The 447,245-nt window shown below is 67.8% G+C and carries 410 protein-coding genes, 3 tRNA genes, 3 pseudogenes and 2 riboswitches (2 of these 418 only partly in view); of the genes and pseudogenes, 222 read left to right on the plus strand and 194 right to left on the minus strand.

Annotation, left to right across the window (positions count from 1 at the left end):
- From ACQY76_RS10990 to fghA, 9 genes are all read left to right on the plus strand, one after another.
- Positions 1–351, plus strand: the final stretch of a protein-coding gene (locus tag ACQY76_RS10990) for a FecR family protein (RefSeq protein ID WP_428028784.1). The gene continues 627 nt to the left of window position 1, outside the view; only the last 351 of its 978 coding nucleotides appear in the window; its start codon lies off the left edge, out of view; its stop codon occupies positions 349–351.
- A gap of 123 nt (positions 352–474) precedes the next feature.
- A complete protein-coding gene (locus tag ACQY76_RS10995) occupies positions 475–2,907 on the plus strand; it encodes a TonB-dependent siderophore receptor (RefSeq protein WP_428028785.1) in 2,433 nt (810 codons plus the stop codon).
- 5 nt (positions 2,908–2,912) lie between these two features.
- On the plus strand, positions 2,913–3,827 hold the full coding sequence (locus ACQY76_RS11000) for an ABC transporter substrate-binding protein (protein ID WP_428028786.1): 915 nt from the start codon (positions 2,913–2,915) through the stop codon (positions 3,825–3,827).
- Positions 3,820–5,832, plus strand: coding sequence for a Fe(3+)-hydroxamate ABC transporter permease FhuB (gene fhuB, locus ACQY76_RS11005; protein WP_428028787.1), 2,013 nt, complete (start codon positions 3,820–3,822; stop codon positions 5,830–5,832). The genes ACQY76_RS11000 and fhuB overlap by 8 nt, the downstream gene beginning before the upstream one ends.
- Positions 5,829–6,683 carry an alpha/beta hydrolase gene (locus tag ACQY76_RS11010; protein WP_428028788.1) on the plus strand — a complete coding sequence of 285 codons (855 nt, stop codon included), beginning with the start codon at positions 5,829–5,831 and terminating at the stop codon, positions 6,681–6,683. Before fhuB ends, ACQY76_RS11010 begins: the two co-directional genes overlap by 4 nt.
- On the plus strand, positions 6,683–7,471 hold the full coding sequence (locus ACQY76_RS11015; protein WP_428032989.1) for an ATP-binding cassette domain-containing protein: 789 nt from the start codon (positions 6,683–6,685) through the stop codon (positions 7,469–7,471). The genes ACQY76_RS11010 and ACQY76_RS11015 overlap by 1 nt, the downstream gene beginning before the upstream one ends.
- A gap of 196 nt (positions 7,472–7,667) precedes the next feature.
- A complete protein-coding gene (locus ACQY76_RS11020) occupies positions 7,668–7,949 on the plus strand; it encodes a metal-sensing transcriptional repressor (protein WP_428028789.1) in 282 nt (93 codons plus the stop codon).
- A 30-nt stretch (positions 7,950–7,979) separates the two neighbouring features.
- Positions 7,980–9,107 (plus strand): S-(hydroxymethyl)glutathione dehydrogenase/class III alcohol dehydrogenase, encoded by a 1,128-nt coding sequence (locus ACQY76_RS11025; protein WP_428028790.1) that lies wholly within the window; start codon positions 7,980–7,982, stop codon positions 9,105–9,107.
- Positions 9,108–9,118: 11 nt separating this feature from the next.
- Positions 9,119–9,955, plus strand: a complete 837-nt coding sequence (gene fghA, locus ACQY76_RS11030) for an S-formylglutathione hydrolase (protein WP_428028791.1) — start codon at positions 9,119–9,121, stop codon at positions 9,953–9,955.
- Between the two features lie 120 nt (positions 9,956–10,075).
- Here fghA and ACQY76_RS11035 read toward each other — a convergent pair whose 3' ends face one another.
- A complete protein-coding gene (locus tag ACQY76_RS11035) occupies positions 10,076–10,351 on the minus strand; it encodes a hypothetical protein (protein ID WP_428028792.1) in 276 nt (91 codons plus the stop codon).
- A gap of 713 nt (positions 10,352–11,064) precedes the next feature.
- On the opposite strand from ACQY76_RS11035, the gene ACQY76_RS11040 reads away from it, so the two are divergent.
- The 6 genes from ACQY76_RS11040 (at position 11,065) to ACQY76_RS11065 (ending at position 15,755) form a co-directional block, all read left to right on the plus strand.
- Positions 11,065–12,198 carry a cupin domain-containing protein gene (locus ACQY76_RS11040; RefSeq protein ID WP_428028793.1) on the plus strand — a complete coding sequence of 378 codons (1,134 nt, stop codon included), beginning with the start codon at positions 11,065–11,067 and terminating at the stop codon, positions 12,196–12,198.
- A gap of 154 nt (positions 12,199–12,352) precedes the next feature.
- On the plus strand, positions 12,353–13,318 hold the full coding sequence (gene yfdV, locus ACQY76_RS11045; RefSeq protein ID WP_428028794.1) for a transporter YfdV: 966 nt from the start codon (positions 12,353–12,355) through the stop codon (positions 13,316–13,318).
- A gap of 193 nt (positions 13,319–13,511) precedes the next feature.
- Positions 13,512–14,123, plus strand: coding sequence for a hypothetical protein (locus tag ACQY76_RS11050; protein ID WP_428028795.1), 612 nt, complete (start codon positions 13,512–13,514; stop codon positions 14,121–14,123).
- 133 nt (positions 14,124–14,256) lie between these two features.
- Positions 14,257–14,394, plus strand: coding sequence for a hypothetical protein (locus tag ACQY76_RS11055; RefSeq protein ID WP_428028796.1), 138 nt, complete (start codon positions 14,257–14,259; stop codon positions 14,392–14,394).
- 118 nt (positions 14,395–14,512) lie between these two features.
- Positions 14,513–14,779, plus strand: coding sequence for an acyl carrier protein (locus ACQY76_RS11060; protein ID WP_428028797.1), 267 nt, complete (start codon positions 14,513–14,515; stop codon positions 14,777–14,779).
- Positions 14,757–15,755, plus strand: a complete 999-nt coding sequence (locus ACQY76_RS11065) for a hypothetical protein (RefSeq protein WP_428028798.1) — start codon at positions 14,757–14,759, stop codon at positions 15,753–15,755. Before ACQY76_RS11060 ends, ACQY76_RS11065 begins: the two co-directional genes overlap by 23 nt.
- Here ACQY76_RS11065 and ACQY76_RS11070 read toward each other — a convergent pair.
- The 3 genes and pseudogenes from ACQY76_RS11070 to ACQY76_RS11080 form a co-directional block, all read right to left on the minus strand.
- The gene (locus ACQY76_RS11070; RefSeq protein WP_428028799.1) at positions 15,748–16,791 is read right to left on the minus strand and encodes a YheC/YheD family protein; all 1,044 of its coding nucleotides are present in this window, start codon (positions 16,789–16,791) and stop codon (positions 15,748–15,750) included. The two genes, ACQY76_RS11065 and ACQY76_RS11070, sit on opposite strands and share 8 nt — an antisense overlap.
- A gap of 27 nt (positions 16,792–16,818) precedes the next feature.
- Entirely contained in the window at positions 16,819–17,922 is a 1,104-nt protein-coding gene (locus tag ACQY76_RS11075; RefSeq protein WP_428028800.1) for a YheC/YheD family protein, read from the minus strand.
- Positions 17,923–18,508: 586 nt separating this feature from the next.
- Positions 18,509–19,581: pseudogene (locus ACQY76_RS11080) on the minus strand (IS3 family transposase); the annotation flags it as partial.
- A 489-nt stretch (positions 19,582–20,070) separates the two neighbouring features.
- Here ACQY76_RS11080 and ACQY76_RS11085 point away from each other — a divergent pair.
- The 10 genes from ACQY76_RS11085 (at position 20,071) to ACQY76_RS11130 (ending at position 26,875) form a co-directional block, all read left to right on the plus strand.
- On the plus strand, positions 20,071–20,487 hold the full coding sequence (locus tag ACQY76_RS11085) for a hypothetical protein (RefSeq protein ID WP_428028801.1): 417 nt from the start codon (positions 20,071–20,073) through the stop codon (positions 20,485–20,487).
- Complete coding sequence (locus ACQY76_RS11090) at positions 20,484–20,858, plus strand: hypothetical protein (protein ID WP_428028802.1); 375 nt, start codon at positions 20,484–20,486, stop codon at positions 20,856–20,858. Before ACQY76_RS11085 ends, ACQY76_RS11090 begins: the two co-directional genes overlap by 4 nt.
- Positions 20,855–21,244 carry a hypothetical protein gene (locus ACQY76_RS11095; RefSeq protein WP_428028803.1) on the plus strand — a complete coding sequence of 130 codons (390 nt, stop codon included), beginning with the start codon at positions 20,855–20,857 and terminating at the stop codon, positions 21,242–21,244. Before ACQY76_RS11090 ends, ACQY76_RS11095 begins: the two co-directional genes overlap by 4 nt.
- A complete protein-coding gene (locus ACQY76_RS11100) occupies positions 21,241–21,525 on the plus strand; it encodes a hypothetical protein (protein WP_428028804.1) in 285 nt (94 codons plus the stop codon). The genes ACQY76_RS11095 and ACQY76_RS11100 overlap by 4 nt, the downstream gene beginning before the upstream one ends.
- A 117-nt stretch (positions 21,526–21,642) precedes the next feature.
- Entirely contained in the window at positions 21,643–22,134 is a 492-nt protein-coding gene (locus tag ACQY76_RS11105) for a hypothetical protein (protein ID WP_428028805.1), read from the plus strand.
- Between the two features lie 11 nt (positions 22,135–22,145).
- Positions 22,146–23,546 carry a phage portal protein gene (locus ACQY76_RS11110; protein ID WP_428028806.1) on the plus strand — a complete coding sequence of 467 codons (1,401 nt, stop codon included), beginning with the start codon at positions 22,146–22,148 and terminating at the stop codon, positions 23,544–23,546.
- Complete coding sequence (locus ACQY76_RS11115) at positions 23,543–25,363, plus strand: prohead protease/major capsid protein fusion protein (RefSeq protein ID WP_428028807.1); 1,821 nt, start codon at positions 23,543–23,545, stop codon at positions 25,361–25,363. The genes ACQY76_RS11110 and ACQY76_RS11115 overlap by 4 nt, the downstream gene beginning before the upstream one ends.
- On the plus strand, positions 25,363–25,575 hold the full coding sequence (locus ACQY76_RS11120; RefSeq protein WP_018389384.1) for a phage head-tail joining protein: 213 nt from the start codon (positions 25,363–25,365) through the stop codon (positions 25,573–25,575). The genes ACQY76_RS11115 and ACQY76_RS11120 overlap by 1 nt, the downstream gene beginning before the upstream one ends.
- Positions 25,576–25,577: 2 nt before the next feature.
- Positions 25,578–25,769 (plus strand): hypothetical protein, encoded by a 192-nt coding sequence (locus tag ACQY76_RS11125; RefSeq protein ID WP_018389385.1) that lies wholly within the window; start codon positions 25,578–25,580, stop codon positions 25,767–25,769.
- Positions 25,770–25,777: 8 nt separating this feature from the next.
- Positions 25,778–26,875, plus strand: coding sequence for a tyrosine-type recombinase/integrase (locus ACQY76_RS11130; RefSeq protein WP_428028808.1), 1,098 nt, complete (start codon positions 25,778–25,780; stop codon positions 26,873–26,875).
- An 8-nt stretch (positions 26,876–26,883) separates the two neighbouring features.
- On the opposite strand, the gene ACQY76_RS11135 is transcribed toward ACQY76_RS11130, so the two are convergent.
- Positions 26,884–26,968, minus strand: a tRNA-Leu gene (locus tag ACQY76_RS11135).
- A 426-nt stretch (positions 26,969–27,394) separates the two neighbouring features.
- On the opposite strand from ACQY76_RS11135, the gene ACQY76_RS11140 reads away from it, so the two are divergent.
- Positions 27,395–28,417 (plus strand): complex I NDUFA9 subunit family protein, encoded by a 1,023-nt coding sequence (locus ACQY76_RS11140; RefSeq protein ID WP_428028809.1) that lies wholly within the window; start codon positions 27,395–27,397, stop codon positions 28,415–28,417.
- A 66-nt stretch (positions 28,418–28,483) separates the two neighbouring features.
- Here ACQY76_RS11140 and ACQY76_RS11145 read toward each other — a convergent pair whose 3' ends face one another.
- The gene (locus ACQY76_RS11145; protein ID WP_428028810.1) at positions 28,484–29,290 is read right to left on the minus strand and encodes an undecaprenyl-diphosphate phosphatase; all 807 of its coding nucleotides are present in this window, start codon (positions 29,288–29,290) and stop codon (positions 28,484–28,486) included.
- 260 nt (positions 29,291–29,550) lie between these two features.
- Here ACQY76_RS11145 and ACQY76_RS11150 point away from each other — a divergent pair, with 260 nt between their 5' ends.
- From ACQY76_RS11150 to pheT, 6 genes are all read left to right on the plus strand, one after another.
- Positions 29,551–30,717: an SH3 domain-containing protein gene (locus ACQY76_RS11150; protein ID WP_428028811.1), complete on the plus strand. Its 1,167-nt coding sequence runs from the start codon at positions 29,551–29,553 to the stop codon at positions 30,715–30,717.
- A 195-nt stretch (positions 30,718–30,912) separates the two neighbouring features.
- Complete coding sequence (gene rpmI, locus ACQY76_RS11155; RefSeq protein WP_091437955.1) at positions 30,913–31,113, plus strand: 50S ribosomal protein L35; 201 nt, start codon at positions 30,913–30,915, stop codon at positions 31,111–31,113.
- Between the two features lie 31 nt (positions 31,114–31,144).
- Positions 31,145–31,528 (plus strand): 50S ribosomal protein L20, encoded by a 384-nt coding sequence (gene rplT / locus ACQY76_RS11160; protein ID WP_428028812.1) that lies wholly within the window; start codon positions 31,145–31,147, stop codon positions 31,526–31,528.
- A gap of 290 nt (positions 31,529–31,818) precedes the next feature.
- Positions 31,819–32,919 (plus strand): phenylalanine--tRNA ligase subunit alpha, encoded by a 1,101-nt coding sequence (pheS, locus tag ACQY76_RS11165; RefSeq protein WP_428028813.1) that lies wholly within the window; start codon positions 31,819–31,821, stop codon positions 32,917–32,919.
- Complete coding sequence (locus ACQY76_RS11170) at positions 32,916–33,467, plus strand: hypothetical protein (RefSeq protein WP_428028814.1); 552 nt, start codon at positions 32,916–32,918, stop codon at positions 33,465–33,467. The genes pheS and ACQY76_RS11170 overlap by 4 nt, the downstream gene beginning before the upstream one ends.
- A gap of 25 nt (positions 33,468–33,492) precedes the next feature.
- Entirely contained in the window at positions 33,493–35,898 is a 2,406-nt protein-coding gene (gene pheT / locus ACQY76_RS11175) for a phenylalanine--tRNA ligase subunit beta (protein ID WP_428028815.1), read from the plus strand.
- Between the two features lie 155 nt (positions 35,899–36,053).
- On the opposite strand, the gene ACQY76_RS11180 is transcribed toward pheT, so the two are convergent.
- Both ACQY76_RS11180 and ACQY76_RS11185 read right to left on the minus strand, forming a co-directional pair.
- Positions 36,054–36,683: a hypothetical protein gene (locus ACQY76_RS11180; protein ID WP_428028816.1), complete on the minus strand. Its 630-nt coding sequence runs from the start codon at positions 36,681–36,683 to the stop codon at positions 36,054–36,056.
- Positions 36,684–36,991: 308 nt separating this feature from the next.
- Complete coding sequence (locus ACQY76_RS11185) at positions 36,992–38,380, minus strand: flavin monoamine oxidase family protein (protein WP_428028817.1); 1,389 nt, start codon at positions 38,378–38,380, stop codon at positions 36,992–36,994.
- Positions 38,381–38,641: 261 nt separating this feature from the next.
- Here ACQY76_RS11185 and ACQY76_RS11190 point away from each other — a divergent pair, with 261 nt between their 5' ends.
- Positions 38,642–39,304: a sulfate transporter family protein gene (locus ACQY76_RS11190; protein WP_428028818.1), complete on the plus strand. Its 663-nt coding sequence runs from the start codon at positions 38,642–38,644 to the stop codon at positions 39,302–39,304.
- Between the two features lie 3 nt (positions 39,305–39,307).
- Here the strand turns inward: ACQY76_RS11190 and nth are convergent, their stop codons facing one another.
- Entirely contained in the window at positions 39,308–40,033 is a 726-nt protein-coding gene (gene nth, locus ACQY76_RS11195; RefSeq protein WP_428032990.1) for an endonuclease III, read from the minus strand.
- Positions 40,034–40,247: 214 nt separating this feature from the next.
- Between nth and ACQY76_RS11200 the strand changes: the two genes are divergently transcribed.
- Both ACQY76_RS11200 and ACQY76_RS11205 read left to right on the plus strand, forming a co-directional pair.
- Positions 40,248–40,778, plus strand: a complete 531-nt coding sequence (locus tag ACQY76_RS11200; RefSeq protein WP_428028819.1) for a DUF2244 domain-containing protein — start codon at positions 40,248–40,250, stop codon at positions 40,776–40,778.
- 72 nt (positions 40,779–40,850) lie between these two features.
- Entirely contained in the window at positions 40,851–41,732 is an 882-nt protein-coding gene (locus tag ACQY76_RS11205; RefSeq protein WP_428028820.1) for a methylated-DNA--[protein]-cysteine S-methyltransferase, read from the plus strand.
- A 26-nt stretch (positions 41,733–41,758) separates the two neighbouring features.
- Here the strand turns inward: ACQY76_RS11205 and ACQY76_RS11210 are convergent, their stop codons facing one another.
- From ACQY76_RS11210 to dapB, 3 genes are all read right to left on the minus strand, one after another.
- Positions 41,759–42,199: a PACE efflux transporter gene (locus tag ACQY76_RS11210; protein ID WP_428032991.1), complete on the minus strand. Its 441-nt coding sequence runs from the start codon at positions 42,197–42,199 to the stop codon at positions 41,759–41,761.
- A gap of 176 nt (positions 42,200–42,375) precedes the next feature.
- Positions 42,376–42,999, minus strand: a complete 624-nt coding sequence (locus ACQY76_RS11215) for a 2,3-bisphosphoglycerate-dependent phosphoglycerate mutase (protein ID WP_428028821.1) — start codon at positions 42,997–42,999, stop codon at positions 42,376–42,378.
- Positions 43,000–43,017: 18 nt separating this feature from the next.
- A complete protein-coding gene (gene dapB / locus ACQY76_RS11220; RefSeq protein WP_428032992.1) occupies positions 43,018–43,824 on the minus strand; it encodes a 4-hydroxy-tetrahydrodipicolinate reductase in 807 nt (268 codons plus the stop codon).
- Positions 43,825–44,175: 351 nt separating this feature from the next.
- Here dapB and ACQY76_RS11225 point away from each other — a divergent pair, with 351 nt between their 5' ends.
- Together ACQY76_RS11225 and ilvN are read left to right on the plus strand one after the other, a co-directional pair.
- Positions 44,176–45,936, plus strand: coding sequence for an acetolactate synthase 3 large subunit (locus ACQY76_RS11225; protein WP_428028822.1), 1,761 nt, complete (start codon positions 44,176–44,178; stop codon positions 45,934–45,936).
- A 176-nt stretch (positions 45,937–46,112) separates the two neighbouring features.
- The gene (gene ilvN, locus ACQY76_RS11230) at positions 46,113–46,628 is read left to right on the plus strand and encodes an acetolactate synthase small subunit (protein ID WP_428028823.1); all 516 of its coding nucleotides are present in this window, start codon (positions 46,113–46,115) and stop codon (positions 46,626–46,628) included.
- A gap of 3 nt (positions 46,629–46,631) precedes the next feature.
- On the opposite strand, the gene ACQY76_RS11235 is transcribed toward ilvN, so the two are convergent.
- The gene (locus ACQY76_RS11235; RefSeq protein ID WP_428028824.1) at positions 46,632–47,177 is read right to left on the minus strand and encodes a DUF924 family protein; all 546 of its coding nucleotides are present in this window, start codon (positions 47,175–47,177) and stop codon (positions 46,632–46,634) included.
- A 191-nt stretch (positions 47,178–47,368) separates the two neighbouring features.
- On the opposite strand from ACQY76_RS11235, the gene ACQY76_RS11240 reads away from it, so the two are divergent.
- From ACQY76_RS11240 to ACQY76_RS11260, 5 genes are all read left to right on the plus strand, one after another.
- Complete coding sequence (locus tag ACQY76_RS11240; protein WP_428028825.1) at positions 47,369–48,310, plus strand: DMT family transporter; 942 nt, start codon at positions 47,369–47,371, stop codon at positions 48,308–48,310.
- Between the two features lie 69 nt (positions 48,311–48,379).
- A complete protein-coding gene (locus ACQY76_RS11245) occupies positions 48,380–49,048 on the plus strand; it encodes a TetR/AcrR family transcriptional regulator (protein ID WP_428028826.1) in 669 nt (222 codons plus the stop codon).
- A gap of 14 nt (positions 49,049–49,062) precedes the next feature.
- The gene (ilvC, locus tag ACQY76_RS11250) at positions 49,063–50,082 is read left to right on the plus strand and encodes a ketol-acid reductoisomerase (protein ID WP_428028827.1); all 1,020 of its coding nucleotides are present in this window, start codon (positions 49,063–49,065) and stop codon (positions 50,080–50,082) included.
- A 120-nt stretch (positions 50,083–50,202) separates the two neighbouring features.
- Complete coding sequence (locus ACQY76_RS11255; RefSeq protein WP_428028828.1) at positions 50,203–50,493, plus strand: BrnT family toxin; 291 nt, start codon at positions 50,203–50,205, stop codon at positions 50,491–50,493.
- 4 nt (positions 50,494–50,497) lie between these two features.
- The gene (locus tag ACQY76_RS11260) at positions 50,498–50,719 is read left to right on the plus strand and encodes a hypothetical protein (RefSeq protein WP_428028829.1); all 222 of its coding nucleotides are present in this window, start codon (positions 50,498–50,500) and stop codon (positions 50,717–50,719) included.
- Between the two features lie 97 nt (positions 50,720–50,816).
- On the opposite strand, the gene ACQY76_RS11265 is transcribed toward ACQY76_RS11260, so the two are convergent.
- The 10 genes from ACQY76_RS11265 to ACQY76_RS11310 form a co-directional block, all read right to left on the minus strand.
- Complete coding sequence (locus ACQY76_RS11265) at positions 50,817–51,338, minus strand: DedA family protein (protein ID WP_428028830.1); 522 nt, start codon at positions 51,336–51,338, stop codon at positions 50,817–50,819.
- 13 nt (positions 51,339–51,351) lie between these two features.
- On the minus strand, positions 51,352–52,632 hold the full coding sequence (locus ACQY76_RS11270) for an NAD(P)/FAD-dependent oxidoreductase (protein WP_428028831.1): 1,281 nt from the start codon (positions 52,630–52,632) through the stop codon (positions 51,352–51,354).
- A gap of 24 nt (positions 52,633–52,656) precedes the next feature.
- The gene (gene mutL / locus ACQY76_RS11275) at positions 52,657–54,561 is read right to left on the minus strand and encodes a DNA mismatch repair endonuclease MutL (protein WP_428028832.1); all 1,905 of its coding nucleotides are present in this window, start codon (positions 54,559–54,561) and stop codon (positions 52,657–52,659) included.
- 100 nt (positions 54,562–54,661) lie between these two features.
- A complete protein-coding gene (locus tag ACQY76_RS11280) occupies positions 54,662–56,257 on the minus strand; it encodes a DHA2 family efflux MFS transporter permease subunit (RefSeq protein ID WP_428028833.1) in 1,596 nt (531 codons plus the stop codon).
- Positions 56,254–56,757, minus strand: coding sequence for an isoprenylcysteine carboxyl methyltransferase family protein (locus tag ACQY76_RS11285; protein WP_428028834.1), 504 nt, complete (start codon positions 56,755–56,757; stop codon positions 56,254–56,256). Before ACQY76_RS11285 ends, ACQY76_RS11280 begins: the two co-directional genes overlap by 4 nt.
- Before the next feature lie 10 nt (positions 56,758–56,767).
- The gene (locus ACQY76_RS11290) at positions 56,768–57,892 is read right to left on the minus strand and encodes a type III polyketide synthase (RefSeq protein ID WP_428028835.1); all 1,125 of its coding nucleotides are present in this window, start codon (positions 57,890–57,892) and stop codon (positions 56,768–56,770) included.
- Positions 57,893–58,373: 481 nt separating this feature from the next.
- Positions 58,374–58,769 carry a VOC family protein gene (locus ACQY76_RS11295; protein ID WP_428028836.1) on the minus strand — a complete coding sequence of 132 codons (396 nt, stop codon included), beginning with the start codon at positions 58,767–58,769 and terminating at the stop codon, positions 58,374–58,376.
- A gap of 3 nt (positions 58,770–58,772) precedes the next feature.
- Positions 58,773–59,591: an ABC transporter permease subunit gene (locus ACQY76_RS11300; RefSeq protein ID WP_428028837.1), complete on the minus strand. Its 819-nt coding sequence runs from the start codon at positions 59,589–59,591 to the stop codon at positions 58,773–58,775.
- Positions 59,591–60,502, minus strand: a complete 912-nt coding sequence (locus ACQY76_RS11305; RefSeq protein ID WP_428028838.1) for an ABC transporter permease — start codon at positions 60,500–60,502, stop codon at positions 59,591–59,593. The genes ACQY76_RS11300 and ACQY76_RS11305 overlap by 1 nt, the downstream gene beginning before the upstream one ends.
- Before the next feature lie 9 nt (positions 60,503–60,511).
- Entirely contained in the window at positions 60,512–61,687 is a 1,176-nt protein-coding gene (locus tag ACQY76_RS11310; RefSeq protein ID WP_428028839.1) for an ABC transporter ATP-binding protein, read from the minus strand.
- A gap of 191 nt (positions 61,688–61,878) precedes the next feature.
- Between ACQY76_RS11310 and ACQY76_RS11315 the strand changes: the two genes are divergently transcribed.
- Positions 61,879–63,279 carry a glutamine synthetase family protein gene (locus ACQY76_RS11315; protein ID WP_428028840.1) on the plus strand — a complete coding sequence of 467 codons (1,401 nt, stop codon included), beginning with the start codon at positions 61,879–61,881 and terminating at the stop codon, positions 63,277–63,279.
- Between the two features lie 218 nt (positions 63,280–63,497).
- Here ACQY76_RS11315 and ACQY76_RS11320 read toward each other — a convergent pair whose 3' ends face one another.
- The gene (locus ACQY76_RS11320; protein ID WP_428028841.1) at positions 63,498–64,574 is read right to left on the minus strand and encodes an LLM class flavin-dependent oxidoreductase; all 1,077 of its coding nucleotides are present in this window, start codon (positions 64,572–64,574) and stop codon (positions 63,498–63,500) included.
- A 248-nt stretch (positions 64,575–64,822) separates the two neighbouring features.
- Complete coding sequence (locus ACQY76_RS11325) at positions 64,823–65,224, minus strand: DUF1127 domain-containing protein (protein ID WP_428028842.1); 402 nt, start codon at positions 65,222–65,224, stop codon at positions 64,823–64,825.
- A 193-nt stretch (positions 65,225–65,417) separates the two neighbouring features.
- Here ACQY76_RS11325 and ACQY76_RS11330 point away from each other — a divergent pair, with 193 nt between their 5' ends.
- The gene (locus ACQY76_RS11330; RefSeq protein WP_428028843.1) at positions 65,418–66,302 is read left to right on the plus strand and encodes a LysR substrate-binding domain-containing protein; all 885 of its coding nucleotides are present in this window, start codon (positions 65,418–65,420) and stop codon (positions 66,300–66,302) included.
- A 25-nt stretch (positions 66,303–66,327) separates the two neighbouring features.
- On the opposite strand, the gene ACQY76_RS11335 is transcribed toward ACQY76_RS11330, so the two are convergent.
- The 3 genes from ACQY76_RS11335 to ACQY76_RS11345 form a co-directional block, all read right to left on the minus strand.
- Positions 66,328–67,698 (minus strand): glutamate--cysteine ligase, encoded by a 1,371-nt coding sequence (locus ACQY76_RS11335; protein ID WP_428028844.1) that lies wholly within the window; start codon positions 67,696–67,698, stop codon positions 66,328–66,330.
- A 130-nt stretch (positions 67,699–67,828) separates the two neighbouring features.
- Complete coding sequence (locus ACQY76_RS11340; protein ID WP_428028845.1) at positions 67,829–68,962, minus strand: carboxylate-amine ligase; 1,134 nt, start codon at positions 68,960–68,962, stop codon at positions 67,829–67,831.
- Between the two features lie 300 nt (positions 68,963–69,262).
- On the minus strand, positions 69,263–70,048 hold the full coding sequence (locus ACQY76_RS11345; protein ID WP_428028846.1) for a 16S rRNA (uracil(1498)-N(3))-methyltransferase: 786 nt from the start codon (positions 70,046–70,048) through the stop codon (positions 69,263–69,265).
- Between the two features lie 129 nt (positions 70,049–70,177).
- On the opposite strand from ACQY76_RS11345, the gene ACQY76_RS11350 reads away from it, so the two are divergent.
- From ACQY76_RS11350 to ACQY76_RS11395, 10 genes are all read left to right on the plus strand, one after another.
- Entirely contained in the window at positions 70,178–70,924 is a 747-nt protein-coding gene (locus ACQY76_RS11350) for a hypothetical protein (protein ID WP_428028847.1), read from the plus strand.
- A 4-nt stretch (positions 70,925–70,928) separates the two neighbouring features.
- Positions 70,929–71,885, plus strand: coding sequence for a 4-hydroxybenzoate octaprenyltransferase (ubiA, locus tag ACQY76_RS11355; RefSeq protein ID WP_428028848.1), 957 nt, complete (start codon positions 70,929–70,931; stop codon positions 71,883–71,885).
- A gap of 86 nt (positions 71,886–71,971) precedes the next feature.
- A complete protein-coding gene (locus ACQY76_RS11360; RefSeq protein ID WP_428028849.1) occupies positions 71,972–72,604 on the plus strand; it encodes a ribonuclease D in 633 nt (210 codons plus the stop codon).
- A 153-nt stretch (positions 72,605–72,757) separates the two neighbouring features.
- A complete protein-coding gene (locus tag ACQY76_RS11365; protein ID WP_428028850.1) occupies positions 72,758–73,543 on the plus strand; it encodes a hypothetical protein in 786 nt (261 codons plus the stop codon).
- Positions 73,544–73,590: 47 nt separating this feature from the next.
- A complete protein-coding gene (locus ACQY76_RS11370; RefSeq protein WP_428028851.1) occupies positions 73,591–74,319 on the plus strand; it encodes an LptA/OstA family protein in 729 nt (242 codons plus the stop codon).
- A gap of 186 nt (positions 74,320–74,505) precedes the next feature.
- A complete protein-coding gene (gene lptB, locus ACQY76_RS11375; protein ID WP_428028852.1) occupies positions 74,506–75,525 on the plus strand; it encodes an LPS export ABC transporter ATP-binding protein in 1,020 nt (339 codons plus the stop codon).
- 57 nt (positions 75,526–75,582) lie between these two features.
- The gene (gene rpoN, locus ACQY76_RS11380; RefSeq protein ID WP_428028853.1) at positions 75,583–77,199 is read left to right on the plus strand and encodes an RNA polymerase factor sigma-54; all 1,617 of its coding nucleotides are present in this window, start codon (positions 75,583–75,585) and stop codon (positions 77,197–77,199) included.
- A gap of 172 nt (positions 77,200–77,371) precedes the next feature.
- Positions 77,372–77,977 carry a ribosome hibernation-promoting factor, HPF/YfiA family gene (gene hpf / locus ACQY76_RS11385; protein ID WP_428028854.1) on the plus strand — a complete coding sequence of 202 codons (606 nt, stop codon included), beginning with the start codon at positions 77,372–77,374 and terminating at the stop codon, positions 77,975–77,977.
- A gap of 91 nt (positions 77,978–78,068) precedes the next feature.
- The gene (gene ptsN, locus ACQY76_RS11390; protein ID WP_428028855.1) at positions 78,069–78,533 is read left to right on the plus strand and encodes a PTS IIA-like nitrogen regulatory protein PtsN; all 465 of its coding nucleotides are present in this window, start codon (positions 78,069–78,071) and stop codon (positions 78,531–78,533) included.
- Positions 78,534–78,631: 98 nt separating this feature from the next.
- A complete protein-coding gene (locus ACQY76_RS11395; protein WP_428028856.1) occupies positions 78,632–78,955 on the plus strand; it encodes a helix-turn-helix domain-containing protein in 324 nt (107 codons plus the stop codon).
- 115 nt (positions 78,956–79,070) lie between these two features.
- On the opposite strand, the gene ACQY76_RS11400 is transcribed toward ACQY76_RS11395, so the two are convergent.
- The 5 genes from ACQY76_RS11400 to rpmH all read right to left on the minus strand — a co-directional run bounded on the left by ACQY76_RS11400 (position 79,071) and on the right by rpmH (position 83,386).
- A complete protein-coding gene (locus ACQY76_RS11400; protein WP_428028857.1) occupies positions 79,071–80,144 on the minus strand; it encodes an NAD(P)-dependent alcohol dehydrogenase in 1,074 nt (357 codons plus the stop codon).
- A gap of 122 nt (positions 80,145–80,266) precedes the next feature.
- A complete protein-coding gene (gene yihA, locus ACQY76_RS11405) occupies positions 80,267–80,941 on the minus strand; it encodes a ribosome biogenesis GTP-binding protein YihA/YsxC (protein WP_428028858.1) in 675 nt (224 codons plus the stop codon).
- An 18-nt stretch (positions 80,942–80,959) separates the two neighbouring features.
- Positions 80,960–82,789, minus strand: a complete 1,830-nt coding sequence (gene yidC, locus ACQY76_RS11410; RefSeq protein WP_428028859.1) for a membrane protein insertase YidC — start codon at positions 82,787–82,789, stop codon at positions 80,960–80,962.
- Complete coding sequence (gene rnpA / locus ACQY76_RS11415; RefSeq protein WP_428028860.1) at positions 82,779–83,186, minus strand: ribonuclease P protein component; 408 nt, start codon at positions 83,184–83,186, stop codon at positions 82,779–82,781. The genes yidC and rnpA overlap by 11 nt, the downstream gene beginning before the upstream one ends.
- Before the next feature lie 65 nt (positions 83,187–83,251).
- Positions 83,252–83,386, minus strand: a complete 135-nt coding sequence (gene rpmH, locus ACQY76_RS11420) for a 50S ribosomal protein L34 (RefSeq protein WP_018389439.1) — start codon at positions 83,384–83,386, stop codon at positions 83,252–83,254.
- Between the two features lie 507 nt (positions 83,387–83,893).
- Here rpmH and ACQY76_RS11425 point away from each other — a divergent pair.
- From ACQY76_RS11425 to ACQY76_RS11435, 3 genes are all read left to right on the plus strand, one after another.
- On the plus strand, positions 83,894–85,483 hold the full coding sequence (locus ACQY76_RS11425; RefSeq protein WP_428028861.1) for a sensor histidine kinase: 1,590 nt from the start codon (positions 83,894–83,896) through the stop codon (positions 85,481–85,483).
- A 41-nt stretch (positions 85,484–85,524) separates the two neighbouring features.
- Positions 85,525–86,874 carry a glycosyl hydrolase gene (locus tag ACQY76_RS11430; protein ID WP_428028862.1) on the plus strand — a complete coding sequence of 450 codons (1,350 nt, stop codon included), beginning with the start codon at positions 85,525–85,527 and terminating at the stop codon, positions 86,872–86,874.
- A gap of 267 nt (positions 86,875–87,141) precedes the next feature.
- A tRNA-Arg gene (locus tag ACQY76_RS11435) sits at positions 87,142–87,218 on the plus strand.
- 152 nt (positions 87,219–87,370) lie between these two features.
- On the opposite strand, the gene ACQY76_RS11440 is transcribed toward ACQY76_RS11435, so the two are convergent.
- Positions 87,371–88,693: an LLM class flavin-dependent oxidoreductase gene (locus ACQY76_RS11440; protein ID WP_428028863.1), complete on the minus strand. Its 1,323-nt coding sequence runs from the start codon at positions 88,691–88,693 to the stop codon at positions 87,371–87,373.
- A 182-nt stretch (positions 88,694–88,875) separates the two neighbouring features.
- Between ACQY76_RS11440 and ACQY76_RS11445 the strand changes: the two genes are divergently transcribed.
- Genes ACQY76_RS11445 through ACQY76_RS11465 form a run of 5 tightly spaced genes read left to right on the plus strand, consistent with a single transcriptional unit; the run spans position 88,876 to position 93,799 of the window.
- A complete protein-coding gene (locus ACQY76_RS11445) occupies positions 88,876–89,955 on the plus strand; it encodes an LLM class flavin-dependent oxidoreductase (protein ID WP_428028864.1) in 1,080 nt (359 codons plus the stop codon).
- A 32-nt stretch (positions 89,956–89,987) separates the two neighbouring features.
- Entirely contained in the window at positions 89,988–90,830 is an 843-nt protein-coding gene (locus ACQY76_RS11450; RefSeq protein WP_428028865.1) for an ABC transporter permease subunit, read from the plus strand.
- Positions 90,827–91,555 carry an ABC transporter ATP-binding protein gene (locus tag ACQY76_RS11455; RefSeq protein WP_428028866.1) on the plus strand — a complete coding sequence of 243 codons (729 nt, stop codon included), beginning with the start codon at positions 90,827–90,829 and terminating at the stop codon, positions 91,553–91,555. Before ACQY76_RS11450 ends, ACQY76_RS11455 begins: the two co-directional genes overlap by 4 nt.
- A 17-nt stretch (positions 91,556–91,572) precedes the next feature.
- Positions 91,573–92,568, plus strand: a complete 996-nt coding sequence (locus ACQY76_RS11460) for an NrtA/SsuA/CpmA family ABC transporter substrate-binding protein (protein ID WP_428028867.1) — start codon at positions 91,573–91,575, stop codon at positions 92,566–92,568.
- 7 nt (positions 92,569–92,575) lie between these two features.
- The gene (locus ACQY76_RS11465) at positions 92,576–93,799 is read left to right on the plus strand and encodes an acyl-CoA dehydrogenase family protein (protein WP_428028868.1); all 1,224 of its coding nucleotides are present in this window, start codon (positions 92,576–92,578) and stop codon (positions 93,797–93,799) included.
- A 64-nt stretch (positions 93,800–93,863) separates the two neighbouring features.
- On the opposite strand, the gene ACQY76_RS11470 is transcribed toward ACQY76_RS11465, so the two are convergent.
- The 9 genes from ACQY76_RS11470 to ACQY76_RS11510 all read right to left on the minus strand — a co-directional run bounded on the left by ACQY76_RS11470 (position 93,864) and on the right by ACQY76_RS11510 (position 101,686).
- Positions 93,864–95,075, minus strand: coding sequence for a hypothetical protein (locus tag ACQY76_RS11470; protein WP_428028869.1), 1,212 nt, complete (start codon positions 95,073–95,075; stop codon positions 93,864–93,866).
- A complete protein-coding gene (locus ACQY76_RS11475; RefSeq protein ID WP_428028870.1) occupies positions 95,069–95,698 on the minus strand; it encodes a hypothetical protein in 630 nt (209 codons plus the stop codon). Before ACQY76_RS11475 ends, ACQY76_RS11470 begins: the two co-directional genes overlap by 7 nt.
- Entirely contained in the window at positions 95,695–96,579 is an 885-nt protein-coding gene (locus tag ACQY76_RS11480; protein WP_428028871.1) for a vWA domain-containing protein, read from the minus strand. Before ACQY76_RS11480 ends, ACQY76_RS11475 begins: the two co-directional genes overlap by 4 nt.
- Positions 96,576–97,517 carry a VWA domain-containing protein gene (locus ACQY76_RS11485; RefSeq protein WP_428028872.1) on the minus strand — a complete coding sequence of 314 codons (942 nt, stop codon included), beginning with the start codon at positions 97,515–97,517 and terminating at the stop codon, positions 96,576–96,578. The genes ACQY76_RS11480 and ACQY76_RS11485 overlap by 4 nt, the downstream gene beginning before the upstream one ends.
- Positions 97,514–97,855 carry a hypothetical protein gene (locus tag ACQY76_RS11490; RefSeq protein WP_428028873.1) on the minus strand — a complete coding sequence of 114 codons (342 nt, stop codon included), beginning with the start codon at positions 97,853–97,855 and terminating at the stop codon, positions 97,514–97,516. Before ACQY76_RS11490 ends, ACQY76_RS11485 begins: the two co-directional genes overlap by 4 nt.
- Complete coding sequence (locus tag ACQY76_RS11495) at positions 97,842–98,681, minus strand: DUF58 domain-containing protein (protein WP_428028874.1); 840 nt, start codon at positions 98,679–98,681, stop codon at positions 97,842–97,844. Before ACQY76_RS11495 ends, ACQY76_RS11490 begins: the two co-directional genes overlap by 14 nt.
- Positions 98,675–99,625 carry an AAA family ATPase gene (locus ACQY76_RS11500; RefSeq protein ID WP_428028875.1) on the minus strand — a complete coding sequence of 317 codons (951 nt, stop codon included), beginning with the start codon at positions 99,623–99,625 and terminating at the stop codon, positions 98,675–98,677. The genes ACQY76_RS11495 and ACQY76_RS11500 overlap by 7 nt, the downstream gene beginning before the upstream one ends.
- Positions 99,626–99,728: 103 nt before the next feature.
- Positions 99,729–101,051, minus strand: coding sequence for a histidine kinase (locus tag ACQY76_RS11505; RefSeq protein WP_428028876.1), 1,323 nt, complete (start codon positions 101,049–101,051; stop codon positions 99,729–99,731).
- Complete coding sequence (locus ACQY76_RS11510) at positions 101,051–101,686, minus strand: response regulator (protein ID WP_428028877.1); 636 nt, start codon at positions 101,684–101,686, stop codon at positions 101,051–101,053. Before ACQY76_RS11510 ends, ACQY76_RS11505 begins: the two co-directional genes overlap by 1 nt.
- A 343-nt stretch (positions 101,687–102,029) precedes the next feature.
- Here ACQY76_RS11510 and ACQY76_RS11515 point away from each other — a divergent pair, with 343 nt between their 5' ends.
- From ACQY76_RS11515 to ACQY76_RS11555, 9 genes are all read left to right on the plus strand, one after another.
- The gene (locus ACQY76_RS11515) at positions 102,030–103,160 is read left to right on the plus strand and encodes an ABC transporter substrate-binding protein (RefSeq protein WP_428028878.1); all 1,131 of its coding nucleotides are present in this window, start codon (positions 102,030–102,032) and stop codon (positions 103,158–103,160) included.
- A 26-nt stretch (positions 103,161–103,186) separates the two neighbouring features.
- Positions 103,187–104,113, plus strand: coding sequence for an ABC transporter permease (locus ACQY76_RS11520; protein ID WP_428028879.1), 927 nt, complete (start codon positions 103,187–103,189; stop codon positions 104,111–104,113).
- Positions 104,110–104,922 carry an ABC transporter permease gene (locus ACQY76_RS11525; RefSeq protein ID WP_428028880.1) on the plus strand — a complete coding sequence of 271 codons (813 nt, stop codon included), beginning with the start codon at positions 104,110–104,112 and terminating at the stop codon, positions 104,920–104,922. Before ACQY76_RS11520 ends, ACQY76_RS11525 begins: the two co-directional genes overlap by 4 nt.
- 14 nt (positions 104,923–104,936) lie before the next feature.
- Positions 104,937–106,016, plus strand: coding sequence for an ABC transporter ATP-binding protein (locus tag ACQY76_RS11530; RefSeq protein ID WP_428028881.1), 1,080 nt, complete (start codon positions 104,937–104,939; stop codon positions 106,014–106,016).
- Between the two features lie 22 nt (positions 106,017–106,038).
- A complete protein-coding gene (locus ACQY76_RS11535; protein ID WP_428028882.1) occupies positions 106,039–106,548 on the plus strand; it encodes a nucleoside deaminase in 510 nt (169 codons plus the stop codon).
- 30 nt (positions 106,549–106,578) lie between these two features.
- Positions 106,579–107,358 carry a GntR family transcriptional regulator gene (locus ACQY76_RS11540; RefSeq protein WP_428028883.1) on the plus strand — a complete coding sequence of 260 codons (780 nt, stop codon included), beginning with the start codon at positions 106,579–106,581 and terminating at the stop codon, positions 107,356–107,358.
- Positions 107,359–107,360: 2 nt separating this feature from the next.
- Positions 107,361–108,035: a flavin reductase family protein gene (locus tag ACQY76_RS11545; protein WP_428032993.1), complete on the plus strand. Its 675-nt coding sequence runs from the start codon at positions 107,361–107,363 to the stop codon at positions 108,033–108,035.
- A gap of 211 nt (positions 108,036–108,246) precedes the next feature.
- Entirely contained in the window at positions 108,247–109,581 is a 1,335-nt protein-coding gene (locus ACQY76_RS11550; RefSeq protein ID WP_428028884.1) for an HdeD family acid-resistance protein, read from the plus strand.
- On the plus strand, positions 109,578–110,735 hold the full coding sequence (locus ACQY76_RS11555) for an MFS transporter (RefSeq protein ID WP_428028885.1): 1,158 nt from the start codon (positions 109,578–109,580) through the stop codon (positions 110,733–110,735). The genes ACQY76_RS11550 and ACQY76_RS11555 overlap by 4 nt, the downstream gene beginning before the upstream one ends.
- A gap of 49 nt (positions 110,736–110,784) precedes the next feature.
- Here the strand turns inward: ACQY76_RS11555 and ACQY76_RS11560 are convergent, their stop codons facing one another.
- The 8 genes from ACQY76_RS11560 to ACQY76_RS11595 form a co-directional block, all read right to left on the minus strand.
- Positions 110,785–111,684: an ABC transporter permease subunit gene (locus ACQY76_RS11560; protein WP_428028886.1), complete on the minus strand. Its 900-nt coding sequence runs from the start codon at positions 111,682–111,684 to the stop codon at positions 110,785–110,787.
- Complete coding sequence (locus tag ACQY76_RS11565; RefSeq protein WP_428032994.1) at positions 111,681–112,460, minus strand: taurine ABC transporter ATP-binding protein; 780 nt, start codon at positions 112,458–112,460, stop codon at positions 111,681–111,683. The genes ACQY76_RS11560 and ACQY76_RS11565 overlap by 4 nt, the downstream gene beginning before the upstream one ends.
- Positions 112,461–112,582: 122 nt before the next feature.
- Positions 112,583–113,587 (minus strand): taurine ABC transporter substrate-binding protein, encoded by a 1,005-nt coding sequence (gene tauA, locus ACQY76_RS11570; protein ID WP_428028887.1) that lies wholly within the window; start codon positions 113,585–113,587, stop codon positions 112,583–112,585.
- Between the two features lie 245 nt (positions 113,588–113,832).
- The gene (locus ACQY76_RS11575) at positions 113,833–115,269 is read right to left on the minus strand and encodes an FAD/NAD(P)-binding protein (protein WP_428028888.1); all 1,437 of its coding nucleotides are present in this window, start codon (positions 115,267–115,269) and stop codon (positions 113,833–113,835) included.
- A 2-nt stretch (positions 115,270–115,271) separates the two neighbouring features.
- Complete coding sequence (gene ssuD, locus ACQY76_RS11580; protein ID WP_428028889.1) at positions 115,272–116,450, minus strand: FMNH2-dependent alkanesulfonate monooxygenase; 1,179 nt, start codon at positions 116,448–116,450, stop codon at positions 115,272–115,274.
- An 8-nt stretch (positions 116,451–116,458) separates the two neighbouring features.
- Positions 116,459–117,217 carry an ABC transporter ATP-binding protein gene (locus ACQY76_RS11585; RefSeq protein ID WP_428028890.1) on the minus strand — a complete coding sequence of 253 codons (759 nt, stop codon included), beginning with the start codon at positions 117,215–117,217 and terminating at the stop codon, positions 116,459–116,461.
- Between the two features lie 3 nt (positions 117,218–117,220).
- Positions 117,221–118,084 (minus strand): ABC transporter permease, encoded by an 864-nt coding sequence (locus ACQY76_RS11590; RefSeq protein WP_428028891.1) that lies wholly within the window; start codon positions 118,082–118,084, stop codon positions 117,221–117,223.
- A gap of 1 nt (position 118,085) precedes the next feature.
- Positions 118,086–119,093: an aliphatic sulfonate ABC transporter substrate-binding protein gene (locus ACQY76_RS11595; protein WP_428028892.1), complete on the minus strand. Its 1,008-nt coding sequence runs from the start codon at positions 119,091–119,093 to the stop codon at positions 118,086–118,088.
- A gap of 116 nt (positions 119,094–119,209) precedes the next feature.
- Here ACQY76_RS11595 and ACQY76_RS11600 point away from each other — a divergent pair, with 116 nt between their 5' ends.
- From ACQY76_RS11600 to ACQY76_RS11615, 4 genes are read left to right on the plus strand one after another with little or no spacing between them, the layout of a single operon-like run.
- Positions 119,210–119,788 carry an NAD(P)H-dependent oxidoreductase gene (locus ACQY76_RS11600; RefSeq protein WP_428028893.1) on the plus strand — a complete coding sequence of 193 codons (579 nt, stop codon included), beginning with the start codon at positions 119,210–119,212 and terminating at the stop codon, positions 119,786–119,788.
- A gap of 1 nt (position 119,789) precedes the next feature.
- Positions 119,790–120,644, plus strand: a complete 855-nt coding sequence (locus ACQY76_RS11605) for an ABC transporter permease subunit (RefSeq protein ID WP_428028894.1) — start codon at positions 119,790–119,792, stop codon at positions 120,642–120,644.
- Between the two features lie 14 nt (positions 120,645–120,658).
- Positions 120,659–121,444 (plus strand): ATP-binding cassette domain-containing protein, encoded by a 786-nt coding sequence (locus ACQY76_RS11610; protein WP_428028895.1) that lies wholly within the window; start codon positions 120,659–120,661, stop codon positions 121,442–121,444.
- A 14-nt stretch (positions 121,445–121,458) separates the two neighbouring features.
- A complete protein-coding gene (locus ACQY76_RS11615) occupies positions 121,459–122,418 on the plus strand; it encodes a sulfonate ABC transporter substrate-binding protein (RefSeq protein WP_428028896.1) in 960 nt (319 codons plus the stop codon).
- A gap of 57 nt (positions 122,419–122,475) precedes the next feature.
- On the opposite strand, the gene ACQY76_RS11620 is transcribed toward ACQY76_RS11615, so the two are convergent.
- A complete protein-coding gene (locus ACQY76_RS11620) occupies positions 122,476–123,390 on the minus strand; it encodes a LysR family transcriptional regulator (RefSeq protein ID WP_428028897.1) in 915 nt (304 codons plus the stop codon).
- A gap of 291 nt (positions 123,391–123,681) precedes the next feature.
- Between ACQY76_RS11620 and ACQY76_RS11625 the strand changes: the two genes are divergently transcribed.
- The 5 genes from ACQY76_RS11625 to ACQY76_RS11645 all read left to right on the plus strand — a co-directional run bounded on the left by ACQY76_RS11625 (position 123,682) and on the right by ACQY76_RS11645 (position 128,899).
- Complete coding sequence (locus ACQY76_RS11625) at positions 123,682–125,061, plus strand: MFS transporter (RefSeq protein ID WP_428028898.1); 1,380 nt, start codon at positions 123,682–123,684, stop codon at positions 125,059–125,061.
- Positions 125,062–125,278: 217 nt separating this feature from the next.
- Positions 125,279–126,445 (plus strand): LLM class flavin-dependent oxidoreductase, encoded by a 1,167-nt coding sequence (locus tag ACQY76_RS11630; protein ID WP_428028899.1) that lies wholly within the window; start codon positions 125,279–125,281, stop codon positions 126,443–126,445.
- A gap of 23 nt (positions 126,446–126,468) precedes the next feature.
- Positions 126,469–126,987, plus strand: coding sequence for a flavin reductase family protein (locus ACQY76_RS11635; protein ID WP_428028900.1), 519 nt, complete (start codon positions 126,469–126,471; stop codon positions 126,985–126,987).
- Positions 126,984–128,189, plus strand: a complete 1,206-nt coding sequence (locus ACQY76_RS11640; RefSeq protein ID WP_428028901.1) for a CaiB/BaiF CoA transferase family protein — start codon at positions 126,984–126,986, stop codon at positions 128,187–128,189. Before ACQY76_RS11635 ends, ACQY76_RS11640 begins: the two co-directional genes overlap by 4 nt.
- Positions 128,189–128,899, plus strand: a complete 711-nt coding sequence (locus ACQY76_RS11645; RefSeq protein ID WP_428028902.1) for an enoyl-CoA hydratase/isomerase family protein — start codon at positions 128,189–128,191, stop codon at positions 128,897–128,899. The genes ACQY76_RS11640 and ACQY76_RS11645 overlap by 1 nt, the downstream gene beginning before the upstream one ends.
- Here the strand turns inward: ACQY76_RS11645 and ACQY76_RS11650 are convergent.
- From ACQY76_RS11650 to cyoA, 5 genes and pseudogenes are all read right to left on the minus strand, one after another.
- On the minus strand, positions 128,896–129,612 hold the full coding sequence (locus ACQY76_RS11650) for an SURF1 family protein (RefSeq protein WP_428028903.1): 717 nt from the start codon (positions 129,610–129,612) through the stop codon (positions 128,896–128,898). The two genes, ACQY76_RS11645 and ACQY76_RS11650, sit on opposite strands and share 4 nt — an antisense overlap.
- Before the next feature lie 15 nt (positions 129,613–129,627).
- The gene (gene cyoD / locus ACQY76_RS11655) at positions 129,628–130,020 is read right to left on the minus strand and encodes a cytochrome o ubiquinol oxidase subunit IV (RefSeq protein ID WP_428028904.1); all 393 of its coding nucleotides are present in this window, start codon (positions 130,018–130,020) and stop codon (positions 129,628–129,630) included.
- The gene (gene cyoC, locus ACQY76_RS11660; RefSeq protein WP_428028905.1) at positions 130,017–130,643 is read right to left on the minus strand and encodes a cytochrome o ubiquinol oxidase subunit III; all 627 of its coding nucleotides are present in this window, start codon (positions 130,641–130,643) and stop codon (positions 130,017–130,019) included. The genes cyoD (ACQY76_RS11655) and cyoC overlap by 4 nt, the downstream gene beginning before the upstream one ends.
- Positions 130,644–130,651: 8 nt before the next feature.
- Positions 130,652–132,672: pseudogene (gene cyoB, locus ACQY76_RS11665) on the minus strand (cytochrome o ubiquinol oxidase subunit I).
- Between the two features lie 8 nt (positions 132,673–132,680).
- Positions 132,681–133,886, minus strand: coding sequence for a ubiquinol oxidase subunit II (cyoA, locus tag ACQY76_RS11670; protein WP_428028906.1), 1,206 nt, complete (start codon positions 133,884–133,886; stop codon positions 132,681–132,683).
- A 191-nt stretch (positions 133,887–134,077) separates the two neighbouring features.
- On the opposite strand from cyoA, the gene ACQY76_RS11675 reads away from it, so the two are divergent.
- Together ACQY76_RS11675 and ACQY76_RS11680 are read left to right on the plus strand one after the other, a co-directional pair.
- The gene (locus ACQY76_RS11675) at positions 134,078–135,397 is read left to right on the plus strand and encodes an MFS transporter (RefSeq protein ID WP_428028907.1); all 1,320 of its coding nucleotides are present in this window, start codon (positions 134,078–134,080) and stop codon (positions 135,395–135,397) included.
- A gap of 95 nt (positions 135,398–135,492) precedes the next feature.
- Complete coding sequence (locus tag ACQY76_RS11680; protein WP_428028908.1) at positions 135,493–136,743, plus strand: glycosyltransferase; 1,251 nt, start codon at positions 135,493–135,495, stop codon at positions 136,741–136,743.
- On the opposite strand, the gene ACQY76_RS11685 is transcribed toward ACQY76_RS11680, so the two are convergent.
- From ACQY76_RS11685 to ACQY76_RS11695, 3 genes are read right to left on the minus strand one after another with little or no spacing between them, the layout of a single operon-like run.
- A complete protein-coding gene (locus ACQY76_RS11685; RefSeq protein ID WP_428028909.1) occupies positions 136,633–137,208 on the minus strand; it encodes a class I SAM-dependent DNA methyltransferase in 576 nt (191 codons plus the stop codon). The genes ACQY76_RS11680 and ACQY76_RS11685 overlap by 111 nt on opposite strands.
- The gene (locus ACQY76_RS11690; RefSeq protein ID WP_428032995.1) at positions 137,205–137,909 is read right to left on the minus strand and encodes a PIG-L deacetylase family protein; all 705 of its coding nucleotides are present in this window, start codon (positions 137,907–137,909) and stop codon (positions 137,205–137,207) included. Before ACQY76_RS11690 ends, ACQY76_RS11685 begins: the two co-directional genes overlap by 4 nt.
- Positions 137,910–137,938: 29 nt before the next feature.
- Complete coding sequence (locus ACQY76_RS11695) at positions 137,939–139,066, minus strand: acyl-CoA dehydrogenase family protein (RefSeq protein WP_428028910.1); 1,128 nt, start codon at positions 139,064–139,066, stop codon at positions 137,939–137,941.
- Positions 139,067–139,257: 191 nt separating this feature from the next.
- On the opposite strand from ACQY76_RS11695, the gene ACQY76_RS11700 reads away from it, so the two are divergent.
- Entirely contained in the window at positions 139,258–139,716 is a 459-nt protein-coding gene (locus ACQY76_RS11700; RefSeq protein WP_428028911.1) for a DUF4126 family protein, read from the plus strand.
- A complete protein-coding gene (locus tag ACQY76_RS11705; RefSeq protein WP_428028912.1) occupies positions 139,716–141,125 on the plus strand; it encodes an FAD-containing oxidoreductase in 1,410 nt (469 codons plus the stop codon). Before ACQY76_RS11700 ends, ACQY76_RS11705 begins: the two co-directional genes overlap by 1 nt.
- 6 nt (positions 141,126–141,131) lie before the next feature.
- On the opposite strand, the gene ACQY76_RS11710 is transcribed toward ACQY76_RS11705, so the two are convergent.
- The 4 genes from ACQY76_RS11710 to osmF are packed head-to-tail and all read right to left on the minus strand — an operon-like array spanning position 141,132 to position 144,986.
- Positions 141,132–141,893, minus strand: a complete 762-nt coding sequence (locus ACQY76_RS11710; RefSeq protein WP_428028913.1) for an ABC transporter permease — start codon at positions 141,891–141,893, stop codon at positions 141,132–141,134.
- A complete protein-coding gene (locus tag ACQY76_RS11715; RefSeq protein ID WP_428028914.1) occupies positions 141,890–142,822 on the minus strand; it encodes an ABC transporter ATP-binding protein in 933 nt (310 codons plus the stop codon). Before ACQY76_RS11715 ends, ACQY76_RS11710 begins: the two co-directional genes overlap by 4 nt.
- Positions 142,819–144,021 (minus strand): ABC transporter permease, encoded by a 1,203-nt coding sequence (locus tag ACQY76_RS11720; protein WP_428028915.1) that lies wholly within the window; start codon positions 144,019–144,021, stop codon positions 142,819–142,821. The genes ACQY76_RS11715 and ACQY76_RS11720 overlap by 4 nt, the downstream gene beginning before the upstream one ends.
- 23 nt (positions 144,022–144,044) lie before the next feature.
- Positions 144,045–144,986 (minus strand): glycine betaine ABC transporter substrate-binding protein OsmF, encoded by a 942-nt coding sequence (gene osmF, locus ACQY76_RS11725; RefSeq protein WP_428028916.1) that lies wholly within the window; start codon positions 144,984–144,986, stop codon positions 144,045–144,047.
- 269 nt (positions 144,987–145,255) lie between these two features.
- Here osmF and ACQY76_RS11730 point away from each other — a divergent pair, with 269 nt between their 5' ends.
- Positions 145,256–145,498, plus strand: coding sequence for a BrnA antitoxin family protein (locus ACQY76_RS11730; protein ID WP_428028917.1), 243 nt, complete (start codon positions 145,256–145,258; stop codon positions 145,496–145,498).
- Here the strand turns inward: ACQY76_RS11730 and ACQY76_RS11735 are convergent.
- Together ACQY76_RS11735 and ACQY76_RS11740 are read right to left on the minus strand one after the other, a co-directional pair.
- A complete protein-coding gene (locus ACQY76_RS11735) occupies positions 145,495–145,908 on the minus strand; it encodes a hypothetical protein (RefSeq protein WP_428028918.1) in 414 nt (137 codons plus the stop codon). The two genes, ACQY76_RS11730 and ACQY76_RS11735, sit on opposite strands and share 4 nt — an antisense overlap.
- A gap of 124 nt (positions 145,909–146,032) precedes the next feature.
- Positions 146,033–146,254 (minus strand): cysteine rich repeat-containing protein, encoded by a 222-nt coding sequence (locus tag ACQY76_RS11740; RefSeq protein WP_428028919.1) that lies wholly within the window; start codon positions 146,252–146,254, stop codon positions 146,033–146,035.
- Positions 146,255–146,484: 230 nt separating this feature from the next.
- On the opposite strand from ACQY76_RS11740, the gene ACQY76_RS11745 reads away from it, so the two are divergent.
- Together ACQY76_RS11745 and ACQY76_RS11750 are read left to right on the plus strand one after the other, a co-directional pair.
- On the plus strand, positions 146,485–147,471 hold the full coding sequence (locus ACQY76_RS11745; RefSeq protein ID WP_428028920.1) for a TIGR03885 family FMN-dependent LLM class oxidoreductase: 987 nt from the start codon (positions 146,485–146,487) through the stop codon (positions 147,469–147,471).
- A gap of 27 nt (positions 147,472–147,498) precedes the next feature.
- Positions 147,499–149,097, plus strand: a complete 1,599-nt coding sequence (locus ACQY76_RS11750) for an alpha-amylase family glycosyl hydrolase (RefSeq protein ID WP_428028921.1) — start codon at positions 147,499–147,501, stop codon at positions 149,095–149,097.
- Here ACQY76_RS11750 and ACQY76_RS11755 read toward each other — a convergent pair.
- Positions 149,094–150,761: an alpha-amylase family protein gene (locus tag ACQY76_RS11755; protein WP_428028922.1), complete on the minus strand. Its 1,668-nt coding sequence runs from the start codon at positions 150,759–150,761 to the stop codon at positions 149,094–149,096. The genes ACQY76_RS11750 and ACQY76_RS11755 overlap by 4 nt on opposite strands.
- A gap of 158 nt (positions 150,762–150,919) precedes the next feature.
- Here ACQY76_RS11755 and htpG point away from each other — a divergent pair, with 158 nt between their 5' ends.
- The 5 genes from htpG to arsH all read left to right on the plus strand — a co-directional run bounded on the left by htpG (position 150,920) and on the right by arsH (position 155,781).
- The gene (gene htpG / locus ACQY76_RS11760) at positions 150,920–152,812 is read left to right on the plus strand and encodes a molecular chaperone HtpG (protein WP_428028923.1); all 1,893 of its coding nucleotides are present in this window, start codon (positions 150,920–150,922) and stop codon (positions 152,810–152,812) included.
- Positions 152,813–153,004: 192 nt separating this feature from the next.
- Positions 153,005–153,364, plus strand: a complete 360-nt coding sequence (locus ACQY76_RS11765) for an ArsR/SmtB family transcription factor (RefSeq protein ID WP_428028924.1) — start codon at positions 153,005–153,007, stop codon at positions 153,362–153,364.
- Positions 153,354–153,791, plus strand: coding sequence for an arsenate reductase (glutaredoxin) (arsC, locus tag ACQY76_RS11770; protein WP_428028925.1), 438 nt, complete (start codon positions 153,354–153,356; stop codon positions 153,789–153,791). Before ACQY76_RS11765 ends, arsC begins: the two co-directional genes overlap by 11 nt.
- A 17-nt stretch (positions 153,792–153,808) precedes the next feature.
- Positions 153,809–154,897, plus strand: coding sequence for an ACR3 family arsenite efflux transporter (arsB, locus tag ACQY76_RS11775; protein ID WP_428028926.1), 1,089 nt, complete (start codon positions 153,809–153,811; stop codon positions 154,895–154,897).
- Positions 154,898–155,031: 134 nt separating this feature from the next.
- Positions 155,032–155,781: an arsenical resistance protein ArsH gene (arsH, locus tag ACQY76_RS11780; RefSeq protein ID WP_428028927.1), complete on the plus strand. Its 750-nt coding sequence runs from the start codon at positions 155,032–155,034 to the stop codon at positions 155,779–155,781.
- A 65-nt stretch (positions 155,782–155,846) separates the two neighbouring features.
- On the opposite strand, the gene ACQY76_RS11785 is transcribed toward arsH, so the two are convergent.
- The 5 genes from ACQY76_RS11785 to ACQY76_RS11805 are packed head-to-tail and all read right to left on the minus strand — an operon-like array spanning position 155,847 to position 161,717.
- Positions 155,847–157,361: an ABC transporter substrate-binding protein gene (locus ACQY76_RS11785; protein ID WP_428028928.1), complete on the minus strand. Its 1,515-nt coding sequence runs from the start codon at positions 157,359–157,361 to the stop codon at positions 155,847–155,849.
- Positions 157,362–157,385: 24 nt separating this feature from the next.
- Positions 157,386–159,059 (minus strand): dipeptide ABC transporter ATP-binding protein, encoded by a 1,674-nt coding sequence (locus ACQY76_RS11790; RefSeq protein WP_428028929.1) that lies wholly within the window; start codon positions 159,057–159,059, stop codon positions 157,386–157,388.
- On the minus strand, positions 159,056–159,838 hold the full coding sequence (locus tag ACQY76_RS11795; RefSeq protein ID WP_428032996.1) for an ABC transporter permease: 783 nt from the start codon (positions 159,836–159,838) through the stop codon (positions 159,056–159,058). The genes ACQY76_RS11790 and ACQY76_RS11795 overlap by 4 nt, the downstream gene beginning before the upstream one ends.
- A 50-nt stretch (positions 159,839–159,888) precedes the next feature.
- Positions 159,889–160,827: an ABC transporter permease gene (locus tag ACQY76_RS11800; protein ID WP_428028930.1), complete on the minus strand. Its 939-nt coding sequence runs from the start codon at positions 160,825–160,827 to the stop codon at positions 159,889–159,891.
- Between the two features lie 2 nt (positions 160,828–160,829).
- Positions 160,830–161,717, minus strand: coding sequence for a proline iminopeptidase-family hydrolase (locus ACQY76_RS11805; protein ID WP_428028931.1), 888 nt, complete (start codon positions 161,715–161,717; stop codon positions 160,830–160,832).
- A gap of 119 nt (positions 161,718–161,836) precedes the next feature.
- On the opposite strand from ACQY76_RS11805, the gene ACQY76_RS11810 reads away from it, so the two are divergent.
- Together ACQY76_RS11810 and ACQY76_RS11815 are read left to right on the plus strand one after the other, a co-directional pair.
- Positions 161,837–162,598: a LuxR family transcriptional regulator gene (locus tag ACQY76_RS11810; RefSeq protein ID WP_428028932.1), complete on the plus strand. Its 762-nt coding sequence runs from the start codon at positions 161,837–161,839 to the stop codon at positions 162,596–162,598.
- A gap of 95 nt (positions 162,599–162,693) precedes the next feature.
- A complete protein-coding gene (locus tag ACQY76_RS11815; protein ID WP_428028933.1) occupies positions 162,694–163,596 on the plus strand; it encodes a proline iminopeptidase-family hydrolase in 903 nt (300 codons plus the stop codon).
- Here the strand turns inward: ACQY76_RS11815 and ACQY76_RS11820 are convergent.
- From ACQY76_RS11820 to ACQY76_RS11830, 3 genes are all read right to left on the minus strand, one after another.
- Positions 163,580–164,608, minus strand: a complete 1,029-nt coding sequence (locus ACQY76_RS11820; protein WP_428028934.1) for an aldo/keto reductase — start codon at positions 164,606–164,608, stop codon at positions 163,580–163,582. The two genes, ACQY76_RS11815 and ACQY76_RS11820, sit on opposite strands and share 17 nt — an antisense overlap.
- Before the next feature lie 12 nt (positions 164,609–164,620).
- Positions 164,621–164,929: a putative quinol monooxygenase gene (locus ACQY76_RS11825; RefSeq protein ID WP_428028935.1), complete on the minus strand. Its 309-nt coding sequence runs from the start codon at positions 164,927–164,929 to the stop codon at positions 164,621–164,623.
- Positions 164,930–164,997: 68 nt separating this feature from the next.
- Complete coding sequence (locus ACQY76_RS11830) at positions 164,998–165,798, minus strand: type 1 glutamine amidotransferase domain-containing protein (protein WP_428028936.1); 801 nt, start codon at positions 165,796–165,798, stop codon at positions 164,998–165,000.
- Between the two features lie 115 nt (positions 165,799–165,913).
- Between ACQY76_RS11830 and ACQY76_RS11835 the strand changes: the two genes are divergently transcribed.
- Positions 165,914–166,828 carry a LysR substrate-binding domain-containing protein gene (locus ACQY76_RS11835; protein WP_428028937.1) on the plus strand — a complete coding sequence of 305 codons (915 nt, stop codon included), beginning with the start codon at positions 165,914–165,916 and terminating at the stop codon, positions 166,826–166,828.
- 15 nt (positions 166,829–166,843) lie between these two features.
- On the opposite strand, the gene ACQY76_RS11840 is transcribed toward ACQY76_RS11835, so the two are convergent.
- From ACQY76_RS11840 to ACQY76_RS11870, 7 genes are all read right to left on the minus strand, one after another.
- Complete coding sequence (locus ACQY76_RS11840; RefSeq protein ID WP_428028938.1) at positions 166,844–167,947, minus strand: ABC transporter ATP-binding protein; 1,104 nt, start codon at positions 167,945–167,947, stop codon at positions 166,844–166,846.
- Positions 167,948–167,978: 31 nt separating this feature from the next.
- Complete coding sequence (locus ACQY76_RS11845; RefSeq protein ID WP_428028939.1) at positions 167,979–168,785, minus strand: ABC transporter permease; 807 nt, start codon at positions 168,783–168,785, stop codon at positions 167,979–167,981.
- A gap of 11 nt (positions 168,786–168,796) precedes the next feature.
- On the minus strand, positions 168,797–169,654 hold the full coding sequence (locus ACQY76_RS11850) for an ABC transporter permease (protein WP_428028940.1): 858 nt from the start codon (positions 169,652–169,654) through the stop codon (positions 168,797–168,799).
- 502 nt (positions 169,655–170,156) lie between these two features.
- The gene (locus ACQY76_RS11855; RefSeq protein WP_428028941.1) at positions 170,157–171,188 is read right to left on the minus strand and encodes an extracellular solute-binding protein; all 1,032 of its coding nucleotides are present in this window, start codon (positions 171,186–171,188) and stop codon (positions 170,157–170,159) included.
- Between the two features lie 105 nt (positions 171,189–171,293).
- Positions 171,294–172,229 (minus strand): 2-hydroxyacid dehydrogenase, encoded by a 936-nt coding sequence (locus ACQY76_RS11860; RefSeq protein WP_428028942.1) that lies wholly within the window; start codon positions 172,227–172,229, stop codon positions 171,294–171,296.
- Between the two features lie 181 nt (positions 172,230–172,410).
- The gene (locus tag ACQY76_RS11865; RefSeq protein WP_428028943.1) at positions 172,411–173,013 is read right to left on the minus strand and encodes a HutD/Ves family protein; all 603 of its coding nucleotides are present in this window, start codon (positions 173,011–173,013) and stop codon (positions 172,411–172,413) included.
- A gap of 127 nt (positions 173,014–173,140) precedes the next feature.
- Positions 173,141–174,085, minus strand: coding sequence for a LysR family transcriptional regulator (locus ACQY76_RS11870; protein WP_428028944.1), 945 nt, complete (start codon positions 174,083–174,085; stop codon positions 173,141–173,143).
- 89 nt (positions 174,086–174,174) lie between these two features.
- Between ACQY76_RS11870 and ACQY76_RS11875 the strand changes: the two genes are divergently transcribed.
- From ACQY76_RS11875 to ACQY76_RS11965, 19 genes are all read left to right on the plus strand, one after another.
- The gene (locus tag ACQY76_RS11875; RefSeq protein ID WP_428028945.1) at positions 174,175–175,656 is read left to right on the plus strand and encodes a 4-hydroxyphenylacetate 3-hydroxylase family protein; all 1,482 of its coding nucleotides are present in this window, start codon (positions 174,175–174,177) and stop codon (positions 175,654–175,656) included.
- A gap of 10 nt (positions 175,657–175,666) precedes the next feature.
- Entirely contained in the window at positions 175,667–176,158 is a 492-nt protein-coding gene (locus ACQY76_RS11880; protein ID WP_428028946.1) for a flavin reductase family protein, read from the plus strand.
- A 43-nt stretch (positions 176,159–176,201) separates the two neighbouring features.
- A complete protein-coding gene (locus ACQY76_RS11885) occupies positions 176,202–176,624 on the plus strand; it encodes a RidA family protein (protein WP_428028947.1) in 423 nt (140 codons plus the stop codon).
- A 10-nt stretch (positions 176,625–176,634) separates the two neighbouring features.
- On the plus strand, positions 176,635–177,312 hold the full coding sequence (locus ACQY76_RS11890) for a DUF1028 domain-containing protein (protein WP_428028948.1): 678 nt from the start codon (positions 176,635–176,637) through the stop codon (positions 177,310–177,312).
- Positions 177,313–177,469: 157 nt separating this feature from the next.
- Entirely contained in the window at positions 177,470–177,895 is a 426-nt protein-coding gene (locus ACQY76_RS11895) for a GlcG/HbpS family heme-binding protein (protein WP_428028949.1), read from the plus strand.
- The gene (locus ACQY76_RS11900; RefSeq protein WP_428028950.1) at positions 177,892–178,521 is read left to right on the plus strand and encodes a glutathione S-transferase N-terminal domain-containing protein; all 630 of its coding nucleotides are present in this window, start codon (positions 177,892–177,894) and stop codon (positions 178,519–178,521) included. Before ACQY76_RS11895 ends, ACQY76_RS11900 begins: the two co-directional genes overlap by 4 nt.
- 26 nt (positions 178,522–178,547) lie before the next feature.
- Positions 178,548–179,003: a type II 3-dehydroquinate dehydratase gene (locus ACQY76_RS11905; protein ID WP_428028951.1), complete on the plus strand. Its 456-nt coding sequence runs from the start codon at positions 178,548–178,550 to the stop codon at positions 179,001–179,003.
- Between the two features lie 62 nt (positions 179,004–179,065).
- The gene (fgd, locus tag ACQY76_RS11910) at positions 179,066–180,103 is read left to right on the plus strand and encodes a glucose-6-phosphate dehydrogenase (coenzyme-F420) (protein WP_428028952.1); all 1,038 of its coding nucleotides are present in this window, start codon (positions 179,066–179,068) and stop codon (positions 180,101–180,103) included.
- A 3-nt stretch (positions 180,104–180,106) separates the two neighbouring features.
- Entirely contained in the window at positions 180,107–180,880 is a 774-nt protein-coding gene (gene cofE / locus ACQY76_RS11915) for a coenzyme F420-0:L-glutamate ligase (RefSeq protein ID WP_428028953.1), read from the plus strand.
- Positions 180,877–181,827, plus strand: coding sequence for a 2-phospho-L-lactate transferase (gene cofD / locus ACQY76_RS11920; protein ID WP_428028954.1), 951 nt, complete (start codon positions 180,877–180,879; stop codon positions 181,825–181,827). The genes cofE and cofD overlap by 4 nt, the downstream gene beginning before the upstream one ends.
- Positions 181,824–182,489: a 2-phospho-L-lactate guanylyltransferase gene (gene cofC, locus ACQY76_RS11925; RefSeq protein ID WP_428028955.1), complete on the plus strand. Its 666-nt coding sequence runs from the start codon at positions 181,824–181,826 to the stop codon at positions 182,487–182,489. The genes cofD and cofC overlap by 4 nt, the downstream gene beginning before the upstream one ends.
- A 151-nt stretch (positions 182,490–182,640) precedes the next feature.
- Positions 182,641–183,741, plus strand: a complete 1,101-nt coding sequence (locus ACQY76_RS11930) for an ABC transporter ATP-binding protein (protein ID WP_428028956.1) — start codon at positions 182,641–182,643, stop codon at positions 183,739–183,741.
- Positions 183,738–184,874, plus strand: coding sequence for an ABC transporter ATP-binding protein (locus ACQY76_RS11935; RefSeq protein ID WP_428028957.1), 1,137 nt, complete (start codon positions 183,738–183,740; stop codon positions 184,872–184,874). Before ACQY76_RS11930 ends, ACQY76_RS11935 begins: the two co-directional genes overlap by 4 nt.
- A 34-nt stretch (positions 184,875–184,908) precedes the next feature.
- Entirely contained in the window at positions 184,909–186,309 is a 1,401-nt protein-coding gene (locus ACQY76_RS11940; RefSeq protein WP_428028958.1) for an extracellular solute-binding protein, read from the plus strand.
- Positions 186,310–186,422: 113 nt separating this feature from the next.
- On the plus strand, positions 186,423–187,376 hold the full coding sequence (locus tag ACQY76_RS11945; protein WP_428028959.1) for a carbohydrate ABC transporter permease: 954 nt from the start codon (positions 186,423–186,425) through the stop codon (positions 187,374–187,376).
- Positions 187,377–187,389: 13 nt separating this feature from the next.
- Positions 187,390–188,226, plus strand: coding sequence for a carbohydrate ABC transporter permease (locus ACQY76_RS11950; RefSeq protein WP_428028960.1), 837 nt, complete (start codon positions 187,390–187,392; stop codon positions 188,224–188,226).
- A gap of 30 nt (positions 188,227–188,256) precedes the next feature.
- Positions 188,257–188,754 (plus strand): hypothetical protein, encoded by a 498-nt coding sequence (locus ACQY76_RS11955; protein WP_428028961.1) that lies wholly within the window; start codon positions 188,257–188,259, stop codon positions 188,752–188,754.
- Positions 188,755–188,780: 26 nt separating this feature from the next.
- Positions 188,781–190,343: a GMC family oxidoreductase gene (locus ACQY76_RS11960; RefSeq protein WP_428028962.1), complete on the plus strand. Its 1,563-nt coding sequence runs from the start codon at positions 188,781–188,783 to the stop codon at positions 190,341–190,343.
- 106 nt (positions 190,344–190,449) lie between these two features.
- Positions 190,450–191,184: a phosphoribosyltransferase gene (locus ACQY76_RS11965; protein ID WP_428028963.1), complete on the plus strand. Its 735-nt coding sequence runs from the start codon at positions 190,450–190,452 to the stop codon at positions 191,182–191,184.
- Between the two features lie 6 nt (positions 191,185–191,190).
- On the opposite strand, the gene ACQY76_RS11970 is transcribed toward ACQY76_RS11965, so the two are convergent.
- On the minus strand, positions 191,191–193,485 hold the full coding sequence (locus tag ACQY76_RS11970; protein WP_428028964.1) for a xanthine dehydrogenase family protein molybdopterin-binding subunit: 2,295 nt from the start codon (positions 193,483–193,485) through the stop codon (positions 191,191–191,193).
- Between the two features lie 157 nt (positions 193,486–193,642).
- Here ACQY76_RS11970 and ACQY76_RS11975 point away from each other — a divergent pair, with 157 nt between their 5' ends.
- Genes ACQY76_RS11975 through ACQY76_RS11985 form a run of 3 tightly spaced genes read left to right on the plus strand, consistent with a single transcriptional unit; the run spans position 193,643 to position 198,059 of the window.
- Positions 193,643–196,066: a xanthine dehydrogenase family protein molybdopterin-binding subunit gene (locus ACQY76_RS11975; RefSeq protein ID WP_428028965.1), complete on the plus strand. Its 2,424-nt coding sequence runs from the start codon at positions 193,643–193,645 to the stop codon at positions 196,064–196,066.
- A complete protein-coding gene (locus ACQY76_RS11980; protein ID WP_428028966.1) occupies positions 196,063–196,878 on the plus strand; it encodes an FAD binding domain-containing protein in 816 nt (271 codons plus the stop codon). The genes ACQY76_RS11975 and ACQY76_RS11980 overlap by 4 nt, the downstream gene beginning before the upstream one ends.
- Entirely contained in the window at positions 196,875–198,059 is a 1,185-nt protein-coding gene (locus tag ACQY76_RS11985) for a xanthine dehydrogenase family Fe-S subunit (protein ID WP_428028967.1), read from the plus strand. Before ACQY76_RS11980 ends, ACQY76_RS11985 begins: the two co-directional genes overlap by 4 nt.
- An 11-nt stretch (positions 198,060–198,070) precedes the next feature.
- Here ACQY76_RS11985 and ACQY76_RS11990 read toward each other — a convergent pair whose 3' ends face one another.
- The 3 genes from ACQY76_RS11990 to pxpB all read right to left on the minus strand — a co-directional run bounded on the left by ACQY76_RS11990 (position 198,071) and on the right by pxpB (position 200,729).
- Complete coding sequence (locus ACQY76_RS11990) at positions 198,071–198,823, minus strand: GntR family transcriptional regulator (RefSeq protein WP_428028968.1); 753 nt, start codon at positions 198,821–198,823, stop codon at positions 198,071–198,073.
- A gap of 110 nt (positions 198,824–198,933) precedes the next feature.
- Positions 198,934–199,974 carry a biotin-dependent carboxyltransferase family protein gene (locus tag ACQY76_RS11995; RefSeq protein ID WP_428028969.1) on the minus strand — a complete coding sequence of 347 codons (1,041 nt, stop codon included), beginning with the start codon at positions 199,972–199,974 and terminating at the stop codon, positions 198,934–198,936.
- Positions 199,971–200,729 carry a 5-oxoprolinase subunit PxpB gene (pxpB, locus tag ACQY76_RS12000; protein WP_428028970.1) on the minus strand — a complete coding sequence of 253 codons (759 nt, stop codon included), beginning with the start codon at positions 200,727–200,729 and terminating at the stop codon, positions 199,971–199,973. Before pxpB ends, ACQY76_RS11995 begins: the two co-directional genes overlap by 4 nt.
- 143 nt (positions 200,730–200,872) lie before the next feature.
- On the opposite strand from pxpB, the gene ACQY76_RS12005 reads away from it, so the two are divergent.
- Positions 200,873–201,637, plus strand: coding sequence for a LamB/YcsF family protein (locus tag ACQY76_RS12005; RefSeq protein WP_428032997.1), 765 nt, complete (start codon positions 200,873–200,875; stop codon positions 201,635–201,637).
- A 4-nt stretch (positions 201,638–201,641) separates the two neighbouring features.
- Positions 201,642–204,053, plus strand: a complete 2,412-nt coding sequence (cofH, locus tag ACQY76_RS12010; RefSeq protein ID WP_428028971.1) for a 5-amino-6-(D-ribitylamino)uracil--L-tyrosine 4-hydroxyphenyl transferase CofH — start codon at positions 201,642–201,644, stop codon at positions 204,051–204,053.
- Positions 204,054–204,219: 166 nt separating this feature from the next.
- Here cofH and ACQY76_RS12015 read toward each other — a convergent pair whose 3' ends face one another.
- The 9 genes from ACQY76_RS12015 to ACQY76_RS12055 all read right to left on the minus strand — a co-directional run bounded on the left by ACQY76_RS12015 (position 204,220) and on the right by ACQY76_RS12055 (position 213,155).
- On the minus strand, positions 204,220–205,164 hold the full coding sequence (locus tag ACQY76_RS12015; RefSeq protein ID WP_428028972.1) for an LLM class flavin-dependent oxidoreductase: 945 nt from the start codon (positions 205,162–205,164) through the stop codon (positions 204,220–204,222).
- 30 nt (positions 205,165–205,194) lie between these two features.
- Positions 205,195–205,992, minus strand: coding sequence for a CoA-transferase subunit beta (locus tag ACQY76_RS12020; protein WP_428028973.1), 798 nt, complete (start codon positions 205,990–205,992; stop codon positions 205,195–205,197).
- Positions 205,982–206,938, minus strand: a complete 957-nt coding sequence (locus ACQY76_RS12025) for a CoA transferase subunit A (protein WP_428028974.1) — start codon at positions 206,936–206,938, stop codon at positions 205,982–205,984. Before ACQY76_RS12025 ends, ACQY76_RS12020 begins: the two co-directional genes overlap by 11 nt.
- A 9-nt stretch (positions 206,939–206,947) precedes the next feature.
- Entirely contained in the window at positions 206,948–208,444 is a 1,497-nt protein-coding gene (locus tag ACQY76_RS12030; protein ID WP_428028975.1) for a pyridoxal-phosphate dependent enzyme, read from the minus strand.
- 97 nt (positions 208,445–208,541) lie between these two features.
- Complete coding sequence (locus ACQY76_RS12035) at positions 208,542–209,258, minus strand: ABC transporter ATP-binding protein (RefSeq protein ID WP_428028976.1); 717 nt, start codon at positions 209,256–209,258, stop codon at positions 208,542–208,544.
- Positions 209,251–210,009: an ABC transporter ATP-binding protein gene (locus tag ACQY76_RS12040; RefSeq protein ID WP_428028977.1), complete on the minus strand. Its 759-nt coding sequence runs from the start codon at positions 210,007–210,009 to the stop codon at positions 209,251–209,253. Before ACQY76_RS12040 ends, ACQY76_RS12035 begins: the two co-directional genes overlap by 8 nt.
- A complete protein-coding gene (locus ACQY76_RS12045; protein ID WP_428028978.1) occupies positions 210,006–210,956 on the minus strand; it encodes a branched-chain amino acid ABC transporter permease in 951 nt (316 codons plus the stop codon). The genes ACQY76_RS12040 and ACQY76_RS12045 overlap by 4 nt, the downstream gene beginning before the upstream one ends.
- On the minus strand, positions 210,953–211,816 hold the full coding sequence (locus ACQY76_RS12050; RefSeq protein ID WP_428028979.1) for a branched-chain amino acid ABC transporter permease: 864 nt from the start codon (positions 211,814–211,816) through the stop codon (positions 210,953–210,955). Before ACQY76_RS12050 ends, ACQY76_RS12045 begins: the two co-directional genes overlap by 4 nt.
- Positions 211,817–211,925: 109 nt before the next feature.
- Complete coding sequence (locus tag ACQY76_RS12055; RefSeq protein WP_428028980.1) at positions 211,926–213,155, minus strand: amino acid ABC transporter substrate-binding protein; 1,230 nt, start codon at positions 213,153–213,155, stop codon at positions 211,926–211,928.
- A 421-nt stretch (positions 213,156–213,576) separates the two neighbouring features.
- Here ACQY76_RS12055 and ACQY76_RS12060 point away from each other — a divergent pair, with 421 nt between their 5' ends.
- The 4 genes from ACQY76_RS12060 to nhaA all read left to right on the plus strand — a co-directional run bounded on the left by ACQY76_RS12060 (position 213,577) and on the right by nhaA (position 216,988).
- Positions 213,577–214,077, plus strand: coding sequence for an SRPBCC family protein (locus ACQY76_RS12060; RefSeq protein WP_428028981.1), 501 nt, complete (start codon positions 213,577–213,579; stop codon positions 214,075–214,077).
- Between the two features lie 68 nt (positions 214,078–214,145).
- A complete protein-coding gene (locus ACQY76_RS12065) occupies positions 214,146–214,646 on the plus strand; it encodes a (2Fe-2S)-binding protein (RefSeq protein WP_428028982.1) in 501 nt (166 codons plus the stop codon).
- A 9-nt stretch (positions 214,647–214,655) separates the two neighbouring features.
- Positions 214,656–215,474: an FAD binding domain-containing protein gene (locus ACQY76_RS12070; protein WP_428028983.1), complete on the plus strand. Its 819-nt coding sequence runs from the start codon at positions 214,656–214,658 to the stop codon at positions 215,472–215,474.
- 152 nt (positions 215,475–215,626) lie between these two features.
- Complete coding sequence (gene nhaA, locus ACQY76_RS12075; RefSeq protein ID WP_428028984.1) at positions 215,627–216,988, plus strand: Na+/H+ antiporter NhaA; 1,362 nt, start codon at positions 215,627–215,629, stop codon at positions 216,986–216,988.
- Between the two features lie 69 nt (positions 216,989–217,057).
- On the opposite strand, the gene ACQY76_RS12080 is transcribed toward nhaA, so the two are convergent.
- The 3 genes from ACQY76_RS12080 to ACQY76_RS12090 are packed head-to-tail and all read right to left on the minus strand — an operon-like array spanning position 217,058 to position 218,620.
- A complete protein-coding gene (locus ACQY76_RS12080; protein ID WP_428028985.1) occupies positions 217,058–217,408 on the minus strand; it encodes an Atu4866 domain-containing protein in 351 nt (116 codons plus the stop codon).
- Positions 217,405–217,881 carry a carboxymuconolactone decarboxylase family protein gene (locus ACQY76_RS12085; RefSeq protein ID WP_428032998.1) on the minus strand — a complete coding sequence of 159 codons (477 nt, stop codon included), beginning with the start codon at positions 217,879–217,881 and terminating at the stop codon, positions 217,405–217,407. Before ACQY76_RS12085 ends, ACQY76_RS12080 begins: the two co-directional genes overlap by 4 nt.
- A 22-nt stretch (positions 217,882–217,903) precedes the next feature.
- Positions 217,904–218,620, minus strand: a complete 717-nt coding sequence (locus tag ACQY76_RS12090; protein ID WP_428028986.1) for an SDR family oxidoreductase — start codon at positions 218,618–218,620, stop codon at positions 217,904–217,906.
- A 108-nt stretch (positions 218,621–218,728) separates the two neighbouring features.
- Between ACQY76_RS12090 and ACQY76_RS12095 the strand changes: the two genes are divergently transcribed.
- The 3 genes from ACQY76_RS12095 to mdoH all read left to right on the plus strand — a co-directional run bounded on the left by ACQY76_RS12095 (position 218,729) and on the right by mdoH (position 223,480).
- Entirely contained in the window at positions 218,729–219,622 is an 894-nt protein-coding gene (locus ACQY76_RS12095; protein WP_428028987.1) for a LysR family transcriptional regulator, read from the plus strand.
- A 154-nt stretch (positions 219,623–219,776) separates the two neighbouring features.
- A complete protein-coding gene (locus tag ACQY76_RS12100; protein WP_428032999.1) occupies positions 219,777–221,306 on the plus strand; it encodes a glucan biosynthesis protein in 1,530 nt (509 codons plus the stop codon).
- A gap of 86 nt (positions 221,307–221,392) precedes the next feature.
- Complete coding sequence (gene mdoH / locus ACQY76_RS12105; protein ID WP_428033000.1) at positions 221,393–223,480, plus strand: glucans biosynthesis glucosyltransferase MdoH; 2,088 nt, start codon at positions 221,393–221,395, stop codon at positions 223,478–223,480.
- A 158-nt stretch (positions 223,481–223,638) separates the two neighbouring features.
- Here the strand turns inward: mdoH and ACQY76_RS12110 are convergent, their stop codons facing one another.
- Together ACQY76_RS12110 and ACQY76_RS12115 are read right to left on the minus strand one after the other, a co-directional pair.
- A complete protein-coding gene (locus ACQY76_RS12110) occupies positions 223,639–223,899 on the minus strand; it encodes a hypothetical protein (RefSeq protein WP_428028988.1) in 261 nt (86 codons plus the stop codon).
- Between the two features lie 10 nt (positions 223,900–223,909).
- Positions 223,910–224,767 carry an SDR family oxidoreductase gene (locus tag ACQY76_RS12115; RefSeq protein ID WP_428028989.1) on the minus strand — a complete coding sequence of 286 codons (858 nt, stop codon included), beginning with the start codon at positions 224,765–224,767 and terminating at the stop codon, positions 223,910–223,912.
- 259 nt (positions 224,768–225,026) lie between these two features.
- Here ACQY76_RS12115 and ACQY76_RS12120 point away from each other — a divergent pair, with 259 nt between their 5' ends.
- The 5 genes from ACQY76_RS12120 (at position 225,027) to ACQY76_RS12140 (ending at position 230,602) form a co-directional block, all read left to right on the plus strand.
- The gene (locus ACQY76_RS12120; protein ID WP_428028990.1) at positions 225,027–226,439 is read left to right on the plus strand and encodes a PQQ-dependent sugar dehydrogenase; all 1,413 of its coding nucleotides are present in this window, start codon (positions 225,027–225,029) and stop codon (positions 226,437–226,439) included.
- 151 nt (positions 226,440–226,590) lie between these two features.
- On the plus strand, positions 226,591–227,517 hold the full coding sequence (locus ACQY76_RS12125) for a Ku protein (protein WP_428028991.1): 927 nt from the start codon (positions 226,591–226,593) through the stop codon (positions 227,515–227,517).
- 6 nt (positions 227,518–227,523) lie between these two features.
- Positions 227,524–230,088, plus strand: coding sequence for a DNA ligase D (gene ligD / locus ACQY76_RS12130; RefSeq protein ID WP_428028992.1), 2,565 nt, complete (start codon positions 227,524–227,526; stop codon positions 230,086–230,088).
- Positions 230,089–230,093: 5 nt separating this feature from the next.
- The gene (locus ACQY76_RS12135) at positions 230,094–230,396 is read left to right on the plus strand and encodes an MgtC/SapB family protein (RefSeq protein ID WP_428028993.1); all 303 of its coding nucleotides are present in this window, start codon (positions 230,094–230,096) and stop codon (positions 230,394–230,396) included.
- Complete coding sequence (locus tag ACQY76_RS12140; protein ID WP_428028994.1) at positions 230,378–230,602, plus strand: hypothetical protein; 225 nt, start codon at positions 230,378–230,380, stop codon at positions 230,600–230,602. Before ACQY76_RS12135 ends, ACQY76_RS12140 begins: the two co-directional genes overlap by 19 nt.
- A gap of 12 nt (positions 230,603–230,614) precedes the next feature.
- Here ACQY76_RS12140 and ACQY76_RS12145 read toward each other — a convergent pair whose 3' ends face one another.
- Positions 230,615–231,421, minus strand: coding sequence for a Ku protein (locus ACQY76_RS12145; RefSeq protein WP_428028995.1), 807 nt, complete (start codon positions 231,419–231,421; stop codon positions 230,615–230,617).
- Positions 231,422–231,569: 148 nt separating this feature from the next.
- Here ACQY76_RS12145 and ACQY76_RS12150 point away from each other — a divergent pair, with 148 nt between their 5' ends.
- The 6 genes from ACQY76_RS12150 (at position 231,570) to ACQY76_RS12175 (ending at position 237,193) form a co-directional block, all read left to right on the plus strand.
- Complete coding sequence (locus ACQY76_RS12150; protein WP_428028996.1) at positions 231,570–231,884, plus strand: hypothetical protein; 315 nt, start codon at positions 231,570–231,572, stop codon at positions 231,882–231,884.
- A 102-nt stretch (positions 231,885–231,986) separates the two neighbouring features.
- The gene (locus tag ACQY76_RS12155) at positions 231,987–234,155 is read left to right on the plus strand and encodes a VTT domain-containing protein (RefSeq protein ID WP_428028997.1); all 2,169 of its coding nucleotides are present in this window, start codon (positions 231,987–231,989) and stop codon (positions 234,153–234,155) included.
- On the plus strand, positions 234,152–234,934 hold the full coding sequence (locus tag ACQY76_RS12160; RefSeq protein ID WP_428028998.1) for an endonuclease/exonuclease/phosphatase family protein: 783 nt from the start codon (positions 234,152–234,154) through the stop codon (positions 234,932–234,934). The genes ACQY76_RS12155 and ACQY76_RS12160 overlap by 4 nt, the downstream gene beginning before the upstream one ends.
- Positions 234,931–235,407, plus strand: a complete 477-nt coding sequence (locus ACQY76_RS12165) for a DUF2934 domain-containing protein (protein WP_428028999.1) — start codon at positions 234,931–234,933, stop codon at positions 235,405–235,407. Before ACQY76_RS12160 ends, ACQY76_RS12165 begins: the two co-directional genes overlap by 4 nt.
- A gap of 155 nt (positions 235,408–235,562) precedes the next feature.
- Positions 235,563–235,751: a hypothetical protein gene (locus ACQY76_RS12170; RefSeq protein WP_428029000.1), complete on the plus strand. Its 189-nt coding sequence runs from the start codon at positions 235,563–235,565 to the stop codon at positions 235,749–235,751.
- An 80-nt stretch (positions 235,752–235,831) separates the two neighbouring features.
- A complete protein-coding gene (locus ACQY76_RS12175; protein ID WP_428029001.1) occupies positions 235,832–237,193 on the plus strand; it encodes an APC family permease in 1,362 nt (453 codons plus the stop codon).
- A gap of 27 nt (positions 237,194–237,220) precedes the next feature.
- On the opposite strand, the gene ACQY76_RS12180 is transcribed toward ACQY76_RS12175, so the two are convergent.
- Both ACQY76_RS12180 and ACQY76_RS12185 read right to left on the minus strand, forming a co-directional pair.
- Positions 237,221–237,685, minus strand: coding sequence for a DUF1348 family protein (locus ACQY76_RS12180; protein WP_428029002.1), 465 nt, complete (start codon positions 237,683–237,685; stop codon positions 237,221–237,223).
- A gap of 41 nt (positions 237,686–237,726) precedes the next feature.
- Complete coding sequence (locus tag ACQY76_RS12185) at positions 237,727–238,539, minus strand: alpha/beta hydrolase (protein WP_428029003.1); 813 nt, start codon at positions 238,537–238,539, stop codon at positions 237,727–237,729.
- A 239-nt stretch (positions 238,540–238,778) separates the two neighbouring features.
- On the opposite strand from ACQY76_RS12185, the gene ACQY76_RS12190 reads away from it, so the two are divergent.
- On the plus strand, positions 238,779–239,705 hold the full coding sequence (locus tag ACQY76_RS12190) for a glutaminase (protein WP_428029004.1): 927 nt from the start codon (positions 238,779–238,781) through the stop codon (positions 239,703–239,705).
- A 168-nt stretch (positions 239,706–239,873) separates the two neighbouring features.
- On the opposite strand, the gene ACQY76_RS12195 is transcribed toward ACQY76_RS12190, so the two are convergent.
- Positions 239,874–240,071, minus strand: coding sequence for a DUF2735 domain-containing protein (locus ACQY76_RS12195; RefSeq protein WP_428029005.1), 198 nt, complete (start codon positions 240,069–240,071; stop codon positions 239,874–239,876).
- Between the two features lie 454 nt (positions 240,072–240,525).
- On the opposite strand from ACQY76_RS12195, the gene ACQY76_RS12200 reads away from it, so the two are divergent.
- A complete protein-coding gene (locus ACQY76_RS12200; RefSeq protein ID WP_428029006.1) occupies positions 240,526–241,560 on the plus strand; it encodes a glutamine synthetase beta-grasp domain-containing protein in 1,035 nt (344 codons plus the stop codon).
- A 587-nt stretch (positions 241,561–242,147) separates the two neighbouring features.
- On the opposite strand, the gene ACQY76_RS12205 is transcribed toward ACQY76_RS12200, so the two are convergent.
- The 4 genes from ACQY76_RS12205 to ACQY76_RS12220 all read right to left on the minus strand — a co-directional run bounded on the left by ACQY76_RS12205 (position 242,148) and on the right by ACQY76_RS12220 (position 248,502).
- Positions 242,148–243,581 (minus strand): phospholipase D-like domain-containing protein, encoded by a 1,434-nt coding sequence (locus tag ACQY76_RS12205; RefSeq protein WP_428029007.1) that lies wholly within the window; start codon positions 243,579–243,581, stop codon positions 242,148–242,150.
- Positions 243,582–243,730: 149 nt separating this feature from the next.
- Positions 243,731–246,160, minus strand: a complete 2,430-nt coding sequence (gene lon, locus ACQY76_RS12210) for an endopeptidase La (RefSeq protein ID WP_428029008.1) — start codon at positions 246,158–246,160, stop codon at positions 243,731–243,733.
- Between the two features lie 17 nt (positions 246,161–246,177).
- A complete protein-coding gene (locus tag ACQY76_RS12215) occupies positions 246,178–246,597 on the minus strand; it encodes an Hsp20/alpha crystallin family protein (protein ID WP_428029009.1) in 420 nt (139 codons plus the stop codon).
- A gap of 150 nt (positions 246,598–246,747) precedes the next feature.
- Positions 246,748–248,502, minus strand: coding sequence for a heavy metal translocating P-type ATPase (locus ACQY76_RS12220; RefSeq protein ID WP_428033001.1), 1,755 nt, complete (start codon positions 248,500–248,502; stop codon positions 246,748–246,750).
- A gap of 529 nt (positions 248,503–249,031) precedes the next feature.
- Between ACQY76_RS12220 and ACQY76_RS12225 the strand changes: the two genes are divergently transcribed.
- On the plus strand, positions 249,032–250,039 hold the full coding sequence (locus ACQY76_RS12225; RefSeq protein WP_428029010.1) for a DUF2778 domain-containing protein: 1,008 nt from the start codon (positions 249,032–249,034) through the stop codon (positions 250,037–250,039).
- A 58-nt stretch (positions 250,040–250,097) separates the two neighbouring features.
- Complete coding sequence (gene glyA / locus ACQY76_RS12230; protein WP_428029011.1) at positions 250,098–251,360, plus strand: serine hydroxymethyltransferase; 1,263 nt, start codon at positions 250,098–250,100, stop codon at positions 251,358–251,360.
- Positions 251,361–251,367: 7 nt separating this feature from the next.
- Here the strand turns inward: glyA and ACQY76_RS12235 are convergent, their stop codons facing one another.
- Complete coding sequence (locus tag ACQY76_RS12235) at positions 251,368–252,348, minus strand: LysR family transcriptional regulator (protein ID WP_428029012.1); 981 nt, start codon at positions 252,346–252,348, stop codon at positions 251,368–251,370.
- Positions 252,349–252,530: 182 nt separating this feature from the next.
- On the opposite strand from ACQY76_RS12235, the gene ACQY76_RS12240 reads away from it, so the two are divergent.
- From ACQY76_RS12240 to rpe, 8 genes are all read left to right on the plus strand, one after another.
- On the plus strand, positions 252,531–253,556 hold the full coding sequence (locus ACQY76_RS12240; RefSeq protein WP_428029013.1) for a class 1 fructose-bisphosphatase: 1,026 nt from the start codon (positions 252,531–252,533) through the stop codon (positions 253,554–253,556).
- A gap of 13 nt (positions 253,557–253,569) precedes the next feature.
- Complete coding sequence (locus ACQY76_RS12245) at positions 253,570–254,445, plus strand: phosphoribulokinase (RefSeq protein WP_428029014.1); 876 nt, start codon at positions 253,570–253,572, stop codon at positions 254,443–254,445.
- A gap of 14 nt (positions 254,446–254,459) precedes the next feature.
- Complete coding sequence (gene tkt / locus ACQY76_RS12250) at positions 254,460–256,481, plus strand: transketolase (RefSeq protein WP_428029015.1); 2,022 nt, start codon at positions 254,460–254,462, stop codon at positions 256,479–256,481.
- Between the two features lie 16 nt (positions 256,482–256,497).
- Entirely contained in the window at positions 256,498–257,583 is a 1,086-nt protein-coding gene (gene fba / locus ACQY76_RS12255) for a class II fructose-bisphosphate aldolase (protein WP_428029016.1), read from the plus strand.
- 88 nt (positions 257,584–257,671) lie between these two features.
- Positions 257,672–259,141, plus strand: coding sequence for a form I ribulose bisphosphate carboxylase large subunit (locus ACQY76_RS12260; RefSeq protein ID WP_428029017.1), 1,470 nt, complete (start codon positions 257,672–257,674; stop codon positions 259,139–259,141).
- Positions 259,142–259,338: 197 nt separating this feature from the next.
- Positions 259,339–259,758, plus strand: a complete 420-nt coding sequence (locus tag ACQY76_RS12265; protein WP_428029018.1) for a ribulose bisphosphate carboxylase small subunit — start codon at positions 259,339–259,341, stop codon at positions 259,756–259,758.
- Positions 259,759–259,997: 239 nt separating this feature from the next.
- Positions 259,998–260,951, plus strand: a complete 954-nt coding sequence (gene cbbX, locus ACQY76_RS12270; RefSeq protein ID WP_428029019.1) for a CbbX protein — start codon at positions 259,998–260,000, stop codon at positions 260,949–260,951.
- A gap of 103 nt (positions 260,952–261,054) precedes the next feature.
- Positions 261,055–261,735, plus strand: coding sequence for a ribulose-phosphate 3-epimerase (rpe, locus tag ACQY76_RS12275; RefSeq protein ID WP_428029020.1), 681 nt, complete (start codon positions 261,055–261,057; stop codon positions 261,733–261,735).
- A gap of 14 nt (positions 261,736–261,749) precedes the next feature.
- On the opposite strand, the gene ACQY76_RS12280 is transcribed toward rpe, so the two are convergent.
- Entirely contained in the window at positions 261,750–262,646 is an 897-nt protein-coding gene (locus ACQY76_RS12280; protein WP_428029021.1) for a hypothetical protein, read from the minus strand.
- A 152-nt stretch (positions 262,647–262,798) separates the two neighbouring features.
- Positions 262,799–263,467 carry a DedA family protein gene (locus tag ACQY76_RS12285; RefSeq protein ID WP_428029022.1) on the minus strand — a complete coding sequence of 223 codons (669 nt, stop codon included), beginning with the start codon at positions 263,465–263,467 and terminating at the stop codon, positions 262,799–262,801.
- A 227-nt stretch (positions 263,468–263,694) separates the two neighbouring features.
- Between ACQY76_RS12285 and ACQY76_RS12290 the strand changes: the two genes are divergently transcribed.
- From ACQY76_RS12290 to ACQY76_RS12300, 3 genes are all read left to right on the plus strand, one after another.
- Positions 263,695–266,070, plus strand: a complete 2,376-nt coding sequence (locus ACQY76_RS12290; protein ID WP_428029023.1) for a mechanosensitive ion channel family protein — start codon at positions 263,695–263,697, stop codon at positions 266,068–266,070.
- 133 nt (positions 266,071–266,203) lie between these two features.
- The gene (locus tag ACQY76_RS12295) at positions 266,204–267,184 is read left to right on the plus strand and encodes an HlyD family secretion protein (protein ID WP_428029024.1); all 981 of its coding nucleotides are present in this window, start codon (positions 266,204–266,206) and stop codon (positions 267,182–267,184) included.
- 3 nt (positions 267,185–267,187) lie between these two features.
- On the plus strand, positions 267,188–268,204 hold the full coding sequence (locus tag ACQY76_RS12300; protein WP_428029025.1) for an FUSC family protein: 1,017 nt from the start codon (positions 267,188–267,190) through the stop codon (positions 268,202–268,204).
- Here ACQY76_RS12300 and ACQY76_RS12305 read toward each other — a convergent pair whose 3' ends face one another.
- From ACQY76_RS12305 to ACQY76_RS12320, 4 genes are all read right to left on the minus strand, one after another.
- The gene (locus ACQY76_RS12305) at positions 268,205–268,540 is read right to left on the minus strand and encodes a (2Fe-2S) ferredoxin domain-containing protein (RefSeq protein WP_428029026.1); all 336 of its coding nucleotides are present in this window, start codon (positions 268,538–268,540) and stop codon (positions 268,205–268,207) included. It abuts the gene before it with no gap.
- A 166-nt stretch (positions 268,541–268,706) separates the two neighbouring features.
- Complete coding sequence (locus ACQY76_RS12310; RefSeq protein WP_428029027.1) at positions 268,707–271,886, minus strand: efflux RND transporter permease subunit; 3,180 nt, start codon at positions 271,884–271,886, stop codon at positions 268,707–268,709.
- 39 nt (positions 271,887–271,925) lie between these two features.
- Entirely contained in the window at positions 271,926–273,110 is a 1,185-nt protein-coding gene (locus ACQY76_RS12315) for an efflux RND transporter periplasmic adaptor subunit (RefSeq protein ID WP_428033002.1), read from the minus strand.
- A 158-nt stretch (positions 273,111–273,268) separates the two neighbouring features.
- A complete protein-coding gene (locus ACQY76_RS12320; protein WP_428029028.1) occupies positions 273,269–274,129 on the minus strand; it encodes an alpha/beta hydrolase in 861 nt (286 codons plus the stop codon).
- A gap of 115 nt (positions 274,130–274,244) precedes the next feature.
- Between ACQY76_RS12320 and ACQY76_RS12325 the strand changes: the two genes are divergently transcribed.
- Positions 274,245–275,195, plus strand: coding sequence for a LysR substrate-binding domain-containing protein (locus ACQY76_RS12325; RefSeq protein ID WP_428029029.1), 951 nt, complete (start codon positions 274,245–274,247; stop codon positions 275,193–275,195).
- A 9-nt stretch (positions 275,196–275,204) separates the two neighbouring features.
- Here the strand turns inward: ACQY76_RS12325 and ACQY76_RS12330 are convergent, their stop codons facing one another.
- The 5 genes from ACQY76_RS12330 to ACQY76_RS12350 form a co-directional block, all read right to left on the minus strand.
- Entirely contained in the window at positions 275,205–275,933 is a 729-nt protein-coding gene (locus ACQY76_RS12330; RefSeq protein ID WP_428029030.1) for an amino acid ABC transporter ATP-binding protein, read from the minus strand.
- Positions 275,911–276,570 (minus strand): amino acid ABC transporter permease, encoded by a 660-nt coding sequence (locus tag ACQY76_RS12335; RefSeq protein WP_428029031.1) that lies wholly within the window; start codon positions 276,568–276,570, stop codon positions 275,911–275,913. Before ACQY76_RS12335 ends, ACQY76_RS12330 begins: the two co-directional genes overlap by 23 nt.
- 11 nt (positions 276,571–276,581) lie before the next feature.
- Entirely contained in the window at positions 276,582–277,253 is a 672-nt protein-coding gene (locus tag ACQY76_RS12340) for an amino acid ABC transporter permease (RefSeq protein ID WP_428029032.1), read from the minus strand.
- A gap of 329 nt (positions 277,254–277,582) precedes the next feature.
- Positions 277,583–278,386, minus strand: a complete 804-nt coding sequence (locus ACQY76_RS12345; protein ID WP_428029033.1) for a transporter substrate-binding domain-containing protein — start codon at positions 278,384–278,386, stop codon at positions 277,583–277,585.
- Between the two features lie 4 nt (positions 278,387–278,390).
- Positions 278,391–279,140: a GntR family transcriptional regulator gene (locus ACQY76_RS12350; RefSeq protein ID WP_428029034.1), complete on the minus strand. Its 750-nt coding sequence runs from the start codon at positions 279,138–279,140 to the stop codon at positions 278,391–278,393.
- Between the two features lie 141 nt (positions 279,141–279,281).
- Here ACQY76_RS12350 and ACQY76_RS12355 point away from each other — a divergent pair, with 141 nt between their 5' ends.
- Positions 279,282–280,046, plus strand: coding sequence for a pYEATS domain-containing protein (locus ACQY76_RS12355; protein ID WP_428029035.1), 765 nt, complete (start codon positions 279,282–279,284; stop codon positions 280,044–280,046).
- 12 nt (positions 280,047–280,058) lie between these two features.
- Here the strand turns inward: ACQY76_RS12355 and scpA are convergent, their stop codons facing one another.
- The 5 genes from scpA to ACQY76_RS12380 form a co-directional block, all read right to left on the minus strand.
- Entirely contained in the window at positions 280,059–282,215 is a 2,157-nt protein-coding gene (gene scpA, locus ACQY76_RS12360) for a methylmalonyl-CoA mutase (RefSeq protein ID WP_428029036.1), read from the minus strand.
- 31 nt (positions 282,216–282,246) lie between these two features.
- Positions 282,247–282,636 carry a hypothetical protein gene (locus tag ACQY76_RS12365; RefSeq protein ID WP_428029037.1) on the minus strand — a complete coding sequence of 130 codons (390 nt, stop codon included), beginning with the start codon at positions 282,634–282,636 and terminating at the stop codon, positions 282,247–282,249.
- Positions 282,637–282,696: 60 nt separating this feature from the next.
- Positions 282,697–284,562: a methylmalonyl-CoA mutase family protein gene (locus tag ACQY76_RS12370; protein WP_428029038.1), complete on the minus strand. Its 1,866-nt coding sequence runs from the start codon at positions 284,560–284,562 to the stop codon at positions 282,697–282,699.
- 10 nt (positions 284,563–284,572) lie between these two features.
- Complete coding sequence (locus tag ACQY76_RS12375; RefSeq protein WP_428029039.1) at positions 284,573–286,588, minus strand: acetyl-CoA carboxylase biotin carboxylase subunit; 2,016 nt, start codon at positions 286,586–286,588, stop codon at positions 284,573–284,575.
- 158 nt (positions 286,589–286,746) lie between these two features.
- Positions 286,747–288,282, minus strand: a complete 1,536-nt coding sequence (locus tag ACQY76_RS12380; RefSeq protein WP_428029040.1) for an acyl-CoA carboxylase subunit beta — start codon at positions 288,280–288,282, stop codon at positions 286,747–286,749.
- 303 nt (positions 288,283–288,585) lie between these two features.
- Between ACQY76_RS12380 and ACQY76_RS12385 the strand changes: the two genes are divergently transcribed.
- Entirely contained in the window at positions 288,586–290,046 is a 1,461-nt protein-coding gene (locus ACQY76_RS12385; RefSeq protein WP_428029041.1) for a helix-turn-helix domain-containing protein, read from the plus strand.
- Positions 290,047–290,197: 151 nt separating this feature from the next.
- Here the strand turns inward: ACQY76_RS12385 and glnT are convergent, their stop codons facing one another.
- From glnT to ACQY76_RS12410, 5 genes are all read right to left on the minus strand, one after another.
- Entirely contained in the window at positions 290,198–291,517 is a 1,320-nt protein-coding gene (glnT, locus tag ACQY76_RS12390; protein ID WP_428029042.1) for a type III glutamate--ammonia ligase, read from the minus strand.
- A gap of 194 nt (positions 291,518–291,711) precedes the next feature.
- On the minus strand, positions 291,712–293,049 hold the full coding sequence (locus ACQY76_RS12395) for an FMN-binding glutamate synthase family protein (RefSeq protein WP_428029043.1): 1,338 nt from the start codon (positions 293,047–293,049) through the stop codon (positions 291,712–291,714).
- 7 nt (positions 293,050–293,056) lie between these two features.
- Complete coding sequence (locus tag ACQY76_RS12400) at positions 293,057–293,785, minus strand: protein glxC (protein WP_428029044.1); 729 nt, start codon at positions 293,783–293,785, stop codon at positions 293,057–293,059.
- Positions 293,782–294,663 carry a class II glutamine amidotransferase gene (locus ACQY76_RS12405; protein ID WP_428029045.1) on the minus strand — a complete coding sequence of 294 codons (882 nt, stop codon included), beginning with the start codon at positions 294,661–294,663 and terminating at the stop codon, positions 293,782–293,784. Before ACQY76_RS12405 ends, ACQY76_RS12400 begins: the two co-directional genes overlap by 4 nt.
- Before the next feature lie 257 nt (positions 294,664–294,920).
- On the minus strand, positions 294,921–295,586 hold the full coding sequence (locus tag ACQY76_RS12410) for a helix-turn-helix domain-containing protein (protein WP_428029046.1): 666 nt from the start codon (positions 295,584–295,586) through the stop codon (positions 294,921–294,923).
- Between the two features lie 186 nt (positions 295,587–295,772).
- On the opposite strand from ACQY76_RS12410, the gene sthA reads away from it, so the two are divergent.
- Complete coding sequence (gene sthA / locus ACQY76_RS12415; protein ID WP_428029047.1) at positions 295,773–297,167, plus strand: Si-specific NAD(P)(+) transhydrogenase; 1,395 nt, start codon at positions 295,773–295,775, stop codon at positions 297,165–297,167.
- A 180-nt stretch (positions 297,168–297,347) separates the two neighbouring features.
- Here the strand turns inward: sthA and ACQY76_RS12420 are convergent, their stop codons facing one another.
- The 8 genes from ACQY76_RS12420 to ACQY76_RS12455 form a co-directional block, all read right to left on the minus strand.
- On the minus strand, positions 297,348–297,734 hold the full coding sequence (locus tag ACQY76_RS12420; protein WP_428029048.1) for a type II toxin-antitoxin system death-on-curing family toxin: 387 nt from the start codon (positions 297,732–297,734) through the stop codon (positions 297,348–297,350).
- Entirely contained in the window at positions 297,731–297,940 is a 210-nt protein-coding gene (locus ACQY76_RS12425; RefSeq protein WP_428029049.1) for a hypothetical protein, read from the minus strand. The genes ACQY76_RS12420 and ACQY76_RS12425 overlap by 4 nt, the downstream gene beginning before the upstream one ends.
- Before the next feature lie 49 nt (positions 297,941–297,989).
- On the minus strand, positions 297,990–298,859 hold the full coding sequence (gene folD / locus ACQY76_RS12430; RefSeq protein ID WP_428029050.1) for a bifunctional methylenetetrahydrofolate dehydrogenase/methenyltetrahydrofolate cyclohydrolase FolD: 870 nt from the start codon (positions 298,857–298,859) through the stop codon (positions 297,990–297,992).
- A gap of 197 nt (positions 298,860–299,056) precedes the next feature.
- Positions 299,057–299,926 (minus strand): formyltetrahydrofolate deformylase, encoded by an 870-nt coding sequence (purU, locus tag ACQY76_RS12435; RefSeq protein ID WP_428029051.1) that lies wholly within the window; start codon positions 299,924–299,926, stop codon positions 299,057–299,059.
- A gap of 90 nt (positions 299,927–300,016) precedes the next feature.
- A complete protein-coding gene (locus ACQY76_RS12440; RefSeq protein ID WP_428029052.1) occupies positions 300,017–300,652 on the minus strand; it encodes a sarcosine oxidase subunit gamma in 636 nt (211 codons plus the stop codon).
- Positions 300,645–303,617 carry a sarcosine oxidase subunit alpha family protein gene (locus ACQY76_RS12445; protein WP_428029053.1) on the minus strand — a complete coding sequence of 991 codons (2,973 nt, stop codon included), beginning with the start codon at positions 303,615–303,617 and terminating at the stop codon, positions 300,645–300,647. The genes ACQY76_RS12440 and ACQY76_RS12445 overlap by 8 nt, the downstream gene beginning before the upstream one ends.
- Positions 303,614–303,895: a sarcosine oxidase subunit delta gene (locus ACQY76_RS12450; protein WP_428029054.1), complete on the minus strand. Its 282-nt coding sequence runs from the start codon at positions 303,893–303,895 to the stop codon at positions 303,614–303,616. The genes ACQY76_RS12445 and ACQY76_RS12450 overlap by 4 nt, the downstream gene beginning before the upstream one ends.
- A gap of 208 nt (positions 303,896–304,103) precedes the next feature.
- On the minus strand, positions 304,104–305,354 hold the full coding sequence (locus ACQY76_RS12455; RefSeq protein WP_428029055.1) for a sarcosine oxidase subunit beta family protein: 1,251 nt from the start codon (positions 305,352–305,354) through the stop codon (positions 304,104–304,106).
- Positions 305,355–305,746: 392 nt separating this feature from the next.
- Here ACQY76_RS12455 and ACQY76_RS12460 point away from each other — a divergent pair, with 392 nt between their 5' ends.
- Positions 305,747–306,718, plus strand: a complete 972-nt coding sequence (locus ACQY76_RS12460; RefSeq protein ID WP_428029056.1) for a LysR family transcriptional regulator — start codon at positions 305,747–305,749, stop codon at positions 306,716–306,718.
- A 266-nt stretch (positions 306,719–306,984) separates the two neighbouring features.
- On the opposite strand, the gene ACQY76_RS12465 is transcribed toward ACQY76_RS12460, so the two are convergent.
- From ACQY76_RS12465 to ACQY76_RS12480, 4 genes are all read right to left on the minus strand, one after another.
- The gene (locus ACQY76_RS12465) at positions 306,985–308,199 is read right to left on the minus strand and encodes a beta-ketoacyl-[acyl-carrier-protein] synthase family protein (RefSeq protein ID WP_428029057.1); all 1,215 of its coding nucleotides are present in this window, start codon (positions 308,197–308,199) and stop codon (positions 306,985–306,987) included.
- The gene (locus ACQY76_RS12470) at positions 308,199–308,468 is read right to left on the minus strand and encodes an acyl carrier protein (RefSeq protein WP_428029058.1); all 270 of its coding nucleotides are present in this window, start codon (positions 308,466–308,468) and stop codon (positions 308,199–308,201) included. Before ACQY76_RS12470 ends, ACQY76_RS12465 begins: the two co-directional genes overlap by 1 nt.
- 166 nt (positions 308,469–308,634) lie before the next feature.
- Positions 308,635–310,083 (minus strand): GH1 family beta-glucosidase, encoded by a 1,449-nt coding sequence (locus ACQY76_RS12475; RefSeq protein WP_428029059.1) that lies wholly within the window; start codon positions 310,081–310,083, stop codon positions 308,635–308,637.
- Between the two features lie 28 nt (positions 310,084–310,111).
- Positions 310,112–311,449 carry a GntP family permease gene (locus ACQY76_RS12480; RefSeq protein WP_428029060.1) on the minus strand — a complete coding sequence of 446 codons (1,338 nt, stop codon included), beginning with the start codon at positions 311,447–311,449 and terminating at the stop codon, positions 310,112–310,114.
- Positions 311,450–311,667: 218 nt separating this feature from the next.
- On the opposite strand from ACQY76_RS12480, the gene ACQY76_RS12485 reads away from it, so the two are divergent.
- The 3 genes from ACQY76_RS12485 (at position 311,668) to ACQY76_RS12495 (ending at position 315,216) form a co-directional block, all read left to right on the plus strand.
- The gene (locus tag ACQY76_RS12485) at positions 311,668–313,035 is read left to right on the plus strand and encodes a glycoside hydrolase family 5 protein (protein ID WP_428029061.1); all 1,368 of its coding nucleotides are present in this window, start codon (positions 311,668–311,670) and stop codon (positions 313,033–313,035) included.
- Positions 313,036–313,045: 10 nt separating this feature from the next.
- Positions 313,046–314,557: a malonate--CoA ligase gene (locus ACQY76_RS12490; protein WP_428029062.1), complete on the plus strand. Its 1,512-nt coding sequence runs from the start codon at positions 313,046–313,048 to the stop codon at positions 314,555–314,557.
- Between the two features lie 389 nt (positions 314,558–314,946).
- Complete coding sequence (locus tag ACQY76_RS12495; protein ID WP_428033003.1) at positions 314,947–315,216, plus strand: GIY-YIG nuclease family protein; 270 nt, start codon at positions 314,947–314,949, stop codon at positions 315,214–315,216.
- Positions 315,217–315,744: 528 nt separating this feature from the next.
- Here the strand turns inward: ACQY76_RS12495 and ACQY76_RS12500 are convergent.
- A complete protein-coding gene (locus tag ACQY76_RS12500; RefSeq protein WP_428029063.1) occupies positions 315,745–316,017 on the minus strand; it encodes a metal-sensitive transcriptional regulator in 273 nt (90 codons plus the stop codon).
- Between the two features lie 284 nt (positions 316,018–316,301).
- Between ACQY76_RS12500 and ACQY76_RS12505 the strand changes: the two genes are divergently transcribed.
- Positions 316,302–318,584 (plus strand): heavy metal translocating P-type ATPase, encoded by a 2,283-nt coding sequence (locus ACQY76_RS12505; RefSeq protein WP_428029064.1) that lies wholly within the window; start codon positions 316,302–316,304, stop codon positions 318,582–318,584.
- A 670-nt stretch (positions 318,585–319,254) separates the two neighbouring features.
- Here the strand turns inward: ACQY76_RS12505 and ACQY76_RS12510 are convergent.
- The 6 genes from ACQY76_RS12510 to nadA form a co-directional block, all read right to left on the minus strand.
- Positions 319,255–320,628, minus strand: a complete 1,374-nt coding sequence (locus tag ACQY76_RS12510) for a D-amino acid dehydrogenase (protein ID WP_428033004.1) — start codon at positions 320,626–320,628, stop codon at positions 319,255–319,257.
- A riboswitch (glycine riboswitch) is annotated at positions 320,625–320,749 on the minus strand. It overlaps the preceding gene by 4 nt.
- A 1-nt stretch (position 320,750) precedes the next feature.
- Positions 320,751–320,852, minus strand: a riboswitch (glycine riboswitch).
- A gap of 86 nt (positions 320,853–320,938) precedes the next feature.
- On the minus strand, positions 320,939–321,433 hold the full coding sequence (locus ACQY76_RS12515; protein WP_428029065.1) for an acyltransferase: 495 nt from the start codon (positions 321,431–321,433) through the stop codon (positions 320,939–320,941).
- 194 nt (positions 321,434–321,627) lie between these two features.
- A complete protein-coding gene (gene nadC / locus ACQY76_RS12520; protein WP_428029066.1) occupies positions 321,628–322,491 on the minus strand; it encodes a carboxylating nicotinate-nucleotide diphosphorylase in 864 nt (287 codons plus the stop codon).
- 48 nt (positions 322,492–322,539) lie between these two features.
- Positions 322,540–323,820, minus strand: coding sequence for an aspartate aminotransferase family protein (locus ACQY76_RS12525; protein ID WP_428029067.1), 1,281 nt, complete (start codon positions 323,818–323,820; stop codon positions 322,540–322,542).
- Between the two features lie 77 nt (positions 323,821–323,897).
- On the minus strand, positions 323,898–325,454 hold the full coding sequence (locus ACQY76_RS12530; protein ID WP_428029068.1) for an L-aspartate oxidase: 1,557 nt from the start codon (positions 325,452–325,454) through the stop codon (positions 323,898–323,900).
- A gap of 23 nt (positions 325,455–325,477) precedes the next feature.
- The gene (nadA, locus tag ACQY76_RS12535) at positions 325,478–326,554 is read right to left on the minus strand and encodes a quinolinate synthase NadA (RefSeq protein ID WP_428029069.1); all 1,077 of its coding nucleotides are present in this window, start codon (positions 326,552–326,554) and stop codon (positions 325,478–325,480) included.
- 158 nt (positions 326,555–326,712) lie between these two features.
- Here nadA and ACQY76_RS12540 point away from each other — a divergent pair, with 158 nt between their 5' ends.
- Positions 326,713–327,141 (plus strand): GNAT family acetyltransferase, encoded by a 429-nt coding sequence (locus ACQY76_RS12540; RefSeq protein ID WP_428029070.1) that lies wholly within the window; start codon positions 326,713–326,715, stop codon positions 327,139–327,141.
- A 45-nt stretch (positions 327,142–327,186) separates the two neighbouring features.
- On the opposite strand, the gene ACQY76_RS12545 is transcribed toward ACQY76_RS12540, so the two are convergent.
- From ACQY76_RS12545 to ACQY76_RS12555, 3 genes are all read right to left on the minus strand, one after another.
- Positions 327,187–327,429 carry a hypothetical protein gene (locus ACQY76_RS12545; RefSeq protein WP_428029071.1) on the minus strand — a complete coding sequence of 81 codons (243 nt, stop codon included), beginning with the start codon at positions 327,427–327,429 and terminating at the stop codon, positions 327,187–327,189.
- Positions 327,430–327,476: 47 nt separating this feature from the next.
- Entirely contained in the window at positions 327,477–327,965 is a 489-nt protein-coding gene (locus tag ACQY76_RS12550; RefSeq protein WP_428029072.1) for a hypothetical protein, read from the minus strand.
- Between the two features lie 109 nt (positions 327,966–328,074).
- Complete coding sequence (locus ACQY76_RS12555; protein ID WP_428029073.1) at positions 328,075–329,073, minus strand: NUDIX hydrolase; 999 nt, start codon at positions 329,071–329,073, stop codon at positions 328,075–328,077.
- Between the two features lie 125 nt (positions 329,074–329,198).
- Here ACQY76_RS12555 and ACQY76_RS12560 point away from each other — a divergent pair, with 125 nt between their 5' ends.
- Positions 329,199–330,035 carry an aldo/keto reductase gene (locus ACQY76_RS12560; protein ID WP_428029074.1) on the plus strand — a complete coding sequence of 279 codons (837 nt, stop codon included), beginning with the start codon at positions 329,199–329,201 and terminating at the stop codon, positions 330,033–330,035.
- 97 nt (positions 330,036–330,132) lie between these two features.
- On the opposite strand, the pseudogene ACQY76_RS12565 reads toward ACQY76_RS12560, so the two are convergent.
- Positions 330,133–331,011, minus strand: a pseudogene (locus ACQY76_RS12565) (DMT family transporter); the annotation flags it as partial.
- A gap of 82 nt (positions 331,012–331,093) precedes the next feature.
- Between ACQY76_RS12565 and ACQY76_RS12570 the strand changes: the two are divergent.
- From ACQY76_RS12570 to ACQY76_RS12660, 19 genes are all read left to right on the plus strand, one after another.
- Positions 331,094–331,708 (plus strand): TetR family transcriptional regulator C-terminal domain-containing protein, encoded by a 615-nt coding sequence (locus tag ACQY76_RS12570; RefSeq protein WP_428029075.1) that lies wholly within the window; start codon positions 331,094–331,096, stop codon positions 331,706–331,708.
- A gap of 98 nt (positions 331,709–331,806) precedes the next feature.
- On the plus strand, positions 331,807–332,505 hold the full coding sequence (locus ACQY76_RS12575; RefSeq protein WP_428029076.1) for an energy-coupling factor ABC transporter ATP-binding protein: 699 nt from the start codon (positions 331,807–331,809) through the stop codon (positions 332,503–332,505).
- Positions 332,506–332,836: 331 nt separating this feature from the next.
- A complete protein-coding gene (locus ACQY76_RS12580; RefSeq protein ID WP_428029077.1) occupies positions 332,837–333,448 on the plus strand; it encodes an energy-coupling factor transporter transmembrane component T family protein in 612 nt (203 codons plus the stop codon).
- Positions 333,445–334,002 (plus strand): biotin transporter BioY, encoded by a 558-nt coding sequence (locus ACQY76_RS12585; protein WP_428029078.1) that lies wholly within the window; start codon positions 333,445–333,447, stop codon positions 334,000–334,002. The genes ACQY76_RS12580 and ACQY76_RS12585 overlap by 4 nt, the downstream gene beginning before the upstream one ends.
- A 5-nt stretch (positions 334,003–334,007) precedes the next feature.
- On the plus strand, positions 334,008–335,402 hold the full coding sequence (locus ACQY76_RS12590) for an AMP-binding protein (RefSeq protein ID WP_428029079.1): 1,395 nt from the start codon (positions 334,008–334,010) through the stop codon (positions 335,400–335,402).
- Entirely contained in the window at positions 335,399–336,520 is a 1,122-nt protein-coding gene (locus ACQY76_RS12595; RefSeq protein ID WP_428029080.1) for an acetyl-CoA C-acyltransferase, read from the plus strand. The genes ACQY76_RS12590 and ACQY76_RS12595 overlap by 4 nt, the downstream gene beginning before the upstream one ends.
- A gap of 96 nt (positions 336,521–336,616) precedes the next feature.
- The gene (locus ACQY76_RS12600) at positions 336,617–337,402 is read left to right on the plus strand and encodes a DeoR/GlpR family DNA-binding transcription regulator (RefSeq protein WP_428029081.1); all 786 of its coding nucleotides are present in this window, start codon (positions 336,617–336,619) and stop codon (positions 337,400–337,402) included.
- A 149-nt stretch (positions 337,403–337,551) separates the two neighbouring features.
- The gene (locus ACQY76_RS12605) at positions 337,552–338,511 is read left to right on the plus strand and encodes an aldo/keto reductase (RefSeq protein ID WP_428029082.1); all 960 of its coding nucleotides are present in this window, start codon (positions 337,552–337,554) and stop codon (positions 338,509–338,511) included.
- Between the two features lie 3 nt (positions 338,512–338,514).
- Complete coding sequence (gene ade, locus ACQY76_RS12610; protein ID WP_428029083.1) at positions 338,515–340,251, plus strand: adenine deaminase; 1,737 nt, start codon at positions 338,515–338,517, stop codon at positions 340,249–340,251.
- Positions 340,252–341,403: 1,152 nt separating this feature from the next.
- On the plus strand, positions 341,404–342,126 hold the full coding sequence (locus ACQY76_RS12615) for a lysophospholipid acyltransferase family protein (RefSeq protein WP_428029084.1): 723 nt from the start codon (positions 341,404–341,406) through the stop codon (positions 342,124–342,126).
- Entirely contained in the window at positions 342,123–343,391 is a 1,269-nt protein-coding gene (locus ACQY76_RS12620) for an NAD(P)/FAD-dependent oxidoreductase (RefSeq protein ID WP_428029085.1), read from the plus strand. The genes ACQY76_RS12615 and ACQY76_RS12620 overlap by 4 nt, the downstream gene beginning before the upstream one ends.
- A gap of 156 nt (positions 343,392–343,547) precedes the next feature.
- Complete coding sequence (locus ACQY76_RS12625; protein ID WP_428029086.1) at positions 343,548–344,459, plus strand: LysR family transcriptional regulator; 912 nt, start codon at positions 343,548–343,550, stop codon at positions 344,457–344,459.
- A gap of 462 nt (positions 344,460–344,921) precedes the next feature.
- Positions 344,922–346,091, plus strand: a complete 1,170-nt coding sequence (locus ACQY76_RS12630; RefSeq protein ID WP_428029087.1) for an ABC transporter substrate-binding protein — start codon at positions 344,922–344,924, stop codon at positions 346,089–346,091.
- 269 nt (positions 346,092–346,360) lie between these two features.
- Entirely contained in the window at positions 346,361–347,401 is a 1,041-nt protein-coding gene (locus ACQY76_RS12635) for an ABC transporter ATP-binding protein (RefSeq protein ID WP_428029088.1), read from the plus strand.
- A complete protein-coding gene (locus ACQY76_RS12640) occupies positions 347,398–348,345 on the plus strand; it encodes an ABC transporter permease (RefSeq protein WP_428029089.1) in 948 nt (315 codons plus the stop codon). The genes ACQY76_RS12635 and ACQY76_RS12640 overlap by 4 nt, the downstream gene beginning before the upstream one ends.
- Before the next feature lie 186 nt (positions 348,346–348,531).
- Positions 348,532–349,332: an ABC transporter permease gene (locus ACQY76_RS12645; protein WP_428029090.1), complete on the plus strand. Its 801-nt coding sequence runs from the start codon at positions 348,532–348,534 to the stop codon at positions 349,330–349,332.
- Between the two features lie 10 nt (positions 349,333–349,342).
- On the plus strand, positions 349,343–350,794 hold the full coding sequence (locus ACQY76_RS12650; RefSeq protein WP_428029091.1) for a gamma-aminobutyraldehyde dehydrogenase: 1,452 nt from the start codon (positions 349,343–349,345) through the stop codon (positions 350,792–350,794).
- Between the two features lie 190 nt (positions 350,795–350,984).
- Positions 350,985–352,088, plus strand: coding sequence for an efflux RND transporter periplasmic adaptor subunit (locus ACQY76_RS12655; RefSeq protein WP_428029092.1), 1,104 nt, complete (start codon positions 350,985–350,987; stop codon positions 352,086–352,088).
- 9 nt (positions 352,089–352,097) lie between these two features.
- Complete coding sequence (locus ACQY76_RS12660; RefSeq protein ID WP_428029093.1) at positions 352,098–355,172, plus strand: efflux RND transporter permease subunit; 3,075 nt, start codon at positions 352,098–352,100, stop codon at positions 355,170–355,172.
- Positions 355,173–355,462: 290 nt separating this feature from the next.
- Here ACQY76_RS12660 and ACQY76_RS12665 read toward each other — a convergent pair whose 3' ends face one another.
- Both ACQY76_RS12665 and ACQY76_RS12670 read right to left on the minus strand, forming a co-directional pair.
- Positions 355,463–357,442, minus strand: coding sequence for a MacB family efflux pump subunit (locus ACQY76_RS12665; RefSeq protein ID WP_428029094.1), 1,980 nt, complete (start codon positions 357,440–357,442; stop codon positions 355,463–355,465).
- Positions 357,443–357,444: 2 nt separating this feature from the next.
- A complete protein-coding gene (locus ACQY76_RS12670) occupies positions 357,445–358,674 on the minus strand; it encodes an efflux RND transporter periplasmic adaptor subunit (RefSeq protein WP_428029095.1) in 1,230 nt (409 codons plus the stop codon).
- Between the two features lie 368 nt (positions 358,675–359,042).
- Between ACQY76_RS12670 and ACQY76_RS12675 the strand changes: the two genes are divergently transcribed.
- Together ACQY76_RS12675 and ACQY76_RS12680 are read left to right on the plus strand one after the other, a co-directional pair.
- Positions 359,043–360,251: a YadA-like family protein gene (locus tag ACQY76_RS12675; protein WP_428029096.1), complete on the plus strand. Its 1,209-nt coding sequence runs from the start codon at positions 359,043–359,045 to the stop codon at positions 360,249–360,251.
- A gap of 5 nt (positions 360,252–360,256) precedes the next feature.
- The gene (locus tag ACQY76_RS12680) at positions 360,257–360,856 is read left to right on the plus strand and encodes a hypothetical protein (RefSeq protein WP_428029097.1); all 600 of its coding nucleotides are present in this window, start codon (positions 360,257–360,259) and stop codon (positions 360,854–360,856) included.
- 47 nt (positions 360,857–360,903) lie between these two features.
- Here the strand turns inward: ACQY76_RS12680 and bcsN are convergent, their stop codons facing one another.
- Positions 360,904–361,836 (minus strand): cellulose biosynthesis protein BcsN, encoded by a 933-nt coding sequence (gene bcsN / locus ACQY76_RS12685; RefSeq protein ID WP_428029098.1) that lies wholly within the window; start codon positions 361,834–361,836, stop codon positions 360,904–360,906.
- A 195-nt stretch (positions 361,837–362,031) separates the two neighbouring features.
- Here bcsN and bcsA point away from each other — a divergent pair, with 195 nt between their 5' ends.
- The 7 genes from bcsA (at position 362,032) to ACQY76_RS12720 (ending at position 373,825) form a co-directional block, all read left to right on the plus strand.
- The gene (gene bcsA / locus ACQY76_RS12690; RefSeq protein ID WP_428029099.1) at positions 362,032–364,227 is read left to right on the plus strand and encodes a UDP-forming cellulose synthase catalytic subunit; all 2,196 of its coding nucleotides are present in this window, start codon (positions 362,032–362,034) and stop codon (positions 364,225–364,227) included.
- Positions 364,224–366,911 carry a cellulose biosynthesis cyclic di-GMP-binding regulatory protein BcsB gene (locus tag ACQY76_RS12695; protein ID WP_428029100.1) on the plus strand — a complete coding sequence of 896 codons (2,688 nt, stop codon included), beginning with the start codon at positions 364,224–364,226 and terminating at the stop codon, positions 366,909–366,911. The genes bcsA and ACQY76_RS12695 overlap by 4 nt, the downstream gene beginning before the upstream one ends.
- 83 nt (positions 366,912–366,994) lie before the next feature.
- Positions 366,995–367,975, plus strand: a complete 981-nt coding sequence (locus ACQY76_RS12700) for a glycosyl hydrolase family 8 (protein ID WP_428033005.1) — start codon at positions 366,995–366,997, stop codon at positions 367,973–367,975.
- Positions 367,972–370,188: a hypothetical protein gene (locus ACQY76_RS12705; protein WP_428029101.1), complete on the plus strand. Its 2,217-nt coding sequence runs from the start codon at positions 367,972–367,974 to the stop codon at positions 370,186–370,188. The genes ACQY76_RS12700 and ACQY76_RS12705 overlap by 4 nt, the downstream gene beginning before the upstream one ends.
- A gap of 203 nt (positions 370,189–370,391) precedes the next feature.
- Complete coding sequence (locus ACQY76_RS12710; protein WP_428029102.1) at positions 370,392–371,153, plus strand: response regulator; 762 nt, start codon at positions 370,392–370,394, stop codon at positions 371,151–371,153.
- Complete coding sequence (locus ACQY76_RS12715) at positions 371,150–372,418, plus strand: ATP-binding protein (RefSeq protein WP_428029103.1); 1,269 nt, start codon at positions 371,150–371,152, stop codon at positions 372,416–372,418. Before ACQY76_RS12710 ends, ACQY76_RS12715 begins: the two co-directional genes overlap by 4 nt.
- 84 nt (positions 372,419–372,502) lie before the next feature.
- Positions 372,503–373,825: a PQQ-dependent sugar dehydrogenase gene (locus tag ACQY76_RS12720; protein ID WP_428029104.1), complete on the plus strand. Its 1,323-nt coding sequence runs from the start codon at positions 372,503–372,505 to the stop codon at positions 373,823–373,825.
- 14 nt (positions 373,826–373,839) lie between these two features.
- Here ACQY76_RS12720 and ACQY76_RS12725 read toward each other — a convergent pair whose 3' ends face one another.
- Positions 373,840–374,475 carry a sulfotransferase family 2 domain-containing protein gene (locus ACQY76_RS12725; protein ID WP_428029105.1) on the minus strand — a complete coding sequence of 212 codons (636 nt, stop codon included), beginning with the start codon at positions 374,473–374,475 and terminating at the stop codon, positions 373,840–373,842.
- Between the two features lie 218 nt (positions 374,476–374,693).
- On the opposite strand from ACQY76_RS12725, the gene ACQY76_RS12730 reads away from it, so the two are divergent.
- Positions 374,694–376,316 carry an ABC-F family ATP-binding cassette domain-containing protein gene (locus tag ACQY76_RS12730; protein ID WP_428029106.1) on the plus strand — a complete coding sequence of 541 codons (1,623 nt, stop codon included), beginning with the start codon at positions 374,694–374,696 and terminating at the stop codon, positions 376,314–376,316.
- Between the two features lie 21 nt (positions 376,317–376,337).
- Here the strand turns inward: ACQY76_RS12730 and ACQY76_RS12735 are convergent, their stop codons facing one another.
- The 8 genes from ACQY76_RS12735 to ACQY76_RS12770 form a co-directional block, all read right to left on the minus strand.
- A complete protein-coding gene (locus ACQY76_RS12735) occupies positions 376,338–376,832 on the minus strand; it encodes an N-acetyltransferase family protein (RefSeq protein ID WP_428029107.1) in 495 nt (164 codons plus the stop codon).
- A complete protein-coding gene (locus ACQY76_RS12740; protein WP_428029108.1) occupies positions 376,829–377,878 on the minus strand; it encodes a histone deacetylase family protein in 1,050 nt (349 codons plus the stop codon). The genes ACQY76_RS12735 and ACQY76_RS12740 overlap by 4 nt, the downstream gene beginning before the upstream one ends.
- On the minus strand, positions 377,875–378,819 hold the full coding sequence (locus tag ACQY76_RS12745) for a 3-keto-5-aminohexanoate cleavage protein (RefSeq protein WP_428029109.1): 945 nt from the start codon (positions 378,817–378,819) through the stop codon (positions 377,875–377,877). The genes ACQY76_RS12740 and ACQY76_RS12745 overlap by 4 nt, the downstream gene beginning before the upstream one ends.
- Positions 378,816–380,174 carry an aspartate aminotransferase family protein gene (locus ACQY76_RS12750; protein WP_428029110.1) on the minus strand — a complete coding sequence of 453 codons (1,359 nt, stop codon included), beginning with the start codon at positions 380,172–380,174 and terminating at the stop codon, positions 378,816–378,818. Before ACQY76_RS12750 ends, ACQY76_RS12745 begins: the two co-directional genes overlap by 4 nt.
- A 111-nt stretch (positions 380,175–380,285) precedes the next feature.
- Entirely contained in the window at positions 380,286–380,798 is a 513-nt protein-coding gene (locus tag ACQY76_RS12755) for a c-type cytochrome, methanol metabolism-related (protein WP_428029111.1), read from the minus strand.
- A 285-nt stretch (positions 380,799–381,083) separates the two neighbouring features.
- The gene (locus tag ACQY76_RS12760; RefSeq protein WP_428029112.1) at positions 381,084–381,536 is read right to left on the minus strand and encodes a hypothetical protein; all 453 of its coding nucleotides are present in this window, start codon (positions 381,534–381,536) and stop codon (positions 381,084–381,086) included.
- A 258-nt stretch (positions 381,537–381,794) separates the two neighbouring features.
- Entirely contained in the window at positions 381,795–382,226 is a 432-nt protein-coding gene (locus ACQY76_RS12765; RefSeq protein ID WP_428029113.1) for a hypothetical protein, read from the minus strand.
- Between the two features lie 169 nt (positions 382,227–382,395).
- Positions 382,396–382,938, minus strand: coding sequence for a hypothetical protein (locus ACQY76_RS12770; RefSeq protein ID WP_428029114.1), 543 nt, complete (start codon positions 382,936–382,938; stop codon positions 382,396–382,398).
- Between the two features lie 563 nt (positions 382,939–383,501).
- Between ACQY76_RS12770 and ACQY76_RS12775 the strand changes: the two genes are divergently transcribed.
- Entirely contained in the window at positions 383,502–383,714 is a 213-nt protein-coding gene (locus ACQY76_RS12775; protein WP_428029115.1) for a hypothetical protein, read from the plus strand.
- Positions 383,715–383,749: 35 nt separating this feature from the next.
- Here the strand turns inward: ACQY76_RS12775 and ACQY76_RS12780 are convergent, their stop codons facing one another.
- Complete coding sequence (locus tag ACQY76_RS12780; protein ID WP_428029116.1) at positions 383,750–384,505, minus strand: alpha/beta fold hydrolase; 756 nt, start codon at positions 384,503–384,505, stop codon at positions 383,750–383,752.
- Between the two features lie 313 nt (positions 384,506–384,818).
- Between ACQY76_RS12780 and ACQY76_RS12785 the strand changes: the two genes are divergently transcribed.
- Genes ACQY76_RS12785 through ACQY76_RS12795 form a run of 3 tightly spaced genes read left to right on the plus strand, consistent with a single transcriptional unit; the run spans position 384,819 to position 387,921 of the window.
- Positions 384,819–385,799: an HlyD family secretion protein gene (locus ACQY76_RS12785; RefSeq protein ID WP_428029117.1), complete on the plus strand. Its 981-nt coding sequence runs from the start codon at positions 384,819–384,821 to the stop codon at positions 385,797–385,799.
- Complete coding sequence (locus ACQY76_RS12790) at positions 385,796–386,770, plus strand: ABC transporter ATP-binding protein (RefSeq protein WP_428029118.1); 975 nt, start codon at positions 385,796–385,798, stop codon at positions 386,768–386,770. Before ACQY76_RS12785 ends, ACQY76_RS12790 begins: the two co-directional genes overlap by 4 nt.
- Positions 386,767–387,921 carry an ABC transporter permease gene (locus ACQY76_RS12795; RefSeq protein WP_428029119.1) on the plus strand — a complete coding sequence of 385 codons (1,155 nt, stop codon included), beginning with the start codon at positions 386,767–386,769 and terminating at the stop codon, positions 387,919–387,921. The genes ACQY76_RS12790 and ACQY76_RS12795 overlap by 4 nt, the downstream gene beginning before the upstream one ends.
- A 33-nt stretch (positions 387,922–387,954) precedes the next feature.
- On the opposite strand, the gene ACQY76_RS12800 is transcribed toward ACQY76_RS12795, so the two are convergent.
- Together ACQY76_RS12800 and ACQY76_RS12805 are read right to left on the minus strand one after the other, a co-directional pair.
- Entirely contained in the window at positions 387,955–388,383 is a 429-nt protein-coding gene (locus ACQY76_RS12800) for a lasso peptide biosynthesis B2 protein (protein ID WP_428029120.1), read from the minus strand.
- 310 nt (positions 388,384–388,693) lie between these two features.
- On the minus strand, positions 388,694–389,383 hold the full coding sequence (locus ACQY76_RS12805; RefSeq protein ID WP_428029121.1) for a FadR/GntR family transcriptional regulator: 690 nt from the start codon (positions 389,381–389,383) through the stop codon (positions 388,694–388,696).
- Between the two features lie 181 nt (positions 389,384–389,564).
- Between ACQY76_RS12805 and ACQY76_RS12810 the strand changes: the two genes are divergently transcribed.
- Genes ACQY76_RS12810 through ACQY76_RS12830 form a run of 5 tightly spaced genes read left to right on the plus strand, consistent with a single transcriptional unit; the run spans position 389,565 to position 393,684 of the window.
- Positions 389,565–390,566 carry an ABC transporter substrate-binding protein gene (locus tag ACQY76_RS12810; protein ID WP_428029122.1) on the plus strand — a complete coding sequence of 334 codons (1,002 nt, stop codon included), beginning with the start codon at positions 389,565–389,567 and terminating at the stop codon, positions 390,564–390,566.
- An 11-nt stretch (positions 390,567–390,577) separates the two neighbouring features.
- Positions 390,578–391,408: an ABC transporter permease gene (locus ACQY76_RS12815; RefSeq protein ID WP_428029123.1), complete on the plus strand. Its 831-nt coding sequence runs from the start codon at positions 390,578–390,580 to the stop codon at positions 391,406–391,408.
- Between the two features lie 2 nt (positions 391,409–391,410).
- Positions 391,411–392,217: an ABC transporter ATP-binding protein gene (locus tag ACQY76_RS12820; protein WP_428029124.1), complete on the plus strand. Its 807-nt coding sequence runs from the start codon at positions 391,411–391,413 to the stop codon at positions 392,215–392,217.
- A 10-nt stretch (positions 392,218–392,227) separates the two neighbouring features.
- Positions 392,228–392,980, plus strand: a complete 753-nt coding sequence (locus ACQY76_RS12825) for an ABC transporter permease (protein WP_428029125.1) — start codon at positions 392,228–392,230, stop codon at positions 392,978–392,980.
- Complete coding sequence (locus ACQY76_RS12830) at positions 392,980–393,684, plus strand: fumarylacetoacetate hydrolase family protein (RefSeq protein ID WP_428029126.1); 705 nt, start codon at positions 392,980–392,982, stop codon at positions 393,682–393,684. Before ACQY76_RS12825 ends, ACQY76_RS12830 begins: the two co-directional genes overlap by 1 nt.
- Positions 393,685–394,030: 346 nt before the next feature.
- Here the strand turns inward: ACQY76_RS12830 and cyoD (ACQY76_RS12835) are convergent, their stop codons facing one another.
- The 4 genes from cyoD (ACQY76_RS12835) to ACQY76_RS12850 are packed head-to-tail and all read right to left on the minus strand — an operon-like array spanning position 394,031 to position 397,990.
- The gene (cyoD, locus tag ACQY76_RS12835; RefSeq protein WP_428029127.1) at positions 394,031–394,375 is read right to left on the minus strand and encodes a cytochrome o ubiquinol oxidase subunit IV; all 345 of its coding nucleotides are present in this window, start codon (positions 394,373–394,375) and stop codon (positions 394,031–394,033) included.
- Complete coding sequence (locus ACQY76_RS12840; RefSeq protein WP_428029128.1) at positions 394,372–395,004, minus strand: cytochrome c oxidase subunit 3; 633 nt, start codon at positions 395,002–395,004, stop codon at positions 394,372–394,374. Before ACQY76_RS12840 ends, cyoD (ACQY76_RS12835) begins: the two co-directional genes overlap by 4 nt.
- The gene (locus ACQY76_RS12845) at positions 395,001–397,130 is read right to left on the minus strand and encodes a cbb3-type cytochrome c oxidase subunit I (RefSeq protein WP_428029129.1); all 2,130 of its coding nucleotides are present in this window, start codon (positions 397,128–397,130) and stop codon (positions 395,001–395,003) included. Before ACQY76_RS12845 ends, ACQY76_RS12840 begins: the two co-directional genes overlap by 4 nt.
- On the minus strand, positions 397,127–397,990 hold the full coding sequence (locus tag ACQY76_RS12850; protein ID WP_428029130.1) for a COX aromatic rich motif-containing protein: 864 nt from the start codon (positions 397,988–397,990) through the stop codon (positions 397,127–397,129). Before ACQY76_RS12850 ends, ACQY76_RS12845 begins: the two co-directional genes overlap by 4 nt.
- Before the next feature lie 145 nt (positions 397,991–398,135).
- Here ACQY76_RS12850 and ACQY76_RS12855 point away from each other — a divergent pair, with 145 nt between their 5' ends.
- Positions 398,136–399,017, plus strand: coding sequence for an FUSC family protein (locus ACQY76_RS12855; RefSeq protein WP_428029131.1), 882 nt, complete (start codon positions 398,136–398,138; stop codon positions 399,015–399,017).
- Positions 399,018–399,207: 190 nt separating this feature from the next.
- On the opposite strand, the gene ACQY76_RS12860 is transcribed toward ACQY76_RS12855, so the two are convergent.
- The 7 genes from ACQY76_RS12860 to ACQY76_RS12890 form a co-directional block, all read right to left on the minus strand.
- Positions 399,208–402,753, minus strand: coding sequence for a TonB-dependent receptor domain-containing protein (locus ACQY76_RS12860; protein ID WP_428029132.1), 3,546 nt, complete (start codon positions 402,751–402,753; stop codon positions 399,208–399,210).
- A 143-nt stretch (positions 402,754–402,896) separates the two neighbouring features.
- Positions 402,897–403,826 (minus strand): FecR family protein, encoded by a 930-nt coding sequence (locus ACQY76_RS12865; protein ID WP_428029133.1) that lies wholly within the window; start codon positions 403,824–403,826, stop codon positions 402,897–402,899.
- Between the two features lie 65 nt (positions 403,827–403,891).
- Positions 403,892–404,392 carry a sigma-70 family RNA polymerase sigma factor gene (locus tag ACQY76_RS12870; protein ID WP_428029134.1) on the minus strand — a complete coding sequence of 167 codons (501 nt, stop codon included), beginning with the start codon at positions 404,390–404,392 and terminating at the stop codon, positions 403,892–403,894.
- Between the two features lie 289 nt (positions 404,393–404,681).
- On the minus strand, positions 404,682–405,656 hold the full coding sequence (locus ACQY76_RS12875; protein ID WP_428029135.1) for a tripartite tricarboxylate transporter substrate binding protein: 975 nt from the start codon (positions 405,654–405,656) through the stop codon (positions 404,682–404,684).
- Positions 405,657–405,752: 96 nt separating this feature from the next.
- Positions 405,753–406,517, minus strand: a complete 765-nt coding sequence (locus ACQY76_RS12880) for a GntR family transcriptional regulator (RefSeq protein ID WP_428029136.1) — start codon at positions 406,515–406,517, stop codon at positions 405,753–405,755.
- 87 nt (positions 406,518–406,604) lie between these two features.
- Positions 406,605–408,008, minus strand: coding sequence for an MmgE/PrpD family protein (locus ACQY76_RS12885; protein WP_428029137.1), 1,404 nt, complete (start codon positions 408,006–408,008; stop codon positions 406,605–406,607).
- Position 408,009: 1 nt separating this feature from the next.
- Complete coding sequence (locus ACQY76_RS12890) at positions 408,010–408,822, minus strand: phosphosulfolactate synthase (protein WP_428029138.1); 813 nt, start codon at positions 408,820–408,822, stop codon at positions 408,010–408,012.
- A gap of 107 nt (positions 408,823–408,929) precedes the next feature.
- Here ACQY76_RS12890 and ACQY76_RS12895 point away from each other — a divergent pair, with 107 nt between their 5' ends.
- Genes ACQY76_RS12895 through ACQY76_RS12905 form a run of 3 tightly spaced genes read left to right on the plus strand, consistent with a single transcriptional unit; the run spans position 408,930 to position 412,046 of the window.
- The gene (locus tag ACQY76_RS12895; protein ID WP_428029139.1) at positions 408,930–410,003 is read left to right on the plus strand and encodes an ornithine cyclodeaminase family protein; all 1,074 of its coding nucleotides are present in this window, start codon (positions 408,930–408,932) and stop codon (positions 410,001–410,003) included.
- A 23-nt stretch (positions 410,004–410,026) separates the two neighbouring features.
- The gene (locus ACQY76_RS12900) at positions 410,027–410,524 is read left to right on the plus strand and encodes a tripartite tricarboxylate transporter TctB family protein (protein ID WP_428029140.1); all 498 of its coding nucleotides are present in this window, start codon (positions 410,027–410,029) and stop codon (positions 410,522–410,524) included.
- Positions 410,525–410,558: 34 nt separating this feature from the next.
- Positions 410,559–412,046: a tripartite tricarboxylate transporter permease gene (locus ACQY76_RS12905; protein WP_428029141.1), complete on the plus strand. Its 1,488-nt coding sequence runs from the start codon at positions 410,559–410,561 to the stop codon at positions 412,044–412,046.
- A 193-nt stretch (positions 412,047–412,239) separates the two neighbouring features.
- Here the strand turns inward: ACQY76_RS12905 and ACQY76_RS12910 are convergent, their stop codons facing one another.
- Positions 412,240–412,551 carry a signal recognition particle gene (locus tag ACQY76_RS12910; protein WP_428029142.1) on the minus strand — a complete coding sequence of 104 codons (312 nt, stop codon included), beginning with the start codon at positions 412,549–412,551 and terminating at the stop codon, positions 412,240–412,242.
- 547 nt (positions 412,552–413,098) lie between these two features.
- Here ACQY76_RS12910 and ACQY76_RS12915 point away from each other — a divergent pair.
- The 6 genes from ACQY76_RS12915 to ACQY76_RS12940 are packed head-to-tail and all read left to right on the plus strand — an operon-like array spanning position 413,099 to position 418,344.
- Positions 413,099–413,509, plus strand: coding sequence for a PqqD family protein (locus ACQY76_RS12915; RefSeq protein ID WP_428029143.1), 411 nt, complete (start codon positions 413,099–413,101; stop codon positions 413,507–413,509).
- 21 nt (positions 413,510–413,530) lie between these two features.
- A complete protein-coding gene (locus tag ACQY76_RS12920; protein WP_428029144.1) occupies positions 413,531–414,553 on the plus strand; it encodes a hypothetical protein in 1,023 nt (340 codons plus the stop codon).
- Entirely contained in the window at positions 414,553–415,227 is a 675-nt protein-coding gene (locus tag ACQY76_RS12925; RefSeq protein WP_428029145.1) for a glycosyltransferase family 2 protein, read from the plus strand. The genes ACQY76_RS12920 and ACQY76_RS12925 overlap by 1 nt, the downstream gene beginning before the upstream one ends.
- Before the next feature lie 5 nt (positions 415,228–415,232).
- Complete coding sequence (locus ACQY76_RS12930) at positions 415,233–416,162, plus strand: hypothetical protein (RefSeq protein ID WP_428029146.1); 930 nt, start codon at positions 415,233–415,235, stop codon at positions 416,160–416,162.
- The gene (locus ACQY76_RS12935; RefSeq protein ID WP_428029147.1) at positions 416,159–417,259 is read left to right on the plus strand and encodes a glycosyltransferase family 4 protein; all 1,101 of its coding nucleotides are present in this window, start codon (positions 416,159–416,161) and stop codon (positions 417,257–417,259) included. The genes ACQY76_RS12930 and ACQY76_RS12935 overlap by 4 nt, the downstream gene beginning before the upstream one ends.
- The gene (locus tag ACQY76_RS12940) at positions 417,256–418,344 is read left to right on the plus strand and encodes a nucleotidyltransferase family protein (protein WP_428029148.1); all 1,089 of its coding nucleotides are present in this window, start codon (positions 417,256–417,258) and stop codon (positions 418,342–418,344) included. Before ACQY76_RS12935 ends, ACQY76_RS12940 begins: the two co-directional genes overlap by 4 nt.
- A 31-nt stretch (positions 418,345–418,375) precedes the next feature.
- Here ACQY76_RS12940 and ACQY76_RS12945 read toward each other — a convergent pair whose 3' ends face one another.
- Positions 418,376–419,833, minus strand: coding sequence for a nucleotidyltransferase family protein (locus ACQY76_RS12945; protein ID WP_428029149.1), 1,458 nt, complete (start codon positions 419,831–419,833; stop codon positions 418,376–418,378).
- A 485-nt stretch (positions 419,834–420,318) separates the two neighbouring features.
- Here ACQY76_RS12945 and ACQY76_RS12950 point away from each other — a divergent pair.
- The 5 genes from ACQY76_RS12950 to ACQY76_RS12970 all read left to right on the plus strand — a co-directional run bounded on the left by ACQY76_RS12950 (position 420,319) and on the right by ACQY76_RS12970 (position 424,426).
- A tRNA-Gly gene (locus tag ACQY76_RS12950) sits at positions 420,319–420,392 on the plus strand.
- A 429-nt stretch (positions 420,393–420,821) separates the two neighbouring features.
- Positions 420,822–422,402, plus strand: coding sequence for a Na+/H+ antiporter (locus tag ACQY76_RS12955; RefSeq protein ID WP_428029150.1), 1,581 nt, complete (start codon positions 420,822–420,824; stop codon positions 422,400–422,402).
- 82 nt (positions 422,403–422,484) lie between these two features.
- Entirely contained in the window at positions 422,485–423,420 is a 936-nt protein-coding gene (locus tag ACQY76_RS12960) for a 2-hydroxyacid dehydrogenase (RefSeq protein ID WP_428029151.1), read from the plus strand.
- A gap of 200 nt (positions 423,421–423,620) precedes the next feature.
- Positions 423,621–423,776, plus strand: a complete 156-nt coding sequence (locus ACQY76_RS12965) for a hypothetical protein (RefSeq protein ID WP_428029152.1) — start codon at positions 423,621–423,623, stop codon at positions 423,774–423,776.
- A gap of 59 nt (positions 423,777–423,835) precedes the next feature.
- Entirely contained in the window at positions 423,836–424,426 is a 591-nt protein-coding gene (locus ACQY76_RS12970; protein ID WP_428029153.1) for an SCO family protein, read from the plus strand.
- On the opposite strand, the gene ACQY76_RS12975 is transcribed toward ACQY76_RS12970, so the two are convergent.
- Complete coding sequence (locus ACQY76_RS12975; RefSeq protein ID WP_428029154.1) at positions 424,423–426,408, minus strand: glycosyltransferase; 1,986 nt, start codon at positions 426,406–426,408, stop codon at positions 424,423–424,425. The two genes, ACQY76_RS12970 and ACQY76_RS12975, sit on opposite strands and share 4 nt — an antisense overlap.
- A 229-nt stretch (positions 426,409–426,637) precedes the next feature.
- Between ACQY76_RS12975 and ACQY76_RS12980 the strand changes: the two genes are divergently transcribed.
- The 3 genes from ACQY76_RS12980 (at position 426,638) to ACQY76_RS12990 (ending at position 429,746) form a co-directional block, all read left to right on the plus strand.
- Positions 426,638–427,399 (plus strand): transporter substrate-binding domain-containing protein, encoded by a 762-nt coding sequence (locus ACQY76_RS12980; protein ID WP_428033006.1) that lies wholly within the window; start codon positions 426,638–426,640, stop codon positions 427,397–427,399.
- 90 nt (positions 427,400–427,489) lie between these two features.
- Positions 427,490–429,148: a lysine--tRNA ligase gene (locus ACQY76_RS12985; protein WP_428029155.1), complete on the plus strand. Its 1,659-nt coding sequence runs from the start codon at positions 427,490–427,492 to the stop codon at positions 429,146–429,148.
- A 46-nt stretch (positions 429,149–429,194) separates the two neighbouring features.
- Positions 429,195–429,746 (plus strand): hypothetical protein, encoded by a 552-nt coding sequence (locus ACQY76_RS12990; protein ID WP_428029156.1) that lies wholly within the window; start codon positions 429,195–429,197, stop codon positions 429,744–429,746.
- Between the two features lie 7 nt (positions 429,747–429,753).
- On the opposite strand, the gene ACQY76_RS12995 is transcribed toward ACQY76_RS12990, so the two are convergent.
- From ACQY76_RS12995 to ACQY76_RS13050, 12 genes are all read right to left on the minus strand, one after another.
- Positions 429,754–431,445 carry a thiamine pyrophosphate-binding protein gene (locus ACQY76_RS12995; protein ID WP_428029157.1) on the minus strand — a complete coding sequence of 564 codons (1,692 nt, stop codon included), beginning with the start codon at positions 431,443–431,445 and terminating at the stop codon, positions 429,754–429,756.
- A 90-nt stretch (positions 431,446–431,535) separates the two neighbouring features.
- Positions 431,536–432,018: a DUF6644 family protein gene (locus ACQY76_RS13000; protein ID WP_428029158.1), complete on the minus strand. Its 483-nt coding sequence runs from the start codon at positions 432,016–432,018 to the stop codon at positions 431,536–431,538.
- Between the two features lie 7 nt (positions 432,019–432,025).
- Positions 432,026–432,388 carry a DUF6152 family protein gene (locus ACQY76_RS13005; RefSeq protein WP_428033007.1) on the minus strand — a complete coding sequence of 121 codons (363 nt, stop codon included), beginning with the start codon at positions 432,386–432,388 and terminating at the stop codon, positions 432,026–432,028.
- A gap of 176 nt (positions 432,389–432,564) precedes the next feature.
- Positions 432,565–435,003, minus strand: a complete 2,439-nt coding sequence (gyrB, locus tag ACQY76_RS13010; protein ID WP_428029159.1) for a DNA topoisomerase (ATP-hydrolyzing) subunit B — start codon at positions 435,001–435,003, stop codon at positions 432,565–432,567.
- A 200-nt stretch (positions 435,004–435,203) separates the two neighbouring features.
- Positions 435,204–436,382, minus strand: coding sequence for a DNA replication/repair protein RecF (gene recF, locus ACQY76_RS13015; protein ID WP_428029160.1), 1,179 nt, complete (start codon positions 436,380–436,382; stop codon positions 435,204–435,206).
- A complete protein-coding gene (dnaN, locus tag ACQY76_RS13020; RefSeq protein ID WP_428029161.1) occupies positions 436,379–437,494 on the minus strand; it encodes a DNA polymerase III subunit beta in 1,116 nt (371 codons plus the stop codon). The genes recF and dnaN overlap by 4 nt, the downstream gene beginning before the upstream one ends.
- A gap of 226 nt (positions 437,495–437,720) precedes the next feature.
- Positions 437,721–439,214: a chromosomal replication initiator protein DnaA gene (dnaA, locus tag ACQY76_RS13025; RefSeq protein ID WP_428029162.1), complete on the minus strand. Its 1,494-nt coding sequence runs from the start codon at positions 439,212–439,214 to the stop codon at positions 437,721–437,723.
- A 1,130-nt stretch (positions 439,215–440,344) separates the two neighbouring features.
- A complete protein-coding gene (rpsT, locus tag ACQY76_RS13030) occupies positions 440,345–440,611 on the minus strand; it encodes a 30S ribosomal protein S20 (RefSeq protein ID WP_131834407.1) in 267 nt (88 codons plus the stop codon).
- 173 nt (positions 440,612–440,784) lie between these two features.
- Positions 440,785–441,558, minus strand: coding sequence for an enoyl-CoA hydratase (locus tag ACQY76_RS13035; protein ID WP_428029163.1), 774 nt, complete (start codon positions 441,556–441,558; stop codon positions 440,785–440,787).
- A 10-nt stretch (positions 441,559–441,568) separates the two neighbouring features.
- A complete protein-coding gene (mutM, locus tag ACQY76_RS13040) occupies positions 441,569–442,468 on the minus strand; it encodes a bifunctional DNA-formamidopyrimidine glycosylase/DNA-(apurinic or apyrimidinic site) lyase (protein WP_428029164.1) in 900 nt (299 codons plus the stop codon).
- A gap of 26 nt (positions 442,469–442,494) precedes the next feature.
- On the minus strand, positions 442,495–443,130 hold the full coding sequence (locus ACQY76_RS13045) for an HAD family hydrolase (RefSeq protein ID WP_428029165.1): 636 nt from the start codon (positions 443,128–443,130) through the stop codon (positions 442,495–442,497).
- A 10-nt stretch (positions 443,131–443,140) separates the two neighbouring features.
- Positions 443,141–443,662: an invasion associated locus B family protein gene (locus ACQY76_RS13050; protein WP_428029166.1), complete on the minus strand. Its 522-nt coding sequence runs from the start codon at positions 443,660–443,662 to the stop codon at positions 443,141–443,143.
- A gap of 310 nt (positions 443,663–443,972) precedes the next feature.
- Between ACQY76_RS13050 and coxB the strand changes: the two genes are divergently transcribed.
- The 3 genes from coxB to ACQY76_RS13065 all read left to right on the plus strand — a co-directional run.
- On the plus strand, positions 443,973–444,866 hold the full coding sequence (gene coxB, locus ACQY76_RS13055; RefSeq protein ID WP_428029167.1) for a cytochrome c oxidase subunit II: 894 nt from the start codon (positions 443,973–443,975) through the stop codon (positions 444,864–444,866).
- A gap of 62 nt (positions 444,867–444,928) precedes the next feature.
- Positions 444,929–446,521, plus strand: a complete 1,593-nt coding sequence (ctaD, locus tag ACQY76_RS13060) for a cytochrome c oxidase subunit I (RefSeq protein ID WP_428029168.1) — start codon at positions 444,929–444,931, stop codon at positions 446,519–446,521.
- A 154-nt stretch (positions 446,522–446,675) separates the two neighbouring features.
- Positions 446,676–447,245, plus strand: the 5' portion of a protein-coding gene (locus ACQY76_RS13065) for a heme o synthase (RefSeq protein WP_428029169.1). The gene runs 387 nt beyond the window's last position; the window shows 570 of its 957 coding nt (coding positions 1–570); the start codon lies at positions 446,676–446,678; its stop codon lies off the right edge, out of view.

Below are 447,245 nucleotides of genomic sequence, written 5' to 3' on the forward strand. Positions count from 1 at the left end.
GTCGAGGTGGCACTGGGCGGGGAAGCGCGCGGCGTGGTGCTCTCGCCCGGCCAGGAAGTGCGCTACAGCCCCACGGGCGGCATCGAGCCGGTCCGCACCCGCGATTTGGGGACAGCGACGGCGTGGCGCCAGGGCATGCTGGTGTTCAACGGCACCTCGCTGCGCCATGTCGTCGAGACGCTGAACCGCTACCGGCGCGGGCGCATCGTCATTCTCGACGAGGAGCTTGGTCGCCGCCGGGTGAGCGGCGTGTTCGCCACCAACGACCTCGGCGACGCCATCGAGACCATCACCAGCGAGCTCGGCATCGGCTCCAAGTCGATTTATCCCTTGATTACAGTGCTTTATTAACGCGGCCCGCCGTTCCCAATCTTTTTTTACTGAGTTTCCCGCCACGCTTGTCTTCCTTCCTGTCAGCCCGCGCGAGCGGCCGGCTGGCGCGTCCACCGCGCGATCTGGAAGGAACAACGCCTCATGACGACCCGGGTCATTTTCCGCACACGGCACCTGCGCCGAACCTATCTCGGCAGCGCTGCGGCCAATGCCCTGGTTCTCGGTGCGCTCGTCGCCGGCTTGGGCGTCACGACCCCGGCGCGGGCGCAAGCGGTGGCGAATGTCGCGCCCGCCCAGCTCGTCTTCGACATTCCGGCGCAGGATCTCAACGGCGCCATTCTCGCCTTCGCCCAGAAGGCCGGCGTGCGGGTGTTCTTCGACACGTCGAAATTCGGCGGCCGTCGTTCCGCGTCGGTGTCGGGCGCGATGAGCGCGCCGCAGGCGCTGGAAGCGCTGCTGCGCGGCACCGGCCTCAGCTACCGCTTCACCGCGCCGAACCGCGTCACCATCGTCGATCCCAGCGCCTCCCTCGCCGCCGGCGGTTCCACCGAGGGAATCGAGCTCGACGCGATCGCCGTGCAGGGCGATGGCGGCACGGTCGGCTATGTCGCGACGCAAAGCACGGTCGGCACCAAGACCGATACGCCGCTGATCGAGACGCCGCAGTCGATCTCGGTGGTCACGCGCGACGAACTCGACGACCGCAACGTTCAGACGCTGACGCAGGCGGTGGGCTATACGCCGGGCGTGCGGACCGGGCAGAGCGGCTTCGATCCGCGCTATGACGCGTTCACCATCCGAGGCTTCGACGCCACCTATAACGGCATCTATCGCGACGGCCTGCGCTGGCCGGGCGCCAACATGTCGGTGTTCAAGATCGAGCCTTACGGCGTGGAGAGCGTCACCGTGCTGCGCGGGCCGAGCTCGGCACTGTACGGCCTCGGCTCCCCGGGCGGCCTCGTGGACGTCACCTCCAAGCGCCCCACCGAGCAGGCCTTCGGCGAGGTCGAGGTGCAGGGCGGCAATTATGATTGGTGGCAGGGCCAGTTCGATGTCGGCGGGCCCATCGACCCGGACGGCCATTTCCTCTACCGCCTCACCGGCCTGCTGCGCGACGCCGGCTCGCCGAACACGCTCGGCGGCGGCGTCAACGACATGACCTTCATCGCCCCGGCGCTGACCTGGAAGCCGAACGACCAGACCAGGATCACCTTCCTCGGGGAGTACCAGGAATCCGAAACCCCGGCCGCGCTGCCCTATTACCAGTGGCAAGGCGCCGGGGGCACCTTTAGCCGGGCGCCCGGTGATTATAACAGCCAGCCTCAGGAGCAGTACCGGATCGGCTACCTCGCCGAGCATGACCTCAACGATGTCTTCACCCTCCGGCAGAACCTGCGCTACGGCCATGCCGACACCACCGTGCGCTACACCAGCGTCTACGATATCGACCCCGCGACCAACATCGCCACCCGTGGCACCGGCTATGTGCACGACCTGCTCGACTCCTTCACCGTCGACAACCAGGTGCAAGCCGATTTCGTCAGCGGCCCGGTGGAGCACAAGCTGCTGGTCGGGCTCGACTACACTTATCTTGCGCTCGATGGTGGCATCGGCTTCGGCACAGCGGCCGATTTCAATTTCAACACCGGCCAGCCGCTTGGCCCGACCTTCGATCCCGACTTCAACTATGCCCGCTACAACCAGACGCAGAGCCAGACCGGCGTCTATGTGCAGGAGCAGGCGACGTTCGACCGGTGGATCGTGACCCTCACCGGCCGTTACGACTGGGTCGACTCCAAGGACGAGGACCTGCTGACGTTCAGCACCGAGAACACCGACGACAGCAAGTTCACCGGCCGTGCCGGCCTGACCTATGTGTTCGACAACGGCATCGCCCCCTATGTGAGCTACGCCACCTCCTTCGCGCCGACGCTCGGCGTCGACATCAACGGCAATGCCTTCGTCCCGACCACCGCGAAGCAGATTGAGGCCGGCGTGAAATACGCCCCGGCCGGTTTCGACGGCTATTTCGCCGCCTCGGTGTTCCAGATCGACCAGGAGAACGGGCTCGCCACCGACGACACCAACCCGCTCTTCCAGGTGCAGACGGGCGAGGTAAGGGCGCGCGGCTTCGAGCTCGAGGCGGTCGCCAATCTCGGCAACGGGCTGAAGCTGCGCGGCGCCTATACCTATCTCGACCTCACCAATGTCGACGGCGATGCGGCAACGATCGGCCTGACGCCCTCGGGCCAGCCGGAGAATTCCTTCGCCATCTGGGCGGACTACCAGTTCCAGGAAGGCAGCAAGCTGGCGGGTCTCGGGGTTGGTGCCGGCGTGCGCTACACCGGCGCAACCTGGGGAGATTCGCTCAACACCTTCCAGAACAGCGCCTACACGCTGGTCGATGCCAAGCTGAGCTATGATTTCAGCTATCTCGCCACGACGCTCAAGGGCTGGAGCCTGCAGGTCAACGCCCAGAACCTGCTCGACGAGGAATACATCACCTGTGACGCCGGCTATTGCTACATGGGCGCGCCGCGCACCGTGATCGCCGGGCTGAAATATCGCTGGTGAGCCCGATGACGGGGCTTTCACGCCGGGCCCTGCTGCGGGCGGGGCTCGCGGCCGGCGCGCTTGGCATGGCGGCGGCGCCGTCCGCGCGGGCCGAGACGCCCGTGTCCCCGGCGCGTCGCGTGGTCGCGATGGATTTCGGCCTCGCGGAAACGCTGATCGAGATCGGGCGGCCCCCCATCGCGCTGCCCGATCCCGGGGAATGGGCGGATTGGGTCGTCGAGCCGGCGCTGCCCGCCGGCATCGCCAATCTGGGCGCCGACCGCGAGCCGAATCTGGAACTGCTCGCGGCGCTGCGCCCGGACCTCATCGTCACGACGCCCTATCTCGCCGGCATTCGTCCCCTGCTTGAAGACTTCGCGCCGACGCGGGAATTCTCCATCTATGCGCCACCCGGCGGCCATCCCTATGCGCTGAGCGTGGCGGCCACGCGCGCGCTGGCAGCAGCGGTGGGCCGCCCGACCGAGGGCGAGGCGCTGATCGACCGCGCCGACGCGACGATGGCGCAGGCCCGCGCCCGCTTCGCCGAGACCGGGATGGCGGAGCGGCCGGTGCTGGTCGTCAACTTCCTCGACACCCGCCATGTGCGGGTCTACGGGCCCGGCAGCCTGTTCGGCGACGTGATGGCGCGCACCGGGCTGGTGAATGGCTGGACGCGGACCAGCAATTACTGGGGCTTCAGCACCGTTGGGATTGAGGAACTGGCGCAGAGCCCGGCGAGCCGGCTGGTCTATCTCGAGCCCATCTCTCCCGACACGCTCGACAAGCTGGCTCAGAGCCCGCTGTGGAACAGCCTGGCCTTCGTCAAGGCCGGCCGGATCCATCGCCTGCCGCCGGTGCTGATGTTCGGCATGCTCCCCGCGGCCATGCGCTTCGCCCGGCAGCTCTCCCGCGCCCTGGAGCGGGAACCCTCACATGGCTGAAGTGGCCGCGACGTCCCCCAAGGTCGCCCGCCTGCGCCTTACCCCGGTGATGCTGCTGCTGGCGCTTGCCACCCCGGCGCTTGCGGCGAGCCTGGTGAACCTGTCGCTGCTGCTGCCGCCGGCGGCGTGGTGGCGGACCTTCACTTATCCCGATTTCGACGACATCGCCGCGTTGCTGGCGCTCTACAGTTTCGCCCCGCGCCTCATCGTCAGCCTGCTCGCCGGGGCGGCGCTCGGGCTGGCCGGCGCCTTGCTGCAGCAGGTGCTGCGCAACCCCATCGCTTCGCCGACGACGCTGGGGATCGAGGCCGGCGCGAGCCTTGCGCTGGCCGCCGCCCTCGTCTGGGCGCCGGCGCTCATCGGGCTGGGGCGCGAATGGGTGGCGCTCGGCGGCGGGCTTCTGGCCATCGGATTGGTGCTGGCCTTGTCGCGCCGCAGCGGCCTCGCCCCGCTTGTCGTCATTCTGGCCGGCATGGTCACGGGCCTCGCCTGCGCCGCGCTGGCGGCGCTGCTCGCGTTGTTCAACAGCCATTATCTCGCCGGGCTGTTTCTCTGGGGTGCCGGCTCGCTGAGCCAGCAGGACTGGTCGGCGGCGCTTTTCCTCGGCCCGCGACTGGCGCTCGCCGGATTGGCGGCCCTGCTGCTCATGCGCCCTCTGGCGCTGCTCGGCCTGGATGACGGCGCCGCCCGCAGCCTCGGCCTGTCGCTGGCGCTGGCCCGCTTCGCGGCGCTCGCCGTGGCGGTGGCGCTCACCGGCTTCGTAGTGGCGGGGGTCGGCAGCATCGGCTTCATCGGCCTTGCGGCGCCGGTGCTCGCCCGCATTTCCGGCGCCCGCCGCGTCGGCGCCCGGCTGGGGGTGGCGAGCCTCGCAGGTGCCGCGCTGCTGTGGCTGGCCGACCAGATGGTGCAACTGCTCTCCGGTGCCTTCGGCGAGATGCTGCCGACCGGTGCGGTCACTGCCATGTTCGGCGCCCCGCTGCTGCTGTGGATGATCCCGCGCCTCCGGCTTCCGCCCCATGCCGGTGCCGGCCTTATCTCGCATGCCGCCGGCCTCATGCGCCCCTGGCCGCTGCTCGCCGGGCTGGCGGTGCTTCTTGCCGTCGCCACGCTCGTCTCGGCGAGCCTCGGCGCGGGGGGGGAGGGCTGGGCGCTCGCCGGGCCGGGCGATGCGGCTTGGTCGTTGCGCGTGCCGCGCATCATGGCCGCCATCGCCGGCGGAACTATGCTGGCGGTGGCCGGCACCATCCTCCAGCGCATGACCGGCAATCCCATGGCGAGCCCTGAAGTGCTCGGCGTGAGCGCCGGCGCGGCCTGCGGGCTCGTCGTCGCGCTGTTCCTGTTCGACGTGGCGGGGCGCGCCGGGCAGGCGCTCGCCGCCACCCTCGGGGCCGGGCTGGCGCTGGTGGCCATATTGGCGCTGGCCCGCGCCTCCAAGGGGGCACCGGAGCGGGTCATCCTCGCCGGCGTCGCCATCGGCGCGCTGCTCGATTCGCTGGTCAGCCTGCTGATGGCCAGCGGAGACCCGCGCGCGGTGCTGCTGTTCAACTGGATGACGGGCTCCACCTATGGCGTCGATCTCGCTTCGGCGAGCCGCAGCCTTGCCGCCGCCGCGCTCCTCCTCGCCGCCCTGCCGCTGGTCGCGCGCTGGCTGGACATATTGCCGCTCGGGGATGCGTCCGCCCGGGCCGTCGGCATGCCGCCGCTGCTCAGCCGCTCGCTGCTGCTGGGCCTCGCCGCGCTGGCGACGGCGCTGGCGACGTTGCTGGTCGGACCGCTCTCTTTCGTCGGCCTCATCGCACCGCCGCTGGCGCGGCTTGCCGGGCTGCGCCGGCCGCTGGCAGAGCTATTCGGCGCGGCGCTTTTCGGCAGCCTCGTCATGGTCCTAGCCGATTTTGTCGGCCGCACCCTTGCCTTCCCCTGGCAGCTGCCGGCCGGCCTCGTCGCCTGCATGATCGGCGCCCCCGTCTTCCTCTGGCTCCTCACCCGCAAGCAGGCCGCCCCATGACCGCCGCCCTGATCCCCGATACGTCGGTTTTCGATGTGACCCCCGCCAATGGCGGCGCGCCCTGGCGTATCTTCCTCTATCGCCCGCCGGGCGAGGCGCCGGAGGGCGGCTGGCCGGTGCTCTATTATCTCGACGCCAATGCGGTGGCCGGCACGGTGGCGGACATCATGCGGGTGCAGGCGGCCTGGCCGCTCGGTACGGGTGTCCAATGGGGCGTGATGGTGGGCATCGGCTACCCCGTGGAGGGCGCCTATGACAGCGTGCGCCGCTCCTGGGACATGGCGCCGCCGCCCGGCAAGGCCTACCCGCCGCACACGCCGGATGGGCCGGAGGTGCGCACCGGCGGTGCCGACGACTTCCTCGCCTTCATCGAGGACGAGCTGAAGCCGGACATCGCCCGCCGCGTCCCGGTGGACTCGTCCCGGCAGGCGATCTTCGGCCATTCCTTCGGCGGCCTGTTCGCCCTCCACGCGTTGTTTCGCAAACCCAACGCCTTTGCGCGCTGGATTTCGGCGAGCCCGGCGATCTGGTGGGAAGGCGCCGGCATTGTCGCCGAGGCGGAGGCGTTCGTCGCCGCCCCGAAACCGCGCACGGGCCGGATTTTGCTCCTGGCCGGCGAATATGAGCAGGCTCTGGCGCCGTTCCAGATCGGCGCCGCCGACGCGGAAAAGCGCCTCGCCAGCTTCGAGGAGAGCCGCATCGTCGACCATACGCGCCAGATGACGGAGCGGCTCGGCCGTGCGCCCGGCCTCGCGGCGGAATTCGCCTTCCTCCCCGGTGAGACGCATATGTCCGTGCTGCCGGCCAGCCTGAACCTGGCAATCCGCTTCGCCTTTGGCGAGCCAGCGTGATGGCGCCTACGGCCGAGCCCCTGTTTGAACTCTCCGGCGCCGGCTTCCGCGTCGAGGGCCGCGTGCTGTTGCACCCGCTCGACCTCGCCGTGCCGGCGGGGCGCGTGGTGGGCCTGATCGGTCATAACGGGTCGGGCAAGTCGACGCTGCTGAAGCTGATCGGCCGCCAGCTCGCGGCCAGTGAAGGCGACATCCGCTTCGAGGGGCGCCCGCTCGGCGGCTGGAGCGCGCGGGCCTTCGCCCGCCGCGTCGCCTATCTCCCGCAGACCGCGCCCGCCACCGGCGGCATGACGGGGAGGGAGCTCATCGCGCTCGGCCGCTATCCCTGGCATGGGGCGCTGGGCCGGTTCAGCGCGCAGGACCGGCAGAAGGTCGAGGAAGCGATCGCGCTGACCGATACCGCCGGCTTCGCCGACCGGCTGGTCGACACCCTGTCAGGCGGCGAGCGCCAGCGCGTGTGGATCGCCATGCTGGTGGCGCAGGATGCCAGCTGCCTGCTGCTGGACGAGCCGACCTCGGCGCTCGACATCGCCCACCAGATCGAGGTGCTGTCGCTCGTTCGCACTCTGTGCCGGGAGCGGGGGACAGGCGTGGTCGTGGTGCTGCACGATGTGAACATGGCGGCGCGTTTCTGCGACGACATCATCGCGCTGCATGGCGGAAGGCTGCTGGCGCGCGGCACCCCGGCGCAGATGGTGACGCCCGACACGCTCGCGCGGATCTACGGCATCGCCATGGATGTGATCCGCCAGGATGGCGGCGGCTATGTCGCCGTTCCCCGTGCGTAAACGCGCCTGACGCGTGAGCCGGCCGAAGCCGGCCGTTTCGGCCAGCGCGGGCCGTCTCGTATCAGCGGAACCCCGATGGCGCCCGCATCCCTCGGCGGCGCCTGTCGGCGCCCGCTCACGCCCTTGCGCAGATACTCCCTCCAGTATATTTAAGCGCCAAGCCGCATGCGATGCGCGTGCGCTACGTGGTGTCCTGATGCCCCATTCGCCGGACGACAAGAAGCGTGCGCTGACACGGCTGCGCCGCATCAAGGGGCAGGCGGAGGCGCTTGAGCGCGCGATCGAGGCGGGGGCCGATTGCAACCTGCTGCTCCAGCAGATTTCCGCCCTGCGAGGGGCGGCTGGCGGGTTGATGGCCGAGGTGCTCGACATCCACCTGCGCGAGACCTTCGAGCATGCGAGCGCGGATGCCGCCGCGCCGCCCGCGTCCGACAATCTCGACGCGACAATGAAAATTCTGCGCACCTATCTGAAATAGCCGCACCCATTTTCGAGAGGGAACACGTCCATGAAATCGCGCGCCGCCGTCGCCTGGGAAGCCAAGAAGCCGCTGAGCATCGAGACCATCGAGATCGGCGGGCCCAAGCCCGGCGAGGTGCTGGTCGAGATCATGGCGACCGGCGTGTGCCACACCGATGCCTACACGCTGGACGGGCTGGATTCCGAGGGCAAGTTCCCCGCCATTCTCGGCCATGAGGGCGCCGGCATCGTGCGCGAACTCGGTGCCGGGGTCACCTCGCTCAAGGTCGGCGATCACGTCATTCCGCTCTACACGCCGGAATGCCGGCAGTGCAAAACCTGTCTGTCGCAGCGCTCCAACCTGTGCACGTCGATCCGCGCCACGCAGGGGCAGGGCCTGATGCCCGACCGTACCTCGCGCTTTTCCTGCGAGCGGGTGGGCGCCCAGAGCGGCGAGATTTTCCACTATATGGGCTGCTCGACCTTCTCGAACTTCACCGTGCTGCCGGAGATCGCGCTAGCGAAGGTCCGCGAGGACGCGCCTTTCGACAAGATCTGCTACATCGGCTGCGGCGTTACCACCGGTATCGGCGCGGTGGTCTACACCGGCAAGGTGTGGCCAGGCGCCAATGTCGTGGTGTTCGGTCTCGGCGGTATCGGCCTCAACGTGATCCAGGGCGCCCGCATGGTCGGTGCCGACAAGATCATCGGCGTCGACATCAACCCCGCCAAGGTCGAGATGGCACGCAAGTTCGGCATGACCGACTTCATCAACCCGCTGGAGGTCGGCAGCGACAAGGTGGTGCAGGCCATTCAGGACCTGACCGACGGCGGCGCCGACTTCACCTTCGACTGCACCGGCAATGTGAATGTGATGCGCCAGGCGCTGGAAGCCTGCCATCGCGGCTGGGGCACCTCGATCGTCATTGGCGTGGCCCCGGCCGGCGCGGAAATTGCGACCCGACCGTTCCAACTGGTCACCGGCCGCAACTGGCGCGGCTCGGCCTTCGGCGGCGCGCGCGGGCGCACCGACGTGCCGAAGATCGTCGACTGGTACATGGAGGGCAAGATCAACATCGATGACCTGATCACCCACACCATGCCGCTCGATGAGATCAACACCGCCTTCGACCTCATGCATGAGGGCAAGTCGATCCGCTCCGTGGTGCTCTACTGATGGGCGCGACGATGGAAACGGTTTCCAAGGCGAAGTCGCATGGCGGCGTGCAGGGCGTGTACCGGCACGATTCGGCAATCACTGGTACGACGATGACCTTCGCCGTCTTCGTGCCGCCGCAGGCGGCGCACGGCCCCGTGCCGGTGCTCTGGTATCTGTCGGGTCTCACCTGCACCCATGCCAATGTGATGGACAAGGGCGAATACCGCGCCGCCGCGGCCGAACATGGCGTCATCCTCGTGGCGCCCGATACCAGCCCGCGCGGCACCGACGTGCCGGACGAGCCCGACAACTGGCAGTTCGGTTCCGGCGCCGGGTTCTACCTCGATGCCACCGAAGCACCTTTTGCCACGCATTACCGGATGTATTCCTACCTTGTCGAGGAACTCACCGCGCTGGTCGCGGCGGAATTTCCGGCGGATATGAGCCGGCATGGCATCTTCGGCCACTCCATGGGCGGACATGGCGCGCTCACCATCGCGCTGAAACACCCCGACCGCTTCAAGAGTTGCTCTGCCTTCGCGCCCATCGTCCAGCCGAGCACGGCCGACTGGTCGCGGCCGGCGCTGGAGAAATACCTCGGCACGGATGAAAGCGGGTGGCGGGAATATGACGCCGTGGCGCTGATCGAAGATGGAAAGCGCTTCCCGGAGTTTCTCGTCGATCAGGGCTCGGCCGACCCGTTCCTGAAGACCGGGCTGCGCCCGGAACTGCTGGAGCGGGCCTGCACGGCGGCCGGCATCCCGCTCACGCTCAACATGCGCGAGGGTTACGACCACTCCTATTTCTTCATTTCCACCTTCATGGAAGATCACATCGGCTGGCACGCTGCTCGCCTGGCCCGTTGAGGCGCGCAATCGAGGTTGGCTGACGCTCGGCCGGGCGAGGTCAGCCTCGCCTGGCCTGTGCTTGCGCGATCCGGCACGGGCGGGGCGGGGCATTCGCGCGCGCCGCCGTGGCGGCGACCGTCAGCCGACCAGCGTGGGCCGGGAATCCGCCGTCGACGCACGCCTGAAACGTCCCTCGCGGTAGGCGGGCAACACCTGCAATGCGAACTCCACGAGCTTTTGCTCGTCGCGTTCACCGAGGCGGATGGCCTCGAGGAGAGCGGACGCCAGCCGCGTGCGGGTTTGGAAATCGGTGCTGTCGGGTTCCAACCGTGCGGCCACCTCCTGCGCCCGGCTGATGCACAGATCCAGGAGGCGGACGGTCTCCGGATCAAGGCGAACGAAACGCGACGACATGCTCATTCCTCACAGGGCCATTCGCGGCCGCCGGGTGAGATTTAGGGAGCGACGCCGGCGCGACAAGCCCTCCCGCGGCACGGACGTCGTCTTTCGATCAGGCGCCCGGGAGAACCCCGCTTTTCCGCCTACGCCGATGCCCTGCTAGCCCCCGCTGTCGGTCGCAGCACCACCGGATGGCGCCAGCATCTCCACGCCCGCGCGCTGAAGGGGCCATCTGCACTATGCTGGAGGCAGCGTACAGAAAGAGTAAGCGCATGGAGACTGCTTATGAATCTTTTTCTACAAACATAACTCATAAATTATACAAAAGACGACCTCACATCTCGGCGGATCATGTGCCGTTTGCACCGTGAATCCGAAAGCGTTCGAAAGGCTTTGACGACCGAGATGGGTCACCTCTGACTTGGGATGTTGATCGTGGCAATTTTTCATTATAGTTTACGCAGAGTATGTAGTGAAAATGGAAAAATTACATTAAAACTACGCAATTTAATATTGATATAAATTATAGAATACCGTTTGCCAGGCTCAGGCGCATGCTTTTGTGAAAGACGGGCAGGGTGCAGTGACTAAAAGTCGAGAATGAGTTCGAATATGATAGATAATTTACGATCAATATATTTTATTGATTTTGACCGGTCTTAAATAAAGGAATTCTATAATTCCGATATTTAATACTGGCGTGTATTCGAACGTCGATGGAGGATTTCATGACCGATCTGATCCAACCTATCCGCGGCACGCAGGGCGCGGATATTGTGGGGCCGCGCAACCCCGCTGTCGAAGCACAGAACCCGGACATCCTGCTGCCGCCCGCCACCGATCATGGCGGTATTCCCAACCTGAAATTCCCCTTCGCCATGGCGCATAATCGTCTTGAGGATGGTGGCTGGGCGCGGGAGGTCACCCAGCGCGAAATGGGGACCTTGAAGGAGCTCGCCATCGTCAATATGCGGCTGCCGCCGGGCGTGGTGCGCGAGATGCACTGGCACAAGGAGGCGGAGTGGGCCTATGTGCTTCAGGGGCGCGTGCGCTTCTTCCTGATCGATGACCAGCGCCAGACGCTCGTCGAGGACCTCGGGCCCGGCGATCTGTGGCTCGCCCCGGCCGGCTTCCCCCACGCCATTCAGGGGCTTGAGGAAGGCACGGAATTCGTCCTCGTCTTCAATGACGGCAATTTCTCCGAGAACCAGACCCTGCTGGTCACCGAACTGTTCGCCCACACCCCGCGCGAGGTGCTGGCCAAGAATTTCGGCGTGCCGGTGGAGGCTTTCGACGGTATTCCCGCCGAGGAGAAGTATATCTTCCGCCAGCCGGTGCCGCCGCCGATCGAGCAGGTTCGCGCCGATCTCGGCGCGGTGACCTTCACCGACAAATACGTGTTCCGCGCGTCCCAGCTGGCGCCGACGCCCTATCCGGGCGGCGCCACGACGGTGGTGGATTCGACGAATTTCGCCGTCACCAACCTTGCCGCTCTATTCATCGATCTTGAGCCGGGCGGCATGCGCGAAATCCACTGGCATCCTGATGCGGACGAAATCCAGTACTACATCTCCGGCACGGCCCGGATGACGGTGTTCGATGCGGTCAACAACGCCCGTACCTTTGATTTCGTGGCGGGCGATGTAGGTTACGTTCCTAAGACGCTGGCTCACTACATCGAGAACACCGGCGACGAACCTGTGCGTGTGCTGAACGTGTTCCACACCAGCCAGTACAAGGACGTCTCGCTCAACAACTGGCTGGCCCTCACACCGAACTATCTGGTCAAGGCGCATCTGGATGTGGGCGATCCATTGATGTCCTCGCTGCGCGCGACCCGGCAGCCGGTCGTCAAGGGCTGAAAGGGTGGTTAGGGCGATGGCTCCCCCGCCATCTCATTTTCACGTAGAAGCACGTTTTGGTGAACGAACGGAGCGTGCGGTGAGTCGGACCAGCGGGGTTTCTTGAGCCCCGGCCCGTGACCGCTGGCGCCAAAGAACAGGTAAAGGAGCGGGCATGGAAGAGTTCATGTCGAAGATGCTGGTTTTCGACCTCATACCCATTATCGTCGTTATGATTCTGGGCTATGCGGCCGGCAGGACACACGCCTTCGAGGAAGACCAGGCCCGCGTCCTGAACAAGCTGGTTCTGGACTTTGCCCTGCCTGCAGCACTGTTCGTTTCTATCGTGCGCGCCGATCGAGAGATGCTGGTCCAGAATGCCACGCTGAGCATCATCTCGCTGGTGGGGCTGGTTGCCCTCTTCATGCTCTCCTATTTTACCATCCAATTGTTTTTCAAGCGCACCAGGCCCGAGGGCGCGGTTTGCGCGCTGATCGCCGGTTCGCCCACCATCGGCTTTCTCGGCTACGCGGTGCTTGATCCGCTTTACGGCACCGGCGTGGAAACCGGCCTGGTGATCGCCATCGTCGCCATCGTGGTCAATGCGGTGACGATCCCGATCGGCCTGTACCTGCTCAACGCTGGCGGGGGCGGCGCGGCGGTGGCGGACGGCGCTCCCAAGAATAATGCTCTGCTTTCCGCCATGAAAGAACCGGTCGTCTGGGTGCCGATCCTCGCCGTCGCGCTGGTGATTGTCGGCATAAAGGTGCCGGACGAGGTGGATCCGACCTTTGATCTGATGGCCAAGGCCAATTCGAGCGTGGCCGTGTTTGCCGCCGGCCTGACGCTGTCGGCCTACAAGATCGAGCTGGACTGGGAGGTTGCCTACAACACCTTCTTCAAGCTGGTGCTCATGCCGGGCGTGTTCCTGCTCGCCGGCTGGGCCTGCGGGCTCGACCCGCAGATCTTGCAGATGCTCGTGCTCAGCGTCGCGCTGCCGCCCGCCTTTTCCGGGATCATCATCTCCAGCCGCTTTCAGGTCTATACCCGCACCGGCACCTCCTCGCTGGCAGTATGTGTGATCGGCTTCATCATCGCCGCACCCATCTGGGTCTATCTCGCCAGACTGACCGGGAACTGAAGCCTCTTCGAGAGAGCAAGACGCGTCGCCACGGTGCCCGTTGCCTTTCGAAGTTACACGGGCCCCAGTTCGAAAGACGGCGTTCCGCGCCTTGGGTGGATCCTACCCCAGGGCACGCACAAGCCGACCGGAACGGTCCATGTTCCGGTCGCCTGGACTTGGGAGGGCATGCCAACCATGGGGGGGAGAGCTCATGTCATCGTCACGGATCAAGACTATGCTGGCGGGCCTGGGCATCGGGCTGACGGCCGCGATGATCTTCGGCGCCGGTTCGGCCCTGGCGGAAGGCAACACGATCGGTGTTTCCATCGCCTCTCAGCGCGCGACGGACAATTTCGACGAAAGCGTCGCGACGGTCACGGGCGTTTCCTACATGCACGCCTTCGACAATGACTGGCTCATTGAAGCGGCGATGACCTATTTCGATGTCTCCCACAGCGACACCTGGCATCTCAATTCGCATGTCGGCGTAGGCTACAGGTTCCATCTCTCCGACGTCGTGTCGCTGGTGGGCGTCGCCGCCATCGGCAGCCGGGCCCAGAATGACGCGACCGATTTTCCCTATTACATGCTGCACGGCGCCGTGGACTGGAAGATTTTCGAGGCCGTGACCTGGTCGGTGGTGACCCTGCGTTATCGGAACGCCTTCAACACGGTCTATAAATTCGAGACGCCGGCAATCGGTTCGGCGCTAGGCTTTCGTCTGAGCGACTCCCACTCCATCTCGCTCAATTATCTGCGCGAATGGGAAGAGGGCAAAGTCGTCGATAACCTGTTCGGCATCGGCTACCAGTATCATTTCTGAGGCGCCGCCAAGCCCCTGGGACGGCTGACGGCCGCGTTTTCTTGACGTCAGGGCAAACGGTCTCATGACGTCAGGGAACATGTGGGGCGGTTGCCCGTTGCTTCTCCGCCGAACTCATTGGCAGGAGAACGCCTTGAAGACCATCGCACGCAGCTCCCCGCTGTCGACCTTGGCCGGCGCCGCTTGCGCCGATCCATTTCCGCACCGCATCGCTCGGCTGAGGCCACTGTTCCGGGCGCGGGACTATCGGCGCTCGCCGCTGAAAGACTGACGGGCGGTTAGCGTGCGCCGCATGCCCTGCTTTCGCAGATGCAACTCCCTGCTGCTGAGGGCGGGCGGTGCCCCGTTCCGTGGTGTTGATCAATCCACTGACAGGCAGATGATCTTTCATGCAAGAGCCTTTTGGCGCCACGCAGATTGGCCGATGGATTATTGTGTATCTCGCCGTCATTTCGGGAGAAGATAGCGATGCGATTGCTTTGGATGCGAATCTCTCAGCTTTCGACATCGATTCCGTGGACGCCGTAGAAATGGCGATGCAGTTCGAGAAGGCGTTCAATTGTCAGATCGGCGCGGAGTTTTTCCTCAGGGATGAAGCAACGATCCAACAACTCGCCGACGAGCTCGCTGTCTTTGTCGCCACATCAGCCGCTTAATCCGTCGGCCCTGCGGCCGTCGCGGCGGATAGACGACTGTTCACGGCTGGACGATTCCTATCTCGCCTATGCCCGATCCATCGCGCATGAGGCGTCCGATCCACGCCGCCGCCTGGATGTCTGCCGGCGCCTTATCCATTCGGGGCTGATCGGCGAGACGATCAGCATGCTCGCGACGCTGGTGAATGTCCCCCAGCTGCGCCCCGAGGTGAGCGAGATGATGGCGCAGGTGCGGGAGCTTCGGCAGCTGCGCGCCGGCAATGGCGTCGCCTTGCCCGATGGTGGGGCGGAAGGCGCATCCGATGATCGGGGCTATTGGGTGGTGCCCGCGCAATCCGACACGACATTGATCGCCTTTACCGGCCGGGCGCAGCGTCTTGGCCTGTCCATCTACTTCATGCACAGCCTGCTCAGCCGCTTGAATGCGAATGTCATCTATCTGTTCGACTGGGCGAACAGCTTCTACTTCGCGGGTGTGTCGGGCCTGAGCCGGGACACGGAAACGACGGTCGCACAGCTTCGGGCGCTCTGCGCGGGACTCCATTCGCGCCGTGTGCTCTGCATCGGCCAGTCCGCCGGCGGCTATGGCGCGCTCCGCTACGGCGCAAAGCTGAACGCCGACGGTATCATCGCCTTCAGCCCCCTCATTCTGCCCGTCATGGCCAGCCGAACCCGCGCACGAATCGAGGCGGAGACGGGGCTGCCCCTCACCGAGGAGGAAACCGATCTGCGCCGCCTCCTCGCCAACCATAGCCGGCCGCCGCACATCGAGATCGTCTACGGCACCGACAACGCCGCAGATGTCGCGTCGGCCCGCCATCTCGCCGGCCTGCCCACTGTCGTCGAGCGGCCGCTCCAGGGCGTCAGCAGCCACGGGACGATCCAGGAAACCGTCATCGGCAAGACCTTCGGCCCGCTGCTGCATGCGTTTTCCACGGCGGCCGGCCCCGGCCTTGTGGGGCCGCTGCCTAGGTGAGGAGCGAGGTCCAATAGGTGAGAACATGGCCCGCGCGCTCGATCTCGGCCCCGTGGGTCAGGGGCCGGTGGTTTGCCTCGATGAACCAGATATGCTGATCGCGGTCGGGCGCGAAATCGAGCCCGAATTCGTAGCAGCTTTCGAGGCCGGCGGACCGGGAGAGTTCCCCCGCCACGCTGCTTGCTAGGGCGTGAATGCGCTCCAGCCCGGCTTCCGCATCCACGGCGCCGCGCGCTGCGAGAAACGATTCGGCATCCACCATCGCGCTGCCCTTGGCGCGATTCGATACGAGCCTCGCGCCGATGGCGATGCGGCCAGTTAGGCGATAGAGCTGCCAGCTGTCGTCGGGTTGACGGGCAATGTCCGCCCGGATCGTCGCCGGCTGGCCGGCCGTGTCGCGCGTGTCGACGAAACGCTGGACGATATAGGTCCGGTAGGTCATCCGCCCGCGTATGGCGCCGGCGACCCGCGCGACGGCCTCCGCTGCGTCTCCCTCCCAGGATCGCGTGTCGTTCACCACCAGGAAACCCGTTGCTGCGGGAACGACGAAGAAGAGGCCGGTACCGAGCGATCCGTCGCTCCGCTTCACCACGATGGCGCCGCCGGCCAGCCAGTCGAGAAGCTGCGCTTCCAGCCGCCCGGCAACCAGCACTTCTTCCGGAATCAGGTGAGGAGCAGCCTCCGGGCAGCGCGCAAGAACAGCCGCCACTTCATGCTTGGGCCGGCCGTCAAAGGCGAGAAGCCGCGTCCGGGTGCGAAACCATTCCTCGACAGCGCGATGCTGCGCTCGGGTGGTGGGTGCTGCCGCCACGACGAGAGCCGGCAAGGTTACGGCGCTCCGCCGCCAGCAGCCTTCGGTAAACTGGCTCGCCGTTATCTGGCCCGTGGCCATGTCGCAATCGCGGCTTTGAATGAAGCACAGCTTGACGCCCCGGAGAGCCGCCTCGCCGAGCAGAGCGCGCACTCGCGCGGGCGCAAAGGAGTCCTCCAGCGGTGTCTCGTGGCCGAGGAGGGCAATGGTGGGCGGCTCGCGCATCGGATTTCCTTTGGCGTCGTTGCTGGCTTACGCCCCGGCGAGCGACTTGAGGTAGGCAATCACATGGGTGGCGCGTTCGAGCTCCCCGCCGAAATTTAACGGGCGTGCATTTGCCTCAAGGAACCAAAGCCGCCCCTCGGGATCAGCCACGAGGTCGAAGCCCCATTCATAGTAATGGGCGGTGTCGCTTTCCGTGAGCCGCTTCGCGATGCCAAGCGACAGCGCTTCAATCTCGCGGAGCCTGCCGGGGATATCGCTCTCTCCACGTCCGGCGAGATAGCCCTCGATGCTGGTCAGCGCCGCGCCACGGGAAATGGTTGAGATGATCTTGCCCGGCGCCGAAATGCGGCCGGTGATGCGGATGACCTGCCAGGTCCCGCCCGGCTGCCGCACCACCTCGGGCCGTATCGTTCCGGGCCGGCCGCTGCCGTCGCTTGTGTCGATGTAACGCTGCACGATGTAGCCGCGATAGGCCATGCGGCCGGCGATGGAGCGGGCGATGCGCGCGACCGCCTCTTCCGTGTCCATGTGGACATGCTGGTCGCCCCGGACCATCTTCCATGTGCCCTCTTCTCCAGGGATGAGAAACTGCACGCCGGTGCCGCGCATCCCATCATTGGGCTTCACCACGATTCCACCATCGGCGAGCCAGGCGCGGAGCTGCCGTTGCAGCCGGCCGGGGTCAAGAGGTTCGGAGGGGATGAGGTAGCGTTCCCATGGCGTGCCGACGAGCAGCGAGGCCACGCCCAGCTTGTCCCGCTTGCCGGCTCCAAGCACCATCGTTGAGGCGCGTAGCCAGCCATCCAGGGCAAGCTCCTCCGGCGTGCCAGGATCGGTGAGGATCACCACGACTGAGGGCAGCGGAAGAACGGCCTCTTGCCACCCGTCCTCCCGCCACCGCGAGGCCCGGACAGTGCCGGAGACCGGATCGCAGTCGCTGCTTCGCAAGAAGCACAGATCGACACCCTGCAATGCGGCTTCCGCCAGCAGGGCGCGCACGCGCGCCGTCTGCATCTTGTCCGCGGGGAAGATGCCATGGGCGATCATGGCGACCGGGCCGATGCCCGCCAGCGGATGAGGGGAGTTCCGTTCCATCGACAGTGGCGCCCGTTGGTTCGGCCTGCCCGTCATGACCGTTGCCGGATCACCTGCCGCAAACCTTTTGATGCAAGTGGCTTTGCGATCGATCCGCGTCCTACCGCCGTCACGACCGAAGGAGGCCGGCGACGCGACGCGCTTGGTTTATGAACCACAGGCGTCCGCTTCTGTCGACACGCGGCGGAGGCCTTCTCGTCTGGGACAGTCCAGAGCGATCCGTGGGCATCGCACGCTCTTTTCTGTCATATTTGTCGGTATCGCCGATGCCAACGCCAACTGAATGCGGACACCCCTGGCACCGACGGACACAGCCTGCAGAAGCGCCAAGGCGACGGACAACCGCCAGAAACTGTCCGATAGCGGGGCGCGCCGCTTGGTCGTCAGCCCCTCTGGCGGTTGGCTGAGGGTGTCGCCTGACTATGAGATCGCGCGGAGGCTGCCGAAGTGATGAGAGGGCGGGATCGCTAGGATTGGAGCTGCAGCAACACCTCGGTTCATTTTGCGAATGCCGCCGCCGTTGGGCCGGCGTCGAATGACCTGAGACCCATTTCTCCTCCGGCTTAAGAGAGAGTCCGAGGGTTGATTTGTGGCCTCATGCGGCCTCGGTTTCCAGTGCGATTGTTGCCGCGAACTCGGCAGGGGATCGATTGCCGAGAGCTGAATGGGGACGGTTCACATTGTAGTCCTCCTTCCATGAGGCGATAGCGGCGCGAGCCTGGGGCAGGTGCGAGAACAGTGTCTCGTTCAAACATTCGTCCCGGAAGCGGCCGTTGAAGCTCTCGACGAAGCCGTTCTGCGTGGGCTTGCCGGGCGCGATGTAATGCCATTCGACGCCGGTCTGCTGGCACCATTTGAGCACCGCCATCGAGGTTAGTTCAGTGCCATTGTCCGACACGATGGTTGAAGGCTTGCCCCGAACAGCCATGATCTCGTCCAGCTCGCGCGTCACTCGAAGGCCGGAGAGCGAGGTGTCGACGACCAGTGCCAGGCACTCCCGGCTGAAGTCGTCGACAACGGCCAGCACCCGGAAGCGGCGGCCGTCCGTGAAGGCGTCCGACACGAAATCGAGACTCCAGCGAAGGTTGACCCGATCCGGCACCAGCATAGGCCGTCTTGTGCCAAGCGCCCGTTTGCGACCACCTCGCCGACGCACCTGGAGCTTTTCCTCTCGATACAGCCGGCGCAGCTTCTTCTGGTTCATCACGATGCCCTGACGCCGCAGCATGACGTGGATCCGTCGGTAGCCGAAGCGGCGGCGCTCGCCGGCCACGGCTTTCATGGCGTCGCGCAGGGCCGCATCGTCAGGACGGACGCTTCGATAGCGCATACTGGTGCGATCGAAGCTCAATGCCTTGCACGCCCGACGCTGGCTCACCCCGTGCTCGGCACAGGCATGGGCCACGGCTTTACGCCTCACATCGAGCGTCACCATTTTTTTGAGGCGACATCCTTCAGGATAGCGTTGTCCAGCATCTGCTCGGCGAGCAGCTTCTTCAGGCGGGCGTTCTCATCCTCAAGCGCCTTCAGCCGGCGGGCATCCGACACGTCCATGCCGCCATACTTTGCCTTGAACTTGTAGAAGGTCGCCGAGGAGATGCCGTGCTTGCGGCACACGTCAGCGGTCTTCGCCCCCGCCTCCTGCTCCTTCAGCATGCCGATGATCTGCTCTTCCGTGAACCGTGAGGCTCGCATCGTCCGTCTCCGTGATCGACGGACTCTACTCAAATCTGGAGGAGGATCGGGGTCTCAGGTCAGCACGCGCATGGACAGCCATGCCCGCGAACGGGAGAGGTGCGTCACGCGGCCCGGGAACCATGCGGCCGAGGGCTCCTAGCGGGATGGGCGGGGCGCGTTCGGATAAGCGCACGTTGGGCATCCGGGGCCGCGCGTCCGTCAAGGCGCGCTGGCTTTCCTGCCCGGCGTGGAACGCACCCCGCCCGCCACCGGCCGGAGCCTCGCCCCGGCGGGTGGGTGCCTCTGGCCTCCGCGCGCTGATCTTGGCCAGCGCGCCGGAGGGCACCGCACCCGCCATCAGCTGAGGCCTCGGCCCGGAGGGGCGTGGCGCGGCCGGCCGCCGCGCTGGGATTCCCGGGCAGCGCGGTGCGCGCCACGCCCCTTCGTCATCGAGCCGCCGGCGGCATCCGCCGGCCTTTCAACCTTCCCAGATTGAGGAGCACGCGCATGGACAGCCATGTTCGCGAACGGGAGAGCCTTGTTCCCAGCCGGCGCCAGGCGCTTTGCCTTGGCGCGGCGCTTGTGACCGTGCCGACGGGCAGTCTGGAGCTGGCAGTGCCGGCACCGACCCTCGCAGCGCCGGCCCCCGCCGATCCGCTGCAGCGCGCCCGTGCGGCGTGGCTGACCTTCGCCGCCGCCATGGATGAGCTGGCGGCGCCGGGTGATGGCTGGATGCTGGAGGGCGCCGGCGCGCGGCGTGCTGCGCATGGGCGGCCGGCCGAGGCCTGGGTCTATGCCAGCCGCCTGACCTATGAGTGGCAGGCCGATCCGCGCCTGCGCGCCGGCGGCTTCCTCGATGAACGCGCCGAGCCGATCGACCTATGGCGCAAGCCCCGCGTCTCCCAGCCGGAGGGGCGGGCATGAGCACGCAATCCATGATGCCGGCACGCCTCGCCCCTAACCGGCGCCAGGCGCTCGCCCTCGGCGCGGCCTTGGTCGCGGTGCCGACGGGTGCCCTCACGATACCGGCGCCCCTCTCGCCGCAGGAGCGGATCGCCCGCGCGGTGCGGGAGATCGAGACGGCGCTCGCCGAGATCTATCCCGGCGCCAGCCAGCACCCGATCCTGCAGCTGCCGGACCCTGACGCCTTCGCCTCGCCGGTGTTTCCCGATGGCAGCTTCACCCCCGGCCAGATGGCTATGGTGTCTGTCTCCGCCGATTCCTTCGGCGATCGCTTCGCCGCCGGGCTCAAGAGCCGCACCGCCACCGACTGGTTCGGCAGGAGGGTGGCATGAGCAGCGACCTGTTCGGGCAGGCGGTGCCGGCGACGGCGCTGCTCTCTCCCCAGCTGCGGCTGGAGATCGTGCCCAGCGACGCGATGGAGCCGACGCTGCGCAGCCAGTGGGACCACGTGCTGGTGCGCCCCTGCACGCGCTATGAGGGCGAGGGAATCTATCTGCTGCAGGACGTGTTTGGCGGGCGCAAGCTCACCCGCGCCTCCAGCGTGCTCGGCGGGCCGGGGCATATCCTGCTGCACGTCGACAACAAGCATTATGGCGAGCACCTCGTGCCGCGCGAGGCGTTCGAGGACAACGTGCTCGCCATCGTGGTCGCCGATGTGAAGGTGCGCGACGCGCGGCTGCTTAGCCAGGTGCAGCGCCATGGCGAGGTGCGGCCATGAACGCCCACACCCGCGAGTTCGTCATGGTGGAGCGCCAGCGCCTGCGCGAGCGGGCCGAGCGCACCATCGAGGCGCTGATCGTGCTGCTCGACGAGCTGGACGCCGACCCGGACGAGGAAGACGGCGGCGACGGCGAGCCGGACAGCGATGGCGAGCCCTCGCTTGGCTGGGAGGGCGGCCGGCCGGGCGTGTTCGCCGGCGGCACCGGCCGCTGGGATTGCGACTGCGAGCACGATCCGGCGGAGAGCGGGCTTGTCGGTTCGGATGGCGTGATCGAGTAGCGGGGCGGGCGATGCGTCAGGCGGTCAACATTTTCGTTGCGGAGTACGTTTCGAGACTTGTCTCGTTACATCGAGTCACGCATACTGCGTTCAATGCTTCGCAACCAGGATCGTCCCATGTCCCTCATCATCCCCAAGATCGGCGGCCCGCTCACCGAGCGGTACTTCACCTCCGACCAGGTCGCCCTGCTCACCGGCATCTCTCCCGAGAAGCAGCGCACCCTGCGCTCGCGCGACCTCATCCCCTTCGAGGGCGACGTCGAGCCCATCCGCCGCGAGCGTTCGCGGCTGGTGACGTGGAATATCGTGATGAAGTGGGCGCTGCTCGCCGAAGTCACCAAGTTCGGCATCGACACCAAGTCGGCCGCCAACTTCGCCAATGCGGAGTGCTTCGACAACATGGCGTATTTCGACTTCACCCGCGAGGGCGAGACGCCGCTCTATGCCTTCTGCCGCCCCAAGGCGGGCGATCCCGAGAGCTTCAAGGACGTGACGACCGGCTCCGGCCAGATTCCCTTCGACGACAGCCGCTTCTGGGGCCGCTTCTTCTTCGGCATCGACTATTCCGAGCTGCAGCGCACCGTCCTCAAGCGCCTCGAAGCGCTCTAGGGCAACCGTCCATGCTGGGCCTCGTCTCCTCCCTCTTTGACCGCGCCAAGAGCGCGCTGCGCCCGGCCTCGCGCTCCTATGAGGGCGCGGCGACGGGCCGGCGTGCGACCGGCTGGGGCGCGATGCGCAACCAGCACGGCGCGGCGCAGGCGGCGCGGGCGCCGCTCGGCTATCGCGCCCGCTATCTCGTGGCGAACAACCCGCACGCGGCCGCCGCCAAGGCGGCCTGGGTGGCGGCGCTGGTCGGCACCGGCATCGTGCCGGCCGTGACGGGCGCGCTGGCGGCGCGCTGGACGGCGTGGACGGATGAGGCGGACGCCGACGGCCTGATGGACTTCTATGGCCTCACTGCGCTGATGGTCGGTGGCATGGTGGTGGATGGCGAGGCGCTGGCGCTGCTGATCGCCACCCCGGCGGGCCTGCGTATCCGCGTGCTCGATCCCGACCAGCTCGATGCCTCGCTCACCCGCCCACTGCCCGATGGCGGGCGCATCGTCAACGGCGTGGAGTTCGATGTCTTCGGCTCCCGCGTCGCCTACTGGATCGTGAAGGAGCGCCCCGAGATCGGCCTCGGTCTCAACCTCCAGCCGGTGCGCGTGCCGGCCGAGGACGTGGTGCATCTGTTCCGCCCGGACTTCCCCGGCCAGGTGCGCGGCGTTTCGTGGTTCGCCCCGGCGATCCTGCGGCTGGCCGAGCACGACGAGTGGCACGGCGCCCAGCTGGTGCGGCAGAAGGTCGGCGCGCTGCTGACCGGCCTCATCACCACCAATGACGGCACCGTGCCGTTCGGCGGCGAGGCGCAGGGCGAGGCGCTGATCGGCTCGCTGGAGCCGGGCGCCATGGTGGTGCTGCCGCCGGGCAAGGACGTGACCTTCTCCAACCCGCCCGCGATCGCGCAGGAGGCCAACGACTTCGCCCGCATCACCCTGCACGAGATCGCCGCCGCGCTCGGCCTGCCCTATGAGGTGCTGACCGGCGACCTTTCCAGCGTCAATTATTCCTCGATCCGCGCCGGCCTCGTCGAGTGGCGCCGCCGGGTAGAGATGATCCAGCACAACGTGATCGTGTTCCAGGCGCTGCGCCCCATCTGGCGCCGCTGGGCGATGATCGAGAGCCTGCAGGGCCGGATTGCCGCCCGCCCGCAGGAGCTGCTCCCGGTGCGCTGGATCACCCCGAAGCAGCAATGGGTGGACCCGGCCAAGGACGTGCAGGCGGAGATCGAGGCGATCAATGCCGGGCTGATGAGCCGGCGCGAGGCGGTTGCCGCGCGCGGCATGGATGTCGGCGCGCTCGATGCCGAGATCGCCGCCGACAAGGCCCGCGAGGCGAGCCTCGGCCTCACCTTCACCGCGCCCGCCAAGGTGGCCCCCGCCGCCGCCCCGGCCATCCCTGTCACGGAGGAAGCAGTATGAACGCTCCCACCGAGATCCTCACCCGCCGCGCGCCGCTCCCCGCCTCCAGCTGGGATGCCGACAGCCAGACCTTCGAGGCCGTGCTCTCCACCGGCGCCGCTGTCGAGCGCTGGGACGTGCGCGGCCCCTATGACGAGATTCTCCTCCTGTCGCAGCCGGCCTGGCCCGCCCGCGTGCCCCTGCTCGACAGCCACGGAAGGGAGAGCGTGGACCGCCAGCTCGGGAACGTCGACACGCTGCGCGTGGTCGGCGGGGACCTCCTCGGGCGCGCCACGCTCTCCCGCCACAATCCCCGCTCCCGGCGCATCGCCGCCGAGCTGTCGGACGGTGCCACTTTCGGCATCTCCATCGGCTACGGCGTCGAGCGCTGGTCCGAGCGCACAAACCCGAAGACCGGCCGCCGCGAGAAGGTGGCCGAGCGCTTCACCCTGATCGAGGCCAGCCTCGTCGTTGTCCCCGCCGACCCGCATGCAGGCATCAGGAGCCACGACATGACGGTCAGCACCGAGCCGGCGCCCGCGCCCGCTCCCTCCACCCAGCCCCTCAACCCGCCGGCCGCTGCAGAGCGCGCCGCCATCAACATGGAGATCCGTTCCATCGCCAACGTCGCCGGCCTCGATCAGGGCTGGATCGACAGCCAGATCGACACCAACGCCACCACCGACGCCGCCCGTGGCGCCGCCTTCGCCGCCATGCAGGCCCGCAGCGCCCCGCTGCAGACCTTCCACCCCACGGCGGCGACCGTCACTCAGGAGCACACTGACCCGGCGGCGATCCGTTCCGCCATGGGCGAGGCTCTCGCCCATCGCCTTGCCCCCGGCCGGGTGAAGCTGGAGGGGCGCTCGCGCGCCTATGCCGGCTTCCGCATGCTGGACATGATCGGCGACCTCGCCCAGGCGCGCGGCGAGCGCCTTAACCTGCGCGACCAGAACGCGCTGATGGAGCGTGCCGTCGGCGCCCATTCCACCAGCGACTTCCCCCTCCTGCTGGCGGACGCGGCCAACAAGGCCCTGCTCGCCAACTACGCCGCCGCCGAGCCGACCTATCGCCTGATCGCCGCCCGGCGCGTCTTCAACGACTTCCGAGAGCACGATTTCCTGCGCATCGGCGACTTCGGGCGTTTCCAGGAAACCAACGAGGGCGGCGAGCTGAAGTACACCACCCTCTCGGAGAACCGCGAGAAGGTGCGGGCGAAGGAGCTGAATGCCGGCATCGCCATCGGCCGCCGCGCCCTCATCAATGACGACCTGTCGGCGCTGGCGGACTTCTCCTCCATGATCGCCATCCGCGCCGCCAGCGACGAGAACGCCCGCGTCTACGGCCTGCTCGCCGCCAATGCCGCCCTGTCCGACGGCAAGGCGCTGTTCCATGCCGACCACGGCAACAAGGCCACCACCGGCGCCGCCCTCTCGGTCATCTCGGTCGGCCTCGCCGTCGCCTCCCTGCGCAAGCAGAAGAGCCTCGACGGCGTGCCGCTCAACCTTGCCCCCCGCTTCCTCGTGGTCGGGCCGGACACCGAGCTTGCGGCCCGCCAGGTGCTCGCCGCCATCACCGCCGCCAAGGCGGGCGATGTGAACCCGTGGGCGGGCACGATGGAGCTGGTGGTCGACGCCAACATCACCGGCGCCGGCTGGTACGTCATGGCGGACCCCGCTGCGGCGCCCAGCCTTGTCTATGGCTACGTCTCCGGCGCTGAGGGGCCGCAGATCCGCACCGAGATCGACTTCGACACCCGCGCCGTCAAGGTCGCGGCCGGGCTCGACTTCGGCTGCGGCGTCATCGACTTCCGTGGCCTCTACAAGAACGAGGGCGCGTGATGGCGGTCAAGGACAGCCTCGAAGACCGCCTTGCCCGGCTGCGTTCGGTGCGCGCCGACGGCGTCCGCCGCCTGCGCTACACCGACGGCAAGGAGGTCGAGTATCGCACCGACAGCGAGCTCGCCGCCGCCATCGCCGACGTCGAGCGCCAGATCGCCGGGGCAAACGCCCCGGCGAAGGTCGTCTATCTCGCAACCAGCAAAGGGCTCTGACGATGGCGCGCACGGGAGCCAAGCACACCCAGGCAGACATCGCTCGCGCGCTGCGCGCGCTGAAGCAGGCGGGCATGCAGAAGGAGTCTCAGGTGGAGGCTCGCCCCGACGGCACGATCGTGATCGCGCCGTTGGACAAGAAGCACGCGGGCACGGCTCATGCGGCCGAGCCCGAGCACGACATCGTGCTGTGAGGTAGGGCATGCCGAAGAAACGCCCCCCTTTCCTTCATCGCGAGCGCTCGCGGCACGGGATCCCGGTTTGGTACGTCCGCCGGGATCACGGGCCGCGCATTCGCCTGCGCGCCGAATATGATTCGGCTGAGTTCTGGGAGGAGTACAAGGCGGCTCTCGCGGGCACCGCGCCGGCGAAGAAGGGCGGGCGGCCGGGCTCGCTCGAATGGGCAATCACCCGCTACCGTGCCAGCTCGGCTTGGGCGGCGCTGGCGCCCGCGACGCGCCGGCAGCGGGAGAACATCTTCCACCAGGTCGAGAAGACCGCCGGCAAGGAGCTTCTTTCGCAGATCACCCAGAAGGTCATCATTGCGGGCCGCGAGCGCCGCTCGGCGCACCCGCATGCCGCGAACAACTTCCTGAAGGCGATGCGCGGTTTCTTCGACTGGGCGGCCGGCGACGGCAATCTGGTGAAGGACAACCCCTGTATCGGCGTGAAGCTGCTCAAGGGCAGCAATGACGATGTGGGCTTCCACACATGGAATGAGGACGAGCTTGCCCGCTTCGAGGCCAAGTGGCCGGTGGGAACCCGCCAGCGCCTCGCCTTCGACATCCTCCTCTATACGGGCCTGCGCCGGGGCGACGCCGTGAAGCTGGGCCGCCAGCACGTTCAGGACGGGCTGATTACGCTGCGGACTGAGAAGACGGGCGAGCCGGTCACGCTGCCGATCCTTGAGCCGCTGGCGCACTCCATCGCGGCGACGACGACGGGCGACCTGACTTTCCTCGTGACGGAGCGCGGCAAGCCCTTCGTGAAGGAGAGCTTCGGCAACTGGTTTCGTCAGGCCTGCACGGCGGCGAAGTGCCAGGGCTCGGCTCATGGCCTCCGCAAGGCGGGCGCGACGCGGGCGGCGGAAAATGGAGCGACGGAGCGTCAGCTGATGGCGCTGTTTGGCTGGTCGACGAACAAGATGGCGGCGCTTTACACGCGCACGGCCGAGAAAAAGCGGCTGGCCACGGATGCTGCCCAGCTTCTGCTGCGGAAACAGTCCACGAACAAAAACGCCCGCACCTTCTCTCGAAGTGCGGGCGCGAAGCCGAAAACCTCAGAAAAATCACGAGGTTAGAAAATGAGTGGTGCCCAGGAGAGGACTCGAACCTCCACGGTGTTACCCACACGGACCTGAACCGTGCGCGTCTACCAATTCCGCCACCTGGGCATGTGCCTTGCGGCACGGCGGCGAGACATAGTCGGGTGGACTCCCTCTTGTCAACGCGCCTTTCGCACCGGAGGTCACACAGCGGTGGAAATCTCTTCGCGAGGTGGATGGGCGCCTTGCAAGCTGCCATTGCCGACTGCGGGCGCTGCTGCCACGCCAAGCTGCCGATGGCGACTGCGGGGTGCCGCCTGGCGCGCAGGCGGCTGCGGCCTCGCCGGGCCGGTACATGCGCCACTCCTCCTGCCATCCTCGCTCGGCAAGGGCGCGCGCAACCGCTGTCCCACCGCCGGTGCTGTCCGCTGCCCGGCAGCGGGCGTATCCCGGATGGCGGCGAGGCGTCGCGGCGCGACGGCGCGCGAACGCTGGACGCTGCCGCGGCGGCGCGCTAATCGTCGTGGCATGCCAATGCCGGGCCGGGAGACACACATGGTCGACGCCACGAACGAATTGCCGCTGGAGAGCGAGGCTGAGCTGGTCCGCCGCGCGGCGCCGATGGAGCGGCTGGTGACGATCTATGGCGGTTCCGGCTTTGTCGGCCGCCATGTGGTGCGCGCGCTGGCCCGCCTTGGATGGCGCGTGCGTGTCGCGGTGCGCCGGCCGGACCTTGCCGGCCATCTGCAGCCGCTCGGCGCGGTAGGGCAGATCGTGCCGGTGCAGGCCAATCTGCGCTATCCCGCCTCCGTTTTGCGGGCGGCGGAAGGGGCGGAGGTGGTCATCAACCTCGTCGGCGTGCTGCATGAGAGCGGCCGCCAGAGCTTCGAGGCGGTCCACGCCTTCGGGGCAAGCCAGGTGGCGCAGGCGGCCCGGGAAGTGGGCGCGCGGCTGATCCACGGCTCCGCCATCGGCGCTTCGGCCGATTCCGAATCATTCTACGCCCGCAGCAAGGCGGCGGGCGAGGTGGCAGCGCTTGAGGCGGTGCCCGGCGCCGTGGTCATCCGGCCGTCCATTGTTTTCGGGCCGGAGGATGATTTCTTCAATCGCTTTGCCGCCATGGCGCGGCTTTCCCCGATGCTGCCGCTGATCGGCGGCGGGGGCACGCGCTTCCAGCCGGTGTTTGTCGGCGATGTCGCCAGCGCCTTCGCCAAGGCGGTGGATGGCGGCGCGCGGCCCGGCACGACCTATGAGCTCGGCGGGCCGGAAGTGCTGACCTTCAAGCAGCTGATGGAGCTTCTGCTGGCCGAGATCGACCGCAAGCGGCTGCTGGTGCCGATGCCGGCGTCGCTGGCGGCGTTCAACGCCCGCTTCCTGGAATTGCTGCCCAACCCACTGCTCACCCGCGACCAGGTGCGCCTGCTGGGCTATGACAATGTGGTCTCGGACGTCGCCAAGGCCGAGGGCCGCACGCTGGAAGGGCTCGGCATCGCGCCGACGGCGCTTGGCGCCATCCTGCCCGGCTATCTCTGGCGCTACCGCAAGGCCGGCCAGTTCTCCCGGCCGGAAGCCGCCTGAACCTTATCTTCGCTTGCCAAAAGAAAAGCCGCCGGGCGCGCGCGTCCGGCGGCTTTTTCATGGGGTTCAGCCCACCAGCGCCAGAGCCACCAGCCCGACGCCGCCCACGCCGATGCGCCACCAGCCGAACGGCGCGAAGCCGTGGCGGGAGACGAAGGCGATGAGGCCGCGCACCACCGCCAGCGCCGCGATGAAGGCGGCAATGAAGCCCACCGCGATGAGGGTCGCGTCGTCGGCGTTCAGCGCGTCGCGATTCTTGTAGAGATCATAGGCGAAGGCGCCGGTCATGGTGGGCAGGGCGAGGAAGAAGGAGAATTCCGCCGCCGCCGGCTTGCTGGCGCCCAGCAGCAGGCCGCCGACAATGGTCGAGCCCGAGCGCGACACGCCGGGAAACATGGCGAGGCACTGGATGAAGCCGATTTTCAGCGCCAGCTTCGGCGGGAAGGCCATGGCGTCCTCATAGACCGGCTTCATCTTCAGCGTGTCGACCCACAACAGCACGATGCCGCCGAGAATCAGCATCACGCAGATCAGCGAGGGCGTCTCGAACAGCACGCTCTTGATGAAGCCGTGCGCGAAGGCGCCGATCACCGCTGCCGGCAGGAAGGCGATGAGGATGCCGAGGACGAAATTGCGCGAGCGCGGGCTGGAGGGGAGGGTGACCAGCACGCGCAGGAACCGCTGAAAATACACGACCAGCAGGGCGAGGATCGCGCCGAGCTGGATGACGACCTCGAACACCTTGCCCTCGCTCTCGAAGCCGAGGAAATGGCCGGCGAGAAGGATATGGCCGGTGGAAGAGACAGGCAGGAACTCGGTAAAGCCTTCCAGCAGGCCGAGAAGAAAGGCTTCGAGCAAGGTGCCGAACGACATGAGGCGGATTCCGTGGGAAGAGGTGGCCGAAGAGACGGACGGGACGACGGATGGGGGCGCCGGGGCGCGAAACGCGCGCATCCTGTCCGCTTCGCACCGCACAAGCAACGTGACGCTGTGTCAGGCACAGCGCGGCCGCGCGAAATAAAGTAGGGTTGCCGACCGGGCGTATCTCGGCCCGACATGAATCCGCCTCAACCGGCAGGTCCATTTCCACTCGGTCGGCGTTGTCAGCAAACGGCAACGTTTGGGAGTTTTACATGAGAAGTCTGGTTGCGGGCCTTCTGCTGTCCTTGGCGCTGGCGGGCGCTGCGGTCGCGCAGGAACGCGGTTATGTGACGACGAACGTCAATCTGCGGGCGGGTCCCGGTACAGATTACCCCGTCGTGGTGGTGCTCGGGGCGGGCGCTCCGCTCGGCATTTTCGGCTGCCTCGACGATTATAGCTGGTGCGACGTGGCCGTGGACGATGTGCGCGGCTGGGTAGCGGCGGCGTATATCGAGGCCGATTATCGCGGCCGTCGCGTTGAATTCTATGACTATGCGCCGTCGTTCGGCGTGCCCATCGTCGCCTTCAGCTTCAACGATTACTGGGGCCGCTATTACCGTGGCCGCCCCTGGTACACGACCAATGACCGCTGGTACCGCCCGCGTCCGCCGGGCCCGCGCCCGGGCTGGCGTCCGCCGCCTCCGGGCGGCTGGGGGCCCGGTGGTCCGGTCTGGAATGGTCCAGGGCGACCGGGTGGTCCCGGCGGTCCCGGCTGGGGTGGCCCCGGCAGGCCGGGTGGTCCCGGCGGTCCGGGCGGTCCGGGTTGGGGCGGTCCAGGTCGGCCGGGTGGTCCCGGCGGTCCGGGAGGTCCGGATTGGGGCGGTCCAGGTCGGCCTGGCGGTCCCGGCGGCCCGGGCAATCCCGGTGGTCCCGGCAGGCCGGGCGGTCCCGGCGGGCCGGGCAACCCGGGTGGTCCCGGCGGGCCTGGTGGTCCGGGAGGTCCCGGCTGGGGTGGTCCCGGCAATCCGGGTGGCCCGGGTGGCCGTCCCCCGCAGGGCGGGCGTCCCGAGCAGGGTCGTCCTCCGGGTCAGGGCGGGCGTCCCGAACAGGGTCGTCCCCCGGGTCAGGGTGGGCGTCCCGAGCAGGGTCGTCCCCCGGGTCAGGGCGGTCGTCCCGAGCAGGGCCGTCCTCCGGGTCAGGGCGGTCGTCCCGAACAGGGCCGTCCTCCGGGTCAGGGCGGTCGTCCCGAACAGGGCCGTCCTCCGGGTCAGGGCGGGCGTCCCGAGCAGGGCCGTCCTCCGGGTCAGGGTGGTCGTCCCGAACAGGGCCGTCCTCCCCAGCAGGGTGGTCGCCCCGAACAGGGTCGCCCGCCGCAGGGACAGCGCCCGCAGCAGGGGCGTGGCCAGTGCATGCCGGGGGCGCCCGGCTGCAACATCTGACGTGAGGCGCGCGATGCCCGGTGAACATTGCCGGGCATCGCTGTCGCACACTTGAAATATACCCGCCGCTCCTGTAGAGGGTGCGGCCTTCAAGAACCGCCCGGCTACAAGGGCTGCCGTGGCGGTTCGAACGCTCACACTAGATTGGGCCGGACGTCCCTTCGGGGAGGCTGCCGGCCGTGGAGATCGAGCCAAATGCCCAAGATGAAGACCAAGTCCGGAGCGAAGAAGCGCTTCAAGCTCTCCGGCACCGGCAAGGTGATCATGGCCCAGGCCAATAAGCGCCATGGCATGATCAAGCGTACCAACAAGCAGATCCGCGATCAGCGCGGCACCACGGTCATGTCCGAGCGTGATGCTTTCAACGTTCGCAAGTTCTTTCTGCCCAACGGCTGACGCCCCCTAGCCAGTACCAGGAGAAAATCCCATGGCACGTGTCAAACGCGGCGTCACTTCCCACGCCAAGCACAAGAAGGTGCTCAAGGCGGCGAAGGGCTATTATGGCCGCCGCAAGAATACCATCCGTATCGCCAAGCAGGCCGTCGAAAAGGCGCAGCAATACGCCTATCGCGACCGTAAGGTTAAGAAGCGCAATTTCCGCGCGCTCTGGATCCAGCGTATCAACGCCGCGACCCGCGAGCTCGGCTTTACCTATGGCCGGTTTATCGACGGTCTCAGCAAGGCCGGGATCGAAGTCGACCGCAAGGTGCTCTCGGATATCGCCATCCACGAGCCCGCCGCCTTCGCGGCGCTGGTCGAGCAGGCCAAGGCAGCGCTGGAAAGCGCCGCGGCGGACAAGCAGGCCGCCTGATCTTCCAGATTTTCGTCTGGACCACGAATTCAGAAAGCCCCGCGCGCGAGCGTGGGGCTTTTCGTCGTTAGGCGGCTGGGCTAAGAGACCGCAACCCACGCGCCGTCATCCTGAGGTGCCCGGCGTCAGCCGGGCCTCGAAGGATGGCCGCCGCAGATGAGCATCCTTCGAGGCTCACTGCGTTCGCACCTCAGGATGACGGCGGAGCCCTGGTTTTCCGACGTGTATCCTTCGTCATGGCCGGGCCTGCGCTGGCCATTCGCGCCTGTATTTCGTCGAGGTCTGACCCCATGCCCGTTGCCGCCCTACCCGATCTCGACGCGCTGGAGCGCGAGCTGACCGCGGGCATCGCCGTCGCCGCCGACGAGCCGGCGCTGGAAGCCATCCGCGTCGCTGCGCTCGGCAAGAAGGGCTCGGTCTCCGAGCTGCTGAAGAGCCTGGGCGGCATGAGCCCGGAGGAGCGCAAGAGCGCCGGCCCGGCGATCAACGGCCTGCGCGACCGCCTCAACGAGGCGCTTGGCACGCGCCGCACCGAGCTGAAGGGCGCCGCGCTGGCGAAGCGGCTGGAGACCGAGCGCGTCGACGTCACGCTGCCCGTGCGCGAGACGCCGGCGGAACTCGGGCGCCTTCACCCGATCAGCCAAGTGATCGACGAACTCACCGCGATCTTTGCCGATATGGGCTTCGCCGTGGCGGAAGGCCCCGATATCGAGGATGACTTCCACAATTTCACCGCGCTGAACTTCCCCGAGGGGCACCCGGCGCGCGAGATGCACGACACGTTCTACCTGCCCACCAAGGAGGACGGCTCGCGCCTCGTGCTGCGCACGCACACCTCGCCGGTGCAGGTGCGCACCATGCTCTCGCAGAAGCCGCCGATCCGCGTCATCTGCCCCGGCCGCACCTATCGCTCGGACAGCGACCAGACCCACACGCCGATGTTTCATCAGGTGGAGGGCCTCGTCATCGACAAGCAGGCCAACCTCGGCCATCTCAAATGGATCCTCGAGGAGTTCTGCAAGGCGTTCTTCGAGGTGGACAATGTGAAGATGCGGTTCCGCCCGTCCTTCTTCCCCTTCACCGAGCCGTCCATGGAGGTCGACATCCAGTGCGACCGCTCGCGCCCCGGCGAGATCCGCTTCGGCGAGGGCTCGGACTGGCTGGAGATTCTCGGCTGCGGCATGGTGCACCCGAACGTGCTGCGCAATTGCGGGCTGGACCCGGACGAATATCAGGGCTTCGCCTGGGGCATGGGCATCGATCGCATCGCCATGCTGAAATACGGCATGCCGGACCTGCGCGCCTTCTTCGAGGCGGATGTGCGCTGGCTGTCGCATTACGGCTTCCGGCCCCTGGACTTCCCGACCCTGGCGGGAGGGCTGAGCGCGTGAGCAAGGCACCCTTCTGGTCGACCGAGCGGCTCGCCGCCATGGAGACGGCGCAGCTCAAGCAGCTTCTCGCCAATGCGCAGGCGCGCGGCGCCTCGGAGCTGGTGGCGCTGTGCGAGGAGGTTCTGGCCACGCGCGGCCCGGTGAAGAAGCCGTCCTCCTCCTCGTCCTCAGGCTCCTCATCCGCGTCGTCGGGCAGGCGGGCCGCACGGGACTATGTCGCGCAGTTCCATTTCGTCTGCGAGAACGATCGCGGTGTCACCACCGACGGCGAAGGGTTCTTCTGGACCGGCTCGTGGGTCGTTCCGGAAGACGACGTCATCAAGAGCATGCAGGCCGGCGGCAAGGTGGCGTTGCACAGCTCGCGCGCCGAGATGTCCTACCGGCAGGGCAAGATTCTCGACTACCGCAAGAGCGATGGCGACTCCGCGAAGAAGCGCAATATCGGCATCGAGTTTCTGGTAGCCGCCGACGACGTTCCTCTCGCCTGGTCCGGCGATGGCGCGGGCGAAAAGGGCTATCGCTGGGCAAGCCACGCCCAGGGCAAATGAACGAGCGGAACGGTAGGGCACTCCCATGAAATTCACCCTCTCCTGGCTGCGCGAGCATCTTGCCGGCGACTATGGGCTCGACGACGTCACCGGCGCGCTCAACCGCATCGGGCTGGAAGTGGAAGGCGTCGAGGACAAGGCGGCGAAGCTGCGCGGCTTCACCATCGCCTATGTCGTCTCCGCCGTTCAGCACCCCAATGCCGACAAGCTGCGCGTGTGCATGGTCGACACCGGTGCCGGCGAGCCGGTGCAGGTGGTGTGCGGCGCCCCCAATGCCCGCACCGGCATGAAGAGCGTGTTCTCCCCGCCCGGCACCTATATTCCCGGCAAGGACATGACGCTCGGCATCGGCACCATTCGCGGCGTCGAGAGCCGGGGCATGCTGTGCTCGGCCGCCGAGCTGCAGCTGTCCGAGGACCATGACGGCATTCTCGACCTGCCCGAGGACGCCCCCGTCGGCGCCACCTATGTCGACTGGATCGGCCTCGACGACCCGGTGATCGAGATCGCGGTGACGCCGAACCGTGCCGACGCGCTCGGCGTGCACGGCATCGCCCGCGACCTCGCCGCCGCCGGCCTCGGCACGCTGGTGGAAGACGCCATCGCCCCGGTGGCCGGCAGCTTCCCGTGCCCAGTCTCGGTGACCATCGCGCCAGACGCGCCGTGCCCGGCCTTCGCGATGCGGCTGGTGCGCGGGGTGAAGAACGGCCCCTCGCCGGACTGGCTGCAGGCCAAGCTGCGCGCTATCGGCCTGCGCCCGATCAACGCGCTGGTGGACGTGACCAACCTCCTGACCTTCGACCAGAACCGCCCGCTGCATGTGTTCGACGCCGCCAAGGTACAGGGCAACCTTGTCGTGCGCCGCGCTATTGCGGGGGAGAGCCTGAAGGCGCTGGACGGCAAGACCTACGCGCTTGATGAGACCATCTGCGTCATCGCCGACGACAAGGGCGTGGAATCGCTCGCCGGCGTCATGGGCGGCGAGGAATCGGGCTGCGACGAGGGCACGACCGACGTGCTGGTCGAATCCGCGCTGTGGGAGCCGATCAACATCGCCCAGACCGGCCGCAAGCTGGGGCTGAACTCCGATGCCCGCTTCCGTTTCGAGCGCGGCATCGACCCGGCCTTCACCGTGCCGGGGCTGGAGCTGGCGACGCGGTTGATCCTCGATCTGTGCGGTGGCGAGGCCTCCGAGGTCGTGCTGGCGGGAGCGATCCCGGACACCACGCGCGTCGTCGATTTTCCGCTCAACCTCACCGAGAAGCTCACCGGGCTGGTGGCGAATGACGAGGAGCAGGTGGCGATCCTGCGCCGGCTTGGCTTCACGGTGGAAGGTAATGTCGGCACGGTGCGGGTGACGCCGCCGAGCTGGCGCGGCGATGTCGAGGGCAAGGCCGACCTCGTGGAAGAGGTGATCCGCATCGCCGGCCTCGACCGGGTGCCGTCCACGCCCTTCCCGCGCGACGAGACCGCCCGAAAGAGCGTGCTCACCACGCTGCAGCTGCGCACCCGCAAGGGCAAGCGGGCGCTGGCGGCGCGCGGGCTGGTGGAGGCCGTCACCTGGTCCTTCGTGCCGAAGGCGCAGGCCGAACTGTTCGGCGGCGGCGCGCCGGAACTGGCGCTGGCTAACCCCATCGCCTCCGATCTCTCCGACATGCGCCCCAGCCTGTTGCCGGGCCTCGTCCGCTCGGGTCAGGCCAATGCCGATCGAGGGCAGGGCGATGTCGCGCTGTTCGAGGTGGGGCAGGTGTTCAAGGGCGATCGCCCGCAGGACCAGTTCATCGCCGCTACCGGCATCCGCCGGGCCACGGCCAGGCCCAGCGGTGCCGGGCGCCACTGGTCCGGCAAGGCGTTGCCGGTCGATGCCTTCGATGCCAAGGCTGATGCGCTGGCGCTGCTCGCCGCCTGCGGCGCGCCGGTGGCGAATCTGCAGATCTCGACCGATGCGCCGGGCTGGTTCCACCCCGGCCGCTCCGGCACGTTCCGCCTCGGCCCCAATGTGATCGGCCATTTCGGCGAGTTGCACCCGTCCGTGCTGGAGGGGCTGGACGTGGCGGGCCCGCTTGTCGGCTTCGAAATCCTGCTCGACCGCATTCCCGAGCCGAAGGCCAAGGCAACGCGGGTGAAGCCGCTGCTGGAACTCGCCGCCTTCCAACCGGTGGAGCGCGACTTCGCCTTCGTGGTTGCGCGGGGTGTCAGCGCAGGCGATCTCGTCAAGGCGGCGGCCGGCGTCGACCGCAAGCTCATCACCGCCGTGAATGTGTTCGACCTGTATGAGGGTCCCGGTGTCGATGCCGACAAGAAGTCGGTGGCGCTCTCCGTCACGCTGCAGCCGCGTGAGAAGACACTGACCGATGCCGAGATCGAGGCGGTGGCGGGCAAGATCGTCGCGGAAGTGGCGAAGAAGACCGGCGCCACCTTGCGCGGGTGAAGCGCTGAGAGACATCCCCGGGGCCTGGCCCGGGGATGCACTTCTTTCTTCGAGGCCGAAGGGCAGCCTCAGATGGCCGGACTCAGCCCGGCGATGACGCGTGGAACGCGGCGGAAAAGCCGGCAGGCCCCGCCCCGCATGGGGGCGGGATGGTGTCAGCTAACCCTGTCGCGGCAGTACTTCACCAGGCTCGCATCGAAGGTGCCCGGCCGCGCCATAACTTCGGTGCACTGTTCGCTCTTCTTCATGCCGTTCGTCTTCGAGGTGCTGCCACCCTGCGTCACGCCCGGCGTGCCGCTGCCGGGGGTCTCGGTGCCGGGCGTTTCGGTGCCCGGGGTCTCGGTATCGGGGTTTTCGCCGCCGGGGGTCTCGGTGCCCGGGTTCTCTCCACCGGGGTTCTCTCCCCCGGGATTCTCGCCACCCGGATTCTCGCCGCCGGGAGTGCCGCCGCCGGGGGTTCCACCGCCGGGAGTGCCACCACCCGGAGTGCCACCGCCGGGAGTGCCGTTATCTCCGCCATGCGACCCACCGCCATCGCCGCCGGAACCATTGCCGCCGCCGCCATGCGACCCGCCGCCATCGGAGCCGCCGCCATTGCCGCCGCCGCCATTGCCGCCGCCGCCATTGGACCCGCCGCCATTGGACCCGCCGCCATCGGAGCCGCCGCCATTGCCGCCGCCGCCATTGGACCCGCCGCCATTGGACCCGCCGCCATTGGACCCGCCCCCACCCGAGCCGCCGCCTCCGGAGCCGCCTGTGGCGTGTGCCGGAACGGCCGCGAGCAAGCAAGCGGTAATGATGCTGACGCCGATGAACCGGGCGTCAAGCCTGAATTTATTCTTGCGTATAATCTGCACGTTCTGTCCGTTCGAAAAGGTATAAAGCAGGACATCTGCTGTATCGACCGGGGCAGTAACGTATTGAGTGTTTTATTGGTTTCATTATATGTGGAAAATATTATTAATACAAAATATATCTAGAAATTAGTCTCGCTGCGGGAACTTATAGCGCAAACTTGACGCGGTAATGCGTCACCTAAACGGGTAGTTGAGTGGTGTATTGCTTACGGAAGAGGCGCGGGTGGGGTATTTGCCTACGCTGGCCCGTCGCCGAACAGGCGCAGGGCGCGGGCGGCGGCGGCTTCGCCGGAGGCCCAGGCGCCGCCGAGCGTGCCCCAGCCGCTGGTCGGGACATAGTCGCCGGCAAGGAACAGCCGGTTCTGCACCGTATCGGCGAACACGCGCCGCTGTGCCCCCTGGCCGGGAAGGGCGACACTCAGGGCGCCGCGAATGAGCGGGTCCTTGCCCCAGCTTGAACAGACGACCTCGCGGATCTCGCCATCCGCGCCGGGAAAAGCCGCGCCCAGCCATTGGCGTGCGAGCGCCAGAGCCGCTTCCGCGCCCTTCTCGGCGATGGCGCGGGCCGGCGCGTCGCCGAAGGTGACGATATGCAGGTCGCTGCCGTTGATCCGACCGCGCAGCAAGGCGGGCGGCGCCGCGTCCGCCCTGGCAAGCACGGCCTCGTTCGGCTCCAGGGCGAGCGGATTGCCGGGGAGCAGGAACGCCACCTGTTCCAGCGCGCCCGAAGGGATCGCCCGCAACGCATTGAGCAGGCGCGGCGGCAGGACGGGGTTGAACCGGATCGTCCCCGCCAGCAGCACCGGTGCGGGAATGGCGATTACGATGGCGCGGGCGCGGATCGGCGTGCGCTGGCCGCGCACCGTCACGGTGTGGAAGCGCCCGGCATTGGTGACCAGCGTGACCGGCGCCTCCTTCTGCACGTTCAGCCAGGCGCCCAGGCCCTCCATCAGCGCCCCGATTCCAACGGGGCTGGTGGTGTCGTCGGGCGGGGCGTCGCGGCGCGACAGGTCGAGCGACGACAGCGCCGCGAGCGGCCGCCCGCAGCCGAGCGGTCCGAGAAGCTGCGTCACCGTGGGCGCCCACTGGGCCGTTGCGCGTGCGGCGGCCGGGTCCGGCGTCGCCGCCTGCAGCGCCAGCGAGGCCGCGACATCCTTGCCGGTGTCGGCCATCGCCCGGATGTCCCGCTGCGCGGTGCCGAGCGCCAAGGTGAAGGCGTCATAGGCGCTCTCGCGCACCTCGCGGCCATTGGCGAAAAGCCGCCGCCCGGAGGGGAGGGCGACGAGGTTCTGGCCGGCCGCCTGCGCGCTCGCGGCCAGCGTGCCCTCGCTGCGCGCGAAACCGCCCGCGCCGAGATCGACGTTCAGGCCGAAGGCGGCGTCGGTCCGCGCGCGGCCGCCCAGCTTCGCCCCGGCCTCGATCAGTACATAGGAGCGCTTGGCCTCCGCCACCCGGCGGGCCGCCGCAATGCCGGCGGCGCCGCCACCGATGATGACGACGTCGACGCTGGTCGCGTCGCCGAGCGTGCCGGACTGGGCCAGCGCCGGCGCCGGCAGCAGCGCCGCGGAGGCGGCGGCGAGGAAATGGCGGCGATTCAGCGTGCCGGGAAGGCGCGGTCGTGTCATGCAGCAAGGACTCAAGCGAGGATGAAGGCCACGCTAGCATGCCCGGCCGGCGGGGCGAAGGCGCGCCTGCCGCTCCCGGCTAAAGGCTTGCGGCGAATCATGTTTTGTTCACGCGAGAACGAATCGGGACTCGCGGGCGGATCGGGAAAATCAAGTCCCCGCGCCACGACGCCCCCGCGCGCTTGCCCCCGCCCCTGCAGGGCCACCTTGAGAGAAGCGGCAGGGCGCCTTACCTAGAGGGTCGCACAAGGGGGAGAACCGATGCTGCGGGATGCGATCACGGCTTTCGCCCAGACTTTTTCGCCGGCGTTCCGCCGGGTGCTGCTGCGTTCGATCGGCCTCGCCATCGGCCTGCTGATCGCGCTGGGGGTGGGGGCGCATTACGCGCTGACCTATTTCGTGACACTGGATCTGCGCTGGGCGGAGATCACCGTCGACATCCTCGCCGCCTTCGGCATCTTGATCGGGGCGATCTTCCTGGTCCCACCGGTCACCTCACTGGTCGCCGGCCTGTTTCTCGACGACGTCGCCGAACAGGTGGAGCGCAACGATTTTCCGCAGGAGCCGGTGGGGCAAGCCGTTCCCATCGGCCGCTCGCTGGTGCTGACCGCCAAGTTCTTCTTCGTCATGCTGGCGGTTAACCTGGTGGCGCTGCTTCTTCTTCTGGTGCCGGGCGTGAACTTGTTCGTGTTCTACATCGCCAACGGCTATCTGCTCGGGCGCGAATATTTCCAGCTCGCCGCCATGCGCTACCGCAGCGAGGACGAGGTGGCGCTGATGCGACGGCACCACGGGGTGGCCACCTTCCTGGGCGGGCTGGTCATTGCGGTGGTGGTGTCGGTGCCGATCCTCAACCTCATCACCCCGGTCTTCGCCACCATCTTCATGGTGCGGATGCACAAGCGGCTGTCGCGCGCGGGATGAGCGTCAGGCCGGGGTCTTCTCCGGCCAGCGGCACAGATCGGCGATCAGGCAGCGCGGGCAGTCGGGCTTCACCGCCTTGCAGACATAGCGCCCGTGCAGGATCAGCCAGTGATGGGCGTGTAGCTTGAAGCGGTCCGGAATGGTTCGCTCCAGCCCCAGCTCCACCTCCAGCGGTGTCTTGCCCGGCGCCATGCCGGTGCGGTTGGCGACGCGGAAGAGATGAGTGTCGACAGCGATGGTGGGCAGGCCGAAGGCTATATTGAGCACGACATTCGCGGTCTTGCGGCCGACGCCGGGCAGCATCTCCAGCGCCGCGCGGTCGGGCGGCACCTCACCGCCATGTTCGCCGAGCAGGCGGCGGGAAAGCTCCACCACATTCTTCGCCTTGCCGCGATAGAGGCCCAGCGTGCGGATATGCTGCGCCACACCCTCCTCGCCGAGCGCTACCATCGCCTGCGGGGTCGGGGCGGCCTTGAAGAGCCCGCGCGTCGCCTTGTTGACGCCGACATCGGTCGCCTGCGCGGACAGCACCACCGCGACCAGCAGGGTGTAGGGGTCATGATATTCCAGCTCGCCTTCCGGCTCCGGGTTGGCGGCCTCGAAGCGGGCGAAGGCGGTCTCCACCTCGCCGGGCGTCCAGGGGCGGAAGGCGCCGCCGATCGCCGCCGCGGCTGCGTTCGCCACGGCGCGCCGGCGGGTGGGGCGGCTCGCGGCCTGCTCCTCCAGCACGGCGAGAGCGGGGGCGGGGCGGGTGGAAGCGCGGGGTTTGGAAGCGGGTGGCTTGGAAGCGGGGGGATTGGTCGACATTGCCGCCGCCTTGGTGCGCCGCGTCGAGCCACGCTTGGGCGGTCCTGCATCGACCGCCGGCCGCGCTCGGGGGTGCGCGTTACGACGCACCGAATCCTTGTCCTCATCTGCCATTTTCGACCTATAATGCCGGTCCATGAGCGCGGCCAGTACTCTCCCCCCGGAAGATGCCTTCGGCGCTGCCGAGCCGGCGCTTTTTTCCGCGCGCTACCAGCCCCATCGTTCGCTCGACCAGCGCGGCTTCATGGTCGTTATGTTCATCGTCGCCGGCATCAGCTTCGTCTGCGGCCTCGCCTTTTTGCTGATGGGGGCGTGGCCGGTATTCGGGCTGTTCGGGCTCGACGTGCTGGCGATCTGGTGGGCCTTGCGCCTTAATTTCCGCTCCGCCCGCGCCTGCGAGGAAATCACCGTGACGCCGAGCATCATCCGGCTGCGCCATGTGGCCGCCGACGGGACGGAATATCGCGAGGAACTGAACCCGCTCTGGACGCGGCTCACCCATGAATCCGTCGAGGATTACGGCATTCAGCGCCTGGCGCTGGAGATGCGCGGGCGGCCCTATGTGATCGGCAGTTTCCTGCACACGGCGCAGCGCGAGGAACTGGCGGAAAGCCTCGCGCGAGCGCTGGCCGAGGCCAAGCGGGGCGTGGTGCGCTCGGCCCTCTGACGCGTCCGTCGAAATCGGGTGGCCTCGTGCCGGGCGCCATGCTCGGATGAGCCCAGCCTCAGGAGAACGCCCGTGCTCGCGCCCAATCTCGACGCCGCCCACCCCCTGGAAATCGCCGCTGCCGATTATGAGATCGTGCGGCGTGCGGTGGAATATGTGAATCTGCGCTTCCGCGACCAGCCGGAGGTGGAGGAGATCGCCCGCGCCTCCGGCGTCCATCCACGCGCGCTGACCGATCTGTTCCGCCGCTGGTGCGGGCTGACCCCGAAGGACTTTCTCCAGGCGGTGACGATCGACGCCGCCCGCCGCGTTCTGTCGGAATCCGACAATGTGCTCGACGCCGCCTATGAGCTCGGCTTCTCCGGGCCCGGGCGGCTGCACGACCTGTTCGTGGTGCATGAATCCATGTCGCCCGGCGAATGGAAGACCGGCGGCGCGGGTCTCGTGGTGCGCTATGGCTTCCACGCCTCGCCCTTCGGCGCCGCGCTCGCCATGGTGACGCCGCGCGGCCTGTGCGGCCTCGCCTTTGCCGATGAGGGCGAGGAAGACGGCGCGCTTGCCGACATGCGCCGTCGCTGGCCGAACGCGCTCTATATCGAGGATCCGGTGGCAACCGCCCCCTATGCGGCACGCATCTTCGACCGCGGCAACTGGAGCCCGGAAGACCCGCTGCGCATCGTGTTCATCGGCACCGATTTCGAGGTGCAGGTGTGGGAGACGCTGATGCGCATCCCGCTCGGCAAGGCCACCACCTATTCCAGCATTGCCAGCTGCGTGGAGCGCCCCAAGGCGGCGCGCGCCATCGGTGCGGCGGTGGGCAAGAACCCGATGTCCTTCGTGGTGCCGTGCCACCGCGTGCTGGGCAAGAATGGCGATCTCACCGGCTATCACTGGGGACTGACCCGCAAGCGCGCCATTCTCGGCTGGGAGGCGGGCCAGCTCACCAAGGGATGAGGCGGCGTCCGTGGGAACGGCGCGCCCTAGGCCCTGCCGGCGACGGGCCGGGGCAGCTCGCGCAGCGGGAACAGCGCGTCATAGGCCCAGTTGAACGCGAAGGCGTAGACCAGGAAGAAGCCGGCCAGCGCCAAATCCATCAGCAGCGCCTCGACGAGGCCGATGCCGAGAAACCAGGCGACGAAGGGCACCAGCACCACCACCAGCCCGATCTCGAACAGCACGGCGTGCAGCACGCGCAGGCCAAGCGTCTTGCGAACCGAGCCGCGCAGCCGTGCCAGGGCGTGGTCGAAGCCGAGATTGAACAGATAGTTCCAGCCGGCGGCGATGAGCGCCGCGCCGGCGCCTACTGCCCCCATCTCCACCATCGGCACGCCGAACACCCACGCGCCGAGCGGCGTGATGATGGACAGCGCGATGATCTCGAAGCTGATGACGTGGCGAATGCGATCGGCGGTGCCGCGCATGACGGTTTTCCCCTTCATGTCGGGCCGTCCCGCTTGGGTTCCCGGATCGGGGGAAGCCGTCTTCACGCGTCTCATATGGGTCTGCTTGGATGTAAGGCAAGGCCGGCGCTGCCACGAGGCGCGCCGGCGGCACGTGTTTGGACGGAAGGATCAGCCGGCCGGATCAGCCCGCCAGATCAACCCGCCAGGTCGACCACGCTCTCCACTGTCGTGTCCGCCTTCAGCCGGTAGATCACCGGCGCGCCGGTGGCGAGTTCGCGCTTCATGATGGTCTCGGGTGTGTGCTTCTCCAGCACCATGATGAGCGCCCGCAGCGAATTGCCGTGCGCGGCGACCAGCACCCGGTTGCCTTGCATCACCTTGGGCAGGATCTCGGTGACGTAATAGGGCAGGGCGCGGGCGACCGTGTCCTTCAGGCTCTCGCCGCCGGGCGGGGGCACATCATAGGAGCGGCGCCAGACATGCACCTGCTCCTCGCCCCATTTGGCGCGGGCGTCGTCCTTGTTGAGGCCGGAGAGGTCGCCATAGTCGCGCTCGTTCAGGGCGAGGTCGCGGATCACCGGAAGATCGGTCTGGCCAAGCTCGGCCATCGCGAGGTCCAGCGTCTTCTGCGCCCGCGAGAGCTGCGAGGTGAAGGCGAGGTCGAACTGGTAGCCCTCCGCCTTCAGCCGCGCGCCGGCCTTGGCCGCCTCCTCGACGCCCAGCGCCGTGAGGTCCGGGTCGCGCCAGCCGGTGAAGAGGTTCTTCAGGTTCCACTCGCTCTGGCCGTGGCGGACGAGGACGAGAAGGCGTTCGGACATCGGGCGTGCTCCGTGCGATCAGAAATCGGTGAGGCCGAGAACGTCGGTCATGGAATAGAGGTCGGGCTTGCGGCCGCGCGCCCAGCGCGCGGCGGCGAGGGCGCCACGGGCGAAGATGCCACGGTCCTCGGCCTTGTGGGCGAGTTCGATGCGCTCGCCGGCGCCGGCGAAGATCACATTGTGCTCGCCCACCACCGTGCCGCCGCGCAGCGTGGCGAAGCCGATGTCGCCGGGCCGGCGCGGGCCGGTGGTGCCGTGGCGGGTGAAGACGCCGTTCTCCTCAAGGCTCACCCCGCGCCCCTGTGCCGCCGCTTCGCCGAGCATCAGCGCGGTGCCGGAGGGCGCGTCGATCTTGCGGTTGTGGTGCATCTCGACAACCTCGATGTCGAAGCCCTCGTCAAGCGTGCGCGCCACGCGGCGCACCAGGGCGGAGAGCAGGTTCACGCCGAGGCTCATATTGCCGGAGCGGACGATGGCGGCATGGCGGGCGGCGGCGGCGATCCGCGCCTCGTCCTCGGGCGAGAAGCCGGTGGTGCCGATGACGTGAACGATGCGCGCCTGCGCCGCGAAGGCGGCATAGGCGACGCTGGCGGCGGGCGTGGTGAAGTCGATCACCCCGTCGGCGGCGGCGAACAGGGTGAGCGGGTCGTCCGAGACCTTGAGGCCGAGGGGGGGCAGCCCGGCGAGCTCGCCGGCGTCGCGCCCGAGAGCCTCGCTGCCGGGCTGGTCCACGGCCCCGACAAGCAGGAGGTCGGGCGCCTCGCAAATGGTGCGCATCAGCACGCGGCCCATCCGGCCTGATGCTCCGACGACGACGAGCCGCATCTGCGTCATGTGAACGCCAACTCCCTGTTCCGACGCGCGGTATAGCGACGTTCACCTGCCGCGAAAAGTACGCTATCGTCGTACATTCTTCGCGTCGACCTGTCGCCCGGCTTGACGCGCCTGCGGGGCCCCTGTACAGCTCGCGCAACTTTACGAAGGAGCGGCGCCGCCATGCGCAACAATATTACCCTTATCGTAGGACGGCGCGTCGCCGCGGAGTTGGCCTGAAGGCTGCTCCGCCCAACGGTGACGCGCGGAAATGGCCCCTGACGGGGCCTTTTGATTTTCTGGCCCTCCTTTCGATCCATCCGCAACGACGCAAGAGACGACGAGCGTAGAAGGAAAAAGACCATGATGCGCGAGATGACCGGCGCCGAAATGGTGATGCAGGCCCTGATCGATCAGGGCGTCGAGCACATGTTCGGCTATCCCGGCGGCGCGGTGCTGCCGATCTATGACGCCATGTTCCACCAGAACCAGGTGAAGCACATTCTCGTGCGGCACGAGCAGGGCGCGGTGCACATGGCGGAGGGCTATGCCCGCTCCTCCGGCAAGGTCGGCGTGGTGCTGGTCACCTCCGGCCCCGGCGCCACCAATGCGGTGACCGGCCTGACCGACGCGCTGCTGGATTCCATCCCGCTGGTCTGCATCACCGGCCAGGTGCCGACCCATCTCATCGGCTCGGACGCCTTCCAGGAGTGCGACACGGTCGGCATCACCCGGCCCTGCACCAAGCACAACTACCTCGTCCGCGACATCAACGACCTCGCCCGCGTCATGCACGAGGCGTTCTATGTCGCGCAGAACGGGCGCCCGGGTCCTGTCGTCGTCGACATCCCGAAGGACGTGCAGTTCGCCAAGGGCATGTATGTCGGGCCGGAGAACATCCAGCACCGCACCTACCAGCCGCGGCTGAAGGGCGACCCGGAGAAGATCAAGGCGGCGGTGGAGATGCTGGCCAAGGCCAAGCGGCCGGTGCTGTACACCGGCGGCGGCGTCATCAATTCCGGCCCCGAGGCGAGCCGCGTGCTGCGCGAGTTCGCCCGGCTGTCGGGCTATCCCGTCACCTCCACGCTGATGGGACTGGGCGCCTTTCCGGCCTCCGACAAGCAGTGGCTGGGCATGCTGGGCATGCACGGCACCTATGAAGCCAACATGGCGATGCATGATTGCGACGTCATGCTGTGCATCGGCGCGCGCTTCGACGACCGCATCACCGGCCGGCTCGACGCCTTCTCGCCGGACTCGAAAAAGATCCACATCGACATCGACCCGTCGTCGATCAACAAGAACGTCAAGGTCGACCTGCCGATCATCGGCGATGTGAAGCACGTGCTGGAAGACATCCTCACCGTGTGGCGCGGCATGAAGGCCGAGCCGGACCGGCGGGCGATTGCCGGCTGGTGGGGCCAGATCGACAAGTGGCGCGCCCGCAAGTCGCTCGCCTTCAAGACCTCCGACCGCATCATCAAGCCGCAGCAGGCCGTCAAGGCGCTGTACGAGCAGGTGAAGGACAAGGACGTCTACATCACCACCGAGGTCGGCCAGCACCAGATGTGGGCGGCGCAGCACTTCCACTTCGAGCAGCCGAACCGCTGGATGACCTCCGGTGGCCTCGGCACCATGGGCTATGGCCTGCCGGCGGCGATCGGCGTGCAGGTGGCGCATCCCGACAGCCTCGTCATCGACATTGCCGGCGAGGCCTCGATCCAGATGTGCCTGCAGGAGATGTCGACCGCGCTGCAGTTCGACCTGCCGGTGAAGATCTTCGTGCTCAACAACGAGTATATGGGTATGGTGCGCCAGTGGCAGGACCTGCTGCATGGCGGGCGCTACTCGCATTCCTATTCGGAATCGCTGCCGGACTTCGTCAAGCTGGCGGAAGCCTATGGCGGCGTCGGCATTCGCTGTTCCAACCCGGCCGATCTCGACGGGGCGATCCACGAGATGCTCAGCGTGAACCGCCCGGTGCTGTTCGACTGCCTCGTCGACAAGACCGAAAACGTGCTGCCGATGATCCCCTCGGGCAAGCCGCACAACGAGATGATCATGCCCGATCATCCCGAGGCGCTGGACGATGCCATCGACGAGGAAGGCAAGATGCTGGTGTGACGGTACGTCCGTCCTAGCGACGTCATGGCCGGGCTTGGCCCGGCCATCCACCACTGCCCTGCCAAAGGCCGTGCCGTGCCAAAGGCGTTGCCGTGCCAGAGGCGTGGATCCCCGGCCAGCCCGGGGATGACGGCCCAAAACCCATCCTGCTGCTTCCAGCCCTTTCAGAGTGCCCCATGCCTCCCGTCAACGAGCCTGCCGAGCGCCACACCCTTTCCATGCTGGTCGACAACGAGCCGGGCGTTCTCGCCCGCATCGTCGGCCTGTTCTCCGGGCGCGGCTACAATATTGACAGCCTGACCGTCTCCGAGGTCAGCCACGCCTCGCACCTCTCGCGCATCACCGTGGTGACCACCGGCGCACCGCCGATCATCGAGCAGATCAAGAGCCAGCTCGACCGGCTGGTGCCGGTGCACCGGGTCGTGGATCTCACCGTCGCCGGCAAATCGGTGGAGCGCGAGCTGGCGCTGATCAAGGTGCGCGGCAAGGGCGAGATCCGGCAGGAGGCGCTGCTGATCGCCGACAGTTTCCGCGCCCGCACGGTCGACACCACGCTGGAGAGCTTCGTGTTCGAGATCACCGGCAAGCCGGAGAAGATCGACCAGTTCGTCTCGCTGCTGGAGCCGCTCGGCCTCGTCGAGGTCTCCCGCACCGGCGTCGCCGCCATTGGGCGCGGCCCGGAAGGCATGTGAGCCTCAGCCGGCGAAGCCGCCGGCCTTGAGGAAGGCGTGTTCCTCCTGCGAGGTCTCGCGCCCCAGTACCGGGTTTCGGTGCGGGAAGCGGCCGAAATCGCGGATGATGTCGTGGTGGACGACGGCGTGGTGCACACCCTCGTCGTCATCCGCCGCTTCGCACAGCGCGATGCAGCGCTGCTGGTCGGCCAGATTCTCGGAATGCATGAACGGCACGTAGAAGCAGCGCCGCTCGGGCAGGGCGAAGCCGCTGTCGAAGCCGTGCGCGATGGCGGCATCCGCCACGTCGCGGGCGGCGGCATCGGTGGCGAAGGCCTGCTGCGAGCCACGGAACAGGTTGCGCGGGAACTGGTCGAGCAGCAGGATCAGCGCATAGCAGCCCTCGGCCGTCTCTTGCCACGCCCGCAATTCTCCAGCGGCGGCGGCCTCATAGGCGCCGAGGAAGCGGCTGCGGATGGCCGCGTCGAAGGCATCTTCTTTTGCGAACCAGCGTTCCGGCCCGGCCTCGCGCCAGAAGGCGACGATCTCGGCGGCAGTGGGGTGGCTCATCGCGGGTCTCCCTTTTGCAGTCGGTTGCCTCGACATAAAGGCGCCGTGGCGAAAGTCGAGCCCCGGCGCTGGTGCTGCGATGCACAACGGCTCTGGCCCCCGGGGCAAAGCCATGTGAAGATGCCGCTTTCGCGGGGTGCTTCGCGGCGCCGCGCGTCGCTGTCACGCCGGAGCGACGGAGACGCGACATCGTGAGCGAGCGTGCAGGCGTGGCGCCGGCGGCCGGCACAGGCAAGCCGCTCTGGCTGCTGGCGGCGCCGTTCATCTTCCTGCTGCTGTGGTCGGGCGGCTTCGCGGTGGCGAAGGTCGGCATCCTCTATACCGGGCCCTTCACCCTGCTCGCTTGGCGCTATGGCTTCGTGCTGGCGGTGCTGGTGCCGCTGCTGGCGTGGTATCGCCCGCCGCTGCCGCGCCGCCCGCGGGTCTATCTCGACCTTGCCGTGGTCGGCTTCTTCATTCAGGTGCTGTATTTCAACCTGAGCTATTTCGCCTTCCGGTTCGGCATATCGGCGGGCGCGCTGGCGATCATCGTCTCCATGCAGCCGATCGTCGTCGGGCTGGTGGCGCCGCTCTTCACCGGCGAGCGGGTCGGGGTGCTGCGCTGGGTCGGCCTGCTGCTCGGCCTCGCCGGCGCGGCACTGGTGATCACCTCGCGCTCGGCTATCGAGGTGACCTCGCCGGGGGTGGTGCTGCTCGGCGTCGGTGCGCTGCTGGCGATGTGCGCCGGCGCACTCTACGAGAAGCGCTTCGGCACGCCGCAGCACCCTCTGGTGTCAAACACGGTGCAATGCGCCGTCGGCTTTGCCTGCACGCTGCCGCTGGCGCTGCTGCTGGAGGACGGCCATGTCGACTGGTCGCTGCCCTTCATAGCGGTGCTGGCCTATCTCGTGGTCGGCAACTCGCTGATCGCCATTTCGCTCTATCTCGCCATGATCCGCGCCGGCGAGGTGGCGAAGGTCTCGGCGCTGTTCTTCCTCGTGCCGCCCTGCACGGCGCTGATCGCCTGGGGGCTGATCGGCGAGGCGATGCCGATCATCGCCTGGGCCGGCATGGCGCTGGCGGCCGGCGGGGTGGCGCTCGCCTCGCTCCAGCGCTTTCCGTGGAAATACCGCTTCCGGCGCGCGCTCCGCTGACAGCGCTTGCGCGCGGCGGGGCGCTCCTGTAGACGGAACCGTAACGTACGGTACGGACGCTTTCCACCCATGGCCATGCCCGCGGACACGCAGGACGAGACGCTCACGGAACGCCAGCAGGCGGTTCTGGATGCCGTGCTCGCGCTGATGGTGGAGCAGGGCGGCGAGCTGACCATGAATGCGGTCGCGCGCCGCGCCAGCTGTTCCAAGGAGAGTCTCTACAAATGGTTCGGCGACCGTGACGGCCTGCTGACCGCCACGGTGCGCTGGCAGGCCTCCAAGGTGCGCGCCGGCAATTATGATCGGACGCGGCTCGACGCCATGGCCCTGCGCGACAGCCTGACCCGCTTCGCCGCCAACTGGCTCGGGGTGATCTCCAGCCCGACCTCGATCGCGCTGAACCGCTTCGCCGTCGCGCAGGCCGGGGCGGGTCCGCGCGGCGGGTCGCTCGGCGCGATCATGCTGGCGAATGGGCGCTTCGCCATTGGCGGCCGGCTGAAGCCGCTGCTCGACGCCGGGCGCGAGGCCGGGCTGATCGACTTCGACGACACCGAGACCGCCTTCCGCAGCTTCATCGGGCTGGTCGGCCGCGACGTGCAGATCCGGCTGCTGCTGGGCGACACGCTGGCGCTGACGCCGGCCGAGATCGCGCGCGACGCCGCCCGCGCGGCCGACCAGTTCTTCACCCTTTACGGCACGGCGAAAACCGCGCCGGACCGCCACACCGCCAACGCGTGACACAGGAGACACCCATGCGCGTTTATTACGACCGTGACGCCGACGTGAACCTCATCAAGGGCAAGAAGGTCGGCATCATCGGCTATGGCTCGCAGGGCCGCGCCCATGCGCTGAACCTCAAGGAATCCGGCGTCAAGGACATCGCCGTCGGCCTGAAGCCCGGCTCGGCGACCGCCAAGAAGGTCGAGGCCGACGGCCTCAAGGTGATGACCGTCGCCGAGGTCGCCAAATGGGCCGACCTGATGATGATGGCTACCCCGGACGAGCTTCAGGCCGACATCTACCGCGACGAGATCGCCCCCAATATCCGTGACGGCGCCGCCATCGCCTTCGCCCACGGCCTCAACGTCCATTTCGGCCTGATCGAGCCGAAGGCTTCGGTCGACGTGCTGATGGTCGCCCCCAAGGGCCCCGGCCACACCGTGCGCGGCGAATACCAGAAGGGCGGCGGCGTGCCGTGCCTCGTGGCCGTCCACCAGGACGCCTCGGGCAACGCGCTGGACCTCGGCCTGTCCTACGCCTGCGGCGTCGGCGGCGGCCGCTCGGGCATCATCGAGACCACCTTCAAGGAAGAGTGCGAGACCGACCTGTTCGGCGAGCAGGTGGTGCTCTGCGGCGGCCTCGTCGAGCTGATCCGCGCCGGCTTCGAGACGCTGGTGGAAGCCGGCTACGCCCCGGAAATGGCCTATTTCGAGTGCCTGCACGAGGTGAAGCTGATCGTCGACCTCATCTATGAGGGCGGCATCGCCAACATGAACTACTCGATCTCCAACACCGCCGAATGGGGCGAATACGTCTCCGGCCCGCGCATCATCACCGCCGAGACCAAGGCCGAGATGAAGCGCGTCCTCACCGACATCCAGACCGGCAAGTTCACCTCCGACTGGATGCAGGAATACCGCGCCGGCGCCTCGCGCTTCAAGGGTATCCGCCGCATCAACGACAGCCACCAGATCGAGGAAGTCGGCGCCAAGCTGCGCGGCATGATGCCATGGATCGCCAAGAACCAGCTGGTCGACAAGGCGAAGAACTGAGGTCAAGCGGGAAACCGCTTTCCACAGGTCCTCCACAGCTAAGCGGAGGGGTTATCCACAATTCGCCGACACCCATTTCGGGCCTCCGCTATCTTGCCGTCAACGGTTTGCGGAGGCCCTATGGGCGAGACGGACGACTTCGAGTGGGACGATGAAAAGGACGCGGCGAACCGTGCCAAGCATGGTTTGCCGCTGCCACTTGCGGTACGCCTGTTCGATGGACGAGCGCGCCTTGACAGCCCTTCGCGCGGCGAGCGCGGAGAACCGCGTTTCGAGACCATCGCCGCTTATGGCGAGGATGTGCTACTCTGCGCGTGGACATGGCGGAACCGGCGTCGGCGCGCCATATCCTTCCGATACGCGAACGAGGTGGAGCGCCGTGCCTACCAAGAAGCAATTGGAAGAAGCTGATCGGTTGGCCAAGACGGTCGACTGGGAGAAGTTTCGTGCCATGTCGGACGCGGACATCCGTGCGCATTGGGCGTGGGACAAGGACATGATCTGGCCCACCGAGGCCGAGCTCGCCGAATTCGATCTGGTGCTTCCCGCCAAGGCGCGGCGGGAGAGGGCGGCGGCGGAGAAGGCCCGGTCCGAGGAGATGGCCGGCGGCAGGCCGCCGAAGGAAGCGGCGGAATAGGCGTCTGCGCATCGGACATGAAGCAAAGGGCGGCCTCCGGGCCGCCTTTGCTTTTTCCGACACTGCCTTGTGTTCTTGCCGTGACCAAGGCTCCCCCTCAGTAGCCCAGCGCCTTCATCGCGGCCGCGCTGGGGGCCAGCAGCAGCAACGCCCACAGCATGGCGGAGGTGACGTTCGCGATCTGGAACAGCAAGGGCGGCATGGCGAACATGCCGGCGATGAGCGGGACGATGGCGCGCAGCGGCCCGGAGAAGCGGCCGAAGAACACGCCCCAGACGCCGAAGCGCAGGAAGAAGCGCTCGCCGCGCGCCAGCAGGCCGGGGAAATTGCGCAATGGCCAGGCGCGGGGCGCCCGGTCCTTGAAATGGTGGCCGATCCAGTAGGACACGGCATCGCCCAGAGCCGCGCCGATCGCCGCCGCCGCCCAGACCGGCAGGAACGGCGCTCCGCCCGCCGCGATCAGCGCGCCGAAGCCTACCAGTATGAAGGTGGCGGGGACGAACAGCGACACCACCACCAGCGATTCGCCGAAGGCGAGGATGAAGGCGATCCACGGCGCCCAATGCGCGTGGGCCTCGACGAAATCCAGCACCTGCCGGGCGTAGCCTTCCAGCCCCATCAGCGTGCGCCCGTCACAGCCGGTCGCGCAGGGCGTAATAGCTCATGCCGGCCACCAGCAGCGGCCAGCGCATCAGCGGGCCGCCGGGGAAGGCGGGCACCGGCAGGCGCGACAGCAGGTCGAACGCGCCGAGCTGCCCGCGCACCGCGTCTCCCAGCAGCTTGCCGAAATACGGCGCCAGCATCACCCCCTGCCCGGAATAGCCGGCGGCGGTGAGCACGCGGGGCGAGAGCTTACGCACGAAGGGCAGGCGGGTCATGGTGATGCCGAGAACGCCGCCCCAGCCATAATCGATGCCGACATCCGCCAGTTGCGGGAAGATCTTCAGCATGTAGGGGCGGACGAACTCCCCGGGGTTCGGCCGCAGCCCGCGCCGGTAGCTCTCGCCGCCGCCGAACAGCAGGCGGCCATCGCCGGACAGCCGGTAATAATTGACGACGAAACGGGTATCGGCCACTGCCGCGCCGTTGGAGATGATCTCCCGCGCCCGTTCCCCCAGCGGCGCCGTGGCGGCGATGTAATTGCAGATCGGCATGACATGGGTGTCGACGCGCCGGTCCAGCCCGTCCTGCAGCCCGTCGCCGCATTCCAGCACCCAGTCCGCCTCCACCGATCCGGCGGCGGTGATGACGCGCACCTTGGCGCCCTCCTCGATGCGCAGCGCCTGCGACTGCTCATGGAGCCGGGCGCCGGCCCGCCGCGCCGCATCGGCGAGCCCCAGCGCGAGGTTGAGCGGGTGCAGATGCCCGCCGCCATGGTCGATCATGCCGCCATGATAGACGTCCGAACCCACCATCTCCCGCAACTCCTCGCGGCTCAGCGGCGCGGCGTCGGGGTAGTCATAGACGTCGTTGAGCTTGCGGGCATAGGCGTGGCTGTGGGCGACATAGCCGGGCTTGTGGTCGGCCTCGATGAGACCGGGGCGCAGGTCGCACTCGATGGCGTGGCGCTTGATGAGATCGTGCAGCAGCGCCTTGGCGTCTTCGGCCAGCCGCCACAGGGACTTGGCGTCGTCGAGCCCGACACGCGCCTCCAGCCAGTCCTGGTCGCGGCGCTGGCCGCTGTGGATCTGCCCGCCATTGCGGCCCGAGGCGCCGGAACCGACGCGCGCCGCCTCCAGCAGCACCACGTCCAGCCCGGCTTCCGCCATGTGCAAAGCCGCCGACAGCCCGGTATAGCCGCCGCCGATGACGCAGACATCCGCCCGCGTGCCGCCCTGCAGCGGAGGGAGCGGGGAGAAGCGGTTCGCCGTTGCGGCGTACCAGCTCTTGGGGTGGTCGGTGTCAGGCGCCATGCTTACTCAACTCCAGCCGCCGCTTCAGCGCCGCGCGAATAGCCGTTCGATATCGGCCAGCGCCAGCGTCACGAATGTCGGCCGGCCATGATTGCACTGGGCGGCGTTCGGCGTCTCTTCCATCTCGCGCAGCAGGGCGTTCATTTCCTCTACCCGCAGCCGGCGGCCGGCGCGCACCGAGCCATGGCAGGCCATGGTGGCGGCGATGTGCAGCAGGCGACGCTCCAGCGGCAGCGAGTCGTCCCATTCCGCCGCGTGCTCGACAAGTTCGCGCACCAGCGCGGTGATGTTCGCATCGCCCAGCAGGGCCGGCGCCTCGCGCACCAGCAGCGCGCCGGGGCCGAAGGGCTCGATGACCAGGCCGAGCTTTTCCAATGCGCCGGCGCGCTCGGTGAGCCGCGCCGCCTCGGAGGGGTCGAGCTCGACCACCAGCGGCACCAGCAGCATCTGGCGGGCGAGGCCGTCGCGCTCCATCGCCGCCTTCAGCTTCTCGTAGACGATGCGCTCATGCGCGGCGTGCTGGTCGATAACCACCACGCCGTCGCGGGTCTGGGCGATGATGTAGGTCTCGTGCAATTGCGCGCGGGCGGCGCCGAGCGGGCGCTCCATCGCCTCCGGCGCGGCGGCGGCGCCATGGGCGCGGGCGTCGGCCGAAGGGGCGAGGGCGAGGCCGAGACCTCCCGCCAAGCCGAGACCTCCCGCGAAGCCTCGACCGGCACCACGGTCGTCGCCGCCCGGCATGTCGAAATCGAAGCCCGCCGGCGCCTCACGAAAGCCGCCGCCGGGCGCGAGGGGCTCGGCGGCACCTTCCGGCGCGGCCCAGGAGCGGGTCCAGTCGTGGCTTCCCGGCCGCGCCTCCGGCCGGTATTCGGTGAAGCCGTCGCGCCGGGCGAACTGGGCGAGGCGGTCCGCCGCCGTGGAGGTGGTGCGCGGCACGCCGGAGGCCAGCGCGTCGGTCAGCGTGCGCACGATCAGCGCCCGGATATTGCCGGCGTCGCGAAACCGCACCTCGGTCTTGGCGGGGTGGACGTTCACGTCCACTTCGCGCGGGTCGAGGTCGAGGAACAGCGCCGTCACCGGGTGACGGTCGGAGGGCAGCAGGTCCGAATAGGCGGCGCGGATGGCGCCGATCAGCACCTTGTCGCGCACCGGGCGGCCATTGACGAAGAGGTATTGCGACAGCGAATTGGCCTTGGAATAGGTCGGCAGGCCGGCAAGGCCCGACAGCCGCGCGCCCTCGCGCAGCCCTTCCACATCCAGCGCGTTGCCGCCCGCCTCCTGGCCCAGCACATCGGCGATGCGGGCGCGGCGGCCGGCGGCATCGAGGGAGCGTGCCGGCCAGGTGATGGGCGCGCGCTCATCCGTGACGACGGTGAAGCCGACATCCGGGCGGGCGAGCGCGAGGCGCTTCACCGCGTCCACCGCCGCCGCCGTTTCGGCGCGCTCGGATTTGAGGAATTTCAGCCGCGCCGGGGTGGCGAAGAACAGGTCGCGCACTTCCACCCGCGTGCCGAAGCCGAGCGCGGCCGGGCGCACCGGCGTTTTCGCTCCGCCCTCGACGCGGATTTCGAACGCGCTCTCGGCCTGTCGCGGCCGGCTGGTGATGGCAAGCCGCGCCACCGAACCGATAGAGGGCAGTGCCTCGCCGCGAAAACCCAGCGTGTGAATGGCGAGCAGATCCTCGCCGTCGAGCTTGGAGGTGGCGTGGCGCTCCACGGCGAGGGCGAGGTCTTCCGCGCTCATGCCGCAGCCATCATCGGTGACACGCATCAGCCGGCGGCCGCCGCCGTCGAGGACGATTTCCACCCGCGTGGCGCCGGCGTCGAGCGCGTTCTCGACGATCTCCTTCAGCGCCGCCGCCGGGCGTTCCACCACCTCGCCGGCCGCGATGCGGTCGACCAGCGTGGAGGGCAATAGGCGTAGCGGCATGGCAGGGTCCGATTCGGCGGGCGCGAGGCCCGACTATAGCAGCAGCGCCGGGGCGAGCGACACGGGCGGCCGGCGCGGGATGGGACACCGGGATGCCGGTTCACTCGCCCAACAAAGCGGCCGGGCGGCGGGCGGGCGTTTCCGCTGCCGGCGCGGGCCGTGCGGCAGGCGCGAGCAAGGCCAGCGCGCAGCCCGCCATCGTCACCACGGCAAGCAGCAGCCAGGCCTCATTGATCGACTGGACCAGCGCCGCCTTCTCCACCAGCGGCCGCACGAAGGCCTCGACGGACGGGTCGAGCGGCAGCTTCACCGCGCCGCTCACCGCCTCCGGCGGCAGCCCGACGAGCGCGGCGGCGGAGGCGTCGCCCGCCAGCAGGCGCTGGGTCAGTGCCTCGGCGTGGACCGGCGCGCGGTCGAAGATCACGGTATCGACCAGCGCAATGCCGATGGCACCACCGAGATTGCGCATCAGGTTGAATAGCCCGCTGGCATCCGGCACCGCTTCCGGCGGCAGGGCGCCCAGCGCGAGGCGGGTGGGCGGCAGCAGACAGAGCATGATCGCGCCGCCCCGCATCAGCTGCGGCCAGAACATGCCGTCGAAATCCGTCTCGGGGGTCGCGAAGGCGCTCAGGCCGAAGCCGAGGGCGAACAGCGCGAAGCCGGCACAGCTCAGCAGGCGCGCGCTGCCGCGCCGCTCCAGTGCCACCGCGATCGGCGAGTTGATGAGCTGGGCGATGCCGGTGACCAGCATCACCCGGCCGATGGCCAGCGGCCCCTGACCGCGCACGAAGGCCAGGAACACCGGCATGAGATAGACCGACCCGTAAAGCCCCATGCCGAGCAGGAAGCTGAGCGCGCAGCCAATGGCAAAGCCCCGGTCGCGGAAGGTGCGCAACTGGATGAGGGGGGTGCTCCCGCCCAGCATGCGCCGCACGAACAGCGCGCCGGCAAGCGCGCTGCCGGCCAGCAAGGCGAGGACCGGCACCGCCAGCCAGCCGCGCGCGGGCGCTTCCTTCAGCCCGATCTGCAGGCTGGCGAGGCAGGCCGCCAGCAAGGCGAGGCCGGCAAGGTCCAGATTTCGCAGCAGCGCGCGCTCGCCCGGCTCGCGCGCCAGCATCGCCAGCCCGAGCGCGCCGGCGAGGATGCCGGGCGCGACATTGACCAGAAACAGCCAGTGCCAGGACGCGGTCTGCGTGATCCAGCCGCCGACCACCGGCCCGATGGTCGGCGCCAGCACTGCCAGCATGCCGGCAAGCGTGGTGGCGAAGCCCTGCAGCCTCGGCGGAAACAGCAGGAACACTGCCGAGAACACCAGCGGGATCAGCATGCCGCCGAAGAAGCCCTGCGCCACCCGGGCGGCGACAAGGCCGGTGAACCCCGTGCTCGCCGCGCAGCCGAGGGAGGCGAGCGTGAAGGCGCTGACGGCGAGGGCGAACAGCGCCCGCAGGCCGAGCGCGCGCGTCAGCAGTCCGGTCAGCGGTATCGCCACCACTTCGGCGATGAGATAGGCGGTCTGGATCCAGCTCATCGCCTCGGCCGGCAATGACAGCGCGTCGCGGATCGCCGGCAGCGAGGTTGCCACCACCTGGATGTCCAGCACCGCCATGAACATGCCGAGGCACATGGCCCCGAAGCCGAGCCATCGGCGCACCGCCGGAAGGTCGGGCAGGGCGGACGCCGGCGCCGCCGCGCTCATCCCGGCACCCGGTGCGCGCCGATGCCCAGCGCGGCATTCTCGGCGCGAATGCGGATGTAGAGGACCAGCGCGTTCAGCAGGGAAAAGGCCACGGCGTAGCCGTCCAGCCCGAACATCAGCGGCAGCACGGCGATCTCGCCGGCGACGACGACATAATTGGGGTGGGTGAGAAAGCGGTAGGGACCGCGCCGCACCAGCGGCGCCCTCGGCAGCACGATGATGCGGGTGGTCCAGCGCCCGCCGAGCGCGGCGAGCACCCAGACCCGCAGGCCCTGCAGCAGGACATAGACGGCGAGCAGCCAGGGGTTCACCGGCCGCCCCGGCGCCAGCCACCACAGTCCGGCGAGCCACAGCGCGTGCAGCATCACCATGTAGCGATAATGCCCGGGAGCGGCCTCGCGGGCGCCGCGTGCCAGCAGGCGGGCGGTGTTGCGGTTCGACAGCGCCAGCTCGCCCAGCCGCTGCGCCGTCACCAGGCCCAGTATGAGCAGGGTTTCCATCGCAAGGCGCTCACGCCGCCTGAGCGAGGGAGACGCAGGAGGCGGTGAAGCCCGGCCCCATGGTCACCAGCGTCGCCCGGTCGGGCAGCCCCTGCGCGATCACCCGGTCGAGGATGAACAACACGGTCGGTGCCGACATGTTGCCGAAATCGGCCAGCACGCCGCGTTCATGGTCCAGCGATCCCTGATCGAGGCTGAAGGCGCGCTCGATCGCCGCCACCACCTTGGTGCCGCCGGGGTGGCAGACGAACCGCCCGATATCCGCCGGGGCGAGGCCCATGCGGCCGAGTATGCCGGTGACGGCCGGCTGGAGATGTGTCGCGGCGAAGGAGGGCACGTTCGGCTCCAAAATGACCCCGAAGCCGACCGGGTCCATGCTCCAGCCCATGATGCCGAGGCTGTCCGGCCACAAATGTTCGCCGGCGCCTTCGATATAGGCGAGCCCCTGCTCGCCGGTGCGCAGCACGCAGGCGGCGGCGCCGTCGCCGAAGAGGGCGGTCGAGATCAGATGCGCCTTGTCTGGCCGGTCGAGGCGGAAGGCCAGCGAACTCAGTTCGACGGTGACCATCAGCACGGTCGAACCGGGCCGCGCCTGCGCAAGGCGCGACGCTATGGCCAGCCCGGTGACGCCGCCGGCGCAGCCGAGGCCGAACACCGGCACGCGCTCGATATCGGCGCGAAAGCCCATACGACCATGCACCACCGCGTCGAGGCTCGGCGTGGCGATGCCGCTGGTGGAAACGAAGACCACCGTATCCACATCGGACGCCGCGCAGCCCGCCGCCGCGAGCGCCTTGCCGGCGACCTCGACGAACAGGTCGCCGCCCGCCTCCATGTAAACGGCGGTGCGCTCCGGCCAGCCGCGTGGTTCGAGATACCAGGAAAGTGGGCGCGCGGCATGGCGCGTGCGTATGCCGGTGTTGGCGAAGATGCCGGCCATGGTCTCGGACTTGCTGAAGATCTCCGAGAAAAACCGGTGCATGGTCGCGGCGACGTCGGGCTGCGCCAGCACATGTTCCGGCACGGCGGTGGCCAGCGACAGCAGGCCGGGCAGGGCGCTTCCGGCCGCCGGAAGCGGCCGGCCGGAAAAGGGGGAGGGCGGCACGTAAGGCGATGAGGTGACCAGTTCAAGCATGATGAGGGCTCGCCATGAGTAACGCGCCGCGTCTAATCCAGCGGGCGCGTCTTTGCGGAAGGATTCACCGCAGCCATGACGCATCTGCCTCCCGCGACGGAAGGGCGAAGCCTTCCCTCGGTGCGCTATGGTCGCCGTAATCTACCCATCGACGTAATATTCGATTGTGTCTTGTTAAGGCGTTCGAAAGTTTAATATGAAAATACGGGGGTATATCACGCGAATATGACTATTTAGACTGACGTTGCGTTAGATTAAATTCGTATTCGCAAAAGATGCTAGCGCGATTGCAGCGAAGTGGCGCCTCTCTTGTTCGTGAAAGCGTGCGTTTGAGGAAATCCGACGGTTTCGCCGCGCCGGGCCTCCGGCTCCTCAGGCGCGCGGGCGCGTCAGCCGCGTGCAGATGCCGGGTTGCGCCGGCTCAAACGGGTCTGGTGCGGTGGATGGGAAATGGGCCGTGCCGGCGGGTGCGCCTTCCGCATCACGCCACCGGATCGTGGCAGCAGACGCACAGCTTGTTGCCGTCGAGGTCGCGGAAATAGGCGCCGTAATAATCAGGGTGATAATGCGGGCGCAGGCCGGGCGCCCCTTCATCGCGGCTGCCGAGCCGCAGGGCAAGGGCGTGCACCCGGTCGACCGTGCCGCGATCTGGCGCCAGCAGCGCCACCATCTGGCCGTTTCCCGCGGCTGCCGGGCCGCCATCAAAGGGCCGGCCGATGAGGAAGAGCGGCCGCGCCGCGCCAGGCTTCTCCCAGCCAGCCCAGTGCGCGGCGGGCTCGGAGAATTTCAGCCGCAGGCCGAGTTCCGGCAGCAGCGCCGCATAGTAAGCGAAGGCGCGGTCGAAATCGCCGACCCCCAGATTGATGTGCGACAGCATCGGCTAGCCCGCCGCGGCCAGCCGCTCGGCCTTCTGGCGCTCCATTTCCTGCCGCTTGGTCATGATCGAGGCGACGATCACCACCACGGTGACGATGGCGATGAGGATGGTGCAGGCGGCGTTGATTTCCGGCGTCACGCCGAGCCGCACCTGGCTGTAGATGCGCATCGGCAGAGTGGTGGCGCCGGGGCCGGTGGTGAAGCTGGCGATGACGAGATCGTCGAGCGACAGGGTGAAGGCCAGCATCCAGCCGGAAATGACGGCGGGCAGGATGATCGGCAGCGTGATGACGAAGAACGCCTTGAAGGGCGGGCAGCCGAGATCGAGCGCCGCCTCTTCCAGCGAGCGGTCGAAGGTGACGAGGCGCGACTGCACCACCACCGAGACGAAGCACATGGTGAAGGTGATGTGCGCCAGCGTGATGGTCCAGAAGCCGCGATCGAGACCGATGGCGACGAACAGCAGCAGCAGCGACAGGCCGGTGATCACCTCCGGCATGACGAGCGGCGCATAGACCATGCCGGAGAACAGCGTGCGGCCGAGGAAGCGGCCATAGCGCGTGAGGGTGATGGCGGCCAGCGTGCCCAGCACCGTGGCGACGGTGGCGGTGAGGAAGGCGACCCGCAGGGTCACCCAGGCGGCATCCAGTAATTGCTGGTTCTGGAACAACTGCCAGTACCAGTGGGTGGAGAAGCCGGCCCACACCGTCACCAGCCGCGAGGCGTTGAAGGAGTAGATCACCAACAGGATGATCGGGATGTAGAGGAACGCGAATCCCAGGGCGATGGAGGTGACGTTGAACCAGGAAAGCCCCTTGCGCATCAGCGTCCCTCCACTTCGCGGGCTTGCAGGTTCTGGTAGAAGACGATGGGTATCACCAGCACCATGAGCAGCAGCACCGCCACCGCCGAGGACACGGTCCAGGAGCGGTTCACCGAGAACTCGGTCCACAGTACCTTGCCGATCATCAGCGTGTCCGAGCCGCCGAGCAGATCGGGGATGACGAATTCGCCCACCGCCGGGATGAAGCACAGCAGGCAGCCGGCGAACACGCCGGGCAGCGACAGCGGCCAGGTGATCTTCCAGAACGCCGCGAAGGGCGGGCAGCCGAGATCGGCGGCGGCTTCCAGCAGCGTCTCGTCCATCTTTTCCAGCGCGGCATAGAGCGGCAGGATCATGAAGGGCAGGTAGGAATAGACGATGCCGATATAGACCGCCGTGTCGGTGGCGAGAATCTGCAGCGGCGCGTCCGGGCTGATGATGCCGAGCGCGATCAGCAACTGGTTCAGCAGCCCTTCGGGCGACAGGATGCCGATCCACGCATAGACGCGGATGAGGAACGAGGTCCAGAACGGCAGGATCACCAGCATCAGCAGGGTGGGGCGCATGGAGCGCGGCGCCCGCGCCATGCCGTAGGCGATGGGATAGCCGACCATGAGCAGCAGGATGGTCGAGATGCCGGCGATCCAGAGGCTGGAGCCATAGGCCTCGATGAACTCGTTGTCCCAGCTCAGCACATAGCCGTAATTCTCGAAGGAGAGTTCGGCGAAGTTCTCACGGAACAGCGCCCAGCCTTCCGACAGGTCGAAGGTCGGGACATAGGGCGGCTGCGCGATGGCGTCCTGCGAGAGGCTGATCTTGAAGACGATCAGGAACGGGATGAGGAAAAGCGCCAGCAGCCACAGATAAGGAACGGCGAGGACCAGCCATCGCCCTTTTGCCTTGCTCGCCATCGTCGCCTCCTAGCTCGTCAGAACCACGCCGGCATCGGGCGAGAAGTACACATAGACCTTGTCGTCCCAGGTGATGGGACGCTCCACCATGCGGGTGAGGTTCGGCTTGGCGGCCTTGACGCGCGAGCCACCGGGCAATTCGACATGGTAGATCGAGAGATCGCCGAGATAGCCGATGTCCCAGATCTCGCCCTGGAGGCAATTGACGCTCGGGTCGGCCGGCGGGTCGAACTCGACGCGCATCTTTTCCGGCCGCAGCGCGATGGCGACGCTGTCGCCCGGCTTGGCCGGGCAGTCCTGCGCGATGCGGAAGCGCCGGTCGGGCGCGGCCACCGGGCGCACGGTGATCATGCCGGGCTCGACCGCCTCGACGGTGGCGTCGAGGATGTTCACGTCACCGACGAAATCGGCCACGTAGCGGGAATTGGGGTGCTCGTAGATCACCGCCGGCTGGTCGACCTGCACCAGCTTGCCGTGGTTCATCACCGCGATACGGTCGGCGACCGTCATCGCTTCTTCCTGATCGTGAGTGACGATCAGGAACGTCATGCCGAGCTCCATCTGGATGTCCATGAGCTCGAACTGCGTCTCCTCGCGCAGCTTCTTGTCGAGCGCGCCGAGCGGCTCGTCGAGCAGCAGCACCTTGGGCCGCTTGGCCAGCGAGCGGGCGAGCGCCACGCGCTGGCGCTGGCCGCCGGAAAGCTGGTGCGGCTTGCGCTTGCCGAACTTCTCCAGCTTGACGAGCTTGAGCATCTCCTCGACGCGGGCATCCACCGCGCCCTTCTCCATGCGGTCCTGCCGCAGGCCGAAGGCGATGTTGTCCCAGACCGTCATGTGCGGGAACAGCGCGTAGGACTGGAACATCATGTTGGTCTGCCGCTTGTAGGGCGGCGTGCCGACGAGGTCCTGGCCGGCGAGGGTGATCTGGCCCTCGGTGGGGTCCTCGAAGCCGGCGAGCATGCGCATGAGCGTGGTCTTGCCGCAGCCGGACGGGCCCAGCAGGGCGAAGAATTCGCGCTCGTAAATGTCGAGGGAGAGATTGTCGACGGCCACGAACTCGCCGAAGCGCTTGGTGACGTTCTTGTAACGGATCAGCGGGACGGCCTGCGGGTCGTTCCAGGGAGCGAAGGAGCGGCGGATGCCGCCAATGGTCTTCTGCGTCTTTTCGGCGACGCCGGTGCTCATGCTGACTGATCCCGTTTCCCCGCCGCCCCATGCCGGCAGGCTGACGCTAACCGGCTTCGGGCGGCGGCTCAACGGCACAATGCGAACATTTTTACCATGCCTGGAAAGGTGGCGGCGTAGGCCCGCCTTGACGGCAACAAGCGCGCCGTGATTGCCTCAGGCGGCGCAGAAAGCGCATCAGGAAGGCAATCATGGCCAAGAAGAAGCGTTCCGACAAGGACGCGGTCGACAATCCCCGCGGTGTCGCGTCCCTCGCCGAGGCGAAGGCGTGGATGGCCGCGCGCGGCATCACCGAGATCGAATGCGCGGTGCCGGACCTTGCCGGGGTTGGGCGCGGCAAGATCATGCCGGTGTCCAAGTTCCTTTCCGGCCCAACGATGAACCTGCCGCTGAGCGTGTTCTTCCAGACCATCTCCGGCGACTACCCGCCCTATGACAACCTGGTCGATTCGGTGGTGGTGGACAGCGATCTGGTGATGGAGCCGGATTTCTCGACGCTGGCGATCGTGCCCTGGGCCCAGGACCCCACCGCCCAGATCATCCACGACGCCTATCACCGCGACGGCCGCCCGGTGGAGCTGGCGCCGCGCCAGGTGCTGAAGAACGTCGTCGATCTCTACGCCAAGAAGGGCTGGAAGGCCGTGGTGGCGCCGGAGATCGAGTTCTATCTGGTCGAGCCCAACATCGACGCCGACTACCCGCTGAAGCCGCCGATCGGGCGCTCGGGCCGGCCGGAAATCGGCCGCCAGTCCTATTCGATCCAGGCGGTGAACGAGTTCGATGCGCTGTTCGAGGACATGTACGATTATTCCGAGGCGCAGGGCCTGGAGATCGACACGCTGATCCATGAGGACGGCGCGGCGCAGATGGAAATCAACCTGCTGCACGGCGATCCCATCGTGCTCGCCGACCAAGTGTACCTGTTCAAGCGGACGATCCGCGAGGCGGCGCTGCAGCACAAGATCTACGCCACCTTCATGGCCAAGCCGATCGCCGACGAGCCGGGCTCGGCCATGCACATCCACCAGTCGATCGTGGATGGCGAGACGGGCAAGAACATCTTCTCGGACGCCGATGGCGACCCGACGCCGGAGTTCTTCTCCTTCATTGCCGGCCAGCAGCGCTACCTGCCGGCGGTGATGTCGATCCTCGCGCCCTATGTGAACTCCTACCGCCGGCTGACGCGCGATTCGATGGCGCCGATCAACGTGCAGTGGGGCTATGACAACCGCACCGCCGGGCTGCGCGTCCCGCCTTCCTCGCCGGCGGCGCGCCGGGTGGAGAACCGGGTGCCGTCCTCCGACGCCAACCCCTATCTCGTCATCGCCGCCTCGCTCGCCTGCGGCTATCTCGGCATGGTGGAAGGGCTGCGCCCGACCGAGCCGCTGGAATCGGACGCAAAGGGGCTCGATTTCGAGCTGCCGCGCGGCCTGCTGGAGGCGGTGGCGGCGATGCAGTATTCCGAGGAAATCGCCACCGTGCTCGGGCCGTCCTTCGTGAAGACCTATACGGCGGTGAAGCAGACCGAGTTCGACACCTTCATGCGGGTGATCTCGCCTTGGGAGCGGGAATATCTGCTCTTGAACGTGTGAGGCGTGGTTTCCGTCGGGGCACGGCCCCGACGGCCTGCCCCCCGAACGCGTCATGCCCGGGCCGGGCCCGGGCATCCATGTCTTTGGCTGATGAGTCGAGCATTGAGACATCGATCCCCGGGCCGAGCCCGGGGATGACGGGGCGTTTGTAGGGGAACGACGGCAACAATATCCCCGGCGCCGTCCCGCGGCCGGGATGACGGGTCGAAGGGCGCGGCCTACGCGTCGACCTTCTCCCCGGCGACCGTCTCTTCGGCGAGAATTTCCCGCACGCGCGGGATCACCTTGGTGCCGTAGAGCTCGATGGCGCGCATCATCCGCGCATGCGGCAGCGGGCCGGCGCTGTATTTCAGGTCGAAGCGCGACGCGCCCAGCACCTTCACCGTCCTGGCAATCTTGCGAGCCACCGTCTCCGGCGCGCCGAGATAGAGCGAGCCGTGCTCGATCTCGCGCTCGAAGGCGTCGACGCCATAGGGCGGCCAGCCGCGCTCGGCGCCGATGCGGTCATGCATGCGCTTGTAGTCGGCATAGAACTCCTCGCGCGCCGCCTCGTCGGTCTCGGCGACATAGCCGTGCGAATGCACGCCGATTGGCAGCTTTTCCCCGCCGAGTTGGCCGGTCGCCTTGTGGTAGAGGTCGACATAGGGTTTGAACCGTGCCGGATTGCCGCCGATGATGGCGAGCATCATGGGCAGGCCGTAGCGGGCCGCGCGCACCACCGATTCCGGCGAGCCGCCGACGCCGATCCAGGTCTTCAGCGTGCCGGTCTCGATCAGCGGATAGACATGCTGGCCGTTCAGCGGCGGGCGCAGATCACCCTTCCAGGTGACGCCGGCCGGGGTGCCGTTGTCGCGCAGCAGCGCCGCGAACAGGTCGAGCTTCTCGGTGAACAGCGCCTCGTAGTCGTTCATGTCGAAGCCGAACAGCGGGAAGGATTCGGTGAACGAGCCGCGCCCGAGAATCACCTCGGCCCGCCCGTTCGACAGCGCGTCGACGGTGGCGAAGCGCTGGAAGACGCGGATCGGGTCGTCGGAGGACAGCACCGTGACGGCCGAGCCGAGGCGGATGCGGCGCGTCGCGGTGGCGATGCCGGCCAGCACCACCTCGGGGGCCGAGACGGCGAAGTCGTCGCGGTGATGCTCGCCGACGCCGATGAAATCGATGCCGACCTCGTCGGCCAGCACGGCTTCCTCGACCAGATCGCGGATCACCTGCGCATGCGGAAGGGGCGTGCCGTCCGCGCCGGAGGTGACGTCGCCGAACGTATCGAGGCCGAGTTCGAGAAGCTGTGCCATGGGAGGTCCCCTTTCTCCGGCACTGCGCCGGCGCTCCCCATATGGACCGGACGCCGCCCGCGTGTATCACCGCACGTGCAAGGTCGGAATTTCGCTTCTGCAAACGGCGGCCGCCGGCGCGGGCGGGCGGGCGGCAGAAAAAAAGCCCGCTGGACGAACCAGCGGGCTTCAAGTGGGCGACACGAGGGGGTCGATGTCGCCGTAGACTCGGTCGGCCGGGCGCGGCCGTGAGCGGGAATCGGGCATGATCAGCCGCAAGAGGCGAGGTCGTCCTTGCGCGGGGTGACGGGCGTGCCGGAAGCGGGCCGGTCGCGGCGCTGCGCGTGGGCGGCGTCCTGGCGGGCGGCTTCGCGCAGCGCCTCGCGCATGGTCATGCGGCGGGCGGCGCGGCGTTCCACCGCACGCACCACGAGCACGGCCGTCGGGTCCTGCCACAGCGGGCCGGACGAGGCGTCGAGCAGGTCGCTGCGGGTCAGGCCGATGTCGCGCAGCATACGCTCGTCGAACCCGCCGAGCTGGGCGAGATGGCGCCGGCGGGCGACCGCCTTGATGAACTGGATGGAACCCATAAGCGCGGCGATCAGCAGACCGCTCGCCGCGGTACCGAACGAGGAGAACGGGGTTCTCCGGATTTCGCCAAGATACGACATCGTAACCTCCATGTGCCGGCCGCGCTGCGACGATGTTGGGCTTTGTGATTGCGGGGAGGCGCCTGGGCCACCCGATATCGACATCATCCGTTCGCGGCAGGAGCGTTATGAAGGAGCGCTATCGATCACACTAGCGAATGTTTATGATCGCTGATATCATGAATGTTGATGATAGGCCGTCGTGAGGGCTCCGATGAGCGTGTTGCTGGACATTGATCAATTAAGAACATTCATTGCAATTGCCGAAACCGGCAGTTTCACAAAGGCTGCCGAAGTGGTCCACAAGACCCAGTCGGCGGTTTCGATGCAGATGAAGCGGCTGGAGGAGCGTGCCGGACGAGCCATCTTCGCCCGTGACGGGCGTGCCTCGCGCCTCACCGACGAGGGCGACCGGCTGCTCGATTATGCCCGCCGCATCGTCAAGCTGAACATCGAGGCGATGGCCAGCCTTGCCTCGGCCGAACTCTCGGGCCGCGTGCGGCTCGGCGTGCCGGACGACTATGCCGACCGCTATCTCCCGGAGATCATGGCGCGGTTTTCCGCCACCCACCCCAATGTCGAACTGACCGTGGTGTGCGATCCCTCCACGGACCTTATCGACCGCATCGATACCGGCGATCTCGACCTCGCCATCATCACCGATTGCGAGACGATGAACCGCGAGACGGAGATCATCCGCCGCGAGCAATTACTCTGGGTCGGCTCGACCCGCCATTCCCTGCATCTGGAAACGCCGGTGCCGCTGGCGCTGGGGCGGCAGACCTGCAACTGGCGGCAGGAGGCGATCGGGATGCTGCAATCCGCCGACCGGCCCTTCCGAATCCTCTACACCTCGTCGAACTCGACGGCGGTCTCGGCGGCGGTGCTGGCCGGGCTTGCCATATCTGTGCTGCCCGAATCCGGGCTGCGGCCCGGCATGCGGGTGCTCGGCCCCTCCGATGGCTTCCCGACCCTGGCGCCCTGCCGCATCGGCCTGCTGCGCAACCGGCACGAAGCCTCGCCGCTGGCCGACGCGCTGGCCCACCACATCGTGCAGGGCCTCGACAATATTTCCGAGACGGCGATCGCGGCGGAGTGAGTCTCCCGCCGCGCGCGGCTTCGCCTCAATAGGCGTATTCGTCGAAGATCGGCTCGACCGAGCGGTCCCAAGCGCCCTCATAGCGCGCCAGCAGCGTCTCGGCCGGGGTCAGGCCGGAGGCGAGGCTATCCTGCAGCGGTGCGAGGAAGCGGCTCTCGTCGCGGCCCTGGCTGTCGCGATAGTCGCGGCGGGCGAGGCCGGCCCTCGCGATCTCGACCACCTCGCGCGCCAGATCGAGCATCGAGCGGCCGGCGATCTCGGCCTTGAAGCCGAGGCGGGGCACGTCGTCACGCAGCTTCTGGCGCTCTTCGGCCGTCCAGCCCTTGGCGAGGTCCCAGGCGGCATCGAGGCTGGTGGTGTCGTAATAGAGCCCGGTCCACAGCGCCGGCAGGGCGCAGAGATTGCGCCACGGCCCGCCATCGGCGCCGCGCATTTCGAGATAGCGCTTCAGCCGCACCTCGGGGAAAATGGTGGAGAGGTGGTTGGCCCAGTCCGAGACGGTCGCCCGCTCGCCCGGCACCGCCGGGTGGCGGCCGGCCAGCAGATCGCGGAAGGACGAGCCCGCGACGTCGATATAGGTGTCGCCGCGCTTGATGAAATACATCGGCACGTCGAGCGCGTAGTCGACATAGCGCTCGAAGCCCATGCCGTCCTCGAAGGCGAAGGGCAGCATGCCAGCGCGGTTATTGTCGGTGTCGCGCCAGATCTCCGAGCGGAAGGAGAGGAAGCCGTTGGGCTTGCCTTCGGTGAACGGCGAATTGGCGAATAGGGCGGTGGCGACCGGCTGCAGCGCCACGCCAACGCGCAGCTTCTTCACCATGTCGGCTTCCGAGCCGAAATCGAGGTTCACCTGCACGGTGCAGGTGCGAAACATCATGTCGAGGCCGTGCGTGCCGACCTTCGGCATGTAATTCGCCATGATCTTGTAGCGGCCCTTGGGCATGACCGGCGTTTCCGCCAGCGTCCATTTCGGGCTCATGCCGAGGCCGAGGAAGCCGAAGCCGAGCGGCGTCGCCACCTCGCGCACCTGTTCGAGATGGCTGTTCACCTCGGCGCAGGTCTCGTGGATGGTGATAAGCGGCGCGCCGGAAAGCTCGAACTGCCCGCCCGGCTCCAGCGAGATGGCGCCGCCGCCGACATTGTCGGCGAGACCGATGATGGTCTCGCCTTCCATGATCGGCTCCCAGCAGTTCAGCGCCTGCATGCCGTCGAGCAGGGCGCGGATGCCGTTCGGGCCTTCATAGGGCACCGGCGCGTGGCCCTTGAGCGTGAAGGGGAACTTCTCGTGCTCGGTGCCGATGCGGAATTTCGACGGTGCCTTGCTGCCCTCTTCGAACCACGCGACGAGTTCGTCGCGGCTTTCGATGGGCTGCGTGTCGATCTGGTCTCGCGCCATGTGGAACTCCGGCCGGCATGCTGGGCGCGAGACCATACACAGGCGCAGGCGCGGCGCAAATCGCGGTAACTACCGACCGAAAATGGAGATTGGGGCGCCGGGGAACCGCCGCCCGGACCTTACGTAGCGTCTACTGCATCGAGGCGTGGGCGAGCCAGGTTTTCACCGCGTTGAGACCCTCGCTGCGATTGCCGGTGCGGTGGGCGGCTTCCTGGTACACGGCAATCTGGATGTCGGCGCTGGTGCCGCCCCGGATGATGGTGCGCAGATGTTCCAGCTCGGCCCGCCCGTCGAGCGCGGCGGCATCGTCGGTGAGCTGGTCGATCAAGGTTTCCACCGCTTGCGCCACCGGCACCGCTTCGCGGGTGTGGCGATCGACGAAGCTGCCATGGATGCCGTAGCGCTGGGCGCGCCATTTGTTCTCCACCGCGATGGCGCGGTCCACCGCGTCAATGCCGGCATTGAGCGTGGGATGGCGCACGAGGTGGCGCACCAGTGCCCGGTAAAGCGCGGCGATCGCTACCGAATCCTCCACCCGGGTGCAGCTGTCGGGGGCGCGCAGCTCCAGCGTCGGGTGCTTTTCCGAGGGGCGGATGGTCCACCAGACATAGCTCGAATCGCGGATCGCCCGCGCCGCCACCAGCGCGTCGATATAGTCCTGATAATCCTTCGCGCTCTCGAACAGCTCCGGCAGGCCGGTGCGCGGCAGCTCGTCATAGGCGGCGAGGCGATAGCCCATCAGGCCGGTGCGCTTGGATTCCCAGAAGGGCGAGGAGGTCGACAGCGCCACGAACACCGGGAGATAGGGCAGGATGCGCCGCATCACGTCGATGCGCTGGTCGGCGTCGGGCAGTTCCACATGCACGTGCATGCCGCACAGCATGTTGCGCTCGCCGAGCATTTGCAGGTCGTGCATCAGCCCGTCATAGCGCTGCGTCGGGGCGCGCTTGCCGGTCTGCCAGCTCGCGGTGGGATGGGTGCCGGCGGCGATGAAGGCGAGATCGAAGCCGGCGCTCACCTCGGCGAGGGTGCGGCGCAGCCCGTGCAACTCCCGCCGCGCATCGGCGGCGCTGGAATGCGGGCGGGTCATCACCTCGATCTGCGATTGCAGCATCTCGCCGCAGGAGGCAACACCGAGCGCGGCGCGCACGGTCTCCATGAAAGCGGGCGGCACGCGCCGAAGGGCGCTCTTGGTCCCGCTTTCGATGACGAAATATTCTTCCTCGATGCCGATGCGGTAATCTTCTGACCGGACCTCAGACATGACGTCCTTCCCTGCATTCATTCCAGACAACGCGCCGTGCGGCAGCTTAGCCGACACAGAATCGGCCCATACCTCGGCGCGGTGAGGGATGATGCACGAGTAAGACGGGATTATGACCTGCGAAAAACCGCCCAAAACGAAATATATAGTCCAATTATAAAAATGAAAAGAAATGTAATCTTGCGTTGGAGCGTCTTTATTCCTTCGCTTCAACGCGCTGGGCGAGGGGCGCCGCCGAAGAACGCACGCCGCGTGCCCCGGTTCCGCGCGCCAAGACGGAGCCCGCGCGACGGCGACGCCTCAGCGGGCGGCTTCTTCCCCACGTGCCGCCTGCCGGGCCGCCTCGACAAGCGCGAGCGCCGCCACGGCAGCGGTGTCGGCACGCAGGATACGCGGCCCGAGCGACAGCACGATGGCGCCGGGGCGGGTGGCGAGCAGGCGCCGCTCCTCATCCGCAAACCCGCCTTCCGGGCCGATGAGCACGGCAAGCGGGCCGGCGATGGCGTCCCGCAGTGGCGCCAGCGGGTCGGCCTGCGGGGCGGCCTCGTCGCAGAAGATCAGCGTGCGTTCGGCCGGCAGGTCTGCCAGCCAGCGCGGCAGTGTCACCGGCTCCAGCACGTCGGGCAGGTTGAGGATGCCGCATTGCTCGGCCGCCTCGATGGCGTTGGCGCGCATGCGCTCGGTATTCACGCGGGTCGCCTGGGTGCGACGGGTCATGACAGGCGCCAGCCGGCCGGCCCCCATCTCCACCGCCTTTTGCACCATGTAGTCGAGCCGCGCATGCTTGAGCGGGGCGAAGACATAGTCGAGATCGGGCCGTGGTGACTGGCGCCGCAATTGCGCCTCGCAGCGCAGCACGGCCTCGCGCCGCCCGCCGGCTTCGCGCACCGCCCGCCATTCCCCATCGCGGCCGTTGAACAGGTGAAGGTGCCCGCCCACCGGGAGGCGGATCACATCGGAGACATAATGCGCCCGGTCGCGGTCGAGGCTGACGCTGGCCCCCGCCGCCAGGTCCTCGGCGACGAAGAGCCTTTGGGCGCGGAAATCATAGGGTTCGTGGGTCGAATCGTCGTGAGCACGGGTCATGGGGCGATTTTTGTCCGGAATTTGCAGGCAATATCGCGCGCGCCGTGATGTTGCCCAATCTTTAATGCCTCTGTATCACGCTTGGTCATCGAGACGGCACCGATCGACCTCCTGATGAGAGATTGGCCTTTGAACAGTCACCTGATGCGCCTGCGGACACGCTCCTCCACGCCGCTGCTGGCAGGGTTTCTGCTCGCCGGCATGCTGGGCTCGCTTCCGGCCGGCGCGCAGTGGATCGGCGCCCCCGGCGGTTCGACCGACGGCGCATCCTCCGGCGCCGTGACGGTGGCGCCGGTGCCGGACGCGCCCGCCTCAGAGATGGTGGCGCCCGCCGCGCCGGCCCCCGGATTCAACCCCGGCTTTTCCTCCGGCGTCGCCCCGGCGTCGCCGGGTGCGCAGGCCCCCGGCTTCTCTCCCGCCATGGGCGCTGCAGCGCCGCAGGAGCAGGCCAACCCGAACCAGGCGGAGTGCCAGGGCCAGGTCGCCAAGCTGCGCGGAGAGCTGGAAACACGCGGCGGGGCCTTGCAGGCCGCCGCGAAGAAGAAGCTGCCGCCCTCCGAGCTGTGCCCGATGTTCCGGACCTTCGCCAGCGCGCAGCAGAATTTCTATTCCTTCCTCAACACCAACAAGTCCAAGTGCGGCGTTCCGGACGAGGTGTTGGTGAAGTTCAAGGAAAACGTCACGTCGGTGAACTCCACGCGCAACCGCGTCTGCGAGGTGGCCAAGGCTCAGGAGAGCGGCGGCGGCGCCGGACCTTCCGGTCCTCCGCCGCAGGGGTCGATGTCGGCGGGCCTCGGCCTGTCGAACGGCCTGCCGACGATGGGGGCTCCTCCGGGCGGCGTGTTCGACACGCTCGGCGGCGACGCGCTGCGCTGAACCGATGACGACCGCGGCGCCGTCTCCCGTTGCGCCGGCACCCGCCGATTCTGACGGCAACTGGGTCGACCGCTACGCGCCCGCAGTGCTGCGTCCCTATCTGCGCCTCGCGCGGGCGGACCGGCCGATCGGAAGCTGGCTGCTCCTCATCCCGTGCTGGTGGTCGGTGGCGCTGGCTCTGCGCATGCAGGCCGACGCCGGTGCGCCGAACTACGCGCATGCGGCGGCGCTGGCGGCGCTGTTCGCCCTCGGCGCGGTGGCGATGCGCGGTGCCGGTTGCACCTGGAACGACATTCTCGACCGCGATATCGACGGGCGGGTGGAGCGCACGCGCTCGCGGCCGTTGCCTGCCGGGCAGGTGACGCTGAAGGGCGCCGCCGTGTTTCTGGCGCTGCAATGCCTGTCGGGGCTGGTGGTGCTGCTGTGCCTGCCGGGCTTCGCCATTCTCGTGGCGCTGTCTTCCCTGGGACTTGTGGTAGTCTATCCGCTGATGAAGCGGGTGATGTGGATCCCGCAGCTGGTACTGGGGCTCGCCTTCTCCTGGGGCGCGCTGATGGGCTTCGCGGCCCTTCTGCAGGCGCTGCCGGCCCCAGCCTTCCTGCTCTATGCCGGCTCCGTGCTCTGGGTGGTCGGCTATGACACCATCTACGCCCACCAGGACCGCGAGGACGACGCCGTCGTGGGCGTGAAGTCCTCCGCGCTGCTGTTCGCCGGCGACACCCGCAAATGGCTCGTCGGGCTTTATGGCGCGGCGATCGTGCTGATCGCCCTCGCTTTGACAGCGGCCGGGGCGGGGCCCTGGGCGTGGGGCGGGCTCGGCATCTTCACCGTCCAGCTCTTCACGCAGGTGCGCCGGCTCGACATTGACGACCGCGACCTCTGCCTGCGGCTCTTCCGCTCCAACCGCGACGCCGGGCTGATGCTGCTCGCCGGTCTCCTGGCGGACGCGCTGCTGGCCTGAGCTGCTGCCTGCGGGCGTGCCCTCGCCGGTTGCCGCGCCGGGGCGGGTGGTGGTATGGAGCGCAAACCCCTGAACATACGGTTCCCATGAGCATCCGCCTGCACCGCGGCGACCTTGTCGACCTCGCCCGCTACACGCCCGACAAGGCGCCCTTCGTCGCCATCGACACCGAGACGCTCGGCCTTAACCCGCACCGCGACCGGCTGTGCGTGGTGCAGCTCTCGCCCGGTGACGGCACGGCGGATGTCGTGCAGATTCCGGCCGGGGCGGGGCCGGGCAGCGCGCCGAACCTCGAAAAGCTGCTCACCGATCCACGCAACGTGAAGCTGTTCCACTATGCCCGCTTCGACGTGGCGGTGCTCGGCAACACCTTCGGCCTGGCGGTCTCGCCGGTGTGGTGCACCAAGATCGCCTCGCGGCTGACCCGGACCTATACGGATCGGCACGGCCTGAAGGAACTGGTGCGGGAACTGCTCGGCATCGACCTCTCCAAGCAGCAGCAGAGCTCGGACTGGGCGGCCGAGACGCTGAGCGATGCGCAACTCCAATACGCTGCTTCCGACGTGCTGCACCTGCATGCGCTGCAGGCCCGGCTCGCCGCCATGCTGGCGCGCGAGGGGCGGGGCGAACTGGCGCAGGCCTGCTTCGAATTCCTGCCGACCCGCGCCCGGCTGGATCTGGCAGGGTGGCCGGACGAAGACATTTTCGCGCATACGTGATCGCGCCCTGTCGTCCTGCCCGACAATCGCCAGCTTCTCGGGCCAATGGGTGCGGTGCGGCCGCATCGGCTTGCGCCTTTGGACGGAAGCCGCCATCTTGCTCGATGGCCGTTACGCGTGGGGTGGCCGTCAGTCGGGGATGAACCGTCGCGCATGAACAAGCATGTCGAACCCCCGGAGGCACGGGGCCTGAAAGCGAGCGAGCCGGGCTCGCGCGCCGGGCCGACGCGCGGCCTGCCGCAGGCGACGCTGTTCAAGCAGGCCCGCCGCCACAGCCGGCGCGTGCGATTCTTCCGGATCGCGCTGCCGCTGGGCGTGATTTTGGCGGTCGGCGGAACGCTGGCGGTCAACTATCTCGACCCCTTCACCCTTGCCGTCGACCTCCCCTTCGATCTCGGGCGGGTGTCGCTGTCGGGCACGCAGGTGAAGATGGAATTCCCCCGCCTGCACGGTTTCACCGCCGATAATCGCGGCTACAACGTCTCGGCCTTCGCCGCCTCGCAGGACCTGACGCAGCCCAACCTGATCTCGCTCGACAAGATCGAAGCGAAGCTGGAACTCGCCGACAAGGGCTGGGCGAACCTGACCGCCATCGCCGGCCATTACGACACAAAGACCGAAAATCTCACGCTCGACGGCGGCGTGGTCTTCGACACCTCGTCGGGCTATGGCGGCCGGCTCAAGGATGCCGCCATCGACATCAAGGGCGGCAAGTTGATGTCGAAGAGCCCGGTGGAACTGACCTATCTCGACGGCAAGCTGACAGCCGACAGCCTGGAAGTGTCGCAGAAGGATTCGCGCGCCCTGCTGGTCGGCAACGTGCAGCTCGACTTCAAGATGCCGGCGCCGGACGACAAGCCGGACGGCGCGGCGCGGCCCTCCGATGCCGCTGCGGCCTCGCCGCCGACGGCCGCTTCCGCTTCCGGTACGACTCCGTGAGCCTCTCCTCATTGAACGGGCGGCGCGGCGCGGCTAGACATAGACTCATGAAAACGCCCCACGCCCTCACCCGCGCCCGTCTCGCGACGCTCCTGCTTGCTGCGGCCTGCCTCGGCCCCTGCACTGCGCCCGCCTTCGCGCAGGGCAAGAACGTGCCCAACGCGCTGCAGGGCTTCGCCACCAACCGCGACCAGCCGATCCGCATCAACGCCAACAGCCTTGAGGTTCGCGACCAGCAGAAGCAGGCGGTGTTCAGCGGCAATGTCGTGGTGCAGCAGGGCGACACGACCATGCGCTGCAAGGAACTCGTGGTGTTCTACGACGGCAAGGATGCCGCCGGCGCGCTGGCGGGCGGCACCAAGCCCGACGCCGCCAAATCGGATGCCAAGACGGATGCTGCCAAGGCCGACGCCAAGCCCGCCAATGGCGATGCGCTCGCCGCAGGCAGCCCGATCAACTCCTCGGCCATACGCCGGCTCGAGATCAACGGCTCGGTGGTGGTGACCACCAAGGAACAGACGGCCACCGGCGATCAGGGCGTGTTCGAGACCAAGGCGAACACCATCACCCTCAGCGGCAACCCGGTGGTGCTCACCTCCGGGCCGAATGTCATTCGCGGCAAGAAGCTGACCGTCGACCTGACGAGCGGCGTGTCGCGCTTCGATGGCGGGCGCATCGAGAGCCTCATCGTGCCCAACAGCATGGGCAACGCCAACTCGGCTCTGCCCGGCGGCAAGCCCGCCGCACCGGCCGCCAAGCCGAAGCCCGCGCCGTAAGGCGAGCGGCCCACGGGCCTGTGGCGGCGCTCCGGGGGCGGCCCGGCTCATGGGTGCGCCAACACCGCTCCGCATACGCTGCCTGACTTTGCGGGCGTCTCGGCCCGCTTCTTGCATATCGATTTGCCAGTAGCGCGCTGAACGTTTATCACCTTCGCGGTGGTGATTTCACCACGGAGGGTGCGCGTGGGTTTATTCTCGACGATCGTCGGACGCGGCAAGTCGGCGTCCCAGGGACCCGGTTCTCCCGCGCGGTCGCGTGGCTTCGGCAGCAATGCCCCGGCCGGGCGCGCTGAAGACGAGATCGACGCCCGGTTCCAGGCCGACTTCGAGGCGGTGCTGGCGGCGGATCGGCGGGCGCCCCCGGTGGCGGACCGGTCCCCGCTCGCCATGGAAGCCCCGCCCGTGGCCCAACCCTCGCGCCCGGCGGCGACGGCCTCGGCCACGTCCCAGTTCCGCACGCCCGAACCCGCCGTCGGCGAGCAGCGCATGCTCAACGCTGTCGGCCTTGCCAAGAGCTATGGCGGCCGGCAGGTGGTGCGTGGGGCGAGCCTGCATGTGCGGCGCGGCGAGGCGGTGGGCCTGCTCGGCCCCAACGGCGCCGGCAAGACCACCATCTTCTACATGATCACCGGCCTGGTGAAGGCCGATGCCGGGCGCATCGAGCTGGACGGTCACGATGTGACGCATCTGCCGATGTACCGGCGCGCCCGCCTGGGCGTCGGCTATCTGCCGCAGGAAGCCTCGATCTTTCGCGGCCTTTCGGTAGAGAACAACATCCGCGCCGTGCTGGAGGTGGTGGAGCCCCGCCGCCGCGAGCGCGAGCGCCAGCTCGACGAATTGCTGGAAGAATTCCGCATCACCCATGTGCGCAAGTCGCCCGCCATCGCCCTGTCGGGCGGCGAGCGGCGGCGTGTGGAAATCGCCCGCGCGCTGGCCTCGCGTCCCACCTTCATGTTGCTGGACGAGCCCTTCGCCGGCATCGACCCGATTGCGGTGGGCGATATCCAGGCGCTGGTGCGCCAGCTCACCGAGCGCGGTATCGGCGTCTTGATCACCGACCACAATGTGCGCGAGACGCTGGGCCTGATCGACCGCGCCTACATCATCCATTCCGGTTCCGTGCTGATGGAGGGCTCGCCCGAGGAAATCGTGGCGAGCGAGGAAGTCCGCCGCCTCTATCTCGGTGAGGAGTTCCGTCTGTAGCATGGGCCCCGCATTGCCAATCATCTCCTTTGCTGCCGCCTGCGGAGAGTGCGCGCCATGTCGCTAGGTCCGCGTCTCGAATTCCGCCAGACCCAGTCGCTGGTGATGACGCCGCAGCTCATGCAGGCGATCAAGCTGCTGCAGCTCTCCAATCTGGACCTGGTGGCCTATGTCGAGGCGGAGCTTGAGCGCAACCCGCTGCTGGAGCGTCAGGCCGAGCCGGAAGGCGAGCGGCCGAGCGAGGGCGAGGGTGACGCCAATGCGGTGCGCGAGCGCACCAGCGATGCGGATCTCGACCCGAGGGCCGAATCCGCCGGGGAGCGCGAGCAGGGCGAGCGCGAGAGCCGCGACGGGCATGACGGGCGCGCCTCCGACTGGCTGGAGGAACGGCTCGACACCAGCCGCAGCGCCATCGAGGACCGGCTCGATACCGGGATGGAGAACGTCTTCCCCGACGATGCCGGCCGCGAGCCCGTGGCTCCCACGCCCAGCGGCGAAGGGCCGGCCTATTCCGAATGGACCGGTGTCGGCGGCGGCGGCCACGACGCCGAGGGCTATAACCTCGAAGCCTTCGTCTCGGCGGAGACATCGCTCGCCGATCATCTGGAAGCGCAGCTCGTTCTGGCGGTCCACGACCCGGTGGAGCGGATCATCGGCCTCAACCTCATCGACCTGATCGACGAGGCCGGCTACCTCTCGGCCGATGTCGCCGGCGTCGCCGAGCGGCTGGGCGCCCCGCCGGCGACGGTGGAGAGGGTGCTCGCGATCGTGCAGACCTTCGACCCCCCGGGCATCGGCGCGCGTTCGCTGGCCGAATGCCTGGCGATCCAGCTGCGCGAGCGCAACCGCTACGACCCCTGCATGGCGGCGCTGCTTGCCCATCTCGAACTGCTCGCCCGGCGCGAGTTCGGCACGCTGAAGCGCGTCTGCGGCGTGGATGACGAGGACCTCGCCGAGATGGTGGGGGAAATCCGCCGACTGAATCCCAAGCCGGGCCTCGCCTTCGGCTCCGGCGTCATCCAGCCGGTGGTGCCTGATGTGTTCGTGCGCGGCGCGACCGACAATTGGCTGGTGGAGCTGAATTCCGAGACCCTGCCGCGTGTGCTGGTCAACCAGGCCTATTATTCGAGGGTGCAGAAGATCACGCGAAACGAGCGCGAGAAGGCCTTCCTGTCCGACTGCATGCAGACGGCCACCTGGCTCACCCGCTCGCTCGACCAGCGCGCCCGCACCATCCTCAAGGTGGCGACCGAGATCGTGCGCCAGCAGGACGCGTTCCTCTCCCTCGGCGTGCAGCATTTGCGGCCGCTGAACCTGCGCATGGTGGCGGACGCCATAGGCATGCACGAATCGACAGTGTCGCGCGTGACATCCAATAAATACATGGCGACGCCGCGCGGTATCTTCGAGATGAAATATTTCTTCTCGTCCTCTATTTCGTCGTCCGACGGTGGCGAGGCGCATTCGGCGGAATCCGTGCGCTTCCGCATCAAGCAGATGATCGAGGCGGAGAGCCCGGACGACGTGCTCTCCGACGATACGCTGGTGCAGCATCTGCGCGAGGTGGGCATCGATATCGCCCGCCGCACGGTGGCAAAATACCGCGAGGCGATGCGGATTCCCTCCTCCGTGCAGCGCCGACGGGAGAAGCAGGCGGCGGTTTCCGCCAGCTGAGCCCACCGGGGCGGGTTACCTTCGCACGCGCTGTCCACTGCCCCTCGTTGACACTTTCCCTCGCGGCTCATACCTCTTAAGGGCACCGGCCGGGCATGTAGGGGGTTCGGGCAGGGCGAGGGGCGATTTCGCGAACGCTTCCCGTCCCGCCCCAGCAGAGGGACTAGTCACGATGCCGCTGCGGGTTTCTGGAAAAAATCTCGACGTGGGCGAGGCCCTGAGGCAACGCGTTTCCGATCGCGTCGCCGGGGCGATGGACAAGTACTTCGACGGTGGCTGGTCCGGCCATGTCACGGTAACCCGCGAGGGTTCCGGCTATCGCTCGGACTGCGCGCTGCATCTCGACAGCGGGACGGTGCTGCAGGCCCATGCGGACGCGCAGGATCCTTATGCCAGCGCGGATGCCGCCGTGGAGCGGATCGAGACGCGGCTGCGTCGCTACAAGAGCCGGGTCAAGCGCCGCGCCGTCAACGGCGATGGCATTGGCGAGGCCGGGCCCATGCCCGAGACCGTTCCGCTGACCGTGTTCTCGGCGCCTGATCACGAAGACGCCGAGCCGACGGAAGGCTGGTGCCCCACCGTGGTGGCCGAGGCGACGGCCAACCTGCCGCGTCTCTCGGTGAGCAACGCGGTGCTGGAACTCGACTTTACCGGCGCCACCGCCCTGGTGTTCCGCCATGCCGGCCATGGCCGCATCAACGTGGTCTACCGGCGCGGGGATGGCCATGTCGGCTGGGTAGACCCGCCGGCCAGCGCCCTGGCGGAAGAAATCCATTGATCGCCCAACCTCATGGGAAGCGCGCGGCCGCCGAGGCGGTTCGCGCGCTTCGTTCCGCCCCGACCCGGATCGCCACGCCGCGGATCGTCTCATGGCTCTGAACGACATTCTGCCGCCATCCGCGGTGTTTGCGACCCTCAAGGTCGGCAGCAAGAAGCAGGCCCTGCAGGAGCTGTCCGCCCATGCGGCGGGGCTGCTGAAGCGGGACGAGCGCGAGATCTTCGAGACGCTGAACCAGCGCGAGCGCCTCGGCTCCACCGGCGTGGGCAATGGCATCGCCATCCCGCACGGCAAGCTGGCCAAGATGGACAAGCTGTTCGGCATGTTCGCGCGGCTGGAAAAACCCATCGATTTCGAGGCGCTGGATGGCGAGCCGGTGGACCTCATCTTCCTGCTGCTAGCGCCGGAGGCGGCGGGGGCCGACCATCTGAAGGCGCTGGCGCGGGTGGCCCGGCTGCTGCGCGACCCCGAAACCGCGCGCAAGCTGCGCAATTCGCGCGACGCGGCCGCTATCCACGCGCTGCTGACGGGAACGCCGGCCACCGACGCGGCGTGACGCGTCCTTTCGCTCCGCCAGCGCGGGGCGGGTGATGACATCCGCGACCCGGCGCCCTACGTCATCAGGGTAGAATTTCGTCCGTCGGGAGACTTGCCATGCCTGAAACCCTGCCCGCCAGCCTCGCCCTTTCCGCCGGCCAGTGCCGGGCGGCGCGCGCCCTGCTCGGCTGGAGCGCGCAGGATCTCGCCGCGAAGGCGCGGGTGACCCCGGACTGGCTGGAGCGATTCGAGCGCGGTGGCGAAACGGTGGACGATCTCGACCCCGGCGAAGCCGAGCGCGTGCTGCGCGCGCTGGAGGAGGCGGGCGTCGAACTGCTGGCGCCCGGCCAGGCGAGCACGGGCGGCGGGCCGGGCCTGCGTATCCGTCAGCAGGGCGGCTATATCCCTGCCGAGCGGCTCAGCTCCGCCAATGATGGATGACGCTGCGCGGGTCATCCCGGACGGTCCGCAGGACCGATCCGCGATCGGTCGCTGAGAGATGGCGCGATCCCGGCTCTCCGCACCGCTCGGGCCGGGATGACGCTGACCCTGCCTTCTACGGCGTGATCGCCACCTTCAGCACGCCGTCGCGCTGGTGCGCGAACAGGTCATAGGCGGCCTCGATATCGTCCAGCTTGAAGCGGTGCGTCACCAGCGGCTTGAGGTCGACGCGCCCGGAGGCGATGACGTCGATCAGCCGGCGCATGCGCTCCTTGCCGCCGGGGCAGAGCGTGGTGACGATCTTGTTGTCGCCGAGCCCGGCCGAGAACGCCCCCAGCGGGATCGTCAGGTCGGTGGAATAGACGCCGAGCGAGGACAGCGTGCCCCCGGGACGCAGCACCTTCAGCGCGCTCGCAAACGTGCCCTGCGTGCCCAGCGCCTCGATGGCGACGTCCACACCCCGCCCGTCGGTGAGCGCCAGGATCTGCTCGACCACGTCGCCCTGCTTGAAATCCACGACATCGCTGCAGCCGAGCTGCCGGGCGATGGCCAGCCGCTCGGGCACGGTGTCGACGCCGATGATGCGGGTGGCGCCCTTCAGCTTCGCGCCGGCCACTGCGCACAGGCCGATGGGGCCGAGCGCGAACACCGCCACCACGTCGCCAATCCGCACCGCGCCGCTCTCCGCGCCGGAAAAGCCGGTGGACATGATGTCCGGGCACATCAGCACTTCCTCGTCGGAGAGTTCGTCCGGCACCGGGGCGAGGTTGGCGAGGGCGTCGGGCACCAGCACGTATTCCGCCTGGGTGCCATCGAGGGTGTTGCCGAACTTCCAGCCGCCCATCGGCTTGAAGCCGTGCTTGGTGCCGGGCCCGTCCTGCGAGCCGCAGCCGCACAGGCAGGCATAGGAATGGCCCGAGGGGGTGATGGCGCCGGCGATGACGCGCTGGCCCTCGCGATAGCCTGTGACCTGCGAGCCGAGCTTCTCGATGATGCCCACCGGCTCGTGGCCGATGGTCAGCCCCCGCACCACCGGATACTCGCCCTTGAGGATGTGGACGTCGGTGCCGCAGATGGTGGTGGTGGTGATGCGGATGAGCGCGTCGAGCGGGCCGACATCGGGAATCGGCTTCTCGTCGAGAACGATGCGGCCGGGCTCGACGAAGATGGCGGCTTTCATCTTGGGCATGGCTGTCTCCTGCGGTTGACGCACGCGACCATGGCGCGGCATGCCGGAGGAGGCCATGACGGGTGTCAACAGCCGGCGATCAATTCCCGGGTAGGCCGGCGACCGGCCCCCGACCCGGCAGCTCAGCCAATGCCGCGCTCGGCCATCAGCCGGATCACCGCCGCACGCAGATCGGCAATGCCGGCCCCGTCGCGGCTGGAGGTGGGGAAGACGATGGGGAAGGCGGCCGGCCGGCGCAGCAGGGCGGCCTGCGTCTCCGCTACCCGCTCGGCGAGTTCAGCGGGCTTCAACTGGTCGGCCTTGGTCATCACCACCGCGTAGGAGACGGCAGCCTTGTCGAGCCCGTCCAGCACCTCGCGGTCGATCGGCTTCAGCCCGTGGCGGGAATCGATCAGCACGAAGACACGGGCAAGGTTGGCGCGCCCGCGCAGATAGGCGTGCACGGTGGCGGTCCAGGCGTCGACCTTGTCCTTCGGCGCCTTGGCGAAGCCGTAGCCGGGCATGTCGACGAGCGTGAGGTCCGGCCCGAGGCCGAAGAAGATCAGCTCCTGCGTGCGCCCCGGCGTGACCGAGGTGCGCGCCAGCGCCTTTCGCCCGGTCAGCGCGTTGACGAGGCTGGACTTGCCGACATTGGAGCGGCCGGCCAGCGCGATCTCGATGCTGCGCATGGGCGGCAGGGTGGCAATGGTCGGCGCCGCCGAGAGGAAATTCCACTCGCCGGCAAAGAGGCGTCGCCCGGCTTCGATCTCGTCGGGCGTGAAGGCCGACGCGGCGGACGTGTCGTCGGCCTTTTCCATGGTCTCAGATCCCCCGCATCAGCCGGCCTTCGGCTTTTTCTTGCGGACGAAGACGCTCTTCACATTGTCCCACAGTTCGATCTTCACGCCGTTCTTGCGCATGATGATCGACTGCTGGATCACCGAGAGGGTGTTGTTCCACGCCCAGTAGATGACAAGGCCCGAGGCGAAGGAGGCCAGCATGAAGGTGAAGATCAGCGGCATCCAGTCGAAGATCATCTTCTGCGTCGGGTCCGGCGGCGTCGGGTTGAGCTTCATCTGCGCCCACATGGTGCAGCCCATGATGATCGGCCACACGCCGAGCATGAGGAAGTGCCCGATCACCGGCACCGTGGCGGGATCCCACGGGATGAGGCCGAACAGGTTGAAGATGGTCGTCGGGTCCGGCGCCGAAAGATCGCGGATCCAGCCGAAGAACGGCGCGTGCCGCATCTCGATGGTGACGAACAGCGTCTTGTAGAGGGCGAAGAAGACCGGGATCTGGATCAGGATCGGAAGACAGCCCGCGACCGGGTTTATCTTCTCCTTCTTGTAGATCTCCATCATCTCCTGCTGGAGCTTCACGCGGTCGTCGCCATAGCGCTCGCGCAGCGCCGCGATCTCCGGCTGCACCGCCTTCATCTTCGCCATCGAGGCGTAGCTCTTATTGGCGAGCGGGAAGAAGATGGCCTTCAGCATCACCGTGACGGCCAGGATGGCGACACCGAAATTGCCGACGAAGCGGTAGATCCAGTCGATCACCAGGAACAGCGGCTTGGTGATGAAATAGAACCAGCCCCAGTCGATCAGCCGGTCGAAGCGGTCGATATTGTACTGCTGCTGGTAGCCGTCGACGAGCTGCACGACCTTGGCGCCGGCAAACAGGCGCCCGTCGGTGCTCGCCTTCGCGCCCGGCGCCACGGTGACGGCGTCGCCGAGGAAGTCGGTCTGGTAGGTCAGCTCATTGCCGGTCTGCGCGGCGGAAAAGCGGGCCTGCACCTTTTCGGCGGCGCCGGGAATGACGGTGGCGGCCCAGTACTTGTCGGTGATGCCGAGCCAGCCGCCGACCGAGGGGAAGGTCTGGCTGCGCGATTCGGCGATGGCGCTGTACTTGATCTCGTGCAGGCCGCCTTCCGAGGTCACGCCGATGAGACCCTCATGCAGGATGTAGTAGCCCAGCGTGTGCGGCGTGCCGTGGCGCGAGACCAGCGCATAGGGGTGCAGCGCGACGGGCTCGGCGGTGGCGTTGTCCACCTCGTCCAGCACGTGGAACATGTAGTTCGCGTCGATGGACAGCGTGCGGCGGAAGGTGAGGCCGGCGCCATTGTCCCAGGTCAGGAGCAGCGGCGTCTCCGGGGTCAGGCGGGCGCCTTCCGGGGCGGTCCATACGGTATCGGCGCCGGGAACCGCCACCGCCGAGCCGGCGCCGGGAACCCAGCCGAATTCGGCATAGAACGGGTTCGGCCCGCCCGAGGGCGAGAGCAGCACGATGATCGGGCTGCTGTTGTCGACGGTCTCGTGGTAGCCCTTGAGCGACAGGTCGTCGATGCGGCCGCCCTTGAGCGCGACGGAGCCGACCACGCTCGGCGTGTCGATGGCGATGCGCGGCGTGCGGGCCAGCGCCTCGGCGCGGGTCATTGCGCGCGGCGCGGCGCCGGAGGCGGAAGGCGCCACGGTGCCGGGCGTGGGGGCCAGCGCGCCGGCATCGGTGCCGGCCTGTCCGGGAGCCTGGGCCTGCTGTTGCGCCTGCTGCTGCGCCGCCTGGCGCTGCTGCTCCATCTGCGGCACGCCGGAGAAGAACTGCCAGGCGATGAGCACCGCCATCGACATGACGATGGCGAGGATCATGTTGCGGTTTTCACTGGTCATGCAGCGTCTCTCTGTCGGCGCGCGGCGGTAGCTGCGCGGCGTCGACGCGCGCAGGCTTGTGCGAGCGTCGGCTTCCTGAGTGAAGGCGGGTAATTCCCCGCTCAATGTCGTGGATGAGGTCGGCGAAGGGCGTGCCGAGCGCGGCGCGCCGGGCGACGATGACATAGTCGAAGCCGTGCTTGCCGGTGCGGGGCAGGGCATCGCGAACCGCCGCGCGCAGGCGCCGGCGGATGCGGTTCCGCTCGACAGCGTTGCCGTGCTTCTTGGTGATGGTGAGCCCTATGCGGGCAGGCGCCTCGTCGGCGCGATCACGGCCCTGCAGCAATAGCGGGCCGGAATTGGCGCGCAGCCCGGAGGCTGCGGCCACAAAGTCCTTGCGCTTGACGAGCCGGTCCATGGTAGGGCGCCGATCCTCAGGCAACAGAGCGGCGCGCCCCAGCCATGTGGGGTCGAAAGGCTAGGTCAGGCCGACAGGCGCTTGCGGCCATGGGCACGGCGCAGATTGATGATCTTGCGTCCAGTGCGGGTCGCCATGCGCGCACGGAAGCCATGCCGACGGGCGCGCACGAGCTTGCTCGGTTGATAAGTGCGCTTCACGGGTCTTTCTCCGCTTGTTCGATATGCTGCCCCGTACCGGAAGGCTTCCCGATCCGGCGCGCCACGGAACCAGCCGTGGCGAAAAACGCAGATACAGAGAGCAACCCGACGGCGGGGCAGCCGTGGTTGGGCGGCTTATAGGGGGCACTCTTGCCCAAGTCAATGCGCCGGAAGCGTTGCGCCCGGGACAAACGAGCCCGCGAGCAGCCGGCTGCGGCGACGATACCACGGAGAGGCCCGAGGGTGAGCGCCGCGCACCAGGCCTTGGCCGAAGAGCGCCGCCCCGGCCGGTATCCGGGCGCCGTCCTCCTGCCGCCTCTGGCAGGATGGCGAGGGCGCCTTACATGAATGTGATCGGGCAGGGGGTGAAACCGGCACGGGCGGGCAGGCGCGAAAGCAATTGCGCCGGTCCGGATCCAATGTCGTTGCCCTGCCGTAATCATTGAATCCGATAGGTCGCACGACCCCAAAAAGGGGCGAGGGCGGATCGGGCGGAAGCGGGTCGGGATGGAGAAGCGTTCGGAATCCGGGACCGATGTGGTCGCCGTCTCCCCCGCCCGGGCGGGGGAGGGCGGCGCGCGTCTGGCGGCCGGGCCTTTGCTGGCTTCGCTTGCCGGTGCGGATTTCACCGCCGATTCGGCCACCACCTTTCCCGGGCGGCGGTTTCATCTTGGCCTGTCCGGCAAGCTGCTGGCGTTTACCCTTGCCTTCGTGCTGCTGGCGGAGGTGCTGATTCTGGTGCCGGCCGTCGCGGCGTTCCGGCTCAACTGGCTGTCCGACCGGCTCGCCTCCGCCCGTACGGCGGCGCTGGTGCTCGACGCCGCGCCCGACGGCATGATCTCGCCGCAGCTCACCCAGGAACTGCTGCGCAGCGTCGGCGCCATCACCGTGGCGCTGAAGCGCGACAATACGCGGCGCCTGCTCGCCTCCTCCGACATGCCGCCCGAGGTGGACCACCACGCCGACGTGCGCGATGTCGGGCCGGTGCAGGCGGTGCGCGAGGCGTTCGACACGCTGCTCTCGCCCGACGGGCGGATCATCCGCGCCGTGGGCACGCCGCCGCGCGGGGACGGCTTTGTCGAGATCGTCATCAGCGAGACGCCGCTGCGCAAGGCGATGCTGCGCTTCACCGGCAATGTGCTGCTGGTGTCGCTGGTCATCGCCGCGCTCACCGGTGCGCTGGTCTATCTCGGCCTCGCCTGGATGTTCGTGCGGCCGATGCGCCGTCTGACCCAGCGCATGATCGCCTTCCGCATCAATCCCGCTCTTCCCCTGATGGAGGACGAGCCGGGCCAGCGCATGGACGAGATCGGCCAGGCCGAGCGCGAACTCACCAGCATGCAGCGGCAGATCGCCGAGACCCTGCAGCAGAAGAGCCATCTGGCCGCGCTGGGCCTCGCCGTGTCCAAGATCAATCACGACCTGCGCAATCTTCTCGCCTCGGTGCAGCTTATCTCCGACCGCCTCGCCGACATACGCGACCCGGCGGTGCAGCGATTCGCCCCCAAGCTGGAGGCGGCGCTGGACCGCGCCATCGCCTATTGCGAGCACACGCTGGCCTATGGCAAGGCGCAGGAGCCGCCGCCCGAGCGCCGCATGGTGGTGCTCGCCCCGCTGGTGGCGGAGGTGCGCGACACGCTCGGCCTTACGGTGGGCGAGGACGGTACCGGCATCGGTTTCGTCGAATCGATCGACCGCGAGCTGACGGTCGATGCCGATCCCGACCAGCTCTTCCGCGTGCTGCTCAATCTCTGCCGCAACGCCGTGGAGGCGCTGGGCGCCCGCGCGCCTAACGATGTCGCCCGCGACCAGATCCGCATCACCGGCCGCCGCGAGGGCGCCATCGTCGTCATCGAGGTCGCCGATACCGGCCCCGGCGTGCCCGAGCGGGCGCGGGCGCATCTGTTCGAGGCGTTCCAGGGATCGGTGAGCCGGGGAGGGACCGGCCTCGGCCTCGCCATCGCCGCCGAGCTGGTGCAGGCGCATGGCGGGGACCTGCAGCTGGTGCCGGGCACAATCGGCGCCACCTTCCAGCTTCGCCTGCCGGACCGCCCGGTGGATCTCGAGGCGCATCGCGCGCTGCGCTCGCATGGCTGAGCAGGCCCTCGGGCCTGCGCAACACGACAGGACAATGCTGCATGCACAGTGACACCGAGCGGCGCGGCGTCAGCCGCCGATGCCTTCTTTCCGGCCTCGCGGCGTCCGTGCCGCTTCTGGCGACGCTCGCCGCCCAAACGCCGGCCCATGCCCAGGCGCCGGCCCAGCCCGCCCTGCCGGTGATTCCCGGCGCGACGCAGGCGAAGCCGGCCACCGTCACGATTTCCGGCCGCGACATCGCGGTGGATGGCCAGCCCTTCGCGGTGCGCGGCGTCGCCGGCGACGGGCCGCTGGCGGTGCTGCCCGGGCTCGGCGCCACGACGGTGCGCAGCTATGGCGAGGACCCCGGCAAACTGCTCGACGAGGCCGGCAAGCTCGGCCTCAAGGTGATCGCCGGCCTATGGGTGGGACAGCCCCGGCAGGGCGCGGACTATACCGATGCCGGCTTCCGCGCCCGCCAGCTCGCCGAGCTCGAAGCGGTGGTGACGAAATATCGCGACCATCCCGCTTTGCTCATGTGGGGCATCGGCAATGAGGTCGAGGTCGAGATCACTGATGATTCGGCCGTCTGGCCGGTGATCGAGGAGGTGGCCTCCATGGTCGCCCGCGTCGATCCCGCGCACCCGCCGCTCGCGGTACTGGCCGAGACCGGCACCGACAAGGTGGAGAAGCTGCGCAAGGCGGCGCCGAGCATTGCCGTGCTGGGCCTCAACTCCTATGGCGATGCGCTGTATTCGGTGGTCGAGCGGGCACGCAAGCAGGGCTGGGACGGGCCGATCATCGTCACCGAACTGGGTGCGCTCGGCCAGTGGCAGGCCGCCCACGCGCCGTGGGGCGCCCCCTTCGAGCCCAGCTCGACCCAGAAGGCGATCCAGCTGCGCCGCTACCTCAAGGTGCTGGAAGACGAGAAGGCGGGCGCCATCCTGTTCCTCTGGGGCCAGAAGCAGGAGGTGACGCCGACCTGGCACAGCCTGCTGCTTCCCGACGGCGTGTGGCTGGAGGCGGCGGAAGCGATGGCGCAAGCCTGGGGCGGGCAGGCGCCCGGCGGCAACCAGGCGCCCCGCATCGCCTCGCTGCGCGTCGCTATCGACCCCAGCGCCCCCTTCGCCGCCTGGCCGGCGGACGACGAGGGCTCGTTCACGCTCGATGCGGTGGAGCCGGACGGCGACCTGATGGAGGTGCGCTGGTTCGTTATGGGGGAGAGCACCGCGCGCGGCATTGGCGGCGACGCCGAGGAGGTGCCGCCGCTTTTCCCCGACGCGGTACGCCAGAGCGGCCCCACCGGCGCACGGGTCTCCGGCCTCAAGCCCGGCCGCTACCGCCTCTTCGTCGAGGTGCGGGATGGGCAGGGGGCGGGCGCCACCGCCAACATGCCGTTCGAGGTGCGTTGACGCCCGCGCTCTGTCGACATGCGCCGCTCAGTCGGGCGACGTCTGCGCACACCGGCCGGGGATGGCCGGCCGGGCAGGTCGCCGGAGGCGGGGCAGCGCCGGTTCGGCGCACGTCCCGCCCGCGCTGTTTTGCACAGTCGCCTGTGGAAAGCTCTCTTTGCCGCCGCCACGTCTTGCAATGCGCGCACAAACGGGGTAGCAGACGGGCCCTCGCAAGTGGCAACGCCACTCGCGACAGGCTTCCTCCGCTAGCCGGCAGGAAGCCGGGCGCCCGTAGCTCAGCTGGATAGAGCACCAGACTACGAATCTGGGGGTCAGGAGTTCGAATCTCTTCGGGCGCGCCATTTTTCTGCTAGCGAGATCAAGAAATTGATGCGGGAGCGTGGAGGTTTCGCGCTGTCCTGACGTCGTCTTCGTCGCCACCGTGTTGCCAATAACTGCGTCGCCAGTGCCGCCGGCGGTACGGTGAGCCCCCCTTTTTCGGGCCTGGGCGCCGTCAGCGAAAGAACCGGTTTTCCGGGCGCGGCAGGCCGAGATGGTCGCGCAGCGTGGTGCCGGCATAGTCGCGCCGGAAGATGCCGCGCCGCTGCAGTTCCGGAACCAGCCTGTCGACGACATCGTCCAGCCCGGCCGGCAGGAACGGGAACATGATGTTGAACCCGTCGCTGCCCTCGCTTTCCAGCCATTCCTGCATCTCGTCGGCGATGGAGGCGGGCGTGCCGATGAAGGCGAGGCCGGAATAGCCGCCGAGGCGCTGGGCGAGCTGGCGGACGGTGAGGCCTTCCTGCCGGGCAAGTTCGATGGCGCGCTCGCGGGCGCTGCGGCTGTCATTGGTCTCCGGTATGTCCGGCAGCGGCCCGTCCGGGTCGAAGCGCGAGGCGTCGTGGCCGAGGGCGATGGAGAGGGCAGCGATGGCGCTGTCGGAGTGCACGAGGCTGTCGAGCCGCGCGCGCTTGGCCTGCGCCTCCTCCACCGTATCGTCCACCACCACGAAGGCGCCCGGCAGGATTTTCAGATGCGCGCGCGGGCGGCCGATCCGGTCGAGCCGGCCCTTGATATAGGCGTAGAACGCCCGACCCGAGGCGAGGTCCGGCGAGGCGGCGAAGATGACTTCGGCGGTCTCCGCCGCGAGCTGGCGGCCGGCCTCCGATGCCCCGGCCTGCACCACCACCGGCCAGCCCTGCAAAGGACGGGCGATGTTGAGCGGTCCACGCACCGAGAAGTATTTTCCGGTGTGATTCAGCACATGCATGCGTTCGGGTTCGACATAGATCCCTGTCTCGACATCACGCGTGAAGGCGTCGTCGGCGAAGCTGTCCCACAAGCCGGTGACGACGTCGTAAAACTCGCGGGCGCGCACATAGCGCTCGTCATGCTCCATGTGTTCGTCGAGGCCGAAATTCAGCGCCGCGTCGGGATTGGAGGTGGTGACGATGTTCCAGCCGGCGCGCCCGCCGCTGAGATGGTCCAGCGAGGCGAAGCGTCGGGCGACATGATAGGGCGCCTCGAAAGTGGTGGAGGCGGTGGCGATAAGCCCGATCCGCTCCGTCACCGCGGCAAGGGTGGACAGCAGGGTGAACGGCTCGAACGAGGTGACGGTGTGGCTGCGCTTCAGCGCTTCCACCGGCATGTTCAGCACGGCGAGATGGTCGGCCATGAAGAAGGCATCGAACTTCGCCGCCTCCAGCCGCTGCGCGAAAGCGGTGAGATGGGCGAGGTTGAAATTGGAATCCGGGAAGGCGCCGGGATAGCGCCAGGCGCCGGTGTGCAGGCTGGTCGGGCGCATGAACGCCCCGAGATGAAGCTGCCGGGAGGCCATCGGCACGTTTCCCATGTGTAAAGAGCGGAGGGGCGTCCGCGTCGAACCGCTCGCCGGTCGCGACAGGAACGTCGGTGGTCAGTGGGGCGCACCCGCGCGGCATCACGCGTTTGACACCCTGTCTCTAGAAATATATATAGTCTGTAGATTATTAGTCATCGGGTTGGCGAGGCAGGCAGGCTATGTCTTCTGGTATCAGGTTTGGCGTCTGGGCGCCGGTCCACGGGCCGCGCGCGGCCCTGAACGACCCGGAAGAGCCGTTCGATGCGTCCTGGGAGCACAACAAGGCCGTAATCGTGGAGGCCGAGCAGCTCGGTTTTCATTCGACCCTGATCGCCCAGCACACCGTTAATCCGCATCTGCCGGACAATGACCAGCTGGAAACCTGGACGGCAGCGGCGGCATTGGCAGCGCTGACCCGCCGGATCGAGATCATCGCCGCCATCAAGCCCTTCATCTTCCATCCCGTCTTCCTCGCAAAGATGGCGCTGCAGATCGAAAACATCAGCGGCGGCCGGTTCGGAATCAACCTCATCAATGCCTGGAACAGCGCCGAATTCGAGAAGGCGGGCATCGCTTTCGGCGAGCACGATGCGCGCTACGAGTATGGCCGGGAATGGATATCCATCGTCTCCCGGCTGATGGCAGGGGACAGCGTCACCCACAAGGGCACGCACTTCTCCATCACCGATTACAAGCTGACGCCGCGCGACCTGCATCGGGCACGCCCTTCGATCTATATCGGCGGCGAATCCGAGCCTGCACGGGCACTGGCCGCCGACCACAGCGATGTCTGGTTCATCAACGGCCAGCCGCTCGCCGACGTCGCCGCGCTGATCGCCGACCTGCGACGCCGCCCCCGCCGGGGGGCGCCGCTGCGCTTCGGCCTCTCGGCTTTCGTGATCGCGCGCGAGACCGAGACCGAGGCGGGCGAAGCCTATGAGCGGCTTATCGACCTCGCCAAGCAGGACGCGGATGTCCACGCGCTCCAGCGCAAGCATGCCGACCCGAAGACGGTGATGTTCCAGACCATGGCAAAGTCGGTGCGCGTGGGCACCAATGGCGGCACCGCCGCCGGGCTGGTCGGCTCCTACGACCAGGTGAGCGAGCGCATCCTCGCCTTTCACCGTGCCGGGATCGAGCTGTTCATGCTGCAGTTCCAACCGTTGCGCGTCGAGCTTCGGCGCTTCGCGGCGGAGGTCATCCCCCGCGTGCGCGCCGCCGGCGTGGTCGCGCCGGCTTTCGCCCTTTCCGACGCCTGAACCTTCCGCCACCCGACGAGAGAGAGCACGGCATGAGCGTCACCACGCAGTTCGTCGCCGCCGACGGCCGGACCTATTCGTCCGCGCCGTCGCCGGGCCTTCGGCTGGGGCAGAACAGTCTCGTCGCCCTGTCCTGGCTCGTGCCCGTGTTGCTGCTGATCACCTGGGAAGCGCTGGCGCGCTTTGGGTGGATCGAGCCGCACCTCCTGCCGGCGCCGAGCAAGGTAGCCGCGACCGCCTACAAGCTCACCGTCTCGGGCACGCTGCTGCACGACCTTTCAGTCAGCCTGCTGCGGGCGGCCATCGGCTTCGCGATCGGCGGCGGCATCGGGTTCGTGCTCGGCACGCTGGTCGGTTTCTCCCGCCTCGCCGAGGCCGTCATCGACCGCAGCGTGCAGATGGTACGGGCGATTCCCTTCCTCGCTGTGCTGCCGCTGGTCATCGTCTGGCTCGGCGTGGGCGAGGGACAGAAGATCTTCCTCGTCGCGCTGGGTGTGGCCTTTCCGATCTACGTCAACACCACGCTTGGCATAAGGCAGGTCGACCCGAAGCTGGTCGAGCTTGGCCGCGTGCAGGGGCTGAGCAATTGGGAGCTGATCGCGCGCATCATCCTGCCGGGCGCGCTGCCCTCCATCCTTACCGGCGTGCGCTTCTCGCTCGCGACCGCCTGGCTTGCCCTTGTGGTGGCGGAGACCATCGGCGCGCAGGCCGGCCTCGGCTTCCTCGCGCTCGATGCGCGCGAGTTCCTGCGCACCGATGTCATCGTGCTGACCGTCATCATCTACGCGTTGATCGGCGTCATCGCCGACAGTCTCGCCCGGCTGCTGGAACGCCGCCTGCTGCAGTGGCATCCGAACTATGGAGCCGGGCGATGACCGTGCAGCCGCGCGCCTCGGTGTTCCAGAAGAACGCCGTGGTGGTGTCCAATCTGCGCCGCGCCTATGGCGCGCGCACCGTCATCGACCGCCTCAACCTGGTGATCGGGCAGGGTGAGTTCGTCGTGCTGCTCGGCGAGAGCGGCTGCGGCAAGACCACGCTGCTGCGCGCCTTGGCAGGTCTCGACCCGGTCCAGGGCGGCACCATCGAGGTGCCGGGTCGCCCGGCAGTGGTGTTCCAGGAGCACCGGCTGCTGCCCTGGGAGACGCTGTGGCGCAATGTGACGCTTGGCCTGCACGCGGCCGATGTCCGTGCACGCGCCGCAGCGGCGCTGGGCGAGGTGGGACTGGGCGACCGGCTGGACGACTGGCCGCGCAACCTCTCCGGCGGGCAGGCGCAGCGCGTGGCGCTGGCCCGCGCGCTGGTCCAGGAGCCGAAGCTGCTCCTGCTCGACGAGCCCTTCGCCGCGCTCGACGCGCTCACCCGCCTGCGCATGCACGGCCTCGTGAAGGATCTCGTCGCCCGTCACCAGCCCGGCGTGCTGCTGGTCACCCACGATGTCGACGAGGCGCTCCGCCTCGGCGACCGCATCCTCGTGATGCGCCGGGGCGTGATCGCCGCCGAGCACAGGCTCACTCCCGACCGGGAGATCGCCGCCGCGCGCGCCGAGCTGCTGCGCGAGCTTGGCGTCGTCGTTGCCGGCGGCATCCCATCATCTCATTGATCGTAAAGGACGTTTCCATGTCGAGTTCCATCATCGCCCCCTCGCGACGCAGCTTTCTGGCGGCGTCGCTTGCCGGCGTCGCTGCAGCGGGTCTCCATGCCGGGCCGTCACTTGCTGCGAGCGGGCGCACCACCGATACGCTGCGCCTCACCTGGGGCTATTTCGGCCTGAGCTACCTCGCCAAGGAGCATGGGGCGCTGGAGAAGCGGCTGGCCGACCAGGGCATCAAGGTGGAATGGGTCGGGCCTTTCCCCAACCACGCCCCCACCATGCAGGCGGTGACCGGCGGGACGGCGGACTACGCCTTCGGCGGCAGCACCACGCCGGCGCTGGCGGCGATCCTCGCCGGCTCGCCGCTCGTCTTCACCCAGTTCTTCATCTACGAGCCGCGCACGACAGCGATCATCGCCAAGAAGAGCTCGGGCATCTCCAAGGTGGAGGACCTCATCGGCAAGTCGGTGGCGGTGAACCGTTCCGGTCTCGGCGAGTTTCTCGTCGTCGCCGCGTTGGAAAAGCACAATATCGACCGTTCCAAGGTCAATTTCGTCTATCTCAACCCGCCCGATGCCGCCCCGGCGCTAGCGGCCGGCAAGGTCGATGCCTGGTCGATGTGGAGCCCCGGCGTCGACATCGCCCGCGTCGAATATGACGCGCAGGACGTGTTCATCGAGGAGCGCGACCTGCCGTTCCAGATCGACTTCAACACCTATCTGACCCGCCGCAAATTCGCGCAGGAGAACCCCGACCTCGTCCGCGCCTTCAACGCCGCCATCGTCGCGGAGGCCGAGTGGGCAAACGCCAACAATGTCGAAGCGGAGACCATCGCCTTCAAGGGCCTCAAATACCCGGAAGCCGTGCGCGACCACTTCATCGCGCTCAACCGCAAATACACGCCCTATTCCGTCACCGACGAAGGCTTCCTCACCAAATTCCAGACCGCCGCCGACTGGCTGAGTGCGCGCAAGGTGCTGCCGGAACAGGTGAAGGTCACCGACTATGTGGCGGTGGTGTGAGGGCGCGATGAACAAGCCGATCGATGCGCTCTCCCTTCGCCCTCCCTCCGACGGGGAGACCGAACTGGCGCGGCTTCAGCCGCTGTTCGACCGGATCGAGGCGGGGGCCAGTGCGCGCGAGCGCGACCGGATCCTTCCCTTCGCCGAGGTCGCGCTGCTGCGCGAGGCGGGCTATGGCGCGCTGCGCCTGCCGCGCCCGGACCAGTCCGGGCTCACATTCCGGCAATTGCTGAAGATCGTCATCCGGCTCGGCGCGGCCGACTCCAATGTGGCGCACATCTTTCGCAACCATTTCACGGTGAACGAGCTCTATGTGCGCCGCGCGCGGAAGGGGCAGGGCCTCGTCTGGCAGGACGCCGTCGCGGGCGGCGCCATTTTCGGCCTCGGCAATATCGAACTGGGGGCCAAGTCGGCCGGTGGTGTCCTGCCCTTGACCACGATCGCCCCGGAGGGAGACGGCTTCCGATTGGAGGGCACCAAATATTACACCACCGGCACGCTCTATGCCGACTATGTGCTGGTGCGCGCAGCGACGCCGGACGAGCGGCTCGCCTCGGTCATCATCCCGGTGGCGCGTGAGGGAATCGAGATCGTCGACGATTGGGACGGCGTCGGCCAGCGGCTCACCGCCTCCGGGACGGGCCATTTCCGCAACGTGCGCGCCGAGAGCGCGGAGGTCGTCTTCGACGCCGACGGCGTAGGCTATGGCCACGCCTATTCCAACACGCTGGCGCAGCTCTATGTGACGGCCATCGTCGCCGGTATCGCCCGCGCCGTGGTGAACGATGCAAGGCGCCTTCTGCTGGGGCGGACGCGCACCTTCTATTACGCCACGGCCGAGCGACCGGCGGACGATCCGCTTCTGCAGCAGGTGCTCGGCGAACTGTCCACCGATGCCTTCGCGGCGGAGGCGGCCGTGCTTGCCGCGGCCGAGGCGCTCGATGCCGTCGGCACCGCGCGCGACAGCGGACGCGACGACGCGGACCTCGCGCACGACGCCGCCCTTGCCGCCGCGAGGGCCAAGCTCATCGTGGACGAACTGGCCATTCGCAGCGCGGGGCGCATCTTCGATCTCGCCGGCGCCAGCGCCGCCAGCCGCGCCAAGAACCTCGATCGCCACTGGCGCAACGCCCGTACGCTCGCCACGCACAATCCCGGCGTGACCAAGGCCGCCGCCATCGGCGCTTTCGAGGCGAACGGGACAAGGCTGCCGGCCAAGGGGTTCTTCTGATGCCACGCCCCGGCGTTCTCGGTGATCCCTTCGCGCCGCAGCGACAACCGGGCGGCTGACCGCGCTATCCGGGCGAGACCCGGCTTTCCCCCTGCCCATTTCTCGAAGTGTCCGACGGGTGCGTGAAAAGTGCGCGGAACGCCGCTTCCCGCTGGAACTCCCCTGCCTCGACGCCCGTACCATAGAGGATGGCGTCGAGCCCGGCGGTTTCGTCGCCGCTCACCGGCAGGCCCAGTTCTCGGCGGCGGCGCAAATAGGCCTGCGCCGCGCGGCGGATCGCGAAAAGGTCCGCGGATCGGGCCAGGAGCTTCAGCCGGCGACGCGTCGGGTCGACCGGCGACAGCCGCCGCAGATGGCGCAAGATGTCCGACCTCCGGCGCGGCGTCAGCCCGGCGATGCACAGGCCGAGCCCCGTCAGCCCGCCGGCGACGAGGGCGAGCAAGCCGGCCGCCGCCTGCGCCGCCGGAAGCCGTCCGCTGCCGCTGCGATTGTCACGGAAGCTGGCATAGCCGAAGGGAAGCGCCGGGATTTCCACCGTGCGCATCTGCCGGGTCACCGTGTCGAACCACGCGATGGCGACGGGGGGCAGCACGCCCGGCTCCCCGGTCGTGGGGCGTAGGTGCCATTCCCAGGTCACCGTCGTCACCGGCCCGTCCGGCATAGGCTGCACGGTGCGCTCCTCGGGGGCGGCGAAGCTGATCAGCCAGGGCGCGCGCAGGACGGGACGCGGCGGCAGCATGTGCGGCAGGGCGCCCTCCACCTTCAGCGTGACGCGGCGCACCAGAGTTTCACCGTCGCGCAGCGCCCCCGGCGCGGCCGACAACACATCCTCGACGGCGAGGCTGCGGGCGGAAAGCGGGGTTCCCTCCGCCGGGTACGGCGCCACGGCAAGGGCCAGCGGCGGCGCCGTCACGTCGAGCAGCGTGCGCAGGTTCCTTTCCCCGACCACAGTGAGATGATGGGTGACGGGCCCAAGGGTCAGCGCCCCGGCGCGACGGGGGAAGACGGCGAGGCGGCGCTCGAACACCCGGATGGTGCGCCCGCCAATCTCCTCGTCCCGCCACTGGTCGCGGGCAAGCTGCATCCAGTCATATTCGTCCGAGCTGGGGAAGCTCAACGTCTCCAGGGCGATGGTGCTGGTATATTCGCCCCGCAGCGTCACCGGGATCATCTCGCCGGCGACCGGGTGGCTCTGTTCCGGCACGATGAGGCGCAGGCTGTCGGCATGCGCGCCCCCGGCGAGGAGGAGCAGCAGCAGGACCATGCACTTCACCATCTCTCACCCTCCTCCGGCCGGAGAAGGCCGAGCCCGGCCCGGCGCTCATATTCCTTGCGCAGGCGCAGGCGCAGGAACTCGCCGGGATCGTCCGCCAGCGTGTCGAGCCACGCATCCGAGGCGAGGAAGCCGCGCGCCTCGATCGGCTTCTTCCAGGCGGGATCGGGCGTGCCGGCCATTGTCGGGCCGCCCGTCTCCGGCGCTTGCCCCAGGCCCCCATGGCCGGCCAGCCGTCCGGGCGCGACGGCGTCTCCCACGGTCTTGGGAACCATGGCATCGACGAGGTCACGCAGCCGGCGCGCCTCTTCATCCGACGGATTGGCAAAGAGCGCGGCATCGAAATAAGCGACGGCCAAGGCATGCTGGCCGGTCGCGGCGAGCGTGAGGGCGCGGTTGAAGGTCTGGCTGCGGCCCGCGTCGGCGAAGGCGGCGTCGGCGGCGGCGTAATCGCCGTTCCGGTAAAGCGCGAGGCCGCGCGCGCCCGCATCGTCAAGCAGCCTCGCCGCGCCCGGCGCGCCGGTCCAGAAGCCGAGGCGTCCCAGCGCGGCCGGGCCGGCGAGGAGGACGCAGGCGAGCCCAGCGGCCGCGATGAGCGCGATTCGGATGAGTGCCGGGCGATTCACGCGCGCCTCCGGAACAGGCCGAGCAGCGGGATGCCGGCCAGCGCGGCCAGCAGCGGGCCGAGATCGCGGAAGGTCAGGTTCGCCAGCGCCGGATCCGGGTTCAGCGCGCCCCCGCGCGACAGGCGCCGCAGCACCGGCTCGGGTGCGCGGGCGGGAGCCGCGACGCTTCCGAGGGTGCCGAGCGCGGCGCTGTCGCTGGTGCCGCCCGCCGCGCCGGCCAGGGCCAGGACGGAAAGGCGGACGCCGTCGCCGGCGAGGCGCCCGGCTTCTGCGCGCGTGGCGTCGTCGACGCCGCCGCCGTCGGAGATCAGCACGAGATCGGCATCCGGGCTCGCCTGCAGCATCCGTCGCGCGAGTGCCAGTGCGCTGGCGGGGCGGCTGCCATTGCCCGGCATGATGTCGCGCGCGAGCACCGCGATCTGGCTCTCCAGCGTCGCCGGGTCGGACGTGGGCGCCGCGACCTCATAGGCCTCGCCCGCATAGAGCAGCAGCCCCACCGGCCGCCCTTCGGCGGCAGCGAGAACCGCCGCCGCCGCCGCCTGGGCATCGGCAAGGGCCGGGCTTTCCGCGACGGAGGGCGACATGTCGAGGGCGATAAGGATCGCCCCGCTCCCCGCGAGCAGCGGCGCGTCGGCGCGCGGCACCGCCGGGCCGCAGAGGCCAAGGCACAGAAGAGCGGCGGCGGCCAGCGCGGCACGGCCACGGCTGTGGGCGCTTGCCTGCAGATGACCCAGTGCCCGCATCGCCGCGAACATGGCCGGCGGCATCACCCGCTCCCAGCCGCCGGCGGCGGGCCCGCGCCGCCACTGCCACAGCGCGAGGGCAAGCAGGAACGGCAAGGCGGCGAGCCACCACGGGCGCAGCAGGACGAGCTCGGTCATGTCCGCTTCCACGCCGCGAGCATCAGCACCAGCGCCAGCGCGGCGCCGCCGGGCCACATCCACAGCGGGCGCCAGTAGCGCAGCGGCGGTCGCCGCATCGGGTTGGGCTCGATCTGGTCGAGGGTCGCCGCCATGGCCTCGAGGTCTTCCATGCCGCGTACGCGGAAGCTCGTGCCGCCGCCGACCTCGGCAATCTCCCGCAGCGCCGTGGCATCCACGGCATCGCGCGCCGCCGGCTGGCTATCGAGATCGTCCGGGCCGAGCGCGATGGTGTGCACCCGCACGCCATGGCTGGCCGCGAGCCGCGCCACGTCGTTCGCCTGGACCTTGCCCGACGTATCCACCCCGTCGGACAGCAGGACGACGACCTTGTTGGTGGCGTCGCTGCGCAGGATCCGCCGCGTGGCCAGACCCAGCCCGTCGGATATGGCGGTGGAACGGCCGGAGATGCCGATCTGGGCGATGTCGATCGCGTGCGCCACGGAGTCAACGTCGAAGGTCGGCGGCTGCGCCACATAGGCGCGGTCGCCGAAGATCACCAGGCCGATCCGGTCGCCGCGCCGCGCCGCGACGAAGCGCGCGGCAACGCGCTTGACCGCATCCAGCCGCGACAATTGCCGGCCGTCGAGAACGAAGTCTTCCTTGAGCATGCTGCCGGACAGGTCGAGCGCCAGAAGGATCTCGCGGCCCGAGGCGGTCACGGCCTCCTTTGTCGCCGCGACCTGCGGGCCGGCGAGCGCCAGCACCAGTGCGATCCAGGCGGCGACCCGCAGCGCCATTCCCGCCCGATCTCCTTGTCCGCTCGCCGCACGCGCGGCGGCGAAGGCGCTGGCGCCGACGCGCAGCGAGGCGTCGCCCGCCGCGTTCACCGGCAGAAGAAAGCGGATCATCAGCGGCAGCGGCAGCAAAAGCAGGGCAAGCGGAAAGGCGAGTGTCATCGGCGCGCGCGCCTCGCGGTCAGGGCAATGCGCTCGATCGCCTCCGGTGCGAGCGGCGGCGCGCCGCCATAGGCCGTGGCCCGCAATTCGCCCGGCAGATGCCCGAGGATGCGTCCGATCGCCAGCACCCGCTCCTGCGGCGGCAAGGCGCGCGTGGCACGGATCAGCGCCCGCCGTGACGGCCGGCGTCCCAGGAACGGGATTGCCAGCACCGACAGGAGCGCGGCCAGCAGCAGCCCGATTCCGAACAGCGACATCATGTCGGCGACGTGGAGCTCCATCAGGGCGGGGGGCAGGCGGCCCTCCGGCAGGGCGGCGATCAGCTCAGCCTGCGTCATCGCCCAGCACCTCAAGGCCGACATTCAGCGCCCTCAGCCGCTGCGACAGCGCCGCGCGGTCAAAGGGGCGCAGCCGGGCGAAGCGGGTGAGCGCGCCGGCATGGATGGGCAGCGGCGACGACGGGGGCGTGGTCTCGCTCGGGTCGAGCGCCAGCAGGACCCGCACGCGCCGCCGCCGGGCGAGCCGGGCGAGCGCCGGCTCATCCTCCCGGGCGATGCCATCCGTGCCCGTCGCGATCATCACGTCGGCGCCCGGCGGGGCCAGCCGCGCGGCACGGATGAGCGCCTCGACGAGAGGAAGCGCGCCGCCGCCGCTTTCAAGGGCGTGGTCGTGTCGGCTGGCGAGCATGTGGCTGACGCGGATCATCTGCCGCACGCCGCCGCCAAACGGAATCGCCGTGACGCCGCCGGCGCCGACGCCGATCGCCGCAAGCGACGTGCCCTGCGCGACCGCCCGCCACCCCAGCAACGCAAGACGCCGCGCCGCGCGGACCGAGCGCAGCGTCGCGCCCGTGCCCCACAGCATGGGCGGGCGGAAATCCGCGATCAGCAGCAGCGTCTCGTCGCGGTCCTCGTGGAAGCTGCGGATGTGCGGCGTGCCGGTGCGGGCGGTGGCGGCGGGATCGATGCGGCGGGTATCGTCGCCTTCAGCGAAGGCGCGGATCTCCCGCAGATCCATGCCCGCGCCTGCCGGCTTCGCCGGCACCGCGCCGGGCCGGCGGGAGGCGGGAGGCGCGCGGCCGGCTCGCGGGGCGTCGCCGCGCAGCGCGAGCAGCTCGCCCGCCTGCAGCCGGATGCCCGGGACGTCGAGGGCGGTGTTCACCATGGCTCGACCAGGCGCAATATGTCGGTAACGAGGCTCCGCCCGCTTCGTCCCTCGCCGATGGCCGACCAGCTCGGTATCAGCCGGTGGGCGAGCGCATCGGGAGCGAGGGCGGTGACATCCTCCGGCAGCACATAATCGCGGCTCTTCAGCCAGGCCCGCGCCTGCGCGGCGGAGGCCAGCGCCAGCGTGCCGCGCGGCGAGATCGGATGCTCGACCCATTGCGCGACCGCGCCGCCCGGCCGCGACGCCATGACCAGCCGGACGATGAAATCCTTCAGCGCCGGTGCCAGATGCACCTGCGCCGCCTCCGCCTTTGCCGCGTGCAGGGTATCGGCGACCAGCGGGGTCGCACTTAGAGCCGGCGGCGCGAGGCGCTCGGCGGAGACGAGGTCGAGGATGGCGCGCTCCTGCTCGGCCAGCGGCAGGCCGAGGGAGAGATGCAGCAGGAACCGGTCCATCTGCGCCTCGGGGAGCGGGAACGTGCCCTCATGTTCGATGGGATTCTGCGTCGCCACCACCATGAAGGGATTGGGCAGCGGCCGGCTGACGCCGGCGGTCGTCACCTGGCCCTCGGCCATCGCTTCCAGCAGCGCCGACTGCACCTTGGGCGGCGCCCGGTTGATCTCGTCGACCAGCACCAGGGCATGGAACAGCGGGCCCGGCAGAAAGTCGAAGCCGCCGCTCTCGGGGCGGAACACCTGCGTGCCGGTGAGGTCGGAGGGCAGCAGGTCGGGCGTGCACTGGATGCGCGCATGGCTGCCGGGAAGATGGGCCGCGAGCCGCTTGACCGCACGGGTCTTTGCGATGCCGGGCGGCCCCTCGATCAGCACATGGCCGCCGGCGAGAAGGGCGATCAGCAGCCGCTCGACCATCTCCTCATGGCCGACCAGCCCGGCGGCAACCTCGGCGCCGAGCCGCGCGATCGGATGGCTCATGTCGTTCATGCGGCGACTTCCCTTGCCCGATTCCCCGGCCTTTCCAAGGATGTGGGCGGGCAGCGGCAGCCGCCAGAGAGGCCTTCCCGGCCGACCCGGGAGGATTGCCCGGTCAGACCGGCAAGCGGGCCAGGGCGCGCATGCCGCCTTCGAACGGCGCCAGCTCGAAGCTGCCGCCCAGCGCGTCCGCCCGCTCGCGGATGCCGAGCAGGCCGTAGCCGTCGCCGATCGCGCCGGCATGGCGGGGCGAGCCGTCATCGCTCGCGGTCAGCGTGATGTCGTCGCCGACCTCGATGCGCAGGGCGACCTGCGTGGGCGCGCCATGCCGGATCGCATTGGTCACGCATTCCTGCGCGATGCGGTAGAGGCTGAGCGCCAGCTCGTCCGGCACAGTGTCGAAGGCGCCGGTGAGTTCCAGCCCGAAGCGCACCCCCGGCACCCGCGTGCGCCAATCGGCGACGAGGCGCTCCAAAGCCGGGCGCAGCCCGAGATCGTCGAGGTCCGGCGGGCGCAGCCGGGAAAGCTCGGCCCGCAGGCTGTCCATCATCTGGCCGGTGATTTCGGCGATGCGGGCGCCGTCCTGCGCGGTGGTCTCGCCCGACTGGGCGATCGCCGCCGCCATGGCGCGGGTCGCCGTGAGGCATTGGCCGAATTCGTCATGGAGTTCGCGCGCCAGCGCCCGGCGCTCGCTTTCCTGCATGGTGAAGAGGCGGCGGGTCAGTTCGGTCCGCATGGCCTGAGCCTCCTGCAACGCCGCCGCCGTGTCGTTCACCGCCGTGCTCAGCCGGTCGAACTCCGCCACCCGCAGACGGGGCAGGCGAGCGGCGAAGTCGCCGCGCTGCAGCCGCTCGATGCCGTGCAGCAGCAGACGGAACGGCGCGAGCAGGCGGATCATGAGAAGCCCGGTGAGCAGCGCGCCGCCGATCGCCATCCCCACGGCGACCCGCATCAGATCGCCGGTGCGGGCCCAGGCGCGGGTGACGATGACGCCGGGATCGGCGATGGCGGTCACATAGGCGTCGGAGACATAGCGCGTGCGCACCGGCACCGCGACCGGTTCGGGCACGAGCCCGAGATGCTCCGCCAGCCAGACGAACCATTCCGGCGGGGTGGCGGCGGCGACATAGGGGCCGCAGCGCCGCTGGATCGGTTGGTCGCGGGGGCCGAGCTCGACGCAGATTCCCGGCGCGATGAGGCTCCAGGCGGGGAATTGCTGCCAGTCGCGGAAAACCGGCGTCGGCGCCACGCCGCCAAAGGCCAGCCCCTCGAAGCTCGGACGGGCGGCGATGGCGTCGGAGACGAGGGCGGCGGTGGTCTGAGCGTCGCGCCGCGCGGCGTTCGCCGTGTCCCACAGCACCCACCCCGCCGCGAGCACGACGGTCAACAGGCCGGCCGCCAGTACCCGCAACACCAGCTGGGGAAGCAGCCTGCGCATCACATCGCGTCGACCAGGCCGGCGCGCTGCGCCTTGAGCACCAGATCGGCATCACCCGAGGCGCCGAGCTTGGCCCGGATTTGCGACAGGTTGTTCTGCACCGTCTTGGACGACAGGCCGAGGCTGTGGGCGATGGAGCGCCCGTTCATGCCGCGTGCCAGCAGCAGCAGAATATCGTTCTCGCGCGGTGTCAGGCTGGCGAAGTCATCTTCCTCGAACGAGGTCCGGGCGAATTCCTGCGCCATGTCGGTAGACAGCGCGCGCCGCCCGCCCATCACCGTCACTATGGCCCGGGCAAGCTCGTCCGGAGGGCTGCTCTTCGACACGAATCCCCGTGCGCCCGCCGCCATAGCCTTGCGCGCGAAGATCGCGCCCTGATGCATCGACACGACGATGATGCGTGCCTGTGGATCGCGCGCCAGCAGCGCCTCGACCGCCGCAAAGCCGCCGCCGCCCGGCATCGACAGGTCCATCAGCACGATGTCCGGCCGGTGTTCCGCGAAGGCCGCCAGCGCCGCCTCGCCATCGCCTGCTTCGGCCACGACGCAAAAGCCGGGCTGGCGTCCGAGCAGGCGCCGGTAGCCCTCGCGCACGATGGGGTGATCGTCGACCAGGAGGATGCGGATCAGGTCCATGGCCGGAGGATAGCGCGGCCGGGCCCCGGCACAAATGGCGGATGCCGGTCGCTTCTAAAAGCGCGCGCGGGCGGGTCGGGGCGAGGCGGGTGAAGACACGCTACAGGCAGCGCACGCCGCGCCGAGCAAACTTCGCTCCGTTAAGTGCATGCAATAAGTGCATGCGAAATGATCATGCGGAACGAAATCCGGGCAACCATCGGCCGGCCCGTCGGGAGGCGTGGAACGCTAACGCATTGATCCGGCTAGCGCGCCGGCGAGCAGGGCAGCTGGCACACGACTTGCTTTCAATATCGTATGCACTCGATGCATGCGATATAATCCAGAAGCAGGGACAGATTCGATGCGCAGTTCACTTTTCACCGGCGACATCAGTCGTCGTTCCTTCCTGAAGGCTGGCGTCGCCGCCGGCGCGCTCGCCGCCACCTCACGCTGGTCGGCGGCGCATGCCGACGATCCGAAGGTGCTCAATTATCTCTCGTGGCCGGGCAATGCCGACCCCTATCTGGTCGAGCAGTTCGAGAAGGAAAACGGCGTCAAGATCCGCATCAAGGAATATGTCGGCGGCGACCAGATGCTGGCGGTGATCAACCAGTCGCCCCCCGGCTCCTTCGATGTCGTGCTGGCCGATGCCGAATATATGCACCTGCTGCACGAGGCCGACTTCATCGAGGAGCTGAACCCGGCGGATTATCCGCTGCAGGATTATTGGCCGGAATTCCAGAAATTCCCGCTGCACTGGTTCGACGGCAAGCTCTATGGCGTGATGACCGATTTCGGCTATCTCGGCCTGTCCTACAACACCAAGGAGTTCACCCCGAAGGAGGTGTCCTCCTATGCCGCGCTGTGGAGCGAGAAGGCGAAGGGCAAGGTCGGCTTCTTCGACTGGTATCTGCCCTCCATGGGCACGATCAGCCTCTCCAACGGCAACCGCCCGCCCTTCGACATCGACGCCGCGCATTTCGACGCCGTGAAGGAGAAGATGTTCTCGCTGAAGCCGCAGGCCTCGGGCTTCTACACCATCGCCGATATCTTCTCGTCGCTCACCAATGGCCGCGCCCAGCTGGTGCCCGGCATCGGCGAATGGATCACGCTGGGCCTGCGCATGAACGGCGTGCCGGTCGACACCATCATTCCCGAGGAGGGCGGCCTGCAATGGACGGAATCGCTGTCCATCGTGAAGGGCACGCCCAAGCAGGACCTCGCCCGCAAGTTCATCCAGTACACCACCTCGCCGGAAGGCCAGGTGAAGATGGCGACCAAGGTCGACAACAAGAAGTCGATCCCCTCCATCGCCGGCTGGAAGCTGCTCAACCAGACCATGCCGAGGGAAGCCGAAATCCTGCGGATGACGCTGACCGGCCCGAACGTCATGGACGAGTACAAGGCAAAGAGGATCCAGTTCCGCCAGCTGCCGGCGCAGCAGGAGATTTCCGACTGGAACGACGCCTGGAGCGAGTTCAAGAGCCTCTGATCCAACGCGGGAAAGGGAGCACCGCCATGATGGCCGCCTCCATGACGATGCGTGCCAGCGCCCTCCGGCGCTGGTTCCGGCTGCCGCGTGCCCGGATGAGCGGCTCCCCCGCCGTCCTGCCGGCCGCGCTCGGCCTTCCGGTGGTGCTCTGGCAGGCGGTATTCTTCGCGGCGCCGCTGGCCTTTCTTGTCGTCGTCACCTTCTGGCAGGTGAAGTCGTTCCGGCTGGAGCCGGCCTTTGTGCTGGACAACTGGACGCGCATCCTGTTCTCCACCACCTTCCAGCGGGCGCTGGTCCACACCTTCGCGGTGGCCGGCACGACGACGGTGCTGGCGCTCGTTCTCGCCTTTCCGGCCGCCTACACCATCGCCTTCCGCCTCAACACGCGGATGCGCGATCTCGCCGTCGCCTTTCTGGTGGTGCCGGTGTTCTCCAGCTACATGCTGCGCATCTATGCCTGGCAGATCGTGCTCAGCCCGGAGGGGGTGATCAACGCGCTGCTGGGAGCTATCGGGCTCGGGCCGCTGCCGCTGCTCGGCGGCGCCTTCTCGCTGCAGGTCGGCCTGCTGACGCTGACCCTTCCGATCGCGGTGCTGATCCTGGTCTTCGCCATGTCCGGCATCGACCGCACGCTGATCGAAGCGGCGGAAAATCTCGGCTGCCGGCGCGCGCGGGTGATCGCGCATGTGATCATCCCCTCGCTGCGGCCAGCGCTCGCGCTCACCGCCACGACGAGCTTCCTGCTCGCCTTCGGCGACTATATCAGCCCGCTTTTCATGACCGGCTCCAAGCCGCCGACGCTCTCCATCCTCATCGTCGACACGGTGAAGTCCGGCTCGCAATGGCCGCGCGCCTCGGTCATCGGGGTGTCCATGCTGGTGATGCTGGCGCTGGTGCTCGGCGTCGGCCAATGGCTGTCGCGCGGCCGCACCGCGCGCAGGGAGGCCGCATGATGAACCGCCGCCTCGCCACACGCCTGTCGCGTCTCGCCCAGTACAGCTTTCTCGGTCTGCTGTTCGCGTTCATCGCCACGCCGATGCTGGTCATCGTCGTGTTCTCCTTCGACGCCAACCGCTTCCCCACCGTTCCCTGGGGCGGGTTCAGCCTGGAATGGCACCGCGCGATCCTTGAAGATTCAATGATCCGCGAGGCGTTCGTCAACAGCCTGCTGGTCGGGCTCGGCACGGCCGTCATCGCCACCCTGCTGGGCTTCGCGGCGGCCTATATCGACTTCCGCTACCGCTTCCGTCTCAAGCTGCCCTTCGTGCTGCTGGTGGCGGTGCCGCCCGCCGTGCCGGCCACCATCCTCGGCATGGCGATGCTGGCCTTCCTGTCGCGCATCGGCCTGTTCGGGCGGCTGGAGACGGTGATGGCCTGCCATGTCGCCATCGCCACTTCCTTCGCCATGGCGATCATCCGGCTCCGGCTCAACGACCTCAGCCGGGATCTCGAACCGGCGGCCGGGAATCTCGGCGCCTCGCCGGTGGCGGCGCTGGTGCATGTGGTGATCCCGTTCTGCAAACCGGCGCTGATCGCGTCCTTCTTCCTGTCGGCGGCGGTGTCGTTCGACGAGTTCCTGATCGCCTGGTTCGTCGGCGGCGTGCACGAGACGCTGCCGGTGCGCATCCTCAACCTGCTGCAGGGGCAGGTGAACCCGAAGATCAACGCCATCGGCACGGTGGTGCTGGTCATCAGCGTGGCGCTGGTGCTTCTCGCCCAGCATTTCACCGGCGTACGCGCCGGCCGTCGTCCCCATTCATGACCGAGGAGAGTGACATGCCGACGCCGTTCATCGCGCTCGACAAGCTCGACAAGCGCTATTCCGACCACCATGCGGTGAAGTCCATCGATCTCGGCATCGCGGCGGGGGAGTTCATCGCCATCATGGGGCCCTCGGGCTGCGGCAAGTCGACCACGCTGCGGCTGATCGCCGGGCTGGACGAGCCGACGGGGGGCGACATCCGCATCGGCGGCGACAGCATGCGCGGCGTGCCGGCGTTCCAGCGCAACACGCCGATGGTCTGGCAGAGCCTTGCGCTGTTTCCCTTCCTCACCGTCGCCGAGAATGTCGCCTTTCCGCTGCGCATGCAGAAGGTCGGGTCGGCCGAGCGGCGCAAGCGCGCGCTGGAATGGCTGGACAAGCTGGGCCTTGCCAGCATGGCGGAGCGCAGCATCGCCCAGCTCTCGGGCGGCCAGCGCCAGCGCGTGGCGATTGCCCGGGCGCTGGTGACCGAGCCTTCCGTGCTGCTGCTGGATGAGCCGCTCTCCGCCCTCGACGGCCATCTGCGCGTGCGCATGCAGACCGAATTGTCGCGCCTGCACCGCGAGCTCGGCATCACCTTCGTCTATGTTACGCACGCCCAGTCGGAAGCCTTCGCGCTGGCCGACCGCATCGTCATCATGAGCGAGGGGCAGATCCAGCAGGTCGGCCGACCGCAGGATGTGTACCGCGCGCCCGCCAATGCCTTCGTTGCCGACTTCATGGGCATGAACAACATGGTGCGCGGCGAGGTACGGGGCGCCCGCGACGGGCTGCTCGACATTGCCGGCGCGCTTGGTGATTTCCGCGTGCCGGCGGCGGCCCCGCGGCCGGAAGGCGCGTGCGGCGATTTCGTCATCGCCGCCGACCGCATCTCGCTCGGTTCGGAAGCCGATGGCACGGGGCTGGCCGGAACGGTGATCGGGCTCGAATTCGTCGGCTCGACGCAGACCGTCTTCGTCGAGATCGAGGGCGGGGCGGAATTCCGCGTGCAGAAACAGCAGCACGAGATCGAGGCGCTGGACCTGGTGCCGGGCCGTAAGGTGCGGCTGAGCTGGGACGCGCGCCATGCCTGGCTGCTGCCGCAGGCGGCCTAAAACACTTCAGGAGGAGACCATCATGTACCGTGAAAACTTCATGCGCCGCGCCATCGCGATCTCGCGTCAGGCGCTCGACACGCCTGGCACCGAGCCGTTCGGCTGCGTCATCGTCAAGGATGGCGAGATCGTCGGCGAGGGGCTCAACCACTCGCTCGCCCATTTCGACCCGACCTCGCATGGCGAGGTCGAGGCCATCCGCGACGCCTGCCGCCGGCTCGAATGCGTCGACCTGACGGGGTGCGAGCTCTACACCTCCTGCGAGCCCTGCGCGATGTGCGTGGCGACAATGGAGGTGGCCGGCATCTCCGAGCTGTATTACGCGGCCTCGATGGGGCAGGCCGGCACCGCCTTCGCCACGCTGACCCGCGAGGAGCGGCACCCGATTGATGTCGACGCCCTGCGCAGGGTGGCCGGCGCCCCCATCGAGGAACGGGCGATGCCCTCGCAGCAGGCGATGGACGAGGAAGCCGTGGCGATCCTCGACAGCTGGGTGAAAGCGCGCAAGGTTGCCAGTGCCTCGGCCGACTGAACCATTGCATACGAACCTTCGAGAATTCGCATGAGCATGACGCGTGTCAAAAAGGGAGCCTCGCGCTCCGTCAACGACCCCACCGCGAAGGGAAAAGGTCCGCCAGCGGCGGGAGAGAACGCCGCCGTCTCGCGTACCGAAGCCGTTCAGGACGCGCTTCGGCAGGCCATTATCGAACAGCGGCTCCAGCCGGGGGCCAAGCTCCCGGAGGACGCCATCGGCGACGCCTTCGGAACCAGCCGGACCATAGCGCGCGAGGCGCTCGGCCGGCTCGCCGTGGAAGGACTTGTCGAACTGAAACCCAATCGCGGCGCCTTCGTCGCCAATCCGAGCCTGGATGAGGGACGCGACGTGTTCGTCGTCCGCCGGGGTCTGGAGCGCATCGTCACCGAATGTCTCGCCGGCAAGCTCAAGCCGGCTGAAGTCGCGGTGCTGAACGACCATGTCGCCCGCGAGCGCGCGGTGGCGGGGCAGAACGAGGTCGAATCCATCCGCCTTGCCGGCGAGTTCCACCTGCTGCTCGCCCGCCTCACCGGCAATCATGTGCTGGTGCGCTACGTGACCGAGGTAGTGTCGCGCTGCTCGCTCATCCTCGCCATGTATGGCCGCCCGCATTCCTCCGATTGCGGCGTCAGCGAGCATGTCGAGATTGTCGAGGCGCTGATCGCCGGCAATGCGGCGCGCGCCGTCGAACTCATGGACCACCATGTCGCGGCGGTGGCGAGCCGCGCCCTGCTGCAGGAAAAGACCGAGCGCGACATACGCGACGTGCTGGCACCCTATGCGGCGCGCATCAGGGGGCTCGAATGAGCATGCAGCGCGAGCCCGAAACCGATTCCATCGCCTTCGATTTCAAGAGCCTGAGCGAGCGCGAACGCTACAAGCTGATGATCGGCACCATCGTGCCGCGTCCCATCGCGCTGGTAACCACCGTCGATCCGCAGGGCAGGGTCAATGCGGCGCCGTTCAGCTTCTTCAACTGCCTCTCGGCGGATCCTCCCATCGTCGCGCTGGGCGTCGAGAACCACGCCGACATGTCGTTCAAGGACACGGCGCTGAATGTACGCCTGACGGAGGTGTTCACCGTGAACATCGTCTCCCACGCCATCGCCGAAGGCATGCATCTGTGCGCGGCCGATTTCCCGCCCGGCGCGGACGAGCTGGCGGCGGCCGGCTTCACCGCCGTGCCCGGCGTGAAGGTGGCGTCCCCGTGGATCCGCGAGGCGCCGGCCGCGTTCGAGTGCAAGCGCTACCTCACGCTCGAACTCGGCAAATCGCGCCAGATCATCCTCGGCGAGATCGTCTATGCGCATTACCACGCCGATGTGGTCGACACGGAGCGCCTGCGCATCGACCCGGCCCGGCTGGATGCGGTGGCGCGGCTGGGGGGCAGCACCTGCAGCACGATCCGCGACCGCTTCGACATGCCGACGCCGAGCTTCGCCGACTGGAGCCGTCCACCGCGGCAGCCGGCAGGCGGCGAGTAGCGCCGGCAGGAAACGGGCAGGGCCGTGGCAGAGATGGAAGGCGCGCCGGACGGAACGGCTTCCTCTCACCCCCTTCGACGAGGCGAGGCAAGGCGAGACGCCATGACCTCGGCGGCAGAAGCCATCCCCCTGTGGCCACACAGCACTTCCCTTGGCGCTGGCGAAATGGCAGTTTGGCGTCCCGGTATTGCTTGGTTAGCACCCTTCATAAATGCTCAAACTCGCCTTCCTTCTGATCGGCGCGGAATCGTTCCGCGCGCGATGGTATGTCATCGCCGTGCTCGGCGGTGTGTTCGTCACTTTGGCGGTCCTGCTGGCAATCGATGCCTCGGACGGCGTGACGGTTGCCACGCAGGAGGCGCTTGGCCTGATCTTCGTCATCAACGGGCTGCTGGCGTTGCTGGTGTTTCTGGGGAGAACCGGCGGCGCCATCCGCTACCTGCTGTTTCTCAAGGCCGCCGCCCTGTTGCTGGTCGGAATTCTGATCATCCAGCCGCCGGTCTCGACGGAATGGGCGCTCGCCGGCCTGTTCGGCCTCGCCTTCATCCTCGACGGGCTGTGCCGCATCGCCACAGCGCTCGTTGTCCGTTTCGCAGGCTGGCGGACGATGATAGCGATCGGGGCGATCGAACTCGCCATCGCCGGCCTTATCCTCACCCAATGGCCGATTCCGCATAATCGCAACATTCCCTTCTGCATCAGCATGCTGCTGGCGCTATCGGGCTGGCTGCTGTTCCGCATCGGGCTGATGTTCCGCACGCTGGAGAGCGAGGCCGCGATCCTGTCGCTGCCGCTCTTCGGCGGGCGCGGCTGGTACGACAACGCCCCGGTCCTGGTCGAGACGGGCGAGAGCGCGACCTCGGAGCATCCCATGATCGTGCATGTCTGGACGCCCGTGGGCTCCGCCTATGCCGCCGAGCGGCGTCTCGTGGTCGATCGCTATATCGCGGCACTGGACGGCCATGGCGTGATCTCCACCGGCCATGCCGCGCTGGAGATGCCGCCGGACCTCTATATCAGCCACTACCCCGCCATGGAGGTGGAGCGCTCCAGCGAGGACTTCATCGGCTCGCTGCGGGCCGCCGGCGAGAACGATGTCGAGGGGCGCTTCCAGCCCTCCTACCAGTACGAATCCGAGTGGTGGTGTCCGGCGGACGCGAATGTCGAGTTCCGCAACTTCAACCCGCGTCGCCTGCGTGCGCTGTGGGCGGGCTACAAGCAGGACAACACCTACAACCTCACCAACCGCAACTGTTCCGTCGTGGTGGCGCAGGCGCTCGATGCCGCCCTCGAAGGGGCGATGGCCACCCGCTTCCCGTGGCTGCGCCTGCTTGTTCTGCTGACCAATCCTGACATCTGGGTGGCTGCGATGATCCGCAGCCGCGCAAATTCGGCGACCTGGACCCCGGGGCTGGTGCTCGACTATGCCCGCACCATGGCGCGGATCGTGGAAAAGGGCGAAGTGCCGTGGGGGCAGCGCCTGCGTGGTTTCCTGAAGCGGAGCCGGCTGGGGCCGGCAGACGTCAACGCGGCGCACCCGGTATGAATTCGTCCCTTTCCACCGGGCAGCCTGCCAGCCTGTTCTCGCGCGCCGCCGTGATCGCCACGGCGATGATGTTCGGCCTGACCTACAGCCTGAGTGCGGCGCTGATCGCGCTCGACCTCACCGCGCGCGGGCTGAGCGAGACCATGATCGGCGCCAATGCGGCCATGCACGCGGTAGGCGTACTGGTCACCGCCATGCTGCTGCCGCGCATCGTCGCCTATTTCGGCATACGCCGGCTGGTCATCATCGCGCTGGTGGGGGCCGCTCTGGTGTTGAGCGCCTTTCCGGCCATTCCTCTCATCTGGCTCTGGTTTCCGCTCCGTCTCGTGCTCGGCATGATGTCGGAGATCCTGTTCGTGCTGTCGGAGGCCTGGACCAACAGCCTGAGCACGGAGGCCACGCGCGCCCGGGCCATGGCCGCCTATACCGCCGCGCTTTCGGTGGGCTTCGCCCTCGGGCCGCTGATCCTGTCCATGGTCGGCTCCAGCGGCGCCACGCCCTATCTCGTCGGCGCCGCCATCGCCCTGCTCGCCGCCGGGCTGGTCGCCTCGCCTAGGGTCCAGGCACCGGTGTTCGACGAGCCGGCCAGCGGAAGCCCACTCCGCTTCATCCGGCTCGCGCCGGTCGCGATTTCGGCGGTGGTGCTGAACGCGGCCATCGAGACCGCCGGCCTGTCCTTCCTCGCCATCTATGCCGTCAATCTCGGCTGGGAGGAGAGCGGTGCCACCCGGCTGATGTCCTGCATGATGATCGGCGCCATCCTCCTGCAACTGCCGATCGGCTGGCTCGGCGACAAGGTGGACCGGGTCAAGCTGGTGATCTGGCTGGCCGTGGCGTCGGCGCTGGGCGCGCTGGTCTGGCCGCTCGCCTTGCAGAACGAGGTGGCCACCTATGCGCTGCTGTTCGTCTGGGGCGGGGCCTTTGTCGGCATCTACACCATGATGCTCACGCTGGTCGGCAGCCGCTTCAAGGGAGCCGAGCTGATCGGCATCTACGCCGCCATGGGGCTGATGTGGGGCCTCGGCGCGCTGCTCGGGCCGCTGCTGGCGGGTCTCTCCATGGACCTCACCCTGCACGGCCTCGCCTTCTTCACCGCGGCGGTCTGCGGCGCATTCGCGCTGTTCGTGACGCTGAACCGCCGTAGCGGCGGCTGAACGAAACGCGGCACCCTCGCGCGGCCCTTCGCCCCATTAAGCGGCGGGGTCACGCGTGGGCGGCCCAGCCGACCAGCGCGCGCTCGATGAGGCGGATGGCGAATTCCAGCACGAAGGCCACGCCGGCAATGACGAAGATGCCGGCCACCACCACATCGGTGGCGAGGAAATTGGCGGCGGACTGGATCATGAAGCCGACGCCGCGCGTCGCCGCCACCAGCTCGGCCGCCACCAGCGTCGACCAGCCGGCGCCCAGCGCGATGCGGGTGCCGGTGAGAATGGAGGGCAGCGCCGAGGGCAGCACCACCAGCCGCAGCAGCTGCGCCCGTGTGGCGCCCAGCGCCCGCGCGACATTCAGCCGGCTGCCATCTACCCCGCGCGCGCCGCTCGCGGTGGCGATGATGATCGGCGGCAGCATGGCAAGCGCGATCACCAGCACCTTCGCCGTCTCGCCGATGCCGGCCCAGATGATCACCAGCGGCAGATAGGCGAGCGGAGGAATCGGCCGCAGGAACTCGACGATGGGATCGAGAATGCCGCGCCCGACCGTCGACAGCCCGATGGCGAAGCCGGCCGGAACGCCGATGACCAGCGCCGCCGCCAGCGCGGCGAAGACGCGGAACAGGCTGGCCGCCAGATGCTGCGCCAGCGTCGCATCGACGAAGCCTTCGGTCACCAGGCGCGAGAGGCGGGTGGCGACCGTCTGCGGCGAGGGGAGGAACAGCGCCGGCACGGCGCCAAAGGCCGTCACCGCCCACCACAGGGCGAGAAAGCCGGCAAGGGTGGCGAGCGATACCCAGACGCGCAAAGGAAGGCGCCGTCGGGCGCGATGCGCCGCCGGCCCGGCCGGGGCGCGCGGGCGCGGCTCTGCGTCGAAGGGAAAGCCTTCCGCCGGCACGATCAGCGGCAGCGCGATGTCGGCGACCGGCAAGGCGGTGATGAGGCTCATAGGGCGGCTCCCGCGAAGATCACGTCACGCAGCTGCTCGCGCGCGGCGGCGAAGTCGGGCAGGGATTTCACCTTGCTGCCGAGCCCCTCCTCGAGGGCGCGGCGGCCGAAGGTGAGCGGCTCGTCGCGGACGACGCGGCCCGGCTTTCCCGCCAGCACCACCAGCCGCGTGCCGAGATAGAGTGCCTCGTCGAGGCCATGGGTGACAAAGAGGATGGTCTTGCCCGTGCGCTTCCACACATCGAGCACGAGGTCCTGCATCTGCTCGCGCGTCATCGCGTCGAGCGCGCCGAGCGGTTCGTCCATCAGGAGGATTTCCGGATCGGCGACGAGCGCGCGGGCGAGGCTGACGCGCTGGCGCTGGCCGCCGGAAAGCTGCCATGTCGAGTGGTCGCCCTTGCCGGCGAGCCCGACGAGCCCGAGCGCTTCCTCGGCGCGGGCCTCGCGCTCCGGCCTTGCGATCCCCCGCAGCTTCAAACCGAAGCCGACATTGTCGCGGGCGTTGAGCCAGGGAAACAGCGCGTCGGTCTGCAGCACCACGCCGCGATCAATGCCCGGCCCGGTCACTCGGCGGTGATCGACCCAGATCTCGCCTTCGGTCGGCGGCATGAAGCCGGCGACGGCGTTGAGCAAGGTTGACTTGCCGCAGCCGGAGGCACCGAGCAGCACGACCAGGGCACCGGGCTCGATGGCGAGCGAGATGTCGTCGAGAACGGTCGTTTCGCCGCCGTCCGGGGCAGGGAAGCGCATGGCGAGCCGGGAGATCGTGAGCTTCATCATCCACCCCATCGGGAGAAGAGAAAAAGGCCCGGCATCCCCTGGGGGAGGCCGGGCCAAGTTACACTGCGTCTCTCACATCGTCGCAGCGCTCGGGAACCGGAGATCGGAGGGGAAAAGGCTCAGTTCAGCTTGGCCGCCTGCTCGGCCGGGGCGCGGCTGACATAGGGGCCGTAATCGGCGAGCACGGCCTCGATGCGGCCCTGCTCCTTGAGGAATTTCGCCGTGGCGACGATGGCCTCGACCGAGCCGCCGCCGAGCAGGCCTTCGGAGAGTTGGTCGGCCAGAACGGGGAATTTGTTGCCCTTCAGCAGTTCGGGAATCTCTTCCGGCTTGGCGCCGGTGAGCTTGGCGATGGCGGCGACCTGCGGCGAGGCGGCGGTCCAGGAGGCACCGTTCTTCGCGTAGTCGGCATAGGCGTCGGCCGTCACCTTGACGAATTCGGCGACGATATCGGGATGCGCCTGCGCATAGTCCTTGCGCACGATCCAGGCGTCGAAGGTCGGCGCGCCCCATTTGGCGACGTCTGCCGAGGAGGCGAAGACGGTGCCGGTTTCCTTGATCTTGCCCAGCGCCGGGTCCCAGACATAGGCGGCGTCGATGTCGCCACGGGTGAAGGCGGCAGCGATCTCCGGCGGGCGCAAATTCAGGATCTCGACGCTCTTGGCATCGACGCCCCAATGCTTCAGCGCCGCCAGCAGCGAATAATGCGTGGTGGAGACGAAGGGCACGGCCACCTTCTTGCCCTTGAAGTCCTCGGGCTTCCCGATGCCGGCGCCGTTGCGCACCACCAGCGCCTCGGCCTCGCCCAGCAGGGCGGCGATGTAGATGGTCTCGATCGGAACCTCGCGGCTGGCGGCGGCGGCAAGCGGGGACGAGCCGACATAGCCGATCTGGATGGCGCCGGAGGCGATGGCGGCGATCACGTCGGCACCGCTGTCGAATTTGCGCCAGTCGATGCTGGCCTTGGTGGCCTTCTCATAGCTGCCATTGGCCTGCGCGACCTTGGCCGGGTCGGCGCCGGTCTGGTAGCCGATGGTGAGGTCGGTTGCGAAAGCGGGACCGGCGAGAAAAAGGCCGAGCGCGGCGGTGGCGGCGAGAAGGCCGCGGCGGGAAAAGCGGGTCATCGGTAAGGTCCATAGACGGGCCGTCGGGGCGCGCGGCGCCCGCGTGTCGGCCGTTGAAATCTAGGGTGAAGCTGGAGGGCCGCGATCAGCGGCGTCGACAGGTCCAGGTCATGAATGTGCCCCCGTAGCGGGACGCTGGCGGGCTGGCGGAAGGCGCAGCGGCAACGTCGGCAAGATCATCTGACCAGAGCGGGCGGTTCGCGTCAATAGAAATCTATTTAACGAGTAGATTATTATTTCCGGCCTCATGCGGAGGCGTAACGCCTTGGCGCGCCATCCACATTCTCGGCATCGTCCAGCCGGGCCGCCACCTGTTCGGCGATGCGGATGGCGTAGTTGGTCACGTCAGGCAGGCCCATCAGCTCGCCCACCGTGCCGCGTGCCAGCGGGCCGGCGACATAGAGCCCGAGCGTCGGCACGCCCTGCCTGCCGATGGCGCGCCCGTCGGCCGTCACCTCGATGCCGAGCAGCAGAGGATCGGGGCGGGCGAGGCCGGCGCGCTCCAGCGACGCCAGCACGGGATTATCCGCGAAGACCCGCCCATGCGCCGGCCCGGTGGCGGTGATAACAGCGTCGAACGCCTCCTGCGTCACCCGCCCCGTGCGGCGCTCGCTAAAGGTGACGCGGACGGCGTCGTCGCGGCGCTCCACCTCGCGCAGCGAGGCGGCGCGCAAGCTGAGCGTGCCCGCCGCGATCCGCCGGTCCAGCACCGCTTCCACCTGCGGGGCGATGCGGAAGCGGTGCACATCCCAGAACGGGCGCAGATGGCGCAGCAGCCGGGCGCGCTCCTGCGGCGGCAGCGCGTTCCAGATGGCGCTGCCCTGCAGCCGCACCTGGTCGAGCACGCAATGCCAGCTCTTGCCCGCCTGTTCGGCCTGCGCCACCGCCGCACGGATGCGGCGCACGAGGTCGCCCGCCGTGCGGGCCGGCACTGTCGCGAAGTCACCCGCGGGATCATGCGCCTCGGCCGGATGGCCCCGCGAGCGCAGGCCCCGGCGCGACAGCGCGACGATGCCGCCGCGATGACCGAGCCGCTCCAGGCTCGCCACGATATCCGCCATGGTCAGCCCGGTGCCGACGATCAGCACGCGGTCATCGGGCCGAACGGCTTCAAGCGCGCCGGCTTGCCACGGATCGGGCACGAAGCGGGGATGGCCGGCCAGCGCGCGGGCGAGGGCAGAAGGCGGGCTTGGGGGCGCATGCGCCACCGCCAGCACCACGAGGCGGGCCTCGACGATCGAGCCATCCGCGACATGGATGCGGTAGCCACCCTCTCTCGCTTCCACCGACTCGGCGGCGGCCTGCACATGCGTCACGCGCGGGCCGAGCGCGGCCAGTTGCTCAGCCACGTAAGCGCCGAACACCGAGCGGGCGGGGAAGTTGCGCCCGTCCTCCATCCGCGCCGCCGGGTCGGCGTCGAGCGCGCTGGACGCCTCCAGCCAGTCGTTGAAATGCGTCGGCTGGTTGGGATTGAGCGACATGCGCGTCGCCGGCACGTTGATGCGGTGGCTGGAATCGGCGGCGGAATAGGCGAGGCCGCGCCCCACTTCAGTGCGCGGCTCTATGACGGCGACGCGCGCAAGCTCCGGCCGCAGCCGCAACAGGTGCCAGGCGACGGCGGCGCCGGAAAAGCCGCCGCCGATGATCGCCACCGGCACATGGATGTCCGGGGCCTGCGCCATGCTCATGAGGCGGAAGCGCGCACGGCCGGGCGGTAATCATTGGCGATGGTCTCGCCGAAGGGCCCGGTGTTCACCTTGCCGCTGGCCTGCGCGATGCCGTGGTTGAGCTTGAGGCGCGGCAGCACCAGCTCCGCCACCCGATACGCCTCTTCGAGGTGCGGGTAGCCGGAGAGGATGAAGCTGTCGATGCCGAGATCGGCATATTCCTGCATGCGCGCCGCCACCGTTTCGCCCGAGCCGACCAGAGCGGTGCCGGCCCCGCCGCGCACCAGCCCGACGCCGGCCCACAGATTCGGGCTGACTTCGAGCTTATCACGCCGCCCGCCATGCAGCGCCTGCATGCGCGACTGGCCGACCGAATCGAGGCGGGAAAACACCTTCTGCGCCGCCGCGATGGTAGAGTCGTCGAGATGGCCGATCAGCTCGTCCGCCGCCTCCCACGCCTTGGCATCGGTCTCGCGGGCGATGACATGCAGGCGGATGCCGAAGCTCACCTTGCGGCCCTCGGCCTCGGCAAGGGCACGGACCTGCTTGATCTTCGCCTCGACGGCGGCCGGCGGCTCGCCCCACGTGAGGTATTTGTCGACATGCTCGGCGGCCACCTTGTTGGCCGCCTCCGACGAGCCGCCGAAATACAGCGCCGGGCCGTCCGCCTGCTGCGGCGGGAACAGCAGGTGCGCGTCCTCCACCTTGATGTGCTTGCCGAAATAGGTGACGTGCTCGCCGGCCAGCAGGCGGCGATAGACGGTGAGGAACTCGTCCGTCACCTCATAGCGCTCATCGTGATTGAGGAAGATGCCGTCGCCGGCATTCTCCACCGGGTCGCCGCCGGTGACGACGTTGATGAGCAGGCGCCCGTCGGAGATGCGGTCCAGCGTCGCCGTCATCCGGGCATAGAGGGTGGGGGAGGCGAGGCCCGGCCGCACCGCCACGAGATAGCGCAGGCGCTTGGTGGCCGGGGCCAGCGCCGAGGCGACCAGCCAGGAATCCTCGCAGCTCTTTCCCGTGGGAATGAGCACGCCGTAATAGCCCAGCCGGTCGGCGGCCTGCGCCACCTGGCGGAGATAGTCGATATCCGTCTCGCGCGCGCCGAGGCTGGTGCCGAGATAGCGGCCGTCGCCATGGGTGGGCAGGAACCAGAGGACGTTCAGGCCGTCATTGGAGGAGCCGGTGTGAGACATGGTCTTTCCTATTCTGCAGCGGCCGGCACGGCCGCATGGCGGCGGCCCGGACCGAGGACGTTCAGGATCTGGCGTTTGAGGGCTTCAAAATCGTTGGTGCCGGGCGCGCGCGGCCGGTCGAGTTCCACGCTGAGCAGAGCGGCCACCCGCCCGGGATGCGACTGCATGACGACGACGCGGTCGGCCAGCAGCAGCGCCTCGTCTATGTCATGGGTGACCAGCACGAGGGTGGGACGGGCCTCGGCCCAGAGGCTGAGCAGGTGGTCCTGCAGATCGGCGCGGGTGAAGGCGTCAAGCGCCGAAAAGGGCTCATCCAGCAGCAGCACGCGCGGGCGGGCAACCAGCGCCCGCGCCAGCGCCACGCGCTGCGCCTGCCCGCCGGAAAGCTGGCGCGGCCAGCGGTCCCCATGCCCGGCCAGCCCGATACGCTCCAGCGCGCTCGCAACTCGTGCCTCCCGCTCGGCGCGCGGCAGATGGGCGATGCCGAAGCCGATATTCTGCGCCACGGTGAGCCAGGCGAGCAGGCGCGGTTCCTGAAAGACGATGCCGATGGCGGGATGCGGCGCCGTGATGGCCTCGCCGTCGAGGTCGATCCGGCCGGTGCTCGGCTGGTCGAGCCCGGCGATGAGCCGCAACAGCGTGCTCTTGCCGCAGCCCGAGCCACCGACCACGGCGAGGATCTCCGCCGGGCGCACGCTCAGCGTCACATGCGCCAGCGCCTGCATGCCGGTGGAAAAGGTCTTTCCGAGGGTCTCGAGGCGCAGCATGGTTCAGCCTCCCGCCGCCGCTTCGCGCGGGGCGGTATCTTCCCAGCGCAGCAGGGGTGCGCTGGCCGCCACCAGCAGGGCGTCGGTGAGCTTGCCCAGCACGGCGAAGATGACGATCGTGGCGACGATCTGCGCCGGCTTGCCGAGTTGCTGGCCATCGACCAGCAAATAGCCCAGCCCCTCCGAGGCGCCCATGAACTCGGCGGCGACGACGAACATCCAGCCAAGGCCGAGGCCCGAACGCAGCGCCACGATGTAATGCGGGAGCACCGCCGGCAGCAGGATGCGGCGGGTGAGTTGCAGCGGGGTGAGGCGGAAGCTGCGCCCGACCTCGATGATCTTGCGGTCCACCGACAGGATCGCCCCGAGCGTGCCGAGATAGACCGGAAAGGCGACGCCGACCGCGATCAGCGTGACCTTCGACGCCTCGAAAATGCCGAGCCACAGGATGAACAGCGGCACCCAGGCGATGGAAGGAATGGCGCGCAGCCCCTGCAGCGTCGGGTCAATGAGCGCGCGGGCGAGGCTTGAGGCGCCCGCCAGTGCGCCGAGCAGCGTGCCGGCGGCGACGCCGAGCGCAAAGCCGGCCGCCACCCGGGCCAGCGTGGCGCGGATGTGAAGGTCGAGATCGCTATGGCCGGCGAGATCGGCGAGCGTCAGCAGGATGGTGCTGGGCGCGGGCATCAGCCGACCCTGGCTGAGGCCGCTGCGAACGGCCAGCTCCCACAGCAGCGCGGCGCCCAGCGGTACGGCAAGGCCGAGCAGCGCACTGTGCCAGCCCCGCAGATGTCCGCCCGCCCACGCCGCGCGCCGGCGATGGCCGGGCCGGGCGGCGCGCGTCTCGACGAGGCTCTCGGCGGCGCTCATCTCACGGCCCCGGCGGCAGGTAGCGGGAATCGATCAGTAGGTCGACCGTGCCCGGCACATCCACATCCGCCGCGATAACCCCGGCCGCCTGCAGCGCCTTGCCGGAAGCGACGATGGTCTGCTTCTGCGCGTCGCCGATCGGGCCGAAAGTCAGGTCGGTGCGCTCCAGCTGGCGCGCAATCACCGGGGCCGGCAGCTTGGTGGCCGACTGCAAGAGCGTGGCGAGTTCCGCAGGGTTTTCGACCGCCCATCGGCGCGCCTTCTCATAGGCGGCGAGCACGCGGGTGACGATCTCGGGGTTCTCCTGCGCGAAGGCCTCGCGCACATTCAGCACGCCCCAGCTATTGGCGGCGGGATCGCGGAAGAACAGCACCGCGCCGTCCTCCAGCTCCGCCGAAGCCATGATCGGGTCGAGCCCGGCCCAGGCGTCGACATCGCCGCGGGTGAGCGCAAGCCGGCCATCGGCATGCTGCAGCAGCACGAAGCGCACATCCTTGTCGGTCAGCCCGTTCGCCGCCAGCGCGCGGATGAGGAAGATGTGCGGGTCGGTGCCGCGCGTGACGGCGACGCTCTTGCCTTTGAGATCGGCGACCTTGGTGATGCCGCTGTCCTTGCGGGTGACCAGCGCCGTCCATTCCGGGCGCGAATAGACATAGACGGACTTGATCGGGTTGCCGTTGGCCCGGCCGATCAACGCCGCCGCGCCGGCCGTCGAGCCGAAATCGAGCGAGCCGGCATTGAGAAATTCCAGCGCCTTGTTGGACCCCGCCGACTGCACCCAGCGCACCGAGATGCCGTCCTTGGCGAAGGCTTCCTCCAGGAACTTCTTGTCCTTGAGCACGATCGACACCGGGCTGTAGGTCGCCCAGTCGACGCGGATCTCCGCCGGCGGCGCAGCCAGCACGGGCGCCATTGCCGCCAGGGTGCCGGCGATGGCGAGCCCGGCGACGGCAAGGCCGGCGAAAGCGGGGCCGGCAAGCAGGCGGCGACGGGTGAAAGACAGGGGCATGGAAAGGCCTCATTGCATGGTATACATTTTCGATAGATAACTATCCCAATCCATGCAAGAGCTATTTGCCGCATCGGCCTCGGCCGAAAGGCGGGCTCAGCGCCGAAGGAGCTGAAATGAGCACACTCAAGATCACCGGGTTGAGCGGAGGACTGTCCTCCCCCTCGCGCACCTTGTCGCTGGTCGAGCTGGCGCTGGGGCGCATCAGCGCGCAGGCCGCCGCCGGCGGTCTCGCCAACGACACGCAGTTGATCGATATCGCGGCGCTGGAGGGTATCGGCGCCCTGCGCAGCCGGCCGGCGGGCGACGCGGTGGAAGCCGCGCTGCGGGCGGTGGAGGAGGCGGACCTCCTCATTGTCGGGTCGCCCGTCTACAAGGGCTCCTATTCCGGGCTCTTCAAGCATTTCGTCGACTTCCTCGACTATGGCGGCCTCGTCGGCCTGCCCGTCGCCCTGCTGGCCACCGGCGGCAGCGAGCGCCACGCGCTGGTGATCGAGCATCAGCTGCGGCCGCTCTTCGCGTTTTTCCAGGCGCAGCCGCTCGGCACCGGCGCGTTTTTCACCGAGCGGGACTTCGCCAATGGCGCGGTCGCCGCCGGCCCGTCCGCCGTGCGTTTCGACCGGCTGGTGGATGAGGCCGTCCACGCGCTGGGCAGCCGGCGCTACCTTCGGGCCACCGTCGAAAGGGCGGCCTGACATGTCGCTCGTGGAACGCAGCACACGCTTCGCCATCCGGCGCGGCGGCGCCCGGCCGGCGGCGGGCGGGGGCCGCTCCGCCGTCGCCCGGCTGGAGGCGCGGGTCGCCGGCTGGATCCTGCCGGCCCTGCTGGTCGTGGCGTGGGAAGCGCTGTCGCGCTGGGGTGCCATCGCGCCCAACGTGCTGCCGGCGCCGTCCGCTATCGCCGAGGCCGGCTGGCAGGCGCTCCGCTCGGGCGAGCTGGTGCACCATATGGGGGTCAGCACGCTGCGGGCGCTGAGCGGCCTGGTGGTCGGCGGGCTGTTCGGGCTGGTGTTCGGCATTGCCAACGGCCTGTCGGACCTGTCGCGCCGCTACACCGACACGACGCTGCAGATGGTGCGCAACGTGCCGCATCTCGCCCTGATCCCGCTGGTCATCCTGTGGTTCGGCATCGACGAGGAGGCGAAGCTGTTCCTGGTCGCCCTCGGCGTGTTCTTCCCGATCTACATCAACACGCTGCACGGCGTGCGCACGGTCGATCCGCAGCTCATCGAGATGGGCCAAGTCTACGGCATGGGGCCGCTCGCGCTGTTCCGGCGGGTGATCCTGCCCGGCGCGCTGCCGTCCATCTTCGTCGGGCTGCGCTTTGCCCTCGGCATCATGTGGCTGACGCTGATCGTCGCCGAGACGATCGCCGCCTCGTCGGGGCTCGGCTACATGGCGATGCAGGCGCGCGAGTTCCTGCTGGTCGATGTCGTGGTGCTGGCGATCCTGATCTACGCGCTGCTCGGCAAGCTGGCGGATGTGCTGACCGCCGCGCTGGAGCATCTGTGCCTGCAATGGCACCCCGCCTTCCACACCCCGAAGACGTGAGGGAGAGCGACATCATGGCCGCCGCCCTTGCTACATCCCCCGCCCCTGTCGGTGCCCCAGCACGCGAGGCCCCGCCGCATGGTCTTGGCGTGCGGGTCGCGCATCTCTCCCGCCATTTCGGCGACAAGCAGGTGCTGGAACGGCTCGACCTCACCATCCCCGCCGGCCAGTTCGTCGCCGTCATCGGCAAGAGCGGCTGCGGCAAATCCACCTTGCTGCGCCTGCTCGGCGGCCTCGACGCGCCGAGCAGCGGCGAGATCGCCTTTGAGGGAGACGCCGACCGCGAGGCGATCCGGCTCATGTTCCAGGAGCCGCGCCTGCTGCCCTGGCAGCGCGTGGGCGCCAATGTCGAGGTCGGCCTTCCCGCCCGCACGGCGGCCGCCGAGCGCGCGCCTTTGGCCCGAGCCATACTCGGCGAGGTCGGCCTAGCCGATCGCGCGGGGGAATGGCCGGCCGTGCTGTCCGGCGGCCAGAAGCAGCGCGTGGCGCTGGCCCGCGCGCTCGCCTCGCATCCGCGCCTGCTGGCGCTGGACGAGCCGCTCGGCGCGCTCGATGCGTTGACGCGGATCGAGATGCAGGGGTTGATCGAGCGCATCTGGCTGGAGCAGCGCGTCACCGCCATCCTCGTCACCCACGATGTCGCCGAAGCGCTCGCCCTGGCCGACCGGGTGATCCTCATCGACCGGGGCCGCATCGCTTTCGATCTCGACGTGCCGCTGCCGCGCCCACGCCGGCGCGGCTCGGCCGAACTCGCGGCGCTGGAAGAGCGCCTTCTCTCCCATTTGTTTGCCGGCTCCTGAGCCAAGGAAAACCCATGACCCGCCTGACCCGTCGTTCCCTTCTGGCCGGTGCCGCCGGTCTCGCCGCTACCTTGTCCACCCCCGCGCTGCGCACGGCCCATGCCGCGGGCGGGGAAGTCCGCGTCGGCTTCCAGAAATACGGCACGCTGGTGCTGCTGAAGGGGCGCGGCATTCTGGAGAAGAAGCTGGAGCCGCTGGGGGTGTCGGTGAAATGGGCGGAATTCGCCGCCGGCCCGCAAATGCTGGAAGCGCTCAACGCCGGCGCCATCGACATCGGCCAGACCGGCGAGGCGCCGCCGATCTTCGCCCAGGCGGCGAGCGACAATCTCGTCTATCTTGCCAATGAACCGCCGGCGCCGAAGGGCGAGGCCATCCTCGTGCCGCAGGACAGCCCGATCCGGTCGGTGCAGGAGCTGAAGGGCCGCACGATCGGCCTCAACAAGGGCTCGAACGTGCATTTCCTGCTGGTGAAGGCGCTGGAGAAGGCCGGTCTCGCCTATACCGACGTGACCTTGAAGTTCCTGCCGCCCGCCGATGCCCGCGCCGCCTTCGAGAAGGGTGCCATTGACGCCTGGGCCATCTGGGACCCCTTCCAGGCCGCCGCCGAATATTCGGTCAAGGCCCGCACCCTCACCACGGCCGAGGGCATCGTGCCGAACTACCAGTTCTATCTCGGGGCGCGGAGCTTCGCCGATGCGCAGCCGAAGGTGATCGGCCAGCTGATCGAGGCGATTCGCGAGACCGATGACTGGATCCAGCGCGACCCCGCCGCCGCCGTGGCCGAACTCGCTCCGTCGACGGGCATCCCCGCGCCCATTCTCTCCATCGCCGTCGCCCGCCAGAGCTTCGGCGTGGCGCCGCTTACCGACACCGTGATCGCCGATCAGCAATTGGTGGCCGACACCTTCTTCGGCCTCGGCCTGCTGCCGAAGAAGATCGTGGTGGCCGACGCCGTGCTGCGCGGCGGCCTGTGAGCAACGGGCGCGTGTCTTGCCGATGAGTCGGGGCTGCCGCCGCGATGGCGGCGGCTTTCATCGGGCCGCTTCGAGCACCGGCAATGGCGCGGCGGCCGGGAAGGAGCTGATCTCCATCGCGGTTTCCGAGATGATCTCCTGCAGCGTGGCCAGCCGGCGCCTTTTGTAGACGCAGGAGAACGGCACGGGCGCCGGCTCGGGATCGGCCGCCAGCACGCGCAGCTTTCCGTCCGCGATCTCCTTGCCGTAGCAGCAGGGCGGCAGCAGGCTGACCCCGACATTCGCCGCCGTCAGCGTCGAGAGCACCGTCATGCTGTTGCACAGATCCGGGCGCTGCACGGAGCGGCTCTCCTCGATCCAGGACGAGATGGTCTGGTAGTGGATGGAGTTCTCGCCCAGCGAGAGAATGCGCAGATCGGCGAAATCGGCCGGCACAAGCGGGCGGCCGGGCAGCACATGCTCGGCGCCCGCCATCCAGCGAAAGGCGACGGAGCCCAGCGGATGCGACACCAGCGAGGGGTCGAACGCATCGCCGGGAATGAACACGATGTCGAGTTCGCCCGACAGCAGGCGCGCGCGCAGTGGCGCGGTCAGCGAGATATCGAGTTCGAGGCTGATATTGGGGTAGCGCTCATGCACCGTCGCCGCCAGCTGCGGCAGCCAGGTCATGGCGACGAGCTCGGCCACGCCCACCCGCACGGTGCCCGACAGCGACTGGCGCGGCGCGATCTGCTGGCGGATCTCGTCATGCAGCTGCAGCGCGCGCTCGGCATAGCCCACCAGTTCCCGGCCCTTGGCGGTCACCGTTGCCTTGCGCTGGCTGCGGTCGAACAGCACGACGCCGAGGTCGCTCTCCAGTTCCTGGATGCGGGCCGAAATGGTGGATTGCGTCGCGTGAAGTTTGCTCGCCGCCGCCGCGAAACTTCCCAGGCGCACGATCTCGATGAACGTCTCCAGCTGGCGGAAATTCATGGAATGGCGCCCCTATCATCGATATTCCCGTACAGTATTGATCGAAATCAATCGCTTTCAATAAAAATATCCCGCGCCTAGGCTGTATTTGGAGGGGGTGCAGGGCACCTCGTCTAGATAACAACAAGACAAAACGCGCTCGCCGACAGTGCGAGGCGCCGTGTTCGCGCACGCCAAGGCGGACACAGCGTCATCGCCGGCCTATGGTCCGGTAACGGCAGAAAGCCGACGCCGCGAGCGTGCCTGGGGACGAGAAACACGCTCCGCTAAGGGGCGCTTTGGGAGAAACAGATGGCCTCGCAGCTGAGGACGTCGCCGTTGAGCGACGTCGATTCCGCGCGCCATGCGCGCCGCGCCGTTATCGCCTCGACCGTCGGCACGATGATCGAATGGTATGATTTCTATCTCTACGGCCTCGTTGCCGCGCTGGTCTTCGGAAAGCTCTTCTTCCCGATGCAGGATCCGTATGCGGCGACGCTGCTGGCGTTTTCCACCTTCTTCCTCGGCTTTGCCGCCCGCCCCATCGGCGCGATCATCTTCGGCCATTTCGGCGACCGCATCGGCCGCAAGGGCACGCTGGTGGCCACCCTGTTGCTGATGGGCGTGAGCACCGTGCTCATCGGTCTGGTGCCGACCTATGACAAGATCGGCATCTGGGGCGCCGTGGCGCTCACCGTGCTGCGCATGCTGCAGGGCATCGGCGTCGGCGGCGAGTGGGGCGGCGCCATCGCGGTGGCGACGGAATGGTCGAAGTTCAACAAGCGGCGCGGCCTGGCGGCCTCCTGGCCGCAATTCGGCTCGCCTCTCGGCATGCTGCTCGCCGTGGCGGCGTTAACCATCACGTCCTGGGTCGGCACGCCGGAATGGTTCGAGAGCATCGGCTGGCGCATCCCCTTCCTCATCAGCGCGCTGCTGATCGTCGTGGGCCTCTATATCCGCCTCGGCGTGCTGGAAACGCCGGTCTTCCAGCAGATGCAGGAGAAGAAGCAGATCTCCCGTACGCCGGTGCTTGAGGCGGTGCGCGGCTACTGGCGGCAGATCCTGCTCACCTGCCTGATCCGCACCGGACAGCAGGCGCCCTTCGTGCTGTTCACCACCTTCCTGCTGTCCTACGGCACGAAGAATCTGGGGCTGGACCGGTCGTTCCTGTTCAACTGCGTGCTGGCGGCGGCGGCGCTCTCGCTCTTCACCACGCCGTTCTTCGGCTATCTCTCGGACCGGATCGGCCGCAAGCGGATGTACCTGATCGGCGCCTTCGCCATGCTGGCCTTCGCCTTCCCGTACTTCTGGATGCTGGACACGCAGATCCCCTTCCTCGTGGTGCTGGCGATCCTGCTCTCCCTGCCGATCCACGACATGCAGTACGCCCCGCAGGCCGCCTTCATCGCCGAGAGCTTCCCGCCGAGCGTGCGCTATTCCGGTGCGTCGATCGGCTACCAGCTGGCGTCGATTACCTCGGGCGGTCCCGCGCCGATGATCGCCGCCTTCCTGCTGCACACCTATGGAACGTCGACGGCGATCAGCACCTATATCGCCGTCATCGCCGCGATCAGCTTCGTGTCGGCACTGTTCCTGCGCGACCGCTCGCAGGACGACTACGCCACCAATGAAGGCTGGGTGCGAGAGGAGGGGACGTCCCTCGCGCCACGCGTCGCCTCCCCCTCCGCCTGATCCTCGCGCGGGCCTTCGGACGAGGAGCGTACAACACTGCTCCTCGCCCGCTTTCTCTGCCTGTATCGATTATATCGAATAAATCTCATCGAAAACTATCGTTTTCAATCGATTTACTTGCACCTTATCGTTTCAGGGATGCGGTTTCCGGCAAGCACTTCTGGTCCGGCACCCGATGAACGATCCCGACACTCCGTCAAAAAGGGGAGAGAGACGCATGTTGGACACGCTGTCGGACAACGCCTCCCGACTTTCGCCGCTCGAGGCCGCCAGGCGCCAGCCGCTCATGCTCGGGCTATTCCTGCCGATCCAGTCGGGCGCGTGGAGCCCGTCAACGGCCCCGCGCGGCACCTCGTGGACCTTCGACTACAACGCCCGCTGCACCCTCATGGCCGAAAGGCTGGGCTTCGATCTGGTGTTCGGCCTCGCCCAGTGGATGGGGAAGGGCGGTTATGGCGGCGAGATGAAGTTCCGCGAAATGGCGACCGACCCGCTGTTGGTCACCGCCGGCCTCGCCGCGCTGACCCGGCGCATCCTCCTCGTCTCCACGGTGCACATTCTCTATGGCTGGCACCCGCTGCAGCTGGCGAAGTTCGGCGCCACGCTGTCGGAGATGAGCGGCGGCCGCTGGGGCCTCAACATGGTCACCGGCTACAAGCCGAGCGAGTTCGAGATGTTCGGGCTCGACCCGATCGAGCACGATCACCGCTATGTCATGGCGGATGAGTTCGTGACGCTGATGAAGCGGCTATGGTCGGAGGACGAGAACATCACCGTCGATGGCCGCTTCTGGAAGACCAAGGGCGCCTTCGTCGCGCCAAAGCCGGCGGGCAACAAATGCCTGCTGGTCAACGCCTCCTCTTCCGGCGCGGGGCTGGCCTATGCGGTCAAGCATTCCGACCTGATCTTCGTCACCAGCCCGGCCGGCGCCCATCTCGACCGCGCCTGCGAGGCGCTGCCGGCGCACAACGCCGCCATCAAGAACGCCGCCGCCGAACAGGGGCGCGACGTGCGCACCCTCATCAACCCGCACGTGATCTGCCGCGAGACCGAGGCCGAGGCCTGGGCGCAGTACGAGGCGATCCTGCGCCATCAGGACCCGGTCGCGGCGGAAAACTTCTACCGAACCTTCGTCGGCGGCGATCAGTCGTCGTGGAAGGCGGCCACCCGGGAGCAATGGACCATTGGCGGCAATGTCCACATCGTCGGCACCCCCGCCCAGGTGGTGGAAGGCTTCCAGCGGCTGAAGCAGGCCGGCTGCGACGGTGTCCAGGTCAATTTCTACGACTTCATTCCCGACCTTGAATTCTTCGGCGCACGCGTGCTGCCCTTGATGCGCGAGGCCGGGCTTCGCCTCGACATCCCGCTCGCCGCTGCCGCCTGAGCACCGCTTTCCTGGAGGCTTCCATGTCGCACCCCCCTGCCACGCCGGCGCCGGCGCTCTCCCCGGGCGAACTGCGCACCTTCGCCGGCCATTTTCCCACCGGTGTCGCCGTCGTCACCACCGCCCATCCCGATGGTCCGCTGCATGGGGTCACCATCAATGCGGTGACCTCGCTGTCGCTGACCCCGCCGCTGTTCCTGATTTGCCTCGATCACCGCTCCAACACGCTGGGAGCGCTGATCGCCAGCGGGCATTTCGGGCTGCATTTTCTCGCCCGCGAGCAGACCGAGATATCGCGCCTCTTCGCCTCGAAGCAGGACGACAAGTTCGCCGAGATCGACCATCGGCGCGGTCACCGGGGCAGCCCGCTGATCGAGGGCGTGGTCGCGGCGGCGGAATGCTCCGTCTCGGAGATCTGCCGGGGCGGCGACCACACCATCATCATCGGTGCGGTGGACCATGTGCATGTCTTCGGCGGCGAGCCGCTGCTTTATCATCGCGGCACCTATGCCGCGCTGGAACGTGAAAGGATGGTCGCGTGAACAACCCCGACACCCTGCTGGCCAAGCCGCTCGCCGGGCTGCGCGTGCTTGAATTCGCGCAGATCGCGGCCGGCCCCTTCACCGGCTGCCTGCTCGCCGATCTCGGCGCCGACGTCGTCAAGGTCGAACGTCCCGACGGGGGCGACGGCATGCGCGGCTGGCCGCCACTGCACACGGCACCGGACGGGCCCGAAGCGGCGTTCAGCGGCAATTTCTCCTCGCTCAACCGTAACAAGCGCTCGGTGGCGCTCGACATCAAGAACAAGTCGGATGTCGCGCGCCTGTACGAGTTGGTCGAGAATGCCGACGTGTTCGTCGAGAATTTCCGCCCCGGGGCGCTGGCGCGTGCCGGCCTTTCCTATGACGACCTGAAGGCGCGCAACCCGCGCCTCGTCTATTGCTCGATCACCGGCTACGGCCAGAACGGGCCGTATGCGCAGAAGGGCGCCTTCGACGTCACGGTACAGGCGATGAGCGGGGTGATGAGCGTCACGGGCGAGCCGGACGGGCCGCCGGTCAAATGCGGGGTGCCGGTCGGCGATTTCGTCACCGGGCTCTATGCCGCCTATGTCATCCTCGCTGCGGTGATGCGGGCACGCGCCACCGGGCAGGGGGCGCATATCGACTGCTCGATCCTCGGCGCGCTGCTCGGCATCTCCGCCCTGCAAACGAGCGAGTACTTCGGCACCGGCGAGGCGCCGCGCCGGCTCGGCTCGGCGCATCCGCGCAACGCGCCCTATGCGGGCTTTGACGCCGCCGACGCGCCTTTCACCATCGCGGCGGGCAATGACAAGTTGTGGCGCGACACCTGCGCCATTGTCGGCCGTCCCGATCTGCCGGACGACCCGCGCTTCACCACGCAATCGCTGCGGGCCCGCAACCAGGCGGAACTGACCGCCATTCTCCAGCCGATCTTCGCGACGCGGCCGGCGGCGGAATGGCTGTCCGAATTCGATGCGAAGGGCGTGCCCTGCGCCCCGATCAATGATTTCGCCGCCATTCTCGCCGACCCGCATGTGCGGGAAATGGGCTGGGTGCAGCCCATGGCGATGCCCAATGGCGCGATGGCCGACACGGTGGGCTTCCCCGTCGCCTTCACCGGTTATGAATTCGAGATCGAGCGGCCCCCGCCGCAACTGGGCGAGCACAATGACGAGGTGTACCGGGAATGGGGCGCGGCGCGCCCGGTGAGGGCGGTGTGATGGCCGGCTCATCCCCTGCCGAGGCGCTGCGCCTGCTCACTCTCGCCCGGCCGGACAAGGCGAATGCGCTCGATCCAGCCAGCGTCGCCACCTTGGCGGCCGGCGTCGCCGCCGCCGCCGCGGAGAATGCCCCCTTCGCCTTTCGCGCCGAGGGGCGGGTCTTCTGCGGCGGCTTCGATTTCACCGGCGTCGAGACACAGAGCGAGGGAGACCTGCTGCTGCGCTTCGCCCAGATCGAACTGCTGCTGCAGGCGGTAAGCACGGCGCCAGTGGTGTCGCTTGCTCTGGTCGACGGCGCGGCCTTCGGTGCCGGGGCCGATCTCGTCGCCGCCTGCACCTACCGGCTTGGCACGGCGAAGGCGAAGTTCCGCTTTCCCGGTTTCCGCTTCGGCGTCGCGCTGGGCACCCGCCGGCTGGCCGCGCTCGTCGGCACCGACATGGCCCGCGCGATCCTGCTGGAGAACCGTACCCTTGACGCGCCCGAGGCGCTGCGGGTGGGGCTGCTGACCCATATTGTCGAGCCCGAGGAATTGCCCGCAACGGCCGAACGGCTGCTTGCCGCGCATGACGGGCTGCCGCCGGGCGCCGCCGCGCGTCTCCTGCGGCTGACCGGCACCGACAGCGGCGACGAGGACCTTGCCGAACTGGTGCGCTCGCTCGCCCCCGCCGGGCTGCACGCGCGGATCGCGCGCTATCGTGGGCAGCATTAGGCCCGCCGCCCGCCTCGCCATGCACGTATGCCAGCGCCCACGCACATCAGCGCGAGCGCGAACCAGGTGAGCGCATAGACGAGGTGGTTGTTGGAGAACCGCACCACGGTCAGCCCGCCGACCGGCAGGCCGCCGGGGACGGGCGTGTCGTCCGCGTCGACGAAATAGGAGGCGGCGTTGTCGAGATGCCGCGCCTGCGCGATCGCGGCGACATCGCGCGAGAACCAGCGGTCAGTGGCGGGATCGTTGCGGCGTAAAAAGCCGCCGCCCGGCTCGGAGAGGCGGAGAAGGCCGACCAATGTCGTCTCGCCCTCGATCTGCCCGTCCGCGCGGCTGGCGGGGGCACGGTTGTCCGGCGGCACGAAACCGCGATTGACCAGCACGGTGAAGCCGCGCGTCGTCGCGAAGGGGGTGAGCACCCAGAAGCCGCCGCCAAGTTCGGTGACAGCCTGCACCAGCGTCTCGCGCTCGTTGATGAACCGGCCCTGAAGGGCGACGCGCCGGTATTCGTCCTCCGGCGAGACGTCCCCCGGCGCCGGAGCGTCCACCGGAGCGGCGTGGATGCCGGCCTCGACCCGCGCCATCAGGTCGAGCTTCCAGGCGAGCCGTTTCACCTGCCAGGCGCCGAGGCCAGCGAACAGCACGGCGAAGACCGTGCAGAGGGCGAGCAGCGCGATCCAAGCCCCCTGCCGCCGCGTCTCGACCACTGGCATCCCCCGACCGCCGGCCTATGGCATGCGCCGCATCTCGTGCATGCCGGGCATCATGTTGGTGTTGAGGTGGTACATCACCCACAGCGAGCCCGACAGCGTGATCACCACCAGGATCAGCGTGAAGCCCAACGCCAGTAGCGACCAGCCGCCTTCCGAGCGGAAGTTCATGTGCAGGAAGTAGATCATGTGCACCACGATCTGGACCATGGCGAAGCCCATGATGGCGAAGGCCGTGGCGGTGGCGCTGCCCAGCGCGCCGCTCATCACCAGCCAGAACGGAATGGCGGTGAGGATGACCGACAGGATGAAGCCGGTGAGATAGCCGCGCAGCGAGCCATGTGCCTCGCCGGAATCATGCGCGCCATGGTCGTCCGGCGCGTGCGCGGCGGCGGTGTCGTGCGCGCTCATCGCAGCACTCCCATCAGGTAGACGAAGGTGAAGACGCCGATCCAGACCACGTCGAGAAAGTGCCAGAACATGGACAGGCACATCAGCCGGCGCCGGTTGGCGACGACGAGCCCGCGCTGGGTCACCTGCACCATAAGCGTCACCAGCCAGATGGTGCCGAAGGTGACGTGCAGTCCATGGGTGCCGACCAGCGCGAAGAAGGAGGACAGGAAGGCGCTGCGCTGCGGCGTGGCGCCCTCGCTGATCAGGTGGTGGAACTCGTAGATCTCGATGCCGAGAAAGGCGAGGCCGAACAGGCCGGTAATGGCCAGCCAGGCGAGGGTGGCGCCCTTCTGGTCCTTCACCATCGCCAGCATGGCAAAGCCATAGGTGATGGAGGAGAACAGCAGCATCGAGGTGTTGAGCGCGACGAGGTTCAGGTCGAACAGCTCGCGCGGGCCGGGGCCGGCGGCATAGCTGGTGCCGAGCACGCCATAGACGGCGAACAGCACCGCGAAGATGAGGCAATCGCTCATCAGGTAGATCCAGAACCCCAGCGGGGTGCTGTGGCCTTCCGGGTGCGGGTGCTCGTCGATCTCGTAGAAGACCGGGGCCTCGTCGGCAGCGGATGCGGCAGTGGTCATGGCGGCGCTCATGCCGTCACCTCAGCGGCGCCGTGCGCCAGCGCGGCGGTGCGGGCGTCCTCGGTGCGGGTCACCTCATCGGCGGGGATGTCGAAATCCCGGCTGTAATTGAAGGTGTGGGCGATGGCGGTGCCGATCAGCCCGACAAAGGCCAGCGCCGCCAGCCACCAGATGTACCAGATGAGCGCGAAGCCGAGCACGAAGGCGAGCCCCGCCAGCACCGGCCCGGCGCCGGAATTGCGCGGCATGTGGATTGCCTTGAAGCCGGTGAGCGGGCGCGTATGGCCGCGCTGCTTCATGTCCACCACGCGTCGAGGTCGTGCACGACCGGGGTGAAGGCGAAATTATAGGCCGGCGGCGGCGACGAGGTCGCCCATTCCAGCGTGCGCGCATTCCACGGGTCGCCCGTGGTGTCGCGCAACTGCTCGCGCCGCGCGATGCTGACGCCGATCTGGATCAGGAAGCAGGCGATGCCGCAGGCGATGAGGAAGGCGCCGAAGGCGGCGATGATGAACCAGATATGCAGCGAGGGGTCGTCGAACACCCGCAGCCGCCGCGTCACGCCCATCAGCCCCAGCACGTAGAGCGGCATGAAGGCGACGTAGAAGCCGATCACCCAGAACCAGAAGGAGAGCTTGCCCCAGAACAGGTCGAGCTTGAAGCCGAAGGCCTTGGGCCACCAGAAGGCGATGCCGGCGAACATGCCGAATACCACGCCGCCGATGATCACATTGTGGAAATGGGCGACCAGGAACAGAGAATTGTGCAGCACGAAATCGGCCGGCGGCACCGCCAGCAGCACGCCGGTCATGCCGCCGATGACGAAGGTGAGCATGAAGGCGAGCGTGTACATCATCGGCAGCTCGAAGCGGATGCGGCCGCGATACATCGTGAACAGCCAGTTGAACATCTTCGCTCCCGTGGGGATCGAGATGATCATCGTCGTGATGCCGAAGAACGAGTTGACGCTGGCGCCCGAGCCCATCGTGAAGAAATGGTGCAGCCATACGAGGTAGGACAGGATGGTGATGACCACGGTGGCGTAGACCATCGAGGTATAGCCGAAAAGCCGCTTGCCGGCGAAGGTCGAGGTGACCTCGGAGAAGATGCCGAAGGCCGGCAGGATGAGGATGTAGACCTCCGGGTGGCCCCAGATCCAGATCAGGTTCACGTACATCATCGGGTTGCCGCCGAAGTCGTTCGTGAAGAAGTTGAAGCCGAGATAGCGGTCGGCGGCGAGCAGGGCCAGCACTGCCGTCAGCACCGGGAAGGCGGCGACGATCAGCACGTTGGTGCACAGCGCCGTCCAGGTGAAGACCGGCATCTTCATCATCGTCATGCCGGGCGCGCGCATCTTCACGATGGTGCAGATGAGGTTGACGCCGGACAGCAAGGTGCCGACGCCGGCGATCTGCAGCGCCCAGATGTAATAGTCCACGCCGACATAGGGGCTGTAGCCGATGCCCGAGAGCGGGGGGTAGGCCAGCCAGCCGGTCTTGGCGAACTCGCCGACGAAGAGCGAGCTCATCACCATGACGGCGCCCGACACCGTCATCCAGAACGAGAAATTGTTGAGGAAGGGGAACGAGACGTCGCGCGCGCCGATCTGCAGCGGCACCACGAAGTTCATCAGCCCGGTGACCAGCGGCATGGCCACGAAGAAGATCATGATCACGCCATGGGCGGTGAAGATCTGGTCGTAATGGTGCGGCGGCAAATAGCCTTCGGACCCGCCGAACGCCCACACCTGCTGGGCGCGCATCATCACCGCATCGGCAAAGCCGCGCAGCAGCATGATGATGCCCAGCACCATGTACATGATGCCGATCTTCTTGTGGTCGACGCTGGTGAACCACTCGCGCCAGAGATAGCCCCACAGGCGGAAATAGGTGAGGGCACCCAGCACCGCGATGCCTCCGAGGGCGACGACGATGAACGTCCCGACCAGGATCGGCTCGTGATAGGGGATCGCCTCGAGGGTGAACCGACCCAGAAGGAAGCTGGGCTCGATGATCGGTGACTCGTTCATGGGGGCCGTCAGGAGTTGGAAGGCCGGCGCGGGCCCGCAAGGGCCTCGCTCGACGGCAGGCTGATCGGGGCGAGGGGCGAAGCGGCGAAGGGCGGCGTCAGCGCCGGGAAGGCCAGCCCGGCGCCGTGCACCGGATCGGGCGAGCGCGCCGCCGGCGCAGCGGCGGAAAGGGTCAGCGCGGTGGAGAGTTCCTCCGGCGTGCAGATGCCGACGACATAGCTCGCCGCGCCGCCGAACACCGTGCCGCGACGGGCATGCTTGTCATAGGTCAGCGGCAGCACGTTGCTCACGCTGTCCATGCCGAGACCGCCCTTGGCGTCGATCGCCATCATGTCGCTCATGCACATCTTGCCAGGTTCGACGCACAGGTTGAGGATTGCGTCGAACAACGTGCCGTCGATGCTCGAGAAGCGGCGCACCGGAACGTTCTGGCTGGGCTGTTCCAGGTCGAGATAGGTGGCGCGGGTCAGCGGCGCGTCGGCGGCCTTGGCCTCGCTCACCCAGCTCTGGAAGTCGGCGTCCGGCAGGGCGCGGAAACGGAAGAACATCTGCGAAAAGCCGGCGCCGCTGTAGTTCGACGAGAAGCCGCGGGAATCGACGGGCGCGTTGGCCACGGCGTGAAGTTCCGTCCGCATGCTCGGCATGGCGTAGATCATGCCGGCCAGGGTCGGCACGTAGAACGCGTTCATCACCGAGGAGGCGGTGATACGGAAGCGGATCGGCCGGCCGACCGGGGCGGCGAGGTCGTTCACCGTGGCGATGCCCTGCTCGGGGTAGATGAACAGCCACTTCCAGTCGAGCGCCACCACCTCGACATCGAGCGGCGTGACGCCGGCGGGCACGGGTTCCTCGGCCGAGAGGCGGTCGAGCGGGCGGTAGGGATCGAGCAGATGCGTGCCCATCCAGGTGAGCGCGCCGAGGCAGATGATGATCAGGAGCGGTGCCGACCAGATGATCAGCTCCATCTGGGTGGAGTGGCTCCAGTCGGGCGTGTAGGTGGCCGCGGTGTTGGACGCGCGATACTTCCAGGCGAAGTAGATGGTGAGCCCCATCACCGGCAGGATGATGAGCAGCATCAGCAGGGTCGACACCAGCAGGAGATCGCGCTGCTGCGCAGCGATATCGCCCGTCGGGCCGAGCACGACGAAGTTGCAGCCGCCAAGAGTCAATGCGAGCGGCAGCAGTGCGATGAGGCTAAAGCGACGTAACGTCATGTACACTCGCGATGTCACGATCCTGAAGCCAATAGCTGCATCGCAGCAATTCTAATATCAAGCGATAAGTGCGATGTCGAAGTGTCGCATGCCGGCGAACATAGAACGATGTTAGACGTGCCGTGCGAAACCGAAAGCGCAGATAGACCGAAAGATTAAAGTCTATATCTTTTCCAGTTTTGGTAAGGACTATGGCCGCACCCGTCACCCAGATCGAACAGGACGCCCGGGACATCCACGCCCATCGCGGTGATGTCGACCCGGGAGAGATAGCTGTCGGTGTCGTCATCGGGCGCGCCTCGGAGTTTTTCGATTTCTTCGTCTATGCCATCGCCTCGGTGGTGGTGTTCCCGAAGCTGGTCTTCCCCTTCGTCGATCCGCTGACGGGCACGCTCTATTCGTTCGCGGTCTTTGCGCTGGCCTTCATCGCCCGTCCCTTCGGCACGACGCTGTTCATGGCGATCGACCGCCATCACGGGCGGGGCGTCAAACTGGCGGCGGCGCTGTTCCTGCTGGGAACCTCGACCGTCGCCATCGCCTTCCTGCCGTCCTACGACACGATCGGCGCGGCGGTGATCTGGCTGCTTGCGGTGTTCCGCATCGGCCAGGGCGTCGCCTGGGGCGGCACCTGGGACGGGCTGGCGCCGCTGCTCGCCATCAACGCGCCGGAGGGCCGGCGTGGCTGGTACGCGATGTTGCCACAGCTTGGCGCACCCATCGGCCTCATCATCGCCAGCGCGCTGTTCGCCTTTTTCCTCGGCAATCTCTCGGCGGCCGACTTCTATGATTGGGGCTGGCGCTACCCGTTCTTCGTCGCCTTCGCCATCAATGTGGTGGCGCTGTTCGCCCGGCTGCGCATGGCGGTGACGCCGCAATATGCCAAGCTGTTCGAGAGCGGCGACCTCGAACCGCAGAAGGTGTCCGACACCGTGCGGGTGGAGGGCCGCAACATCCTTATCGGCGCGTTTGCCCCGCTGGCGACCTTCGCGCTGTTCCACATGGTCACGGTGTTTCCGCTGTCCTGGGTGTTCCTGTTCACCTCGGAACGGCCGACCCGCTTCCTGCTGATCGAGGCGCTGGCGGCGTTTTGCGGCCTCGCCGCCGTGCTGGCCTCCGGCGCCATCGCCGACCGCGTGGGCCGGCGGGCGCTGCTGGGCGGGTCGGCGGTGGCCATCGCCGTGTTCAGCGGTTTCGCCCCGCAGCTGCTGGCGGGCGGCGTGGTTGGCGAGGCGGTGTTCATGGTGCTGGCCTTCACCCTGCTGGGCATCTCCTTCGGCCAGTCCTCCGGCGTGGTGGCGACGCATTTTTCGCGGAAATATCGCTACACCGCCTCGGCGTTGACCAATGACCTCGCCTGGCTGTTCGGCGCCGGCTTCGCGCCGCTGGCGGCGCTGCTGCTGTCCAGCCATTTCGGCCTCATTGCCTCGGGCGCCTATCTGCTCTCGGGCGCCATCTGCACGCTGGTGGCGCTGCGCCTCGACCGCCGGCTGGAACTGGCCGCCGCCGGCTAGCACTGCGATCCGTCGGCCGGCGGGCGCCGTGATTCGCGTTCCTGGGGAACTGCGCGGCGGACTCGGACGTTCGGGCTCTGCCGCAGGGGTCCTCAATGTCCGCACACGCCGCTCTCCGTCTTGATCTTGCCCGCCAGCTTTTCGCCCATGAAAAACCGGCGGGGCCCTCGCCGCGCGTGGTGGTAACCATACCCGCGCGCGACGAGGAGGAGCGGATCGCGCCCTGCCTGTCCGCCTTGATCCGCCAGCGTGGCGGATCCGCCCTGGCCGGGGAAGCCGGCTTCGGCGTCGTGCTGCTCGCCAATAATTGCCGCGATGCCACGGCGCCCAGGGCGCGGCAGATGCTGGGCGCGGCGGGCATTCCCCACCTCGTCCTGCCGCTCGACCTGCCGCCGCTCGCGGCCAATGCCGGGTTTGCGCGCGGGCTGGCGCTGGATGTTGCCGCGCTATGGTCCGAGCGCGCCGGCGGTCCGGGCGTGCTGCTCACCACCGACGCCGATACGCGCGTGGGGCACGACTGGGTCGGGCGGAACCTGTCCGGCCTGTCGGGCGCCTGCGGGGCGGTCGCCGGCCGCTTCGCCTTCGAGGCGCATGAGGAACTGGGATGGCCGCCGCATTTGCGGCGCCGTCGCCGGGTGGAGAGCGCCTATGAGGAGGTGCTGGCCGCGCTTTCCGCGCTGCTCGATCCGCTGCCCGACGATCCGTGGCCCAATCACTGGACCGAATCCGGCGCGAGCTTCGCGGTAACCCTCGACGCTTATCGCCGTATCGGCGGATTGCCGGCGGTGGCGGCGGGCGAGGACCGGGCGCTGGCGGGCGCTCTCGCCCGCCATGACGTGTCCATTCGTCACGACCCCGCCATCGTCGTCACCACCTCGGCCCGGCTGGACGGCCGCGCGCAGGGCGGCTGTGCCAGCACGCTGCGCGAGCGTAGCGCACGCGAAGAGATGCCCGGCGACGAGAGGCTGGAGGCGTTGCCCGCTGCGCTGCGCCGCATGACCCTGCGCGGCCGGTTGCGCCGCGCGTTCGCCGACGACTTCGACGCGGACGAGTGGGAGCACCGCCTCGGGCTGGCGAGCGGCGCGCTCGGGAATGGGGCACGACAGCGCTTCGGGGCGGTGTGGGCGACGGCGCTGGCCGCCAGTCCGCTGCTCGTCCCCCAATTGCTTCGCCCCGCCGGGATGGAGCATCACCTGCTTGTAGCGCGGCGCCTGCGTGCGGCCCTCGAACAGGCCTCAGCCCATGGCGAGAAGATCGAGCCGGTAATCCTGCGTGCGTTGCTGAACCAGCAGCCGGAAGCTGCCGCCGAGCGCCGCGATGAACAGCTCGCAAGCCTCGTCGCCTGACAGCGGATAATCCGTCTCGCGCACCCAGTGCACCAGTTCCACCTGCCCGCCCGGCTGCAGCGAGCCGGAGACCCGCGCCGCGAGGGCGCGCACATCCGGCGGGCTGAGATAATAGATCACCTCCGACAGCAGGATGAGGTCGAATGTTCCCTCCGGCCAGTCGCCCGGCGCCTGCCCCTGGATGAAAGTCACCTGCGGCAGGTCGCGGCAGCGCTCCCGCGCCTGGTCGAGCGCACGGGCGGCCGGCTCCATCGCCACCAGCTGCTCGCAGCGCGGCGCCAGACGGGCTGTGAGCACGCCGATCGAGCACCCGATCTCCAGCGCGGTGGCACAGCGCGGCGAGGGGAGCGCCGCGAGCGTCGCGGCATATTTGGCGTCTTCATAGGGGCTGGTCTCGAACGCCCAGGGATCGGGCGAGCGCGCATAGAGATCCTCGAAATAGCTCGGCGGCAGGGTGGTGCTCATGTGGCGGGCCCTAGATAGGTCTCGAACGGCGTATCGAACAGGGAAAGCACCTCGGGGGTCAGCCGGAATCCCCCGGGATCGTCGGCGATCAGCCCGGTGGTCTGCGAGGCATGGGCGGCGACGGCGTGCCTCTTGGCGTCCCGAAATCCGTCGACCCGCACCCGCACGCCGGCAACCGGCGGCCCCTCCAGTATGGTGGGCGGCGGCAAGGTGAGGCCCCAGATCGGATATTCCCACAGCGCCGCGCCCGCCACCTCACGTAACGCCGCCTGCGCCAAGGCGAAGCTCGCCTTGTGGTCGGTATGCGGGTCGTGCCGCCAGCTCACCGCCACGACGTCCGCACTGGTACAAAGCGCTGCCAGCCACGCGGAGGCCCGCTCGGCATCAGGGCCATCCACCGGCACGAAGCGGTCCGGCAGGTCGAGGAAGTGGACGTCTTGCGGCGCAACGGAGAGGCGGCGGGCCGCCTCCAGCGCCTCCGCGCGGCGCAGTTCCGCCAGGCGCGGCGCGGCGTAGAGAACCGAATGCGGGTGGGAGCCGGCCCCGTCGCTGACCACGACGATCGACACCGGCACGCCGGCCGCCCGGCACGCGGCAATCAGCCCGCCGCAGCCGAGGCTTTCATCGTCGGGATGCGGCGCGACGACCACGAGGCGCCGACGGACGAAGCCGCCGGGCTCCACCACTGGCAGCGTCGCCATGGCGCGCACGGCGTCTTCCACGCTCTGGCTCACCGCCACAGCTCGCGCAGCGGCGCGTCCTGCCGCAGCCCATAGGCCGCGCCCTCGCACAGCGCACGATCCGGCGCGGGCTGGCGCAGATAGGTGGCGAGGTCGCGGCTGAGCTTCTCGATGGGGTTGGTGCGCTGGAAGGCGGCGAGCCCGATAGAGCGCTGCACATGCTCCAGCACGTCGAGCCCGCAACGCTCGACCGCGGACCGCGCGAGGTTGACATAAGCGATAGCCGCCTCCGCCGCTTGCGTGCTTTCCTGCGTCTCCTCGTCTTCCGCGAGGCGCGCGGCGCGCTCCACCCACAGCGACGCCGTCTGCGCGGCGATCAGCGCCTCGCCCATGCGGGCACGCTGGTGCGGGTCGTCCTCGCGTTTCAGGCGGCGAAGAAAGCTGCGCGCCTCCTCCACCAGCCGCTCGATGCCGCCCAGCTGCACGGCGCAGAAGCGCCAAGCGCCGGCCGAGAAATGCGGCTGGCGGTGATAGTCACCTGCACCTCCGATGATATCCTCCGGCTCGACCCGCAACCCGTCGAAGCTGAACGTGCCACTGGCCGAGGCCCGCATGCCATGCGCCTGCCACGCCGAGAGGTCGGCACGCGGGGATTCATCCAGTCGCGGCAGCACGATGAAGAGATCGCCCGCCTCGTCGCGCGCCGTGATGAGCGGGCACGCGACATGGCCGGCACCTGAGGCGAAGATCTTGGCCCCCGCCAATTCGAGCCGGTCGCCCCGGCGGATGAGGCGCACGCCGTTCGTGCCTTCGGTGTTCCAGATGCCGAACAGCGCTCCCTCGCACGCCTGCCGCCACGCGCTTTCGCGCTGGGGAAGCGTGCCATAGCGCCGGATCAGCGCGGCGGCATTGACGTGGCCTTCGAAAAGCCGCCCGAGCGGCAGGCTGGCATGGCCGATCGCCCGCAGGCTCTCCATGAGATCGTCGCAGGAGGGCGCCACCCCGCTGTCTGCCGGGCGGGCGAAGGGCGCGGCGAGGGTGCCGGCGGCGGCCAGCCGTGCGACGTCCTCGGTGGGGAAGCTGCCATCCTCATCCAGCGCGGCGGCGCGGGCGGCGATGGCGCCCAGTTCCCGCCGGAAGGAAGGGGTAAACAGGCGCCGGCTGTCGACATCGAGCATTGTGGGTCCCTCTTGACCCGGGACAATGGAGGGGGCCGGCCAAAGTTCCGGATGCACGGCTTGGGCGCCGCCCCGAGACCTCGCGGAAAACCATGCGAGCGCGGCAAATCGACAAGACGCGGTTGCGAAAGCGAGTCATTCTTTCGGCTACGCCGCGTTCCCTCCTGTCGAACCGTCAATCGGGGATTGCCATGCTCTACCTTCTCGCCTTGCTGATCGGTGTTGTTGCCGGCCTGCGCGCCATGACGGCGCCGGCCGCCGTCGCCTGGGCCGCCCATCTCGGCTGGATAGACCTTTCCGCGTCGCCGCTGGCCTTCATGGGGTACGCCTGGACGCCATGGATATTCACCGTCCTCGCCTTGGTCGAACTGGTGACCGACCAGCTTCCCTCGACACCGAGCCGCACCGTGCCGATGCAGTTCGGCGCCCGCATCGTCAGCGGCGTGCTGTGCGGTGCCTGCCTCGGCGCGGCCGGCGGTGTGCTCCTTGCCGGGGCGGTGCTCGGCGCCATCGGTGCCGTCATCGGCACGCTGGGCGGGCGCTGGGCGCGCGGGCGTCTCGCCGCCTCGTTCGGCCGTGATCTCCCCGCCGCGCTGATCGAGGACGTGGTCGCCATTGCCGGCGCCCTGCTCATCGTGCTGGTGCCCTGATGGGTGGGGCCGTCGACGCGCAATCCTCCGCCGTCCGCTCCTTCGATGCCATCATCATCGGCGCGGGACAGGCCGGCCCCTCCATGGCCGGCCGCCTGGTCGGCGCCGGCAAGCGCGTGGCGGTCATCGAGCGCCTGCATTTCGGCGGCACCTGCGTGAACACCGGCTGCAAGCCCACCAAGACGCTGGTGGCCAGCGCCTATGCCGCCCGCATGGCGCAGCGCGCCGCGGAATATGGCGTGGTGCTGAACGGCGCGCCCGGCATCGACATGACGACCGTGCAGGCCCGCGCCGAGAAGATCATCCAGGACGGGCGCGCGGGAATCGAGAGCTGGCTCGGCGGCATGGAGGGCTGCACCGTGCTGCGCGGCCACGCCCGCTTCACCGGCCCGCACACGCTGGAGGTCGGCGGCGAGGCGCTCACCGCGCCGCTCATCTTCATCAATGTCGGTGGCCGCGCCACAGTGCCCGACATGCCCGGCCTCAGTGACGTGCCTTACCTCACCAACAGCGCCATGGTGGAACTCGCCACGCTGCCCGAGCATCTGGTGGTGATCGGCGGCTCCTATATCGGGCTCGAATTCGCGCAGATGTTCCGGCGCTTCGGCGCCCGCGTCACCGTCATCGAGAAAGGCCCGCGCCTGATCGCGCGCGAGGACGAGGACGTTTCCGACGCCATTCGCGCCATTCTCGAAGCCGAGGGCGTCGAGGTGCGCACCGGTGCCGAATGCCTCAGCTTCGCCCGTGAAGGATCGGGCGTGGCGGTGCGGGTCGGCTGCATGGAAGGGGCGCCGCAAGTCGTCGGCTCGCATGTGCTGCTCGCCATCGGCCGCCGGCCAAACACCGACGATCTCGGGCTGGCCGCCGCCGGCATCGCCACCGATGCGCGCGGCTACATTACCGTCGACGACCATCTCGAGACCGGCGTGCCCGGCGTCTATGCCCTGGGCGATTGCAACGGGCGGGGTGCCTTCACCCATACCGCCTATAATGATTTCGAGATCGTCGCCGCCAATCTGCTGGACGGGCAGGACTGGAAGGTGAGCGAGCGCATTGCCGGCTACGCGCTCTACACCGACCCGCCGCTCGGCCGGGTCGGCCTGACGGAAACGCAGGCCCGCGCCACCGGCCGCCCGTTGCTGGTCGGTTTCCGGCCGATGACGCGCGTCGGGCGGGCGGTGGAGAAGGGCGAGACGCAGGGCTTCATGAAGGCAGTGGTCGATGCGCAAACCAAGCGCATCCTCGGCGCCGCCATCCTCGGCACCGGCGGCGACGAGGCGATCCACGGCCTGCTCGACATCATGAATGCCAATGTGCCCTACACGGTGTTCCAGCGCGCCGTGCCGATCCATCCCACCGTTTCCGAACTCATTCCCACCTTGCTGGCGGAGATGACGCCGGCGCAGTGAGGCGCGTCACCCGCGCCGCCGCAGCAGCGCCCGCTCGCCCTCGCCGAAGGCGAGATCGACGGTGACGGCGAACAGCGCCACCAGCACCGTGCCCTGCAGCACGAAGGCCGGGTTGTCGCCCGACAGGCCGTCGATGATCGGCGAGCCGAGGGTGAGCGCGCCGACCGTCGAGCCGATGGTGGCGGTGCCGATGCCGATGGTCACCGAGGTGCGGACGCCGGCAAGGATGATCGGCGCGGCAAGCGGGAGCTCGATCCGCAACAGCCGCCCGCCGGCGGTGAAGCCGGCGCCGTCCGCCGCCTCCAGCACCGAGGCCGGCACGCTCCCCACCCCCGCGAGCGACGCCCCCATCACCGGGAACACGCCATAGAGCATCAGCGCGAACACCGTCGGCAGCGCGCCATAGCCGAGGCTCGGCACGGCGAGCGCAAGCACCGCGACCGGGGGAAAGGTCTGCGCGACGGCGGAGAGCATTTCCAGCGTCGCCGCATAATCGCGCCCCGCCGGCCGCGTCGCGAAGATGGCGGCGGAAAGGCCGATGGCGATGGCGGCAAGGCTCGCCACCCCGGTCAACATGGCATGCGAGGCGACCAGCTCGGGAAAGCTCGCCCGGGTGTAGACGAGCCGCGTGCCGGGCGGAAAGAGCAAGCCGAGATGCGGCGCGATCCTGTCCATGGCGAAGGTGAGCAGCAGGAACGCCCCGCCCACCCAGAACAGCGGGCGACGGACGAGCGAGGAACCCGCCGGGAACAGCCGCCTGGCGGTCATAGCCCGACCAGTTCCGCAAGCTCCAGCACGCCGCGCCGGCCATCCGCCGCGTCGACCACCGGCAGGCGCGAGCGCCCCTCGGTGATCATGCGGGCCAGCGCCGCCTCCAGCGTCGCGTCGGCCTGTATGGGGGCGCCGTCTGCGGTCGGCGGACCGGCGAAGTTGGCGCGGTCGCCGACGCTGAGCGCCTGCAGCAGGTGCAGGCCCAGCAGCGAGCCACCGAAGAACCGCGCGATCTGCTCATTGGCGGGCTGGGCCAGAACCGCAGCCGGCGTCCCGGTCTGGATCAGGCGGCCATGGTCGAGCACCGCCAGCGTGGTGCCGAGCCGGATGGCTTCCTCGACATCGTGGGTGACGAGCAGGATCGTCGTGCCGGTGCGCTTCTGGATGGCGACGAGGCTTTCCTGAAGGCTGCGGCGCGTGGGCGGGTCCACCGCGCCGAACGGCTCGTCCATCAACAGCAGTTCCGGATCGGCCGCCAATGCCCGCGCCACCCCGACGCGCTGCTGCTGGCCGCCGGAGAGTTCGTCCGGGTAGCGCCGCGCATGCAGGTCCGGCGACAGGCCGACAAGGTCGAGCAACTCGGCCACCCGCGCCGCCGTGCGCGCCTGCGGCCAGCCGAGCAGGCGCGGCACGGTGGCGACATTGCGCTCCACCGTCCAATGCGGAAACAAGCCGATGGACTGGATGACGTAGCCCATGCGCCGGCGCAGTTCGACCGGGGCGATGCTGGCGATATCGGCGCCATCGAGCAGGATGCGCCCTGCATCCGGGTCGAGCAGCCGGTTGACCAGCCGCAGCAGCGTCGATTTACCGGAGCCGGACGTGCCGACCAGCGCGCATATCGTGCCGCGCTCGACGCTGAGGCTCACGCCATCCACCGCCTTCATGCCGCCGAAGCTCTTGTGCACCTCGTCGAACACGATCACCGCGCCGGCCTCCGGAACAGCAGCAGCGACGCGGCCCGCAGCGCGATGTCGGCGAGCAGGGCGAGGGCGATGGCGGAGAGCGCACCGAGCAGCACGAGGTCCGCCGCCGTCTGGCCCAGCCCCTGGAAGATGAAGGTGCCGAGCCCGCCGGCGCCGATCAGCGCCGCCAGCACGGCGAGGCCGATGAGCTGGACCAGCGTCACCCTCAGCGTCTGGAACAGGGTGGGCAGCGCCAGCGGCACCAGCGTGTGCCGCACGATCTGCGATTCCGTCAGGCCCATGCCGCGCGCCGCCTCCACAACGGCCGCCGGCACGGCGGACAGGCCGGCATGCACCCCCCGCGCCACCGGCAGCAGGCCGTAGAGCCCCAGCGCCAGTATCGCCGGAAACGGCCCGATGCCGGAAATGCCGATCTCGCGCAAGGTCGGCCAAAATGCCGTCAGTGCGGTCAGCGGCCCGATGAGAATGGCGAACAGCGCGAGCGAGGGGATCGTCTGCACGATGTCCAGCACGGCGAACACCGATCCCGCCCGCCGGGGCCGGCGATAGGCCATGAGCCCGAGCGCGCCGCCGACGGCGAGAGCGATGATGAGGCCGGCGCCCGTCAGCACGAGATGGCGGACAAGCTCGTCGAGATAGGCCTGCTGGCGCACCTCATATTCCCGCGCCAGCGACAGCGGCGTCAGCGCCCCGCTCGCGAGCAGACCGGCAAGGCCGAGGCCCGTTGCCATGAGGGGGATCGTCTTGCCGATGAGGCTGCGCTCCCGCCCGACGGCGTCGGCCAGAATGAGAAACCCGACGGCCAGCAATGTCCAGAAGCCGGCACCGAGCGATACCCGCGTCAGCCGGCCGGCAGCGGCCGCATGTTCGGACGCTGCATGGCCGGCCAGCGCCAGCGCCACAATGAGGAGGCCCCCGGCGGCGAGCCCGGTCAGCATCCGGCGCAGCGGAAAATCCCGCAGCAAGGCGAGCCCCGCGACCAGCGCCAGCGGGGCCAGCAGGGCGGCCATGGCGGGCGCGCCCGCCGCGTTCCACAGGTTGAGCGGCGTGCCCGAGACCAGCCGGTTCGGCGCCACCACGATGAAGCCGCCGAGGGTGACTGCCGTGAGAGCGATGGCGACCAGCAGCAGCGGCAGGCCATCCCGCGAAGGGGCGGCCCGGCTGCGTGCGGGCGTGCCGCGCGCGGCAGCCCCCGCCACGACAGCCTCCGCCCCCGCTGCCCTCACCCGAGCAGGCCTTGCGCGCGCAGATAGGCTTCGGCGACCGAGCCGGCGTCGAGGCCCTCGAGCTGCACCTGCGCGTTGAGCTGCTGCAGCGTCTGCAGGGTAAGCCCGGCAAAGGCCGGGGCGAGCAGGCCGGCGATCTGCGGATAGGCGTCGAGCACCGCTTTGCGGATCACCGGCGCCGGCTGGTACACCGGCTGCACATGCTTGGTGTCTTCCATCACCGTGAGGTCCAGCGCGGCGATGGCGCCGTCGGTGCCGTATACCATGGCGGCATTGACCCCGGAGGTGCCCTCCGCCGCCGCCTTGATGGTGGCGGCGGTGTCGCCGCCCGACAGCACCAGGAGCTGGTTGCCGGACAGCGTGAAGCCATAGGCGCTCTGGAAGGCCGGCAGCGCCGCCGCGCTCTCGACGAACTCGGCCGAGGCGGCGAGCTTCACGTCGCCACTTGCTGCCCAGCGCGCAAAATCCTCCAGCGTCGCCAGCTTCTCGCGCTTTGCCACGTCGCCGCGTACGGCGATGCCCCAGGTGTTGTCGGCCGGCGCCGGGGCCAGCCAGACGAGCCCGTTGGCGGCGTCGAGCTCCTTCGCCTTCGCATAGGCCTCGCCGGCGTTCTTCCACAGCGGGTTGTCCGCCATGTTGAAGAAGAACCCGGCATTGCCGGTATATTCGGGGTAGATGTCGATCTCGCCGGCCAGCAGCGCCGTGCGCACGATCTTGGTCGGGCCGAGCTGCAGCCGGCGCGTCACCGGAATGCCGGCATGCTCCAGCACCCGCGCCACGATGTTGCCGAGCACCGCCCCCTCGGTATCGATCTTGGAGCTGACCACCACGCTCTTGGCGGCACGGGCGCTGACGCTTGTCAGGAGCGCAACGCCCGGCAGGAGCGCGGCGGTGGCGATGGAACCCAGCAGGCGACGCCGGCTGATGGCTTTGATCATGGGTTCTCCCGGCGTTGGCGGTGTCGACAGCTGCCGACAGAAGCAGGCGGCGGGCGGGATTGTTCCAACATCCGGCGCATATGAAAAGCGGCATTTGCGGCGAGCGGCCCTCTCGCGCCCTCGCGGTCCTGACGGCAAGCCCCTGCGTCCACGGGTTGCACGCCGCGCCGGATCGTTCCAGCCCTCGCCATCACCCGCGCAAGGCGGCGACGCAGCGTCTGGCGGGAGCGGCCTGTGCCGCGCTATGGTACGGACGATTCGAGGACATCATGGCAACCACACCCACCCGCCGCACCCTAGGCTCCGCCCGCGACATGGCGGAAGCTGCCTTCAAGAGCGCGACCGCCGCGCCTGCGCCGCAACTGCCTGCCGCGAAGGCACCCTCGCTGCCGAATGCGCGGGAACTCGTGTCGCTTCGGCTCGACAGGGACGTGGTCGAGCACTTCCAGGAAGGCGGGCCGGGCTGGCAGGACCGCATGAACGCGGCATTGCGCAAGGCCGCCGGGCTCTAGCGCTCGCCTTCGCGCGCCGATGCGAGGCAGGGGTCCAGCGCGACGTGATTCGCATCGACCCGGCTGTAGCCGCCGCCGAACACCACGACATCGCCGCGCGCCAGATCATTGGCGCTGTAGGTGACGCACATCACCTGCACCTGTTCGGGCGCGCACATCAGGAGATAGGCCATCACGCCGTCCGTATGGACGCCGGTGACCGTCCCCTCGATGCCCAACGTGATGCGGTCATTGGTCTGGGGTGCCCGGTCCGCCCAGTGGCCCAGCGTTTCGCAGGTCGCCAGCGTCTCGGGATAGGCCTCTCCCGGCCGGAACGGCCCGGCGGGGTCGCAGCAGCCATCCTCCGCCGGTGCGGCGGTCACCAGGGCCAGCATCAAGGCCGGGATTGCCAGAACGGCTCGCACCGCCATCGCGTTCTCCGTGAGCGCATCGTCTTCGCACGGGGACAGGTCGCAGGCCAGTTGGGCGGCAGGGCGGCATCGGAACGTGGAGGCCCGCCCGGGGTGAAGCGGGCGGGCCTCGATGGAAAGGGCGTCAGCCCTTCATTTTCTGCATCGCCTGTGCGCAGCCGACAGACATCGACTTCGAGTTCGCCTTGAGGCACTTGACGATCCGCCCGCCGCCGGGCTGAACGCCGGAGCAGAGCCGCTCGATGTCGGCCTTGCAGTACTTGGCCATGTCGCTCTCCTGCGCCTGGGCGACGCTGGCGCCCGCAAGCGCCGCGAGCATCGAAAATCCCATAATGACGGCACGCATGTGGGCTCTCCTCTTCCGGTGATGGAGCCCCGTGTATAGGCGCGCGAACCTGTCCGTTCGATGTCGAAGATTGGCGGCATTTGCACTGGCGCCGCGATGGAGCAAGTGGGGGCGTGCCCCGAATCCGGTGATTGCGATGGGCGAGGAAACACTTGGCGCCTCCCGGCGTTCACCTCCGGCGTGTGCGTTCGCGCCTTTGCGACGCCCCGACCCGGATGTGACGACGCCCCATGCCCGACCGACCCGTCCCCCTTCGCCTCGGCTATCACGCCTCGCACGAGCAGTTCGCGCCCAGTGAGTTGCTGGACTGCGTGCGTGCCGCCGGCGAGGCCGGGTTCTCCTGCGCCATGTGCTCCGACCATTTCGCCCCGTGGAGCGAACGCCAGCCGCATTCCGGCTTCGCCTGGAGCTGGCTGGGCGCGGCGCTGGCGACAACGTCGCTGCCCTTCGGCGTGGTCACCACCCCCATCGGCCGGCGCTACCATCCCGCGATTATCGCGCAGGCCGCCGCGACGCTGGCGGAAATGTTTCCCGAGCGGTTCTGGATGGCGCTGGGCTCCGGCGAAGCGCTGAACGAGCGGGTGACCGGCAAGCGCTGGCCGGCCAAGGCGGAGCGCGACGCGCGGCTGATGGAATCGGTCGAGATCATGCGCGCTTTGTTTGCCGGTGAGACGGTGAGCCGGCGTGGCGGGCTGATCGATGTCGAGGAGGCCCGCCTCTACACACGGCCGGCAGTGCCGCCTTTGTTCATCGCGGCGGCGCTGACGCCTGAAACCGCCCGGCGCGCGGGGCAATGGGCGGATGGGCTCGTCACGATCAACCAGCCCATGGAGCGGCTGCGGGCGATCATCGACGCGTTTCGCGAGGGCGGCGGGGAGGGCAAGAAGCTGGCCCTGCAGGTCCATGTTTCCCATGCCGACAGCCTGGACGAGGCGCGCGCCAACGCGCTTGACCAGTGGCGCTTCAACACGCTCACCTCCTCCGTCGCCGCCGAATTGAAACTGCCCGAACAATTCGACGCCGCCACGCGCCATGTGCGGGCGGAGGACCTTGAGGACAGCATCCTCATCTCGAACGACCTCGAGCGGCAGGCGGCGCACCTGGCCGCCTTCGCCGAACTCGGCTTCGGCGACATCTACCTTCACAATGTCGGGCTCAACCAACGCGCCTTTATCGACGCGTTCGGTGCGCGGGTGCTTCCCCAGCTCCTGGCCTAGGCCCGACCACAAACCCCGGAGGCGCATATGGCTGAGGTACGTTGGTGGCAACGCGGGATTTTCTATCAGATCTATCCCCGCTCCTTTCAGGACACGAATGGCGACGGCATTGGCGACCTCGACGGCATTCGCGCCCGCCTCGATTATCTCGTCACGCTCGGTATCGACGCGGTCTGGATATCGCCGATCTTTCCCTCGCCCATGGCCGATTTCGGCTATGACGTGGCGGATTATTGCGGCATCGATCCGATTTTCGGCGATCTCCCCGCCTTTGACCGCCTGGTGGCGGAAGCGCATGGGCGCGGCCTCAAGGTCGTGCTCGACTTCGTGCCCAATCACAGCTCGGCCCGGCACCGCTGGTTCGCCGAGAGCCGCGCCTCCCGCGAGAACCCGAAGCGCGACTGGTACATCTGGCGTGATCCGGCGCCGGATGGCGGGCCGCCGAATAATTGGGTCAGCAATTTCGGCGGGCCGGCATGGACCTATGACGCGCCGACCGGGCAATATTATTACCATGCCTTCCTCAGCGAGCAGCCGGACCTCAACTGGCGTAATCCTGAGGTGCGCGCGGCGATGCACGACGTGCTGCGCTTCTGGATGGCGCGCGGTGTCGACGGCTTCCGCGTCGACGTGATCTGGCACCTGATGAAGGACGCGGATTTTCGCGACAACCCGCCCAACCCGGAATATGGCCCGGGCGACCCCGACATCCGCCGCTTCCTGCAGACCCGCTCGACCGACCAGCCGGACGTGCACTCGATCATCGCCGAGCTGCGCGCGGTTATCGACGAATATGAGGACAGGGTGCTGATCGGCGAGATCTACCTGCCGATCGACCGTCTGGTCACCTATTACGGCGACAATCTCGACGGCGCCCATCTGCCGTTCAATTTTCAGCTTATCCATGCGAGCTGGAGCGCGCCGCAGCTCGCCCGGCTCATCGCCGAATATGACGCGGCGCTGCCGGCGGGCGGCTGGCCGAACTGGGTGCTGGGCAATCACGACCAGCCGCGCATCGCCTCGCGCATCGGCGCCCGGCGCGCCCGCGTCGCCGCCATGCTGCTGCTCACCCTGCGCGGCACGCCGACCATGTATTATGGCGACGAGATCGGCATGGAGAACGTGCCGATCGCCACCGAGGACGCCCATGATCCGTGGGAGAGAAACGAGCCGGGACTCGGCCTCGGCCGCGACCCGCAGCGCACGCCGATGCAGTGGGACGACACGCCCAATGCCGGCTTCACCAATGGCCGGCCCTGGCTGCCGCTGGCCACCGACTATGCACGCCGCAACGTCGCCGCCCAGATGGACGACCCGGCCTCGCTGCTGGCGCTCTACCGGAAGCTGATCGCCCTGCGGCGTGCCCACCCGGTGCTGCACGCCGGCACCTATCGCGAGATCACGGCGCACCGGGATGTGTTGGTGTTCCTGCGCGAGAGCGCGGAGGAATGCGTGCTGGTGGCGCTCAACCTCGCCGAGGCGGCGCATGAGGCCATCGCTTTGCCTGCCGGCACCAAGGGGCGCGTTCTGCTGTCGAGCGCGCATGACCGGGCCGAGGAGGTGGACGCCTGCATCTCGCTGCGCCCCAATGAGGGCATCATCGTCGCGCTGAGAGCAACGTCCTAGCGTTCGGAGCGGCGGAAGGCGTAGTCGAGCCCGCCCATGCGGAACCAGCGATAGCCATAGGGCTCGAGCGTGATGGCGTGCCGGCCCTTGGCGTCGGCATCGCTGTGATTGTCCGAAAGCAGGTTGACGAGGCGGTTAGGCTCGCCCTCGGGCGGGGTGAGCTTGAAGCGCACGCTCATGCCCTCGCCCTGGAAATTGTGCAGGAACACCGCGACATTGTTGCGCCATTCATAGCGCAGGCACAGCACCGCATCGTTGCCGACATCAACGACCTCGAAATCGCCCCAGCCGATTTCCTGCGTCTCCTGCCGCGTGCGGATCATGCGTTCCATCCAGTTGAGGAAGGACTGCGGATCGCGCCGCTGGTCGGCGACATTGACCTCGGGAAAGCCGAACGCGCCTTCGGAGATCACGGGGAGATACGTCTCGTCCGCCGCGCTGAAGCCGCCCTGGTCCTCGTTCGACCACTGCATCGGCGTGCGCGCGCAGTAGCGCTCGGGAAGGCCGAGGTCGTCGCCCATGCCGATCTCGTCGCCATAGCGCAGCACGGGCGTGCCGGGCAGCGACAGCATCAGGCTGTAGGCCAGTTCCATCATGCGGCGGTCGCCCTTCAGCATCGGCGCGAGCCGGCGGCGAATGCCGCGATCATAGAGCTGCATCGACTTGTCCGGCCCGAAGGCGTCGAACACGCTCTGGCGCTGCGCCGGCGTGAGGCGTCCCAGGTCGAGTTCGTCATGGTTGCGCAGGAACAGGCCCCATTGCGCCGTCGCATATTCCGGCCGCGTGGCGTTGAGCGCCTTCACCAGCGGCTTCATGTCGGCGCCGGCCAGCGCATAGAACAGCGACTGGTTCACCTGGAAATTGAACATCATGTGCATCCGGTCGCCGTCGGCGCCGAAATACTTCATGTCGTCTTCCGGCAGGATGTTGGCTTCCGCCAGGATGATGGCGTCACCTTTCCGCCACTGCAGGAATTCGCGGAAGGTGCGCAGCATGTTGAAGTGCTCGGTCGGGGCGCCGTCGATATCGGCACCCTTCTCGGCGATGACGAACGGCACCGCGTCCATGCGGAAGCCGGAAACGCCCAGCTGCAGCCAGAACCCCATGATGCGCAGGATTTCCGCCTGCACGTCCGGGTTGGCGGTGTTGAGGTCGGGCTGGAAGTCGTAGAAGCGGTGGAAGTAATATTCCTTCGCCACCTTGTCATAGGTCCAGGTAGTCTTCTGCACGCCGGGAAACACCATGCCTTCATTGGCGTTCTTCGGCTTGGACTTCGACCAGACATACCAGTCGCGATAGGGGGATTTCGGGTCGGAGCGGGCGGATTTGAACCAGGGGTGCTGGTTCGAGGTGTGGTTCACCACGAGATCGATCAGCACGCGCATGCCGCGCTGCTTGGCGGCGTGGGTGAATTCGACGAAGTCGCCAAGCGTGCCGTAGCGCGAATCCACGCCGTAATAATCGGCGACGTCATAGCCGTCGTCCCGCCCCGGCGAGACCTGGAACGGCATCAGCCAGATGGCGGTGACCCCGAGCCCGTGCAGGTAGTCCAGGCGGCGCATCAGGCCCCGGAAGTCGCCGACACCGTCGCCGTTCGAATCCATGAAGCCTTCGACGGACAGGCAATAGACGATGGCGTTCTTGTACCAGAGGTCGGTGATCACGCGCGCGCTCCCGTTGCATCCCCGGGCGCAACGCTTTGCGCCTGCCAAGCGTTCCTCCGGGGCGCACTCCGGCGTCGTCGGCGATCCCCCCGCTCTTGTATCGACAGCGCTTTTCGCCCATCTGTCAGCCGGTTTTCACCTGCCAGCGACGTGACGCCATGACAGAGACGCCGACGACACCGACCACCGAGAACCGCCCCTTCGAGGCCGATGTTTCCCGCCTGCTGCACATGATGGTGCATTCGGTCTATTCCGACCGCGACGTGTTCCTGCGGGAACTGGTCTCCAATGCCGCCGATGCCTGCGAGAAGCTCCGCTATGAGGCGATCGCCGAGCCGGCGCTGCTGGGCGGCGACGCGGCGCTCGCCATCACGATTTCCGCCGACCCGGACGCCAAAACGCTCGCCATCGCCGATAATGGCATCGGCATGAGCCGGGACGAGATGATCGAGGCGCTCGGCACCATCGCCCGCTCCGGCACGCGCGGCTTCATGGACCGCATCGCCACGGCCGAGGGCAAGGAGGGCGCGCAGCTCATCGGCCAGTTCGGCGTCGGCTTCTATTCCGCCTTCATGGTCGCCTCGCAGGTCGAGGTGACCAGCCGCCGCGCCGGCAGCGACGAAGCCTGGCTCTGGTCCTCCGATGGCAAGGGCGCGTTCACGGTCTCCCCGGTCCCGCTGGAGGCGGCGCCCGCGCGCGGCACCCGCGTCGTGCTGCACCTCACCGAGGAGGCGAAGTCCTATGCCGAGCGCTGGACGCTGGAGCGCATCGTCAAGGAGCAGTCCGGCCATGTGCCGGTCCCGATCCATTTCGTCGAGAAGCCCGGCGCGGAAGCGGCGTCGCTCTCCGACGGCGGGGCGCTGTGGACCAAGCCGAAATCCGACATAAGCCCGCAGGACTACACCGATTTCTACCGCAGCGTTGCGGGGCAGTATGACGAGCCGGCCCTCACCGTGCACTTCCGCGCCGAGGGGCGCTTCGAATACACGGCGCTGGCGTTCATCCCCGGCGCGCGGCCGTTCGACCTGTTTGACGCCGACCGCAAGGGCCGCATCAAGCTCTATGTGAAGCGCGTCTTCATCACCGACGACGCCGAGCTGCTGCCGCGCTATCTGCGCTTCGTGCGCGGCGTGGTGGACAGCGCCGACCTGCCGCTCAACGTCTCGCGCGAAATGATCCAGGACAGCCCGCTGCTGGGCGCGATCAAGAAGGGCGTCACCAATCGCATCGTTTCCGAACTCACGAAGTTGGCGGATCAGGACGCCGAAGCCTTCGGCAAGGTGTGGGAGAATTTCGGCGCCGTCATCAAGGAAGGCCTCTATGAGGACTTCGAGCGCCGCGAACAGTTGCTGGGCCTTGCGCGCTTCAAGACCACGGCGTCGGGCGAGGGCACGCGCAGCCTCAAGGACTATGTCGCGGGGCTGAGGGAGAACCAGACGGCGATCTACACCATTGTCGGCGACGACGCGGCGCGCATCGCCGCCTCGCCGCATCTCGAAGGTTTCCGCGCGCGAGGCATCGAGGTTCTGCTGCTGTCCGATCCCGTGGATGCGTTCTGGGCGGCGAGCGGGCTCGACTATGAGGGCAAGCCGTTCAAGTCGGTGACGCAGGGCGCCGCCGATCTCGGCCTGATCCCGCTGCTCGACAGCGCGGCCGCGCCCGCGGCTGAAGCCGGCGAGGAGGTGACGGCCTTCCTCGCCGCGATCAAGGCGACGCTCGGAGAGCAGGTCGGCGATGTCCGTGCCTCGGATCGCCTCACCGACAGCGCGGTGTGCCTCGTCGCCGCCGAGAGCGGGCCGGACCGGCAGTTCGAGCGCATGCTGGCCGCTGCCGGCCGGCTCGACAGTGCCGCCAGGCCGATCCTTGAAGTGAACCCGCGCCACGCCCTCATCGCCCGCCTCGCGGCGGACACGGACGAGGCCGCGCGGGAGGATGTCGCGCATTTGCTGCTCGACACCGCCCGCGTGCTCGACGGCGAGAAGCCGACGGACGCGAAGGCGTTCTCCGAAAGGCTCTCCCGGCTGATGCTGCGCGGCCTCGGCGGGTCGTAGCGCGGGCTTCCCGCAGAGAAGTCGTGCGCCGGGTCTGCGCACTCCCTCTCCGAACCTCTCGTCCGGCAGTCCCTGGCGGCGCGCCGGGCGGGAGGACATGCGCGTTGAGGCCGGCATCGCCGGCTGGAGCGGGCAGGGGTATCCTCGCTAGGGCGGCTTGATCTGTGTCCATATGTCGGATATCGTCGACATATGGACACAGATCAAGCTCTCGCAGCCTTCGCCGCGCTCGCGCAGGCGACACGTCTCGACGTCTTCCGCCTGCTCGTCGCGCATGAGCCGGAAGGCCTGCCGGCGGGCGAGGTGGCCCGGCGGCTCGACGTGCCGCACAATACCCTCTCCACCCATCTCGGCATTCTCGCCCGCGCCGGGCTGATCGCGGCCGAGCGCCAGAGCCGGCTGATCATCTACCGCGCGCGGCTTGGCGCCGTGGGCGATCTTGCGTCCTTCATCCTCAAGGATTGCTGCGGCGGCAAGCCCGACATCTGCGCCCCGCTGATCGCCGATCTCCAGCCCTGCTGCCCGGCCGAGGAGCCTTGCGATGTCGTCTGAGGCGAGCGCTGTCACCATCTTCCACAATCCGGCCTGCGGCACCTCGCGCAACGTGCTGGGGCTGGTTCGCAACGCCGGCCTTGAGCCGACCGTGATCGAGTATCTGAAGACCCCGCCGGCCCGCGAGGAACTGGTGTCGCTCATCGCCCGCATGGGTGTGCCGGTGCGCGCCGTGCTGCGCGAGAAGGGCACGCCCTATGCCGGACTCGGCCTCGGCGACCCCTCGCTCAGCGACGAGGCCCTGCTGGACGCGATGATGGCGCATCCCATCCTCATCAACCGCCCGATCGTCGTCACCGCGCGTGGCGTCAAGCTCTGCCGGCCGTCGGAGGCCGTGCTGGATCTGCTCGACGCCCCGCAGCGCGGCGAATTCCGCAAGGAAGACGGCGAACTCGTCATCGACGCTCACGGCCACCGCGCCGCCTGAACGAGAACCGCACCCCCATGTCCCAGACCCTGGCGAGCTCGCCCCGGCCGGCCGCGCGGCTGTCCTTTCTCGACCGCTACCTCACCGTATGGATCTTCGCGGCGATGGCGCTGGGGGTGGTCCTCGGCACGGTGTTCACCGGCCTGCCGGAGGCGCTGAACACCATGGCGGTCGGCTCCACCAACATCCCGATCGCCATCGGCCTGATCCTGATGATGTACCCGCCGCTCGCCAAGGTGCGGTACGAGGAACTGCACCTCGTGTTCGCCGACAAGCGCGTGCTGGTGCTCTCGCTGGTGCAGAACTGGCTGATCGGCCCGACGCTGATGTTCGCGCTGGCCGTGATCTTCTTGCGCGATTACCCGGAATACATGACCGGGCTGATCCTGATCGGGCTGGCGCGCTGCATCGCCATGGTCCTCGTGTGGAACCAGCTCGCCAAGGGCGACAACCAGTATGTCGCCGGGCTGGTAGCGTTCAACTCGATCTTCCAGATCCTGTTCTTCTCCACCTATGCCTGGCTGTTCCTCACCGTGCTGCCGCCTTTGTTCGGGCTGGAGGGCAGCGTCGTCGATGTGGGCTTCTGGACCATCACCGAGGCGGTGCTGATCTATCTCGGCATTCCCTTCCTGGCCGGCTTCCTCACCCGCCGGCTGCTGATCGCGCGCAAGGGGCCGGACTGGTACGCCAACGTGTTCCTGCCGAGGATCAGCCCGATCACGCTGGGCGCGCTCTTGTTCACCATCGTCGCCATGTTCAGCCTGAAGGGCGGCGATCTGGTGCGCCTGCCGATGGACGCGGTGATCATCGCCATCCCGCTGACCATCTACTTCATCGTCCAGTTCCTCATCAGCTTCGCCATGGGCAAGCTGATCGAGGCGGATTACCCGCGCACCACGGCCATCGCCTTCACCGCCGCCGGCAATAATTTCGAGCTGGCGATCGCAGTGGCGATTGCCGCCTTCGGGCTGGCCTCACCGGTCGCCTTTGCCGCCGTCATCGGGCCGCTGGTCGAGGTGCCGGTGCTGGTCCTGCTGGTGCACGTCGCCCTGCGGCTCGGCCGATGGTGGTTCCCGGCGACGGCGCCCGGCAGCGCCGGCACATGAGGCAACAAGCGATGCGCGGGCCGCTATGTCGATGGTTGCCGAAATAGCCCTTGATCGGCCGTCATGACTGGCTACGCCGCCGGCTTCTGGCTCGCCGCCTTCCTGTCGCGCCCCGCCCGATACGAGGTTTCCCGATGACCACAGACGATTTCACCGACGCGCTCGACCTCGCCCATTTCGACCGGCCGGATGTCGGCAAGCTGGCGCCGGCCGCGCCGATGACACACCCGCCGCGCATCCTGCTGCTCTACGGCTCGCTGCGTGAGCGCTCCTATAGCCGGCTGCTGACCGAGGAGGCGGCGCGGCTGCTCACCGCCATGGGCGCGGAAACCCGCATCTTCGATCCCGGAGGCCTGCCGATGCCTGACGCCGCGCCGGCCGACCATCCCAAGGTACGGGAACTGCGCACCCTGTCGGAATGGTCGGAAGGGCAGGTCTGGTGCAGCCCGGAGCGGCACGGCACCATAACAGGCGTGTTCAAGAGCCAGATCGACTGGCTGCCGCTGGAATATCGCGGCATCCGCCCAACCCAGGGGCGCACGCTGGCGGTGATGCAGGTCTCGGGCGGCTCGCAATCCTTCAATGCCGTCAACACGCTGCGCGTGCTCGGCCGCTGGATGCGGATGATCACCATCCCCAACCAGTCCTCGGTCGCCAAGGCATTCGAGGAATTCAATGAAGCTGGGCGGATGAAGCCGTCGCCCTATTACGACCGCGTGGTCGACGTGATGGAGGAACTGATGAAGTTCACGTTGCTCACCCGCGACCGCCGGGACTACTTCACCAGCCGCTACAGCGAGCGCCGCGAGACCTCCCTCACGGCAGCGGCGGCAGCGGCCGACCTGTCGACCATTGCGATGGCGGGACCCTCCGGCATTGCCTGAAGGCCGGCACCCGCCGCCGCGGCGGAACAGGACGGTGACCGTCCCGCTCCGCTGCGGCCTGCGCGTCAGTTCTTCACCGTCTCCTCAAGGAAGAAACGGCCCAGCGGGTTCTGGTGGAAGTTCTCGATGTTCTTGCGGGTGACGTTGATATAGGGGCTGTAATAAAGGTCGATCCAGTTCACGTCGCCCTTCGCCAGCTTCTGCAGCGTGACATACATCGCCTCGCGCTTGACCGGGTCGGTCTCCAGACGCGCGGCTTCCACCAGCGCCTTGACCTCGTCGCTCTTGTAGCGGGTCATGTAGTTCATGTTGGTGTCGTGGCCGAGCACGAAGGTGGTCTTCTGGTCCGGGTCGAGAATGTCGTTGGTCCAGTACATCACCGAAATATCGTAGTCGCCGTTCACCAGCATGTCCCAGCTCTGGCTCGGGTCCACCTTCTGCAGGTTCACCGTGACGCCCGCCTTGGAGAGCTGCTGCTGGACGAGGACGGCGATCTGCTCGTCGGTCTCCTTGCCGGCATTGACGATGTAGTTCAGCGTCAGGCCGGAGGCGCCGGCATCCGCCAGCATCTTCTTGGCCTTTTCCGGGTCGTAGGGGCGCTGGAGATTGTCGGCGTAGTGGTAGAGCGAGCCCTTCGGCACGTAGGAATAGGCGATCTCGCCCAGCCCGAAGGTGGCGGCCTCGACGATCGCCTTCTTGTCGATGGCCATGTCCAGCGCCTCGCGGACCTCCTTCTTGGCCAGCGGGCCGTGCTCATGGTTGATCAGCATGTGGTCCTCGCGGGTCGAGGGGTCGCTGATGACGGTGAGATCGGCATTGGTCTTCAGCTCGGCGACGCGCGAGAACGGCACAGTGATGGCGGCATCCACCTCGCCGGCCTGGATCTTCAGCATGCGGGTGTTGTCGTCGGGAATGACCAGCCATTCCACGCCGTCGAGGCTCACCTTGCCGGCGTCCCAGTAATTCGGGTTCTTCTTCAGCACCACGCGGTCGCCGCGGCGCCACTCCACCAGGCTGAACGCGCCCGAGCCGACCGGCTTTTCGGCGAAGCTGTCGGCGGCGGCGCCCTCGACCAGCTTCTTCGGCAGCACCGAGGCGTTGGGCAGCGCCATCATGGAGAGGAACGGCACCGACTTGCTCTTGAGCTTCACCACCAGCGTCTTCGGATCGGCGGCGGTCGCGGTGTCGATGATCTTGAAGCTGTCGGACCAGAGCGAGCCCTTGTCGTCGCGGATGCGGGTCAGCGAGAAGGCGGCGTCCTCGGCGGTGACCGGGGCGCCGTCGGAGAACTTCGCGTCGCGCAGCTTGAACGTATAGGTCAGCCCGTCATCGGAGACGGTCCAGCTTTCGGCGAGGCCGGGCACCAGCTTGGTGCCGCTGGCATCGACGCGCACCAGCACGTCGAACACGTTGGAGAACACCCAGTTGTCGACATTCTGCGCCGACTTGATGGGGTCGAAGGTGGTCGAATCCTCGTTGCGCGCGATGGTCAGCACGCCGGCGGCGTGGGCGTAGCTGGTGGAGAGCGAAAGAAGCGCGGCAAAGGCCGCGAGGCGGGATTTCCTGAATGCGGGTCTCATGTCGGTCTTCCTCTGGAGGGTTGGTCAGGCATTGAGGGCGCTTGCCGGCGGCGCGCGCAGCGGCCGGTCCGGGTCGATGTCGGGAATGGCGGCGATGAGGGCGGCGGTGTAGGCCTCGCGCGGATGCGCGAACACCTCGGCGCAAGCGCCTTCCTCGACGATGCGGCCGTGGTGCATCACCACCACCCGCTCGCACAGGTGCCGGACGATGGCGAGGTCGTGGGCGATGAAGACCAGCGTCAGCTCCATGGTCGTCACCAGCCGCTGGAACAGCGCGACGATCTGCGCCTGGATGGTGACGTCGAGCGCGGCGACGCATTCGTCGGCGACGATCAGGCGCGGGTCGACCGCCAGCGCCCGGGCGATGCCGGCCCGCTGGCACTGGCCGCCGGAAAGCTGGCGCGGGCGACGCACGGCCAGCGCGGGATCGAGCTCGACCAGCGCCAGCAGTTCCTCCACCCGCGCCGGGATGGCGGCGGGAGCCATCTTGCCCTGCACGCGCAGCACCTCGGCCAGCGTCTCGCCGATGGTCAGGCGGGGATTGAGCGAGTTGAACGGATCCTGGAACACCATGGCCGCCTCGCGCCGCAGGCGGTGGAGCGTTGCGCCCGGCTTCAGCTTCAGGCTGTCGCCGTCGAAGGTCACATGGCCGTCGGAGACCGGCGTCAGGCCGAGCATGGCGCGCGCCAGCGTCGACTTGCCGGAGCCGCTCTCGCCGACGATGCCCACCGTCTCCCCCGGCATCACCCGCAGCGACACCCCGTCCACCGCGCTGAAGCTGCGGCGGCGGCCGAACAGCCCCCGGCTGACGGGAAAACGCACATGCAAATCGTCGATCTCGACCAGCGGCCGCCGGGCCGGCGCCACCTGCGGCGCGGGAGCCGAGGCCGGCGCCTCCTCCATCGAGGGATGGCTGGCGATCAGCGCCTGGGTGTAGGGGTGCTGCGGCCGGGCGAGGATGTCGCGCTTGGGCCCGACCTCGACCACGCGGCCCTGCCGCATCACCGCGATGCGGTCGCAGGTCTGGGCGACCACGCCGAGATCATGGGTGATGAGGATGATGGCGAGGCCGCGCTTCTCCCGCAGCCCCATCAGCAGATCGAGGATCTGCGCCTGTATGGTCACGTCCAGCGCGGTGGTCGGCTCGTCGGCGATGAGGATCTGCGGTTCGCAGGCCAGCGCCACCGCGATCATGGCGCGCTGGCGCATGCCGCCGGAAAATTCATGTGCGTAGCTCGCGAACTGGCGGGCCGGATCGGCGAAGCCGACCTGCTCCATGATCGCCATCGCCTCGACCTTGGCGGCGGCACGGTCGAGCCGGCGGTGGAACATCAGCCCTTCGGTGATCTGGTCGCCGATGCGCATCACCGGGTCGAGATGGCTCGACGGGTTCTGGAAGATCATGCCGATGGAGGCGCCGCGCACGGCCCCCATCTCCTCCTCGCCGAGGCTCCGCAGGTCGCGCCCTCCCAGCATCACCGTGCCGCCGGTGACGGCGAGCGCGCGCGACGGCAGCAGGCGGATCAGGGCGCGGCAGAACAGGCTCTTGCCCGATCCGCTCTCACCGACGAGGCCCAGTATCTCGCCCTTGCCGAGATCGAGCGACACGCGGTCGATGAGGGTGCGCGTGCCTTCCTCGGCATGGACGGCAACGGAAAGGTCGCGGACGGAGAGCAGCGGCGCGCCGGGCGTGCTCATTCGTGCACCCCCATGAGTTCGCCGAGCGAATCGCCGATCATCGAGAAGCCGAAGGCGAGCAGCACGATGGAGAGGCCGGGAAACAGCGTGATCCACCAGGCCTGCGACAGGAAGGCCTGGCCCTCCGCGACCATGATGCCCCATTCGGCGGTGGGCGGCTGCACGCCGAGGCCGAGATAGGAGATTGCCGCGCCGGACAGCAGCACCAGCACCGCGTCGGACATGCAGAACACCAGCGAGCCGGCGACCGCATTGGGCAGCAGATGGCGGAACAGCACGCGCGGGCGGGAGAAGCCGAGGCTCACCGCCGCCACCGCGTAGTCGGCGCTCTTCAGCACCAATATCTGCGCCCGGATCAGCCGCGCATAGGAAACCCAGCCGACCAGCGCCATGGCGATGTAGAAGCTGGAAAGCCCCGGCCCTAGAATGGCGATGATCGAGAGCATCAGCACCAGGAAGGGGAAGGCGAGGATGATGTCGATCAGCCGCATCAGCAGCGCGTCGACAATGCCGCCGAAGAAGCCCGCCAGCGCGCCGATCACCGTGCCGATGACCAGCGGGAAGAACACCCCGATCACCGCGATCTGCAGGTCCACCCGCGCGCCGTAGATGACGCGCGAGAGGATGTCGCGGCCGAAATTGTCGGTGCCGAAGGGGTGCAGCAGCGAAGGCTCCTGCAGCCGCGCCGCGGCATCCTGGTAGATCGGGTCATAGGGCGCGATCAGTGGCGCGGCGAGCGCGGCCAGCACGAAGGCGCCCAGGATGCACAGCCCCGCCACAAGGGTGAGGTTGCGGGTGCGCGGCCGGCGGTGCGCGGCGGGCAGGGCGCTCACAGCTTCACCCGCGGGTCGGCGGCGACGGTGGCGATATCGGCGAGGAAATTCACCAGCACGGTGGCGCAGGCGAACACCATGGCGACGCCCTGCACCACCATGTAGTCGCGCGAGAAGATGGCCCGCACCAGCAGCTGCCCCATGCCCGGCAGCGCGAAGATGGTTTCGATCACCACCGTGCCGCCGATCAGCCAGCCAATGTTCACCGCCAGCAGGTTGATCGAGGGCACGATGGCATTGGGCAGTACATGGCGCCAGAACACGATGCGCTCGGGCATGCCGCGTGCGCGGGCGGCGGTGGCCACGTCGGATTTCAGCCAGTCGACCATCGCCGAGCGCAGCGAGCGCAGCAGCACGGTGGACAGCGACAGCGCGATGGTCAGCGAGGGCAAAGCGAGGTGGGCGAGCTTCTCGCCCAGCGTGTCGCCATAGCCGGAGACCGGAAAAATTGGGAATCTCACCGCCAGCAGCATCATCAGCATCAGTCCGAGCCAGAACGGCGGGAAGCCGATGCCGAAGGTGGAGACGATGCGGATGGCGTGGTCGACCGGCCGCCCCTGGTTGCGGGCGGCGAGCGCGGCAAGCGGAACGGCGATGAGGATGGACAGAACCACGCTGCACAGCACCAGCGCGAAGGTCGGCTCGATGCGGGTGCCGATCAGCCGCAGCACGTCGATGCGGTAGACGATCGACATGCCCATTTCGCCATGGGCGAGGTTGCGCAGGAAATAGAAATACTGGAGCCAGATCGGCTCATCGAGACCGTACTGGGCGCGGATATTGGCGATGGCGGTGGGCGTGGCGCGCGCCCCCAGCAGCACGCGGGCGGGATCGCCGGGAATCATCCGCACCAGAATGAAGGTGATGAGGCTGACGCCGAAGACCACCGGCACGAATTGCAGCGGACGCGTCAGGATGAAGGAGTAGCGGTGCATCTCTATCGCGATACGCTGGCGAGGAAGTCGAGCAAGACCGGGTAATAGCCCGACGGGTTTTCATAGAACGGCATGTGGCTGGCATTGGCGACGACGTTGATGCGGACATCCGGCAGCGCGTTCTTCATCCGCATGGCGCAGGCCGGGGTCAGCTCGTCGCGCTCGCCTACCACGATGAGCGTCGGCACGGTGATATCAGGCAGGTCCGGGATGCGGTTCCAGTCCTTGAGATTGCCGGTGTAGAGGAACTCGTTCGGCCCCTGCATGGCCACATAGGGGCCCATGTTCCAGTCTGAAAGCGAGCGCTGCACCGGTGCCGGCCATTCCGGCAGGCGGCATACATGGCGGTAGTTCAGCAGGGTGATGGCGGCCTGATATTCCGGGTGGTCGAAGGTGCCGGCCGCCTCGTGCTTCTGCATCATCGCCACCGTTTCCGGTCCCAGCGCGGCGCGCAGCTTTTCCAGCTCGCTCACCAGATGCGGCATGTCCGCCACCGTGTCGGCGAGGATCAGGCTCTTCAGCGCCTGCGGATAGGTGAGCGCGTAGTCGATGGCGAGCCAGCCGCCCCAGCTATGGCCGAGCAGATGCACCTTGCCCAGCCCCAGCGCGACCCGCACCGTCTCGGTCTCCTCGACATAGCGCGCGATGGTCCACAGCGCCGGGTCGGTCGGCCGGTCGGCGGCGCCGGTGCCGAGCTGGTCGAAGGTGACGACGCGGTACCCCTGGTCGATCAGGCAGGAATGCGCCTCGCGCAGATAATCGCAGGGCAGGCCCGGCCCGCCATTGAGCAGCAGCACGGTCTCCTCGCCGGTGCCGAAGATATAGGCCACGACGCGGTGGTCGCCGATCCTTACCTCACGCCGCTCATGCGGCTCGATCTCCCGCCACATCGTCCGGCCCGTTCCTGCTCAACAAAAAGGCATGCTCAATTCCTAGAGAAATCGTGAGTCCAAACCAGCTATCAGAAGTGATAGGTTGCACCCCGCACACCACAAAAGGACGCGCGGCGATGGGTGCCGACATCGGGACGATGGAGCAGCGCCTCGGCGCGGCGTCGACATTGGGCGCGCAGGTCGACCTGCTGTTCGAGGCGATGGGCGCCTTCGGCTTCGACGCGCTGATCTATGACTACACCCCCGCGCGCTACGACCTGCGCGGCGAGCAGATGCTGCCCTCCGTTCTGGAGCTGCGCAATGTCGACGAGACCATGCGCGACTACTGGTTCGGGCGCGGCTATTTCCGGCTCGATCCGGTGCAGAAGGTGGCGCTCGGCACCACCCGCCCCTTCGTGTGGAACTACGACCCGCGCGCCGAGACGCTGATCCGCGCCTTCATGAATGAGGACAGCGCCCCCGTGGCCGATTTCCTCGCCGAGCGGGGGATGAGCGCCGGCGTCACCGTGCCGGTGCATCTGCCGGGCGGCGACTACGCCACCGTCACCGGCCTGCGCTGCGCCGACGGGCACCTCTCCGAGCGCGACGCGCATGGCTGCCTCGGCGATTTCGGCCTGCTCGCCCATTTGTTCCAGCACGCGGCGGCGGGCGGTCTGCGCGAGGACCGGCGGCTGGACGGGCTGCCGCGCCTCACCTCCCGGGAGCGCGAATGCCTGCGCTACGCCGCCGACGGGCTCTCGGCCAAGGAGATTTCCCGCGCGCTCGGCCGCTCCGTGCCCACCGTGGTGATGCATCTCAACGCCGCCATGCGCAAGCTGGAGGCGAAGAACCGCACCCAGGCGGCGGTGCGCGCCGCGCGGCTGCGGCTGCTCGACTGAGCCCCCGGCTCCCGCCTATCACTTCTGATAGCTGCCGCAGGCCGGCGCGACTGCCTATTTTCCGAGGCTCCAAGACGGCCGCAAGGGAGATCGGCATGAGCGCCGTGGCGAGCGTGGAAGGGCGTATGCCCTTCCGTGACGACGAGACCTGGTACCGCGTGACCGGCGATCTCGCTGGGCCCCGCCTGCCGCTGGTGGTGGCGCATGGCGGGCCGGGCTGCACCCATGATTATGTTGATTCCTTCAAGGGTATCGCCGCGCTCGATGGCCGCGCGGTCATCCATTACGACCAGCTCGGCAATGGCAAATCCACCCATCTGCCGGAGAAGGGGCCGGAATTCTGGACCGTCGACCTCTTCCTCGCCGAGCTCGACGCCCTGCTGGCGCATCTGGGCATCGCCGGGCGCTACGCCTTTCTCGGCCAGTCCTGGGGCGGCATGCTGGGGGCCGAGCACGCGGTGCGCCGGCCCGAGGGGCTGAAGGGGCTGGTCATCGCCAATTCCCCCGCCAACATGCACACCTGGGTCGCCGAGGCGAACCGCCTGCGCCGCGAACTGCCGGAAGAGGTGCAGGCGACGCTGCTGGCGCACGAGGCCGCCGGCACGCTGACGGACCCGGACTACATCGCCGCCTCGCGCGTGTTCTACGACCGGCATGTGTGCCGCGTCTCGCCCTGGCCGGACGATGTCGCCCGCACCTTCGCGGCGATGGACGCGGACAACACGGTCTACCGCCACATGAACGGCCCGACCGAGTTCCACGTCATCGGTACGATGAAGGACTGGACCATCGAGGAGCGTCTGCATGCCATCGCGGTGCCGACGCTGCTGATCTCCGGCGCGCATGACGAGGCGACGCCCGAGGTGGTGCGCCCCTATGTCGAGAAGGTGCCCGACATCCGTTGGGTGCTGTTCCCCGATTCCAGCCACATGCCGCATGTGGAGGAAAAGGACGCCTGCCTGAAGACCGTGTCGGACTTCCTCACGGCGCAGGACTGAAGGGGCCGGCCGGCAATGGCGCTGCTGGGTTGACCAGCCCGGCCTCGCGCAGCTCGCGCCAGAAATCGGCCGGGATGTTCTCGGCCAGCGCGCGGCTGTCCTCGGCGATCCGGCTCGGCCGGCTGGCCCCGGGGATGACCGCCGCAACGGCCGGGTTGGCGAGGGCGAATTGCAGGCCGGCGGCCTTCATGCTCACGCCATGGCGGTCGGCAATCGCCTTGATCGCCGCCACTTTGGCGAGGATGGCGGGGGTCGCCGGCGCGTATTCGAAATGCGGCCCGCCCACCAGCGCGCCCGAGCTGTAGGGCCCGCCGACGACGATGCCGAGCCCGCGCTCGGCCACCATCGGCATCACCCGCTGCAGCGCCCGGTCATGGTCGAGCAGCGTGTAGCGTCCGGCGAGCAGGAAGGCGTCGGGTCGGGGCCCGTCGAGGCCGAGCAGCAGCTCGATCGGCTCCACCCGGTTCACCCCGAGGCCCCAGGCGCCGATCACCCCCTCGTCGCGCAGGCGGTCGAGCGCGCGGAATGCGCCCTTGCGCGCGCTCTCGAACATGGCGAGCCATTCGTCGCCGTAGAAATCCTGCGCCACGTCGTGGACGAAGGCGATGTCGATGCGGTCGGTCTTCAGCCGCTTCAGGCTGTCCTCGATCGAGCGCAGCGTCGCGTCCCCGGAATAGTCGTTGACGATGCGGTTGGGCCGGCCGAACTTGAACACCTCGCCTTTCTCGCCCTGGTCGCGGGCCGATACATCCTCCATCTCGTCGAGGATGAGGCGGCCCACCTTGGTGCTGATGGCGTACTGGTCGCGCGGCTTGCCGGCGAGCGCCTCGCCCATGCGGATTTCGGCGAGGCCGGCGCCGTAGAAGGGCGCGTTGTCGAAATAGCGTATGCCGTCCGCCCACGCCGCCTCGACGGTGGCGAGCGCTTCCGCCTCGGGAATGTCGCGGAACATGTTGCCCAGCGGCGCCGCGCCGAAGCCGAGCCTGCCGGGGAGAAATTTCTTGAGTGCCATGGGGGCGATCCTTCAAGCGACGTGGACGTCGACGTCCACGGGGGCGAGCACCAGCGCGGTACGTTCCGCCAGCGCGCCGATGAGGGTGAGATAGGCCTGGAAATGCGGTGTCGCGCGGTGCGCGGCGAGTGCCGGCAGGTCCGCATAAAGCTCGTCGAGCACGAAGCGCGACGGCTCGGCGCTGTCCTGCCAGAGGTCGTAGCGCCGGTTGCCCGGCTCCGCCCGGCTGGCCGCCGCCATGCCCTGCAGCAGCGCCTGGAGTTCCTCCGTCTTGCCGCTGCGGGCGGAGAGCAGCGCCACGATCTTGATCGGGATCGTCATATCCTTGCCCCTCGAAATGAGCGGGCCGGCGGGGCGCGGACGCAGCGCCCCCCCGGTCATCCGCGATCTCACGCCGCAACCTGCGCGCGGTCGAGCGCGGCGACGAAGGTGGCGGCGATCGGGTGGTCCGAGCGCGGGTTCTGGCCGGTGATCAGCTCGCGGTCGACCACCACATGCGGCTCGAAATCGACCGGCGTGGTGACGACATCGCCGCCCGCCGCGCCGAGGGCCGCCGGCATGTCGAAATACATCTTGGCGTGCAGGATATAGTCCTCGACCACCTTTTCCTCGCTCGCCGAGAACACGGTCATCCGGTAGCCGGCATAGGGCCAGCCCTTCGCCCATTCGGCCGCCTTGGCGGCATCGCCGGCGATCAGCGCGGCGCGGAATTCACGGGCATGCGGCATGGCGGCGGCCACGGCAATGGGCCCGTGGCACAGCAGCGCCGTCGGCTTGGCGCGGTCGTGGAAGTGGCGAAGGATTTCGCCGAGATCGGCATCCTGCATCAGGTCGACGACCGGCGCCTGGCCGCCGGGCACGAAGACGCCGGCATAGCGGTCCAGCCCTTCCGCGATCACCTCGCTGAGCGTGCGCACCTCGTTCATCGCCGGGTGCGTGTCGTAGAAGCTGCGCGCACGCTGATGGGCCGCCGCGTCATCCTCGAAATGCGTCGCCGAATCCGAGGCCGCGTCGATAGGGGGCCGGGTGCCGTCCGGCGTGGCCAGCACGACCTCGTAGCCGGCAGCGATCACGGCCATGGCCGGCACGACCGTCTCGTTGAGATACTGCCCGGTGGCGCCCCAGCGCCCGCCCTGGATTTCGATGCGGGTGGCATTGGAGCCGATGAAGAGCACTGTTCCCTTGGCCATGGCGGCCTCCTGTCGGTTGAGTAGTGTCCGTCTGGACAGCTTCAACATGACGGGCGCCAAGATATTGCAGAAGTTTATTTCTATGATTTTAGATATACGTATGAGAGCATAACTCATGCGCTACGATCTCAATCTCCTTCCGATCTTCGTCGCCCTCATGGAGGAGCGCAGCGTCACCCGCGCGGCCGAGCGGCTGGGTATGACCCAGCCGGCCATGTCCAATGCGCTGTCGCGGCTGCGCGCTATGCTGCAGGACCCGCTCTTCGTGCGTGAGCGCTACGGCATCCAGCCGACGCCGATCGCGCTCGAACTGGCGCCGGTGATCGCCGAGGCGCTGGCCCGGCTCGACAACGCGGTGCTGGGGCAGCAGGATTTCGATCCCGCCAGCGCCGAGCGCCTCCTGACCATCTCGCCCAACGGCTATGTCGAGTTCGTGCTGGTGCCTGCCCTTGTTGCCCGGCTGCGCCAGCGGGCGCCTGGCATCCAGCTGCGTCTGCGGCCCTATGGCAGCGACCTCGTCGAAACCGGCGTGGTCTCCGGCATCACGGCCCTCGCGCTCGGCCGCTTCATCGATCCGCCGGACAATCTGGTGGTGCAGCATCTGGTGGATGACGGCCTCGCCTGCGTGGTGCGGGCGGACCACCCCGACATTGGCGACAGCCTGTCACGCGCGCAGTTCGAGGCGCTGCGCCATGTCAACGTGCTGCCGCCAGGGAGGCTGCGCGCCGGGCTGTTCCAGGCGCTGGAGCGCGCGGGGCTGGTGCGCCACGTCGCCGTGTCGGTCACGCATTTCCTGGCGGTGCCGGAAATGATCGCCGTCACCGATTACTGCGCCACGCTGCCCCGCATGATCTGCCAGCGCCTGGCCCGCGATGCCCGGCTGAAGATCGTCGAGGCACCGGTGGACCTCGGCACCTTCCCGGTGGAGATGGCGTGGCATGTGCGCTACCGGCACGACCCCGCCCATCGCTGGCTGCGGGCGCTGATCGCCGAACTGGCGAGCGAGATGGTGGCGGCCGCCCCCGCCTGATCCCCATGCCGGCGTTCAGGCCGCCAGCAGCACAGCCTCCGCAATGTCCAGCACCAGCGCGATGGGCGTGCCGACGGGGTGTGCGCCGACAATGTCGGCACCGGTCACCCGGGTCTCGATGAGGCCGACGCCGTCCACCTCCACCCGGGTGATGGTGTGCGAGCCCTGGTAGATATGCGCCGCCACCACGCCGCGCACGATGTTGGGTCCGGCCTCGCCCGGCAGGGCCGGCCGCACATGCTCGGGGCGCAGAAAGGCCCGCACCTCGCTGCCATGGACGAAGGTGCCGTCCGCCCGGGCCGGCGCCACCAGCCGGCCGACACCCGGCAGCACCAGCGCCGCCTCCGCACCGTCGCGCTCATAGCGTGCCACCGGCAGCGCGTTGATCTCGCCGATGAAGGAGGCGACGAAGCCGTTGGCAGGGGTGCGGTAAAGCTCGATCGGCGTCGCCACCTGCTGCACCTCGCCCCGGTTCATCACCACGATGCGGTCGGAAAGGCTCAGCGCCTCGCCCTGGTCATGGGTGACGAAGATGGTGGTGAGCCCGGTCTTGCGGTGCAGGTCGGACAGCTCGACCTGCATCTGCGCCCGCAAATTCTTGTCGAGCGCCGAGAGCGGCTCGTCGAGCAGCAGCACCTTGGGGCGGATGACGATGGCACGGGCCAGTGCCACGCGCTGCTGCTGGCCGCCGGAAAGCTGGCGCACCCGCCGCTCCTCGAAGCCCTGCAGCTTCATCATCTCGACGGCCCGGCGTACCTCGCTCGCGATCTCCGCCTTCGGCAGTTTGCGCATGCGCAGGCCGAAGGCGATGTTGTCGAACACGTTCATATGCGGAAACAGCGCATAGGACTGGAACACCATGCCGATGTCGCGCCGGTAGGGCTCCACATCGGTGATGTCGGCCCCGTCCACCACGATCTTGCCGGCGGTGGGGGTGAGGAAGCCGGCGATCATGCCGAGCAGGGTGGACTTGCCGCAGCCGGACGGGCCGAGCAGCGTCAGGAACTCGCCCTTGCCGATGGTCAGCGACACGTCGGCGACACCCACCGCGCTGCCGAATTCCTTGCGGACCCGGACAAGCTCGACGGCGGCGGGGGCGGCGGGACGGGGGGCACTCATGGGCGTCGGCTCCGGCATGTCGGCTGTCGTGTCAGTGGGTGTCGATCGCCAGCACGCGGCGCAGGCCGAAGGCGCGGTCGGCGATGAACATGATGAGCGTGGTGACGATGATCAGCATCGCCGATACCGCCGAGACGGTGGGGTCTGCATATTCGCGGATGTAGTTGTACATGGCGACCGGCAGGGTCTGGGTTCGGCTGCCCGTCACATAGAGCGAGGCGGTGAACTCGGTCAGCGACAGCACGGCGGCGATCAGCCAGCCCCCGGCCATGCCCGGCAGCACCAGCGGCAGCTCGATCCGCGTCAGCACATGGAAGGGCGAGGCGCCGAGATTGGCGGCGGCGCGGGCGAGGTTGGGGTCGATGGTGGCGAGGCTGACATAGACCGCGCGGGTGACGAAAGGCATCACCAGCACCATGTGCGCCAGCACGATCATCCCATAGCCCTGCTGCAGCCCGAACGCCCCGCCCAGCAGCAGGAAGCCGAAGCCGAGCGTGAAGTGCGGGATGATGAGCGGCGACCACAGCACCGCCTCCAGCACCCCGCGCCCGCGGAACGTGTAGCGGTAGATCAGCCAGGCGAAGGCCGAGCCGACGATCAGCGCCGCCGTCGAGGCAAGGCTGGTGACGATCAGCCCGTTGGTGAAGGCGCGCCGGAAGTCCGGATAGGTCAGCGCCTTCTCGTACCAGGCGAAAGAGATGCCCTCCGGCGGGAAGGCGAGGATCTCGGTGGGGTTCACCGAGGTCATCAGCACCACCAGCGTCGGCAGCGTCATATAGGCGAGGATGGCGGTGACGAGGCTCCAGAAGCCGAAAGAGCGCAGCTTGGCAAAGGTCATCACGGGCCCCCTCAACGGACCGCCAGCCGCTTTTCCAGGCGGCCGGTCAGGGATTTCATCAGCACGAGGCTACCGAGCGCGGCGATCAGCGCGATCAGGCTCAGCGTCGCGGCGAAGGGCAGGTTCAGCACCGAGAAGCCCTGGAGATAGACGAGGTTGGAGATCATCAGCACCTTGCCGCCGCCGATCAGCTGCGGGGTGGAAAACGCGCTCATGGTCCAGGCGAACACCACGACGATGCCCGACAGGATGCCCGGCAGGGTGAGCGGCAGGGTGATGCGCCAGAACACCGCGCCGGGGCTGGCGCCGAGATTGGCGGCGGCCTTCTCGCAGTCGCGGTCGACATGGCTGATCGCGGTGGCGAGCAGGATGATCATGACCGGCATGGAGAACTGCACCAGCGCCACCACCACGCCTAGCCGCGTGTACATGATCTGCAGCGGCATCTCGATCAGCGAGAGCTTGCGCAGCATGGAGTTGATGAAGCCGTCGGAGCCCAGCATCAGCATCCACGAGAAGGTGCGCACGATCTCGCCGGTGAACAGCGGGGTGATCGACAGCGACACCAGCAGCGAGCGCACCCAGTCGCGCTTCGCCCGCACCAGCGCGAAGGCGACGGGGTAGCTCAGCAGCAGCGAGAAGAGGGCGGTCAGCAGGCTGATATAGAAGGTGTCGGCCAGCACCCACCAATAGATCGGCCGGTTGATGCGGGTGAAATTCTCCAGGGTGAAGCCGCCGACATTGAGCGAGCCGGGCACGAATTCGCGCACGCTGTACTGCAGCACCTCGAACAGCGCCGCCGCCAGGATCACCGCCGTGAGCACGGCAGGGGCGAGGAAGGTGATGAAGAACGGGCGGCGCTGGATCATGTGGCTCGAATGATTGGGGCGGTTGGCTTGGTGGTGCGTGCTTCGGCATGTGCCGAAGGGTTTCTCCTGGGTCCCGGATCGGCGCTGCGCTGCGCGCAGCTTGTCCGGGAAACCGTGTCCCGGACAAGCTGAGGCGAAGCCGAAGCGCTGATCCGGGACCCAGTGAAAGAGCTCTCGGCAAAGTCTCTGCTCTTCGGCACAGTCTCTTTTTGCTGCGGACGGGATGACGCTGTGGTGGGCATCGCCCCCGAAGGCCGTCATGCCGGGCCTCGCCTGGCCATGACGGTGTTAAGCGGGTCCCGCTTCGGCGTGTGCCGATGAGTTTCTCCCGGGTCCCGGATCGGCGCTGCGCGGTGCGCAGCTTGTCCGGGAAACCGTGGTGCGGCTTGGCGGAAACCGTGTCCCGGACCAGCGGCGGCGAAGCCGCCGTGCCGATCCGGGACCCAGCGCAAGACTCTTCGGCACAGTCTGCTTTGCTGCGGCCGGGAAGTCGCGCCGTCGATCAATGCATCATGTTCTCGGTGAACCACGCCTTCCACTGCGGCAGCAGGGTGGCGTAGGTCTTGTCGTCGATCACGATGGCTTCCTTCATGATCTGCTCTTCGCTGGTGAAGATGCCGGGCAGCTTGGCGACTTCGGGGTCAAGCTTGGCGTCCGCCGTCATCGGCGAGCATTTGTGGAAGTTGCACAGCTGCGCCAGCATCGCCGGTTCCAGCGCGATGTTGAGGAACTGCAGGGCGAGCTCCTTCTTCTTGGAGCCGGCATTGATGCCCCACACATCGGTGCCGGCGACCGCGCCCTCCTTGGGCACCTCGATCTTCACCGGCATGCCGAGCTTTTCGAGGTGGTAGCCGTTGATGTTGAGCAGCACCTGCACCGGGGTCTCGCCGGTACGCATCAGGTTCTGGCTGGTGGCGTCCGACTGGTAGAAGGCCTTGATGCTCTTCTTCAGTTCAAGCAGCTTGGGCTGAACCTGCTCCCACTGGTCCGGCGTCACGCCGGCGAGCTTGGTGGCGGCGATGATGACGTGGCTGGGGTCGAAATCCGGCAGGCCGAGCTTGCCGGCCACTTCCGCGCCCCACAGGTCTTCCCAGCTGGAAATCTTGAAGTCCTTCGGCATCAGGTCGGTGCGGAAGGCGGGGGTGTAGACATAGACATAGTCCGCCACCGTGTAGTCCGAGCGCTTGGCCAGCTTGTAGAGCTTTTCGGAGTTGGGCAGCTTGGTCCAGTCGAGCTTTTCCATCAGCCCGTCGGAATAATAGAGATAGCCGACATGGGCGGTGGTGTTGATCAGGTCGGATTCCGGGTTGTCGCGCGCGACCTTTGCCTTGGCGAGGCGGTCCAGCGTGCCGCCGGTGATATATTCGACCTCGACACCGGTGCGCTTGGTGAATTCCTTGCCGACGATCTCGACGCCGGCCTTCCAGTTGCCGCCCCAGGTGCTGACCACCAGCTTCTCCTGGGCATGGGCGGCGGTCGTGGCACCGGCGGCCAGCATGGCCAGGGCCCCGAGGGCAACGCGAAGCTTCTTCATATTCCACCTCTGTGATTGGGGCGGCGAACCGCCCGGAGTTTCCGGCTGCGCGCCTTCATGCGGACGCGCTTGGCGCAGGTTCGTCTTGGTGCGGCACGGCCCGAGTCAGTAGCCGCGGACGGGATCGACCTCGTGCAGCGGCGGCAATCCCTGCCGCACGCGGCGAATGCTCTCGGCGACGTCGCGCGCCGCCAGCTTCGGCACGGTGATGCTGGCGAGGTGCGGCGTGATCAGCACGTTGTCGAGGCTCCACAGGGGATGGCCCTTCGGCAGCGGCTCGGTCTCGAAGACGTCGAGCGTCGCCTCGCCGACATGGCCGGAGCGCAAGGCGGCGATCAGCGCCACCTCGTCGACCACGGCCCCGCGCGAGGCGTTGACGAACTTCACGCCCTTCGGCATCCGGGCGAATGCCTCGGCGTCGAGAAGGCCGCGCGAGTCCGGGGTCAGCGGCAGCAGGCTGACGATGATCTCGTTCTCCGCCAGCACCTCATCCAGCCCGTCCCGGCCGGTGTGGGAGGCGACGCCGGGAATGTCCTTGGCGGTGCGCGACCAGCCGCTGACCGTGAAGCCCAGGGAGGCAAGCGTGCGGGCGGCCGGGCCGCCGAGTTCGCCAAGGCCCAGCACCGCGACCTTGATCTCGGACAGCGCGCGCGGGTGAACGTAGTCCCATTCGCCGCGCTTCTTGGCGCGCTCGAAGACCGGGATGTCGCGGGCGTAGCGGGTGACGGCGAAGACGACATAGCTGGTCATCATCGCCACCATGCCGGGGTCGGACAGGCGGGAGAACTTCACCGGCACCAGGTCGTCGCGCCGCACCAGCGCATCGACGCCGGCCCCGAGATTGGTGACCAGCTGCAGATTGGGAAAACGCGCGAAAAAGCCCTTTGGCGGGATCCAGGCCAGGGCGTAGCGGATGTCCGCCGCATCGCCGATATCGGGGTCGACGCGGAAATCGAGGTCCGGCAGTTCGGCTTCGAGCGCCTCGCGCCAGTCGCGCGCATTGTCGACCGGGCTGTAGAACACCAGTGCATCGCGGCTCATGAGGGCGCCTGACGCAACGTCGGCATGCCACGGCCACGCGCGGCCGGCACATGCCACCGGACATGTCCACGCTTCATCAATCCCGTCTCCGAAGGCTTTGTTATTTTTCCTGTGAGGAAATGGTGCGCCGCGAAGATTGGATCGAAAAATACTTTTACCCGTTACATAACATAGAAGAAATCTATGCAGACTTTTCGCGGGCCCCCGTGGGCGCGAGGAAGGCGATGAGCGCTTCGCCGGTGGGATCGCAGCTGACGCGCAGCGTCGGCTCGTCGCCGGCGACCATGGTCTCGCCGGGGTGGACCAGCACCGCGCCGGCGGCATCGCCCACCTGCCAGACGCCGGTCACCGCGTGGAGGATCACCATGCCGCCTTCCGGCGCCGCGAGCAGCGGCCCGTTGGCGGCGGCGGCTGGCATAACCTGCGCATTCCAGCGGCCACGCCGCGTCATCACGTTGATGACCCAGGCCGGCCCGTCCGGCAGCACCGAGCGCGGCTGCTGCACGCTGTCGAAATAGAGCGGCTCCAGCCGCGCCAGCGCGCGCGTGCCATTGGCGAAGGCAAGGCCGAGGCCGTTGCGGCTCAACCGGGTGATGTGGCGGTCTATGCCGGGGAAGGAGGAGAACGGCCCCTCCTCGACGATCGGCGCCAGGCTAATGCGCACGTCGAAATCATCGTGCGAGCTGCCTTCCGGCAGCAGCAGCACGTCCTCGGTGATGCCGCCGCCGTTCTTCCACGGCACCCGGCTGTAATCGGCAGGCCTGATTATCCGCAGCGCGCCCATCGCCCCTCGCTCCTGCACTCGATGCATGCCCTCATGCTCTAGAGAGGTGTCGGCCACTCAGGCAATGCGCTGGCGCAAGGATGGAAAACAGATTGCCGATGCCTTGAATAGGCGCGCCCTATCGCGCCTAGCGCACCGTCGACCGTGGCGAGAGCGTGCCGGGCTCGAAAATGCCGCCGGGCGAGAAGGCCGCCTTCAGGTGACGGGCGAACACTTCCACCGCCGGGCGCGAGTTCTGGCGCCGCAGCCGCAGGCTCACCAGCCGCACCGGCGGCAGGCTGTCGGTCAGCGGCACCGAGGCGACGCGCCCGCCATCATGGGTGATCTGGGTGCGCGGCAGCACATTCTGGATGGTGTAGCCGCGCCCATGGCCGACGAGCCCGCGCGTCAGCTCATAGGCGCGCGAGCGGAAGGCGATGTTCGGCTCCACCCCGACCGAGCGGAACAGGCCCATGAAGTAGTCGCGCGAATGCGGCAGGTCGAGCAGGATGAACGGCTCGTCGCGCAGATCCGCCAGGCTGATGCGTTCGCGCTGCGCCAGCGGATGGTCCGGGTGCAGCACGGCGTAGGGCGGCAGCTCGGCGAGCGATTCCGCCATCACCTCCTCCGGCCGGGCGAACGCGTAGGACAGCGCCATTTCGGTGCGGCCGGAGACGACGGCGTCGAGAATCTGCTGCTGGTCGCCCTCGTCCAGGCCGACCGTGATGCCCGGATGCGACTCCGCGAAGGCGGAGAGCAGCCCCGGCATGAAATGGGTGGCGATGGTCCAGAAGCACCCGACCGCGATCTCGCCGCGCACCTCGTCCGCCATGGCGCGGGCGTTCTGGCCGAAATCGCGGGCATGGTTCAGCAGCAGCCGCGCCTCGTTGACGATGCGGGTGCCGGCGATGGTGGTCGTCACGCCTTTTGCATGGTGCCGCACGAACACCTGCACGCCGCACTCCGCCTCGAACTGGGCGACGGCCGCCGAGATGGAGGGTTGCGACACGTGCAGATGCCGGGCGGCCTCGGTCAGATTGCCGAAATCGGCGGTGGCCACGACGTAGCGCAGGGCGCGCAGAGAGATGTTCATCAGGATTTTCTATGCCGAAGAATGAATCAAAATATTTTACCGATCTATCGACCCCACGCAATATTTCCTGACAGGAAAAGGATGCTTCTATGATCCGCACGGGCCAGGAATATCGGCAGGGGCTGCAGGACGGCCGCGAAATCTGGATGGACGGCGAGCGGGTGAAGGATGTCACCACGCACCCCTCCTTCAAGCCGATCGTCGATGTACGCGCGCGCATCTACGACATGGCGCATGAGGCGGCCTATCAGGACCGCCTGACCTATGTGGAAGAGAACAAGCGCAACACCATCTTCTACAAGCCGCCGCGCGAGACCAAGGACTGGAACGACAAGGTCGAGGCCGTCGATCTCGTGATGAAGGACATTGGCGGCGTCGTCACCCGCGTCGGCGACGAGACCATCGGCGAAGTCTGGTCGCTCATCGACGGGCGCGACGTGCTGGCCGAGTTCGACCCGCGCTTCGCCGACAATGTCGACAAGCATGTGCAGAACATCTTCGACAACGACATTTTCCACATCTCGGCCAACACCGATCCCAAGGGCGACCGCTCGCTGCCGCCGCAGGATCAGGACCCCGACATGATGGTGCATGTCGTGAAGGAGACCGATGCCGGCATCGTCATCCGCGGCGCCAAATACGAGACCGCCGCCGCCTATGCCGACCAGGCCTTCCTCAAGCCCACCGTCGGCGCCTGGACCAACGAGACACTGTCGGACTACGCGGTGGGCGGCGTCATCTCGATGAGCGCGCCGGGCGTCAAGCAGATCTGCCGCTCCTCCTTCGCCGGCCGCACCGACCCGAAGGACTACCCGCTGGCCAACCGGTTCGACGAGGTCGAATCCCTCGTCATCTTCGATAACGTGCTGATCCCGTGGGAGAACGTGTTCTTCTACCGCCACACCAAGGCGGCCCAGTACATCCGCGCCACCCTGCACCGCTATTCGGCGTTCCCCTATGTCCACCGCCTGCTCTACGTCGCCGACATGATGATCGGCGCGGCGATGTGGAACGCCAAGCAGACCGGGCTCGACAAGCTGCAATCGGTGCGTGAAAAGCTGGCCGACCTCGTGGTCTATCGCGAGGGCATCAACGCCCATCTCACCGCCTCCATCGCGCTGGCGGAGAAGAGCCCGGGCGGGCTGCTGATGCCCAACCAGTCGCTTCTCTATGCCGGCCGCGTCCATGGCTGCTCCAACCTGCCGGCGATGATGCACATCGCCCGCGAATTGTGTGGCGGGCAGATCTGCGTCACGCCGAATGCGGCGGCTTTCCACAATGCCGGCTCGGGCGACTGGCTGAAGAAGTTCTACACGCTGAACAAGCAGTGGGAATCGGAGGATCGCCGCAAGCTGCTGGCCTTCGCCCGCGACCTGCTCAACTCCGACTATGCCGGCCACCGGCTCACCTTCGTGCAGTTCGCGCAGGCGCCGCACTTCAATCATCTGAACGCGGTCTACAACGCCTTCGACTTCTCCGGCCCGCTCGATTTCGTGCGCAAATCGGCCGGCCTGTCGGACAAGGTGATGGGCGACAAGGCACTGGGCGACAAGGTTCCGGGCAAGAACTGAGGGCATTGCGATGCACGCCATCGACCCCGCCGCTTTTCGTCACGCCATGGGCCGCACCGCAGCCGGCGTGACCGTGGTGACGAGCGACGGGGCGCATGGCCGTGTCGGCGTCACGGTCTCCAGCCTGTCCTCGCTCTCGCTGGAGCCGCCCTCGCTGCTGTTCTGCCTGCACCGCGACAGCCGCTGCCTGCCGGTACTGCTGGCCAATGGCGTCTTCGCCGCGAACATTCTGGCGCAGGGCCAGCAGCGGGTGGCCGACAGCTTCGCCGGCCTGGTGCCGGAACTGCGCGACGACCGCTTCGGCGCCGGCGAGTGGGACGGGCTGGCCACCGGCGCGCCGGTGCTGCAGGGCGCGCTGTGCCGCTTCGACTGCCGGCTGGCTAATGTGTTCGACTATGGCACCCACCGCATCATCGCCGGCGACGTGGTGGCGATGGAAACCCATGCCGAGCATCCGCTGGTCTATTCCAACCGCAGCTATCGCCGGCTTGAAGTGGCGTGAGCGCCTCACCTGTCCTGTCCTTCTCGAGCAAAGAGACGCCTTCATGCCGACGCATAAGCGCATCCGCCCCTTCAACACGAAGGAGACCTATCCCGAGCAGAAGCTGAACAACGACCTTTCGCAGGGCGTGGTGGCGCGCGGGACCATGGTGTTCCTGCGCGGGCAGGTGTCGCAGGACCTCGACAGCCGCGAGAGCCTGCATGTCGGCGACGCCGGCGCGCAGACCGCCAAGGCGATGGCCAACATCAAGATGCTGCTGGAAGAGGCGGGCAGCGAGATGAGCCATATTTGCCGCATCGTCGTCTATCTCACCGATATCCGTTACCGCGAGGCGGTGTATCTGGAGATGGGCAAGTGGCTGGCGGGCGTGTTCCCCTGTTCCACCGGCCTCGTGGTTCCCGCTCTGGCACGGCCGGAATGGGTGGTGGAGATCGAAGTCACCGCCGTCATCCCCGACGCCGCGTGAGGGCGCGCGCATGACCTTTTCGATTTCGGCGCGCTGCGCCCGCACCGGCCGGTTCGGCATCGCCGTTTCCTCCTCCTCGCCCTGCGTGGCGGCGCGTTGCGCCCATGCCCGTGCCGGGGTCGGTGCGGTGGCGACGCAGAACATCACCGACCCCACCCTCGGCCCGCGCGGGCTGGACCTGATGGCGTCGGGCCTCTCGGCGCCGGAAGCGCTGGCGCGGCTGCGGGCGGAGGGTGCGCATATCGACTATCGGCAGATCGCGCTGGTCGACGCCGCAGGCCGCACGGCCGGCTTCTCCGGCGCGCGGACGCTGGGCACCCACATCATCGCGGAAGGCCCCGGCGTGGTGGCGGCGGGCAACCTCCTGTCCTCGACCCGCGTGCCGCAGGCGATGGTGGATGCCTTCGCAGCCGCCCTTGACGACCCGCTCGGCGACCGCCTGCTGGCCGCGATGAAGGCGGCGCTCGATGCTGGCGGCGAAGAAGGGCCGGTCCATTCGGTCGGCATGCTGATCGTCGACGAGGTGGCGTGGCCGGTGGCCGATCTACGCATCGACTGGCACGAGACCGACCCGATCGGCGCCCTGGCCGAGCTGTGGGAGCTCTGGAAGCCGCAGATGGACGCCTATGTGACCCGCGCGCTCGACCCCTCCACCGCGCCTTCCTACGGCGTGCCGGGGGATGAGTGAGGGGGGCGCTTCCGTGTGCCGTTCCGTCATCCCGGCCAAGCGCCGCAGGCGCGCCGAGCCGGGATCGCTCGCCCTTTTCCATCGATCCCGGCTCGGGCCGCTGGCCCGTCCGGGATGACGCTGTTTTAGCCCCCTCCCACCAGCCTAGCGAGGCGCCATGTCCGTGACCCGACCGAGCCTCAAGCTCACCCATGAGGGGGCGCTGAAGATGCTGGCTGCCGCCGTCGCCAAGGCCACCGAGATGGGTGTGCCGCAGAACATCAACATCGTCGACGAAGGCGGCAACCCGCTCGCCTTCGTGCGCATGGACGGCGCCAAGCTGTTGTCGCGCGAGACCTCGCTGTCGAAGGCGATCACCGCCGCCTCGCACCGCCAGCCGAGTTCGAGGCTGAACCCCGCCGACGAGGTCAAGCTCTCGCTCGCCGCCGGCCAGCGCCTCACCAATCTGGAGGGCGGCCTGCCGATCATCTTCGACGGCGTCTGCGTCGGCGCCATCGGGGTGGGCTCGGGCAAGGGGGCGGAAGATGTCGCGGTGGCCCGCGCCGGCCTTGCCGCCATCGGGGCGCAGGACCAGATCCCATGAAGCTGCTGCACGCTCCCACATCTCCCTTCGTGCGCAAGGTCATGGTCGTCGCGCTGGAGACCGGCCTCACGGAGCGGATCGAGATCGTCTTCAACGCCGCGAGCCCGCTGCAGCGCGACCCGGCGCTCACCGCGCTCAACCCGCTCGGCAAGATCCCGGCGCTGGTGCTGGACGACGGCACCGCGCTGTATGACAGCGCGGTCATCTGCGAATATCTCGCCAACCTCGCCGGCGATACCACGCTGTTCCCGGCGCCCGGCCCGGCACGCTGGCAGGCGCTGACCCTGCAGGCGCTCGGCGACGGGCTGCTCGATGCCGCCGTCGGCAACCGCTATGAGAGCGTGATGCGCCCCGCCGAGTTGCGCTGGCCGGACTGGTCGCAGGCGCAGATGGCCAAGATCGCGGGCGGGCTCGACGCGATCGAGCAGGCTGCACACACTGGCGTCATCGGCCCCACACTCCACCACATCGGCCTCATCACCCTCGGCTGCGCGCTCGGCTATCTCGACTTTCGCTACGCCGAAATGGGCTGGCGCGAGGGCCGTCCGGCGACGGCGGAATGGTTCGCCGCCTTTGAGGAACGCCCCGCCATGGCCGCCACCCGCCCGCATGAGCGCGCGGCCTGACAGATCCCGAAAATGCGTGGAAGATCATGAGCCTGTCGCCTGTTCGCCTGTTCGTCCTCAACGGCGCCAACACTAATCTCTACGGCCTCGACCCCACCGGCCCCTATGGCAGCCTGACCCTCGACGACATTGCGGCGGACTGCCGGACGCGGGCGCAAGCCCTTGATGCGACGGTGGATTTCCGCCAGACGAACCATGAGGGCGTGCTGGTCGACTGGATCCAGGAGGCGCGGACGCAGGCGGACGGCATCGTCATCAACGCCGGCAGCCTGTCCTATAGCTCGATCGCTCTCCTCGACGCCCTGTCGGCCGTGGCGAAGCCCGCCTTTCAGGTGCATGTCAGCAATGTCTTCAAGCGCGAGGCGTTCCGCCACCACGCGCCATTGGCGGCTGCGGTGACAGGCTGCATCATCGGCCTCGGGCCGGAGGGGTACGCGGTCGCCGTCGCGGCGCTGATCGCGCATGTGCGGCGCGGGTGCTGATCTTCAATATACTGTAATATCAATATAATTTAACATATTGTGCCGCACTCTAATATGACTCTATGATCAGCCCTCTGGACGGTGGGGTGATCATGCTCAGGCTCGGCTACAAGGCGTCGGCGGAACAGTTCGATGCGCGCAAACTGCTGGACTATGCCGTGCTGGCAGAGGAGTGCGGCTTCGATTCCGTCTTCGTCAGCGACCATTTCCAGCCCTGGCGCCACACCGGCGGCCACGCGCCGTCCGCCATCGCCTGGCTCGGCGCGCTGGGCGCCTCCACCTCGCGCATCGTGATGGGAACGAGCGTCCTCACCCCCACTTTCCGGCATCACCCGTCCATGGTCGCCCAGGCCTTCGGCACGCTCGGCCAGCTCTATCCCGGCCGCGTCGTTCTCGGCGTCGGCTCCGGTGAATCCCTCAACGAAGTTCCGGCCACCGGCGCTCCCTGGCCGGAAATGAAGGAACGCTTCGCCCGGCTGCGCGAGGCGGTGCGGTTGATCCGCCAGCTCTGGACCGAGGAGCGGGTGAGTTTCGAGGGCGCGTTCTACCGGACCGAGCGCGCCACCATCTATGACCGGCCGGAACAGCCGGTGCCGATCTACATCGCCGGCGCGGGGCCGATGGTGGCGAAGTTCGCCGGGCGGGTCGGTGACGGCTTCATCTGCACCAGCGGCAAGGCCCGGGACCTCTACCGCGACACGCTGCTGCCCAACGTCGTCGCCGGGCTCGAAGAGGCGGGCCGCGACATTGCCGGCGATTACGACCGGATGATCGAGATGAAGGTGTCTTTCGACACCGACAAGGCACGGGCGCTGGCCGACACGCGAAACTGGGCGGCCCTGGCGCTCTCGCCGGAGGAAAAGCACTCGGTCGAGGACCCGATCGAGATGGAGCGCCTGGCCGATGCGCTGCCGGTGGAACGGGCAGCCAGCCGCTGGATCGTCTCCGACGACGCCGACGAGCATGTGGAGCGCATCCGCCCCTATGTCGAACTTGGCTTCCGGCATCTGGTGTTTCACGCTCCCGGGGAGGACCAGGAGCGCTTCCTGAAGCTCTATTCCCGCACCGTGCTGCCGAAGCTGCGCGCGGCGTTCGGCTGACCCATGGTGGAGTTCCCCGCCCGCATCGAACTCATCGCCTTGCCCGGCTTCCCGCTGGTGGTGCCGGGCGACGACCTCGCGGGTCTCGTTGCCGAGGGGGTGGCGCGGGCCGGCCAACGGCTCCAGGATGGCGACGTCGTCGTGCTGGCGCAGAAAATCGTCTCCAAGGCCGAAGGGCGGCGGGTGGACCTCGCGGGGGTGGAACCTTCGCCCGAGGCGCGGGCGCTGGCCGCGCAGGTGCTGAAGGACCCGAGGCTGGTTGAGCTGGTGCTGCGCGAAAGCCGGCGCGTGGTGCGCGCCCGCCCGCATGTGCTGATCGTCGAGCATCGTCTGGGGCTCATCATGGCCAATGCCGGCATCGACCAGTCCAATGTGGCGGCCGGCGGCGGGGAGGTGGCACTGCTGCTGCCGCAGGACCCCGACGCAAGCGCGCAGGCCCTGCGCGCGCGACTTGGCGAGATAAGCGGGGCGGAGATCGGCGTGGTGATCAATGACAGTTTCGGCCGTCCGTGGCGGCGAGGCACCACGGGGATCGCGATCGGCTCGGCGGGCCTGCCGGCGCTGGTCGACCGGCGGGGCGAGCCGGATCTGTTCGGCCGGGCGTTGCAGGTCACCATGATCGGCTTTGCCGACGAAATCGCCGCCGCCGCCTCGCTGCTGATGGGGCAGGCGGATGAGGGCCGGCCGGCTGTTCTCATGCGCGGCCTGTGCTGGAGCGCGCCGGCGAGCCCGGCGAGCGAGCTCATCCGGCCCGAGGCCGAGGATCTGTTCCGATGAGCGGCGGGCGGGTGATCGCACTTTCCGGCGGCATTGGCGGCGCCAAGCTGGCGCTCGGTCTCCACCGCGTGTCGGCGCCGGGCGCGCTCACCATCATCGCCAACACCGGCGATGATTTCCGCCATCTCGGGCTGCATGTTTCCCCCGACATCGACACGCTGCTCTACACGCTGGCCGGCCTCGACGATCCGGTGAAGGGCTGGGGACGGCGCGATGAGACATGGACATTCATGCGCGCTCTCGCCGAACTGGGCGGCGAAACCTGGTTCCAGCTTGGCGATGGCGATCTTGCCATCCATGTCGAGCGCACGCGGCGGCTCGGCGCGGGCGAAAGCCTCTCGCAGGTGACGGACGGGCTGCGACGCCGGCTCGGCATCTCCTCCCTCATCGTCCCGATGAGCGACGAGCCGGTCGCGACCCGGGTGGCGACCGATGAGGGGTGGCTGGATTTCCAGCACTATTTCGTGCGGCGGCGCTGCGAGCCTCGGGTGAGCGGCCTGGAATTCGTCGGGGCTGACGACGCGCGCATGGCGCCGGAAGCGGTGGCGGCCTTCGCCGATCCCACGCTCCGCGCGGTGATCCTGTGCCCGTCAAATCCCTATCTCAGCGTCGATCCCGTTCTTGCCGTGCCCGGCATGCGGAAGGCGCTTGCCGAATGCGCCGCTCCTGTCATCGCCATCTCGCCGATCATCGCCGGGCAGGCGGTGAAAGGACCGACCGCCAAGATGATGGCCGAACTCGGGCTGGAGCCGAGCGCGGCGACGGTTGCGCGCCATTATGAAGGGCTGATCGATGCCTTCGTGATCGACGAGGCCGACGCCGGTCTTGCCATTGCCGGGCTCGACATTGTCGCGACGCCGACCCTGATGCGGGGCCTCGACGACAAGGAGCGCCTCGCCCGCTTTGTACTCGCCGTTGCCGAGGCTCTGGCGGAGCCGCGCGGGTGAGTGCGGGGCAGGGCGGCATCTGGGCCGTCGTGCCGGTAAAGCCATTTGCCCTCGCCAAGCAGCGGCTCGCCCCCGAGTTCGCGCCAACGTTCCGGCGCCGGTTGGCACGTGCCATGCTGTGCGACGTGCTGGCAGCAGTGGGCGGAGCCCGGACATTGGCGGGCTTTGCCGTCATCACCGCCGACCCCGAGGCCGGCCAGCTTGCCCAGCACTATGGCGGGCGGCTTCTGGTGGAACAGCACCCCGCCGGCCTTAACCCTGCGGTCATGGCGGCGGCGGCCGTGCTTGCAGCGCAGGGATGCGCCGGCATGCTTGTCGTGCCCGGCGACATACCGACGGTGACGTCCGCCGAGATCGACGCGCTGGTCGCCTTACATGCCGCCTCGCCTGCGGTCAGCCTCGTGCCGGCGCATGACGGGCTGGGCACCAATGCGCTGCTGGTTTCGCCGCCGCAGGCGATGAATGTCTGCTTCGGACCCCTGAGCCTTTCGCGGCACCGGGCCGGCGCGCGGGCCCTCGGCATCGTGCCGCAGGTCCACGACCCCGCACGGTTTCCCGGCTTCGCCCGCGACATCGACACACCGGGGGATCTGCGCGGTTTTCACAGCCCGTCGGCCTCCTCGCAGACGGGCCGGCTGCTCGCCGCGGCGGGCTGCTCATAATCGGTGCAAGGGTGGCGCGCGAGGTGACGATTTGTGCAGGCCCGGCGGCCTCAAGGGCGGCTTCGTCCTAAGTTATTCTGAGTTTCTATAAACCAGCACACTTTGGCACAGAACTTGGATTGATCATCGGCATAGCCTTTTGGAGTGCCGGATGTCGTCCATCTCGTTCGTGTCAGTTTCCAAGCGCTATGGCGAGGTCGACGCGGTCAAGGCGTTCGACCTTTCCTGTGCGCCCGGAGAAATGCTCGCGCTGCTCGGCCCGTCCGGCTGCGGCAAGAGCACGACGCTGAAGATGGCGGCGGGGATCGAGAGCGTGTCGTCGGGCGAGATCTATTTCGGCGAGCGCCCGGTCTCCCGCCTGACTCCGGGAGCGCGCAACATCGCCATGGTGTTCGAGGACTACGCGCTCTATCCGCGCATGACCGTGTGGGAGAACGTCGCCTTCCCGCTGAAGGTGCGCGGCATTACCGGCCAGCCGGCGGCGCAGCGCATCGGCGAGGTGCTGCAGCTGCTCGGTCTGCGGCAGATGGCCGAGCAGGATGTGAGCGGCCTTTCCGGCGGCGCCCAGCAGCGCGTGGCGATCGGCCGGGCGCTGGTGCGCGATCCCGAAGTGATCCTTTTCGACGAGCCGCTCTCGCATCTCGACGCCGACCAGAAGGTGCAGCTGCGCGCCGAGATCAAGCGGCTGCAGAAGCTGCGCCAGGTGACCTCCATCCTCGTCACCCACGACCAGACCGAGGCCATCGCCATGGCCGACCGGGTGGCGGTGATGAATCACGGCGTGCTTCAGCAGGTCGGCGCGCCGCAGGACCTGTATGAGCGCCCGGCCAATCTCTTCGTCGCCAACTTCATCGGCGAGCCGCCGATGAACCTGATGAAGGCCGCCTTTGCCGAGGGCGGGCGCGTGGCGGGGGACGGGTGGGGCGCGACGCTGGCTCCCTCGCGCCTCGGCGCGCTTCGGGCGAGCGACAGCGCCATCGTCGCCGGCCTGCGCCCCGAGCATATCGCGGTGCGCCCTGCGGGAACGGCCGGCGATGCACCCGGCACCGTCATCTATCGCGAGCCGCGCGGCGACGCGGATGTCCTCACCGTCGTGCTCGTTTCCCCCACCGGCGAGGGAGCCCGGCTGGTCGCGGAAATCGCCGGCCCCTCGTCCTGGCGGGCAGGCGACAAGGTGTCAGTCGGCATCGACGAGGCGCGGCTTCTCATCTTCGACGCGACGAGCGGCCGCAACCGGGAGGCCCTGCCATGAGCGCCTCAACCCTTCACGACCTTGCCGCGCACGGCATTTCCAAGAGCTTCGCCCAGCAGGTTCTGCAGGATATCGGCATCGAGGTCGCTCCGGGCGAGCTCGTCGCCATTACCGGCCCTTCCGGTGCCGGCAAGACGACGTTGTGCCGTATCCTCGCCGGGCTGGAGCGGCCCGACGCCGGCACCGTGACGCTGGCCGGGCGCGATCTCGACGGCGTGGCGCCGCAGCAGCGGCGCGTGGCGCTGATGTTCGAATCCTATGCGCTCTATCCGCACCTTACCGTGCGCGGCAATGCCCTCTCGCCGCTGCAGGCGCCCGGCGGCCGGCTCGATCCCGCAAAGGCCGAGGCGCGCGTCGATGAGGTGCTGGAGCTTCTGGAAATACGCCATCTCGACGAGCGGCTGCCGGGCGCGCTCTCGGGCGGGCAGAAGCAGCGCGTCGCGCTGGCCCGCACGCTGGTGCAGACGCCGGACCTCTACATTCTGGACGAGCCTATCTCCCATCTCGACGCCAAGCTGCGTCACAAGCTGCGCGGCGAAATCCGCCGCCGGCTCGCCGGCCAGCACGCGCCGACCATCTGGTCGACACCGGACGGGATGGAGGCGCTCTCGGTCGGCGACCGCGTGGTGGTGATCGATGGGGGGCGAATCGAGCAGGTGGGGACGCCCGAGGAAATCTGGCTGCGCCCGGCAAGTGCCCGCGTCGCCAAGCTCCTCGGCGACCCGCCGATGAACCTGATCGAGGGCACGCTCATGCGCGAGGGCTCTACGCTGTTCTTTACCCGCCGCGAGCTGCGCGTCGCCCTGGCGCCGGCTGTCGCCCGCGCAGCCGAACAGGCAACCGGCGCCAGCGCCATCCTCGGCGTGCGGCCGGACGGCATCACCTTTGCGAGGCCGGACGCCCCCGGTGCGGTGGTCGCCGAGATCTATTCCAACGAGCCCTTCGGCAAGCACGCCATCGTCACCCTCGATCTCGGCGCCCTGCTCGCCAAGGCGAAGACCAGCATGGCGGTTGCCCATTCGCTCGGGGGCGATGCCGGGGATGGCATAGGCCGGCCGGTGGGACTGATTCTCCCGAGTGAGGGGCTCACGCTTTTCGACGGGACGACGGGCCGCGCGCTGCCCGGCAATTGAAGAAGCCGCTGAAGATCAACAGAGGGAAAGAGCGATGAAGAAGATGAACTGGTGTTTCGCCGCCGCCTTGGCGGCCTCGACGATGCTGATGGCACCGATCGTGCCGGCGCAGGCCGACGACACGTCCTTCTACGCCCAGGCGGCCAAGCCCTATAAGGGCAGCACCATCCGCGTGCTCGACGAGATCACGCCGCTGCAGGAGACGCTGTCCAAGATTGTGCCGGACTTCGAGAAGGAGACCGGCATCAAGGTGGAGTGGGAACTGCTCAACCACTTCGAGGTGATCAACAAGGGCCAGGCCGACATGCTGTCAGGCCGCGGCTATTACGACGCGGTGATGCTGCACGGCTTCCAGCTCGGCCCGATGATCTCGGCCGGTGTCATCCGCGAACTCAACGACTTCGTCGCCGACCCGAAGCTCGCCAATCCCGGCCTGAACACGGCGGACTTCATCCAGAACCCGTTCAAGACCGCTGCCTTTGTCGGCGACAAGCAGTACTCGTTCATCAACTGGAACTACAACCAGATCTATTGGGCGCGCGCCGACCTGTTGAACGATCCGGCCGAGAAGGCAGCCTTCAAGGCCAAGTACGGCTATGAGTTGGCGCCGGCCACCACCATCGAGCAGATGCGCGACATCGCCGAATTCTTCACCCGCAAGAAGGGCGCGACGCTCGCCGGCAAGCCGCTGGAGAGCGATTTCTATGGAATCGTGCTCGAGGGCATCAAGGGCGGTTCGACCTTTCCCGCACTGTGGAACAACTTCGTCAAGAACTATGGCGGCAACCTGATCGACGCCGCCGGCAAGCCGGTCTTCGACAGCCCGGAGACGGTCGCGGCGCTGAAGATGTGGCACGAGCTGTGGACCTTCGCCCCGCCCGGCATCGCCGAATATTCGCTGGTCGATGTGCCGACCGTGATGGGCAACGGCATCGCCGCGCAGTCCATCGCCTGGTCGGACTTCGTGCTCGGCATCGACAAGCCAGGCGTGTCGCCCTTCGCCGGCAAGTTCGTCTACGGGCCGATCCCGATCAAGGCGGGCTCCAAGGAGCGCTACGCCGAGGCTGAGCCTTCGGTGACCGTCATCAGCACGGCCTCCAAGAACCCCGAGGCGGCCTTCATCTTCCTGCAGTGGCTTGCCGACAAGAAGCAGCAGGACAAGCTCATCGCGCTGGGCGAGGGCGGGGTGCCGATCCGCGAGACGTCCTGGGCCCTGCCGGCGATCACCGGTGCGGCCAACAAGACGCTCTACACCGCCATGAAGGCGACCCTCGACGTGGCCGAGGCCAAGCCGAAGATGCCGAAATTCTACGAGATCTACGACGTGATGAGCGGCGTCGCCCAGGAAGTGGGCCTTGGCCGCCTCTCGCCGGAAGAGGGCGCGAAGAAGGGCCAGGCAGAACTTCTCAAGCTCTGCACCAGCTGCCTGTTGTGACCGATTGACGAAACAGGACCGGCTCCCTCTCCCCGCCGGGGAGAGGGACGGGTGAAAGGCCTCCAGGGCTGAACACCTCCAGCCCCCTCAACCCCGCCTGGCGGGGTGAGGGAATGCGTGCCGAAACGGAGAACGGACTTCCCATGGCCAGTGCGAGCGACACGATGACCCCGGCGGAGAGCATCCCCCGCGCCCCGCGCGAGCGGCTGTGGTATCCCTATCTGCTCATCGCCCCGTCCATGCTCATGCTGGTCGTGGTCTCGCTCGTCCCGTTCCTCTACACGATCTATCTGAGCTTCCACGCCGCCAAGTTCGGCCGCGTGACGGACTTCATCGGCTTCGACAATTACGCGGTGCTGCTGACTGACCCGCGCTTCTGGAACTCCATCGGCGTGGCTGCCACCTTCGTCGTGATCGCCGTGCCCATCGAGTTCATGCTCGGTCTGGCCGGGGCGCTGGTGCTGAACCAGAACGTGCGCGGCCGCTCGATCCTGGTGCCGCTGCTGTTCATGCCGACCATGATGGCGCCGATCGTCGTTGGGCTGCTGTGGAAGATCATGCTCGCCGGCTCGTGGGGCTTCTTCTCCTACAACGTGCTGGAGCGCTTCAACCTGCTCGAAGGCACGTCGGTGTTCGCCTCGCCGGAATTCGCGCTCTACGCGCTGATCTTCGTCGATATCTGGCAGTGGACGCCCTTCATGATGCTGGCCTTCTTCGCCGGCCTGCAGGCGCTGCCGATGGGCCCTTACCGCGCGGCGGCGGTGGACGGGGCTAACCCGCTGCAGATGTTCTTCCACATCACCCTGCCGATGATGACGCCGCTGCTGGCGGTGATCGGCCTGCTGCGCTTCATCGATGCCTTCAAGGTGTTCGACACCATCTACATCCTCACCGGAGGCGGGCCCGGCATCTCCACCGAGACCCCCTCCATCCTCGCCAACAAGATGACGTTCGAGTTCTGGAACATCGGCGAGGCCTCGGCCCTCGCCGTGCTGGTGTGGCTCGCCTTCTTCGCCTTCTGCAATGTCTTCTACCAGGTCGCCAAGAAGCGTCTGAACGCCTTCTGAGGGAGAGTTCGTCATGGCTGAAGTCTCCAGCCGTCCCGAGGGCTCCCGCGGCCTGCTCTGGACCGGCGTCACCGTGGTCTATGCCGCTATCATGCTGTTTCCCATCTTCTGGATGGGGTCGATGATGGTGAAGCCGAACGACGCGATGTTCGCGCGGCCGACCCAGTGGCTGTTCGTGCCGACGCTGGAGCATTTCAGCTACGTCATCGAGCACGGCTTCCACTGGTATTTGCTCACCTCGTTCCTGCTCTGCACCGTCTCCACGGCGCTGGTGGTCATCATCGGCACGCCGGCGGCCTACGCCTTTGCTCGTTTCGAGATGCGGGCGAAGGACGATCTGTTCCTGTTCATCCTCGCCTCGCGCATGGCGCCGCCGGTGTGCCTCGTCATTCCGTTCTACCTGATCTTCGCCAAGGTCGGCCTGCTCGATACCTTCCTGGGGCTGACGCTGGCCTACATGACCTTCAACCTCTCCTTCTACATCTGGGTGCTGCGCTCCTTTTGCCGCGACCTGCCGGTGCAGCTTGAGGAAGCCGCCGCGCTGGAGGGCTGGTCGAAGCCGCAGATCTTTCGCCGCGTGGTCTTTCCGCTGCTGCGCAACGGTATCGTCGCCACCGCCGTGCTGTGTTTCATCTTTGCGTGGAACGAGTTCCTCTTCGCCTTCATGCTCGGCGGCCGGGCGGTGCAAACCCTGCCGGTGTCGATTCCCAAGCTCATCACCGCGCAGGGCGTGCGCTGGGGCGAGATGGCCGTGGTCGGCATGACCGCGCTGCTGCCCGTGCTCGCCGTGGTGTTCGTGCTCCAGCGCCATATCGTGCGCGGCCTTACCCTCGGCGCCGTGAAGGGCTGAGCCGCGATGACCGCTTCGAGGAACATGCCGATGACCGAGATGAAAGCCCACAAGGACCCCGCCATGCCGCCGCCGATCGAGGTTGCGGAAGGGCCGGAATGGGTGGATGCGCTGACCCTGCTCGACCCGCATGTGGCGCAGACCCTGCTTGCCGCCGCACGCACGCTGTACCCCCATGACGGGCTGCCCGAGCGGGTCTATCGCCGGGTCATCCTGCATTTCGACCGGATGGCGGCACATTCGCCCGCCGCCGCGCAATCCTTCGCCGAATTCGCCGACCGCGTGGACGGCGCGATGCCACTGCCCTTCCGCGACCTGTCGGAGAGCTACCGGGTGGCGGCGCTGAAGGGGCTGGAGGCCAGCGCCGCCTTCCGCCTGGTCCAGCGCTCCACGGTCCGCTTCCTCTATGACGACGTCGAGGTCTGGCAGGCCTTCGGCTACCAGGGTGCCTCAGTGCATCTGGGCGGCTATGTGGCGCGCGGCTTCAACGATCTCGACTGGCTGCCGGAACCTCCGGCCGGCGTTTGATCCCGTTCTCCATTCTGGATGCTTCGATGACACAGTATGAGCTCGACGATTCCGGCGTCGTCGTCATCATCGGTTCGGGTGCGGGCGGCGGCACGCTGGCGCATGAGCTGACCCGGCGCGGGGTCGACGTCGTGTTGCTGGAGGCCGGCAAGCACCTGACGGCCGAGGATTTCGTCAATGACGAATGGGGCGGCTACGAGATGCTGTCCTGGCTCGACAAGCGCACCGCTTCCGGCGACTGGCGCGTCGCGCGCGACCACCCGGCGATGCCGAGCTGGAGCTGCCAGGTGGTGGGCGGCACCACCACGCATTGGTCCGGTTGCTGCTACCGGCTGATCGAGGACGAGATGCGCGCGCGCACCGTCTATGGCGACATCGCCGGTGCCAGCCTGATCGACTGGCCGATCACACTCGCCGAACTGGAACCCTATTACGACCTCGCCGAGGCCAAGATGGGCGTGACCCGCACCAATGGCCTGCCGGGCCTGCCGGCGAACAACAATTTCAAGGTGATGTATGCCGGGGCGACGGCCTTGGGGCTCAACGCCTCGACAGGCCGGCAGGCGATCAACCCGATCCCCTATGATGGCCGGCCGGCGACGCTGCAGGACGGCTTCACCATCACCGGCGACAAGGTGGGGTCGCGCTGGTCGACGCTGAATGTCGAGATCCCGCGCGCCCTCGCCACCGGGAAGCTGGAGCTGCGCCCGCGCAGCCGGGCCGTGTTCATCGAGCATGACGCGGCCGGCAAGGCCTGCGGCGTGGTCTATGCCGACGCTGCCGGCACGCGTCACCGTCAGAAGGCGCGGGCCGTGGTGCTGGCCGGCAATTGCGTGGAAAGCTCGCGCCTGCTGCTGCACTCCGCCAGCGGGCATTTTCCGCAAGGCTTGGCTAACGGCCATGGCAATGTCGGGCGCTATTATCTGCGCCACATCATCCAGACCGTGTGGTCGGTGTTCGACAAGCCGGTGAACATGCACCGGGGCGAGATCATGACCGGGGTGGTCGACGATTTCGTCCGCCACGATGCCGGGCGCGGCTTTGCTGGCGGCTATTATGTCGAGTTGAACTCCATGGGCCTGCCGACCACGGCGGCCTTCCTCGATCCCGGCTGGTGGGGGCGCGACTTCGCCGGCGTCATCGAGCAATACGCCCACATGGCCGGCATGCTGCTGTCCGGCGAGGACATGCCGCAGGCCGGCAACCGGATCACCCTGACCGACGAGCTCGACGCCTTCGGCGTGCCGGTCGCCAACATCCATTATGACGAGCACCCCAACGACCTGAAGATGCGCAGCCATGGCTACAAGACCATGACCGCCATCCACCAGGCGGCGGGTGCGAGGCGCTCCGTCGAGGCGCCGGCCTATCCGGCGAGCCACAATCTCGGTTCCAACCGCATGAGCGCGCGGGCCGAGGACGGGGTGCTGGACGGCCAGGGCCGCGCCCATGAGGTGCCGAACCTGTTCATCGCCGATGGCAGCACGTTCGCCACGGGCGGCGCCTGCAACCCGACGCTCACCATCGTCGCGCTGGCGATACGGCAGGCAGACTTCATGGTGGGCCGGATGGCGGCCGGCGAGTTGTGAGGCCGTGAGCCTTCGTCATCCCGGACGGCCGAAGGCCGATCCGGGATCGCATGACATGGGAGAGCGGTCCCGGCTCTCCACTTCGCTGCGGCCGGGATGACGGCGAATGGAAGATGCCCATGTGACCGACGATTTCACCGAACCCACCCTTGCCTATTGGCAGGAACTGACCGAGGAGCCTCCCGCGCGCTTCTCCTTCACCCCGCCGCACCGCCACGGCTATCCGGTGCGGCTGGCGGACGGGCGTGTGCTGGTTCTGCCGCTGCGGCGCCTCCCCGACGGCGTTCATGCCGCAGCCTCGCTGATCGCCAACCAGGCCTCGCACGCGGTGGTGAGCGCCCTTGCCGATGCGATGGCGGAGGAGGCGCGGGCGCTAGATGCGGCCTGCGTCATCGGCCTGCCGACACTGGGGCTTTCCTTCGCGGCGTTGGTGGCGGAGCGGCTGGGCCAGAGCCGCTATGTCCCCCTCGGCTATTCCAAGAAGTTCTGGTACCGCGACGACCTCTCCGAGCCGGTGTCGTCGATCACCAGCCCGGAGGCAGGCAAGCGCCTGCGGCTCGACCCCAATCTGCTGCCGCTGGTCGAGGGAAGGCGGGTGCTGCTGGTGGATGACGCGATTTCCACCGGGGCGACCGCTCTCGCCGCCTGCCGGCTGATGCAGCGCGCGGGGGCGACGCTCGGCGGCATGGTGGTGGCGATGAAGCAGACCAATCGCTGGGTCGGCGCGATAGAAGGCGCCTTGGAGCCGGAAAAAGTACGGGCCGCCTATGGCTGCCCGCTGTTCACCCTGCGCGCCGATGGTTGGTGGCCGGTTGAAGAGACCCTGCCGGACGGGCCCTGACGCCCGTCACACCCCGTCCTTCGCCTCCCTTATCGCCTGCCACACCCGCGCCGGGGTCAGCGGCATGTCGAGATGGGCGATGCCGAGCGGGGCCAGCGCATCCATCACCGCATTGACGAATGCCGGCGGCGCGCCGATGGCCCCCGCTTCCCCCGCCCCCTTGATGCCCAGCGGGTTGGTCGTGCAGGGCACGTTGTGGGTCGACACGTCGAAGAAGGGCAGGTCGTCCGCGCGGGGGAGCCCGTAATCCATGAACGAGCCCGAGAGCAGCTGGCCGCTGTCGGGGTCGTAGACCGTGCGCTCAATCATCGCCTGGCCGATGCCCTGGGCGATGCCGCCATGAACCTGTCCGCTCAGCACCAGCGGGTTCAGCGTGCGGCCGAAATCATCGACCACCGTGTAGCGCTCCACCGTGATGTGCCCCGTCTCGGGGTCGACCGCGACCTCGCAGACATGCGCCCCGTTCGGGAAGGTGCCGGCGAGCTGCTCGAAATCGCCGATGCCTTCGAGGCCGCCGACCTGTGCTGCGACCTCCAGCAGGCCGATATGGCGGTTGCTGCCCGGCACGCGGAACACGCCGCCATCGAACTCCAGCTCCCGCTCGTCCACGGCCAGCAGCAGCGCCACTTCGCGGCTCGCCTTTCCGAGTACCGCCCCGGTGGCAAGCCGCAGGGCGCCGCCGCCATGCACCATGGAGCGCGAGGCCACCGTGCCGCCGGCCGAGGGGAGCGGCTGGTCGGTGTCGCCGGTCTTGACGGTGATGCGCTCGGGATCGACGCCCAGCGCCTGCGCCGCCATCTGCACATAGGTGGTCTCATGGCCCTGTCCGGTGGACTGGGTGCCGACATGGACCACGAACGTGCCGTCCGCCCCGATCTGCACCACGGCCCCCTCTTTTCCCGGCACGCCGGTGCGCTCGATGTAATAGCCGAGCCCGATGCCGCGCAGCGCTCCATCGCCTCTCTCGCGGCGTGCGGGAAAGCCGTCCCAGTCGGCCGCGCGAAGCCCGGCCTTCATCACGGCGGGAAAGTCGCCGGAATCGTAGACGACGCCGGTCGCGGTGCGGTGGGGCATGTCGTCAGGGGCGATCATGTTGATCTCACGCAGCGCGATCGGGCTCATGCCGATGTCGCGCGCCGCCTTGTCGACCAAGCGCTCGATGAGATAAGCGGCCTCCGGGCGCCCGGCGCCCCGATAGGCATCCATCGGCGCATTATTGGTGTAGGCGATGCGGACATCGGTGGCGACTACGGGGATGCGGTATACGCCCGGCGCCATGGGGGGGCCGGAAAGCGTCGGGCAATAGACACCGAAGGCGGAAAGCGCGCCGCCGGCGCTCGCCAGCGTCTCCACCTTCAGCGCGGTGAAGCGGCCCTGCGTATCAAGGCCCAGCGTGGCGCGGGAGGCGTTGTCGCGGCCCTGCGTGTCGGAAAGGAAGGCTTCGGCGCGGCTGGACTGCCAGCGCACCGGGCGACCGAGCTTGCGCGCGGCATAAAGCACGAGCGCCTGTTCGGGATAGGGGATGGCTTTCATGCCGAAGCCGCCGCCGACATCCGGGGTGACGACGCGCAGCTTCGCCGCCGGCAGCCCGAACACCCCCTCGAACATGAAATCGCGGATCATGTGGCTGCCCTGGCTGCCGGTGACCAGGGTGAACTGCCTGGTCTCGCCGTCATAGAGGCCGATGGCGTTGCGCGGCTCCATGGAGGAGACGACGATGCGGTTGTTGATGAGTTCCAGCTCCACCACACGGTCCGAAGCGGCCAGCGCGGCGTCGACCTCGCCGATGTCGCCGAGCTGCCAGTGCAAAGCGAGATTGCCGGGCGCCTCGTCGAAGAGCAGCGGCGCGCCGTCGGCAAAGGCGGCGGCCGGCTCGACCACGGCGGGAAGGTCGTCAATGTCGATTGCCACGGCTTCGGCGGCCTCGAGCGCGGCGAGCGCGGTTTCCGCCACCACGAAGGCGAGCGGCTCGCCGAGATAGCGCACCTTGCCGGCGGCCAGCAGTGTGTGCGCCGGCAGTGGCATGCGCCCGCCTTCCGCATGGTCGAGCACGATGACCACCGGCAGCGCGCCGATCGCGTCGGCGGAAAGATCGGTGGCGGTGTAGACCGCGAGCACGCCGGGCATCGCGCGGGCGGCCTGCGTCTCCACCGCGCGGATCACGCCATGGGCCACCGGCGCGCGGACAACGCAGGCGAAGCTCTCACCCTCATAGCGCAGGTCGTCCGTGAAACGCCCCGTGCCGGTGATGAAGCGCAGATCCTCAACGCGGCGGAACGGCTGGCCGACCCCGAACTTCATGGCTCTCTCCTCGGCTCTGTCATCGGACTGGCGCGCGACGCGGCAGATTTATCCGTGCATCTTTTCTAATCATTCTATCTATGTAAAGATAAGCACAAAGTGACTGATAATGTCGATAATCGAACAAGATAGCGTGGCGGTTCGCCGGGAGTTGTGGATGATCCTCCAAGGGCCGGACGGCGAGCTGAAAGGCGGGGCGAAGGCGCATCGCGGTGTCGGCGCTTCAGTTCGTCGCAAGGAGGATGCCCGCCTGCTCGCCGGGCGTGGGCGCTTCATCGGCGACATGCGATTTCCAGGCCAGCTGGAGGCGGCCTTCCTGCGCTCCTCGCTCGCCCATGCCCGGATCAAGGCGGTGCACATTCCCCTGCATCTGCAGGGGAGGGCCTTCGTCCATGCCGACATGGTGGGGGTGAAGGACATTCTGGCGAAAACCGGCCTGCCGGGCTTTCGCGTTTCCGCCCAGCCCTCGCTGGCCAGCGGCAAGGTGCGCTTCGTCGGCGAGCCGGTGGTGATGGTGCTGGCGGAGACGCGGGCGCTGGCCGAGGATCTCTGCGAGGAGATCCATGTCGACTATGAGGAGTTGCCGGCCAATGCCGACATGCTGTCCGCCGCCCGCGACGGCGCCGCGCTGATCCACGAGGACTGGCCGGAGAACGTGTTCCTGGTCTCCGCGACCGAGAAGAACTTCGACGACAGCCTGAAGAACGCCCCGATCCGGGTGACGCGCGAGGTACGCACCAGCCGCCAGTGCATGGCGCCGCTGGAAGGCAAGGGCTGCATCGCGCTGTTCGACCGCTCGCTCGAGCAACTCACCCTGTGGACCTCGACCCAGATGCCCCACATCGTGCGTTCGGGTCTCGCCGAGTGTCTGGGCCTCGACACCCGCAAGATCCGGGTGGTAGCGCCCGATGTCGGCGGCGGCTTCGGCTGGAAGGGCCTGCTGCAGCCCGAGGAAGTGTGCTGCGCCTGGGCGTCCCTGAAGCTGGACCGCCCGGTGAAATGGCTGGAGGACCGCCGCGAGCATCTGATCGCCGCCGCCAATTGCCGCGAGCATCATTATGTGATGACCGCCTATGCGGATGAAGAGGGCCGCCTGCTCGGTTTCGAGGCGCTGGCCCATGTCGATGCCGGCGCCTATTCGGTCTATCCCTTCTCCGCCTGCCTCGAGGGCGCGCAGGTGGTTTCCAACCTGCCCGGCCCCTACAACATTCCCGCCTATCGCTGCCGCACCTATTCCGTCTGCTCCAACAAGCCGCCCATCGTGCCCTATCGCGGCGTGGCCCGCACGGGCGTGTGCACGGCGATGGAGCTGATGATCGACGCCGTGGCCCGTGCCGCCGGGCGGGAACCCTATGAGGTGCGCCAGCGCAACCTGGTGCGGCCGGAGCAGATGCCGTTCACCTCGATCACCGGCAAGGAATTCGACATGGGCGACTATCCCGAAAGCCTGCGGCGGGCTTTCGCGATGATCGATCATGAGGCTGTCCGTGCCCGCCAGCAGGCGGGGGAAACAGACGGGCGGCGTATCGGGCTGGGCTATTCCATTTATTGCGAGCAGGGCGCGCACGGCACCTCGGTCTATCATGGCTGGGGCATTCCCATGGTTCCCGGCATCGAATCCTGCGGCGCCCGGCTGACCCCGGACGGCACGCTGGAAGTGCGGATCGGCAGCCAGAGCCACGGCCAGTCCATGGAGACGACGCTGGCGCAGGTGGCCTGCGAGGTGCTCGGCATCGATCCGGACCTGGTCAACGTCGTCCATGGCGACACGGCGATGACGCCCTATTCCACCGGCACCTGGGGCTCGCGCTCGGCGGTGATGGCGGGCGGCGCGGTGGCGAGCGCCTGCGAGCGGCTGGCCGGTCGCATCGCCAAGATCGGCGCGCATCTGCTGCAGGCGCCGGAGGACGCGGTGACGGTTCGCGACGCGCAGGTCATCGGCCCGCAGGGCTCCGTGAGCTTCAGGGAGGTGGCCGCGACCTGGTATCTGGCGCCGCAGAACCTGCCCGCCGACATCGATCCCGACGGGCTCGACCTTGTGGCCGGCTACCGGCCTTCCGTCGACACCGGCACGTTCTCCTATGCCGCCCATGCCTGCGTGGTGGCGGTGGCGCCTGAGACGGGAGAGGTGGAGATTCTCGATTACGTCATCGTCGAGGACGGCGGCGTGCTGCTCAATCCGATGGTGGTTGACGGCCAGATTTATGGCGGCACGGCGCAGGGCATCGGCACCGCACTCTATGAGGAGATGGCCTATGACGAGCACGGGCAGCCGCTCGCCTCGACCTTGGCTGATTATTTGCTGCCCGGTGCCGGCGAAATGCCGGATGTGCGCATCGCCCATATGGAAACGCCATCGCCCAACACGCGCTTCGGCCAGAAAGGCATTGGCGAGGGAGGCGCCATCGCGCCGCCGGCGGCAATCGGCAACGCGATCAACGACGCGCTTGCCGGGCTGGGCGTGGAGATGACCGTCTCGCCGATGACGCCGCGCCGGGTGCGCGAGGCGGTGCAGGCGGCACGGGCGCTTGCGGAGGGGCAAGGCTCCGGCAGCCAGGTTTCCGGGAGGCTCGCGTCGTGAAGGCGGCGCGGTTCGACTATCAGCGCCCGGACGATCTTGCCGGCGCTGTGCTGGCGTTGGCCGACGACGGTGCCAAGGCGGTGGCTGGCGGGCAGAGCCTCGGGCCGATGCTCAATCTACGCCTCGCCCGGCCGGGTCGCCTCGTCGATGTCGCGCGTCTGGCCAAGCTGCGGCGCGTCGAGGAGCGCACGGACGGCGTGCTCTATGGCGCCGCTCTCACCCATGCCGAGTTCGAGGATGGCGCGGTGCCGGACCCGACGCCCGGCTTTCTCGCGCGCATCGCGCACGGCATTGCGTACCGTGCCGTGCGCAATCGCGGCACCATCGGCGGAAGCCTTGCCCATGCCGATCCTGCGGCCGACTGGCCGACGACGCTCGCGGCTTTGGGTGCCCGGGTGCATCTCGTCGGACCGGCCGGGACACGGGAATTGCCGGTGGAGGCGTTCATCCTCGGCGCCTTTGAAACGGCCCTCGTGCCCGGCGAGATCATTGCCGGAGTGTTCGTGCCGCGCCGCTCCGCGTCGGCGCGCTTCGGCTATCGCAAATCCTGTCGCAAGGTCGGTGAGTTCGCGGAGGCCATGTGCGCGGTGCTCGTCGATCCCGCCGGCGGTACCCGGCGGCTGGCGATCGGCGCCACGGAAGCACGGCAGGTGGTGATCGCGGATGCCGGCGCCGCACTCGGCAATCCCGAGATTGTCGACGCCATCCTGCGCGACACCGGTCTGGCGAGCGACCCCGCCGCGTTCCGCTTGCGCCGCGACGTCATTCGGCAGGCCATCGCCGCGCTGGACCATGAGAGCCACCCTGCATGAAGCCGATCCGCCTCGCCATCAATGGGCGCAGCATCGAGACGAGCGTCGAGCCGCGACAGCATCTGGCCGATTTCGTGCGCGAGGAATTGCTGCTCACCGGCACGCATCTGGGTTGCGAGCACGGCGTGTGCGGGGCCTGCACCGTCCTGATCGACGGCGCGCCGGCTCGCGCCTGCATCGCCTTTCCGGTCGCGCTCGACGGCGCCTCGATCACCACGGTGGAAGGGCTGGCGGACGATCCCGTGGCGGCACGGCTGCGCGAGGCCTTCATGGAGGAGCACGGGCTGCAATGCGGCTTCTGCACCCCCGGCATGCTGATCATGGCGCGCGATATCGTGTTGCGTCTTCCCGGCGCGGATGACGCCACCATCCGGCACGAGCTGGCCGGCAATCTGTGCCGATGCACCGGCTATATCGGCATCATCCGCGCCATCCGGACGGTTGCCGCCGAGCGCGCCGCGGCCGGCGAGGAGGCCGTGGCGACCCGCTGCAGCGCGGTGGCGCCTCCGCTCCACATCTCGCCACTGACCCTGCCGGTGGCGAATCTCCTCGCGGCGGCAAGGGAGAACATTGCCGAGCCGGCTTCGCCCCCGACTGCCGCCGCAGCTTTCATGCCGGAACCGCTGCGAAACCCGGTGGAAATGGTGCAGGAATTCGAGGTGCCGGCGGGACGGCCGGATGTCTTGTCGCTGTTTCAGGACCCCGCGCGGGTCATTGCCTGCCTGCCCGGCGCGCGGCTGGTGGAGCCCAGCGACGGGCGCACGCTCAACGCCGAGATGGTGGTGAAGCTCGGCCCGATCCAGGCGGCCTTTGGCGGCAGGGCAGTGATCTCGGCCGACCCGGCGCACTGGACCGGGACCATTGACGGGCAGGGGGTGGACCGGCGCAGCGCGACGCGGGTTCAGGCGCGGCTGGTCTATGTTCTCGATGAAGTGGAGGGCGGCGCGGCGACCCGGGTCCGGGTGAATGTCGCCTATGTCCTGCAGGGGCCGCTGGCCCAGATGAGCCGGGGGGCGCTCGCCCGCGACCTCGCCGCCCGCCTGACCGGAGCCTTCGCGGCCAACCTTGCCGCCGGGCTCCGCGGCGAGGCGGCGCCGCTACAGGCCGCACCGCTCAACGCCGGCGCGCTGATGTTCGCAGTGGTGGCCGACTGGCTGAAACGACTGTTCAGAAAGCGCTGAGCCCGGGCCGTTCAGCCCAGCAGGTCGATGTCGAGCTGCACGCAGTCGCCGCGATAGATGATGTCGGCGACATAGATCACCACATCGTTCTCGTCGGCGATCACCAGATGCGCTTCCACGGTGGGAAAGCCGATGCCGGTGGCGAGCAGGTTCGCCACGCGCGGTTCCACCGTGCCGACGATGAAGGACTGGCGCGCGCGCTTGACCTTCAGCCCTTCGAGCGTGGCGACGACGGCGATGGTCGGCTCGCGGTCGAAGCGGGCGGGGGCGCGTTCGTACAGGGCGTCGTCGAAATGCACGCGGGCGAAGGAATAAGGCTGGCCGCGCCGCGACTGCACGCTCTCCAGATAGCGATAGCGCGCGGCCGGGGTGCCGTCTTCGGGCCGGATGGTCGGCGGCGCGGGCGGCGTCGCCACGGGCAGGAAGCGCGGAATGTTGGCGCCGATCGTGCCGGCCAGCGAGTGCCATTTCAGGTCGAGCTTGAGCCAGCGCTTGTCCTCGACAGAGGCGGAGACGAAGGTACCCTTGCCCTGGATGCGGCGTACCAGCCCCTCGCCCTGCAGCACTTCCACCGCCTGGCGCACGGTGACACGCGCCACCTGGAACTCGGCTTCGAGTTCCTGAAGCGTCGATATCTTCTCGTTCGGCCCCCATACGCCATCCTCGATGCGACGACGGATCACGCCGGCGATCTGCAGATAGCGCGGCACCGGACTGCGTCGGTAATCGGGATTGGCCAGCGCGGCCGAGGAATCCTTCAGCATGGGCGATGTCGGTCCGCTCGTGCCGCCTTTGCGGCGGCCTCTCGTCAGGGCAGAATCGGCGAGGTCATTCTATCTTCGGTATCATGTAATCCTATTCGCCGCCGGGCGGGTTAGCCGCTTTCCAGTGCCGTGACAACGCCGGAGATCAGATTGGCCTGATAAAGCGCCGCCGCGTCGAGGCGAGCGCCCTCGCGCACCGGGGCGAGCGTGGCGATAAGGCGCGTCATCTCGGCCTCCCGGGCGCGACAGGCTTCCTCCCCCTGCGCGACGGTGACGGAGCGGAAGCGGATGAGCGCGCCCGGCATCAGCCGTCCTGCCAGCGGCAGGTCGGCGGAGATCACGGTGGCGATCTTGGCGTAGCCGCCAATGGTCTGGTGATCGGCCAGCAGCACGATGGGAAGCCCGGAACCCGGCACCTGAACGGAGCCTGTGGCGATGCCGTCGGAGACGATGTCGGCGCCATTGCGGAAGGCGAGGGGTTGCCCCTCTAGACGCATGCCCATCCGGTCCGCTTCGCGCGAGACGCGGTAGGGCGTGGCAAAGAAGGCAGCCACGGCTTCTTCGGTGAAGGCGTCGGCCTGCGGGCCGGGAACGGCGCGTAGCGTCACCTCGGCTGGCGCCGCCGGCGGTACGGGTAGCTCAAGGCAGGGCCCGCGCACGGCGCCGTCGCCGAGTGCAATGCGATCGCCGGCGGCGAGCGCACGCCCCTCATGGCCGCCGAAGCGCCCTTTCAGGTCGGTGGAGCGCGAGCCGAGCACGGCCGGTACATCAAGCCCGCCGGCAAAGGCCAGCACCGCGCAGCCGGAGCCCGAGAGCGCGCCGACCTTCACGCTCGCGCCTTCCGGCACGTCGATGGCGCGCCAGGCGCCGTAGCGCCGGGTCTCGCCGGCGTGGCCGACCTCAATGCTGGCCCGGGCGCCCGCCAGCGCCAGCCGAACCGGTCCGCCGACGACCTCGAAAGACGGGCCGGCAAGGCGGATCTCCAGCCCGGCGTGACTGGCGTCATTGCCCACCAGCGCATTGGCGAGCCGCAGCGCCGGGCCGTCCAGCGCCCCGCACACCGGCACGCCATAGGCCTGGAAGCCCAACCGGCCGAGGTCCTGGATAGTGGTTTGCGGGCCGGGCTGGCGAAGCTGCAGGCAGGTGCTCATGCCGGTGCTCCCTCGACATTCGGGACGAAACGGCCCTGCTCGACATCGGCGCGGATCGCGGAATGTTCATCCGCGCTCACCGGCACGAACCGCACCCCGTCGCCCGGCGCAAACAGGGTCGGAGGCACCTTTGCGGGATCGAAGAAACGCAGCGGCGTGTTGCCGAGCAGATGCCAGCCGCCGGGCGATTCCACCGGGTAGACGCCGGTCATGCGCTGGGCGATGGCGACCGAGCCGGGCGGTACGCGCACGCGCGGCGTCGTGAGGCGCGGCAGATCGAGCGCGGCGGGCAAATCGCCGAGATAGGCGAAACCGGGCAGGAAGCCCTGCACATAGACCCGGTAGAGCGTGCCGGCATGCAGGGCGATCACATCGGATTCGCTCAGGCCGGTGGCGCGGGCCACCTCGGCAAGGTCCGGGCCCGCCTCGCCGCCATAGAGCACGGGAATGCGCCAGGTGCGGGCGGGGGCCTCGGCGGCGGCCTCCTCCAGTTCCAGCGTGCCGATGAACGCCTGAAGCGCCTCGGCGCTGGTGCGGAGCGGATCGTAGTGCACCAGCAACGAGCGGAAGGTCGGAACGGTCTCCACCAGCCCGTCCGGCGGTGCACCGGCCAGCAGGGCAGCGGCGCGGTGCACCAGTGCGTTGATTCCGGGATCGATGCGATCGCCAAACTCCACGGCGAAGGCGGTATCGCCCACGGGAAGAAACCGCGTGCGGGCCTCGACAGGCTTCATCGGTGCCACTGCGCCCGCCATTGGTGCCCCCTGTCCACGCCACCGGTAACGGCTCTTGCCGCAATCATCCTAATGTTAGTACGTTTCGACTTGAAATGCATGATTACATAATGTGTTAATGTCGAAGAAACTCAATCTGAGGGAGGCCGGCCTTGGCGACGCGCATGAATATCAACGCCGATATGGGCGAGGGCTATGGCCATTATGACATCGGCAATGACGACGCGATCCTGAAGATCGTCAAGAGCGTGAACATCGCCTGCGGCCTGCATGCCGGCGACGCCACGGTCATGCGCGACGTCTGCCTCAAGGCGAAGGCCAACGGCGTCTCGGTCGGGGCCCATCCCGGCTTCAACGACATCTGGGGCTTCGGCCGCCGTCAGATCCGCATGAATGCCGACGATCTCGAATATCTCGTCGCCTATCAGCTCGGCGCGCTTGCCGGCATGGCGGCCTATGCCGGAGTGAAGGTAACCCATGTGAAGCCGCATGGCGCGCTCAACAATATGTGCGCCATCGACAAGAGCTACGCCCAGGCCATTGCCCGCGCCATCAAGACGGTGGATCCCTCGCTCTATTATCTCGCCTTGTCGGGCACTGAAATGGAGAAAGCGGCGATCGACATCGGGGTGCCGCTGTCGCGCGAGGCCTTTATCGACCGGCTGTACGACGATGACGGCAATCTCGCCTCGCGCAGCAACCCGGCAAGCGTCATCAAGGATCCCGTGCTTGCTGCCGAGCGGACGGTGCGCATGGTGCTCGATGGCGAGATCATCTCGATGAGCGGCAAGAAGATGCCGACCAAGTTCGATTCCCTCTGCGTGCATGGCGACGAGCCCACCGCCATCGCGGTGGCTTCCGCCTGTTGCGACGCGCTGCGCGCGGCCGGTGTCGAACTGGTGACGCTTCCCGAGATGATGGCAGGCTGAGCCGATGGCGGACGGGCGGCTGGACGACGATGCTGCTCTCGCGCTGGCCGAAGCGACCGACCTCGGCGGGCTGATGATGCAGGCCGCACGGCTGCGCGATGCCGGCTTTGGCGGCACCGTCACCGTCTCGCGCAAGGTCTTCATCCCGCTGACACAGCTCTGTCGGGACGTCTGCCATTACTGCACCTTCGCCCACCCGCCGCGTAAGGGCCAGCGTGCCTTCCTCACTCCCGATGAGGTGCTGGACATCGCCCGTGCGGGCGCGCGCATGGGCTGCGACGAGGCGCTGTTCACGCTCGGCGACAAGCCGGAGCTGCGCTACGCGGTGGCGCGCGACGAACTTGCGGCGCTCGGCCATGACAGCACGCTCTCCTATTTGCGCGCCATGGCCGGCCGGGTGCTGGAAGAGACCGGGCTGCTGCCGCACCTCAATGCCGGGGTGATGGCCGAGGCGGACCTTGCCGGGCTCCGCGCCGTCTCCGCCTCCCAGGGGCTGATGATCGAGACCACCGCGGAGCGGCTCTCGGCGCGCGGAGGGCCGCATTTCGGCTCGCCGGACAAGCTGCCGGCGGCACGCCTCGCCACGCTGGAGGCGGCGGGGCGCGCGCGCGTGCCCTTCACCACCGGCCTGCTCATCGGCATCGGCGAGACCCACCGCGAGCGGATCGAGGCGCTGCTTGCCATCCGCGCCTCGCATGCGCGGCACGGCCATGTGCAGGAAGTCATCATCCAGAATTTCCGCGCCAAGTCCGGCACCCGGATGGCGACGGCCTCCGAGCCCTCGCTCGAGGAGCACCTGTGGACCGTGGCCGTCGCGCGCCTCGTCCTCGGGCCGGGCATGCCGATCCAGGCGCCCCCCAATCTTCAGCCGGACGGGCTGAAGGCCTTGATCGATGCCGGCATCAATGATTGGGGCGGGGTGTCGCCGGTGACGCCGGACCATGTGAACCCGGAGGCGCCCTGGCCGGCGCTGGCGGTGCTCGGGGCGGCGACGGCGCGCGCAGGCAAGGTGCTGGCGCCCCGCCTCGCCGTCTATCCCCGCTATATCGGCGCGCGGGCGACTTGGCTCGACGCGCGGGTCGCGGCGCGCACGCTCCGGCGGGCCGACGCGGCCGGGCTGGCGCATGAAAGCGGCTGGCGCGTCGGCATGGCGGAGGCAAGCACGGTCGTGCGCGAATGGCCGGCCGCGCCGGCGCTCGCCGGGCCGGACAGCGGGCTCGATGCGCTCGTCGACCGTGCCTTTCGCGGGCGTGGGCCGGACGAGGCAGGCATCGTCCAGCTGTTCGAGGCCCGCGGCGACAGGGCGCGTCGCGTCTTCGCGGCCGCCGATGCACTGCGCCGGGAGACCGTGGGCGATACCGTCTCCTATGTCGTCACGCGCAACATCAACTACACCAATGTGTGCGCCTATCGCTGCGGCTTCTGCGCCTTTTCCAAGGGACGGCAGAACCAGCACCTGCGCGGCCGGCCCTATGAGCTCGATCTTGGCGAGATCCAGCGCCGCACCCGGGAGGCTTGGGCGCGCGGCGCCACGGAAGTGTGCATGCAAGGCGGCATCCACCCGGATTTTTCCGGCGAAACCTATCTCGCCATCGTGCGCGCGGTGAAGCAGGCCGAGCCTCACATGCACGTGCACGCCTTCTCCGCACTGGAGGTGCGCCATGGCGCGGCGACGCTCGGCCTGAAGGTGCCCGAGTTCCTGCTTCGCCTGAAGGAAGCCGGACTTGGCAGCCTGCCGGGCACGGCGGCGGAGATCCTCGACGACGAGGTGCGCGCGCTTATCTGCCCGGACAAGCTGAACACGCAGGAATGGCTGGAGACCGTGGGCGACGCCCATCGGGCCGGGCTTCGCACCACCTCGACCATCATGTTCGGCCATGTCGACAGCTATACGCACTGGGCGCGCCATCTGCTGCGCCTGCGCCATTTGCAAAGCGAGACCGGCGGCATTACCGAATTCGTGCCGCTGCCCTTCCTGCACATGGAGGCGCCTCTCTACCTCAAGGGCGGCACTCGCCAGGGGCCGAGCCGGCGCGAGGCGCTGCTGATGCACGCGGTGGGGCGGCTGGCGTTGCATCCGCTGATCCCGAACATTCAGGCCTCTTGGGTGAAGCTGGGGGAGGGCGGCATCGTCGACGCGCTCAAGGCCGGCGCCAACGACATTGGCGGCACGCTGATGGACGAATCGATCAGCCGCGCCGCCGGCGGCTCGCATGGGCAGGAATACCCCCCCGACCGGATGGAAGCCTCCATCCGCGCCGCCGGGCGGCTCGCCCGCCAGCGCACCACGCTCTATGAGGATGCGCCTTCGCGACAGAAGCAGCGTTCCTACGCAGCCGAAGCGCTGACCCCTCGGGTCGAGCCGTCGGCCGGGAAGCGCGCGAAGTTGGGGAGCCTGAGGGCGTTGCGGGGGTAGGCGGCAGCCTCCCTCCATTCGGCGAAGGAGAGATCAGCGTTGATCCGTCAGACGCCGTCATCCCGGGTTTGACCCGGGGATCCACGCCTTCGGGCGCGTTGGTGGCAGGCAAGACGTGGATGGCCGGGACGAGCCCGGCCATAACGTTCATCTGGTGATGCCTCGCCTATTTCCGCAGCAGCGGCAGCACCTCGTGGGCGAGCAGGTCGACCTGTTCCTTCTCATAGCGCCACGGCACGAAGACGATCTTCTTCACGCCGGTCGCGATATGGGCGGCGATCTGTTCGGCGCATTCCGCCGGGGTGCCGACGATGGCGCTGTCGAAGGTGGAGAGCGAGCCCTTTGACAGGTCCCATTCGGCGTTCAGCCATTCCAGCATCTTCGGCATGCCAACCTCGCGCGGCCCGACATAGATCGGCAGCTGGTTGAGGCTGTAGAGGTCGGCGGGGTCGCGGCCGGCTTCCTCGGCAAAGGCGGAAATCTTGGCCCAGGATTCGTTATAGCCTTCCGGCGTGTAGAAATAGGTCAGCCAGCCATCGCCGCGCGTGGCGGCGCGCTTCAGCACCACATCGACATAGCCGCCGATGAGGATGGGCGGGTGCGGCTTCTGCACCGGCTTGGGGAACATCACCGCCTTGCGCAGGTCCAGTTCGTCCCATTCGCCGCTGACGGAATCCTCGGTCCACAGCCGCTTCAGAATGTCGAGGTTGCGGTCCATGATCTTGCCGCGGCGCTCAAAGGGGATGCCGACGGCGTCGAATTCGCGCTTGTACCAGCCCACCGCCGCGCCCAGCATCAGGCGGCCGTTCGAGATCAGGTCGATGGTGGACAACTGCTTGGCCAGGATGACCGGGTTTCGCAGCGGCAGCACCAGCACGCCGGTGCCGATCTTGATGGTCTTGGTGCGCGCGGCAACCGCCGTGAGCAGGGAGAGCGAATCGAGGATCGGGAAATGCGGGTCGGTTCCCAGCAATATGTGGTCCCACACCCAGAGCGACTCGAAGCCGAGTTCCTCCATGCGCACGCCATAATCGATCAGCGCGCCGGCGTCGGGAAGCTCCGGGAAGCGGGTGAAGTTGCGCATCGCCACGCCGAAGGCCGGCACACTCATGATCGTCTCCACGCTTCGAAAGGATGGCGTTCAGGCCGTGTAGAGCTGTTCGGGGTCGAGTTCGCGCAAGATGGCGAGTTCGGCCGGCGTCGGCGCGGGCGTGACTTCCACATCGTCGGGCACGGGCAGCTCGAAGCCGGTATTGGCCTTGATGTCGGCGGGCGTGACGCCGGGGTGGAGCGCCAGAACGCTCATGGCGCGACTTTCCCCGTCGAAGCCGAGAATGCCAAGGTCCGTCACCACCCGGAACATGCCGCCGGCTGGCAAGCCGGCCTGCGCCCGCGTGTCGCCGCCATCGAGAAAGCCGGGGCTGGTGATGAAGTCCACCTTTTCCACGAAGCGGCGCTTCTCGTGCTTCATGGCGACGATCATGTCGGCCAGCGAGGCGATATCGTTGCCCCCGCCGGTGCCGGGCAGACGGATCTTCGGCTTGTCGGCGTCACCGATGAAGGAGGAGTTCAGATTGCCGAAACGGTCGATCTGCGCCCCGCCCATGAAGCCGACATCGACGTAGCCGCGCTGCAGCAGCAGCAGCACCTCAGTGATCGACACCAGCATGTTGGCGCGGCGCGAGCAGCGCTGCTCATTGGTGGAAGGCGGCAGCTTGCCCGCCTCCACGAACGGCCCGATCACCCCGCCCTCGAACAGGATGGTGAGGCCCGGCGCATGGGTCTTCTGGGCGAGGATGGCGGCCAGCAGTGGAATGCCGACGCCCGCGAAGACGGTCTGCCCTTCCTTGAGCAGGCGTGCGCTCATCACGGCGAGAAGCTCGGAGCCGGTATGGGCCGGCGCGACGGAAAGGCTGATCCGGGCGCGTTCAGTCGTCATAGATTCCACTCCCGCGGCGCTGGGCGTCGAGCAGTTCCGCCATGCCGATGCGGTTGAGATAGTCCGCCCAGTTCTTCGGCTCGTGATAAAAACGGTCGAGATAGGCCCTGGCGCCGGCGTCCGGATCCTTGGAGGTCATCCCGGCATAGAGATCCATGTGGGTGTAGAACGGCTCGTAGAGGCCGTAGCACTCGTGCGGGGCGGAGCCGAACGGCACCTCGACCACGGCGTCCACCGTGAAGAAGCCGATCTTGGTCTGGTCCGGGTGGCGGCGTATCTGCTCGTTGGAGACGATCCGCTCGGTGGTGAGGATCACCTTGTTCGCCGCCATCGCCATGTCGATGTCCATGAAGGTCAGCCCGTCGATCTGGGCGTTGCCATAGGCATCGCAGCGCTGGACATGGATGATCGCCACTTCCGGGTTTAGTGCCGGCACCAGCAGCAGCGTCTCGCCGGTGAAGGGGCATTCCATGGTCTTGGCGCCCTCCGCGCGGTCGAGGACGCCGGAGCCCAGCATGGAGCGCATCGGCATGAACGGCACACCCATGGCCCCGGCGCGGTAGCGCAGGCCCATCGCCATGTGGCTCCATTCCTCGAAGCGCGCGCGCCCGGTCTCGGTATAGGCCCGCATCACCTTGGAGACGCCCCACACGATGCCCTGGCTGAACCAGGACGTGATGATGTGGCGGGAAACGCCGGAGGCGTAGAGCAGGTCGCCCTCGGTGGAGACGATGGAGCGCGAGACTTCAAGGTCGCGCCTGCCGGCGCGGATCAGTGCCCAGATCATGGCAAAGGGCGTGCGCGAGGCGGTGCAGCCGCCAATGGCGAGGCTGTCGCCGTCCGCTACCAGCGCGGCGGCGTCTTCCAGCGACATCACCTTGTCGCGCAGGCTGCGGTCGCGCGCCTGGGTCTTCTGGCGCAGGTCGAGATAGGAGGGGATCGTCACGTGTCTCTCCTACGCCGCTTGCGCGAGGCCGATGTCGCGATTCATGCGGGTGATCATCTCGTCGAACAGGCCCAGATGCGCGCGCAGGCCACGCCAGAAGCTCTGGTGGCGGCGCCGCTCGAAATCCTCGACGCTGATGCCCTGCTGCTCGACCCAGGTGTAATAGCCGAGGTTGAAGACGCGCTGGCGGTCGCGGTGGTCGAGCTCCAGCACATGGTCGGCGCCAGCGCCAAGCAAATGCTGGCCGAAGGCTTCCCCGGCGCTGACCTGGTCGAACGTGCCGCCCTTGCGTGCGAGATGCTGGGCGCGCTCGCTGGCGTAGAGCGCGGCGCCGTCGGTGGCGACGGTGAGGATGACATCGTCCGCGTCGAGATCGAGCCGGCGCGCGGTCTTGATGGCGGCCAGCACATTGCCGATGCCCGAAAGCCCCAGCGAGGCGAGGCCGTCGAGTGTTGCCGCGTCCACCCCGCGTCGCTCGGCGAGATAGGCGCGGCCCGCCGGGGTGCCGAACAGCAGCGCGAGGTCGTCCGAGGCGACGTCGGAGACGCCGGCCACGATGTCGGTGTTGGTGACGTTGTGGATGAGGGGAACGTGCTTGTCGCCGATGCCCTGGATATTGTGTTCGCCAAAGCCGTTATAGAGCAGGGTCGGGCATTCCTCCGGCTCCATGGCGACGATGCGGGTGCCGTATTTCTCCTTGAGATGGTCGCTTGCGCCGAGCGTGCCGGCCGAGCCGGTGCCGGCCACGAAGGCGGTCAGCCGAAGCCCCGGCGCGCCCGCGCTCAAACCCTCGAACAGTGCCCCGGCGGCCGCGCCGGTGACGGCGAAATGGGCGAGGTAGTTCGGGAATTCGGAGAACTGGTTGAGGATGAAATTGGCCTCGTCCTTCGCCATCTCCGCGCAGGCGTCGTAGATTTCCTTGACGTTCGACTCGGTGCCCGGCGTGCGCACGATGTCGGCGGGGTCGGTGACCCATTTCTCCAGCCAGTTGAAGCGCTCCGCGCTCATGCCGCCCGGCAGCACCGCCACGCCGTGGCAGCCCAGGATGCGGGAGATGGCGACGCCGCCGCGGCAATAATTACCGGTCGAGGGCCACACGGCGCGGTGGTGGGTGGGGTCGAACATGCCGGTGACAAGACGCGGCACAAGGCACGCATAGGCCGCCAGAACCTTGTGGGCCTGGATCATCGGGAAGTGCCGGCCCAGCATCACCACGATGCGCGCCGGCACGCCGGTGATCGACGATGGCAGCTCGATATGCGCGGGCACCGCCTTGCCGGCAAGCGTCGCGGCATCGTTGAACCAGTGCAGGCCGAACAGGTTCCGCGCGTCCGGGGCATGCGTGTCGGCGGCGGCGGCCATGGCACGCGCGCCGGCGGGCAGGGTGTCGGGCGCCGCCAGCTCGGAAAAGCGCGGCAGCACGATGCCACGTTCGCGCAGATGGGCGACGGTCCGCTCATAGGTCGGGACATCGGCGATGGAGGAAGGCAGCTCGAACGGGTTCATGCAATTCCTGCGGGAAGGCGGGCGGGCGGTCGTCACGCGTATTGTATGATACTAATGATAGAACCATTCATGCAAATTATTCTGATAAACTCGTCGATTAAATCGACAGGTATGCCTCGCTGACACTGGGGTCGCGCGCCAGTTCGGCGGAGATGCCGGACCGGGCGACCCGGCCGTTCTCGACGATGTAGGCACGGTGGGAGAGCTCGAAGGCGGTCATCACGTCCTGCTCGACCAGCAAGATGGTCTGACCGGCCCGATTCAGCGCCGTCAGCGCCTCGCTCAGATGCTCCACCATGCGCGGAGAGAGCCCGAGTGAGAGTTCGTCGATCATCAGCAGGCGCGGACGGGACATGATGCCCCGGCCCACCGCGCACATCTGCTGCTCGCCGCCCGAGAGGGTGGTGGCGTCCTGGCGCTGGCGGTCGCGCAGGATCGGGAACAGCTCGAACACCCAGTCGAGGTCCTGCGCGATCGCCTGCCGGTCCGTGCGCAGATAGGCGCCGAGCAGCAGATTGTCGCGCACGGTGAGGCCGCGAAACAGGCGGCGGCCCTCCGGCACATGGGCGAGTCCGGCCTTGAGCACGATATCGGGCCGGGCGCCGCCGATGCTTTCGCCGTTAAAGCGGATCGACCCCTCCTGCGGGGCGATCTGCCCGGAAATGGTGCGCAGCAGCGTGCTCTTGCCGGCGCCGTTGGAGCCGACGAGGGCGACGATCTCGCCGGGCTGGACCACGAGGTCCATGCCCCACAGCACCTGGATCTGGCCGTAGCCTGAGGTCACGCCTTCCAGCGCCAGCAGCGGCTCAGCCATGGTTGAGCTCCTTCAGCCGCGCGGCGAACTTGGCGCCGAGATAGGCCTCGATGACCCGCTCGTCGGCGACGATCTCGGCGCTCGGCCCGTCGGCGATGAGCTGGCCGTGATGCAGCACCAGAAGGCGCTTCGACAGCGAGAGGACGACCTTCATCAGGTGCTCGATGATCAGCACGGTGACGCCGCGCTCCGCGATTTTGCGGATGAGGGCGAGAGCGCCGTCGATCTCGGAGGAGTTGAGCCCGGCATTGACCTCGTCCAGCATCAGCACGCGCGGGTTCATGGCGAGGCTCTTGGCCAGTTCCAGCCGCTTGCGCGCCGCCAGGGCCAGATTGGCGGCGGGCCGGTCGGCCAGCGCGTCGAGGCCGACGAATTCGAGGCTTTCCCGCGCCATGCCGCGGGCGTCGCCCAGCGAGGCCGCCCCGCCGCCGAACAGCGCGCCGGCCGTGACATTCTCCAGCACCGTCATCGCCGGGAAGGGCTGCACGATCTGAAAGGTGCGCGCCAGTCCTCGGCGGGCGGCCTGATAGGGCTTCTGCAGCCCGACATCCTCGCTCTTGAACAGGATGCGGCCCGAAGAACGACGCAGGTTTCCGGTCACCACATTGACCAGCGTGGTCTTGCCCGCGCCGTTCGGTCCGATGAGGCCGACGACCTCCCCCTCATTCAGCGAGAACGAGACGTCGGTGAGCGCGTTGAGCCCGCCGAACTGCTTGGACACGCCGTCGAGGCGCAAGATGGGCTCGATCATTTGCCACCCTCCACCTTGGCCGCCCGCAGCCGCCGCAGCATGCCGAGGCTGAGCAGTCCGCCGGGCAGGAAGAAGATCAGCAGCACGATGACGACGCCGAGAATGGCGCGGTTCCAGTCGAGGAAGTTGGCCCAGAACAGTTCTTCCAGCAGCACGAAGGCCGCCGCCCCGAGGGCCGGTCCAATTATGGTGCCCGCGCCGCCGAGCATCGCCATGACGACGACCTTCACCGTCATCACGATCTGGAAGGAATCGGTCGGGTCGATATAGCCGGTCCACGAGGCATAGGCCGCCCCGGCGGTGGCGCAGAACATGGCCGAGAGCGTGTAGGCGGCGATCTTGTAGGCGGTGGTCTTAATGCCGACCATGGCGGCGGCATCCTCGTTCTGGTGAATGCAGCGCAGGCCGAAGCCGAGGCGCGAGCGGTCGACCAGGATCGTGGCGATCAGGCTGGCGAGAAGGATGGCGAGCATGACGAACAGGAAGAAGCGCATCAGTTCCTCCGGCGGCCAGGCCATCCGCGGCAGGTTCAGCCCGTCGCCTCCGCCGGTGAGGCCGGACCAGGACGAGACCACCAGCCGGCACACCTCCACCACGGCGATGGAGCCGATGGCGAAGTAATGTCCGCGTAGCCGCAGGATGATGGCGCCGAGCAGCGCCGCGAACACCGCCACCATGACGGTTGCGATCGCCCAGGCGAGGCCCATTGGAATGCCGTGCCGCTGGCAGATCGCCCCGACATAGGCGCCGAGGCCGAAGAAGGCGGCGGTGGAGAAGGAGGGGTAGCCGGTGAAGCCGCCAATGAAGTTCCACGAGGTCGCCAAAGCGCCATACATGGCGATGATGGCGGCGGTGCGCACGACGTAATTGTCGGCATAGAGCGGCGTGGTGGCAAGCACGAGCAGGCCGGCGACCATGGCCGCGTAAAGCGGAAAACCGGATTTCATTCGTACCCCCTCACGCCGACAAGGCCGGTGGGCCGGGTGACCAGCAGCACCAGCATCAGCACGAAGCCGGCGGTGATCGCCTGTTGGGGGCCGAACCAGTGGCCGGCGAGGCTCTCCACGAGTCCTAGCACCAGCCCGCCGACCAGCGCGCCCGGCACCGAGCCGAGCCCGCCAACCACGCAGACCACGAAGGCCTTGCCGAGCCAGATGCCGGTGACGTTGGTGGTGATCGGGAACACGGTGGCGAACACCACGCCCGCCACGCCCGCCATCAGCGCACCGATGCCGAAGGTGATGGCGTAGATGCGGTCGGTGCGGATGCCCATCAGTTCGGCGGCGGAGCGGTCCATCCGCACGGCGACGATGGCCCGGCCGATGGTCGAGCCGCGCATCACCGCATAAAGTAACAGCGTCATCGCCAGAGCGAGGCCGGTGCCGATGAGCCGGTCCACCGGCAGCACGACGGAGCCCAGATGCACCGCGCCGAGATCGAGCGTGATCCGGCGCGGGGTCGCGGTGAACCAGTAGGTCATCGCGTTGTAGAGGATCATGTCGAGGCCGAAGGTCAGCGTCAGTGTCGTGAGTACCGGGGCGCTGACCACCCGGTTGATCACCAGTTTCTGCAGCGAGAAGCCCAGCGCGAACATCAGCGCCGCGATGACGGGCAGCATCACCACGGGGTGGATGCCGTAGAGGTGCCACGCGAAGAAGGTGAGGTAGCCGCCGAGGATGATGAAGGAGCCGTGGAGCATGTTGATGACGTTCAACACACCCCAGACCAGAGAGAAGCCGACCGCCAGGCAGGCATAGAGCGCGCCGAGCATCAGGCCGTTCGAAAGGATCTGAAGATAGATCGCCATGTCGTCCCTGAAGCTGTCGCCGGGTCGCCGCCGCCGGATAAAGCCATAAGCCTGGTGAGCGGGACGCGCGCCGACGCTGCCGGCGCGCGCTTGAAACGGGACCGCCCTGTCAGGGCATCGCAATCATGTCGGCATTCTTGATCGCGGCCGGGGCGAGAACCTTGATCGCCCCGCCCTGCACCTGGATGATCGGCAGTTCGCGGGGAAGGTTCATGCCGTTGGGGCCGAACTTGATCGGGCCGTAGAAGGTCTGGATATCGGTCGCCGCGATGGCGTCGCGCACCTTGGCCTTGTCGAGCGAACCGGCGCGGGCCAGCGCGTCGACGATGACCTCGCCGGCCGCCGCGCAGGAGCCGTGCACATAATCCGGGTCGCTCTTGGTGCGGGCCTTGAAGTCCTCGTAGAAGGCGGCGGTGGTCGGCCACACGCCCTGGCCGTGATAGCTGGTGAGGTGATGCCACCAGCTCGACGAGGAAATGCCGTTCGCCAGCGGGCCGAGGCCTTCGGTGAATTCGGCATAGGACGGACCGGTGACCATGGTGACGATCGGCGCGGTGATGCCGAGGTCCTGCATCTGCTTGCGCGCGAGGATGAGGTCCTGCGTGTAGCCGGTGATGTAGATCCAGTCCGGCTTGGTCGCCTTGATGGAGGACAGCGCGGCGGCATGGTCCATGGTGCCGACCGGGTAGAGCTCCTTGTAGGCGACCGTCAGCCCGCCGGCCTCGGCCGCCTTGGCGATGCCTTCCGCCATGGATTTCGGGAACACGTCGTCGCGGCCGAGCACGGCGATCGTCTTGGTCTCCGGGAACTTCTCCTTGAAGAACTTCACCATGGCGGTGGTCATGCCGCCATTGGGGGAAAGCGTGCCGAACAGGTATTTCAGCGTCTGGTCGTAGACGCTCTCGGAGGAGGCGACGCAGGCGATGGTCGGCACCTGGTAGCGCTCGCCCACGCCGGCGACGATCTTGGTGTGGCCCGAGCCGAAGGGCGAGAACAGGAACTGCACCTTGTCGTCATTGATGAGCTTTTCGGCCAGCTGCGAGGCCCGCTGGCCTTCCGACTGGTAGTCGTACTCGATCAGTTCGACCTTGAGCTTCTTGTCGCCGACAGGGATGCCGCCGGCGGCATTGACCTTCTCGACCCACATCTTCCAGACGACGTCCTGCTTATGGCCCTCGTCCGCCAGGCCGCCGGTGAGGGCGAGCGGGGCGCCGATGCGGATCGTCTCCTGGGCGAGGGCAGGGGTGGCGGCAAACAGGCCGGCCGCGAGAAGGCCGGTGGCCAGGCCGCCCGCCAACATTCTGGCGCGGGAGGAACGAAGGAAACCCTGTGCGAACATGCGAATCTTCCCTGTGCTGGATACGCCAAAAAGGTCGATGCGGCCCCTGCCCGGCGGGGCCTTCGTGTCGCGCGCCACCGAGAGCCGGCGGGTCAGCGCCGAGGCGATGGTCTGGTGTGCTATGTAACAATACCATTCAAGATGATTTGCTCAATATTTAATGGTCTTGCCGATTGCGTTAATTTTGGGCATGCGGCGATCAACAAGGGAGCAGCGGTGTGTGCGCCCTGCGTCAGGCCTTCTCTCGCGATGCGGCGCCGAGCGCGAAGGCGCGGCGCCGACAGGCTTGGCACAGGCGTTGCTAGACACCGTCGACGCCCTCGTGCCCGGCGTCGACATCGCTGCCCGCGGTCAGGCGAGGCAGCGGACTCTGGTTTTCGCGCGGCCCCGGCCGTGCGAGGCTTCTTGATGCAGGTGGCACATGGAACTGACCGGCGCGCAGCGTATCGAGGCCTCCCGCGAGGCGGTGTGGCAGGCTCTGAACGACCCCGAAATCCTCAGGCAGTGCATTCCCGGCTGTCAGGAGCTGCAGCAGTCCTCACCAACGCAGTTCACCGCCCGGGTCGTTCTGAAGATCGGCCCGGTGAAAGCAACCTTTTCGGGGGCAGTGACGCTGTCGGATCTCGATCCCCCGCATGGTTATCGCATCGCCGGCGAGGGACAGGGCGGCGTTGCCGGTTTCGCCAAGGGCGGTGCCGACGTGCGGCTCGAGGCGGAGCCGGACGGGGCCACGCGTCTCACCTATAGCGCGCAGGCGAATGTCGGCGGGAAGATCGCCCAGCTTGGCGCCCGGCTGATCGACAGCACGTCCCGGAAGCTGGCCGGCGAGTTCTTCACGGCGTTCGCCCGGGTCGTCGCGCCCGATGCGGTGCCGGCGGCAGCGAGTGCCGCCCCTCCCGCGATGGACGAGCTCACGCCCTGATCTTTTTGCCCAATGCCTCGCCGTCGACCGGGAACAGTCCGATGCAAGACACCTCATTCCAAGATCCGATGGCACATTCCCTTTCGCTCACCGTGAACGGAACGGCCGTTTCCATGAAGGTGGATGTGCGCACCTTGCTGGTGCAGTTGCTTCGCGACGAGCTGCGGCTGACCGGCACCCATGTCGGCTGCGACACCAGCCAGTGCGGGGCCTGCACCGTGCATGTCGATGGCGAGGCCATCAAAGCCTGCGCGGTGCTGGCGGTGCAGGCCGAGGGCCGCGAGGTGCTGACGGTCGAGGGGCTCGCGGCTGGCGACACGCTGCATCCGATGCAGGAAGCCTTTCGCGAGCATCACGGACTGCAGTGTGGTTTCTGCACGCCGGGCATGATTTTGGCCGGGATGGATATGGTCCGGCGTCACGGCCACGCGCTCGACGAGCACACGGTGCGTGTCGAGCTGGAGGGCAATATCTGCCGCTGCACCGGCTACCACAACATCGTCCGGGCCATCATCGCCGGGGTGCGGTCCATGGGTCCTGCGGCGCCCGGCATTGCGGCGGCGGAATAGGAGCGCGCCATGTTCGCCTTCGCCTATCACCACCCGGAAAAGCTCAGCGAGGCGGTCGGCCTGCTCCGCGCCAATGAGGAGGCCAAGCCGCTTGCGGGCGGACAGACCCTGATCGCGACGCTGAAGCAGCGCCTGGCCGCGCCGAGCGATCTGGTGGACCTTTCCACGGTGCCGGAACTGCGCGTCCTCGCGATCAGGGAAGGACGGCTTTCCATCGGTGCCATGGTCCGGCACGCCGATGTCTGCGCTTCGCCGCTGGTGCGCGACGTGCTGCCGGCCTTGGCGGCGCTCGCCGGGTCGATCGGCGATCCGGCGGTGCGCAACCGGGGAACCATCGGCGGGTCCATCGCCAATAACGACCCGTCCGCCGACTATCCGGCCGCGTGCCTCGCGCTGGACGCCACCATCGTCACCGACCGACGGGAGATCCCTGCTGCCGACTTCTCCACCGGGCTGTTCGAGACCGCGCTTGCGTCGGACGAGATCGTGGTCAGGGTCGTTTTCCCGCTTGGCGGACAGGGGGTCTACGAGAAGTTCCGTAACCCCGCCTCGCGCTATGCCATGGCGGGTGTCTTCATCTGGCGCGGAGTCGCCGCGAGCGGCGAGGATCTGGTGCGCGTCGCGGTGACGGGCGCCGGGCAAAGCGGGGTGTTTCGCTGGGCTGAGGCGGAGGAAGCGCTTGCCGGCGCTTTCTCTCCTGTCTCACTGAAGGGGCTGGGCCTCCCGGCAGACGCGATGATCGAGGACATCCATGGCAGCGGCGCCTATCGAGCTCATCTCGTGGCGGAGATCGCCCGACGCGCGGTCGCGCGGATGGCCGCTGGCTAGGGGCACGCCGCAGGGTCTTCCAGTCGTGCGGGTTCCCGGGGCTTGGAACAAGCGTCCTTCTGCCCTAAAATCTGGCTGGGTGTCGTCAGCTGCATTCCGCGGCGAGGGCAGGTAAGTGCGCAGGTCGGGCCGCCGCGCAGGGACCTGTCTTGATGAATCGCCGCCTTTCCCGCGCGCGTCTGCGTACGCGCCTCGCTTCCGAGCGTGCCTTCGCCTCCGTCCAGCGTTTTCTTCATATCGAGGCCGTCAGCGGTATCGCCCTGCTGGCAGCGGCCGTCATTGCGCTGGCCTGGGCCAATTCGAGCGCTGCCCAGAGCTACCACGACCTCTGGCACGCGCCGCTGAGCTTTGGCTTCGGCTCCTTGGTCATCTCGCAGTCGCTGCATTTCTGGATCAACGACGCGCTGATGACCGTGTTCTTCCTCGTCGTCGGCATGGAAATCCGCCGCGAGATCCATGAGGGCTCGCTTTCCGACATGCGCTCGGCCGTGCTGCCGATCGTCGCCGCGCTGGGCGGAGTGATCGTGCCGGCGGCGATCTATGTCGCCTTCAACAGCGGACCGCCGGCTCTCGATGGCTGGGCAGTGCCGACCGCGACCGACATCGCCTTCGCGGTCGGCGTGCTGGCGCTGCTCGGCAAGTCGGTGCCGGTCAATCTGCGCATCTTCCTGCTGGCCCTCGCCATCATCGACGATATCATCGCCATTCTCATCATCGCGCTCTTCTATTCCGGCGGGCTGGACTATAGCGGCCTGCTGGTCGCCGGCGGCGGCATCGCGCTGGTGCTGGCACTGCAGGCGGCCGGCATCGGCAGCGCCTATGCCTATGTCGTACCGGGCGCCATCCTTTGGCTTGGGCTGCTGCAGACCGGCGCCCACCCCACGCTCGCCGGCGTGATCCTGGGCATGCTGACGCCGGTAGTGCCCTTGGCCGGGCGTGAGCTGCCGCTCAATGCCGCCGCGCGGGCGCTGGAGGACATCCGCCATGCCGCCGACGCGCCGCCGTCTCATGTCGTTGCAGCCGCGCAGCGACTGCGGCTTGCGCAGCGCGAACTGGTGCCGCCGGTGACGCGGGTACAAATGACGCTGCACCCCTGGGTCGCCTATCTCGTGATGCCGATCTTCGCGCTGGCGAATGCGGGCGTCAGCCTCGATGGGCTCGATCTCGCGCGCCCCGAGGCGCAGGGAATACTGGTCGGCATTGTCGCCGCACTTGTGGTGGGCAAGCCTCTCGGCGTCGTCGCCGCAAGCTGGCTGGTGGTGCGGATGGGCTGGGGAATGCTGCCGCCCGGCGTGAACTGGGCCGGCGTTCTGCTGGTCGGGCTTCTCGCCGGCATCGGCTTCACCATGTCGATCTTCATCGGCACGCTGGCGTTCGAGGACGCGGCGCTGCTCGGCGCCGCCAAGCTCGGCGTGCTGCTGGCCTCGGTGACGGCGGCGGTGCTCGGCCTCGGCTGGGGCGCGCTGCGGCTGCGGGGCAACCGGAGCATGCGCGTGCCGGCCGCCCTGCACTGACGAGGCGTGCCGGCGAGGGCGGTCCCGGGCGGCCCCGGCCGGGAGAGAGCGGGGCTGCTCCCGACCGGCTCACTTCCGGCGGTGAAATACCATGCCGCCATGGTGCAGCGTGTCTTCATCGACGAAGACGCCGTCGGCGGTGAAGCCGGTGTCGTCCCAGTACAAGATTTCGCTTCCGGTCACCTCATAGCGGCCCTGATAGGCGCCCTGGCGGGTGCCGCGGGCTTCGTCGTAGCGGCCATTCGGCAGCAATTCGTGCCGGATATGGCGGTCGGGGGTGACCCACATGCCGACATAGGGGTGGCTCTGCGGCGTCTGCGAAGGTTTGGCGTTCTGTGGCATCTGGGCATGGGCCTTGTCGGTGGGGAAGAAGCAGGAGCCCGCAAGCAGGGCGAGGGCGAGCAGCGGGAGCCGGTTCATGGCCGAACCTCGGACGTGCCGGCCGATGCGCGGCGCTCGGCGAAGAGTTCCGACAGCGCCTGCGACGCGGCGATGGCGCGCGGGAAGCCGGCGGTGACGGTGGTGACGTAGACGACCTCCTTCAACTCCTCCTCGGACACGCCGATATTGAGCGCGTAGCCGGCATGGACCTGCATGAAGGGGAGCTGGCCGAGCGCCGCAAAGGCGGCGACAGCGGCGATCTGGCGGGTCCGGTCATCGAGGCCGCGCCGCGACCAAACATCGCCCAGCGCATAGGCCTCGGTCGCCTCGGCGAGGAAGGGGAACTCCCGCCGCATGGCCTCCAGTGCCGGCTGCGGGGCGCCCTTGTTGAGCTTCTGGACCACCGCGTCGCCGCGCTGGCGCCGCTCGTCCCGCGTGTCGGCTGCGGCGCCGCAGGATGTTGCCGCCAGCGCGAGCGCCGCGACGGCGGCGCGCAGGCGCGGCTGGGTCATGGACAGGGTCACGACTATCTCCTCAGCGACTGGCGGTGGGGCGGACGACGATCTCGCCCACATCGACATCGTCGGGCTGCTCGATGGCGTAACGGACAGCGCGGCCGATCGCGTCCGGCTGCAGGGCGATGGCGCGGTACGCCTTCATCGCCTCGGCGGCGACGGGGTCGGTGATGGTGTGGGCAAGCTCGCTCTCCACCACGCCGGGGTGGATGCAGGTGACGCGCAGGCGCTCATTCTCCTGCCGCAGCCCGTCCGAGATGGCGCGCACCGCGAATTTCGTCGCGCAATAGACCGCCGCCGTCGGCGAGACGGCCAAGGCGCCGATCGAGGCGATGTTGATGATGTGACCCGAGCCGCGCGCCGTCATCTCCGGCAGCACGGCGGCGATGCCGTAGAGCACGCCCTTGATGTTGACGTCGATCATGCGGTCCCACTCCTCGACCTTGAGCGAGGCCATAAGCGAGAGCGGCATGATGCCGGCATTGTTGACGATCACGTCGACCCGGCCGAAGCGCGCGCGGGCCGCATCGGCGAAGGCGGCAACATCGGCGCGGTCGGTGACGTCGACACGCCGGGCCAGAACGTCGCCGCCGATCTTGCCGGCAAGCGCCTCAAGACGATCCGTGCGGCGGGCGCCGAGAGCGAGTGTCGCCCCGGCCCGGCCGAGTTCGCGGGCAATGCCAGCGCCGATGCCGCTGGAGGCGCCGGTGATGAGAACGACTTTGTCGAGGGCCATGGAGGCCTCCTTCAGAAGAGTTGCGGCGGGCTTGCGTGAAGGATAGGGGCGCGCCATTGTCGCGATAAGCCGCTCGTTCGTTACCTAAGAGGAAAGTAAGGCTAACCAATGGAGCCGGATCTCAACGCGCTTGCCGTGTTCGCCCTGGTCGCCGAGGAGCGGAATTTTCGCGCGGCGGCGGACCGGCTCGGCGTCACCCGCTCGGCCGTCAGCCAGACGATCGGGCGGCTGGAGGAGGGGCTCGGCATTGCGCTGGTTCGGCGCACGACGCGCAGCGTCAGCCTGACGGAGGCCGGCGAGCGCCTTTATGGAAGCATTGCCCCTGCGGTCGCCGACATGCGCGCGGCAATCGACATGACGCGCAACCTGACGGCCCGCCCGCGTGGGCGGCTGCGCCTCGCCGTCTCGTCAATCGCCGAGCGCTTTCTCTCCGGGCCGTTCCTGGCGGCCTTTGCCGCCGATCATCCAGAGATATCGCTCGACATCACCGTGACGGACGAGGAGTTCGATATCGTCGCCGAGGGGTATGACGCCGGCGTGCGCCTCGGCGAGGTGATCGAGCAGGACATGATCGCGGTCCCGATCGCCGGCGATGAGCGGCAGCTGGCGGTGTGTGCGCCCGCTTATCGCGACCGCTTTGGCGTGCCCTCCCACCCCTCCGAACTCGCCTCGCACGCCTGCATCGGCTGGCGGCCCTCGCCCAAGGCGGCGCCCTATCGCTGGGAATTTGCCGAGGCGGGGCGCGAGTTCCGCGTCACCGTTCCGCCGAGCTTCACCACCAACGACATGGCGCTGATGATCAAGCTGGCGACCGCCGGCGCGGGCATCGGCTTCGGCATGGAGGAAAGTTTCCGCCCCTGGTTCGAACGGGGCGAACTGCTGCCGCTGCTGGAGGATTACTGCCCGTTCTTCCCCGGCTTCTATCTCTATTACCCGAGCCGCCGGAACGTCGCGCCGAAGCTGCGGGTGCTGGTAGAACATCTGAAGCGGCAGAGAGTGTAGCGCCTCGTACCGGCGCTTCCGCGCGGCACCGCGCCTGATCCGCCGGACGCGGGCGGCCGGCATGCTGCACTGCGACAATCGCGCCGGAACCATGGGGGCTCTCGGCACTTGTAGGGGGGTAGGGCGTGCCGCCCTGAAACGAGTGAGGTCAGGCATGCATCGTCGACATCTGTTGCTGGGATTGGGGCTCCTGGCAATGTCACCGGTGCCGCTGACCCGGCTCGGCATCAGCGAGGCGTGGTCCGACGAAGAGGAGCAGGTCACTCCCTTCGACGCGCAGACCGTGCGCCAGCTCGCCCGCGATCTCGCCGCCAAGCCGTATAAAGGCCCGGCAAATGATCTGCCGCGCGCCTTCGACAAGCTTAGCTATGACGACTACCGCAACATCCGCTTCAACACCGACCGCGCGCTCTGGCGCAATGACAGCACCGGCTTTCAGGCGCAGTTGCTGCATCGCGGCTTCCTGTTTCGCGAGCGGGTCGATGTCTATCAGGTCGCCGACGGCAAGGCCGTGAAGCTCGGCTACGACCCTGCCATGTTCCGCTTCGAGCACGGTGTGCCGCAACCGTCTGACAAGGCGGATATCGGCTTTTCCGGCTTCCGGTTGCATGGCCCGATCAACCGGCCGGACTATTTCGACGAGATCGCCGTGTTCCAGGGCGCCAGCTATTTCCGCGCGGTCGGCAAAGGGCAGGTCTACGGGTCGTCGGCGCGCGGCCTCGCGGTGAAGACGGGCGATTCCGGCGGCGAGGAATTCCCCGCCTTCCGGGCCTTCTGGCTCGAAAAGCCGCGCCCCGGTGTCGATTCGGTGGTGATCCACGCGCTGCTGGACAGCCCGAGCGCCGCCGCCGCCCATCGCTTCACCATCCGCCCCGGCGACGAGACGTTGATGTCGGTCGAGATGACCGTCTATCCCCGGGTCGATATCGACCAGGTAGGGATCGGCGCGCTCACCAGCATGTTCATGTTCGGTCCCAATGACCGCGACGGCATCGACGATTTCCGCCCGATGGTGTGCGACGCCAACGGGCTGTCCATCATCACCGGAACCGGCGAGCGACTGTGGCGTCCACTGTCCAACCCGCGACGGCTGCAGATTTCGTCCTTCGCGGTTTCCGACCTGCGCGGTTTCGGGCTCATGCAGCGCCAGCGCTCGTTCTTCGATTATCAGGACCTCGAGGCGCGGTATGAGCGCCGTCCCAGCGTCTGGGTCGAGCCGATCGGCGATTGGGGCGACGGCTCGGTGGTGCTGGTGGAAATTCCCACACCGGAAGAGATCCACGACAACATCGTCGCCTTCTGGCGCCCGCGCGAGCCGCTGCGCAAGGGGCGCGAATACAGCACCACCTATCGCCTGCACTGGGGTTGGACCGGCCCGGATTCCAGCGATGCCGGCCGCGTCGTCGCTACCCGCGTCGGCGGCAGCACTGAGCGGCGGCTTTTCGTGCTCGATCTTGCCGGCGACAAGATCCGCGATCTGCCGGCGGAAGGCCTTTCGGCGCGGGTGACCGCCAACACCGGAGAGGTGAAGGATATCGTCCTGCAACCTAATCCCGAGACGAAGGGCTGGCGCATCTCGTTCGCCTTGCTGCCAGGCGGGGCCGAGCATGTGGAATTGCGCGCCGATTTGATGCGAGGCGAGGAGCGTTTGGCCGAGAGCTGGGTCTATCGGTGGTCGGCGTGAGCCGTCCGGTCGAGGCCGAACCTCTGCGGGCGGCGTTCCCCGTCGAGGGCCCGGCACCGGCCCTGCCGCCCGAGACGCCACTCGCCATGCCGGTGCAATCGCTCTCGCGCGTGCCGGCTTCCGATGTTCCCGGCGACCGGCATCCCGCATTGGTGCTGCGGCGTGGCTTCGCGCTCGGCGGGGCGGCGCTGCTCACCGCCATCGCCGCCCACCAGATGTATCTCGTGCTGGATGTCGGCGGCGTCACCCTGCTCGAATATGTCGTGCTGGCGCTGTTCGTCATTCTGTTCGCCTGGATCGGGTTCGCTTTCACCAATGCGCTGAGCGGACTGCCGAGCCTGCTGCGGCCGCCGCGCGGGCATCTCGGCATCGATCCCGACGGGCCGCTCCCCGCCTTGTCGGCGCGCACCGCGATTCTGCTGCCGGTTTATAACGAGCCGCCAGCCCGTGTTCTCGCCGGGCTGGAGGCGACATGGGAATCGATCACCGCCACCGGCGCCTCGGGGCAATTCGACGTCTTCATCCTCAGCGACACCACAGATGCCGACATCTGGGTCGCCGAGGAGGCGGGCTATCTCGCCTTGCGCGCCCGCGCCGGGGCCGAGCACAGGATGTTCTATCGCCGGCGTCCGCGTAACACCGGCCGCAAGGCGGGCAATATCGCGGAGTGGGTGACCCGCTTCGGTGGCGGCTATGAGAATTTCCTCATCCTCGACGCCGACAGCCTGATGACCGGGGACTGCATCGTCCGCCTCGCCGCCGCGATGGAGACACATCCGCGCGCCGGACTGATCCAGACGCTGCCCGTCATCGTCGGCGGCCGCACGCTGTTTTCGCGGCTGCAGCAATTCGCCGGCCGGCTCTATGGTCCGCTCATCGCCCATGGCCTCGCCAGCTGGAGCGGTGCCGAAAGCAATTACTGGGGCCATAACGCCATGATCCGCACCCGGGCCTTCGCGCAGGCGGCCGGGCTGCCGGAACTGCGCGGCCCGCGACCGTTCGGTGGCCATATCCTCAGCCATGATTTCGTCGAGGCGGCGCTGATGCGCCGTCAGGGCTGGGGCATGCACATGGTGCCGTGGTTGGAAGGCTCCTATGAGGAGGGGCCGCCGACACTGGCCGATCTCGCCATTCGCGACCGGCGCTGGTGCCAGGGCAATCTCCAGCATATCGCCGTGCTGCCGGCGCGCGGGCTGCACCCGATCAGCCGGCTGCACCTGCTCACCGGCATCGGTTCCTACCTCACCGCACCGCTGTGGCTCGCCATGTTGCTGGCCGGCCTCGCCACCGCGCTGCAGGCGCGCTTCGTCCCGCCGGACTATTTCCCGTCCGGCTTCTCGCTGTTTCCGAGCTGGCCGGCGCAGGATCCCATCCGCGCCATATGGGTTTTCGTCGGCACCATGGCGATCCTGCTGCTGCCCAAGCTGTTCGCCTTTGCGGCTGTGCTGCTGTCCCTTGCTCGCCGCCGCAGCTTTGGGGGAAGTGTCCGCGCCTTTTTCGGCATGCTGGCGGAAACACTGATCTCCGGCCTTCTGGCGCCGGTGACGATGTTCACCCAGTCGGTGGCGGTGGTGGGCATTCTCGCGGGCAAGGATGGCGGCTGGCAGCCCCAGCGCCGCGACGACGACCGCATCGACACCGGGTCGGTCATCCGGTTCTTCCTGCCCCATACGGTGGCGGGATGGCTGCTCGGCGCCGCCGCGCTCAGCATCTCGCTGCCGCTGTTTCTTTGGATGACGCCGGTGGTGGTGGGGCTGGCGCTGGCCATTCCGCTGGTGCTATGGACCGGCGGGGCGCGCAGCGCGACGCGCCTGCTGTTCCGCACCCCCGAAGAGCTGGCGCCGCCGCCCGTATTGCAGCGGGCGAGGCAGTTGCGCGACGCCGCGACGGCGGGTGCGCGCGGCTCTTCCACCGAAGCCGTCGGCCTTCTTGCCGCGACGCCCGATCTGCTGGCCTTCCACCGCGCGCAGCTGCCGCATGGCGAACGCGCTGCCGGCGATTACACCCCCGAACGGCTGATCGCGCGCGCCAAGATCGAGGATGCGGGGGATTTCGAGATGGCGCTCCGGCTGCTCAGCCCGCGCGAGAAGGCCGCCGCGCTTGGTGACTTCCGCTCCCTCGACGCGCTGCTTGCCTTGGCGCCCGCAGCGAGTGCGACGGCAGCGCGCAATTAGCGCGGGGCGAGGCGCTGCTCAGAGCGGGTTGCGGTCGACTTTCTCTTCGGGCAACTCGATGCCCTTGGCGTTGCGACGCTGGCGCGACTAGCGCACGGCGTAGGCGAGAGCAAGAAGCAGCGCCAGTGCGCCGATTGGTCCTGGTGCCCCTTACCCGATCAGCGCGGGCCGCCGTCCGGGAGGTCGGTGCCGTGATCCGTATGCTCGACGCCAAGCATGGTCTCGCTGGCACCCGGTACGGTGATCGTCACGTCATAGCCGTCGCGAATGGCGTTCGAGGCGGCGGCGACGGCAGCCTCAAACGCGGCTTCCTTGCTGGCATAGGCCATGCCGGCCTCGCCATCGCTGAGCACCCGCCACTCTCCCTCGCTGCCGCGAAGACGGTAGCCGATCGAACGGCCGGGGATCTCGGTCTGCATGGTTCTCTCCTCAAATCATGGGGGCGCCGCCGGTGACCGCGATGGTCGCGCCGGAGACGTAGCTCGACAGCGGGTCGGCGAGCATCACATAGGCGGTCGCCAGCTCGGCCGGCTGGCCCGGCCGCTTCATCGGCACCTGCTCGCCGAAATGCGCCACCTTCTCCGCCGGCATGGTGGCGGGGATCAGCGGGGTCCAGATCGGCCCCGGCGCCACCGCATTGGCGCGGATGCCCTTCTCGGCCAGCAACTGCGCCAGGCCGGCGGTGAAGTTCTGGATCGCGCCCTTGGTGGTGGCGTAGGCGAGAAGGGTCGGGTTCGGCTTGTCGGAATTTATCGAGGCGGTGTTGATGATGGCGCTGCCCGGCTTCATGTGCGGCACTGCCGCCTTGGTGAGGTAGAACATCGCGTGGATGTTTACCTTGAAGGTCAACTCCCATTCCGCATCGCTGATATCGCCGATCTCGGTGAAGGTGGCCTGATGGGCGGCATTGTTGACCAGTAGGTCGATGCGCCCAAAAGCCTCTACCGCCTTGTCCACCACCGCCCGGCAATGGGCCGCGTGCTGGATGTCGCCGGGCACGAGCACCGCCTGCCGCCCGGCCTCGCGTACCAGCGCGGCCGTCGCCTCGGCGTCGTCGTGCTCGTCGAGATAGGAGATCAGCACGTCCGCGCCTTCGCGCGCATAGGCAAGCGCCACGGCGCGCCCGATGCCGCTGTCGCCGCCGGTGATCAGAACCTTCCTTCCTTCGAGCCGACCCGAACCTTTGTAGCTGTCCTCGCCATGGTCGGGACGGGGCGACATGGCCTCCGTCCGTCCGGGCATGGACTGCTGCTGCTCGTCGAAAGGCGGGCTGGGATAGTTGGGCATGGTGGGCTCCTCGGTGTGGCGGTCTGTCGACGCATCGGGGCCAACAGCTGGCGCAATGGTTGGTTCCGTTACGTCCGAGGAGCCGGCGCGGGCTTGATCTTCAACGGAGAGCGACCGGAACGGCATAAGCGCGGCCATGGCCGAACTATCCCCCGCGCCGGGCGTTCCCCCTCCACACAGCGCTTGCGCGCCGCATCAGCGCCCCACCTGCTTTCCCGATCGGGAAGCGGTGCGGGCCGCCGGGACCAAAGGAATATCGATGCCCTCAACCTCCGTACCTTCCCGCCATCCGGTCGCTACCCGCGCCTTGGTGATTCCCTGCCTGCTCGTGCTCGCCTTCGGTGTCGCGGCCTGCGACCAAGCCACGACGACCCTGCCGGAGAGCGCCGGCTATGGCCCTGATCCGCAGCTTCCCGAGCCCAATTCGTCGCTGCTGCCGACGTTGAAGGTGGCCGAAGCCATCGGCTGGAAGGAGGGCGCCCAGCCCACCCCGGCCAGCGGCCTGCAGGCCAAGGCGTTCGCAACCGGCCTCGCCCATCCGCGCTGGCTGTATGAACTGCCCAATGGCGATGTGCTGGTGGCGGAAACAGACGCCCCGCCCAAGCCGGAAGGAAAATCCGGCGGGCTGCGCGGCTGGGTGCAGGGCCTGTTCATGGAGAAGGCCGGCTCGAAGACGCCGAGCGCCAACCGCATCTCGCTGCTGCGCGACGCCGACGGCGACGGGACGGCGGAAACCAAGACCGTGTTCCTCGAAAACCTCACCTCGCCCTTCGGCATGGCGCTGATCGGCGACAGGTTCTATGTCGCCAATGCCGACGCCATCATGCGTTTCCCCTATCAGGAAGGCGCGACGCAGATCACCGCGCCGGGCGAAAAGCTCGCGGATCTTCCCGCTGGCCGCAACCATCACTGGACCAAGAGCCTGCTGGCCAGCCCCGATGGCTCCAAGCTCTATGTCGGGGTCGGCTCCAACTCCAATGTCGCGGAGAACGGCATGGCCGAGGAAGAGAACCGCGCCGCCGTGCTGGAAGTCGACGTCGCCAGCGGCGCCTCGCGCGTCTTCGCTTCCGGCCTGCGCAACCCGGTGGGCATCGACTGGAACCCGGCTAATGGCGAATTGTGGGTCTCCGTCAATGAGCGCGACGAGATCGGGGACGATCTGGTTCCCGACTATATGACCTCGGTGAAAGAGGGCGGTTTCTACGGCTGGCCCTATTCCTATTACGGCCAGCACGTGGATGAGCGGGCCGAGCCGGCGAAGCCCGATCTCGTCGCCAAGGCGATCAAGCCGGATTATGCGCTGGGCTCCCACACCGCCTCGCTCGGCTTCACCTTTGCCGATGGCCCGGCGCTCGGCGAGGGCTTCGCTTCGGGCGCCTTCATCGGCCAGCACGGTTCGTGGAACCGCAGCAAGCCGGTGGGCTATCGGGTGATCTTCGTGCCCTTTACCGACGGACGCCCGTCCGGCACGCCGCAGGAGGTGCTGACCGGTTTCCTTGACAGCGAGGGGAAAGCGCAGGGCCGCCCGGTCGGCGTGCTTGTCGACACGCGCGGCGGGCTGCTGGTCGCCGACGACGTCGGCAATGCGGTGTGGCGGGTGACCCCGGCGGGCGGTGCCGCGCCGGCTCCCGCCACCGGTACGGCCGCCCCCGCACCGGGCGAGGCGATGTGACGCCCGCTCACGGTCTGGCGGATCATTGACGACAGGCGGGCGCTTCGGCGCCCGCTTTCATATCGGGCGGCGGCGGGTGGAACGCGCCGCGCCCGCCCGCGTTAGTGGCGAGGCATCGCAGCACCCCTTTCGCGGGCAGACAGAGGCAGGCATGGCAGCGCGGGCGACATGGAAGGGTTTCCTCCGGCTCGGCGAGCTTGTCTGCGCGGTGGGGCTCTATACCGCCGTCAGCGCCAGCGACCGCGTCAGCCTGCACATGGTGAACCGCAAGACCGGCAATCGCCTCTCGCGTCGATTCGTCGATTCCGAGAGCGGCGAGGTGGTGGAGCGCGACGAGCAGGTGAAGGGCTACGAGGTCGATTCAGGTACCTTTGTGGTGCTGGAGCCCGACGAGATCGCCGAGGTAACCCCCAAGGGCGACAAGGCGCTCACCATTGAGAGCTTCCTGCCCTGCGGCGAGGTGGACGACCTGTATTTCGACCGGCCCTATTATCTGCGCCCGGCCGACGAGGCCTCGCAGGCGAGCTTCGCGGTGATCCGCGAGGGCCTGAGGGCCCGCAAGGTGGCGGCGGTGGCGAGCGCGGTGTTGTTCCGCCGCCCGCGCAGCGTGCTGATCCGCGCCTATGACGAGGGCATCATCGCCACGACGCTGAACTATGATTACGAAGTCCGCTCCGCCGAGGAGGCGTTCGAGGATATTCGCGAGGTGAAGATGGAGCCGGAAATGCTCGATCTCGCCCGCCACATCATCGAGACCAAGGCCGGGCGTTTCCAGCCTGAAACCTTCGACGACCGCTATGACGACGCGCTGGCGGAACTGGTGCGGGCCAAGATGGAAGGCCGCAAGATCGCACCGCCCAAGCAGACGGCGGCCAAGGTGGTGAGCCTGCTCGACGCGCTGCGCGAAAGCGCCGGTGTTGCGGGCGGCGGCAAGGAGGCTTCAGCCAGGAAAGCTCCAACCGCCAAGGCTCCAGCCATGAAGGCGGCTGCCAGCAAGAAGGCGGCTTCCGGCAAATCGGCCGCGAAAAAGCCTGCTGCACACAAGACGTCCCGCGCGCCCACTCGCAAGGCGGGATAAGCGGCGATGGCGCTCGACGTCTACCGCCGCAAGCGTGATTTCACCCGCACGCAGGAGCCGCAGGGAGCCGACGGCGTCGAGGCTGGCCATGCCTATCTGATCCAGAAGCATGCGGCGCGCCGGCTGCATTATGATCTCCGGCTGGAGATGGACGGTGTCCTGAAAAGCTGGGCGGTGACGCGCGGCCCCAGCCTGGTGCCCGGCGAGAAGCGGCTCGCCGTGCATGTGGAGGACCACCCGCTCGACTATGGCAGCTTCGAGGGCACCATTCCCAAGGGACAGTATGGCGGGGGCACCGTCATGCTGTGGGATACGGGAAGCTGGGAGCCGGTCGGCGACGCGGCCAAGGGCTACAAGAAGGGCCACCTCGAATTCGTCTTGCATGGCAACAAGTTGCAGGGGCGCTGGCATCTGGTGCGGCTCGCGCCGCGCAAGGGCGAGAAGGCCGATAACTGGCTGCTGATCAAGGCCGAGGACGAGGTCGCACGGGCGGAAGGCGCGCCCGACATCCTCGACGAGATGCCGGATTCGGTGAAGACCGGGCGCACTCTCGACGCCATCGCCAAGGGCGATGAGGTGCCGCTGCTGACGCGCAAGGCCGGAACGCGGAAAGTCCCGCCGCCCGAGGCCGATACAGCGAAGCCGAAGGCGGCGGCGAAGACCAAAGCCGCGGCGAAAACGAAGAATCTGACGGGCGTCGAAGCCCCGCTGCCGGATTTTGTGGAGCCGGCGCTGGCGACGCTGGTGACCAAGGCACCGCTCGGAAAGCCCTGGATTCACGAGATAAAATTCGACGGCTATCGCCTTCAGGCGCGGCTCGACACCACCGCGAAGGGAAAGCGCCGGGTGAAGCTGCTCACCCGTTCCGGCCTCGACTGGACGCCCCGCTTCGGGTCGGCGCTGGTGGCGGCGCTTGAGGCGCTGCCGGCGGAGAACGCGCTGATCGACGGCGAGCTGGTGGTGGAAAACAGCGCCGGCGTCTCGAATTTCAGCCTGTTGCAGAAGGACTTGGCCGAGGGAACGTCCGACCGCTTCGTCTATTACGCCTTCGACCTGCTGCATCTCGACGGGCGGGACCTGCGCGGTGCGCCGCTGACTGCACGCAAGCAAGCGCTGGCGCTGCTGCTTCAACAAGCTGCAGACGGGCTGCGCTACAGCGAGCATCTCGCGGAAGACGGCGAAGCCATGCTGCGCCACGCCTGCCGGCTCAGCCTCGAAGGGCTGGTGTCGAAGCGGGCGGATGCGCCCTACCGCTCGGGTCGCGGCAAGGACTGGGTGAAGTCCAAATGCGCCTTCCGGCAGGAATTCGTCATCGGCGGCTTCACCGCCTCCACCGCGCAGAAGAACGCGGTCGGCTCGCTGGTGCTGGGCGTGTTCGAGGAGGGGAGGCTCGTCCATGTGGGGCGCGTCGGCACCGGCTTCTCGCAGGCGGTGGCGCGGGACCTCCACACGCAGCTTTCAAAGCTCGAACGGGCCCGCAGCAGCTTCGCCGAACCGCTGACCACGGAAGAGAAGCGCGGCGTCACCTATGTCGCGCCCGAACTGGTGGCCGAAGTGGAGTTTCGCGGCTGGACCGGCGACCAGCATCTGCGCCACGCGGCCTTTCGCGGGCTGCGCGAGGATAAGCCGGCGCGCGAGATCGTGCGGGAGAAGGCCGTGGAGGGGGAGGACATGCCCGCCGAACGCAGCGCGCCGCGCTCCAAGGTAAAGCTGACCCATCCCGATCGCATCTACTGGCCGGAGGAAGGCATCACCAAGCAGGGGCTCACCGACTATTATGCCGATGTCTGGCGCTTCATCGCCCCCTTCGTCGTCGCCCGGCCGCTGGCGCTACTGCGCTGCCCGGACGGCATCACCGGGCAGGCCTTCTTCCAGAAGCATTCCTGGCGCGGCATGAACAAGGCGATCAAGGTCAAGAAGGACACCGACGGCGAAGAGCTGCTCTATATTGACGACCTCGACGGGCTGATCGCGCTGGTCCAGTCCGGGGCGCTGGAAATCCACCCCTGGGGGGCGCCGCTGGCCAATATCGACCGTCCCGACATGCTGATCTTCGACCTCGATCCCGGTGACGCGGTCGGCTGGGACGGGGTCGTCGCTGGTGCGCGCGAGATCCGCGACCGGCTGGAGGCACAGGGCCTGCCGGCCTTCGTGAAGACCTCCGGCGGCAAGGGGCTGCATGTCGTGGTGCCGCTGCAACCGAAGGCGAACTGGGAAGCCGCGAAGGCCGTCGCCAAGGGCCTCGCCGATTCCCTCGCCGCCGACGACCCCGACCGCTATATCGCCGTGGCCACCAAGGCCCGTCGCAAGGGGCGCATCTTCATCGACTATCTGCGCAACGGGCGCGGGGCGACTGCCGTGGCGGCCTATTGCCCGCGCGCCCGGGCCGGGGCGGGCGTCTCCCTGCCGGTGGCATGGGAGGAACTCGACGCGCTTTCCGGCGGCGCGCACTTCACTCTGGCTGACGTGCCGGCGCGCCTTGCCAATCTTGACGCCGACCCGTGGGAAGGTTTCCGCGCCGCCGCAGTGCCGTTGCCGGGAACGGCGGGCCGCACCCGCCGGACGAAATGAGGGAAATGATGCAAGGCTTGCCGCAGGACTGGTGGCTGACACCGGATGAGATCGAAAGCCTGCTGCGGCTGATAGCGGCGGCCGGCTGCGGCATGATTGTCGGCGTCAACCGCGACCTGCGCGGCAAGCCCACCGGCATGCGCACGCTCGGACTGGTCGGGCTCGGTGCGGCGCTCATCGCGCTCTCCGCCCTGCAGGTCGAGGGCATCGAGGGCCACCCCGATGCCACGAGCCGGGTCGTGCAGGGCATCGTGCAGGGGGTGATGACCGGCATCGGCTTTTCGACCGCATGGAGGTGCACGGCCTGACCACGGCGGCGGCGGTGTGGGTGACGGCAGCGCTCTGCGTGGCCTGTGCCATCGCCTCCTGGCATCTGGTTTTCCTCGCGCTCGCCACCACCATCGCCTTGCTGGTGACGATCGTGCCCTTGGAGCGGCTGGTGGAATCCCGCGCCGCGCCCGCGCCTGTGCGCGCCAAGCCGCTGGACGACGCCGACGACGACCCGCCGCGCTGAACGGCAGCGCGCTCAGCGCCCGCCGGGCTTGCGCTCGGCGGCGAGGCTCTTCTTCAGCGCATCCATGATGTTGACGACATTGGTGGGGGCTTCGTCTGCTTCCTCGGGCGCGGCGCGGCGCTTGGAAGGCCGGCGCTTCTTCTTGGAGGCAATGAGCTGCTTGAGATTGTCTTGCAGCGGGTCATGCACCAGCGCGGCGCTCCAGTCGCCGGTCCGCTTGTCGATCAGCTTGCCGACGAGGGCCACGAGATCGCTGTCGGCCTTTTCCTCGATATCCTCGAAATAATCCTCGGGCCGGCGCAGCTCGTCCGAATAATGCAGCGTCCACAGCACGATGCCGCGCCCGCGCGGCTCCAGCATCACAGGCCGCTCGCGCCGGTGCAGCACGACGCGCGAAAGCCCGACCTTGCCGGTGGCGGCCATGGCCTCGCGGATGACGGCGAAGGCCTCCTCGCCCACCGGGTCGTCCGGCATCAGGAAATGCGGGGTGTCGTACCAGATCCATTCCACCGTATCGGCGGGCACGAAGGTCTGGATGTCGATGGTGCGGTTGCTTTCCAGCGCCACCGACTGAAGATCGTCGTCGTCGAGGATGACATAATTGTCCGGCTCGCGCTCATAGCCGCGCGCCTGGTCGTCGAACTCCACCGTCTTGCCGGTCTGCGCGTCGACATAGATGCCTTCCACCCGGTTGCCGGTGGCCCGGTTGAGGGTGTGAAAGCGGATCTTCTCCGCTGCGCTGGTCGCCGGCGCCATCACCACCGGGCAGGTGACCAGCGAGAGCTTGAGATAGCCTTTCCAGAAGCCGCGCGGCGCCACGCCCTGTCCCTCTCCATGATCGTACCGGTAACAATCTCCGGCGACGCCAGGGGTTCCCCATCGTGGCACGCAGGGCTGAACCGATCGACCGGCCACGCGTTGAGCCCACGCCCGGCGCACCCGCCCCGATGCGCGTGAGGAGCGACCCATGCCCGAAACAGACCACCTGCGGAACGAGATCGACGCCGGCAAGACCCGCGACAAGGTGCCGTTCTCCGACCCGGCCGCCGCGCCGCTCGGCACGGATGACGAGGCCGCCGGCACGCCGCCCGGCGCGGAGCGCAGGAGCATCGCAGCGGAGGAGGTCGGCGCCAGCACGGTGGGCGGCGGCACGGATGAGCGCGGCCGGCCCATCGACGACAAGGGCACCACCATTCCCGGCGTCTCCTTCGTCACCGCCGTCATCGGCCTTCTCGTTGCGGTGATCGGCGCCGGCGCGCTGGTCGCGATGTTGATGGTCTGACGCCCGCCCCCTGCGCTGCGGCCCCGGCTTACCTCCGAGGAGGGGGAACCCAGTCGCCCCTGTGCGGTTACCGCTGGGCGATTGTTCCAAGAATGCGAAGCGATGTCCCTGAGCCAAGATCTGATCGAAAGCACGCTGGCCGTGCGTCCCACGCCGGACGACTCCAACCCCCCGCCGCGCCGGACCGGTGGGCCGGTGCTGGCGCCCGGCCGCAATGTGTGGCGGGTGGAGCGCGCCGAGCGGGCGCGGGTGCTGGTGGATGGCTCCAACTATTTCGGCGCGCTGCGGCAGGCGCTTCTGGGCGCGCGCGAGACTGTCCATATCGCCGGCTGGGACCTCGACAGCCGGATGAAGCTGGTCGGCGAGAGCGGCACCGCAGATGACGGGCTGCCCGAGACGCTGGCGGCGTTCCTTTCCGCGCTGGTGGCGCGCAATCCGCGCCTGCGCATCCGGCTGCTGCTGTGGGATTATTCGATGATGTTCGCGCTGGAGCGCGAGCTGGCGCCGGTGTTCTCCTTCCTCTGGTCGACGCCCAAGCAGATCGAGCTCTGCCTCGACGACACGCTGCCGCTGGGCGCCTCGCATCACCAGAAAATCGTCGTCATCGACGATTCGCTCGCCTTTTCCGGCGGCCTCGATCTCACGGGACGGCGCTGGGACACGCCGGCGCACACGCCCAGCGACCCCAAGCGCCTCGACCCGCAGGGCACCACCTACGACCCGTTCCACGATGTGCAGATGGTGGTGGATGGCGATGCCGCCTCGGCCATCGGCGCGCTGTTCCGCGACCGCTGGAAGCGTGCCGCCTCGGAGCGGCTGGCGCCGGCGCGGGCGAACGGCAACCGCTGGCCGGACGCGCTGCCGGTGGATTTCAGCGACATCGAGGTCGGCATCGCCCGCACCCTGCCGGATTATGACGGCCAGCGCGGCACGCGCGAGGTGGAGGCGCTGCTGTTCGACATGATCGACGCCGCCGAGCGCGAGATCTATGTCGAGAACCAGTTCATCACCTGCGAGCGTTTCACCGAGCGCCTCGTCAAGCGCATGCATGAGCGGCCCGAGCTCGAGGCGCTGATGGTGACGCCGAACATCTACCGCTCCTGGATCGAGCAGCAGGTGATGGGCGTTCCGCGCGACCGCCTGCGCGCCCGGCTGGAGCAGGAAGGGCTGGCGGACCGCGCGCGGCTGGTCTTCCCGGAGGTGACCGCGCCGGGCTCCGCCCCGACCGAGGTGTTCGTCCACGCCAAGATACTGATCGTCGACGACCGGCTGCTGCGGGTCGGCTCGGCCAATATCTGCAACCGCTCCATGGGCTTCGACAGCGAGTGCGACCTCGTGGTCGAGGCGCGCGACGCTGGCGAGCGGGCGGCCGTGGCCGCCATCCGCGCTCGCCTGCTCGGCGAGCATGTCGGGCTCGCCCCCGAGGAAGTGGGGGAAAGCGTGGCGCGCGAGGGGCTGCTCGCCGTCTCGCGCAAGGGCGCCAATGGCAAGCGCCTCGCCGACCTGCCCGCCGTGGCGGGAGACCTGGCGCTGCCGCAGATCAGCGCCTTCGCCGATCCGCCGGAACCACTCTATGAGGAGCGCGCCGGCCAGGGCGGCGGGCCGCGCCGCAAATGGCCGATAGCCGCCGCGCTGGCCGGCCTCGCGGTTCTCGCCGCGCTGGTCGTCGCCTGGGCCAATTCTCCCTTCGCCGAGCCGGAACGCATCATCTCCGCGCTCGACACCATGGCCGATCGCCCGTGGGGCGCGGCCGCCGTTGTGGCGATCTATGTCGTCGGCGGGCTGGTGGTGTTCCCGGTCTCGGTGCTGATCATCGCCACCGTCGCGGTCTATGGCGGCTGGACCGGCGCGCTGCTGGCGGGCCTCGGGGCATTGGTCAGCGCCGTGGTGACGTTCTTCATCGGCCGCCATCTCGGCGCCGGCGTGGTGCGCCGCTTCATCGGGCCGCGCATCAACCGCATACGTCGCGGCCTCGCGAACCAGGGCATCCTCACGGTCGCGACCATGCGGATGGTCCCGGCGGCGCCCTTCACCTTCATCAATCTGGTCGCCGGCGCCGCCGGGCTGCGGCTGATGGACTTCGTCATCGGCACCGCCATCGGGCTGATGCCCGGGCTGGTGGTGCTCAGCGCGCTCGGCCACCAGATCGTGGAAGTCATCACCGATCCCTCGCTCGGACGCGTGGTGCTGCTGGTCGGCTTCGTGATCCTGTGGGTGGCGTGCTCGCTCGGCCTGCAATTCCTCGTCTCGCACCTGCGGAGGCGGGCGTGACCGACGCGCCGTCGGCGCGGCTGCGGCTGATGACGTGGAACATTCACGGCGGCGTCGGCCCCGACCGCCGGTTCGACCTCGACCGGATCGCGGCTCTCATCGCCCGCCACCGGCCGGACATTCTCGCCTTGCAGGAGATCGACACCCGCGGGCGCGGGGTGGAGTGCCTGGCGCCGCTGCAGGGGCTGGGCATCGGCCACCTCGCCGAGGCCCGCACCATCGTGGTGCCGGACGGCCATTACGGCCATGTGCTGTTCTCGCGCTGGCCGACGCACGACACGGTGCTGCACGACCTCTCGGTGCGAAAACGCGAGCCGCGCATCGCCATCGACACGCGGATCGACACGCCCATGGGCCCGTTGCGGCTGGTGGCGGTGCATCTCGGCCTCGCGCTGATGGAGCGGCGGCGTCAGGCACGCGCGCTGGCCCGTCTCGCCCGCGACGGCAGCGGCCTGCCGACCGTGATGATGGGCGATTTCAACGACTGGTTCTCGTTCCGGCTAGTGCGCCGCGCGCTGGCGCCGGTGCTGCCGGAGCGCGCCGCCCCGCTCAGCTTTCCCGCCTTCTGGCCCATGCTGCGGCTCGACCGCATCTATTGCAGCCAGCCCGGCATGCTGGCGGACAGCTTCACCGACGCCGAGGCGCGGCATGCCTCGGATCATCTGCCGGTCATCGCCGACATCGTGCTGCCGGCCTCACATCTCCGGCACGCGCGCCCGCCGCAGGAACAGGCGCCCCCGCCGCACGTTGATCTCCTGCAACAGGGAGAGCGTTCATGAGCATGAGCGAGGAAGACATTCGCGCGCGGGCCCACCGGCTCTGGGAAGCCGATGGCCGGCCCGACGGGCATTCGGACCATTACTGGTTCCGCGCCCGGCAGATGCTGGTCGAAGAAGGAGCCGCACAGGGCGCCGGCGATGGTTCCGGCACCTTTCGGTCGGTCAACGCGGCCGAGGTGCCGCCCGAGCAGGCGACCAGCGTGGCAAGCCTGCCGGGCGGCGCCGTGGCATCCGCCAATGGAGGCATCGAGAACGCCGAGGACCCTACGGGCCACCCGACGACGGCCGCAGATCCGGCGCTCGACCCGCATGTGCGGGTGGACGCGCTGCCGGGCGGCAACGAACCGGTCAGCGAGATCGACACCATCCGGCGCACGCTGGAAGTGCCGAAGGGCCGGCGCGGCCGGGGATCGCCTGCGAACGATCAGGCGGGGGCGATGAGCGGCCTGACCGGAAGCCGCCAGCGTTCCTGAGCGGGCGTCTGCCGGAGGCGGTCCTGCCGCTTCTGGTGGAACTCGGCGTCCTGCGGCCCCGGGCTCGCCCCCTCGCGGCACGCACGCCTGGCCTGCGGAACGTTGTACCCCACCGGTTCGTTGAGCCGGGATCGTTTCAGTTGATGGAGACCCAGATGATCATCGCCGACCAGCACAGCAAGGATCCCGCCAAGCCGGGCGACCGCCGCACCGAAAAGAAGAACCGCGCTCCCGTCGAGCAGGGTGATGCCCGCAGCGCCAACCCGCAGCAGGACGACAAGGCCGGCGAGCGCGAGCGCAAGCCGACGGGCCGCGACACGCATTACGAGCCCCCGAAAAGCTGATCGCGTCGCTCCGACCAATTTTCGTCATTGCGATACCCCCGTCCGTGCCGGATGACTGAGCCTCGGCAAGGGGGAACGGCATGGCGAAGGCAGGCGGCGCGGCTCTCAAGGGTTCTCTCGGGCCGGTGGAGGCGGTAGGGCTTTCGCTCTCCGTCATCGCGCCGACCATGGGCATGGCGCTCAACGTCACCCTCGCCGTCGGTGCTGCCGGCGTGGCCGCACCGCTTGGCTTTGCCGTGGGCACAGTGGTGGTGGCGCTTGTCGGCCTTTCCTTCGTGTTCTTCGCCAGCCGGGTCACCACGGCAGGTTCCGGCTACGCGTATATCGGCAGGACCTTCGGCCCGCGCACCGGCTTCATCGCCGGCTGGTGCATGGTGCTGCTCTACATCGCCGCCGGATCGGGCAGCGCGGCGCTGGTGGGAAATTTCTTGAGCGCCGCGCTGGACGACCATGGCCTGCATCTCGGCGGCTGGTGGTTGCCGGTGGCGTGCGCCGCGCTTGTCGGCGGCACATTGCTCGCTTGGCGCGACGTGCGCCTCGCCACGCGGCTCATGCTGGTGCTGGAACTCTCCTCCATCACCGTCATCATTTATCTCGGCATCCGCATCCTGATGGCGGTGAACGCGCAGGGCGGGTTGAGCCTTGCCCCGTTCCACCCCGACCCCACCATCGGCTGGTGGGGCATCGGCTATGCCGTGGTGTTCGCGGTGCTCTCCTTCGCCGGCTTCGAGGCGGCGACCACTCTGGCCGAGGAGACCGGGCAGCCGGGCCGCACCATTCCCATCGCGCTGGTGGGTTCGGTCGTGATGGCGGGGCTGTTCTTCGTCTTCGCGTCCTACATCCAGGTCATCGGCTTCGGGCTCGACAACATGAAGGCGCTGGCCGCCAGCGACGCGCCGCTGAACACGCTGGCGCTCAGATATGGCAACGTCCACATCGCCACCGCGCTCGATCTTGCCGCCTGCGTCTCTGCCGTCTCCTGCGTGCTCGGTACGCTGTCGGCGGGCGCGCGAATGCTGTTCGTGCTGGGCCGGGGCGGGCTTTCGTCCACGCTGGCGCGGGTGCATCCACGCTACGGTACGCCGTCCGTCGCGGTGGGCGTCGTCGGCCTCGCCATGCTGACGGGGCTGCTGGCCTGGGCGCCGTTTATCGGGCCGGCGGATTATTACGACAATGTCGGCACCATCGGCGTGCTGGCGCTGATCGTCGCCTATCTCGGCGTTACGGCGGCTGCGGCGGTGCATGCCGTGCGGGCGGGAAACCGGATGTGGCTGGTGCTGGGTGTGCTCGGCACTCTGGCGATGCTGTGGCCGCTCTACAATTCCGTCTACCCGGTGCCGTCCTTCCCGGACAATCTCTGGCCCTATCTCGTGGCCTTCTGGATCGTGCTCGGCGGCGTGCTGGTGCTGCTGAAGCCGGCCATCGGGCGGCAGGCGGCGTGACCGCCGCTGCCTGGCCCGCCCGTTGAGTCAGAAGCCGAGATCGCTGAGGCCGGGATGGTCGTCCGGCCGACGGCCGAGCGGCCAGTGATAAGCGCGGTCGGCCTCCGCGATCGGGTGCTCGTTGATGCTGGCGAGCCGCCGGCGCATCAGCCCGTCCGCCTCGAACTCCCAGTTCTCATTGCCATAGGCGCGGAACCAGGTGCCGCTGTCGTCGTGATATTCATAGGCGAAGCGCACGGCGATGCGGTTTTCGGTGAAGGCCCACAGCTCCTTGATGAGCCGATAATCCAGCTCGCGCGCCCATTTGCGGGCGAGGAAGGCGGTGATCGCCTCGCGCCCGTTGACGAATTCGGCGCGGTTGCGCCAGGCGCTGTCGGGCGTATAGGCGAGCGCCACCCTGGCCGGGTCGCGGCTGTTCCAGCCATCCTCGGCGAGGCGGACCTTCTCGATGGCGCTGTCGCGCGTGAACGGGGGAAGCGGCGGGCGGGACATGACGGCTCCTGCTTTTCCGGGGACGAGGGAGGCAAGGCGGCCTATTGGCCGGTCTTGCCCAACTCGGCCGCAGCCTTCTCGATGACGGCGGCCACCTCGCGCGGGTGGGATTCATACACCGAGTGGCTGGCACCGGCGATGACGGTGATCGGCGCCCCGGCACGTTCGTAATAGAAGCGCTCGAGGTTCGGGTTGATGATCTGGTCATTGCCCGCGACGATGCCCCAGCTCGGCTTGCTCTGCCAGGCGGCGGCGGTCAGGGGCGCGCTGAACACGCCGGCGGCGGCCAGCACCTGAGAGCGGGCCACGAACTCCGCCCGCTCCTTCGGCAGGTCCGGTGCGAACAGCTTGGGGAAGATGGCGGGGTTCAGATAGGTGTAGCCGTCCGGGGTCTTCTCGATGGCGCCCTCGGTCTTGGCCAGCACGCTCGGCATGGTCTTGCCGAGCGCCGCCTCGTCCTCGCCGACATCGGGCGCATGGGCGGCGACATAGACGAGCCCGGCCACCTTGGGATGCACCCCGGCCTCGGTGATGACCGAGCCGCCATAGGAATGGCCGACCAGCAGGGTGGGGCCGTCCTGCATGTCGAGCACGCGCTTGGTGGCGGCGACGTCGTCGGCGAAGGAGGTTTCCGGCTCTTGAACCATGCTGACATGGAAGCCCTTGGCCACCAGCTCGTCATAGACCGCCTTCCAGCCGGAGGCGTCGACCCAGGCACCGTGCACAAGCACGATGTTGCGCAGCGGGGTGGCGGTCGGCGAGGTCTGCGCCAGGGCGGGCAGGGCGAGCGGCACGACGGCGACACAGAGGGCGCTGGCGAACACCAGGGCGGCGCGGGCATGACGGAACGGCATCGGCTTCACTCCATCGGTGTGTGAAAGGCGGGCGCACGGCCAGGGGCGGCGCGGCTGATGGCGCATTCCTAAACCTGCGTTCCGCGCGGGTTCTTTCGGGAAGGACGGTACATTTCCGGTTGCAACGGTGCGACGACGCCAGCGCCATCGCCTGCGGCAGAGGCGGCGCGGCACTGGCCTTGCACGGCGCGGCTGCGCTAGAGACGAGCCCGCATCCGCCAGCAAGGTGACCGATCCCCGTGCCCGAACTCGAATCCGTCGTCCATGACATCGCCGAAGAAATGCGTGCCCGCCCCGACCGCGGCGAGGTGGCGCGCTACATTCCCGAGCTGGCGCGGGTCGATGCCAATGCGTTCGGCATCGCGGTGGTGGATCGCGACGGCCGGATGGTGGTGGGCGGCGACGCGGATGTGCCTTTCTCCATCCAGAGCATCTCCAAGGTCTTCACCCTGACGCTGGCGCTGGGCAAGATCGGCGACCGGCTGTGGCGGCGGGTGGGGCGCGAGCCTTCCGGCAGCCCGTTCAACTCCATCGTGCAGCTGGAGAACGAGCACGGCATTCCGCGCAACCCCTTCATCAATGCCGGCGCCATCGCGGTGACCGATGTCATCCTCTCCGGCCACCAGCCGCGCGACACGCTCGGCGAGATCCTGCGCTTCCTGCAGTTCCTCGCGGAGGACCCGGCCATCGGCATCGATGAGGCGGTCGCCGTCTCGGAGCAGCGCACCGGCTTCCGCAATCGGGCGCTCGCCAACTACATGAAGTCGTTCGACGTGCTGGAGAACCCGGTCGATTTCACGCTCGGCGTCTATTTCCACCACTGCGCCATCGCCATGAGCTGCCGGCAGCTCGCCATGGCCGGGCAGTTCCTCGCCCATAATGGGCGCAACCCCTCGACGGGCCATAATGTGGTGTCGCCGGAGCGGGCGCGGCGCATCAATGCCATCATGCTGACCTGCGGCCATTATGATGGCTCGGGCGAGTTCGCCTATCGCGTCGGCCTGCCGGGAAAGAGCGGGGTAGGGGGAGGAATTCTGGCCGTGGCGCCGGGCAAGGCCTCGATCGCCGTGTGGTCGCCGGGGCTGGACGCCAGCGGCAATTCGCATCTCGGCCGTATCGCGCTGGAGCGGCTGACGCACCGGCTGGGGTGGTCGATCTTCGGCTGAGCGCGTGCGGCCCGGTTCAGCGAGAGTTCAGACGGGAAGCTTGGCTCAGACAGAACAAGAGGGCCGGACGAGGTGTCGCGGCCCTCTTGCAAACGTTGTGACGAAAGGCGTGGTGTGAAGGCGTAAGGCGTTGAGCGTCACTCGTGGCAAGACACACACGGAGGCGGCTCAGTTGCTGCGCCCGCTGTCTTCCTTGATGGCCTCTTCGTGATACCAGCTCCCGATCATGACGCGGGGCGATACGTTGAGGGCCTCGGAAGCCAGCGGCTCTTGACGACGGGACGCCAGACCGGCGCGGCCCCCGATGGGGAACGGGACGATCTGCGCGCTCTCGCGCGGGGTTTGGGCATTGATATGCGCATTCATGGCACGTTTCTCCTTTCCGGCTGCGCGTTCCTGCGCCAGCCCTTGGTTTACATATAACATCTTTTGCATGGCGTTTGCGCAAGATGCACATTTTGCAATCACAATGAGCATAGAATATGTGCAGCGCCGCACAGCCCCGCAAGGCCTTCAGATGTAACGGCGATGGCCCCCCAAGGGTTGCATCGCGTGTTGCGGCGCGGCAGAGGCGCGCGCCCCGCCCGGTGGCCCCAAGTCCCGCAGGATGAACACGAATCGTGGGCTTAGGAGCTCGCAGGACGGGCGCGGAAGCCGCGCGCCGGACGGGCCGGCCGCGCGATTTCCACCCGCGCTGGGCATATGTGGCACGATGCGTGCATAAAAGTGTACAGCCGTTGGCGGTCGACCTTCCCTCGCACGGCCGGCACAACGACCGGGGCTTTTTTGGCACCTGGTCTTAAGTGATGAGAGACACGCAATGACGAAGTACAAGCTCGAGTACATTTGGCTCGACGGCTACAAGCCGACTCCGAGCCTGCGCGGCAAGACGCAGATCAAGGAATTCGACCACTTCCCCTCGCTCGAAGAGCTCCCCCTGTGGGGCTTCGACGGTTCGTCCACGGAGCAGGCCGAGGGCCGCAGCTCCGATTGCGTGCTGAAGCCCGTCGCGCTGTATCCCGACCCGGCCCGCAAGAACGGCGTGCTTGTCATGTGCGAAGTGATGATGCCGGATGGCGTCACCCCGCACGTGACCAATGCCCGCGCCACCATCCTCGATGATGAAGGCGCCTGGTTCGGTTTCGAGCAGGAATACTTCTTCTACAAGGACGGCCGTCCGCTCGGCTTCCCCGAGCACGGCTATCCCGCGCCGCAGGGCCCCTATTACACCGGTGTCGGCTACAAGAATGTCGGCGACGTCGCCCGCGAGATCGTCGAGGAGCACCTTGAGCTCTGCCTCGAAGCCGGCATCAACCACGAAGGCATCAACGCGGAAGTCGCCAAGGGCCAGTGGGAATTCCAGATTTTCGGCAAGGGCTCCAAGCGCGCCGCCGACGAAGTGTGGATGGCCCGCTACCTGCTGCTCCGCCTGACCGAAAAATACGGCGTGGACATCGAGTTCCACTGCAAGCCGCTCGGTGACACCGACTGGAACGGCTCGGGCATGCACTGCAACTTCTCCACCAAGTACCTGCGCGAAGTCGGCGGAAAGGAATATTTCGAGGCGCTGATGGCCGCCTTCGAGAAAAACCTCGACGACCACATCGCCGTCTATGGCCCGGACAACCACCTGCGTCTGACCGGCAAGCACGAAACCGCTCCGTGGAACAAGTTCTCCTACGGCGTGGCGGACCGCGGCGCTTCCATCCGCGTCCCGCACTCCTTCGTGCGCAACGACTACAAGGGTTATCTCGAGGACCGTCGACCGAACTCCCAGGGGGACCCCTACAAGATCGCTTCCCAGGTCCTGAAGACGATCTCGGAAGTCGAAACCAAGGCCGTTGCCGCTGCGTGAGCCATTGAGCGGCGGATCCTCTCCGCCGCCGTGACCTCCTGAGACGGACCGTTCCGTCTCCCTCAAGCCAGCCCCGCTGCCGGGGCTGGCTTTATTTTTTCGCAGGCGGCGGCCTTCACCCGGCTATCATCCCCGAGGCCTCTTTCCGGCCCGCGCCCGCCGCTGGAACGTCATGGCCGGGCTCGGTCCGGCCACCCACGCCTTCTCGCAGGCGTCGAGGAACGTCGTAACAGTGCCGCCGAAGTCGTGGATCCCCGGGTCAAGCCCGGGGATGACGGCGCACTGGGGGAACGCAAGTTCATCGAGCGATTGCGCGCGTCCCATCCGGGGATGGCGGGTGCGCGGTGAATGTCTCACGCGGGCTCACCGAGCGATTTGGCTCTCCCCCGCGCCTCCGCACGGCGCCGCCCGCCGCTGGAACGTCATGGCCATGCTTGGCCCGGCCATCCACGCCTTCGCCCGCGCACCGACATAGGCCGCTACGCTGCGGCCCAAGACGCGGATCCCCGGGACGAGCCGGGGATGACGGCGCACCTCACGGACGTGCCAGATGGCTTCGCCGGGGGCGAACCCTTGGTGTTCCGCCTTCACAGATACGGCGAGGCCAGCCAGATGGCGCGGTTACGCAGTTTCTTGAGGAACGGCCGCGCCGCGAGGCTCTCCAGCGTCTCGGCGCTGGCCGCCTGCACCATGGCGCCGATGCGCGCTTCGATCTCGCCGGCAATGGCGGGGTCGTAGAGTTCGAGGTCGAGCTCGAAATTCAGCCGCAGGCTGCGCGGGTCGAGGTTGGACGAGCCGACATAGGCCCAGCACCCGTCCACCGTCATCAGCTTGGAATGGTCGAACATGCCGGACGCCCGCCACACCCGGCATTCGCCGGCGAGCACCTGGTCGAGCTGGGCGGTCATGGCGTAATCGACCAGCTTGAGGTTGTTGGCCGAGGGAATGACGACATCCACCTCGACGCCGCGCCGGCCGGCCACCGCCAGCGCGCCGATGAGTTGCTGGTCGGGCAGGAAATAGGGTGAGCACAGGCTTATCCGGCTTTGCGCCATGGTCAGCGCGCCCATGATCATGGAGTGGGCGCAGGCGAGGTTGCGGTCTGGGCCAGAAGGCACCACCCGCACCGCCACCGGCCCGCGCGGCGTGGATTGGTCGCCCTCGGCCCAGGCCGGTCCCTCGAGATGTTCGTCGGTGGAGAAGGCCCAGTCCTGCGTGAACACGGTGAGCAACTGCTCCACCGCCGGTCCCTCGATGCGGAAATGCGTGTCGCGCGCCGGGTCACCGCCGGCATGGGCACGGGTGAACTGGGCGCGGATGTTCATGCCGCCGGTGAAGCCCAGCGTGCCGTCAACGATCAGGATCTTCCGGTGGCTGCGCAGATTGGCATAAGGCAGGCGCAGGCCGATGAGGTTGCCCATGAACAGGTCGGTGACAACGCCCCCGGCCTTCAGCCGCCCGACGATGGAGGGACGCGAATAGCGCGCGCCGATGGCGTCGATCAGCACCCGCACCGCCACGCCGCGCTGGTGCGCCGCGATCAGCGCGTCGGCGAATTCGACGCCGACGGGGTCATTGTCGAAGATGTAGGAGGAGAGCGCGACATGCCGCTGCGCCGAACGGATGGCGGCGAGCATGGCGGGATAAGCCTCGTCGCCGCTGTCGAGCATCTGCACCGCATTGCCGCTGGTCAGCGGGAAGGCGGCGACGCGGTCGCCGAGCCGCTTCATCGCCGAGAGGCTGGGCGAGAGCGCGATGGCGATAGGCGGGCGCTCATGCCGGCGCTGACGGTCCTGGCTGGCGCGGCGGCGTCCGGCCGCGCTCTGGCGGATGCGGTTGATGCCGGCGACAAGGTAGAGGAACGCGCCGATCAGCGGGGAGAGCATGATGACGCCAACCCAGCCGATGGCGGCGCGCACGTCGTCCTTGGTCATCGCCGCATGGACGGCGGCGACAAGGCCCACCGTCCCCGTCGTGACCAGCACGACGTGCGGCCAGTAATGCGACCAGAAGCTGTCCATGGCGACGTCCGTTGGCTCCGCTCAGGCTTTCGCGCACCTGATCGAACAGGCTCTAGCCGGATTCCCGGCCAGCGTCATCGGCTACCGCCACGTCAGAAGAAAGGCCGCCCCGGCGAAGCCCGGGACGGCCCTTGTCGTTTCGGGCAGTTTCAGCTTGCCGCCTTGAGCGCCGGCGGCTCGCCCGTCTCGACGGGCTCCAGCGCGTTGGCGATGGCGTCGTCCACCCGCTCCAGCCAGACGAATTCCAGCCGGTCCCGCGCGTCCTGGGGAATGTCCTCATAGTCGCGCCGGTTGCGGGCCGGCAGCATCACGCGGGTGAGCCCCGCCCGCGCCGCCGCCACCACCTTCTCCTTGATGCCGCCGACCGGCAGCACCAGCCCGCGCAGCGAGATCTCGCCGGTCATCGCCGTGTCCTTGCGCACCGTGCGGCCGGTGAGCAGAGAGACGAGGGCGGTGAACATGGCAACGCCGGCGCTCGGCCCGTCCTTCGGCGTCGCCCCCGCCGGCACGTGCACATGCACGTCGCTGGTGGAAAACAGCGCCGGGTCGATGCCGAGTTCGACGGCGCGGCTCTTCACCAGGCTCCACGCCGCCTGCGCGCTCTCCTTCATCACCTCGCCGAGTTGGCCGGTGAGGATGAGCCCGCCGCGACCGGGAATGCGCGTCGCCTCGATGAACAGAATGTCGCCGCCCACCGGCGTCCAGGCAAGGCCGGTGGCCACGCCCGGCACGCTGACGCGCAGCGCCACCTCGTCCTCGAAGATCGGCGGGCCGAGGAGTTCCGGCAGCGTGCCGACGCCGATGCGCGCCGTCGCCACCGTGCCCTCGGCAATGTCGACCGCGACATGGCGGACCGCCCGCCCGATCTCCCGCTCCAGATTGCGCACGCCGGCTTCCCGCGTATAGGCGCGGATGATGGCGGCGAGCGCCTCGTCCTCCACCTCCACCTGCGCGGGGGTCACGCCGTTGGCTTCCAATTGGCGGCGGACGAGGTAGCGGCGGGCGATCTGCAGCTTCTCCTGATCGGTGTAGCCGGTCAGCGAGATGATCTCCATGCGGTCGCGCAGCGGGCCGGGGATGGTGTCGAGCATGTTGGCGGTGGCGATGAACACCACGCGCGACAGGTCGAACGGCACGCCGAGATAATTGTCGCGGAAAGTTCCGTTCTGCTCGGGGTCAAGCACCTCCAGCATCGCCGCCGACGGGTCGCCCTGGATGCCGGAGCCCATCTTGTCGATCTCGTCCAGCATCATCACGCAGTCGCGGGTGCCCGCCTTGCGAATGCCCTGGATGATGTTGCCCGGCAGCGCGCCGACATAGGTGCGCCGGTGGCCACGAATCTCCGCCTCGTCATGCACGCCGCCGAGCGAGACGCGGATGAATTTGCGGCCCATGGCGCGGGCGATGGACTGGCCGAGCGAGGTCTTGCCGACGCCGGGAGGGCCGGCGAAGCACAGTATGGGCGCCTTGCCATTCGGCGCCAGCTTGCGCACGGCGAGATATTCGACGATGCGGCGCTTGATCTTGTCGAGGCCGAAATGGTCCTCGTCCAACACCTTGCGGGCCTCGGCGATGTCGATCGGCGCGGTTTCCGGCAGCTTCCACGGCAGGGCGATCAGCCAGTCGAGATAGGTACGGATCATGCCGTATTCGGCGCTGGCGTCCTGCATGCGGCGCAGCCGGCCCAGCTCCTTGCGGGCCATCTGCTCCACATCCTCCGGCATGCCGGCCTCGATGATGGCTGCCTCCAGGTCGGCGATCTCCTGACTGTTGCCGCCATCCTCGCCGAGCTGCTTCTGGATCGCCGCCATCTGCTCGCGCAGCAGCACCTCGCGCTGGCGCTCGTCCAGCGAGGCGCGGGTCTGCTTGCCGATTTCCTGCGACAGCCGCAGCACCTCGATGCGGTGGGCGAGCAGGCGCGAGATCTTGGTCATGCGGGCGGCGATGTCGACCGTCTCCAGCAGTTCCTGCTTCTCGTCGGGCGAGATGTCGGCATAGGCGGCGACGAGATCGGCGAGGCCGGCGGGCGAATTGGCGCCGCGCACGGCAGCGACCAGCTCGGCCGGCACCTGCGGCAGCAGTTCCATCACCTCATTGGCCTGCGTCTGCAGATGGACGAAGCGGGCCTCGACCTCGGAGGTGCGCGCCTCGCTCTCCTCGATCCGCGTGATGCGGGCGGTGAGGAAGGGCTTCTCGCGCACGAACTCCTCGACGTGGAAGCGCTGCTCGCCCTGGCAGACCAAATGATGGGTGCCATCGGGCGCGGTGACGTAGCGCAAGACGTTGGCGATCACGCCCATGCGGTGCAGGTCGGTGGGGCCGGGCTCCTCCACGGCGGGGTCGCGCTGCATGAGGATGCCGACCGGGCGCCCCTCACGCACCGCCTGCTGGGCAGCGGCGATGGAGGCCGGGCGGCCGACGGCCACCGGCATCACCACGCCGGGGAACAGCACGAAATTGCGCACCGGCAGAAGGATCATCTGGTCCTCAGGCACGGTGCCGTTGAAGCCATTGCCGGCGCTGCCGCCGGCATCGGCCATGCGGAGCGGGGCGTATCTGTCGAAATCGGGGTGTGTCATCGGTTGGGTCCCCCTGCTCAAACCTTGCGCAGCACAATGGCGAGGCAGCCATTGACCACGCGCGGGTGGGTTACGTCGTAGCGGCCGGGTGGCAGCGCCAGCTGGCGCTCGAACCGGCCCTGCGGCAGTTCCATGCGGTGAATGGTGGCGCGGCGCAGCTCCGGCGGCAGCACGCGCTCGCCGGCGATGGTCAGCACGCCGTTCTGGATCGATACGGTCATGCGGTCCGGGTCGACGCCGGGCAGGGCGGCCAGCACCAGCAATTCGTGGTCGGTCTCCAGCATGTCGACCGGCGGCTCCCAGCACGGGGCGCTGTGGCGCACCGGCGCCTCGGCACGGGCGACCGGCTGGAACATCTGACGGTGCATCCGCTCGGCGCGGTTGAGCATGTCGACCGCGTCCGACCACATCCACAGGCGGGGGTCGTTCTTCTTCATGGGCTTCTCCTGGGCAGGCCGTTTTCCCTGAGGAGTGGTGGCCCACGAGGGCTCATATAGTGATGCTCTACGGCAACACCAGTGGTTTGGGGCCGCCCGTCCCGCGTGCCCCGCCGGCGCCGGGCGGACTGGCAAAAGCGGGGCGATCCGCTACTGGCGCGGGCCGGCGCGCAGCGCCCGCAGCGCGTTCAGGATCACCGCCACGTCGATGAGTTCCTGCAACAGAGCTCCCTGTACCGGGGCGAGCAGCCCGAAGGCGGCAGCGACCATGCCGAGCGTCGACAGCCCGATACCGGCCGCGACGCTCTGCAGCGCGATGGCGCGGGTGCGGCGGGCGATGTGCATGGCGTCGATCAGCCGGTCCAGCCGATCGACCAGGATGACCACGCCCGCCGCCTCCGAAGACGCCACCGAGCCGCGTCCCCCCATGGCGACGCCGATATCGGCGGCGGCCAGCGCGGGAGCGTCGTTCACCCCGTCGCCGATCATCATCACCGGCCCGTTGGCGCGCTCGGCCGCCACGGCGCGGGCCTTGTCGGCGGGGGTCATGTCGCTCAGCACGGCGTCGAAGCCGAGGCCGGCGGCGATGTCCCGCGCCCGTCCGGCCTCGTCGCCGGTGGCGAGCACCAGCCGGGCAACGCCTATCTCGCGCAGGGCGCCGAGCACCGCCCGCGCTTCCTCGCGCACCGCGTCTGCCAGCAATAGCGCGCCAGCCGGCCGTCCGTCGACGCCAACCGCGACGATCACGGTGCCGGGCCGGCCGGCCCAGCCATCACGGTCGCTTTCCCCTTCGCCATCGCGACACTGCGCCCTGACGAAGTCCCTGCCTCCCACGGCCACCTCGTGGCCCTCGATCCGGCCGGTCAGGCCGGAACCCGGCGCCTCGACGATGGCGGTCGGCATGGACAAAGCGAGGCCGCGCGCCCCCGCCGCCGCCACCAGCGCCTCGGCGACGACATGGGCCGAGGCCTGGTCGAGCGATGCGGCGAGCCGCAGCACCTCGTCGGCGGTGAAGCCCTCGCGCGGCCGGATTTCGATGAGGCGCGGCCGGCCGCCGGTGAGCGTGCCGGTCTTGTCGATGAGCACCGTGCGGATACCCGCCAGAGCTTCCAGCGCGCCGCCATCCTTCACCAGCACGCCGCGACCGGCGCAGCGCGACATGCCGGCGATGATCGCCACCGGCACGGCGAGGATGAGCGGGCAGGGGGTGGCGATGACCAGCACCGCGAGCAGCCGCACCGGGTCGCCGCTCCACGCCCAGGCGGCCCCGGCAAGGGCCAGCGTCACCACCAGAAAGCCGAGCGCGTAGCGGTCCGCGAGCCGGGCCATGGGCGCCCGCGATTGCTGGGCGGCCTCGACCAGCCGGACGATGCCGGCATAGGTGCTCTGCGCCGCCGCACGGGTGGCGACCAGGTCGAAGGCATCGCCGGCATTGGTGGAACCGCTCATCAGGGTCGCGCCGCGCGTATGACGCACCGGCAGCGGCTCGCCGGTCAGCGCCGACTGGTCGAGCGAGGCGGTCGGCGCTTCGAGCGTGCCATCGACCGGCACGACCTCGCCGCGCCGGACCAGCAGCCGGTCACCCGGCATCAGCGCCGCCAGCGGCACCTCGGCGAGGCGCCCATGCTCATAGCGCGCGGCGGTGCGCGGCAACCGCGCCAGCAGCGCCGTCATTTCGCGCGCGGCCCGGCGCTGGGCGAACGCCTCCAGCGCCTCGCCGCCGGTGAACATGAGTGCGACGATGGCCCCGGCGAGGTTCTCGCCGAACAGCAGGGCGGTGCCCATGGCGAGGGCGGCGATCAGGTCCAGCCCGAACGCCCCGCGCCGCAGGCTGGCAAGAATATGGACCACCAGCACCGCCAGCACGACCGCCGTAGCGCCGGCCCAGATGCGCTCGGCCAGCATGTGGGCGCCGGCGATCCAGGCCAGCGCGCTGACGGCAAGGGCGGCGAGCAGCGCCGGCAACCTCAGCCGGTCGACCCACCGGCCCGCGCGATTCGCGGGGTCGGGCGATGCCGGGGCGGCCGGCGGTGGAACAGAGGAAGGACGGGTCATGGGCCGCACCGCCTTTGTGCCGGGGAGGGAGGGAGGGTCGGCATCTCCGTTTTTAATAGTTCCAAACGATGGGTCGCGCCATCCGCAGGATCCCTCTGCCGCCGCGCCGCCCGCCGTCGCCTGGCCCTGGCGTGCTGGGGCAACCGCCCGGTCCCCCTGCTCATCGGCATGTGCAGATGCGAAGAGTTGGTGCCACGGTCGGGTTGTCGGCGCGGCATTAATGAAATATTACCTAAACTTGACTAGGAACCGATTTGGCTTGGGGGTCATCGGCGATCAATGGCTTGGGCGCCGGTGCCGTGTGCAACCGAAGGCTGACGCCAGACGTGGACGACCGTGAGGCCGTGTGCGAAGGTTTGTCATCCGTACAGAGATGCCTATGCGGCTAGTTGGCTCGTTCCTCATCGGCTCGGCAGGTTTCGTCAGCGTGGCGGTCGCCGTCGCGTGGATTTCCAATACCCCCATTCCGACACCCGCCGATGCCGCCCGCGTCGACCCGCAGATGATGCACGCTCCCGCCGCCCCTGACGTGGCCAGCATCGTGGTCGACGAGCCGTCGCCGGCGCCGGTCTACACGGTGATGGACATCCGCAATTTCCGCGCCGCCGGCGTCTTCGCTCCGCCGCACGACTGGCTGTTCGACCCCGACCCGATGGTCGCGCGCCCGGCCGCTGTCGCCGCCGCCCCGGACGCCACCGTGCCGCCGATGGAGACGGTGAGCACCGTTCCGCTGCCGATGGCCAATCCGCTCTTTGCCGGGCGGGTGATGTCCGGCGACGAGCCGGAGGACACGCTGACGCTCGCCCCGCGCCCGCCGCGCAAGCCCGCCTTCGAGGCCGAGGTCGCCGCGCTTCCCCCGCCGATGGAGGAAGACAACGCCGCCGAGCCGGAGGCACCCCCCGCCGCCGCCACCGAGGCGCCGAAGGACGAGCTGCGCTACCCGACGGCCGAGGACAAGTTCGCCATCTACGACATCCGCGCCAAGAAGCTGCATCTGCCGGGCGGCAAGAAGCTGGAAGCGCATTCCGGCTATGGCGACAAGTTCGACGACGTCCGCTACGTCCATGTGAAGATGCTCGGCCCCACCCCGCCGAACCGCTACAAGCTGCGCATGCGCGAGGCGCTGTTCCACGGCACCGAGGCGGTGCGCATGACCCCGGTGGGCGACGGCAAGATGTATGGCCGCAACGGCTTCCTGCTGCACCCCTATCTGCTCGGGCCGCGCGGCGATTCGAATGGCTGCATCTCGCTCGCCGATTACGACGCCTTCCTTGCCGCCTTCAAGAAGGGGCAGGTCGACGAGGTCATCGTGGTGGAATCGATGCCGAAATCCGCTTCGCCGGCCAATCCGCTGCTTTCCTGGCTGACCGGCGGCAAGCGGGACTGATCGGGGCCTGACGGCGGCTCGCCTGCGGCTTTCCTCGCTTCGCTGACGGGGTCTTCTCATGACGACGCTGCACGCCGGCTATTTCACGCAGGGCCTCGACGCCGATCCCGCCCTCGCCGCCGCCATACGCGGCGAGGCGGCGCGCCAGCAGGACGGCATCGAGCTGATCGCCTCTGAGAACATCGTCTCCCGCCTGGTGCTGGAGGCGCAGGGCTCGGTGCTCACCAACAAGACCGTCGAGGGCCCGGCCTATGGCCGCTATTATGGCGGGGCGGAATTCGCCGACGCCATCGAGGCGCTGGCGGTGGAGCGGGCGACGCGCCTGTTCGGCTGCCGCTTCGCCAATGTGCAGCCGCATTCCGGCTCCAACGCCAATGGCGGCGTGTTCCTCGGCCTGCTGAAGCTCGGCGACACCATCCTGTCGATGAACACGGCGGCGGGCGGCCATATCAGCCACGGCCATCCCGCGACGCTGACCGGGCGCGACTACCGCATCGTCTCCTATGGCGTGAACCGCGAGAGCGAGTGCATCGATCTCGACGAGGTGCGGGCCATCGCGCTCGACCACGAGGCGCAGCTCATCATTGCCGGCGGCTCGGCCTATCCGCGCGCCATCGACTTCGCCGCCCTGCGCGCCATCGCCGACGAGGCGGGGGCGCTGCTGATGGTCGACATGGCCCATGTCGCCGGGCTGGTGGCGACCGGGCTTTACCCCAACCCCTTCCCGCACGCCCATGTGGTGACGACGACCACCTACAAATCGCTGCGCGGCGCGCGTGGCGGGCTGGTGCTGTGGAACGACGAGGCGCTGAGCGACCGCATCAATTACGGGATCTTCCCCGGCGTGCAGGGCTCGGTGATGATGCACGCGGTCGCCGGCAAGGCGGCGTGCCTGGGCGAGGCGCTGCGGCCGGAATTCCGCGCCTATAACGCGGCGGTGCTGGCCAATGCCCGCGCCATGGCCGCCGCGCTGGCGGCCGAGGGCGTGCGCATCGTGTCCGGCGGCACCGATTGCGGGCTGATGCTGGCCGACCTGACGGCGCTGGACGTGACCGGCGACGTCGCCGCCAAGGCGTTGGAACAGGCGGGGCTGGCGGTGAACAAGAATCTCATCCCCTTCGACCCCCGCCCGCCAGAAGCGCCGTCGGGGCTGCGGCTCTCCTCCAATGCCGGCACCGCCCGGGGCTTCGGCACCGCCGAGTTCGAGACCATTGCCGGCTGGATCGCCCGCCTCGTGCGCACGCCGATGGACCGGGAGATGGTCGCCGCCACGCGCGGCGAGGTTTCCGCGCTCTGCGCCCGCTTCCCCATCTATCGCTGAGGCGGCTTCAGTCCGGCGCGTCGGCGGCCTCGCGCGCTGCCGCTTCCCGGGCGGCGCGTGCCTGGGCGACGCCGGGCAGGTGCAGCGTGTCGGGAAGAAACTCCGGCCCGCGCCGCGCCAGGAATTCGGTGAGTGCCGCCGCCGGGGGCGTCAGCCGCTTGGCGGAGCGCTTCACCACGAACCATTGCCGCACCTCCGGCAGCCCCTCGACATCGAGCACGGCGAGCCGGCCATCCGCCACCTCGGCGGCGATGGTGTGGGCGGAGATGAAGGCGAGGCCGAGGCCGGCCATGACTGCCTGCTTGATGGTCTCGTTGGAATCGATCTCCATGCCGATGCGCGGATCGATTCCCGATTGCTGGAAGAACCGCTCCATCAGGCCGCGCGTGCCCGAGCCCGGCTCGCGCGACATGAAGGTGGCATTGGCCAGCGCGGTCGCCGGAATATGCCGGCCGAGCATTGGGTGATCGGAAGGGGCGATCAGCACATGCGGATGGTCGCCGATCAGCGTCTTGTCGACCTCGATGTCGAGCGGCGGCCGGCCCATGATGGCGACATCGATGGCGTCCGAGCGCAGCCCGGCGATGATGCCCTCGCGATTGCCGACCGTGAGCACCACGTCGATGCCGGGATGGGTGCGGGTGAACGCGCCGAGCGCCGCCGGCACGAAGTATTTCGCGGTGGAGACGAGCCCGACCGATACCCGCCCCGAGCGCAGGCCCTTCATGGAATCGAGCGCCGCGCCGCAATCGGCCAGCGCCTGCTCGATCCGGGCGGTGGCGGCAAGGATCTCGCGGCCGGCGGCGCTGGGCTGGAACCGGTCGCCGGCGCGGTCGAGCAGCGGCAGGCCGAGATGCTGTTCGAGTAGCTGCACCTGCATGGTCACTGCCGGCGGGGTGACGTTCAGCTTCTTCGCCGCGCCGGTGACGCTGCCGGTTTCGACGATGGCGGCGACAGCGCGAAGCTGCTTGAGCGTGGCATTACGCATGGAACATTACATTTCAGCTAAATTGAAGTCTTAGGTAAGATTATTCGAATTTCCTTACGCACGCAATTCGTGCAGTCTGCGATCAACAAAAGGCGTCCGCCGCTTCGGGTCCCCACTCGAAGGTCTTACGGAAACGACACGCCAAAGGGCTGAAGCCCACAAAAACATAACTGGGGAACGCCATGACACGCCCGACATTGCAGGACCACCTTGACGGGTGGTCGCAGTCCGACGCCTTGCGTCGCGACGTTGCCAGCGCCGTGCTCGCGCTGGCCGGCGCCGGCTTGAAGATTTCCGAGCTCCTCGCCGCCGGGCCTCTGGCCGGCTCTCTCGCCACCGTGCGCGGCTACCATGCCGATGGCGACAGCCAGAAGGAACTCGACCTGATTGCCGACGATCTGGTGCGTGCGGCGCTGGCCGGCACGCCGGTCGCCCTGTTCGGCTCCGAGGAAGCCGACGAGGCGGCGTTGCTCGATGCCGCCGGCACGCTCGCCGTCGCGGTCGACCCGCTGGACGGCTCGTCCAACATCGACAGCAATGCGACGGTCGGCACCATCTTCTCCATCCTGCCCTATGTCGGCGCGGATTCGCTGCTGCAGCCGGGTCGCGCCCAGCTTGCCGCCGGCTTCCTGCTCTACGGGCCGCAGACCGGGCTGGTGCTCACGGTTGGCGCGGGCACCCAGATCTTCATCCTCGACCGCGCAACCGGCGCCTTCCTGCTCGCCGAGGAGCGGGCGCTGGTGCTGCCGGAAACGGTCGAATACGCCATCAACGCCTCGAACCTGCGGCATTGGGATGTCGCCATCCGTTGCTATGTCGAGGATTGCCAGGCCGGCGCCGACGGGCCGCGGGCGAAGGATTTCAACACGCGCTGGGTCGCTTCCATGGTGGCGGACGTGTTCCGCATCCTGGTGCGCGGCGGGGTGTATCTCTATCCCGGCGATGCGCGCCGGGGCTATGGGCAGGGCCGGCTGCGGCTGGTCTACGAGGCCAACCCGGTCGCCTTCCTGATGGAGCAGGCGCAGGGCTCGGCCACCGATGGCCGGCTGCCCATTCTCGACATCACGCCAGAGCACCTGCACCAGCGCGTGCCGCTGGTGTTCGGCTCGCGCGCCGAGGTCGAGCGCATCGCCCGCTATCACCGCGACGCCGCCGCCATGCCGGAGCGCTCGCCCCTGTTCGCCCGTCGCGGCCTGCTGCGCGCCTGACGGAGAGGGACCCATGTCGATCCATCACCCGATCATCTCCGTCACCGGCTCGTCCGGCGCCGGCACCACCTCGGTGCGGCGCATCTTCGAGCAGATCTTCCGCCGCGAGGATGTCGCCGCCGCCTATATCGAGGGCGACGCCTATCACCGCTACGACCGCGCCGAGATGAAGCGCGTCATGTCCGAGGAGGCCTCGCGCGGCAACCACCATTACAGCCATTTCGGGCCGGATTCGAACCTGTTCGAGGAACTGGAGGAGACCTTCCGCTCCTATTCCCACACCGGCACCGGCAAGTACCGCCACTATGTGCATGACGAGAAGGAAGCCGCCGAATATGGCGGGCCGCCGGGCACCTTCACCGAGTGGGAGCCGATACCCACCCCCACCGACCTCTTGTTCTACGAGGGACTGCACGGCGCGGTGGCGAGCGGCAATATCGACGTCGCCCGCTATGCCGACCTGAAGATCGGCGTCGTGCCGGTGATCAACCTCGAATGGATCCAGAAGATCCACCGCGACCGTTCGCATCGCGGCTATTCCACCGAGGCGGTGACCGACACCATCCTGCGCCGCATGCCGGACTACGTGAACTACATCTGCCCGCAGTTCACCCATACCGACATCAACTTCCAGCGCGTCCCGACGGTGGACACCTCCAACCCGTTCATCGCCCGCTGGATCCCGACGGCGGACGAATCCATCGTCGTCATCCGCTTCAAGAGCCCGCGCGGCATCGATTTTCCCTACCTGCTCTCGATGATCGAGGGCTCCTGGATGAGCCGCGCCAATTCCATCGTGATCCCGGGCGGCAAGCTCGATATCGCGATGCAGCTCATCCTGACGCCGATGATCCTCAACCTTGTCGAGAAGAAGCGGCGCGCCGCGTGAACCGGGAGGACAGCATGTTGACCAGCCATTCGACGGCCCTGCGTCCTCACCAGGACGTCGCCGACCTCCCGCATGACGACATGGCCAACGCCCTGCGCGCGCTCGCCATGGACGCGGTGGAACAGGCCAAGTCCGGCCATCCCGGCATGCCCATGGGCATGGCGGACGTCGCCACCGCTTTGTTCAGCCGGTTCATGAAGATCGATCCCAGCCGTCCGGACTGGGCCGACCGCGACCGCTTCGTGCTATCCGCCGGCCATGGCTCGATGCTGCTCTACGCGATCAACCATCTGCTCGGCTATGCCGATATGGGCACCGACCAGCTCAGGAGCTTCCGCCAGCTCGGCGCCATCACCGCCGGCCACCCCGAGCACGGCCACACGCTCGGCGTCGAGACCACCACCGGCCCGCTGGGGCAGGGGCTCACCACGGCGGTCGGCATGGCGCTGGCCGAGCGCATGCTCAATGCCCGCTTCGGCGACGAGCTGGTCGACCACCACACCTATGTCATCGCCGGCGATGGCTGCCTGATGGAGGGCATCAGCCACGAGGCCATCGACCTCGCCGGGCACCTGAAGCTCTCCAAGCTGGTCGTGCTGTGGGACGACAACGGCATCTCGATCGACGGCAAGACCTCGCTCTCCACCTCCACCGACCAGCTCGCCCGCTTTGCGGCCTCGGGCTGGAAGGCGATGCGGGTCGACGGCCACGCCCCCTACGCGTTGATCGACGCCCTCACTGAAGCCCGCACCAGCGACCGGCCGGTGCTGATCGCCTGCCGCACCACCATCGGCTTTGGCGCCCCGACCAAGGCGGGCACGGAAGCCGTGCACGGCGCCCCGCTCGGCGCCACCGAGATCGAGGGCGCGCGCCAGGCGCTCGGCTGGAGCTACCCGCCCTTCGAGGTGCCGGACAGCGTGCGGACGGCGTGGGCCGCCATCGCCGAGCGCGGCGCCAAGGCGCGCGAGGCTTGGGAAAAGCGGCTTTCCGCCTCCGGTCGGCGCGCCGATTTCGAGGCGGCGATGGAGGGCGACCTTCCCGCCGATTTCGACGAGAAGCTCGATGCCTACAAGCGCGAGCTGTCGTTGACCGCGCCGAAGGTTGCGACCCGCAAGGCTTCGGAAATGGCGCTCGGCGTCATCAACCGGGCGACTGATCTGACGGTGGGCGGCTCGGCCGACCTCACCCACTCCAACCTTACCCTCACCAAGGGCATGGTCTCGGTCACTCCCGGCAATTATGGCGGCCGCTACCTGCATTACGGCATCCGCGAACATGCCATGGCGGCGGTCATGAACGGTCTCGCGCTGCATCGCGGCTCGATCCCCTATGGCGGCACCTTCATGGTGTTCTCGGACTATGCTCGGGGCGCCATGCGGCTCTCGGCACTGATGGGCCAGCGCGTCGTCTATGTGCTGACGCATGATTCCATCGGCCTCGGCGAGGATGGGCCGACCCACCAGCCGGTGGAGCACCTCGCCATGCTGCGGGCGACGCCGAACCTCTATGTCTTCCGCCCCGCCGACGCGGTGGAGACGCTGGAAGCCTGGCAGCTCGCGCTCCATGCGGAAGGCACGCCCTCGGTGCTGGCGCTGTCGCGGCAGAACCTGCCGACCTTCCGCACCGAGCACTCGGAAGAGAACCTGGTGGGCTATGGCGCCTATGTCGCCCGCAAGCCCAAGCGCCGGCGCGACGTGACGCTGCTGGCCACCGGCTCGGAGGTCGAGATCGCCTTCAAGGGGGCGAATCTGCTGGCGGAACGCGGGGTGGATGCCGCCGTCGTCTCCATGCCGTGCTGGGAGCTGTTCGAGCGCCAGAGCCACGAATACCGCCGCGCCGTGCTGGGCACCGCCCCGCGCGTCGCCATCGAGGCCGCCGCCCGGCTGGGCTGGGACCGCTGGATCGGCGAGCGCGGGCGCTTTGTCGGCATGGAGGGCTTCGGCGCCTCCGGCCCGGCGCCCGATCTCTACCGGCACTTCAACATCACCCCGGAGGCGGTGGTCGACGCGACCTGCGACCTCCTGACCTGCGCCTGAGCCAGAGGAAGAGCCAATGGCCCGCATCACCCTTCGACAGCTTCTCGACCACGCCGCCGAGCATAGTTACGGCGTGCCGGCCTTCAACATCAACAATATGGAGCAGGGCATCGCGATCATGGAGGCGGCGCAGGCCGTCGACGCCCCGGTCATCATGCAGGCCAGCCGCGGCGCCCGCTCCTATGCCGGCGATATCATGCTCTCGCGGATGATCGACGCGCTGACCGAGATGTATCCGGCAATCCCGATCTGCATGCATCAGGACCACGGGAACAACGAGGCGACCTGCCTCTCCGCCATCCAGCACGGCTTCACCTCGGTGATGATGGACGGCTCGCTGCGCGAGGACGCCAAGACCCCGGCGGATTACGAGTACAACGTCGCCATCACCCGCCGCGTGGTCGATGCCGCCCATTGGGTCGGCGCCTCGGTGGAAGGTGAGCTCGGCGTGCTCGGCTCGCTGGAGAGCGGGGCGGGCGAGCAGGAAGACGGCCACGGCGCCGAGGGCGTGCTGAGCCACGACCAGCTGCTCACCGACCCCGACCAGGCGGAGGATTTCGTCGCCCGTACCAAGGTCGATGCGCTCGCCATCGCCATGGGCACCTCGCACGGGGCCTACAAATTCTCGCGCCAGCCGGATGGCGACATCCTCGCCATGAACATCATCGAGGAAATCCACCGCCGGCTTCCCAATGTGCACCTGGTCATGCACGGCTCCTCCTCGGTGCCGCAGGCGCTGCAGGACCTGTTCAACGCGTCGGGCGGCGAGATGCCCCAGACCTGGGGCGTGCCGGTGGAGGAGATCGTGCGCGGCATCCGCCACGGCGTGCGTAAGGTCAATATCGATACCGATTGCCGCCTCGCCATGACCGCGCAGTTCCGCAAGGTCGGGGAGGGCAACAAATCCGAATTCGACCCGCGCAAATTCCTCAAACCGGCCATGGACGCGATGCGCGACCTCTGCCGGGAGCGCTTCGAGCAGTTCGGCACGGCCGGCCATGCCGCGCAGATCAAGGTGCTGCCGCTGGCCGCCATGGCCAAGCGCTACGCCTCCGGCGGCCTCGATCCGGTGATCGGCGGCGCCCGGGTGGCGGCGGAATGAACCTCTCCCCGCCACGGGGAGCCTTCCAACGAGATTTTCAGGCGCGCGCTGCAACGCCGCGCCGGCGAAACGCACAGGGAGAAGATCGATGAACGCGATCGACAAGACCAAGCCCACCGAGGAGAAGCGCAGCCGCTACAGCGCCGGCGTGATGGAATACCGCAAGATGGGCTACTGGCAGCCCGACTATGTGCCGAAGGACACCGACCTCATCGCGCTGTTCCGCATCACCCCGCAGGATGGCGTCGACGAGATCGAGGCCTCGGCGGCGGTGGCCGGCGAAAGCTCGACCGCGACCTGGACCGTGGTGTGGACCGACCGCCTGACCGCCTGCGACAAGTACCGTGCCAAGTGCTACCGGGTCGACCCGGTGCCGAATGCGCCCGGCTCCTGGTTCGCCTACATCGCCTATGATCTCGACCTGTTCGAGCCCGGCTCGATCGCCAACCTCTCGGCCTCGATCATCGGCAACGTGTTCGGCTTCAAGCCGCTGAAGGCGCTGCGCCTCGAGGACATGCGCCTGCCGGTCGCCTATGTGAAGACCTTCGACGGCCCGGCCACCGGCATCGTGGTGGAGCGCGAGCGGCTCGACAAGTTCGGCCGCCCGCTGCTCGGCGCCACGGTGAAGCCGAAGCTCGGCCTGTCCGGCCGCAATTATGGCCGCGTGGTCTATGAGGCGCTGAAGGGCGGGCTCGACTTCACCAAGGACGACGAGAACATCAACTCGCAGCCCTTCATGCACTGGCGCGACCGCTTCCTCTACTGCATGGAGGCGGTGAACAAGGCGCAGGCCGGCACCGGCGAGATCAAGGGGACCTATCTCAACGTCACCGGCGCCACCATGGAAGACATGTATGAGCGCGCCGAGTTCGCCAAGCAGCTCGGCTCCTCGATCGTCATGATCGACCTGATCATCGGTTACACCGCGATCCAGTCCATGGCGAAGTGGGCGCGGCGCAACGACATGATCCTGCACCTCCACCGTGCCGGCCACTCCACCTATACGCGGCAGAAGTCGCATGGCGTGTCGTTCCGCGTCATCACCAAGTGGATGCGCCTCGCCGGCGTCGACCACATCCATGCCGGCACGGTGGTGGGCAAGCTGGAGGGCGACCCCCACACCACCAAGGGCTATTACGACCTCTGCCGCGAGGATTTCGTGCCGCAGAACCTCGCCCACGGCATCTTCTTCGACCAGGACTGGGCGTCGACCCGCAAGCTGATGCCGGTGGCTTCCGGCGGCATCCATGCCGGCCAGATGCACCAGCTCATCGACCTGCTCGGCGAGGACGTGGTGCTGCAGTTCGGCGGCGGCACCATCGGCCATCCCATGGGCATCCAGGCCGGCGCGCAGGCCAACCGCGTGGCGCTGGAAGCGATGATCCTCGCACGCAACGAGGGCCGCGACCTGCTCGGCGAGGGGCCGGAAATCCTGAAGGAGGCCGCGCGCCACTGCATGCCGCTGAAGCAGGCGCTGGAGACGTGGAAGGACGTGACCTTCAACTACACCTCCACCGACACGCCCGACTTCGTGCCGCAGGCCACCGCGGCGGAGTGATCGTTCCGTGTCCCGGACGCCGGAAGCGTGAGCGGAAGGCGAGCCGGGACCCAGCAAAAGAACCGGCCGAAGGCACAACAGCTTTCTGCCGCCAGCCTTCGCCGCGAGCCTTTGCCGCTTCGCGAATTTTTCCTGGGCCCCGGATCGGCACGGCGCTGCGCGCCGCTTGTCCGGGGCACGCAAAAGAGGACACCACCATGCGCCTGACCCAGGGAGCCTTCTCCTTCCTGCCGGACCTCACGGACCAGCAGATCACCAAGCAGGTCCAGTACTGCATCGACAAGGGCTGGGCGGTGAACATCGAGTTCACCGACGACCCGCACCCGCGCAACACCTATTGGGAGCTGTGGGGCCACCCGATGTTCGACGTGCCGGACGCCGCCGGCGTGATGTTCGAGCTGAACGAATGCCGCAAGGCCTATAAGGGCCGGCATTACATCCGCCTCAGCGCCTTCGACGCCACCCACACGTGGGAATCGCTGCGCCTCTCTTTCCTCACTGACCGCCCCACCGACGAGCCCGGCTTCGTGCTGGAACGCCAGGAGATCGAGGGCCGGTCGATCCGCTACACGACGCGCGCCTATGCGGCCAACCGCCCCGAGGGCGCGCGCTACTGATCCGTCGGTCTCCCACTACTCCCCCGACGGAAAATCGCGGCCGACCGGTTTCCTCCCCGGCCGCGAGGGACCGGTGCCGGAATGCCGCGCCCGGCATCGGTCCCCTTTTTCTTTGCCTCAGCTCGTCATCCCGGCCGAAGCGCAGCGCAGAGCCGGGATCGCGATCGAGCGTCCTGCGCGCTATCCCGGCGAGCGGCCGCGCCGCTTCCGGGATGACGAGAATTCCAATGGAGGCTCCCATGGACGCCGTGATCGACGATTCCGCTCTCGCCACCGAGGCCACGCCCAAGGTGCCCGATTCCATCGACCTGCGCGCCGAATTCGCCGCCAGCGGACTGGCCGAGGTGTTCGACCAGCTCGACCGCGAGCTGGTGGGGCTGGTGCCCGTGAAGCGCCGGCTGCGCGAGATCGGCGCGCTGCTGCTGGTCGACACCGCCCGCCGGCGCTTCGGCCTGGAGGCGACGAGCCCGACGCTGCATATGAGCTTCACCGGCAACCCCGGCACCGGCAAGACCACGGTGGCGCTGCGGATGGCCGAGATTCTCAGGAAGCTCGGCTATGTCCGCAAGGGCCACCTCGTCACCGTGACGCGCGACGATCTGGTGGGCCAGTATATCGGCCACACCGCGCCCAAGACCAAGGAGATCCTCAAGAAGGCGATGGGCGGCGTGCTGTTCATCGACGAGGCCTACTACCTCTACCGCCCGGAAAACGAGCGCGACTATGGGCAGGAGGCGATCGAGATCCTGCTGCAGGTGATGGAGAACCAGCGCGACGACCTCGTCGTCATCCTCGCCGGCTATTCCGACCGCATGGAGCGGTTCTTCACCGCCAATCCCGGCTTCCGCTCGCGTGTCGCCCATCATGTCGACTTTCCCGACTATTCGGCGGGCGAGCTCGACGCCATCGGCGCGCGCATCCTCGACACCATGAACTACCGCATGAGCCGCGAGGCGGAAGAGGCGTTCAAGCGCTATATTGAGCTGCGCATGCTGCAGCCGCATTTCGCCAATGGCCGCTCCATCCGCAACGCGCTCGACCGCGCCCGGCTGCGCCAGGCCAACCGGCTGTTCAACGCCGACCGGCCGGTTACGGCGGACGATCTGGTGACCATCACCGCCGAGGATATCCTCGCCAGCCGGGTGTTCTCCGGCGGCATCGACAGCTACCCGCCGCTGCGCCCCGCCCCTTGAGGCTCGTCATCCCGGACGGCCGCAGGGCGATCCGGGATCGCTTCACACTTTATGACGATCCCGGCTCTCGCTACGCCCGGCCGGGATGACGGGAGAGACAGATATGGTTCTCATCGCCCCCTCCATGCTCGCCTCCGACTTTTCGCGCTTCGGCGAGGAGGTGCGCGATGTCGCCAGAGCCGGCGCCGACTGGATCCATCTCGACGTGATGGACGGGCATTTCGTGCCCAACATCACCTTCGGGCCGGATGTCATCAAGGCGATGCGCCCGCACACCGACAAGCTGTTCGACGTGCATCTGATGATCGAGCCGGTGGAGCCGTTCATCGAGGCCTTCGCCAAGGCGGGGGCGGATATCATCACCGTGCAGGCCGAGGCGACGCACCATCTCGATCGTTGCCTGCAGCTCATCCGCTCGCTCGGTAAGAAGGCCGGCGTGGCGCTGAATCCGGCGACGCACGAGAGCGCGCTGGCCTATGTGCTGGACAAGGTGGACCTCATTCTGCCGATGACGGTCAATCCCGGCTTCGGCGGGCAGGCCTTCATCGCCGACGTGCTGCCCAAGATTTATCGCCTGCGGGCGATGATTGGCGAGCGGCCGATCCATCTGGAGGTCGATGGCGGGGTGACGCCGGAGACCGCCGCGCTCTGCGCCGCCGCCGGGGCCAATGTGCTGGTGGCGGGATCGGCGGTGTTCAAGGGCGGCAAGGAGGCCTATGCCGGCAACATCGCCGCCATCCGCGAGGCGGGCCGGTCCGCACGCCGGGGCCGCGCCGCCGCCTGAGCGGCGCGCGCTGCTCAGTTGAAGGCGTCCTCGGTCAGGTTGAGGATCAGTACCTGGCGGGCATTGTCGGGAATCGAGGGCGAGACGCGCAGCTCGACGCCAAGCGCCGGGCGCCGCTTCTGGATGATCTCGGCAACCTCGTTCGCCATGTCGGCGCTGCCCGCGTGATAGGACAGCGTGTTGCTGGTGGTCTGCACCACGCCGGTGTCGGAGACCACGACATCGAAGCCCACCGCCTTCAGCGCATTGGTGAAATTGTCGATCTTCGCCCTGGGCACGGTGTTGATGGGCGCGAAGATGCGCACCGTATAGCCAGTACCAGGCAAGGCCGCGGCGGCCGGTTCGGCCTCGGCGGTGGGCGCCGTGCCGGCAAGCGGGACGAGCGCATCGCCGCCGGCGGGCGCCGGAGATGCGGCAGCCGGGGGCGCGGCCTGGGCCTGCGTCTGTGCGTCTGCGCCAGCAGGTGCCGCAGCCTGCGGCGCGGGGGCCGGCGTCTCCAGCGCCGGCTTTTCCAACGCATCGAGCCGTTCGACGATCTGGCCCTGCGCGGCGCGCAAGGTGGAGATTTCCTCGCGCAGGTTCAGCGTCTGCGCGGCGAGGAAGGCGACCACCGCGAGGAGCCCGACCAGCACCACGCCATGCAGCACGGCGAGGGCCGGGTGGGCCGCGCGGGCGGGCGCCGCTTCGGCCCGCTTGTTCTCCAGCTCCAGCCGACGCATGTCGACCTTGAGCTGCTCGATGCCCAGCCAGCGCTGGAAGGCGACAGGGTCCTGCGGCGGCCCCTTGGCGCGCGCAGCGGGGGAAGGCGGCGCGGCGGCCGGCGGGCGCGGGGCGGGGGCAGCGGCGGCAGCCGCCTCATCGCCCGGGCGCGCCTGAGGTGAATCGATGGATGGCTCGCGTTTGTCGATCATGTCTTCTTCCCGTCCGCCATTCGCCGGGCGCGCCGCGCCGTTCGCCGACAGCCGTTCTGGAGGGGCCATCTTAACGGAATGCGCCGGGGCGACTCGGAATTCCTTACGAAATGGTTAAGACGGCAGCAGACGGGAATCGGGCACCGGGAGGCTCACGCTCCCGGCGCGCTGACCGGGCGGCGGCGGGTGCGCGGCCGCTTGGCAATGCGGCCCTTGATCACCCGCAGCACGACCACGGTGGCGATCAGCATGACGAGGGTGATGCCGACCATCAGCACCAGCCATTCGCCCTGGCTGTGGGCGCCGAGCTCGTTGGCGCCCTTGCCGGCCAGCCAGCCGGGGGCGAGCATCACCGGCGCCCAGACGATGGCCGAGGACACGTTGGCGAACTGGAAGCGGCGCTGGTCCATGCGCATCATGCCCGCGACCAGCGGCATGGTGGCCCGCACCGGGCCGAAGAACCGGCCGACGAAGATCGAGGCGAAGCCGAAGCGGCGGAAGAACAGGCGCGCCTGCGCCACCTGCTCGCGATAGCGCTGCAGCGGCGGGCGATGTACCACGCGCGGGCCGAGCCAGCGGCCGAGCCAATAGGAGACGATGTCGCCGAGCACCGCGCCGACAATGGCGCCGCCGATCACTGGCACGGGCGACACGATGCCGGTTCCCACCAGCCCGCCAATGGCGATCATCAGGGCGGTTGCCGGAATGAGGAGGCCGACCAGCACCAGCGACTCGCCGAAGGCGATGAGGCCGATGACGAGCGGGATCAGGTACTCATGGCTGTGCAGCAACGCGACCACATCGGCGGATAAGGCTTCCATGTCCTCACTCGGTTAAAACGTGTGCGGCCCAATGTGTCGATGAACGTGACTGGAGCAAGGCCGCAGCGACATTGCGACGCTGGGCGGCGCGCGGTGCCTGCCGATCCGGCGGGTGGGGGAACCCTCATGCCGCCGGGGCGTTGACCAAGCCGCACCCGCCATTCCGGCTTCTCACATCAGCGCGCCCGTGGTCGACCGCCGAAGGGCCGCGAACGACGGAACGCCTCATGCCGCTGCGCGTCCTGCAACGCCTCCTGCTTGCCTTCTGCCTTCTCGCCACCCCGTCCTTCGCGGCCACGCTCGCCGCCCAGACCGCCGGTCCGCCCGCCGGCCTCGCCACCTCCGCAACCGCAGCGCCCGCCACGACGCAGAACGGCCAGCGCGACCTGCGGGCCCTGCTGGAAACGCTGAGCGACGACGCGGCGCGGGCGCGCTTCCTGGCGCAATTGCGCGCGCTGGTCGAGAGCGAGCCGGGGACGGCGGCCACTGCCGCCACCACCGCGCCGGCGGAAGGCCGCGACGACTGGCTGTCGGGCGCCACCCAGTCGCTCGGGGCGATCTCGGGTTCGGTGCTGGCGCTGGTCGGCGAGGTCGAGCAATTGCCGGCACAGGCCGAGCAGCTTTTCCGCGACCTGTCGGATCCGCTGGTGCTGGAGCGGGTGGGGTGGGCGGTGACGATGATCATCGCCGTGCTCGCCGCCGCGCTGCTGGCGGAATACATCGCCAAGCGGATGCTGGCGCGGCTGCGGCGGGCGGTGGAAGCCCGCCCGGCGCGCGCCATCGCCCTGCGGGTGCTGCTGCTGGCGGTGCGGACCGCCATCGACGTGCTGCCCATCGTCGCCTTCGCGGCGACGGCTTTCGGCGTGCTGGCGCTGGTCGAGCTCAATTTCGTCGTGCGCCTGGCGGTGGTCACCATCATCAACGCCAATGTGCTGGCCCGGCTCATCCTGGTCGCCGCCCGCGCCGTGCTGACGCCGGACGCGCCGCATATGCGGCTGTTCCCGCTCGACCATGAGGGCGCCGCCTATGGCTATCTCTGGGTCCGACGCTTCACCTACACCCTCGTCTACGGCCATTTCCTGCTGCGCGCGGCGTGGGTGCTGGGGCTGGCCCTGCCGACCTATCGCTTCCTCGGCAATGCGCTGGGCCTGTTCGTCGCCGGCATGGGCGTGGTGTTCGTGCTGCAGATCCGCGGCGGGGTGGCGCGGCGGCTGCGCGGCATCGGCGTGCGCGAGGGCCGGGTGACGCGGCTGCGCGATGTCGTGGCCGATTTCTGGCACATCCTGGTCATCGCCTATGTGGTGGCGGCCTATGTGGTCTGGACGCTCGACGTCGATGGCGGCTTCGCCTTCCTCGCCCGCGCCACGCTGCTGTCGCTGCTGGCGCTCGGCATCGCGGCGCTGGTGATCGCGCTGATGCTGCGGGCCTTCGAGCGGGTGTTCAAGCTGAATGGCGACATGAGCACCCGCTACCCGCTGCTGGAGGCCCGCGCCAACCGCTATCTGCCGGCGCTGCGCTGCGCCATGCAGGGGCTGGTGGTGCTGGTCACCGCGCTCGTCCTGCTCGAAATATGGGGCGCGCGGCCTTTCGAGCGTCTGGCCTCCGAAGGCGGCCAGACGGCGGTCAGCCGCCTCATCTCCATCGGCTTGGTTGTGCTTGTCGGGCTGGTGGCGTGGGAAATCTCCACCGCCTTCGGCGAGCGGTTGCGGGCGGGCAATCCCAACTCGTCCCGGCTGAAGACGCTGCTGCCCTTCCTGCAGAACGCCTTTCGCGTGGTGCTGCTCACCATTGGCAGCCTGATCCTGCTCTCCGAGATCGGCATCAACATCGCGCCGCTGCTGGCCGGTGCCGGCGTGCTGGGCCTCGCCATCGGCTTCGGCGCGCAGACGCTGGTGAAGGACGTCATCACCGGCGTGTTCATCCTGATGGAGGACACGATTTCGGTGGGCGACGTGGTGGAGGTGGGCGCCCATGCCGGCCTCGTCGAGAAGATCACCATCCGCACCGTCCACATGCGCGACTTCGACGGCAATGTGCATTCGATCCCGTTCGGCGAGGTGCAGACGGTGAAGAACATGTCGAAGGACTTCGCCTATGCGGTGGTCGATGTGCGCATCGCCTATCGCGAGAGCATCGACGAAGCGCTGGCGCTGATGGCCGAGGTGGCAGCCGACATGGTGGCGAACGGCCCACTGGCAGAGACCATCACCGCGCCGTTCGAGGTGGTGGGCGTCGAGGCGCTGGACCCCTCGCACATCCAGCTGCGCGGCCGCTTCAAGACCCGCCCTCTGGGGCAGTGGAACGTACGGCGCGAATTCTACCGGCGTATCAAGGCCGCCTTCGACGTGCGCGGCATCGAGATGCCCTACCCGCACCAGACGGTCTATCTCGGCACCGACAAGAAAGGCATGTCGCCGCCGCTGCGGGTGGTGAACCACAGCGCCGAGGAGCTTGCCATGCCGAGCCGCGCGCGGCGCACCGAGGCCGCCCGCGCCGCCGCCCGCACCCCCGGCCCGATGATCGAGGAGCACCCCGGGGCACGCGAGCGCAGCGAGGAGGACGAGGAGCCGATGCTGCCCGCCCTCGAAGAGCGCCGTCACTGAGCGCTAACCATAGTCGCCGCTCGCCGGATCTTCGGCGGCAAGGGGGAGCGGAGGAGGATTGAGCGCGGGCGGCAAAGCCGCGATGATGGCGGGCGCCGGCTCCATGCCCGGTCTCATGGAGTCCCGCCGTTTCATGCTCAGCCGCCTGCTTCGCCATCCGGTGACATTGATCGTCGGCGTGATCCTGGGGCTGTTCCTGCTCTATGAGACCTGCGTGCGCTTCTTCGCCTATACGGGCGACGCCTATGTGATGAGCGACATCGTCGTGCTGTCCTCGGAGATCGAGGGCCCGGTCTCCAAGCTGGCGGTGCAGAATAACCAGCCGGTCGCCGCCCACCAGCTGCTGTTCGAGATCGAGCGCACGCCCTATGCGCTGAAGGTCCAGGAGACGCAGGCCGCGCTCGCCCAGGCCCGCGCCGACCTCGACCTCGCGCAGGACGAGGTGACGGCGGCCAAGGCGAATGTCGCCGCCGCGCAGGCGGTGGAGACCAATGCGCAGGACCAGCTTGCGCGGGTGAAGACGCTGGAGACGGAGGGCTATTCGCCCGAGGCGACCCTCGATGTCGCCACCCGCGACGTCGCCACCGCCGGCGCCAATGTCATGGCGGCGCAGGCCCAGCTCAGCGTCGCGGCGCGCCGCGTGGCGGTGGCGGAGGCCGCCATCGCTTCGGCCGAGGCGGCGGTGGGCAAGGCGCAGTACGATCTTTCCAAGACCGTGATCAACGCCCCCGATGCCGGCCGGGTGGCGCCCTTCGTCACCCGGGTGGGGGATTATCTGCGCCCCGGCTCGGAAGTGCTCGCCATCGTCACCGACCGCCGCCGCCGCGTGGTGGCGAATATGAGCGAGCGCCATCTCGCCCGCCTGCGCATCGGCCAGCGGGCGTTGCTGTCGATCGGCTCCGACCCGTGGGTGCTGCATTGGGGCCATGTCAGCGGCATTGCCGGCGGGGTCGCCCGCTCGCCGGACAATCCGCAGGTCATTCCCTATGTGGAACCCACCACCGACTGGGTGCGCCTGCCCCGGCGCTTTCCGGTCGAGGTGACGCTCGACGACTGGCCGGAGGGCCTCGGCCTGTTCAACGGCGCCGATGCCCGCGTTCTGATCTGGTTCTGAGCCATGGCGGAGGCGGCCCCCCGCGACACCGGCATCAGCGATGTCGACCGGCAGGCCTTCGCCACCGCCACCGGCGTGCTCGCCGCCGTGTACATCGCGCTGCTGATGGGGCTGGCGGAGCCCTATTGGGCGGCGCTGAGCGTGATGATCATCGCCAATGTCGACCGCGACGCGCTGTTCACCAAGGGCGTGCTGCGCATCACCGGCACGTTCATCGGGGTGATCGGCGGCTATTATGTCGGCCAATGGGCCGAAGGCCTGCCGGTGATGCAGGCGGCGCTGGTGACCATCGCGGCGGCGGTGGGCACCTATGGACGGCAGCGCAGCGCCTATGGCTATGCCTGGTTCTACGGCGCGCTCACCTTTGCGCTGGTGATGCTCTACACCATGACGACGCCGGACCAGCTCTACAGCTTCGCGCATTACCGCTGCTACGAGATCGTCATCGGCGTGGTCTGCGGCACGCTGGCGAGCTGGGCGCTGGGCCCGCATGCCGGCGAACTGCATGCGCGGCTGAAGACGCAGGCCGCCGCCACGACGGCGCTGAATGCCGAGCGCCAGTCGCTGATCGCCGGCGTGGGCGCACTGACCATCGTCATCATCTGGTCGCTGTTCGACCTGCCGCAACTCCCGCAGGTGCTGATCTCCAGCCTCATCGTCGTCGACAGCGACCCGCTGGCCACCCGCCACCGCGGTTTCCAGCGCATTCTCGGCTGCGTGATGGGCGGCACGGCAGGGCTGCTGGTGATCCTGATCGACGCCAGCGATGTCTGGTGGTGGGCCTCGATGCTGTTCCTGGGCGTGTTTTCCTTCGCCCGCATCCACCTGTCGAAATCGGAACAGGCCTATATCGGCACGCAATCCGCCATCGCCTTTCTGGCGACGCTGGTCAGCGCCTCGCCGCCGGACAGCCTCGATCCGCCGATCAACCGGCTGGTCGGCATCGTCATCGGGGTGAGCATCATGACGGTGCTGGTGTGGGCGCTGAACCCGCAGAAGCCGGCGGAAACGCCGGCCTGATCACGCGCCTTCGCGTGCCGGGGCGAGGTCATTGACCAGCGCGTCGAGATCGGCGCCGCGCGGCACGCTGCGCCAGCTGCCGGGCGTACCGGCCGGAATGACGATGACGGCGTTCTTCGGGCAGATGTCGAGGCACGGCACCTCGATCACCGCGACCCGGGCGCCCTTGCGGCGCGGCTTCTTCATGACCTTGCCGCCCTCGCGCCGGGAGATGGCGGCGCGCAGCGCCTTGGGCAGAGTCTGCTCTTCGCCCGGGCCGAAGCCGCCGTCGAGCTTCTTCGCGCATTTGCGGCAGACCAGCACCACGTCCGTCCAGTCGGATCTGATCGGCTTCATGTGCTGGCGACCCCTGACACCGGGGCCGGCATGGGGTGCCGGCCTCGGGTGCATGTGGCATCGCCACGGGGGATTGTCGACCTATACCGGCCGGGAGGCTGGGCTCAGGCGCGCCGAGGGGGCAACCGACGCACTGGAATTTGGCCTCCCGGCCGGGCAGCAAGGCTCACTCGGCCGCAAGCGGCGCGATATGGGCCTCGCCGTGCTGGCGCAACGGACGGTTGCCCGCCAGACGTCGCAGCAGCACGTAGAAGACGGGCGTGAGGAACAGCCCGAAGAAGGTGACGCCGATCATGCCGGCGAACACGGCGATGCCCATGGCATGGCGCATCTCGGCGCCGGCGCCGGTGGAGAGCACCAGCGGCAGCACGCCCATGATGAAGGCGAAGGACGTCATCAGGATCGGCCGCAGGCGCAGGCGGCTGGCCTCGATCGCCGCCTCCACCGGGTTGCGGCCCATGAACTCCAGCTCGCGGGCGAACTCGACGATCAGGATCGCGTTCTTCGCCGACAGGCCGACCAGAACGACGAGGCCGATCTGGGTGAAGATGTTGTTGTCACCCCCGCCCATCCAGACGCCGAACAGGGCCGCCATCAGGCCCATGGGCACGATGAGGATGATCGCGATGGGCAGCGTCAGGCTCTCATACTGGGCGGCCAGCACGAGGAAGACGAGCAGCAGCGCCAGCGGGAACACCAGGAACGAGGAGTCGCCCGCAAGGATCTCCTGATAGGTCAGGTCGGTCCATTCAAAGTCGAAGCCCGGCGGCAGCACTTCCGCCGCGATGCGGGCCGCCGCCGCCTGCGCCTGGCCCGAGGAGAAGCCGGGCGCGGGGGAGGCGTTGAAGTCGGCGGTGAGGAAGCCGTTATAGCGCTGGGCGCGTTCCGGCCCCGCCGTGGTCTCGACCCGGAGCAGCGCCGAGAGCGGTATCATCTCGCCGCTATTGGAGCGCACCTTCAGCTTGCCGATGTCCTCCGGCCGGGCGCGGAAGGGCGCGTCGGCCTGCGCCCGTACCGAGTAGGTGCGGCCGAACTTGTTGAAGTCGTTGACATAGAGCGAGCCGAGATAGACCTGCAGCGTCTCGAACACCGCATTGATCGGCACGCCGAGCTGGCGGGCCTTGGTGCGGTCCACATCGGTGAAGATCTGCGGCACGTTGATCTGGTAGGTGGTGAACTGGCCGGTGAGCTCGGGTGCCGCCATGGCCTTGGCCATGAAGGCGTTGGTCACGTTGTTCAGCGCCTCATAGCCCTGTCCCGAACGGTCTTCCAGCTGCAGCTTGAAGCCGCCGACCACGCCGAGGCCCTGCACCGGCGGGGGCGGGAACATGGCGATGAAGGCGTCCTTGATGACCCCGTATTTCTGGTTCAGCGCTCCGGCAATGGCACCGGCGGAGAGCTCGGGGCTCTGGCGCTCCTCGAAGGGCTTGAGCACCGAGAAGACGATGCCGGCATTCGAGGAGTTGGAGAAGCCGGCGATCGACAGGCCCGGGAAGGCGACGGCGCTGGAGACACCGGGCTGGGCGAGGGTGATCTCGGTCATGCGGCGGATCACGTCTTCCGTCCGGTCGAGCGTGGCGCCGTCCGGCAGCTGGGCGAAACCGACCAGATACTGCTTGTCCTGCGCCGGCACGAAGCCCGGAGGCACCGCCTGGAACAGCCACCAGGTGGCGCCCAGCATCACGGCATAGAGCAGCATGACGACGCTCTTGCCCTTCAGCGTGCCGCGCACGCCCCTGCCATAGCCGTGCGAACCGCGCGCGAAGACCCAGTTGAAGCCACGGAAGAACCAGCCGAACAGGAAGTTGATGACGCGCTGCAGCCGGTCCGGCGGCGTGTCGTGCCCGCGCAGCAGCAGCGCCGCCAGAGCGGGGGAGAGCGTGAGCGAATTGATCGCCGAGATGACGGTGGAGATGGCGATGGTGAGAGCGAACTGCCGGTAGAACTGGCCGGAAAGCCCGGTGATGAAGGCCAGCGGCACGAACACCGCCACCAGCACGAGGGCGATGGCGATGATCGGCCCGGACACCTCGCTCATCGCCTGATAGGCGGCGGCGCGCGGGGTCAGCCCGTTCTCGATGTTGCGCTCGACATTCTCCACCACCACGATGGCGTCGTCGACCACGATGCCGATGGCCAGCACCAGCCCGAACAGGCTGAGCGCGTTGATGGAGAAGCCGAACAGGTACATCACCGCGAAGGTGCCGACGATGGACACCGGCACGGCTAGCAGCGGGATGATCGAGGCACGCCAGGTCTGCAGGAACACCACGACGACGATGACGACGAGCAGCACCGCCTCGAACAGCGTGTGCACCACGGCGTCGATGGAGGCATCGACGAAGCGGGTGGTGTCGTAGACGATGTCGAAGTCGACGCCTTCCGGCATCGTCTTCTTGACCTCCGCCATGGTGGCGCGGACGTTCTCGGCGATTTCCAGCGCGTTGGAGCCAGGGGCCTGGAACACGCCGAGGCCGACCGCCTGCTTGTTGTCGAGCAGCGAGCGCAACGCATAGTCGGCGGCGCCGAGTTCGAGCCGCGCCACGTCGCGCAGGCGCACCACCTGGCCGGTCTCGCCGGTCTTCACGACGATGTCGCCGAACTCTTCCTCGGTCTCCAGCCGGCCCTGTGCATTGATGGTGAGCTGCAGGTCGACGCCCGCCTGCGCCGGCGAGGCGCCGACGATGCCGGCGGCCGCCTGCACGTTCTGGGCGCGGATCTCGGCCACCACATCGCCGGCGGAAAGCCCGTGCTCGGCGATCTTCTGCGGGTCGAGCCAGACGCGCATGGAATAGTCGCCGCCGCCGAAGATATCGATCTGCCCGACACCGCCGATGCGGGCGAGCCGGTCCTTCACGTTCAGCACCGCGTAATTGCGCAGATAGGTGATGTCGTAGCGGTCATTGGGGGAGAGCAGATGCACGACCATGAGGAAGGTCGGCGAGCTCTTGGCGGTGGTGATGCCGAGCGAGCGCACCTCTTCCGGCAGGCGGGGCTCCGCCTGGCCGACGCGGTTCTGCACCAGCTGCGTCGCCTTGTCGGGGTCGGTGCCGAGCTTGAAGGTGACGGTCAGCGTCATCACGCCGTCGGTCGTCGCCTGGCTGGACATGTAGAGCATGTCCTCGACGCCGTTGATCGATTCCTCGATCGGCGTGGCGACGGTGGCGGCGATGACCTTCGGGCTGGCGCCGGGATAGGTGGCGCGCACGATCACCTGCGGCGGGACCACGTCCGGATATTCCGAAATCGGCATGACCCGCAGGGCGAGCAGCCCGGCGAGGAAAATGAGAACGGAGAGGACGCCGGCAAAAATCGGCCGGTCGATGAAGAATTTGGACAGATTCATAGCGTCCTCCCCCAAGGAGGTAGAGTGTCGGAGCTGCGATCAGCGCGCGGCGACGGAGGTGGTCGGGTCCGTCGCGGCGGCGGCGGATGCGGTATCCATGGGCACGATCTCGGGCGCCAGCACCGCACCGGGGCGCACGCGCTGCAGGCCGTTGACGACGATGTGCTCGCCTTCCTTCAGCCCGTCGGTGATGACGCGCAGCCCGTCGGCCGGCGGGCCGAGGGTGACCTTGCGCCAGACGGCCTTGTTCTCGGAATCGACCACGAACACGAACTTCTTGTCCTGGTCGGTGCCGATGGCGCGCTCGTTCACCGCCAATGCCGCCTCGGTCTTGCCACGGCCCATCTTCACCCGGGCGAACTGCCCCGGGACCAGGCGGCCATCGGCATTGTCGAACACCGCGCGCAGGCGGAAGGTGCCGGTCGCGGTGTCGACCTGGTTGTCGACGAGCTGGAGATGACCGCGCACCGTGCGCCCGCCGGTCGTGGCGGTGGTGATCTCGACCGGGATCTGGTCGATCGCGGTGAGCGCAACGTCATGCTCGCCGACCGAGGCCAGCGCTTCGGCCACCGCGTTCTCGTCGGCGTCGAAGCTGACATAGATCGGGTTGACCGAGACGAGGCTGGTCAGAACCGGCGAGGAGGCGCCCGCCGCGACCAGGTTGCCGACGGTTACCTCGATGCGGCCGACGCGGCCGTCCACCGGGGCGCGCACCTCGGTGTAGCCGAGGTCGAGCTTGGCGGTCTGCACGGCGGCGTCGGCGGCGCGCAGATTGGCCTCCGCCTCGCGGAAATTATTGGTGCGCTGGTCGAGATCGCGCACCGAGACGACGCGCGTGTCGACCAGCTGCTTGCCGCGATCCAGCTCGCTGCGGGTCAGCTCGACGCGGGCGGCGGCAGCCTCCTGCAACGAGGTGGCGCGGCTCACCGCCGCCTCGAACGGGGAGGGGTCGATGGTGACGAGAAGGTCGCCCTTCTTCACCAGCGCGCCCTCGCGGAAATGAATCTGCGACACCGCTCCCTCGACGCGCGAACGCACGTCGACCACTTCCACGGCGCGCAGGCGGCCAGAGAACTCGTCCCATTTCATGGTGTCGCGTGCCTTCAGCACGGCGACTTCCACCGGCATGGCCGGCGGTGCGGCGGCTTGCGCGGGCGCGGGATCGGTGGCCAGCGCCGTGGAGCTCGGCCAGGAAACCAAGACCGCCCCGGCCGTGGCGACCATGGCAAGGGTGAGCGCAAGGCCGGCCTCGCGCCAGCCGCGCGCCGTCTTCGGGCGCTGGGCGCGTGCGGCCTCGTCGTGGGCGAGGGGGGCGTGCGCGATGTTTCCCGACGCGGCGTCGGTGCCGAATGTCTTGTCACTCATGACGGATCTCCCGGCCCTCAGGCCCGAACGGTGCGAATAGCTGCGGCGGAATTCTCCGCCAGGAAGTTGCGGAACAGGTCGCGCAGGACCTGTTCCCAAAGCGGTGCGGCCTCGATGGCGGCGTCCATGCTCTGGTCCGAGCAGTCCGTGCCTTCGAGCAAATGGCATTCGACGGTGACCCCGCCTTCGCGCAGGCGCTCGCCATAGGCGAAGCTCTCGTCGCGGATCGGGCAGTCATCGACGGTGACGATGAGCGCGGGGGCCAGCCCGCCGAGCCGGCGCGAGCCCAGCGGCGCCGCATAGGGATGGGCGGCGCGGTCGGCGCTGCCGAGATAGCGATGCCAGCCATCAGCCCATTTGCAGCCCGACGCCCCCGCCGAGGCCGCATGGATTGAACCCGAGCACAGGCTGGGATCGACCATCGGCGAGAGCAGGATCTGCCCGGCCAGCGCCGGCGCCTGCTGGTCGCGGGCCATGAGGGTCAGCGCCGTGGCGAGGTTGGCGCCGGCCTCCTCGCCGGCGACGAACAGCCGGGCGCCGCGCCCGGCCCATTTTGCGCGCTCGGCGTAAAGCTGGCCGAGGGCCTTGAACGATACGTTGAGGGCGGCGGGGAAGGGATGCTCGGGCGCCAGCGGATAATCGATGGAGACCACCACCGCCCCGGCCTCGGCCATGATCTGGCAGACCCGGACACTGCAATCGAGGTCGCCATCGGTGAAGCAGCCGCCATGCAGGTGCAGGACCAGCGGGGTCGGACGCAGCGGCGCACCGGGACGATAGACGCGCGCCGGCAGCGCCGTCCCGTCGATCTCCAGCATCTCCTCGGTCCACAAAGCCGTCATGGCGCCCACCATCGCGATGTCGGCCTTCGCCGCCACCCGATTCCATCCTGCTCCTGTTGCAGTGCGGCGAAAACTAATCCGATCGATCTCTCGAAAAAATAGTCGTTCGGCGATAACATTATTCACATATGGAAATAATCGTACGGTAACCATGGACCAGATCGCGGCAATGCGGGCTTTTGTCCGCGTGGTGGAGGCCGGCAATTTCAGCCGCGCCGCCGACCTTCTCGACATTCCCAAGCCGACCGTCACCAAGCTGATTCAACAGCTTGAGGCGCATCTGCGCACCAAGCTGCTCAACCGCTCGACCCGCCGCGTGGCGGTGACGCCGGACGGCGCCGCCTATTATGAGCGCGCGCTGGCGGTGCTGTCCGACCTCGACGAACTGGACGGCTCCATGGCGCGGTCGCAGGCCAGCCCCGCCGGAAGGCTGCGGGTGGATGTGCCGTCCTCGCTGGCGCTCTATGCGCTGATACCGGCGCTGCCGGACTTCTTCGCCCGCTATCCCGACATCCAGCTCGACCTCGGCGTCACCGACCGGACCGTCGACCTGCTGGCCGAGAATGTCGACTGCGCGATTCGCGGCGGCGATCTTCTCGACCCCACCCTCATCGCCCGCCGCATCGGCGAGGTGCGGATGATGCTCTTCGCCGCGCCCGGCTATATCGAGCGCCACGGCATGCCGCTGCACCCGCGCGACATGGAGAAGGGCCACCGCGTCATCGGCTATTTCAACGCACGCACCGGGCGCCCGGTGGCCTTCGACATGATGCGGGGCGAGGAGAGCTACGAGCTGCACCTGCCCTATTCCATGGCAACCAACGATTCTACCGCGTACCTCGCCGCCGGCCTTGCCGGCCTCGGCGTCACCCAGACCATCGAGCCCATGGTCAGCCCCTATCTCGACTCAGGCGCGCTGGTGCGCGTGCTGCCCGATTGGCACGCCGGCCAGATCGTGCTCCACGTCGTCTACGCACCCAACCGGCATCTCAGCAGCCGGCTGCGGGTCTTCGTCGACTGGGTGGCCGAGCTGTTCGGCTCCGGCGGCGCCTATCGCCACGCCGCCGCCTCGCTGCTGCTGGCCGCCAACCCGCGCGGCTGAGGGCGCGCCTCAGTGCGTGACGCCGAGGAACTGCTGCAGTTCGGGCGTCTTCGGGCTGGCGAACACCTCTTCCGGCTTGCCGATCTCATGCACCCGGCCCTGATGCATGAACACGACTCGCGAGCACACGTCGCGGGCGAAGCGCATCTCATGCGTCACCATCATCAGCGTCATGCCCTCGCTGGCGAGTTCCTTCACCACGGCGAGCACCTCGCTCACCAGCTCCGGATCGAGCGCCGAGGTAATCTCGTCGCACAGCAGGGCGATCGGCTGCATGGCGAGCGCGCGGGCAATGGCGACGCGCTGCTGCTGGCCGCCCGACAGCTGGTCGGGATAGGCGTCGAACTTGTGGCCGAGCCCGACGCGCTCCAGCATCTTCTTCGCCATCACCTCGGCCTCGGCCTTCGGCGTCTTCTTCACCACCATCTGCGAGAGCATGACATTGCGCCCCGCCGTGAGGTGGGGAAACAGGTTGAACTGCTGGAAGATCATCCCGACCTTCAGCCGCAGCGCCTTCAGGTGCAGCTCGTCCGGCAGCAATTGCGCGCCGGCGACCGAAATCGAGCCTTCGTCGATGCTCTCCAGCCCGTTGATGCAGCGCAGCAGGGTGGATTTGCCCGAACCCGAGCGACCGATGATGGCGATGACCTCGCCCGGGGCGACATCGATATTGATGCCCTTGAGCACTTCGTTGTCGCCGAAGCGCTTCTTCACTTCAGTGATTTCGATGAGCGACATTGAGCTTCCTCTCGAGGATCTGGGAAGACTTGGACAGGGGCCAGCACAGGCAGAAATAGATGAGGGCGACGAGGCCGTAGACGGTGAAGGGCTGGAAGGTGGCGTTGGTCACGATGGTGCCGGCCTTGGAGAGTTCCACGAAGCCGATGATCGAGGTAAGCGCCGTGCCCTTCACCACCTGCACCGAGAAGCCGACCGTGGGCGGCACGGCGATGCGCAGCGCCTGCGGCAGGATGACGTGGCGCATCTGCTGGAGGTAGCCCATGCCGAGGCTGGAGGAGGCCTCCCATTGGCCGCGCGCCACGGATTCGACGCAGCCGCGCCAGATCTCGGTGAGGAAGGCGGCCGACCACAGGATCAGCGCCGTCGCCGCCGCCAGCCAGGCCGGCACGTCGATGCCGAACAGGCCCAGGCCGAAGAAGGCGAGGAACAGCTGCATCAGCAGCGGCGTGCCCTGGAACAGCTCGACATAGGCCTTCACGAAGGCCGGCCCGACCCGGCCCTTGCCGATGCGGGCGAACAGCAGCGCCGCGCCGACAAGGCTGCCGCCGATGAAGGAGACGAGGGAGAGAAGCACGGTCCAGCGCGCCGCCAGCAGCAGGTTGCGCAGGATATCCCAGGTGGTGAATTCATCCATGATCGCCTCCCTCACCGTGCCGAACGTCGTGGAAACAGCGTCCAGCCGAGGCCGCGCAGCGCCTGCCGCAGGCCGATGGCGAGGGCGAGGTAGATCAGCGTCGCGACGAAGTAGCTCTCGAAGGCGCGGAAGGTGCGCGACTGGATGAAGTTCGCCGCGAAGGTGAGGTCCTCCGCCGCGATCTGCGACACCGCCGCCGAGCCCAGCATGACGATGACGATCTGCGAGGACAGCGCCGGCCAGATGCGCTGCAGCGCCGGGATCAGCACCACGTACCAGAAGGTCTGCACCCGCCCCATGCCGAGCGAGGCGCCGGCCTCGAACTGCCCCTTGGGCGTCGCCTGGATGCCGGCGCGGATGATCTCGCAGCCATAGGCGCCGAGATTGATCACCATGGCGAGGTTCGCCGCTTCCAGCTCGCCCATGCGCAGGCCGAGCGCCGGCAGGCCGAAGAAGATAAAGAACAGCTGGATCAGGAAGGGCGTGTTGCGGATCAGCTCCACATAGGTCGCCACCACCGGCCGCAGCCAGGCCGGGCCGAGCGCCCGGGCCCAGGCGCAGGCGATGCCCAGCGCCACGCCCAGCACCCCGCCGACCAGCGTCAGCTCGACGGTGATGCCGATGCCCTTCACGAGGACCGGCCAATATTCCAGCAGCCAGCCATAATCGAACGCGTAGTTCATGCCCGTGAACTCCCGCTTTGGGATGGGAAGGGACGAAGGCTTCAGAGGCAAGGCGAGAGGCGGGGGCCTGCGTGCTTCGAGACGCGGGGCGAGCCCGCTCCTCGGCATGACGGCGATCGGAAGCGTTTCCGGTCGTTGTCATCCTGAGGTGCCCCGGCGCAGCGGGCCTCGAAGGACGCAGGCCGTTTGCGCCTGCGCCACCCCAGCCTCGCTCCTCAGCCTGACGACCATCCGAAACGTTTCAGAGCATCGTCATGCTGAGGTGCCCGGCAGGGCCGGGTCTTGAAGGACGCCGGCGGCTGCCATCACCGCCGGCGATAAGCCCGCTCTCAAAGGTCGGCGGGCAGCTTGGCGCCGAGCCATTTCTGCGAGATGGCGTCGAGCGCGCCATCCGTCTTCGCCGCGCCGATGATGGCATCCACCTTGGCGAGCAGCGCCGGCTCGTTCTTGTTGAGGCCGATGAAGCAGGGCGAGTTCTTGATGAGGAACTTGATCTCCGGCTTCTTCGGCGGGTTGCGGGCGAGGATGGCGGCGGCCACCACATTGCCCGTGGCGATCAGTTCGACCTGCCCGGAAAGGAAGGCCGAGATGGTGCCGTTATTGTCCTCGTAGCGCTTGATGGTGGTGTCGGCCGGGGCGATCTTGGTCAGCTCCAGGTCTTCCACCGCGCCGCGCGTCACGCCCACCGTCTTGCCGGCGAGGCCGGCGGCGTCCTTTACCGTCACATCCGCCGGGGCGAACACGCCGTTGAAGAAGGGTGCATAGGCGACGGTGAAGTCGATGACCTTCTCGCGCTCGGCATTCTTGCCCAGCGAGGAGATGACGAGATCGACCTTGTTGGTCTGCAGATAGGGGATGCGGTTGGCGCTGGTGACCGGCACCAGCTCCAGCTTCACGCCGAGCTTTTCGGCGATCAGCTTGGCCACGTCCACATCATAGCCCTTGGGCTCCATATCGGCGCCGACCGTGCCGAAGGGCGGAAAATCCTGCGGCACGGCGATGCGGATCACCTTGCCCTTTTCGATGGTGGCGAGCGCGTCGGCGGCGGCGGGCAGCGTCATCTGCGTGGCGGCCAGCAGCGCGCCGGCAGCCAGAAGGCCGAGCGAGCGGGAAATGAGGCGGCGGCGGTTCATGCGGTCAATCCTCCTTGGTGGCCGGATGGCCGTGGGAATGGGGATGGTCATGCGTGTGCGGCACGGAAGGGGCATTGCCGGCGAACACCGCTGGCGAGAGCAGCGCGCGCAGGCCGGCCAGCGGGTCGGGCTTGGCGGTGAGGTCCAGCCCCGCCTCGACCTTGCCGATGTGCTCGTCCATCAGCCGGGCGGCGAGAGCGAGGTCGCCCGCCTCCATGGCGGCGACGATGTCTTCATGGTCATGGCTCGACTCTTCCGCCTTCTCGGTCGGCTGGTAGAGCATCGAGATCAGCGTGGTGCGGGCGGTGAGATCGCGCACGATCTCGGTCAGCAGCCGGTTGCCCAGCGCGTCGGCGAGATGAATGTGGAAGTCGCCGAGCAGGCAGGCGCGGGAATGCACGTCGCCGGCGCCGATGGCGTCGCGCTCCATCGCGACGTGCTCCTTGAGGCTTTGCAGGACCTCGTCCGGCACCGCGCGCAGGGAATGCAGCAGCCCGGTCTCGATGACGCGCCGGGTCTGGAACGCCTCGCGCGCCTCTTCCGCCGAAGGCTCCACCACATACCAACCGCGCCGGGCGCTCACCTGCACCACGCCGCGCGTTTCCAGCCGCATCATTGCCTCGCGCACGCGGGTGCGGGAGACGCCGAACAGGTCGGCGAGCTTCTGCTCGCCCAGCCGCGTGCCCGGGTTGATGCGGCCGGCGAGGATGGCGGAGAGGATCGCTTCCTCGATATTGGCGGTGGCTGGATTCATCAGGCTGGGCCCGCACTCTTGCTCACAAACTTGTATACAAGCCTGTAAGCAACCACCGTGCCAAAGTGGGGCGACGGTAGGGACGTCTTGTTATTCGCGCCCAGGTTGTGCATTCTTGCCCTCTCACCGGAGGGGGCGGGCATGGGGAGCATCAGGTCGTTCGCGAGCGCGGCTTCGGCCGCATGGCTGAAATCAGCCAACAAGCCGTTCATCATCATCGCGACAATACTTATCATCGTCGCCATCGCCGAAGCATTCGGCAGGGTTCTGGGCGATGGAACGAAGATAAGTATTCTCGTCGGACTGGCTTTGGTGACACTCGTCGTCCCGAGAATTGAAACCTTTTCGTTCGGTTCCGACGGCGTCAAGGCGGCGCTGAACCGGATCGACGCCAACAACATCGCGGCAACGTCCGAGATGGACGTCAATGTCAGCCAGAAGCTGGAGCAGATACTGCGCGAGGTCGTCGCCATCCGGCAGGGCATGGGCACCGCAGCCTTCGCCAGCGACGGCCCGGGCGCCGAGGACGGGATCGCCTTGCCTGAGCCGGCGAACCCCGACGATCCTCAGAAAGGACGCTTTGGTGGCACGGAGGCCAGCAATGGGCGTATTTTGTGCGCAACCGTCGAGCCCTCGACCCTGAAGGGCAGCTGGTGCACGGTCACCCTCATCGTCCGCCCGAGCAGGAACAAGTCGCCCGTGACGGGACCGGTCATCTTCTACCTGCACGATTCATTTTCGCCCCATCGGTACGTCGTGACCGCCGCCCAGGGCGAGGCCCGACTGGTCTTTCGTGCCTATGGCGCGTTCACGGCCGGGGCTATCGTCGACGGATCGACGCTGCTGGAGCTGGACCTTGCGGAGAGCCCGAATGTGGACGCACCCAAGGAGTGGCGCGCCCGCTAGCTCCGCTTTTCGCTACTCCGCCGCGTCCCGCGCGTGGCCCAGCCGGGCGGCGAGGGTGGCGACCAGTTCCCCGGCCGCCTCGGCGATCACCGTGCCGGGGGGATAGATGGCATCGGCCCCCGCCGCGCGCACCGCGTCATAGTCCTGCGGCGGCACCACGCCGCCGACCACGACCATGATGTCGGGCCGCCCTTGCGCCGCCAGCGCCGCCTTCACTTGCGGCACCAGCGTCAGGTGCCCGGCGGCGAGCGAGGAGATGCCGATGACGTGCACGTCGTTCTCCACCGCCTGCCGGGCGGCTTCCTCCGGCGTGGCGAAGAGCGGGCCGATATCGACATCGAAGCCGAGATCGGCGAAGGCGGAGGCGATCACCTTCTGGCCCCGGTCGTGCCCGTCCTGCCCGACCTTGGCGACCAGCAGCCGGGGGCGACGGCCTTCCTCCTGCGCGAACGCCTCGACACGCGCGCGCACCTGCGCAACCTTGTCGGCCATGGCTCCCGCCTCCCGTCGATAGATGCCCGAGACCGTGCGCACATCCGCGCGGTGCCGGCCAAAGACGCGCTCCAGCGCATCGGAAATCTCGCCCACCGTCGCCTTGGCCCGCGCGGCATCGATGGCGAGTGCCAGCAGATTGCCGGTTTTGCGCGCGCCGGCCTCCAGCGCGGCGAGTGCGCCGGCCACCGCCTGCGGGTCGCGCTCGGCCTTCAGCCGCGCCAGCTTGTCGAGCTGCGCGGCGCGCACCGCCGAATTGTCGACCCGGAGCACGTCGAGCGGCGTTTCGCGGGCCGGCCGGTACTTGTTGACGCCGACCACCGTCTGCGCGCCGGAATCGATGCGCGCCTGCGTGGTGGCGGCGGCTTCCTCAATGCGCAGCTTGGGAATGCCGGCCTCGATCGCCTTGGCCATGCCGCCCAGTTCCTCCACCTCGGCAATGTGGCGCAGCGCCTTGGCGGCGAGGTCGGCGGTCAGACGCTCGACGAAGAACGAGCCGCCCCAGGGGTCGATGGCGCGGGTGGTGCCGCTCTCCTGCTGCAGCAGCAACTGGGTGTTGCGGGCAATGCGGGCGGAAAAGTCGGTGGGCAGCGCCAGCGCCTCGTCCAGCGCGTTGGTGTGCAGCGACTGGGTGTGCCCCTGCGTCGCCGCCATCGCCTCCACCATGGTGCGCATCACATTGTTGAACGGGTCCTGCGCCGTCAGGCTCCAGCCGGAGGTCTGCGAATGGGTGCGCAGCGGCAGCGACTTCGGGTTCTTCGCGCCGAGATCCTTCATCAGCTTCGCCCAGATCAGCCGGGCGGCGCGCAGCTTGGCGACTTCCATGAAGAAGTTCATGCCGATGGCCCAGAAGAACGACAGGCGCGGCGCGAAGGCGTCGATCGGCAGCCCCGCCGCCGCGCCCGCGCGCACATAGTCGATGCCGTCGGCCAGCGTGTAGGCCAGTTCCAGATCCTGCGTCGCCCCGGCTTCCTGCATGTGGTAGCCGGAAATCGAGATCGAGTTGAAGCGCGGCATGTGCGTGGAGGTGTAGGCGAAGATGTCGGAGATGATCCGCATCGAGGGCGTCGGCGGGTAGATATAGGTGTTGCGGACCATGAACTCCTTGAGGATGTCGTTCTGGATGGTCCCCGAGAGCTGCGCCGGGCCCACCCCCTGCTCCTCCGCCGCCACCACGAACAGCGCGAGGATCGGTAGCACCGCGCCGTTCATGGTCATGGACACGCTCATCTGGTCCAGCGGGATGCCGGAGAACAGCGTGCGCATGTCATAGATCGAGTCGATCGCCACCCCCGCCATGCCGACATCGCCGGCGACGCGCGGGTGGTCGCTGTCATAGCCGCGATGGGTGGCGAGATCGAAGGCGACCGAGAGCCCCTTCTGTCCCGCCGCGAGGTTGCGGCGGTAGAAGGCGTTGGAATCCTCCGCCGTGGAGAAGCCGGCATATTGCCGGACCGTCCAGGGCTGGGTCGCGTACATGGTGGGGTAGGGGCCGCGCAGATAGGGCGCGAGGCCGGGATAGCCATCGACGAAGCCGAGGCCGGCAAGGTCCCCCGGCGCATAGACGGGTCTCACCGCCAGCCCTTCGGGGGTCGGCCAATTGCCGGGGCCGGGTGCCGGCGCGGCGGGCGACGGAGAACGCCAGTCGCGCGCGGCGAAATCGGGGATCGCGCTCATCGCGTGCGCCCCCCACAGCGGCGGGCAAGGCTCAGGCCTTGCGCGCCACCCATGAGCCGGTGCAGTTCTTCACCGGCGATTCCCATTTCCCGGTGGCGACATCGCCCCGCACCACGCCCTTGGCGGAGAGCGTCTCGCCGCCCCGCACGACGCGGATGGTTATGGCCCCGAGCGGGCTCACCGAGCCGCTCGCGTCCACCGGCCAGGAGCCGGCATAGGTGACGCGGCCGTGCTCGACCGACAGCTTGAAGTCCAGCCGCTTGTCGCACGGTCCCGAGATCGGCTGCGTCGACACTTCCCAGATGCCGTCGTGCAGGCTCAGTTCCGTCAGTTCCTGTGCCGTTGCCGGCGGTATCAGCAGCGCCCCCCAAAGCGCCGCGCCGCAGGTGGCGCGTTTCCACCCGTGATTCAGCGTTTTCATGGTCTGTCCCTAGGTTGATGGCGGCATGAGAGCCACCCCTGGGGCAACGGATGGCGTGGCTCATGGTTCCACCCTTCGGCCGATGCCGAGCACCGCCTGCGCCTCGCGCAGAAACGCCACAAGGTCGATGCCGGCGAACAGATAGCCGTCGATGCCCGCGCCGCGCTGGGCCGCCTCGTCGCCGCCCGGCTTGCCGGCGAGGTACACGCGCAATGCCCCCGCCTCCTTCAGCACGGCAGCGGCCGCCACGGCCGAAGCGGCATAGAGTTCGTCCGACGAACACAGGCAGGCTAGCCGGGCGCCCGAGGCCTGGAAGGCCTGCGCCAGCGCGGCCATGCCGGTGAAGCCGTCATTGCCCGGCGCGGCCAGCCCGCCGGCCTCGAAGGCGGCGCGGGCGAAGCTCGCGCGGGGCGTGAACTGCGCTGGCGTGCCGAGCGTGGCGAGGAAGATGCGCGGCGACGTCGCGGCGGCGGCCTCGCGCAATTGCTCGAACGGTTCGGCCAGACGTTCGCCGACCAGCGGCTCGCACAGCAGCGCGCCTTCCGGCAGCGCGGCGGTGGTGCGGCGGGGAGCGGGCGCGAGCACGGCGGGCACCGCCTCGCCGAGCAGCGGGAATTCCGAGGTGCCGGTGAGCGGCAGCCGGCGGGTGGCGATATCGCGTGCCCGTGCGGTGCGCGCCGCCGTGAGCCGCGCCTGCCACGTACCGGAGGCGAGCGCCTCCACCATGCCCCCCTCGCGCTCGATCTGGCGAAAGAGCTCCCAGGCGGCGGCGGCCAGCTTTTCCGTCCGCTCCTCGATGGCGCCTGCCCCGGCGCCGGGGTCGGCGACGCGGTGGAGGTTGGATTCCTCCATTAGGATGATCTGCGTGTTGCGCGCCAGCCGCCGCGCCGCCGCATCGGGCAACCCCAGCGCCTGGGTGAAGGGCAGCACGCTCACGCTGTCCGCCCCGCCCACCCCGGCGGCGAAGGCGGCGAGGGTGCCGCGCAGCAGGTTCACCTGCGCGTCGTGCCGGGTGAGGCTGCGCCAGGCGGTCTCCATGTGGAGCGCTACGGGTGAGGGGTCGAGCCCGCACGCCTCGAGCATGGCCTGCCACAGCAGGCGGAAGGCGCGGGGCTTGGCCTGGGTGCCGAACTGGTCGACATCGGCGGTCAACGTCACCTCGATGCTGCGCGCGGCCTCATCGAGTGGCAGGCCGCCGGCCTCCAGCGCCCTGAGATAGGCCAGCGCGGTGGCGAGCACGGCGGCGAGTTCCTGCGCGTCGGTAGCCCCGGCGCCATGGTGCAGGCGCCCGTCGGCCCGCACCATCGGCGCGATGAGCCCGCGCCCGCGCAGCGCCAGCACCGTCTGGCCGAGCCGGGCGGAGAGCGCGCCCCAATCGATCGGCGCGGCGCCGCGCGCGGCGAAATCGCCGATGGGATCGAGCCCGAAGCGCATATCGAGGCCGGCGGGGTCGGCCTTCTCGAACAGGCGGGCCAGGGCCAGCGCGACATCCCGCCCCTGAAAGGCACCGACGTCCACCCGCAGCGTCGCCATTTCGGGCATCAGCCCTTCCAGCGCCGTGGACAGGTCCTCAAACCGCACCGGCAGGCCGAAGCCGCCGGCATGGGGCGAAGAGGCAAAGACCAGCGCGACGCCATCGGCGCCGCCGTTCAGGTCTTCCAGCATCTGCGTATTGGCGAGGGCCGGGTCGTCATGGTCGATGCGGGCGATCACCTTCCACGGTGCGCCCGCCGGGCGACCGGCGATGGGCGCGGCCTCGCGGCGGCGCTCGGGCAGGGCGTCGAGCGTATAGCCGTCCGGCGTGCGCGTGACCATGCGCGTGTCATAGGCTGCGCCCTTCAGCACGCCCTCCACCAGCGCCAGCCAGTCGGCGCGGGTCGCGGACGGGAAGCTGTCGAGGTCGAGATCGAGCGGGCGCGAATCCATGGCGGCCCCCTCAGGCGAAGTCGAGGATGACGGCGTCGACGGCGAGGCTGTCGCCGGCCTTGGCGTGCACCCTCCCCACCGTGGCGTCGCGCTCGGCGCGCAGCACGTTCTCCATCTTCATCGCCTCGACGACGGCCAGCGTCTCGCCGGCCTTCACTTCCTGCCCCTCGGAAACGGCAATCGAGACGATAAGCCCCGGCATTGGGCAAAGCAGCTGCTTGCCGCTGCCGGCCTGTTCCTTCACCGGCATCAGCGCCGCGAGTTCGGCCTCGCGCCTGGTATAGACGAAGGCCTCCACCGCCACGCCGCGATGCGCCAGTGCCACGCCGTTGAGGCGGGGGCGCACCTGCACGGCGATGGCTTCCTCGTCGAACACCCCGTTCCATACCGGCTCGCCCGGCTGCCAGCCCGAGCGCAGCTCATGGGTCGAGAGCGGCCGACCGGCGTCGTCCAGAAAGCTGACGATGAAGCCGCCCGCCGCGCGGTCCACTTCGCAAGCGAGGGCGAGGTCGCCGAGCCTCACCACCCGCTGATGCTCGAACACCACCGGCCGCCCGGCGAGCTGGCCGGAAATCTTGCGCTTGCGGGCATTGCCGACATTGTCGATCACCGCCGCCACCGCTGCCAAGGTGCGGGCCAGTGCCGTGCTCGGCGCGGTGGCGTGGAAGCCGTCGGGATATTCTTCCGCGATGAAGCCGGTGGAAAGCCGGCCCGCCCGCCAGCGCTCATGCGTCATCAGCGCCGAGAGAAAGGGGATGTTGTGCTGGATGCCGTCGATGGCGAAGGCGTCGAGCGCGTCCGCCTGCGCTTCGATTGCCGCGTCCCGCGTCGGCGCGTGGGTGATCAGCTTGGCGATCATCGGGTCGTAGAACAGCGAGATTTCCCCGCCCTCGAACACGCCGGTGTCGTTGCGCACGGTGACGCCCTCGCTCACCCCTTCCGCCGGGGGCCTGTAGCGGGTGAGCCGGCCGATGGAAGGTAGGAAGCCGCGATAGGGATCTTCGGCATAGACGCGGCTCTCCACCGCCCAGCCGTTCAGCGTCACCTCGCCTTGCGCGATGCCCAGCGGCTCGCCCGCCGCGACGCGGATCATCTGCTCGACAAGGTCGATGCCGGTGATGAGCTCGGTGACCGGGTGCTCCACCTGCAGGCGGGTGTTCATCTCGAGGAAATAGAACGACCGGTCCTGCCCGGCGACGAATTCCACCGTGCCGGCGCTGTCATAGTTCACCGCCTTGGCCAGCGCGACGGCCTGCGCCCCCATCCGGGCGCGGGTGGCCTCGTCCAGCAGCGGCGAGGGGGCCTCCTCGACAACCTTCTGGTTGCGGCGCTGAATCGAGCATTCGCGCTCGCCGAGATGGATGACGTTGCCGTGCTTGTCGCCCAGCACCTGGATCTCGATATGGCGCGGGTTGACGATGAACTTTTCCACGAACACCCGGTCGTCGCCGAAGGACGACTTCGCCTCCGAGCGCGCGCGGTCGTACCCCTCCTGCACCTCGTCGCGGGAATGGGCGATGCGCATTCCCTTGCCGCCGCCGCCGGCGCTGGCCTTGATCATCACGGGATAGCCGATCTCGTCGGCGATGCGCGCGGCGTGGGCGGCATCCTCGATCACGCCGAGATAGCCCGGCACGGTGGAGACATTGGCCGCCGCCGCCGCCTTCTTGGATTCGATCTTGTCGCCCATCGCCTCGATCGCCCCCGGATTGGGGCCGATGAAGACGAGGCCGGCGTCCTTCAGCGCGGTGGCGAAGCTCGCCCGCTCGGAGAGAAAGCCATAGCCGGGGTGGATCGCCTGCGCCCCGGTCTGCTTGGCCGCCGCGATGATCTTGTCGGCATCGAGATAGGACTGCGCCGCCGGGGCGGGGCCTATGGGCACAGCCTCATCCGCCATCGCCACATGCAGCGCGTCCCGGTCCGCGTCGGAATAGACCGCGACGGTCGCAATGCCCATGCGCCGGGCGGTCTTGATGACCCGGCAGGCAATCTCGCCACGGTTGGCGATGAGGATCTTGGAGAACATGGGCGTCCCTGACCGTTCGATTCTTTGCTGTCGTCATCCTGAGGTGCCCGGCCTAGACGGGCCTCGAAGGATGGTCGTCTCGTACGCCCGTTGGGCATCCTTCGAGGCTCGCTTGCGCTCGCACCTCAGGATGACGCCGCCCCCGCCGGGTAAGCGCCTCACAATGGCAGATTATCGTGCTTCTTCATCGGCGCCTCGACCTTCTTCGAGGCCAGCATGGCGAGCGCGCGGGCGATGCGCTTGCGCGTCGAGCGCGGGGTGATGACCTCGTCGATATAGCCGCGCTCGGCCGCGACAAACGGCGAGAGGAAGCGCTGCTCATATTCCTTCGTGCGCGCCGCGATCTTCTCGGGGTCGTCGATGTCGGCGCGGAAGATGATCTCCACCGCCCCCTTGGCCCCCATCACGGCGATCTGCGCGGTCGGCCAGGCATAGTTGACGTCGCCGCCAATATGCTTGGAGGCCATCACGTCATAGGCACCGCCGAACGCCTTGCGGGTGATGAGCGTGACCAGCGGCACGGTGGCCTGCGCATAGGCAAAGAGCAGCTTGGCGCCGTGCTTGATCAGCCCGCCATATTCCTGCGCCGTGCCCGGCAAAAATCCCGGCACGTCGACAAAGGTGACGAGCGGGATTTCGAAGGCGTCGCAGAAGCGCACGAACCTCGCGGCTTTTCTCGATGCATCCGCATCGAGAACGCCGGCCAGCACCATCGGTTGGTTGGCGACGAACCCCACGGTGCGCCCCTCCACCCGGCCGAAGCCGGTGAGGATGTTGCCGGCAAAGGCGCCCTGGATCTCGAAGAAATCGCCCTCGTCGACGACCTTGGCGATCAGCTCCTTCATGTCATAGGGGTTGTTCGGGTTTTCCGGCACCAGCGTGTCGAGCGAGGGGTCGAGCCGTTCGCCATCGTCGAAACTCGGCCACACCGGCACGCCGGACTGGTTGCTGGCGGGCAGGAAGTCGATCAGCCGGCGCATCTGCAACAGGCACTCGACATCGTTCTCATAGGCGCCATCGGCGACCGAGGACTTGCTGGTGTGCACCTTGGCGCCGCCCAGTTCCTCGGCGGTCACGCTCTCATTGGTGACGGTCTTCACCACCTCCGGCCCGGTGACGAACATGTAGGAGCTGTCGCGCACCATGAAGATGAAGTCGGTCATGGCGGGCGAATAGACATCGCCGCCGGCGCAAGGGCCCATGATGACGGAAATCTGCGGAATGACGCCGGAGGCCAGCACGTTGCGGCGGAACACCTCGCCATAGCCGCCCAGCGCCGCCACGCCTTCCTGGATGCGCGCCCCGCCGGCGTCGAACAGGCCGATCACCGGCGCCCGCGTCTTCAGCGCCATGTCCTGGATCTTGGTGATCTTGGCCGCATGCGCCTCGGAGAGCGAGCCGCCGAACACGGTGAAGTCCTTGGCGAACACGAACACCTTGCGCCCGTTCACCGTGCCCCAGCCGGTGACGACGCCGTCGCCGGGAATCTTCTCGGCCTTGTCCATGCCGAAATCGGTGCAGCGGTGCTGCACGAAGGTGTCGAACTCCTCGAAGGAACCGCTGTCGAGCAGCAGGTCGAGTCGCTCGCGCGCCGTCAGCTTGCCGCGCTTGTGTTGGGCGGCGACGCGCTTTTCACCGCCGCCGGCGCGTGCCCCGGCGCGGCGCTGGTCGAGTTCGTCGAGAATGGGCTTCATGGCGTTCTCCCGGACGGGACTGTGCGCGCGGACCGTTCAAATCGTTCTAGGCGCTTGCAGCGGAAAACATAAGCTGTGAAAATGCGGATCGTGAAGTTGTAAAATTTTCACAAAACGACGGTGCTCTCAATCCGCGCGCTGTCATCCTCAAGCGGTCCGCCTGCGCAACGTCATCCTGAGGTGCGCGCGGAGCGCGCCTCGAAGGATGGTCGTCCGGGTGCGCTTGAATGAGCATCATTCGGCGCTGGCCTCCGGCAGGCACCTTAGGATGACGATGCTCTGTAGTTTCCGCTGGAGGCGATCATGTCCAAGAAAGTCTTCGCCGGCCATGCGGTGCGCCATGTGCGCGAGCGGCTGGGGCTGACGCAGATGGATTTCGCCCGGCGGCTGTCGTTGTCGCCGAGCTATATCAACCAGATCGAGAGCAACCAGCGCCCGGTCACCGCCGCCGTGCTGCTGGCGATCAGCCGCACCTTCGATCTCGACATCACCCGCTTCGGTGCCGACGACCTCGACCGCATCGTCGCCGATCTGCGCGAGGCGCTGGCCGATCCGGTGTTTCGCGGCATCGAGCCGAGCCTGCAGGATCTGAAGAACGCCACCACCCACGCGCCGACCTTCGCCCATGCCTTCCTGCGCCTGCACGGGGCGCTGCGCCGGCTGGAGGAGCGCCGCGCCGCGCAGGACGACGCGGTGGTTTCGGTGGCGCGCGAGGTGGATGGCGGCGCACCGTCCGACGAGGCGCGCCACCTCGCGCCCTATGAGGAGGTGCGCGACCATTTCCACTACATCGACAATTACGTCGACGGGCTAGACCGGGCGGGCGAGGAGCGCAATGCCGCGCTCGACCTGTTCGGCCGCGACGATGCGGTGGCAGCGTTGGCGGCGCATCTGCGCCAGCGCCACGACATCGCGGTGGAGATGGCGCCGGCGGAAATGGCGGCGTCCGGCCTCGACGCGCCGCTGCTGGCCTATGACCGCCACCGCCGGGTGGCGACGCTGGCGCGCACGCTCGATCCCGCGAGCCGCGCCTTCCGCCTCGCCGCGCTTATCGCCCGCTTCGAGCAGAGCGAGCTGATCGATCGCCACGTCATCGAGGCCGGCTTCCGCAGCCCTACCGCGCGCGAGGTCTGCCGCCTGTCGCTGCAGAACTACTATGCCGGCGCGCTGATCCTGCCCTATCGCCGCTTCGCCCGCCTCGCGCGCGAGGTGCGGCACGATCTCGACCGGCTGGCGGCCATGACCGGGGCGAGCCTGGAGCAGGTGTGCCACCGCCTCTCCACGCTGCAGCGGCCGGGCGAGAAGGGCGTGCCGTTCTATTTCCTGAAGGTCGACCGCGCCGGCAACGTCATCAAGCGCCACAGCGCCACGCGCTTCCAGTTCGCCCGCTATGGCGGCGCCTGCCCGGTGTGGAACGTGCACGAGGCGTTCGAGCAGCCGGCCCGTACGCTGGTGCAGGTGGGCGAGATGCCGGACGGGGCGCGCTATCTGTGCCTGGCGCGGGGCTCGTCCAAGCCGGCGCTGCGCCACGGCCAGCGCGAGCGCCGCTTCGCGCTCGGCATTGGCTGCGAGATTTCCCATGCCGGCGAACTGGTCCATGCCGACGGTGTGGACCTGAAGGCGGCGGCGGTGGCGCCGCTCGGCGTCAATTGCCGCATCTGCCCGCGCACCGCCTGCCCCGAGCGCGCCTTCCCCCCGCTCGACCGCGAGATCGTGCTCGACCCCGACCGGCGCGGCGTGGTGCCGTTTTCGGTGCGGGAGTGAGGGGGCGCGGGGGCGAGCGGTTCCGCCCGTGTCGTCATCCCGGCCGGAGGCTAAGCCGCAGTGCCGGGATCGCGTGCAGGATAGAGCTGGATGCGATCCCGGATACGGCCTTGCGGCCGTTCCGGGATGACGCCGACGAGGGAAAAAACCCTCAGATGTCCAGCGTGTTGTCGCGTTCCCACTGGGTGAGGTGGCGCGAATAGGCGTTCCATTCCTCGTTCTTCAGCTTGGCGTAGCCGTCGACCAGCGGTGCGCCGAGCGCGCTGCGCAGGACGGAGGACTTCTCCAGCGACCGGATGGCGTCGAGCAGGTTCAGCGGCAGCTTCTTGGCGCCGCGCACCTTGTGGCCGTCCGTGTACATGTTGATGTCGAGCCGCTTGCCCGGGTCGCGCTGGTTCTGGATGCCGTCGAGGCCGGCCGCCAGCATGGCGGCGGGGGCGAGATAGGGGTTGGCGGCGCCGTCCGGCAGGCGCAGCTCCAGCCGGCCGGCATCGGGAATGCGGATCATGTGGGTGCGGTTATTGCCGGTATAGGTGACCGTGTTCGGTGCCCAGGTGGCGCCCGAGACGGTGCGCGGGGCGTTGATGCGCTTGTAGGAGTTCACCGTCGGGTTGGTGAAGGCGCACAGCGCGTCGGCGGAATGGATCAGCCCGCCGATGAAGTTGTAGCCGAGATCGGACAGGCCGAGCTCGCCATCCTCGTCCTCGAACAGGTTGGCGCCGTCCGGTCCCCACAGCGAGGTGTGCATGTGGCAGCCCGAGCCGGTGAGGTCGATGAACGGCTTGGGCATGAAGGTGGCGCGCAGCCCGTGCTTCTCGGCGATGGAGCGGGCCATGAACTTGAAGAACACGTGCCGGTCGGCGGTGATCAGCGCGTCGTCGAAGTCCCAGTTCATCTCGAACTGGCCGTTGGCGTCCTCATGGTCGTTCTGGTAGGGGCCCCAGCCGAGCGTGAGCATGCAGTCGCAGATTTCCTTGATGACGTCGTAGCGGCGCATCAGGGCGGACTGGTCGTAGCAGGGCTTGGTGGCGTTGTCGGCGGCGTCGGAGATCTTGGTGCCGTCGGCATTGGTGAGGAAGAACTCGCACTCCACGCCGGTCTTCATCTGGTAGCCGAGGCTATCGGCGCCCAGCATGATGGACTTCAGCACGTTGCGCGGCGCCTGCGCCACCAGTTCGTTGTTCATCACCAGGTCGGAGGCGAGCCAGGCGACCTCCGGCTTCCACGGCAGCTGGATCAGGCTGGAGGCGTCCGGCACGGCGAACAGGTCGGCATCGGCCGGGCTCATGTCGAGCCAGGTGGCGAAGCCGGCGAAGCCCGCCCCGGACTTCTGCATGCCGCTGATGGCGGTGGCCGGCGCCAGCTTGGCCCGCAGCGCCCCGAACAGGTCGACATACGAGATCAGGAAATACTTGATGCCGAGTTCTTTGGCGGCGTGCTTCAGATCGGCTTGGGCGAGATCATTGGCCATGGTGCAATCCGGTTTCGCTGTTCCCCGGCCCGTTGGGGCTCGTTGGTGGTCGTGCAAGTCTCGCGCCGGTCGTGCCGGCGACCATCCTTCGAGGCCGGCCCAGGGCCGGCACCTCAGGATGACGTTGCGCTGTGAAGAACCACGTCATCCTGAGGTGCGAGCGCAGCGAGCCTCGAAGGATATCGGAAAGGCGCTCAGAGCCCGCCGTTCCGTCCCGGTATCCAGTCGGTGCCGGCCAGCGGCACATTGGCCATGGCGGCGGCCTCGATGGTCAGGGCGACAAGGTCCTCGGGCTCCAGATTGTGCACATGGCTCTTGCCGCAGGCCCGCGCGATAGTCTGGCACTCCAGCGTCAGCACGGCGAGGTAGTTGGCAAGGCGCCGCCCCGCTGCGATGGGGTCGAGCCGGGCCATCAGCGCCGGGTCCTGGGTGGTGATGCCGGCGGGGTCGCGGCCCTCGTGCCAGTCGTCATAGGCGCCGGGGCGGGTGCCGAGCGCCTCGTATTCGGCGGCGTAATGGGGGTCGTTGTCGCCCAGCGCCACGAGGGCCGCCGTGCCGATCGCCACCGCGTCGGCGCCGAGCGCCAGCGCCTTGGCCACATCCGCCCCGTTGCGGATGCCGCCGGAGACGATGAGCTGCACCTTGCGGTGCATGCCGAGATCCTGCAGCGCCTTCACCGCCTGCCGGACGGCGGCCAGCGTCGGGATGCCGACATGCTCGATGAAGATTTCCTGCGTGGCGGCGGTGCCGCCCTGCATGCCGTCGACCACCACCACGTCGGCGCCCGACTTCACCGCCAGTGCGGTGTCGTAATAGGGGCGGGCGGCGCCGACCTTCACATAGATCGGCTTTTCCCAGTCGGTGATCTCGCGCAGTTCCTCGATCTTGATCTCGAGGTCGTCCGGCCCGGTCCAGTCCGGGTGGCGGCAGGCGGAGCGCTGGTCGATGCCGACCGGCAGGGTGCGCATGCCGGCGACGCGCTCGGTGATCTTCTGGCCGAGCAGCATGCCGCCGCCGCCGGGCTTGGCGCCCTGGCCCACTACCACTTCGATGGCGTCGGCGCGCTTCAGGTCGTCGGGGTTCATGCCATAGCGCGAGGGCAGATACTGGTAGACGAGCTGGGTCGAGTGCCCGCGCTCCTCATTGGTCATGCCGCCATCGCCCGTGGTGGTCGAGGTTCCCATCGCCGAGGCGCCGCGCCCGAGCGCTTCCTTGGCGTTGGCGGAGAGCGAACCGAAGCTCATGCCGGCAATGGTGATTGGAATCTTCAACTGGATCGGCTTCTTGGCGAAGCGGGTGCCGAGCAGGACCTCGGTGGAGCACTTCTCGCGGTAGCCTTCCAGCGGGTAGCGCGACATGGAAGCGCCGAGGAACAGCAGGTCGTCGAAATGCGGGACCTTGCGCTTGGCGCCGCCGCCGCGAATGTCGTAGATTCCGGTCGCCGCCGCGCGGCGGATTTCCGAGAGCGTGTAGTCGTCGAAAGTAGCGGAAGAGCGCGGGGTGGTGCGCGGGGTGTTGCTGTGGTCGGTCATCGCGCCCTCAATAGCTCGACACGTTGTCGACGTGGAAATGGTAGAGCGTGCGGGCCGAGCCATAGCGGCGGAATTCGGCGATATCGACCTCGCCGAGAATACCGGCGGCTTCCAGCTTGGCGGCCAGCAGCGCCCGGTGCTCCTCGCGCATTTCCTTCTCGATGCAGTCGGCCCCGAGGCCGCCGACCGAGCCGCGTACGAACAGCCTGGCCTCATACAGGCTGTCGCCCAGCGCCTCGCCGGCGTCGCCCAGCACGGTGAGGGTGCCGGCCTGCGCCATGAAGGCGCTCATGTGGCCGACCGAGCCCTTCACCACGATGTCGATGCCCTTCATCGAGATGCCGCAGCGGGCCGAGGCGTTGCCGTCGATCACCAGAAGCCCGCCATGGGCGGTGGCGCCGGCCGCCTGGCTGGCGTCGCCCTTCACATGCACGAAGCCGCTCATCATGTTCTCGGCGACGCCGACGCCGGCATTGCCGTGCACGATGACGCGCCCCTGCTTGTTCATGCCGGCGCAGTAATAGCCGACCGGCCCGTCGATCTCGATGGTCACCGGGGCGTCGAGCCCGGCCGCGATGGCGTGGCGGCCGGCGGGATTGGCGATCTTCCACAGGGTCTGGTTGGTGTCGCCCGACAATTTATGCAGGGCGGCGTTCAGCTCGCGCAGCGGCGTGCCGGCGAGATCGACGAAGGTTTCCCCCTCCGACGAGGCGGCTTGTTTCAGCGACAGGTTCATGCTGCACGATCCCAGAAATAGACCTTGGCCGGCTCCGGCTCGAAGACCCGCGCCGTCTCGATGCCCGGCAGCCCGGCGAGCGCCCGGTATTCGGAGGCGAAGGCGACGTAATCGTCGGTTTCGGCCATGACGGCGGGCTTGCAGGCGATGGGGTCCCGCAGCACGCCGAAGCCGCTCTCGGTGCCGACCACGAAGGTGTAGAAGCCGTCGAGGTCGTCGAGCGAATGTTCCAGCGCCTGGCCCAGCGTGTCGCCGCCGCGCATGCGGTAGGTGAGGTAGGCGGCCGCCACCTCGCTGTCGTTCTCGGTCTTCACCTCCAGCCCCTCGCGGGCCAGCAGGCGGCGCACGCCGGCATGGTTGGACAGCGAGCCATTATGGACCAGGCACTGGTCCGGCCCGGTGGAGAAGGGGTGGGCGCCGTCCGTGGTCACGGCGCTCTCGGTCGCCATGCGGGTGTGGCCGATGGCGTGGGTGCCGCTCATCGTCTCCAGGTGGAAGCGCTTGGCGACATCGGCGGGCAGGCCGACCTCCTTGTAGAGCTCCATGCGCGAGCCGGCGCCGACGACGCGCACATCCGGCGCCAGCCGGGCCAGCGCCGCGCGCACCGTCGCCTCCTCGGCAACCGGCACGCTGAGCACCGCATGGGTGTCGCGCGCGGTGACGATATGGCCGATCTCCGCCCCGAGCGCGGCGAAGTCGGTGCCGGCGGGGCCGCGCAGGGTGAGCTTCACGAAGCCGGGCGAACCGGCGCCATAGACGGCGAAGCCGGCCGAATCCGGCCCGCGGTCGCACATGATGTCGAGCATCTGCGAAAGCATGGCGCCGAGCTCCGGCTCCAGCTTCGGCTGCTTCAGGAACAGGCCGACAATGCCGCACATGGCGGGAACACTCCTGCAGGCAAGGGGAAGGACATGCCCCATCTTTTAGGAGCCGCCGCCGCAGGCGTCAATATTCATGGAATAATATTTTCTTGAGAAGAAAACAGGCGTGCCGCGCCGGTTTTCCCTGTCCGCGTCATCCCGGTCGCTGCGACGCGAAGCGCCGGGATCGCGCTCCATCCGGCAAAGATCCCGGCTCGGCCGGCGGCCGTCCGGGATGACGGCGGTGAAGAGGGTGCCGTCGGTGAAGAGTGCCGTCAGCGATCCGTCTCGCGCGGGTAGATGATGATCGAGAGATAGCTCATCGGCCGCACCAGCAACTCCTCCGGCCCATGCGTGGCGGCGCTGTCGAACAGCAGCGAATCGCCCGGCCGCAGGTGATAGGTGCGGTCGCCATGGCGGTAGATCACCTCGCCGGAGATCATGTGGATGAACTCCACCCCGGCATGGCGGAAGCCGGTATAGGGCACGGCCTCCTCGCTGAGCGTGATGAGGTAGGGCTCCACCGCCACCTCGCCGCCCACCGCATGGCCGAGCAGCTCATACAGGTGCCCCACCTTGGTACCCCGCCGCTCGATGCGGACCCCGCCGCCGGCCGGCACATAGGAGCAGTCGCGCTTCTCCTCGAAGGTGGTGAACAGGGTGGAGATCGGCACGTTGAGCACGCTGGCGATCGCCTGCAGGGTGCTGAGCGAGGGCGAGATCAGCCCGTTCTCGATCTTCGACAGCATGCCCACCGAAATGCCGGCCGCGCTGGCGAGATCGGAGACCGTGAGGTCGAGATCGTGGCGGATGGCCCGCACATGCTGGCCCAGCGCCTGTTCCAGCGTGCGCTCGCGCACCAGCGGCGCGCCCGAGCCGGTGGTCAGATCATCGGCCGGCTCTTCCGCCGCCCCGCTCGCCTTGCGCCGTCCACCATTCATCAATCACGCCCCTTCGCTTCCCCTGCGATGGGACGCTTTCTGCCGGCAAAAGGAAAGCCCCGCCAGTCTCCGGCCAATCGCCCACGGCGTCGCGCGCCTTCGCGGCGCTGTCATGGAGCCTTGGCATTCATCGTGCATTGAGGGGAGGTGCCCCTACCTCGTTGCCACAGGACGGATCGTCGCGCCATGTACGATTTCGACATGATTGTCATCGGCAGCGGTCCCTCCGGCCGCCGCGCCGCGGTGCAGTCCGCCAAGATCGGCAAGTCCGTGCTGGTGGTGGAGAAGGGCCGGCGCGTCGGCGGCGTCTCGGTCCACACCGGCACCATCCCGTCGAAAACCCTGCGCGAGACGGTGCTGAACCTCTCCGGCTGGCGCGAGCGCGGCTTCTACGGCCGCTCCTACCGGGTGAAGCAGGATATCGACGCCGGCGATCTAATGTCGCGCCTGCACAAGACGCTCGACCATGAGGTCGACGTGCTGGAGCACCAGTTCGCCCGTAACGGCGTGAAGACGGCGCGCGGCGAGGCCCGCTTCCTTGACCCGCACACGCTGCAGATCACCGGCGAGGCCGGCGAGGTCGACACCGTCACCGGTGCGCATGTGCTGATCGCCGTCGGCACCCGCCCGTTCCGGCCGGACTACGTGCCGTTCAACGGCATGAGCGTGTTCGACAGCGACGAGATCGTCGACCTGCCCAAGCTGCCGCGCAGCCTCGCCGTCATCGGCGCCGGCGTCATCGGCGTCGAATACGCCTCGATCTTCAGCGCGCTGGACGTCTCGGTCACGCTGATCGAGCCGCGCGCCACATTCCTCGACTTCATCGACAAGGAGCTGATCGAGGAATTCGTGCACGAGCTGCGCGACCGCAATGTCGCCCTGCGCTTCGGCGCCGCCGTCACCTCGATCACGCTGGATGCCCGCGAGCGGCCGGTGTGCAAGCTGGCGGACGGGCGCACCGTGCAGTCCGACATGCTGCTCTTCGCCGCCGGGCGGGTGGGAGCGACCGACACGCTCAACCTTGAGGCCGCCGGGCTGACGGTGGATCATCGCGGGCGCATCGGCGTCGAGCCCAGGACGCTGCAGACGTCCGTGCCGCACATCTACGCGGCCGGCGACGTCATCGGCTTCCCCAGCCTCGCCTCCACCTCCATGGAGCAGGGCCGCGTCGCCGCCTGCCACGCCTTCGGGCTGGAGCCGCCGCCGCCACCGGAATTCTTCCCCTATGGCATCTATTCGGTGCCGGAAATGTCCACCGTGGGCATGAGCGAGGAAGAAGTCCGCAAGCGAGAGATCCCGTATGAATGCGGCATCGCCCGATTCCGCGAGACCTCGCGCGGCCACATCATGGGGCTGAACAACGGGATGATGAAGATGATCTTCTCGGTGAAGACCCGCCGCCTGCTCGGCGTCCACATCGTCGGCGAGGGCGCTACCGAGCTGATCCACATCGGCCAGGCGGTGCTGAACCTCAAGGGCACGATCGACTATTTCATCGAGAACACGTTCAATTACCCGACGCTGGCCGAAGCCTACAAGATCGCCGGCCTGGACGCCTGGAACCGCATGACGCGGGTGTGAGGTCCGTTCAAAGCCAAAGAAGGCTCTACGGGCCTGTTTGGAAACTCTTCCGTCGGGGCCATCCTGGAAGGACCGCAGGCCATCTCCGGGGTCGGTTCGGTGTCCTAGTGGAGGGTTCCGGCTCGAAGCCTTCGACTGCGGCCGGGATGACGATCTCTTCAGCGATTTTTCAAACGGGCTCTAGAGGCCCCTCGTGGTCATGGCGGCAAGAAGGTCCTGGGCGGCGAGGGCGCCTGTGAGGACGCCGATGAACATCTCGGCATAGTCGCTGCCGTCATCGTCCATAAGCGCACAGCCGTTAACGGCGTAAAACGCGAGCATCGCCGCCCACGCCGTCCGCTTGTTCCCCTGTCCGAACGGATGGTTTCTGCCAATGGCGATAGCAAGGTCGAGGCCCAGAAGAGCCACATCTTCAACCTGTTCGTAATGCCATTTGTTCTGCGGCACCGCCAACGCGGATTGCAGCAAGCCCTCGTCGCGCAGCAGAAAGGGCTCGCCCGACATCTCCACCAACCGGCGATTCAGGTCGACAGCGAACGCCGACGAAATCCAGCGCGGCTCGCTCACTCGCCCAGCTTCTGCATCACTTTGGGCCACCGCGCCATGACGGCCTCGGCAAAGGCGCGGGCATCGAACGCGCCCGTCTCGTCGGCCGTCACCTTCAGCCCACCGGCATCAAGAGCCGCCTGAACGCGCGCAGCCTCCGAACCGTGCTCCCGGGGAGTGGCGGGCGTCGTTTCAGCGTCGGGGCGCAGGTGGCGGATTGTGCTCATGCCGCAAATATAGTGCCGCCGGGCTACTTTCCCAAACGGATTCGCTCACTCACCCCACCTGCCACCGCGCCGCCGTCAGGGTGTTCTGCAGCAGGCAGGCGATGGTCATCGGGCCGACGCCGCCGGGCACCGGGGTGACGGCGCCGGCGATGCCCTGCGCCTCGTCGAAGGCGACGTCGCCCACCAGCCGGCTCTTGCCGTCGGCGCCCGCCACCCGGTTGATGCCGACATCGATCACCGTGGCGCCCGGCTTGATCCAGTCGCCGCGGATCATCTCCGGCCGGCCGACCGCGCCGACGAGGATGTCGGCGCGCCGGCACACGGCGGGCAGGTCCCGTGTGCGCGAATGGGCGATGGTGACGGTGCAATCCTCGCGCAGCAGCAGCTGCGCCAGCGGCTTGCCGACGATGTTGGAGCGGCCGACCACCACCGCCTCCAGCCCGGCCAGCGAGCCGAGCGTGTCCTTCAGCAGCATCACGCAGCCGAGCGGCGTGCAGGGCACCAGCGCGTCCAGCCCCACCGCGAGCCGGCCGGCATTCACCACATGGAAGCCGTCGACATCCTTGGCCGGGTCGATGGTGGCCAGCACCGCCTGCGCGTCGATGTGCGCGGGAAGCGGAAGCTGCACGAGGATGCCGTGCACGCTGGCGTCGGCGTTCAGCGCCCGCACCAGCGCCAGCACGTCTTCCTGCGACGTTTCCGCCGGCAGCCTGTGCTCGAACGAGGCCATGCCTGCCTCCAGCGTCTGCTTGCCCTTGTTGCGGACATAGACCGCACTGGCGGGGTCCTCGCCCACCAGCACCACGGCGAGGCCCGGCGTCACGCCGGTCGCGTCCACGAAGGCGGCGACCTCGTCCTTGAGGCGGGCGCGCATCGTCTCGGCAAACGCCTTGCCGTCGATCAGGCGGGTCTCGACCATGCTTTCCTCCAGCGCGAATCGCTCTACGGCTTTGTCCTGCGTCCTTCGAGGCCTGGCAAGCCGGTCACCTGAGGATGTCGGCGGGGCCGTCATCGGGGGATGACGAGCCCGCCTACACCGGGATGATGGCGCGTTGAACGACATCGTCATGCTGAGGAGCGGGGAAGCGCCCCGCGTCTCGACGCACGCCTATTCCCTCAGTCGCGGAACACGACGGTCTTGTGCCCGTTCATCAGCACCCGGTCGTCGAGATGCCAGGCCAGCGCCCGGGCGAGCACGCGGCGCTCAATGTCGCGGCCCTTGCGCACGAGGTCCTCGGCGGAATCCTGGTGGCTGATGCGCTCCACGTCCTGCTCGATGATCGGGCCTTCGTCGAGATCGGAGGTCACGTAATGCGCCGTCGCGCCGATCAGCTTCACGCCGCGCGCATGCGCCTGGTGATAGGGCTTGGCGCCCTTGAAGCCGGGCAGGAAGGAGTGGTGGATGTTGATGCAGCGGCCGGAGAGCTTGGCCGACAGCCCGTCGGACAGCACCTGCATGTAGCGCGCCAGCACCGCCACTTCCGCGCCCGACGACTGGAACAGCTCCCACAGCTGGGTTTCCTGCTCCATCTTGGTGGACTTGGTGATGGGCAGGTAATGGAAGGGCAGGTCGGCGAAGTCGAGATGGGCGTAGGTCTCGCGCGGGTAGTTGGCGGCGATGGCGACGATCTCCATCGGAATCTCGCCGATGCGCCAGCGATAGAGCAGGTCGGCGAGGCAATGGTCGAATTTAGAGACCAGCAGCATCACCCGCCGCTTCTGGCTGCGCGGACGCATCCGCCAGTCCAGCGCGAAGCTGCCGGCCACGGCGGCGAAATCGGCCTTCAGCGCGTCCAGCGTGCCCGCGCCGGCGGCGCGGTCGAACATCACCCGCATGAAGAAGCGCCCGCTCTCCGTGTCGTCGAACTGCTGCGCCTCGAGGATATTGCCGCCGTTCTCGAACAGGAACGTGGCCACGGCGGCGACGATGCCCGGCCGGTCGGGACAGGAGAGGGTGAGGACGCAGGGGGCGGTGTTGTCGGTCATGTCGGTCTCGCGGGGCCGGGGCGCGCGAAAGGGCGCCGGGCGGGTTTTAAGGGAGATGAGGGGGCGGGGGAAGCGCGCGGCGCGCCGCCGTCAACCTCGTCCCGCCGCTCCGCTCTCCAGCCGCAGGCCGAATTCGGCCCCGCTCGCGATGAGGAAGCGCGTGAAGCTGGCTTCCAGGCTGCGTGCCACCAGAATGCGCCACGATGCTTCGTTCACCCGCCACAGCGTCGCGCCGATATGGGCGAGAACGGTGGTGGCGGCATCGCCCGGGCGGAAGACGCGCGGGTCGAGGTCGATCAGCGCGCCCTTGGCGAGAAGCGCCGGCACCGCGTCGCCCGCGAGGTCGAAGGTGACATAGGCATCGCTCTGCTCGGTGATGGCGGCTTCCGTGCCGAGTACCGCGCGCAGCGTGCCGGCAAGGTCCGGCTCGGTCTTCGACAGCACCAGGAAGCGGCCGGGCGCCATGCCGACCACGGTGCTGTTGCCCTCGATCGCCGCGTGCGGGCGGTCGGCCAGATCAACGCCGAAGGCGCGCGAGAGCCGGTCCGTCACGCTCGCCGCATGGCCCTGCCGGGCGGCCACGAGGGCGATGAAGGGTTCGTCGGCGGGGGAGACGGTGATGCCGGCGCTGCCGTCCGCTTGGCCCGCCGCGCCATAGGCACCGGCCGGCGGCACGCGGTCGAAGGGGATGCCGGCGAGCGGGTCGTGTGAGGGATGGTCAGCCACGCAGACGCACTCCTTCCGGGTCGATGAAGCCGGGCGCGCAGATTTCTACCTCGATTTCCTCGCCGCGCACCGGGTCATAGGCGCGCACCCGCTCGCCCAGGCGCTCCGGCCCGCGCGTGATGAGGCCGAGGCCGATCCAGTGGCCCAGATGCGGGGAATAGGCGACCGAGGTCATGTAGCCCTGGTCATTGGCGGTTTCCGGTGCAGCGCCGAGATTGAGGAAATGCGCCCCCGCCCGCAGCCGGCGCGAGGCATCCACCGGCTTGAAGCCGACAAAGCTCGGCCGCTCGGGGTCGGTGAGGCCGGGCCGGGCGGCGAGCGTCCGGCCGATATAGTCCTTCTTGGTCGAGGCCATGCGGCCGAAGCCGAGATCGCCGGCCGTGGTCTGGCCGGAAAGCTCGTTGCCGGAGACATGGCCCTTCTCGATGCGCATGACGCCCAGCGCCTCGATGCCATAGGGCGTGATGCCGAAGGCGTCGCCCGCCTGCATCAGCGCCCGGGCGAGGGCCGCGCCTTGGCGGGCCGGCACCGCGATCTCGTAGCCGAGTTCGCCGGAGAAGGAGAGCCGGAACAGCCGCGCCTTCACCCCGCCCATGACGGTGGCCTCGATGGCGCCCATGAAGGGCAGCGCCTCGTTGGACACATCGCCATCCGCCACAAGGGCCAGCACGTCGCGGGCGCGCGGCCCGGCAATGGCGATCTGCGCCCAGTGCTCGGAGATCGAGGCCAGCGCCACGTCGAGCTCCGGCCACAGCACCTGCAGGCAGAATTCGAGATGCTGGTAGACCTTGGCGGCATTGGCCGTGGTGGTGGTCATCACATAATGCTCGGCCGACAGCCGCGCCGTGGTGCCGTCATCCATCACCAGCCCGTCCTCGCGCAGCATCACGCCATAGCGCGCCTTGCCGACGGCGAGCGCCGCGAAGCCGTTGATGTAGACGCGGTCGAGGAAGGCGCCGACGTCGCGGCCCTGCAGGTCGATCTTGCCGAAGGTCGAGACGTCGATCAGCCCGACCGAGGCGCGCACCGCCGTCACCTCGCGCGAGACCGTCTCCAGCCAGTCCTTTTCGCCGGCGCGCGGGAAATACTGCGCCCGCAGCCACGCCCCGGTCTCGATGAACACGGCGCCCTGTTCGCGCGCCCATTCATGGGTCGGGGTCAGGCGCACCGGGCGGAAGTCCTTGCCCCGGTGGTGGCCGGCCAGCGCGCCCATGGAGACCGGCGTGTAGGGCGGGCGGAAGATGGTGGTGCCGGTCTCGGGGATCGAGGCGCCGGTGAGGCTCGCCATGATGGCGAGGCCGGTGACGTTGGAGGTGCGGCCCTGGTCGGTCGCCATGCCCAGCGTGGTGTAGCGCTTGAGCAGCTCGACCGAGCGGAAGCCTTCCTTGTGGGCGATGCCGACATCCTTGGCGGTGACGTCGTTCTGCAGGTCGACGAAGGCGGCGCCCTTGGAATCCGCCACGTGCCAGAACGGCGTCAGGGCGAAGGCCGCGTCCGCCACGACAGGCACGTCCAGCGGCGGCACCGGGAAGCCGAGCGCCTGCGCGGCCTCACGGCCCTTCGCCGCGCCGTCCTTAAGCCCGGCGCCGAGCCCGAACAGGCCATCGGCAGCGCCGGCCACCGTCAGGCCGGGCGGGCAGGTGCCCGGCACGAAGGCGGCGATCGCCTCGTTCCATGCCGGCTTGCCGCCATGGTGGCAGGTGAGATGCAGGGCGGGCGACCAGCCGCCGGAAACCGCCAGCGTGTCGGCGGCGATGCGCTCGGTTCCCGAAGCGGTGGCGACGGTGAGCCCGCGCAGCGTGCGGCCATGGGTGGAGATGACCTGCGCGCCGTTGAGCACGCGGATGCCCTTGGCCTGCGCCGCCGCCACCAGAGCGGGCGCCACCTCGCGCCGCACGTCGATTATGGTCTCGACATTGGCGCCGGCCGCATGGGCCGCCAGCACGCCGTGCCACGCGCCATCATTATTGGCGAAGAGCGCGATGTTCCGGCCCGGCAGCGCCGCGTGGCGGTGCACATAGGTGCCGAGCGCGCCGGCCAGCATCACGCCGGGCCGGTCATTGCCGCCGAACACGATGGGCCGCTCGGTGGCGCCGGCCGCCAGCACGGCGCGGCGCGCCACGATGCGCCAGAGCCGCTGGCGCGGCTGCAACGCGGCGGGAATCGCGAGATGGTCGCTCACCCGCTCCAGCGCGCCATAGGTGCCGCCATCATAGACGCCGAACACGGTGGTGCGGGTCATCACCCGCACATTGGGCAGGCTCGCCAGCTCGTCGGCCACCTCGGCGGCGAAGGCCGGGGCCGGCTGGCGGCCGACATCGCCGGTGGCGGCATTCAGGCTGCCGCCGGGCAGGAAATCCTCGTCGGCGAGGATCACCCGCGCGCCCGAGCGCGCCGCCGCGAGCGCCGCCATCAGCCCGGCCGGGCCGGCGCCGATCACCAGAACGTCGCAGAAGGCGGTGGCCTTCTCGTAATGGTCGGGGTCTTCCTCAAGCGCCGCGCGGCCCAGCCCGGCGGCGCGGCGGATGATCGGCTCATACACCTTCTCCCAGAAGGCGGCCGGCCACATGAAGGTCTTGTAGTAGAAGCCGGCGCCGAGGAAGGGCGAGAGAAAGCGGTTGAGGCCCAGCGCATCGAAGGCCAGCGAGGGCCAGCGGTTCTGGCTGGTGGCGTCCAGCCCGTCATAGAGCTCGGCCACGGTGACGCGGGTGTTGGGCTCGCGCCGCGCGCCGGTGCGCAGTTCCACCAGCGCGTTCGGCTCTTCCGGCCCGGCCGAGAAGATGCCGCGCGGGCGGTGATATTTGAACGAGCGGCCGACCAGCCGCACGCCGTTGGCCAGCAGCGCCGAGGCCAGCGTGTCGCCGGCATAGCCCTGATAGCGGGTGCCGTCGAAGGTGAAGCCGAGCGGGCGCGTGCGGTCGATCAGGCCGCCGGCGTTCAGGCGGTTGAGGTTGGCGCGGCTCATGCGGCGTCTCCGGCAGGCACGTTGCGGCGGGCCGGTTCGGCGCCCGATATCGCATGGGTGCGGGTGTCGCGCGCCACGCGCAGCCACTGGCGGCAGCCATTGGCATGGTACCACCACTCCTCATGCGCGCCGGCCGGGTTGTCGCGCAGATAGACATAGTCGTGGAAGCGCTCGGCCGCGTCGGCCGCCGCCGGGTCCGGCCGCGTCAGCGTCGCGTCGCCGAGATAGGCGAATTCATGGGCGTCGCGTTCGCCGCAATAGGGGCAGGGGATACGCATCAGGCGGCACCTTCCGATAAGGCGGCAGGAAATTGGGCGCTGCGCGGGGTTTTATGCTGGGTCCCGGATCGGCGCTGCGGCTGCGCCTGCGCTTGTCCGGGAAACACGTGTCCCGCCTTGTCCGGGACAAGCTGCGCAACGCGCAGCGCCGATCCGGGACCCAGCAAAGACTCCGCCACCGGCGGCTTCATCTCAACAGCGTGCGCCATCAATGCAGGTTCGGCTGGGCGCCGACTCCCTTTTCATCGATGAGATGGCCGGTGCGGAAACGGTCCAGCCGGAAGGCGCCGGCGGTCTCGTGCGGGGCGCCGGTCGCCAGCAAATGGGCGAAGCACCAGCCCGAGGCCGGCGTCGCCTTGAAGCCGCCATAGCACCAGCCGGCATTGAGATAGAGCCCCGGCACGGGCGTGCGGTCGATGATCGGCGAGCCGTCCATCGACATGTCCATGATGCCGCCCCAGTGGCGCAGCAGCCGCAGCCGGCCGATGCGCGGCATCAGCGCCATGCCGCCCTCGCACACATCCTCGATCACCGGCAGATTGCCGCGCTGGGCGTAGGAATTGTAGCCGTCAATATCGCCGCCAAAGACCAGCCCGCCCTTGTCGGATTGCGAGATGTAGAAATGCCCGGCGCCGAAGGTGATGACGCCGTCGACCATCGGCTTCAGCCCCTCGGAGACGAAGGCCTGCAGCACGTGGCTTTCCATCGGCAGCCGCAGCCCGGCCATGGCGGCGACGCGCGAGGACGAGCCCGCCACCGCCACCGCGACCTTGCCCGCCCGGATGGCGCCGCGCGTGGTCTCGACGCCGACAATGGCGTCGCCCTCGCGCACGAATCCGGTGACCTCGCAATTCTGCACGATATCGACGCCGAGCCGGTCGGCGCCGCGCGCATAGCCCCACACCACGGCGTCGTGGCGGGCGGTGCCGGCGCGGGCCTGCAGCAGGCCGCCCTGGATGGGAAAGCGCCCATTGTCGAAGTCGAGGAACGGGTACATCGCCTTGACGCGCGCCTTGTCCAGCAGCTCGGAATCCACGCCAGCGAGGCGCATGGCATTGCCGCGCCGGGCGTAGGCATCGCGCTGGGCGTCGGAATGGAACAGGTTGAGAATGCCGCGCTGGCTCACCATCGCGTTGTAGTTCAGCTCCTGCTCCAGCCCCTCCCACAGCTTCATGGACCATTCGTAGAACGGCTCATTGCCCGGCAGCAGATAGTTGGAGCGGATGATGGTGGTGTTGCGGCCGGCATTGCCGGAGCCGATCACGCCCTTCTCGATCACCGCGACATTGGTGATGCCGTGCACCTTGGCGAGGTAATAGGCGGTGGCCAGCCCATGCCCGCCGCCGCCGACGATGATCACATCATAGGCGGGCTTGGGCGCCGCGTCGCGCCAGGCGGGCTTCCAGCCGGATTGGCCGGACAAGCCGTTGGCGAGAATGCTGAGGAAGGAATAGCGCATGAGGGCTCGCTCGGGACGTTCACTGCCGGACACCGCTAAAACCTATAGATCAACGCCGATCCGGTGATAATATAAGTTTTGATTATAGGGACGAGCGCCTTTCCCCCCGTGCGGCGTCATGGCCGGGCTTGTCCCGGCCATCCACGCCTTCCGCGCGCGGAGGATACCGTGCGGAAGATACCGTGCGGAAGATACCAAGTCGTGGATGCCCGGCCCGAGGCCGGGCATGACGTTTTACCGGCGGAAGCGGCCCACGTCTCCCGCGCCTCCACCCATCGTCATCCCGAACGGCCGCAGGCCGATCCGGGATCGTCGGCCATTCCAGAGCGATCCCGGCTTTATGCTCGGCTTCGGCCGGGACGACAGCGCTGGGGATGAAAGAGACACCGATCATGCCCCCCGCCGACACGCTTCCCTTCGATCTGCGGGCGCTGGAAATCTTCCTCGCCGTCTGCGATGCCGGCACCATGGCGCAGGCGGCGCGGCGGCTGGGCCTGACGCAGCCGGCGATCTCGCAGGCGGTGGCCGATCTCGAGCGCCGCATCGGCATCGCTTTGTTCGACCGCAGCGCCCGCCCGCTCGGCCTCACCGCCGCCGGCGGCGCGCTGCGCCAGCGGGCCAGCGCGCTGCTCTCGGAAGCGCGGCAGATCGCGCCGCTGCTGCGCGAGGCCGAGCATGCCCGCCTGCCGCTGCTGCGGGCCGGGCTGGTGGATTCGCTCTCGCGCGTGCTGATGGCGCCGCTGGCGCGGGCGCTGGGGGAAAAGGCCGAGCAGGTGTCGCTGCTGTCGGGCCTCACCGCCTCGCATGCCGGGGCGCTGCTCACCCGCCAGCTCGATCTGCTTGTCGGTGCCGATGACCTCGACGAGATCGAGGGGCTGGAGCGCTGGCCGCTGCTGACCGAGCCCTATGTGCTGCTGCTGCCGGCGGCGCTGCCGGCGCCGCATTCGGCAGCCGAGCTGGAGGCGCTGGCCCGTCTTGCGCCGCTGGTGCGCTTTTCCGCCCGTTCCAAGACCGGCATGGAGGTGGAGCGGCATCTGCGCCGGCTGCGGCTCGATCTGCCGCGCCCGCTGGAATTCGACACGCCGCACGGCGTGACCGCCGCCGTGCTGGAGGGGGCGGGCTTCGCCGTCACTACGCCGCTCTGCCTGCTGGAAGCCGGCCTGCCGCTCGACGGCCTCGCCTGCCACGCGCTGCCCGGGCCGGGCCTGACCCGCCACCTCACCCTGATCGCCCGCCGGCAGGAACTCGGCCGCCTGCCCCGCGAGATCGCCGCCTTCTGCCGCGCCCGGCTCGCCGCCCAGCAGCCGTCGCTAGCTACGCTGGTGGGGGAAGCGCTGGCGGGGGAGTTCACGGTGGAGGGGTGAAACGCTGCGTTGCCGGGCAGGGCCTCGTGTCCCGGACGCCTGCAGCGTCAGCGGAAGGCGAGCCGGGACCCAGCGGAAAACTCTTCGGCACCAATGTCTTCGGCGCCGGCAACAGAACGCACGCCCGATCCCCTGAGCCCCGGATCGGCGCCGCGCGAGGCGCGGCTTGTCCGGGGAACGTCTCTGAGGATGGGCGGCGCGGCTTGTCCGGGGACGCCTCTGAGGATGGGGCGGAGGGCGCGGCTTGTCCGGGGAACGGGGTCTACCTACCCCTGGAACCGCTTCACCGCCAGCACGGCGTTCAGCCCGCCAAAGGCGAAGGATGAGGAGATCGCCGCCTCGATCGCCGCCGGGCGCGAGGCATTTGGCACGCAGTCGAGGTCGCAGTCGGGGTCGGCCTCGCGGAAGCCCATGGTCGGGGGCAGGAAGCCCTCGCGCAGGGCCAGAACCGTGGTCACGAAGTCCAGCGCGCCGGAGGCGTTCATGGTGTGGCCATATTGCGATTTCGACGACGACACCGGCAGCCGGGAAAGATGCGCGCCGAACACCTGCCGCAGCGCGGCGGTCTCGGTCTTGTCGTTCAGCACGGTGGCGGTGCCGTGGGCGCTGACATAGCCGATCTGCTCGGGCGCCAGCGCCGCGTCTTCCAGCGCGAAGCGCATCGAGGCGGCAGCGCTCGCCATGTCGGGGGCGGTGATGTCCATGCCGTCGGCGCTCATGCCGAAGCCGACGATCTCGGCATGGATGGTGGCGCCGCGCGCCAGGGCCCGGTCCATGTTCTCCAGCACCACTGCGCCGGCGCCCTCGCCGATGACGAGGCCGGCGCGGTCCTTGGAGAACGGCCGGCACGCCTCGGGGGCGAGCACCCGCAGGGCTTCCCAGCTCTTCAGCATGCCATAGGTGAGCTGCGATTCGCCCCCGCCGCACACCGCGACATCCAGCATGCCGCCCCGCACCATGTGGAAGGCGGTGCCGATGGAATGGGCGGCCGAGGAGCAGGCCGAGGCGATGGAAAAGGCCGGGCCGTGAATGCCGAGATCCATGGTCACATGGCTCACCTGCCCGCTGGGCATGGCGCGCGGCACGGTGAAGGGGTGCGGGCGCGCCGCGCCTTCGGCATAGAGCTTGCGGTAGCTGTCATCGACGGCGTGGAAGCCGACCGAGGCGGCGAAGATGGCGCCGACGCGGTGGCGCGCCGCGCCCTCCAGCGCCGGTCCGGCATCCGCCAGCGCCTGCCGGGCGGCGACCACGGCAAATTGCGAGGTGCGGTCGACCAGCCCGAGCTGGCGCGGCTCGAAATGCTCCTCCGGCACGAAGCCCAGCACCTCGGCGGAGATCTTCGTCTTCATCGCCGAGACGTCGACGCCGCGCGTCTCGCCGATGCCCACCGTGCCGGCGCGCAGGCCGGCGAGATGGGCGGCCACATCAGGGCCCAGCGCCGAAAGCGACCCCAGCCCGGTGACGGCGACGCGCGAACTCATCAGGCCGACTTGGCCTTCTGGGCGGCGAGCAGTTCCGCCACATGATCCACCAGCGTGCCGACGGTCACGTCGGCGCCGCTCAGCGGGCCGTCATTGGGGATCTCGATGCCGAAGCGGCCTTCCAGCTTGAAGATCGTCTCGATCAGGTCGAGCGAGGAGATGCCCAGTTCCGACACCGGCGTCTCCGGGGTCAGCAGGCTCGCATCGACCCCGACCTCGCTGGAGATGAACGCGACGATTTCGGCGACGGCGGGATCGGCTGTCTGCATGCGTGTCTGCTCTGTCTCGTGCGGCGGCCCATGGGCCGGCAGTGGCGTTAGATATCACATAGAAAGGGCACGGAGGCACCCTCCGTCAAATGACCGACATATGTGTCCGGCGCATGTCACTTCTTCGCCCGACCCCCAGCGACGTACCGCTCGGGGCCAGGCGCGCTCACGGCGCCTTGCCGCTCCCGTGCGCCTTCATCAGCTGCGAGAGATAGAGCCCCGATTGCTTCGGCGTGCGCTGCTGGGTGGCGAAGTCCACCCGCACCATGCCGAAGCGACGGCGCTCGCCTTCCGCCCATTCGAAATTGTCGAGCAGCGACCAGGCGTAATAGCCCTTCAGCGCGCAGCCCTGGGCGATCGCCTCGCCCGCCGCCACGAGGTGGGCGCGGAAATATTCGGTGCGCTCGGGGTCCTGCACCACGCCGTCCACCGGGGCGGGGTCCTCGTAGCAGGCGCCGTTTTCGGTGATGAACACCGGCGGGTTGCCATAGTCGTCGCGCAGCCGCGTCAGCACGTCCACCATGCCCTGCGCGCTGATCGGCCAGCCGAGCAGGGTGTGCGGCGTGTCGGCGGGCACCGCGCCCCAGCTTGCCTGTGCGAGGAAGGCGGCAGGATCGTGCTTGATGTAGGACGGGCCGTAATAGTTCACGCCGAGGAAATCGACCGGCGCGTGGATGGTCTCCATGTCGCCGCTCTTGATCAGCGGGGCGAAATCGTCGGCGAACAAGGCGGGGTAGCGGCCATGGAACAGCGGATCGAGGTTGATCGTGTTCCAGCAGGCGTCGAAGCGCGCGGCCGCCGTGATGTCGGCGGCGTCCTGCGAGGACGGAAAGATCGGCTGCAGCGACAGCACCGTGCCGAGCTTGAGATCAGACCGTTCCGCCCGCACCGCCGCAATGCCGGTGCCCTGCGCGAGGTTGAGGTGATGCTGCGCCTTCACATAGCTGTCCCAGCCGGTGAGCCCGGGCGCGTGATTGCCGAAGCCATGGCCGAAGATCGCGTGCACCGAGGGCTCGTTGAGCATTGCCCAGGGCTTCACCCGGTCGCCCAGCCGGCGCACGCTGGCGCGGGCATAATCGGCAAACCAGTCGGCGATGTCACGATTGTGCCAGCCGCCGCGCTCCTGCAGCGCCTGCGGCAAATCCCAATGGTAGAGGCACGCCATCGGCTGGATGCCGCGCGCCAGCAGCGCGTCGACCAGCCGGTCGTAGAAATCCAGCCCCGCCGCGTTCACCGCGCCGGTGCCATCCGGCATCACCCGCGGCCAGGCGATGGAGAAGCGGTAGGCCTGCAGGCCGAGATCGCCCATCAGCGCCACGTCGTCGGCGTAGCGGTTGTAATGGTCGCAGGCGACATCGCCATTGGTGCCGTCGGCGATGCGGCCGGGCGTGTGCGAGAACACGTCCCAGATGGAGGGTTTGCGCCCGCCTTCCGCCACGGCGCCTTCGATCTGGTAGGCGGAGGTGGAGGCGCCCCACAGGAAGTCCGGCGGCAGGCGCGGCGTGCCGGCAGGCGGCAGCGGCGTCAGGGGCGTCTGCGCGCGGGCGGTCACGGGCAAGGCGGGCAGGCTCGCCGCCGCAAGGGCGGAGAGCAGCAGGTCACGGCGTCGGAGCATCGGCGCAGGTCCTCGAAATGCGAAATTCTCAGGCGGTGGCGGCACGGATGGCGACAAGGCAGGCGAGGATCAGCCCGCTTTGCACGAGCACGCCGCCCGACAGCCGCGCCAGCGCCGCCGGCGGGGAGAAGCGCCCGGCCCGCGTCACCAGCCAGAACAATCCGTCATTGATCTGCGGCACGGTCATGGCGCCGGCGCTCACCGCCAGTGCGGCAAGAGCGCGCCCCATGGGGTCGCCGAGGCCGAGCGGGGCGGCCAGTTCCATCATCATGCCGGCCGCCGTGATGGCGGCGACCAGCGAGGAACCCTGCAGCGTCTTGATGATGGCGGCGAGCGCGAAGGGCAGCACCAGCACCAGCGCACCCGAGGCCGGGGCGAGGGGGATGAGATATTCGGCGGTCATTTCCGCCATGCCGACATCCTGCGCCACCTTGGAAAGGCCGCCCGCCGCGCCGAGGATGAGCAGCAGCGGCGCCACCTTGGCCAGCGCCCGGCCGGCCCAGCCGCTCTCGCTCAAGCCCCCCTTCTCCCAGCTCCAGCTCAGCAGCAGCAGCAGGCCGACACCGGTGGCCAGCAGCAGCGCCGGGCTGCCGATGGCCAGGATGAAGTGCCGGTCATTGCCGCCGCCGAACGGCTCGGAGGCGATGTCGCCCAGCGACTGCACGATCAGCATCGCCACCAGAACGAGGCTCACCACGAGCAGCGCCAGCGCCCCGCGCCGGGGCGCCTGCATGGTGGTGCCGCCAATGGTGGTGGTTGTGTCGAGCGCGCTCGGCAGGCCGGAGGCGCTCGCGCGGGCAAACAGTGCGCCGAAGGCGATGGCGAGCAGCGCCACCGGCAGGCCGATCGCCACCGCCAGCCCCCAGTCGGCGCGCAGGATGGTGAGGCTCGCCAGCACCGTCGGCGCCGGGATCAGCAGGCCGTGGCCGGCGGAGAGCGAGAGGCCCAGCGTCAGCGCCGAGCGCGGGCTGTCGCCGCCAATGCCGCGCCGCAGCGGGTTCAGCACCGCAAACGCCGCCGCCGGCGTCGAGCACATGCCGCCGATCAGCCCCAGCACGGCGAGCGGCGCGGTACGCGTGCGCCAGCCGCGCGCCATCTGCTGCAGCCGGGCGGTGGCGCCGGTGCCATCGGCGATTTCCGCCACCAGCGCGCCTGTCACCACGATGAGGCCGAGCGCCGCCAGCGACTGGCCGAAGCCGACGCTGAACGACTTGACCACGAAGCTCAGCGACCAGCCGACGCCGTAATTGAAGGCGAAGGCCGCCAGCACCAGGGCGATGAACGGATGCACCCGCCCGCGCGCGGTGATCAGCGCGAACAGGGCCACGACGGCGACGAGGATGGCGGCGTAGATGAGATAGGACATGGGGAAAGGGTCTGCCGGGGCGGGAGGTTTCACGCTTAGCCTGCCGCGCGCGCCCTGTCACCGTGGCCAGAGGGACAAGTTGCCCCGCCGCCCGCGACGGGGCGCGGTTGCCCTTGCCGCCGGCCGCAGGCAAAGGAGAGGGGGCGCACACTCCCGCCCGCTTCCTCGCCCGATCCCCGCCATTGCCGCCGCCCGCCGGCTTTACTAGGTTGCCGCCCATGATCCGCTGCATCCTTCCCCTCGCCGCCGCCCTGTGCCTTCCCGCCGCTCTCGCGGTGGCGCAGCCCGCCACGCCTGCGGCCGCGCCGCCTGCCGCGCTTGCCGCGCCGGCGGACGCCGCCGCGCCCGGCTTCGTGCGGGCGGAGGGCACGCGCTTCGTCAATCCGGACGGGTCGACCTTTCCCATCAAGGGCATGAGCTTCGGCAACTGGCTGCTGCCGGAAGGCTACATGTTCAAGTTCACGGTCCAGCGCTCGCCGCAGGATATCGAGGATGTGATCGAGTATCTCGCCGGCCCGGAGGAGGCGGCGCGCTTCTGGAAGGAGTTCCGCGAGGCCTATATCCAGGAAGCGGACGTCGCCTTCCTCGCGGCGTCCGGCTTCACCACGGTGCGGGTGCCGCTGCACTGGAAGTTCTTCCTCGACCGCGCCAACCCCGACCAGGTCGACCCGAATGGCGAGGGCTGGGCGCTGATCGACCGGCTGGTCGGCTGGGCGAAGGCGCACGGCATCAAGCTCATCCTCGACATTCACGCCGCCCCCGGCGGGCAGACCGGCGTGAACCATGATGACGGTGTGGGCTACCCGCTCACCTTCTACGTGCCGGAATATAAGCGCCGCACCATCACCATGTGGCGCGCCATCGCCGCGCGCTACAAGGACGAGACGGCGGTGCTGGGCTATGACCTGCTCAACGAGCCGATCACCCCCTATCACGACACCGACTTCCTGAATTCGCGGCTGGAGCCGTTCTATCGCGAGCTGGTGGAGGCGATCCGCGCGGTCGACCCCAACCACCCGATCATGCTGGCCGGGGCGCAGTGGAGCACCAATTTCGACGTGTTCGGCCCGCCCTTCGCCGACAATCTCGGCTACACCTACCATATGTTCTGGGCCGGCCCGCAGCGCAGCTCGATCCAGAAATACGTCAATTTCGGCAATCGCTGGCAGGTGCCGATCTTCATCGGCGAGACCGGCGAGCTGAACGACGAGTGGAACGAGAAATTCCGCACGCTGAACGAGCGCTTCGGCCTCGGCTGGAGCTTCTGGACCTACAAGAACCTCGACACGCCCTCCACCGTCTCCTCGATCAACAAGCCGGAGGGCTGGGACGCCATCGCCCTGTTCGGCAGCGTGGCAAAGAGCCAGTGGCCGGAAATGGAGAAGCCCTCGCGCGAGGCGGTGGCGGCGACGCTGCGGGCCTATCTCGACAATGCCCGCTTCGCCAGAACCACCATCCGCGCCTCCTATGTCGCCTCGCTCGGGCTCACCGCGACCTGCCCGCAATTGGGCTCCGCGCCGGCAAGCGCGGCCACCCCGGCCGCCACCTCGCCTTCCACCCCGTCGCCCGTGATCTCCTGCCCGTGACCCCGCCGCCATGCCGAACCACCTGATTGACGCCCTGCGGGCTCCCGGCGCTGCGGCGCGGGCCTTCATCGAGACGCCTGACGGCACCGTCCTCACCTTTGCCGAGGCCGAGCGGCGCACCGCGCAATATGCCCATGCGCTGGTGGCGCTGGGGCTGAAGCCCGGCGACCGGCTGGCGCTGCAGGTGGAGAAGAGCGTCGAGGCGGTGTTCGTCTATCTCGCCACGGTGCGGGCCGGCGGCGTGTTCCTGCCGCTCAACACCGCCTACACCCCGCCGGAGGTCGCCTATTTCCTCGGTGACGCGCAGCCGGCGATCTTCGTCTGCGATCCCGCGGCCGAGGTGGCGCTCGCCCCCATTGCTGCCGCGCAGGGCGTCGGGCAGGTGGTGACGCTGGATGGGGAGGGCCAGGGCACGCTGCGCGCCGCGGCGGATGCCTGCCGCACCAGCTTTGCCGACGTGCCGCGCCGGCCGGACGACCTCGCCGCGCTGCTCTACACCTCCGGCACCACCGGCCGCTCCAAGGGGGCGATGCTCACCCATGCCAACCTCGCCTCCAATGCGCAGGCGCTGGTCGAGGCCTGGCGCTTCACGGCGGACGACGTGCTGATCCACGCCCTGCCGATCTTCCACACGCACGGCCTGTTCGTCGCCATCAACGTCACGCTGGCGGCGGGATCCTCGATGATCTTCCTGCCGAAGTTCGACCCCGAACTGATCCTGACGCTCATGGGCCGGGCGAGCGTGCTGATGGGGGTGCCGACCTTCTATGTCCGGCTGCTGAAGTCGCCCAACCTCACCGCCGAGGCGGCGGCGGGGATGCGGCTGTTCATCTCCGGCTCGGCGCCGCTGCTGGCCGAGACGCACCGGGCATGGCGCGCGGCGACGTCCCACGCCATTCTCGAGCGCTACGGCATGACCGAGACCGGCATGAACACCTCCAACCCCTATGATGGCGCGCGCCTCGCCGGCACGGTGGGCTTTCCGCTGCCGGGGGTGGAACTGCGCGTGGTGGCGCCCGAAAGCGGCGAGGCGCTGGGCGCCGGCGAGATCGGCATGATCGAGGTGCGCGGGCCCAATGTCTTCCAGGGCTATTGGCGGATGCCGGAGAAGACGGCGGCCGAGTTCCATGATGGCTGGTTCGTCACCGGCGATCTCGGCCTCATCGGGCCGGATGGCTATGTGCAGATCGTCGGTCGCGGCAAGGACCTCGTCATCTCGGGCGGCTACAACGTCTATCCCAAGGAGATCGAGACCGAGATCGACGCGCTGCCCGGCGTCGTCGAGAGCGCGGTGATCGGCCTTCCCCACCCCGATTTCGGCGAGGGGGTGACGGCGGTGGTGGTGGCCCGCCCCGATGCGGCGCTGGACGAGAAGTCGGTGATCGACGCCCTCGAGCACCGCCTCGCCCGCTACAAGCTGCCCAAGCGCGTCATCTTCCTCGACGACCTCCCCCGCAACACCATGGGCAAGGTGCAGAAGAACCTGCTGCGCGAGCAGTACAAGGCGATGTTCGGGGGGTAGCGGGCGGGGCGCCTGCCCCCCCTGTCCCGGCCAAGCGGAGGCGCAGCCGGAGCGCAGAGCCGGTACCCAGCAAAAGACCCTCAGGCGTCTTCCTCTTCGATCAGGCGTCTTCCTCTTCACTGACGCCCGGCGGACACCGCCCGCCCGGCCCCCTGGGCCCCGGATCTGCGCGACGCCGCGCGTCGCTTGTCCGGGGAACGGAAGTCGCGATCCACATGGCGGTGCGATCCACATGGCGGTCGCGGTTCATGGGCGGTCGCGATTCACACAGCACCCGTTTCCCGGACGCCTGTAGCGCGAGCGGAAGGCGAGCCGGGACCCAGCAGAAGACTCTGTTTCATGATACCGTCTCCGCAGGGAGGCGGGCCGTGCCACGTTACGCCGTCTACATGCTTGCGAGCGCGCGCAACGGGACGCTCTATGTGGGCGTGACCAACGACCTCGCCCGACGCATGGCCGAGCATCGCGCCGGCGCCGTGCCCGGCTTCACGCGCCACTACGGCGTCACCCGGCTGGTCCATGCGGAGTTTCATGATTCCATTGCCGAGGCCCGCCTGCGCGAATCCCGCCTCAAGCGCTGGCGGCGGGCGTGGAAGCTGGAGCTGATCGAAGCGGGCAATCCGATGTGGCGTGATCTGGCGGAGCAGTGGCTGGAGTGACGCGACCCGCCCGGCCCCCTGGGCCCCGGATCGGCGCGACGCTGCGCGTCGCTTGTCCGGGGAACGGAAGTCGCGATTTACACGGCGGTCGCGGTTCACATAGCGGCCGCGATTCATGCGGCGGTCGCGATTCACACGGCGGTCGCGGTTTGCACGGCACCCGTGTCCCGGACGCCTGCAGCGTGAGCGGAAGGCGAGCCGGGACCCAGCAATAGACTCTCAGGCGTCCACCTCTTCGATCAGGCGTCTCCCCTTCAGTGACGCCCGGCGGACACCGCCCGCCCGGCCCCCTGGGCCCCGGATCGGCGCGACGCTGCGCGTCGCTTGTCCGGGGAACGGCGGTCGCGGTTTACACAGCGGTCGCGGTTCACACGGCGGGCGAGGTTACACAGCAGTCGCGTTTCACGCGGCGGTCGCGATTCACACGGCCCCCGTGTCCCGGACGCCTGTAGCGGAGCGGAAGGCGAGCCGGGACCCGGCGCACGGCTCTCTCGCAGGCTCTCGCCGCCTAGCGCGCGGCGCGCCCCCTCACCGGAGCTTGCCGAGGACCTCGATCAGCTCTGACACCTTGGCGCGCTGGTCGTCGGCGTTGCCGGAGGTGATGGCGTGCTCGACGCAATGGGCGACGTGGTCGCGCAGCACTTCCTCCTCCACCTTCTTCAGCGCCGCCCGCACCGCCGCCACCTGGGTGACGATGTCGATGCAGTAGCGCTTGTCCTCGACCATGCGCGAGAGGCCGCGCACCTGGCCCTCGATGCGGCTCAGGCGTTTCAGGCAGGCGGTTCGTGTGTCGTTCTGCATGCTTGTCATATACCCATGCGGGGTATATATCGCAACTGTCAGATACCTCGTGGGGGTATAGGGAGGGCGTCATGGCGGACCGAAATCACGACCAAGCGGCTCACGACCAAGCGGCTCACGACCAAGCGGCTCACGACCACGCGGATCACGACCACGCGGCGCCCGCGCCGGCCAAGGGCGGCGCCTGCTGCGGCGGGCACCATCCTGAAGGCTCGCCCGCCAATGCCCATCCGCACGATCCCGGACATCACCCGCACGAGGCCGCACCCGCTCCCGCGTCCCACATGGCCAAGGATCCCGTCTGCGGCATGGATGTGGACCCCCACACCGCGACGCTGAAGGCGGACCATAACGGCGTCACCTATTATTTCTGCGCCCCGGGTTGCCGCAGCAAATTCATCGCCGACCCGGCGAAATATTTCGGCGACACCGCCCCCGCCGAGCCGGTGCCGGAGGGCACGGAATATACCTGCCCGATGCACCCGGAGATCGTGCAGGTCGGCCCCGGCACCTGCCCGATCTGCGGCATGGGACTGGAGCCGATGCTGGTCAGCCTCGACGACGGGCCGAACCACGAGCTGGTCGACATGACGCGCCGGTTCCGGGTCGGCCTCGCGCTCACCGTGCCGGTCTTCGCGCTGGAAATGGGCGCGCACCTCGTGCCGGCGCTGCACCATCTGGTGCCGCCCGCCACCTCGAACTGGATCCAGCTGGCGCTGGCCACCCCCGTGGTGCTGTGGGCGGGGTGGCCGTTCTTCGTGCGGGGCTGGCAGTCCCTCGTCACGCGCAACCTCAACATGTTCACGCTCATCGCGCTGGGCACCGGCGTCGCCTATATTTACAGCCTCGTCGCCGTGCTGGCGCCGAACCTGTTCCCGCCGGCCTTCCGTGGCGCGGATGGCGCGGTGCCGGTCTATTTCGAATCCGCCGCCGTCATCACCGTCCTCGTGCTGCTCGGCCAGGTGCTGGAGCTGCGCGCCCGCGAGCAGACCTCCGGCGCCATCCGCGCGCTGCTCGACCTCGCGCCGAAGACCGCGCGCCGCCTCGCTGGCGATGGCGGCGAGGAGGAGGTGCCGCTCGACCAGGTAACGGTCGGCGACCGGCTGCGCGTGCGCCCGGGCGAGAAGGTGCCGGTCGACGGCACGGTGGTCGAGGGCCGCTCGGCGCTCGACGAATCGCTGGTGACCGGCGAATCCATGCCGGTGACCAAGGCCGAGGGCGATGCTGTCATCGGCGGCACGCTCAACCGCTCCGGCGGCCTCGTCATCGCCGCCGGCAAGGTGGGGCGCGACACGCTGCTCGCCCGCATCGTGCAGATGGTGGCGCAGGCGCAGCGCTCGCGCGCGCCCATCCAGCGGCTCGCCGACCAGGTGGCCGGCTGGTTCGTGCCGCTGGTGGTGGCCTGCGCGGTGCTGGCCTTCGCCGCCTGGGCGAGCTTCGGGCCGGAGCCGCGCCTCTCCCACGCGCTCATCGCCGCCGTGGCGGTGCTCATCATCGCCTGCCCCTGCGCGCTCGGCCTCGCCACGCCGATGTCGATCATGGTCGGGGTGGGCCGCGGCGCGCAGATGGGCGTGCTGGTGAAGAACGCCGAGGCGCTGGAGCGCATGGAGAAGGTCGACACGCTGGTGGTCGACAAGACGGGCACGCTCACCGAAGGGCGCCCCTCCGTCACAGCCATCGTCACCGAGGGTGTGGAGGAGGCCGAGGCACTGCGCCTGGCGGCGGCCGTCGAGCGCCCCTCCGAGCACCCGCTGGCGCAGGCTATTGTCGTGGCGGCGCAGGCGCGCGGCCTCGACATCCCCAAGGTGCGCGGCTTCGATTCGCCGGCCGGCAAGGGCGCCTATGGCCTTGTCGAGGGCAAGCGCGTCGCCATCGGCAGCGCCGCCTTCCTCACGGAGCTCGGCATCGATCCCGCGCCGCTCGCCACCCGTGCGGACGAACTGCGCCGCGAGGGCGCCAGCGCCGTGCTGCTGGCGGTCAACGGCAAGGCCGTCGCCGCCATCGCTATCGCCGACCCGGTGAAGGCGACCACGCCGCAGGCGCTGGCCGATCTCGCCCGGGAAGGCATCCGCGTCGTCATGCTCACCGGCGACAATCGGGTGACGGCGCAGGCCGTCGCCCGCCGGCTCGGCATCGCCGAGGTCGAGGCGGAAGTGGCGCCGGAGGACAAGGCGGCGGTGGTGCAGAAGCTGCAGCGCGAGGGCCGGGTGGTCGCCATGGCCGGCGACGGGGTGAACGACGCGCCGGCGCTCGCTGTCGCCGATGTCGGCATCGCCATGGGCTCCGGCACGGATGTCGCCATTGAGAGCGCCGGCCTGACGCTGCTGGGCGGCGATCTCGGCGGCATCATCAAGGCGCGGCATTTGTCGCAGGCGACCATGCGCAACATCCGGCAGAACCTGTTCTTCGCCTTCCTCTACAATGGCGCCGGCGTGCCGATCGCGGCGGGCGTGCTGTACCCGGTCTTCGGCCTGCTGCTCTCCCCCATGGTGGCGGCGCTCGCCATGGCGCTGTCCTCGGTCAGCGTCATCAGCAACGCGCTCCGTCTGCGGGCGGTGAATCTGTAGCGCGGGGCGGGGGCGAGGGAGGACGCGGCTCCAGGCGGCGTTCCCTCTGGCGCCACATGCCGTGCCCCGGACACGCCGTTCCCCACACCGTTCCCCGGACCCGCCAGCCTCGAATCCCCACACCGTTCCCCGGACAAGCCGCGCAGGGCGCGGCGCCGATCCGGGGCCCAGGGGGAGCGAGAGAGGGCCGCTGGTGGCGCGGGGCGAGAGCCGGCGCTCATGGCGCGGGGCTCGGCTCATTGCGCCGGGCGCGGCTCATGGCGCGGGGTATCGCCGGAAGAGTCTTCGCTGGGTCCCGGCTCTGCGCTCCGGCTGCGCCTGCGCTTGGCCGGGACACGGGGCGATGGCGCGCCGTTCCCCGCACCCGCCGTTCCCCGAACCCGCCAGCCACGGATCCCCCCACCGTTCGCCGGACAAGCCGCGCATCGCGCGGCGCCGATCCGGGGCCCAGGGGGAGCGAGAGCCGGCGCTCATGGCCCAAGGCGCGGCTCGTGGCGCGGGGCATTGCCGGAAGAGTCTTCGCTGGGTCCCGGCTCTGCGCTCCGGCTGCGCCAGCGCTTGGCCCGGATACGGAGCGATGGCGCGCCCTGTGTCCAGTCGCGTTGCGAGGCGGGCGCCGGATCCGGCGCCTGCTCAGTCCCTCACCCCGCCGTCCTCACCCCGCCGCCCCTCATTCCGCCGCCATCGGCAGCGTCAGAACGGGGGCTTCCACCGGCATCGCGTCCGCCACCTTGGCGGCGATGATTTCGGCGGTGGCGCAGGAGAGCGTCCAGCCCAGATGCCCGTGGCCGGTGTTGTAGAACACGCCCGGGCGCTTGCCGGCGGCGACGCGGGGCATCATGTCGGGCATCATCGGCCGCAGGCCGGCCCATGGCACCACGCGCGCGGTGTTCACGCCGGGGAACAGCCGGCGGGTCCAGTCCACCAGCGGGCGGATGCGGTCGGCGCGGATGTCGCGGTTCTCGCCGTTGAACTCGGCGGTGCCGGCGACGCGGAAGCGGTCCTTGCCGAGGCGCGAGGTGACGATCTTGGTCTTGTCGTCCAGCAGGCTGACCCACGGGGCGGAGGTCTGGCTTTCCTCGTCGTCGAGCATCACGGTGATCGAGTAGCCCTTGACGGGGTAGATGTTCACCCGGTCGCCGAGTCCGGCGGCGATGGCGCGCGAGCCGATGCCGGCGCAGACCACCGCGCCGTCGAAGGAAAGCGTCTCGCGGCGCGGCAGCGCGTCCTCGGCGTCCGGCGAGATGGTGAAGCTCACCTCCACCCCGGTGCCGCCTTCGCCCGTGCCGGTGTGCCGCACCCGCTCGACGCTGGCCTCGTTGATGAAGCGCACGCCGTTGCGGCGGCAGACTTCCGCCAGCCCATAGGTGAATTTGTGGATGTCGCCGGTGGAATCGGAGGGGGTGAAGAAGCCGCCATAGAAGCTGCCATGCAGCGTTGGCTCGATGGCGCGGATCTCCTCCGGCGTCACCTCGCGGCGCTCCAGCCCGCCCCGTGCATAGAGGCCGGAGACCTTGCGGGCGTGGTCCTGGGCTTCCTTGTCGCGGTAGACATGCAGGATGCCGCGCGTCTCGTGGTTGAAATCGATGCCCTCGCGCTTGGCGATGTCGAACATGTGGTTGCGGGCTAGGATGGCGAGACGGGTGGTCTCGACCGTGTTGGCCTCATAGTTCGGGATGTTGGCGAGGAACTCGGCCATCCAGGAATATTTGTGCCAGGAGGGCATGGGGTTCATCAGCAGCGGGGCGTCCGGCGTGAACATCCACTTGATGCCCTTGAGCACGGTCGACCAGGAGTTCCACACCTCGGCATTGGAGGCGGAGAGCTGCCCGCCATTGGCGAAGGAGGTCTCCATGGCGGAATAGCGCTGGCGGTCGATGACGGTGACGTCATAGCCCTTCTGGCTGAGGGCATATGCGGTGGTTATGCCGGTGATACCGGCACCAATGACGGCGATGTGGCGCATGGGGGACTCCCGCGCTTGAGGACGACATGGCCCTGACGCGCGGTGCCCCGCTTGGCGTCCTGGCCGACTGTCCCCAATCTGTCGCGGTACCTGAGAGCTCGCCCCGAGACAGACGGCGGCGCCGTCAAACCATCCCGGGCTTCCCCTTCGGTGGGCGTCCTACACCGGAAACACCGGCGCGACGCCTCTCTCCAGATTGTCCTGATTATGCGGTCCGTGGTGCCTGAGAGTTTCCTGGGGGGTTGCTCCGTCGGCGCCGACACCTGTCCGGGAGGACTGTCGATCTCTCCCGCATAACCACTAGCAGACGGCTATATGCATCGCACAAAAGCATGCCTCATTCAAGGGCAGGTGGTGTTCCCAACACCGTGAATGTGGAGGCGAGCGATCATTTTATGCGTCGCGCCGGGATTCCGGCGTAGACGCCGCCGGCTTCGAGTTCGCCTCCCGTGACCACGGCACCGGCGGCGATGACGACGTTGTCCCCGACACGGCAGGGGCCCAGCACCGTCGCGTTCGAGGCGATCCACACGCCCGTGCCGATGACAATGTCGCGGCCTGAAACGGGGACGGCCAAGGCGCCCGCTCCCGCCCCCTCGATGAGGTGATGCGTCCCCGTCAGCAGACAGACATTATGCCCGAAGAATGTCCGGTCGCCGACGACGATGCGCCCCGACGAGGTGTTGAAGAGCGTATTCACCAGAAACACGTCTTCGCCGATCTCCACCTTGTCCCAGCTTCCCCAGACAGCGGGCGTGTTGGTCAGGCGCCGGGCCAGGAAGTTGAGGATCCGATCGGACAGGCGCGGGCGATAGATACGGTCGCGCGAGCTGCGCGAGGCCCGTCTCGGGTAAATCGACCGCAGAAGGTGACGGGCTCGCATGAGGGGTGCTCCGGGCAGTGGTCGCGCGGAAATACCACACTGATTTTCCGGCCGCGTCGAGGTCGAGGATGGGCGCCGCAGGCGACGCGGTTCGTCCCGGACACGGGAGCGCCGCCTCCCGGATGGAGGCAGCCTGCAGCCGGACGCGGCAGCTTGCATTTGCAGCAGCGCCGGCAGTTGGCGGATTCACGTGGCTACCCGCCCGCCGCATCCAGCCCGAGATCGAGAATCGGGGCGGAATGGGTGATCCAGCCGACCGAGATCAGGTCCACCCCGCTGGCGGCGATGGCGGCCACCGTCTCGCGCGAGACCCGGCCCGAGGCCTCGGTGAGCGCCCGCCCGCCGACCAGCGCCACGGCGTCGGCCAGCATGGCCGGCGTCATGTTGTCGAGCAGCACCGCGTCCACCCCCTCGGCCATGGCGGCGTCGAGCTGGGCCAGCGTGTCGACCTCGACCTCTATCTTAACCATGTGACCGGCATGGGCTTTCGCCGCGCGGATCGCCGGCACCACGCCGCCGGCGACGGCGATGTGGTTGTCCTTGATCAGCACCGCGTCGTCGAGGCCGAAGCGGTGGTTGGAGCCGCCGCCCGCCCGCACCGCGTGCTTTTCCAGCGCCCGCAGGCCCGGCGTGGTCTTGCGGGTGCACACGATATGCGCCTTGCCGTGCGCGCCGGCGATGGCGACCAGCCCCGCCGTGGCGGTGGCGATGCCGGACATGCGGCAGGCGATGTTCAGCGCCACCCGCTCGGCGGTGAGGATGGCGCGGGCCGAACCGGCCAGCCGCAGCACCACGTCGCCCGGCGCCACCGCGCTGGCGTCACCGCGCTCGACGCTGACCGTCAGCGTCGGGTCGATCAGCTCGAACGCGATCACCGCTGCGTCGATGCCGGCGATGACGCCGTGCTGGCGCGAGGCGATCACCGCGTCGAACCGGGCATCGAACGGGATGCAGGCATCCGTCGTCACATCGCCGGCGCGGCCGAGATCTTCCAGCAGGCCGGCGCGGACAATGGGCTCGACCAGCAGGCGGGGGAGGGGAGGCAGAGTGTGGTGCATGGGAATTCTGCGTTGTCCGAAATGTCGTCGAAGGGTCGGTGAGGGTCGTCAGGCGGCGCAGGCGCCCCGCACCGCCGCCGTCAGCGTGTCGACGAGCAGGCCGATCTCATCGTCGGTGGCGGTCAGCGGCGGGTTGATGCGGATGAGGTTGTCGGCGCGCAGCACCAGCACATCGGCGGCGAGGCAGCGGGCGGCGACCTCCACGGCCTGCTCGGCCGCGTCGAATTCGAGGCCCCACATATGGCCGAGCCCGCGCACCTCGCGCAGATGCGGCAGGCCGTGGAGCGTCAGCAGCCGCGAGAGCTGCGCCCGCTCATTGGAGCGCACCCGTTCCACAAGTCCGTCGCGCTGCATGATCGCGATCACCGTCAGCGCCATGTCGCAACCCACCGGGTGGCCCGCCATGGTGATGACCTTGTTCATCGCATTGCCGGGCGTGAGAAAGGTCTCGTAGATCGCGGTGGAGACGGCGGTGGCGGAGAGCGGGAAATAGGCGGAGGTAATGCCCTTGCCCATGGTCACGATATCGGGCCGGACACTCTCTTCATGCTGGAAGCCGAACCAGCGCCCGCTGCGTCCGAAGCCGGTGATCACCTCGTCGACGATCAGCAAAATTCCATGCGCGCGGGCCAGCTCCGCCACCATGGCGAGGAAGCCCCGAGGCGGCACGATCACCCCGCCGGCAAAGGCCACCGGCTCGACGATGATCGCGGCAATCGTGTCGGCGCCGGCCGCGGCGATCTGCGCCTCGATGCCTTGCCGAAGCGTGGCAAGGTCGCGCGAGGTGCCCGCCCCGGTGTCGCGGGCGCCGGCAATGTGCAGGAACTCCGCGCTGCGGTCGACATGCGGCGATTGCAGGATCCCCGGCCCGGAGGCGAAGCTCGCCGCGCCGGTGGAGCCGTGATAGGCGCGGTCCAGCGCCAGGATCTTGCGCTTGGCCGGCAGGCCGCGATGCCGCCAGTAGCGGCGGGCGATCTCCACCGCCAGCTCGTTGGCGCCGCCGCCGGTGGCGCCATAGCGGATGCGGTAGCCGCCGCCGAGCAGGGCGTTCAGCGTCGCGGCAAGTTCGGTCACCGGCCGGTTGCGGTGCTCCGGCGAGCAATAGGCCAGCGTGCGGTAGCTCTGCGCGGCGGCCTCGATCAGCTCGGCATTGGCATAGCCGAGATTGACGCAGCTGTGGCCCGACGCGGCGTCGAGCAGCCGGCGGCCGTCCGCCGTCGTCAGCCAGCTGCCCGTGGCCGAGGCGACAAAAATCTCCTCATGGCCGGGAAGATGGCTTTCATCCTCCCAATGGGCGGCCTCGGTCGGGTATGGCAGAGAGACATTCATGGTCGCGGGAGCCTGTGACGTGCCGGTCGCGAGGGAGGGGGCGGCGAGCCTGGCCTCGCCGCCTTGGTGTCGCCAATCTACGCGACCCGGCGGACAAGGGCAGCCTCGCCCATGGCCTCGCCCGCAGCCTCGTCCGTGCCGAACCGGGTCTGCGAATGCGCGGCGACCGCCGCCGGCGCGGGATGGTCGGCGCGGAAATGCCCGCCCCGGCTTTCGCAGCGCCGCAGCGCCGCCTCGGTGACCGCCAGCGCCACCAGCGAGAGGTCGTCGCCGTCGCGGTCGGCAATGGCGCCGAGACGCTGCGCGGCGGCCTCCAGCCCTTCCGCGTCACGTACCACGCCGACCTGCCGATCCATCAGAGCGCGAATTTCGGCGCGTGCCGGGGAGCGGGGGCGGGGACTTGAAGCCGCGCGGGGCTTTCCGATGGCGGTGTGTTCGCCGGAAATGTCGGCCGCGATCCATTCGGCATAGGCCAGCGCTTCCAGCAGCGAATTGCTGGCGAGGCGGTTGGCCCCGTGCAGTCCGGTGGAAGCCACCTCGCCGCAGGCCCACAGCCCGGCCACGCTGGTGCGGCCCGCGACGTCGACGCGGATGCCGCCCATATGGTAATGCGCTGCCGGCCGCACCGGGATCGGCGCGCGCGCCGGGTCCAGCCCATGGGCGCGGCACAGCGCGACGACGCCGGGAAAGCGCCGCTCGATATCCTTCATCCGCGCGTCAAGCACCACGTCCTGGCCCTGCGCGATCTGCGCAAAGATGGCGCGCGCCACCACGTCGCGCGGCGCCAGCTCCTGCCCCGGCACCTCCGCCATGAAGCGCTCGCCGCGCGCATTGAACAGCCGGGCGCCTTCGCCGCGCAGCGCCTCGGTGGCGAGCGGCATTGGCGCAGGGCCGCCGGAGGCGGCCCGTTCGGGGGCTCCGCCCACCACCATGGCGGTGGGATGGAACTGCACGAACTCCATGTCGCGCAGCACCGCCCCCGCCCGTGCCGCCAGTGCAAGGCCCGATCCCACCGCGCCGAGCGGGTTGGTCGTGGCGCCATAGAGCCCGCCGAGCCCGCCGGTGGCGAGCACCACGGCCCGGGCGGCGAGAGTCACGACGCGGCCTTCGCGGTCGCGCGCGGCGATGCCGGCGATGCGTCCGTGTTCGTCACTCAGCAGCTCGTCTGCCCGCCAGCCTTCCATCACATGGATGGACGGGCAGGCCCGCGCCGCCTGCGTCAGCGTTTCCAGCACCACCCGGCCGGTGCCATCGCCCTGCGCATGGACGATCCGCCGGCGGGAATGCGCCGCCTCCAGCCCGAGGGCGAGGCTGCCATTCGGGTCGCGGTCGAATGGCGTGCCGAGCCCCACCAGCCAGTCGATGGAATCGGGTGCCGCGCCGGCGACGCGCCGCGCCACCAGCGGCTCCGACAGCCCCGCCCCGGCGCTCAGCGTGTCGATGGCGTGCAGGTCCGGCCGGTCGTCGGCGCCCAGCGCAGCGGCGATGCCGCCCTGCGCCCAGCCGGTGGCGGCGTCGCTGCCGAGCGGCGAGGCCACCACCAGCGTCACCGGCAGCGGCGCGAGGCGCAGCGCGGTGGCAAGGCCGGCGACGCCGCCGCCGACCACGACGATCGTCTCAGGCGAATGGCTCACGAGGTGACCCTTTCGGTGCCCATTCAGGAAATGGCGAGCATGCGCTCGACGGCAAGGCGTGCCCGGTCGGCGATGGCCGGGTCGATCTCGACCTGGTGGGTCATCGTCTCCAGCGCCCGGCGGATGTTGGGCAGGGTGATGCGGCGCATGTGCGGGCACAGATTGCACGGGCGCACGAACTCGATGTCCGGGTGGTTCACCGCCACATTGTCGGCCATCGAGCATTCGGTGATCAGCACCACCCGCGCCGGCTTCTCGTCCCGCACGTAATCCGCCATGCCGGCGGTGGAGCCGGCATAATCGGCCTCCGCCACCACGTCCGGCGGGCATTCGGGATGCGCCAGCACCACCACGCCGGGGTGATTCTCGCGCAGATCGCGAATGTCCTGCGGGGTGAAGCGCTCATGCACCTCGCAATGGCCCTTCCAGGCGATCAGCTCCAGCTCCGGCACCAGCTTCTGCACATTCTGCGCGAGAAACTCGTCCGGCAGCATGAGGATGCGGGTTACCCCCCATTCCTTCGCCACTGCGCGCACCACCTTCACCGCATTGCCGGAGGTGCAGCAATAATCGCTCTCGGCCTTCACCTCGGCGGAGGTGTTGACATAGGTGACGACTGGCACGCCGGGGTAGCGCTGCTTGAGCAGGCGGATATCGGCGGCGGTGATGCTGTCGGCCAGCGAGCAGCCCGCGGCCATGTCCGGCATCAGCACGATCTTGGAAGGGTTCAGCAGCTTGGCGGTCTCGGCCATGAAATGCACGCCGGCCATGACGATGACATCGGCATCCACCGTCACCGCCTCGCGGGCGAGGGCCAGCGAATCCCCGACAATGTCGGCCACCGTGTTGAAGATCTCCGGCGCCTGGTAGTTGTGGCCGAGCACCACGGCGTTGCGTGCGCGCTTCAGGCGCTCGATAGCCTCGACCTCGCGGGCGATCAGCGGCCATTCCGCCGGGGTGATGTGCTTCGACACCCGCGCATAGAGATGCGGCAGCGGCAGCGCCGGGGCGGCCGGCGGAGCGGGCAGGCCGGGAGGCACAAACGCCTCGGCGCGGTCGGCAGGCGCGGGGTCACGGGCAGCGACGTCAAAGTCCAGCATCGCGTCCTCCATTATGCTCGTTATGAGTATAACTAGGGCCAAAGAAGACCGGGCAGCGAGGCCCGGCAGATCGTCGTTATGCTAAGACTGAGTATAAGTCGCTGTCAACAGTTCGTCACAAATCGGGCGATATGGGTTTTGGATGGAGGAGGTTGACCATGACGCTTAGTATCGAACCCGCCGGCAAGGCCGATGAGGGCGCGGTGGTCGCTCTCTGGCACGCCTGCGGGCTCACGGTTGCCTATAATGATCCGGCGGCGGATTTCCGCTTCGCGTGCCGTGGCGCGAATTCGGAGGTGCTGGTGGCACGCCTAGAAGGCGGCCGGGTCTGCGCCTCCGCCATGGTCGGTCATGACGGTCATCGGGGCTGGATCTATTATGTCGCCGTCGACCCCGCGCTCCAGCGCCAAGGTGTCGGCGCGGAGATCGTGAGCGCGGCGGAGGCGTGGCTGAAGGCGCGCGACGTGCCGAAGCTGCAGCTTCTGGTGCGCGAGACCAACACCGCAGTCGTCGCTTTCTATGAGAAGCTCGGCTTCGAAGTCGCCCCGCGCGTGGTCATGTCGAAATGGATCGACGGGCGGGACTAGCCCTCACCGCCTTCCGAGCGGCCGAGCGCTGACAACACTCATTCATCAATTCGCTTCCGTTTTGGTCAAGTGCAGGCTGGTCATCTCCGCCGTGCTCTCCCGCGCCGCCTTCACCGCTTCAAGCCACTGCGCCCACATCGCGGGATCGGCCGTCGAGCCGCCCTCCAGCGTCGACATGCCGCCAAGCAGAATGGCAAGCTCGTCCGGCTTGCCGGTCAACTTCCACTCCCTCTCCAGGAACAGGAACATCGCCCGATACGCCTCTGCGATCGTCATCTTGTCGTTCATGGAGCGGGCCTCGCCGGATTTCCCTCACCATCCCCCGAAGCCGCCGGTCAGGCGCCGCGCTTGAACCAGCGTGCCACGGTGTCGAAGGCCTTGGTAAGAAGCTCAAGCTCGCGTCCCCCCTGGGGAGGCGTCGTTCTAAACGCGACCGCCATTTTCCCCTCGGCCGGCAGCCACACCATGTCGGAGGTGGTGTCGAACACGCCAAGCCCATGCTTCTCCGCGAGCTGGAGGGCAAGGGCGAGGGCGTTATCGGCATTCTCCCAGCTCCCGCCGAGATAGATGATGTCGCGCCCGATGCTGTAATCGGTGAGCCTGATGTCGGAATCGTCCGGGTCGTCCGCGGCCAAGCGGCCGTTCATGGGCGGGTGGGTTGCGACCATGTCGAGAAAAAAGGCGCGCAGTCGGGGAGTGGTCGCCTCATAGTCATTGTAGTCGTCGGTGTCGTTCCAATCGGTCTGTTGCTCATACCAGGCCAGAAACGGGCGGCGCTCCGTTGGAGCCGCCGAAGGCTCGAAAATCATCAGGTTGTAGCCCATGCCCGCTCCCCAGCCGGTCTGTCCTGTCGGTGTGCGAGATTATCGATTTCCCGCTCCGCGTGTATGAAAAAAAGCGGAGCGATGCGGGGGCAGCGCGAAATGGTAACCCTCACCGACGCCCGAAGCCGCCGGTCAGGCGGACGCCGGGGGCGGGGCGTTCCAGCAGCACTTCGCGGCGGAAGCGTACCAGCCGGGCGGGGCGCCCGCCGGTTTCCGCCGTGCTCTCGCCGGTTTCCTCGACCAGGCGCTGCTGCTCGACCAGCCGGCGGAAGTTCTGCTTGTGCAGGCGCGAGCCGGAGAGCGCCTCCACCGCCTGCTGCAACTGGCCGAGCGAGAAGCTCGGCGGCATCAGCTCGAACACCACCGGGCGGTATTTGATCTTGCCACGCAGCCGGGCGATGGCGAGGGCCAGCATGCGCCGGTGGTCCTCGCGCATCTCCGTGCCGGAGGGCGTGGCGGCGATGCGGTCGGAACCGCGCTCGCGCAGCGCCTCGCCCACCAGGCCGGCCTCATAGAGCAGTTCGTAGCGCTCCAGCACCCGCTCCTCGTTCCAGCCCGCCTCGTTGTCGCCGCCGGCGCCGCCGAAGCACAAAGCGATGCGCTCGGCGCGCATGTCGCTGATCCGCCCATGCGTCGCCCCCGCCGCCCAGGCGCGAAGGCCATGTTCGAGCGAATCGAGCACGGCCGGGCGCCCGCCGCGCCAGTCCTCCCACGGAAAGTAGCGATACCAGCTCTGCCAGGCGGCATCGGCGTCGCCGGCCGGGCGTGCCTCGCGCACCAAAGCGAGATAGGCGAGCGAAAGCGCGCGTGTGCCGTCCTCGCCGCGGTCGCGGTCGCCGAAGGTGTAAAGCTGCTCGACATAGCCGAGCTCCTGCAGCGTCTGCCGCTCCACCCAGGAGCGCAGGCCCACTTCCAGCGTGCGGTGGCCGCGCTCCAGCGGGCCGGAGGGCAGCGAATCGCGGCCGTCGCCATGGCGCAGCGTCAGCACTTTCGGGTCGTCGCCGGTCACCGCCACGATGACCGCCGAGAGGCCGATGGCGAGCGCCGGTTCCGGCGCATGGCGGCGGTCCGCTGTCGTGCTCTCATCTGGGCTCGGCGTGGTCGGCATCAGGTTCCGGGCGGTGGGATTCGTCGCGGCGCGTACGGTCTCAAGGATAGCACGGAAGCGGGGGTGCCGCTTGCGCCGGCGGCGCGGGAGTGGCACTCCGGCTGAGGTTGCAATGGAGGTGGATGATGAGCGGCACGGTGGTTCTTCCCGGCGGGACCAAGATTCCCGCCCTCGGCATCGGCACCTGGATGATGGGCGAGCGCCCCGAGGCGCGCCCGGAGGAGACCGAATCGGTCCGCCTCGGCGTCGAGCTCGGCCTCTCTCTTGTCGATACGGCGGAAATGTATGGCGAGGGCTCCTGTGAGCGCTTTCTCGGCGAGGCCCTGGCCGGGCTGCGCGACAAGGTGTTTCTCGTCACCAAGGTCTACCCGCACAATGCCAGCCGTTCCGGCGTCGTCTCGGCCTGCGAGCGCAGCCTGCGGCGGCTGAAGACCGACCATATCGACCTGTATCTGCTGCATTGGCGCGGCAGCGTGCCGCTGGCCGAGACCATCATCGGCTTCGAGCAGCTCAAGACCCAGGGCAAGATCGGCCGGTGGGGCGTGTCGAATTTCGACACGGACGACATGAACGAGCTGTACCAGACCCCCGGCGGCGAGGGCTGTGCCACCAACCAGGTGCTCTACAACCTCACCAGGCGCGGGCCGGAATGGGACCTGCTGCCCTGGCTGCAGGAGCACGAAATGCCGGTCATGGCATATAGCCCGATCGAGCGCGGCCGGCTGAAGAGCACCGGCGTGCTGGGCGAGCTGGCGGCCAAACATGGTGCAAGGCCGTTCCAGATCGCGCTCGCCTGGGCGCTGCGCATGCCGGGCAACATCGTCATCCCCAAGGCCTCGCGCGCCGCCCATATGCGCGAGAATGCCGGCGCGCGCGACATTCGGCTCGACGCCGAAGACCTCGCCGCGCTCGACGCCGCCTTCCCGCCGCCAAGCCGCAAGCGGGCGCTGGAAATGCTCTGAGCCCGATGAGGCCGCGCGGCCTGTCGGCAAAGAGGTAGCCGGCAACGGCGATGACCACCAGCGCGCCGCCGAACAGCGCCGGCGGCCCGACCCGTTCGTCGAAGACCAGCCACACCCAGAGCGGCGACAGCGCCACGTCGAGCAGCAGCAGCAGGCCGGTCTCGCCCGAGCGTATGTGCCGCCCGCCGAGCAGCGTCAGGACATTGGCGAGGCCGGAGGTGAGCACGCCGAGCAGGGCGCACACCCACAGCGCGTGCAGCGGCGGCAGGCCGCCGGACACCATTGGCAGCGCCACCAGTGCCGCGCCGAGGGCGGAAACGAGGCTGATCAGCGTCATGTCCAGCCCGGGGTGCCTCTTGGCCTGCACCAGCAGCCCGGCCCAGCTCAGCGTCATCAGGGCGGAGACCGCGATGCCGGCGGCGTCGCCCATCGACATGGCGGCGCCGGCGGTGATGGCGATGCCCACGCTCGCCAGCAGCGCGGCCGCGCCGAAGCGCCGGCTCAGGGGCTCGTGCAGCACCAGCAGGCCCAAAGCGGCGGTAGCGAAGGGCAGTGTGGCGTAGACGGTCATCACGGTGGCGACCGAGGTGAGCTGCAGGGCGGCGATGTAGGTGAGGTTGCCGGCCACGGCGAGGCCGACCGTGACCAGGCCGGCCATGGAGCAGGTCGCGCGCAGGGCCTGCGCCTTGTCGCGCGTGGCCAGCAGCCAGAACGGGCCGAGCGCCAGCACGGCGAACAGCGAGCGCCAGAGAATGATCGACCAGGCATCGAGTTCGGCCATGCGCACGAACAGGGCGACGAGGCTCCACAGCAGGGTGGAGACGAGAACCACGGCGAGGCCGGCCGAGCGCGTCGTCATGAGGGGCCGGCGCCGGGCGGGCCCGGCTGCGGGCACGCAGGGTTCCAGCATGGCGGGCTTCAGCATGGGGGGCACGGGCACGCCGGGTTCTGGCACGATGGACATGGGCGCCTCCATGTGGTCCGATTCAAAGCATGATAGGCAAAAGTAGACCGGTCGTCTAGTTATGACGGAAAAACCATCCACACGTGACAGGATCGTGGCCGCCGGGCGCCGGGCGATGCTGGAGCAGGGGTATGAAGGCACCGGGATCGGCCCGCTTCTGGCCTCGGTGGCGGTGCCCAAGGGGTCATTTTACCATTTCTTCGCCAGCAAGGAGGATTTCGCGAGCGCGGTCCTCACCGCCTATGCCGGCCAGTACCGCCAGCAGCGGCAGGAGCTGTTCGCCGATGAGAGCCTGAGCCCGCTGGCGCGGATCGAGCGTCATCTCGTGCAAGTGGAGCGCGATTCCACGGCCGAGGCGGGCATGCCGGGCTGCCTCTATGGCGCGCTGGCACTGGCGGCTCCCGCGCTCAACGCGGAACTGCGCGGCCAGCTACGCGCCGTGTTCGCCGCCTGGGAGCAGGACCTTGCCGCGCTCATCTCCGAGGCGCAGCAGGCCGGCGAGGTGGATGCCGCGCTCGATCCGGTCGAGGTGGCGGGCCATGTCGTCGACACCTATGAGGGCGCGGTCATCCGCGCGCGGGCCGGCGACGGACCGGCGGCCTTCGCCCGCTTCCGCAAGTTCACGCGCTTGACCCTCACGGGCAAGCCTGCCGCGGACAAGGCTGCTGCGGGTACGGCTGCCACGGGCGACGCTGCCACGGGCGGGTGAGGGGCATGCGCCCTCTCGACAGCAGGACCCTCCCGACGCGATAAGCGGCGAAGCCTTTGCTGCCCGCCGCCATCCTTCCTTCATGCCGGACCCCGCCTGTGCCGAACACCCCCCTTATCCGCCTGGAAGGCGTCACCCTGCATCGCGGCGGGCGGCGGGTGCTGGACGGCGTCTCGCTGGACATCGCGGAACGCCGCGTCGGGCTGATCGGCACCAATGGCTCGGGCAAAAGCTCGCTGGTGCGCCTGCTCAACGGCCTGCTCGCCGCCGATGAGGGCCGCGTCACCGTGCATGGGCTCGACGCGAAGGAGCAGTCCGGGGAATTGCCGCGCACGGTCGGCTTCATCTTCCAGAACCCCGACCATCAGATCATCTTTCCCACCGTTACCGAGGAGATTGCCTTCAGCCTGGAACAGGCCGGGATGCCGCGCCGGGAGGCGGCGAAGCAGGCGGTGCCCGCGCTCGCCCGCTTCGAACGCGCCCATTGGGCGGAGCGGCCGGTGCATGCGCTGTCCGAAGGCGAGAAGCAGTTCCTGTGCATCATCGCGGTGCTGGTGATGGAGCCGGCGGTGCTGGTGCTCGACGAGCCCTTCTCCAGCCTCGATCTCCCCACCCGCCGCCGGTTGGAGACGCTGGTCGCCGGCCTGCCGCAGCAGGTGATTCTCGTCGCCCACGAACTCGACGCCTTCACCGCCTATGAGCGGGTGATCTGGCTGCATGAGGGCCGCGTGCGCGGCGACGGAGCGCCGGCAGAGGTGATCGCCGCCTACCGCGCCTTCGCGGAGGCGCTGGCGTGAGCGCCGCGCAGCTTCCGCATCGCCCCATGTCCCGCACCGGCGGCCGCCGGCTTGGCGCCCCCTCGCGTTTCCCGGACCAGCGGCACACCGTGCCGCGCCGCGCCGGGACCCAGGGGCGACTCTTGACCGTACTCTTGGCCGTACTCTTCGCGGTACTCTTGGCCGTGCATCTCTCCCACGGGGAGAACGTCACGCCGTCTTCGGCGGGGTTTCCGCTGGGTCCCGGATCAGCGCTACGCTCCGCGCAGCTTGTCCGGGACACGATGGGCGCCCGCCGCAGGCGCCGCTCGGCCGGGACACGACGGGACGCCGGGCTATGGGGGAGCGCGCGGTGATCTCGCTTTACCTCGCGCAGCGCACCTGGCTGCATGCCGTCCCCGCCGGCTGGAAGCTGCTGGCGCTGGGGTTGATCAGCCTTGCCGTGGCGCCGCTCGACAGCCTGCCCCTGATGGCCGGTCTTCTCGTTGCAGTGCTGGCGCTCTACGTCTGCCTCGGCAAGCCGGCGCTGGCGCAGATCGCCCTGCTGCGGCCGCTCTGGCCGCTGTTCCTCATCCTCCTCGCCTTCCATTGGTGGAACGGCGACGTGCGGGCGGGCGTCGTCGTGCTGGCGCGCATCCTTGCCATGGTGCTGCTGGCCAATGCGGTGACCATGACCACGCGCATGGACGCGATGATGGACGCGGTGGAGCCGCTGCTGCGCCCGCTCGGCTGGTTCGGCGTATCGCCGCGCGCGGTGGCGCTCGCCGTGGCGATGATGATCCGCTTTGTGCCGCTGCTCTTCGCGCTGTGGGAGGCGCTGAACGAGTCCTGGCGGGCGCGCACCGGCAAGCGCGGCGGCTGGCGCCTGCTCGCGCCTTTCTGTATCCAGACGCTCAGACTGTCTCATCACACCGCCGAGGCGCTGGCTGCGCGGGGCGGCGCACCGCGGAAAGGCTCCCGATGAAAGACCGTTCGCTCGTCCAGATCGCCCTCTATGCCGCGATCTTCGCGGTGCTCGGGCTGCTGCCCCGCTTCGACCTCCCCTTCGCCGCCGGCGTGCCGATTACCGCCCAGAGCATGGGCGCCATGCTGGCCGGGGTGATGCTCGGCGCCCGGCGCGGGGCACTGGCCATGGTGCTGCTGCTGTTCGTCGTCGCTCTCGGCGCGCCGCTGCTGGCCGGCGGGCGCGGCGGGCTCGGCGTGTTCTTCACTCCCTCGGTCGGCTTCATCTTCGGCTGGGTTGCGGTGGCGTTTGTCGCCGGCTGGATCATGCAGGCGCTGCGCAAGGCGCCGGTCTTCCCCGCCGCCCTCATCGCCGCCGTCATCGGCGGCATCGTGGTGATGTACGCCTTCGGCATTGCCGGCATGGCGCTGGTGGGAGGCCTCTCGGTGCTCGACGCCACCAAGGCGTGCCTCATCTTCATTCCCGGCGATGCCATCAAGGCGCTGCTGGTGGCGCTGATCGCCCAGACGGTGGCGCGCGGCATGCCGGAAGCCCTGCTCTCCCGCAACGCCTGAAGGTGATGTCCCGCACTGTCGGCGAGGCACTCCCGGCGCTGGCCGCCGCTGCCCCGCACCGCCCGGCGCTGGTCTGCGACGACGAGGCGCAAGACCGGGCGCAACTCGCGGCGCGTGTCGGGGGGCTGGCCGCATGGCTTGGCGAGCGTACCGCGCCGGGGGACGGCGTCGCCCTCGCCATGGGCAATGCGCCGACTCTGGTCGAGGCCTTTCTGGCCTGCGCGGTCAGCGGCCGGCAGGCGCTGGTCTATGATCCCGCCTGGCCCACGCCCTACCGCGCCGCCATCGACGCGGCGCTCGCCCCGGCGCTGACGCTGGACGCGGTTCCCCATGTCGCTCCCGGGCCATTTCCTCCCCCGCCGGAGTCGGAAGCGGCGTTCTATGTCGGCTTCACCTCCGGCACGACCGGCGTGCCAAAGGGCTATCGCCGTTCGCATGGCTCCTGGGTCGACAGCTTCGAGGCGAGCGAGGTGGAGTTCGGGCTTTCCGAGCGCGACGTGGTGCTGGCGCCTGGCGGGCTGGCGGCCTCGCTGCACCTCTATGGCGTGGTGCACGCCCTGCACATCGGCGCGAGCGCGGTGATGATGCGCCAGTTCCACCCGCGCCGGGGGCTGCGCCTCATCGCCCGCCACGATGTCACCGCGCTCTACGCCACGCCGACACAGCTGCAGATGCTGCTGGAGGCCGGCGCGGGAGAGCGTTTCCCAACGCTGCGCCTGTTGATGGTCAGCGGCGCCAAATGGCGGCCGGAAACGCGCGCGGCGACGCAGGCGCTGTTTCCCAATGCCGGCATTGCCGAGTTCTACGGCGCCTCGGAGACGAGCTTCATCACCATCGCCCACCCGCAGGAGCCCGTGCCGCCCGGCTCGGTCGGCCGGCCCGCACATGGCGTCGCCCTCCGCATCCGCGACGGCGCCGGACGCGACCTGCCGACCGGCGAGGCGGGCGCGATCTGGGTCGGCAGTTCCATGCTGTTCGATGCCTATGCCTGCGGCGCCGCGTCGGAGACCCGCCGCGAGGGCGGCTTTCTCACCATTGGCGACCATGGCCGGCTGGACGAGGCGGGCTTCCTCTATCTGCATGGGCGCGAGAAGCGCATGCTCGTGACCTCGGGGATGAACGTCTATCCCGAGGAGGTGGAGGCGGTGCTGGCCAGCCTGTCCGGCATCGAAGAAGCCGCCGTATTCGGCCTGCCGGACGAACGGCGCGGCGTGGAACTCGTGGCCGTGCTGCGCGGGCGCTTCGAGGAAGCACCACTGCGCGCCGCCTGCCGCGCCTTGCTGCCGGCATCCAAGCTGCCGCGCCGTTTCCTCGCCCTCGACGACTGGCCGCGCACCTCCGGCGGCAAGGCGGATTTGCGGGCGCTGGAAGCGATCGCTGCCGAAAGGCTGCGGCGGTGAACCCCGCCTTCGTCATCGCCGCCCGCCGCACGGCGGTGGCTCCACGCGGCGGCGCCTTCCGCGCAGTGGAGGCGCACGACCTCGCCGCCCCGGTGCTGCGCGCCTGCCTTCATGATGCCGGCCTCGCATTGGGGGAGGTGGATCAGGTGATCCTCGGCAATGCGTTGTCAGGCGGCGGCAATGTCGCGCGCCTCGCCGCGCTGGCCGCTGGCCTGCCGGAAAGCGTGCCGGCGCTGACGGTGGACACGCAATGCTGTTCCGGCCTCGACGCCATCCAGCTGGCGGTGCGCATGGTGGAAGCGGGCGCCGCGCAGATCGTGCTCGCCGGCGGGGTGGAGAGCTTCAGCCTCGCCCCGCTGCGCGCCCTCCGGCCGAGGGCAAAGGGCGAGGCGCCGGTCTTCTACGACCGCCCGCCCTTCACCCCCTGGCCGGCGCGCGACCCGGACATGATCGCCGCTGCCGCCGCTCTGGCGCGGCAAGGCGGCATCACCCGCGCGCAGCAGGCCGCCTTCGCCATTGACAGCCACGCCCGGGCGCTGGTCGCCCGCGAGCGGCTGAGGGCCGAGATCGTACCGCTGGCGGGGCTCGACGCGGACGCCTTCACCCGGCGCCTGACCCCGCAGCTCTGCGCCCGCGCGCCGGTGCTGGCGGGGGAGGGCGATGTCGCCGTCGATGCCGCCGGCGTCGCGGTGGAGGCGGACGCCGCCGCCGCCGTGCTGGTCGTGTCTGCGCAGGTGCGGACGCGGCTCGGCATTTCCGGCCTCGCGGTCGTCGATGGTGGCTCGGTTGGGGCCGCGCCGGAGCAGCCGGCGCTGGCGCTGGTGCCGGCAGCGGCGCGGCTGCTTGCCCGGCACCCGGGGCTGCTCGCCTGCGTGGAGCTGATGGAAGCCTTCGCGGTTCAGGCGCTCGCCAACAGCGCGGCGCTCGGCCTCGATCCCGCCCGCGTCAATCGCAGCGGCGGGGCGCTGGCGCGCGGCCATCCCATCGGCGCTTCCGGCGCCATCCTCGCGGTGCGGCTGTTCCACGAACTGGCGGCAGAGGGGGAGGGCGCGCGCGGCCTCGCCGCCATCGCCGCTGCCGGCGGTCTCGGCAGCGCGCTCATGCTGCAACGCATCTAAGCGGACGTTTGCGGCGCCTGCATTCTTGTGCAGGATGCGGGACGAATCGTCCGCAAGAGACGATCATCCGTCCTCGGGAGAAGGGCCGCCGGCCGCATGAACGCCATCTCTTCACGCCAGCAGGATATCCTCATGCTGGCGCGCGCGCAGGGGCGGGTGAGCGTCGAGGAGCTCTCCGGCCGTTTCGACGTGTCACCCCAGACCATCCGCAAGGATCTCAACGACCTGTGCGTGCGCCGGCTGATGTCGCGGGTGCATGGCGGGGCCGTCGTCGCCTCCGGCGTCGAGAACCTTGCCTATGAGGCCCGCCGCGCCATGGCGCAGGGCGCCAAGCGCGCCATTGCCGAGGCGGCGGCCAGCATGGTGCCGAACCGCGCCTCGCTGTTCATCAATATCGGCACCACCACGGAGGAGGTCGCCCGCGCGCTGGCCGACCATGAGGATCTGCTGGTCATCACCAACAACCTCAACGTGGCGACGCTGCTCTACCGCCACCCCCGGATCGAGCTGATCATGGCCGGCGGCCCGGTGCGCCACGCCGACGGGGCGGTGATCGGCTCGGCGGCGGTGGATTTCGTGCGCCAGTTCCGCGTCGACTACGCCGTCATCGGCGCCTCGGCGATCGAGGAGGACGGCACGCTGCTGGATTTCGACTATCGCGAGGTGCAGGTCGCCCGCGCCATCATCGACAATGCCCGCCAGATCATTCTCGTCGCCGACCGCTCCAAGCTGGAGCGCACCGCGCCGGTGCGCATCGGCTCGATGTCGGAGGTCGACACCTTCGTGACCGACACGGTATCGTCGCCGGAATTGCGGCATGTGTGCCAGCGCGAGCAGGTGGAACTCATCGAGGTGGGTTCACTTGACGAGGACGGGTTCTGAGAACCCCGCTTTGCAACACTGGGGTGGTTAGCACCCGGGCGTGCCTGCCCTAAACTCATCATCCGCCGGCGCGTGTTGCGCGAGAGTTGTTCTACTTTCGCGGTTTCGGCAGGCCCGGCGCGTTGAACCTACCGACGGAGGAGAGACGAATGGAACTGCGCCGCCTCGGACGCTCGGATATTCTGGTCCCGCCGCTGTGCTTCGGTGGCAACGTCTTCGGATGGACCGCCGACGAGACCACATCTTTCCGCCTGCTCGACGCGCTGTTCGAGGCGGGCTTCTGCTTCATCGACACCGCCGACGTCTATTCGCGCTGGGCGCAGGGGCATGTCGGCGGCGAATCCGAGACCATCATCGGCACATGGATGAAGGCGCGCGGCAACCGCGACCGCCTCGTCATCGCCACCAAGGTCGGCAGCGACATGGGGCAGGGCAAGGTCAGCCTGAAGCCGGACTACATCAAGACCGCCGTCGAGGCGTCGCTGTCGCGGCTGCAGACCGACTATATCGACCTCTACCAGTCGCATTGGGACGACCCCGACACGCCGTTCGAGGACGTGCTCAGTGCCTATGAGGAACTGATCGCCGCCGGCAAGGTGCGCATCATCGGCGCCTCCAACCTCTCCGCCCCGCGCCTGTTCGAGGCGCTCGCCGTGTCGACCCGCGAGAAGCTGCCGCGCTACGAGACGCTGCAGCCGGAATATAATCTGTGCGAGCGCGCCGGCTTCGAGGCCGATATCGAGCCGGTCTGCGCCGCCAACGGCCTCGGCGTCATCACCTATTTCTCGCTCGCCGCCGGCTTCCTCACCGGCAAATACCGCAGCCGGGCCGACGCGCAGAAAAGCGTGCGGGGCGGCTCGCTGGTCGACAAATATCTCAACCCCAGGGGCGAGGGCATTCTCGCGGCGCTGGACGAGGTGGCCGCCGCCCGCGGCGCCACGCCCACCCAGGTGGCGCTCGCCTGGGTGATGGCGCGGCCCAGCGTCACCGCCGCCATCGCCAGCGCCTCGCGCATCGAGCAGCTCGGCGATCTTCTCGCCAGCGCCGACCTCGCGCTGAGCGGTGCCGACATCAGCCGGCTCGACAAGGCCAGCGCCTGGAAGGACTAGCCCATGGCGACGCAAAGCCCGGCCGAGATCGCGCGGTTTGTCGAGGCCGGCCGGGGCACCGCGCCGGCGGACCTCGTCATCAGGGGCGTCCAGATGCTGGACGTCATCACCGGCGCGCTCACCCTCACCGACATCGCCATGGTGGGGAACCGTATCGTCGGCACCTACGGCACCTATGAGGGCGCGCAAATGATCGACGGGGCGGGGCTGTTCGCCGTTCCCGGCTTCATCGACACGCATCTGCATGTCGAATCTTCGCTGGTCACCCCGCTGGAATTCGACCGCTGCGTGCTGCCGCACGGCGTCACCACGGCGATCTGCGACCCGCACGAAATCGCCAATGTGCTGGGCGCCGAGGGCATCGCCTATTTCCAGCGCTGCGCCGAGCACACCATCATGGATTTGCGCGTCCAGCTCTCCTCCTGCGTGCCCGCAACTAATTTCGAGACCGCCGGCGCGGCGCTGGCGGCGACCGACCTCGCTCTGCTGCGCGGCCATCGATCCGGCATCGGGCTGGCCGAGTTCATGAACTTCCCCGGCGTGCTGTTCGCTGACGAAGGGTGCCTCGCCAAGCTCTCGCTGTTCTCGGACGGGCATATTGACGGCCATGCGCCGCTGCTGCGCGGGCGCGATCTCAACGGCTACATCGCCGCCGGCATCCGCACCGAGCATGAGGCAACCGGGCTGGAGGAAGCCCGCGAGAAGTTGATGAAGGGCATGTCCGTCCTCATCCGCGAGGGCTCGGTCTCGAAAGACCTGCACGCCCTCATCCCGCTGATCTCGGCCGACACCTCCGCCTTCCTCGCCTTCTGCACCGATGACCGCAACCCGCTGGACATCGCCGAGGAAGGCCATCTCGACTACATGATCCGCGAGGCCATCCGCCACGGTGCGCCGCTGCACCATGTCTACCGGGTGGCGAGCTGGTCGGCGGCCAACGCCTTCGGCCTGCGCGATCGCGGCCTCATCGCCCCCGGCCGGCGGGCCGACATCGTGCTGGTGGACGATCTGGCGGCCTGTTCGGTGCGCCAGGTCATTTCCGCCGGGCGGCTGGTGACGCCGCAACTCTTCGCCGCCCGCGCCAGCGTGCCCCCGGTGGGGCTCGATTCGGTGAAGGCGAAGCGGGTGAGCGCGGCAGACTTCGCCATCCCCGCAACCGAGAGCGCCACCCGAATCATCGGCGTGGTGCCGGGGCGCATCATCACCGAGGATGTGCGGCTCGACCTGCCGCTGGTCGGTGGCGAGAAGCAGGTGGATCTCGCGCAGGACGCGGTGAAGGTGTGCGTGGTCGAGCGCCATGGCCGCAACGGCAATATCGGGCGCGGCTTCGTCCACGGCTTCGGCATGCAGCGTGGCGCCATCGCCTCCTCGGTCGGCCATGACAGTCACAACATCACCGTGGTCGGCGTCGATGAGGCCGACATGGCGGTGGCGGTGAACCGGCTCATCGAGCTGCGCGGCGGCTTCGCGGTGGCGCAGGACGGCGTGGTGACGGGCGAACTCGCTCTGCCGGTGGCGGGGCTGATGGCCGACACGCCTTTCGAGGATGTCCACGACGCGCTGATCCCGCTGCGCGCGGCGGCCAAGGCGCTGGGCGTGGTGCTGGCCGAGCCGTTCTTGCAGGTGGCGTTTCTGCCGCTGCCGGTCATCCCCCATCTCAAGATCACCGATTTCGGCATGTTCGACGTCGACGCCTTCGCCCTGCTGGACCCGCCCCCGCCGCCCGCCGGCAATGGCTGAGGCGCGGCCCTCCCACGTCCACGCCGTCATGGCCGGGCGTGGTCCGGCCATCCACGGCTCCACGGCCCGGCGAAAGTCGTGGATCGCCGGACCGGGCCCGGGGATGACGATGCACTAGGAGGCACTGGGTCCCGGATCGGCGCCGCGCATGGCGCGGCTTGTCCGGAAAACGGCCCCCCGTTTCCCGGCCCAGCGGAGCCAAAGGCGGAGCGCCGCGCCGGGACCCAGGGGAAAAGCCTGCCGGCCAAACCTCGCGCCCGCCGGCCGAACCTCGCTCCGCCGGCCAAACCTCGCGCCCGCCTGGGCGCCGAGGCTTCGCCCCTCCCGCCTCCATGCCGTCATGGCCGGGCGTGGTCCGGCCATCCACGGCTCCATGACCCGGTGAAAGTCGTGGATCGCCAGACCGGGCCCGGGGATGACGATGCGCTAGGGGACGCTGGGTCCCGGATCGGCGCCGCGCATGGCGCGGCTTGTCCGGGAAACGGCACCCCCCGTTTCCTGGCCCAGCGGAGCCGCAGGCAGAGCGCCGCGCCGGGACCCAGCGAAAACCCGCCGGCCAAACCGCGCCCGCCGGCCAGACCTCTCCCACCGGCCAAACCTCGCGCCCGCCGGCCGAACCTCTCCCGCCGGCCAGACCGCGCCCGCCTGGGCGCCGCGGCTTCGCCCCTCCCGCATCCACCGTCATGCCGGGCGTGGCCCGGCCATCCACGACGCAACGATTCGGCGGAAGTCGTGGATCTCCGGACCGGGCCCGGGGATGACGATGCACTGGGCGGCACTGGGTCCCGGATCGGCGCCGCGCATGGCGCGGCTTGTCCGGGAAACGGCACCCGTTTCCCGGCCCAGCGGAGCCGCAGGCGGAGCGCCGCGCCGGGACCCAGGGAAAAGCCTGCCGGCCAAACCTCGCTCCGCCGGCCAAACCTCGCTCCGCCGGCCAAACCTCGCTCCGCCGGCCAAACCTCGCCCCCGCCGGCCACACCGTGCCAGCCGGCCAAACCTCTCCCCGCCGGCCAAACATCTCCCGCCGGCCGGACCTCGGGCACCCGGGCGCCGAGGCTTCGTCCCTTGTCTGCAGGCGTTCCCGCCCGCAGCCCCTCCCGTCGGCGGGCTCGATCTGCTAGACCCGGCGCGTTCCGTTCGAGACCCCCGCCTATGGCCCGCCTGCGCTCCTTTGTCTTTCTCGTCCTGCTGGTTGTGTGGACAGCGCTGCTGGCGGTGACCATTCCCTATTTCGCGCTGCGCGACCGGCCGCCCTTGACCCGCCGCTTCTCGCGCTTCTGGGCCGGCGGGGTGATGGCGATCCTGCGCCTTGTCGGGCTCTCCTACCGCACCATTGGCGACGCCAACCGGCCGGCCGAGCCGGCGCTCTATGTCGGCAACCATCAATCGGCCTTCGAGACCATCGCCGCCGCCGTGCTGATTCCCGATGTCGCCATCGTGCTGAAGGAAGAGCTGTACCGCATCCCGGTGTTCGGCTGGTTCCTGCGCCGCTCGCCGATGATCGCCATCGACCGCGCCGGCGGTGCGTCCTCGGTGAAGAAGATGTTTCGCGAGGGCCGCGAGGCGAGCGAGCAGGGCCGCAATCTGCTGATCTTTCCGGAAGGCACCCGCCGCGCGGTGGACGAGCGCGCCGAGTTCCACCGCGGCGTGCTGCTGCTCTACAAGGCGCTGAACCTGCCGGTGGTGCCGGTCGTGAACAATGCCGGCCTGTTCTGGCCGGCGCGCAGCTTCGCCATCCGGCCGGGCACCATCACCGTCTCCTATCTGCCGCCCATCCCGCCCGGCCTGCCGGACCGCGACTTCATGGCACGGCTGAGCGAGGCGATTTATGAGGAGCGCGACCGGCTGGTGGCGCAGGCGGGGAGCCTTTCATGAGCAAGGCGAACATCAACGAGGCGGGCATCGTCATTCTCGGCGCCGGGCAGGGCGGCTTCCAGGCCGCCGCCTCGCTGCGTGACGCCGGCTATGAGGGGCGCCTCACACTGGTGGGCGACGAGCCGGGCCTGCCCTATCAGCGCCCGCCGCTCTCCAAGGCCTATATGAAGGGCGAGGCCGGCATCGAGCAGATCGAGCTGCGCGCCGGCGCCTTCTATGCCGACCACCGCATCGAGCTCATCAACGCCCGCGCCACCGCCATCGACCGCGCCGGCCAGCGCCTGCTCCTGGAAGACGGCGCGGCGCTGCCCTATGGCCACCTCATCCTCGCCACCGGCGCCCGCAACCGGCCGCTGCCGGTGCCCGGGCACGACCTTGCCGGCGTGTATTATCTGCGCACCCGCGCGGATGCCGACGCGCTGAAGGGCCGGCTCGACGAGGCCCGCCGCGTCGTGGTGATCGGCGCCGGCTTCATCGGGCTGGAATTCGCCGCCGTCGCCCGCGCGCTCGGCCACGAGGTGACGGTGCTGGAAGGCGCCAGCCGCGTGCTGAGCCGCGCGGTCTCGCCTGATATGTCGGCCTTCTTCGCGCAGGCCCACGCGGCGATGGGCACGAAACTGGTGCTCGGCGCCGGCGTCATCGGGTTGCAGGGCGCGGATGGCCAAAAGGCGGGCCATGTCACCGGCGTCGAGACCACGGACGGTCAGGTGCACTCGGCCGATTTTGTGCTGGTCGGCATCGGCGTGGTGCCGAATGTCGAGCTCGCGGCCGAGGCCGGGCTGGAAGTGGCGAACGGCATCGTCGTCGACGCGCATCTCGCCACCGCCGACCCGGCGATCTCCGCGCTGGGCGACGCGGTCGCCTATCCCAGCCGCTTCGCGAGCGGACGGGTGCGGCTTGAATCGGTGCAGAACGCCGCCGACCAGGCGCGCAGCCTCGCCCATCGGCTCACCGGCAAGCTGTCGCCGACGGGCGAGCCTGTACCCTTCGACGCGGTGCCATGGTTCTGGAGCGACCAGGCCGACCTCAAGCTGCAGATGGTCGGCCTCGCAGCCGCGACCGATACCGCCGTGCTGCGCGGCGACCCCGCCTCGCGGCGGTTTTCGGTGTTCCGCTTCCGCGACGGCGTGCTCACCGCCATTGAGAGCGTCAACCGCCCGGCCGACCACATGCTCGGCCGCCGCCTGCTCGCCGGCACCCCGACCCTTACCCCGGAGCAGGCTTCCGACGAGGGCTTCGAGCTGAAGAGCCTGCTGGCGCGATAGGCGACCGTCGGTCTGTTCGGTCTGTTCGGCCTGATCGTCCCCATCGGACTCATCGTCCACCTCATCGTCCTGACTGGCCACGGTGCAGAACGGCGCTTGGCGGGGGTGAGACGGGCGTCTACTCTCCCGGTGGACCCTTGCCCCCCGGAACTTCCGATGGCCTTCTCGCTGCGCCAGCTTCAGTATTTCGTGGCGGTATCGGAAAACGGTTCCGTCTCCTCGGCGGCGCATGCGCTGGCGATCTCGCAATCCACCGTGACCGAGGCGTTGCGCGAGCTGGAGCTCGATCTCGGTTTCAAGCTGCTGGAGCGCCACGCCCGCGGCGCCGACCTCACGCTGAAGGGCCACCATTTCCTGCGCCACGCGCGAAAGATCCTCGGTGATGTCGCCGATGCCCGCCGGGCGCTGGCGGGCCCGGAGACGGCGGCGCTCACCGGGCGGCTGGCTGTGGGGGTCACACCGCTGGTCGCCGGCTACATCTATTCCGATCTTATCGCCCGCTTCCGCCGGGCCTTTCCCGGCATTGCCGTGGAAGCGGTGGAGGACGCCGCCGATTATCTCGAACATCTTCTGGTCGGTGGCGAACTCGATGTCGCGGTGATGGTGCTGCCGCCCGGCCGGCAATCGGCGGCGTTGCAGACCGAATCCGTTGAAATCTCGCCCTATCGCGTGTGGATGCCGCTCGGCCACCCGGCACTGGCGCAGGAGCGCGTCTCGCTGCGCGATCTCGCCGAGGAGCCGCATGTGCTTCTTACCATTGACGAAATCGCCGAAGCCTCGGAAGTCGTCTGGCGCCGGCTCGGCATCCGTCCGCCGGTCTCGTTCCGCACCCGCTCGGTGGAGGCGGTCCGCTCGCTGGTGGCGACGGGCGCGGGCGTGGCGGTGCTGCCGGACCTCACTTATCGACCCTGGTCGCTGGAAGGCGACAAGATCGAGGCGCGCACCCTGGTGGACGACGTGCCGGCCGTGGAGGTGGCGACCGCCTGGCGCCGCGGCTCGCCGCTCTCGGCCGCCGCCGCCGGCTTCGTCTCCATCGCCGCGACACGGCATGGCGGGCGGGGCCGGTAAGGGGCGCTTTCTTCGCCGCGCCGGTCCCTCGTTCCCCGGACAAGCCGCGCTGGCGCGGCGCCGATCCGGGGCCCAGGGAGTGGGGGCGGCTTCTCCCTTCCGGCGCGCACGGCATGGCGATACGCGGTTTGCGCTGGGTCCCGGCTCCGCTCTCCGGCTGCGCCTCCGCTTGGCCGGGACACGCGGGAGAGGGCGCTCTTCCCACCCCCAAATGCCCGCCCGTAAACGACACTCCCGCCGGTCATCCCCGGGCTTGGCCCGGGGATCCACGCCTTCGGTGGCCGGCGCTCAACGTCATGGAGAATCGGGCCAAGCCCGGCCATGGGCCTGTTGGATGCTCATTTCCTACTCATCGACTTTTCCGATAGCTGGCTTCTGATCTTTGGTGTGGCGCGGGGCTCGACGCAGCGTCACACTCCTCGTCAAAGGGCCGACAGCGCCCGCAGAACAGAGGGAAAGACCATGCCGCGCATCTCCCATTATCTGCATCTGCCGGCGCTCGTCGCCAGCGCCTCGCTCGCCTTGAACCCTGTTTTCGCTGCGGAAATGACCGCCGTCGGCAAAGGCGAGGGGCAGGTCGATATCGTCGCCTGGGCCGGCTATATCGAGCGCGGTGACACGGACAAGGCCTATGACTGGGTTACGGATTTCGAGACCAAGACCGGCTGCAAGGTCAATGTGAAGACCGCCGGCACTTCCGATGAGATGGTCGCGCTGATGAATGAGGGCGGCTTCGATCTCGTCACCGCCTCTGGCGACGCCTCGCTGCGCCTCATCGCCGGCAAGAAAGTGGCTCCCATCAACACCAAGCTGATCCCCAGCTGGGCCACGGTGGACCCACGCCTGCAGGACGCGCCCTGGCATTCGGTGAACGGCGTGCATTACGGCACGCCCTACCAGTGGGGCTCCAACGTGCTGATGTACAACACGGAAGCCTTCAAGGGCGAGGCGCCCAAGAGCTGGAACGTGGTGTTTGAGGAGCAGACCCTGCCGGACGGCAAGTCCAATAAGGGCCGCATTCAGGCTTTTGACGGCCCGATCTACATAGCTGACGCCGCGCTCTATCTCATGGCGCACAAGCCCGAGCTCGGCATCAAGGACCCCTATGAGCTGACCGAGGCGCAGTACAAGGCGGCACTCGACCTGCTGCGCCAGCAGCGCAAGATCGTGCAGCGCTACTGGCACGACGCGATGATCCAGATCGACGACTTCACCAATGAGGGCGTCGTCGCCTCTTCCTCCTGGCCTTTCCAGGTCAACCTGCTGCAGAGCCAGAAGAAGCCGATCGCCTCGACCATTCCCAGCGAGGGCGCTACCGGCTGGGCCGATACCACCATGATGCACGCGGACGCCGCCCATCCCAACTGCGCCTACATGTGGATGGAGCACTCGCTTTCGCCCAAGGTGCAGGGCGACCTCGCCGCCTGGTTCGGCTCGGTGCCCGCCGTCCCCGCCGCCTGCAAGGGCAATGAGCTGCTCGGCGCCGAAGGCTGCAAGACCAACGGCATGGAAGAGTTCGAGCGCATTCATTTCTGGCGCACCCCGGTCGCCAAATGCGCCACCCAGGCCGAAGGCTGCGTGCCCTATTACCGCTGGGTGTCGGACTACATCGCCGTGCTCGGCGGGCGGTAGCTTGCCTCGTCCTACGACGCCGTCCTGATGTGCCCGGGCGAAAGCCCGGGCTTGAGGGATGCTGAAGCGGCAGGGATTTTGCGCCGTCTTCGGCCGCACCTGTTCGCTGGATCCCGGATCGGCGCTCCGCCTGCGGCGTCGCTTGTCCGGGACACGAGATCTTGCTTCCCGGACAAGCCGCGCGATGCGCGGCGCCGATCCGGGACCCAGCGCACGAGTCGCGCAGTGTCTCTCGCGGTGATTCCTGATTGCCTTCCCGGATGCTCTTCATGCATGTTCACGCCGCCCCCCTCACCACGCCCGCCGTCCGCTTTGCCGGTGTCGTCAGGCATTTCGGCGCGGTGCGGGCGGTGGATGGCGTCGATCTTTCCATCGCGCCGGGCGAGTTCTTCGCCATGCTCGGCCCCTCCGGCTCCGGCAAGACTACCTGCCTGCGCCTGATCGCCGGCTTTGAGCAGCCTGATGCCGGGCATATCGAGATTTTCGGGGAAACGGTGGAGGGGCTGCCGCCCTATCGCCGGGCGGTCAACACCGTCTTCCAGGATTACGCGCTGTTTCCGCACCTCTCGGTGGGCGAGAACGTCGCTTATGGGCTGCGGGTGCGAGGCATCGGCAGAGCCGAGCGCGATCGGCTGGCCCGCGAGGCATTGGCCATGGTGAAGCTCGCCGGCATGGAGACGCGCCGGCCTGCCCAGCTCTCCGGCGGCCAGCGCCAGCGCGTCGCGCTCGCCCGCGCCCTGGTGGTGCGGCCCAAGGTGCTGCTGCTCGACGAGCCGCTCGGCGCGCTCGATCTCAAGCTGCGCGAGGAAATGCAGAGCGAACTGAAGGGCTTGCAGCGGGCGCTCGGCCTCAGCTTCGTTTTCGTCACGCATGACCAGAGCGAGGCGCTGTCGATGGCCGACCGCGTCGCCGTGTTCAATGAGGGGCGGATCGTGCAGGTCGGCCCGCCGGAAGAGGTCTATGAGCGGCCCGCGACGCGCTTCGTCGCCCGCTTCGTCGGCTCGGCGAATGTGCTGGAGGCCGCGCAGGCGGCGCGTCTCGGCGGTCCGGCGCGGCCGTGCAGCCTGCGGCCGGAAAAGATCGTGCTGCTGGCCCCCGGCGGGCCGGTGCCGGAGGGGGCGGCCCTTGTCGAGGCGCAGGTTACCGACGTGTCCTATCAGGGCCCGGTGCGCCGGGTCAGCGTCCGCACCGCCGACGGGTTGGCGCTCACCGCCGCCATTCCCGCCGGCGCGGCGGGCGTGATGACGGGCGGCGAGGTCCGGCTTGCCGTGCCGACCGGGGCGGTGCGGCCGATGGAGGGCGAGGAATGAGCCTCGCCGGCTTCGATCTGCCCGCCCCGCGCGAGGGGGTATTGCGCCGTCTTTCCGATGTGCTGGTGCGCCGCGCGCGGCTGCTGACGCTGCTCCTGCTGGTGCCGCCGCTGCTCTGGCTGGGGCTGGTTTATCTCGGCAGCCTGTTTGTCTTCCTCGGGCAATCGGTTTTTTCGATAGACGAGTTTTCCGGCACCATCGTACGCGAGCCGACCACGGCGACGCTTCTGGAGCTTTTCCGCCCCGCCAATCTCGACATCCTGCTGCGCACCGTTGGTATTTCAACTGCGGTGACAATGCTTTGCGCGATCATCGCCTTTCCCATCGCCTATTATGCCGCCCGCTATGCCGGGCCGAAGGTGAAGGCGGCGTTCTATCTCGCGGTGATGATGCCGCTGTGGTCGAGCTATCTGGTCAAGGTCTATGGCTGGAAGCTGCTGCTGGCGCGCGAGGGCGCCATCGGCTGGTTCGCCGGCAAGCTAGGCCTCGCCGGGGCGCTGGAGGCGTGGCTGGCACTGCCGCTGGTCGGCGGGCCCTCGCTCTCGGTCAGCTACACCGGCATGGTGCTGACCTTCACCTATCTCTGGCTGCCCTTTATGATCCTGCCCGTGCAGGCGGCGCTGGAGCGGGTGCCGCCGCATCTCATCGAGGCGGCGGGCGATCTCGGCGCGGCGCCGGGGCTGGTCTTCCGCACCGTGATCCTGCCGCTCGCCATGCCGGGCGTGGTGGCGGGGGCGATCTTCACCTTCTCGCTGACGCTGGGCGATTACATCGTGCCGCAGATCATCGGCACCTCGGCGCTGGTGCTGGGGCAGGCGGTCTACACGCTGCAGGGCACCGCGGGAAACATCCCGCTCGCCGCCGCCTTCTCGCTGGTGCCGATCCTCGTCATGGCGGTGTTCCTCACGGTCGCCAAGCGCACGGGGGCGTTCGATGCGCTGTGAGGTCGGACGTTTCGGCGGAAGAGCCTTCTCTGGGTCCCGGATCAGCGCCGCGCTACGCGCAACTCGTCCGGGAAACAGAAAGTCGCTTGTGTCCCGGACAAGCGACACCGCAGGTGGAGCGCCGATCCGGGACCCAGGAAAAACGCTTCCGGCATCATCGCCTCGGTTCAGCAGGAGTGTCGCCTGATGACCCGCGCGCCGCTCTCGCTCAAGATCGCCGCCATTGGCGGGCTGGCCTTCCTGCACATCCCGCTGCTGTTCATTCTGCTCTACTGCTTCACCACGGAAGAGAAGAGCTACGCCTTTCCCCCGCCTGGCTTCACGCTGAAATGGTTCGGCGTGGTGTGGGGGCGGGCCGATATCTGGGCGGCGGTCGGGCTGTCGCTGAAGGTGGCGAGCATCGCCACCGTGCTGGCGCTGATCCTCGGCACACTGGCGGCCGGCGCGCTGGCGCGAGCGCGGTTCTTCGGGCGCGAGCCGATCTCGCTGCTGTTCGTGCTCCCCATCGCCCTGCCGGGCATCGTCACCGGCATCGCGCTGCGCCAGGCCTTCGGGCTAATGGAGATACCCTTCTCGGTCTGGACCATCGTGCTCGGCCACGCCACCTTCTGCATTGTCGTCGTCTACAACAATGCGGTGGCGCGCCTGCGCCGGCTCTCGCCCTCGCTGATCGAGGCGTCGATGGACCTCGGCGCCGACGCCTTCCAGACCTTTCGCCTCGTGATCCTGCCCAATATCGGCACGGCGCTGCTGGCGGGGGGCATGCTCGCCTTCGCGCTGAGCTTCGACGAGGTGATCGTCACCACCTTCACCGCCGGCCAGCAATCGACTTTGCCGATCTGGATGCTGTCCGAACTCATTCGTCCGCGCCAGCGGCCCGTCACCAACGTGGTCGCCGTGCTCGTGATCCTTGTGACTTTCCTGCCCATCCTCGCCGCCTATTATCTCACCCGCCATGGCGAGGCGGTGGCCGGCTCGGGAAAATAGGAGACGCCCCATGACTGCCCTTTCCGACACCGAGATGCTCATCGGCTCCGCCTTCGTCGCCGGCACGGAAACGCCGGAAACGGTGCTCAACCCGAAGACCGAGGAAACCCTGATCGAGCTGCCGGAAGCCTCGCCGGACCAGATCGACGCGGCGGTGAACGCCGCCGACAAGGCGTTCCGCACCTGGTCGCGCACCACCCCGGCGGAGCGCTCCTACATGCTGCTCAAGCTGGCGGACCGCATCGAGGCCGAGGCGGAATCCTTCGCCACGCTGGAGGCGCTGAACTGCGGCAAGCCGCGCCACGCGGTGCTGAACGACGAACTGCCCGGCGTGGTGGACTGCTTCCGCTTCTTCGCCGGCGCGGCGCGCACCCAGCATGGCATGGTGGCGGGCGAGTACATGGCTGGCCACACCTCGATGATCCGCCGCGACCCGATCGGCGTCGTCGCCTCCATCGCCCCGTGGAACTACCCGCTGATGATGGCGGCATGGAAGCTCGCCCCGGCGCTCGCCGGCGGCAACACGGTGGTCATCAAGCCTTCCGAGCAGACGCCGCTGACCCTGCTCAAGCTGGCGAAGATCATTGCCGACATCTTCCCCGAAGGCGTGGTCAATGTCGTCGTCGGGCGCGGCGAAAGCGTCGGCAACGCGCTGATCAACCACCCGAAGGTGGCGATGGTCTCGCTCACCGGCGACATCGCCACCGGCAAGAAGGTGCTGACCGCCGCCGCCAAGACGGTGAAGCGCACCCATCTGGAACTCGGGGGCAAGGCGCCGGTGATCGTGTTCGACGACGCCGATATCGACGCGGTGGTCGAGGGCGTGAAGGTGTTCGGCTATTACAATGCCGGCCAGGACTGCACCGCCGCCTGCCGCATCTATGCCGGTGCCAAGGTCTATGAAAAGCTGGTCGCGGACCTCGCCTCCGCCGTCTCCGGCCTGAAGTTCGGCCAGGCGGATGATGGCGAGAACGACATCGGCCCGTTGATCTCGGGCCGCCAGCGCGCCCGCGTCGCTTCCTTCGTCGAGCGGGCGTCGGAACTCAGCCACATCGAAATCGCCACCGGCGGCAAGGTCGCCGGCGGCGCCGGCTCCGGCAAGGGCTTCTTCTACGAGCCAACCGTCGTCGCGGGCGCCCTGCAATCCGACGAGATCGTCCGGCGCGAGGTGTTCGGCCCGGTGGTATCGGTCACGCGCTTCACCGATGTGGACGAGGCGGTGGGCTGGGCCAATGACAGCGATTACGGCCTCGCCTCCTCGGTTTGGACGAAGGATGTCGGGCGCGGCATGGCCACCGCTTCGCGCCTGCAATATGGCTGCACCTGGGTGAACTGCCATTTCATGCTGGTCAGCGAGATGCCGCATGGCGGATTGAAGCAGTCGGGCTACGGCAAGGATCTCAGCGCCTATGCGCTGGAGGATTATACCGTCGTGCGCCATGTGATGGTGAAGAACGGCTGATTTCCGGCGGCTTCGCGGCGTGCGGCGCGGTCCCGTGCCGGGTCGCCGCGAATGGAGTATGATGATCCCGCGACCGCGTGAATGTGATCCGCGCGGTCGCGACATGACGCATAATTAAGTTGGAACTTTTCCTCATATCTGTTGTGTCGCAGCATGGAATTTTCCTGCAGCGACGCAGCTTGATGGGGGCATGATGCGACGTCGAACCGGCTTGTTGGTCACCATCGCCGTTCTCGCGGGAGCCGGATGGCTCGCGCATGAGAAGGGCTGGGTCGACGTGGCCAGCGTGTTCGGCGGCAGGGGCGAAGCCAGTACCGCTGCCGAACCGAAGGCCCCCCCCGCGATACCGGTCGAGGTGGCGACGGCCCGCGCGGCTTCGGTCACCACCGACATCTCGTCCATCGGATCGCTCCAGTCCGATGAATCGGTGAAGGTCGCTTCCGAGGTTTCCGGGCGCATCCAGGAAATCCATTTCCAGGAAGGCCAGCACGTGAAGGCTGGCGAGGTTCTCGTGCAGCTCGATGCCGCCCTGGTGAAGGCCTCGCTGGACGAAACCGAAGCGCGGCTCGATCTCGCCGAGGCCAATTACGACCGCGCCCAACGGCTGCAGAAGACTGGCTCCGGCACCGGCCGCGCGCTGGACGAGGCGCAGGCGGAGCTCAACACCTCGCGGGCGCTGATCAATTCCCAACGTGTGCAGATCGCCAAGCACACCATCACCGCGCCTTTCGACGGCGTGGTCGGCCTTCGTTCGGTTTCCAACGGCGCCTACATCGCCGTTGGCACCGAGCTGGTGAATCTCGAAAAGATCGACACGTTGAAGCTCGACTTCAAGGTGCCGGAGACGCAGCTTTCCAGCATTGCCGAGAACCAGACCGTGACCATCACGCTGGACGCGCTGCCGGGCCGCACCTTCACGGGCATGATCTACGCCATCGATCCGATGGTCGACATCAATGGCCGCTCGCTCAGCGTGCGGGCGCGGCTGGACAACAAGGACCTCGTCCTGCGTCCGGGCCTGTTTGCCCGGGTTGTGGTGAAGGGCAGCCAGGCGCGCGACGCCGTCTTCGTGCCCGAGAGCGCCATCGTGCCGCGCGGGCAGGAGCGTCTCGTCTGGCAGATTGTCGATGGCAAGGCGCAGCAGCTGAAAGTGGAGCTTGGGCAGCGCGCGAAGGGCGAGGTCGAGGTGAAGGGCGTTTCGGCCGGCGCCTCCATCGTCGTGGCGGGGCAGGGACGCCTGCAGTCCGGCGCCGTCGTCGAGGTGGTGACACCGCCGCCGGCGCCGCAGGGCTGAGGCCGCATCATGGGTATTTCCGAACTGTGCGTCCGCCGCCCAGTCTTCGCGACCGTGCTGAGCCTGCTGCTTATCCTGATCGGCATCGTTTCCTACAGCCGTCTTACGGTGCGTGAATACCCCAATATCGATGAGCCGGTCGTCTCCGTGGTGACGACCTATCCGGGCGCGTCGGCGAGCATCGTCGAGAGCCAGGTGACGCAGGTGCTGGAAGGCTCCATCGCCGGCATCGAGGGCATCGACGTGCTGGAATCGACCAGCCGTTCGGAATCGAGCCGCATCACGGTGCGTTTTCGGCTGGAGGTCGATCCGGACGTGGCGGCCAGCGATGTGCGCGACCGCGTGAGCCGGGTACGCCAGCGCCTGCCCGATGAGATCGACGAGCCGGTGATCTCCAAGGTCGAGGCCGACGCCCAGCCGGTGCTGTTCGTCGTCTTCCGTTCCGACCGCATGTCGGGGCTCGAACTGTCCGATTATATCGACCGCTACATTGTCGACCGGTTCAAGAACATCAGCGGCGTCGCCGATGTGCAGATCTTTGGCGAGCGTCGCTACGCCATGCGCATCTGGGTCGATCGCGAGCGCCTCGCCGCCTATAGCCTCACGGTTCAGGATATCGAGGACGCGCTAAGCGCGCAGAATGTAGAGATTCCGTCGGGGCGCATCGAGAGCGTCGACCGCGAGTTCACCGTCTTGTCGCGTACTGGCATGACGACGGTCGACCAGTTCAACGACATCGTCGTCAAGCGGGCCGGCGGCGCGCAGGTGCATATGAGCGACGTCGCCCGCGTCGAGCTCGGCGCGGCCGACGAGCGCCGGGCGAGCCGCTTCAATGGCGGCGCGGCGATCTTCATCGGCGTGATCAAGCAGGCGGTGGCCAACCCACTCGATGTGTCCGCCGGCGCCCGCGCGGTGCTGCCGGCGGTCAATGAGAGCCTGCCGGAAGGCATGACCGCCACCATCGGCAACGACAATGCGGTGTTCATCGACCGATCGATCGAAGCGGTGTTCCACACCATCTTCGAGGCCGTGATCCTGGTGGTGCTTGTAATCGTGGTGTTTCTGCGCTCCTTCCGCGCCTCCATCATCCCGATCGTCACCATCCCGATCTCGCTGATCACCACCTTCGTCATCATGTACGCGCTGGGCTTCAGCGTGAACACGCTGACCCTGCTTGCCTTCGTGCTCGCCATTGGCCTCGTGGTGGACGACGCCATCGTGGTGCTAGAGAACATCTTCCGCCATATCGAGCACGGGATGAAGCCGATCCCGGCAGCGATCAAGGGCGCGCGGGAGATCGGTTTCGCGGTCATCGCCATGACCATGACGCTGGCCGCGGTCTATGCGCCGGTGGCCTTCGCGCCGGGACGCACAGGGCGGCTGTTCCTCGAATTCGCGCTGACACTCGCCGGCGCCGTGGTCATCTCCGGCTTCGTGGCGCTGACGCTGACGCCGATGATGTGCTCGCGCCTTCTCAAGCACGAGGCAAAGCCGGGCAGGGTGTCGGCCTTCATCGAGGGGCGGCTGCGGGCGATGGAGAGCGGCTACCGTCGCCTGCTCGGCACCACGCTGCGGGTTCGGCCCCTCATCCTGCTGATCGCGCTGCTCGTCGCCGGCGCCAGCGTCTTCTTCCTGACGGCACTGCCCTCAGAGCTTTCACCGGTGGAAGACCGTGGCGTGATCCGCGTCACCGGCAGCGGGCCGGAAGGGTCCACGCTCGCCTACACCACGCGCTACACCAACCAGATCGACGAGATCGTCTCGAAGGAGCCGGAAGTCGACAGCGTGCTCATCATCAACGGCTTCCCCGAAGTGCACCGCTTCCTGGTGATCGGCCGGTTGAAGGACTGGTCCGAGCGCGACGTGCGCCAGCAGGAACTGGTGACCAAGCTGACGCCGGAGCTGCGGCGCATCGCCGGCATCAATGCCTACGCCAACAACCCTCCTTCGCTCGGAGCCTCGAACAATTCCCGGCCGATCGAGTTCGTCATCCAGACATCCGGCACCTATGAGCAGCTCGACGAATATGTCGACCGCTTCCTCGAACGCATCCGCGACTATCCCGGCCTCGTCAGCATCGACAGCGATCTGAAACTGAACAAGCCCGAGATTTCCGTCGCGGTGGACCGCGCCAAGGCGGCGGATCTCGGAATCGACATCGCGGTGCTCGGCCGCACGCTGGAGAGCCTTCTCGGCGGCCGGCAGGTGACGCGGTTCGAGGTGGGCGGCGAACAATACGACGTCTATGTCCAGCTCGACGCCCGCGACCGGGCGTCGCCGGCCACGCTCGAGACCATCTATCTCCGGTCGGCCGGCGGCGAGATGGTGCAGCTGTCAAACCTCGTCACCGTGCGCGAGAGCGTGGCGCCGCAGGAGCTGAAGCGCTTCAACCAGCTTCGCTCCGCCACCATCTCGGCCAATCTCGCGCCGGGCTTTTCGCAAGGCGAGGCGCTGGCCTTCCTGGACCAGACCGCGCGGGAGGTCTTGCCGCAGACGGTTCAGACCGATGTGGCCGGCCAGAGCCGTGAGTTCCGCGCGGCCGGCCAGAGCCTCGTCGTGGTGTTCCTGCTGGCGCTGGGGTTCATCTACCTGGTGCTGGCAGCGCAGTTCGAGAGCTTCCGCGACCCGGTGATCATCATGCTCACCGTTCCCCTGTCGATGACCGGGGCGCTGGCGGCGCTCTATTTCACCGGGGGCTCGCTCAACGTCTATTCGCAGATCGGCCTGGTGACGCTGGTGGGCCTGATCACCAAGCACGGCATCTTGATCGTCGAGTTCGCCAACCAGCAGCAGGAAGCCGGGCTGGACCGGCGCGCCTCGGTCATCGAGGCGGCGGTGCTGCGCCTGCGGCCGATCCTCATGACGACGGGCGCCATGGTGCTCGGCGCGGTCCCTCTCGCGCTGGCGAGCGGCGCGGGCGCGGAGAGCCGGTCGCAGATCGGCTGGGTCATCGTCGGCGGCATGACCCTGGGCACGCTTCTCACCCTGTTCGTGGTTCCGGTGGTTTATTCGTTCATCGGGCGCGTCCACCACACCGCCCACGCCGAAGTCGCGCCCGGCATCGTCCACACGCCCGCCGAATAGAACGCCGCGCCCCGGCCCGATGGCTGCCGCCCGCAGGCCCACGCGGCGCGGGGGGTCGCGTCTGCTATTTGATCGCCCAGAAATGCAGGCATTCCTCGCACAACTCGCCGCCTTTACAGTACGGGCAAGTGTTTTCGTAGGGATCCGCCATCCAGTGCCAGAGTCGAAGGATGAGGTTCAGCATGGATGCTTTTCACCGCGATAACGATTTGTTGCATGTACATTCGCGGTTCAATTGGCTGAGAGTGTGGTGGTAATATTTCCAATTTGGACGATAGCGTTTCTGAAAATTACTGGCGGGAATTTGTCAAAGCTGCGACGGGATCAAGGCGGGACGCGTTGCGGGCGGGAAGATAGCCGAAGGCCATGCCGATCAGGCTGGAGCAGGCGAAGGCGACCACGATCGAGGCGGTCGAATAGATCAGGCTGAAATTCGACCCGGTAAGCGAGAAAACCGCCCCGAAGGCCAGCGCCAGCGCGATGCCGGTCGCGCCGCCCAGCAGGCACACCATCACCGCCTCGGTGAGGAACTGCTGGAGAATGTTGCTGCGCCGCGCGCCCACCGCCATGCGCACGCCGATCTCGCCGACGCGCTCGGACACCGATACCAGCATGATGTTCATCACCCCGATGCCGCCGACCACCAGCGAGATGACGGCGATGGCGGCGATCAGCACCGTCATCGTCTGGGTCGTGCTGGTGATGGTGCGGCGGATGTCGTCGGTGTTGATGATGAAGAAGTCCTTGCTTCCGTGGCGCTGGGTGAGGAAGCGCGTCACCGCCTGCTCGGCATAGGCGCTGTCGACATCGTCCTTTATCTTCAGCGTGATCGAGCGTAGCGAGGTCGAGCCGAGAATGCGGGTCTGGACGGCCGTAAAGGGCAGGTAGAGCGAGAGGTTCTGGCTCGATCCGAACCCGCCCTGCTGCGGCTGGGTGACGCCAACCACGCGGGCCGGTACGGTGCCGACCAGCACCACCGCGCCCACCGGCTCCATGCCTGTCTCGTCGAACAGTGCCTTGCGGGTGTTCTCATCGATCACGACGTCCAGGGCGCGCGCCCTGACGCTCTCCACGTCGAAGAAGCGGCCCTGTGCGAGCCGGGTGCCCTTGGCGGCGAAATACTGCTCGCTCACCCCGTTTACCAGGGCGTTCGCCTCCTTGCCGGCGAAGCGCACCGTGCTCTGGGTCGAGATGGTGGGAGTGGCGGCAGCGACATAGGGCTGGCGGGCGAGTTCGTCGGCATCCGCCACCACCAGCGTGGTGATGCGGCCCGAGCGTGTGTCGCCATAGTCCTTGCCGGCGAAAATCTCGATCGTGTTGGTGCCGAGACCGCTGATATTGGCAAGCACCTTCTGCCGCGAGCCCTCACCCAGCGCCACCACGCACACCACCGAGGCAATGCCGATGACGATGCCGAGCATGGTGAGGCCGGTGCGCAGGCGATGGGCATTCATCGACATCAGCGCCATGCGGAACGCCTCGCCGAACTGGTCGAGGCGCTGACGCCAGCCATGTGAAACGGCCTTCGAAGCCGCCGGCGCGGGCGCGGCCTGAGCGATGTCGGCCCCGGTACGGCGGTCGTTCACGATCCGGCCGTCGTCGATCTCGATGACGCGCCGGGCGCGCGCCGCCACATTCATGTCGTGGGTGACGATGATCACCGTGCGACCCTCGGCATTGAGCTCGGCGAGGATATTCAGCATTTCCTCGCCGCTCTGGCGGTCCAGCGCGCCGGTTGGCTCGTCGGCGAGGATCACATCGGCGTCGTTCATCAGCGCGCGGGCGATGGACACGCGCTGCTGCTGGCCGCCGGAGAGCTGCCCGGGCCGGTGTTTCAGGCGGGCGCCCATGCCCAGCCGGCACAGCAGTGCGCGGGCACGGGCTCGCCGCACGCCCGCCGCCAGGCCGGCATAGATGGCGGGCATCTCGACGTTGCCGAGTGCAGTGAGCTCGGCGAGCAGATTGTAGCGTTGGAACACGAAGCCGAAATGTTCCCGGCGTAGTTCCGCCAATTCGTCGGCCGAAAGCTGCGCGACGTCGCGTCCGGCAATGCGGTAGCGCCCGGCGCTCGGCCGGTCGAGGCAGCCGAGAATGTTCATCAGCGTGGACTTGCCGGACCCTGAGACGCCGACGATGGCCACCATTTCGCCTGCGTAAATGGCGAGATTGATTTCGCGGAGCACGGTGACCTTTTCCTCGCCGGAGGCGTAGTCGCGCCGCACGCCGTCAAGGGAGATGAGAGGCGTCGTGGCAGAGGCGCCGCTATTCATCGTCAAAACCCCATCGGCGGGGGACCGGGCATGCCCGGCGGGGCGGGTGTAACGCTCGAGGTGTCGCCGGTCACGACGCGCTCGCCCTCCGAGAGCCCGGCGCGAACCTCGGCCACGGTCTTGTCGTTGAGCCCGATCTCGACCGTGCGGGTCTCGACCCGCCCATCGGGCTCCAGCACCCGCAACTCGTAGCGCCCGTCCGCGCGGCGCGTGCCCAGCGCCATCGCCGGAATGGTGAGGGCCTGCGTCGCGGTGCCGACGATGATGTGCACCTCCGCCGTCATATAGGTGCGCAGCCGGCCTTCGGCGTTCGGCACGTTCAGAACGCCCTTGTAGTAGATGGCGGAACTGGTGCTGCTGGAGGTGCCCGCCGTGCCGGATGTGCTTGAGGTCGCGGAGGAGAAGCTGTCGTCGCTCTTGATCGATTCCGGTGCCGGCTCGATGAAGGCGAGTTCGGTCTCGTAGCGGCGCCCGCCCTCGCCGACGATGGTGAAGAAGGCGCGCTGGCCCGGCGCCGTGCGGACCACGTCGGCTTCCGAGATGTCGGCCCGGACGGTCATCGTGTCGAGCTGCCCGAGCACCATGATGGTCGGGGCCGACTGGGTGGCATTCACCGTCTGGCCTTCCTGGCTGACAATGGCCAGCACGGTGCCGTCGATCGGCGCGGTGATGCGCGTATAGCCCAGATTGGATTGTGCGTTTTCAACGGCGACCTGCGCCTCGATGATCTGTGCCTTGAGCTGGTCGATCTGCGCCCGCGTGGCCTTCACATCCGCTTCCGCGGCCTCGAAATCCGCCTGCGACACGATCTTGGTCGTCACCATGGAGGTGCGGCGCTGCAGGATCAGTTCGTCGCGATGAAACACTGCCTCCTTCTCCGCGAGCTGAGCGCGTACGTTTTCGAGCGCCGCCCGCGCGGTACGCAGGGCATTCATCTGCAGTACTGAATCGATCTCGGCGAGCAGGTCGCCCGCCTTCACCTGCTGGCCGAGCGCCACCGCGACCCGGGTGATGCGGCCGGATGCCTGCGCGCCGACGGCGACGAGTTTGGCGGGCTTGAGCGTGCCGCTGGCGAGCACCGCCTCTTCCACGTCGGCGCGCACCACCTGCGCCGTCACCAGCGTGGCGGCGGCGGGGTTCTTCGTCCATTGGCTGTGCGTGGCATAGACGCCGGCGAGCAGCACGAAGAGAGCCGCCAGCGCCAGCAGTAGAAAAAACCTGCTCTTCACCATTCCTCGCCCGGTTTGTCTCTGCCGTGCCGCTTTCGGCGAGCGGGCAGCACTAGCCGAGCGGGATTGCCCGCCTGTTTCCGGTGAGGCGGGATTGGGGTGAGTTTTGTTTCCGAGCTTTGCAGCGGCTGGGGCAGCAACGCCCGGATGCAAAACGCATGGCGGGCGAGACCGCGCCACTCGCGCGCGCATTGGCGGCGGCACGCGCGGCGATGTGGATACAGCGGAAAGTTAACGCAGCATTAACCATGCTCCGCCGATTCTGCGTGTGCGCGGCTGGGCGCGTCACGCGGCGGATTCGAGAATTGCAGATGCGACGGCGGCTTTCGACGACATACGGATCGGCAGCCACCGCACTTTGTGCCGTCTTGATGATCCTGCCGGCCGCCGCAGACGACATCAGCTGCCAGCTCACCGCCACCGCCCTGCAATGCGGGGGCGCGGCAAGCGGGGCTGCGTCGACGGCGATCGGCGATGACGCCCAGGCAACCCAGGCCGGCACCACGGCGGTCGGGCAGGGATCGCGGGCCTTTTCCGACAATGCCAGCGCGTTTGGCCAGCTTGCCGTGGCCAATGGCGTGTCGTCGACGGCCATTGGCTGGAGTGCTACCGCCAATGGCGCGCAATCGACCGCCACCGGGCAGGGTGCGGTCGCCAATTCCGCGAACTCCTCGGCCTATGGCAGCGGCGCGAGCGCCAACGGCACGGCGTCCTCGGCGCTCGGTCAGGACGCGCTCGCCAACGGCGCCAACGCCACGGCGGTCGGGCAGGGCGCGCGCGCCAATGCTGCGGCTTCGACGGCGGTGGGCCAGGGGGCCGTTGCCAATGCCGCCAATGCCACCGCTCTCGGCACCGGCGCCACCGCCAATGGTGCGGGATCGACCGCGCTCGGGCAGGGCGCGGTTGCCAATGCCGCCAATGCCACCGCGCTCGGCTATGGGGCGACAGCCAATGGTGCGGGCGCCACCGCCCTCGGCCAGAACGCCGTTGCAGCCGGCGCCGGCTCGGCTGCCGTGGGCCAGAACGCCAATGCCGCCGGCGCCAGTTCCGCCGCCATCGGCCAGAATGCCAATGCCTCGGCGACGCAGTCGACGGCGCTCGGCTACGGTTCCACCGCCTCCTTCACGGGATCGACCGCCATCGGCGCCGGCGCCACCACCACCCGCGCCAACCAGGTGGCGATGGGCACGAGCGGCTCGACCTACACCATGGCGGGCCTGACCTCCGGCGCCAGCCGCGGGGCACAAAGCGGGCCGACACAGATCGTCACCACCGATGCCTCCGGTAATCTCGCGAGCGCCGACGTGTCGTCCTTGTTCGATCTGCGGCCGGTCATGGCGCAGATCGACCGCGTCACCGAGGGCGTCGCCATGGCGATGGCAATGGACACGCCGCCGCTGCCGACCGGCAAGAACATGGCAATGAGCGCGCAATGGGGCACCTTCGGTGGACAGAACGCCCTCGCCCTGTCGACAATCGCGCGCATCCACGACGATTCGTTTTTCGTCACGGGAAGTATCGGCATTGGCCTGAATGAAGGCACCGTCGGCGGCAAGGCTGGCGTGCTGTTCGCTTGGTGATTGGCATGCGAAGCCGCGCAACCGTTCTGGCGCTCGCCTTTCTCGTGGGCGTTCTCGCTCCCCTAGCCGGGAAGGCTCAGGAGCAGCGGGCCGACGCCATGCCGCCGCCGGCCGTGCTGCTCGCCCTGCTGCGCGGCACGATGATCGCGCTCAACCAGGCCAACGTCACCGGCAATTATTCCGTGCTGCGCGACCTTGCGGCGCCATCGTTCCGCGATGCCAATTCCAGTGCGTCGCTGGCCGACCGCTTTCGCATCTGGCGCGAGGGCAAGCTGGATTTTGCCGCTGTGGCGCTGCTGGACGTGAAACTCTCGGGCGCTCCCACCATCGGGACGGATGGCCTGCTGCGTCTGAGCGGCTATTTCCCGACGGCACCGCTGCGCATTGGCTTCGACGTTGCCTTCGAGCCGGTGAACGGGCATTGGCGGCTCGGCGCCATCAAGGCGGAGCCGCTTGAGCCTGAGGCTACGGGGGCGGTGGCCGACGCCGCACCGGCGAAAACCACGTCGTCGGCGGCGGCGCCGGCAAAGTCCGTTCTTCCCGAACTGCCGACGGCGGCGAGCCTTGGCATTCCGATGCCGCCGGGGGATCGCCCTCGCGGGTAAGGCCGCAAATGGGGCCGCGCGGCACGACCGCTGGCCGGGCGACAGCGTTACTGCGGCGCGGGCACGGTTGGATAACCCTCCAGCGGCGCGGCGGGCACGTCAGGGACGACCTCCTGGACGGGCGCCGCCGCGCGAGACGGTGCCCGAGGCTGGCTGACGGGCTGAGCCGGGGCCAGGGACGGGTCAGGAGCCCCGTAGACCTGTCCGGGATAGACATTCGGCCCGCCGATCCGGCCGATTCCTACCGGCTCCGGAAGCGGCCGGCCGTAGGGCTGCCAGCTGCGCGGCAGGAAATAGCCATTGATGGTGTAGCGATACATGACGCGCAGCAACGAGGCTTCCGTCGCGCCGGCCTCGCACAGGCGCAGCCGCACCGACAGCACGCCCCTGTCCCCGGACACCACGTTCACCCGGTCATGCGACTGGATGCGTTGCCAGGCGTAGATGCACAGATCCCGCCCCGTTCCTCGCCCCAGCGCGTAGCCGAACGGCCCGTAGCGATTTTCGACGAAATAGTTGGAGGGCCGCATGTCGACCCCCGGCATGGCGCTTTCCATCTCTTCCGCGAGGGCGTCCTGCGCGAGGAAGGTGTCGTTCTGGATATTCTCCTTGCCCGTGCGCGATTCCACCGGCCCGAAGAAGATGACATGAAAGGCGTTCTGGCCGGGAGTGACCGCGTCGGTTCCGACGAAGACCTTTTGCTCCAGCGCGTTGGCGTAGCGCGTCTCGATCACGCCGACCACGCGCGGCCCCCCGGGATCCGGCAGGATAAGCGCTTCCACGCTGGGCACCTCGATCGCCATCGTGGCGATGACCGGGGCGCCGCCGCGAGAGAGGCCACAACCTCCCAGCAGAAGCACGCAACCCGCGGCGAGTAACGGGCGGCGCAGGGCACGCACACGCCCCATCGTGCCGCGCGATCTTTCGCGCAGCGCACTTGCATCGCCCGGGCCGATTGACGAATCGTTCATGGCGGACATGTCGCAGTCTGAAACCGAATCACGCATTTCAGCAATCTAACGCCATGGCGCGGTGGCAGAAATGTCAAAGATCGAACAAGATGTTCCACGATGTGATAGCCACATACCGCCTCGGTTGTCGCTTCGCAGCTTGCGATCACCCGCTACGCAAAGTAAGAGCCTGCCTTTCCGGCCTCAGAGTGAGCTGTCCGCATCATGAATAGCAAATTGCTGGTAGGTATGTGGGTGGTGCTGAGCGTTGCGGCAGCGTTCATTATAACCTTACCCGTGAATCTGCAGGCGCAGCTTGTTACTGGTTGCATTGTGATTCTACTAATTGTTATTTTGAAAATGTTCGCCCCCGAAGGCGCGCCGCGCATGGTGGCGCTCACCTTGGGCGTGGCGATGGTGGCGAGATACGTCTACTGGCGCACCACTTCGACGCTGCCTCCGGTTGGGGATGTGGTCAATTTCATCCCGGCGTTGCTGCTGTACTGCGCCGAGATGTATAGCGTTGCCTTGCTGGCGCTCAGTCTGTTCGTCGTCTCCTCGCCGCAGCCCCCGCGCACCGCGCCGGTGATCGCGCCCGGCACCGAGCCCACCGTCGATATCTTCGTCCCGAGCTACAACGAGGATGCGGGTCTGCTTGCCACGACGCTGGCCGCTGCCACGGCCATCGATTACCCCCGCAACCGTTTCAAGGTCTGGCTGCTCGACGATGGCGGCACGGACCAGAAATGCCAGCAGCATGACCTCGCCGCCGCGCGCGAGGCGCAGCAGCGTCGGCAGACGCTCATGGAACTTTGCCGGGACCTGGGGGTGAACTATCTGACCCGCGCCCGCAACGACCACGCCAAGGCCGGCAATCTCAACCACGGCATGGCCCACTCGACCGGCGAACTCATCGTGGTTTTCGATGCGGACCATGCGCCGGCGCGCTCGTTCCTGAAGGAAACGGTCGGCTATTTCATCAAGGACCCGCGCCTCTTCCTGGTCCAGACCCCGCATTTTTTCATAAATCCCGACCCGGTCGAGCGCAGTCTGAACACCTGGAACCGTATGCCGTCGGAGAACGAGATGTTCTACGGCGTCATCCAGCGCGGCCTTGACCGCTGGGGCGGCGCGTTCTTCTGCGGCTCGGCGGCGGTGCTGCGCCGCGAAGCGCTGAAGGAAACCGACGGTTTCGCCCACTCCTCCATCACCGAGGATTGCGAAACCGCGCTCACCCTGCACGCGCGTGGCTGGCACAGCGTGTATGTCGACACCCCGCTCATCGCCGGGCTGCAGCCGGAAACCTTCGCCAGTTTCATCGGTCAGCGCTCTCGCTGGGCGCAGGGCATGTACCAGATCTTGCGGTTCCATTTCCCGCTTTTCCGCTCCGGCCTGACATTCCCGCAGCGTGTCTGCTATATGTCGAGCATACTCTTCTGGTTTTTTCCGATTTCGCGCGCAATATTTCTCATATCGCCTCTATTCTATCTGTTTTTCTCGCTGGAGATATTCAACGGCTCCGGCGCCGAATTCGTCGCCTATACTGCCGTCTACATTCTGATAAATCTGTTCATGCAGAGTTATCTCTACGGACAGTACCGTTGGCCGTGGTTTTCAGAGCTTTATGAGTACATCCAGACCGTCTATCTTCTGCCCGCTCTGATCTCGGTGATGCTCAATCCCCGGAAGCCAACCTTCCGGGTGACGGCAAAGGGTGAGACCATCGACGAGAACCGGATTTCGGAAATCGGGATTCCGATCTTCGTCATCTTCGTCATTCAGATCATCGCGGTCTTGGTCACCTTCTGGCGGATCGCGGCGGAGCCTTATGCCGCCGACATCACCATCGTCGTGGGCATGTGGAATCTGCTCAACCTGATCATTTCAGGCTGCGCGCTCGGCGTGGTCTCCGAACGGGCGGCGAAGCGACACAGCCAGCGCATCACCATTTCGCGCCGCTGCGAACTCATGATCGATGGCGCGGACGTCCCCGCCGTCATCGAGGACGTATCCATGGGTGGCATGCGAATTCGGGCCGAACTGCCGCCCGGCACCGAGGCCCGCCTGGGAGCACATGCCGCCGTGCGCCTGACGCCGCCGGATGCGTGCCTCAGCGATACCTTGCCGGTCCTCGTGCGCAAGATTGCCATTGATGGGCGCACCGTTACCCTGGGCGCCCAGTTCAACGCGAAATGCGCCGGCCATTATCAGCTGATCGCCGACCTCATCTTCGCCAATGCTGACCAGTGGAAACAGTTTCAGGCGTCCCGGCGCAAAAATCCCGGCGTGCTGAAGGGGACTGTGGGATTTCTCATGATCGCCGGTTACCAGACCCTGCGCGGCCTCGCCTACGTCACCCTGCTCGAAAAGCTGGCGCGCAAGCGCAAGCCGGAAGCGGTCCCGGGAGCGCGACACCCATGATGAAGCGTGGACGCTTCCTGCTGTGCGCCGCCCTGGCGGCCGGCATGTCTCTGGCGGCCTTCGCGGCTGCGGCGGAGACATCATTCGAGATGGGGCGTAGAGACGCGTCGCCTTTGGGCGTGCTGCTGCAGCCTGCCTTCCAGCCGCATGACGACGCGGGTTCGGGCGGGCGCGGGAGCCCCCGGTCGGCCTTCGACATTCGGGGCGGTGGCGTCGAGCCGGGCGATTCCGCCACGCTTCCCGCCACGATTCCGACCACCGATGGGTTGGGTGCGCCCTTCGCCATCCAGCCGCGCGCGCCGGCTGCTGTGCCCGACAGGGCTCCCGCGCCAGGCGCCGGCTCGCCCGGCGATGCGCTTCCCGGCAACGCCCTGCCGTTTCAGATGGTGCCCGGCCAGGCCCTCGCCACAGCGGCACCGCCGCCGGTGGCAGTGGAGGCCTCCCGCGTGCCGGATCGCTTCATCATTCCGATTCCGAGCATGCGGTTGGAGGGCGAATCCGTCTCGCGTGCCTGGGTGATGTACTTCACCCCGCAAGAGCTGAGGCGTCCCGCCACCCTGCTGGTCGGCTACACCAACTCGATCTTCGTTATGCCGGAGCGCTCGCGGCTCCGTGTCACGATCAATGGCCAGTTCGTGACGGAAATTCCGATCGCCTCGCCGCAGGGGGCCACCCAGATTGCCGCCGAGATTCCGGCAGCCGTCCTGCGCCCGGGCGGCAACCTCATACGCCTCGACATGCAGGCGGTGCATCGCACGGACTGCTCGATCCAGTCGACCTACGAACTATGGACGACCTTCGACAACAGGCTCACCGGGATCGCGTTCGAAGGAGGGCCTGTCTCTCCTCCTACCACGATCGACAATCTCCCCGCGATCGGTGTTGACGACAGGGGGACGACCAATATCCGTTTCATCCACAACGGACCGCTCGAGCCCGAGCACAGCAACTATATTCTGCGTGCCGCTCAGGCGATCGCCCTGCGCGGACAATTCCCGAATCCCCTCATTTCCGTCGTCAGCCCGCGTCCCGGCGCGGCGCCGCCGGGGACGCTCAACGTCATTGTCGGCACGTCGGAGAATCTGCGCAGCACCATGGACGTTCCCCCGGCCCTGTCGAGCGGCCAGCCTTTGGTTCGGTTTGTGAACGACAGCAGGATCGGCGGGGCTGCCCTGGTGCTGGGCGGCGAGACGAGCCGCGATGTCGAGGCGGCCATCGACCGCCTCACCGCCGGCATGGACTACTCCGATGATGAAACGCTCACCATTTCCACGCGCTTTGCGCCGGATGCCCCTTTCTTCAACGGGGCCCGTTCGGTTCGCTTTTCGGATTTGGGCGTAACCACCCAGGAGTTTTCAGGCCGGCGTCTGCGCGTCCGGTTTCCGATCGCGCTGCCGGCGGACTTTTACGGCGCCGCCGATGGCCAGGCGCGCATACTTCTCGACGCCGCCTACGCCTCCAGCGTCCGCCCCGGCAGCCAGCTCTCGGTCTATGTGAACGACTCGCTCGCTTCGACCTATATGCTGACCGGGCGAAGCGGCGGGCTGTTGAATCACCAGGTCATCAAGATCCCGATGACGCATTTCCGCGCGGGCCTCAACCGGATCTGGCTGGAGGTGGTGCTCGACGTCGAAGCCGATCAGACCTGCGGCCCGGGCGCCACGCTGGCGCGGCAGAAGCGCTTCGTCCTGTTCGATTCAAGCGAGTTCGTCATGGACAATTTCGCGCGGATCGGCACGACCCCGAACCTGGCGGCCTTCTTTGGCCGGGGCTATCCGTATTTCCATCAGGCGCAGCCGGTCGCAGTGGTCATCCGCCATGATGCCGCCACCGTGGCTACCGCCGCCACCATCATGGCCCGGCTGGCGCTGTCACGCGAAGGCATAGCACCTGTCGATACCGCGCCGAACCCCGCTTCGCTGGCCAGCCGGCCGGTTCTTTTCGTCGGCGATATCAACCAGATCCCCTCGGACGTCTTGCGCGAGGTAGGGGTGGCGGAAGCCGGCAGGATCAAGTGGCTGTCCGGACCCAATGGAGACAGCCCGGCCAGGAACTCCGCGCCGGAGTCCGGTGGAGGCGGCTCGCCCGGCAATGCAGATCGCCCGCCGACATCCTTTGCGGCGACGGACGACAATGCGCGCATCCGTTCCACATCCGGCAATGACGACATTTATGGCCGCTGGCGTGACCAGGTTGCCGGCCATGGCGCGATTCAGCGCTTCGAAAAATGGGTGATGGACAATTTCAGCATCGCCCTGGGCGCCTCGATGGGGGACGGCGCCAACGAACCCTTCGATCCGCCGCCGCAAACGTCGGTGCTGGTCGCCCAGAGCGTGCTGTCGAAGGGAAATGCGGTGTGGACGGTCTTCACCGGCCGCACATCGGAGAGCCTGCTTGCCGCCATCGACACGTTCACCATGCCGGAATACTGGCTCAAGGGGTACGGGCAGGCCGTCGCCTACAACGCGTCGTCAGGCAAGCTGGACCTGCGCGAACCGACCAGCACCCGATTTATCGTGACCGAACCTCTTGGGCCGTCCAATCTGCGCCTCATCGCAGCGAACTGGCTGTCGCTGAACATCGTCTCTTACGCGCTGGTCCTGATTCTATGCTGCATCGCCTTCGCCTTCGCCACGAATCTGCTGATCCGCTACCCTCGCGATCGTTCGGGAAAAGGTGGCTGACCCGGCTCGCCGGGTTGGCTTTCATCGTTCTTCTTCAGGTTTTCACCTTCACGCCCGGGGCAGCGGCGCGTACGCCTTCCGAGATGATCTCTCCCACGGACTGGACGGCGTTCCGCGAAAAATTCGTCGATCCGAGCGGAAGGGTCATTGACGACGCCAATGGCGACATCAGTCATTCCGAGGGGCAGGGCTATGGAATGCTGCTCGCCTATCTCGCCAGCGACCGGGCGACCTTCGAGCGCATCTGGACCTTTACCCGCACCGAATTGCTCATCCGCGACGACGGCCTGGCCGCCTGGCGATGGGACCCGGCCGCGAACCCCCATGTGACCGACATCAATGTCGCAAGCGACGGCGACATTCTCATCGCCTATGCGCTTGCGCTCGCTGGAAAGGCCTGGAACGAGCCGAATTACGTGCAGGCCGCGACCCGCATCTCCCGTGCTCTCGGCAAGGAGGTGATCCGCCGGGAAGGGGGCCGGCTGGTACTTCTGCCCGGCGTCACCGGCTTCTCCGTCGCCGAGCGCCCGGACGGGCCCGTGCTCAATCTGTCGTACTGGATTTTCGAGGCTTTCCCCGCTCTTGCGCCTTTGGCGCCGGAGGTCGATTGGGCCGGCGTTTCCGCATCGGGCCGCGAACTGCTTTCCAAGGCTCTCCTTGGGCCCGCGCGGCTCCCGCCGGATTGGCTGTCCGCGCCGGCGAACGGCCCGCTGGTGCCCGCCGAAGGCTTCGATCCTGTCTTTGGTTACAATTCGTTAAGGATAGTTCTTTACCTTCTGCGAGCAGGCGTCACGGACGCAGATGTTCAGAAGTCCATAAAGAACAATTGGTTAGTCGAAAATGGCGGCATGCCCGCGATCGTCAACATTCCGACCGGCAAGGACATGGCGCGGCTGCCGGATCCTGGCTATCGCATGCTGGCGGCCACGCTTGCTTGCGCGGTCGATGGCACGGCCATTCCCTCTGACCTCCGCCGGCTGGAGCCGACGCATTATTACCCGTCGACCCTTCATCTTCTCAGTCTGTCCCTGGTGAACGAGAAATATCCGAAATGTCTTGGATGAGGGCACTTCTGCTGGTCTTGGTCGGGGCGGCCGCCGCTCCGGCGATCGGCCAGCAGTTCAGTGCACCCTCGGACGCCCCGTCATCCGCTGCGGGGACCTCTTCGGAAAACTCTACGACTCCCAAGGTCGACGAATCAGCCCTTCGATTCTTCGCGGCGCAGGGCGACAGCCAGCGGCTGGATGCCGAGACGGCCCGGCTGCGGGCGCTGTACCCCAACTGGCAGCCACCCAAGGACCTGTTCAGTTCGACCAGCGATCAGGATCCCGACGTCGCCCGTATGTGGCAACTGTTCGCGGAAGGAAAATTCTCGGACATCCGCGCCGTCATCGCCCAGCGTCAGGCCTCCGAGCCAAACTGGGCGCCGCCGGCCGACCTCATGGCGCAGCTCGACCAGGGCGAGGCCGCGCGCCGTCTGGTCAATGCGGCGGAAGCCAAGCAATGGGCGTCGGTGCTGCGCATCGCCACCGAAACGCCGGGCATGCTGGTCTGCGGCAATATGGACGTGCTGTGGCGCGTGGCCGAAGCCTTCGTCCGGACGGATGCGCCCACCCGGGCGCAGGATCTCTACACCTATATCCTCAAGAGCTGCCCCAACCCCGAAGAGCGTCTCGCCACCGTGCAGAAGGCGATGCAACTGCTGAGCGGGCCGGAGCTGGACGCGCTGCTGGCCCTGCAGCGCAACGGCCCAGACGGCAGCCCGGAATTCGCCAGCCTGCGCGGCGACCTGCTCCGCGCCCGCGTCAGCCGGGCCGCGCAGGACACCACCGTCACCGTTTCCGCCGAGGACATCACCGCGCTGGAGCAGGTCGCCCGCAGCGGTTCGGTGGCCGACGATGCGCTGGTTCTCGGCTGGTACGCCTTCCGGCGTGGCGATGCCGCCCGGGCGGTCGACTGGTTCAAACTTGCGATGGATCGCAATGGTGGCCCCTCGGCAGCCGAAGGCTACGTGCTGGCCCTGGAAGGCGCCGGTCGCGCGCTGCAGGCCGAGCCCATCGCCTATGAATGGCGCAACCGGGGTGCCGACAACCGGGCCGCCTATATCGACCTGATGTCCAGCCTTCTGGCCGCCTCGCCGCCGCCGCGTCTCGATCAGTCCGTTGTCGCGCGCTTTGCGCCCGTTGTTTCCGAGCAGAAATCCGCGCCCGGAGCGCAGGCCCTGGGCTGGTATGCCTACAATACCGGCCAGATCAGCACGGCGGCCTCGTGGTTCCGCAATGCCGTGCAATGGGCGCCGGAAGACGAGGTCTCGGCGTATGGCCTTGCGCTTGCGAGCGTGCGTCTCAGGGACAACGCGACCTTGAATGCCCTTGTTCGCCTATGGGGATCGAGGTCGGAGCGCATTCTGGCGACCGTGTCGCCGGAAGCCCGCCGCCGGCTCGCCACCGCCCCGGCTCCGGCCGCCATTCCCGTGGCGGCGCCCGTTGCCGTGCAGGCCGCCGCACCGCCGGCCAGCGCCCTGCCGGCACGCGCTCTGCCGCCAAGCGCCCAGCCGACCCTCGTACTGCCGCCCGCGCGCGCTCCGGCGGCGATGGCCGGTCCGATGCCTACGGCGTCAGCCCGCGCCGCGATGCCGCTCGACCTCGCCCCGGCCGCCGCGCCTGAGGCTTATGCTGCACCCGAGGCCTATGCGCCCGAGGCCTATGCGGCGGCGACGACGACGCCCGCTGCCCGGCCCCGCCAGGGCGATTGCGCCACATCGACCAATGCCGCCTTCCGCACGGGCCGCATCTCGCCCGGCGCCGCCGTTGCCCGGGGCTGGTGCCTGCTGGAACTCGACCGCGCCATGGAAGCCATCGACGCGTTTGATGTCGCGACCCGCATCGGCGCAGGGCAGGTGGCCGAGGATGCCGCCTATGGCAAGTCGCTCGCCTATCTGCGGCTCGGCCTTACCAATCACGCGCAGGTCGCTGCGGCACAGACCTCGCAGCCGCCCGCCCGCGCGGCGGAACTGAGCGCCGACCTTTTCGCGCAGCGGGCGATCGCGGCCTATCGCGACGCGCGCTATGTCGAGGTGATCATCGCCCTCGACCAGCGCAGCCGCGTCGCTCCCGAGCAGCAGGATCTGATGATGCTGCGGGCATGGTCCTATTTTCACCTGCGGGACTTCCCTTCGGCCGGCCGCATCTTCAGGGCGCTGCAGGCTTCCGGCAACACGGAAGCCGGCGCTGGCATCAACGCCATCATGGCGACGACCCGGCAATGGCGCAGCTAAAGCGAGCGCCATAGCGCGCCCGCGCCTAGCCGTCCGCTCCGCGTGATCACTTGAAACGCGCGGCCGGGCCGGATTGCCGTAATGTTTCCCGTTACCCCGGAAATGCGCGAGAATTGTTTCCGGGCGTTGCGCATGCCCCGGCAGCAACACTCATTTGCAAAATTCTCAGGCGCGCGCCGGGGCGGGCGGCTATGAGCGGTGGCATGAACGACATGCGCGCATCCGAAACCGGCAATGGCCCCCACATACTCGTCGTCGATGACGACCAGCAGATACGCAAGCTGCTCGGGCGTTATCTCGCCGAGCAGAATTTTCGTGTCTCGCTGGCGGCCGATGGACGGGAGGCGGACCGCCGCCTCGCCGAAGGGCGGATCGACCTCGTCGTGCTGGACCTGATGCTGCCTGATGTCTCCGGCCTCGATCTGTGCCGGGCGATACGCACGCGCTCCGCCGTCCCCATCATCCTCCTCACTGCACTGAAGGAAGATGTGGACCGGATCATCGGGCTGGAGATCGGCGCCGACGACTATCTCGGCAAGCCTTTCAACCCGCGCGAACTTGTGGCGCGCATCCGCGCCGTGCTCCGCCGGCTGTCGCCGCGCGACACGGCGCCTGCGGCGCCGGTGCTGCGCATGCGCTTCGGCGGGTTCATGGCCGATCCCACCAGCCGCCAGCTCTGGGACCCGGATGGCCGGGAAATCGTCCTCACCGGGGCCGAGTTCGACCTTCTCCTTGCCCTCCTCGAGCGGCCGGGCCGCATGCTGTCGCGCGAGCAGCTACTGGACATCACCCATGGCCGGGCGTCGGCCGGCTTCGATCGGTCGATCGACGTGCTGATCAGCCGGCTGCGGCGCAAGCTCGGCGATGCCGGGAGCTTCCAGATCATCAAGACGCTGCGCAATGGTGGCTACCAGCTGGCCGTGCGCGTCGAATTCGCGCCGGGGTTGGACGCCCCATCGTCGTGAATACCATCCGCACCAAACTCACCGGGCTTTTGGTTGGCTCCGTACTGGGCGTGCTTGTGGTCGCCACCGGGCTGTCCGTCCTGATGTTGACGCCGCCCGATTTCGGCCGGGCGGACGACGCGGCGGCGGTCCAGCTCGGCATGCTCGTCGATCTCGCCGGGCGCACGCAGGAGCCGCTGGACGAGGGATCCTATGGCCGGATTGCCCGGGCGCCCGCCGGCGGTCCCGCGGTTGAGCCCATGACCGCGTCGATCAACGAGGCGCTGACGCGGCGCGGGCGCGCGCTGCACGTCGCCATCACCGAGCCCCCCGAACTTGACTGGCCCGTCATCTCGGCCCCGCTTTCCGACGGGCGCTGGCTTATCGTGCCGATGGCGCTGCCAAGACCGGGGCCCAACAATGCTTGGGCGCTGGTCGGCTGGGTGCTTCTTGTGGCGCTGGGTGTCACGCTGGTGATGGTGTTCGCGGTGCGGCGGCTTACCGAACCCCTGGCCCTGTTGCAGCGCACGGCCGACGCCATCACCCCCTGCAGCGAGGTCGAGCCTGTGCCCGAGAAGGGACCGGCCGAGGTGCGGGCGGCGGCGCGTGCGATCAACCAGCTCGCCGCGCGGCTGCGGCAGGTGATGGAAAGCCGCATGCGGCTCGTCGCGGCCGCCGGGCATGATTTGCGCACGCCGATGACGCGGATGCGGCTGCGGGCCGAATTTCTGTCCGAGGACGACCGCGCCGCCTTCATCGACGATCTCGACGAGCTCGACCGGATCGCCGACAGCGCCATCCGCCTCGTGCGCGAGGAGGTCGAGGACGGCAGCGGCGAGCCCGTGCGCCTTGATGCGATGGTGGCCGACACCGTGGCGGAACTGCATGAGATCGGCTACGCGGTGACGCTGGCGCAGACCAGCCCGGGGGTGATCCGCGGGCGGCCGGAGGCGCTCCGGCGGGCGCTGCGCAATCTCTTCATCAATGCCGCCACCCATGGGCGGCAGGCGATGGTTCGGATGGGGGAGGCCGACGGCAGGCTGCAGGTGCTGGTCGAGGACACCGGCCCGGGCATTCCCGAGGAGCTGTTGCCGCGTGTGTTCGAACCCTTCTTCCGCGTCGACCCGGCGCGGGGCGCGCCGACCCCGGGGGCCGGTCTGGGGCTCGCCATCGCCGAGCAGATCGTCACGCGCAATGGCGGCACGCTCCACCTGGAGAACATGGCGCTCGGGCTGCGTCAGGTTCTGGAGTTTCCGATGATGACGCTGGGGGAGGGCGAGGACTGAGGGAGGATAACCCAAGGAAGCTATTGCGCGGCCGGGCTTTTGCGGGCTGAGATGGCGGACGTCCCCCCTTTGCCGGAGCCGGTCATGGCCAATTACGTGAAGATCAGCGGCTTCCTTGGTGCCTGCATTACGGGCGCGGTGCATTTCCTCACCGATCTGCGCAAGGCACCCGCCCTCGCGGAGGAGGCCGGCTATGGCGATCTCCCCAAGCTGCCCAAGCCCAAGCCGACGCTCATCCCGATCATGAAGATCGCCCCGGCCATCGGCTGGGGGCCGGGCCAGAAGCCCAAGCCTGCGCCCGGCTTCAAGGTCAGCTTCTTCGCCGAAAATCTCGACCATCCCCGCTGGGTCTATGAGCTGCCCAATGGCGACATACTGGTCGCCGAGACCGCCGGCCCGCCCTGGCCGGCGGGCATCTTCAGCTTGCGCTGGTGGGCGATGGGCTTCGTCATGGTGCGCGCCGGCGCCGGCGTGAAGAGCGCCAACCGCATCACCCTGCTGCGCGATGCCGATGGCGACGGCGTGGCGGAGGTGAAGCTGCCCTTCCTCGAAAACCTGTACTCGCCCTTCGGCATGGCACTGGTGGGCGACCAGCTCTATGTCGCCAATGCCGATGCGCTGGTGCGTTTCCCCTATGTGCCCGGCGCCACCCGCATCGACGCGCCGCCGGTGAAGGTGTGCGACCTGCCGTCGGGGCGCAACCACCATTGGACCAAGAGCCTGGTCGCCAACAAGGAAGGCACGAAGCTCTATGTGGGCGTCGGCTCCAATTCCAACGTCGCCGAATTCGGCATGGAGGAAGAGGTCGACCGCGCTGCCATCCTGGAAGTCGACATCGCCACCGGCGCACGCCGCGTCTTCGCCGGCGGGCTGCGCAATCCGGTGGGCATGGACTGGAATCCGGTGACCGGCGAATTGTGGACCAGCGTCAATGAGCGCGACGAGATCGGCGACGATCTGGTGCCGGACTACATGACCTCGGTGAAGGACGGCGCCTTCTATGGCTGGCCCTATTGCTACTACGACAAGATCGTCGACGATCGGGTAAAGCCGCAGCGGCCGGACCTCGTGGCCGCCTCGCTGAAGCCGGATTATGCGCTCGGCTCGCACACCGCCTCGCTCGGCCTCACCTTCGTCGATGATGGCCGCTTCGGCGCGCGCTTTGCCAATGGCGCGTTCATCGGCCAGCACGGCTCCTGGAACCGCAACCCGCCTTCCGGCTACCGGGTGATCTTCGTGCCCTTCACCGACGGTAAGCCCTCCGGTCCGCCGGAAGAAATCCTCGGCGGTTTCCGGGTCAACGGCAAGGCGCTGGGTCGCCCGGTGGGGGTGATCGTCGACAAGCGCGGCGGGCTGCTGGTGGTGGACGATGTCGGCGACTGCATCTGGCGGGTCAGCGCCGCCTGATCATCGAGGAACCATCACACGACGGCCGGAGAAACCCGGCCGTCGTCGAACTCGAAGCCGAAAAAGGCAATGTCGCGCGCATATTCGCGCGCAACCAGCTCACGGGTCTCCGGCGTGTAGTAGGTACGATAATTGGCGTGCCGCGACACGTTAACGGTCGGCAGCGCGCCGGTGATGCCGGTTCGGTTCTTCACCTCCTCGAAATCGTCTCTCAGCCGCTCGAAACGGCAGACCAGATCCACCATGAGCTTGCCGTCCTCGCCGACGAGATAATCGATCTGGTTGCGGAAGATCGACTTCGACCCGTCACGGTCGGATATCTCGCCGCTGCAATTGACCAAAAACTCGTCGAACGTCCGTGCCCGATCAAGGACATGGGCATGGAAGCTGCCCTGCGGCACGCCGCTCTGCCATGCCGGACGCCGCGCGTCGATCATCGCCCACCATGAGATGAGACGATCCCAAGGGTTTCGCACGACGGCGAACTTGAAATAGCTGTCCCAATACGCGCAACCATAGCGCTCGCGAAGCTCGCGCGCCGAAAAATGCTTCTCCGGCAGCGTTCGGCTCTCGCCAAACAGCGACGTTATCGAGGTTCCGCCGGTCTTCTGGATGTGAACAAGTATTGCCTTGTGTTGATGGGAGATCAAAATGCAACCCCTCTGGCGGTATTATTGTAAATTCCGCTTTAGAATATGAGCTATCGTAAGGGATAAGGAGTGCGCGGAGTCAATTGGAAGGTCTACGGCGCGATTATAGTGATGATGCATGGCGGCCGCCGCCAGCGGCCTGCGGCTGCGCGGACCCTTCCGCTGGCGCCGGGAATGGCTTAAGTGCGCGGGAGATTTTCTCGGGAACCTTCGCGCGCATGATCCGCCTTGACTCCATCGGCAAGCAGAACGGCAAGCAACTCGTCTTCATCGAAGCCTCGGCGACGCTGCTGAAGGGCGAGAAGGTGGGGCTCGTCGGCCCCAATGGCGCCGGCAAGACCACGCTGTTCCGGCTGATGACCGGCGAGGAGGCGCCCGACGAGGGGCAGGTGTCGGTCGATCGCGGCCTCACCATCGGCTATTTCAGCCAGGATGTCGGCGACATGGCCGGCAAGTCGGTGCTGGCGGAAGTGATGGACGGGGCTGGGCCGATCAGCTCAATCTCCGCCGAGCTGCGCGCGCTCGAAGCCGCCATGGTCGATCCGGACCGCGCCGACGAGATGGACGCGGTGATCGAGCGTTATGGCGAGGTGCAGGCGCGCTTCGAGGAACTCGACGGCTATTCGCTGGAGGGACGCGCCAGCGAGGTTCTCGCCGGGCTCGGCTTCACCCAGGAGATGATGGAGGGCGATGTCGGCCGGCTCTCGGGCGGCTGGAAGATGCGCGTCGCGCTGGGCCGCATCCTGCTTATGCGCCCCGACGTGATGCTACTGGACGAGCCCTCCAACCATCTCGACATTGAAAGCCTGATCTGGCTGGAGGCGTTCCTGAAGAATTTCGACGGCGCGCTGATGATGACCTCGCATGACCGGTCCTTCATGAACCGCATCGTCAACAAGATCGTCGAGATCGACGCCGGCTCGCTCACCTCCTTCTCCGGCGATTACGAGTTCTATGCGCAGCAGCGGGCGCTGTCGGAGAAGCAGCAGCAAGCGCAGTTCGAGCGCCAGCAGGCGATGCTCGCCAAGGAGATCGCCTTCATCGAGCGTTTCAAGGCGCGCGCCTCGCACGCCGCGCAGGTGCAGAGCCGGGTGAAGAAGCTCGACAAGATCGAGCGTGTCGAGCCGCCCCGCCGTCGCCAGACGGTGGCGTTCGACTTCCAGCCGCCGCCGCGCTCGGGCGAGGACGTGGTCAGCCTGAAGAACGTGCACAAGGGCTATGGCGCCCGCCGCATCTACGACGGGCTGGATTTCCATGTCCGTCGGCGCGAGCGCTGGTGCGTGATGGGCGTCAACGGCGCCGGCAAGTCGACGCTGCTCAAGCTGGTGGCGGGGGAGACCGTGCCGGATGATGGCTCGGTGGCGGTCGGGGGCAGTGTGAAGATGGCCTATTTCGCCCAGCACGCCATGGAAGTGCTGGAAGGCGAGCGCACCGTTTTCGAGACGCTGGAAGACGCCTTCCCGCAGGCGGGGCAGGGCTCCCTGCGGTCGCTGCTCGGCTGCTTCGGCTTTTCGGGCGACGATGTGGAGAAGAAGTGCCGGGTGCTTTCCGGCGGGGAGAAGGCGCGGCTGGCCATGGCGCGCATGCTTTATGATCCGCCGAACTTCCTCGTGCTCGACGAGCCGACCAACCATCTCGACATCGCCACCAAGGAAATGCTCATCGCCGCGCTGGCCGATTATGAGGGCACGATGCTGTTCGTCAGCCATGACCGGCATTTTCTTGCCGCGCTGTCGAATCGGGTGCTGGAACTGACGCCGGACGGCATCCACCAATATGGCGGCGGCTATGTCGAATATGTCGCGCGCACGGGGCAGGAAGCGCCCGGCCTGCGCACCTGACAGGGCTGGGCTGCGCAGGGGTCAGGCGTCGCCGATCATCGCGCGGAGCCGGTCTCCCTCGATCAGCAGCGTGTCGTCATGGGCCTCCGGCGTGAAGCCGAGGCGGTCATAGAAGGCGTGCGCACCGGCATTGGCCTTGTCGACCTGCAGCTTGAGGAAGCAGCAGCCGCGCGGCGCCTCGCGGGCGAAGACGGCGGCGAGCAAGGCCCGCCCCAGGCCGGAGCCGCGCTCGGCCGGCGCGACATAGAGGTCCTCGACAAACACCCCTGGCCGGCCGCGCCAGCCGGAAAACGCATAGGTGTAGAGGCAAAGGCCGACGGGGCTGTCCGCGCGCATGGCGATCAGCGCCTCGAACAGGCCGAGGCCGGTCGGGCCATAGCGCGCGAGGCTTTCCACATCCGCCCCCGGCTTGAATCCCGGCCGCACATGCTCGGCCAGAAGGGCGATCATGTCGGCAACGGCGGCGAGGTCGTCCCGCTCTATCGGCCTCACGGCAAGCGCGGCGACGGTCGTCATGCGCCCGCGCTCCGGGGCACGCGGTGCGTGGCGCCGAAGCCGTCGAGAAAGGCGGCAAGATTGCCGCCGAGCCCGTCGCAGACATAGCCGCCTTCCTGCACCAGCACCGTCGGCAGGCCCAGTTCCGCGATCTTCGCGCCGATGCGGCGGAAGCCGGGTGTCGAGACGCTGAGGCCGGCGAAAGGGTCGCCCTCATAGGCGTCGAGACCCAGCGCGATCACCAGCGCCCCGGGGCAGAAGGCGGCGATGCGGGTGAGTGCCCGGTCGAGCGCGGCGAGGAAGCCGTCATCGCCGGTCTTGCGGGCGAGCGGCAGGTTGAAATTATAGCCGAGGCCCGCAGCCTCGCCGCGCTCATCCGCATGGCCCCAGAAGAACGGGTAGAACCGTGTGGGATCAGCATGAAGCGAGACGGTCAGCACATCCGCGCGGTCGTAGAAGATGCCTTGCGTCCCATTGCCATGATGGACATCGATGTCGAGGATCGCCACGCGCGCCGTGATACCCCGCAGCGCCTGGGCGGCGATAGCGGAATTGTTGAGGTAGCAGAAGCCGCCCGCCAGATCCTTGAAGGCATGGTGGCCGGGTGGCCGGCACAGCGCATAGGCGGCGTCCTCGCCGCCGGCCACCCGATGCGCGGCGTGGGCGGCGGCATGGGCGCTGCGCAGGGCGGCTGTAAAGGTCTCAGCCCCTATGGGGCAGGAGGTGTCCGCCATGTGGTAGCCCGCCTGCCCGACGGCGGAGAGGGGGTAGGCACCGTCGCGCCGGTCCGGATGGATGTTGGGGATCACCTCGTCCGACGCCCCTTCGATCCGCTGCCAGCGGGTGAAGATGCGGGCGAGGAAATCGAGATATTCCGGCGTGTGGACCGAGGCGGCAGGCGCCAGGCCGAGATCGGGCGGCAGTTCCTGCGTAAGCCCGGCGGCGAGGGCCGCGGACAGCAATATGTCGGCACGGGCCGGGGTCTCGGGGTTCGGCGCACGGGCGCCGCTGGTAAGGAAGAAGCCGGGATAGTGCCGCTTCTGCGCGGGGTCATAGACGACTTTCATGGCTGGTCGTCCCCGGCATTGCCCCCGGCCGCACCCTTCAGCCCGAGCTGCGCGCGCACCTCGTCGGGCGTGGCCAGGCGGTGGCCCAGCTCTTCGATGATCCGCCTTATTTTGCGCACCTGGACGGCATTGCTGGTGGCGAGTTCGCCCCGCGCGATGGAGAGGTTGTCCTCCAGCCCGACGCGGACATTGCCGCCGAGGATGACGCCCATGGTGCCGAGCGGCATTTGCTGACGCCCGGCGGCGAGCACGGAGAACTGGTAATCGGCGCCGAGCAGCCGGTCGGCCGTCGCCTTCATATGCATGAGCTGCTCCGGCGCGGCGTCGATGCCGCCGAGAACGCCGAGCACGAACTGGATGAAGACCGGCGGCTTCAGCAGCCCCTGCTTGAGATAGAAGGCAACGGTCTGAAGGTGCCCGACATCGTAGCATTCCAGCTCGAACCGCGCGCCACGCGCGACGCCGAGGTCGCCGAGGATCGCCTCGATGTCGTCGAAGCTGTTGCGGAAGATCACCGAGCGGGTGGCCTTGAGGAAGTCATGCTCCCAATCGTGCTTCCAGGCATAGCGGTCGGCGAGCGGGAACAGGCCGAAATTCATCGAGCCCATATTGAGCGAGCACATTTCCGGCTCGATAAGGCGGGCGGCGGCCAGCCGCTGGTCGAGCGTCATGCGCGAGGAGCCGCCGGTCGACAGGTTGAGCACCGCATCGCTGCGGGCCCGGATGCGCTCCACAATGGCGCGGAACAGCGCCGGGTCGGCCGAGGGCGCGCCGCTGGCGGGATCGCGGGCATGCAGATGCAGGATCGCCGCGCCCGCTTCCGCTGCCTCGATCGCCTGGTCAGCGATCTCTTGCGGCGTGACGGGCAGATAGGGGCTCATGCTCGGCGTATGGATCGAGCCGGTGACGGCGCAGGTGACAATGACGGGCCGGCTCATCATGCACCTTCCATCGGCAGTTTCGCCTCGGTGGCGAAGGTTTCCAATGCGCGCGCCAGCTTGTCCATGATCTCGTCGATCTGCGCGTCGCTGACGATAAGCGGCGGGCAGACGAGGAAATGGTCGCCGATCCGCCCGCCGCGCGTGCGGCGGGAATAGATGATCAGTCCGGCATCATAGGCGATGTCGACGAGGCGCAGATGGGCGTTCAGCGCGGCAGGCAGCGGCTCCATGGTCGCGCGGTCCGCGACCAGCTCGAAGGCCAGCAGCAGCCCCTTGCCGCGCACGTCGCCGATGAAGGGGAAGCGGGCCGTCAGCCCTTCCAGCCGCTCCTTCAGCGCAGCGCCCTGCCTCTCGGCCGCCGCGATCAGGTCGAGCCGGTCGATCTCCTCCAGCACGGCGAGACCGGCGGCGCAGGCGAGCGGGTTGCCGGCATAGGTGTGGCCATGGATGAAGCCGCCATGGTCGATCACCGTCTCGGCGATCGCCCTGTCCGCCACCATGGCCCCCAGCGGGGCATAGCCCGCGCCGAAGCCCTTGGAGAGCGCGACAATGTCGGGTCGCAAGCCCCAGTGCTCGCTGGCGAGGTAGCGCCCCGTGCGGCCCGCCCCGCTCATCACCTCGTCGCAGATCAGCAGCAGGCCGAACTCGTCGCAGATGGCGCGCACCGCCGCGTAATAGCCATCCGGCGCCACCAGTGCGCCGGTGGAGGCGCCGCCGACGGGCTCCATGATGAAGGCCAGCACGGTCTCCGGCCCCTGCCGCAATATCTCCTCGCGCAGCATGTTGGCGTAGCGCAGGCCGCGCTCTTCCCACGTCAGGCCGTCGCGGTCGAGATAGCAGGTCGGGGCGGGGATCTTCGGCATTTCGCGCAGCATCGGCGCGAAGGGCGCGCTCATCAGCGACATGCCGGTGAGCGCGAGCGCCCCCAGCGTCGAGCCGTGATAGGAGGGAAAGCGCGAGATCACCTTCCAGCGCTCGGCCTGCTCGCGCGCCACCGCATATTGCCGGGCGAGCTTGATCGCACTCTCCACCGCTTCCGAACCGCCGGAGACGAAGAACACCCGGTCCAGCCCTGTCGGCATGCGCCCGGCGATGCGGGTGGCGAGCTGTTCCGCCGGCTCGTTCTCGAAATGCAGCCGATAGCCGAAGGTGGAAAGCTCCATCTGCCGGCGCATGGCCTCGAGCACGGCGGGATTGGAATGGCCGATATTGGAAACCATCGCCCCGCTGGAGCCGTCGAGATAGCGCTTGCCTTCGCTGTCCCAGAGATACACGCCCTCGCCGCGCGCCAGCGTCGGCCGGCGCAGGCGGGTCTGGTAGAAAAGGTTCGAGGGCGGCGGCGAGGGGACATTCATGCGGGGCTCGGGCGCTCGTGAAATGCGGCGTCCGGCCAGCGTGGCGGCCGGCGCCTTGTTGAGCGAACACATAATCGCGATGAACGCATCGCCGTCATCCATTCATGGGCATCAGCCCATGCAGGCATCCTCGGTAGCGCTGTAGCCGGAAGGCTTCGGCGCGTTCTTCGCCGGCTGCCCCCGGCCCAGCGCGCCGTCGGATCGCGCCCTGAGATAGATGAAGATGGCGTCGATGTAGCACATCACGTTCGGGTTCACCCCGAAGGCGGGCATGACCAGATCCTGGCTGGCGCTGACGTTCTTCTTGCCGTTGGTGACGGTGTCGATGAAGGCGCTGTAGTCGAGGTTCTTCAGGGCATCCACCAGCGAGGGCGCGAAGGTGGAGCCGAGCCCGTCGGGGCCATGGCACTGCATGCAGTTGGCGGTGTAGCGGATGTAGCCGACCGATGTGTACCAGTCGACCGTGCCGTCCTTCTCGATGTTGAAGGTCGGGTTTCCCTGCTTGTCGCTGTATTCGCCATTGGCGGAACTAACGGCAGCCGGGTCGCCGGATGGATCGGCCAAGGCCGCGGGAGTGAGTAGAAGCAGGCTTGCGACAATGGTCGCGCCAAGGCGTGCGGGCATGCGAACCTCCCGCTCCGCCGTCTTGTTGTGCAATGGCGTGCGGTCGGAGCAATCAATGCTCCGCCTCTTCGCACCAACGGTCAAGGCGACGGCCGGGCCGTCGCGCGGAAGGTGGCAGACGTCTGGTGCGCGAAGGTTTCTTCCAGAAAAGAAGGGCGGCCGCGCCGCACGTCGACCCGGGCGGTGGACACCAAGGCACCCATGCCGCCAGCGACCTAACGCTCTTCAGAGCGAAGGGCGGAACATGCCGCCCCTCGCTATGCCCTATCTGCCGGAGCGTCGAAATCAGGGACTGACGGGGAAGAACACGGTGGTGCCGCTCTTGCCGTCAGCGGTCGAAATCAGCGCCGCAGCGCCGGCGCCCGCCGCGAGGGTGCCGGCAATCGCGAGTGTGGGGTCGGTGGTCGGCACGATCGCAGCCGTCGTGTCCTTGGCGCACACCGTCTTGGTTGACGAGCTGGCGACCGTTAGCGGCGCGGTACCGCCGGTGTAATAGGAAAACACCGCCGTGCCCTCACCAATCACCGAAATCTTGTCGCCGGCTTTGAGTGCGTCACCGGTCTTTGCCACGACGAAGCCATTGCCACGGTCGATCATCACCGTGCCGGTAATCGCACCGAGCTTACCCACAGAATGGCTCTTCGGCGCATTGCAGGAACTTTGCGTGGCAGCCGACGCGCCACCCATCGCGGCGAGCGAAAGGACGCCGGCCGCCAGCATCGAAGAAACAAGTCGCATCTTGGCCCCTAACCCTCGGCAGAAACACGCGTCCGTAAATTGCTACCAGCGACCCCTAGCACAATTTTCTTCGTAGAAAGCTAACGGCACGAGGCGCGGCACGCAAGCCGGAGCTGCCCCGTTTGACCATCGGCATAGGGCGTCAGCCCAAAAAACAAAGCCCACCCATCAGCATGGGCGGGCTTTCATTGAAACGCAGCGGATGGCAGCACGTTGCGCCGACCCTTCAACAGGGTGCGCGACGGCGAATCGTCGGGGTCAGGGGCTCACCGGGAAGAAGATGGTGGTGCCGCTTTTGCCGTCAGACGCCGAGATGATGGCGGCGACCGCGCCGGTGCCGGCCAGCATGCCGAGAACGCCGAGAGTGGGGTCGAGCGGAGCTTGGGTTTGGATGAGGCCGCAGCCCGGCACGCGGATCGTCTCCGTGGTCGAGGCGGGTACCATCAGCGTGCGCTCATTGCCGAAATCCACCACCGCACTGCCGGGCCCGCGCACCGCGATCTTGTCGCCAACCCTGAGCGAGGCGCCGACCACGCCCGGCGTGAAGCCCTTGCCCTTGTCGACCATGACAGAGCCCACGGCCTGCGTCAGCGTGCCTGCCGTCTGGCAACCATCGTCGGCATAGGCGCTGCCAAGGGCGCCAATCGAAAGAGTCCCAGCCAGGACCGCCGAAAAGACCAGCTTTTTCATCGCCCAGTGACCTCCTGAAATCAATCGTTCCGCAGGAAGACCCTATCATGCCGCAACGCAAAGCGGACCGTAATTCAGTACCGTGGGAAATGAAACGTAATGTTTGTGGTTTTTCAATACTTGCAAACCTTCCGGACGCACCACGCGGCGGGGTGGCGCGTGCAAAGAGTTAAGCCTCCGGCCGGCGTTCAGGCGACAGGTCTTTTGCCGCTTTCGCCGGCTCTTGCATCGGCGAACGCTCGCCGGCCAGAATGCGAATGTCGTTCTGTTCGCAATAGTCGGCCACCCGAGGTTCCGCCAGCCCGAGCGGCGTGACGCGATAGCCCTTGGCTTCGAGCAGCGCCGTGCAGAGGGGGGATGTCGAGCCGTACATGCCGTGCGTCTCGACGAGGATGACGCGCGGCGTGATCGTCATGTTCTGAAGTATGTCGACCTCGGCGCCTTCGCAGTCGAGTTCCAGGACATCGCAGGCGGGAAGCTCGGAAGCCGCGATGCGTTTTACGTCGGCGCTGGAATCATAGACGCTAATGGCGGGCCCCACGATGGCATGATGAACGTCGATGAGGTGGGAAAGTCGGTTCAGCGCTATCGTTCTCAGAGCCATATCGACCTGCGCGGCGCCGCCTTCGAACGCCGTTACCCGGCCGTGTTCACCCGCCGCGCGGGCCGCCGCAACGCATGTGACCCCCTTGCCTCCGCCAACCACGACCACTTTGTCTCCGGCGCGTATATGCGTTCGAAGGCCAGCTATGAGAGTGTGTTCATAGGTTGGAACATCGTCTGTGTCGAAGCTGCCAAGTAGATGCCTTACAAACCGATCGCCTAAATATTGCGTGTGAGGCACGCTGATTCCGCTATAGAGCGCCGTTCGAGTCTGGGGCATGAGCGGTCGAATATATCGCCTGTAAGCGGTGTGCGCGCGCAGGCGTGCGCCCATTATAAATGACGACTTCTTTATCGTTCTGATCAGTATATTTTTGCGCGTCATTTGTTGCTGTCCTGTCCTGAGAGGTGCTGCGGATCAGCGGAGCGTTTGTTGCCGTAAATGTCAGTACGAGGTCGCAAAGAGCGCAAGCCCGGCGCGCGGGGGAGGGCGCCGGCATTGGTGTGGCAGGCGGGCTCGACGTGCCGCTGCTCTTGGCAGAACGGGCGTCAGGTTCCGGCTGCGGTCGTTGCCGGCGTGGCTCAACGGTCGTTGGGGTGCCGGTAGGGCTGGATTCCAACGCGCGCCTTATCCTATAGCGTGCTCCGCACCGCTTGACGACGGAGAGTGTGATGGGTGGCGATGAATTGCGGAAAATCCTGTGCCGCCTGGAGTCCGGCATGGTGCTGACCGTGCCCGACGAGTGGATCGACCGGACCATTGCAGGCTCCAACGTTACCCGCGCCCGCCTAGTCCGTGAAATCGCACGGCAGTTCTTCTGTACGCACCACCAGGACATGGGATCGCAGCGCTTCGAGAAGCAGGAAGTCGCTTTCACCGGCTGAGGGGCGCCCGGCGCGCCGACAGACGTCGCTGCGTGTCAGCAGGCGGGCCGGACGTCCAGGGGAGCATCGGGCAAGGCCGCGGGCTGAACGTGCAGGACGCGCTCCAGAATCATGTTGAAGGCTTCGGACGTCTCGATCATGGGGCAGTGGCCTGCATCCGCAATCGAATGCAGATGCAGGAAAGGGGTGCTTTTTGCCATCTCGCGCCAAGGATCGATCGGCGTCACCCTGTCGTGTTCGCCCCAGATCAGATGAGTGTCGACGGTGACTTGGTCGATGAAGGCGCGCACGTCGATCGTCTGCAACGAGCGCAGGATGGAAAGCCCCATCATGAAGCACTGGCGGTTGGCGATCTGGCGGAACGTGGATTCGACCATGGCAATGTCGAGCTTCGACGGATCGTGGAAAAGCTCGCGAGAGATCCGGTGGGCATAATCCAGCGACAGGATCCGGCTGACCCCGAGGCCCAGCGTTACATTTTCGCCCGCGCCCGGACAGCCGCTGACAAAGGCCTGCTTGATGTTGAAACTCGGATCGCTGGCTAGGGCGAGGGCTATATAGCCTCCCATCGAATTGCCAAAGACGACCGAATCGGCAGTCTCGTGCGGGCGTAATACCTCTTTTACGTAGCTGATCAGGCTTGGAACCGTGCCGTAATTCTTACCAAATTTGACGAAGGGGTCTTCGAATACGATCGTCTCGTACCCCTTCGCCCGCATAATATCAATTTGAGAGGACCATATCCAGGACCCTGCGAACAGTCCCGGCAGAAATATAGCGATTGATGGCATCGTTTAGCCCCCCGGCGATACATCGTGCCTGCCTTTAGGCATTTTGCGGGCCAAACGACACAGGCAAACCTTCATTTTTCGAGTAAAAAACGTGCAGTCAGGCGACTATTTTTGATTGTAATTTGATCACGCAATCATCGATCTCCTTAGGCCTCTGGAAATCTGTAGGAAAATCTGATCGTATGTCATTTCATTCAACCTCGGCACAGCGGCGCGTGACTATGCCGGCAAGCAATACTTGACGGCGCGTGCGGCTGGGGAAGAGTGTCGGCCTGATGGCGAGGAAGCTCTCGCGGGCCCTGCTGCTGGGGGAATGATGACGCCGCGTTTCCGTTTGCCGACCAATGTCGTGCTCATCATCCTCACGCTCGTCCTGTTCTCCCTCGCCGCCGTCTTCGTCGTTTCCGCCCCCGGCGGGTATCAGGGATATGCGGAGGCCGAGTTCATTTTCGTGGGTCCGGACGAAGCCGGGCGCATCGTCGATCTCAACGTCGGCGAGGGCGACCAGGTGACGAAAGGAATGCCGCTTTTTACCATCGACGAGGACCTGCAATTGGCCGACGTGAAATCGGCCGAAGCCAGTCTCGGACAGGCGCTGTCGGCTCTCGCCAACGTCAAGGCCTCGACCCAGCGTCCCGAAGAAATCGCGGTCCTGGAGGCCGGGCAGAGGCGCGCGGCAGCGGCGCTTGAGCTTTCCCGCCTCGAACTGGCTCGCCAGAAGGACCTCCAGTCCAAGCAGGTCGCGTCCCAGGCAGCGCTCGATTCCGCCCAGCTGACCTACACGCAGAACGAGGCCTCGCTGGACGAGGCACGCAAGCAGATCGAGGCTGCCAAGCTCGCCGGCCGGGAAGATGAGATCGCCTCGGCGGAGAAGGCGGTGGACGCGGCGCGGGCCGCGCTCGCCGCCGCGCAGGTGCGGCTGGATCGGCGGCGCATGCTGGCGCCGGTGAGCGGTACGGTCGAGACGCTGTATTTCCGCAACGGTGAGCTCGTGCCGGCCGGCCGGCCGGTGGTCTCTATCCTGCCGCCGGAACTGATCAAGGTGCGTTTCTTCGTGCCGGAGCCGGCGCTTCCGAAGTTCCGGCTGGGCACCGCCCTCGTCGTGAGCTGCGACGGCTGCGAGGAGCCCATCGACGCGTCGGTCAGCTACATCGCCGCCAGCGCCGAGTACACGCCACCCGTCATCTACAGCCTGGAAGAGCGCTCCAAACTGGTTTTCATGCTGGAGGCGAAACCCCGCGACCTCGAAAAGCTGCGGCCCGGCCAGCCGGTCACGGTCGAGATCGCCCCATGAGCCCGCCCGAAGCGGAAGCGGCCCCCGGCGCGGAAGCGCCCGAGCGCCCGCCGGACTATGCCATTGACGTGCAAGGGCTGAGCAAGAGCTTCGGGGCCAACCGGGTCGTCCACGATCTCTCCATGCGGGTGAAGCGCGGGCAGATCTACGGGTTTCTCGGGCCCAACGGATCGGGAAAGACCACCACCATCCGCATGCTGTGCGGTTTGCTGACGCCCGACGAGGGGCAGGGCACGTGCCTTGGCATGGACATCCTGACCCAGGGGCGCGCCATCCGCCGGCATGTCGGCTACATGACGCAGAAGTTCAGCCTCTATGCCGACCTCTCGGTGCGGGAAAACCTCGAATTCATCGCCCGCATCTATGGGGTCGGGGAGCCCGTCGAGGCGGCGCAGCAGGCCATCGTCTCGCTGGGGCTGGAAGGGCGCGAGCGGCAACTGGCCGGGGATCTCTCGGGCGGCTGGAAGCAGCGGCTGGCGTTGGGGGCCTGCATCCTGCCCACGCCGCAGTTGCTGCTTCTCGACGAGCCCACCGCCGGCGTCGACCCCAAGGCGCGGCGTGAGTTTTGGGCCCAGATCCACGACCTGGCGGCAGGGGGCGTGACCGTTCTCGTCTCCACCCATTATATGGATGAGGCCGAGCGCTGTCACGAGATCGCCTATATCGCCTATGGCGAATTGCTGGCACAGGGGACTGTGGAGAGCGTGGTGGCCGGCTCCGCGCTCCATATGTGGCGCGTCACCGGGCCGGATTCGGCGGCACTGGCGCGCGAGCTGATGGAAACGCCGGGCATCGAGCTGGTGGCGCCATTCGGCACCAGCGTGCATGTAGGCGGGCGCGACCGGGCGGCACTGGAGCGCGCGATCGCCGGTTTCTCCGCGCGGGAAGAACTCGTCTGGCGCCCCGACAGCCCGAGCCTGGAAGACGTGTTCATCGACCTTATCAACCGTTCCAAGGATAATTTCCGATGAACGGCATGGTGGCCTCGCTGCGCCGCGTTGGCGCGATGGTACGCAAGGAATTCATCCAGCTGAAGCGGGATCGCGTTTCCTTCGCCTCGATGATCTCGATTCCCCTGCTGCAACTGATCCTCTTCGGCTACGCCATCAACACCACGCCGCGCCATTTGCCGACCGCGGTGCTGGCCTATGACAATTCAGCGCTGACCCGTTCCATCCTCAGCGCGCTTGAGAACACCCGGTATTTTTCGATCACCCACCATCCGGTGAACGAGGCGGAAGCCGAGCACCTGCTGCGCGCGGGCAAGGTTCTGTTCGTGGTGGAAATCCCGGCGGGGTTCGAGCGTGCGGTGAGGCGCGGGGAAAGCCCGGCTCTGCTGGTTTCGGCCGACGCGACGGACCCGGTCGCCTCCACCAGCGCGCTGGCCGCGCTGGGACGGCTGGTGGAGACCTCGGTCCGGCGCGAGCGCTTCAATCTGGAGGATGCGCCGGAGGGCAGCGGGCTGGAGAAGGCGCCGCCGCCCTTCGAGTTTCGCGCCCATCCGCGCTACAACCCGGCCGCCGTCACCCAGCTCAACATCGTGCCCGGCCTGCTCGGCACCATCCTCACCATGACGATGCTCATCTTCACGGCGCTGTCGGTGACGCGGGAAATCGAGCGTGGGACGATGGAGACACTGCTCGCCATGCCCATCCGCCCGGTCGAGATCATGGTGGGAAAGATCGCGCCCTATGTCATGGTCGGCGCGCTGCAGGCGGCGATGATCCTCGGGGCGGCGGTGCTTCTGTTCAACGTTCCCGTGGTCGGCAATCTGGCGCTCCTCACCGTCCTCACCGGCCTGTTCATCCTCACCAACCTGTCGATCGGCTACACGTTTTCGACGCTGGCGCAGAACCAGCTGCAGGCCGTGCAGATGACGTTCATGTATTTCCTGCCGAGCATTCTGTTGTCCGGCTTCATGTTCCCCTTCGCCGGGATGCCGACCTGGGCGCAATGGGTGGCGGAAACGCTGCCGCTGACGCATTATCTGCGGATGGTGCGCGGCATCCTGCTGAAGGGGGCGACGTCAGTCGATCTGGTGCAGAGTATCGCCGCCCTCTGTCTCATCATGCTTGTCGCCATGGTGATTGCCGTGAACCGGTTCCGGCAGACGCTGGACTGATCGCGGCCGGCATGCCGATGGGGTGCGGGCGGATCAGTTCTCGCCGCCGGGACCGTCGGAGGCGCCATGGCTGTGGGCCGGGGCAAAGGTGCAGAGAAGGGTGAACCGCTCCAGCCCCTCGGTGCCGATCACGTCGATGCCGTCCGCCCGCGCCCAGAGATGGGCGATGAGCTTGCCGTTCTCGTCCTTGGCGACGCCGTAATACAGGGTCGTCGGGATACCTCGCCACCGCAGCAGGATGCGGGCGGCCAGTCCTTGCTCCAGGCACAGGGCGCGGAAGGGCATGCGCCGTGCCACCGCCCGTATCGCCCAGCGTACGCGTCGGATCTGGGCCAACGGATCGGCAGGAAATGGGCGTGACGGGCGGGCCGAGGCGATCCACGCCACCTTTCGGAACGGCAGGGCCACGATGGCGAGCCGCGCGCAGGCGAGAATGAACAGCGCCTGTGCGAGCAGCGCCATGTCCCGCCATCCTAGCCCGTGCCAGCACGCAAGACGCGAGAGCCGAGGCTTCGCCGTGGCGCCGGGAGAGCCGGGCACTGGTGGCGCAGTTGCCGGGGGAGCGGGCGCGGGGCGGGTTTCCACCTGATCGGCTCCTGCCTGTTCGGTTCCTCGGGCGCAGTGCGATCATGCTCGACGCATGACGCGCTGCCCGCCCACGATCATCCTGTTTTCTTCACGGCCGGCAACACGCAAATACGCGCGCCGGAGACCGGAAGGTCGGCAGACAAGGGCGGCCCCGTGTCCGTCGCGCCGAGAGAGGCAGGACGGCTCACTGCCGGTCGAGCAGCTTGCGCTCGACCGTCTGCAAATGCGCCCGCATGACGGAGGCGGCGGCGGCGATGTCGCGGTGCTCAATGGCGTCGACGATGGCCTCGTGCTCGGTAAAGCTGTGATGATCCGGCAATGGCCTGAGAGGTTCGCTGCGCAGCCGTCCCCAGGTCACGGCGCGGCGCACCGCGTTCAGCGTGTCGAACAGGCCGAGCAGGAGCGTGTTCTGCGACGCCTCGGCGATGGTGCGGTGGAGGCGCGTGTCCCAGGCCTCATATTGCCGCCACGTCTCGGCCTGGCGGGAGCGGGCGAGGCACATGCGCATTTCGGCGATATCGGCCGGCGTGGCGGTGAAGGCCGCCGCGCGGGCGATCTCCGGCTCCATGACGATGCGGGCGCGCATCACTTCCGCCGGGTTGCTGCGGCGGGCCAGCGCGGCGATGTCGGCGAAGGTGTCCAGCGGGCGGCTGCCCATGAACGTGCCCTTGCCGACATGGCGCCAGAGCTGGCCTTCGGCTTCCAGCACGTCGAGTGCCTTGCGCAGCTCCGTGCGCGACACGCCGAGCGCGGCGGACAGTTCCCGCTCGGCCGGCAGCCGCCCGTCCTCGGGCAGGTCGATCTGCCCGAGATAGCCCCGCAGCTGGGTGACGATGGTCTTCTCGGAATGTGAATCGGTGGGGGGCGTAAGCATGGGGATCGGCTCAACCAAAGTTCCAATTGGTACGATCTATGGAACCTCTAAAACCTGCGGTCAAGCCGATCCGGCCTTGACCGGCCCAGTCAGCCAATATAAACCAAACGGTAATTGGTATCCAACCTCGCGGGTTGGTGAAGCGGCGGATTTAACCGCCCGGTTTTCATGGGAGACTGCAATGCTCAAGGACTTCACGAGAAAAGTGTGCGGATTTTCCGGTGCGGCGCTTGCCGTCGGTTTCGGCCTCGCCCTGGCGGCGATGCCGGCCGAGGCAAAGGTCCGCGTCGCCTATGGCGATATTGCGAGCGTCGAGAATCTGCATCTGCTGGCCGCTTTTGAGCTGGCCAAGCAGCGCGGCGTCGACATCGAGATGACCTATCTGAAGTCCGAGGACATCGCCGCGCAGGCGGTGGTCAGCGGCCAGGCGGATGTCGGCGTCGGCGGCCCCTATGCCCTGATGCAGAAGGTGAAGGTGCCGGTGCGCATCTTCCTGCAGCTTTCCACGCTGCGCTTCTACCCGGCGGTGAATGCCGAGTTCTACAAGACCTGGAAAGACCTCAACGGCCAGGAAATCGCGGTGCATTCGCGCGGTTCCGGCACGGAGGCCATCATGAAGCTGATGGAAGAGAAGCAGGGTATCAAGTTCTCCAAGATCAGCTACATCCCGGGTTCCGAAGTGCGCACGGGCGCCCTGCTGCAGGGCAATGTGAAGGCCACGATCGTGGATTCGGCCGGCCGCCGCCTGCTGCAGGAAAAGGCCCCGGGCAAGTTCATCATCCTGCCGCTGGACGGCATCAACGCGACCGACGAGGCGCTCTTCGCCCGTCAGGACTTCCTGGACAAGAATGCCGGCGAGGTCGACATCATCGTCGAGTCGATCCTCACCACCTGGCGCGAAGTGACCAAGAACCCCGCCATCGTCGCGGAGTGGCGCACCAAGTACAAGCTGCTCCCTGATCTGCCGGCCGACCAGGTTGCCGAAATCACGCCCTATTTCACCGAGCTCGCCCAGGGCAAGGCTTTCCCGCTCAATGGTGGCGGCGAGGCGGCGGCCAAGGACGACTTCGCTTTCTACACGCTCTCCGGCCAGCTCCAGGGCGATCCTGCGAGCCTCAAGGTCGAGGATTTCTGGGCCCTCGAGCCGCTGAACCGCGCGCTCGGCAAGGTCGGCACCAACTAAAGGCCGGTTGAATGAGTTTTCCGGTACAGGCGAACGGCTCCTCGCGAGCCGTTCCCCCCTCCGAGGCTTCCTTCTTCTGGAGGAAGCTCTCGGAGCACCGCACGGCCCTTTGGCGCACCGCGTCCGTTGGCCTCTTCTTCCTCATCTGGGAAATCGCCGGCCGGATTCCGATCAGCTTCGCTTTCCCGACCTTTCTGGAAACGCTGCGCGCCTTCGTGACGATGACGCTCGACGGCTCCTTCGTCGCCGCCTATGCGGAGACGCTGCAGCCTCTGGTGATCGGCATCACCATCTCCGCCATCATCGGCATCGCGCTCGGCATCGTCATGGGCCTGTCGCGGTTCGCGGAATGGCTGGCGGCGCCGGTGTTCATCGTGCTGCAGGCGGCCCCGATGGCCGCGCTGATCCCGCTGATCACCTTCGTCTACGGCATCGGCCTGGTGTCGAAGACGCTCGCGGTGATCATGCTCGCTCTGCCGGTGATCGTCCTCAACGGCTACAAGGCGGTGCGCAACGCCAATCCCTCGCTGGTGGCCATGTGCTACTCGTTCCAGGGCAATTGGTGGCAGCGCATCACCAAGATCATCATCCCGGATGCCAGCCCGGTCATCTTCGCGGGCCTGCGCCTTGGCCTCGCGGCCGGCTTTATCGGCGTGATCCTGGCGGAACTGCTGATCACCCCGACCGGCATCGGCGATCTCATCACCTATCACCGCTCGGTGGCGAACTACGCGGAGATGTACGCCGCCGTCGTCTCCATCATCCTGGTGTCCACCCTCACGCTGGCTGCGCTGGAGGCTTTCGAGCTTCGCGTGCTGCGCCCCGAGAAGAGGAAGTCCTGACCATGCGGAACATCACCGCCCAGGCGGCAACCGCCGCCGCCCGTCCCGCCGGCTCCGATGTCGCGGTGGAAGTGCGCGGCATCTGCAAGATGTACAACGAGGTCGAAGCGCTGCGCAGCATCGATCTCGACTTCCCCGCCGGCAAGCTGACGACGCTGCTCGGCCCCTCGGGCTGCGGCAAGACCACGCTTTTGAAGATCATTGCCGGCCTGATCCCGTCCACCTCGGGCGAGGTGCGGGTCAATGGCAAGGCGGTCACGGGCCCCGGTCCCGAGCGCGCCTTCGTATTCCAGGACTTCGCGCTGATGCCGTGGGCCACGGTGATGCGCAATGTCGGCTTCGGCCTTGAGCTGAAGGGCATGGGCAAGAACGAGCGCCAGGCGATCGCGCAGAAGTATATCGCCGAGGTCGGCCTGGCGGGCTTTGAGAACAAGTACCCGCACGAGCTTTCCGGCGGCATGCGCCAGCGCGTCGGCCTCGCCCGCGCCTTCGCCGTGAACGCCGACGTGCTGCTGCTCGATGAGCCGTTCTCGGCGGTGGACGAGCAGAACCGCCGCAAGTTCCAGGAAGACCTGCTGGAACTGGTCGAGAAGGAAAAGAAGACCTTCATCTTCGTCACCCACTCGATCGAGGAAGCCGTCTACTGCTCGGACCGCATCGTCATCCTGTCGCGCAGGCCCGGCCGCATCGCGCAGATCATCGAGCCGGAGATCGACCGTTCGGCCTCACCGGACGCCATTCGCCGTGACCAGGGTTATCTCGACACCGTCGAGGAGATCTGGCAGGGCCTCAAGCACTACGTCGATTGAGGAGGCCGCGATGACAATGTTTGGCTATCGCGTGCCCATGATGGCGTCGCTGCTCGTGTGGTGCGTCATCTGGGAGCTCGTCGGGCGCTCCGGCGCGATGTTTCTCGTCCCCCCGCTCTCCGACGTGCTGGTCGCAGCGGTGGCGCTGGTCCAGACCGGCACGTGGCAGGCGGCGGCGATCACCACCCTGAACAGCTTCCTGATCGGCATGTTCTTCGCCATCACCGTCGGCATCGCCGTCGGGGTGCTGATGGGGCGCTCGACCACCGCCGACAGCCTGCTGGGCATCTGGGTCAACATCTTCGTGTCGGCGCCGCTTTCGGCGTTGGTGCCGGTGCTGATGATCCTGTTCGGCATGGGCGAGACCACGGTGGTGGTGACGGTGTTCCTGTTCGCCGTGTGGATCGTCGTGCTCGACACCCGCGCCGGCATCCAGAGCGTGCCGCCGTCGCTGATCGAGATGGGCCGCAGCTACGGCGCCTCCACCTTCGCGCTCTACGGCAAGATCATCTTCCTCGCAGCGCTGCCGGAAATCCTCGCCGGCATCCGGCTGGGCGTGGTGCGCGGCGTCAAGGGCGTGGTGATCGGCCAGCTGCTGGTGGCGATCCTCGGCTATGGCGAGTTGTTCGAGCTCTACTCGCGCAATTTCGACATGGTGAATTTCTGGGCCCTGACGATCATCCTCTTCGCTGCGGCGATGGGATTGTCGGCCCTGATCGAAAGCATTGAAAAACGCGTCGACTATTACGCAGGAGTACGCTGATGAACGCGCCTATCGAGAACGCCGCCTACGTGATCACGCCTCCTGGCATTCCGACGCTGCCCGTCGAAGGCTCGGACCAGCTGTTCCCGATCCACCGCATCTACTGCGTCGGCCGCAACTATGCGGAACACGCCATCGAGATGGGGCATGATCCGGACAAGGAGCCGCCCTTCTTCTTCCAGAAGAACCCCGACAATGTCATCACCGATGGCACCTTCCCCTATCCCGACAAGTCAAACGACGTGCATTACGAGCTTGAGATGCTTGTAGCCATCGGCAAGGGCGGGGTGAACATCCCGGTCGAATCCGCTCTCGACCACGTCTGGGGCTATGGCGTCGGTCTCGACATGACCCGCCGCGACCTGCAGGGCGAAGCCAAGAAGCTCGGCCGCCCGTGGGAAATCGGCAAGGCCTTCGAGGATTCTGCGCCGTGCTCGGCGCTGGTGCCGGCTTCCGTCATCGGCCACCCGGCTGACGGCAAGGTTTGGCTCAACGTCAACGGCACGCAGCGCCAGCTTGGCGATCTCAACCAGATGATCTGGAAGGTGCCGGAGATGATCTCCTACCTTTCCGGCCTGTTCGAGCTTCAGCCGGGCGACGTCATCATGTCCGGCACCCCCGCCGGCGTCGGCGCCATCGTGCGCGGCGATCTGCTGGAAGGTGGCGTCGACGGTGTCGGCACGCTGACGATCAAGGTCGTCTGACCTGCTTTGAAGACGCACCCGGCGGTACGCCGCCGGGTGTGTTTCCACATGCCCGCCACGACAAGACGGCTCCCGCGCGCTCCGCAGGATCGAGAACTGCCAGACGCCGCTGCCGAGCGAAGCCATGCGCGCGATCCCGGCTATGTGGACAGCGCCGCAACCATTCCCAAGGCGACATCCGGCGATCCCCGCTTAAGACCGCCTCGCATAGCCGGTAGATGGCGCCATCGCCCACCCATGCTGCAGGATGGCGTGCGCGCCATCGCATGCCGTCGCCATGCGGAGAGGATCGACGCGCGATCCCGCAGCGGCGCCGGCGCGCGGCCGCTGCTGGAGCGGCCGTTCGTCAAGGCATCATCCGGACATGCTGGTCGTAGAGGATCCAGACGGTGCCCGACACCATGATGAGCAGGATCAGCACGGTGAATAGGATCAGCATCAGGTCATCGCGGTGGGAGCGTTCGAGATCGATGTGGAGGAAGTAGCGCAGGTGCACGATCGCCTGGACCAGAGCGAGCAGCCCGAGCGCGGCAAGGGCCGCGCCGCCGCTCAGTATATCTAGCCACACCACCGCGAACGCAGCCGTGGTCAGCAGCAGCGCCAGGATGACGCCGACGACATAGCTTCGCCGCTCGCGCCCCTCGTCCTCATATTCGGCCGGCGGCATGTCGGCGGGCAACCGGTTGCTCATGACGCGACCCCGAACAGATAGACGAAGGTGAAGATGCCGATCCAGACCACGTCGAGCATGTGCCAGAACAACGCGAGGCGCATCAGCCGCAGCTTCACCGGCGTGCTGAAGCCGATGAGCACGACCTGAACCGCCATGATGGCCATCCACACCAGCCCGGACGACACGTGCAGGGCGTGAGTGCCGGTCAGCAGGTAATAGGCCGAGAGGAAGCCGCTCGCCTGTGGCGGCGCCCCATGCGCGGTGATCATCACGTAATAGTCGTGCAACTCCATGCCGACGAAGGCGGCACCGAGCACGCCGGTTACGAGCAGCCAGATCAGCACGCCCCGCCGGCTTTCACGATATTTCATTTCCAGCATGGCGAAGCCGAAGGCGAAGCTGGAGAGCAGCAGCAGCAGCGTTTCGATGAAAGCGGCAGTGAGGTCGAACACCTCGGCAGGCCGTGGGCCTTCGGCGATACCCTGGACGCTCATCGCCGCATAGGTCGCGAACAGCACTGCGAACAGCACCAGATCGCTCATCAGGAAGATCCAGAAGCCAAACAGGACCTCCTCGGCCGCTTCATGGCTCTCGGGATCGGTGCCGGCGAGGTTCAGCCCGGGATGAAGGCGTTCGGACAGGCTCATGGCAGCACCTCCACGGTGGCGCCGGAGGAGGTGGCACCGGAGCGACCCTCGAGGCCTTCGGGAAGCGCCCGGCCCCGGTTCGCCGACGTCATCTCCTGGTCGCGGGTGACGCCCGGCGCGGCCCGCGCGGCGGCGAGGAACGCCTCGTTCGCCGCCTTCACCGTCGCGGCGGGAACGGTTTCCTCCGTGTCGGTCTGGAAAGAGCGGGCGATCACCACCGCCCAGATCAGCACGAAGGAGACGATTACCAGCCACCAGATGTGCCAGACGAGGCCGAACGCCCAGGCGCAGGCGAACAGGCCGATCAGCGGCGCCGTCGCCGTGTTGCGGGGGACCTCGATGTCCTCATAGGCCGCCGGCGAGCGATAGGCGATGCCGGCCTTCTTGGCCTCGTGAAAGGGGTCCTGCGAGGCCACCTGCGGCAGCACAGCGAAGTTCCAGGCCGGCGGCGGCGAGGGGATCGACCATTCCAGCGCCCGCCCGTCCCAGGGATCGCCCAGCGGCGCGGCGAGCTGCGCGCGCTGGCGCACCGACACCACGATCTGGACCACCATAAGCGCGAAGCCGGCGAGGATGAGCGCAGCGCCGGCCATGGCGAGGGCGAGCCAGGGCCAGTAGTCGGGATCCGACCACATATAGGTTCGGCGCGTCGCACCCATCATTCCGAGCCAGTAGAGCGGGAAGAAGGCCAGCAGGAAGCCGGGCGCGAAGCACCAGAACGAGGCCCGGCCCAGTCCCTCATGCAGCCGGAACCCGAAAACCTTGGGGAACCAGAACTGCACCGCCGCGAACATGCCGAACAGCACGCCGGGAATGATCATGTTGTGGAAATGGGCCACAAGGAACAGCGTGTTGTGGACCTGGAAATCGATACCGGGATTGGCGAGCAGCACGCCCGTCATGCCGCCCAGGATGAAGGTGAGCAGGAAATTGATGTGGTAAAGCATCGGCGTGGAGAAGCGGATGCGCCCACCCACCATGGTCAGCAGCCAGTCATAGACCTTCACGCCCGTAGGCACGCCGATGATCATGGTGGCGATGCCGAAGATGGCGTTCACATTGGCGCTCTGGCCCATGGTGAAGAAGTGGTGCAGCCACACCGCGAAGGAGAGCACGGCGATGCACATGGTGGCGTAGACCAGCGAGGTGTAGCCATAGATGCGCTTGCTGGAGAAGGTGGCCACCACCTCGGACCAGACGCCGAAAGCCGGCAGGATGAGGATGTAGACTTCCGGGTGCCCGAACAGCCAGAACAGGTTGGCGTAGTTCATCATGTTGCCGCCGTTGCCATTCGTGAAGAAATGGAAGCCGGCATAGCGGTCGAGGGCGAGCATGACGGTGGCAGCGGTCAGCGGCGCCATGGCGAAGATCATCAGGATCGAGGTGCACAGCGTCGTCCAGGTGAACAACGGCATGCGGAACAGTGTCATGCCGGGGCAGCGCTTCTTGTAGATCGTCACGGCGAAGTTGAGGCCGGTCAGCGTCGAGCCGATGGAGCCGAGCGACACCGCCCAGATCCAGTAGTCCACCCCTTCGCCCGGGCTGAACGCGATGCCGGTGAAGGGCGGATAGGCGCTCCAGCCGCCGGTGGAGAACTGGCCCACCACCAGCGACACCATGATGAGTACCGCACCCGCCATGGTGAGCATGAGCGAGATGGCGTTGAGCAGAGGGAATGACACGTCGCGCGCGCCGATCTGCAGCGGCATGACGTAATTCATCAGCCCGGTGATGAACGGCATCGCCACGAAAAAGATCATGATCGTGCCGTGGGTGCTGAAGAGCTGCCCGAAATGATCGGCCGAGAGGAAGCCGCCACTGTCAATGGCGGCGAGCTGCTGGGCGCGCATCAGCGCCGCCTCGATGACCGCGCGGGCGAACATCACCAACGCGATCGCGATGTACATGATGCCGACCTTCTTGTGGTCGACACTGGTCAGCCAGTCCCGCCACAGCGGCACCCACCACCCCTTCACCGTCAGCAGGATGATGGTGGCGAGTGCACCAAGCACCGCGACGGAGCCCGCGCCCGAGGCGATGAACTCGCTGAGCGAGGGGTCTTCGATTGCCCCCGCGAAGACGAAGGAGTTCCATGTGATCTGGCCGAATATCAGCTCCCAGTTCATTGCACGGCCTCCGGCGTGTGGTCGTGGCCCTGATGGGGTGCGGGCGGAACGGCCATGTCCGCATGGCCGTGGCCCTGGAGCATGGCGGGCGCGAAGCGCGCTATTACCTCGTCGAACAGGCCGGGGGTGAATTGCCCATAGAGCACCGGCTCGCTCACCACGGAGGGTGGGAGCAGTTTCGCGAAGCCTGCGGCATCGAGCGCGGTTCCCTGCGCCTTGGTCGCCTCGACCCAGCCCTCGAAGGCGTCCGGGCTCATCACCCGGGTAGTGAAGGACTGGGTGGCGAAGCCAAGGCCATTATACTGGGTGTTGCGGCCGGTGAAGTCGCCGGTCTCGCTGGCCACCAAATTGAGCTGCGTCTGCATTCCCGTCATCGCATAGATCTGTCCGGCGAGGCGAGGAATGATGAAGGACTGCATCACCGTGCCGCTGGTCAGCTTCAAGGTGACCGGGCGATCCTCGGGGAGGGCGAGCAGATCGATCGTCGCCACACCCTGTTCGGGGTAGAGGAACAGGAATTTCCAGTCCAGCGCTACCACCTCCACCACCAGAGGGTCGGGGCCGAGAGCGCGGTAGGGATCATTTTCCAGCGTGTGTTTCCACAGCGCCGTGCCAAGGGCGAGAACAAGCGCGACCGGGATGCCCCAGATGAGCAGCTCAAGGCCCCAGTTGAACTCCCAGTCCGGTCGATAGGTGCCCTTGCCGCCTCGGCGGTAGCGGTACAGCACGATTGGCAGCGCCACGAACATTGGCACGATCACGATGAGCATCAGCGCGCTGATGACGCCGAAATGCGAGAGCTGCGCCGACGCGACCGGCCCGGCGGGCTCCAGGAAGCTGCCGGCGGAAGCGATGCCCACCCAAGCGACTCCCGGGACGGCTGCGCAGAGCAGCCCGACTATTGCCTTCAACGTCACGCTGCCCCCTTGCGACAGTTACGCGCCATTCCGCGTGCGGCTTCTCATCTGAAGCATCCGTCCCAACCCCTTCCGTAGGAGAACACGAATGGCGACGGATATCATCCTGCTGGCCGCCAAAGATTGCGGAAAATTCATGCCTCAGAGACGGCCTCCGCGAGGCGCCTGCCTTTCCCCATACTCGACCGAGCGCCAGACGAATGAGATACAATCAATGCTTCTATTGGGCTTTGAAGCGCTGGCGATGTTCCTGCTCCTCGTGCTTCTGCCGGCCGGCCTGTTGATGGGAACCCCGCGCTATGCCAGATCGGCGGGAACCTTCACCATCTTCTACGTCGCGGCGGCGGCGACCGGGAACGTCTTCACGCCCGATCCGCTCGTCTTCGCCAATTTCTGCTTCGGCCTGGTCTTTGGCATGTTCGTCTGCCTCTTGGTGGCGCGCCTTGTGCCCGCGACGACTCAAGCGTCCCGGCGCCGAGCTGTCCAGCGCACGTTAGGGGGCTTCCTGCCCGACATCGCACGTAGCGAGCGCGCGGCTTCGCACGTGGCGCGTGATATTCTTGATAATCTTGGCGCCCTTCTGCCGCAGCTTTCCCTCGCGCGTCCCGAGCATGACAGCTTGCTGCGGGGCATGCTCGCCTGCGCCTCGAGCGCGCGCGAACTCGGCCGGTTGCGACAGGCGATGGAGGATCCGCACCTGCCGTGGACGGCACGCGAGGCGCTCGGCGCGCGCCTGCAATTATTCGCGGCGCTGCTATTCCCGGCGCCATCGCGCGCCGCGGCGCCGGGCGATGCGAGAGCCGCCCCGGCAACAATGTGGCCCGCGCTGGAGGCGTCCGATGTCAAGCCGGGCTCGCGCACGGTGCGCATGGTGGTGGAAGTCGCGGCGAGTCTGCGCTTTCTTGATGATCGCCTGTTGCGCGACCACGCCTTCCTCGATCTCGCCACTCTTGATGAACGCCTTCTATGACGTGGAATCCGCTGTTTTATACGCTCGATTTCTTCGACTTCTACCTGCCGCTGGTCTTGCTCTGGGCGCTGGCTGGCTGCGGGCGTCGTCCATGAGAAGTCCGGGCGCGGGTGTCGATACGCTCGCGCCCGCGCAGCATCCCCGCGCCAAGGCGTCGTCGAGGCGGAAGACGTACGAGCGCGACAAGATTCTAAAATCGGTAATTCAACCCAATCTTGACCATGTGCAGGTCGATTGAGTTCGATGCGCTGCGGCCGTCTGTAACGCTTGAACTTCCGGGGTGATTGGTGGTCATGTAGGTCGGAATTTCGGTCGGCAGGCAGAAGTCGCCGCCGAGTATTTCGCAGAGAAACGGGTCCGGTGGCTCGATGGTCGCGCCGGTCTGCTCGGTGGTCGTATAGTCTTTGCCGACACCCGCCCGCGCATTGGAAAATTCGGCGGCCTTCGCCGTGAGGCGGGTAAAGCTGTAATCCGCCTTGATCGACCATCTGTCGCTGATGGCATATTCCGCGCCGCCGCCAACCGTCCATCCACTCCGGTCGAGCTTTATTGTTTCCGTCGACGCGATCTTGGTGGAGGTGCCGAAGGAATCAGAGCCCCACGCATTGTCGGAGATGTATTGGTCGCGCGTGGTGTTCTCCCTGGCGAATGCCGCGCCGCCGGTGGCGTAGAGGAACAGCCCGTTCTCGAAGGCGTAGCCGATGCGGCCACGTATGCTCGACATTAGGTCGATGTCGTAATGGGTCTCCGCCTGGAGCATCCCCGTGCCGGCCAAAGTGCCTTCCGTGGCGAGGGCCTTCTGGGAGCCGGTGAGATAGGTCTTGCTGACATCCACCTCCATGCCGAACACGAAGCCGTTCGTCAGCTGGTAGTTGAAGCCGCCTTGAGCGCCCCACAAATAGTTGTCCCGCAGATCAAGATTGGCGGATTCGGTGCCGGCAATGCTGTTCGGCGAGCCGCTGATCGTCGTTGTCGTGCCGCCGATATGGGCCAGAACGCCGCCCGTGTGGAAGCCGGCATAAAGCCCGGTCCAGTCCACCCCGCGCTCATGACCCCGAAGCGGCGGCATGAGCGTGGGCATCGGCTGGTCGCCGCCGAATGTACCAGTCAGGCCAGCATAGAATGTGCGCCCGGGACCAGGCTGGTTCACCAGTCCCAACGGATCGACATAGTACTGGTCCGTCAGATTCTCGACGCGGATGCTGGCCGTGAGATTTTCATTGATCTTGTACTCCGCGAACACGTCCACCAGCAGATAGGGGTCCCAATTTATCTGCGTGATGAACTGGGCGGCACCCTGAGCCGTCACCTGGCCGTGCCCGATGGCGCGCGGCCCGATATACGACACCTGGCCCCCCAAAGTCAGTGTGTCGTCGAGGAATTTCTGCGACAGCGTCAGGTTGACCATATATTCCGGCGGCACATGATTGGTGGCGTAATCTCCGTACAATGTCTTGCTGTCGCAATTGTCAGCGGTGCGGCAATACTCGATATCCAGATAGTAATTTGCTCCGAATGCCGCGGTGAACCCGGCATTTTCATAGCGGGCGGAAAATTCGAGGCCGGCGAATTTCGCCCGGTCGATATTGTAGACCTGCATGCCGAACCACTCATAGCCGTCGCCCTGGAACGCGCGGAATTCCCGGGTGACGTAGTCCTTCACGTCCCAGTTGAAATAGCTGAACTTCAGCATTCCCTGGTCGTTGGCCGAGAATAATCCGTCCCTCACATAGTTGGCGCCGATTTCCCAGTTGCTGGATCGCTCCGGCTTCAGGTCCGGGTTGGGAATGATGGTGAAGGCGGATCCTGCCTCGAACAGGCTCGGGAAGCGCAGCGCGTTCGAGTAGTTCACATAGAGCTGTGCGCCGTCGACCGGTTCCACCGTCACGCCGACCGACGGGCTGAACCCGCCTTCGTCGCGCTCCGGCTCCGGGTTCACATAGGCGCTGTTGGAATTGGTGGAGCGGTCATCCGACCAGTAATGCGAATAGCGCAGGCCGGCATTAAGCGTCAGCCAGTCCAGCGGCTGGTAGGCGACCTTGCTGAACACCGCCGCCTCCTCGCGCGCCGCATCGCGCAGATTGAGCCAGCCTTCCAGGGCCTGGGAATAGTCGCTCGGACGCGTGTCCTCGTTGAGGTAGGACAGGCCGGTGACAAGGTCGAGCGAGCCGTATCGCTCGAAGCTCAGATGGGAGGTGTTGGTCGCGTCCGCGCCCCACATCACCGTGTCCGAGCCGGTGCGATAGCCCGCCGGCAGCCCGAGCGATTCCGGCGTGGGTATGGTCGAGCCTCGCCGCGGATTGCGCAGTTCCAGCCGCGTCGTCCAGAGATTGGACTTCAGGTCGATCAGGTCGTTGTCGTCGGGATCCCAACGATAGCGCAGCGTGCCGGTATCCACCGTCGTGCCCGCCGTCTGTTCCTGCTGGGTGGACTGGCCACGTTCGCCGGTGAAGCGCGAGGCCAGCAGGTCGCCTGCCTCGGCGCGATACCCCGTATAGCCCGCCTGCAGGCTGTGGCCGTCGCCGAACCGCATGGTCGCCTTGGTGATCCAGGATTCCGTTTCGAGCTGCGTGTTCAGCGCCTCCTCACCGGCGCGGTAATTGGTGAGGCCTGTATTGTCGACATACTCCGGCCAGTCGGCGCAGGTGTAGGTGCCGCAGACGGTTCTTGGTCCGGTATTGACCGGGTTCGCCCCCGGTCCGTTCTCGCCGGCGAAGTAATTCCCGCGATTGCGATAGGCATAGGCGGCGAAGAGATCGTAGTTCTCCTCCTTCACGCCCGCGGCAAAACTGGCCGAGCCATTTCTCGGGTCGAGGGTGCCAGGACGGTCCATGCCGGACGCTGAGGGCACGGCGACGGGAGTGGAGGACGGCGTGGACGGCCAGAGATAGCCGCCCTTCGCGCCCGCCTCGGGTTCCGCCGAATTGGTGCCGAACTCGCCCTTGACGCGCACGCCCCATGTCTCGCCCGGCTTGACGATGTCGCCGGCATCCAGCGTGCGCATCGCCACGGTGCCGGCGATGCCGCGTGAGGCGACATCCGACCCCTTTGTGATCTCGATGCCGGCGAGCAGGTCGGGATCGACATAGGTGCGGTTCGAGAGCCCCTGATAGCCCTGATACACCGTCACCCCGTTCTCGGCGCCATCAATGGTGGTGGCGACGCGCCCGAAGCCCTGCATGCCGCGTATGTTGACATCGACGGCGCCGGCCCCGTTGCGCGCTTCGCCCGACATTACTCCGGGTGTGCCACGGAAAATGTCGGCCGGGCTGCTCCCACGGAAGCGTTCGATGGTCTCGCGCGAGATATAGGCAACCGGCGCCGCCGTCTCGAACGGCCTATCTACGGGATTGCCACCGTCGGAAACCGTGATGACGTCGAGGGCTATCGCATCGTCAACCGTGCCGCCCGTGGCGGCACCCTCGCCCGCGTTGCGGATCGTCACCGTCGCGCCGCTGACATTGTAGGCGAGGTCGGTCCCGCGCAGCAGCGCCTCGAGCGCCTGATGCGGGGGGTAAGTGCCCGTCAGCCCCTGCGTGCTCCGCCCGCTCAGGACCTCCGCCGAGGCGAGGAAGGTCATGCCGGACGCGCGCGCCCAGGCGTTGAGGGCGCGGCCGAGGCTTCCCGCCGGGATGCTGTAGGAAAATTGCTGCTGCGCCATCGCCGGAGGGCCATAGGCCAGCGTCGCCAGGGTTGTAGACCCGAGAAAGAACGCAAGGCGCGCCTTTCGGAACATGCTCCTCCCGTCGAGCCGCATCGTCAAATCCTCTGTCAAGCGTTTTGCCCCCTGCGGGGCCTCAACAGGGAAAGACGCGGTTCAGGAGGAACCTGACAGCACGAAGCAAAAGATCATAATTAATCCAATTCGTTGCTGCTCTCTTATTCGGCCGCCCGCCTTATCAATATGAGATAAGGCAGGCGCGTGACCCTCACCGGCAGCGTTTGCTCAAGAGCAAGGAAAAACTCATTGACATTCCGCGAGGAAAAGGCACCGGTGACGGGAAGTTGCTTGAGCGTGTCGTCCATGAAGACTATGGCGCCGCGCCGGTACCGTCCCATCTCCCGGGCCACCTCGCCGAGCGGGCGCCCCTCGAACAGGATTTCGCCCCGCCGCCAGGCCGTCACGTCCTCGACGTCGACCGCGCGAGGCGTGCTCAGGCCTGTCGCGGGATCGAAGTCGACGCCCTGCCCCTCGCCGACATCGACACGGCCTGCCGAGGCCAGTGAGACGCGGACACTGTGCTCGGCGACACTGACATCGGTGCGCGCCCCGTCCCGGCGTATATTGAACGCGGTGCCGAGCGCCCGCACCTCGCCCCCGCCCGCTTCGACGATGAAGGGACGGGACGCGTCTGCGGCGACCTTGACGAAGATCTGGCCTTCGAGCACGCGCAGCCGCCGTTCGGCGGCGCTGAAATCGAGATCGACGCTCGTGGCGGAATCCATGACGAGGGAAGAGCCGTCATCGAGTGCTACGATGCGGACTTCCCCGACCTGCGTTGCCTGGTCTGCAAACCAACTGGAGAAGAATCCGGAAGCACCCACGCCGGCCAGGGCGGCGAACAGGACGAGCGCGCCCGCCACCTTCCGCACAGCCGGGCGCGACGGCTTCAAGGCCGGGCCGAGACGGCTCCAGACATGTTCCGCGCGCGCAGCGGCCCCGGCATGGCTCGGATGAGCCATCTTCCACTCGTGGTAATCGATCCAGTCCTGCTCCGTCTCACTGCCCGAATGCAGACGGACCAGCCAGGAAAGCGCCCGCTCCGTCAGCGGTTCGTTCGTGGTAGGAGCACTCGTCCTGCGCCTCATGGGAGACCATCCATGACGTTAAAGACGCGCGAGAGTCTCTTCATGACACCGCGGCCGGTGATTTTCTAGAAGCCGGCTTCGCTGAGCCTGACGACGCAATGCGTGAGCGCGCGCGAAATGTACTTGTTGACCATGCTGGACGAGACGCCGAGCCGGACGGCGATCTGCGCATGCGTCATCTGCTCAACCCGGTTGAGAAGGAGCGCTGTGCGGGCGTTGGTCGGCAATTCGTCGAGAGCCCGGCGCAGCGCGCCATATTCCTGCCGCGCCGACAGGCGGCGCTCGGGCGAGGGGGCAATGTCCGCCAGTTCGTGGGGCGACACGGCATCGAGCGCCACCATCTGACCGCGCCGTCGCTCGCGGCGGGCGATGTCGAGAACGAGATTGCTGGCGATCCGCCAGAGAAAGAACCGGGGCGTCTCGGCAACCGTGCCGGTCTGCCGCACATGCGCGATATACCGGACGAACGCATCCTGCACGAGATCGGACGCCGCCTCACGGTCACGCAGCTTGCGATAGGCGAACGTTGCGAGTTCACGGTGATACTCCCGGAACAGGCCATCCAAGTCAGCCGATGAGGGTGAGGCAGATCCCATGCCTCGCCTTAGCGTGGAGTCAAAAACAATGCAAATTCAATTGTTTATATGATTTCTAGAGTGGTCGGGGGTCTGATCCCATCGCGTTGGGTCCTGCGCGGAATGGCGCACTCGGCTGGCGGGCAGAGACGCCGCGCTATCGGTGCGTGCGGCCTGATCGTAGCCACCATGAGAAAAGGGCCGCCCCTTTCCGGGTGGCCCGATTTCCCGTGTGCGCGGTAACGCTTTCGCGCGGTGGTTGCGGAAGCTGGCCCGGTGCTCAGTTCTGGGTGATGCCGAACTGCTTCAGGAAGCCTTCCTGCTCCATGACGAAGTTCGCCATGAAGACCCGGTAATCCGCCTGGCTCATATAGCCTGCCACGAGGGCGTCGGCCTCGTATTCCTTCCTGAAGGCGGGATCGGCGAGGATGGCCTGCACGGCTTTCTCCAGCTTGGCGATGGTCTCGGGCGGGACGCCCTTGGGTACCGCGAGGCCGCGGAACTTGCGGATCACATCCTTGTCGAGACCCTGTTCCTGGATCGTCGTCGCATCGGGCAGCGCCTTGAGGCGGTCGGGATAATAGACGCCGAGCACCTTCACCTTGCCGGCCTCGATGTAGCTGTTGAGTTCCTGCAATTCGCCGACGCCGAGGTCCACGCTGCCGCCGAGCACATTGATCAGCAGCGCCGCGCCGTCATCCTGCGGAATGACGATCGCCTTGGCATCGTTGGCGCTGTTGATGCGCTCGAGGATCTGGCGTTCCAAAGACCCGGCGGTCGAGCCGCCCCAGCGCGCCTTTCCGGGATTGGCCTTCGACCAATCGACCGCATCTTTCATCGTGTTGAAGGGGCTGCTCGACAGCGCGTAGATGATCTCCGGGTCGAAGAACACGTTCACCGCATAGTCGATGTCCTTGTAGGTCACCGGCGGCGCACTCAGCAGCGAGGTCGTCACATGGGTCGGCGTGGTGGCGTAGAAGACGGAGCCGTCCGGCTTGGCTTTGGAAAGCTGCGCCATGGCCTTGGCGCCGCTGCCGCCGGCCCAGTGGTCGACCACGAAGGTGATGCCCATTTCCTCGCTCAGGGCCTTGCTGAGCTTGCGCAGGAACAGGTCGGAACCCGAGCCCGGCTTGGAGTGTGTGGTCAGGGTCACCGTCGTGACCGGGTAATCGTACTTGTTGGACTGCGCAGCCACGCTACCCGCGCAGAGAAGGGTAAGCGATGCCACAAGTCCTACTGCGATTTTCAACGGCATGTTTCTCTCCCTGGGATGAACATCGCGTTTGCGCGATTTATATCTTATATAAGACTTAGTTTTTGCCAGAAGCGCAATTGCCCACGGCGACTTGGCTCAGGTCAGTTCGACGACATATTCGTGAGCGTCGGTCAGGCACCGGCTCACGCGCCACTCCACATATTGTCCGTCGATCGCGGCAGCGAGGCGATCCACCTCCAGCAGAGGCGTCCCGACCGGCACGTCGAGAAGCGCGCTGTCCTCCGCGGAGGCGGCGACGGCCGTCAGCCGCTCCACCACCTTGACCACCAGCACGCGGTAGCGCCGCTCTATGATGCCATAGGTCGTTTCCGGCAGCAGTTCCCGGTAGAGGTCCGCAAGTCCGGGGAACAGATAGGCGGGCTGCGCCACCCGCTCGACGATCTTCGGAACGCTGCCGAAACGCCGCATGCGCAGCGAGCGAACGACGTCACGCTGCGCGGTCGGCATGCGCAAATGGGCATGCTCTTCCTCCGTCGCGGGCGCCGTTTCGATCGAGACGAACTCGGTCGAAGGCGCCTCCATCGCCGTGCCGGACTTCGGCAGCACGCGAAAGAAATGATAGGTGCTGTGCCGCATGGACGAGGCATTTACGAAGGTGCCCTTGCCCTGCTGGCGCACGACGATGCCCAGCGCCGCCATTTCGTCCAGCGCCTTGCGCACCGTGCCTTGGTGGACGCTGTACTCCGCCGCCAGCCGCATTTCGCTCGGCAGCAACTCGCCCGGCCCCCACTCGCCCTTGATGACGCGGGCGATGAGCAGATTCTTGATCTGCGCATAAAGCGGCATCGATTCCGGCAGGACGCCGGCGGGCGGGCGGGGTTGTGAAACTGGCTGGCTCATGCGGCGTCCGCACTTTCCCATCGTCGGATTCGGTGTGACGAGGACGTCATAGCATTCCCTTCGGGCCTGCGGAGCCGTGCCGCACCGTCATGTGCGGAAGCGGCCCAGCATAGACATGTCGGGGCAACTCGGCAGTTCGAGGCAGAAGCGCAGAAGGTCGTCGGCGAATTGCGGCGAGAGGCCGCCATAGGCGACATTGCCGCGCGCCTTGGCGACCAGCTCGGCGCGTGTCAATGGTTCGCGCGCGCCGCCGCGGAAATGCGGCTGGCGATATTCGACCACGCGCCCGTCGTCGAGCGTCACCTTGATGTGGCCGCTATAGTTGCGCGGGTACTCGTTGTTTGGATCGATGACGTAGCGGATCTTGCTGGCCAGCGCGAGAATGCGCTCGTCCTTCGCCTTGACGTCGGTGAACTGCTCCAGCCCGGCGTCGCCGTCGAAATAGCCGACCGCCATGCAGAAGGGCATGCTGAATTTCGCGGCATAGCCCGATGGCGGGCGATGCTTCACCGCCAGCGGTTCCCACAGCCGGTCGACCAGCCCTTCGCCGGTCTCACACTCGATGGAGACGATGCGCTCGGGCGCGATGCCTTCCTCGCGGAAGCGGATCATGCAGTCGATGAAGGGGTGGATCATCGTCCCGCAGGCATAGGGCTTGAAGGCGATCTTTTCCATGAGCCACTCCTCGCCGAGCCCCTTGAGCAGCGGCTCGTAATTCGGCTGGGCGTCGCGGCTGAACACCTTGAAGATGTTGCGCGCCCCCTCGAAAACAGTGCGGGGCCCGACATAGCCGGCGCGTCCCAGCAAGGCGGCGCGGTAGCCCGACTGCGCGGCCCAGCCGGGATGGATGCGCTTGGTCCAGGCGCCTTCGGTCAGGAACTCGCCAATACCGGAAGCAAAGCTGCCGGAGATGCCGAATGCGAGGGTGAGTTGGCGGGCATCAAGGCCGAGCGCCACGCCCGCGCCGGCCGTCGCCCCCAGCACGCCGATGATGCCGACGGGGTGGAACCCCGCCTTGTGCATGGCGCCGGGCACCACATGGTTGAAGCGGCACACCATCTCCATGCCGGCGATCATGCCGCGCAGCGCGTCCTCTCCGGTGCGGTGATAGCGCTCGGTGGCCGCCAGCACGGCCGGCAGCACCATGGCGCCGACGCGGATCGGCGCGCCTTCCAACGTGTCGTCGAAATCCTCGCCATGCGTCGCCGTGCCGTTGATCAGCGCGGCGCCGGCGGCGTCCAGCGGGCGGGAGTGGCCGATGGCGGTGCATTCGCCCTCACCATCCCACCCCTCGATGAGCGAGGCGATATAGTCGGAGTTGCGTGCGGCGACGCACAGGCCGGTCATGTCGATGAGGTTGCTGATCGCCATCTCCTGCGCCTTGGCCCCCATCTCTTCGAGGGAGAGGCGTGTCAGGACGGCGGAAATGCTCTCGGCGAGCGCGGTGCCCTGAAAAACGGCGGCTTCGTCGGTGGCGGTGGCATGCGACATGTCAGTTGTTCTCCAGGCTTCCGACGAGGCCGAAAATGTGACGCCCGCGGATACCCCGGCGGGCAAGTTCCAGTTCGATCACTTGGTGGTCGTCGACATCGAGATTGACGGCATTCCCGAAGGTGCCGACGTACCATTTCTGCGCCGCGCCGTCCTTGGCCTGGAAGATCAGGTCCTTGATGTCGAAGCGGGCGGCGATGTTGAGAATGACGTCCCAGCGGTTCGACTCGACGTCCTCGCTGATGCCATCGGCCTGCACCAGCACCTTCCAGGCGCCGGCCTTCTGATAGGCTTCGATCTGCCGAGCGATATACGCCCCGCTCTTTGTCCAGTCCTCGGCGCCCTTCTGGCCGGCCTCTGCGACGACCTTGAGACCCGCCTCGCGCGCCATGCCGATGAGCCGGCACTTGTCGTCGAGCGACATTGCCACCTGGGCGCTGGAGACCTCCACCGCGTCGGCGCCGAACGCCTTCACCTCGGCATAGAACTGCCGCGACACGCCCTGCATGAAGGCGGCTTCGGTAATGTCGCCGGCGAAGAACACGGCGATGCCGGCTTCTTTCAGCAGGGCGATCTTCCGGCGGATGAAGTCCGGCCTCATCAGCCGGTAGGTGCCCATGCCGAACTTGAAGAAGTCGATGTGGTCACCCGCGGCGTCGATGAGGTCGGTAGCGCGGGCGAGGCCCATGCCGCGGTCGGCGACGATGGTGAGGCCGCTTTCGCGGGGCCGCGAGGGGCGAGGCGCCATGCGCACGAAGGAAAAGGCGAAGGGGTCGGAGTCCACAAGGGGGGGCGGGTTTGTCTGGGCGGGCATTTTTCTCCCCGAGGGCTTGTTTGATATCTCATGTCTTATATAAGACAGAATAGTTGCGCAAGAGACGCGAGGGGAGCGCCCCGGCGCTCACCAAGGGAGGAAGCGGATTGCTGGTTCTGTCCAATGAGGACGCCGAGCGTCTTCTGACGATGCGCGAATGCATGGACGCGCTCGCCACCGCCTATGGCGATGCCGCCGCAGGCGCCGCACTGAATGGGCGCCGCTCCGACATGTTGACTCGCACCGCGCGCGAGGACGCGGTGTATTGCCTGAAGCTCGTCGGCGGCGTGGTGCCAAGCCTGAAGATCGGCTCGCTCCGGCTCAATTCCGACATCCTCACCTTTCCCGAGACGGATGGCCGCCGGCGCAAGGTGAAGGTGCCGGCCGCGCCGGGGAATCGTTGGGTCGGCCTCGTCATGCTGTTCAGCACCGATACGGGCGAGCCGCTGGCGATCTTTCCGGACGGGGTGGTACAGCGCTTTCGCGTCGGTGGGGCGAGCGGTCTCGCCGTGCGGCATCTCGCGCGCGAGGATGCGCGCGTTGCCGCCATTATCGGCACCGGCTGGCAGGCCGGCGCGCAGGCGATGGCCGTGGCCGCCGCCCGTCCCATTGAAGAGATCCGCTGCTTCAGCCCCAATTCCGAGAGCCGCGCCCGCTTCGCGCGGGAGATGACGGCGCAGCTCGGCCTGCCGGTGGTGCCGGCCGAGACGGCCGAGGCTGCCGTGCGCGGCGCCGACATCGTGCTGTGCGCGACCAACAGCTTGCAGCCGGTGCTCCACCGCGAATGGCTGGAGCCGGGCATGCATGTGGGTTCGATCCGTGACCGCGAACTGCCGCCCGAGGTGCTGAAGGCGGTGGACCGCGTCATCATCCACGACCCGGACAATATGGGGAGTGATCACCTCGTCATTGCCACGGGGGTGGATTATCGCGAGGGCACGAAGGAGATCGTCGGCGATCCCGAATTGCAGGCACTGACCCGCTCGCCCTCGCTGGCCCAACTCGTCGCCGGCCAGGCGGCAGGGCGCGAGACCCCGGACGAAATCACCTGTTTCCTAAACTATCACGGGGTTGGCTACCAGTTCGCGGCGACCGGGGCGGTGCTCTATGCCAAGGCGCTGGCCGCCGGCGCCGGGCACAAGCTGCCGGGCGAATGGTTTACCGAGACGGTGCATCCCTGATGCGCGCCGATAGGAGCCGAACCATGAAAAGCCGGCTGGGCAATTCGAGTGTCGGGCTGTGGACGGGGCTCGTTCTGCTGGCCCTCTCCATTGTCTACTGGACGCAGGCCGATGCGCTGCCGCGCAGTGCGCTGGGTGGCTCCGTCGGTTCGGACGGGCTGCCCAAGCTGCTCGGCGGCGCCCTCGCCGTGATGTCGTGCCTGCTTATCGTGCAGTCGCTTCTTGCCAGCCATCAAAAGCGCCAGCAAGAGCGGGACGATCTTCCCTCCCGCGACGAGGTGTTGCGGGCACTGGGCTTCTGGATCATCGCCGCCGCCTTCGTGCTGGCGCTGCCATGGCTGGGCTATCCGGCAGCGGTCGCCGCCGTCCTGCTGGTGATCGGCATATATTACGGGCGACGGCCGTCGCTGAGGCTCCTCGCCTTTGCCGTCACCGGTGCCGCCATCTTCTATCTCCTGTTCCACACGCTGCTGGGCATGCCGGTGCCGCAGGGCATGTGGATGGAACTTCTGGCGCGCTGACAGGCGGGCTGGCAGACACGCTTCGGAGTGAAGCATGCAGAATTTCATGTATCTGGTGGAGGCGATGGTCTCCCCGTCCATCATCGCGGCCGCTTTCGCCGGCTGTCTCTGGGGGATGATGGGCGGCTCATTGCCGGGTATCAGCACCTCCATCGCCATGGCGCTGCTGCTGCCCTTCACCTTCGACCTCAACCCGTCTACGGCGATGGTGCTGCTCGCCTCCGTCTATGTCGGGGCCGAATATGGCGGCTCGATACCGGCCATTCTGATCCGCACGCCCGCTTCGGGATCGGCGGCGGCCACCGTGTTCGACGGCTACGAGATGCACCGGCAGGGCCGCAGCGGCGAGGCGCTCGGCCTGTCGCTGGTTGGCGGCACCATCGGCGGCCTCGTCGGTCTGCTCGTGCTTGCCACGGCAACCGAGAAGGTGGCGCAACTGGCGCTGCTGTTCACCCCGCCCGCCTATGCCGCGCTCGGCATTCTCGGCATCAGCGTGGTCGCCTCGGTGTCCTCGGGCGCCATGGTGAAGGGCGTGATTGCCGGCATTCTCGGCCTGATGCTCGCCACCATCGGCACCGACCCGATCTCCGGAGTCGGCCGCTTCATCTATGGGCAGGCCGACCTCCTGGAAGGCGTCAGCATCATCTTGATCATGATGGGCCTGTTCGCGCTGAGCGAGCAGATGATGCAGGCCGGCCAGCCCGACATGGCGGCGGACCCCGAGGCGCGACGCTCCACCCGGCTGGTGCTGCCGAGCCTGAAGACGCTGTGGCGCCTGCGCGTGCCGCAGGTGATCGCCTGGGTGCTGGGCCTCATCGAGGGTTTGATGCCGGGCGGCGGCGGCTCCGTTGCCTCCTTCATGTCCTATAACGAGGCCAAGCGCTGGTCGAAGGAGCCCGAGAAGTTTGGCCATGGCTCGGAAGAGGGCGTCATCGCGCCAGAGACCGCCAACAATGTCGTGGCCTCGACGGCGCTCATCCCGACGCTGAGCTTCGGCATTCCCGGCTCCAACTCGACCGCGGTGCTGCTTGGCGCGCTGTTGATCCACGGCCTGCAGCCGGGACCGCTGCTTTTCGCCCGCCATCCCGAAGTCGTCTACGGACTGTTCGGCGGTCTGTTCATCGCCAATTTCGCCATGCTAGCTCTGGGCGTGATCCTGCTCTCGCCGATCATCTGGCTGGTCAATCAGCCCAAGCCGTTCCTGCAGGGCGGCATCTTCATCCTCATCATGTCGGGGGTTTATTCAGTGAACAACAGCACCTTCGACCTCGGTCTGGTGCTGGCGATCGGCATGCTCGGCTTTACCCTGCGCGCGCTGGGCTTCCCCCTGCTGCCCATGGTGCTCGGCGCCGTGCTGGGGCCGATGATCGAGTCGAACTACCGGCGCTCGCTGATGATGGGCGGCGGCGACCTTTCCATCTTCGTGCGCGACCCGATAAGCGCGCTGCTGCTGGGCCTCGCCCTGCTGATGCTGGTGACGTCCTTCATCCGCGAGACGCGCCACGCCAAAAAGACCGCCTGATAGGTGCAACGGGCGCCCCGCCCGGCGAATACGTCTGGGAAGGTTAGCCTCGTGTTGGTACAGGTGCGGAGGCATAGGGATCGAGCGTGGGGCGGACGCTTGGCTCACATCAACACGTCTGCGTCGTTGCACTGGTCAAAACGATCTGCCAGGGAATGCAGTGGCTTCGTTGCCGCTGACGAGCCAGCGCCAACTAATCGATAAACCCATAGGACTTTGCGGTTTTCTTCACCTCCATACAGTGCGCGGCCCTGGCGTCGGCGGACATGCTCTTGAGGTCGAACGCGGCGTTGGAGGTGAGCAGGCTCAACCTGCTTGCAAATTCGACGAGGTCGCCGCCCACACGCTTCCTGACCAGGGCCTCGATGGCCTCCGGCCGATATTTCAGCCCGCATACGGTTTCCGACGCGAGGAGATTGCCGAGCTCGTTTCCAAAGAACGTCGTATCCGCGCGCGCCGTGCTTGCGAGCATGACGAGGGCGACAGCGAGTATCAGCGGCTTCATGACCAGCCTCGGCAAGCGTGACGAAGCGTCAATCAAGCGCCGCGACATGGTGGGTGCGCAAGTCATGATCGCGGCCTTGGCCGGTTGGCGACGCGCAAGTCGGGCGCGAACCGCTGGCCCGGCTCTCACCAAGTGGCATCCTGCTCGCCGACAAGGCCTATGACCCGGATGCCATCCGCGCCCGGACGGCAGATCGCGGCGGCGAGGCAAGAGCGACACGAGTAAGATATGTCAGTACCGCTTCCAGTATTCCAACCGATGGAATCCTGATATTTTATGCATCTGTTGCCCCTGACGAGAGGCCGGGAGTCATCCGCCTCATGGCAATCAGGGGGACCGCAATGGCACGCGCGATCAGGGCGCTGGCATTGTAGCGTCGTCATGGACGACAAGGAGAGCTGAGATGTGATCAGGAAAGGGCAGGGGCACCCCGAAAATGATCGAAAGCGGACCGACATTCGCTCGATCGATCATGATGCGCTGGACGGTCTTATTGTTGGTACTACAATCATTGCGGAGTGAGAGCTCGATTCTTCGGGGATATCGAATGATGCCGCATGAAGATCGTATTGGAATGTATTATAAGATTGCCAGTGAGAGTATCATCTTCGAAAGATTTGAAGATCAGTCTATCGTTTTGAATCTGGATTCGGGGGCTTATTTTAATCTCAACAGCACGTCCAGTTACATCTGGAATTGCCTGTGCGCAGGTGCGTCGACCAAAGAAATCATTGATATTCTTTCTGCTCGATTTGAAGCGGACATTGTGTCTGGGTCATTTCATGACTTCTTAGAGAAGCTTATCGACGCGGGCCTTCTCGTCGAATCGTCCTCTTCCTCGACCTCATCTTCCCCGGCCAGTCCTGATTTTTCATGGAGCGAGCCGACGCTTACCGCCTATTCCGACATGAAGGATCTGTTGGCGATGGACCCACCGCTGCCCATGTCGATTGGCTGACGGCGGGCCCGGAGAATCGCCTTGTACGGTTTCCAGGAAATGGCGACCGCGTTTGACGCGGCGCAAGGGCCATCGAGGTTGCTGCGAGGGACGTTGGGTGGCCATGACCTTACGACACACTTTGTAGGCGAGAGCCTTCGCGCGGCGATCGGGCCGGTCTTTGATTACCTGACGGGAGGAGGTGCGGGGCGGCAAGGTGCGGCCGTGAAGCTGTGGGACGTCGCTGCGACGGAAGTGACAGCTCCCCCCGTTCCGGATGAGGCTGAACGTGACTGGGCGGGACCGGGGTGGCGTTTGCGTTGGTTCGGCAGTGGCCGTTATCTCTGCGAGGAGCGACCCTCCAGCCTGCTCTGGCTGGACCGCGAGGAACGTCAGCTCATCGGCTGTTTCGCCGATTCCCGTGCATTGGAACGAGGCACCATAGCGCGTCCGTTGCAGCGCATGATGAGCCTCTTCTGCCGGTCGCTGGGCATTCAGGAAATTCATGCCGGGCTGCTGGCGCGAGACGGCTGCGGCGCGCTGCTGGTCGGTCCCGGGGGACGGGGCAAGAGCACCACGACAATCGACGGGCTCGCCAGCGGGCTGGATTTTCTTGGCGACGATTCAGTGGGCCTCGGCGATGGGCCGGAGGGCAGCCTCGCTGGCCACTGCCTCTATGCTTCCGCGCGAGTGATGCCGGGCCAGATGGAGCGCTGGCCTCGGCTGCGTCCTTACTGGCTGCCCCCTCTGCCAACCGAGCAAAAGCACCTGCTGCTGCCTTCTGCACTGCCTGACACGCGGCTTGCCCAGAATGTGAGGATAGTCGCTACCATCCTGCCCCGATACGTTGGCAACGGCGTCCGGTTCTATCGCGGGGCGCCCATTGAGGCCTATCATGCGCTGGTCCGCGATAGTCGCGACAATCGGCGCTTTGGCATGACCGAGACCGAGGCGCGCCGTTTTGCACGCCTCACTCGCGAGACCGCCATCTACCATCTTGAAGTGGACCGCGATCCGGCACAGGTCGCGGCCGCCTGCCTGGATATCATCGAGAGATCGTCCTAATGGCTCCCCTGATCAGCGTCGTCATGCCGGCGCACAACGCGGAGCGTCTCCTTCGCCGGTCGCTGGGAAGCCTGCTGGCGCAAAGCTGGCGCCCGCTTGAAATCCTGGTTATGAGCGACGCCTCGACCGACCGGACGGAAGAAATAGGCGCGGCGTTCGGGCCGCCGGTGCGCGTCATCCCGTGCGATTTCCGACATCCCATTCCGACCCGCAATCTCGGCATAACGCAGGCGCAAGGCGAATTCATTGCCTTCCTCGATCATGACGACTTTTCGCCGCCTGACCGCTTTGCGCTGCAGATGGCGGCGTTCCAAGAGGATCCAGAACTCGACGTGTGCGTCGGCATGGTCCAGCGGGTCCGCTGGGCAGGCGGCGAGGCTCCGTTCGTGCCCAAGGCCGATCCTGTGCCGGGTTATCTCACCATCACCATGCTGGCGCGGCGGCAGACCTTCGACCGCGTCGGCCTGCTAAACCCTTCGCAGTTGCACGCGGACTCGGCCGAGTGGTTCCTGCGGGCCAGGGCGCTCGACATGAAGGTGAGGCTCCTGCCGCAGGTCCTAACTCTCCATGTCGATCACGAGGAAAATCGGTCGGTGACTCACGGAGAACGCTCCCGGAAGGAATTTCTGCGGCTTATCAAGGCCAAGCTGGATCGCGAGAGACAAGGCGAATGACATCCTTGGCGATCGGCCCCCGCAATGACAGCCCGTCCTGGTCGTGGGTCGGACAGTCCCTCGCGGATTTCCTCGCCGGCGAATTCGACGTCCGCATCTTCGACACCGTCACGGCTCTGCCCGACGCCGACCTCATCCTCGTGGTGAAGCAGCGGCCGCCCGCCTCCTTCATCGAGGCCGCGCTCGAACGCGCGGCGACCTGCTTCTTTGCGCCTGTCGATGTCTATCAGGATCCTGCCGAAATCGCCGCCGATGCGATTTTCCTCAAGCATTGCCGCACCGTATTCCTGCACGCCGAGACGCTGCGGCCTTTCCTTCAGCCTTTTGCCGGCCGGATATTGTCGGTGGAACATCAGGGTAGGTATACGCTCGGCGCGCCTGCCGCCTATCGGGAGACGGGCTTTCTTTTGTGGATCGGTGCCATCCAGCATCTTCCCTACCAACTCGCCTGGCTGGAGCGGCATCCACCGAAATGGCCGGTTCGCCTGCTGACCGATATCGGCTCCGCACCCGGTCGCCTTCAGGCCCATATTCTGGCTCGCTCGCTCGGGGTGCATTTCGTCATGGCGCCGGGTGCGATCAACGGGTTCGAGACCGAGGCCTGGAGCGAGGCCGTTCAATCTCAATGGATGCGCGCCTGCAAGGCGGCGTTCGACATCAAGGGCAGCAGTTTCAACCAGACGACGAAGCCACCGACCAAGGCCCAGAAATTCCTGGCCTCGGGCATTCCCTTCGGGTGCGATCCTGCGCATCCGGCGAGACACTATTTTGCGCCGCGCGGATTCGAGATCGTCGACGCCGCCGACGCCCGCCTGTACTCGGAGGATTACTGGCGGCAAGTACGCGAGATTTCGGGACCACTGCGCCGTGAGACAACGATGGAGCGGGTAGGCGCCCAATTTCGCGCAGGCCTGCTGAGTGGGCTCGCCGCATGAGGCTGCTAGTCTGGTGCAGCAGCTATGGCAACCTTATTGGCGGCGGCCCTGTCCTGGCGCCGCTATTGACGGCGGCCCTTGCGGAACGGGGACATGAGATCGTCGTCCTGACGGAGCGGCATCCCGCCACATTGCCCGCCTTCGAGCGCATTGGTGAAGTCGCGGTTCACCGTTTCACCTTCAAGCAAGCTCTCCAGAGCGGCCTGAAGCAGGTGACGGCCGTTCTGCGCGAGGTCGCGTCGATCAAGCTTGGATTCAAGCCCGACATCTCCTTCATTTTTAGCCCCGGAGGCGGAGACTATTTCTACAAGCTGACCGAGCGCATTCACACGACACCGCTGGTTATTGGTCTCCACGATTGCTTCCCGTCCGGGCGCTACCAGGCAGATGCCCTGCTCGGGCAATTGCTGAGATCGGCGCGAAGGGTCTGCGCATGCTCGGCGGCAACCTTGCAGCACGCACAGGCCCAAATACCGGAATTGGCGACGACCGGACGGGTCATTGTCAATGCCCTGCCTATGCCGAAGGAAGGGGACGTCCCGGCAGCGACACTCGGCAAGGACATCGCCTATCTCGGTCGCCTGGTACCTCACAAAGGGGTTCATTTTCTGATCGACGCCCTTGCCCTGCTAACGGGGCGCTTTCCGGAATTGACGTTGTCCATCGGGGGCGAAGGCCCTTCGCTCGAAGGGCTTCGCGCTCAGGCCGGCCGGCTTCGTCTTGCCGGCCGCGTCATCTTCAGAGGTGCCATCGAGCGCGCGGACATTTCCGCTTTCCTTGCACCCGCGCGGATCATCGTCGTTCCCTCCCTTGAGGAGCCGTTTGGACTGGTGGCGCTCGAAGCGGCCCAACTTGGTCGACCAGTGATAGCGAGTGCGGTGCAGGGATTGCCGGAAATCGTGCGCCACGAGGAGACCGGCCTTCTGGTGCCGCCCGGCGATCCAGTCGCGCTGGCCGACGCTCTGAAAACCCTGCTTCTCGATGATGCCGGGGCCGCGCGAATGGGATTGGCGGCTCGGAGGTGCGCTGCGAGCCTTTTCCGCTGGCAGGATTATGTCGCGGCAGTGGAGACAGTGCTGGATGAGGCGCGCCGATGAGTTTGCAAGCCTTTCCGCTTCAGGAGCTTCTCCCCTACCTGCAACCAGACGCGATAGACAAGGCAGTGCTGGCTGTTTGCCTTGCCTCACCGGATGACGTTGCAGACGACTGGGCAAGGCTGATCCATGCCGTCGGTTCCCTTCCCGCCTTGATGCGGCAGCGCCCGTTCCTGCGACGCCTATTGCCGCTAATCGGGCACCGCCTAGCCTCGGCAAACATCGAGCCGGACCGCGAAACCGCCGACCTCCTGAGCGCCTCTCAGGTATGGGAGGCCGCACGGACCGCGCGGATCTTGCAATTGCTGGCGCGGCTTGAGACCGGGCTTTCCAGCATGGCGGGCGCTTTGGTGATGCCGAAGGGGCCCCTTCTTGCCGAGCGAATCTATCCCTCCGTGTCGCTGCGCCATTGCCACGACATCGACCTTCTAATCCGCAGCGATAACCTCGCCGAGATCGAGACGGTTCTTTCGGATCAGGGGTTCTCTAGCGCGCAGAACTCACGTGATGAGGCACGACCCTATTTCCCTCGCATATGGACGCATAGGGACGGGCTACCGATAATTCTCCATGTGAACCCGTGGGACGGCGATCCGTTGACCGACCTCGGTTTCTTCGAGCGTGCCAGCCGACAGCGCGCCAACAAATCTCGACTCGTGCCACCATCGGACGTCGATCTCTTCGCCTATCTCTGTATGCACAGGGGCCTTTACCGCGATCCCGGCCGCGTGGGCTGGCTCGTGGATTGCGGTCTGCTGCTCGCATCCGATCCGCCGGCCGGTTCCTTCTGGCCCGCATTGCTGGATCGCGCCTGCGAGACCCGGCTGACCGCGCGCCTGTGCCTGAGGCTACATGTTCTGAATGCCAGCGGTGTTCGCATCCCCAATTCTGTGCTGGCTCGCATAGCGGTTCTTGCCTGGTCCGGCTGGCGTCAGGAGAGGATGTCCACCCTGGCCTGCATGGCGGACGAGACGAGGCTGGGGTCACGCGGTCTGTGGCGCGCGACGGGGTGGAGGACCGGTGTCTATGTGGTTCTTTCCGCACTGCGTGCCCGTCTGCCGGAGACGACGCAGCGGATCGCGGTCTAACTTAGGTAGAGCGCGCGTTCTGCCTGCCGCGTCAGAGGGCCCAGACCCCGGCTATGCGGAAGGGAAGCGGCTCGGAGAGGCACCTATCCGCATCGGGCAGGGACGGCGACAAAAAACATGTCGGCCGCGAAACCAGCACCAATGCCCCGGGCGCGGGATTGTCGCGTGGCAGCTTCACATGGAAAAGCCGCTCCGTCGCGCCGCTTCGCTTGCTGCTGCCGGTCTTGAACGCCAAACGAGCGACGGATCTGCCATCCGCGAAAGTCTCGATGAACACCCAACGCCTGGCCTTGGGACGCTCGACGGCAAGCCGCAGCACGAATTCTGAGCGCCCTTCTAGATTGCCGGGTCGAATTTCATGCCGGTCGGCAACCCCGCCGGAATCCGCGACAGGCGTCCTGCGGCCAAAGCGCCACCGAAGCGGCGCGCCGGGACGGGTGGGTCGCCCGTCGACAATGGGCGGAAAGCCACGCTTGACGAGCAGCCGGTTCGCCACGCGGTCCGTCGCCCTGTCAAGCAGGGTTCTGTCCTCCCAGTCGCGTATGTGGGCACGATATTTCAGCTTCTCGCCGACCGACGCTGAACTGGCGGCAAGGTCGGCTATCACCTCCGGGGGAACGGGAGCGCAGAGCGCCTGACGCATATAGCCGAGGCCGGCAAGGCAGGACGGGACGAGGCCACGCTCGCGGGCGATCCGCACGAGCCTGTCCCAATCGATCGCCTGTCGCTCCATGCGTGTCATGACATCGACGGCCCATGCGGCGCCGCGGCCGACGGCGGCATGAGCAAGAATGATCAGGAGCGAGTCTGTCGGGCTGGGAACCAGGAGCCGCCGCCCGGCGAGCGTGGCTGGTACCGCAGCATCCCAGAGAGCGGTTTCCAGCCGGGCCGAGTTGCTGGCGTAATGAAACGCTCGGGTATGGAAGTCGATCTCGCCATAACGCCCCTTGCGGAGATTGCCACGCTGCAGCGCCGTTTCCGCGCCTTTCAGATAAGCCGTCGATGTCCCGTCCACATGCTCCCAATCGGCCGCGTCGAGCGCCGTGAGGGCAGCGGTTGATTGCGCCGGAGAGACCAGAACATCAACGTCGCCCATCAACCGGCGCGAGGCGGCGGCGAGGCCCTCCGCATATTGGGCGGCGCCCTTGAAGACCATGAAGGTGATTCCGGCTTCAAGGAGGATATCCAGAGCGGGGATCGTTTCGCCGATCTTGAGTTGGGTATGAAGCCAGTGCGTGCGGACGAGACGCTCGACAGACGGGCGAAGCGGCGCGTCCGGATCGAGCGTCGCCAGGCGCAACCCGAGCGGCGCCAGCAGCTTCGTCTCGTGTGGTGTGATATCCGAGAGGTCCCGCATCGCCGACCAGCGCCGCCACGCCCCAAGCGCGATGTCGTCCGGGGCGAGCGTCGCGCGCAGCAGCAGATCGGTCCAGCCGTCGGGCCAGCTCGGCGCTCGCCTCAAGGGGGAGGTTTCTGTCCCGGTCGGCACTTGAGAGCTCCATTTCATGCCGGCAGACGTCGCTGATCGAGCGAGACCGGAACCGCGGGAGGGGCGCGACAACCGTTTCAGCCGGCATTGTAAGGCGGCCCTCCTTGTGAGGTAAAGCGCTCCTCTCAGTTCAGGCGGTCCCGGAATGGTCTCGGATCAGTAAGCTGGAAAATTCCGGATAGAGGGTCCAGAGTACCGGTTGCGAGTCGGCCCGCCTGAGGCGCGTTACGCAGGCCATTCATCACGTCTTCGGGCAAAACTGCCGCTGATCCACCGTCTCAAAGACGCGATGCCTAAGCTTGACGCGGCCTCCGTCTAGGAACGGAGGCGCATCCTCTGGCACGCCGGGCGATGGCGGTGATGCTCCTCGCGGCAATGAACCGCCCGGCGGCCGCGTCGGTACGTAAGGGAGCGCTCTCTCCTGTGAAGCGCGCGCCGGGGGACTTGAAGCCACCGTCCGGCGCCCTTATGGTGCCGCCACCTGCGCGGGCGTAGTTCAATGGTAGAACGGCAGCTTCCCAAGCTGCATACGAGGGTTCGATTCCCTTCGCCCGCTCCAGCGCCAACCGTCGCTTTGCCCGCTTCCAAGCCAGCCGCCGAAGTCCGCGTGCGCTGCCGGTCGGGCGAACATATCCGCCCTCACGTCGTATCCGCCACTGCACGCCTGCCCGATTGGCGGCCGTGAGCCGATGAGCGGTGGCCGGCTCGGCTGCCGGGGGCCACCACCGGCTCGCGAAAAAAGCCCGTCGGCGGCTCCATTTTCGGCTTGCGATCGCGCTGTATCGCGGCCCCCCGTAGCTGGCGACCGTCGAGCCTGCACGCCGCCGTTCGAATCCGCTCTGCAGTGCGCAAAAGGGAAGACCCGTGCGGTGTGCCGGCGCAGGGTGCGGCGGGCAAGGCATCGGTCCACGGGTCCTCCATGAGTTCGATCGGCATCATTCTCCTGCTGCTGGCAGGCGTCGTAACCACGCACTGGCTGGCGCGGGCGGTGGGCGGGCGCGTCGCCCTGCCATTGGTGCAGATCGCCGTCGGCGCGGCCCTCGGCTACACCGGCGTTCTGTCGGTACGGCTGGAGCCGGAGCTGTTTTTCCTGCTGTTCCTGCCGCCGCTGCTTTTCCTGGACGGCTGGCGCGTGCCGCAGCAGGACCTGAAGGATAACGCCGTCACCATCCTGTCGCTCGCTTTCGGGCTGGTTTTAATCACCGTGCTCGGCATCGGCCTGATGGTGCATCTGATGGTGCCGGCCATGCCGCTCGCCGTCTGCTTCGCGCTGGCGGCAGTGCTGTCGCCGACCGATATCGTCGCCGCGACCTCCATGATCACGGATATGCCGATGCCCCGCCGCGTGCTGCGTATCCTGGAGGGCGAAGCACTGTTCAATGATGCCTCGGGTCTCGTCTGCCTCCGGGTTGCGGTGGCGGTGGCGATGACCGGGGTGTTCGATGTGTGGTCGACTGCCGCGCACCTGCTCTGGGCGGCGGTCGGCGGCGTTGTCATCGGCCTTGCGCTCAGCCGGCTGATCTCGCTCGCGAAGTTATGGGTGGCGACGCAGCTCGGCGAGGACACCTCCTCGCAGATCGTCATCAGCCTGCTGACACCCTACGCCGCCTACCTCCTAGCTGACGCGCTGGGCGGCTCGGCGGTGCTGGCGGCGGTCGCGGCGGGCATGATGATGAGCCGCATAGAGGTCAGCGGAAAATTGCTCGCCGTCACGCGCATCCGTCGGAGCGCGGTGTGGGAGACGCTGCAATTCACCCTCAACGGCGCTATCTTTCTGCTGCTCGGCGAGCAGTTGCCGGGCATTTTGTCCCGCGCGGAGCTCGGCGCTGCCGAAAGCGGCCATCGTGGCCTGGAGTGGCTGGCGCTCTACGTGCTGGCAATTACCGTGGCGCTCGCGGCAATGCGCTTTTGCTGGGTGTGGGTGTCGGTCATCATCTGGAGGTGGCGCCATGGCATGCTGTCAGGGTGGGATGCGCTGCCGAACTGGCGGCTGGTGGCCACGATGTCGACGGCGGGCGTCCGCGGCGCGGTCACCCTCGCCGGCGCGCTCAGCCTTCCGCTGGCGCTTCCCGATGGGATGCCCTTTCCCTCGCGCGATCTCGTCATTCTCATCGCTGCCGGCGTGATCCTGGTCTCGCTTGTCGTCGCCAATGCCAGCCTGCGCCCGCTGCTTCGCGGGATCGAGGTGCCGCCGGAGCCGCGCCTCGACACGCAGGAGCGCAGCGCGCGCGTCGAGGCCGCCAAGGCTGCGATCGCCGCCCTGGCGCAGGTGAAGGATGGAGCCAAGGGGCGCGCCGGGCTTCCGGATGCCGAGGAACTTGCCGCCATTGCCTTGGTCGCGGACTATTACCAGCACCGCCTGTCGCAGTTGCAGCCCGCCGAGCCGACTCGTGCAGGCGCGGAGCCCGTCCATAGGGAGGAGCACCTGCATGTGCTCGCCGTACGGGCAGAGCGAGCCGCGATCGCGAGCATGGTCCGCGGGCACCGCATCTCGAACGATCTGGCGCACAAGCTGCTGCGCGAAACAGATCTGGCCGAAGCGGCCTTCCAGACCGCATCCGAAGCCTGACGCGGGCTTCTTGGCTCCGCCTGTCGCCGCTATCATTCAGTCTGCGCCAGCCGAATCGGTCGGGCCGGAACCAGGAGCCACCATGAGCCAGGATGCCCTCGTCTTCTACAGCGCGGTGGACGACGCGCAGGCCTGGCGGACCGCGTTGACCGCCGAATTGCCCGATCTCGATGTGCGGATCGACCCGGATGTGGGCGATGCCGCCGACATCCGCTATGCGCTGGCCTGGGCGCCGCCGGCGGGTTTCTTCGCACGCTTTCCCAATCTCGAACTCGTCATCAATCTCGGTGCCGGCGTCGACGCGCTGATGAAGCGCGACGATCTCGTGCCGGTGAAGTTCGCGCGCCTCAACGATCCCGGCATGGAGGCGATGATGGCGAGCTACGTCATCTTCGCGGTCACCCGCTATGCCCGTGACATTCCCGTGTTCGAGCGGGCCAAGCGGCGCGGTGAATGGGAGTATGTCCATCCCCGACCCCTCTTCGAGATCAAGGTCGGCGTGCTCGGGCTGGGCGAACTTGGTGCCGCGGCGGCGAAGGCGCTGGCGGGGATGGGCTTCACCGTGACCGGCTGGTCGCGCAGTCCCAAGGATATTCCCGGCGTCACGGCACTCACCGGCCGCGAGGGGCTGGAGCGCGTGCTGGCCGAGAGCGAAATCGTCGTGTGCCTGGTGCCGCTTACGCCGGACACCCATCATTTGCTCGGCGCGGCCGAGCTGGCCCTCATGCAGAAGGGCGCCAAGCTGGTGAATGTTTCGCGCGGCGCGCTGGTGGACGAGTTGGCGCTGGTCGAGGCGCTGCGCTCGGGCCATCTTGCCGAGGCGACGCTCGACGTGTTCGAGACCGAGCCTTTGCCGAACGGGCATCCGCTGTGGACGCTGGATAATGTGCTGATCACGCCGCATGTCGCAAGCATCACGGTGCCTGCACTGGCCGCCCGCGACGTGGCGGAGAGCATCCGCCGCGTGCGTCGCGGCCTCGCTCCGCTGCACGAAGTCGATCCGCGCCGGGGTTATTGACGCGGGCGGGGCTTCGGCATTCTTGCGGGATCCCAGGATCCCAGGATCTCGGGTGAGGTATTCGTGATAGGCTGGCGAAACCGGGCTCAATTCGCGAGAGCGGCGCGACCCGCAGTCGGTAAGTGATCGGTTGTACTGAGAGCATCCTTCTCCATCAGGCTGTTCCGTCCCATCGGAAAGAGCCTTCGAGGCAGACACGCATGGCGCAAGCGGCGAGCGGCAACGGCACGGTCTGGACATGGGTTGCGATGGTCGCCGGCCTCCTCATGACCGCTGCGGCGATAGGCCTGTGGGCACGCCACGGTGCGGCCGTTTTCTTCGACATGCTGACGGCCGGGATCGCCTATTGCTTCTAGGCCTATGAGAGAGTCCTTGGCGTTGGCCGAAACGGCCTCGCCCACGTCATTGTGGTGCCATGTCAAACCGTCGCGTTCTGCTGCTTCTGGCCGCTTTTGTTGTCGGCGCCGTCGTCATTGTCGCCAGCGCCCTGGCCTTGCTGCCGCGTGGAGCGGGCACGGTTACGAGCCAGGTGGCCATTGGCGGGCCGTTTGAACTCGTCGATCAGAACGGGAAAACGGTAACTCAGGAGGCGTTCGCCGGCACGCCGATGCTGGTGTTCTTCGGCTTCACCCATTGCCCCGATATCTGCCCGACCTCTCTGTTCGAGATGTCGCAGCTCTTCGAGGTGCTGGGTCCCGATGCCCGCAAGGTGACGGGGCTGTTCATCACCGTCGATCCCGAGCGCGACACGCCGGAGGTGATGAAGTCCTATCTCGGCAGCTTCCACCCCAGCATCCAGGGGCTTTCCGGTACGCCGGAACAGGTCGCCGCCGTGACCCGGGCCTACCGCGCCTATGCCAAAAAGGTGCCGACGCAGGGTGGCGACTACACGATGGATCATACGGCCATCGTCTATCTGATGAGCAAGGATGGTCAGTTCGTCGCGCCATTCAACCTGAAGCGACCTCCGGAGGAGGCTGCGGCTGAACTGCGGCGCTATCTCTAAGGGCTGCTCACATCCGAGGTAGGTGCCCGTCCTTCATCGCGCTGGCGCCTGCTGCGCTCGCGAGGGCGCACCGCCCGGTCGGAAGAAGCCCTGAGCCGCACGACGGGCCGCAGCCGCGGGCGTCGGCGAGAGGTGCGCGCCAGCCCGTGATCGGTCTTCTCCCAGTGATAGGGCGCGCGGACAAGCTGCAGCAGGGCCCGCCACGCGGCCACTGAGGTCATGAGCCAATACAGCGGCATGAGGGCAAGAACGCGTGCGATGCCCGGCACGCCGCGGCGCTGCATGCCCAGCACCGTCGAGAAGGTTGCGCCCAGGAGGCCGGCGACCAGTACGCCGGACCACACGGCATCGAGCACGGTCGTCATCAGCGAGCGAGCACCCGCCGGCCCCACGACCAGATCGAGGAGCAGCGAGGCGATCAGCACCGGATGGAAAAGCGCCGCCGCCGTCCCGCTGCCCAGCAGGAACAGCAGCGTCAGCATACCCGGCACTCCGATGCCCCTCGCCAAAAGGCGGGGGTGCCGGGCATGGACCAGCAGCGTCTGCATCCATCCCTTGTGCCAGCGGGTGCGCTGGCGCATCCAGGTTCCCAGCGAGCGTGGGGCTTCCTCGTCCGTCGTCGAGGCGATGACCGCCGTGCCCCAGCCCGCGCGGGCGAGCCGGACGCCCAAATCGGCATCTTCGGTGACGTTGAAGGGGTCCCATCCGCCGACACCCTCCAGCGCGGCGCGGCGAAAATGGTTGGACGTGCCCCCGAGCGGCAGCGGCAAGCCGCAGCCGCCCAGCATCGGCAGCACGACATCGAAATAGCTGGCATATTCGGCGGCGAACTGCCGTGTGATCCAGCCGTCGGCGAGATTGTCTATGACCAGCCGCGCCTGCACGCAGCCGACGCGCTCGTTGCCACGCTGTTGGAGAACGCTGCAGACCTGGCGAAGCTGCAGCGGGTCAGGAACATCCTCCGCATCGTAGATGCCGATCACCGTGCCGCGCGCGAAGGGGAGGGCGGCGTTCATCGCCTTCGGTTTGGTTCGCGGGCCGACATCGGGCGCGACGATCACCTGGAAGCCGGGCCGGTCGGCCTGCTGAGCCAGCGCGCTGGCGGTCTGCTCGTCGTCAGCCTCGATCACGAACAGCACCTGGAGTTTTTCGCGGGGGTAATCGAGCGCCGCCAACGCCTCCACCAGCTGCGGCACCATGCGGGCCTCGCGGTAAAGCGGAACAATCAGTGTGTAGCGCGGCAAGGTCGGGTCGTGCCGCGCGGGCTGCGGGGGCGCCTGGGGCGGCGCCGTACAGGCCGTCAGCTTCAGGGTGGCGCTGCCAAGAAGCATCACGGCAATAATTGTCGCAGGCGCCCACGAGCCGGGAAGAGCGGCCGTTGCCGCGGCCAGAAACAGCGCGGCGACCGCCACCACGGCGAGCGCAAAAGCCCAGCGCGAGAGGGCGAGCGTCCCCGCCGACAGGTCGGGGTGTCGATCGTGCAGTTCAAAGGCGGCGCGCCAGCCGAGATGCGTCGCGAAACGTCGCCGGACGAAGTCGGCCAGCCGCTCGGGCGTGGTCAGGCTCACCAGGGGACGCAAAGACGGGCGTTCATCCAGCGTCGCGGCCAGCCGGCGCAGCTTCAGCCCGCGCGCGGCCATGACCAGGCGGCCTTCCGGCGTGCGCATCACGCCGCTGCGCAGCAGCGCGGCGATGTCGCGGGGCTCACATCCGGCAGGGGTGCGAAACAGGGGATCGTCGAGCGGCTGAAAGGGGATACCCAGCTCATGGGCGGCCGCGCGCGCCACGATGTCCGGCGAGGCATGGCCGCCCGCGAGCAGGGCCTCGTCCACGCCGACGCCGAGCCGGTTCGCGCGGCGCAGCGCATAATGGACGACGTTCGGCTCCAGTCGTCGGCCGACACCCGCGGCCTCGACGGGAACCCCGGTCGCGCTGGCCGGGTCGGCTGTGCCCGAAGACTGCCGGCGCACCACCTGTGTCATGCGTCAGCCCTCGCCTAGTCGACGCCGAGACGGTAGAAGAGCGCGATGGCGCGGCAATTGCCCAGTCCAGCGCGAGGCCAGTGTGCGGTATATTCGTCCGGTAAGTAAATACGGTATGCGCCTCTTGGTTGCGATCACACTTGCCTTCGCGCTCGCATCGCCTTTCACGGCCGCGCGCGCCCAGTCCGGCGCCGCACCGGCCGCTGCCGCAGGTATCGAAGCTTCCGTGATGGTGCCCGGATTCTGGGACCCCAAGCGACGGCCGGAGCGGCCGGACGTGACCCGCCTACCGGTACAGATTCGCTTCGTCACGACGGAGGATTACCCGCCGTTCAGCTTCCGAGGCGGGGATGGTCGCCCTACAGGGTTCAATGTCGACGTGGCCCGCGCCATCTGCACGGAACTCGCCATCCGCTGCACGCTGGAAATCCTGCCCTTCGACCAACTCGTCGAGGCGCTGGAGAGCGGCAAGGCGGATGCGGCCATCGCCGGCATCGCAATTTCCGCCGCGTCCCGCGAGCTGATCGATTTCTCCGACCGTTATTTCCGTTCGCCGGCGCGTTTCGTCTCCCGTCGCGGCGATGTGGGGCTCAAGGTCACGCCGGATGCGCTGGCCTCGAAATCCGTTGGGGTCGTCGCTGATACCGCGCACGAGGCCTATCTCAGCGACTTCTTCAACGAGATTGCTATTCGCCGCTTTCCCGATGCCGACGCGGCGCGCGCGGCGCTGCAGAAGGGTGAGGTCGACCTCGTCTTCGGTGACGGCGTGCAGCTGGCGCTGTGGCTCAACGGCACGGCGTCCGCCAATTGCTGCGCCTTTGTCGGCGGGCCGTTCACGGAGAGCCTGTATTTCGGCGAAGGCATGGGCATCGCGGTGAAGCGCGGGAATGACGCGCTGCGCCAGTCGTTGAACTACGCTCTGGCCCAGCTCTGGGAGGAGGGGGTCTACACCGACCTCTATCTGCGCTGGTTCCCGATCAGCGTTTATTGACGCGGGGCGACACACTACCTAGAGACATTCCCCCCGGAGGCGGCGCGGCCGCCTTTGGTTTTCGGGCATTGCGCCCCAGGAGGGCAGACCATGACGGCGACCGCTCCGGTCGAGGATGTTGCAGCCGAATTGCGCACGCTGGCGGAATCTGCCGGCGCGTGGCCGTTCGAGGAAGCCCGCAAGATCGTCGAGCGCCTGAAGCGGAAACCGAAAGCCGAAGTCCTGTTCGAGACCGGCTACGGCCCCTCGGGCCTGCCCCACATCGGCACGTTCGGCGAGGTGGCACGTACCACCATGGTGCGCCACGCCTTCCACGTGCTGACCGAGGGCAAGATCCCCACGCGCCTGCTGTGCTTCTCCGACGACATGGACGGCATGCGCAAGATCCCGGAAAACGTGCCGGATCCTGCGGCGCTGAAGCCCTATCTGCAGATGCCGCTCACCAAGGTGCCGAACCCGTTCGGCGGCGGATTTGCCAGCTTCGGCGACCACAACAACGCGATGCTGCGCCGCTTCCTCGACACGTTTGGCTTCGATTACGAGTTCGCCAGTGCCACCGAATACTACTTCTCCGGCAAGCTCGACCCGGTCCTGCTGAAGGCGGCGGAGACCTACGAGGCCATCATGGACGTGATGCTGCCGACGCTGGGCGAGGAGCGGCAGGCGACCTATTCGCCCTTCCTGCCGATCTCGCCGGTTTCGGGCCGCGTGCTCTATGTGCCGCTCAAGGCCGTCGACGCCAAGGCCGGCACCGTCACCTTCACAGACGAGGACGGGGTGGACAAGACCGTCCCTGTCACCGGCGGCCATGTGAAGCTGCAGTGGAAGCCGGATTTCGGCGCCCGCTGGGCGGCGCTCGACGTCGATTTCGAGATGTTCGGCAAGGACCACCAGACCAACGCGCCGATCTATGATCGCATCTGCGAGGTTCTCGGCGGCGTTGCGCCCGAGCACTTCGTCTATGAGCTGTTTCTCGACGAGAACGGTCAGAAGATCTCGAAGTCGAAGGGCAACGGCCTGACCATCGACGAATGGCTGACCTATGCGAGCCCGGAGAGCCTCGCGCTTTACATGTTCCAGTCGCCGCGCTCGGCCAAGAAGCTGCATTTCGACGTTATCCCGAAGGCGGTCGACGAGTATTTCGGCTTCCTCGCCCGCTACCCGACGCAGGATTGGAAGAACCGGCTCGGCAATCCCGTCTGGCATATCCACGCCGGCAATCCACCGGCGGAGGAGTTGCCGCTCAGCTTCGGCCTGCTGCTCAAGCTCGCCTCGGCCTCCAACGCCGAGGACAAGGCCGTGCTGTGGCGCTTCATCGAGCGCTATGCGCCCGGCACGTCGCCGCAGACCCATCCGATTGTCGACCAGCTCGCTGGCTATGCCGTGCGCTACTTCATCGATCGGGTTAAGCCACGCCGCACCTTCCGCCTGCCCGACGAGGTGGAGGCGCAGGCGCTGGCCCGTCTCGACGCCGCGCTGGCGCTGCTCGACGGCTCGGATCGCGACGCCGTGCAGAACGCCGTGCTCGATGTCGGCCGCGCCGAGCCGCGCTATCAGGACCACAAGCGCAAGAGCCCGACGGGCGGGCCGGGCGTGACCTTCGCCTGGTTCAGCGCGCTCTACGAATTGCTGCTCGGCGAGAAGGAAGGCCCGCGCTTCGGTGGCTTCGTCGCCGCCTACGGCATCCCGGAGACCCGGGCGCTGATCGCGCGGGCGCTGTCGGGCGAACTGGCCAGCGGCGCGGCGTAGCGCGGCGCCGGCCGGGAGCATCCCAGCCGAAGGAGGGATGCGTGCCATGCCGAAGCGGCGTCAGGGACAAATCGACCTGCGGGTAGACGACCCGCAGCAATTGCTCGACATGCTGGACCCCTATCCGTTTCGCGAGCGCGGGCTCGACAGCGAAGTGGACGCGTATATTTGCGAGCATGCCGAAGAGGTGCCGCCGCAAACGCCGCTTGCCATTGCCGTTCATCTGCCGGTCATCTCGGCGGACAGCGTCCTGGCGCAGAGCCTGCCGGGTGTTTTCCGGCAGAATTTCGAGCAGCAGGCCGAGCGGCGCAGCAACGCGCTGACCCGTCTGTTCGCCGAGGGGCGAAAGGCGTTGGCGATAGGCCTGCTGGTGCTGGGCCTGTGTCTCGTCGTCGGTCAATCGCTCGTCAACATCTTCCCGGATTCCCGGCTCGCGGGCGTGGTCATGGAAGGCCTCGTCATCCTCGGCTGGGTGGCGAACTGGCGGCCGATGGAGATCTTCCTCTTCGACTGGTGGCCGCTGGTGCAGGAGCGCCGGCTGTATCGCCGCCTCGCGCAGGCGCCGGTGACGATACGGGCGCGACCTCCCGCGCACTGACGGCAGGCTATGCCGGAGACCGCGCCGCCAGCGCTTTCTCGCGCAGCGCGGTGAGCGAGGTGGTGGGGCTGATCGCCTCCGCGTCGAGCTTCACATGGACGATGGAGGGCATGCCGGACGCGAAGGCCGCGTCCAGCGCCGGCGCGAATGCCTCATCCGTCTCAACCGTGACCCCGAAGCCGCCGAATGCCCGGGCATAAGCGGCAAAATCCGGGTTTCGCAGCGTCGTGCCGAAGACGCGCGTGGGATATTCGCGCTCCTGATGCATGCGGATGGTGCCGTACATGCCGTTGTCGATCACGACCGCCACTATGGGCGCGCCATATTGCACCGCCGTGGCGAACTCCTGTCCGGTCATCAGGAAGTCGCCGTCGCCGCACACCGCCACCACGGGTGTGTCGGGCTGCGAAATCTTGGCTGCCACCGCCGCCGGCAGGCCATAGCCCATCGATCCCGAGGTGGGGGCGAGCTGCGTGCCATAGGCGCGGAAGCGGTGGAAGCGATGCACCCAGATGGCAAAGTTTCCGGCGCCGTTGCAGATGATCGTCTGTTCGGGAAGCGCGCGCAGATAGCGCACCAGCGTCGCCATCTGCACCGCGCCGGAGTTGGCGGGCGGTTCTTCGGTCCAGTCCAGATAATCGGCGCGCGCCTGCGCCCGCCAGTCGCTCCACGGCAGCTCGTTCGGCGGCTGTACCCCTTCCAGCGCGGCGGCGAAGGCGCCGGAGGAGGCGTTGATCGCCAGTGCCGGCTGGTAGACCCGGCCAAGTTCCTCCGGGTCGGCATGCACATGCACCAAGGGCACGCCTGGGTCGGGAATGCCGAACAGGCTGTAGCCCTGCGAGGGCACCTCGCCGAGCCTTCCGCCCGCGAGGATGACGAGATCGGCACTCTTTAGCCGGGAAAGCAGTTTTGGGTTGAGCGAAAAGCCGATATCGCCGGCAAAGCACGCATGGTCGGCAGGGAAGAGCATCTGCCGGCGGAAGCTAACCGCGACGGGCAGGTCGAAGCGCTCGGCGAAGCGCTCGACCGAGGCGACGGCCCGCTCATTCCAGCGGGCGCCGCCGAGGATCATCACCGGGCGCTTTGCCGCCCAGAGCAGGCGCTGCAGCCGCATCATGTCGGTTAGGCCCGGCCAGGTCTCGGCGGGCTCCACCGCAGGTGCGTCCGGCACCTCGGCTATCTCGCTGAGCACGTCTTCGGGAAGAGCTATGACCACCGGTCCCGGCCGGCCCTGCATCGCGACGCGAAAGGCGCGCGCGACGATTTCGGGAATGCGCGCCGCCTCGTCGATCTCCACCGCCCATTTGGCGAGCGGGCCGAACACGGCGCGATAGTCCACCTCCTGAAACGCTTCGCGCCCGCGCATGGCGCGGGAAATCTGCCCGACGAACAGGATCATCGGCGTCGAATCCTGCTGCGCGATATGGATCCCCGCGCTCGCATTGGTGGCGCCCGGCCCCCGGGTGACGAAGCAGATGCCCGGTCGGCCGGTGAGCTTGCCGCAGGCCTCCGCCATCATCGCCGCGCCACTCTCCTGCCGGCAGATGACGAAATCCACGTCGCTGTCGGACAGCGCGTCGAGCACGTCGAGATAGCTTTCGCCCGGCACGCCAAAAGTGCGGGAGACGCCATTGGCACGAAGCGCATCGACGAGGATGCGGGCACCGGTGCGGGGGGCGGGGGAGGGTAGGGAGGTCATGATCGGGGACTCAGAACGCAAAAAGAGGGGTGAGTTTAGAGCCCGGCGCGCGGGAACGCGAGTAGCTTGCGGCGGGGTCGAGGCCGGTTCTCAAGCGAAGCCGATCCACCGCCCGGCGACCAGCACAGCGAGCCAGAGCACCGCTGAGGCGGCCGCCGAGGCACGAACGCCGCTCGTCAGCGGCTCTCCACGCAGGGCCGCAGCATAGGCCGGGTTGGCGTGCTGGACGACCACATTTATCAGCGCTATCGCCAGCAGGGCCAGCTTGATCAGGAAGGCGGTGTTCTCCGCATATTCGGCCGGTCGCACCGTGAACAGCCACAGGCCGGTCAGCACCGCGAGGCCGGCGCCAAGCGCCGCCACGCGCGCCTGGAGCGGACCGACCACCGCCAGAGGCACGCGGCGCAGCCCGCCCAGCAGCCGTAGGTCGAGCACCAATATCGAGCCCAGCAGCAGCGCCATGCCGAGAATGTGGGCGCTGTTCACCAGCAGATAGGCGATCCAGGACGCCCGCAGCCAGCGGGCGCCGGGCCAGTCGCCGAGGGCTGCCAGCAGGCCGGGCGCGTCCTCCATGACAGCCTCAGTTGCTGCCGATCCGCTCGGGATACATGTCGTAATTCTTGCCGGCGAGAGTGATGCGCACCGCCTTCATATGCGCCTTCGCCTCATCGCGGTTGCGATTGCCCAGCACGGTGATGGCATCGCCCGGCTTGGCGGTGTCGCCGGTGAAGCCGGAATTGGCGGTCTGGCGGGGATTGCCGAGATCGACCTGCCAGAGCGTGCCATCCTGCGCCGTCACCTGCAGCGAAGGGTGCGGCGGCGCCATGGAGATGGTCTTGATGGTGCCTTCCAGCGTCATCTTCTCGCTGTTCGCCCAGCCCCAGCCGTGATGGGCGAGAGCGGGAGCAGAGAGGACGGCGAGGGCGGCAAGGCCGCCGGCCATGCCCACGCCCGTGGGAGAGCGGCGGCTGGTGCGATAATGGAAAAAGGACATTGAAGCGGCTCCTGTCGTTACGGAAGTCGCTTCAAACTATGGGGCGGCGGCGCAAGCGGGCGAGAGGTCTCCCGCTCACTTCTGCGCCAGCGCGAGCGGACACCGCCCCGCTCGCCGCTCCATCGTCACACGTCGACGCTGGCGCGCAGGGCGTTGTCTTGGATGAACTCGCGGCGCGGTTCCACCACGTCGCCCATCAGCCGGTTGAACAGGTCGTCGGCGTCGGCGACCTCCTTCACCTTCACCTGCAGCAGCGAGCGGGCGTCGACATCGAGCGTCGTCTCCCAGAGCTGCTCGGCGTTCATCTCGCCAAGGCCCTTGTAGCGCTGGAGCGCGATGCCCTTGCGGCCGGCATCGGTGACGGCGTCGAACAGGTCCATCGGGCCGAAGACCAGCGTTTCCGTGCCCTTACGGCGCATGGTCGCCGGTTCGGCGTGGACTTCCTGCAGGTCGGCGGCGAGGCTATCGAGCCGTCGCGCTTCGGCCGAGCCGACGAAGGTGGTGTCCAGCACCGCGACTTCCTTGACGCCGCGCACGGTGCGGGTGAAGCGGAAACCGGCGCCATCCGCCTCGCCAGTCCAGCCGCGCTCGGTGTCGTCGGCGATAAGGTCGAGGCGCTGGGCGACGATCTTGGCGATATCGGCGGCGCGTTCCTCCTCGACGAGGAGGCCCGGCGTCAGGGCGCCGGCGATCGCCGCCTGTTCCACCACGGCGCGGTTGTAGCGCGGGTGGAGCCCGTTCATCACATGGCGGAAGGAGCGGGCGCTTTCCAGCACATGGTGAAGATCGGCGCCGCCGCGCACTTCGCCTGATGTGAGCAGCAGCGAGGCGTCGTCGAGGCCCTGGGTGATGAGGTAGTCTTCGAGCGAGCGCTCATCCTTCAGATATTGTTCGGATTTGCCACGCGTCACCTTATAGAGCGGCGGCTGGGCAATGTAGATATGCCCACGATCCAGCAATTCCGGCATCTGCCGGAAGAAGAAGGTCAGCAGGAGGGTACGGATGTGGGAGCCGTCCACGTCCGCGTCCGTCATGATGATGATCTTGTGGTAGCGCAGCTTGCCGACATTGAAGTCGTCACGGCCGATGCCGGTGCCGAGCGCGGTGATCAGCGTGCCGATCTGCTCGGAGGAAAGCATCTTGTCGAAGCGCGCGCGCTCGACATTCAGGATCTTGCCACGCAGCGGCAAGATGGCCTGGAACGCCCGGTTGCGGCCCATTTTGGCGGAGCCGCCGGCCGAGTCGCCCTCGACGATGAAGAGCTCGGACTTGGCGGGGTCGCGCTCCTGGCAGTCGGCGAGCTTGCCGGGGAGGGAGGCGACGTCGAGCGGGTTCTTGCGGCGGGTGAGTTCGCGCGCCTTGCGCGCCGCCTCGCGGGCCGCGGCGGCCTCGACGACCTTGGTCACCAGCGACTTGCTCTCGCCGGGGTGCTCCTCAAGCCATGAGCCGAGCGCATCGTTCACCAGCGACTCGACCACCGGGCGCACCTCGGAGGAGACCAGCTTGTCCTTGGTCTGCGAGGAGAATTTCGGGTCCGGCACCTTCACCGAGAGCACGGCGGTCAGGCCCTCGCGGCAATCCTCGCCGGTGGGGTCGACCTTTTCCTTCTTGGCGATGCCGGAGCGCTCGGAATAGCCAATGATCTGGCGCGTCAGCGCGGCGGCGAAACCGGTAAAATGCGTGCCGCGGTCGCGCTGCGGAATGTTGTTGGTGAAGCACAGCACGTTCTCGTGGTAGCTGTCATTCCACGAGAGCGCGCACTCCACCATGATGCCGTCGCGCTCGGCGCGGATCACGATGGGCTTGGGCAGCAGCGCTTGCTTGGAGCGGTCGAGATACTGCACGAAGGCTTCGACGCCGCCCTCATACATCATCTCCTCGCGCTTGATCTCGGGATGACGGGCGTCGGTCAGGACGATTCGCACGCCCGAATTGAGGAAGGCGAGTTCGCGCAGCCGGTGCTCCAGCGTGCTGTAGTCGAATTCGATATGGGTGAAGGTGTTGGGGCTCGGCACGAAGGTGACCATGGTGCCGCGCTTGCCTGCGGGGGCCGGGCCCTTCACGGCCAGCGGCGCCTCGGCGTCGCCATGGCGGAAGCGCATATGGTGCTCTAGCCCGTTGCGCCAGATCGTGAGGTCGAGCGTCGTGGACAGCGCGTTCACCACCGAGACGCCGACGCCGTGCAGGCCGCCAGAGACCTTGTAGGAGTTCTGGTTGAACTTACCGCCAGCGTGCAACTGGGTCATGATGACCTCGGCCGCCGATACGCCCTCTTCATCATGGATGTCGGTAGGAATGCCGCGGCCATTGTCGGTCACGGTGACCGAGCCTTCGGCGTTGAGCGTCACCGTCACCTCGTCGGCATAGCCGGCAAGCGCCTCGTCGATGGCGTTGTCCACCACCTCATAGACCATGTGGTGCAGGCCGGAGCCGTCATCGGTGTCGCCAATATACATGCCCGGGCGCTTGCGCACGGCGTCGAGGCCGCGAAGCACCTGGATCGACTGCGCGCCATAGTCTTCCCCGTTTGCGTTGGGGGCCGGTGCGTTGTCGGGTTCGGACATGGATGAAGCTCTTCGAATCGTTTGAATTGATTGAGATTTATACCGCAATCGCGCGGTTATTTCGTGGCGGTGCGTGCCTGCCCGGCGGCCACGCCTGCCAGCGGCAGGTTAGCCATTAGACAACCGGCCGCGCAAGGAAGCGCAGGCGAGCAATATCGTTTCTATATAGAGGTTTTTGCCTTTATTTTCAAGGACCAAGCCTAGGGAAAGGGCAGCGGCTCGACATGCCCGGGCGTCACCGAGAAGCGCTCGGCCCGGCCGGCAAGCGCGGCGAAGGCGGAAGGGTCGGCACCGGTCATCCACACCTGTCCGCCCAGCGTGTCGAGCGCCGCAAACAATGCGGCGCGGCGTTCGGGGTCGAGATAGGCAACCACGTCGTCGAGCAGCATCACCGGCGCGATGCCGGACATCTCCGCCACCAGCCGGGCATGGGCGAGGGCGAGGCCGATCAGCAGCGCCTTCTGCTCGCCGGTGGAGCCCTGTCCGGCGGGGATGGCTTTCGGGCCGTGGCCAACCAGAAGGTCGGTGAGGTGCGGTCCCTCCAGCGTACGGCCGGCCGCCCGGTCGCGCGGGCGCATGGACCGCAGGGCAAGCCGATACTGGTCCTCGACGAAGGTGGCCGGCTCGCGGGCGAGGGCGCGTTCCACCTCGCCTTCCAGCGCCACCGTCGCCCAGGGAAAAAGAGAGGCCTCGTCGCCGCCCTGGTCACGCCCCTGCGCGATGCCGGTGGCAAGACGGCGAACGGTCTCCATCCGCGCGGCGGCGACCGCGATGGCCAGCGCGGCCAGTTCCTGCTCGACGGCATCGAGATAGCGCGGATCGGTCGAGGTTTCCTCCAGCAGCCGGTTCCGCGCCCGCAGCGCACGCTCCAGAGCGTTCACCCGCGCTCCGTGCTCGGCATCGACCGCCAGCACCAGCCGGTCGAGAAAGCGCCGCCGCTCCGAAGGCGGGCCGAGGAACAGCCCGTCCATCTCGGGCGTCAGCCAGACCACGCGCACATGGGCGGCGAAGGCGGCGGCGGAGCCCATTGTCTCGCCATCGATGCGGCAGCGCCGCGCGCGGGCCTCGCTGTCGGCTTCGACGCCGGTGCCGAGTGTCACCTCGCCATAGGCACCTTCGACCACGGCGGAAACCGCCCATCCGGAGGCGTGGGTGCCATCCGGCTGGCGGGCGGCGAACTGGTCGAGGTTTGCCCGCCGCAGCCCGCGCCCGGGCGCGAGCAGGGAGATGGCTTCGAGGAGATTGGTCTTGCCGGCGCCGTTCGGGCCGATCAGCACGACCGGGCCATGGCCGACCCGCAGTTCCGACTGATGGTAGCTGCGGAAATCGGTCAGCCGCAGGCGGGCGATGCGCGCCGGCGATGTCGCGCGCGCGATCACACGCGCATCGGCATCAGCACATAGAGCGCGCCGCGCTTGTCCGGGTCCTGCACTAGCGTGGGGGAGCCGGGATCGGCGAGCTTCAGCTCCGCCGTGCTGCCCTCGATCTGCGAGGTGATGTCGAGCAGATAGCGGCTGTTGAAGCCGATATCGATCGGCTCCGACGCGTACTCGACTTCAATCTCCTCGGTGGCGCTGCCCGAATCCGGATTGGTGACGGAAAGGGTGAGCTTGCCATCGCCGATGGAGAGCTTCACCGCCCGCCCGCGCTCGCTGGCGACCGTCGAGACACGATCGACGGCGGAGGCGAAGTCTGCCTTGTCGACGATCAGCGTCTTGTCGTTGCCGGAGGGGATGACGCGGCCATAATCGGGGAAGGTGCCGTCGATCAGCTTGGACGTCAGCACCACGCGATCAAGCGAGACCCGGATCTTGGCCGTGGAGAGTTCGACAGTCACCTCGGCATCGGCATTTTCCGCGAGGCGCTGGATTTCGGCGACCGCCTTGCGCGGTACGATGACGCCGGGCATGCCGACCGCGCCGGAGGGGGCCGTGGTCTGCGCCTGCGCGAGGCGGTGGCCGTCGGTCGCCACCGCACGCAGCACCGGGCCGCCGGCATCGGCGACATGCAGGTAGATGCCATTCAGGTAATAGCGGGTCTCTTCGGTCGAGATGGCGAACTGGGTCTTGTCAACCAGCCGCTTCAGCTCGCCCGCCGGCAGGGTGAAGCTATGCGTCATCTCGCCGGCGGCGAGGTCGGGGAACTCGTTCTCCGGCAGGGTCTGTAGCGCGAAGCGCGAGCGGCCGGCGCGGACGGTGAGGGTGCCACGATCTCCGGAGGTCTCGATCTGCACCTGTGCCCCCTCGGGCAGCTTGCGCACGATGTCGTAGATCGTGTGCGCCGGCACCGTGGTCGCGCCTTCCTGCTGCACTTCTGCGGCGATCGTCTCGACGATCTCGATGTCGAGGTCGGTGGCGCGCAAAGCGAGCCCGCGCGGATCGGTTCGCATCAGCACGTTGGCGAGGATCGGAATGGTGTTGCGCCGCTCGACCACACGATGGACGTGGGCGAGAGACTTGAGCAACTCGGCCCGCTCGACAGTGACCTTCATGGCCGGGACACCCGTGGCTTTACGAGAAAGGGAACGCACACGAGGCACGGGCGGCCGAACGATGCCCGGCCACGCGCCCCGGGGCAGCGGCGCGGGTGCGCCGCCGGGGGCGCCGACATTGCCGCCACTGGCGTACCAAGGCAAGCGGCGCACCCCTTGGATGCGCCGAAATCATGGGGAAATCTACGGGGATAGTGGGGAGCACCCCGCCGGGCGGCGCTTTCGGCTATTCCTCGTTGACCAGCCGCTTCAGCGTCTCCACCTCGTCGGCCAGCGCGCGGTCGGTGCCGACGAGACCGTCGATCTTGCGCACCGCGTGCAGCACGGTGGTGTGGTCGCGCCCGCCGAAGCGCCGGCCGATTTCCGGCAGCGAGCGCAGGGTGAGCATCTTGGCGAGGTACATCGCGACCTGGCGCGGCTTCACCACATTGGCGGTGCGGCGCTGCGAGAGGATGTCGGCGCGGCTGACATTATAGTGCTTGGCGACGACGCGGAGGATGTCGTCCACCCGCACGCGCTTGGGCTCGCTGGAGCGCACGAGGTCGCGCACGGCGGTCTCGGCCATCTCCAGAGTGATGGCGCGGGAGGTGAGCTGGTTATGCGCCAGCAGCCGGTTCAGCGCGCCGTCGAGGTCGCGGCCGTTCTGGCCGCAATTGCGGGCGATGAAGTTCAGCACGTCCGGCGGTACGCCGAAGCCGGGATGCTGGTGGGAAAGGGTGGCGATGCGGGCGGCGAGGATTTCGAGCTTGAGCTCATCGTCCAGCGGCGCGATCTCGACCACGAGGCCGCCGGCGAGGCGCGAGCGTACCCGCTCCTCAAGCGCATCCAGCTCCGCCGGGGGGCGATCGGCGGCGATCACCACCTGACGACCGGAATCCATCAGCGCGTTCAGCGTGTGGCAGAATTCCTGCTGCACGCTCTTGCCCTGCAGGAACTGCAGGTCGTCGATCACCAGCGTGTCGATGCCGCGCAGCTGCTCCTTGAAGGCCAGCGACGACTGGCTCTTCAGCGCGGCGACGAAGCCGTACATGAAGCGCTCGGCGGTGAGATAGACGACGCGGCGGCCATGTGAGGCACCATCGGCGGCGATCGCCTGGAGAAGGTGCGTCTTGCCCAGGCCAACGGCGGCGTGGAGATAAAGCGGGTTGAACACCGGCCCGCTGCCGGCCGGCGCATGGGCAACCTTCAGCGCGGCGGCGTGGGCAAGTCGGTTGGAATCGCCAAGCCGATAGGTGGAGAAGGTCAGGCGCGGGTCGAGCGGCGACCCGTTGGCGACCTCGGCCGGGTTCGACATGGATGACACGACGACGGTGCCCGCCTCGGATTCCACCGAAATCGGGGCACGCACGATCGTGCGTACCGGAGCGGGCACAGCACCGGGAGCGCGCATCACAGCGGTGCGGACGATGAGCTCGACGCGGTCGGCGGAGCCCTCTTCCTGCCAGAGCGCAATGAGCCGCTCTATATAGTGCTGCTGAATCCAGGTCTTCAGGAAGCGCGTGGGGACCGACAGGCGCACGAAGCCGTCCGTGATCCCGTCCAGCTCGATGCGCGGGAACCAGCTCGAATAAACTTCTTCCCCGACTTCCGCGCGCAGGCGGCGGCGAACCCGATCCCACGCCTCGCGCGCATCCGTGTCCAGCACGGCTCGCGCACCAGCGCGCGCCGCAACGCCGGGGAACTGGCCTTGGCCAGAGGATTCGATGCCATCTTTGAACATGCTTGCTCCGCGCTTCTTGTGCGGTTGTTGGGACGCACGAGAGGGGCCGTCTGGCATGGCCGCAGGTGCGGTCATGGCGACGACAGCTCGTCAGTGCGAATGAAATCGCGGGCGCCGCGCGGGGGCGGCCCCTCAAACGCCGGGCGACGTCCTTAGACGACCCGCGTCACCACCTCAATCGGCAGCCTTTGCCAAAGCGTGAGGCTCACACGAAACGCATCGTAACTGAGGGTCCAGAGTCTCATCGACACAGACGCCATCCACCGTCGAGACGGCAGGGCAATCTGGGCACGCACCCTCTCGTGCGCTCATTCGCGTGGTCATAGCAGCCCCTTTGCGGCAAGGTCATTGCCGCCCTTAATAGTTCTGATTGTTCTGATGGAACTATAAATTCGCAACACTACGCATTACGCAGACAGAAACTTCTTCGGAAGGCCCGTCATTTCATAACAGCGCCAGAAATCTCGGAAGGCTGGGGTCATCAATACAAAACACAATGCCCCCCTCACGTTGCAATGAGCAGTTCCAAAACTCAACTTTTCGCTGAGGTGGCCGGCGGAACCGGATGAAGACAACATACACAGACCCCCCCTTCGGTGCAACGCCATCGGCGCCGCAGGAGAGGCACCGCAGTGCCGCAGAGGGCTGATTCGGCCGCCCAAAAAAGAGCCATCAGTCGGCAAATCTCTGAGTCGCTTGCAAGATTCGCGGAGGCAAATTGGCGGGTCTTTCCTCAGCTAAATTTACGTGGCGGAGGGTGGGGGGCAGCTCGCAGCCTCCGATTCGAGGAGGGGTGCCGCGCATGGGTCATAAGTCCATGATTTATAACCCGTAATTCTGAGCGATGGTTCTTCAAATTGCTTCCAGAATCGAGCTTTTTGCGCTGCTCCGGGAGCGGGAGAGGAGTCAAGGGCGAACCGCCGCGCCAACCGATCGGTTCGGCCTGGGGTGCGCCTCTGTGACACTTGTGCAACGCAGTCAGGAGAGGCGTGCCACCCGGCGCGGACAGGGTTCGTCCATCACCGGGATCGGCGCCCGGGATCTGTGGCCGAAAACGCGAAAAGCCCGGCGCGAGGCCGGGCTTGACGTAACCTTTGGTTGTGCGGCCTGCTTGCGGGCAAGCGGCCTGATCAGGCGCTGAGCTTGGCCAGGCGCTGCGCCAGGCGCGAAACCTTGCGCGAGGCGGTGTTCTTGGGCAGCACGCCCTTCTGGGCGGCGCGCATGATCTCCGGCTCGGCGGTCTTGAAGGCCGCGCCCGCCGCGTCCTTGTCGCCGGAAGCGAGAGCTTCCTCTACCTTGCGCACAAAGGTGCGCATCCGCGAACGGCGGTTCTTGTTGACCTCGGTCCGGCGCTCAATCTTGCGAGCCGCCTTTTTGGCGGAGGGCGTATTGGCCATCGGCCATCCTCTTCATCTTCGCAAGGACGCCGCGTGCCGCGCCTTGCCGAAATGTCGGTTGCAAATGATTAAACGGAGCAGACCCCGAAGGAGCTCCGCGTGAGTGGCGGGCTTATAGTCGGGGGGCGCCGCCGCGTCAATATGCAAGGCGCGGGCAGCGGCGGCGGCAAGGGTTAATTGTTGGTGAACGAGGCTCCGCGCTTGTCGGAAAAGGCCGCCATGCCTTCCTTCTGGTCGGCCGTGGCGAACAGCGCCTGGAAGAGGCGGCGTTCGAATCGGATGCCTTCGGACAGTGAGGATTCGAAGGCGCGGTTCACGCTCTCCTTCGTCATCATCACCGAGGCCAGCGACAGGCCGGCGATGGTGTCGGCGACCTTCATCGCCTCGTCCTTCAGCTCGGCCAGCGGCACGACGCGCGAGACCAGCCCGTAGCGGTCGGCCTCCTCGGCGGTGAGGGTGCGGCCGGTGAGGCACATCTCCATCGCCTTGGCCTTGCCGACGGCGCGGGTGAGGCGCTGCGAGCCGCCGGCGCCCGGCATGATGCCGAGCTGGATCTCCGGCTGGCCGAAGCGCGCATTGTCGGCGGCGAGGATGATGTCGCACATCATGGCGATCTCGCAGCCCCCGCCCAGCGCATAACCGGCGACGGCCGCGACCACCGGTTTGCGGCAGCGCGACAGCCGCTCCCACGAGGTGATGAAGTCGTCCACATAGGTCGCGGGAAAGCTAAGTGCCTGCATTTCCTTGATGTCTGCTCCTGCGGCGAAGGCGCGGTCGGAGCCGGTGAGGACGATGCAGCCGATGGCGGAATCCTGCTCGAAGCCGTCCAGCGCCCGGCCGAGCTCGGCGATCAGCGCGGCGTTCAGGGCGTTCAGGGCCTTGGGGCGGTTGAGGGTTATGACCCCCACGCGCCCCTGGGTGTCGACGAGGATGGTGTCGTAGGACATGGCGCGTCTCCTAGCTCTGGCAGGCGGCACAATAGAAGGTGGAGCGCCCGCTTTGCACAAGCCGGGCGATGGTGCCCCGGCAGCCGGGGGTCGAGCAGTCACCGCCCTCGCGGCCATAGACCCGGAACGTGTGCTGGAAATAGCCGAGCGTGCCGTCGACCTGGGCATGGTCGCGCAGGGTGGAGCCGCCGGCGGCGATGGCCTCCTCCAGCACCTGCCGGATGGTCTCGACGAGGTGGACGATGAGTGCAGTGGGACCGCCAGTGGGGGTGGTGAGGGTGAAGGCGCCGCGTTCGGGCGACAGGCCGGCGCGGTGGAGCGCCTCGCACACATAGATATTGCCGAGCCCGGCGACGACCTTCTGGTCGAGCAGCGCCGCCTTCAGCGGCACCCGCCGCCCGGCAAAGGCGCGGGCGAGGTGGGCGGCATCGAAATCGGCACCCAACGGCTCCGGCCCGATGTCGCGGAACAGCGGGTGCGCCTCCAGCCCGTTTCGCGGCACCAGCAGCATGGCCCCGAAGCGGCGGGGGTCGTTATAGACGACCTCATGGCCGCCCTCCATGCGCAAGACCACATGGTCGTGCGCGGCAAGGCGCGAGCGCGGCATCACGAAGTCGCCCGGGATGTCCGGCACGCCGCCATCGGGCTCGATGCGGAAGGAGCCGGACATGCCGAGATGCATCACCAGCACCTCGTCGCTGCCGCTCGAGTCCGGGCCGATGTCGGCCACGAGATATTTGGCGCGGCGGTCGAGCCGGCGCAGCGTCCTGCCGGTCAGCCGCTCGGCGAAGCGCTCGGGCAGCGGCCAGCGCAGATCCGGCCGCCGGGCGACGGCGGCGAGGATGCGGCGGCCTTCCATGACCGGGGCGAGGCCGCGGCGGACGGTTTCGACTTCGGGCAGCTCGGGCATCGAAGGATAGGTCCCGCAGGGGTGGCTCAGGCCACCATATGGTGCGCCCGCAGGAACGTCGCGAGTTCGGCGGCACGGGTAAAAAGGTGGGCGCGCAGGCCGGCTTCAAGGGCGCCCGCGACATTGGCCGGCTTGTCGTCGATCATCACCGCATCCTGCGGCGCGACGCCGTAGAGCGCGGCGAGACCTTTATAGACGGCAGGGGTCGGCTTCTTCGCCCCGAACTCGCAGGCGACATGCATGGCCGGCCCGAACAGCGCCCGCAGTTCCGGCACCAGCACGTCGAAATGCTCGCGCATGATATGGCCGTTATTGGTCAGCAGCGCGATGCGCGCCCGGGCGCTCACCTGCGGCACGAGCGCGAGAACGTCCGGGTCCAGCGTCATGGCGAGCGCGCGGGTGCGCTGCCAGTCGGCGCGGCCGAAGGGCACGCCGAGCGCTTTCGCTATGGCTTCGAGATAGGTGTCGGGGGAGAGATGGCCGAGATCGGAGGCATCCTCGATGCCGCTGTCCCAGATCAGCCGCGCGACATCGTCGGCGGAGAGCCCGGCCATGGCGCCGATGGCGGTGCGGCGCGCGGCGACGTCATAGCGCAGCAGCACATCGTCCATGTCGAAGATGACAAGGCGGGGCGGGGTGGTCGGTTCAGCGGGGGCCGTCACCGCCGCCGCCTCACGGAAGCGCGTCGTAGCCCTGGCCGAACCCGTTGAGATTGAGCGGGATGCCGATGCCCTCATCCGGCTCGGGCGTTTCGCGAATGACGAAGATGGCCTTCTTGCCGTTGCGCAGGCGCTCCATCAGCTTGGCGTCCATCTCCACCTCGGCCACGCAGCCATTGGGCACGCAGCGCACGAAGCCGACGCTGCCCACCGGGGTGTCGTCGATGATGAGGCCGAGGCCGGACGGCAGCAGCACGCCGAGCGGCGCCAGGATACGCAGCAGGGACTTGCCGCTGTCGCGCATCTTGAGCACGATGGCGGTGAGGCCGACATTCGGCCGGTCGTCGGCCTGCACGCTCTGGAGCAGCACGCATTGCTCGGATTGGGCGCCCGGCGGCGTGTCGCACCGGATCTGCCATTCGCCATGGACGGAGCGCACGACGCCCTGCGCCGCCGCCCCGTGAACGGTGGCGAACAGCGCCGCGGCGGCGATGGCCGCGACAATGGCTGAACGGAGGGCCGCGAAGCCGGGCATGGCTGTCTCCAGAAAAGTGTCGTTCGCTATGTCTTCTAAAGAATCGGCGGCGGGGGACAAGGCGAATCGTGCATCTTCCCCGTTTCGGCCGCTCTCGGGCAGGCAGCGGTAGAAGCCCGAGCGTGATGTCAAGAATGCGGCAATCCACCGCCCCTTGGAGATAGAACGGTTCCAGGCACCCGACGTCATGTCGCAGGAGGGGAGCCCTGTTGTCGCGTTGCCCACGTGTCCTTTTTGTGTTTGATGAGGATCAAATGTCGCCGTCCTGGCACGCGATCGCTGTCGCTTTGTCCGGGTCGCGGGGAAGCTGATGGGAGTGACGTTCGCGATGAATTCGTGGATCCGCAATGCTGCGCGCACGGCCGCCGGCCTTGCCGGTGGGGTGTTCGGCATGCTGGCGCTGGCTGGTACCGGGGCCGCACTGGCGGGAACCGGCCAGCCCTCGCCCTGGCAGATCGATCTTCAGGGTGCCGCCTCTCCGGTGATGGAGAGCATGCATTCGTTCCACTTCTTCCTTCTGGTGATCATCATCGCAGTGGTGCTGCTGGTGCTGGCGCTGCTGGTCGTGGTGATCGTGCGCTTCAACGAGAAGGCCAACCCGGTGCCGTCACGCACGACGCACCACACGCTGATCGAAGTGGCGTGGACCGTCGTGCCGGTGCTCATCCTGGTGGCGATCGCCATCCCCTCGTTCCGGCTGCTGTTCCACCAGCTGGACCTGCCGCAGGCCGACCTCACCGTGAAGGTGACGGGCCACCAGTGGTACTGGTCCTACGAATATCCCGACAACGGCGCCTTCAGCTTCGACAGCCTGATGGTCGCGGAAGCGGACCTCAAGCCCGGCCAGCCGCGCCTGCTTGCCGTCGACAACGAGGTTGTCGTGCCGGTGAACAAGATCGTGCGCATCCAGGTCACCGCCGCCGACGTCATCCACTCCTTCGCCCTGCCGTCCTTCGGCGTGAAGATCGACGCCCTGCCGGGCCGCCTGAACGAGAGCTGGTTCCAGGCGACCAAGGAAGGCGTGTTCTACGGCCAGTGCTCCGAGCTCTGCGGCAAGGACCATGCCTTCATGCCGATCGCCATCCGGGTGGTGAGCGAGGAAGAGTTCGCCGGCTGGGTCGAGAAGGCGAAGCAGGAATTCGCGGCAACGGAAGCACCGGCGCGTGTTGCGCAGGGCGACGTGCCGGGCGTTTCCGCTCGCTGAGTGCCGTTTCGGCGAATTGAAGTTGCGAAGCGCCCGAAAGGGCGCGAATGAGGGACGGTTCCATGGCATACGCAGCCGGTCACGCGGGCGACCCGACGGGTTGGAAGCGCTGGGTCTATTCGACCAACAACAAGGACATCGGCGTGATGTACCTGATCTTCGCGATCATCGCGGGGATCGTGGGCGGCGCACTGTCCATCGGCATCCGCATGGAGCTGCAGGAACCGGGGATGCAGATCTTCTCCGATCCGCAGACCTTCAACGTGTTCACCACCGGCCACGGCCTCATCATGATCTTCTTCATGGTGATGCCGGCGATGATCGGCGGCTACGGCAACTACTTCATCCCGCTGATGATCGGCGCGCCAGACACCGCCTTCCCGCGCATCAACAACGTCGCCTTCTGGCTCCTGCCGCCCGCCTTCGCGCTAGCGCTGCTGTCGCTGTTCGTCGAGGGCGCGCCCGGCACCAACGGCTTCGGCGGCGGCTGGACGATCTATCCCCCGCTCTCCTCCAAGCTGGGCCATCCCGGCCCGGCCATGGACCTGCTGATCCTGTCGCTGCATATCGCCGGTGCTTCGTCGGTGCTCGGCGCGATCAACCTCATCACCACCATCCTCAACATGCGCGCCCCCGGCATGACGCTGCACAAGATGCCGCTCTTCGCCTGGTCGCAGCTGGTGACCGCGTTCCTGCTGCTGCTGTCGCTGCCGGTGCTGGCGGGCGCCATCACCATGCTGCTGACGGACCGCAATTTCGGCACCACCTTCTTCGATCCGGCCGGCGGCGGCGACCCGATCCTGTTCCAGCACCTGTTCTGGTTCTTCGGCCACCCGGAAGTGTACATCCTCATCCTGCCGGGCTTCGGCATCGTCTCGCACATCGTCTCGACCTTCTCGCGCAAGCCGGTGTTCGGCTATCTCGGCATGGCCTATGCGATGGTGGCGATCGGCGTCGTCGGCTTCGTCGTGTGGGCGCACCACATGTACACGGTCGGTCTTTCGTCCTCGACGCAGGCTTATTTCGTCGCCGCGACAATGATCATCGCCGTGCCGACAGGGGTGAAGATCTTCTCCTGGATCGCGACCATGTGGGGCGGCTCGATCTCCATGCGGGTGCCGATGCTGTGGGCGATCGGCTTCATCTTCCTGTTCACGGTCGGCGGCGTCACCGGCGTCGTGCTGTCCAATGCCGGCATCGACCGCGCGCTGCACGACACCTATTACGTGGTGGCGCACTTCCACTACGTGCTGTCGCTGGGCGCGGTGTTCGCCATCTTCGCCGGCTGGTACTACTGGGCGCCGAAGATGTTCGGCTACATGTACAGCGAGACGATCGGCAAGATCCATTTCTGGATGACCTTCGTCGGCGTCAACCTGGTGTTCTTCCCCCAGCACTTCCTCGGCCTCGCCGGCATGCCGCGCCGCTATGCGGACTATCCGGACGCCTTCGCCGGCTGGAACTTCGTCTCCTCGATCGGCTCCTACATCTCCGGCTTCGCCGTGCTGGTGTTCCTGTTCGGCATCTACCGCATGTTCGCGGCCAAGGTGCCGGCTGGCGCCAATCCGTGGGGCGAGGGCGCGACCACGCTGGAATGGACGCTGAGCTCGCCGCCGCCCTACCACCATTTCGACGTGCTGCCGAAGATCAAGTGATCGGCCGCACAGCTTGAGAAAGCCCGGCGCGGTTCTCCGCGCCGGTCGCGCAAGGGGCGGGGAAAACCCCGCCCGTTCTGCCGGCAGATGTTCCGCCCCGTTGCGGACCTGCCGCGAGATGAGCGTCGCCCCATGGCGGCGCCGGAGTGAATGAATGAGCGACGTCGCCTCGCGCGAATATGAACTGACACCCGGCGGCGAGCCGCGCGCGCTCGATGCGCCGTCCTATGCCTCGGTGGCGGATTATGTCGCGCTGCTGAAGCCGCGGGTCATGTCGCTGGTGATCTTCACCGCGCTGGTCGGCATCGTCCGGGCGCCGGGCGAGGTGCACCCGCTGATCGCCTTCACCGCACTGCTGTGCATCGCCATCGGCGCCGGCGCCTCCGGCGCGCTCAACATGTGGTGGGACGCCGATATCGACGCGGTGATGACCCGCACCCGCCGCCGCCCGATCCCCGCCGGCCATGTCACGCCCGGCGAGGCGCTGGCCTTCGGCATGACGCTGGCGGTCGGCTCGGTGCTGGTGCTCGGCCTGCTGGTCAACGAACTCTCCGCCGCGCTGCTGGCCTTCACCATCTTCTTCTACGCCGTCATCTACACGATGTGGCTCAAGCGCTGGACGCCGCAGAACATCGTCATCGGCGGCGCTGCCGGCGCGTTCCCGCCCATGGTTGGCTGGGCTGCGGCCTCCGGCGGCATCGGGCTGGAAAGCGTGCTGCTGTTC

The sequence above is a fragment of the Ancylobacter sp. genome (genome assembly GCF_965279025.1).
Lineage (GTDB): Bacteria > Pseudomonadota > Alphaproteobacteria > Rhizobiales > Xanthobacteraceae > Ancylobacter.

What these genes read in the sequence shown, in the direction of transcription:
- ACQY76_RS10995 (WP_428028785.1), top strand. Translation starts at nt 475, where the DNA reads ATGACGACCCGGGTCATTTTCCGCACACGGCACCTGCGCCGAACCTAT.
- ACQY76_RS11000 (WP_428028786.1), top strand. Translation starts at nt 2,913, where the DNA reads ATGACGGGGCTTTCACGCCGGGCCCTGCTGCGGGCGGGGCTCGCGGCC.
- fhuB (WP_428028787.1), top strand. Translation starts at nt 3,820, where the DNA reads ATGGCTGAAGTGGCCGCGACGTCCCCCAAGGTCGCCCGCCTGCGCCTT.
- ACQY76_RS11010 (WP_428028788.1), top strand. Translation starts at nt 5,829, where the DNA reads ATGACCGCCGCCCTGATCCCCGATACGTCGGTTTTCGATGTGACCCCC.
- ACQY76_RS11015 (WP_428032989.1), top strand. Translation starts at nt 6,683, where the DNA reads ATGGCGCCTACGGCCGAGCCCCTGTTTGAACTCTCCGGCGCCGGCTTC.
- ACQY76_RS11020 (WP_428028789.1), top strand. Translation starts at nt 7,668, where the DNA reads ATGCCCCATTCGCCGGACGACAAGAAGCGTGCGCTGACACGGCTGCGC.
- ACQY76_RS11025 (WP_428028790.1), top strand. Translation starts at nt 7,980, where the DNA reads ATGAAATCGCGCGCCGCCGTCGCCTGGGAAGCCAAGAAGCCGCTGAGC.
- fghA (WP_428028791.1), top strand. Translation starts at nt 9,119, where the DNA reads ATGGAAACGGTTTCCAAGGCGAAGTCGCATGGCGGCGTGCAGGGCGTG.
- ACQY76_RS11035 (WP_428028792.1), bottom strand. Translation starts at nt 10,351, where the DNA reads ATGTCGTCGCGTTTCGTTCGCCTTGATCCGGAGACCGTCCGCCTCCTG.
- ACQY76_RS11040 (WP_428028793.1), top strand. Translation starts at nt 11,065, where the DNA reads ATGACCGATCTGATCCAACCTATCCGCGGCACGCAGGGCGCGGATATT.
- yfdV (WP_428028794.1), top strand. Translation starts at nt 12,353, where the DNA reads ATGGAAGAGTTCATGTCGAAGATGCTGGTTTTCGACCTCATACCCATT.
- ACQY76_RS11050 (WP_428028795.1), top strand. Translation starts at nt 13,512, where the DNA reads ATGTCATCGTCACGGATCAAGACTATGCTGGCGGGCCTGGGCATCGGG.
- ACQY76_RS11060 (WP_428028797.1), top strand. Translation starts at nt 14,513, where the DNA reads ATGCAAGAGCCTTTTGGCGCCACGCAGATTGGCCGATGGATTATTGTG.
- ACQY76_RS11070 (WP_428028799.1), bottom strand. Translation starts at nt 16,791, where the DNA reads ATGCGCGAGCCGCCCACCATTGCCCTCCTCGGCCACGAGACACCGCTG.
- ACQY76_RS11075 (WP_428028800.1), bottom strand. Translation starts at nt 17,922, where the DNA reads ATGACGGGCAGGCCGAACCAACGGGCGCCACTGTCGATGGAACGGAAC.
- ACQY76_RS11085 (WP_428028801.1), top strand. Translation starts at nt 20,071, where the DNA reads ATGGACAGCCATGTTCGCGAACGGGAGAGCCTTGTTCCCAGCCGGCGC.
- ACQY76_RS11090 (WP_428028802.1), top strand. Translation starts at nt 20,484, where the DNA reads ATGAGCACGCAATCCATGATGCCGGCACGCCTCGCCCCTAACCGGCGC.
- ACQY76_RS11095 (WP_428028803.1), top strand. Translation starts at nt 20,855, where the DNA reads ATGAGCAGCGACCTGTTCGGGCAGGCGGTGCCGGCGACGGCGCTGCTC.
- ACQY76_RS11100 (WP_428028804.1), top strand. Translation starts at nt 21,241, where the DNA reads ATGAACGCCCACACCCGCGAGTTCGTCATGGTGGAGCGCCAGCGCCTG.
- ACQY76_RS11105 (WP_428028805.1), top strand. Translation starts at nt 21,643, where the DNA reads ATGTCCCTCATCATCCCCAAGATCGGCGGCCCGCTCACCGAGCGGTAC.
- ACQY76_RS11110 (WP_428028806.1), top strand. Translation starts at nt 22,146, where the DNA reads ATGCTGGGCCTCGTCTCCTCCCTCTTTGACCGCGCCAAGAGCGCGCTG.
- ACQY76_RS11115 (WP_428028807.1), top strand. Translation starts at nt 23,543, where the DNA reads ATGAACGCTCCCACCGAGATCCTCACCCGCCGCGCGCCGCTCCCCGCC.
- ACQY76_RS11120 (WP_018389384.1), top strand. Translation starts at nt 25,363, where the DNA reads ATGGCGGTCAAGGACAGCCTCGAAGACCGCCTTGCCCGGCTGCGTTCG.
- ACQY76_RS11125 (WP_018389385.1), top strand. Translation starts at nt 25,578, where the DNA reads ATGGCGCGCACGGGAGCCAAGCACACCCAGGCAGACATCGCTCGCGCG.
- ACQY76_RS11130 (WP_428028808.1), top strand. Translation starts at nt 25,778, where the DNA reads ATGCCGAAGAAACGCCCCCCTTTCCTTCATCGCGAGCGCTCGCGGCAC.
- ACQY76_RS11140 (WP_428028809.1), top strand. Translation starts at nt 27,395, where the DNA reads ATGGTCGACGCCACGAACGAATTGCCGCTGGAGAGCGAGGCTGAGCTG.
- ACQY76_RS11145 (WP_428028810.1), bottom strand. Translation starts at nt 29,290, where the DNA reads ATGTCGTTCGGCACCTTGCTCGAAGCCTTTCTTCTCGGCCTGCTGGAA.
- ACQY76_RS11150 (WP_428028811.1), top strand. Translation starts at nt 29,551, where the DNA reads ATGAGAAGTCTGGTTGCGGGCCTTCTGCTGTCCTTGGCGCTGGCGGGC.
- rpmI (WP_091437955.1), top strand. Translation starts at nt 30,913, where the DNA reads ATGCCCAAGATGAAGACCAAGTCCGGAGCGAAGAAGCGCTTCAAGCTC.
- rplT (WP_428028812.1), top strand. Translation starts at nt 31,145, where the DNA reads ATGGCACGTGTCAAACGCGGCGTCACTTCCCACGCCAAGCACAAGAAG.
- pheS (WP_428028813.1), top strand. Translation starts at nt 31,819, where the DNA reads ATGCCCGTTGCCGCCCTACCCGATCTCGACGCGCTGGAGCGCGAGCTG.
- pheT (WP_428028815.1), top strand. Translation starts at nt 33,493, where the DNA reads ATGAAATTCACCCTCTCCTGGCTGCGCGAGCATCTTGCCGGCGACTAT.
- ACQY76_RS11185 (WP_428028817.1), bottom strand. Translation starts at nt 38,380, where the DNA reads ATGACACGACCGCGCCTTCCCGGCACGCTGAATCGCCGCCATTTCCTC.
- ACQY76_RS11190 (WP_428028818.1), top strand. Translation starts at nt 38,642, where the DNA reads ATGCTGCGGGATGCGATCACGGCTTTCGCCCAGACTTTTTCGCCGGCG.
- ACQY76_RS11200 (WP_428028819.1), top strand. Translation starts at nt 40,248, where the DNA reads ATGAGCGCGGCCAGTACTCTCCCCCCGGAAGATGCCTTCGGCGCTGCC.
- ACQY76_RS11210 (WP_428032991.1), bottom strand. Translation starts at nt 42,199, where the DNA reads ATGCGCGGCACCGCCGATCGCATTCGCCACGTCATCAGCTTCGAGATC.
- ACQY76_RS11215 (WP_428028821.1), bottom strand. Translation starts at nt 42,999, where the DNA reads ATGTCCGAACGCCTTCTCGTCCTCGTCCGCCACGGCCAGAGCGAGTGG.
- dapB (WP_428032992.1), bottom strand. Translation starts at nt 43,824, where the DNA reads ATGCGGCTCGTCGTCGTCGGAGCATCAGGCCGGATGGGCCGCGTGCTG.
- ACQY76_RS11225 (WP_428028822.1), top strand. Translation starts at nt 44,176, where the DNA reads ATGATGCGCGAGATGACCGGCGCCGAAATGGTGATGCAGGCCCTGATC.
- ilvN (WP_428028823.1), top strand. Translation starts at nt 46,113, where the DNA reads ATGCCTCCCGTCAACGAGCCTGCCGAGCGCCACACCCTTTCCATGCTG.
- ACQY76_RS11235 (WP_428028824.1), bottom strand. Translation starts at nt 47,177, where the DNA reads ATGAGCCACCCCACTGCCGCCGAGATCGTCGCCTTCTGGCGCGAGGCC.
- ACQY76_RS11245 (WP_428028826.1), top strand. Translation starts at nt 48,380, where the DNA reads ATGGCCATGCCCGCGGACACGCAGGACGAGACGCTCACGGAACGCCAG.
- ilvC (WP_428028827.1), top strand. Translation starts at nt 49,063, where the DNA reads ATGCGCGTTTATTACGACCGTGACGCCGACGTGAACCTCATCAAGGGC.
- ACQY76_RS11255 (WP_428028828.1), top strand. Translation starts at nt 50,203, where the DNA reads ATGGGCGAGACGGACGACTTCGAGTGGGACGATGAAAAGGACGCGGCG.
- ACQY76_RS11265 (WP_428028830.1), bottom strand. Translation starts at nt 51,338, where the DNA reads ATGGGGCTGGAAGGCTACGCCCGGCAGGTGCTGGATTTCGTCGAGGCC.
- ACQY76_RS11270 (WP_428028831.1), bottom strand. Translation starts at nt 52,632, where the DNA reads ATGGCGCCTGACACCGACCACCCCAAGAGCTGGTACGCCGCAACGGCG.
- mutL (WP_428028832.1), bottom strand. Translation starts at nt 54,561, where the DNA reads ATGCCGCTACGCCTATTGCCCTCCACGCTGGTCGACCGCATCGCGGCC.
- ACQY76_RS11280 (WP_428028833.1), bottom strand. Translation starts at nt 56,257, where the DNA reads ATGAGCGCGGCGGCGCCGGCGTCCGCCCTGCCCGACCTTCCGGCGGTG.
- ACQY76_RS11285 (WP_428028834.1), bottom strand. Translation starts at nt 56,757, where the DNA reads ATGGAAACCCTGCTCATACTGGGCCTGGTGACGGCGCAGCGGCTGGGC.
- ACQY76_RS11290 (WP_428028835.1), bottom strand. Translation starts at nt 57,892, where the DNA reads ATGCTTGAACTGGTCACCTCATCGCCTTACGTGCCGCCCTCCCCCTTT.
- ACQY76_RS11295 (WP_428028836.1), bottom strand. Translation starts at nt 58,769, where the DNA reads ATGCTGTCGCACATCAATCTGGGGGTCGGCGATTTCGACCGCGCCTTC.
- ACQY76_RS11300 (WP_428028837.1), bottom strand. Translation starts at nt 59,591, where the DNA reads ATGCGCAAGGGGCTTTCCTGGTTCAACGTCACCTCCATCGCCCTGGGA.
- ACQY76_RS11305 (WP_428028838.1), bottom strand. Translation starts at nt 60,502, where the DNA reads ATGGCGAGCAAGGCAAAAGGGCGATGGCTGGTCCTCGCCGTTCCTTAT.
- ACQY76_RS11310 (WP_428028839.1), bottom strand. Translation starts at nt 61,687, where the DNA reads ATGAGCACCGGCGTCGCCGAAAAGACGCAGAAGACCATTGGCGGCATC.
- ACQY76_RS11315 (WP_428028840.1), top strand. Translation starts at nt 61,879, where the DNA reads ATGGCCAAGAAGAAGCGTTCCGACAAGGACGCGGTCGACAATCCCCGC.
- ACQY76_RS11320 (WP_428028841.1), bottom strand. Translation starts at nt 64,574, where the DNA reads ATGGCACAGCTTCTCGAACTCGGCCTCGATACGTTCGGCGACGTCACC.
- ACQY76_RS11325 (WP_428028842.1), bottom strand. Translation starts at nt 65,224, where the DNA reads ATGTCGTATCTTGGCGAAATCCGGAGAACCCCGTTCTCCTCGTTCGGT.
- ACQY76_RS11330 (WP_428028843.1), top strand. Translation starts at nt 65,418, where the DNA reads ATGAGCGTGTTGCTGGACATTGATCAATTAAGAACATTCATTGCAATT.
- ACQY76_RS11335 (WP_428028844.1), bottom strand. Translation starts at nt 67,698, where the DNA reads ATGGCGCGAGACCAGATCGACACGCAGCCCATCGAAAGCCGCGACGAA.
- ACQY76_RS11340 (WP_428028845.1), bottom strand. Translation starts at nt 68,962, where the DNA reads ATGTCTGAGGTCCGGTCAGAAGATTACCGCATCGGCATCGAGGAAGAA.
- ACQY76_RS11345 (WP_428028846.1), bottom strand. Translation starts at nt 70,048, where the DNA reads ATGACCCGTGCTCACGACGATTCGACCCACGAACCCTATGATTTCCGC.
- ubiA (WP_428028848.1), top strand. Translation starts at nt 70,929, where the DNA reads ATGACGACCGCGGCGCCGTCTCCCGTTGCGCCGGCACCCGCCGATTCT.
- ACQY76_RS11360 (WP_428028849.1), top strand. Translation starts at nt 71,972, where the DNA reads ATGAGCATCCGCCTGCACCGCGGCGACCTTGTCGACCTCGCCCGCTAC.
- ACQY76_RS11365 (WP_428028850.1), top strand. Translation starts at nt 72,758, where the DNA reads ATGAACAAGCATGTCGAACCCCCGGAGGCACGGGGCCTGAAAGCGAGC.
- ACQY76_RS11370 (WP_428028851.1), top strand. Translation starts at nt 73,591, where the DNA reads ATGAAAACGCCCCACGCCCTCACCCGCGCCCGTCTCGCGACGCTCCTG.
- rpoN (WP_428028853.1), top strand. Translation starts at nt 75,583, where the DNA reads ATGTCGCTAGGTCCGCGTCTCGAATTCCGCCAGACCCAGTCGCTGGTG.
- hpf (WP_428028854.1), top strand. Translation starts at nt 77,372, where the DNA reads ATGCCGCTGCGGGTTTCTGGAAAAAATCTCGACGTGGGCGAGGCCCTG.
- ptsN (WP_428028855.1), top strand. Translation starts at nt 78,069, where the DNA reads ATGGCTCTGAACGACATTCTGCCGCCATCCGCGGTGTTTGCGACCCTC.
- ACQY76_RS11395 (WP_428028856.1), top strand. Translation starts at nt 78,632, where the DNA reads ATGCCTGAAACCCTGCCCGCCAGCCTCGCCCTTTCCGCCGGCCAGTGC.
- ACQY76_RS11400 (WP_428028857.1), bottom strand. Translation starts at nt 80,144, where the DNA reads ATGCCCAAGATGAAAGCCGCCATCTTCGTCGAGCCCGGCCGCATCGTT.
- yihA (WP_428028858.1), bottom strand. Translation starts at nt 80,941, where the DNA reads ATGGAAAAGGCCGACGACACGTCCGCCGCGTCGGCCTTCACGCCCGAC.
- yidC (WP_428028859.1), bottom strand. Translation starts at nt 82,789, where the DNA reads ATGACCAGTGAAAACCGCAACATGATCCTCGCCATCGTCATGTCGATG.
- rnpA (WP_428028860.1), bottom strand. Translation starts at nt 83,186, where the DNA reads ATGGACCGGCTCGTCAAGCGCAAGGACTTTGTGGCCGCAGCCTCCGGG.
- ACQY76_RS11425 (WP_428028861.1), top strand. Translation starts at nt 83,894, where the DNA reads ATGGAGAAGCGTTCGGAATCCGGGACCGATGTGGTCGCCGTCTCCCCC.
- ACQY76_RS11430 (WP_428028862.1), top strand. Translation starts at nt 85,525, where the DNA reads ATGCACAGTGACACCGAGCGGCGCGGCGTCAGCCGCCGATGCCTTCTT.
- ACQY76_RS11440 (WP_428028863.1), bottom strand. Translation starts at nt 88,693, where the DNA reads ATGGCCTCCCGGCAGCTTCATCTCGGGGCGTTCATGCGCCCGACCAGC.
- ACQY76_RS11445 (WP_428028864.1), top strand. Translation starts at nt 88,876, where the DNA reads ATGTCTTCTGGTATCAGGTTTGGCGTCTGGGCGCCGGTCCACGGGCCG.
- ACQY76_RS11450 (WP_428028865.1), top strand. Translation starts at nt 89,988, where the DNA reads ATGAGCGTCACCACGCAGTTCGTCGCCGCCGACGGCCGGACCTATTCG.
- ACQY76_RS11455 (WP_428028866.1), top strand. Translation starts at nt 90,827, where the DNA reads ATGACCGTGCAGCCGCGCGCCTCGGTGTTCCAGAAGAACGCCGTGGTG.
- ACQY76_RS11460 (WP_428028867.1), top strand. Translation starts at nt 91,573, where the DNA reads ATGTCGAGTTCCATCATCGCCCCCTCGCGACGCAGCTTTCTGGCGGCG.
- ACQY76_RS11465 (WP_428028868.1), top strand. Translation starts at nt 92,576, where the DNA reads ATGAACAAGCCGATCGATGCGCTCTCCCTTCGCCCTCCCTCCGACGGG.
- ACQY76_RS11470 (WP_428028869.1), bottom strand. Translation starts at nt 95,075, where the DNA reads ATGGTGAAGTGCATGGTCCTGCTGCTGCTCCTCCTCGCCGGGGGCGCG.
- ACQY76_RS11480 (WP_428028871.1), bottom strand. Translation starts at nt 96,579, where the DNA reads ATGACCGAGCTCGTCCTGCTGCGCCCGTGGTGGCTCGCCGCCTTGCCG.
- ACQY76_RS11485 (WP_428028872.1), bottom strand. Translation starts at nt 97,517, where the DNA reads ATGACACTCGCCTTTCCGCTTGCCCTGCTTTTGCTGCCGCTGCCGCTG.
- ACQY76_RS11490 (WP_428028873.1), bottom strand. Translation starts at nt 97,855, where the DNA reads ATGACGCAGGCTGAGCTGATCGCCGCCCTGCCGGAGGGCCGCCTGCCC.
- ACQY76_RS11495 (WP_428028874.1), bottom strand. Translation starts at nt 98,681, where the DNA reads ATGGTGAACACCGCCCTCGACGTCCCGGGCATCCGGCTGCAGGCGGGC.
- ACQY76_RS11500 (WP_428028875.1), bottom strand. Translation starts at nt 99,625, where the DNA reads ATGAACGACATGAGCCATCCGATCGCGCGGCTCGGCGCCGAGGTTGCC.
- ACQY76_RS11505 (WP_428028876.1), bottom strand. Translation starts at nt 101,051, where the DNA reads ATGCGCAGGCTGCTTCCCCAGCTGGTGTTGCGGGTACTGGCGGCCGGC.
- ACQY76_RS11510 (WP_428028877.1), bottom strand. Translation starts at nt 101,686, where the DNA reads ATGGACCTGATCCGCATCCTCCTGGTCGACGATCACCCCATCGTGCGC.
- ACQY76_RS11515 (WP_428028878.1), top strand. Translation starts at nt 102,030, where the DNA reads ATGCGCAGTTCACTTTTCACCGGCGACATCAGTCGTCGTTCCTTCCTG.
- ACQY76_RS11520 (WP_428028879.1), top strand. Translation starts at nt 103,187, where the DNA reads ATGATGGCCGCCTCCATGACGATGCGTGCCAGCGCCCTCCGGCGCTGG.
- ACQY76_RS11525 (WP_428028880.1), top strand. Translation starts at nt 104,110, where the DNA reads ATGATGAACCGCCGCCTCGCCACACGCCTGTCGCGTCTCGCCCAGTAC.
- ACQY76_RS11530 (WP_428028881.1), top strand. Translation starts at nt 104,937, where the DNA reads ATGCCGACGCCGTTCATCGCGCTCGACAAGCTCGACAAGCGCTATTCC.
- ACQY76_RS11535 (WP_428028882.1), top strand. Translation starts at nt 106,039, where the DNA reads ATGTACCGTGAAAACTTCATGCGCCGCGCCATCGCGATCTCGCGTCAG.
- ACQY76_RS11540 (WP_428028883.1), top strand. Translation starts at nt 106,579, where the DNA reads ATGAGCATGACGCGTGTCAAAAAGGGAGCCTCGCGCTCCGTCAACGAC.
- ACQY76_RS11545 (WP_428032993.1), top strand. Translation starts at nt 107,361, where the DNA reads ATGCAGCGCGAGCCCGAAACCGATTCCATCGCCTTCGATTTCAAGAGC.
- ACQY76_RS11550 (WP_428028884.1), top strand. Translation starts at nt 108,247, where the DNA reads ATGCTCAAACTCGCCTTCCTTCTGATCGGCGCGGAATCGTTCCGCGCG.
- ACQY76_RS11555 (WP_428028885.1), top strand. Translation starts at nt 109,578, where the DNA reads ATGAATTCGTCCCTTTCCACCGGGCAGCCTGCCAGCCTGTTCTCGCGC.
- ACQY76_RS11560 (WP_428028886.1), bottom strand. Translation starts at nt 111,684, where the DNA reads ATGAGCCTCATCACCGCCTTGCCGGTCGCCGACATCGCGCTGCCGCTG.
- ACQY76_RS11565 (WP_428032994.1), bottom strand. Translation starts at nt 112,460, where the DNA reads ATGAAGCTCACGATCTCCCGGCTCGCCATGCGCTTCCCTGCCCCGGAC.
- tauA (WP_428028887.1), bottom strand. Translation starts at nt 113,587, where the DNA reads ATGACCCGCTTTTCCCGCCGCGGCCTTCTCGCCGCCACCGCCGCGCTC.
- ACQY76_RS11575 (WP_428028888.1), bottom strand. Translation starts at nt 115,269, where the DNA reads ATGGCGCAGGCCCCGGACATCCATGTGCCGGTGGCGATCATCGGCGGC.
- ssuD (WP_428028889.1), bottom strand. Translation starts at nt 116,450, where the DNA reads ATGTCTCACACCGGCTCCTCCAATGACGGCCTGAACGTCCTCTGGTTC.
- ACQY76_RS11585 (WP_428028890.1), bottom strand. Translation starts at nt 117,217, where the DNA reads ATGCTGCGCCTCGAGACCCTCGGAAAGACCTTTTCCACCGGCATGCAG.
- ACQY76_RS11590 (WP_428028891.1), bottom strand. Translation starts at nt 118,084, where the DNA reads ATGAGCGCCGCCGAGAGCCTCGTCGAGACGCGCGCCGCCCGGCCCGGC.
- ACQY76_RS11595 (WP_428028892.1), bottom strand. Translation starts at nt 119,093, where the DNA reads ATGCCCCTGTCTTTCACCCGTCGCCGCCTGCTTGCCGGCCCCGCTTTC.
- ACQY76_RS11600 (WP_428028893.1), top strand. Translation starts at nt 119,210, where the DNA reads ATGAGCACACTCAAGATCACCGGGTTGAGCGGAGGACTGTCCTCCCCC.
- ACQY76_RS11605 (WP_428028894.1), top strand. Translation starts at nt 119,790, where the DNA reads ATGTCGCTCGTGGAACGCAGCACACGCTTCGCCATCCGGCGCGGCGGC.
- ACQY76_RS11610 (WP_428028895.1), top strand. Translation starts at nt 120,659, where the DNA reads ATGGCCGCCGCCCTTGCTACATCCCCCGCCCCTGTCGGTGCCCCAGCA.
- ACQY76_RS11615 (WP_428028896.1), top strand. Translation starts at nt 121,459, where the DNA reads ATGACCCGCCTGACCCGTCGTTCCCTTCTGGCCGGTGCCGCCGGTCTC.
- ACQY76_RS11620 (WP_428028897.1), bottom strand. Translation starts at nt 123,390, where the DNA reads ATGAATTTCCGCCAGCTGGAGACGTTCATCGAGATCGTGCGCCTGGGA.
- ACQY76_RS11625 (WP_428028898.1), top strand. Translation starts at nt 123,682, where the DNA reads ATGGCCTCGCAGCTGAGGACGTCGCCGTTGAGCGACGTCGATTCCGCG.
- ACQY76_RS11630 (WP_428028899.1), top strand. Translation starts at nt 125,279, where the DNA reads ATGTTGGACACGCTGTCGGACAACGCCTCCCGACTTTCGCCGCTCGAG.
- ACQY76_RS11635 (WP_428028900.1), top strand. Translation starts at nt 126,469, where the DNA reads ATGTCGCACCCCCCTGCCACGCCGGCGCCGGCGCTCTCCCCGGGCGAA.
- ACQY76_RS11645 (WP_428028902.1), top strand. Translation starts at nt 128,189, where the DNA reads ATGGCCGGCTCATCCCCTGCCGAGGCGCTGCGCCTGCTCACTCTCGCC.
- ACQY76_RS11650 (WP_428028903.1), bottom strand. Translation starts at nt 129,612, where the DNA reads ATGCCAGTGGTCGAGACGCGGCGGCAGGGGGCTTGGATCGCGCTGCTC.
- cyoD (WP_428028904.1), bottom strand. Translation starts at nt 130,020, where the DNA reads ATGAGCGCGCACGACACCGCCGCCGCGCACGCGCCGGACGACCATGGC.
- cyoC (WP_428028905.1), bottom strand. Translation starts at nt 130,643, where the DNA reads ATGACCACTGCCGCATCCGCTGCCGACGAGGCCCCGGTCTTCTACGAG.
- cyoA (WP_428028906.1), bottom strand. Translation starts at nt 133,886, where the DNA reads ATGACGTTACGTCGCTTTAGCCTCATCGCACTGCTGCCGCTCGCATTG.
- ACQY76_RS11675 (WP_428028907.1), top strand. Translation starts at nt 134,078, where the DNA reads ATGGCCGCACCCGTCACCCAGATCGAACAGGACGCCCGGGACATCCAC.
- ACQY76_RS11680 (WP_428028908.1), top strand. Translation starts at nt 135,493, where the DNA reads ATGTCCGCACACGCCGCTCTCCGTCTTGATCTTGCCCGCCAGCTTTTC.
- ACQY76_RS11685 (WP_428028909.1), bottom strand. Translation starts at nt 137,208, where the DNA reads ATGAGCACCACCCTGCCGCCGAGCTATTTCGAGGATCTCTATGCGCGC.
- ACQY76_RS11690 (WP_428032995.1), bottom strand. Translation starts at nt 137,909, where the DNA reads ATGGCGACGCTGCCAGTGGTGGAGCCCGGCGGCTTCGTCCGTCGGCGC.
- ACQY76_RS11695 (WP_428028910.1), bottom strand. Translation starts at nt 139,066, where the DNA reads ATGCTCGATGTCGACAGCCGGCGCCTGTTTACCCCTTCCTTCCGGCGG.
- ACQY76_RS11700 (WP_428028911.1), top strand. Translation starts at nt 139,258, where the DNA reads ATGCTCTACCTTCTCGCCTTGCTGATCGGTGTTGTTGCCGGCCTGCGC.
- ACQY76_RS11705 (WP_428028912.1), top strand. Translation starts at nt 139,716, where the DNA reads ATGGGTGGGGCCGTCGACGCGCAATCCTCCGCCGTCCGCTCCTTCGAT.
- ACQY76_RS11710 (WP_428028913.1), bottom strand. Translation starts at nt 141,893, where the DNA reads ATGACCGCCAGGCGGCTGTTCCCGGCGGGTTCCTCGCTCGTCCGTCGC.
- osmF (WP_428028916.1), bottom strand. Translation starts at nt 144,986, where the DNA reads ATGATCAAAGCCATCAGCCGGCGTCGCCTGCTGGGTTCCATCGCCACC.
- ACQY76_RS11730 (WP_428028917.1), top strand. Translation starts at nt 145,256, where the DNA reads ATGGCAACCACACCCACCCGCCGCACCCTAGGCTCCGCCCGCGACATG.
- ACQY76_RS11735 (WP_428028918.1), bottom strand. Translation starts at nt 145,908, where the DNA reads ATGGCGGTGCGAGCCGTTCTGGCAATCCCGGCCTTGATGCTGGCCCTG.
- ACQY76_RS11740 (WP_428028919.1), bottom strand. Translation starts at nt 146,254, where the DNA reads ATGCGTGCCGTCATTATGGGATTTTCGATGCTCGCGGCGCTTGCGGGC.
- ACQY76_RS11745 (WP_428028920.1), top strand. Translation starts at nt 146,485, where the DNA reads ATGCCCGACCGACCCGTCCCCCTTCGCCTCGGCTATCACGCCTCGCAC.
- ACQY76_RS11750 (WP_428028921.1), top strand. Translation starts at nt 147,499, where the DNA reads ATGGCTGAGGTACGTTGGTGGCAACGCGGGATTTTCTATCAGATCTAT.
- htpG (WP_428028923.1), top strand. Translation starts at nt 150,920, where the DNA reads ATGACAGAGACGCCGACGACACCGACCACCGAGAACCGCCCCTTCGAG.
- ACQY76_RS11765 (WP_428028924.1), top strand. Translation starts at nt 153,005, where the DNA reads ATGGACACAGATCAAGCTCTCGCAGCCTTCGCCGCGCTCGCGCAGGCG.
- arsC (WP_428028925.1), top strand. Translation starts at nt 153,354, where the DNA reads ATGTCGTCTGAGGCGAGCGCTGTCACCATCTTCCACAATCCGGCCTGC.
- arsB (WP_428028926.1), top strand. Translation starts at nt 153,809, where the DNA reads ATGTCCCAGACCCTGGCGAGCTCGCCCCGGCCGGCCGCGCGGCTGTCC.
- arsH (WP_428028927.1), top strand. Translation starts at nt 155,032, where the DNA reads ATGACCACAGACGATTTCACCGACGCGCTCGACCTCGCCCATTTCGAC.
- ACQY76_RS11785 (WP_428028928.1), bottom strand. Translation starts at nt 157,361, where the DNA reads ATGAGACCCGCATTCAGGAAATCCCGCCTCGCGGCCTTTGCCGCGCTT.
- ACQY76_RS11790 (WP_428028929.1), bottom strand. Translation starts at nt 159,059, where the DNA reads ATGAGCACGCCCGGCGCGCCGCTGCTCTCCGTCCGCGACCTTTCCGTT.
- ACQY76_RS11800 (WP_428028930.1), bottom strand. Translation starts at nt 160,827, where the DNA reads ATGCACCGCTACTCCTTCATCCTGACGCGTCCGCTGCAATTCGTGCCG.
- ACQY76_RS11805 (WP_428028931.1), bottom strand. Translation starts at nt 161,717, where the DNA reads ATGTGGCGGGAGATCGAGCCGCATGAGCGGCGTGAGGTAAGGATCGGC.
- ACQY76_RS11810 (WP_428028932.1), top strand. Translation starts at nt 161,837, where the DNA reads ATGGGTGCCGACATCGGGACGATGGAGCAGCGCCTCGGCGCGGCGTCG.
- ACQY76_RS11815 (WP_428028933.1), top strand. Translation starts at nt 162,694, where the DNA reads ATGAGCGCCGTGGCGAGCGTGGAAGGGCGTATGCCCTTCCGTGACGAC.
- ACQY76_RS11820 (WP_428028934.1), bottom strand. Translation starts at nt 164,608, where the DNA reads ATGGCACTCAAGAAATTTCTCCCCGGCAGGCTCGGCTTCGGCGCGGCG.
- ACQY76_RS11825 (WP_428028935.1), bottom strand. Translation starts at nt 164,929, where the DNA reads ATGACGATCCCGATCAAGATCGTGGCGCTGCTCTCCGCCCGCAGCGGC.
- ACQY76_RS11830 (WP_428028936.1), bottom strand. Translation starts at nt 165,798, where the DNA reads ATGGCCAAGGGAACAGTGCTCTTCATCGGCTCCAATGCCACCCGCATC.
- ACQY76_RS11835 (WP_428028937.1), top strand. Translation starts at nt 165,914, where the DNA reads ATGCGCTACGATCTCAATCTCCTTCCGATCTTCGTCGCCCTCATGGAG.
- ACQY76_RS11840 (WP_428028938.1), bottom strand. Translation starts at nt 167,947, where the DNA reads ATGAGTGCCCCCCGTCCCGCCGCCCCCGCCGCCGTCGAGCTTGTCCGG.
- ACQY76_RS11845 (WP_428028939.1), bottom strand. Translation starts at nt 168,785, where the DNA reads ATGACCTTTGCCAAGCTGCGCTCTTTCGGCTTCTGGAGCCTCGTCACC.
- ACQY76_RS11850 (WP_428028940.1), bottom strand. Translation starts at nt 169,654, where the DNA reads ATGATCCAGCGCCGCCCGTTCTTCATCACCTTCCTCGCCCCTGCCGTG.
- ACQY76_RS11855 (WP_428028941.1), bottom strand. Translation starts at nt 171,188, where the DNA reads ATGAAGAAGCTTCGCGTTGCCCTCGGGGCCCTGGCCATGCTGGCCGCC.
- ACQY76_RS11860 (WP_428028942.1), bottom strand. Translation starts at nt 172,229, where the DNA reads ATGAGCCGCGATGCACTGGTGTTCTACAGCCCGGTCGACAATGCGCGC.
- ACQY76_RS11865 (WP_428028943.1), bottom strand. Translation starts at nt 173,013, where the DNA reads ATGGGCGCGCTGCGGATAATCAGGCCTGCCGATTACAGCCGGGTGCCG.
- ACQY76_RS11870 (WP_428028944.1), bottom strand. Translation starts at nt 174,085, where the DNA reads ATGAACATCTCTCTGCGCGCCCTGCGCTACGTCGTGGCCACCGCCGAT.
- ACQY76_RS11875 (WP_428028945.1), top strand. Translation starts at nt 174,175, where the DNA reads ATGATCCGCACGGGCCAGGAATATCGGCAGGGGCTGCAGGACGGCCGC.
- ACQY76_RS11880 (WP_428028946.1), top strand. Translation starts at nt 175,667, where the DNA reads ATGCACGCCATCGACCCCGCCGCTTTTCGTCACGCCATGGGCCGCACC.
- ACQY76_RS11885 (WP_428028947.1), top strand. Translation starts at nt 176,202, where the DNA reads ATGCCGACGCATAAGCGCATCCGCCCCTTCAACACGAAGGAGACCTAT.
- ACQY76_RS11890 (WP_428028948.1), top strand. Translation starts at nt 176,635, where the DNA reads ATGACCTTTTCGATTTCGGCGCGCTGCGCCCGCACCGGCCGGTTCGGC.
- ACQY76_RS11895 (WP_428028949.1), top strand. Translation starts at nt 177,470, where the DNA reads ATGTCCGTGACCCGACCGAGCCTCAAGCTCACCCATGAGGGGGCGCTG.
- ACQY76_RS11900 (WP_428028950.1), top strand. Translation starts at nt 177,892, where the DNA reads ATGAAGCTGCTGCACGCTCCCACATCTCCCTTCGTGCGCAAGGTCATG.
- ACQY76_RS11905 (WP_428028951.1), top strand. Translation starts at nt 178,548, where the DNA reads ATGAGCCTGTCGCCTGTTCGCCTGTTCGTCCTCAACGGCGCCAACACT.
- fgd (WP_428028952.1), top strand. Translation starts at nt 179,066, where the DNA reads ATGATCAGCCCTCTGGACGGTGGGGTGATCATGCTCAGGCTCGGCTAC.
- cofE (WP_428028953.1), top strand. Translation starts at nt 180,107, where the DNA reads ATGGTGGAGTTCCCCGCCCGCATCGAACTCATCGCCTTGCCCGGCTTC.
- cofD (WP_428028954.1), top strand. Translation starts at nt 180,877, where the DNA reads ATGAGCGGCGGGCGGGTGATCGCACTTTCCGGCGGCATTGGCGGCGCC.
- ACQY76_RS11930 (WP_428028956.1), top strand. Translation starts at nt 182,641, where the DNA reads ATGTCGTCCATCTCGTTCGTGTCAGTTTCCAAGCGCTATGGCGAGGTC.
- ACQY76_RS11935 (WP_428028957.1), top strand. Translation starts at nt 183,738, where the DNA reads ATGAGCGCCTCAACCCTTCACGACCTTGCCGCGCACGGCATTTCCAAG.
- ACQY76_RS11940 (WP_428028958.1), top strand. Translation starts at nt 184,909, where the DNA reads ATGAAGAAGATGAACTGGTGTTTCGCCGCCGCCTTGGCGGCCTCGACG.
- ACQY76_RS11945 (WP_428028959.1), top strand. Translation starts at nt 186,423, where the DNA reads ATGCGTGCCGAAACGGAGAACGGACTTCCCATGGCCAGTGCGAGCGAC.
- ACQY76_RS11950 (WP_428028960.1), top strand. Translation starts at nt 187,390, where the DNA reads ATGGCTGAAGTCTCCAGCCGTCCCGAGGGCTCCCGCGGCCTGCTCTGG.
- ACQY76_RS11955 (WP_428028961.1), top strand. Translation starts at nt 188,257, where the DNA reads ATGACCGAGATGAAAGCCCACAAGGACCCCGCCATGCCGCCGCCGATC.
- ACQY76_RS11960 (WP_428028962.1), top strand. Translation starts at nt 188,781, where the DNA reads ATGACACAGTATGAGCTCGACGATTCCGGCGTCGTCGTCATCATCGGT.
- ACQY76_RS11965 (WP_428028963.1), top strand. Translation starts at nt 190,450, where the DNA reads ATGGAAGATGCCCATGTGACCGACGATTTCACCGAACCCACCCTTGCC.
- ACQY76_RS11970 (WP_428028964.1), bottom strand. Translation starts at nt 193,485, where the DNA reads ATGAAGTTCGGGGTCGGCCAGCCGTTCCGCCGCGTTGAGGATCTGCGC.
- ACQY76_RS11975 (WP_428028965.1), top strand. Translation starts at nt 193,643, where the DNA reads ATGATCCTCCAAGGGCCGGACGGCGAGCTGAAAGGCGGGGCGAAGGCG.
- ACQY76_RS11985 (WP_428028967.1), top strand. Translation starts at nt 196,875, where the DNA reads ATGAAGCCGATCCGCCTCGCCATCAATGGGCGCAGCATCGAGACGAGC.
- ACQY76_RS11990 (WP_428028968.1), bottom strand. Translation starts at nt 198,823, where the DNA reads ATGCTGAAGGATTCCTCGGCCGCGCTGGCCAATCCCGATTACCGACGC.
- ACQY76_RS11995 (WP_428028969.1), bottom strand. Translation starts at nt 199,974, where the DNA reads ATGAGCACCTGCCTGCAGCTTCGCCAGCCCGGCCCGCAAACCACTATC.
- pxpB (WP_428028970.1), bottom strand. Translation starts at nt 200,729, where the DNA reads ATGGCGGGCGCAGTGGCACCGATGAAGCCTGTCGAGGCCCGCACGCGG.
- ACQY76_RS12005 (WP_428032997.1), top strand. Translation starts at nt 200,873, where the DNA reads ATGAATATCAACGCCGATATGGGCGAGGGCTATGGCCATTATGACATC.
- cofH (WP_428028971.1), top strand. Translation starts at nt 201,642, where the DNA reads ATGGCGGACGGGCGGCTGGACGACGATGCTGCTCTCGCGCTGGCCGAA.
- ACQY76_RS12015 (WP_428028972.1), bottom strand. Translation starts at nt 205,164, where the DNA reads ATGAGTGTGCCGGCCTTCGGCGTGGCGATGCGCAACTTCACCCGCTTC.
- ACQY76_RS12020 (WP_428028973.1), bottom strand. Translation starts at nt 205,992, where the DNA reads ATGACGACTGAACGCGCCCGGATCAGCCTTTCCGTCGCGCCGGCCCAT.
- ACQY76_RS12030 (WP_428028975.1), bottom strand. Translation starts at nt 208,444, where the DNA reads ATGAACCCGTTCGAGCTGCCTTCCTCCATCGCCGATGTCCCGACCTAT.
- ACQY76_RS12035 (WP_428028976.1), bottom strand. Translation starts at nt 209,258, where the DNA reads ATGGCTGAGCCGCTGCTGGCGCTGGAAGGCGTGACCTCAGGCTACGGC.
- ACQY76_RS12040 (WP_428028977.1), bottom strand. Translation starts at nt 210,009, where the DNA reads ATGATCGAGCCCATCTTGCGCCTCGACGGCGTGTCCAAGCAGTTCGGC.
- ACQY76_RS12045 (WP_428028978.1), bottom strand. Translation starts at nt 210,956, where the DNA reads ATGAAATCCGGTTTTCCGCTTTACGCGGCCATGGTCGCCGGCCTGCTC.
- ACQY76_RS12050 (WP_428028979.1), bottom strand. Translation starts at nt 211,816, where the DNA reads ATGGCGATCTATCTTCAGATCCTTTCGAACGGCCTGATGCTCGGCGCG.
- ACQY76_RS12055 (WP_428028980.1), bottom strand. Translation starts at nt 213,155, where the DNA reads ATGTTCGCACAGGGTTTCCTTCGTTCCTCCCGCGCCAGAATGTTGGCG.
- ACQY76_RS12060 (WP_428028981.1), top strand. Translation starts at nt 213,577, where the DNA reads ATGGAACTGACCGGCGCGCAGCGTATCGAGGCCTCCCGCGAGGCGGTG.
- ACQY76_RS12065 (WP_428028982.1), top strand. Translation starts at nt 214,146, where the DNA reads ATGGCACATTCCCTTTCGCTCACCGTGAACGGAACGGCCGTTTCCATG.
- ACQY76_RS12070 (WP_428028983.1), top strand. Translation starts at nt 214,656, where the DNA reads ATGTTCGCCTTCGCCTATCACCACCCGGAAAAGCTCAGCGAGGCGGTC.
- nhaA (WP_428028984.1), top strand. Translation starts at nt 215,627, where the DNA reads ATGAATCGCCGCCTTTCCCGCGCGCGTCTGCGTACGCGCCTCGCTTCC.
- ACQY76_RS12080 (WP_428028985.1), bottom strand. Translation starts at nt 217,408, where the DNA reads ATGAACCGGCTCCCGCTGCTCGCCCTCGCCCTGCTTGCGGGCTCCTGC.
- ACQY76_RS12085 (WP_428032998.1), bottom strand. Translation starts at nt 217,881, where the DNA reads ATGACCCAGCCGCGCCTGCGCGCCGCCGTCGCGGCGCTCGCGCTGGCG.
- ACQY76_RS12090 (WP_428028986.1), bottom strand. Translation starts at nt 218,620, where the DNA reads ATGGCCCTCGACAAAGTCGTTCTCATCACCGGCGCCTCCAGCGGCATC.
- ACQY76_RS12095 (WP_428028987.1), top strand. Translation starts at nt 218,729, where the DNA reads ATGGAGCCGGATCTCAACGCGCTTGCCGTGTTCGCCCTGGTCGCCGAG.
- ACQY76_RS12100 (WP_428032999.1), top strand. Translation starts at nt 219,777, where the DNA reads ATGCATCGTCGACATCTGTTGCTGGGATTGGGGCTCCTGGCAATGTCA.
- mdoH (WP_428033000.1), top strand. Translation starts at nt 221,393, where the DNA reads ATGCCGGTGCAATCGCTCTCGCGCGTGCCGGCTTCCGATGTTCCCGGC.
- ACQY76_RS12110 (WP_428028988.1), bottom strand. Translation starts at nt 223,899, where the DNA reads ATGCAGACCGAGATCCCCGGCCGTTCGATCGGCTACCGTCTTCGCGGC.
- ACQY76_RS12115 (WP_428028989.1), bottom strand. Translation starts at nt 224,767, where the DNA reads ATGCCCAACTATCCCAGCCCGCCTTTCGACGAGCAGCAGCAGTCCATG.
- ACQY76_RS12120 (WP_428028990.1), top strand. Translation starts at nt 225,027, where the DNA reads ATGCCCTCAACCTCCGTACCTTCCCGCCATCCGGTCGCTACCCGCGCC.
- ACQY76_RS12125 (WP_428028991.1), top strand. Translation starts at nt 226,591, where the DNA reads ATGGCAGCGCGGGCGACATGGAAGGGTTTCCTCCGGCTCGGCGAGCTT.
- ligD (WP_428028992.1), top strand. Translation starts at nt 227,524, where the DNA reads ATGGCGCTCGACGTCTACCGCCGCAAGCGTGATTTCACCCGCACGCAG.
- ACQY76_RS12135 (WP_428028993.1), top strand. Translation starts at nt 230,094, where the DNA reads ATGATGCAAGGCTTGCCGCAGGACTGGTGGCTGACACCGGATGAGATC.
- ACQY76_RS12140 (WP_428028994.1), top strand. Translation starts at nt 230,378, where the DNA reads ATGGAGGTGCACGGCCTGACCACGGCGGCGGCGGTGTGGGTGACGGCA.
- ACQY76_RS12150 (WP_428028996.1), top strand. Translation starts at nt 231,570, where the DNA reads ATGCCCGAAACAGACCACCTGCGGAACGAGATCGACGCCGGCAAGACC.
- ACQY76_RS12155 (WP_428028997.1), top strand. Translation starts at nt 231,987, where the DNA reads ATGTCCCTGAGCCAAGATCTGATCGAAAGCACGCTGGCCGTGCGTCCC.
- ACQY76_RS12165 (WP_428028999.1), top strand. Translation starts at nt 234,931, where the DNA reads ATGAGCATGAGCGAGGAAGACATTCGCGCGCGGGCCCACCGGCTCTGG.
- ACQY76_RS12170 (WP_428029000.1), top strand. Translation starts at nt 235,563, where the DNA reads ATGATCATCGCCGACCAGCACAGCAAGGATCCCGCCAAGCCGGGCGAC.
- ACQY76_RS12175 (WP_428029001.1), top strand. Translation starts at nt 235,832, where the DNA reads ATGGCGAAGGCAGGCGGCGCGGCTCTCAAGGGTTCTCTCGGGCCGGTG.
- ACQY76_RS12180 (WP_428029002.1), bottom strand. Translation starts at nt 237,685, where the DNA reads ATGTCCCGCCCGCCGCTTCCCCCGTTCACGCGCGACAGCGCCATCGAG.
- ACQY76_RS12185 (WP_428029003.1), bottom strand. Translation starts at nt 238,539, where the DNA reads ATGCCGTTCCGTCATGCCCGCGCCGCCCTGGTGTTCGCCAGCGCCCTC.
- ACQY76_RS12195 (WP_428029005.1), bottom strand. Translation starts at nt 240,071, where the DNA reads ATGAATGCGCATATCAATGCCCAAACCCCGCGCGAGAGCGCGCAGATC.
- ACQY76_RS12200 (WP_428029006.1), top strand. Translation starts at nt 240,526, where the DNA reads ATGACGAAGTACAAGCTCGAGTACATTTGGCTCGACGGCTACAAGCCG.
- ACQY76_RS12205 (WP_428029007.1), bottom strand. Translation starts at nt 243,581, where the DNA reads ATGGACAGCTTCTGGTCGCATTACTGGCCGCACGTCGTGCTGGTCACG.
- lon (WP_428029008.1), bottom strand. Translation starts at nt 246,160, where the DNA reads ATGACACACCCCGATTTCGACAGATACGCCCCGCTCCGCATGGCCGAT.
- ACQY76_RS12215 (WP_428029009.1), bottom strand. Translation starts at nt 246,597, where the DNA reads ATGAAGAAGAACGACCCCCGCCTGTGGATGTGGTCGGACGCGGTCGAC.
- ACQY76_RS12220 (WP_428033001.1), bottom strand. Translation starts at nt 248,502, where the DNA reads ATGCTGGCCGAGCGCATCTGGGCCGGCGCTACGGCGGTCGTGCTGGCG.
- ACQY76_RS12225 (WP_428029010.1), top strand. Translation starts at nt 249,032, where the DNA reads ATGCGGCTAGTTGGCTCGTTCCTCATCGGCTCGGCAGGTTTCGTCAGC.
- glyA (WP_428029011.1), top strand. Translation starts at nt 250,098, where the DNA reads ATGACGACGCTGCACGCCGGCTATTTCACGCAGGGCCTCGACGCCGAT.
- ACQY76_RS12235 (WP_428029012.1), bottom strand. Translation starts at nt 252,348, where the DNA reads ATGCGTAATGCCACGCTCAAGCAGCTTCGCGCTGTCGCCGCCATCGTC.
- ACQY76_RS12240 (WP_428029013.1), top strand. Translation starts at nt 252,531, where the DNA reads ATGACACGCCCGACATTGCAGGACCACCTTGACGGGTGGTCGCAGTCC.
- ACQY76_RS12245 (WP_428029014.1), top strand. Translation starts at nt 253,570, where the DNA reads ATGTCGATCCATCACCCGATCATCTCCGTCACCGGCTCGTCCGGCGCC.
- tkt (WP_428029015.1), top strand. Translation starts at nt 254,460, where the DNA reads ATGTTGACCAGCCATTCGACGGCCCTGCGTCCTCACCAGGACGTCGCC.
- fba (WP_428029016.1), top strand. Translation starts at nt 256,498, where the DNA reads ATGGCCCGCATCACCCTTCGACAGCTTCTCGACCACGCCGCCGAGCAT.
- ACQY76_RS12260 (WP_428029017.1), top strand. Translation starts at nt 257,672, where the DNA reads ATGAACGCGATCGACAAGACCAAGCCCACCGAGGAGAAGCGCAGCCGC.
- ACQY76_RS12265 (WP_428029018.1), top strand. Translation starts at nt 259,339, where the DNA reads ATGCGCCTGACCCAGGGAGCCTTCTCCTTCCTGCCGGACCTCACGGAC.
- cbbX (WP_428029019.1), top strand. Translation starts at nt 259,998, where the DNA reads ATGGACGCCGTGATCGACGATTCCGCTCTCGCCACCGAGGCCACGCCC.
- rpe (WP_428029020.1), top strand. Translation starts at nt 261,055, where the DNA reads ATGGTTCTCATCGCCCCCTCCATGCTCGCCTCCGACTTTTCGCGCTTC.
- ACQY76_RS12280 (WP_428029021.1), bottom strand. Translation starts at nt 262,646, where the DNA reads ATGATCGACAAACGCGAGCCATCCATCGATTCACCTCAGGCGCGCCCG.
- ACQY76_RS12285 (WP_428029022.1), bottom strand. Translation starts at nt 263,467, where the DNA reads ATGGAAGCCTTATCCGCCGATGTGGTCGCGTTGCTGCACAGCCATGAG.
- ACQY76_RS12290 (WP_428029023.1), top strand. Translation starts at nt 263,695, where the DNA reads ATGCCGCTGCGCGTCCTGCAACGCCTCCTGCTTGCCTTCTGCCTTCTC.
- ACQY76_RS12295 (WP_428029024.1), top strand. Translation starts at nt 266,204, where the DNA reads ATGCTCAGCCGCCTGCTTCGCCATCCGGTGACATTGATCGTCGGCGTG.
- ACQY76_RS12300 (WP_428029025.1), top strand. Translation starts at nt 267,188, where the DNA reads ATGGCGGAGGCGGCCCCCCGCGACACCGGCATCAGCGATGTCGACCGG.
- ACQY76_RS12305 (WP_428029026.1), bottom strand. Translation starts at nt 268,540, where the DNA reads ATGAAGCCGATCAGATCCGACTGGACGGACGTGGTGCTGGTCTGCCGC.
- ACQY76_RS12310 (WP_428029027.1), bottom strand. Translation starts at nt 271,886, where the DNA reads ATGAATCTGTCCAAATTCTTCATCGACCGGCCGATTTTTGCCGGCGTC.
- ACQY76_RS12315 (WP_428033002.1), bottom strand. Translation starts at nt 273,110, where the DNA reads ATGGTCGCCACGGCCGGGGCGGTCTTGGTTTCCTGGCCGAGCTCCACG.
- ACQY76_RS12325 (WP_428029029.1), top strand. Translation starts at nt 274,245, where the DNA reads ATGGACCAGATCGCGGCAATGCGGGCTTTTGTCCGCGTGGTGGAGGCC.
- ACQY76_RS12330 (WP_428029030.1), bottom strand. Translation starts at nt 275,933, where the DNA reads ATGTCGCTCATCGAAATCACTGAAGTGAAGAAGCGCTTCGGCGACAAC.
- ACQY76_RS12335 (WP_428029031.1), bottom strand. Translation starts at nt 276,570, where the DNA reads ATGGATGAATTCACCACCTGGGATATCCTGCGCAACCTGCTGCTGGCG.
- ACQY76_RS12340 (WP_428029032.1), bottom strand. Translation starts at nt 277,253, where the DNA reads ATGAACTACGCGTTCGATTATGGCTGGCTGCTGGAATATTGGCCGGTC.
- ACQY76_RS12345 (WP_428029033.1), bottom strand. Translation starts at nt 278,386, where the DNA reads ATGAACCGCCGCCGCCTCATTTCCCGCTCGCTCGGCCTTCTGGCTGCC.
- ACQY76_RS12350 (WP_428029034.1), bottom strand. Translation starts at nt 279,140, where the DNA reads ATGAATCCAGCCACCGCCAATATCGAGGAAGCGATCCTCTCCGCCATC.
- ACQY76_RS12355 (WP_428029035.1), top strand. Translation starts at nt 279,282, where the DNA reads ATGGGGAGCATCAGGTCGTTCGCGAGCGCGGCTTCGGCCGCATGGCTG.
- scpA (WP_428029036.1), bottom strand. Translation starts at nt 282,215, where the DNA reads ATGAGCGCGATCCCCGATTTCGCCGCGCGCGACTGGCGTTCTCCGTCG.
- ACQY76_RS12365 (WP_428029037.1), bottom strand. Translation starts at nt 282,636, where the DNA reads ATGAAAACGCTGAATCACGGGTGGAAACGCGCCACCTGCGGCGCGGCG.
- ACQY76_RS12370 (WP_428029038.1), bottom strand. Translation starts at nt 284,562, where the DNA reads ATGGATTCGCGCCCGCTCGATCTCGACCTCGACAGCTTCCCGTCCGCG.
- ACQY76_RS12375 (WP_428029039.1), bottom strand. Translation starts at nt 286,588, where the DNA reads ATGTTCTCCAAGATCCTCATCGCCAACCGTGGCGAGATTGCCTGCCGG.
- ACQY76_RS12380 (WP_428029040.1), bottom strand. Translation starts at nt 288,282, where the DNA reads ATGAAGCCCATTCTCGACGAACTCGACCAGCGCCGCGCCGGGGCACGC.
- ACQY76_RS12385 (WP_428029041.1), top strand. Translation starts at nt 288,586, where the DNA reads ATGTCCAAGAAAGTCTTCGCCGGCCATGCGGTGCGCCATGTGCGCGAG.
- glnT (WP_428029042.1), bottom strand. Translation starts at nt 291,517, where the DNA reads ATGGCCAATGATCTCGCCCAAGCCGATCTGAAGCACGCCGCCAAAGAA.
- ACQY76_RS12395 (WP_428029043.1), bottom strand. Translation starts at nt 293,049, where the DNA reads ATGACCGACCACAGCAACACCCCGCGCACCACCCCGCGCTCTTCCGCT.
- ACQY76_RS12400 (WP_428029044.1), bottom strand. Translation starts at nt 293,785, where the DNA reads ATGAACCTGTCGCTGAAACAAGCCGCCTCGTCGGAGGGGGAAACCTTC.
- ACQY76_RS12405 (WP_428029045.1), bottom strand. Translation starts at nt 294,663, where the DNA reads ATGTGCGGCATTGTCGGCCTGTTCCTGAAGCAGCCGAAGCTGGAGCCG.
- ACQY76_RS12410 (WP_428029046.1), bottom strand. Translation starts at nt 295,586, where the DNA reads ATGAATGGTGGACGGCGCAAGGCGAGCGGGGCGGCGGAAGAGCCGGCC.
- sthA (WP_428029047.1), top strand. Translation starts at nt 295,773, where the DNA reads ATGTACGATTTCGACATGATTGTCATCGGCAGCGGTCCCTCCGGCCGC.
- ACQY76_RS12425 (WP_428029049.1), bottom strand. Translation starts at nt 297,940, where the DNA reads ATGAGCACAATCCGCCACCTGCGCCCCGACGCTGAAACGACGCCCGCC.
- folD (WP_428029050.1), bottom strand. Translation starts at nt 298,859, where the DNA reads ATGGTCGAGACCCGCCTGATCGACGGCAAGGCGTTTGCCGAGACGATG.
- purU (WP_428029051.1), bottom strand. Translation starts at nt 299,926, where the DNA reads ATGACCGACAACACCGCCCCCTGCGTCCTCACCCTCTCCTGTCCCGAC.
- ACQY76_RS12445 (WP_428029053.1), bottom strand. Translation starts at nt 303,617, where the DNA reads ATGAGCCGCGCCAACCTCAACCGCCTGAACGCCGGCGGCCTGATCGAC.
- ACQY76_RS12450 (WP_428029054.1), bottom strand. Translation starts at nt 303,895, where the DNA reads ATGCGTATCCCCTGCCCCTATTGCGGCGAACGCGACGCCCATGAATTC.
- ACQY76_RS12455 (WP_428029055.1), bottom strand. Translation starts at nt 305,354, where the DNA reads ATGCGCTATTCCTTCCTCAGCATTCTCGCCAACGGCTTGTCCGGCCAA.
- ACQY76_RS12460 (WP_428029056.1), top strand. Translation starts at nt 305,747, where the DNA reads ATGCCCCCCGCCGACACGCTTCCCTTCGATCTGCGGGCGCTGGAAATC.
- ACQY76_RS12465 (WP_428029057.1), bottom strand. Translation starts at nt 308,199, where the DNA reads ATGAGTTCGCGCGTCGCCGTCACCGGGCTGGGGTCGCTTTCGGCGCTG.
- ACQY76_RS12470 (WP_428029058.1), bottom strand. Translation starts at nt 308,468, where the DNA reads ATGCAGACAGCCGATCCCGCCGTCGCCGAAATCGTCGCGTTCATCTCC.
- ACQY76_RS12475 (WP_428029059.1), bottom strand. Translation starts at nt 310,083, where the DNA reads ATGCTCCGACGCCGTGACCTGCTGCTCTCCGCCCTTGCGGCGGCGAGC.
- ACQY76_RS12480 (WP_428029060.1), bottom strand. Translation starts at nt 311,449, where the DNA reads ATGTCCTATCTCATCTACGCCGCCATCCTCGTCGCCGTCGTGGCCCTG.
- ACQY76_RS12485 (WP_428029061.1), top strand. Translation starts at nt 311,668, where the DNA reads ATGATCCGCTGCATCCTTCCCCTCGCCGCCGCCCTGTGCCTTCCCGCC.
- ACQY76_RS12490 (WP_428029062.1), top strand. Translation starts at nt 313,046, where the DNA reads ATGCCGAACCACCTGATTGACGCCCTGCGGGCTCCCGGCGCTGCGGCG.
- ACQY76_RS12495 (WP_428033003.1), top strand. Translation starts at nt 314,947, where the DNA reads ATGCTTGCGAGCGCGCGCAACGGGACGCTCTATGTGGGCGTGACCAAC.
- ACQY76_RS12500 (WP_428029063.1), bottom strand. Translation starts at nt 316,017, where the DNA reads ATGCAGAACGACACACGAACCGCCTGCCTGAAACGCCTGAGCCGCATC.
- ACQY76_RS12505 (WP_428029064.1), top strand. Translation starts at nt 316,302, where the DNA reads ATGGCCAAGGATCCCGTCTGCGGCATGGATGTGGACCCCCACACCGCG.
- ACQY76_RS12515 (WP_428029065.1), bottom strand. Translation starts at nt 321,433, where the DNA reads ATGCGAGCCCGTCACCTTCTGCGGTCGATTTACCCGAGACGGGCCTCG.
- nadC (WP_428029066.1), bottom strand. Translation starts at nt 322,491, where the DNA reads ATGCACCACACTCTGCCTCCCCTCCCCCGCCTGCTGGTCGAGCCCATT.
- ACQY76_RS12525 (WP_428029067.1), bottom strand. Translation starts at nt 323,820, where the DNA reads ATGAATGTCTCTCTGCCATACCCGACCGAGGCCGCCCATTGGGAGGAT.
- nadA (WP_428029069.1), bottom strand. Translation starts at nt 326,554, where the DNA reads ATGCTGGACTTTGACGTCGCTGCCCGTGACCCCGCGCCTGCCGACCGC.
- ACQY76_RS12540 (WP_428029070.1), top strand. Translation starts at nt 326,713, where the DNA reads ATGACGCTTAGTATCGAACCCGCCGGCAAGGCCGATGAGGGCGCGGTG.
- ACQY76_RS12545 (WP_428029071.1), bottom strand. Translation starts at nt 327,429, where the DNA reads ATGAACGACAAGATGACGATCGCAGAGGCGTATCGGGCGATGTTCCTG.
- ACQY76_RS12550 (WP_428029072.1), bottom strand. Translation starts at nt 327,965, where the DNA reads ATGGGCTACAACCTGATGATTTTCGAGCCTTCGGCGGCTCCAACGGAG.
- ACQY76_RS12555 (WP_428029073.1), bottom strand. Translation starts at nt 329,073, where the DNA reads ATGCCGACCACGCCGAGCCCAGATGAGAGCACGACAGCGGACCGCCGC.
- ACQY76_RS12560 (WP_428029074.1), top strand. Translation starts at nt 329,199, where the DNA reads ATGAGCGGCACGGTGGTTCTTCCCGGCGGGACCAAGATTCCCGCCCTC.
- ACQY76_RS12585 (WP_428029078.1), top strand. Translation starts at nt 333,445, where the DNA reads ATGAAAGACCGTTCGCTCGTCCAGATCGCCCTCTATGCCGCGATCTTC.
- ACQY76_RS12590 (WP_428029079.1), top strand. Translation starts at nt 334,008, where the DNA reads ATGTCCCGCACTGTCGGCGAGGCACTCCCGGCGCTGGCCGCCGCTGCC.
- ACQY76_RS12600 (WP_428029081.1), top strand. Translation starts at nt 336,617, where the DNA reads ATGAACGCCATCTCTTCACGCCAGCAGGATATCCTCATGCTGGCGCGC.
- ACQY76_RS12605 (WP_428029082.1), top strand. Translation starts at nt 337,552, where the DNA reads ATGGAACTGCGCCGCCTCGGACGCTCGGATATTCTGGTCCCGCCGCTG.
- ade (WP_428029083.1), top strand. Translation starts at nt 338,515, where the DNA reads ATGGCGACGCAAAGCCCGGCCGAGATCGCGCGGTTTGTCGAGGCCGGC.
- ACQY76_RS12615 (WP_428029084.1), top strand. Translation starts at nt 341,404, where the DNA reads ATGGCCCGCCTGCGCTCCTTTGTCTTTCTCGTCCTGCTGGTTGTGTGG.
- ACQY76_RS12620 (WP_428029085.1), top strand. Translation starts at nt 342,123, where the DNA reads ATGAGCAAGGCGAACATCAACGAGGCGGGCATCGTCATTCTCGGCGCC.
- ACQY76_RS12625 (WP_428029086.1), top strand. Translation starts at nt 343,548, where the DNA reads ATGGCCTTCTCGCTGCGCCAGCTTCAGTATTTCGTGGCGGTATCGGAA.
- ACQY76_RS12630 (WP_428029087.1), top strand. Translation starts at nt 344,922, where the DNA reads ATGCCGCGCATCTCCCATTATCTGCATCTGCCGGCGCTCGTCGCCAGC.
- ACQY76_RS12635 (WP_428029088.1), top strand. Translation starts at nt 346,361, where the DNA reads ATGCATGTTCACGCCGCCCCCCTCACCACGCCCGCCGTCCGCTTTGCC.
- ACQY76_RS12640 (WP_428029089.1), top strand. Translation starts at nt 347,398, where the DNA reads ATGAGCCTCGCCGGCTTCGATCTGCCCGCCCCGCGCGAGGGGGTATTG.
- ACQY76_RS12645 (WP_428029090.1), top strand. Translation starts at nt 348,532, where the DNA reads ATGACCCGCGCGCCGCTCTCGCTCAAGATCGCCGCCATTGGCGGGCTG.
- ACQY76_RS12650 (WP_428029091.1), top strand. Translation starts at nt 349,343, where the DNA reads ATGACTGCCCTTTCCGACACCGAGATGCTCATCGGCTCCGCCTTCGTC.
- ACQY76_RS12655 (WP_428029092.1), top strand. Translation starts at nt 350,985, where the DNA reads ATGATGCGACGTCGAACCGGCTTGTTGGTCACCATCGCCGTTCTCGCG.
- ACQY76_RS12660 (WP_428029093.1), top strand. Translation starts at nt 352,098, where the DNA reads ATGGGTATTTCCGAACTGTGCGTCCGCCGCCCAGTCTTCGCGACCGTG.
- ACQY76_RS12665 (WP_428029094.1), bottom strand. Translation starts at nt 357,442, where the DNA reads ATGAATAGCGGCGCCTCTGCCACGACGCCTCTCATCTCCCTTGACGGC.
- ACQY76_RS12670 (WP_428029095.1), bottom strand. Translation starts at nt 358,674, where the DNA reads ATGGTGAAGAGCAGGTTTTTTCTACTGCTGGCGCTGGCGGCTCTCTTC.
- ACQY76_RS12675 (WP_428029096.1), top strand. Translation starts at nt 359,043, where the DNA reads ATGATCCTGCCGGCCGCCGCAGACGACATCAGCTGCCAGCTCACCGCC.
- ACQY76_RS12680 (WP_428029097.1), top strand. Translation starts at nt 360,257, where the DNA reads ATGCGAAGCCGCGCAACCGTTCTGGCGCTCGCCTTTCTCGTGGGCGTT.
- bcsN (WP_428029098.1), bottom strand. Translation starts at nt 361,836, where the DNA reads ATGTCCGCCATGAACGATTCGTCAATCGGCCCGGGCGATGCAAGTGCG.
- bcsA (WP_428029099.1), top strand. Translation starts at nt 362,032, where the DNA reads ATGAATAGCAAATTGCTGGTAGGTATGTGGGTGGTGCTGAGCGTTGCG.
- ACQY76_RS12695 (WP_428029100.1), top strand. Translation starts at nt 364,224, where the DNA reads ATGATGAAGCGTGGACGCTTCCTGCTGTGCGCCGCCCTGGCGGCCGGC.
- ACQY76_RS12700 (WP_428033005.1), top strand. Translation starts at nt 366,995, where the DNA reads ATGATCTCTCCCACGGACTGGACGGCGTTCCGCGAAAAATTCGTCGAT.
- ACQY76_RS12705 (WP_428029101.1), top strand. Translation starts at nt 367,972, where the DNA reads ATGAGGGCACTTCTGCTGGTCTTGGTCGGGGCGGCCGCCGCTCCGGCG.
- ACQY76_RS12710 (WP_428029102.1), top strand. Translation starts at nt 370,392, where the DNA reads ATGAACGACATGCGCGCATCCGAAACCGGCAATGGCCCCCACATACTC.
- ACQY76_RS12720 (WP_428029104.1), top strand. Translation starts at nt 372,503, where the DNA reads ATGGCCAATTACGTGAAGATCAGCGGCTTCCTTGGTGCCTGCATTACG.
- ACQY76_RS12730 (WP_428029106.1), top strand. Translation starts at nt 374,694, where the DNA reads ATGATCCGCCTTGACTCCATCGGCAAGCAGAACGGCAAGCAACTCGTC.
- ACQY76_RS12735 (WP_428029107.1), bottom strand. Translation starts at nt 376,832, where the DNA reads ATGACGACCGTCGCCGCGCTTGCCGTGAGGCCGATAGAGCGGGACGAC.
- ACQY76_RS12740 (WP_428029108.1), bottom strand. Translation starts at nt 377,878, where the DNA reads ATGAAAGTCGTCTATGACCCCGCGCAGAAGCGGCACTATCCCGGCTTC.
- ACQY76_RS12745 (WP_428029109.1), bottom strand. Translation starts at nt 378,819, where the DNA reads ATGATGAGCCGGCCCGTCATTGTCACCTGCGCCGTCACCGGCTCGATC.
- ACQY76_RS12750 (WP_428029110.1), bottom strand. Translation starts at nt 380,174, where the DNA reads ATGAATGTCCCCTCGCCGCCGCCCTCGAACCTTTTCTACCAGACCCGC.
- ACQY76_RS12755 (WP_428029111.1), bottom strand. Translation starts at nt 380,798, where the DNA reads ATGCCCGCACGCCTTGGCGCGACCATTGTCGCAAGCCTGCTTCTACTC.
- ACQY76_RS12760 (WP_428029112.1), bottom strand. Translation starts at nt 381,536, where the DNA reads ATGCGACTTGTTTCTTCGATGCTGGCGGCCGGCGTCCTTTCGCTCGCC.
- ACQY76_RS12765 (WP_428029113.1), bottom strand. Translation starts at nt 382,226, where the DNA reads ATGAAAAAGCTGGTCTTTTCGGCGGTCCTGGCTGGGACTCTTTCGATT.
- ACQY76_RS12775 (WP_428029115.1), top strand. Translation starts at nt 383,502, where the DNA reads ATGGGTGGCGATGAATTGCGGAAAATCCTGTGCCGCCTGGAGTCCGGC.
- ACQY76_RS12780 (WP_428029116.1), bottom strand. Translation starts at nt 384,505, where the DNA reads ATGCCATCAATCGCTATATTTCTGCCGGGACTGTTCGCAGGGTCCTGG.
- ACQY76_RS12785 (WP_428029117.1), top strand. Translation starts at nt 384,819, where the DNA reads ATGATGACGCCGCGTTTCCGTTTGCCGACCAATGTCGTGCTCATCATC.
- ACQY76_RS12790 (WP_428029118.1), top strand. Translation starts at nt 385,796, where the DNA reads ATGAGCCCGCCCGAAGCGGAAGCGGCCCCCGGCGCGGAAGCGCCCGAG.
- ACQY76_RS12795 (WP_428029119.1), top strand. Translation starts at nt 386,767, where the DNA reads ATGAACGGCATGGTGGCCTCGCTGCGCCGCGTTGGCGCGATGGTACGC.
- ACQY76_RS12800 (WP_428029120.1), bottom strand. Translation starts at nt 388,383, where the DNA reads ATGGCGCTGCTCGCACAGGCGCTGTTCATTCTCGCCTGCGCGCGGCTC.
- ACQY76_RS12805 (WP_428029121.1), bottom strand. Translation starts at nt 389,383, where the DNA reads ATGCTTACGCCCCCCACCGATTCACATTCCGAGAAGACCATCGTCACC.
- ACQY76_RS12810 (WP_428029122.1), top strand. Translation starts at nt 389,565, where the DNA reads ATGCTCAAGGACTTCACGAGAAAAGTGTGCGGATTTTCCGGTGCGGCG.
- ACQY76_RS12815 (WP_428029123.1), top strand. Translation starts at nt 390,578, where the DNA reads ATGAGTTTTCCGGTACAGGCGAACGGCTCCTCGCGAGCCGTTCCCCCC.
- ACQY76_RS12820 (WP_428029124.1), top strand. Translation starts at nt 391,411, where the DNA reads ATGCGGAACATCACCGCCCAGGCGGCAACCGCCGCCGCCCGTCCCGCC.
- ACQY76_RS12825 (WP_428029125.1), top strand. Translation starts at nt 392,228, where the DNA reads ATGACAATGTTTGGCTATCGCGTGCCCATGATGGCGTCGCTGCTCGTG.
- ACQY76_RS12830 (WP_428029126.1), top strand. Translation starts at nt 392,980, where the DNA reads ATGAACGCGCCTATCGAGAACGCCGCCTACGTGATCACGCCTCCTGGC.
- cyoD (WP_428029127.1), bottom strand. Translation starts at nt 394,375, where the DNA reads ATGAGCAACCGGTTGCCCGCCGACATGCCGCCGGCCGAATATGAGGAC.
- ACQY76_RS12840 (WP_428029128.1), bottom strand. Translation starts at nt 395,004, where the DNA reads ATGAGCCTGTCCGAACGCCTTCATCCCGGGCTGAACCTCGCCGGCACC.
- ACQY76_RS12845 (WP_428029129.1), bottom strand. Translation starts at nt 397,130, where the DNA reads ATGAACTGGGAGCTGATATTCGGCCAGATCACATGGAACTCCTTCGTC.
- ACQY76_RS12855 (WP_428029131.1), top strand. Translation starts at nt 398,136, where the DNA reads ATGGCGACGGATATCATCCTGCTGGCCGCCAAAGATTGCGGAAAATTC.
- ACQY76_RS12860 (WP_428029132.1), bottom strand. Translation starts at nt 402,753, where the DNA reads ATGTTCCGAAAGGCGCGCCTTGCGTTCTTTCTCGGGTCTACAACCCTG.
- ACQY76_RS12865 (WP_428029133.1), bottom strand. Translation starts at nt 403,826, where the DNA reads ATGAGGCGCAGGACGAGTGCTCCTACCACGAACGAACCGCTGACGGAG.
- ACQY76_RS12875 (WP_428029135.1), bottom strand. Translation starts at nt 405,656, where the DNA reads ATGCCGTTGAAAATCGCAGTAGGACTTGTGGCATCGCTTACCCTTCTC.
- ACQY76_RS12880 (WP_428029136.1), bottom strand. Translation starts at nt 406,517, where the DNA reads ATGAGCCAGCCAGTTTCACAACCCCGCCCGCCCGCCGGCGTCCTGCCG.
- ACQY76_RS12885 (WP_428029137.1), bottom strand. Translation starts at nt 408,008, where the DNA reads ATGTCGCATGCCACCGCCACCGACGAAGCCGCCGTTTTTCAGGGCACC.
- ACQY76_RS12890 (WP_428029138.1), bottom strand. Translation starts at nt 408,822, where the DNA reads ATGCCCGCCCAGACAAACCCGCCCCCCCTTGTGGACTCCGACCCCTTC.
- ACQY76_RS12900 (WP_428029140.1), top strand. Translation starts at nt 410,027, where the DNA reads ATGAAAAGCCGGCTGGGCAATTCGAGTGTCGGGCTGTGGACGGGGCTC.
- ACQY76_RS12905 (WP_428029141.1), top strand. Translation starts at nt 410,559, where the DNA reads ATGCAGAATTTCATGTATCTGGTGGAGGCGATGGTCTCCCCGTCCATC.
- ACQY76_RS12910 (WP_428029142.1), bottom strand. Translation starts at nt 412,551, where the DNA reads ATGAAGCCGCTGATACTCGCTGTCGCCCTCGTCATGCTCGCAAGCACG.
- ACQY76_RS12915 (WP_428029143.1), top strand. Translation starts at nt 413,099, where the DNA reads ATGATGCCGCATGAAGATCGTATTGGAATGTATTATAAGATTGCCAGT.
- ACQY76_RS12925 (WP_428029145.1), top strand. Translation starts at nt 414,553, where the DNA reads ATGGCTCCCCTGATCAGCGTCGTCATGCCGGCGCACAACGCGGAGCGT.
- ACQY76_RS12935 (WP_428029147.1), top strand. Translation starts at nt 416,159, where the DNA reads ATGAGGCTGCTAGTCTGGTGCAGCAGCTATGGCAACCTTATTGGCGGC.
- ACQY76_RS12940 (WP_428029148.1), top strand. Translation starts at nt 417,256, where the DNA reads ATGAGTTTGCAAGCCTTTCCGCTTCAGGAGCTTCTCCCCTACCTGCAA.
- ACQY76_RS12960 (WP_428029151.1), top strand. Translation starts at nt 422,485, where the DNA reads ATGAGCCAGGATGCCCTCGTCTTCTACAGCGCGGTGGACGACGCGCAG.
- ACQY76_RS12965 (WP_428029152.1), top strand. Translation starts at nt 423,621, where the DNA reads ATGGCGCAAGCGGCGAGCGGCAACGGCACGGTCTGGACATGGGTTGCG.
- ACQY76_RS12970 (WP_428029153.1), top strand. Translation starts at nt 423,836, where the DNA reads ATGTCAAACCGTCGCGTTCTGCTGCTTCTGGCCGCTTTTGTTGTCGGC.
- ACQY76_RS12975 (WP_428029154.1), bottom strand. Translation starts at nt 426,408, where the DNA reads ATGACACAGGTGGTGCGCCGGCAGTCTTCGGGCACAGCCGACCCGGCC.
- ACQY76_RS12980 (WP_428033006.1), top strand. Translation starts at nt 426,638, where the DNA reads ATGGTGCCCGGATTCTGGGACCCCAAGCGACGGCCGGAGCGGCCGGAC.
- ACQY76_RS12985 (WP_428029155.1), top strand. Translation starts at nt 427,490, where the DNA reads ATGACGGCGACCGCTCCGGTCGAGGATGTTGCAGCCGAATTGCGCACG.
- ACQY76_RS12990 (WP_428029156.1), top strand. Translation starts at nt 429,195, where the DNA reads ATGCCGAAGCGGCGTCAGGGACAAATCGACCTGCGGGTAGACGACCCG.
- ACQY76_RS12995 (WP_428029157.1), bottom strand. Translation starts at nt 431,445, where the DNA reads ATGACCTCCCTACCCTCCCCCGCCCCCCGCACCGGTGCCCGCATCCTC.
- ACQY76_RS13000 (WP_428029158.1), bottom strand. Translation starts at nt 432,018, where the DNA reads ATGGAGGACGCGCCCGGCCTGCTGGCAGCCCTCGGCGACTGGCCCGGC.
- ACQY76_RS13005 (WP_428033007.1), bottom strand. Translation starts at nt 432,388, where the DNA reads ATGGCCGGCGGCCTTGCCGCCCTCGCCGTCCTCTCTGCTCCCGCTCTC.
- gyrB (WP_428029159.1), bottom strand. Translation starts at nt 435,003, where the DNA reads ATGTCCGAACCCGACAACGCACCGGCCCCCAACGCAAACGGGGAAGAC.
- dnaN (WP_428029161.1), bottom strand. Translation starts at nt 437,494, where the DNA reads ATGAAGGTCACTGTCGAGCGGGCCGAGTTGCTCAAGTCTCTCGCCCAC.
- dnaA (WP_428029162.1), bottom strand. Translation starts at nt 439,214, where the DNA reads ATGTTCAAAGATGGCATCGAATCCTCTGGCCAAGGCCAGTTCCCCGGC.
- rpsT (WP_131834407.1), bottom strand. Translation starts at nt 440,611, where the DNA reads ATGGCCAATACGCCCTCCGCCAAAAAGGCGGCTCGCAAGATTGAGCGC.
- ACQY76_RS13035 (WP_428029163.1), bottom strand. Translation starts at nt 441,558, where the DNA reads ATGTCCTACGACACCATCCTCGTCGACACCCAGGGGCGCGTGGGGGTC.
- mutM (WP_428029164.1), bottom strand. Translation starts at nt 442,468, where the DNA reads ATGCCCGAGCTGCCCGAAGTCGAAACCGTCCGCCGCGGCCTCGCCCCG.
- ACQY76_RS13050 (WP_428029166.1), bottom strand. Translation starts at nt 443,662, where the DNA reads ATGCCCGGCTTCGCGGCCCTCCGTTCAGCCATTGTCGCGGCCATCGCC.
- coxB (WP_428029167.1), top strand. Translation starts at nt 443,973, where the DNA reads ATGGGAGTGACGTTCGCGATGAATTCGTGGATCCGCAATGCTGCGCGC.
- ctaD (WP_428029168.1), top strand. Translation starts at nt 444,929, where the DNA reads ATGGCATACGCAGCCGGTCACGCGGGCGACCCGACGGGTTGGAAGCGC.